Origin of the sequence: Rhodoferax saidenbachensis (genome assembly GCF_001955715.1) — a bacterium.
GTDB lineage: Bacteria > Pseudomonadota > Gammaproteobacteria > Burkholderiales > Burkholderiaceae_C > Allorhodoferax > Allorhodoferax saidenbachensis.
Window position 1 is genome coordinate 3,748,920 of record NZ_CP019239.1, and the last position, 460,356, is coordinate 4,209,275.

Below are 460,356 nucleotides of genomic sequence, written 5' to 3' on the forward strand. Positions count from 1 at the left end.
GCAAAGGTGATGCCGGTGGCCTGTGGGTCAAACAGCGCTACGCCGGGCTTGCTCTTCATGCGCTCATAACATTCCACACCGCGGTCGGTGGCGTAGCCGGTCTCACACTCCTCGAAGGTAATCTTCACCCCGTTGATGCCGCCATCGCGGGCGTTGATCATCTTCAGGTAATCCTGCTTGCCATTGGCCCAAGGCACACCGTTGGGCGCGTAAGGCCCGGTGCGGTAGGACAGCAGCGGAAAGAATTGCTCCTTGGCCTGGGCCAGGGCTTGGGTCGAAACCAGAGTGGCTCCGGCTACCACGGCGGCGATCGCCGCCATCAAATGACGCAGTTTCATTGTTGTCTCCTAAATTATTGAAAAGCACACCACCACGAAAACCCGAAAACCGTCTCCATCCTCAGTGCGGGAAAGGCCACAGCCGCAGCTTCTGCTTGCCCGTCGCCCACAGCTTGGCCATGCCGTGCGGTTCCACAATCAGGAACCACACAATCAGTGCGCCAAACACCATCAGCTCGGCATGCGATACCGAGGCCGTAGAGATTTCCAACCCCACCAGGCCGCTCAACGCTGGCAGGAACTGGCTCAGAAAGATAGGCAGCAGCACGATGAACGCCGCACCAAAAAAGCTCCCCATGATCGAGCCCATGCCACCGATGATGACCATGAACAGCAGCTTGAAAGACTGGTCCACCGAGAATGCCGCCGGCTCCCACGCGCCCAGGTAGATAAAGGCCCACAGACCACCCGCCACGCCCACGATGAAGGAGCTGACAGCAAACGCGGTGAGCTTGGCATACATGGGCCGAATACCGATGACGGCGGCGGCCACGTCCATATCGCGGATGGCCATCCACTCCCGCCCCACCGCACCACGCACCAGGTTTTTGGCCATCAGGGCAATGACCGCCAGCACCCCCAGGCAAAACAGGTATTTGGAGAGGGGGCTCTCAATCGGCATGCCGAAAAACTGCAGGTGGGACACCGACACCGATCCGGAAGACGAGTTGTTGGTAAACCAGTTGATGCGCAAAAACATCCAGTCGGCAAAGAACTGCGCGGCCAGCGTCGCCACGGCCAGGTACAGGCCCTTGACGCGCAGACTGGGCAGGCCGAAAAGAATGCCGAACAACATCGCACACACACCGCCCAGGATCAGCGAGAGCAGCATGGGCATGCCGTCAATGCGCACATAGAAGTTGTACGCCGCATAGGCCCCCACGGCCATGAATGCGCCGGAGCCCAGCGATATCTGGCCGCAGTAGCCCACCAGAATATTCACCCCGATGGCCGCGAGTGAAAAGACCAGGAAAGGAATCAGGATGTTGGTAAACCAGTAGTCGCCGGCCAGAGCGGGCACCGCGCCAAAGGCCACCAGCAGCAACAGGCCCACGGCAATGCGGTCCTGCAGAATGGGAAATACCTGCTGGTCCGCGCGGTAGCTGGTTTTGAATTGGCCGTTTTCTCTGTAGAACATGTATTTCTCTCAATGATCTTTTAGCTACGACACGCTGCGCTTAACTTTGCTTCGCAAAGTAAGTCTTCGCTGAAAAATCATTGACCGCGTATTTCATACGCGATCAATGATCTTCTCGCCGAACAGCCCCTGGGGCCTGATCAGCAGAAAGCCCAACGCCAACACATACGCAAACCAGATCTCGATGCCACCACCGACGTACGGCCCGAGGTACACCTCTGACAGCTTCTCGCCCACGCCAATAATCAAGCCGCCCACAATCGCACCGGGCACCGACGTCAGGCCGCCGAGGATCACCACCGGCAGCGCACGCAGCGCCACCGTGGTCAGCGAAAACTGCACGCCCAGCTTGCTGCCCCAGATCATTCCGGCCACCAAGGCCACCACACCGGCCACACACCAGACGATGACCCAGATGCGGTTCAGCGGAATGCCGATGGATTGCGCTGCCTGGTGGTCGTCAGCCACCGCACGCAAGGCACGGCCCGTGGCCGTCTTCTGGAAAAACACGCTGAGCAGTGCCACCAGGGCGGCGGCAATCAGCGCGGCATAGAGATCTTCCTTGTTGATCAGGATGCCGCCTTCAAACGTGCTCTCCAGAATCATCACCGGGTCTTTGGGCATGCCGATGTCGATCTTGTAGATGCTGCTGCCAAACAGCGTCTGGCCCAGGCCTTCCATGAAATAGGTGATGCCCAGCGTGGCCATCAAAAGCGTGGTGCCTTCCTGGTTCACCAGATGGCGCAGTACCAGGCGCTCAATCACCCAGGCGACCACAAACATCACGATGCCCGCACCGACAAACGCCATCACATTGGCCGCAATCGGATCAGTAATGCCCAGCCCCGCCGGAATCCATTCGGAAAACCGCGCCATGGCCAGCGCGGCGAACAGCACCATCGCGCCCTGCGCAAAGTTGAAGACGCCAGACGCCTTGTAGATCAGCACAAAGCCCAAAGCGACCAGCGAATACAGCATGCCGGCCATCAAGCCGCCCAGCAAAGTTTCAAGAAAAAATGCCATGCTGTTAACTCCGTTCGCCCTGAGCCTGTCGAAGGGCTTGCACACAATAGGTCCGTTGATCGCGAGGCTTCGACAAGCTCAGCCCGAACGGTGTTGGGTAGTTTTTCATCAGTGCGACGTTCCAAGGTAGGCGCTGATCACATCCGCGTTGTTGCGCACTTCGTCGGGGGTGCCGTCGCCAATCTTCTTGCCGTAGTCCAACACCACGACGCGGTCGCTGATGTCCATCACCACACCCATGTCATGCTCGATCAACACCACCGTGGTGCCAAACTCGTCATTCACGTCCAGCACAAAGCGGCACATGTCCTGCTTTTCCTCGACGTTCATGCCCGCCATGGGCTCGTCCAGCAGCAGCACCTGCGGCTCCATCGCCAGCGCGCGGCCCAAGTCCACCCGTTTTTGCAGGCCGTAGGGCAACTGACCCACGGGTGTCTTGCGGTAGGCCTGGATTTCCAGGAAATCGATGATGCGTTCCACTGCTTCACGGTGTGCAATCTCTTCGCGCAGCGCTGGGCCAATGCGCAACGCCTGCATCAGGATGTTGCTTTTGATCTTGAGGTTGCGGCCCGACATGATGTTGTCCAGCACACTCATGCCTTTGAACAGCGCCAGGTTCTGGAACGTGCGCGCCACCCCCATCACCGCTACCTGGTGGCTGTTCATGTGTTTGAAGGTCTGCCCCCGAAAACTGATGGAGCCTTGCTGCGGCGTGTAGACGCCGTTGATGCAGTTGAGCATGGAGCTTTTGCCCGCACCGTTGGGGCCAATGATGGCGCGGATCTCGTGTTCGCGTACGTCGAAGCTGATGTCGGTGAGCGCTTTCACACCGCCAAAGCTCAGTGAAATATTTTTGACGTCGAGGATGACGCCGCCTATTTTTCTCTTACTCATACAGATACCCGTTCGCAGGTCACAACACCCCGTTCGGGCTGAGCCAGTCGAAGCCCTCTTGCAAAGTTGGCATGCGGCACTTCGACAAGCTCAGTGCGAACGGAGAGCGTGTTGTTCATGCTGCCACCTTCACGGGTGCAAAGGTCTTTGCATCTTCGATACGCAAGGTAGCGCTCACGCTGCCGGTACGCCCGTCTTCAAACTTGACCACGGTTTCAATGAACTGGCTGGTTTTGCCGCCGTACAGCGCATCCACCAGCACGTTGTATTTGTCCGCAATGAACCCGCGGCGGACCTTGTTGGTGCGGGTGAGTTCGCCGTCATCGGCATCCAGCTCCTTGTGCAACACGAGGAAACGGCTCACCTGGCTGCCGGCCAGAAGTGCATCGGCACTCAGGTCGGCGTTGACCTTCTCCACACATTCCTTGATCAGTTGGTAGACCTCGGGTTTCTGTGCCAGGTCGGTGTAGCCCGCGTAGGGCAGGTTGCGGCGCTCGGCCCAGTTACCTACCGCGTCAAAGTCGATGTTGATCAGCACACACACCTTTTCGCGACCATCGCCATACGCCACCACTTCCTTGATGTGCGGAAAAAACTTGAGTTTGTTTTCCACGTATTTGGGGGCAAACATGGCCGCGTCAAACGCACCGCCCTGGATGCGGCCCACGTCTTTCACGCGGTCGATAATTTTCAGGTGGCCATGCGCATCAATGAAGCCCGCATCGCTGGAGTGGTACCAGCCATCCGCCGTCAACACCTCGGCCGTGGCGCTGGGGTTTTTGTAATACGCGGTGAACAGGCCCGGCGACTTGATCAATATCTCGCCGTTGTCGGCCACTTTGATCTCCACGCCTGAGCAGGGCACCCCCACCGTGTCGGCACGCGCCTGGTTGTCGGGCTGCAAGCAGACAAACACCGCAGTTTCCGTCGAGCCGTAGAGCTGCTTCAAATTAATGCCGATCGATCGGTAGAAGGTAAACAGGTCCGGGCCAATGGCCTCACCTGCGGTGTACGCCACCCGCACGCGGCTGAAGCCCAGCGTATTGCGCAAGGGGCCATACACCAGCACATTGCCCAGCGCATACAGCACCCGGTCCACTACCGAAACCGGCAGGCCGTCCATCAATGCGGGGCCGACTTTTTTGGCCACGGCCATGAAGGCATGGAACATCTTGCGTTTGACCAAGCCAGCGTCTTCCATGCGAATCATCACGCTGGTGAGCAGGCCTTCAAAAATACGCGGGGGCGCAAAGTAATACGTCGGGCCAATCTCTTTCAGGTCGATGGTGGCTGTACTCGCGGCTTCGGGGCAGTTCACCACGTAGCCGCACGACAGCCACTGTGCATAACTGAAGATGTTTTGCCCGATCCACGCCACGGGCATGTAAGCCAGCACTTCCTCGTCGCTGGTGAGTTTGTCGAACTCGGCCCCGGCACGCGCGCGGTTCAGCAACGAGTCGTGGGTATGCACCACGCCCTTGGGGTTGCCCGTGGTGCCGGAGGTGAAGAACATCGCCGCCACATCTTGCGGCGTAATACGTGCCACCTCTTGTGCAAAGAAGCCCGCATGTGCTGCGACAAAGGTTTTGCCGGACGCCAGCAGCGCATCCACCGACACCAGGCCTGGCTCTTCGTAGTTGCGCAAACCGCGTGGGTCGTCAAAGTAGATGTGCGCCAGTTGCGGGCACTGCGCGCGCACTTCCAGCAGCTTGTCCACCTGCTCCTGGTCTTCGGCAAATGCAAAACGTACTTCAGCGTTGTTGATAGGGAACACACATTCGGGTGCTGCCGCATCCTGGTACAGCGGAATGGGCACGGCGCCCAGGCTTTGCGCGGCCAGCATGGTGGCGTACAGGCGGGGCCGGTTGGCGCCCACCACCACCATGTGGTCATTGCGGCGCAAGCCAGCTAGGTGCAGGCCCGCGGCCAGTTGCTCCACCATGGTGGCCAGCTGGCCCCAAGTGATCGTTTGCCAGATGCCGTATTCCTTCTCACGCATGGCCGGCGCGTCAGGCCGCGTGTGCGCATGTTGAAGCAGAAGCTGCGGAAAAGTCGTTTGCATTCCAGTCCTTGTCGCGTTCACTTGTCTCTTGTTTTCGTTCGCGGGTCCAACCGTGGGGTGCGTCACCGTGCTGGGCTCTGGGTGCGAATAGTAGGACTGCATTTGACGTCAAGTTGTCGTTTGGACGACAATTCAGGCTTTTCTCGGTAGGTGTTTTCCCTTCGCTTATTGGCAACTTACATGGGCTGCATATGACCACCGACGCCACCCTGCACCAGCGCCGCCGCCCCCTGACAGAGGCGGAGTTGGCCGCCATTCCGTGGCTGCGCGTGCTGGAGCCGCCCGAGCGTGAACGCGCCGTGGGCGACCTGCAGGTGGCCGAGGCCAGCCCCGGTGAATTTGTCTGCCGCATGGGCCGCCCGGTGACCTACTGGTTTGGTGTGGTGGACGGCCTCTTGAAGATGAGCACCGACAACGCCGAAGGCCAGACCATGACCTTCACCGGCGTGCCACCGGGCGGCTGGTTTGGTGAGGGCACGGCACTGAAACGCGAGGTCTACCGCTACAACATCCAGGCGCTGCGCAAGAGCCTGGTGGCGGGTCTGCATGTGGACACTTTCCACTGGCTGCTGGACCACTCCATCGGTTTCAACCGCTTTGTGATGAACCAGCTGAACGAACGCCTGGGCCAGTTCATCGCCGCACGCGAAATCGACCGCCTCAACAACCCCGACATCCGCGTCGCCCGCAGCCTGGCCGCGCTGTTCAACCCGGTGCTCTACCCCGGCGTGGGCGAGGTGCTGCGCATCACGCAGCAGGAGCTGGCGTACCTGGTGGGCCTGTCACGCCAGCGCGTGAACGAAGCGCTGACCAATCTGGCCGCGCAGGGCTCGATTCGCGTGGAATACGGCGGCCTGCGCATCCTCGATCCGCAGGCGCTGCGGTCGCAGGTGTTTACGCAGAAATGAGTGTTTTAGGGCTGTGGCCCTTTTGGAGATTGCGCGGGCAGCTATTGTTTTTATAGTAGATTGACTGGACTGCGCTGCATTTCAGGCCTCTGTGTGGGCAGGGCAGGTAGTCCGGGTATCCGTTCTCCGGCCCACGCTCGCGGGCGGATGTTTTGGGTTTGCTTGGGTTGGCTTGTCAACACCTTGGTTGGTACGCATGCTCTGCGGCAACCGCGAATGGGGCATGCGCCCGGATACCCGAACCACCTGCCTACTCACGACTGATCTGAGCGACAGAAATTTGAAATCAATCGACTGAGAGTATCCAATCTTCCGTGATACGACGAGAATCCAGCAATAAAGGTCATCCGCTTGGCACTGACCACAAAGCAACTTAAGGAGGTGCCCCATGGCAGATGAGAAATTGGAACAAATAGCGAAATCCGCGAATCCCCTTGTGTTCATTAGCCACGACACGCGTGACGCGGAGTTGGCAGAAGCATTTAGCAATCTGCTGAAAAGTGTTAGCGCAGGTGTCTTGAAATCCTTCCGGACGTCTGATAGGCGAGGGAATCAAGGTATTGAATACGGAGTGGAGTGGTATCCAGAAATAATCAAAAACATACAAGGCGCTTCCGACGTCGTATGTCTGCTGACCAAGCGCAGCGTTGATCGCCCCTGGATACTGTTTGAAGCGGGGATGGCCAAAGGGAAGTTAGATACACCGATCTTAGGAGTAGCGCTGGGCATCGAATTAAAAGATGCATCTTCAGGACCATTCGCCCAGTTTCAGAACTGCGGCGGTGACGAAGACTCTTTAACCAAATTAGTTTTTCAGCTTGTCAACAGGATTCCGAATTCGGAGCCAGACATAGACACCATTAAATTTCAAGTTGGCAAGTTCCGCCAAGCAGTTGCTGAAATTCTTAAACGGCTGGATGGAACATCAACCGATGGCGCTGCAAAGTCATCGGTGGATGTGAAGGAAATTGAAAACTCCTCCGCCAAGCTGTTCGAAGAAATAAAGATCATGTTTCAGGATTTGCCGTCCAGGATTGAAAGAGCAAGCCCTCCTGAAGGTAAGCGAAGAAAGCGCAGATTCCATCCTGGCATGCTGGAGGAAATGATCCATTTCTCAAAAGATCCAAAAACTGGAATAAAAATGGCGCTCAGTCTTTACAGAGAAAAGATGCCGTGGATTTACGATGAGGGCATCTCGCTACTTGGAAAGTTAGAGGCATCAAAAACTCCCGCAACAACAAAGCGCGTACTCCATGATTTTGAAGAGTTGTTGATGCGAAGCACTCGTAACCCATTTGTCGAAGAGTTCCTAATTCAAGATCAAGACGAGTTTGTTCTTCTAATGGAGCTTCCGCGGGTCATTCTGCGTAACCTCGAACACTTCATACTGTGATGCGTAATCGTTCGCTATGAGTGATTTCTCCTGTGCAAAACATTCTGAAGGCATATGGTGGAAGGCTCCAGTCGTGGTTGCCACAGAGCAGCCCCGCCAACCACCGCGTTAACGGACAAACCTAGACAAGCCCAAAACAGCCGCCCGCGAGCGTGAGCCGGAGAACGCGGGCCGCGCCGCCTGCCTTGCGCGATGTCAGCGCCCAACGGGCAAGTTAACTTCGAGCAGGTTTTGCTCTGCGTCGGGACACAGTTTTCAACTGCGGAGTAACTCCGCCCAACGATGCAAGACGCTTGCTAGCTTGCATATAGACCGCGTCCTGGTCCCGCCGACCCACAGCGATGACTACAACCACCAGGCGCTGGTCGATCACTTCGTAAACCAGGCGATACCCCGCATCGCGAAGTTTGATTTTGTAGGTGTTTTGCAGATCGCCATGTAGCCGGGCGGAGGGAACGTGCGGAGCGTTCAGGCGCTTGGCCAGTTGCTTCTTGAAAAGACTCTGGATAGAGCCATCGAGCTTGCGCCACTCCTTGAGCGCGGACTCGTCAAACTCAAGCTCATAGGGCTTCAAGTGTCACCTTGACCCGTTTGCCACCTTGCCGCTGCTTCACAATTTTGGTCAGCTCCGCGTCGTCAAGCCTGTCCAGCAAAGCCTCATAGGCTTTGGCCGAGAGCAGGTAAGCGGCGGGTTTGTTGTGGTTCAACACCGCAATGGGCGAATCACCCGCGTCTTCCAGAATGCCGCTGGGATTGCGCCGCAGGTCCGTCATGCTGACCGTCGTTTGGGCATAGATTGCGTGGGTTGCTGCCATGGTAATTAGTGCTTTATTTAGTGCATTATTATGGGCAATTCAGGCATTGTCCAGCATCAGAGCTTGCACACAACCCCATGCGGCGGGGTGATCGGGGCAGATTGCCCAGCTATCAGCTCTCCAGGCCGCACCCCCACCATTGGTATTTGGGCATCAAATAGGCCTCTAGCCATTACAGAGCATGCGCAGTCAGCTATTTTTTTGATAGCAATTAGTGGAAACCAAGGCCGTATGGCAATGCGTCCCTACTTTGTGGCGCAATGCCAAACGACACGAAAAATGTACGTCCAAGTGTGTAAAGTCACACCCAACAGAACATACAAACGGGGATGGATATGGCCGATAACTTGCGCAAGTTGCTGCTCGGAATTTTCTGGAGCTCCGCCTTGGCCAGCCAACTCGCAGCACAGGAGTTGCCGGTCGTCACAATGCAGTATTACGAGCGCAAGCCGTTTCACTACACATCGGAAACCGGCAAAGTGGTCGGCCTAGTGGTGGCGCCTACGGAACAGGCGTTCGCCAAGATCGGCATCCCCGTCAAATGGCAGTTGGTCCCCGCCAACCGCATTCTGGATACGCTCAAACGGGACGAATCCCCTCTGTGCTCGCCCGGCTGGTACAAAAATCCGGAGCGCATGGAATACGCGCAGTTCTCGGAGCCGATTTACCGTGACAAGCCGCTGGTGGGTTTGGGCAATGCCGACTTTCCCGTCAAGCAGGGCATTACCGCCAAGGAGCTGTTTGCCCGCCCGGAAACCCGTTTGCTGATCAAACAAAATTTCTCGCAAGGCGCCTACATGGACAAGATCATTGCCGGCATGCCCACTGCGCAAGTGCAGGCGGTACCCGTCGATGTGACCAACCTCGTCCAGATGATCCACGCACGACGGGCAGACCTGATTGTCACCACCCAGGAAGAGGTTGAAATCTACGTGGAGCAGGCGGCGCTCAAGCTGAAGGACTTTCGCGTGCTGGTGTTCCCGGATGTACCTGCGGTAGAGAAGCGATACATCCTGTGCAGCAAATCTGTGCCAGCCAGTCTGATGGCAAAGCTCAACAAGGCGATAGGCACGAAGCCTCTTTGAGGCAGGGCTACGGCGTACCCGCCAGACACTGGCGCAGCCACGCCATGGCCTCTTCCTGATTGCTGAAGTTGCGCATGGGGATGCCGACTTCTGCATAGGCGGCGGCGTAGGTTTTTTCCATCCACTCAAAACCTTCCACCGGCCCATCCGGCACCCACGCCACAGCGGTGAGCCGGGGGCGGCCGTCGTAGGCTTCGTGCAGGCCGGCGCGGAAAGCGTCCAGGCAGTCGGGGGCCATCATCACGCTGGTGCGCAACACGGTCATCAGGCATTGGGGGGTGGTGATGGGATTTGCAGCCAGCAGCGCAAGCCGGGCCCGGTTGTGCGCCAGGATGCCTTCCAGATTGAAGGGGCCCGTGGTGTGGGCGATGACGATTTCTCCCAATGTCTCAAACTCGGTGTGTCCGTGCGGAGGGAAGCTGCCTGCGGCAAGTTCGGCCGATTTGATTTTGGGGTTCATCGTGTGCCAGTGTAGGGTCAAAAACGCGTGGCCGGACGCGCACGCACGGTTGCTGCACGCACCTGCAGCGGGCCACGCGGCGGCCCCTCCAATCCGCGTCACCAGCGTCTATTTCGGAAGTGGCCGGTTTTCTGGCGCATTTCTGGGTTTAAACACCCCCAAAACCGCGAAATTCACCCGAATGGGGGATAGGAAAAACCCGCAGGTGCCGATAAAGTGTTTGGCAATCCAGCCCGTGGCAGGCTGGGTACGCACCGTGTCATCCACAGCAACGGAAACGGAACAATGAGTACCTGCGGGTTTTTGATGGTCTTTGTCGGCTTGATATTCGCCCTGGGCTGCCTGATGACAGCCCCCTGGTTTCATCTGGCCGTGCCCGTTTCCTTCGTGGGTGTTGCGGTGACCGCAGCCGGCCTGGCGCTGCTGCGCAGCGGCGAGCGGCGCCGATAAATTTCACCGGACATAAAAAAACCACCCAAGCGCGCCATGCGCCCCTGGGTGGCTGGTGTTTCAGGCGACTTGACGCCGCTTAATTAAAACGTTTCCCAGTCTTCATCACCACCCTTGGCGGGTGCGGGCGCCTTGGGCGTGGGCTTGCTGCTGCCCAGCTGCGGCAGGGGTTTGGTCGTTGGTTTCGCAACGGGTTTGGCCGGTGCTTTGAGGGCGCTGGGCTGCGGCTTCTTGAAGGCGGGCTTGGGGGCAGAAAAGGTGCTGGTTGCAGCGGATGCTTTGTAGGGCTGCGCGGCCGGTGTGGCGCGGTGCTCTCCGGGGGCCAATTTGAAGGTGGCAACCACTTGCACCAGCTCGTTGGCCTGGCCCTTGAGGCTGGAGGCAGCGGCGGCCATCTCTTCCACCAGCGCTGCGTTCTGCTGCGTGGCTTGGTCCATTTGGGTCACAGCTTCGCCGACTTGTGCGACTCCTGTGGCCTGTTCGTTGCTGGCTGCGCTGATCTCGCCCATGATGTCGGTGACACGTTTGATGCTGCTGACCACCTCGGTCATGGTCACACCGGCTTTGTCAACCAGACTGGTGCCTTGCTCCACGCGGTCCACGCTGGCGCTGATCAGGGTCTTGATCTCCTTGGCGGCTTCAGCGCTGCGGCCGGCCAGGCTGCGCACTTCAGAGGCCACCACGGCAAAACCGCGGCCCTGTTCACCGGCCCGGGCGGCTTCGACGGCCGCATTCAGCGCCAGGATGTTGGTCTGGAAGGCAATGCCGTCGATCACACTGATGATGTCGCTGATCTTGCGGCTGGCTTCGTTGATGCCCTTCATGGTCTCAACCACCTGGCCCACCACTTCACCGCCCTGGATGGCGACGGTGGATGCGCTCATGGCCAACTGGTTGGCTTGGCGCGCGTTGTCCGCGTTTTGCTTGACGGTGGAGCTGAGCTCTTCCATGGACGCAGCGGTTTCTTCCAGCGCACTGGCTTGTTGCTCTGTGCGGGCGCTCAGGTCGTTGTTGCCTTGGGCGATTTCGGAACTGGCGGTGGCGACCGATTCGGAGCCCGTGCGCACGTTGGCGACGACGCGGGCCAGACTGGTGCGCATGCCTTCCATGGCTTGCAGCAGTTGCGCGGGTTCGTCTTTGCCATCGGATTGCAGTGCGGTAGTCAGGTTGCCTTCGGCGAAGTCATGCGCGGCCGTCACGGCAGAAGCCAGAGGGCGGGTGATGGAGCGTGTCAACATCACGGCCAACACGGCGCCCAACAGGATGGCAATGCCACCCAGCAGCGCCAAGCGCATCTTGCCGCTGGCCGCATCTGCGGCAATGCTGGCATTCATGTCGTCAATGCTGGCGCGCTGGAAGTCCAGCACAGCTTTCAGCGCAGCGACATAGGCGGGGCCGACGACGGCAAACTGGGTGTCGTAAATGCGGGTGGCTTCCTCGTGGTTGCCGGCACGCTTGGCCGCCATCATCGGGTCGCGGGCGCCCAGGTAGGCGGTGCGTGCAGCGTTGAATTTCTCCAGCAGCGGCTTTTCACCGTCGGTCACCGGCAACTCCGCCAGCGCCTTGACGATTTCATTGCCACGGGCAGTAGAGGCCTTGGCTTCATCGCTGAACAGCGCTTCCAGTGAGGCGTCGGCACTCTTGGCAATGGCCTTGCCGCGGGTGACACCCACCGCCACGTTGCGCAGTTGCTCGTCCAGCAGCCGCTCCTTGGCCAGCGGTGTGGCCATCATTTCCTTGACGGCCGCCGAGGTGCTCTCCAGCCGCCAGATGCTGACCAGCAGCATGGTCGCCAACAACAGCAGGATGACTGCAAAACTGGCCCCCAATCGAGTTCCAACGCGCACATTATTCAGTTTCATCAGATTTCCTTACTGATTTGTTTATGACAATTTCAAATACCTGGAGCTGTTCAGACGCTCGCGGGCAACAGCTCAAATGTAGCCACTACCTTCACCAGCTCCTGCGCCTGCGACTTCAAGCTGGAGGCTGCCGCCGCCATTTCTTCCACCAGTGCCGCATTTTGCTGTGTCACTTGGTCCATCTGCGAAACCGCTTCACCAATCTGTTCAACACCCTGGCTTTGTTCCGTGCTGGCAGCACTGATCTCCCCCATGATATCGGTCACCCGTTGGATGGCACCGACCACTTCGCTCATGGTCATTCCAGCCTGGTCTACCAGCGCACTGCCAGACTCTACTCTCTCTACGCTGGCGTTGATGAGTAATTTGATCTCTTTGGCAGCCTCGGCGCTGCGCCCGGCCAGGGAGCGTACCTCTGCGGCCACCACGGCAAAGCCACGGCCTTGTTCGCCCGCCCGCGCGGCTTCCACTGCGGCGTTCAACGCCAGGATGTTGGTCTGGAAGGCAATGCCGTCGATGACGCTGATGATGTCGCTGATCTTGCGGCTGGATTCGTTGATGCCCTTCATGGTCTCGACGACCTGGCCCACCACCTGGCCGCCTTGAATGGCCACCGTGGATGCGCTTTGTGCCAGTTGGTTGGCCTGACGGGCGTTGTCGGCGTTTTGTGTGACGGTGGAACTCAGTTCTTCCATGGAGGCGGCGGTTTCTTCGAGCGCACTGGCTTGTTCCTCCGTGCGCCCGGAGAGGTCGTTATTGCCCTGAGCAATCTGTGCGCTGGCAGCGGCTACGGCTTCGGAGCCTGCACGCACCGAGGACACCACCTTGGACAGACTCTCTTGCATGACTTTGAGTTGTGCCAGCATGCTGCTGCGGTCACCCGCCTTCAGGTGGATGGTGGTTGCCAGATTGCCATTGGCCACGCTTTGGGCCAGTTGTGCGGCGTCGCTCGGCTCTCCGCCCAACTGGTGGGTGATGGAACGTGTCACCCACCACGCCAGCACGATGGCCAGCGCCACGCTCAAGGCATTGGCCGACAGCAGCACAGTGCGCGCCTGTATGTAGTTGGCTTCTGCATCGTGGTATTGCGCCAAGCTGGTGGCTTCCTGCAAAGCAATGTTGTCGTCCAGCGCCTCCTGCCACGCGGTCACGGCTGGGCCGGCAGAAGCCATCAGCAATTCGCGCGCCTGTGTTTCATTTCCGCCCGTCAGCGCCAACTGGATCACTTTGTCATTCAGGGGCCGGGCGACTTTGCTGGCCTCCGAGATTTTGAGGCGGTTGGCCTTGCCCTTTTCACTGGCCGGAAAGGCTTCCAGCGCGGTCCATGCCGCGTCGTATTCCGCGCGCGCCTGGGTGATCTTGCGCATTTCCTGCTCACGGTCGGCCTTGTTGTCGAGCAGGATCACCGTTCGCATCACACGCGAAACAATATGCACGGCTTCGGCCATGTCCTGGTTGAGCTTGGTCTTGACGTTATTGACCTGCACCACTTCCTGCAGGTTGTTCTGGATATCCGACAGCTTGACGATGGCCAGCGCGGCAGAAATGATCGCCACCGCGACTACCAGACTGAAGGCCAGGCCCAGTCGGCTGGAGACCCGCATCGTATTGAAATTCATGTTGTTCCCTTGGGCATTTAGTGTTGTTATTGCAAAACTTCAGCTGGCACTGCAGTGGTACTGCTGATGAGCAGCTTCTCGATATCCAGAAGAATCAAAGTGCGGTCGTCCAGGGACCCAATCGCTAGAACGTGCTCGGTGCTGATGGCGGAAGCGAACTGGGGCGCCGGGTGCAGGTTGTCCGGCTCAAAGGTGATCACGTCGGACACGCCGTCCACCACAATCCCCATGACGTGTTCGCCCACATTGAGAACGATGACCACGGTGAAACCGTCATACACCACATGTTCCATGGAAAACATCAAGCGCATGTCGATGATGGGCACGATCACGCCACGCAGGTTGATCACCCCTTTGATAAAGGGCTGTGCGTTAGCCATGCGCGTGGGCGGGTCGTAGGAGCGAATTTCCTGCACGCGCAGGATGTCGATGCAGTACTCCTCCTCTCCGAGCTTGAAGGCCAGGAACTCGGATTTCGACAAGGGCGAGCCATCGGTGCCAGCGGCTGGCGTGGCGGTGACGCCACTGGTGGATAGAGGGTTCAGATTCACAGGATTTCCTTCAGGGTGGGAGGTGAAAAGTTGCAAGGTCTCTCAAACGCAGCAGAAGAAGCGCAGCGCCCTTGCTGCACCGTGTACACATCCAAAATCCCCTGCGATCAGCGCCAACGGCGGGTTGCCGTTCAGCAGGGTGTTGGGTTCGACAAACCATTTCGCCAAATCCCAACCATCCAGTGCGGCAGACAGTTCATCAATCAGGATTTGCACGTCGGGCCGCACGCTCTGGCTGCCCGCTTCGAACTGGAAGAAAGGCAACCAGATTTCCTCGCGCCACACAAAACTCACCACACGCCGCGTGGCGATATTTCGGGCTAGCTGCAGGTAGTCCGTGGCGGTGGGCTTCGCGGCCATATCTCCGCCCCGCACCAGCCCGGCTGTAGCGCGATAGGCAGACAACAGATGCAAGAAATCTTCATCGCGCAGCGCGTCGACGGGCTGTGTCACGCTGGGCCGGATGCGCTGCGCAGCCCCTTGCGGGCATGCATGCGGGAAAACGGAAGCCTGTCGCATAGGTCACCTTTGGGTGGGCTGGTGACTGCATATTGCGCACGCTCCGTTTCACCGATATTTCAGCCTTTCTGCGCTTTATTTCACTTGTAGGCGTGAATTCGGTGCCGCGCGGGCATGGCGGCATGGTCTCCTGCCACAGAGAAGCAGGCTCCTCGCCCCGCGCGTCCAGCGGCGGTTGATTACAGATGTAATCTGCAGCCCAGACCTGAAATCGATGCGGAATAAACGTCAGCGCTAATGAATGAGGACAGCGCGCCTGACGCTTGACACGAGTTGGACTATGACGAAAATTGTGGTGATTGAAGAGGATTTGGCCATGCAGGCCTTGCTGATTGAGTGGCTGGACTCTGCAGGTTATGTTGTCGAAAGCTGTGATCTGGCGCACATACCCACCCAAACTGCACTGATTGTTGCCAGCGTGATGAACCTGCGCGGCCTGGGTGCCATCGAACTCAAGGCCTTGCGCAGGAAATTTCCGGGCATTCCGGTGGTAGCGCTTTCCGGGCAACTGGGGCGCAGCCTTTCGCGCCGCTCCGAAACGGCAAAGTCGCTCGGTGTAGAGGCTTTGCTGGCAAAACCACTGTCCAGCACTGAACTCTTAGACGCTGTGTCAAAAGCACTCGCACATGCCCACTAGAACCCAAGGCGGCCAACACTTGCGCCTGCGCATCATCGCGATCGGCGCGCTGGTCATTTCTGCGCTGGTGGGCTCGGCGGTTTACGACAGTTGGCAGTTGCATGAGCAACTGAAGGCCTGGAACTACCGGGCGCTGGGCAATCTGGCGCGGGCCCTGTCCAGCGAAGCCAACCGCAATTTCCAAAGCGTGGACCTGCTGCTGATGGATACCGCCGTCTGGTACCAGGATGCAGCACTCAAAGCGACACCCACCGAGATCGAACAGGCGCTCTCCGCACGCGTCACTGGTTTGGGCCAGGTGAGTGTGCTGACCATTGTGGATGCCCAGGGGATGCAGAGGTATCGCTCACGGGATACGGGGAGACCTCTGACCAATGTGGCGGACCGCCCGTATTTCACAACACAGCGGGACGCTCAATTCAGTGGCCTATACATCAATGAGCCCATCGTCACCCGCTCGGAGGCGCTCCCTGCACTCGTCATGTCGCGGCGACTCAACGACGCCAAAGGCGGCTTTGCCGGAGTAGTCACCGCCATCGTGACCCTGGATGAGTTTCGGGACATGTACTCGACCTTCCAGATGAACGAAGGCAGCTCGCTGCTGCTAACACTGGACGATGGAACCCTGGTGGCGCGCAATCCCGTCATTCCGGGGTTGAAGAACGATGCAAAATTTCCGGAACTCGCACTCTTCAAAAGCGGTGATGCGGTCGACCGCGTCATCAGCCCCCTGGACGGCAGAGCCAAATTTGTCGCCGCATTGCCCGTCGGCAACCACCCACTGATCATTGCCATCACGCGCGACGAAGCGGATGCACTGGCGCCCTGGGTAACGGAGATGCGCAGCGCGGCGATCCGTACCACCTTGTTGTCACTCCTCATCATCTTCACGATCCATGGGCTGCTGCGCCAGCTTCGTAAAGTTTCGCTTGGCGAACAGGCGCTGCGAGAGAGTGAGGAGCGTTACGCCATGACCATGGACGCGGCCAATAGCGGACACGCAGAATGGAACATCAAGAGCGATAGCATTTTTCTGTCGGAAAAGTGGCGCACGCTGCACGGACTGGCAACCGGCGAACCCATATCCACCATTCGTGAACTCATTGCCGCCGTCCCGATGCACGAAGAGGATCGCCTCCCAACCAAGGAGGCGCTCGACGAGCACCTGGCCGGAAAATCCCGTTGCATCGAGGTGGAGTACCGGGTGCTCCATGCAGACAATAAATGGCGCTGGATCCATGCGCGAGCCAAAAGTCTTATGGACGCGCAGAACAGGCCACTGCGCATCTACTGCGCCGTGGCAGACGTCACAGAACGGCATGAGGCGCTGGCAGCCAAACTGGAACTGGAAAGACGCCTGCAACAAACCCAGCGCCTTGAGTCCCTGGGCACGCTGGCGGGCGGGATCGCCCATGACTTCAACAACATCCTGGGGGCAATTCTGGGTTTTGGCGAAATGGCGCATCAGAAGGCACCGCCCGGTACCGACATGCATCGGCACCTGAGCCGCGTCATGCAAGCGGGAGACCGTGCCCGCCTGTTGGTGCGGCGAATATTGGACTTCAGCCGCAGCGGCGTGGCGGACCACACACCGGTTCACATCCAGTCCGTGGTGGAGGAGGCTGTCTCCATGCTCTCGCCCGTTATTCCAGTGGGTGTCCGCTTGCGCAGCGAACTGGCGGCCGGAAATGCGGCCGTGATGGGTGACGCCACCCAGCTCTACCAGGTGGCCACTAACCTGTGCACCAATGCGCTGCAAGCCGTGGGAGACGCGGGTGCCATCACCGTGCGGCTGTATCACCAGGACGTGGCAGCAGACAAGGCGCTGGTGCTGGGCAGCCTCTCCGTCGGCGCCTATGTCTGTCTGGAGATTACGGACACCGGCCCTGGGATGGCGCCGCATGTGCTGCAGTCCATGTTTAACCCGTTTTTCACCACAAAAAAAGGGAACGAAGGTACGGGCCTGGGCCTGTCCGTGGTGCACGGTGTTGTGGCGGACCACGGCGGTGCGATTGACGTGGCATCGGCGCTCGGCAAAGGCACGACCATGTACATCTGGCTACCGATCGAGGGAAGCGGTGTACCCCACTTTCCGCCATCCCCCTTGCGCCTCACTCAGGGCCAGGGGCAGACCGTCATGGTGGTGGACGACGAAGCCGCCTTGGTGGAACTTACCGAAGAGCTGTTGGCCAGCCTGGGCTACGAGCCCGTCGGCTTCAGCAACGCCGAAGCCGCCCTGGCGGCTTTCCAGGCCAGCCCCAACGGATTTGATGCCGTGTTGAGCGACGAGATGTTGCCAGGCATGTCAGGGAGCGAACTGGCGGCACGGTTGCGCGCCCTCCGCGCAACCGTGCCTATCATTCTCATGAGTGGAAAAATCACACCCGATCTGGAAGCAGGTGTACGCGACGGCGGAATAGACCTGCTCCTGCACAAACCGCTGCAGTTGGGGGAAATCGCCGATGCGCTGCAGCGCGTGGTGGCGGTGAACGCGCGGGACGGCGATGTTACATTCGCCAAGGAAAATTAACAGCCCCCTGACACGTGCCTGTCGCCCTATTTCTTTCGATCCCATGAAGCCACACATTCTTGTCGTTGACGATGACCCCGCCTTGCGGGAACTGCTGGAGGAATACCTCGGCGACAACGAGCTGCGGGTCACTGCAGTGGCCAACGGGGATGCGATGAAGAAGGCGCTGGATGAATCTGTCGTCGACCTGGTGGTGATAGATCTGCGCCTGAATGGCGAAGATGGCATGCAACTGGCCCGCGGACTGCGTGAAAAAAGTGCGATCCCGGTCATCATCATCACAGGAAGGCAGGAAGAAGCGGACCGCGTCATGGGCCTGGAGATGGCCGCCGACGATTACGTCACCAAACCCTTCAGCAACCGTGAACTGCTGGCCAGAATACGCGCGGTGTTGCGCCGCTACCAGCTCAATCCGACGGAGCTCTCCCATGCCACTTCCGAGACCAAACGGCGGGCCTATCGCTTCGCAGGCTGGGAGTTGAACGTGCTGTTGCGGCGGCTCACCACCCCCAACGGGGAACGCGTGGAATTGAGCAACGGCGAGTTCAATCTACTGCTGGCATTCTGTGAAGCACCACGGCGGGTCTTGTCCAGAGACCGGCTTCTGGAACTGTCGCGTTTGCACGGTGCAGAAGTCTATGACCGCTCCATTGATGTTTCGATACTGAGGCTGCGCAGAAAAATTGAGGAGAACGCCGCTGAGCCCCGCTACATCAAGACGGAACGGGGTGCTGGCTACCTTTTCGATACCGATGTCGACATTCTGAGTTGATGGCGGAAGTGCAACAACCGGTGTGCCGCGGGGCAACCGGCCGCTGCTTCAGTGGACCTGATCCAGACCCTGCGTGTTTAGCAGCGCTGTAATCCTCTCGGCCGAACAAGGCGGGGCGTAGAGGTACCCCTGAAAACTGTCACAGTGGCTTTGCGCCAGGAACGTGTGCTGGGCTTCCGTTTCAACCCCTTCGGCCACCACGAGCATGCCCAGGCTGTGTGCCAGGCCCACAATGGCTTTGGCAATCGTGGCATCACTCGTGTGGGTGAGCGCCTCACGGATGAAGGACTGGTCGATCTTGAGCTGGTCCAACGGAAGCCGCTTCAAATAACTGAGCGACGAATACCCGGTCCCGAAATCGTCCAGTGAGAAGCCCACGCCCATCGCCTTGAGGTCGTTCATTTTTTCGATGACGTCTTCGGTGTCGCTGAACAACATGCTCTCGGTCAACTCAAACCGCAGCCGGAAGGGATTGGCGCCACTGCTGCTCAGCACGGAGATGACCTGCCCCACAAAGTCGGGCTGGCGCATCTGCCGGGCACTGATGTTGACCGAGACCGTCAAGCGCCTGGACTCTGGCCGCGCGCCCCACAGACGGATCTGCTCGCAGGCCTGCTCCATGACCCATTGGCCGATTTGCAGGATCAACCCGGACTTCTCGGCCAGCGGAATGAACTCTGCGGGCGACACCGGTCCGTGGCGTGGATGGTTCCAGCGCACCAGCGCTTCCACGCCGGTCATGGTTCTGTCGGCATCCACAATCGGCTGGTAGTGCAAGTGCAGTTCGTTGCGGGCAATGGCGCCCCGCAAGTCCCGCTCAAGCGCCACACTGGCGGCCGCCTGCGTCTGCATCTGCGGACTGAACAGGCGCAGTGCGTTGCGCCCGGCGGCCTTGGCCTCGTACATGGCCAGATCAGCCTGTTTCATCAGGTCATCAATGCTCTCGGTGTCCGCACCGAACATGGCAACGCCGACACTGGGCGTGCTGTACACCTCATGGCCGCTCAGCAGGTAAGGCGTGGACAGGCGCTGCACAATGTTCTGGCCGATCTGCTCCGCACGTTCGCTCACTGAGGAATCACTCGCACCCAGCTCTTCCAGAAGGACGACAAATTCATCGCCACCCAAGCGTGCCACTGTGTCGGTCTTACGGGTCACTTCCAGCAAACGCGCGGCCACCTGGGCCAGCAGCAGATCGCCCTTGTCATGTCCCAGTGTGTCGTTCAGGTCCTTGAAATTGTCGAGGTCTATAAACATGATTGCACCGGCTTGGCGGTTTCTGTGGGACAGATTGACCGCACGGCTGATCCTGTCCATCAGCAGGCGCCGATTGGGCAGCCCGGTCAAACCGTCGTAGAACGCAAGCTGCTGTATCTCACTCTCATGGCGCTTGGATGCGCTGATGTCCGCGCGGGTACCCAGTATGCGCACAGGCCGACCCTGCCTGTCCCGTTCAACAATTTTTCCCCGCGCCTGAACCCAGACCCAGCACCCGTTGACATGGCGCAGGCGGTACTCCGCTTCGTAACGCGGCGTTTCGCCGCTCAGGTGCCGATCGAACGCCAGCACGACATTGTCCAGGTCATCCGGGTGGATTTCATCCCGCCAGTTGAGGATCGTCCGGGGCTGGCCATCCACGTGGCCCAGAATGCTTGCAGCGCGTTCATCGACCTGCAGCAGCCCGCTGGGCAAGGCCTGGTCCCACAAGCCCAGACGCGCACCCGCCAGCGCAAGCTCCATGCGTTCAGCATTTTCGGCAGCATCCTTGGCCCGTTTTTCCGTCAGTACGGACAGGGAGCGGCGCTTCACCTGCAACAACCATATGCTGGGGCCTACGATCAGGACAAACACACACCAGAGCGATGCCAATTCGATGGCCAGACGAATCCACGGTTTGCTGATCTCCTGGTAGCTTCTGCTGACGGCAACAACCAGCTCTTTGTCCAGATTGGCCTGCGTCGCATCAATGGTGCGCTGGACAACCATCCTGCTGTCGTCCGGCACAACACTCAGGCCTGGGATGGCTGCACCAGGCCGCAGTGAAGGCGGTACAAAAAGCACCACAAACCCATCGCGTTGTGAAATGGAGCTCCACATATCCGGCGCGTAGATGACCGACTGCATCACCACATCGAAATAGGCCGGGTTGAGAATGGCGGTTGCCACGCCGGGGGTGTCGCCCGGGGGGGATTCCACCTTCATGGACAACTTGATATTGGAAGTGCCCGGTGTGTTCTCGTAGGGGCGCGAGACATAGACAGTCCCGGCATCCCGCATCTTGCTGATGCTGCGCAGAAAATCGGCGTCGTCGAGGTGGCTGTCCTGCATCTCGTCGCTGGATTGGAGGATGTGCCCATTTTTGTCGAGCAGTGCGAGTGCGCGCACCCCGGGCATCGCGTTACGCAGCGCCTGGATGGACAGGCCGGTTGCACCAGGACTATTTTCCAGATGGGCCTTGCGTATGCTGTCCAGCGCACTGCGCACGCCGGCCAGTTGGCGGCGCAGGTTCTCGTCAACGATCCGCGCTTGGGCTTCAAGACGGTTGTGTTCGTTCTTCAGAATGAAGTTGCGCTCCGAGAGGACCGCAAAAACACTGAGTGCACAACCAAGCAGGACGACTGCGGCAAACGCGAGCCACTCCGCAGATTCTCTGGAAACAGGCTTTTGGAACTTCATGGAACGCCCCCGATCAATGGCTGTCATACAAAGCGCCGAAAACCGCCTTTGCGTATGACAGGTGGAATGTGAGCGCTAGAGGTTTCGTGCCTATTACGGGGTAGCCGGGAAATATTTCAAGTGCAATATCTTGGAGTGCACGCCCCTACCGCCACATACGCACACCCAGGGCCGCCAGCGATGCAGCAGTGGCGAGCAGCATCACCGCAGCCCAGCCCCATTGCGCCAGCAGCAGGCTGCCCAGCGCAGCGCCTGTCGCCATGCCGATGAACATGCCCACCATCAGCACGGCATTGAGTCGGCTGCGCGCGGCGGGTTCAATGCCGTACACGATGGTCTGGTGCGCAATCAGCGCGGCCTGCACGCCCAGATCAAACCCGACCGCACACACCACCAGCAGGACCAATTGGGCTTGCGGTGGAACCAGTTGGGCCAACACCAGCGCTGCGAACGACACCATGGCCAGACCCGCACCCAGACGTGTCACCAATTCCGGGCCACGTTTGTCGGCCAATCGCCCCGCCAGCGGCGCGGCCAACGCGCCAGCAGCACCGGCCAAGCCAAATGCACCAGCGGCTGTGCTGCCCAGCTGAAATTCCGAATGCAGCATCACGGCCAGCGTGGACCAGAAGGCGCTGAACCCGACGGACAACAAGCCCTGGGCCAAAGCCGCGCGGCGCAAGCCGGCATGCTGTTGCCACAGCTTGCCCAGAGACCCCAGCAAGGCGCCATAGGCCAGTTGGGTAGTGGGCTTGAAGCTCGGCAGGCCACGCCAGGCCGCTGCCCCAATGACAGCCACGCTGGCGGCGGCGGCGATAAACATGGTGCGCCAGTTGAAGTGTTCTGCGACAAAACCACTGACCACGCGTGACAGCAAAATGCCCAGCAACAGCCCGGTCATCACCGTGCCCACCACCTTGCCGCGGTGTGCTTCTGGCGCAAGCGTTGCGGCGGCGGGGACGATGTCCTGGGCCATCGTGGCTGTCATGCCGATCGCCAGACTGGCCACCAGCAACACGTGAATAGACGGTGCCACCGCCGCCAGCAGCAACGCCATGACCAGCAGCGCGGCCTTGCCCAGAATGATGCGGCGGCGGTCAAACCGGTCCCCCAGCGGCGCCAGCAGCAAGATACCCAGCGCGTAACCCAACTGTGTGAGCGTGGGCACCCAACCGGCTTCGCGGGTTGACGCGCCGATGTCTGCACCCAGCACCGCCAGCATGGGCTGGCTGTAGTACAGCGAGGCCACACTCAAGCCGGCACCGGCTGCGAGCAAAAACACCAGCGGCCTGGAGAGTCCGGGCCCTGCCGGTGCGGCGGCCGATGGCGCACTGCGGCCATCATTCGTTGTATGCATGCTGGGAATGGAATTCATCTTGAACTTTCGTGAGTTAGTGGATGAATTCTGCAATTCCATAAGGGAACCGTGTAGTAGCAAGCCACACATATTTGTTATACATTTAACGCATGACAAAATCAGCGCCACGCCCTTTGACGAAGTCCCCGCTCACCCCGCTGACTGACCCTCTGGCAGCAGATTTCGGGGTGACTTTGCAACTGATGGCCACGTTTGTGCGTATCGTGGAAGCGGGCAGCCTCTCTGCCGCGGCGGTCCAGATGAACGCCACACAACCCACCGTCAGCCGGCGCTTGCAAGCACTAGAGCGACTGCTGAGCGTGCGCCTGCTGCAGCGCTCCACCCACGGCATGCGGCTCACGGTAGACGGCGAGCGCTGCCTGGAGCGCGCGCGCGACTTACTGGCCAGTTGGGCTGCGTTTGAAGCCGATCTGCGCGGCACCCAACAGGAGCCGCAAGGCAAGCTGCGCATCGCCGTGCCACACGCTTTTGGCCAGGAGAAATTTGTAGCGCCGCTGGCCCGCTATCTGGCAGCGCACCCGCGCGTGACGGTGGAATGGCTGCTACGCGACGAGGTGCATGACTACATCACCGCAGGCATTGATTGCGCCATCCAGGTGGGCGAACCCACCGACCCAGGCATTGTGGCCATCAAGCTGGCAGAAGTCCCGCGTTACGTGGTGGCAGCGCCGTCGGTGCTGGGCGGCAAGACACCCCGACATGCGGCAGACCTGGCGGCGTTGCCCTGGCTAGCCTTGAAAACCTACTACCGCAATGAAGTGGCACTCACACACCTGGCCACCGGGGAGACGACGCGGTTTGCCATTCGCCCGCGTGTCAGTACCGACAGCCTGTACGCCATGCGCAGCGCAGCCCTACTGGGTCTGGGTGCCTGTGTGGGCTCGGCATGGCTGCTCGCTGACGACATTGCCACAGGTAACCTCGTGCACCTCACGCCGCAATGGCAGGCGGCCGCACTGCCGGTGTACCTGACCTATCCGCATGCGCAGTTTTATCCGTCCAGGTTGCTGCGCTTCGTGGCCATGATGCGGGAGGCCATTCCCGCCGCCATTTAGCGTTGAGACCGGCAAGCGGCCCTTGGCAGTGCCGCGGCTAGGAAAACACCACGGGGTCTATCGTGGCCATGGCACGAAAAGCCGGCTTGGCGAACAAATAGCCTTGCATGAGGTGGATGCCAGCATCCCGCAGGAAATCGCGCTCCCCCACCGTTTCAATGCCTTCTGCGATGACTTTGATCTCCATCTCTTTGCACAGTTGCACGAGGCTGCGCACGATGGCCTGGCGTGGCCTGTCGGTATCGACATTGCGAATCAGGTCCATATCAATCTTGATGATGTCCGGCTGAAAGTCGGACAACAACTTCATGCCTGCGTAACCGGCACCAAAGTCGTCGATGGCGGTTTTGAAGCCACAACGCTTGTACTCACGCAGAATTTCCGCAAACCAGGGTCCGTCGTCGACCCGTTCGCCTTCCGTGACTTCGAAGATGATGCGCTCCACGGGAAACCCGTGCGTGCGTGCAGCCGCCAGCGTCGTGCGTATGCAGAGTTCCGGCTTGTAGATGGCGTTGGGCAGGAAGTTGATAGAGATGTATTCCTCGATACCCAACTGGCTGGCGCCCTTGATCGCTTTGACCCGGCAGGCCTGATCAAAGCGGTAGCGATTTTGCTCATTGACCTTGGACAGCACGGACAGTGCCCCCTCGCCGGCCGGCCCACGCACCAGGGCCTCATGGGCAAATACCTTCCTGGTCGTGATATCCACGATGGGCTGGTAGGCATATTCAAAATCGAAGCCCACGCGTTCGGCCTTGCCGCAATCCTCGCAATCGCGTTCTGTACCAACCAATGGTGAGAAGCCAATAGGAAAGGTGGGGTTGACGCTCACAGGGCTGGCGGCTTTTTTGATCAGCATGTTGACTCTCTATCTTTCAGATTGCGCGTGCACTTGCCATCATTGGAATACGCTGACAGTATGCACAAGCGCCTTGGACTTGTCTTGCAACGTCCCGGCGACGGAAGCCATTTCCTCTACCAGCGCCGCATTTTGTTGCGTGGCCAAATCAATGTCTGCAACAGCGTTGCCTACCTCTGCAACACGCGACACCTGTTGGGAACTGGCCGTACTGATCGCGTGCACGATGTCCGCTACGCGGCCAATACTGCCCACGACTTCCGTCATCGTGCTGCCCGCCTGTGCCACCAGATGCGCACCCATTTCGACACGTTGCACGCTGTCGCCAATCAGATTTTTGATTTCTTTGGCCGCTTGTGCGCTTCGCCCCGCGAGGCTGCGCACCTCGCTGGCGACCACCGCAAATCCACGCCCTTGTTCACCCGCACGTGCAGCTTCCACGGCGGCATTGAGCGCAAGAATATTGGTCTGAAAGGCGATGCCATCAATCACACCAATGATGTCGGAAATCTTGCGTGAGGAGGCATTGATGCCTTGCATCGTGTCGACCACCTGGGCGACCACCCGACCTCCGTCTTGCGCCACGGCTCTGGCCTGCGACGCGAGTTCACTGGCTTGCTTGGCATGCGCTGTCGACTGGCTCACTGTCTCGCTCAATTCAGCCATCTGCGCAGCCACCTGCTGCACATTGCTGGCCGTCTGCTCGGTCCGGTCGCTCAAGTCCTGATTGCCACTCGCGATCTCGGCGCAAGATACATCGACAGCCGAGGCGCTCGCACGAACGCTGGCAACCACGGCCCCCATTCGCTCCAACGTCGCCTTCAGGGCTTGGCCGCCCGGCGTGGCCGTTGGTATGGCGGCAACACCCAAAACGATCGTCTCTTGTTGGTTGACCGCAGCGACAAGTCGGCTGAGCTCTTCGCCTTCGCGGGCGAAACGGCTCATCTGAACGGCCAGCACAACTTCCACACCGGACTGAATGACCACATAGACCGCATGCAAAACGATGCGCAAGAAGTCGGGCTCGGTGGTGCAATAAAACCCCAGCCCCGCCGCCTGGAGCCGGTCAAACGCAAAGTGGTGCACAGCAAACATCGCCGCACCGAAGACGATCACGCGCCAATCGAGATACACCAACAGAAACGCCAGCACCACAAACACGCCGAAATGGAGTTCCAGCATGCCCCGCGCCAGTTGGATGTGCAAAGCCACGAACGCAACCAGCACGAAGGTCAACACATAGCGGCACACCAGCGTCCCAGGGGCAAAGAGGAAGGCGACGCCCGCTACAGCGAGCAGCACCAGCGAGACCCCTATCGCCAGCCCAGAGTCCACAAACTGCAAGCCCAGCAGTATTGCGGCGACACAGCTTCCACCGATAGCTACCAACAAGGTCTTGTCACCCAAGGCGGCCAGGGAGGAGAGGTTTTTGGCATGGTTCATTGGAATACTCTTGAATAAATAAGATTGTTAAGTACCAAAATACACCAATGCGTACAAAATGTGACTCACTGGTAATTTTATGCCTGCGAGGAAAAACCTGCTGGTTGCAGGTCTTTGCCCGTCTGAGTGTTGGGAGGCTTGGTCCGACTTCCCGCTCCATGCGAATGGCGGGTAGTTGCGAGTGACCGCGTGTCAGTCGGTTTGGGGCATGAAAATGGGGCTAACGCCCCATGAATACTGCGCAAGCAGCTATTAATTCAATAGCATCACGCCGGCTTGACACCGTGTTGCAAGGACTTGGCATCCATGAGCCGCAGGATGGTGGGCCAGCCGTGGGCGATGAAGTCGGCCACGGCCTGCGCGCTGAGGAAGCGCTGCAACGGGTCCTTGTGCATCATCTTGTCCAACAGGATCTGGAACTCTGAAAACTTGGGCTCAAAGCGCGGTGGCGGCGCGTGCACGTGCTGGTACAGCAGGGCTTCCATGTGGTCGGCCGCGTAGGGGCGCTTGCCCGACACCATCTCGAAAAAAATCACGCCCAGGCTGTAGATATCGCTGGCCGGGCTGACCGGTCGGCCGGCGGCCTGCTCGGGACTCAGGTAGTAGGGCGAACCGACGATGTCACCCTGCTGCGTCTGCTCCAGGTCCTGGCCCACATGTTTGGCCACGCCAAAATCGATCAGCGCCACGCTGCCGTCGGCGCGCAGCATCAGGTTGTCGGGCTTCACGTCGCGGTGCACGATGTCCAGCGCATGGATTTGCGACAGCGCAAACGCGACCTGCAGCGCGATGGAGAGCGCCTCAAACGGCGACAACCCGGCAGCAATGCGGCGCTTGATGTCGCCATGGGCGAAGTACTCCATGGTGATAAAGGCATGTTCATCGGTAAATCCGTGGTCAAAGATGCGCGCCACGTTGGGGTGGTTGATCTGTTCCAGCAGCGCGTACTCCTGGATGAAGCGCTGCAGCAGGCTGGGGTCTTGGTGCTGGCGCGTGTCCAGCAGCTTGAGCGCCACTTCCAGGCCATCGGCCTCGCGCACGGCCAGGAATACTTCTGACATGCCGCCCGCGCCCAGACGGCGCAGGACCTTGTAACCCTTGATGGGCGTAGCACCCGCCGCCGTGGCGCTGCCAGCGATCGGCTTGGGGTTGGTCTTTTCCAGCGTCTGCACCCGTTTGATACGGGCCTGCACGGCTTCCAGCACTTCGTCGCGCGTAAATGGTTTGCCCAGGTAGTCGTCGGCGCCCAGGTTCATACCCCGGCGCCGGTCGGCGCGCTCGGAGCGCGCGGTCAGGAAGATGAAGGGGATGGCCGCGGTTTGCGGATCGGCGCGCAGGGCTTCCAGAAAACCATAACCGTCCAACTCGGGCATCATCACGTCGGACAGGATCAGGTCGGGCATCTCCTGGCGCGCCAATGCCAGGCCCATGACGCCATTGGCGGCTTCGACCAGCTCAAACCCTTCCATGCGCAGCAACAGTGCCAAGTTGTCACGGATGCTGGCCTCGTCTTCCACCACAAGGATCTTCAAACCTGACCTCCACGCCCAAGAAATGCCGATGTTGGCCCCCGGCCAGGCAGGGGGAGAGTTGACTATAGCGTCTGGGCAAAAGCGGTACTTTGGCCGCCCGGCCCGGCACAGGCTTTATTTAGGCATCAAATGGACCTCAAGCCCCCGTAAAATATGCGCAAGCAGCTCACAAATCTATAGCAAATGACCGACCAGAAACCGCCCCCCACGTTCCGCCGCGCCGCGCCTCCGCCCAATAAAGCGCCGATTCCCGCCGGACAGGCCAACACGTCGGCGCACGGTGCGAACGGCACCATGCGTCTGAACAAACGCATGGCCGAGCTGGGCCTGGCCTCGCGCCGTGAGGCGGATGAATGGATTGGCAAGGGCTGGGTCAAGGTCAATGGCAAAGTGGCTGAGATGGGCATGCAGGTCACGCCCGATGTGCGCATCGAGATCGACAAACAGGCCCAGGGCCAGCAGGCGAATCAGGTGACGATTCTGCTCAACAAGCCGCTGGGCATCGTCAGCGGCCAGGCCGAAGACGGCCACGAGCCCGCGATCAAACTGATCCAGCCCCAAAACCGCTGGGCCGAAGACAACGCGCGTTTCTTCTTCCACGGCAGCCAACTCAAAAGCCTGGTTCCGGCCGGGCGTCTGGACATTGATTCCACGGGCCTGCTGGTGCTCACCCAGGACGGCCGCGTGGCACGCCAGCTCATTGGTGAAGACTCGGTGATGGAAAAGGAATACCTGGTGCGGGTGGCCTATACCGGTGTGGAAAACCCAGCGGCCGCAAACTCGCCTGCGGCCACCTACCCCGGACTGTCATCGGGCGGCAAGGTACAGCAACTGATCCGCCTGGACGATGACGACCCCATCACCAGCGATGTGCAGTCCGTCTTCCCCCCCGCCATGCTGGCCCGCCTGCGCCACGGCCTGCGCCTGGACGACCAGCCGCTCAAGCCGGCCAAGGTCGAGTGGCAAAACCCCGAGCAACTGCGCTTTGTGCTGACCGAAGGCAAGAAACGCCAGATCCGCCGCATGTGTGAACTGGTCGGCCTGAAGGTGGTGGGCCTCAAACGTGTGCGCGTGGGCAAGGTCATGCTTGGTAACCTGCCGGTGGGGCAGTGGCGCTACCTGCAGCCGCATGAGAAGTTTTGAGTAGCGATGTTGTCGAGCAAACCACATCCGTTCGCCCTGAGCTTGGCCTGTCCTGAGCCCGTCGAAGGGCTCAGCCCGAACGGTGTTTTTTCTTTCTAAGATAAAGCCATGCAACTCCCGTCACGTTTCTGGGCCGACCTGAGCACCCGCCACTTCGCGCAACTGGCGGCCAGCCCCATGCTGGACAAGACCGTGGCCGTACTGCCCGTGGCGGCCACCGAGCAGCATGGCCCGCACCTGCCCACCAGCGTGGACAGCACCTTGGTGGATGGTGTGATTGCCGCGGCGCTGCCGCACCTGGCCACCGACTTGCCCGTATTGATACTGCCCACACAAGCGGTGGGGTATAGCCCCGAGCACATCCGTTTTCCTGGCACGCTTACTTTGTCTGCACCGACGCTGATTGCGCTGTGGACCGAGCTGGGCGCCAGCGTGGCGCGCGCGGGCATCAAAAAGCTGGTGCTGTTCAACAGCCACGGCGGACAGGTCAGCCTGATGGACATCGTGGCGCGCGAACTGCGCGCTGCGCATGACCTAATTGTTTACAGCAGCAGCTGGTACAACCTGCCGCTGGGTGATGCGGTCAACGGCCTCTTCCCTGCCGAAGAACACCGCTTTGGCGTGCACGCTGGTGACATCGAAACATCGATGATGCTGGCCCTGGTGGCCCACCGCGTGGACATGGTGCAAGCACAAAATTTCCACAGCACGTCGCAAGACCGCGCAGCCAAATACCCTGTGCTCGGCAACGGCAAGTCCGCCAAACTGGGCTGGCAGATGCAGGACTACAACGCGCAGGGCGCGGCCGGGAATGCGGCTGCGGCCACTGCGGCCAAAGGCCAGGCACTGTTGGATGTGGCCGGCGTGCAGTTGGCCAAGCTGTTGGCCGAGGTGAGCGATTTGCCACTGAGCACGCTGACTGCATCCCCCAAACTGAACTGAGAAATCCGTTCGCGCTGAGCCGCCTGACCTGAACCTGTCGAAGGGGTCGAAGCGCACCCCGAGTCAACTCCAGGGAGCCTTCGACAAGCTCAGGCCGAACGGAGAATTTTGCGGCTTCGCACAAGCCGCCCACAATGCGCCATGGCCAAACCCAAAACCACTCCCCCCAAAGCCGTGCTCACCCACGTGCGCCCCACCGACCTGCGCGGCGTCGCACAGCTTGCCACACAGGCCACGCTGGGCGTGACGCGCATGGCCGAAGGCGTGCACCAATCCGTGTTGGGCAGCATGGGCGTGCCAGGTGGCAAGGCTGCGGGGCGCACACGCGGCATCACCGGGCTGGTCTACCAGTGCGTGCATGGCATCACCCAACTCGTGGGCAAAAGCCTGGATGTGCTACTGGCCGCACTGCAACCGGTGCTGGAATTGGCCGAACAAGCCCCGCCCGAATCCTACCCACGTGCCGCAGTGCTGGCCGCGCTGAACGGCGTGCTGGGGGACCGCCTGGTAGAGACGAAAAACCCGCTGGCCACACCGATGACGCTCCGTTGGGACGGCCGTGTACTCACACCAGACAGTTATCCGAAGGCAGGGCAAGTCAACGGCAAGCTCATGCTGTTCATTCATGGCCTGTGCATGAACGAGTTGTCGTGGGATTTGCAGTTGCAGGACCTGGGCTACACACCCGTTTATCTGCGCTACAACACCGGCCTGTACACCTCCACCAACGGCCACGCTCTAGCCGAGCAGTTGGAGCAACTGCGCGCACTGTGGCCGGTACCCATCGAAACCCTCACCATCGTGGCGCACAGCATGGGCGGACTGATCACCCGCAGCGCGGTGCAACAGGCCCAACAAACCGGCATGCTATGGCCGCAACTTTTGAAGAACATCGTCTTCCTCGGCACACCGCACCACGGCGCGCCGCTGGAGCGTGCTGGCAACTGGATCGACGTAATCCTGGGCACCACGCCCTACTCGCGCCCGTTTGCCAAGCTGGGGCAGTTGCGCAGCAGCGGCATCACCGATCTGCGCTTTGGCCATGTGCTGGAAGCGGACTGGGCAGGGCGTGACCGCTTTGAGAGAGGCCCGGACCGGCGCACCCCGTTACCGCTGCCTGCCGGGGTGACTTGTTACACGGTGGCGGCCACCGTTGCTGGATCGCGTAGTCCGTTGGCAGAGCGGTTGGTGGGCGATGGGTTGGTGCCGTTGCAGAGTGCGTTGGGGCAGCATGATGTGGCTGGTTATCGATTGGCGTTTGCCAAAGCCAGGCGACACATCCTTTATCGAACTAACCATATGGAGCTACTGCGTAGCCCTGAAGTTAGTCGGCAGATACTGGAGTGGCTTTCTTCTTGATTTGATCATATTTTCCTGTCTCGAACGTTTCGCTGCGCATAAACCTCGCCTTCCCCCCTATCCCCCCGCCCTTTCCACCCCGCCGGGCGGAAAGGGAGCCTTAACAGCCGATTTGGATTCTTCGCGCCGGATACGGAATTACGGGGTGAGGTTGCCACCGCTATTTCGCTCCACGGCCAACGCCGGCGGTTGGGGCTGCCTCGAAGATTGGTGTGCGGCACTGCTGGCCGCTACGCGCGCCAGTAACGAGTCCAACGAGCAAAGCGTGTCTGCTCCCAGCGCCGAGCGCGGCGACGGCGCGTGAATCGCCCCATCCCTTCTGTATGCGCCGAGGAGCGCAGGGGGCGGCGGATCAGGGCTGGCGATTGTTTGAGCCCGCAGGGCGAGTTCGAGCCAGACCCCGCCGACCCCGAGCACCGCAGGTTGCCCCGTAGCGAAGCGCAGGGGTCGCAGACAGCAGGGTCGCCTTTTCTTTGGTGACTTTCTTTTGGCGAAGCAAAAGAAAGTTACTGCGCTGTCGGGCGCACAACCCGACACGCCAAGCAATCCAACCCAATTCCCGAAGAATGAAATTTGTGATCAAATATTGAACTAGCGCATCCACATCCGGGTGCGCGGAAAGCCCCTCATGACCACCCCCATCGCCCAACTCCTGGCCGACCACCGCATCCACGAAGTGGAATGCATCATCCCCGACATCACTGGCATCGCCCGCGGCAAGATCATGCCCAAGGACCTGTTCCTCTCCGCCGGAGAAATGCGCCTACCCAAAAGCGTGTTGCTCAACACCGTGAACGGCCAGCAGCCCGACAACACGCCATACGTGGGCGATACCGACCCCGACATGGTCTGCAAGCCCGATATCAATACGTTCCGCGTCGTCCCTTGGGCCAAGGAAAACGTGGCCGTAGTGATCCATGACTGCCATGAATGGGACGGCCGCGCCGTCTCGCTCTCGCCGCGCGCCGTGCTGCGCAAGGTTCTGGAGCTGTACGCGCAAAAGGGCTGGAACCCGGTGGTCGCGCCCGAGATGGAATTCTTTTTGGTAGCGCGCCAGCAGAACCCGCATGAGCCGCTGCAACCGCCCATCGGCCGCAGCGGCAAACCGGAGGCCGGGCGGCAGAGCTATTCGGTCGATGCGGTCAATGACTTCGACCCGTTTTTCATGGAGCTGTCGCAGTTCTGCGAGGTGCACAACCTCGGTGTGGAAACACTGATCCATGAAGCGGGCGCTGGTCAGATGGAGATCAACTTCAACCACGGCGAGCCGCTGGAACTGGCCGACCGCGTGTTCCTGTTCAAGCGCGCGGTGCGCGAGACGGCGCTGCGCCACGGTATCTTCGCCACCTTCATGGCCAAGCCCATGGAGATGGAGCCCGGCAGCGCCATGCACATCCACCAGAGCATCCTCGACAAGGATGGCAACAACGTCTTCAGCCAGGCCGATGGCACGGCCAGCCCCGCTTTCTTCCACTACATCGCGGGCCTGCAAAAGTACGTGCCACAGGTCACTGCGCTGTTCGCTCCGTATGTGAACTCGTACCGCCGCCTGACACCCGACATGTCGGCCCCCACCAATGTGCAGTGGGGTTATGACAACCGCACTTGCGGCATTCGTATCCCCAACTCCAGCCCGGCCGCACGGCGCGTAGAAAACCGTGTGCCGGGTGTCGATGTGAACCCGTATCTGGCGATTGCCACCACGCTGGCCTGCGGCTATCTGGGGATGCTGGAACAGGAGCAGCCCAGTGCGCCGCTGACCGCCAGCGCCTGGCAAATGGAAGCCGCACTACCGCGCCACCTGGAAGACGCTATTCGATTGCTGCGCGAATGCGGCCCCATGCGCGGTGTGCTGGGTGAGCTGTTCATCGACGCGTTTTGCGCCGTCAAGGAACTGGAGTTCCGCACCTACAACCGCGTGATCAGTTCCTGGGAGCGCGAACATCTGCTCTTGCTGGTCTGACTTCCACCGTTCGGGCTGAGCCTGTCGAAGCCTTGCGAGCCCTTCGACAGGCTCAGGGCGAACGGGATGACGTACTTCTGTTCTGAGAACAACATGAACACTTCTGAACCCTCTTTTCGCCACGGCATCCGCTGGGACCGCGCGCAAGCGCTGCTGGCACGCGAAGTGGCCGCTTTCGTACAACGCAACCCGCGCTCGCAGTCACTGTCGCAGCGCGCCCAAAAGCACCTGATGTTTGGCGTGCCGCTGCACTGGATGAACGACTGGGGCACGCCGTTTGCGCTGCAGGTGGCCAAGGCCCAGGGCGTGGACATCACGGACGCCGACGGCCACACGCTGGTGGACTTTTGCCTGGGCGATACCGGCGCCATGTTCGGCCACGCACCCACCGTGGTGGTTCAGGCCATCGCCCAACAGGCCGCGCAGGGCATGACAGCGATGCTGGGCGGTGAAGACGCAGCCGTGGTGGGCGAGCTGTTCCACGCGCACTTTGGCCTGACGCACTGGCAGTTCGCCATGACCGCGACGGACGCCAACCGCTATGTATTGCGCTGGCTGCGTGCTGCCAGCGGGCGCAAGAAACTGCTGGTGTTCAACGGCTGTTACCACGGCACGATTGAAGACGTGTTTGTCGATCTGGTGGACGGCGTACCCACGCAGCGCGACAGCCTGCTGGGTCAGGTACATGACCTGACCGCCCACACGGTGGTCGTGGAGTTCAACGACCTGGCCGCGCTGGAAGCGGCACTGGCCAAGGGCGACATCGCCTGTGTGCTGGCCGAACCAGCGATGACCAATATCGGCATGGTGCTGCCCGAGCCCGGCTTCTGGGAAGCGGCGCAGACCCTCATCAAAAAGCATGGTGCCGCGCTGGTCCTCGACGAAACTCACACCATCAGCTGCGGCCCCGGCGGCTACACACGGGCGCAAGGCCTGCAGCCGGATGCGCTGGTGGTCGGTAAACCCGTGGGCGGTGGCCTGCCCTGCGCGGCCTATGGCTTTAGCGCTGAGTGGGCCGCACGTGTGGTGCACGCCAAGCGCACCGCGCCGCCCGGCCACTCGGGCATTGGCACCACGCTGTCCGGCAACCTGCTGGCCATGGCGGCGATGCGTGCCACGCTAAGCGAGTTGATGACACCGGCCGTCTATGCGCCCATGCTGGCGCTGTCGCACACGCTGGCCGAAGGCTTGCGCACACGCATCGCCCAGCGCCGCCTGCCCTGGTGCGTGACACAACTGGGCGCGCGCAGCGAGTTCCAGTTCCGCACCACGCCACCTCGCAACGGCAGTGAGGCCGGTGACGCACTGGACAGCGACCTGGAGCACCTGATCCATCTGGCGTTACTGAACCGCGGCGTGATGATCACCCCCTTCCACAACATGATGCTGATCTGCCCCAGTACCACAGCGGCCCATGTGCAGCAGTTGCTGGATACGTTTGACAACGTGCTGGACGCGCTTTGCCATGGCTAAAACGAAGGTGACCAAACCCGTTCGCGTTGCAGAGGCTTCAACAGCCTCCGCCCGAACGGATGCCCCGACGACCACGCAACAAGACACCTGTTACCAAACCCTGCGCCAGTGGGTCACCGTGGGGCGCTTTCTGCCAGGTGAACGGCTGAAGATTCGCCAGGTCGCCGAAGACCTGGGCGTGGGCGTCATGCCGGTGCGCGCCGCGCTGCAGCGCCTGGCGTCCGAAGGCGCGCTGGTCAATGTGCCCAACGCCGGTGTGGCCGTGCCCTTTCTGTCGCGCGCCGAGTTTGACGATGTGCTGGACATGCGCCTGCTGCTGGAGGGCGAGGCCGCCGAGCGCGGCACGCTGCGGCTGTCTACGCAAGACCAGGCCACGCTGAAAACCTTGTCCCGGCAAATGGATGCAGCGCTGAAGGCGGCCGACGCCAAGGCTTACCTGGCCGCCAACGAAGACTTCCATCTCATCCTGTACCGCGCCGCTGGCTCACCCACGCTGCTCGCGCTGATAGAAACCGTGTGGCTCAAGGTGGGGCCGCTGTCCAACCAGTTGTTTGAACATGCGGATGCGCTGGGGGTACTCAACGACGCCCACTCGGACGTGCTCAAGGCCGTGGCTAAACGCGACAGCGCCGCGGTGCGCCGGGGGATAGAGCGGGATTTGTTTGTGGCCGGGCAGTTTTTGCGCCAGGCCTGCAAGGGACGCTAGAGAACGGGCTTCAAGCGCCGCGGCTGGGCGGTTTCTTGGCCGCCGGGTCGGGCAGGTCCATGGGCTCGGTGTCGTCGTAGGCCCCGTCCAATGGCGCGATCTGGGTTTCCTCGGGTCCGTCGTGCGGGGTTTGCAGGCTGTCCTCCCACAGGCCCCAGGCCGTGTCGGAGTCACTTTCCACCACGTCGGGCAGGGGCAGCGGGTCCAGCAAGGGATCGTACGGCCGGGTGCCGCCGGGCTTGGGGGGTACGGTCTTCGGCTTCTCCGGTGTCATGGTCGGCTTATCCCTTGCGTCAGTATTTCCATTAACTGTAGCCGTTCTTGCCCCTCCATGGGAAGAGCCCGGACGCCCCTCTTGAAACCCGGCCCATCGCCCATAATTGCGGGTTGCCCGCGCCACAGGCACCGCCTGACAGGCGCGCGAACCGTTTTACAGAGACTCAGAGACCCATCTATGACCAAGCAAACCATGAATTTCCAGGCCGAAGTTGCACAACTGTTGCACCTGGTTACCCACTCGCTGTACTCCAACAAGGAAATTTTCCTGCGCGAGCTGATCTCCAACGCGTCCGACGCCTGCGACAAGCTGCGCTTTGAAGCGATCAACAACAGCGGCCTGTACGAGAACGATCCCGAGCTGAAAGTCAAAGTCACCTTCGACAAGGATGCCAAGACACTGACCATCACCGACAACGGCATTGGCCTCTCGCAACAGGAAGCCATCGACAACCTGGGCACCATCGCCAAGAGCGGCACCAAGGACTTTGTGAGCAAGCTGTCCGGCGACCAGAAGGCCGACTCGCAGCTCATCGGCCAGTTCGGCGTGGGCTTTTACTCCGGCTTTATCGTGGCCGACAAGATCACGGTCGAATCCCGCCGTGCCGGCCTGCCCGCGGACCAAGCCGTACGCTGGGTCAGCGACGGCGGCGCCAGCGGTGGCGGCGCGTTTGAGGTGGAAAGCATCACCCGCGAAGCACGCGGCACCAGCGTCATCCTGCACCTGCGCGACGACGCACAAGACTACGCCCAAGCCTGGAAAGTCAAAGGCATCATCAACAAGTACTCCGACCACATCAGCCTGCCCATCCAGATGGAAAAGGAAGAGTGGAAAGACGGCGAGCTGATCAACCCATCGGACGAAAACGGTGGCCGCCAGCCCGGCGCCATGGTCAAGACCGGCGAGTGGGAAACCGTCAACAAGGCCAACGCCATCTGGGCCCGCGCCAAGAAGGACATCAGCCCAGAGCAGTACGACGACTTCTACAAGCAGATCAGCCACGACTTTGAAGCGCCGCTGGCCCACACGCACAACCGCGTGGAAGGCAGCACCGAATACACCCAGCTGCTGTACATCCCCGGCAAGGCCCCGATGGACCTGTACAACCGCGAGAAGTCTGCGGGCGTGAAGCTGTACGTCAAACGCGTCTTCATCATGGACGACGCCGAGGCGCTGTTGCCTACCTACCTGCGCTTTGTCAAAGGCGTTGTGGACTCTGTCGACCTGCCGTTGAACGTATCGCGCGAACTGCTGCAGGAAAGCCGCGACGTGAAGGCCATCCGCGAGGGCAACACCAAACGTGTGCTGTCCATGCTGGAAACGCTGGCCAAACACGACAAGCTGCCGGAAGCCGGTGCTGACGGTGTAACCGACGTAGTCAGCGAAGAAGACAAAGCACAGGTTGGCAAGTACAGCAAGTTCTACGCAGAATTTGGCGCCGTGCTCAAAGAAGGCCTGGGCGAAGACTTCGCCAACAAGGAACGCCTGGCCAAACTGCTGCGCTTTGCCAGCAGCACCACCGACAGCGTGAGCGTGTCGCTGGCCGACTACAAGGCGCGCATGAAGGAAGGCCAGGAGGCGATTTACTACATCACCGCCGACAACGCGGCCGCCGCCAAGAACAGCCCGCAGCTCGAAGTGTTCAAGAAAAAGGGCATCGAAGTCCTGCTGATGACCGATCGCGTGGACGAGTGGGCGCTGAACTACCTGCACGACTTCGACGGCACGCCGATGCAGTCCGTCGCCAAGGGCGCGGTCGATCTGGGCAAGCTGCAGGACGAGGCCGAGAAGAAAGCCGCTGAAGAAGCTGCCGAAGCTTTCAAGCCCCTGCTGGCCAAGCTGAAAGAAGCGCTCAAGGACAAAGCGCAAGACGTGCGCGTCACCACCCGCCTGGTCGACAGCCCCGCCTGCCTGGTGGTGCAAGACGACGGCATGAGCACACAACTCGCCCGCATGCTCAAGCAGGCTGGCCAAGTTGCGCCCGAGGTGAAGCCCGTGCTGGAAGTCAACGCCGAACACGCGCTGGTGAAAAAGCTCGACGGCTCGGTGCATTTCAACGACCTGGCCCACATCCTGTTTGACCAGGCCCTGCTGGCTGAAGGCGGACTGCCTGCGGACCCTGCGGCGTATGTGAAGCGCGTAAATGCCTTGTTGGTGTAATACGAGGGATTTAGGGGAAAAATTGGCCTCTAGCCCTCGTGGAATATGCGCAACCAGCTATTGAATTAGTAGCAAATACGCATAGAAAAAAGCCCCGCAGTTGCAAGACTGGCGGGGCTTTTTCTTGATGTCTCGGCGCACGCATCTATTTCAAATACCCAGCTAGGATGGATGCATGCACATCCCCCTCACTGCACCCCATCTCTCCAAGCCCGTCTGGCTGTTGCTGGCCGTGTACTTCATCGCCAGCCTCACGCACTTCGCGCACAACGCAGAGTTCATTGCCATCTACCCCAATATGCCGGCCTTCATCACACGGGAGACGGTGTACTGGGCGTGGCTCGCGGTGAGCAGCTTGGGCGTGGCAGGCCTGATCGTGAGCCGCCTGGGGCTGCATGCCTTGGGGGCCTTGCTTCTCATGGCCTACGGCGTTTGCGGGCTTGATGGCCTGCTGCACTACACGCTGGCCCTGTGCACCGAGCACACATTGGCCACCAACCTCACCATCTGGTTTGAAGTGTTGGCAGGCTCTGCATTGGCGGTCGGCGCAGTGTGCATGGCGTGGCACAGGGTTAAGAACTAAAACTGGCTTTCGCAGGATGCTTGGCGGGCGGCGCATGCAGCCACGCCCATTCGGCCTTGCACAACGTCCCTCTATTCGGACGCTTCAATCTGCTTGCGTAGCGTCACTGTGCATCCTTGGCCCAGTTGGGCGTCCATCGAAAACTGCGCCCCCACCGCATCCGCACGCTGCTGCATGCCCAGTATTCCCAGACTGGCGCCAGCTTCGGCCAGTGCACGTTTGGCTCGGATGTCAAATCCACGACCGTTATCTGTCAGGGTCATGTCCAGCCAACCCGCCCTTTTGCGCAAGTCAATCACAACACGGCTGGCGTGTGCATGGCGTGCGATATTGGTCAGTGCTTCTTGCGCCACACGAAAACAGACCGTTTCCATTTCCGGAGGCAGGCGAGTACCACCCAAATCGTGGTCAAACAGAATTTCGGCTTTGCTGCGTGATGTGTGCTGGTCCACCAACCAGCGCAGGGCCGGAATCAGCCCCAGGTCATCGAGCATGGGCGGCCGCAGGGTATGGGCCAGGCGTCGCACCTCCCGCATGGCATGGTCGATCAACGTCAGGCTTTCCGACAGGTGTCCCGGCGTTGTCGACGGTGCCTGCTGCGCCAATTGCAGGTTGATCTTCAAGGCGGTGAGCGTCTGCCCCAACTCATCATGCAATTCCAGTGCCACACGACGACGCTCGTCCTCCTGGGCTTCAATGACCTGACGGGTCAGCATCTGGGAACGGTTGATATGCTCCTTCTGCGCGGCCAGGTAGCGCTTTCGGGCACTGTTGTCGCGCACGATTTTGGAGGCGCCAGTGATCCAGCCGTCGGCATCCCGTATGGGAGAGATGGTCACGGAAACGTCCAGCAGGGAGCCATTTTTGTGGCGGCGCACAGTTTCAAAGTGGTCTATCTTCTCGCCCTGCCTGAGCCGTTCCAGTATGAGGTCCTCGTCATTCCACAGATCGTCCGGAATGATGCGGCGAATCGATTTACCCAGAATTTCCTGTGAGGCATAACCAAACATCGCTTGTGCTGCGGGATTCCAGCTGGTCACCGTGCCGTCCAGCGACTTGCTGATGATGGCGTCATCCGTTGACGCCACGATGGCCGCGAAATGCTCCGCCATGACCTCCATTCGCAGACGCTGCGTAATGTCGCGTGCGATTTTGGAAGCGCCAACAATCCGCCCGGTGGCATCCCGGATGGGGGATATCGTGACAGACACATTGACCAGGCTTTGGTCCTTGCGCATGCGCACAGTTTCAAAATGGTCAACCTTTTCACCCGCAAGCAACTTCTCCAGAATGAAGCCTTCTTCCTGCAGACGGTCTGGCGGAAACAGAAGCACCATGGGCTTGCCCATCATCTCTTCTTCGGTGTAGCCAAAAATAGCCGCCGCACCACGGTTCCAGCTCGTGATACGGCCATCCAGCGATTTGCTGATGATGGCGTCGTCGGAATGCTGCACGATCGCGCGAAAGCGCTCTGCATCCAGTTCAAAAGCCTTGCGTTCGCGGATCAGCGTTTGCAACTGCGCTTGCGCTTGCGCCAGATCCGTGATGTCCTTTCCGTCTGAGACGACTGAGGTCACGATGCCATCCTCCCCCTGCAACGGAATCAGGCGCGAATAAATCTGGTGTTTTTGGCTGGGGCCATCAAAGGAAAAACTGATCTCGGAGGTTCGCCCGCTTTCAAAGACGGTGCGCAGCTCACGATCCCACAGATCACACAGCACCCGGGGCATACCCAGCTCACGATTGGTCTTCCCCAGAAACCACTCTGACGGCAAGCCCGTCGCCGTTTCGACGGCCTTGTTGACGTACAAATGGCGAAACTGCGCGTCGAATTGCGCGACTATGTTTTGCATATAGTCGGCAAACTGGATGCTGGAACCCGGAACTTCAGCCGCACCGCCTTCGTCCGTTTTGGCGATTTTTGATTTATTCAAGAGAACTCCCTTTGCGTGACCAAGGTAACAGAGTTTTATAACAAACATCACTGCAATACGCAAAGGCCTTTCCTTTGCAGGAATATCGGCTACCAGGACGATGCCCGCTCCAATAGATGCAAGGCATTAATTTCACACCACTTCTTTGTCCTTTTGGTTAGCATTGGTAGCAATAGAAGGGGAGCGCATCGTGCAACAAAAATGTCTGAATCGACCATTGGAGCGCTTGTGGAAACGCAAGAACGCACAGTAATGCCCATACGCACCCTCGTAGCAGACGACCACCAACTGATGCGCGCAGGCCTGCGCAAATTGCTGGAGAACCTGCCCGACATCGAGGTCATGGGCGAAGCCGACAACGGCTTGCAATTGCTGGAGATGGCGCAGTCCCTGTCACCTGACCTGGTACTGATGGACATCAGCATGCCGACACTCAATGGCTTGGACGCTACCGCCCAATTGACCAAGGTGCTGCCCACAGTGCGCATCTTGATCCTGTCGATGCACATGAATGAAGAATATGTGCGTCAGGCACTGGTCAACGGTGCCGCAGGCTACATCCTGAAAGATGCGGCCCCCCGCGACTTTGACCGTGCTATCCGCACTGTCATGCAGGGGGAGACCTACCTCAGCCCCGAAGTTTCCAAGGGCGTCATGAACGACTATGTGCAGCGGCTGCGCAGCGAATCCACCGAAACGGAAGTACTCACGCCACGCCAGCGTGAAGTACTGAAACTGATTGCCGAAGGCAGCAGTACCAAGGACATTGCACGCCGGCTGGATCTGTCCGTCAAGACGGCCGATACGCACCGCACGCAACTCATGCGCGTGCTCGACATCCACGATGTCGCCGGACTGGTCCGTTACGCCATCCGCACCGGGATCATCTCCGCAGAGTCCTGAAAGCAGACCATCGCGTCTCCGGTATGCCGGGCTCTCAGGTGTTTTAGGTCACCCTTTCAGGTACCTACCTGATTTTCTTTCGGTGCCCCCACTTCTACAGTGGACCCATGGCACACACACAATCACTTTTGCACGATGGAGCGGTCAACAGCCGCTCTTTCAGCATTGTGTTGGTTGATGACAGCGACACCTTCCGCTTAGCCTGCCAGGCAGCCCTGGAAAGCGTGCCGGGTGTCAAGGTGGTTGCGTCTGCACAGGACGGTCCCAGCGCCCTGGCACTGGTTCGCACGGCGCCCCCCGACCTGGTCATTCTGGACATTGCCATGCCCGGCATGGGCGGCCTGGAAGTGGCCCGCCAGTTGAAGCTGTTGCCAGAGACCCCGCCATTTGTTTTCCTGTCCATGAACTGTTCCCCGGAATACCAACAGATTGCGTCCCACATGGGCGCAATGGCGTTTGTCAGCAAAAAGGACCTGTTTGAAGAGCTGCTGCCCTTGGTGAGCCATTTGACCCAGGGTTTGCACACCGCATCGCCAGCGCATGGCACCACTTCCCAAGGAGATGAACCATGAGAGTCAACCAACCCATCACCGACAATGAATACCGTTTGTCCCCCGACCAAACCCTGGTCTCCGTGACGGACACCAAGGGGCGCATTACCTACTGCAACCCCGCCTTTGTCGCCGCAAGCGGCTTTTCTACTGAAGAATTGCTGGGGCAACCCCACAATCTGGTGCGGCACCCCGACATGCCCGCAGAAGCCTTCCGCGACATGTGGGAGACGATTCAGGCGCAGTTGCCATGGAGCGGCCTGGTCAAGAACCGGCGCAAGAATGGCGACTTTTACTGGGTACAAGCCAATGCCACGCCCATGATGGATGGCGCAGAGGTCACCGGATTCCTGTCAGTGCGCACGGTGCCTTCCGCAAAAGGCGTGGCTGCGGCTGCCAGCCTTTACCAAAAAATGTCTGCCGATGCCACCAAGGGCCACCAGACCTACGTGCTGAAGCAAGGGCAAGTGTTGCGCCGCGACCTGTGGGGCCGCGTGCAACGACTGTTCCAGTGGAGTCCACTGGGCAAGCTCGCATGGATGCAGACGCTTGCCGCTGTGGTGCTGGCAGCGTGCGGAGCCTTTGGCTTACCGTGGGTAGTAACCGCCTGTGTCGTAGCGCTGGCCGTGACAGCGCTGGTTGGGTTCACCTGGCATTGGATGGTCAAGCCCATGCACGCGCTGGTGGCGGATGCCAATCGCCTGGCCTCCGGTGATCTGGCCCATAACGTACAGACGGGCGCAGCCGGTATGACAGGCAAACTGCAGCAGGCGCTGATGCAAATGTCCGTGAACCTGCGTACCGTCGTCAATGATGTGCGCCAGGAAGTGGACCAGTTGCGTACCGCTGTGCAGGAGATTGCCGACGGCAACCAGGACCTGTCGTCGCGCACCGAGTCCCAGGCCAGCAGCCTGCAGCAGACCGCGGCCTCCATGGAGCAGATCAACGGCACCATGCAGCAAAGTGCATCCTCCGCGATACAAGGGGCCCGACTGGCACAAGAGACATCGCAGGTCACCGGGCGCAGCAACGACGCCGTACATGCCGTGGGTGGCACGATGCAAAACATCAGCGATTCGTCCAAGCGCATTGGTGAAATCATTCAGCTGATTGAGGGTGTTGCCTTTCAGACCAACATCCTGGCATTGAACGCCGCCGTAGAAGCCGCCCGGGCTGGAGATGCTGGCCGTGGGTTTGCGGTAGTGGCGTCCGAGGTACGTTCGCTGGCACAGCGCACCACCAGTGCGGCCCGGGAAATCAAGCAACTTATCACTGAATCGGCAGAGCGTGTTTCTACCGGCAACGCACAAACCCAGAATGCCCTGGAAAAAATGCAGGAAGCCCTCGACTCCGTAGGCAAAGTGCGCAGCATGTTGGACGAAATCAGCTCTGCCACCTCTGAACAGCAAGTCGGTGTTTCGCAGATCAATGAAGCAGTGGCACACATGGACTCCATCACCCAGCAAAACGCTGCCATGGTCGAAGAACTGGCCGCTGCCGCTAAATCTGTGCAGAGCCAGGTAGAAGGCGTCAGCAGTTCCATGCGGTTGTTCCGCCTGGTGCGGGGAGAAAAGACCCTATCCCAAATCGATGCCGTGGAGTTGCGCAGGGAACACAAGCAGCTCGCCTTCGCATAGCCCTTTCGCAAACTTTTATCAGAACAGCCGGGAGACAAGCGTTATGCCAAACACACACTTCCACACCCTCACAGACCACGGAGGGGCCATGTCCGGCAACCTGGCACTGCACCTGACACGGGTACATGGTGTGATTGCCGACCAGTTTCCCGATGTGGACCGGGTTGCACTTGCCGTGTATGACCCCTCCACGGACATGCTGAAGACATTTCTTAGCAGCAGTACCGATACCCAACCCCTGAAACACTATGAAACCCGACTGCGCGATATTCCCGCCCTGGAAGCTTTGGCGCATCAACGTAAAAGCCGGGTCATAGACGACATTCAGGCGGCGCCTGCGCAATATGCAGTGCATGCGCAATGGCTGCGAGAGATGAACTACCGCTCCAGCCTGACCGTCCCCATCCACGACGGCGACAGGCTCGCAGCCTTTTTGTTTTTTGACTCGTACAAGGCTCGCGCGTTCACACTGGAAGTAGCCCAATTCCTGGAGGTTTTTGCCGACCTCATCTCCCAACACTACCTGCTGCAACAGAAAGTGGCAGGTAGTCTGATAGGTATCGTGCGCCTGGTGAGCGAGCTGGCCGGAACACGCGACCAAGAGACAGGCCAACACCTCGATCGCATGGGCCAGTACGCGCATCTGATGGCAACCAAACTCGCTGACAGCCACCACTTCAGCGACCTGTTTGTGGAACAGGTACGGCTCTTCGCTCCGATGCACGACATCGGAAAAGTCGGCATTCCCGACAGCATCTTGCTCAAACCCGGCAAACTCAATGCCGAGGAATGGAACATCATGCGCACCCACGTCGAATTGGGTATTCGGATTGTCGACAAGATCCGCTTAGACACCGGCTTTGGTGATGATGGCGCCATCACCGTGATACGCAACATCGTGGCCTGCCACCATGAACGTGGCGATGGAAATGGCTATCCACGCGGATTGCAGATGCATGAGATCCCCATGGAAGGGCGGCTGATCGCCGTCGCTGACGTGTACGACGCGCTGACCAGCGCCAGGCCCTACAAGGCTCCGTGGACCGAGGAAGCGGCCATAGTCGAACTGCGCAAGGAGGTTGAACGAGGCCGGTTGGACGGCGATTGCGTCGAGGCATTGGTTTTAGCACGCGCTGAAAGACTCGCCATCCAGTTGCAGTTTTGCGATACGCCTCAGGAGGCACGCGAATGCAAATCTGTACTGCTGGTTTGAAGTCACACGACAAAGCTTGGTCTACATCAACCTGCTTGCATCCATCCATTTCTAGCATGGCCGCATGACAACGGCCATGGCCCCAGATCACGTTTCATTTTTAGGAGAAACACCATGCGCATCAAAGACCTGAAGGTTTCCACGCGACTGGCAGGCGCATTCGGCTTGGTACTGGCGATCAGTGTGATTGCAGCCGCCTTGTCCATTGCCAAGCTTGCCGCGATTCAGGACAACCTGCGCGACATTGTTCAGATCAACAACGTCAAAATCCAGCTCAACACCAACATGGCAGACGCCCTGCATGTGGTGGCACGGGTCATGCGCAGCGTGGTCTTGCTGCATGAGCCTGCAGAAAAGGAACGCGAAAAAGTCAAAATTGCCAAGGCGCGAGAAGACTACGACCAGAGTTGGACCGCATTGGAAAAGTTTGCGCCCAACCCACAGGCCAAAGCCCTGCGGGTCAAAATTGACGAAGCCAAAAACCTGTCGCGGCCCCTGAATAACAAAGTGATTGAGTTGGGAATGGGAGGCAAGGAGGCAGAAGCCATCGCACTGCTCTTCAAGGAGGCCAACCCCGCCTGGCAAAAATGGCTGGATGCGCTGGAAGAAAACATTGCCGTCCAACAAAAGCAAAACCAAGAGCAGTTCCAGCAGACAGAGGCCGAGTATGTGCAGGCGCGCACCATGCTCATCGTAGCCAACGCACTGAGTATTGCACTGGCCATCGTGCTGGGTTGGATGGTGACACGTTCGATTACCCGTCAGCTGGGTGGTGAGCCTGCAGAGGCCGCCAAACTGGCGCAAGCGGTCGCCAGCGGTGATCTCAGTGTGCATATCGCACTGCACCCCAATGACAACCACAGCATGATGTCGCACCTCAAGCACATGCAGGAAAGCCTGGTCCAGGTGGTGGGCTCTGTACGGCAGGGCTCGGAAGGGGTGTCCACGGCCAGTGCAGAAATTGCACAGGGCAACCACGATCTGAGTGCACGCACGGAAGCCCAGGCCAGCTCACTGGAAGAGACCGCCGCCTCCATGGAGCAACTGAGCGCCACCGTCAAACAAAACGCCGATAGCGCACGCCAGGCCAACCAACTGGCCATCAGTGCGTCATCCGTCGCAGTCAAAGGCGGGGAAGTCGTGGGCCAGGTCGTGGACACCATGAGGGACATCAACGCGTCATCCCACAAGATATCGGACATCATTGGCGTCATCGACGGCATTGCCTTCCAGACCAACATCCTGGCCCTCAACGCAGCGGTGGAAGCGGCCCGTGCCGGAGAGCAAGGCCGCGGCTTTGCCGTGGTGGCCACCGAAGTGCGTTCGCTGGCGGGGCGATCTGCCGAGGCGGCCAAGGAAATCAAGGCATTGATAGGCGCCAGCGTGGAACGGGTAGAGATGGGCACCCGTCTGGTGGGCCAGGCCGGCACCACCATGTCAGAAGTGGTGAACTCCATCCAGCGGGTGGCCGACCTGATGGGCGAAATCAGTGCTGCCAGCAACGAGCAGAGTGCTGGTGTGGCGCAGGTCGGTGAGGCTGTGATTCAAATGGACCAAGTGACCCAGCAAAACGCCGCTTTGGTGGAGGAAATGGCGGCCGCCGCCAGCAGTCTGAAGTCACAGGCCCAGGAGCTGGTGCAAACCGTCAGCGTATTCAAGCTGGACGCCAATGACGCCTCGTCTTACGTTACGCCAACTCCCAGCCCGGCATTGCATCGGGTTGCCCCTGTCGTCCGCAAGCTGGGCACCCTGGTCAAGTCTTCACCTCTGGTGAAAGGCATGTCCCGGGCATTGCCAGTGCCGGCATCACCCAAGCCGGCACTGGCCGCTGCCGACGGCGACTGGAGTTCCTTTTAACCCTTGCCTGCAACAACCCCAAGGAGAAATGCTATGACTTCCACAGACCTTGCTGTATCCCCAACCCTGGCGACTCCCATGGCGGACAGGCACTTGCCACCTGCTGCGCGCGAATGTCTGAGTTTTCGTATCGGCCAGGAGGAATACGCCATCGACATCCTCAAGGTGCAGGAAATCCGTGGCTATGAACGGTCCACCCGCATGGTGGGTACTTCTGATTTTGTCAAAGGTGTCCTGAATCTGCGGGGTGTCATGGTCCCCATCATTGACTTGCGCATGCAATTCGGCCTGGCAGACGTCCCGTACGATGCATTGACAGTCACGGTCATCCTTCAGCTCCAGGGTCGCGTGGTCGGAATCGTAGTGGATGCTGTCAGTGATGTGGTGGAACTGTCTGCCGACATGGTCAAGCCGGTACCGGCCTTTAGTGGCCACGTCGACTCCACCAGCATCCTGGGCATCGCCACGGTTCCAAAAGGCGAAGATGAAGATGAGCGTATGCTGATACTGTTAGACGTGGAGCAACTGATGCGCGGCCCAGCCATGGGCCTGGCAGAACAGACACTGCAGTAAAAAACCGGAGGGGCTGACCACAGCACCCATATGCTCAAAAAAATAAGCGTTCAGCAGTTGACCGTTGGCATGCACCTCAAGGAGTTTTGTGGCTCCTGGATGGACCATCCTTTTTGGCGATCCGGCTTTGTCATCACCGACCCCAAGGACCTGGCCACCATCCTCGCCAGCAGCATCCGGGAGGTCTGGATCGACACCGACAAAGGTCTGGACCTGGCCAAAGACCAGGTCGCCGTGTCGGAAGCCGAATCTGCCGAGCAAGCAGAAGCCGAGTTGAACAAGGCGGATCAGGAAATACGGTCCATCGATCCGGTTTCCACCGCACAAGAGCTGAGACAGGCTGCCAAGATTTTTCAGCATTCGCGTGAAGCCGTGCTCTCCATGTTTGAAGAGGCCCGCATGGGCAAGGCGGTGGACACCGGCCACGCCAAGGCACTGGTGGAAGAAATCTCCGACTCCGTGTCACGCAACCCGGGTGCGCTGATCAGCCTGGCCCGCCTGAAAAACGCCGACGACTACACCTACATGCATTCGGTCGCGGTGTGCGCCATGATGGTCGCGTTGGCGCGCCAATTGAAACTGGACGAAGAGCAGGTTCGACTGGCGGGCGTGGCGGGGCTGATGCACGACCTGGGCAAGGCCGCCATGCCCATGGAAGTACTCAACAAACCCGGCAAGTTGACCGACGCGGAATTCGCCGTCATCCGCACCCACCCGGAGAGAGGGCACAAAATGCTCCAAACCGACCCCAGTGTCGATCCCCTGGTGCTGGATGTCTGCCTGCACCACCATGAAAAGATGGACGGCTCGGGTTATCCCAAGGGCCTCCAAGGCCATGAGATCAGTCAGTTCGCCAAGATGGGCGCCGTGTGCGACGTGTACGACGCCATCACCTCCAACCGCCCGTACAAGTCCGGTTGGGATCCTGCGGAGTCACTGCGCAAGATGGCCGAATGGACTGGCCACTTCGACCCCAAAGTATTCCAGGCGTTTGTCAAGAGCCTGGGCATTTACCCCATCGGCTCCCTGGTGCGGCTGAGCTCAGGACGCCTGGGTGTGGTGGTGGACCAGACCGGAAAATCGCTCACCACACCGGTCGTTCGGGTATTTTTCTCGACCAAGGCGAACATGCGCATCCTGCCGGAATTGGTGGACCTGTCCAAATCACAAGGCAGCGAAAAAATCGCCGCTCGCGAAGACCCCGCCAAATGGAACTTCCCCGATCTCAGCGAATTGCTGCTCGCTCCAGTTGCCGCCACAACTGGGGGCAGCACCTGACTTCACGCCTCGCACGCAGTGTGCATTTTTTGTCTGGCGATCAGGTCGGGCTTTTCACATACCCCGTGCGCAAGGCATACGCCCACTCTGGACGCCCACGCAGCTCAGCCAAGCGCGCCATGGGCTCGTAGTCATACGGCACGTTATGCAGTGCGGTGTGCCACAAACTGCCTACCTGTTCGATGATGGCGTAACGGGCGTCGGGCGAGCCGTTTTGCACGATGTGCGCTACCGGGTGCATGTCCTCATAGGCCGCCAGCCCCACGCTGCCCGGGTTGCACAGCAGTTGTCCGGCGCGTGAACGCAAGGCGCGTGGAATGTGGGTGTGGCCGCAGGCCACCACCGCGGCTTTCACGTCACCCAGGCGGGCTTCGACCTCATCGGCGGTGGCGGGCAGCGTGCCACCTGGCACGGCATTCTCAAAGAAGTAATGCAGGTCGCTGGTGGGCGTGCCGTGGCACAGGAAAACATCTTGCGCCAGCAGATGGGTGGCAGGCAACGCACGCAGCCACGCCAATTCGGCCTCGCCCAACTGGGCGTGTGCATAGGCATCGGATGCACCACGCTGCTCGGCGGAGTGGGTCAGGATTTGCCGCTCGTGGTTGCCCGCCAGACTGAGCCACCCCGACGCCATGAGGTACTGCGCGGTCTCCAACGGTAGCAAGGGGCCAGACAGGCTGTCGCCCAGGTTGACGATCAAGTCCACACCCCGGCGCCGGATGTCCGCCGCCACGGCTTCGAGTGCGGGCAGGTTGCCATGGATGTCGGAGATAAGTGCGATGCGCATAGTGCAGTCACTGTACTGCAGCGAACAAGTGAGTGAGCTGACCGAGGGTTACGACCGTCTCCCTGGGGCCAGTAGTTGACTTCTATGTATGACCACACTTGAGAACTCCCAAAGTGGCTACTTCAAGGTCTGATCAGACCCCAAAGCGGTTAGAGGCTGCCAATCCAACTTCCAACTTGCTGATATGGTCCTTGATCGAAGCGAGATAGGTTTTCATATCAGATATGGCCTTGTCACCATAACGCCCACGCACACTCAGTCCAACGTCCTCACGATTCTTGACGATGGACTCGGCAATTCCCAATGAAGTCTTCGCAACGTCGAGTGGCAAATCAGAGATGTTTGGCAAGGTGATGGCATGATTCTCTTCGTAGCGGAAAGCTTTAGCTTCATTTGCACGTGCGGCTGCCGAAGTTGCGTTTGAAATAGCCATTTTTTTGTCGTATTCCGTACTGCCAACAATTTTGTCCGGCCTTATGAAGTCTTTGGTGACATCATTTGCGCGATTGACTTTGACCGGCTCAGAAGAGGCCAAGAACTCGACCGTACTCCTGGTTGCAGCTTCAAAAAAATCGCGAGTGACATACTCTTGCCTCTCCACCTTTGAAGGCTTGCCAGATTGCGCTGATCTTCTTTCCTCTACTTGTTGCACGATCTTCATTCCATTATCAAATCCTGAAAGTCTTTTCTGCACGAACGCCTCCTTGTCCTCCGCGTTCATGCTGCGAAATTTTGCGTGCAGTGTTTCTGTATCTTCATCGCCAATAATTTCTATGCGTGCCCTTGCTTGAGATTGCTCGGTGGCAGCATCTTCTTGGGTTGATACCAAGCTTTGTTCGAACAGAGCCTTACCCTCCTCCGAAAGTACTAGAGTCGTTCCTGGAGCTTTTTCTTGAGGAACCCCGTTTTCAGGAAGAATCGCTTTCGTGTCGGCAACAATGCGCTCAAGGCGAGCCCCAGTGCTGGATTCAGTAGCTGCACGCGAAATTGTGGTCATGTTTTCACTCTCTTCAGTTGGCTCAAAGAGTTGCCGGAGGACTGTCTATTGCTCAATCATTCCGCGGTCGTGAGCCTCGATCAGACGCTGACCTACGGCATAGACGGCGACGCTTGAGCGAGATCACTCTTATGGAAACGACGGTAAACGAGATGACAGGACTTTGCTATCCCCCAATCGGGTGAATCTGGGTGCGATAACCAAAAATAAGCCCCTGTTTTTGCAGCTATATCGTCCAGATTGTGGCGCACTCATATCGGGTCAGTGCCGCAAGGCAATTACTCAGCGCGGGCTTCTATGAGCCAGCTCTTGGAAACCGTGGCACTAGGACGGACTGCTTTGCGAACCTCCGCTTTGTGGCGTCGACTCCACGGCAGCCGACTTCCGCTTTGGGTCTAGTGCACGCATAGAAATGCAGCCCCCGCGCCGCAACAATGCCTCGAGCGCCATTTGAACGCCACCGGCACAATCCCCCCATGCATTCACCCAAGCCCCTCGCCATCGCTTTGGCCGGCATGTTGTCCCTGGCGGTGGCCATGGGCATTGGCCGCTTTGCCTTCACGCCACTCCTGCCCATGATGCTGCACGACGGTGTGATCAACCTGCCCACCGCCAGCTGGCTGGCCACGGCCAACTACCTGGGTTACTGGCTGGGCGCCATGGCCTGCGCGCTGCAGCCCTGGGTCTGGTCGCGCTGGCCTGGGTTGCGGCCCGTGGTGCACACCAGTGCCGTGCGCATGGGACTGGTGGCGACCGTGTTGCTGACCTGCGGCATGGCCTGGCACTGGCCGGTGGTGTGGCCGTTGTGGCGTTTTCTGGCGGGTGTGATCAGTGCGGTGGTGTTTGTCTACACCTCGGGCTGGTGCCTGGCGCGGCTGGCGGCGCTGGGTGCGCCGCGCTTGTCTGGCATCATTTTTGTGGGGCCCGGGCTGGGCATCACGGTGAGCGGCCTGGCCGCCACGGCCATGGTGGCCAGTGGGGTGACTGCGGCCACGGGCTGGCTGGCGTTTGGCGCGCTGGCCGTGGTCCTCACCGCGCTGGCGTGGCCGCAGCTCCACGGTAAGGTACCCGCCACGCCACCACCTGCCGGTCCTTCGGGCGCGGCCAGCCACGGCGAGGTGGCCGTGCTGGCGTTGGCCTATGGGCTGGCCGGGTTTGGTTACATCATCACCGCCACCTTTTTGCCAGTGATCGCGCGCCAAGCGCTGCCAGGCTCGGTCTGGCTGGATTTGTTCTGGCCGCTGCTGGGCCTGGGCGTTGCGGCGGGCGCGCTGCTCACCATCCGCCTGCCGGTGCACTGGGACCGGCGCCATCTGCTGATGGGTTGTTACGCCATGCAGGCCTGCGGTGTGTTGATGGGCGTGTACCTGCCCAGCCTGTTGGGTTTTGCGCTGGGCAGCCTGCTGATCGGTTTGCCCTTCACCGCCATCACGCTGTTTGCCATGCAAGAAGTCCGGCGCCTGCGGCCCCATGGCGCATCGGCCCTGATTGGTCTGCTGACCGCCGTGTACGGCGTGGGCCAGATTGCCGGGCCGCCGCTGGTGGCCTGGCTGCTGCACCACAGCGCCAGCCCGGCGCAGGGGTTTGCCGTGTCGCTGCAGATTGCTGCGGGCACATTGCTGATTGGCGTGGCGCTGTACGGCTGGCTGGTGCGGCGTTACCCATTGCACTAAGCGCCTGTTTACGATCTATGTGCTTTACCCGGGGCTGCGACAATCTCCGAAGATTCACCACCAGACACCAACACACATGCAAACATCCACCCGCATCGCCGCCCTCACCCTGGCCCTGGTCTCCCTGAGCACCGCTTGGGCCCAAAACGCCGTGACCGCTGCCGCCGCCAAGGAAGAAGGCGCACAGGTCACCGCCAGTGGCCTGGTGTACCGCTCACTCAAAGACGGCACCGGCGCCAGCCCCGCCACTAGCGACAAGGTCAAGGTGCACTACCGCGGCACCTTCCCCGATGGCCGTGAGTTCGACAGCTCCTACAAACGTGGCACCCCTATCGAGTTCCCGCTGAACGGCGTGATCGCCTGCTGGACCGAAGGCGTGCAGCGCATGAAGGTGGGCGGCAAGGCCAAGCTGACCTGCCCGCCACAAATCGCTTACGGCGAGCGCGGCGCCGGTGGTGTGATCCCGCCGAACGCGACGCTGCAGTTCGAGGTGGAACTGCTGGGCATCAACGGAAAATAAATGCCAAACAGGGCGCTAGCCCTTATGGATATTGCGCAAGCAGCTATTAAATAAATAGCAAACTGAGGGCGCTGGCACCTTCTTTGCTACTGGCAAAGGATGCCAGACACCCACCCAAACCCCGCCCCAACCACGCTGGACTGCGCCTGGCTGCTGTCTGACCCCGGCAGCACGCCACCCCAGGCCAACACGCGCATCACGCTGGCTTCCGGATTGGTCAGCACGGTAGCTGCACTGCCACAGCCGGTCGCAGGCCCGCGCCAACTGGTGCTGCCTGCACTGGCCAACGCGCATGACCATGGCCGCACGTTCCGCAGCGCCACGCTGGGCTCGCAAGACCTGCCGCTGGAAGGCTGGCTGCCCTACCAGGGCCTGGTTCCGGGGGCGGACCCTTACTTGTGTGCTGCCACTTCATTCGCCCGCTCGGTGCGCCGCGGCGTGGCGCACCTGATGGTGCACTACACGCGTGTGCAGGGCGGCATGCCGTTTGTGGAGGAAGGCTTGGCGGTGGTGCGCGCGGCGCGCGACGTCGGCGTACGAATTGGCTTTGCGGTGGCGCTGCGCGACCGCAACGGTCTGGGCCTGTGCGACGACGCCACCATGCTCGCCGCATTGCGCCCGGAGATACGCGACGAAGTGGCCCGGCGCATGGCGGTGCGCGGCCTGCCGCCCGCGCAGCAAGTGGCACTAGTGGAAGAACTGGCCGCCAGCGTGCAACAGGACGACAGCCTGGCGCAGCACATGACCGTGCAGTACGGCCCCACCGGCGTGCAGTGGTGCAGCCAGCCGCTGCTGGAGGCCATCGCCCAGGGCTCGGCCGACCACCAGCGCCCGGTGCACATGCACCTGCTGGAAACACCCTACCAGCGCCAGTGGGCTGACCATGCTTACCCAAAAGGCATCGTGCATTACCTGGACCAGATCGGGCTGCTGAGCCCGCGCCTGACGCTGGCGCACTGCGTCCATGCGCGCAGCGACGAGCTGGCTCTGCTGGCCGAGCGCGGCGTCACCATCGCCGTCAACACCAGTTCCAATCTGGCGCTCAAATCCGGCATCGCGCCGTTGGCCGAGATGCTGCGCCAGGGCTGCCGCGTGGCCATGGGCCTGGACGGAGCGGGCCCGGACGAAGACGATGACGCCCTGCGCGAAATGCGCCTGGCCTACACGCTGCAACGCGGCTGGGGGTTCGCGGAAGATATGACGCGCACGCAGCTGTGGACGTTTGCCGCACGCAACGGACGGCGCAGCGTGAGTGCCGACACGCACCCGCTGGGTGGCACCATCGCACCCGGTGCGCCGGCCGATTTGGTGGTGCTGAACTGGGATGCGCTGGACGACGACGCACTGTTTGACAACATCGACCCGCTGGACCTGCTGCTGGCGCGCGCCAATGGCAGCCATATCGACCAGGTCATCGTGGGCGGACGTACCGTGGTGCGCCGCGGCCAGTTGACCACGCTGGACGAACCCGCCCTGCGCGCCGAACTGCTGGCGCAGGTGCGCTCACGCATCGCCGCGCAAGCCGACCTGAGCCCGTGGCGTGCCACCGTGGACGCCTTCGTAGAAGACCTGGGGCCGTTTTACCGGCGCAGTGCCTGGGCCGGTTGCTGCTGACAGGCAGATCATCACGCGGGTACACCGGGGCAAGCCCGCTTGTCCTGGCCGCACAGTTGGCCTAAGCTGGTTGCATGAATGCACCTCTTAACGCTGCACTGCTTGCCCCTTTTGGCGAAGACCACGGCCCGCACCTGAGCGGTGTGTACGCGCCGGTAAATGCCGAACAAACCCTGCACAACCTGCCGCTGCTGCGCGGCCAGATTCCGACGGATCTGAATGGCGTGTACTTGCGCGCCGGGCCCAATGCACGCTTTGAGCCGCATGGCCGTTACCACCCGTTTGATGGCGACGGCATGGTGCACGCCGCACAGTTTTCCAAAGGCCAGCTCACCTACCGCAACCGCTGGATTCACACCGACGGCTGGCAGGAAGAAGACCTGGCGCAGCAGGCCACCTTCTACGGCATCCGCGAGACCCTCAAGGGCCGCACCGACAAACGGCTCAAGGACACGGCCAACACCGACGTCGTGGGCCACGCGGGGAAGGCGCTGGCGCTCTGGTACATGGCGGGTGATGCGTACGAGATCGACCCCGTCACGCTGCAAACACTGGGCAAGGCGCGCGGCATCACCGCCACGGGCAAAGGCATCTCGGCCCATGCCAAGGTGGACGAAACGACTGAAGAGCTGATGTTCTTTGACTACAGCACCGAGGCGCCCTACATGCACTACGGCGTGCTGAGCGCCGACGGTGCACTCCAACACCATGTGCCGATTGACCTGCCCGGCCCGCGCTTGCCGCACGACATGGCCATCACGCAGCACTATTCCATCCTGCACGACCTGCCACTGTTCCACGATGCCGATGCGCTGGCGCTGGGCCGCCACAAGATCCGCTTTCACCCCGAGATGCACACCCGCTTTGGTGTGATCCCGCGCCTGGGTGCGAGTGACAGCATCCGCTGGTTCAGCTTCACGCCCTGTTACCTGTACCACACGGTCAATGCCTGGGAAGACGGCGACTGGCTGGTGCTGGTGGGCTGCCGCTATATGCCGCGCACACGCGCCGACGGCAGTATCGACCCCGAAGGCACTGCGCGTGATGTGGCCGAGCTGGTGATGCGTGCGCGCCTGTGGTGCTGGCGCATGAACCTGGCCACCGGCGAGACCGAAGAACATGTGCTCAACCCCGATCTCAACGTCGAGTTCCCCAGTTGCAATGCGCGTCTGGCCGGGCGCAAGACGCGTTACGGCTACCTGGTGGACCACTCTTCGGTGACCACGCTGCAATGGGCCGGGCTGCGCAAGATGGATCTGGAAACCGGTGCCAGCCTCAGCGCCTGGACCGATGACCCGGTGCACAGTTGGTACACCGAACCCTGGTTTGCCGAGGCTGACAACGCCACCGCCGAAGACCACGGCTATCTGATCGCTTTCCAGTGGAACGAAGCACTGCAGCGCCAGACGCTGGACATCTTTGACGCGCGCGACCTCAGCACCGGGCCGGTCGCGCAGGTGGAACTACCGGCGCGCGTTCCGGTGGGCTTTCATGGTTGCTGGATCGCTGAGCGCCGGCTTTTGTACAGCGCTGAAAAAAACCTCCGTTCGGGCTGAGCCTGTCGAAGCCCTCAACACATCCGGGATTTGCAAGGGCGGCGTTTCGACCGACTCAGTCCGAACGGACTCTATCTGGCCTTAGAGCACCGCCAACAGCGGCTGCAATACGCTGGCGCCAAGCTTTTTGGAGCGTGCGCCGCTCCAGCCCGTGGCCGCGTCGGGCAACTGGGCGTTGTCCTTGAACGGCATCTCGATGGTGAACGCCAGGCAGGCAAACTGCTGCGCCACCCAATTGGTGGCCAGGGTAGGGTTGGCCTTGCCGGCTTCGGTGCGGCCGTAGTTGAACTCGTCCTGAAAATCCGGGCAACTGGCCATCCAGGTGGTCTTGAAGGTGTTTTCCAGATCGGCCACATGCGGCGTGTAACCTGGGTTGCCTTCGGAGCCAACAACAAAGTTGTAGGGCAGGCCTTCGTCGCCATGGGCATCGAGGCACAGGTCCACGCCCGTGGCCAGCATCTTCTGGCGCACCAGAAACACCTCGGGTGATTTCTCCATGCTGGGCTCCAGCCACTCACGGTTCAGGTTGGCACCGGCGGCGTTGGTGCGCAGGTTGCCGCGCACCGCGCCGTCAGGGTTCATGTTGGGCACCACGTGGAAGACACAGCGCTGCAGCAACACGCGGCTCACGGCGTCGTCCGGGTCCAGCAGGCGCTCCAGAAAACCTTCGACAAACCACTCGGCCATAGTCTCGCCCGGGTGCTGGCGTGCAATCAGCCAGACCTTCTTTTTCTCGGCCAGCGAAATGCTGCTCTGTGCATCGGTGATGCGCAGCAGGCCCATGTCGCGGCCGTCCAGCGTGTGGCCCAGGCACTCCTGGGTCACGTGCGGCGACGCTGCGGCCGACGCCAGCAGGTCCAGGTGCTGCTCCCAGGAGTAGGGCTCGAAGTAGGCAAAGTAGATGCACTGCGTCTCGGGCTTCACACGCGCTGTCATCACATGCCCGTCAAACGTGGTGTCGACGCGAAACCAGTGCTGGCGGTCGTGGCTGGCCACCACGCGGTAGCCTTCCCAGCCCTTGGGGTAGGCGCTGGCGCCGGCGTTGAGAAACTTCACGTTGACTGCCAGCCCCGCCGCACCCTGCAGGCTGAAGTGAAACCACTGGGCAAACCCGGCGGCCGAGTCCTTGCGGATGTTGACCTGGATGTTGCGGGGGTCCTCCAGGCTCACCACCTCGATGGCGCCGGAATCGAACTGGGTGGAGATATGGAGTTGTGTCATGGGCTGCAAAGTGGTGCCGAAAGGCTGATAGGGATTGTAGAAGCCCGGTGCGCCAGGGGCGCGTATTCAAGTTTTCAGAAAAAGGGCCGATATGACAGAAAGCCCTCAAAGCACCACCATGAACATCGCCAGCACCCCCGCCGTACAAGCCGCCACTGCCGCCGCGCAGGGCCCCACGTCGGACGCGTTGAACATTCTGGTGCTCAAGAAGGCGCTGAACCAGCAGGCCGTGGCCGCCGCCACGCTGATCCAGTCCCTGCCGCCCGTGCCCGCCCTGGCCACCAGCGGCAGCGTTGGCACCCGGCTCAACACCTTCGCGTAAACACGCCAGCGCCCCTTGCGGCGCAGATGCAGATTAGGCATCAAATCGGCCTCCAGCTCTTATAGGGTGTGCGCAAGCAGCTATGCATTCAATAGCGTTTTACACCCGCCGTTTACGCTTTTTTTACGCCCGCTCTCTGAATCTCATCCCCGTTTTTACGCCCGTCTGACCACACTTCACCCATCGATTTGATGCAGGAGAAATGATGGAAACGGTGAACACATTGCATGTGGTCTACGGCCTGGGCGGCACCTGTGCTGTCTTGTTGCTGGCGTATTTGGTGTATGCGCTGGTATGCGCGGAGGACTTTTAATGAGCAGCTCGGCTTGGGGGCTGCTGGCCCTGTTTTTGACAACCCTTTTGGTGACCTCCTGGCCCTTGGGCATCTGGGTGGCACGTCTGAGTTCAGGCCGCCTGCCGCAGTGGCTGCTGCGGCTGGAGACGCCGCTGTTCCGCCTGGCGGGCACCTCGCCCGACCAGTCCATGCCCTGGAAGCAGTACACGCTGGCCTTGCTGGCGTTCAATGCGTTGGGCGTGCTGGTGGTCTACCTGCTGCAGCGCTGGCAAGCGGTGTTGCCGCTCAACCCCGCGAGCATGGGCGCCGTGTCGGTGGACTCGGCTTTCAACACCGCGGTGAGTTTTGTCACCAACACCAACTGGCAGGGTTATGCGGGTGAGTCCACCATGGGCTACCTCACACAAATGCTGGGCCTGGCGGTGCAAAACTTCCTGTCCGCCGCCACCGGCATTGCCGTGGTGTTTGCGCTGTTCCGCGGCTTTGCCGCCAAGTCGACCGCCGTGATCGGCAACTTCTGGGTCGACATGACGCGCATCACCGCATGGTTGCTGCTACCGCTCTCCTTGGTGTTCGCCATCTTCCTGGTCGGCCAGGGCGTGATCCAGAACTTTGACGCCTACCAAGACGTCAGCACGGTGGAGACCACGCAGTTCCAGCAGCCCAAGCTGGGCGCGGACGGCCAGCCCGTGCTGGACGACAAGGGCGCACCCGTGATGGAAGACACCAGCACCTCCACGCAAACCCTGGCCATGGGCCCGGTGGCGTCGCAAGAGGCCATCAAGATGCTGGGCACCAACGGTGGCGGTTTCTTCAACGCCAACTCGGCCCACCCGTATGAGAACCCCACTTCCTTAAGCAACTTCCTGCAGATGCTGGCGATCTTCCTGATCCCTGCCGCGCTGTGTTTTGCCTTTGGCCGCGAGGTGGGCGACCAGCGCCAGGGCTGGGCCGTGCTGGCTGCCATGACGGTGATGTTTGTGGTCGCCGTGGTGGCCATCATGCCGGCCGAGCAGGCAGGCAATCCGCAGATTGCTGCACTGGGTGTGGACCAGACCGCCAGCAGCCTGCAGAGCGGCGGCAATATGGAAGGCAAGGAAACCCGCTTTGGCATCACCGCTAGCAGCCTGTTTGCAGTGATAACCACTGCGGCTTCCTGCGGCGCGGTCAACGCCATGCACGACTCCTTCACCCCGCTGGGCGGCATGGTGCCCATGGTGATGATGCAGCTGGGTGAGGTGGTGTTTGGTGGCACCGGCACCGGCCTCTACGGCATGCTGATCTTCGCCATCCTGGCGGTGTTCATTGCAGGCCTGATGATTGGCCGCACCCCCGAATACCTGGGCAAGAAGATCGAAGCGCATGAGATGAAGCTGACCTCGATCGCCATCCTGGTCACGCCAATTCTGGTGTTGGCAGGTACGGCCATTGCCGTGCTGGCCGGCGCCGGCAAGGCCGGTATTGCCAACCCAAGTGCGCATGGTTTCTCGGAAATCCTGTACGCACTGACCTCGGCCGCCAACAACAACGGCAGCGCCTTTGCGGGCTTGTCGGCGAACACACCGTTCTACAACGTCCTGTTGGCCATCGCCATGTGGTTCGGCCGCTTTGGCGTGATCGTGCCGGTGCTGGCCATTGCCGGTGCGCTGGCGGCCAAGAAGCGCCTGCCCGCCACAGCAGGCACCTTCCCAACGCACGGCCCGCTGTTTGTGGTGCTGTTGATCGGCACCGTGCTGCTGGTGGGCCTGTTGAACTACGTGCCCTCGCTGGCCCTGGGCCCGGTGGTCGAGCACCTGATGCTTTGGGCATCCGTCTAAACGCCCCTATTTGCGAGAGAAATTTATGACAAGCAAAACTTCCTTAACCCTGATGGACCCCGCACTGGTCAAGCCTGCCGTGTGGGCCGCCTTTGCCAAGCTGCACCCTGCTGTGCAGTGGCGCAACCCGGTGATGTTTGTGGTCTACATCGGCAGCATCGTCACCACGCTGTTGGGCCTGCAAGCTCTGCAAGGCACCGTGGGCGACTCGGCCAGCTTCATCCTGTCTGTGGCCGTCTGGCTGTGGTTCACCGTGCTGTTTGCCAACTTTGCCGAAGCCCTGGCAGAGGGCCGCAGCAAGGCCCAGGCGGATTCACTCAAGGGTCTGAAAAAAAGCACCTGGGCCAAGAAGCTGAAGGAACCCACCCATGGTTCCACATGGCTCCCCGAACAAGCGGAGAACCTGCGCAAGGGTGATGTGGTGCTGGTGGAAGCCGGTGACATGATCCCCGTGGATGGGGAAGTCATTCAGGGCGTGGCCACGGTGGACGAGAGCGCCATCACCGGCGAATCGGCCCCCGTGGTGCGCGAGTCGGGCGGCGACTTTGCTTCGGTCACCGGCGGCACCCGCGTGTTGTCGGACTGGCTGGTGGTGCGCATTGGTGTGAACCCCGGCGAGTCATTTCTGGACCGCATGATCGGCATGGTGGAAGGCGCCAAGCGCCAGAAGACACCCAATGAAGTGGCGCTGACCATTCTGCTGGTGGCGCTCACCATCGTGTTCCTGGTGGTCACCGTCACCTTGCTGCCCTTCTCCATCTTCAGTGTGGAGGCTGCGGGCAGTGGCACCGTGGTCAGCATCACCGCACTCATTGCGCTACTGGTGTGTCTGATCCCCACCACCATCGGTGGCCTGTTGTCGGCCGTGGGCGTGGCGGGCATGAGCCGCATGATGCAGGCCAATGTGATTGCGACCTCGGGCCGTGCGGTGGAAGCCGCAGGCGACGTAGATGTACTGCTGCTGGACAAGACCGGCACCATCACCCACGGCAACCGCCAGGCTGCGCTGTTTATTCCTGCCCCCGGCATCAGTCTGAACCAGTTGGCTCTGTGCGCCGCGCAGGCCTCCATGGCCGATGAAACACCTGAAGGCCGCAGTATCGTGACCCTGGCCCAAAGCAAGGTGCAGATCGAGCCGCTGGTGGGCAAGACACAAGAAGTCCCCTTCACCGCCCAGACCCGCATGAGCGGTATGGACGTGACACGCCCCGACGGCAGCACGCGCCAGTTGCGCAAGGGCGCGGTGGACGCCGTGCGCAAGGTCCTGCAAGCCCAAGGCAACACCATGCCCCCCGAAGTACTGCGCGCTGCCGACGAAGTGTCACGCCGCGGCAGCACGCCGCTGGCCGTGGTTGATGGCAACCAGGTGCTGGGCATTGTGGAGCTCAAGGACATCGTCAAGGCCGGCATCAAGGAACGTTTTGGCGAGCTGCGCCGCATGGGCATCAAGACCGTGATGATCACCGGCGACAACAAACTCACTGCTGCCGCCATCGCCGCCGAGGCGGGTGTGGACGACTTCCTGGCCGAGGCCACGCCCGAAGACAAGCTCACGCTGATCCGCAGCTACCAGGCCGAAGGCCGTTTGGTGGCCATGACCGGCGATGGCACCAACGATGCGCCAGCATTGGCCCAGGCCGATGTGGCCGTGGCCATGAACAGCGGCACCCAGGCCGCCAAGGAAGCCGGCAACATGGTGGACCTGGACTCCAACCCCACCAAGCTGCTGGAAATTGTGGAGACCGGCAAGGCGCTGCTGATGACACGCGGTTCGCTCACCACGTTCTCCATTGCCAACGACGTGGCCAAGTATTTCGCCATCATTCCGGCCATTTTTGTGAGCACCTACCCGCAGCTCGCCGCGCTCAACGTGATGCGCCTGGGCAGCCCCAACTCGGCCATCCTGTCGGCGGTGGTCTTCAACGCGCTGATCATCGTGGTGCTGATTCCATTGGCGCTCAAGGGCGTGAAATACCGCCCCGTGGGTGCCGCTGCCCTGCTGCGCCGCAATCTCGCCATCTACGGCCTGGGCGGGCTGATCGTGCCCTTCATCGGCATCAAGGCCATTGACCTGTTGCTCGTTGCATTGAATCTGGTTTAAGGAGCCATCTCATGAATAAAACAGTACGTCCCCTGCTGGTTGTGTTTGCAGCACTCACCCTGGTTACCGGTGTGGCCTACCCGCTGGTGGTCACGGCGGTGGGCCAGACGGTCTTCCCGCACCAGGCGCACGGCAGCCTGATCCTGCGTGATGGCAAGCCCGTCGGCTCCGCGCTGATCGGCCAGAACTTCAGTGACCCCGGCCACTTCTGGGGCCGCCCCTCGGCCACCGGTCCGTTTGGCAACAATGCCGCCGCCTCCAGCGGCTCCAACCAGGGCCCGCTGAACCCGGCCCTGGTGGACGCCGCCAAAGGCCGTTTGGACGCCCTGCGCGCAGCCGACCCGACCAACAAGGCCGCCGTGCCGGTGGAACTGGTAAGCGCCTCGGCCAGCGGGCTGGACCCGCATATCAGCCCCGCCGCCGCCCAGTACCAGCTGGCGCGCGTAGCCGCTGCCCGCAAGCTGCCGGTAGAAGCCGTGCAGGCGCTGGTGGCGCAACACACCACACGCCCGTTGCTGGGCGTGCTGGGTGAACCCGTGGTCAACGTGCTGCAACTGAACCTGGCGCTGGACGCAACGCGCTAAGGCCATGGCAGCAGATTGGTTGACCGTGGCTCTCGCGCTAGCGGTACTGGTGGTGCCCATGCTGATGGCATGGGGCATCCTCAGTTGGAGCGACCGACGTAAACCCAAGGACAATAGGCCGAGTTCTCCTATCAACAAGCATGGCAAGCACCACTGACTCCCGGCCCGACCCGGACGCCCTGTTGGCCCAACTGCAAGAGGCGCAGGCCACGCAGCAGCGCGGCAAGCTGCGCATCTACTTTGGCGCCAACGCGGGCGTGGGCAAGACCTACGCCATGCTCAGCGCCGCACAACGCGCGCAGCGCGCTGGCCAGCAGGTGCTGGTGGGCGTGGTGGAAACCCATGGCCGCAAGGACACCATGGAGCTGCAGGCCGGTCTGCAGGTGCTGCCGCTGCAGGAAGTTGCTTACCGCGGCCAGGTGTTGCTGGAGCTGGACATTGACGCCGCGCTGGCCGCCAAGCCCGATGTGTTGCTGGTGGATGAGCTGGCCCACAGCAATGCCCCGGGCTCGCGCCACCCCAAACGCTGGCAGGATGTGCAGGAGCTGCTGGATGCGGGCATCGATGTCTGGACCGCGCTGAACGTACAACACCTTGAGAGCCTCAACGGCACGGTGGGCGCCATCACCGGCGTACGTGTCAACGAGACCGTGCCCGACACCGTGTTGGACGGTGCCGACGAAATCGTGCTGGTGGACGTCACAGCGGATGAGTTGCTGGCGCGCCTGAAGGCCGGCAAGGTCTACATCCCACAGCAGGCCGAACGCGCCAGCCAGAACTTTTTCCGCAAGGGCAACCTGATCGCGCTGCGCGAAATTGCGCTGCGCCGCACCGCCGAGCACGTCGGCGACGATGTGCGCAGCTACCGCCAGCACCTGGTGCAAACCTCGCGCCAACAAAACGCCGCTGACCAACCCGCGTGGAACACCTCGGGCGCACTGCTGGTGTGTGTGGGCCCGCACGCCGGGGCCGAACACGCGGTGCGCACCGCGGCGCGCTTGGCCGGGCAACTCAATGTGCGCTGGCACGCCGCCTATGTGGAAACCCCCACACTGCAACGGCTGGCCGCGCAGGACCGTGACCGCACGCTGGCCGTACTCAAGCTGGCAGAGGAACTGGGTGGCAGCACTACCGTGCTCACCGGTGACGACATTGCCAGCGCCTTGCTACAACACGCGCAGACCCTCAACTGCGCCACCGTGGTGCTGGGTCGCCCTGCGCAGCGCAGTGGGAGCAGTGTGTGGCGCCTGCTGCGCCCCACACTGACGCGCCAGCTCGCCAATATGGCACCCACGCTGGACGTGGTGGAAGTAGGCTTTACCGATAGCGTGCGCAAGCTGGGCCAAGCCATACGCCGCGAGGTGGAAGACGCGCCAGAGGCAGCCACGCGCCAACGTGAAACCTGGCTGCGCTATGGCAAAGCGGTCGCGGCCTGCCTGTTCACCACGGTGCTCACCCAGCCCCTGCTGCCCTGGTTTGACCTGGCCAACATCGTCATGCTGTTTTTGCTGGGGGTGGTGCTGGTAGCCGTGAAGCTGGGCCGCGGGCCGGCCAGTCTGGCGGCGGTGCTGTCGGTGGCCTCCTTTGATTTTTTCCACGTGCAACCGCGCCTGTCGTTTGCGGTGAGTGATGCGCAGTACCTGGTGACCTTTGCGGTGATGCTGGTGGTGGGTCTGCTGATCGGCCAACTCACGGCCAATTTGCGTTTTTCAGCCAACGTGGCCGCCAGCCGTGAGCGGCGTGCGCAGGCGCTGTTTGAACTCACACGCGATCTGTCCGCCGCGCTGCAGACCGAACAGGTGGTGGAGCTCGGCGAAGCCGCCGTGCGGCGCACATTTGGCGGAGACGCCAAGATGCTGCTGCCCGACGCCCGCGACCAACTCGCGCTGCCCACCGACCTGCCGCCCGGTCTGGATGGCAGCATTGCCGACTGGGCGTTCCACAACGGTCAACATGCCGGGCTGGCCACCTCCACGCTGCCATCCAACCCCTGGCACTATGTCCCGCTGAAGGCGCCCATGCGCGTGCGCGGCGTGCTCGCACTGCAACCGGCGCAGGCGCGCTGGCTGCTGATTCCCGAGCAGGTGCAGCAGCTCGAAACGCTGGCGCGGCAAATCGCGATTGCGCTGGAGCGTGTGCACTACGTGGAAGTGGCGCAAAGCGCCGTGGTGCAAATGGAGTCCGAGCGCCTGCGCAATACGCTGTTGGCCGCCATGTCCCACGACGTGCGCACCCCGCTCACCGCGCTGGTCGGCCAGGCCGAAACACTGGCGGCCTCCAGTACGCTGAGCGCAGAACAAAAAACCTCGGCCCAGGCCATCAGCCACGAAGCGCGCGAACTGAGCGCGCTGGTGGGCAATCTGCTGGAGATGGCACGCCTGGAAAGCGGGCAAGTAGAGTTGCGCCAGGAGTGGCAATCCACCGAAGAGGTGGTGGGCGGCGCCATCCGCGCGGCGCGGCACGCGCTGGGCGCACTGCAGGTACGCACCGACCTTCCAGCCGATTTGCCGCTGGTGGAGTTTGATGCGGGGCTGATAGAACGGGTGCTGGTCAACCTGCTGGAAAACGCCGCCAAATACGGCGTGGCTACGCCGCCCGAGCGTCCGGCCATCGTGGTGTCGGCCCAGGTGCGGTCCGATGCGCTGGAGATACGCGTGCGCGACTTCGGCGCGGGCCTGCCCCCATCCAGCCGCGGCAAAGAGGCGGACCTGTTTGAGAAATTCACCCGCGGCAAAAACGAGTCGTCCACGCGGGGTGTCGGTTTGGGCCTGGCGATTTGCAAGGCGGTGGTGGACGCGCACAAGGGCCGCATCAGCGCCCGCAATGCCGATGGCGGTGGTGCAGAATTCACCATCACCCTGCCGCGCCGCGCGCCGCCGCCCGCGCCCACCGAAACTGACGACATCGACGAAACCTAAGCCCCATGTCTACCCCTGCGCCCGTTGCCGTGCTGATTGAAGACGAGCCCCAGATCCGCCGCTTTGTGCGCGCGGCGCTGGAGGCCGAAGGCTGGCAGGTGTTTGAGGCCGAGACCGCACAGCATGGCCTGCGCGATGCCGCCACCCGCAAACCCGACCTGCTGGTGCTGGACCTGGGGCTACCCGATGGCGACGGACTGGACGTGATCCGCGATGTGCGCAGCTGGTCGGCCGTGCCCATCGTCGTGCTGTCCGCGCGCAGTGATGAGGGCGACAAGATCGCCGCGCTGGACGCCGGTGCCGACGACTACCTGACCAAACCCTTTGGCGTGGGCGAGCTGTTGGCCCGCGTGCGCGCCAACCTGCGCCGCCCGCGCGCGGCGAGTAGCGATGGCAAGGCCGACGAATCGCTGTTCCGTTTTGGCGATGTGGAAGTGGACCGCCAGGCCCGGCTGGTGCGGCGTGGGGGCGCCGAGGTACACCTCACCCCCATCGAATACCGCCTGCTGTTGGTGCTGGTGGCCAACGCCGGGCGCGTGCTGACACACCGCCAGCTGTTGCGCGAGGTGTGGGGCCCGTCGCACGCCGACCAGAGCCACTACCTGCGCATCTACATGGGCCACCTGCGCCAAAAGCTGGAGGCCGACCCCAGCCAGCCCCAGCACCTGCTGACCGAAACTGCCGTGGGCTACCGGCTCGTGGTTTTATAAGTCAAATCGGCCCCAGCCCTTTCCGAATGTGCGCAAGCAGCTCCTGAATCCATAGCAGCTAGCGCGTACTACTGTGCAACAAACGTTGGAACGAGAGCTGAAAAAATGCGGAAACACACCCTGCTATGGCTCACCGCCGCCAAAGACTGGGCCCGCCGTATCAAGCGGGATGTGGTGGCCGTCTACTTTGCGGCGCGCCACCCTGACACCCCGTGGCCGGTGCGCCTGCTGGCCCTGACCGTGGCGGCGTACGCGTTGAGCCCTATCGACCTCATACCCGACTTCATTCCCGTGCTGGGTTACCTGGATGACCTGCTGATCGTTCCCCTGGGCCTGTGGCTGGTGGTGCGCCTGCTGCCGCCCCACGTACTGGAGGCCTCGCGCAGCCAGGCACAGCAGGTGTTGGAGCGCCCGCGCAGCCTGTTGGCGGCAGCCGTGATCATCAGCCTCTGGATCTTGGGCACCGGCCTGCTCGTAGGGTGGCTGCTCAACCACGGAGCGAAGTCATAAGCGCCAAGGCCAATGCCCCTCGGTGGCAAGGGGACAGTACACTTCCGGATAATGGACGGCAGATGAAACACCTTTCCCGTTTGTTAAGCGCCGCCGGTGGTGTCTACCTGGTACTCATGGCGCATGTCGCGCTGGCGCAGGGCAACGCCAGTGCGGCGCAAACACCGCGCAACTGGGCCACCGCCCCCCGTCACTCGGCCGGTTTGGCGCCCGACCCGGCGCAACTGGCCAGCACGGCCATCGTGCAGGTCTACGCCGCGCCTACCTATGGCTGGCGTGGCAACTTTGCGGTGCACCCCTGGATCATCTACAAGCGCCGTGGCGAGACGGCCTACACCCGCTTTGATGTGGTGGGCTGGCGCGCGCCGAACATCGTGCAGCGCGACTACGCCGTGCCGGACGGGCTCTGGTACGGCTCAGTGCCAGCGCTGCTGGTGGACCACCGTGGTGACGGTGTGGAGGCCATGATTGACGCCGTTGAAGCCGCGGTGGCCAGCTACCCCTACGCCCATAAATACCGCAGCTACCCCGGGCCCAACAGCAATACGTTTCTGGCGCACATCGGGCGCGAGGTGCCTGCGCTCAAGCTGGACTTGCCCGCCAACGCCATCGGCAAGGATTACCGGCCGCTGATCCACCCGGTGGGCCTGTCACCGTCCGGCTCGGGCGTGCAGGTTTCCCTCTTGGGCTTGCTGGGCGTGAGCATCGGCGTGCAGGAAGGGCTGGAGTTCAATGTGCTGGGCCTGAACTTCGGCATTGACCTCAACACCCCGGCACTGCGCCTGCCTTTTGTGGGACGGCTGGGGTTCAAGGACACCGCGGTGTCCGGCCCCGAGCCCGTGGCAGCGGGCAGCTAGGGCGCTTTACCGCCACCAGACGCTAAGCAGCCTTTGCCACCAAAATATGGTTGGGCAACCGCTCCAGAAGGGCGCCAAATGAATCGATCACGGTAATGTCCGGGTCGTTCATCAGCGAGGGCGACTTGGGCTCGATCGCAAAAGCAGCGTCTGCCAAACGCATGAGGGCCAGGTCATTGGTGTTGTCCCCAACCACCCAGGTGAGATGGACCGCCGGCTCACTGGGGTCGGACAAAAACCGCCGCAACACATTGCTCTTGCAGATCGGGTTCCCTGCGGACCCGGTTGGATGGATGAATGCGGGGTTGATGCGCACCTGCCCGGTGCACACTTCGTTTTCAAAAACGATGGAATGCGCCATGGCAAAGTCTGCAAAGATGCGGCGCCGTAGAACATCGGCCGCCACAAAATAGCTGTCACTGACCACACCCACCATGAACCCGCGCCTGCGCATCTGGTTCACAAATTCGATCACGCCGGGCCGAATCTCCATGGCACGGGCCACTTGCTCAAACTTCTTTTTGTGCAGGTACTGAAACAGCCTGGCAATGTTTTCGCTGCGTGTCGACGCGTCGCCGTCGTGCGTATCCAGCAGTTGCATCAACGCCGTACTCTGCCCATTGGCCTTTGCCAGTTCCACGGCAAAACGCGACGGGGTAACCGTGCCATCCATGTCCAGCAGCAGCAGGCGCTGCCTCCCCTTGCGGCGCGTGAGCACATAGTCAATGCCGGAAGCCGCTTGCCGCTGGGCTTCGTACATGGTGGCAACCTGCTCCACATGCAATCGCCCTGCAGAGCGGGCCCGATTGAAGATGACGCGACTCACTTCATTGGCCATCACGGTCAAGTCATGCAGAGGCTGGCTGTCATGCTCCAGTGAGCCGATGTCCACCTCGGCAATCCGGGCGCCAGAGAGATGGGCGTCAATGAGAATGCCCACGTCCACACCGTACCCGTCTTCAAAAGGCAGTGTCTGCAGCAGCTTCTTGCGTGCGGCAATGATGCCTCCCAAGGGCTGGCTGATGTGCGCCAATTCCGGAAAAAATATCTTCAGCATCGGTTTGGCAGTCAACTCCGTCACACGCCCGCCACCCCGCCCGAACCGGGCTTTGACAAAATCAGCCGCTCCGCGCAAAAGTGGAATGCAAAGGTCGGTGATGATGCCGGGGCGCAGGCCGGCCAAGTCGCCATCCAGGTAGACCAGCAAATCCTGCCGGGCGGGCTCTATGCCGTCTTGCATGGAGGCGCCTTTCCCGAGCATGCTGCTGAGAATGACCCTGGCGCCCGCTGCGCGTGCCAACTGCGCAGTGGCGTCAATGGAGCTGTCATCAATCACGATGACTTCGGCCGTGGCAGGGTCTGCCAACGCATAGGCCACGACGTCCGCAATCCGCTTGGCTTCGTTCAACGCAGGAATGATGACGGTGGCATAGGCTTTTGCGTCCAGCGCCAGCGGTGACGCCGGGGGCAATACTTTGTGCTCAGGCGCGGGGTGCTGCGGTGCTTGTTTGTCCAGCAGCTTGCCGAGCTGGGCCCAAAGCCATCGCCAAACCAAGGGGCCCCAAGACGCGTTTTTTTTCATGCCCATTTCTCCTTGTGCAGTTGAAATAGCGGAGGGAGAGCACCCCAAAAAAGAGACTGGTGGAGTGATCCACTCACACCAGTCCAAGGCTCACTAAAGATTCCTGTCGCGAGGACAACAATGTCCGGCGGGATGCCCTACTTCGCCGGGTAGGCCAGATCGGCGCGGCGATTCATTTGGTAGGCGGCCTCATCGTGGCCCGTTGCTTTGGGCTTCTCTTCGCCCCAACTGACGGCCTCCAGTTGGGCGTCCCTGGCTCCATAAATCTTGAGGGCAGCGACAACGGCCGCAGCTCTCTTTTGTCCCAAAGCCAGGTTGTACTCGGCGCCACCTTGTTCGTCCGTATTGCCTTCCACCCGCACAGCCAAGCCAGGATTGGCTGCCAGGTACTTGCCATGCATTTCCAGCAGCGGCGTGTATTCGGCCTTCACATTCGACTGCTCGAAGTCAAAATAGACACTGCGTTTCTGGAAAAGCAGGCTGGCAGGGTCTGCATGTGGCGCCAGAGGGCTCTTTGCTGCAGGTGAGGAGGTCACTGCCGCCATGGCCGGGCTCGCGGTGGTTGCCGTACCAGCGGCAGCAGAGGCATTCACGGAACTGGCGTCCATAGGCGTACTACTGCACGCACCCAAAAAAATGGTGGTGCAAATTCCCAGGGCATAACCCACCCGATGCAGTGACTTCATTGCGTTCCTCCTGTGTATGTCCATTGAATTTTTCCAAACGACCCTGCACCCACTTCTTTACGGGTCTTCCACCGGTTGGGATGTTGCGGGATCAATGAGTATCTGTACGCGCCTGCCGAAAGGGTCCAGACCATAAATTTCGTAGCATTCGTTTCTGACACGAATGGTTTTTATCAAATAGCCTTGCCTCAGCAACTCCCGCTTGAGGCTGGTCTCATCCATCCACCTGTCTTTTGGAATACTGCAGGTGGGCGATGTTGCGGCCACGCTTGACAAGGCCACCAGCCCGATTACAAACACGGCTATGGACCTGACACCTGGGGCACTTTTCATCGCAGGGACACTCGCTGATTTCAAGCGTGCCAATTGTCGGCCCGTAGTCTTAGGTGAAACTTAAACGCCATAGACTCCACCCCGCCTCGGACCGATGTCGGTTTAACGTCGAGGTCGAATGGGTACGGGACCGACCCGACCACAAATCATGAAAGACTCTGATGCGTTTACTCTTGATTGAGGATGACCTGATGATTGGCGAGTCCGTCATGGATTTGCTTCGCGCAGAAGGGTATGCCGTCGATTGGGTCAAGGACGGAGAAATGGCCGAGCACACGCTGGAGAGCCAAAGCTACGACCTGATCCTGCTGGACCTGGGCCTGCCCAAGGTGGACGGGCTGGTGGTGCTGCGCAACCTGCGCGCCAGGAAGATTCGCACGCCGGTGCTCATTGCCACGGCCCGGGATGCGTTGGACTTGCGGGTGCTGGGTTTGAACATGGGGGCAGATGATTACGTGGTCAAACCCTACGAGCTGGCAGAGTTGTTGGCGCGCATCCGCGCACTGATCCGGCGTGCCTCAGGAAGGGCAGAACCCGTGTACGAGCACATGGGCGTGAGCATTGATCCCGTGACCCGCGAGGTTCTGGTGGGCGACCAGCCGGTGGCACTCGCGGCCAGGGAATGGGCCATCCTGGAGCTATTGCTGGCGCGCCCAGGCATGGTGCTGTCCCGCAAACAACTGGAAGAAAAGTTGTACAGCTGGAAAGATGAAGTCAGCAGCAACGCCGTGGAGGTGTACATCCACGGTTTGCGCAAAAAACTCGGCACCCACATGATTCAGAACGTCCGCGGAGTCGGGTACATGGTGCCCAGGGGAACACATGCCGCGTAGAGCCTTGCATTCGCTGCGCGCCCGACTGCTCTTGCTGCTGTTTGGGGCTGTCGTCTCCACGGCCTGTCTGCAGGCGTATGTGGCGTACCGCACGTCATTGGATGAAACCAATGCTATTTTTGACTACCAGATGGAACGCATCGCGTTGTCCCTGAGGGCCGGACTGCCCAGCACAGGGCTGCCGAAAAACCGCTTTCGGGGCTCCAAGGACGAGAGTTTTGATTTCATCGTGCAGGTCTCCACCACCAATGGCCGCACCATTTTCAAGTCAGCACCGAACAGCACCCTGCCCCGCGATGTGCCACCCGGCTTGTCGACATTCGATGCACGGGGAACCACCTACAAGCTCTACTCGCTTTTCTACGAGGGGCAACTCATTCAGGTAGCGCAAGACCGGGCCGCACGGCGCGACTTGGCGCGCAATCTGGCTTTCAAAACCGTGACGCCCATTTTCGTCATGGTTCCCCTGTTGGTCCTGTTTGTCTGGCTGGTCGTCAACGCCTCACTCGCCCCGGTGGATCGGGTCCGCAGGCAAGTGGCATCCCGCCAGGCTGACGAGCTGGCGGCCTTGCGCGAAGATGGTTTGCCCGACGAAATATTCCCGCTGGTGCAGGAGCTCAATTGGTTGTTCCAGCGGGTGCGCAGGGCGTTTGACGCGCAGAAAAATTTCATCGCCGACGCGGCGCACGAACTGCGGTCCCCGCTATCGGCTTTGAAACTCCAGGTGGAAGGCCTGCGCAGGGCCTCGGACGAGGCCAGCCGCACACTGGCTTTTAACCGCCTGTCCGCCGGTGTGGACCGCGCCACCCGGTTGGTAGAACAACTGCTCATACTGGCCCGCCATCAGGCGACACCGGGCGAAATGGACTTGGCCCAGTCGCTTGATTTGGTGGAGTTGGTGCAAACCTGCGTGGCGGACACCTGGGAATACGCCACAGCCCACCAGTTGGACATCGGACTGACAGCGGCCGACACCTGCAGCATCGTGGCGCACAGCGATGCGCTGAAAATTCTGGTGAGAAATCTTTTGGACAACGCCATCAAATACACCCCCCAAGGCGGGACGGTGAATGTGGCGGTGCAGTCCGACCATGGGAAAACCATACTGACCATTGAAGACAGCGGCCCCGGTATTCTGCCGGCAGAGCGTGCGCGGGTATTTGACCGGTTTTACCGTGCAACGGACGCACAAGGCAACGGCAGTGGCCTGGGCCTGGCGATTGTCAAAACCATCGCAGACATGCACGCGGCCACCATCACGATGGACGCATCACCCACTCTGGGAGGCCTCCAGGTCACCGTCGTATTCCCCGAAGACCTTGCAAAAACTGCGCAAGACGCTGCCCCATAGATAGCGGTTACAGGCTATCCACCACCTTCACCAATTGCCCCTGCTTGGGCTCACCACCGCCGTAGAAGCCGTTGATCAGCCGCAACTGCTGCAGCGCATCCTCCAGCGGTGAGGTCTTGGCCAGCTCGGCAAAACCACCGCGCGGGTAGGCCACGGTCTTCAGTACCCAGGGTTTAGCCGCGTTGCGGTCCTGGGCCGTGAGGGCGCGGAAGCTGCCTTCTGCTTCGCGCAGGCCTGCGCTGGCGCGCTGCAGGGCGGCCGCGTCTTTGGCGTTGGACTGCAGCAGGTAGACCGAATCACCGGGCCCGCTGACCACGGTGGCCTGCACGGTCACCTGCTGGCCCTGGGCCGTTTGCCGCGTGCCGGTGAAACGGGTGGCCTGCAAGCCATTGAGCTGCGTCGTTTCCGTGCGACCCTGCGTGGGCTTGAAGACGTTGCGCAGGATGTCGGTGTGGTTCTTGCCTACCTTGGGCGGCACCAGACGCACGATGAGGGCCGCGTCACGCGCCGCGTTCGTCAGCGCGAGCTGGTCGGTGCCGTTGTTGATCTGCCAGCCGCTGGGTGCCGTCATCGCAAAGCCCAGGCCAGCGTGGTAGAAATTGCGCCCACGCGTCAGGCCCTGGTCAGGGCTTTCGCCAAACTCCAGCCCCGCAATCACCTTGAGGTAACGGGCACGGCCTTCGTCATCGTATTTGCCCTGGTACTGGGCCGCCAGTTCGGTGATGTTCTGCAGGCGTTGGTCGTTGCTGGGGTGGGAGGCCAGCCAGTCACCGCCGGTAGGCACGGGGCGGCCAGCGGCCTTGGCCTCATCCGCCGCAAAACGTTCCTGGTTCTTGAGCACGGTGATCACGTCGACCATGTTGTGCGGGTCGTAGTTGCTGCGCGCCAGGTACTCGGCCCCCAGCTTGTCGGCCTGTAACTCCTGGTCACGCCCGTAGGACGCGACATAGCCCGCGGCCACGGTTTGCGACACCTGGCCGGCCAACTGCCCGGCGCCGGACACGCCATAAGCTTCTGCCACCGCACCCAACACACTGGCGGCAAACACGCCTATGCCTGCGTTCTGCTGGCTGGTGGCGCGCTGCGCACCGTGACGGGCGGTGACGTGGCCAATCTCATGGCCGATCACACCGGCCAGATCGGCCTCACTCTCCATATAGGCCATGATGCCGCGCGTGACATACACATAACCACCGGGCAGCGCAAAGGCGTTGATCTCGGGACTGTCCAACACCGTGAAGTGCCACTGCAGGTTGCTGCGGTGCGAGTGCGTTGCCAGCTTCTGGCCCAGCGTGTTCACATAGTTCTGCACTGCCGTGTTTTTGTAGACACCGTACTCCTTGAGCACCTCCTGGTGCGCCTTGGCGCCCTCGGCAATCTCGGCCTCCTCGCTCATCACGCTGCGCTCGGACTCGCCCGTCACCGGATTGACCACCATGCTGCCGCAGCCTGTGAGCAGCAGGGCGGTGAATGCGAGGGAGAGAAGTTTGAATTTCATGGCGTTTCCAATGGCTGGCGATGCTGCATTCTAGGGAGCGCGCGGGTCAACGATGGGCCCAGATTACTGGCTGGCGCCAGAGGACGCCGGTTGCTGCGGCGGGCTGGGCACCACCTCTGTCGTGACCCGCTCGCGCAAGATGCCGCCTGCGGCAACGCTACCGCTGGTGGTGCCTGCGCCGCGAATTCTTGCCACACAGGCCGTGTGCTCGTCCCCTGTCAGGGCATCACAGCGCAGCAAGCTGTTGCGTTCGAGTTGCTCGGGGCTGACCGACGGGTTGGCACCGGGTCGCTCATTCCGCACAGCGTGGGCCTCCCGCATGCAGGATTCGTAACTCTGGCCGAATGCGCCGCCCAGGCAGGCCTGGCGATCGGCTTCGAAACGCCGCTGCTTGTCATTGCGGTCTTGTGCAGCGGCCGAAAATACCTGTCCACAGGCCAGTAGCACCAAACCCATGGCGACGCTTCGGCGAAACGGCGGCAGGGAACTTGCGGTTGATTTCATGGTTGCTCCTTATGCATCGCAGAACGCGATGGCAGAACCTCAGCGTGCCCTGGTGCGGGGCAGCGGTCTGTTCGATGGCTAACGCAGGAACCCCGCCCCGGACATTTCAAGCATGAAATAGGCCTCCAGCCCGCATAAAACATGCGCAATCAGCTATAAAAACAGTAGCAAATAGAGCAGCACGCCAACCCTTCGCCAACCCCAAGCCCGATAATCGGCGCATGACTTCTTTCTCTTCCCTCCCCCTCTCGCCCGCCATGCTGGCCAATCTGCAGCAACTGGGCTATGAGGCGATGACGCCCATTCAGGCGACCAGCCTGCCTATCGCCCTGCAGGGCAAAGACCTGATTGCCCAGGCCAAAACTGGCAGCGGCAAGACCGCCGCATTCGCGCTGGCCTTGCTCTCCAAGCTGAATCCACGCTGGTTTGCGGTGCAAACGCTGGTGTTGTGCCCCACACGCGAACTGGCCGACCAGGTGACGGTGGAAATTCGCCGCCTGGCGCGGGCCGAGGAAAACATCAAGGTGGTGACCGTATGTGGCGGCGTACCGGTGCGCGGCCAACGTGCCTCACTGGAAAACGGCGCACACATTGTGGTCGGAACGCCCGGTCGCGTGATGGACCTGCTGGAGCGCGGCTACCTGAATCTGGAAGGGCTCAACACGCTGGTGCTGGACGAGGCCGACCGCATGCTGGACATGGGTTTCTTTGACGACATTGCCACCGTAGTCAAACAGGCGCCCAAAGAACGCCAGACCCTGCTGTTCTCCGCCACTTATCCGGAAGGCATAGCGAAGCTGGCCCAACAGTTCATGCGCGATCCGCAGCAAATCACCATCAAGGCCCCGGTGGCCGAGAACACGATTGAGCAGCGCTTTTACGAAGTGGAGCGCGGCAACCGGCTGGAGACCGTGGCCATGTTGCTCAACCATTTCCGCCCGGTCAGCACGATTGCCTTTTGCAACACGCGCCAGCAATGCAATGACCTGGTGACGCTGCTGCAGGCCCAGGGTTTTGTGGCGCAGGCGCTGCACGGTGACCTGGAGCAGCGCGAGCGCGACCAGGTGCTGGCGCAGTTTGCGGGCCGCAGTTGCTCGGTGCTGGTGGCGACCGACGTGGCCTCACGCGGGCTGGACGTGAAAGAGTTAGAGGCCGTAATCAACGTGGACATCACGCCCGACCCCGAAGTGCATGTGCACCGCATTGGCCGCACCGGCCGCGCGGGCGAGTCCGGCCTGGCGCTGAGCCTGGCCTCCATGAACGAGATGGGGGCCGTGGGCAAGATTGAGCAGTACCAGAACGCACCGTCCGTCTGGTTCAAGCGTGATGAGCTCACCCCCACGGGCAAGGGCCGCTTGCTGCCGCCCATGGTGACGCTGCAGATTCTGGGCGGGCGCAAGGAGAAGATTCGCCCCGGCGACGTGCTGGGTGCGCTGACCAGCACCGAGGGCGGCGTGGCCTACACGCGCGAGCAGATCGGCAAGATCCAGGTCACCGAGTTCTGCACCTTTGTGGCTGTGGCGCGCGATGTGGCACAGGCCGCGAGTGAAAAACTCAACTTTGGCAAGATCAAAGGCAAAAGCGTCAAAGTACGCCTGATGTAGCCCGCTTTTTCGGGCCATGTAGGAAAAAATCCTACACAGCTTCCATCCTTTTACTGACTCCAGTTTCGAGGGCGGGTGACTACAGTGGATGCAAGCGCCAATGCCTCTGTTCGGCGCAGATTTGCTGGAGTAGCCCCATGAAAGATACCGCCGTTGCCCTGAACCCCTTCAGCCTGATGATGGAGCCCGAACTGGTCTTGCAGACCATGGAGCGCTCGCAACAGCTGCGCGGCCTGCGCCGTCACAAACTGCGTCCGCTGGACAAGCCGCTGATCCCCTACACCAAGGAAGCCGTGGCCGCCCGCGCTGCCTTTGACGCCGCCATTGACGCCGAAGACTTCGAGGACCAGGCCGACAGCTACATGCTGAACTGAGTGGTGCGCTTCGTTGGTAGACTGGGTGCATGAGCACTCCCATCTACCGCGATTTCACCACCCAGGCGCAGATCGATGCGCAATACAACCCCTCCATGGGGTTGGCCGACCCGAATGCACCCGGCGCACACTACGGCGCGCAGGCCGACAAGGCCCGCAGCACACTGCGCAGCCACCTGGATGTGCCCTTTGGCCCCACGGTGCACGAGACGCTGGACATCTTCCCGGCCGACAAACCCAACGCACCAGTGTTTGTCTTTATCCACGGCGGCTACTGGCGCGCCTTTCAGAGCAAACACTTTCATGGCGTGGCCCTGGGCCTGCAAGCCCGTGGCATCACCACCGTGGTGATCAACTACGCGCTGTGCCCCTTTGTCACGATTGACGAGATCACCCGCCAGGCCCGTGCGGCCGTGGCCTGGACCGTGCGCAACATCGCCCAGTACGGCGGTGACCCGACACGTATTGCCATCGGCGGCCATTCCGCTGGCGGCCACCTCACCGCCATGTGCCTGCAAACCGAGTGGCAACGCGACTACGGCCTGGCGCAAGACCCGCTCAAGGCGGCGGTGCTGGTGAGCGGCCTGTACGACCTGCAGCCACTGCGCTACAGCTACCTGCAGCCCATGATCCAGCTCGACGACGGCATCGTCCAACGCAACTCCCCCGCGTTTCTGGTGCGCAAGAGCGACACCCCGGTCTGGATCACCTGGGGCGGCGCAGAGTCTCCCGAGTTCGCACGCCAGGCGCAGATTTACCATGACGCATGGACGGCTGCGGGCAACCGCGCCGAGCTGAGCGCCATCCCCGACGCCGACCACTTCACCGCCATCCACGGTTTCGAGCAGGCCCACAGCCCGCTGTGCAACTGGCTGGCTGGCAAGCTGGGCATCGCTTAACTCCGTTTACGCCGCGCTTGTTATCCCGTTCGCCCTGAGCTTGTCGAAGGGTCGAAGGGCTTGCAAGGCTTCGACAGGCTCAGCCCGAACGGAAGTGCCTGTCTGCTTTGCTAGGGCAGCCCCCGGGGGAAACACCGGCTTGGTGGGGGCGGTGTTTTCCCGCACAATGGGCCGCACCATGCCCAGCCCCACCGGCATCCTGCCACCCTCCCCCGCAACCCCCTACCGTGACCGCAAGCGTTACGCTTGGATACTGTCGCTGCTGGTGCCCTGCTCCGTAGCACTGGGCCCCTTGCTGGTACTGACTTACGGCGACGCGCACCTGTTGTGGATACAGGTAGGCTTCTTCTACCTGTGTGTGCCGCTGATCGACCTGTGGATGGGCGAAGACCAAAGCAACCCGCCCGAGAGCGCCGTGCCCGCGCTGGAGGCGGACATGTACTACCGCTGGATCACCTACCTGCTGGTGCCCATCCTGTGGGCGTCGTTCATCTTCAGCGCCTGGTTTGTAGCCACCACGCCGCTGCCCTGGTACGGTTTGTTGGCCATGGTGCTGATCACCGGATCGGCTGGCGGCTTCTGCATCAACCTGGGCCACGAGATGGGCCACAAGGCCACACAGCTGGAGCGCTGGTTGACCAAGATCGTGCTCGCGCCCACCTTTTACGGCCACTTCACCGTGGAACACAACCGTGGCCACCACCGCGATGTGGCCACCCCGGCGGACCCCGCCTCGTCACGCATGGGGGAGTCGATTTATCGGTTTGTGCTGCGCGAAATGCCGGGCGCCTTTGTGCGCGCCTGGACGCTGGAGAGCGACCGACTGCGCAAGAACGGTTTGCCGGTCTGGTCACTGCACAACGAGATCGTGCAACCTGCGCTGATCACGCTTGCGCTGTGGGTGGCGCTGGTGGCGTGGCTGGGTGTGCACATCGTGCCCTTTCTGCTAGTGGCCTCGTTCTGGGCCAACTTCCAGCTCACCTCGGCCAACTATGTGGAGCACTACGGCCTGCTGCGCCAGCAGGTGGCGCCGGGCCGTTATGAGCCCTGTCAGCCCCACCACTCGTGGAACAGCAACCACATCTTTTCCAACTGGGCGCTGTTCCATTTGCAGCGCCACTCTGACCACCACGCCCACCCGCTGCGGCGCTACCAGTCGCTGCGCCACTTTGACAATCTGCCGCGCCTGCCCAATGGCTACTTTGGCATGTTCCTCGTGGCCTACATCCCGCCGCTGTGGCGCTATGTGATGGACGAACGGCTGCTGGCCGTCGTGGGCCGCCACACCTCCAGGATCAACCTCGACCCGCGCCAGCGCGCGGCCCTGGTGCAACGTTACGGATTGATTGACACCCCATGAGCAAAACTCCATGAGCCTGAAAACCTGGTTGATGCCGCCCATCATGGAACGCATGCTCAGCGAGCAACGCCTGCTGGCAAAACGTGCCAGCGCCGAGAAGCAGCGCGCCGCCCGCAACGCGCCCCACGTGCTGCACTACTTCCACCAGAGTGACGACCCGTACAGCGCCCTGCTCGCATCCGTGCTGCCACGCCTGCTGGAGCGTTACCGCGTGTCGCTGCACACCCACATCGTGAGTCCGCCCATCGCCGCCGCCGCGCCCGAGCGCGCCAAACTCGTGGCCTACAGCCAGCGTGATGCGTCACTGCTGGCGGCGCACTACGGTCTGCCTGCGTCGGCCACTGCGCCGAACGACAGCATCAAAGCCAGCCCCCCGGAAGAGACCCTCACCCACGCCGATGTGCTGCGCAAAAAATGGGGTCACTACCTGGGCGCCACCATTTATTACGCGGGCGAGTGGTACTGGGGCATAGACCGCCTGCACCACCTCGAAGCACGTCTGCAAAGCCTGGGCCTGCAGCACGCGGGCGTGAGCGGCTGCCTGTTCCCGCCCGGCGAAGACCTGCGCACACCGGTGGCGCTGGACAAGCCACCGCCGATTGATTTTTTCCTGTCGCTGCGCAGCCCGTATTCGGCCATCGTCGCGCCCCGTGTGTTTGAGCTGGCCCGCCTGACGGGCGCCGAAGTGAGCCTGCGGTTTGTGTTGCCCATGGTGATGCGCGGCCTGCCGGTGCCGCGCGAGAAACGCCTGTACATCGTGCACGACGCGGCCCGTGAAGCGCGCCTGCGCGGCACCCCGTTCGGCCGCATGAACGACCCCGTGGGCCGCCCCACCGAACGCGGACTGGCGCTGATCCCGCTGGCGGTGTCGGAGGGCAAAGGAAAAGAATACTTACTGTCTTTCATGCACGGCGTCTGGGCCGAAGGGCTGGACGCAGGCTCGGACAACGCTCTCAAAACCATAGCTGCTCGCGCAGATCTGGATTGGGCTGCAGCCCAAAAAGCCTTGCAAAACCCGGCCTGGCGTGCCGAGGCCGAGGCCAACCGCGAAGAGATGTTCGCGCTGGGCCTGTGGGGTGTGCCCTCGTTCAAAGTGGGCAACACAGCCGTCTGGGGCCAGGACCGCTTATGGGCCGTGCAGGACGCCTTGCTGGCGCACCGCCGAACACCATGAAACGCCGTGCGCTTTGGCAACTGGGTCTGGCGTACACATTGCCAGAACTGGGCCACAGCGCTCCTTCCGCTGCACCAACAGCACCCACCAGCCCCGCGCAGGCGGCGCTGGCGTTGGCCGAAAAAGCCATGGGCAGCGCCACGCTGGGCGCCGTGCAGTTCACGGCCACCGGTACCGGTGCGCTGGTAGGCCAATCGTTCGAACCCGGCAAACCCTGGCCGCGTATCAAGCTGCGCGGCTATGCGCTCTTGGCCGACTACACGCACCAGGCCCTGCGCGAAGAAATGGTGGCCAGCCGCCTGGAGGCCACGGGTGGCGGCAGCCTGCCACCACTGGGCGCGGGCGAGCAGCGCAGCACCACCTTCCTGCGCGAGAGCCGCGCCTGGAACATGCTGGGCCCTTTCCCCGTGCCAACACCCTGGGCCGTGGCCGAGCGCCAGCATGCGCTGTGGACCACACCGCACGGTGTGCTGCACGCGGCACGGCGCAATGCGGCCAGCCTGCGCCTGAGCGGCAGCCGCACGCTGGCCTTCAGCGAACCAGGCTTGTTTGACGCCACCGTGTTGTTCAACGCGGCCTGGCAGGTGGTGGAAATCCAGACCGTGCTGGACCATCCGTTTATGGGCGATGTCACCGTGCGCACCCGCTTTGCCGACTACCGGTTGTGGAATGGCGTTTCCTCTCTCATTCCTTTTCCCGCACGCATCCAGCAGGACTGGGGTGGCTTTGCTGCGCAGGACCTGGTGGTGCAGCGGGTCGACGTGAACCCCACGTTTGTCATCACCATTCCCCCAGCAGCGGCCAGCGGGCAGGAGCAGGTGGGCACAGAGCAACTGGCCGAAGGCGTGTGGCTGCTGCACGGCGCCGCGCACCACAGCGTGGCCATCGAGATGAAAGACCATGTGCTGCTGGTGGACAGTCCGCTCTCGCCCGCGCGCGCCGAAGGCGTGGCCGCCGCGGTGAAGAAGCTGGCGCACGACAAACCCATCGCCATGCTGGTCCACACGCACCACCACTTCGACACCTCTACCGGTGTGCGCACCGCCGCCGCCTGGGGCGCTTCCATCCTGACCGCCGAGCCCAACCGGACTTATGTGGAACGTTTGCTGGCCGCGCCCCACCGCATCCAGCCCGACGCACTATCGCGCGCCACGGCCCGGCCCAAGTGCATCGGCGTGAACGCCAAGAGTGTGCTGACCGACGGCACCCGCAGCGTGGAAATCCACGCACTGCAGGGCAGCCAGCACGCCAGGGGCCTGCTCATGGTCTACCTGCCACTGGAAAAAATACTGGTGCAGGTAGACGCCTACACCCCCGGTCCACCGTTCAGCGCCCCACCCGCCACGCCGCAGCCCGCGCACCTGAATCTACTGGCGAATATCGAACGGCTCAAGCTGGATGTGGCGCGCATTGTTCCGCTGCGCGGGCGTGTGGTGCCTGTCGCAGAGTTGCTACGGGCGGTGGGGCGAATGGCCTGAGATTTATCACTACTGTCCGGTAAATTTTGCCCCGTTTTCAGAAGAGTTCAACCTGCGATTTCAGCTCTTCGAAACTGTCGTCCTTGATAGCGTTGTCTACCATCTGAGCCAAAGAGATCTTCTCAAACATGTTGACCTCCACCAGATGCAAGAAGTTACGCAGTGACAGGTCAGTATGTAGTCCGTGGTGTGCGACCAAAGCTATCAAATAGGTACACACTGCAATCCATATCTGTGATCTCACCGCGTTCAATGAATTGCCAAAGAAGTGTTGGATGTTCAGGTTCTGCTTGAGCCATTTGAAGAACAGCTCAATCTGCCAGCGCTGCTTGTAGATGGCTGCGATGGTGAGGGCGGATAGGTCTAGACGGTTGGTTAGAAAGACGAGTTCCAAACAACTCACTGCATCGTAGAAACGTACCCGGCGCAAAGGCTCAGGGTAGCCTTTCTTGGAGCGCTCCCCCGTCAGCACAATGGTTTGATCCGAGTACACGCCGGTTTGCACATCAGCCGCGTGGGCTTCACTGCAGATGAAGCTCAAATTGTCTTTGGCGCGCACCACAAAGCTGCACTCCCGTTGCACCAAGCGGTGCAACCTTGCAAAGTCCACGTAGCCGCGATCCAGCACGACGATAGAGCCCTTGGGCAGACTCAATGCATCCAATTGCCCCGAGTCGCCGACTTTGCCGGTGGTGATCGATAGCATCACTGGAATGGCACCCCGCAGGTCGATCACCGTATGGGCCTTGATTCCCGCTTTGGTGGACCGAAAGTCAGCCCAGGGAAACAGTTTCAGACACAAGTCGATGGTGGTGGAGTCCATGGCATACAGTGGCTCCTTGAGGCCCAAGCCGATGTCATGGTCTTTGTACAAATCCAACGCGGTTTCGATCAGGCGTTGCCCCAGTGCTTCGAACAAATGCGAGTCACGCCGCTCGTTGGCATCGGCCAATGTGGAGCGTGATACACGCTGACGCAGGCCGCAGTGGTAAAGCTTGGAGCTTTGCGAGTTCAGGCACACGATCAGGTCGCGCAAGCCTTCCCTGCGAGTGAACTGCGCGTAGGCCATGCAAATGAATTGGCTCCAGGCAGTGAAATCCCGTGTCCAGCGGTTGGCTTGGTACCTATCAACGAGGTGTTCAAAGTGGCTAAACGGTACGACGGCCAGCAATTGCGCGAATACCGTGCGACCAGCGTTCATGACGTAAACCTCGAAAAATGAGGTCACGATATGCCCACGGGCAAAAATCGGATTTCAAATCGCCGGAATCCAAAAAGCTCTTGAAACCCGCATCCAGCTTAGGTTTGAACTGCCCTGATGCAAAATTTACCGGACACTAGTGGAGATTTATACAAAATCTGGCTGTAGCCCTGGCTCGCTCAAAAGTGAAGTGCAACACACCGATTGAAACTTCAATAAGGTGTGTCCATGAAACTGAACCAAGAGTACAAACAGCTCGATTACAAAGAGCGCCAGACCATTGCTGTATGCCTTGAGCTCGGATTGAGTATCCGGGCGGTAGCCCGAGTACTGGGTCGTGCCCCCTCCACGGTGAGTCGTGAGATCAACCGAAACAGCGGTGCTGGTGCCTATAGTTGCCGATTCGCACAACAGCGCTTTGTGCGCAGGCGTCGCCACAGCAGACCGCCCCCGAAGCTGGTGGCGGGCAATGCCCTCTTCGCCTCTGTGCACGCCTTATTGCAACTGCGTTGGTCACCCCAGCAAATTGCCTCTCGCCTAGCTACACTGCATCCGCATGAGGCGCACCAACGCGTCTCTCACGAAACCATCTACAACGTCATCTACGCCCAACCCCGGGGTGAGCTGCGCCGCGAGCTCATTGCCTGTTTGCGTCTGGCCCGCACCAAGCGCTGGCCCCGTTCACGTGGCGAAGACCGCCGCGGTCAGATCGCTGATCTCTTGAGCATCCATGTACGTCCCCCGCAGGTTGAGGATCGACTGTTCCCTGGTCACTGGGAAGGTGACTTGATCAAAGGAGCAGGCAACCTCAGTGCTGTGGGCACCCTGGTAGAGCGCAGCACCCGGCTCCTGATGTTGGTAAAGCTGCCGCATCCCAACCCAGCCACTGCAGCCCACGTGCTGCAAGCGTTTACGGACAAGCTCAACGGTATTGCCAAGCCTATGCGCCAAACACTGACTTATGACCGGGGGCGTGAGATGGCTCACCATGCGCAATTGACAGCCAACACCGGGGTTGCCGTGTATTTCTGTGATCCGCACAGTCCTTGGCAGCGTGGCACCAATGAGAACACCAACGGTTTGGTACGACAGTTCCTGCCAAAGGGGACAGACCTGTCGGGTTACAGCCAGGAGCAACTCGACGGGATTGCTGACTTGATGAATGGACGGCCTCGCAAGACGCTGGGCTGGTTGACTCCGCTGGAGGTGTACGGCCAGTGGCTGGCCAAGCTTGAGCACTCTCCTGACTCCATCCAATAAACTCAGCTTGTGTTGCACTTGGATTTGACTCCGCCCCTTATCTATATTGCGCAAACAGCTATTGATTTCATAGCAATTTTACAGTAAACGATTGCCTCTCGCTCTGAGCGCGCATCCAGTATCCATCGCGAAAGCTCACCCCTCGGGTCAACAAGCGGTACGCCACTTGGCCACGATTCCTTTGTATTCCGGTTCGATCTTCGGATTTCTTTTAATAAGTTGTTTACTGGAAATGGTGTGGTTTGGTTCGCCGCTGGAGCGGATTGAAGTCAGCATGTTCGCCTCGCGTCCGATCAACTTCTCGGACAGCGCCTGTTGCACCCACTGGCTATTGCGGTAACGGAACTCGGTATAGGGCAGCTTGGGGCGGCCTAGGTTGTACCAGCTGGTGCAGCTGTAGAACGTGGCAACCATGAACCACTCCTTGGTCTCCGGATCACGGTCAAAAACCAGCGGCACGAACTTGGCACTCCAGGGGCCAGGATTTTCTGGATGTGCTGGTGCCATGATTTCCACTGTCATGCCTTCGTTCTCCCAGCCCCCGGTTCCTCCGATTTGACCGAAAGGTTCCGCAAGGGCAGTGCGGCGTGTCTGGATAATTTCGCCGCTCTGTAGCTGGACGTCTTCTGTCCACGCAATGGTCTTGGGGCCACAACCTGCCAGGAGACTCAAAACCCAAAAAATGAACGCGACATATCGCACTGGATTAGCTGAATGCATGCTTGGTGTCTGTAGCTTTGAAGTGGCGGGGAGCGGCTCATGCAGCCAGACCACATTTGAACCTCGGGCGAACGGTAACCGAGATGCCCAGGTTCTGGTATCCCCCATTCAGGTGAATCTGTAGCGCAACGCAACACCCGTTGCTACGCCTCCACACCTAAAATTTAGGCCGAATAAGGCTGTAGCCCTTACAGAACCTGCGCAACCAGCTATCAATACAGTAGCAAATTACCGATGCCGCCGCTTTTCCGGCTTGTCGTCCTGAGCCAGAACCCACTCCTGAAACTGCTCTGCCGGTAGTGGGCGGCTGAAGCAGAAACCCTGAAGTTCGTCACAGCCCAGCGCGGCCAGCGTCTGCGCGGTGGGCAGGTTTTCCACGCCCTCGGCCACCACCTTCAGGCCCAGCGTGTGGCCCAGTGCGATGACGGCGTGGACGATGGCGGCGTCGGCTGTGTCGTCCAGCATGCCTTGCACAAACGACTGGTCGACCTTGAGTTTGTCGATCTCGAAGCGCTTGAGGTAGGCCAGGCTGGAGTAGCCGGTGCCAAAGTCGTCAATCGCGATCTGCAGGCCCAGCCCCTTGAGGGCCGTGACCTGCGCCTGCGCGCCGGCGGGGTTGTCCATCAGATGGGACTCCGTCAGCTCCAGCTCCAGCAGGTGCGGGGGCATGCCGGTGGCGCGCAGGATATCCTGCAACTGCTCCACCAGTTCAGGATCCGACAGTTGCGCCACTGACAGGTTGACCGACAGCTCCAGCCCCTCGGGCAAGCCCTGCTTTTGAAACAGCATCCACTGCGCGCAGGCCTGCTGCAGCACCCACAGGCCGATGGGTTTGATGAGGCCGGTTTCTTCGGCCAGGTGGATGAAATGCGCGGGCGGCACCTGGCCCAGCACCGGGTTGCTCCAACGCAAGAGCGCCTCTGCACCCTGCACGCGGCGCGTGCGCGCGTTCAGGCGCGGCTGGAAGCTCAGGCTGAATTCATTGTTGGCCAGCGCCTGGCGCAACTGCCCTTCCATGGTCTGGCGGGCCAGTACCCGTTCATCGGTCTCGGGCGAGAAGAAACGCGCCATGTCGCGGCCCGCGGCCTTGGCTTCGTACATGGCGGCGTCGGCGCGGCGCATCAGTTCGTCCTGATCCGTCGCATCGTCCGGGTACAGGGCCACACCCACGCTGCACGACACGGTGAGGTTGTTGCCCTCCACCAATGCGGTCTGGCGGATGGAGGGGATGAGGCGCTGGTTGACCATGGTGTCCAGCTCTTCGCGGTCTTCGATGTGGCGCAGGATGATGACGAACTCGTCACCGCCCAGACGGCTCACCGTGTCGTCCGCACGCACCGACTGCGTGAGCCGGCGCGCCACGGTGCGCAGCAGGCCGTCGCCAATGTGGTGGCCCAGCGTGTCGTTGATGAGTTTGAAGCGGTCCAGGTCGATAAACAGCACGGCGACCTTTTCGCCATCGGCTTGGGCCTGCACCAGCGCCTCGGCCAGGCGCTGCTGACACATGGCGCGGTTGGGCAGTTCGGTCAGCACATCGTGCTGGGCGAGGAACTGGATGCGTTCTTCCTTGGCCTTGCGGTCGGTGATGTCGATGGAGATACCGATGTAGTTGACTACCTCGCCGCTGGTGGCGTTCTTGTGCACGGCCGACACCATGAGCCAGGCCGGGTAGCTGTCGCCGGAGCGTTTGCGGATGTGCACCTCGCCCTGCCAAGCCTCCTGGTCATGCAGGTCAGACCACACGGGCTGCTCCTTGCTGTCCACCAGGAAAGACATGTCCTGGCCCACCACCTCGTAAAAGTCGTACGAAGTGCTGCGGCAGAACGCGCGGTTGACGCTGATGATCTGGTGCGCCTCGTTCATGATGATGATGCTCTCGCTGGATGCCTCAAACACCTTGGCCCACAGCTCCAGGCGCTGCTCCATGACCTTGAGCTGGTTGATGGGCGTAAACGCCGTGAGCACTGCATCACGCCCCTGAAACTGCAGGCGCCGCGCCGACAGCACAGCCCAGGTGGGCGCCGCGCCGCCGAGCCAGCGCACCTCAAACTCATCCACCGCATCCTTGTCGGCCAGGCGCTGAAAGAAGCGGCCGCGCACACCAGGCTCTAGCCCCATGCGCCACGGGTCCCGTGTGCTGCCGCCCAGCCAGGGGAGTGCCGGGGTGTTGGCGTGCAACACCTCGTGGTCCGGCACCGAGGTGACCACCATGGGGATGGGGAAGGCCTCCACCAACTCACGCTGCGCCTCCGCAGCCCGCGCATTGGCGGCCAGCTCCTGTTGGGCCAGGCGGTCGCGGTCCAGTTGCGCGAGCATGCTGTTGAAGGCGGTAAAAAGTTGGCCAATCTCGTCGCGGCTGTGCCAGTTGGCGCGGTGCGAGTAGTCGGCCGAGTTGCGCACATCGTCGGCCACGCGGGCCAGCGCCTGCAAGGGCCGCGCGATCTGGCTGGCCACCAGGTACACCAGGCTCAAGATGCAACCCAGCAGGGCCAGCGCGGTGCCCATGTGCAGCCACATGCGCGAGAACAGGCTGTCGATGCGGGTGTGCAGCAGGCCTTGCATCTCCACCACACCAATGCGCCAGGCGTCATTGAGTGCAGCCAGCGCGGCCTGGTAAGGCGCGTCCAACGCGGCGATCTGCGCAGGTGACAAGTCGCCCCCCGAGGCCTCCTGCACCACGGTGCCGAAATGCCGCCCGGCCTGCAGCAACGCGGTGCGTGACTCGCCCAGCGCGGCCTTGAGTTGGGGTGAGCCCGCCGCCCAGGCCTGGCCGTAGTCGGACTCCATGCCCAAGAGCACGGCGTCCAACCGCCCCACCAAGGTCAGCAGCTCGGCAGTCTGGTTGTGGCCGGGGATTTTGAGGCCCCAGCTCTGCATGAACTGGCGGGTTTCAAACAGCACCTGCAGCAGCTCCGGGAAACGCAGCACGGTGAGCGACATCACGTAGTAGCTGTCCAGGTCCGGGTCGAGGATCAGGTTGGACTGGTTGCCCACGGTGGTCAGCAGGTCGCGGCCCTGGGCCAGCAACTTGGCTTTCTGGACATCGTTCATGCCCTTGGGGTCGGTCAGCAGCTTGGAAAACCGTTCGGCGGAGTCTTCGGAGTGCAAGTCGGCATCGTACAGGGTGCGCACTTCCTGCAAGGCCTGCTGGGTGGACTGGGCCTCGGCTTTGGCGACCGGAGGCACGATAAAGGTGTCCATCAGGTTGCGCCGCACCACTTCGGTGTAGGTGGTGCCCACCACTTCCTTGCGCGCGAAGTCGATGGCCAGGAATTTCTCGTGAATGAGGATGCCCGAGACGTAGATGACGGCCGAGAGATCCAACAGATAAATAAGCGTGAGCTTGCGCCCGACGCTCAGGCGTCCCAACCAATGGGAGATTTTTGTCAGCATGGTATGCACCCTTTTGGGTACATACATGCAATTACCGCACCAACCCGGTTCGATTCACCGTGTCGGGATTGGGGCCGCGACTCTAGTAACGGCCCACTCTTGCCTTTGGCTTGCAGGTTTTAGAGTTTGCCCGCGCGCCCCAGGGAGACCGCCTCAGCCTTGGTGGCGACGGCCTCGGCCACCTCAGGCGTGGCGCCCTGTTGAATCAGGAACACCACAACGTCCGCGCGGCTCTTTCCTTCGTCGAAGGCGGTAGCCGCCTGCAAGATCAGCGTGGTTACCAGTTGCTGTGTATTCGCATCAATGTTCATAAGGCCCCCAAGTTACAGGAAGCATAGCAATACACAGGAAATTGAACGCATCTGGTGCGGGGTAAATCCCCGCGTTATGCAGGGACTACATGTTCCGGCGGTATTGCCCACCCACCTCAAACAGCGCATTGGTGATCTGGCCCAGGGAGCAGACGCGCACGGCATCCATCAGCACGTTGAAGACGTTCTGGTTGTCGATGACGGCCTGCTGCAGTTGCTTGAGCATGGTGGGTGCTTCTGCCGCATGGCGGGTGTGGAAATCGGCCAGGCGTTTGAGCTGGTTTTGCTTTTCCTCGTCCGTGCTGCGGGCCAGCTCCAGCTTTTCCATCACCTGATCACCATGCGGGTTGCGGAAGGTGTTGACGCCGATGATGGGCAGCTCGCCCGTGTGTTTGAGCATCTCGTAGTGCATGGATTCGTCCTGGATCTTGCCGCGCTGGTAGCCTGTTTCCATGGCACCCAGTACACCGCCACGCTCGGCAATGCTTTCAAACTCTTTGAGCACGGCTTCTTCCACCAGCTCGGTCAGCTCTTCGATGATGAAGGCGCCTTGTGACGGGTTCTCGTTCTTGGCCAGGCCCCACTCGCGGTTGATGATGAGCTGGATGGCCATGGCGCGGCGCACGCTGTCTTCGGTGGGCGTGGTGATGGCCTCGTCAAACGCATTGGTGTGCAGGCTGTTGCAGTTGTCGTAAATGGCGATCAGGGCCTGCAGTGTGGTGCGGATGTCGTTGAACTGAATTTCCTGCGCGTGCAGGCTGCGGCCACTGGTCTGAATGTGGTACTTGAGCTTCTGGCTGCGCTCATTCGCGCCGTATTTCTCTTTCATCGCAACCGCCCAGATGCGGCGCGCCACGCGACCCATCACGGTGTACTCGGGGTCCATGCCGTTGCTGAAGAAGAAGCTCAGGTTGGGTGCGAAGTCGTCAATGTGCATGCCGCGCGCGAGGTACGCTTCGACAAACGTAAAGCCGTTGCTAAGCGTGAACGCGAGCTGGCTGATCGGGTTGGCACCCGCCTCGGCAATGTGGTACCCGGAGATGGACACACTGTAGAAGTTGCGCACGTCATGGTGCACAAAGTACTCGGCAATGTCGCCCATGACCTTCAGCGAAAACTCGGTGCTGAAGATGCAGGTGTTCTGGCCCTGGTCTTCTTTCAGGATGTCGGCTTGCACGGTGCCGCGCACATTGGCCAGCACCCATTCCTTGATTTTGGCAATTTCGGTATCGGTGGGCTCGCGGCCGTTGTCGGCCTGGAACTTCTCGATGTTCTGGTCGATGGCCGTGTTCATGAACATGGCCAGGATCGAAGGCGCGGGGCCGTTGATGGTCATGGACACGCTGGTAGACGGGCTGCACAAATCGAACCCGCCGTACAGCACCTTCATGTCGTCCAGCGTGGCAATGCTCACGCCGCTGTTGCCCACCTTGCCGTAGATGTCGGGGCGCGGGTCGGGGTCGTTGCCGTACAGCGTGACCGAGTCAAATGCGGTGGACAGGCGCTTGGCCGCCATGCCGCTGCTGAGCAGCTTGAAACGCGTGTTGGTGCGGAAGGCATCACCCTCGCCCGCGAACATGCGGGTCGGGTCTTCACCCTCGCGCTTGAAGGCAAAGGTGCCGGCCGTGTAGGGATAGCTGCCGGGCACGTTGTCCAGCATCAGCCACTGCAACACCTCGCCCTGGTCTTCATACTGCGGCAAGGCGACTTTGCGAATCACGGTACCACTCAAACTCTTGGTGGTCAGTGCGGTGCGGATTTCCTTGTCGCGGATCTTCACGACGTACTCGTCGCCTGCGTAGGCCTTTTGCATCTCAGGCCACTGGGCGAGCAGCTTGCGTTCGGCCGCGCCCATGCGGTCTTCGCGCTGCTGGGCCAGATCGGTCACCGCGGCCACCGCGCCGCGTTTGTCGGGGTTGGCTTCCTGCAGCATGCGGCCGCTGGCGCGCAGTTGCTGGATCTCACGCGCCAGCCGGGCTTGTTCGCGTGCGCGCTTTTTGTAGCCGCGCACCGTGTCGCTGATCTCGGCCAGATAGCGCGTGCGCGCAGCGGGCACCACCGGGGTTTGGTTGCTGCTGTGGCGCACCGTCACCTTGGGCAAGATGCCATCCTTGAGCGGCACGCCTAAGGCCTGCAAGCGCGGCAACAGCGCCTGGTAAAGCGCCGTCACACCGTCGTCGTTGAAACGCGCGGCCATGGTGCCGAAGACGGGCATCTGGTCGGCAGGTGTGGTCCAGGCTTCCTTGTTGCGCTGCACCTGCTTGGACACATCGCGCAGCGCATCGCTGGCGCCCTTGCGATCAAACTTGTTGATGGCGACAAACTCGGCAAAGTCCAGCATGTCGATTTTTTCCAGCTGGCTGGCGGCGCCAAACTCGGGCGTCATCACATACATGGGCACATCCACCAGCGGTGCAATGGCCGCATCACCCTGGCCAATGCCGGAGGTCTCCACCACCACCAGATCGAACCCCGCCACCTTGCAGGCAGCAATCACATCGGGCAGAGCGGCGCTGATCTCGGAGCCAAAATCACGCGTGGCCAGGCTACGCATAAAGACACGTTGGCCTGAATCTTTCTGCGTTCGGGCTGGGCCTGTCGAAGCCTTGGCGAGCCCTTCGACAGGCTCAGCCCGAACGGTGGTATTCCAGGGCGAGATGGCATTCATGCGGATGCGGTCGCCCAGCAACGCACCACCGCTCTTGCGGCGGCTTGGGTCTATGGAGATGACAGCGACGCGCAAGGCATCGTTCTGGTCCAGGCGCAGGCGGCGAATCAGCTCATCGGTCAGGCTGGACTTGCCCGCACCGCCGGTGCCGGTGATACCCACGACCGCTATCTTTTTAGTAGCTGCTTGCGCACGTATCTCCTGGGCTAGCGCCTGATTTACCTTGGAAGCCTCGATAGCGGTGAGCAGCTGGGAGAGTGCGCGCCAACTGGCCTCGGTATGGCCCTGGATGGCGGTAAGGTCGGTAGGCGCCAGCGCGGTAATGTCTTTGTCGCAGCGCATCACCATCTCGCCAATCATGCCGGCCAGGCCCATCCGCTGGCCGTCTTCGGGGCTGTAGATGCGGGCCACGCCGTAGGCATGCAGCTCGCGGATCTCGGCCGGCACGATGACACCGCCGCCGCCGCCAAACACTTGGATATGCGCGCCGCCACGGGCCTTGAGCAGGTCCACCATGTACTTGAAGTACTCCACATGGCCGCCTTGGTAGGAGCTGATGGCGATGCCTTGCACGTCTTCCTGCAGCGCAGCGGTGACCACCTCGTCCACACTGCGGTTGTGGCCCAAGTGGATGACTTCAGCGCCCATGCCCTGCAGGATGCGGCGCATGATGTTGATGGCCGCATCATGCCCGTCGAACAGGCTGGCGGCGGTCACAAAACGCACCTTGTGCGTGGGCCGGTAGTTGGCAAGGGCCTTGAACTCTGCAGACAGGTCGGTCATGGCTTGGCACCTAATTGACGTTTACGTAAACGTCAACTGTAAACCATTTGCCTGACGCGTATTTCCCTTTCAATATCCTTTAGAGTTGACCCAGCTTCACAGAACCCGCCGCCGCACCCGACAGCCATGCAACCGATCCAGCTTTTTGACCCCGCCTCCAGCACCTACACCTATGTGCTGTTTGACGAGGCGACGCGCGACGCGCTGATCATTGACCCGGTGGACAACCAGCTGGAGCGCGACCTGAATGTGCTGCGCCAATACGGCCTGAAGCTGGCCTGGACGGTAGAAACCCATGCCCACGCCGACCACATCACCAGCGCTGGCCAACTGGCCGAACACGCGGGCGCCAAAACCGCGGCACCCGCAGGCTGCGGCATCACCACCGCGGCGGTGCAACTGGCAGATGGCGATGTGCTGCCGTTTGGCGGCGAACACATCAAAGTGCTGCACACACCGGGCCACACCGCCGGCAGCATGAGTTTTGTCTGGCGCACGCATGTGTTCACCGGCGATACGCTCTTGATCCACGGCTGTGGCCGCACCGATTTCCAGTCGGGTAGTGCCGAAGCGCTGTACCACAGCATCACCCAGGTGCTATTCAAACTGCCTGATACCACCACGGTCTGGCCTGGCCACGATTACCAGGGCCGCACCCACTCCAGCATCGCTGCCGAGAAATCGGGCAACCCCCGGGTCGCCGACAAAACCGAACAAGAATTCATCACCATCATGGAATCCCTGAACCTGCCCAAACCCCAACGCATGGACGAAGCCGTCCCCGCGAACCTGACCTCGGGTGTGCGCCATGATGCCGGCGGTGCAGGTGCGATAGAGCTACGCGCCGCAGCCGGGTATGCCGGGGATGTATCCCCCGCACTGGCTTGCGCCTGGTGGCAGGCCAGGGACGCCGTGCTGGTGGACGTACGCACCGACGCTGAACGCGAGTGGGTGGGTTTTGTGCCCGGCGCAGTCGCCATTGCCTGGAAACAATGGCCTGGCATGGCACTGAACGCCAGCTTTGACGCCAGCGTGCAGGCCGCCGTGCCCGCAGGCAAAAAACTGGTCCTGCTGTGCCGCAGTGGTGTGCGCTCCGTCGCAGCAGCCAAACGCGCGACCGAGCTGGGCCTGGAGGCCTACAACATCCTCGAAGGTTTTGAAGGCGACCCGGACACTGAGGCGCACCGCGGCAACAGGGGCGGCTGGCGCATGCGTGGCCTGCCCTGGCGCCAAGGGTGAGTAACACATGAGCTTTCTCGCACTCGATATCGGCAACACCCGGCTCAAATGGGCGCAGTACGCGTCCGCCCATCCCAAAGCTGCGCTGCTAAGCCAGGGCGCCGAGTTTCTGGAAAACATCGACAAACTGGCGGAAGGCCCTTGGCACGGTATGCCAGTGCCCAAGCAGGTGCTGGGCTGCGTTGTGGCTGGCGACACGGTGCGCCGCCGCGTGCAGGAGCAGATGGAACACTGGGAGGTGGTCCCGCAATGGGTGGTGGCCAGCGAGTCCGAGGCCGGCCTGCGCAATGGCTACGACCACCCCTCCCGCTTGGGCGCAGACCGCTGGGTGGCGATGGTCGGGGCCTACCACCGCATGTTGTCGCAAGGCGCGCCGCTGCCCATGGTGGTGGTCATGGTGGGTACTGCCGTGACGGTGGAAGCGGTGGATGCCGAGGGCAAGTTTTTGGGCGGTCTGATCTTGCCGGGCCACGGCATCATGCTGCGCGCGCTAGAGTCCGGCACCGCCGGGCTGCACGTGCCCACGGGCGAAGTGCGCGAGTTCCCCACCAACACCAGTGACGCGTTGACCAGCGGCGGCACCTACGCTATTGCCGGCGCCGTGGAACGCATGGTGCAGCATGTGCGCAGCCACTGCGGCGCAGAGCCCAAATGCATCATGACCGGTGGTGCAGGCTGGAAGATGGCACCCAGCATGACGCGGCCATTTGAGCTGGTGGACAACCTGATTTTTGATGGGTTGCTGCAAATGGCGCAGAGGCGGTTTTCCTCTGTTGCAGCTTCCTAGTGCCTCAGGGCTAATTCAGTATATTTCTGGCCTTCAGCCCTTATTGGGATTGCGCAAGCAGCTATTGAATTTGTAGCGGTTTTTGCTTCTGGTGAGATAGTTTGATTTTTTGGCATGTCGGGTTGTGCGCCCGACAGCGCAGTAACTTTTCTTTGCTTCGCTGTATGGACCGGAGACATAGGTAACAGGTGTGCCAGGACATGGGTAACGCTTGCGAGGGTTGTAAACCCTTGGAGGAGTCCCATGGTTTGGATGGAGAAGAGCACCGTGTCCCTGCGTCAAGAATTTGTCCTCCTGGCCAGCCAGGAGGGCGCAAACAAGCGAGAGCTGTGCCGGCGCTTCGGCATCAGCCCCAAGACGGGCTACAAGTGGCTGGCCCGAGCAAGCGATGGATTGCAGGCGGTGCTGACTGACCGTAGCCGGCGTCCGCATACCTCACCCGCACGCAGCCCCGAAACCACCGAACAAGCTGTGCTGGCCCTGCGTGGCGAGCACCCGGCCTGGGGCGGGCGCAAGATTGCCCGGCGCCTGGCCGACCTTGGTCAAGCCCAACTCGCGCCCAGCACGGTCACTCATATCCTGCATCGCCACGGTCTCATCACGCCCCAAGCCAGCCGTGCTGCACAGCCTTGGCAACGCTTCGAGCACGATGCACCTAACAGTCTGTGGCAAATCGACTTCAAGGGTCACTTCGCCACCATAGCCGGGCGCTGCCATGGGCTCACGCTGTTGGACGATCACTCACGCTTCAATTTGCTGCTCGGCGCACTATCGCGCACCGACGCCGCCAGCGTACAGGCCAGGCTCATTGAGGTGTTTCGTCTCTATGGGCTGCCGCTACGCATCAATGCCGACAACGGTGCGCCCTGGGGTAGCCCCAGCGCGGGCGGGCGTAGCCTGAGTGAGCTGGCGATCTGGTTGATCCGGCTGGGCGTGCGCGTGAGCTTCAGCGCGCCGTATCATCCACAGACCAATGGGAAGCTGGAGCGATTCCATCGCTCCTTGGGCGTGGAAGTGATCGCGGGACAGCACTTCAGGGATCACGCGTCAGTGCAGTGCGCGTTCGACGCTTGGCGCCAGACCTACAACTGCGAGCGCCCGCACGAGGCGTTGCAGATGACAGTGCCTGCCCAACATTACCGGGCCAGCATCTTGGGCTATCCAGAGCACCTCAAGGAGATTGAATATCCGAGCACCGATATCGTGGTGACGGTGGGCTGGAATGGTTTCATTCGCTTCCGAGGCCACACGCTGAGAACCTCAACAGCACTGCATCGGCTGCCTATCGGTATTCGCCCCCATCTGGGGCGAGATGGGGTGCATGATGTGTACTTCTGTCATCAGCTTTTCATGCAAATTGACCTGCATGCCCTGCGCGCAGGTGGTTGAGCAAGGTGTTACCCATGTCCTGGCACACCTGTTACCTATGTCTCCGGTCCATACACTTCGCCAAAGAAAAGTCACCAAAAGAAAGGCGACCCTACTGTCTGCGACCCCGGCTGCGCCGGGGCAACCTGCGGTGCTCGGGTTCAGTGGGGTCTGGCTCGAACTCGCCCTACGGGCTCAAACAATCGCCAGCCCTGATCCACTGAACCCTGCGCTCCTCGGCGCAACCAGAAGGGAGTAGGGGAAATACAGGCCGCCGCTGCGCTCGGCCCGTCCGCGCGCAGCGCGGACGAAGTTCGGCATTTGGTATCCGGCTGTTGGGTTTGCGTTAGCGCCGTAATGAGGAGGCGAGTAGCGCAGGTTTGGGCGGATCAGGGGCGTGCATGTTTGAGCGCAGCGAGTTTGCGCGCACCCCGTCCAAACCGAGCAGCGCAGCGTGCCCGCAGGGCCGACGAATCCGGCTCGCCTTTTCTTTGCTTACTTTCTTTTGGCGAAGCAAAAGAAAGTGAGTGCGCTGTCGGGTGCACAACCCGACATGCCAAAAAATCAAACTATCTCACCAGAAGCAAAAACCGCTACAAATTCAATAGCTGCTTGCGCAGACCCTATAAGAGCCAGAGGCCAAAATCCAAGGAAACCGCAACCTAGGAAGCCGCCAACCAAGCCTCCGCCAACCGCACCCAATACGTAGCCCCCAACGGAATCAAATCGTCGTTGAAGTCATAACTCGGGTTGTGCAGCATGCACGGCCCACCACCGTGCCCCATCTCGCGGTGGGCGCCATCGCCATTGGCAATGAAGGCATAACAGCCGGGCTTGGCCATTAGCATGTATGCAAAGTCCTCGGCGCCCATGGTGGGCTCCTGCTGCTCGACGTTGTCTGCACCCACAATGTCAGCCATCACACGGCGTGCGAATTCGGCCTCTTTGGCGGAGTTGATGGTAGGCGGGTAGTTGCGCTCAAACTCGAACTCGCAGGTCATGCCAAACGCTGCAGCCGTGTGCTCGGCCATCTCGCGCATGCGCTGCTCGATCATGTCCAGCACCTCGATGGTGAAGGTACGCACCGTGCCCTGCAATTCAACGCTATCGGGGATCACATTGGTGGCCTCGCCCGCGTGGATCATGGTCACGGAAATCACACCGGCGTCGATGGGCTTTTTGTTGCGGCTGATGATGGTCTGAAAGGCCTGCACCATCTGACAGGCCACAGGCACCGGGTCCAGTCCGTTGTGCGGCATGGCGGCGTGGCCACCCTTGCCGCGCACGGTGATCTTGAACTCATTGCTCGACGCCATGACGGGGCCCGCGCTGGCGGCGAACTTGCCCACCTGCGAGCCGGGCCAGTTGTGCATGCCAAACACGGCCTCCACCGGGAATTTCTCGAACAGGCCGTCCTTGATCATCTCGCGTGCGCCACCACCGCCCTCTTCGGCGGGCTGGAACACCAGGTACACCGTGCCGTCAAAGTTGCGCTGCTTGGCAACGTGCTGGGCTGCAGCCAGCAGCATGGCGGTGTGGCCGTCGTGGCCACAGGCGTGCATCTTGCCGGGGTGCTGGCTGGTGTGGGCGAAGGTGTTGAACTCCTGCATGGGCAGGGCGTCCATGTCGGCGCGCAGGGCAATGGCGCGGTCCGACGTGCCCGCCTTAACGATACCGACGACGCCGGTTGTGCCCATGCCGCGGTGGATGGGGATGCCCCATTCGGTCAGCTTGGCGGCCACTACATCGGCGGTGCGCACTTCGTGAAAGCACAGTTCGGGGTGGGCGTGCAGGTCGCGCCGCAGGGCGGCCATGCCGGCGGCTTGGGTCAGGATGCTGTCTATGATTTTCATGCTGCGTATGTCCTGTCGGTAAGCTGCCATTCTCCCCCATCCACAGGCACGGTGAAAGCCTTCGCGGTACAGTGGAGGGATGCGTGAATCTTCCCTTGCCCCGGCCTCTGCCACCCCAGACGAACACCAGGCCGAACAGCTGATCCTTGGCGCCTGCCCGCACGACTGCCCGGACACCTGTTCGCTGCAAACCACCGTGCGCAACGGCATTGCCATCAAGGTGCAAGGCAACCCCCACCACCCCCAGACCAACGGCGTGTTGTGCGCCAAGGTATCCCGCTACACCGAGCGTACCTACCACCCCGAACGCATCCTGCACCCACTCAAACGCGTGGGGCCCAAAGGCTCAGGCCAGTTTGAACAGGTGAGCTGGGGCAGCGCGCTGGCAGACATTGCGCAGTGCCTGAAGACCATCGCAGCCGTGGATCCGCAGGCCATCCTTCCCTACAGCTACGCCGGCACCATGGGCCAGGTGCAGAGCGAGAGCATGGCCGCGCGCTTTTTCAACAAGCTGGGCGCCTCGCGACTGGAACGCACCATTTGCGCCGCTGCCGGTGGTGAGGGGCTGCGCTATACGCTGGGCGGCAAAGTGGGTATGCGCGTGGAGTTTTTTGCCGAATCGCGCCTGATCCTGATCTGGGGCAGCAACTCGATTGGCAGCAACCTGCATTTCTGGCGCTATGCCCAGGAGGCCAAGCGCCGTGGCGCCACGCTGGTCTGCATCGACCCGCGCCGCTCCGAAACTGCCGACAAATGCCACCAGCACATCGCACTGCGCCCGGGCACCGATGCCGCATTGGCACTCGGACTGATGCACGAGCTGGTTGTGAACGATTGGCTGGACCATGCCTATCTGCGTGACCACTGTCTGGGCTGGGATGCCTTGCGAGAACGGGCACTGCAGTGGCCACCCGAGCGCGTTGCTGAAGTCTGTGGCATCAGCGTGGATGAGGTGCGCAATCTGGCGCGCGCCTGGGGAGAATGTGGCAAGCAAGGCGAACCAGCAGCCATTCGTATGAACTATGGGTTGCAGCGCGTGCGGGGCGGCGGCAACGCCGTACGCGCCATTGCCTGTCTGCCTGCGCTCACCGGCGCCTGGCGCCACCGCGCGGGCGGTGTGCTGCTGAGCAGCTCTGGCAGCGTGGCGCTGGACCGTGCAGCCATAGAACGTCCGGATTTGCTGCCCGCTCAGTTTGCCAAGCAGGCGCCGCGCACGATCAATATGAGTACGATTGGCGACGACCTCTTGCGCCCCGGTTCTGCTGAATTCGGCCCCCAGGTGCAGGCACTGATTGTTTACAACAGCAATCCGGTGGCGGTGGCCCCCGAATCGGGCAAGGTGGTGGCGGGCTTTGCGCGACCGGATCTGTTCACCGTGGTGCTGGAACACTTCCATACCGACACCGCCGACTACGCGGACTATGTGCTGCCGGCCACCACGCAACTGGAGCACTGGGATGTGCACACCAGTTACGGCCATACCGACATGCTGCTGAACCGGCCCGCGATTGCCCCTCTGGGCGAAGCCCGCTCCAACGCCGGGATCTTTCGCGATCTCGCGCAGGCCATGGGCTGGGACGATGCCTGCTTTCAGGAAGATGACGCCAGCTTGTGCAGAACCGCAGCGAAGGGTGCCGTGGACTTTGATGCATTGCTGCAGCACGGCTTTGCCTCTTTGTCGTTACCCGAGGCGCCTTTCGCCGAAGGTGGTTTCCTGACGCCTTCTGGCAAATGCGAGTTCTACAGCGAGCGCCTGGCTGCGCAAGGGTTGGACGGTTTGCCGGACCACATTCCCAACTACGAGCTGCCACAAGCTGGCGGAGCGTATCCGCTGGCGATGATTTCGCCACCTGCGCGGAATTTCCTCAACTCCACTTTTGTCAATGTGAAGAGCCTGCGCGATATCGAAGGCCAGCCTTTGCTGGAAATCAGTGCGGCCGACGCAGCGTCCCGCGGCATTACGTCAGGTGACGTGGTGCGCATCTTCAATGACCGGGGTGAGTACCGCTGCGTGGCGGAGGTGAGCCCGCGCGCACGTACCGGTGTCGTACACGGCCTGGGCATTTGGTGGCGCAAGCTGGGACTGGACGGCAGCAACGTCAACCAGCTCACCAGCCAGTCCCTGACCGATCTTGGCCGGGGACCGACGTTTTACGACTGCGTAGTGCAGGTGGAGAAGAGCCTCAGCGCCTAGCTGCGCTTCTTGGCGAAATCCAGCAGACGCGTGGCGATCAGGGTTTCGGCCAAAAAGCAGGCCAGCGCCATCAGAAAGCAAACCACGCCGCCGAGAAAGCTGGCAATCGAAATACGCAGCCCCGGAAAATCGATGGTTTCGCCCAGAAACAGCACGACGATGGTCACACCGATCATGAACGCACACAGGGTCAGCAAACCTATGCTGCCGTTCGCCAGCAAGCCACGGGTTCGAAGCTCCCCCAGTTCACGGTAGGCCTCCTCGGTTTCAGCCGACTCTGGGTTCTTCTTGATCCGGTCTTCGAGCAGACGGGCGCGGTCAATGATACGCGCCAGGCGGGCGGCAACGGCGCCAATCATTCCCGACACGGCGGTCAACAAGAACACAGGCGCTACGGCCAGTTGAATGCCATGCGATACGGCGTCGGGATCAATGGGAAGGTTCATGCCACAGATGGTAGTGCCAATCGCGTCGAAGGGGAATTTAACCGTGCGCTGCGATGGGAAAACATCCAGGAAGACAATCGCTTGCATGAACGCACTCAAAGACATTCGACTATCCATGCTCGACCTGGTGGCCGTGCGCGAAGGTGGCACCGTAGGCGAGGCGCTGGCGGTGGCCTTGCAGACCGCACAACACGTGGAGAAACTGGGTTTTACCCGCTACTGGGTGGCCGAGCACCACAACATGCAAAGCATTGCGAGTTCGGCCACTGCCGTACTCATTGGCCACATCGCAGGGGGAACACGCAGCATTCGTGTGGGTTCTGGTGGCATCATGCTGCCCAACCACGCCCCGCTGGTGGTGGCGGAAGCCTTTGGCACCCTGTCCGAGCTGTACCCGGGGCGCATTGATCTAGGCCTGGGGCGTGCGCCTGGCACCGATCCAACAACCATGCGGGCCCTGCGCCGCAACCGGGTAGAGACCGAAGAGGACTTCCCCCGCGAAGTCTCGGAGCTCCAACAGCTTTTGGCACCCGCTCAGGCCGGGCAACGTTTGGTCGCCACCCCGGGTGCCGGCACACAGGTGCCCATCTGGTTGTTGGGCTCCAGCCTGTTCTCCGCGCAACTGGCGGCGCAGCGGGGCCTGCCGTACGCCTTTGCGTCCCACTTTGCGCCCCGCATGATGATGCAGGCCATTGACCTGTACCGCAGCAACTTTCAGCCGTCCGCAACGCTGGCAAAGCCCTACGTCGTGATTGGCGTGCCGCTGATTGCAGCGCCTGATGACCTCGAAGCAGAATACTTGGCCAGCAGCATCTACCAGCGCGTGCTGGGTATCTTGCGGGGTGACAGAAAACTCCTCCAGGCACCGGTTGCGGGCTTGATGTCCCGATTGGAACCACAAGAGAAGGCGGCCATTGCCGACTTCCTTGCCATCGCAGTGATTGGTGGCCCGCAGAAGGTGCATGCGAGTCTGTCGGCGCTGGCAGAAGCCACGGCCGCCGATGAGTTCATGCTGGTCTGCGACGTGTATGACCCGCTGCTGCGATTGCGGTCTCTGGACATCGCGGTGCAAGCGGCCCGGGCAGACTAACAAGCGCGCCAGGGTTTCCAGTGATGTACATTTTCATCACAACCAAGGAGAACGCGCATGCACCCGGATGTGATGAAACACAAAGCCAGCCTTTGGGAAGGTGAATTTGGCCAGTCGCGCCACATTACCGACGTCTACTGGGAGGGCGACATCTCCCAACCCGAATTGCGGGAAGTAGCCGACCAGATCTCTCCGGACTGGCAAACCATTGACCTGGAACTGGACCCTGCCCACCCGCGCCATGGGCAAGTATTCAGACTTCAAAAATCATCGTTAGAAGCGTCTGACGACGCGTCCTTTGAGCTACTTCTAGAAACGGAAGAGGAGCTCGGCGGGCAATATGTTTGGGTGCATTGCTGCCAACACGTCTATGACCCGTTGGGCGAGCTGGAAGACGACTCTGGACGCACCTACCGCCAAGTCTTCAACACCATGATGTTCTGCATGGAGTTCACCTCATTCGAGGATATTGCCGCACAGTGCGACGCACATTTCGGCAAGAAGAAGTGGGACGAGTACGAGTTGTACCTGGACGATGACTTGCCTGTCCCAACGGCCACTTACACCTGATACGAAGTTGCTTGAGACCTGCTCAGAAGGAGGCCTCCATCGACAATAGAACACCACCTCATGGCGGAGACCGATGCGTCAGGTTTGGAGTGCTAACGATGCAATCGTCGACTGCAAACAAGAAAGGCTCACCGAAGTGAGCCTTTTCTGTCGGGACATACTGGTATATGCCACGTTTGTATTGGTTGCGGAGGCTAGATTTGAACTAACGACCTTTGGGTTATGAGCCCAACGAGCTACCAGGCTGCTCCACTCCGCGTCAAGAGTTGAATTATAGCTTACTTATGCTGCTGTGGTGTCTTCAACCGCTTCTGTTTCAACAGCGCGGTCAACAAATTCCACCAAAGCCATAGGCGCATTGTCACCCACACGGAAACCCATTTTCAGGATACGTGTGTAACCACCTGGACGCGCCTTGAAGCGAGGACCCAGCACGTCGAACAGCTTGGTCACGCTGTCACGGTCGCGCAAACGGTCGAACGCCAGACGGCGGTTGGCCACGGTGGCTTCCTTGGACAGAGTGATCATGGGTTCGATCACGCGGCGCAGTTCCTTGGCTTTCGGAACCGTAGTTTTGATGGCCTCATGCTCGATGATCGAGTTCATCATGTTGCGCAGCATCGCCAGACGATGCGAGCTTGTGCGATTGAGTTTACGTAGACCGTGTCCGTGGCGCATTTTGATTTCCTTCAGTTATTAAACAGGCAGCCGGATCAGGTACTGCCCGTGGCACGGAACCCCAATGGGGCTCTTTAAAAATTAACGCTTTTCGAGCGCTGCTGGTGGCCAAGACTCGAGCTTCATGCCCAAAGTCAGACCGCGGGAAGCCAGCACTTCCTTGATTTCATTAAGCGACTTACGACCCAGATTCGGGGTCTTCAGCAACTCGTTTTCGGTGCGCTGAATCAGGTCACCGATGTAGTAAATGTTCTCGGCCTTCAGGCAGTTGGCAGAACGCACGGTCAGCTCCAGCTCGTCCACAGGGCGCAGCAGGATAGGATCAAATTGCGTGTTGCCGCGTGGTGCGGGCGCGTCGAATGCAGCCAGCTCGCTGCCTTCCAATTGCGCAAACACAGCCAGCTGTTCCACCAAAATCTTGGCCGAAGCGCGTACTGCATCTTCTGCAGTCACGGCACCGTTGGTTTCGATTTCAACAACCAGCTTGTCCAAATCGGTGCGTTGCTCAACGCGAGCGCTTTCGACGGTGTAGCTGACGCGCTTCACAGGAGAGAACGATGCATCCAGAACAATACGGCCAATCGACTTGTTTGGCTCATCTGCATGGCGACGCATGGTTCCGGGAACATAACCACGGCCTTTTTCAACCTTGATTTGCATGTCCAGCTTGCCGCCGTGCGACAGGTTGGCAATCACATGACCCGGGTTGATGATTTCGACGTCATGGGGCGTCTGAATGTCAGCCGCGGTAACAACACCTTCAGCGTCTTTGCGCAGGCTCAGCGTGACTTCTTCACGGTTGTGCAGTTTGAAAACCACACCCTTGAGGTTCAACAAAATGTTGACCACGTCTTCTTGAACGCCATCAATGGAAGAGTACTCATGCAGAACACCTGCAATGGTCACTTCGGTAGCCGCAAAACCTGGCATCGACGACAGCAAAACGCGACGCAGCGCGTTGCCGAGTGTGTGGCCATAACCACGCTCAAAGGGCTCCAGCGCCACTTTGGCCCGGTTTGCACCGAGCTGCTCAACACTGATGGACTTGGGTTTCAGCAGACTATTTTGCATGCAGACTTCCTCTCAATACCCCCGACTCGTTACGTCAGTAAGGCTGGTGAAGCACCTTGGCCGCGGTGCCCCGCAGCCAAGGAACGATTTCAATATTTCAAACGGATTTAGCGCGAGTACAACTCGACGATCAACGATTCGTTGATGTCTGCAGCAAACTGGTCACGGTCAGGAACCGACTTGAAAGTGCCTTCGGCCTTTTCAATACTGACTTCAACCCAAGCAGGCATGCCTACTTGTTGCGCCAGTTGCAAAGCTTCAACCACACGGTTTTGCTTCTTGGACTTGTCACGCAATGCAACCACATCACCCGCTTTCACCATGTAAGACGGGATGTTCACGGAATTACCGTTCACGGTGATGGCTTTGTGGGATACCAATTGACGCGCTTCAGCACGCGTGGAACCAAAGCCCATGCGGTACACGACGTTATCCAAGCGGGATTCCAGCAGGGACAGCAGGTTAGCACCGGTGTTGCCTTTGCGGCGATCGGCTTCTTCGAAGTAACGACGGAACTGGCGTTCCAGAACGCCGTACATGCGCTTGACCTTCTGCTTTTCACGCAGTTGCAAACCGTAGTCAGAAGTGCGAGTACCGGAGGTACGACCGTGCTGACCTGGTTTGGAATCAAACTTCGCCTTGTCACCAATAGCGCGACGGGCGCTCTTGAGGAACAGGTCGGTGCCTTCACGGCGAGAGAGTTTGGCCTTGGGGCCGAGATAGCGTGCCACGTGAGCGTCCTTTTATGTCATCTACCGCACGCGAGGTGCGGGAGCCAGTAACTGTCGTCACTGGCGGTGGGCTTGTTAAAGATTAGATACGGCGGCGCTTTTGAGGGCGGCAACCGTTATGCGGCACAGGTGTCACATCAGCGATCATGTTGATGCGGATACCCAGTGCAGCCAAGGCACGAACCGAGGACTCACGACCAGGACCGGGGCCCTTGATCTCTACATCCAGGTTCTTGATACCTTGTTCCAGAGCTGCGCGGCCAGCCACTTCTGATGCTACCTGGGCAGCAAAAGGAGTGGACTTGCGAGAGCCCTTGAAACCCTGACCGCCAGACGAAGCCCAAGACAAAGCATTGCCTTGACGATCCGTAATGGTGATGATGGTGTTATTGAAAGACGCGTGAACGTGTGCAATACCATCCGCAACATTCTTGCGGACTTTCTTGCGCACACGTTGTGCTGCGTTATTGGCTGGAGCTTTTGCCATAGTGGTCTCTTATTTCTTCAGTGACTGGGCGGCCTTACGTGGGCCTTTGCGAGTACGCGCATTGGTACGTGTACGCTGACCACGCATGGGCAAACCACGGCGATGGCGGAATCCACGGTAGCAACCAATGTCCATCAATCGCTTGATGTTCATTGTCGTTTCACGACGCAAATCACCCTCGATTGTAAACTGAGCGATCTGGTCGCGGATTTTTTCCAGATCACCGTCGGTCAAGTCTTTGACCTTCTTGGAATATGCAATGCCGCAAGCTTCGCAAATCTTGCGAGCGCGTGTGCGACCGATACCAAAAATGGCGGTCAGGCCAATTTCAGAATGCTGTTGCGGCGGAATGTTGATGCCAGCGATACGTGCCATTTTCGTCCTCTAAAACTCTTGCAATTAACCCTGACGCTGCTTGTGACGTGGATCTGTACAGATCACACGCACAACGCCCTTGCGACGGATAATTTTGCAGTTGCGGCAAATTTTCTTGACCGAAGCCGAAACCTTCATTTTTCTCTCCTAAAACTCTTCGCCCGTTCCGACTTTGATTCGCGCGGAACCTGCGCTGTTACCTAGTTTTGAACACAACCCGAGTACGGGATCAACCGTACTACGTCATTTCCACTGTTACCTTGTCACCGCGTAACCACCAACTCAAGAAGCTTTGAAATTAGCCTTCTTCAGCAGCGATTCATATTGCTGAGACATCATGTAATTCTGTACCTGTGCCATGAAATCCATGGTCACCACCACAATAATCAGAAGTGAAGTGCCACCGAAATAGAACGGCACGTTGTACTTCAAAATCAAAAACTCTGGCAACAGACACACAAAGGTGATGTAAATCGCACCGGCCAGCGTCAAACGCAACAGGATTTTATCGATGTACTTTGCCGTTTGATCACCAGGGCGAATTCCAGGAATGAATGCGCCGCTCTTCTTCAGGTTGTCTGCAGTCTCACGGCTGTTGAACACCAAGGCCGTATAGAAAAAGCAGAAAAACACAATTGCACTTGCATACAGCATCACATAAACAGGCTGGCCAGGGCTCAGCGTGCTTGCAATATCTTTCAACCAGCGCATGGAGTCGCCAGAACTAAACCAATTCGCTACCGTTGCAGGCAACAGAATAATGGAGGAAGCAAAGATGGGAGGAATCACACCTGCCATGTTCAGCTTCAGTGGCAGGTGGGAAGATTGCCCACCGTACACCTTGTTGCCCACCTGACGGCGCGCATAGTTCACCAAAATCTTGCGTTGACCACGCTCAACGAACACCACGAAGTACGTGACCAGCGCTATCAGGACCACGATCAGCAGCGACACGATAATGCTCATGGCTCCAGTTCTGACCAATTCCAACAGTCCACCAATCGCATTAGGCAAGCCCGCAGCAATACCGCCGAAAATCAGAATCGAGATGCCATTACCGAGTCCACGCTCCGTAATCTGCTCACCCAGCCACATCAAAAACATGGTTCCAGCTGTCAATGTCACAACAGCAGTCATTCGGAAGCCGAAACCAGGAGAGATCACCAAACCTGCCGAGGACTCCAGCGCCAGCGCAATACCCATGGACTGGAACAGCGCAAGACCCAATGTTCCATAACGGGTGTATTGCGTAATCTTGCGGCGTCCGGCTTCACCTTCTTTTTTCAACTGCTCGAACGTCGGAAGGACGTAAGTGAGCAGCTGCATGATGATGGATGCCGAAATGTACGGCATGATCCCCAAGGCAAAGATGGTAAACCGGGACAACGCACCACCGGAGAACATATTGAACAGGCTCAGGATGCCGCCTTGCTGTCCTTTGAACAGCTGCTGCAACTGGGCCGGATCAATACCAGGCACCGGAATGTGCGCACCCACACGGTAAACCACCAGCGCGAGCAACAAGAACATCAAGCGGCGACGCAGGTCACCGAACTTGCCTGTTTTTGCGATTTGAGCTGCGTTAGTTGCCACGGATATCTCTTTCAGTCACCAATTCAGGCAACGCTGCCGCCAGCTGCTTCAATCGCAGCCTTTGCACCAGCAGTAGCACCAATACCGTTCAGCTTGACTGCTTTGGCAATCGCGCCGGTGTTGATAACCTTAACCACCTTGGCCAATTGGCCCACGAGACCAGCTTGCTTGAGCGACAACAGATCGACTTCAGGCAAACCCAGTGCGTCCAATGCGGTCAAGGTGACTTCTGCATTGAATTGCAGCAGGTGTGACTTGAAACCGCGCTTGGGCAAGCGGCGATGCATAGGCATCTGGCCACCTTCGAAGCCTACAGCGGGACCGCCACCGGAACGTGACTTTTGACCTTTGTGGCCACGGCCAGCGGTCTTGCCCAGGCCAGAGCCGATACCACGACCCACGCGACGCTTGGCGTGCTTTGCGCCTTCTGCAGGCTTGATGTTATTAAGTTCCATCATCAACCTCTTAGAGCACTTTGATCAGATAGCTGATCTTGTTGATCATGCCGCGAACAGCGGGCGTGTCTTGCAACTCGCTCACACTGTTGAGCTTGCGCAGACCCAAACCACGCACGGTAGCGCGGTGAGATTCTTTGGTTCCGATTGGGCTACGCACCAATTGAACCTTGACTGTTTGTTGTGTTGTCATAGTGAAGTCTCCGGATTAAGCGAAGATCTCTTCCACGGTCTTGCCGCGCTTGGCTGCAACTTCCGAAGGTGTTGTCGACACGGACAGCGCATGCAGCGTGGCACGCACCATGTTGTAGGGATTGCTCGAACCATGGCTCTTGGCCACGATGTCGGTAATACCTACCACTTCAAAAACTGCACGCATAGGACCACCTGCAATGATGCCGGTACCCTTGGGAGCCGGTGCCATCATGACGCTGGCTGCACCGTGGTGACCCATCACCTTGTGGTGAATGGTGCCGTTTTTCAGGGAAACCTTCAGCATGTTACGACGGGCTTCTTCCATGGCCTTCTGCACAGCAGCCGGCACTTCCTTGGATTTACCCTTGCCCATACCGATGCGACCATCACCATCACCAACCACGGTCAAGGCTGCGAAACCGAGAATACGGCCGCCCTTCACCACTTTGGTAACGCGATTGATCGCGATCATCTTCTCGCGCAGACCGTCCTCAGGACCCTCGGCCTTACCTTGCATTTTTGCTTGAACTTTAGCCATCTTAATTTCCGATCTGCTTAGAACTGCAAGCCAGCTTCACGCGCGGCATCAGCCAGCGCCTTGACACGGCCGTGGTACGCAAAACCTGAACGGTCAAACGCAACTTTTTCTACACCAGCAGCTTTGGCTTTTTCAGCCACGCGCTTGCCAATGATTTGCGCTGCAGCGACGTTGCCGCCTTTGCCGCTAGCACCCAGGGACTTGCGCACATCTGCTTCTGCAGTGGATGCGCTTGCCAGAACCTTGCCACCGTCGCCAGAGATAACGCTGGCATAGATGTGCAGGTTGGTACGGGTCACGGTCAAACGGGCTACACCTTGCGTTGCAATGCGGATACGAGTCTGACGGGCTCTGCGAAGACGCTGCTCTTTTTTGGTCAACATGTTGCAGCTCCTTATTTCTTCTTGGTTTCTTTGATCGTGATCTTCTCGTCCGCATAGCGGATGCCCTTGCCCTTGTAAGGCTCTGGCGGACGAACAGCACGGATCTCAGCAGCAATCTGTCCAACGCGCTGACGGTCAGCACCTTTGATCAGGATTTCTGTAGGAGTGGGCGTCGCCACCGAAATGCCAACAGGCATATCGATGTTGACGGGATGCGAGTAACCGACAGCCAGATTCAGTTTGGCACCGGAAGCCTGGGCTTTGTAACCCACGCCAATCAGGCTCAACTTTTTCTCAAAGCCCTTGGTGACACCAACCACCATGTTGTTCACCAGCTGACGCATGGTGCCAGACATGGCATTGGCTTCGCGGGAATCATTGGCTGGAGCAAAATTCAGGTTGCCAGCGTCGTTGGCGACCTTAACCAGGCTGTTTAGTGTCAGATTCAGCGTACCACCAGTGCCTTTGACACTGATCTGGTCTGCCTTGATCGACACATCAACGCCAGCGGGAATCGCGACGGGGAGTTTACCTACACGGGACATTTTTTATTTCTCCTATGCAGGTTAAGCGACGTAGCACAGCACTTCACCACCGACACCGGTAGCGCGCGCTTTGCGATCAGTCATCACACCTTGAGGCGTAGTCACGATAGCCACACCCATGCCGTTTTGGACTTGAGGAATAGCGTCGCTGCCACGGTACACACGCAGGCCAGGACGGCTTACGCGCTCAATGCGCTCGATCACAGGCTTGCCTGCGTAATATTTCAGGGCGATTTCCAATTCAGCCTTGCCACCTTCGGTGGAGACCTTGAAACCGTCGATATAGCCTTCGTCTTTCAACACTTGGGCAATGGCAACCTTCACTTTGGAAGAAGGCACCGAGACCGTAGTCTTGGCAACCATTTGCGCATTGCGAATGCGTGTCAACAGGTCGGCAATGGGATCACTCATGCTCATGTTTGGTTCTCCTACCGCTTACCAGCTGGCCTTGACGATGCCGGGGATCTCGCCGGCAAAAGCCATTTCACGAATCTTTGCGCGTGCCAGACCGAAGTGCTGGAACGTTCCACGGGGACGACCCGTAATGGAGCAGCGGTTACGCTGGCGTGTGGGGTTTGCGTTGCGGGGCAACTTTTGCAGACCCATGCGGGCTGCGGCGCGCTCTTCGTCAGAACGCTTTGCATCGCCTGCGATCGCCTTGAATTCCGCGTATTTCTTCGCGTACTTGGCAGCCAACTGATCACGCTTCAGTTCACGCTGGATTAAAGCCATTTTTGCCATGGGTGACCTCAGTTCTTGAACGGAAAACGGAAGCCAGCGAGCAGTGCCTTGCACTCTTCGTCGGTCTTGGCCGTCGTAGTGATACTGATATTGAGGCCACGCAAGGCATCAACCTTGTCGTATTCAATTTCAGGGAAAATGATCTGTTCTTTAACGCCGATGTTGTAGTTACCGCGACCATCGAACGCACGACCAGAAATGCCACGGAAGTCACGCACGCGGGGCAGAGCCACGGTCACGAAACGGTCCAGGAATTCATACATCTGCACGCCACGCAAAGTGACCATGCAACCAATAGCCTGGTTTTCGCGGATCTTGAAACCAGCGATAGCCTTCTTGGACTTGGTCACGACGGGCTTTTGGCCAGCAATCTTGGTCAGGTCGCTTACTGCGTGATCCATAACCTTCTTGTCAGCAACCGCTTCGCTCACACCCATGTTCAGGGTGATCTTGGTCAGACGGGGCACTTGCATCGCAGAGGTGTAACCAAATTTGGCTTTCAGCTCAGGCGCGACTTTTTCGCGATAGTGTTGTTGAAGACGTGCCATGCTTATGCCACCTTGATTTCTTCGCCGCTGGACTTGTAAACGCGCACGCGCTTACCATCCGTCAGCACCTTGATACCAACACGGTCCGCCTTGCCGGTAGCCGCATTGAAAATGGCTACATTGGACTGGTGGATAGGCATGGTCTTTTCAACGATGCCGCCGGTTGTGCCCTTCATCGGGTTTGGCTTGGTGTGTTTTTTCACCAAGTTAATACCGTCAACGACCACATGGGAGTCGTCTTTGCGCAAGGAGATGACTCCTCGCTTGCCCTTATCGCGACCTGCGATAACGATGACTTGGTCGCCTTTGCGAATCTTGTTCATGGCGGGTCCTTACAAAACTTCAGGAGCCAGGGACACGATCTTCATGAACTTTTCAGTACGCAATTCGCGCGTCACTGGTCCAAAGATACGGGTGCCGATAGGCTCCAATTTGGCGTTGAGCAACACTGCTGCGTTGCCGTCGAATTTCACCAAAGAGCCATCGCCACGGCGAATGCCCTTGGCAGTGCGAACCACTACAGCGCTGTAAACCTCGCCTTTTTTGACGCGGCCACGGGGTGCGGCTTCTTTGATGCTAACTTTGATGATGTCGCCAACGCTTGCATAGCGACGCTTCGACCCGCCCAGCACTTTAATGCAGAGGACAGATTTCGCGCCGGTATTGTCGGCAACTTCCAGTCGAGATTCAGTTTGGATCATTTCAATATTCCCAACTTGCACCAGGAGCAGCATTTACCTTGAGGCAAACACCAACACCGAGTCAGTCTTGGGCCCGCTGTCCGCCGCACAAACCACTTGCACGACTTCCATTTGGGCAGAAACTTCTGCTTTTTCAAGCGAAGCCCACGATTATGCATGTGTTTGTGGGCTTGGTCAACACTTTTTTAGGCCGGCAACTCCAAATACTGCTGCACCAACGCAAAAAAAGCGTCGATTTGCGGGTCTTGTCCGGTTTCTTCTTGCAATATTGCCGCCACCCGTGTCGCCAAAGTGCCCGCCAGGCGCGCATCCAGAAACAGCAGACGCGAACGCCGGGCCAGCACATCTTCCACGGTGCGCGCATATTCATTGCGCGCCGCATAACGCACCATGGCCTCCGTCAAACCGGGCGTCAGCGTCACATCCGCTCCCGGCATGACCAACAGTTGCACCGCTTCCGACCCGTAGGAATGGCCGCCTGCGGGCAAACTGATGGACACCGGGGCGGCACCCGCCAGGCCCGCACCCAGCAGATTTAAGTGAGCAGTCACTGGCTTTTTATCGCAATGGATAAGACGCTTGTCCACGCATTTCTGCAAGACGTCTTCAGCCATCGCGCGGTAAGTCGTCCATTTGCCGCCGGTCACCGTCACCAAGCCGCTGCGGCTGACCAGCACCGTGTGCTCGCGGCTCAGGCCCTTGGTGTTGTCGCCGTCGTCATCCTGGGGTTTGACCAAGGGCCGCAGCCCAACCCAGATACTGCGAATGTCTTCTTTCTTGGGGGCACGGCGCAGATAACGGGCCGCCTCACTCAATATGAAGTCCACTTCTTCCTTGAACGGCAGGGGCTCTCGGGCCAAGTCATGGCGGGGGGTGTCGGTCGTCCCCAAAATAACCTTGCCCAGCCACGGCACCGCAAATAAAACCCGGCCATCGGCGGTTTTGGGCACCATCAGCGCCACCTCGGAGTCCAGAAACTCCCGGTCCACCACGATATGCACACCCTGGCTGGGCGCCACCATGGCTTTGGTGGGGCGACGGCCGTCATGGGCGTTGGCAGCACCGTCTTTTTGGCGCAATTCGTCGACCCACACGCCCGCGGCATTGATGACACATCCAGCGTGCACCTCGATTTGCGCACCGGTTTCGGTGTCTTCGCAGACCAAGCCAGCAACCTTGCCATCCTTATAAATAAGGTCTGCCGCCTTGCAGTAATTGACCAACAAGGCACCGTGCAACGCCGCCGTTTTGGCCAGGGTAATGGCCAAACGGGCGTCGTTGAACTGGCCGTCCCAGTACTTCACGCCGCCCTTGAGATGCGCGGGGTTGGCCTGTGGCAGCGAAGCCAGGGTTGCATCCCGCCCCAGAAATTCGGTTTTTCCCAGCCCCGCCTTGCCGGCGAGTGCGTCGTACATCTTCAGACCCACACCATAGAAAGGCGTTTCCCACCACTGGTAGGACGGCATGACAAAGGCCAACGGCTGCGCCAGATGGGGCGCATTGTGCAAAAGCGTGGTGCGCTCGTGCAGGGCCTCGCGCACCAGGGCGATATTGCCCTGCGCCAAGTAACGCACGCCGCCATGCACGAGTTTGGTCGCACGGGACGACGTGCCTTTGGCAAAGTCGTGGGACTCCACCAGCACCACTTTCAGGCCACGGGTCACGGCATCCAGTGCCACGCCTAATCCGGTAGCGCCGCCGCCGACGATGGCGATGTCATAGCGGGTACAGTCGCGCAGGCGCTCCAGCAAATCGGCACGGCGGGTAGGCAAGGCTTGGGCATTTGTGGTCATGGTCAGCTTGGTATTCAATCGTAGGCCCAGTGTTTGGAGCGTTCCACCGCCTGGCGCCAGCGGGCCATCTTGGCCTGGCGTGCGTCCGGGCTCATGCGGGGCTCAAAGCGGCGGTCCATGGCCCATTGGCTGGACACTTCGTCCACGCCGGCCCAGAAGCCGGTGGCCAGCCCCGCAAGGTAAGCGGCGCCCAGGGCCGTGGTTTCGGTCACTACCGGACGCACTACCGGCACACCCAGAAAGTCGGCCTGCATCTGCATCAGCAGGTTGTTGCGGCAGGCACCGCCGTCCACGCGCAGTTCCTTGAGCGCAATGCCCGAGTCCTGCACCATGGCGCCAAACACATCAGCCGCCTGCAACGCGATGGACTCCAGCGCCGCGCGGGCGATATGGGGCCGGGCTGTGCCGCGCGTCATACCCAACAGCGTGCCGCGCGCGTGGCCGTCCCAGTGTGGCGTGCCCAAGCCGGCAAAGGCGGGCACCAGGTACACATCCTGCGTGTCGGGCACGCAAGAGGCGAGTGCCTCTACCTCTTCTGCCGACTTGATGATCTGCAAGCCATCGCGCAGCCACTGGATGGTGGCGCCGGCCATGAAGACCGAGCCTTCCAGCGCGTAACAGGCGTGGGTTTTAAGCGCTTGCGGCTTGGCTTTTTCCGAGCCCACCCAGGCCACGGTCGTGAGCAATTTGGACTGGCTGGGCACGGCCGCTGTGCCGGTGTTCATGAGCATGAAACAGCCCGTTCCGTAGGTGTTCTTGGCCATGCCGGGCTGGTAACAGGTCTGACCAAACGTCGCAGCCTGTTGGTCGCCCGCGATGCCGGCAATACGCACCGGCGCACCAAACAGTGACACATCGGTTTCACCGACAACACCACTGGACGGCACCACCTCCGGCAACACGCTGGCCGGAATATTGAACAGGGACAGCAGTTGCGCATCCCAGCACAGCTCGCGGATGTTGAAGAGCAGCGTGCGCGAGGCATTGCTGGCATCCGTCACGTGCAGGCGCCCGCCCGTGAGCTTCCAGATCAGCCAGCTATCCACCGTGCCAAAGGCCAGCTCGCCGCGTTCTGCGCGGGCCCGCACACCGGGCACGTTGTCGAGCAGCCATTCGAGCTTGGTACCGGAGAAATAGGCATCCAGCACCAGGCCGGTCTTGGCCTGGATCATCTTGGCTTTGCCGGCTTTGCGCAGTGCGTCGCAGCGCGCTGCGGTGCGGCGGTCCTGCCAGACGATGGCGTTGGCGACCGGCTCACCGGTCTTGCGGTCCCACAAGAGCGTGGTCTCGCGCTGGTTGGTGATGCCTATGCCGGAAATGTGGTGCGCCGACAGGTTGCGCTTCTTGAGCGCGGCCAGTGCGACGGCGTACTGGGTGTGCCAGATCTCGTTGGCATCATGCTCGACCCAACCCGGCTGGGGGAAAATCTGGCGGAACTCCTGCTGCGCCACCGCGGCGACCTGCCCCTGGCGGTCAAACACAATGGCCCGTGAGCTGGTGGTCCCCTGGTCTAGCGCGAGAATGTAGTCCATAAATCGGAGATATCAATGAGTGAGCACATTGCGTTTATCGGCGGCGGCAACATGGCCAGCGCCATTATCAGCGGACTGATCCGCCAGGGGTTTGCCAGCCAGCACATGGATGTCGTGGAGCCTTTCCCCGAAGCGCGGGAGAAGCTGAAATCCCATTTTGGCATCGAAGCCCACGCCCAGGCCGGTGATTTTCTGGGCCGCGCCACCATCGTGTTGTGGGCCGTGAAACCGCAGACATTCAAGGAAGCGGCATTGCAGGTGCGCTTTCACACCAAGGACGCGCTGCACCTGAGCGTGGCCGCCGGCATCCGCAGCGACAGCATTGCGCACTGGCTGGGCAATGAACGCGTGATTCGCACCATGCCCAACACGCCCGCACTGATTGGCAAGGGCATCACCGCGCTGTACCCGCGCCCCGCCGTGACCGAGAAAGACCGCCAACTGGCCGAGCGCATTGTTTCCACCACCGGCGAGTTCCTCTGGCTGGACGCCGAGAGCCAGCTCGACGCCGTGACCGCTATTTCCGGCTCCGGCCCGGCCTATATGTTCTATTTCATGGAAGCCATGACCGCCGCCGGTGCCGAGATGGGCCTGCCGCGCGAGCAGGCCTACAAGCTGGCCGTGGCCACCTTTATCGGCGCGGGAGAGTTGGCCCGTGCGTCCAGCGAGCCGCCCGAAATCCTGCGCCAGCGCGTCACCTCCAAAGGCGGCACCACTTATGCGGCCATCACGTCGATGGACGAGAGCCAGATCAAGCCGCTGTTTGCCAAGGCGCTGCATGCCGCCCGGAAACGGGCGACCGAGCTGGGTGATGAGTTCGGGGAGAGTTAAGCATGTTTTATGCTTCCAGCCCTTATGGAATTTGCGCAAGCAGCTACTATTTCAATAGCAAAACGGAGGCGCCATGAGCATTGAAATTTCCAAGGACGCCCGCAAACAGGCGATTGCGTCCATAGAACGCTACTTCCGCGAGAACATGGAAGAGCCGATTGGCAACGTGTCCGCCGGCGCGCTGCTGGGCTACTTTCTGGAAGAGATCGGCCCGCTGGTCTACAACAAGGCAGTGACCGATGTACAGGACCGGCTGCAGGCGCGCGTGATGGAAGTGGATGTGGAAATCCACGAAGACGAATTTGCTTACTGGCGCAAGTTCGATCGGGCCCGCAAACCCTGAAAAGCTTCTGCGGCTCGGTTCAGACTTTGCCGCTGGTGGCCTGCCAGGCCTGCACGTACTGACGGGCCTTGACCAATACATCCGCTGCCGACTTGCCCGGTGCATACAGCTGGCTGCCAATGCCAAAACCGGTCGCCCCGGCGGTCACCCAAGCTGCCATGCTCTCCGGTGTGATACCGCCCACCGGCCACAGATCGATGCCTGTAGGCAGCACGGATTTGAAGGCCTTGAGGCCACCGTGACCCACCATCTCGGCCGGGAACAGCTTGAGCGCGTGAGCACCGGCTTCGAGCGCGGTGAAGGCTTCCGAAGGCGTGGCCACACCGGGCGCGCAAACCATGCCCAACTCCACCGCGCGGCGGATGACCCGCACATCGCAGTTGGGCGACACCATCAACCGCCCACCCGCTGCGTGCACCGCGTTGACGTCATCAACGGTCAGCATGGTGCCGCCGCCGATCAGCGTGCCAGCAGGCAGGGCGCGCGTCAGACTCGCAATGCATTCCAGCGCGCCCGGGCGGTTCAGCGGTACTTCCAGAATCCGGAAACCGCTCTGCACCAAAGCCTCGCCCACAGCGACCGCACTCGCGGTGTCCAGCCCACGCAGAATCGCCACCAAGGGCATGGCGCGGTGTTGCTTCAAGAGGTCGTGGGCGGTGCTCATGCGGACTTTCCGTGGGATTGAAAATGCGCCATCGCGCCCAGAAAAGCGTCCTGCGCGTTGATGACTTCAAATGCCAGTCCCAGCGGCGCGGCGGCGGTCTGGTAATGCTGGGCCAGTTCGGGCGAGCCGATGATTTTGACCGGTGCTGCGGCCCGTGCACTGTGCGCCACATCGTGCAGCTCGCTGCCAATCAGCACGCCACTCAGGTAGGCACGGGTGCTGGCGGCAGGCATGTCGCCGCAGACCACGCGGGCGCGGCATTCAAACAACAAGTGGCTCAAGGCACCCCCATGCTGCGCTGCCTGCACGCCCTGCGCGAAGACGGTGGCGTCCCAGACCTGTTCACTCGATCCGGCTGCCGCGGCCAGGGTGCCGTTTTTGCTCAGCACGTCAAACAGCTCACCCGTCATATAGGTACGCAGTTGCACGATGCGGCCCGCCTTGAGTTCCACCCATTTGCTGTGCGTACCGGGCAACACAAACCAGCCCGTGTGGTGGCCCAACGTGACTGCACCCAGCAGTTGGGTTTCTTCACCACGCATCACATCGGGCTGGCCCCACTGGTTGCGGATGCAGTAGCCCGGCACCACGTGGCGGGGTACCGGGTCGGAGTCATCGGGAATCAACATCAGGTGCTGCGGCATATCAGCCAGCGCCACGGAAGCATCCAGATACGGAGCCTCTTTCCAGCCCATGGCGCTACCCACCATGCCGGACATCAGCACTTGCGTGGGCCGCGCGTCAATCGCATCCAACGCGGCACGCAGGGCCTCAGGAAAACGCCCTTTGCTCGCCAGCGCCCCTTCGCCGTCGGCATGGGACCGGATGCACTGCCCGCCGGCATCCAGCGCATAGGCACGGCGGTGCGTGGTGCCCCAGTCCACCCCGACAAAAGTCACTTCCGGGTTGTCCATGCCGCTCAGGCCAGCGTGTAGGCGGTCTTCACCGTAGTGAAAAATTCGGCCGCGTATTTGCCTTGTTCGCGCGATCCATAGCTGGAGCCTTTGCGGCCACCAAACGGTACGTGGTAGTCCACGCCCGCCGTGGGCAGGTTCACCATGACCATTCCCGCCTGCGAATGGCGCTTGAAATGCGTGGCGTATTTGAGCGAGGTGGTGGCAATACCGGCGGACAGACCAAACGGCGTGTCGTTGGCCACGGCCAGCGCTTCGTCGTAGTCCTTCACGCGGATCACACTGGCCACGGGGCCAAAGACCTCTTCGCGGTTGATGCGCATAGCGGCAGTGCTGTCCACCAGCAGGGCTGGCGCCATGTAGAAGCCCTCGGTGTCACGCTGCAGACGCTCGCCGCCGGTCAGCAGCGTGGCGCCTTCGGCCTTGCCGATTTCCACATACGACAAGTCCTGCTCCAACTGCGCTTGCGAGGACACGGGGCCAATGTCAATGCCCGCCTGCAGCGCGTCACCCACCTTGATGGCGGCCATGCGTTTTTGCATGGCTTCGATGAACGCGGGGTAAATCTTGTCCGTGACGATCAGGCGGCTCGACGCGGTGCAGCGCTGGCCGGTGGAATAAAACGCGCTTTGCACGCTGAGCTCCACCGCCACGCCCAGGTCGGCATCGTCCAGCACGACCTGCGGGTTCTTGCCGCCCATCTCCAACTGCACCTTTTTCATATGGCCCGCACAGGCCGCGGCGATACGCTGGCCCACGCCCACCGAACCGGTGAAGCTGATGGCAGTGATGCCGGGGTGGTTCACCAACGCGTCGCCAATCACACGGCCCGGTCCCATGACCAGGTTGAACACACCGGCCGGAATGCCACTGCGGCTGATGATGTCGGCCAACGCCCAAGCGCAGCCCGGCACCAGGTCGGCAGGTTTCAGCACCACGCAATTGCCATAGGCCAGCGCCGGCGCAATCTTCCATGCGGGAATGGCGATGGGGAAATTCCACGGCGTGATGAGGCCGATCACGCCCAGGGGTTCGCGTGTGACTTCCACGCCAATGCCGGGGCGCACCGAGGGCAAGGTCTCACCGGCCAGGCGCAGGCATTCGCCCGCGAAGAATTTGAAAATGTTGCCGGCACGTGCGGCCTCGCCAATGCCCTCAGCGCGGGTCTTGCCTTCTTCACGCGCGAGCAGCGTGCCCAACTCTTCGCGGCGGGCGAGGATTTCGGTACCAATCTTGTCGAGTGCATCGGCGCGCGCCTGGATACCACCGGTAGACCACGCAGGAAAAGCCTTTTGTGCTGCAGCCACGGCCGCGTTGAGTTGCGCGGCATCGGCCTGTGCATATTCACCCACTACGTCCGCGAGGTTGGATGGATTCAGGTTCGGGGCGTAGGAAGCCGAGGCCACCCATTCGCCGTTGATGAGGTTGTTGTGTTGGGAAGTGGTCATACAAATTTTCTAGGGTTAGAGCGCGGTCCACGCGCCCTGTTGTTGGCTGGAAGCCACCGCAGCAGCCACAAAGCGTATGCCTTGCAGGCCGTCAGTGGCGTTGGGGAAATACAGGGACAAAGGGTCTGCGGTCTGGCATGCACGACGCGCGGCAATCGCATCGGCCGCATCGGTGTAGAGGTTCGCAAACGCCTCATGAAAACCTTCGGGGTGGCCAGCCACAATGCGCGAGGCGCGCGCCGCCAGCGGCAACGTGCCGGGTCCATTGGGCGTACGCACCTGGGCGGGCGCATCCAGCGGTTTGAACTGCAGCACCTGCGGATGCTCCTGGTGCCATTCAATGCTGCCCAGCGATCCACTCACGCGGATGCGCAGACCGTTTTCCACACCGGCGGCCGCCTGCGTGACCCAAAAGCTGCCGCGTGCGCCGTTGCTCATACGCAGCATGGCTCCGGCGTAGTCGTGTGTCACGCGGTCGGGCACGATGCTGCCGACTTCCGCCGCCACCTGCGCTACTTCCAGCCCGGTGATGAAACGCAGCAGGTTGTGCGCATGGGTACCGATGTCACCCATCACCAGCGACGGGCCGCCGCGCGCGGGGTCTTCCTTCCAGGCACGCCGGCCCGGGCCGGCCTTGGCACGGCCACCCTGCACATATTCCACCTGCACCAAGCGAATCTCGCCGAGCTGGCCGTCCATCACCATGGCTTTGGCCTGGCGCACCATCGGGTACCCCGTGTAGTTATGGGTCAGGCAAAACACCAGCCCGGTAGCCTGCACGCGCGCATGCAAGGCCTCGGCTTCCTGCAGCGTGTTGGTCATGGGTTTGTCGCAGATGACATCCAAACCACGCTCCAGCGCCTGCATGGCAAAACTGTAGTGGCTGTCATTGGGCGTCATGATGGCCACGACCTCGGCGCCATCGGGGCGCTGTGCCTCCGCGTCAATCAAGGCCTGGCCGCTGGGGTAACAACGGTCTTGCGCTACGCCGATACCCTGACCTGCTGCACGGGAGCGCTCGGGGTCTGACGACAGTGCCGCAGCTACCAACTCATAACGGTCATCAAGCCGCGCAGCCTGGCGGTGCATGGCACCAATGAATGAGCCCGGTCCGCCCCCGATAACTGCCAGGCGCAGGCGGCGTCCCAGGAGCTTGAAGACCGTGTTGTCAGACATGCGTTTTCCTCTGTGTTTTCGGGTTTACTTGCCCCAACGCAGGACCATAGGGTCCAGCCGGCGGGCGGTTTCCAGCAAACCGGCCCGGGTGTCGGGGTGCATGGCGGGGAAGGGGTGGCGACCTGCTTCACTGGCAATCACGCCACCTTCCTTCATCAGCGCCTTGGCGGTCAGGATACCGCCTTGGCGGTTCTCATAATTGATCAGCGGCAGCCAGCGCGTGTATTCGGCCACCGCCTCGTCGCGGCGGCCAGCAACATAGGCGTCGACGATTTTGCGGATGCCATCCGGATAGGCGCCGCCGGTCATCGCGCCCGTGGCACCGGCGTCCAGGTCAGGCAACAAGGTAATGGCCTCTTCACCATCCCAGGGCCCTTCAATCGCAGCACCACCCACGCGGATCAGTTCGCGCAGCTTGGAGGCCGCGCCCGCCGTCTCGATCTTGAAATAAGACACCTGCTTGATTTCGTGGGCCATGCGTGCCAAAAATGGCACCGACAGCGGCGTACCGCTGACCGGCGCGTCCTGGATCATGATGGGAATGTTGATGGCATCCGACAGGCGCGCGAAGTAGTCGTAGATCTGCCCTTCGGATACACGGATTGTGGCGCCGTGGTAGGGCGGCATCACCATCACCATAGCTGCACCGAGCTGCTGTGCCTGCACACTGCGTGCGATGGTGATCTGGGTACTGAAGTGCGTGGTGGTCACGATGACCGGTACGCGGCCCTTGACGTGCTCCAGGATGGTTTTGGTGAGTAACTCGCGCTCGGCGTCCGCCAGCACAAACTGCTCCGAGAAATTGGCCAGGATGCACAGGCCGGTAGAGCCCGCATCGATCATGAAATCGACACAACGTTTCTGGCTTTCCAGATCGAGCGCGCCAGATTCGGTGAAGGTGGTGGGCACTACCGGGAAAACACCCTTGTAGCGCGCAGTGGTTGCAGCAGTCATTACCGGAGTTCCTTATTTCTTCTTGTTGTAAACATCGACGCACACAGCCGCCAGTAGCACCAGGCCCTTGATGACCTGTTGCCAGTCAATGCCAATGCCCATGATGGACATGCCGTTGTTCATCACACCCATGATGAAAGCACCAATCACCGCGCCCAGCACCTTGCCTACACCACCCGAGGCCGAGGCCCCGCCGATAAAGCAAGCGGCAATCACATCCAGCTCAAAACCCAGCCCCGCCTTGGGTGTGGCCGTGTTCAGGCGTGCCGCGAAAATCAGCCCGGCCAATGCCGACAACACCCCCATGTTGATGAAGGTGTAGAAGGTCAGGCGTTCGGTCTTGATACCTGAGAGGCGCGCGGCCTTTTCATTGCCGCCCAGTGCGTAGATGCGGCGCCCCACGGTGGTCTTGGACGTGACAAAGTCGTACACCAGCATCAGCAGTAGCATGACGATGAGCACATTGGGCAGACCCTTGTACGAAGCCAGCAGGTAGCTGAAGGCCGTGATCATGGCTACGAACACCAGGTTCTTCAGCAGGAAGAAGATAAAGGGCTCGCTGTCCATGCCGTGTTTGACTTGCCCGGCGCGCACGCGCACCTTGCTCACCAGCAGGATCAGAGCCATCGCCAACCCTGCGAGCAAAGACGTCACATGAAAAGCCTCATCGTCCGCAAAGGGTTCAGGAATGAAGCCCGTACTGAGCAACTGGAACTCTGCGGGAAACGGGCCTACGGATGCGCCATGCAAAACCGCCAGCGCCAAGCCTTTAAAGACCAGCATGCCGGCTAGCGTGACAATAAAGGACGGTATCTTGTGAAACGCCACCCAATAGCCTTGGGCTGCCCCAATCACGCCACCGAGCACCAGACAGATCAGCGTAGCCCAGACAAAATGCACTTCGTAGGTAACCATCAGTACGGCAGCCACGGCGCCAATGAAACCGCAGACAGATCCCACGGACAAATCGATGTGCCCTGCGACGATCACCAGCAGCATGCCCAGCGCCATCACGATGATGTAACTGTTTTGCAGAATCAGGTTGGTCAGGTTTAGCGGCTGGAACAGCGTTCCCTCGGTCATGACCTGAAAGAACACCATGATCACGACCAGCGAGATCAGCAAGCCGTATTCGCGCAAATTGTTTTTCAGGAAGGCGGTGCCAACATTGGTTTTAGCAGTCGCTACTGCGTTGGGGGTTTCCATATCAGTTCACTCCAGAGGTCACGATGGACCGCATAATTTTTTCCTGGGTCGCCTCAGCAGCGGTGAATTCCGCCACAAAAGTACCCTCGTTCAACACACAAATCCGGTCGCACATGCCCAGCAGTTCGGGCATTTCACTTGAGATCATCAGCACGCATTTACCCTCGGCGGCGAGTTGCGCAATGATGGTGTAAATCTCGTACTTGGCGCCTACATCAATCCCGCGCGTGGGCTCGTCGAGGATCAGCACTTCGGGGTTCGAAAACAGCCACTTGCTGAGCACCACCTTTTGCTGGTTACCGCCCGACAGGTTGACGGTACGCGCAAACACATCGGGGCTACGGATATTGAGTTTGCGCCGGTAGTCCTCGGCCACCTTGAACTCGCGCCCTTCGTCAATGACGTTGTTGCTGGAGACGGCGTTCAGGTTGGCCAGTGTGGTGTTCCACGCAATGGTTTCTTCCAGCACCAGACCGTAGCCTTTGCGGTCTTCGGTGACATACGCAATGCCGCAGTCAATCGCCTTTTGCACCGTGCTGGTATCCACGGTCTTGCCGTGCAACCGCACTTCACCGCGTATGCCCTTGCCATAGGTTTTGCCAAAAATACTCATGGCCAGTTCGGTGCGCCCCGCGCCCATGAGGCCGGCAATGCCCAGGATTTCTCCACGCCGGATATGCAAGTCAATCCCCTTGATGACCTGCCGCTCGGGGTGAACATCGTGCTGAACCTGCCAGTTCTTCACTTCAAACACAGTGTCGCCAATAGCCGGTGTCCGCTTGGGGTAGCGGTCGGCCATCTCGCGACCCACCATGTGGCGGATCACCGTGTCTTCGCTGATCTTGCCAACACGGCAATCCAGGGTCGCCACAGTGGCACCATCACGCAGCACGGTGATGGAGTCGGCCACCTTGGAGATTTCGTTGAGCTTGTGCGAAATCAGGATGCAGGCAATGCCTTGGGCCTTGAGTTCTAGCAGCAACTCCAGCAGCGCGTCGCTGTCGGTTTCGTTCAGGCTGGCGGTAGGCTCGTCCAGGATCAGCAGCTTCACCTCCTTGGACAGGGCCTTGGCAATTTCAATCAACTGCTGCTTGCCCACACCCAGGTTGGTGATCAGCGTGCTGGGCGACTCCTGCAGCCCCACCTTCTTGAGCAGTGCCTGGGTTTTGACATGGGCAAGCGTCCAGTCAATCACACCATAACGCGCAGGCTCATTACCCAGAAAAATGTTCTCTGCAATGGACAGCAGCGGCACGAGGGCCAACTCCTGGTGGATGATGATGATGCCCTTTTTCTCACTGTCGGCAATGCCCCTAAAACGGCACGCCTCGCCCTGGAACTGGATATCACCCTCAAACTCACCGTGCGGGTAGACCCCGCTCAGCACCTTCATCAGGGTGGATTTCCCGGCCCCGTTTTCACCCACGATGGCGTGGATTTCTCCGGTACGCACCGTCAGGTTCACATCACTCAGTGCCTTGACACCGTGGAAGGATTTTTTGATCCCTCGCATTTCCAGAATGGAGTCCGCCATATTGCCTCAGTTGCCTCTTTTTTCTTCCAGCGTCACATGAAAAAGGCCCTGCGCGTCCCTGCACAGGGCCTTTCACTGTAGCCCTAAAGTGACTTACTTGAGTTGGTCTTCCTTGATGTAGCCGCTGTCAACCAGGACCTGTTTGTAGTTGGAAATATCCACACTCACCGGCTTGAGCAAGTAGGAGGGAACCACCTTGACCTTGTTGTTGTAGGTCTTGGTGTCGTTGATTTCTGGCTTCTTGCCACTGATGATGGCGTCCACCAGATTGGCTGTGACCTTGGCCAGTTCACGTGTGTCCTTGAAGATGGTAGAGCCCTGTTCCTTGCGGATCATGGACTTGACTGAAGGCACTTCGGCATCCTGGCCCGTGACGTACGGGTAAGGTTGCTTGGGGGAGCCATAACCAACGCCTTTGAGCGAAGACAAGATGCCGATGGACAAGCCGTCATACGGGGACAATACGGCGTGCACCTTGTCCTTGCCGTAATATGCGCTCAGCAGGTTGTCCATCCGGGCCTGTGCCACTGCGCCATCCCAGCGCAAGGTGCCCACTTTTTCCATGCCCAACTGCTTGCTGCGAACTACCAGCTTGCCCTTGTCGATGTAGGGCTTGAGCACGCTCATGGCACCGTCATAGAAGAAGAAGGCGTTATTGTCATCGGGAGATCCACCGAACAACTCGATGTTGAACGGACCCTTGCCCGCTTTGAGACCCAGCGCTTTTTCAATCGACTGTGCCTGCAGTACACCGACGGAGAAGTTATCGAAAGTGGTGTAGTAGTCCACATTCTTACTGCCCACGATCAGGCGGTCATAGGCCACAACCTTGATGCCCTTGTCAGCCGCTTTTTGCAACACGTTGGACAGCGTGGTGCCGTCGATGGAGGCAATCACCAGGACTTTGACGCCTTTGGTGACCATGTTTTCAATTTGGGCCAACTGATTCGGAATGTCGTCGTCGGCATATTGCAAATCGGTTTTGTAGCCTTTGGCCGTCAAAGCCTTGACCATGTTGTTGCCATCGTCAATCCAACGCATGGATGTTTTGGTAGGCATTGCCACGCCCACGAGGCCTTTGTCCTGGGCGTGCGCGACCGGCGTCGCCAGTGCAAAGCCCATTGCCAATCCGGCTGCCAGTGCTTTAAGTGTTGTTCTGCGGGTCACGGTATGTCTCCTGAATAGGTATGAATGGATGTCAAGAATCTTTGCCTTTTTGGCGCAGAGGCCCGATGATACGAAGGCGATCGATATTTATCTAATATTGTTTAACCGCATTGCGATATCCAAAAAAGAATTGGTAAAAACCCTCAAATGACAAGCTACATCCCCTGGTTCCTGCGGGCGCGGCTGAAGACGCGCCAACTCCTGCTGCTGGTGGCGCTGGCCGAGGAAGGCAACATCCACCGCGCCGCCCAGGTTCTCAACATGACCCAGCCAGCCGCCTCCAAGCTGCTCAAGGATCTGGAGGATGCGCTGGAGGTTTCGCTGTTTGACCGCCTGCCACGCGGCATGCGCCCCACCTGGTACGGCGAGACCATGATCCGCCACGCACGCATGGCGCTGACCAGCCTGAACCAGGCGCACGAGGAGTTGGAAGCTGCCAAAAATGGCCAATTTGGCCAGGTCAGCGTGGGCGCCATCACGGCCCCTGGACTGGCCCTACTGCCGCCCACCGTGTCACTGGTCAAGCGCGAGCACCCCAATCTGCAGATCGCGTTGCAGATCGAGACCAGCGACGTGCTGATCGAACGCCTCAACCAGGGCAAGCTCGACATCCTCGTGGCCCGCTTGTTTGCCCAACATGACAAGACCGAACTGCGCTACGAAATGCTCACCGACGAACCAGTGTGCGCCGTGGCACGCCCCGGCCATCCACTGCTGCGCGTGAATGCACTGAGCCTCAAGGAACTGTCTGAATCCGGCTGGATCATCTCCCCCAGCGGCAGTGTCTTGCGCCACCGCTTTGAGCTGATGTTCCAGGAGGAAGGCATCAAGGCTCCGGCCAATGTGGTGGAGACCGCCTCATTGCTGTTCACCACCAAGATGCTGCAGCAAAGCGACATGCTCAGCGTGGTGGCCACGGACGTGGCGCGTTACTACGCAGACCACGGCCTGCTGGCCATCTTGCCCATTACCCTGCCCTGCCAGATGGATGCGTTTGGCATCATCACCCGGCGTGACCGCTTGTTGTCTCCCGCAGCCAAGGTGATGCTGCGCGCGCTCAAGACGGCCGCCGTCACGGTGTACGGCAAGCAGTTGGACATGTCCACAGACGGGCTTTGAACAGCGCCCGCTGCGCGATCAGGTACTCAGGACCAGCCGGCGTCCACTTTGAATTCCTGCGCGGAGCACATCGCGCCATCCGCTGAGGCAAGGAACAACACCATGCGCGCCACATCCGATGGCTGCAGTTTGTCAGGCAGGCATTGGTTGCGCTTGATCTCGGCCTCCCCTTCGGCATTCAGCCAGAGCTTGATCTGGCGCTCGGTCATCACCCAACCCGGAGACACGGTGTTCACCCGGATGCGGTCTGCACCCAAGCTGTCTGCCAGCCCACGTGTGAGCCCATTGGCCGACGATTTGGCCACCGCATAACAGGGATACGCGCTGCCCTTGGTCTGCCAGCCAGTGGAACCCAGGTTGATGATGGAACCACCGCCCAGGCGCCGCATGCCAGGCACGACGGATTGGATGGCAAAAAAGGCTGGGCGCTGATTCACCGCCATGCGCTCATCCCAGTACTCGGGCGTGACCGACTCCAGCGTGTGGCGATCGTCGCGCGCCACGTTGTTGACCAGCGTGGAAAAATCGCCCAGTTCCTGCTCGGCCTGCGCGATGGTGCGCTGCAGGGCCGCCACGTCACGCACATCACAGGTGCGCCACCAGACGGTATGGCCCTGCGCGGCTAGGTGCTTCGCGAGTGCGGCGCTTTCTTGCTCGGCCACATCGACAAAGGCCACCTTGGCACCCTGCTCGGCAAATGCCGACACGATGGCGGCACCAATACCGGTGCCGCCACCGGTGACAAACACGCGCTGGTCGCGCAAACTGGGGTAACTTGCCAAGGCATTTGAGGGGGACTGCATCAGAGACTCCTTTTTAATATTGCAATTTAGATATGTTAAATGTCTATTTATTCATTTTCTATTATCACTTTGCATTGATACGATGCTGCCTGTCAAGTGCCCCGTGCAATTCCCCATAAGAAAGACACCTGAGACATGGATTCCAAAAAACCCCCATTCCGCCGCAGCCAGGGCTGGTTCGGCAAGCAGGACCGCGATGGTTTCATGCACCGAAGCTGGATCAAGAACCAGGGCTACCCGCACGACGAGTTCGATGGCCGCCCGGTCATCGGCATCTGCAACACCTGGAGCGAGCTGACCCCCTGCAATGGCCACTTTCGCGAACTGGCGGAATTTGTCAAACGCGGCGTTTACGAGGCCGGCGGCTTCCCGCTCGAATTCCCCGTGATGTCATTGGGCGAAACCCAGTTGCGCCCCACTGCCATGCTGTTCCGCAACCTGGCGTCCATGGACGTGGAAGAAAGCATCCGCGGCAACCCCATTGACGGCGTGGTGCTGCTGATGGGCTGCGACAAGACCACCCCCTCACTGATGATGGGCGCGGCCAGCTGTGACCTGCCCACCATCGGTGTGTCCGGCGGCCCCATGCTCAACGGCAAGTTCCGCGGCACCGACGTGGGCTCGGGCACCGGCGTGTGGCAGATGAGCGAAATGGTGCGCGCAGGCCAGATGACCATGGAAGAGTTCACCTCCTGCGAAGCCGACATGCACCGCTCCAGCGGCACCTGCATGACCATGGGCACCGCCTCCACCATGGCCAGCATGGTCGAAGCGCTGGGCATCTCGCTGCCTGAAAACGCGGCCATTCCCGCACCCGACAACCGGCGCAAGCGCCTGGCGCAGCTGAGCGGGCGGCGCATTGTGGAGATGGTCAAACAAGACATCAAGATGTCCCATATCCTCACGCGCGAAGCATTCGAAAACGCCATCCGCACCAATGCCGCCATCGGCGGCTCCACCAACGCGGTGATCCACCTGATCGCGATTGCAGGGCGCCTGGGCGTGAAACTGTCGCTGGAAGATTGGGACAAGCTGGGCGCCCAAGTGCCTTGCGTGCTGAACCTGCAACCCTCGGGCAAGTACCTGATGGAAGACTTCTGCTACGCCGGCGGCCTGCCCGCCGTGATGCGCGAAATCTTGCCGCTGCTGCATGGTGACTGCATGACCGTGAACGGCAAGACCATCCACGAGAACGTGGCCAATGCCCCCTGCTACAACCGGGAAGTCATCAAAACACCGGACGTTCCGTTCATGAAGGACGCCGGCATTGCCGTGCTGCGCGGCAACCTGGCGCCTAACGGCGCGGTGATCAAACCGTCTGCCGCGTCGGCCCACCTGCTGCAGCACCGCGGCCGCGCCGTGGTGTTCGAGAATATCGAGGACTTCCATGCCCGCATCGACAACGAAGACCTCGACATCGACGAGCACTGCGTGATGGTGCTGAAAAACTGTGGCCCCAAAGGCTACCCCGGCATGGCCGAGGTCGGCAATATGCCGTTGCCGCCCAAGGTGCTGCGCAAAGGCATTACCGACATGGTGCGCATCAGCGACGGCCGCATGAGCGGCACCGCCTACGGCACCGTGGTGCTGCACACCAGCCCCGAAGCCGCCGCCGGAGGTCCGCTGGCAGTGGTGCAGGACGGCGACATGATCGAGCTGGACGTGGCTGGCCGCCGCCTGCATTTGGAAGTGTCCGAAGAAGAACTGGCCCGCCGCCTGACAAACTGGAAGCCACCGACACCACCCAAACGCGGCTACCAGAAGATCTACGTGGAACATGTGCAACAGGCCCACCTGGGTGCGGACATGGACTTCCTGGTCGGCGGCAGTGGCGCTGACGTGCCACGCGAGTCGCACTGATCTCAGGCCAAGCCGTGGTTGCCGTTCCCCGGATCTTGGGCACACCGCAATGTGTGTGGGCCGCGGGCGCGGTGCTGGGCGAAGGGACGCTGTGGTCGGCGCGGCACCAAGCGATGTACTGGGTCGACATCCTGGGGCGGCGCCTGCACCGCTACCACCCGGCCACACGGGCACGCGACAGTTGGGCGTTCGACGAAGAAATTTCCGCGGTGGCCGAGCGCGCTGCGGCCCCCGAGCTGCTCATCACGCTGCGCCGCGGCTTTGCCTTCTTCAACACCGACACCGGCACGCTGCAACCCCTGCACCAGCCCGAACCCGAACGCGAAGGCAACCGCTTCAACGACGGCAAATGCGACGCGCAAGGCCGCTTTTGGGGCGGCACCATGGACTTTGCCTGCGCCGCCCCCACCGGCGCGCTGTACCGACTGGACGGTGCATTACAGTGCAGCCGCCAGGACGATGGCTATGCGGTCACCAATGGACCGACCTGGTCGCTGGACGGCCGCACGCTGTATTTCAACGACACCGTGCAATCACGCATCCACGCCTTTGACATGGACCCGGCCACAGGCGCTCTGTCCAACAAACGCCTGTGGCTGGAGTTCGCCAAGGGCGACGGTTTTCCCGACGGCATGACCACCGACGCCGCAGGGCGCCTGTGGATCGCCCACTGGGGCGCAAGCTGTGTGAGCTGCCACGACCCGGTGAGCGGCGCCGAGCTGGCCCGCGTGTTGCTGCCCACCAGCCACATCACCAACTGCGCGTTTGGCGGGCCGGACCTGAAAACCCTGTACATCAGCAGCGCCAGCAGCGGCCTGAGCGCCGAACAACTCGCCAGCCAGCCACTGGCGGGTGGTCTGTTCTGCGTGGAGGTGGACAGCCCGGGGTTGTCGGCCGGGGTGTTTGCTGGCTGATTGCTCCGGGATTTAAAGCCTTTTAGGCCTCTAGCCCTTTCGGGTATTGCGCAAGCAGCTCCTGAATCAATAGCAAACTCATGCTCTTCCTGAACCAGTGCGCTGCTCGTGCGGTGGTGCGCTAAGCAGGCGCCACATCACGCACCCACACCACCGTTTGCTTCTGCGCCACTGCGGTGGCGAAGTACGCACCGTAGGCCTCTTCAATGCGGTTGCGCTTGATTTTCATGGTTGGGGTGACAAAACCGTTCTCGGGCGTCCAGGGGGTCGTCACCACCAGCAGCGCGGCCAGCTTTTCGTGGGGCTCCAGCAGCGCGTTGACCGCCAGCAAATGGGCTTCCAGCTCTGCACCCAGCGCGGCTTGGCCCTCGGCCTCTTCGCTGCGCTGTACTGCGTCAGGCGACAGCATGACCAGCGCCAACGGCTGCGGCAAGTTGCCACTGCCCGTGACCGCACAGGCCTCGATATCGGTGTGCCGCCCCAGCAAATCTTCCAGCCGCGCAGGGGCCACGTATTTGCCCTTGCTGGTTTTGAAAATATCTTTCACCCGCCCGGTAATGCACAGGCTGCCTTTGCCGTCCAGCATGCCCTTGTCGCCCGTGCGCAGCCAACCATCGGCGGTGAACGCCTGGGCCGTCATCTCGGGCTCCAGGTAGTAGCCCTGCATCACGGCCTTGCAGCGCATCTGAATCTCGCCGGTCTCGGGGTCAATACGGCACTCCACCCCGTCATAGGGCTGGCCCACCGTGCCCACCTCCTGGTTGCCGGGCAGGGTGGCGTGTGAAGCGCCACAGTTCTCGGTCATGCCGTAGACCTCGACCAGGTCCAGCCCCAGTTGGCGGTACCAGCGCAACACGTCGGCGGGCATGGGGGCTGCACCGCCCAGTGCCAGGCGACACGCATCCAGCCCCAGGCCCTGCAGAATCTTGCGGCGCACCACCCCCCCCAGCCACGGCAGGCGCATGAGGAATTGGAGCCGCGGTGCGGGCAACTTGCTGTGCACCCCGTGCTGAAACTTGACCCACAAACGGGGCACCGAGAAAAAGATGGTGGGCCGCGCGCGCTGCAGATCTTTCTGAAAGGTGTCGAGCGACTCCGCGAAGAAGACATGCCCGCCGTACCGCAACACCGCCTGCTCAATCACCATGCGCTCTGCCACGTGGGCCAACGGCAAATACGAGATGTAGCGGTCTGTAGGCCCCATGGCCAGGCGCCGGGTGCCACTGCTCACCGCCCACGCCATGGACTCGCCGGTGTGCACCACGCCTTTGGGTTTGCCGGTGGTGCCAGAGGTGTAGATGATGGTTTGCACCGCGTCCATGGACACAAGGTGTTCACCGGCCAAGGGCGGCGTGTGCGCCACGATGCGGTCCCAGTCCAGCCCCTCCAGCGCGGGTGCCAGGGGCAGGATGATGAGCGGCAGATGCGCAGGGACGCCTTCGCGAATGTTCTGTGGCGTATCGAGCTTGCCCACGAACAAGGCCTTGGTGTCGCTGTGCGCCAGGATGTAACCCAGGGCCTCGGCATTGAAGGTAGGGTAAATGGGTACGCTCACATGGCCGGCCATCAAAATGGCCAAGTCTGCCAGCAGCCAGTGCGCGCTGTTTTTCCCCATGACGCCCACCCGGCTGCCTGCGGGCCAGCCTTGCGCCTTCAGCCATGCGGCCACGCGGCGGATCTGGTCGATGGCTTGTGCCCATGTGATCTCCTGCACCATGCCACCGCCCATGGGTTGGGTGAGGTACACGGCGTTGGGGCTGCTGGCCTCCCAGCGGTACAGGCATTGCAGGGGCAAGTCGTGCGGCGATACGGTGATGGGTGTAGACATGGAATAGGCAGTCAAAAAGCGGCACACCAGCAGGCGTTGCAACGCTGCTGCAATATGCGCAGATCGCTTCGCTTTCTGTAGCGGAGTAACCCTCGGTACCTGGATGCACGTCATCAGGGTGACGCGGTTTTTCTTACCTTATCCAGGCATTCCACACACACGCAGATTGGGCAGGCTGCGGTCTGCCAAATCACGCGTCGAACGCTAAGGCATTGGCAAGACGTCCACCACCACACCATTGACCGCCGCATTGCCGCTCAGGCGGTCCACCAGCAGTTCGTCGGTCACGTCGTTCACGCTCGCACCGGCATAGTCGCGCGCCACGCGCAGGCGGGTACCCGGCTTGTCGTGCCCCCAGCCGTGCGGTAGGCTCACCACGCCCGGGCGCATGTCCTCCGATACCGCCAGCTCCACGGTGATGGCGCCGGTGCGCGAGCGCAGGGACACCATGTCGCCATGAAAGACCTGGCGCTGGTCGGCATCCACCGGGTGCATAAGCAGGGTGCAGCCAGACGGCCCTTTCACCAGCCGGGTGTAGTTGTGCATCCAGGAGTTGTTGGTGCGCACATGGCGGCGGCCAATCAACACCAGCCCCGCTGCAGCATCGGTTTGCGCGCCACGCGTTGCCAGCAGGCGCACCAGCTCCTCACGCATCAGAGCGGGTACCGCATCCACTTTTTTGTCGGCGGTGTAGAGAGCCTGCGGCAGGCTGGGCTGCAGCGGCCCCAGGTCGAGATTGCGCTGCGCGGACCGCAACTTGCCCAATGACAGGCGCGCACCCGCTCTGCGCCAGGCGCCGTGCGGGCCCAGCCGCAAGGCGATGTCCAGCAGTCGGTCTGGCGTCAACACCCGGCTCACGCCATGGCGCAGGCGCCCCACCAGCCAGCCCATGGCATCGCGGTGCTGCTCCACACGGGCCAGCAGGCCGGTGAGGATTTGCCAGTCTTGCCGGCTGTCCGCCGGGGCGTCCAGCGCGGCTTGGGAATAGCGGGCCACATTGCGCACCTGCACGGCGTTGACGGCGGCTTCAAAATTGCCCCGCTCCCAGGTGGTGACGGGCGGAAGAATCAGGTTCGCATGGCGCGTGGATTCGTTGATGTAGAAGTCCACTGCCACGCAGTAGTCGAGCTGCTGCATGGCGGTGTCCAGCCGCGCACCGTTGGGTGTGCTGAGCACCGGGTTGCCCGCCACGAGCAGCATGGCCTTGATCTGCCCCACACCGGGCGTCAGCATTTCATCGGCCAGCGTGGCGGCCGGCAGTTCGTCACTGAATTCGGGCAGGCCGCGCACACGGCTCTTCCAACGCGCGTAGTGGCCCCCGCCGGCGAACAGCTTGGCCAGACCGGTGATGTCAAACGCGGGCGTGGTGAACATGGCGCCACCCACGCGGTCCGTATTGCCGGTCAACAGGTTCAGCAGGTTGATGAGCCAATGGCTCAGCGTGGCGTTGGGTGTCTGGCACACGCCCAGCCGGCCATAGGCCACGGCGCTGGGCGCAGCGGCGAAGTCGCGTGCGAGCTGGCGGATGGACTCGGCGTCCAGCCCCGTGGCATCCACCACCGACTCGGGTGTACACGTGGCCACCAGTGCCGCGACCTGGTCCAGACCACGGCTCCACTCCAGCACGCGGGCGGGGTGCGCCAGCTGTTCACTGGTGATCACCTGCAACAGCGCCAGCAGCAGCCAGACATCGCCACCGGGGCGAATCGCCAGGTGCTGGCTGGCCAACTGCGCGGTCTCGGTGCGCCGCGGGTCCACCACCACGACCGCGCCGCCGCGCGCCTGAATGGCTTTGAGGCGGCTGCGCATGTCGGGCCCCGAGCCCACGCTGCCGTTGGAGGCCAGCGGGTTGCCGCCCAGGATGAGCCAGAACTGCGTGTGGTCCAGGTCCGGCACCGGAAACATCAGCTGGTTGCCAAACATCAGCCGGCTCACCAGATACTGCGGCAACTGGTCCACCGACGCAGCGGAGTACCGGTTGCGCGTGCGCAAAGCGTCAAACACCGGGTTCATGGTCAGCACCAGGCCGTGGTTGTGGGTGGGCGGGTTGCCCCAGTAAATGCCCAGCGCGTCCATGCCGTGGCGCTTCTGAATGGCCGCGATGGCGCGGCCCGCTTCGTCCAGTGCCTCGTCCCAGCCCACGGGCTCCCAGCCGTCCGGCGTGCGGCGCATGGGCTGGCGGATGCGGTCGGGGTCTTCCTGCAGGTCTTTCAGGGCCAGCGCCTTGGGGCAGATAAAGCCGCGGCTATGCGGGTCGTCCGGGTCACCCTTGATGGACACAATGCGCCCCGCGTCTACCTCTACCTGCAAGCCACAGATGGCCTCGCACAAGTTACACGCGCGGCGGTGAAGGTGGGGCATGGACTTTCCTGGTGGGTGGCGTCAGCGGCGGACTGTAGCGCCGCCCACCCCAGGGCACTATGCGTACTTACCATGAGGTCGATTTGTCACGTAACCCCCGCCAATCTTGCGCAATCAGCTATTTATTTGATAGCAAAATGCGACCCGAACGGCGTGGCAATCAGGCCGCAGGCGTTTGCCAGAACCCCGGTGTGCCGTAGTGGTGCTTGAGAAAGTCAATCCACAGCCGCACGCGCAGCGGCAAATGTTTACGCTGGGGGAACACGGCGTAGATGCCGTTGGGCGGCGCAGCGAAATCTTCCAGCACGGCCACCAGTTGACCGGCTGCAATCTCGGCCTCCACCTCCCACGTACTGCGCCAGGCGATGCCGTAACCGGCCAGGCACCAGTCGTGCAGCACCTGTCCGTCGCTGCAATCCAGCGGGCCGGCGGGTTTCATATAGGTCACCGCGTTATCGGGCAACTGAAACGCCCAGCCGCGCGTTTGTGACGCATCGCTGGACAGCGTGAGGCAATGGAAGCGCGCCAGGTCCGCTGGGGTTTGCGGCGTGCCGTGGCGTTTGAGGTAGGCCGGTGTGGCCACACACAGGCGACGGTTGTCGGCCATGCGCACACTCACCAGCGATGAGTCCGGCAGGTCGCCCACGCGCACCGCGCAGTCGTAGCCTTCGCCCGCGATGTCGACCACGCGGTCACTGAGGTTCAGCGAGATGGTGACCTCGGGGTGTAGCTCGCGGAACCTGGGCACCAGCGACGCCACATGGCGGCGGCCGAAACCTGCCGGTGCGGTGATGCGCAAGTGGCCGCTGGCCTTGACACCGCCCGCGCTGACGCTGGCTTCGGCGTTGGACACATCGGCCAAGATGCGCTGGCAGTCCTCTAGGAACGCGCTGCCCTCGTGTGTGAGTGTGATGCGCCGCGTGGTGCGCAGCAGCAGCTTCACGCCCAGGCGTTCTTCCAGGCCGTCCAGACGGCGGCCCATGATGGCGGGCGCGACACCTTCTGCATTGGCGGCAGCAGTCAGGCTGCCGCGTGTGGCGACGGAGACAAAGGATTCGAGTTGTTTGAGTTTGTCCATGACTAGCCTGCTATTTGATGAACAAATTGGCCTCTAGCCCAGGCAGGGCATGCGCAAGAAGCTACGCTTTTCATAGCACTACGCCATCCGCATGCAGCGCCGCCACGTCGTCCGCGGAGTAGCCCAGGCTTTGCAGCAGCACGTCGGTGTGTTCACCCAGCTTGGGCGGATCGAGCCGCAGGCCCAGGCGTTCACCGTCCAGCTTGAGCGGCAGCAGGGGCACCACGGTGGCGCGGCCGTCGGGCAATTCCATAGGCGCCAGGCCGCCGGTTTGTTGCAGGTGGGGGTCGTCAAACAAATGCTGCGGATCGGTGATAGGCGCAAACGGTAGGCCCACTTGCTCAAAACGCTGCGACAGTTCCGCACGGTTGAACTGGGCCAGCCGTGCACGCAACTCGGGGATCAACCAGCCGCGCGCCAGCACGCGGTCGTTGTTGGTGGTGACGCGGTTGTCGGCAAACAGGTCGGCGTAACCAAAGGCTTCGCAAAAGGTTTTCCACTGACCGTCGCCCACCACGGCCAGGAAAATCTGTTCGTTGTCCTTGACGCTGAATACGTCGTAAATACCCCAGGGCGAGATGCGCTCGGGCATGGGCGCGGCGGCCTTGCCGGTCACGGCGAACTGCATCATGTGCTGGGCGACCAGGAAGATGTTGTTCTCGAACAGCGCACTTTGCACCTCCTGGCCTTTGCCCGTCGTGGCGCGTTGCATCAGCGCAGCCATGGCGCCGATCGCGCCGAACATGCCGCCCATGATGTCGTTGACGCTGGAGCCCGCGCGCAGCGGGTCGCCGGGGCGCCCGGTCATGTAGGCCAGGCCGCCCATCATTTGCACCACTTCGTCCAGCGCGGTGCGATGGTCATAGGGGCCGGGCAGAAAGCCTTTGTGGCTCACATAAATCAGGCGCTCGTCGAATTGCTTCAGCGTGGCGTAGTCCAGCCCCAGCTTCTGCATGGTCTCGGTCTTGAAGTTTTCGCTCACGATGTCGGCGGTGGCGATCAGCTTGAGCACCACCTCGCGGCCCTTGGCGCTTTTCATGTCCACCGCAATGCTCTTCTTGTTGCGGTTGAACAGCGGGTAAAAGCCTGCCCCGCTGCCCAGCAGCTTGCGCGTGCTGTCGCCGGCCAGCGGCTCGACCTTGATGACTTCGGCGCCCAGGTCGGCCAGCACCATGCCGCAGGTCGGGCCCATCACCATATGGGTGAACTCGACCACGCGCACGCCGGCCAGGGGAAGGGGTTTATTGTTCTCGGTCATGAAGCCTTACACCGCGTAGTCCAGCACCAGCACATCGTCCAGCGCGGGTTTGAGGATGTCTACAAACGCCAGATGCGCCGGGTGCGGCAGGTAACGCGCACGCGCCGCTTCGTCGGCAAACGTCAGGTTGAAGCAGTGGGTGAAGCCCTTGGCCAGGCCTTCGGGGCTGTTGTTGGTGCCCCATTCCAAGCTTTGCACGGCACTGATCTTGCTCTGCAGGGCACTGAACTCCTGCTCCAGATGCTGGCGCTGTTCGGCAGTGGCGGCGTCCTTGAAACGCAGCAGGACGAGATGGCGTATGGGCATGAATACCTTCCAATTTGTCACAAATCGATTGATATTCTTCCATATAGTGGCCGCCAAAGGATGGAATAAAGTACGTATATCGGTTTTCAGACCCTCCGTTTTCTCTTTTTTCAAAGGCAACCATGTCTATAAACGCTTCCACCCCACGCACCGCCGCGCACCGCCTGCAAGTGGCCACGGTGCTGCACCAGTTCATTGAAACCAAGGTGTTGCCCGGCACCGGCATAACACCCGAAGCGTTCTGGAAAGGTTTTGACGCCATCGTGGCCGACCTGGCACCCAAGAACATTGCGCTGCTGGCTGAACGCGACCGCCTGCAGACCGAGCTGGACACCTGGCACAAGGCCAACCCCGGCCCCATCACCAACATGCCCGCCTACAAGGCCTTTCTGGAAAAGATCGGCTACCTGGTGCCCGTGCCCAAGAAGGTGAAGATCACCACGTCCAATGTGGACGCCGAGCTGGCCAAACAAGCCGGCCCGCAACTGGTGGTGCCCGTGCTCAACGCGCGCTATGCACTGAACGCGGCCAACGCACGCTGGGGCTCGCTGTACGACGCGCTGTATGGCACCGATGTGATCTCCACAGACAACGGCCAGGAGAAAGTCGGCCCCAAGGGCTACAACCCCAAGCGCGGCAAGAAGGTCATCGAATACGCACGCCACGTGCTGGACCGCACCGTGCCGCTGAAGAAGGGCTCGCACGTGGGCTCCACCGGCTACGCCATCAAGGGCGGCGACCTGATCGTCACGTTGAAGGACGGCAGCACCTCCAAGCTGGACAACAAGTCGCAATTCATTGGTTACCAGGGCGACGCCAAGGCGCCGTCTTCCGTGCTGCTGCAGCACAACGGCCTGCACCTGGACATCATCATCAACCGCGCCACCCCCATCGGCAAGAGCGATGCGGCTGGCGTCTCCGACCTGGTGCTGGAAGCGGCGCTGTCCACCATCCTCGATCTGGAAGACTCCGTGGCCGTGGTCGATGCGGACGACAAGGTCGTGGCCTACAGCAACTGGCTGGGCATCCTGAACGGCACGCTGACCGAATCGTTTGACAAGGGTGGCAAGACACTCACACGCGGCCTCAATACCGACCGCATCTACACCGCGCCCAATGGCAAGAAGACCGTCACGCTGCACGGCCGATCGCTGATGTTTGTGCGCAATGTGGGCCACCTGATGACCAACCCCGCCATCACCTACACCGCGGCAGATGGCAAGACGCGCGAAATCCCCGAAGGCATTCTGGACGCCGTGGTCACCACCACCATCGCGCTGCACGACCTGCAACGCGGCCAGAAGGGCGCGCCCAAAGACCAGATCCGCAACTCACGCAAGGGTTCGGTCTACATCGTCAAACCCAAGATGCACGGCCCTGCCGAAGTCGCCTTTGCCGACGAGCTGTTCACGCGTGTGGAGAAGATGCTGGGCCTCAAGGACAGCACCGTCAAGCTCGGCATCATGGACGAAGAACGCCGCACGTCGGTGAACCTGAAAGCCTGTATCGCCGCCGCCTCCAGCCGCGTGGCCTTCATCAACACCGGCTTCCTGGACCGCACCGGCGACGAGATGCACACCGCCATGTTGGCCGGCCCCATGATCCGCAAGGGCGACATGAAAACCAGCGCCTGGATTCAGGCCTACGAGAAAAGCAATGTGCTGGTCGGCCTGTCCTGCGGCCTGCGCGGCAAGGCGCAGATCGGCAAGGGCATGTGGGCCATGCCCGACCTCATGAAGGCCATGCTGGAGCAGAAGATTGCCCACCCCAAGGCCGGCGCCAACACCGCCTGGGTGCCCAGCCCCACCGGCGCCACACTGCACGCGCTGCACTACCACCAGGTGCTGGTGTCTGACGTGCAAAAGGGTCTGGAGAAAACCAAGTACGACAAGGTGCGCGAAGAGCTGCTCAACGGCCTGCTGCAAATCCCCGTGACCGCCACGCCCAACTGGACGGCGGCCGAGAAACAGCAGGAGCTGGACAACAACGCGCAAGGCATTCTGGGTTACGTGGTGCGCTGGGTCGACCAGGGCGTGGGCTGCTCCAAGGTGCCCGACATCCACAACGTCGGCCTGATGGAAGACCGCGCCACGCTGCGCATCAGCAGCCAGCACATGGCCAACTGGCTGCACCACGGTGTCGTCACCAAGGCGCAGATCACCGAAACCTTCGAACGCATGGCTGCTGTGGTGGACAAGCAGAACGCCGGTGACAAGCTTTACAAGAACATGGCCGGTAACTTCACCACCTCATCCGCTTACAAGGCGGCGACGGAGCTGGTGTTCAAGGGCCTCGCACAACCCAGTGGTTACACCGAACCCTTGCTGCATGCATGGCGGTTGAAGGTGAAGGCGGCGGCGTAAGCCGCTGAAAGTGCTGAATTGCCATCTGTTGGTAGCTAGTCGTTAAAGACCCATGGGCTCGCAACAGCGAGCCCATTACATTTCATTTCACCGAATCCATCGCCACACTCTGGTCACTTCGGATTTTTCTGGAAATCGCTTGCGATCCTTTGCAGCTCAGAGGCGTATTCCTTGTATGCCGGTGAACTAACCGCAACTGCAGACTCCATCCTCATCATCGTTTCCTGTGTGAGTCCAATCACCACATATTGCAGGCTACGGCCCTCCAATGAAGAGTAAAAAGTGATTGCTGCACGTAGTTCTTGCTTCGACAAACGATTGGCAAAGTTGCTGGCAAGGAAGTCCAACATACTGTCCGCCGACCATACACGGCAGAGACTCAAGCGATAAGCTTTGAATGCCGCTTCCACTCTCGGCCAATAGACTGATTTTGGAGTAATACCGCCCAATTGATTTGGGTTCATTTCCACTAATTTCTTAGGGTCCCAATTGGAGCCTTCTGGGCGAGTGCACATGCTCCCGGAACGTTCGTAGGATTCACGATAACCCATCAACTCCACCAATTGACGCCCCATTTCAAGCCGTTCGGCCGCTGGATCGGCATAGGCGGATACCGAAAGCAATAAAGTGAGAAAAATAAACGTAAAGCAACGCATCTGGAATTCTCGATAGGTTATGGGAATAAATCTACGACCGTATGAAGTTAGCAAACATGAGCAAAGTATGGCGCGATTCTGTGCCAAGGAAAATCGCGTCACCACCCGCATCAGCAGGCGGAGGAGGCCCACCAAGATGGACAAGCAAAACGCCGGCGACAAGCTCTACACCCCCATGGTGGGTGACTTCAAGGGCGCGGCCTACAAGTCAGCGACGAAGCTGGTGTTCAAGGGCCTGGCACAACCCAGCGGCTACACCGAACCACTGCTGCATGCCTGGCGGCTGAAGGTGAAGGCGGCGGCGTAAGACTGCAGCGTGCGCAAACGCTATTGAATTAGTAGCTGCTTGCGCATATTCCACGGGGGCTAGAGGCCCATTTGGAATCTAACTCCAAGAGAAACGGCACCTTCGGGTGCCGTTTCTCTTGGGGTAACCGTGTTGACGCCTTCCGGTCACTCCGGGATGGGATACTGGTGTGCAGGAGAGTTGGAATACCAGGCCGCAACCGGCGCCTGGAAATACCAACCGTATTCGTCTGCAACAGGGAGGATGCATGCATCAACACCGCACGGAAATTCTGGACTGGATAACGCAAGGCCGATTGCGCCCCGAAAACTGGGCCGCCGCTTTGTGCCTGGCGGGCGCCACACCGGACACCAAAGACTGGCGCAAATTTCTGGACCAGCTCACGTTGTGGCTGGGCACGACATTCTGCGCCGTCGCGGTCATTTTCTTCTTTGCCTACAACTGGGCAGAGATGGGGCGTTTTGCCAAGTTCGGTCTGGTTGAAATTCTCATCGTTGGCGGGTTGGTCATGTACTGCCGGCTGGATACCGAGCGCCCAGCGGGCAAGGCCACGCTGCTTCTGGCCACCTTGCTGGTGGGCGCCCTGTTGGCGCTGGTGGTGCAAACCTACCAGACCGGTGCCGATACCTATGAGCTGTTTGCCGTGTGGGCCGCCGCCGTGCTGGTCTGGGTGCTGATTGCCCGCCTGGCGGCGTTATGGTTGTTGTGGCTAGCCCTGGTCAACCTCGCCGTCCATTTGTATTCACAAACCTTCGGTGGCCTCTGGGGCATGCATGTTCCATGCCGAGGAACAGATATGGACGTTCTTCATCCTGAATACCGGTGCACTGATTCTTTGGGAGGCAGCCGCCCGCAGTGGCGCCACCTGGCTGAATGAACGCTGGTCCCTGCGTATCCTGGGGACGGCCAGCGGCGCGTTGGTGACGACGCTGATGCTGTGGGCGATTTTTGACGCCCCCCATGACCGCGGCGCCTATGCCACAGCGGCCTACATCGGTTGGATGGTGGTGGCGTATCTCTACTACCGGCACGTGGTGCCCGACCTGTTCATGCTGGCGGGCGGCGTGTTGAGTGCAGTCATCGTCATCACCAGCTTTCTGGCGAGCAACATCCTCGACCACGGCAGTGCCGGCGGGTTCTTGCTGATCTGCCTGGTGGTCATCGGCCTGTCGGCGCTGGGTGGCGTCTGGCTGAAGTCCGTAGCAAACGGGGAGCGCGCATGAGCAGCAAACAACACGTGATGGACCGCGCGCAGTTGTGGGAGCAGTTGCAGGTGCACGGCCTCGCCGAGGGGGATTTGCCGCCGGTCAATGCGGGGACTTCATCCTGGCACATCCGGTTGATGCAAAGCATTGCCGGATGGATAGGCGCCTTGTTCTTGCTGGGCTGCGTGGGCATGGGGTTGGCTTTTGTGATCGACAGCGCTGTTGCCGCCTTGGTGGTTGGCGCCATCGGTTGCCTGGCTGCTTACGCCATATTTCGCGTGGCGCGTGACAACGATTTTGCGACGCAGTTCGGGCTGGCCATCAGTCTGGCGGCCCAGGCGATTTTTGTTTTCGGACTGTTCAAGCAGTTTGAATTTGGAACGTCAGCGCTCTATGCGCTGGTGCTCGTGTTTGAAGTCACCCTGGTGGTCCTGGTACCGAACTTCATTCACCGCGTATTGACCACCGCCACAGCGGCGCTGGCACTGTGGTACCTGCTGAACAGTCTGGGGCTGTACGGCATTGCCTCGGGCATCCTGACGGGTGGACTTGCATGGGTATGGCTGGATCCGCGGCGCTGGGCGGGCAACGGCGCGCTGTGGCGACCCATTGGTTACGGGATTTTGCTGGCACTGCTGCAGATCGAAAGCATGCGGCTGTTTGGCTGGAGCATGCTGTTGTGGTCCTCCGCGGAGGGGAACGATTGGTGGATGCGCTATGGCTGGTGGATCGGCACAGCATTAACAACCGCCGTTCTGTTGTGGTCCGCCACACGCATGCTGGCGCAACAAGACATTGCAGCCACCAGCAAAGCGGGGCTGGCCGCGGTGGGCGCCATACTTTTGCTGAGTGTGTTGTCCCTGAAGGCGCCGGGCATCGCCACGGCGGTGCTGATTCTGCTGCTCGGGTTTACAACCGGCAACCGCATCCTGATGGGCGTGGGTCTTTTTGCACTGCTCGCGTTTGTCTCGCGGTATTACTACTACATGCAAACCACCTTGCTGCTGAAGTCTGCGGTACTGGCGGTTAGCGGCGGCCTGCTGCTCGGCGCACGCCTGGTGCTGCACCGTGTTTTCCCCGCAACCCCTGAAACGGAGGCATCCCATGCGTAAATGGATTGCCGTTATTGCAGGGGCGCTGGTGCTGCTGGCTGTTAACTTCAGCATTTACCAGCGTGAACAACTGCTGTCCGAAGGCCGTGTTGTGTTGCTGGAGCTTGCGCCGGTCGATCCGCGTTCGCTCATGCAGGGCGATTACATGGCACTGCGTTTCAAGGTTGCCGACGAGGCGTTGGGGCGCCAGACCAATACGCCCTTGCACGATGGTCACATCGTTGTGACGCTGGACCAGAATGGCGTGGGCAGCTTCACGCGCCTGGACCACGGGGCAGCCACCGCTGCCCAGGAGGTGCGTTTGCGCTACCGAATTCGCAATGAACAGGCGAAGTTCGCGACCAATGCGTTTTTCTTCCAGGAAGGCCACGCACAGCAGTATGAAGTCGCACGGTATGGCGAGTTCCGCGTGGCGAAAAATGGCGACATGATCCTGACAGCCATGCGCGGTGCAGACCTCAAAACCCTGGGGCCACCCACTCCATAAACTTGCCTCACGCAGCGCCGGGAGTCGTTATGGCTCCCGGCGTTTTTTTGTGGGCGCTTATTGGCGCTCCTGCACTTCGACATCTTTGGGATGGCGGATGGTGTGTTCTGCGCTGAACTGTGCAGTGCCTCCGGCGGGCAGCGCTTGCCGCCAGGCCACGGTGCCAGGGTTGCTGTCCCAGGCCAGATCAGTGGGCTGGGGTTGGTAGCGCGATTCGACCTCGATTTTCTCGTTGCGCGAGATGGGCGCTGCGTGCAACACCTGCAGCGCAATCGCCGCTTTGTGGCGGTTCTCCACGGTGTAGGCGTAGCGGGTGCGGCGCTCGGTACGTGCACCGGTAAAGCCGGCGCTACCCGTCAAATCCTGCACCGGCAGCGCGCGCACGGTCACCAGCTCATCGCGACCGAACGCCAGGCTGCTGGTGCCTGCCGCACTGGTGGCAGAGGCAAAGTCGATACGCCCGGCACCGACAAACGCGCCATCGCGGTACAGGGTGGCAGGCCCCACGGGCCACACGCCCGGTGGCGGCGCCAGTTCGGCCACCAAATACGCGGCCTCTTCCACGGCCGGCGCAGTGCGGGTGATGAGGGTGGCAGGCGCCGTGTAAGTGCCCAGCGCCAGAGTGACGCGTTGGCCGTTGGACGGCACGGTGATGCGTTGTGGCACCGAGAACTCCGTGGCAAAACCCTTGTCCACACTGCTCACATCAAAGCTGGGCAAGGCCTCTTCGGCATTGGCGCGGCCTCGCACCATCGGCGCAGCCGCCGGCGCGACCAATGCGCTGTACATGGCAGAGCCCGCGGACTTGGCAAGCGGTTGCACCACATCCAGCGTCCAGGGACGGGGCAGGCGCCCTTGGGTGGCGCGTCCGGGTTGGCCTGTGGACAGGGTGAGTTCGACGTTGCTCCAATCCTCACCGCTGTTTTGTGCCACTAGCGCCTGGCGCTCCAGCAGCACGGTGGCTTTGCTGGCGTCCAGCGTAGCGCGGTAGGTGGGTTGCCAGCCGGTACCACGCACTTGGTAAGACAGCCGCAGTTCGGCGTCACGCTCGGTGGCCAGGTTCACCGAGACGGACACGACTTGCGCACGCTGACCCGCGGTGCGTTCGCGTTCTGCGGTCAACGGTTTCAGGGCCCGCTCCAGCGCCTCCTGTTTGCGTTGCCATTGGTGGGTGCGCAGTTGCGCGTCCTGGGCCGATTTGCGCAAGGCATCGGCGGTTGCCACGATTTGGGCGGGTGTGCCGGGCTGTACGCGGCCATTGCCGCCTTCCGGGGTGCCAGCCGTGGCGACGTTCTTGAGGTAGCCGTCCACCAGTTGCAGCCCGCTCACTTCTGCCTTCACGGAAGCAATCTGGTCTTCCAGCTCACGGATGCGCCCATCCAGCGGGCTGGCGCACGCGGCAACGGCATCGCGCTCCTGGGTGCGCACATGGAACTCACCCACACGCACGGCAGCGTCCGCGTTGATCTGCAAACTTTGCGCATCGAGTGATGCGGGCAAACAATCCAGCGTGATGCTGCGCGCGCCGGCCGGTACCTTGGCAACACGCTCCACGGTGGCGCTACCGGAATACACGGTTACGCGGGCAATACGCGAGTTGCCCGCGTTGTCTTGCGCATGTGCTGGCGCCAACAAGGCGCCGCACGCTACGGCGCAGGCAAGGGGAACAACACGCTGACGAAGAAAAGTCATAGTCACAGATGCCTCCGGTGTGGCGCAGCCCGCCCGACGGCGCTGCAGGGAAAGGGTTATCCACAAATACTAGCAGTCCCTCCCAAGACACCCCATCGGACCACAGGCTGGCTGACGTGTGAGGTTTTGATGCGCAAAAACGCTATTGAATTCATAGCTTCTTGCACACAATCCACGAGGGGTGGAGGCCAATTCGCCACCTAGCTCAAAGAGAGACGGCACCTGAAGGCACCGTCTCTCTTTGGGTGCAACTCCAATATTCAGCAAAAGCAAGTAGCGGATTTATTTTTCTTTTAATGAAAAAAAGGATGATCGCTTATTGCGCACTGGACCCTCATTCAATACGGCCAAGGCGGACCCCAATATTGCTACCAGCATTAGGTTGTTGATATACGCGAAAGCTTGGTAGCAGCACTCTGCCTCTTCGATAGACACAGTTATGTCTTCCATGCTCTTGGGATGAATGACACGATTTCTAATCTTTAAGGCACCATCAAGGTTTTTCCAATCAACAGAGCCTAGATTCACCTGAATTGGAATTTTGTATTTTTGAAGTATCGACACGACAAGCCGTAGACCAGTTTTTAAGGGATACCCTTTCGACTTAATGTGCACCTCGCCCTTTTCACTCACAACATACGACTCCTCTTTCAAGGCGGCCACCTCATGAAAAGCCTCTTTTTTATTTGTCACGATGTGCTCAATTAAATACATCTTTAGTTGCCAATACTGAGCTTCGATTGCAGAGTAGGTAGTCCTTACGAACTCTCTCCGATGCGCTTCAGATGGGTCGCTATCCATCCGCTCCTTTGATCGAATGACATCCTGCTGGAGGATTTTTGAAAACTGATCAGCACCAAGGGAACGTTTCTTTCTCACACTAAATCCTCCCGTACGCACCAAAATTACAAAGCGTTTTAAATGAATAACGCGTCTCAAACACGCGAAGATTCCACACAATATTTACGCCGCCTTCTTCAGTTTCATCTCCACCCGCATCCCCGCCGACGCCAGCATCTGTACTAGGGTGTCGATGGAGAACAGTTCTATCTTTCCGCGCACTAGGTCGGACACACGGGGCTGCGTCACCCCAAACAGCTTGGCCGCTCCGGCCTGCGTCAGTTCGTTCTTGCGAATGTGCTCCGCGATGGCCATCATCAGTTCACTGCGCGCCTTCATGTGCGCGGCTTCTCCGGGTGTGTCTTCAATGGCGTCCCACACACTGGTGAAACGCTGGGCTTTGATCGTTTGTTTGGTCATTTGGTTTTCCTCGGTTTCCGGGCTAACAATTCGCTGAGTCTGGCCTTGGCCAAGTCGATATCGGTTTGCGCGGTCTTCTGGGTTTTCTTCTGAAAGCAGTGCAGCACATACACGGCCTCCGGCAATTTGGCCAGGTAGATCGTCCGCCATGCGCCCGCTTCGTCACGCACCCTGATTTCTCGCACACCAGAACCCACACTGGGCATGGGTTTCCAATCGTCAGGGTCCAGTCCCTGCTGAAGGCGGTCAATCTGATGGCCGATGGCGCGTCGGGATCCGATGGGAAACCGCCGTAATGCATCCAGCGAAGAACCCAGAAATTCGACATCTTTCATTGGCAAATAATACAAGTTTTTGTATTATTTGCCAATCAGCCGAGGAAGCAAGAATGTCCAGGCACGCAGAGAGACTCGCTCTTGTCGCTACAAAAATCCAAATACGCTACCGTTTTGATAGCTGCTTGCGCATACTCCATGGGGGCTAGAGGCCAATTTGACACTCAACCCAGAGCACGGGCGCCATTTCTCATGGCCAGCGTTCGGGTAAATGCGGTTGGTGCAGGCAGCCCACCGGTGGCAAGCTCGACCCGACAACCAATCTTTAATTACTTCCCATGTCTGATGCTTTTTCCCGGCTCCGGGCCTGGTTTCGTGCCGCGCTGTTGGACAGTGCGCACATACAGCCCGAAGCCACCGCGGAGAGTATTCGCCGGTTCCGTATTTTTATGACGCTCGGCATTTTGGCGAATATCGCCTACCTGAGTTATTTCTGGTGGCTGGCGCCGGCCGCCGCCACGCCACTGCAGCAGCGCTATGGCAACACGATAGGCTTGATCCACGCTGTCAACGCGGCAGGTCTGGTGGTGTGCTGGCTGTGCTGCCATCACTTGCTGCGCAAGGCGGCCATGCCGCCGGTGCAGGCCCGGCTGTTGCAGGTGCTGATCGCCGCGTGGGTCATGGCGTTTGGTATCAGCCTGTCGGTGGCTGACCAATGGGTGGGAAGCAACACCACCAACTATGTGATGCTGAGCCTCATTGTGGCCATGCTCGCATTGCTGCGCCCGGTCGCTGCGGCCCTGCTGTTCGCCGTCGCTTATCTAGCGCTGTACCACGCCATGACCCTCACCCAAAATGACAAGGCCATGCTGGACATGGCACGCAGCCACAGTTTTACCGGCACGGTGATGAGCCTGGTGGCGTCTGTCGTGATGTGGCGCCAGTATGTCAGCGCGGCCCTGCTGCGCCGACAGCTTACGGAATCGAATGCATCGCTCGAAAAAAAGCAGGAGGAGCTTTCCTACCTGGCCACGCACGATGCCCTGACCGGGCTGCGCAACCGCCGTGCTTTCCTGCTGGAAGCCGAACACGAACTCAACCGTGCGCTGCGATACCCCAGCGAAACCGGCATTCTGATCGCGGACCTGGACCACTTCAAACGTGTCAATGACCGTTACGGCCACCCGGCAGGTGACGCCGTGCTGCGCCACTTTGCCGACCTGCTCAAGGCCCAGTTACGCGACTCCGACATTGCGGCGCGGCTGGGCGGCGAGGAGTTCATCGTCCTGCTGCCTGGCACCGGTACTGCCGGCACCGCTGTGGTCGCGGAAAAAATCCGGCGCGCTATTGAGGCCGCACCCGTGGCCCATGCCGACCAGCACATTGCCATCACGGTCAGTATTGGTGTGAGTAGCCTGCCCGCCCACGACAACAGCGCCATCGACACCTTGTATGGGCGGGCGGATCAGGCCCTCTATGCCGCCAAGGCAGAGGGACGCAACCGGGTGGTGCATGCAGAGGCGGCCCCCAGTCATCCGGCATCGGCATAACCAGCAGGTGATCGCAGGACCGGTTTTTGCGCACCCCATCCGGTCTGTCTTTTTCCATAGACAATGCAACGGTAAAACAGCACCTTCTACCGCCCCTGTGAAGCACTCCAGCCCTTTGCGCTCCCGTAGTTCTGCCTCCGCCGCAGCGGTGCCCCACCTGCTGCTGGTGGATGACACCGAGGACGACATCCGCCTGCTGGCCGACATGCTGCATGCGGAGTTCCGGCTGAGCTTTGCCTTTGATGGCCACCAGGGCTACCAGCGCGCCGTGGCGGCCAAGCCCGACCTGATCCTGATGGACGTGCGCATGCCGCGCATGGATGGTTTTGCAGCCTGCCGCCTGCTCAAGGCCGACCCGGCGACGCAGGCCATTCCGGTGCTGTTCCTGAGCGCCGCGCTGCTGCCCTCCGAGAAGCTGGAAGGCCTGCGCATTGGTGCAGTCGACTACATCGCCAAGCCGTTCGAAGCCGAGGAAGTGCGCGCCCGCGTGCAAATCCATCTGAAGCTGGCGGCCCAGTCACGGCTTGCCCTGGCAGCACCACTGCCACCGGCTACGGTCATCGCCGATGGCACCGATGACGACGCGGTGCTGGTGCGTGCGGCCCAGGCGCTGATCGTCGCGCACCTGGATGCACTGCCCAGCTTGGCCGAGATTGCCAGCAAGGTGGGCACGCACGAGAAACGCCTCACAGCCGCCTTTCGCAGCCTGCTGGGCCAGACGGTTTTTGGGTACGCGCGCGAAGCGCGGATCCAGCAGGCCTGCCGCTTGCTCAGCACCTCCAGCGTCAGCATTGACACCATTGCGGCACAGGTGGGTTTTCAGACGTCCGCCAACTTCAGCACTGCCTTCAAGGAGCGCATGGGCGTGCCGCCCTCGGTCTACCGCAGCCGCACCACCATGGTGACCGAGTGAGAGTTTGGCTGGCGCTGCTGCTGTGCTGCTGGATGCTGGCCGCCCAAGCGACAGAGCAGGCACTGGACGGCACACATCCGCGCATGGACCTGGCACCCGTGCTGTCTGTCCTGGAAGACCCCACGGCCACACTCACAGCCGATGCCGTTGCAGCCCTCCCCGCAACACACCTGCGTGCAACCGTCGCCACTGACTTCATTCTGGGTTACTCCCGCTCTGCCTTCTGGTACCACGCCACGCTGCGCAATTCAGCCTCCGACACCCACGACTACTGGCTCGAAGTCGGCGACGCGCGGCTGCATGACGTCTCGGCCCACATCCAGCAGCAGGGCCAATGGCATCACGCCCAGGCCGGTGCGGCCTACCCGGTGGCCGAACGCCCGATCACGGCGCACAGTGCGGTGTTTCCGGTGCGCCTGGCGCCGGGGGAAGTGGTGCAGGTCTATGTCCGCGTGGTCAGTCCGACGGCACTGAACACCCGCTTTGTGCTGTGGGACCCGACCGCCTTCCGCGCGGCAGAGGCCCGCGAAAACCTCATCGACGGCATCCTGTTTGGCGGCCTGCTGCTGGTGGTGGGCTACAACGCCTTTATTGCCCTGTCGGTGCGCGAACGGAGTTTTCTCTACCTGGCACTGGGGGCGCTGTTCTTCCTGATCAACCAGATTGCCCTGCGTGGTTATGGGGCCCAGTACCTGTGGCCAGGCACCCCGCTTTGGGCCCGTGCCAGCATGGCGCCCACCCTCATGCTGGCGACCGCGCTGATCATCTTTTTTCAGCGCCGGATGCTGCAAACCGCCACACTGACCCCGCGCTGGGACCGTGCCCTGATGGCCATGGGCTGGGCGCTGCTGGTGCTGGTGCCCATCGGGGCCTGGGTGGACTACCGTTTCGCGGCGCGCGCATTCAACTGGATCGGGCTGGCGGGCATGGTTGCGTTTGTGGTGGTCTCCGTCATCGGCTACCGCAACCGCCTGCGAGCCATGGGCCTGTATGTGCTGGCCAGCCTGGTTTTGGTCTTCAGCACGACGCCCGTCACGCTGCTCGCTATGGGGTTGACCATTGACCCCGAGCGGCTGCGCTGGGTTCCGGTGGCAGGCATGCTGCTGACCATGCTGCTGTGGAGCTACGCGCTGCACGCCCATTTCAGCCAGTTGCAAAAGGCACGTGAACAGGCGCAGGACGCCCTGCTGGCACAACAAGGCAGCGAGCAGGTCCGCCTGGAGCGCACGGTACTGGAACGCACGGACCAGTTGCGCGACGCGCTGGCCCGGGCCAATGCCGCCAACCGCGGCAAGTCGCTGCTGCTGGCCCATATCAGCCACGACCTGCGCGCCCCTGTCGCCACCATCCTGGGTTATGCGCGCCAGTGGCGCCAGCAAGCTGTGGGGCACGCAGCACCCGCCGCCATTGAACGCAACGCGCACTACCAGATGAGCCTGATCGAGGACCTGCTGGACTACGCCTGTGTGGAGCTGGACGAAGCCGTGCTGTACCCGCAGACCGGCGATCTGCCGGACTTCCTGACCGACATCGGTGCCGACGCCCGCCAACTGGCCGAACAGGCCGACCTGCGCTGCGAACTGGCGCTAGATACCGGCCTACCCCGCCAGGTGGTGGCAGATTTCAAACGCCTGCGCCAGGCGCTCATGAACCTGCTCTCCAACGCCGTCAAGTTCACGCCCCACGGCGGTATCGCGTTGCGCGTGACGGTGGTGGCCCAGTCGCCTGCGAGTTGTCAGCTGCTGTTTGAAGTGGAAGACACCGGCATCGGCCTGTCGGCCGAGGCCCTGCAAAGAATCTTTGAGCCGTTTGAGCTGGGCCCCGCTCCGGGGCAGCCCAGCGGGGTCGGTCTGGGACTGGCGATCTCCTCGCATTACCTCAAACTCATGGGCAGCAGCCTGCAGGTGCAAAGCCAGCCCGGCCAGGGCAGTCGTTTCCATTTCACGCTGTCCCTGCCCGTCATGGACGCCCCCGCCGCTTAACGCACACCAGCCGCTGCAGCAAAGGTATTGGACGCCGCAGCAAAGGCGGGCCAGGCGGTTCTTTCATAGCATGGTTGGCTCGCTCCCAATTGCGTTGAAAGACCGCCATGCACCCACACGCCAGCCTGAACAAATCATTCCGCCTTGTCTGGAATGCGACCACTGCGGTTTGGCAGGCCGTCAGCGAAATCGGTAGCGGCCACGGCAAGGGCCACAGTGCCCGTACCCTGCGGCGCACCGGACAAACGGCGCTGACAAGCACCGCCCTGGTGCTGGCGGGCCAAGCGATGGCAGCCACTGTGCTACCCACTGAATTCACCGTCGAGGCGGGTCAAGCCAGCATGCAACAGAGTGGCAATGCGATGACCATCACCCAGCAGTCCGCACGCATGGCAGCGACGGTCCGCGATTTCAGCATCGGCCCGGATAACACCGTTCAGGTGATCCAGCCCTCAGCCTCCGCCGTAGCCTTGTTCCGCGTGCTGGGTCACCAGGTCTCGGTGATTGAGGGAAGGCTGATCGCCAACGGCCACGTCTTTCTGCAAAACCCCAACGGTGTGTTGTTTGCACCCGGTGCCCAGGTGGATGTGGGCAGCCTGGTGGCCTCCACGCTGAACCTCAGCGTGACCGACTTCATGGCCGGCAACTACCAGTTTGAAGGCAGCAGCAACGCCAGCATCACCAACCAGGGGCGCATCACCGCCCATGGCGATAACAACAACGGCGGCACCATCGCGCTGGTCGCCGCACGCATCGTCAACGAGGGCACACTCACCGCCGATCGCGGCCAGGTTTTGCTGGGTGCAGGCTCGCAAGTGCTGCTGGACCTGGGCGGCCCGGTCAAGCTGGAGGTGCAGCAAGGTACGCTGGACGCGCTGATCACCAACGGCGGCGCAATCCGCGCCGACGGCGGCACCGTGCTGCTCACGGCCAAGGCGCTGGGCGATCTGTCGCGCAGTGTGATCAACCACACCGGTCTTGTCCAGGCCCAGACGCTAGACACCAATGAACGGGGCGAGATCACCCTGCTGGCACCGGGCGAACAGATCACCGTCGCCGGCACGCTGGATGCCTCCGCCCTGCAGGGCGGCAGCGGCGGGCGCATCGTCGCCACCGGCACCCGGGTGCTGGTCGAAGACGGCGCCCACCTCACCGCCAGCGGCAAGAACGGCGGTGGCGAGGTACTGGTGGGTGGCAGCTGGCAAAACAGCAACCCCGCCATTTACCAGGCCACCCAGACCCTGGTAAAGGCCGGTGCCGTGCTGGAGGCCGATGCCACCGACGTGGGCGACGGCGGCACGGTAGTGGCCTGGTCGGACATCCACAAGGCTGACAGCACCACCCAGGCTTACGGCAAGTTCAGCGCCAAGGGTGGCGCACGCGGCGGCGACGGCGGGCGCATCGAAACCTCGGGCTACTGGCTGGACGTAGCTGGCATCACGGCCAATGCCTCCGCCGCCATGGGCCGCAGCGGCCAGTGGCTGCTGGACCCTTACAACATCACCATCAGCAGCAGCGCCACGACTGCGGGCCCGGGCTTCCCCGGATGGACCTCGGCGGCTGACAGTTCGGTGGTGCAGAACACCGACATCGAAGCCCAGCTCAATACCGGCACCAGCGTGACCATCGCCACCGGCAGCGGCGGTGCCCAGGCGGGCAACATCAGCGTGACCGCCAACATCACCAAAACCGCTGGCACCGATGCCACGCTGACACTGCAAGCGCACAACGGTATTGAAATCAATGCTGGCACCAGCATCACATCCTCTGTGGGCGCCCTGAATGTCGTTCTCAACAGTGACAGCGATGCCACCGGTGGCGGCTATGTCTGGCTAGGCAAGGGCAATAGCCCCGGTGCGCAAAGCGCCACCACCATCACGACCAATGGTGGCTCCCTGACTCTGGGGGGCGGCAGCAACGCTTCCGGTTATGCCCAGGGCTCCACTACCGGCACCAGCAACGGTATCGTGCTGGACAAGGTCGACATCAACACGGGCGGCGGCAACATCGTGATGCGCGGCAAGAGCGCGGTAAGTGTCATCAATATTTCCAGCTCTGACGCAGCGAGCAGTGCCAACACCGACGGCATACGCTTTCACGGCAGCAACCTCATCAACTCCGGTACCGGCACCATCGCATTCACCGGAGTGGCCCAGGGGACTTCGGGTGCCAGCAACGGTATTGAAACCAGCGAGTCGGGCTACACCCGCATTACATCTGCTGCGACCAACACTACGGCCATCAGTTTCTCGGGTGACGCTACGCAGGGCACCGCAACCGGCGGCGGCTGGGGCACCTTCTTATGGGGTACCAACAGCAGCGGCATTGTGCTGGCAGCTACGGGAACCGGCGGCGGCATTACCCTCACGGGCAGTGGCAGAAATTCGACCTTCGGCGGTGGCGTCCACCTGAATCCCAATGCCTTTGTGCTGGCCAGCAGCGGCCCGATTGCCATCACCGGAACCAAGGGCGCGGCATCCACTTACGAAGACATTGTGATCAACAGCACCGTGGGGTACGTCGCCACCTTACCAGGTGGCTTTGGCGTGGCGTCCCCGGTCACTGCGTCGAGCAGCAACATCACGCTCACCGCCGACAGCCTGAGCGCCAACCGCGTGTTTTCTGGCGCCACCTTCAGTAACAGTGCCGTGCAGAGCACCGGCATTCTGACCATTGCGCCACGCACCGCGGGCAAGGCCATGGCAGTTCAGACAGCCAATCCGGGCGGCACCGCGTTCTGGATCAACCCCACGTCCATGTTTGGCGCCAGTGGACTGTTCAAGACCGGGTTCAGCAAACTGGTCTTTGGCTCCAGCACCACCGGCAACGTAACGCTGGACAACTACAGCTTCAACAACGATACCGAAATCAACACCAGCGGCAATGCCGTGCTGGGCGCCGTAACCATTGCCAACGGCAAGGCGCTCACCGTCAACATGACGGGCAGCGGCAGCATCACCGATACGGGTACCGTGGCAGTCGCCAATCTGAAGCTCAATGGCAGCACCAGCGCCGTGACGCTGGACAGTGCGGCCAATGCCATCGGCACGGTGGCAGGCACCGTCGCCTCACTCACTCTGTCCAACAGCACGGCACTGACCGTGGGCAGCGTGGGCGGAACCAATGGCATTACCGCGACGGGCAACATCGACATTGCCACCTTGAGCGGCGATTTGACCGTGTCCCAGAACATCAGCACCAGTTCCACCAGCGCATCTGCCATTATTCTGAACGCGGGCAAGAGCGCAGCGCCCACCACCACAACGGGTGGCAATATCGTGCTCAGCGGCAGCCGCAGCTTCACCACCGGAAGCGGTGGCCGTGCCGTGCTGTATTCGGGCGACGATGCCGGCAGCACCGGCTTGTCTACGCTGGTCTTTGCCGCCAATGGCACGGTCACCGGCAACGCGGATGAAAGCACCAACCCCACCGCCACCAGTGGTGTGAACGCCGTGTTCCGTGGTACCCCACCCGTGGCACCTGTAGTCACACCACCCAGCACCCCGGCCACTACGCCGACCACCAACACGTCCACGGCCAGCGTGACACCGGCGGTGCAGAACGCGCAGCAGCTGCCCGTAGAGCCACCCAAACCTGTGAATGTGGCGCTGCCTGCGGTGCCCGCGGGCGCCGGTGGCTCCAGCGGTTCGAGCAACTTTGAGTTGTCCACCAATGGTGGCCTGCGTTTCCTGGACCTGCCCGCAAACACACTCCCTGGTACCGGCATTGACACGGCAGTGACGGGTGGCACAGCCGGAACAACAGGCAGCACAGCACAAGGCAGTGGCAGTGTTGCCTTGGCCAACGCCCAGAGTGGCCAGGGTGCCCAAGGCGGCATCGATCCCTTCGGCTTCATGCGTGTCTTTGTGACCGGTGGCGGCATCACATTGCCATCCCCCACCGCGTTTGACAGCACGCAGGAGAACGATGCCAACCAGAACCCTTGATCACCGCCTGCCGCTTCCGTACCGATTGCCACTGCATTCCATGAAAAAAAATACCGTTTGGACCACCAGCACCCTGCTGGCACTGAGCTTCTCACTGTCCCCCATCGGGGCCTACGCGCAGACCGCACCGGACGCAGGCCAGACCCTGCAGCAACTGCAACCAACGCCGGCGGCCCCGCGCGAAAGCCAGCCACTCAAGCTCCAGCCTGCAGCGCCCACCGGCATCACCCTACCCGGTGGTGGGCAGGTGGTGCTGCAGTCCGTCCGTTTCAGCGGCAACACGGCCATCCCGCAGGAGACACTGCAGGCTGCCGTGGCGGGCAGTGTGGGCCAGTCCATGGACCTGGCCGGGCTGCAGGCACTGGCATCACGGACCAGTGCGCTTTACCGCGCATCCGGCTACCCCTTTGCCACGGCTTTCTTGCCGCCGCAGACCCTGACGACAGGGGCGCTGCGCATCCAGATCGTGGAGGGGCGCTATGGCAAGGTGCAGGCCGTTGGCGACGACGCTCCGCTGGTGCTCAAGGCCGACCGGTTCCTGGGTTCGCTGCAGGCGGGTGTCGTCATCGAAACCGCCGCCCTAGAACGTGCCACCCTGATCCTGGACGACCAGCCCGGCATCAAGACCCTGGCGCTGATGCGCCCCGGCGAAGAAACCGGCACCGGTAATCTGGAAGTCCGCATCACACGCGAGCGCAGCATCACCGGTGACGCAGGCGTGGACAATTTTGGCAACCGCTACAGCGGTGAATACCGGGCACGCGCCAACCTCAACATCAACAGCCCCTTCACGCTGGGTGACCAGATCAGCCTGCGCCTGCTGGGCAGTGACGAAAACCTCTGGCTGGGCTCGGTGGGCTATGGCCTGCCGCTAGGCACATCGGGTTTGCGTGGCAATGTGGGGTATGCCTACACGCGTTACATGCTGGGCAAGGAGTTTGCGTACCTGCAGGCCAACGGCACGGCGATTGTTTCCAGCGCGGGCTTAAGTTACCCGCTGATCCGCTCGCAGAAAACCAACCTTACCCTGATTGGCACCTACCAATACAAGGAGCTGCAGGACAACAAGGACAGCACCGCGACGCACGAGAGCAAGGCCAGCGAATCCACCCCATTGGTGCTGCAGTTTGACCGCCGCGACACGCTGGGCGGGGGCGGCATCACCTACGGCAGCGCCACCTGGACCGGTGGCTCGCTGCGCATGGATACGGCACTGACGGCCGCCGACAGCAACCAAACCCGCGGCAGCTTTAACAAGCTCAATCTGGATGTGGTGCGCCTGCAGAATCTGGCCGCAGGCTGGAGCCTGATGGGCCGTTTCAGCATGCAGACCGCCAGCAAAAACCTGGACTCGTCCGAGAAGACCAGCCTAGGCGGCCCCGGCGGCGTGCGCGCCTACCCCACGGGGGAAGCCAGCGGCGACGAAGCGATGCTCGCCCAGCTCGAACTGCGATACGCCCTGGGTCTGTACACGCCTTACCTGTTCATGGACAGCGGAATCATCACGGTCAACACCCGCCCGGCACTCGGCGCCAACAACAACCAGCGCACCTTGTCCGGCAGCGGGCTGGGACTGCGTTACCAGAACAATGGCTGGAACGCCGATGCCGCGCTGGCCTGGCGTACCGAAGGCGGTGCACCGCAGTCCGACACCAGCAGCGATCCAGCCCCCAGGGCGTGGGTGAGCGCTGGTTACAAGTTCTGAGCCCCAGGAAATTGCTATTGAATTAGTAGCTGCTTGCGCACATTCCATAAGGGCCAGAGGCCTTTTTTGCATTGAATCTAGAATGGTGCCATGGCAACCACACCGCCCCTGGACCCGAACCGCTGCCCCCTGTGCGGCCAGGGTAACCAGTGCGCCATGGAAGTAGAAAAAGCCACCGGGCAAAAGCAGCCGCCCTGCTGGTGCACACACGCCACATTCAGCGCGGATTTGCTGGCCCGCATCCCCGACACTCTGCGCAACCAGGCCTGCGTGTGCGCGGCCTGTGCTGCGAAAACTTCAGCCTGACGCCTGGCCCAGCAAGGCACAAGGCCGCATCCAGGCGTGGTGGAAGACGCCGTATCACATAGTAATATTGATCGGATGCCTTCCATGCCGCTTGATCCCTCTCTACCCGCACCCTGGTCGTACGGTGGCAAAACAGAGCAGGCGCGCACTGTCATCGTGTACGGAAACTGCCAGGCGCCCTACCTGGCCCAGATGCTGGCGTCGCTGGATGACCTGAACGACGATTACCGTTTTGTCTTTGCAGCCAACCATGCATTTCCAGGCGAAAACATCGCCCGGCCCATACCCGAACCCTGGCTTCGCAATGTCGCACTGGTGTTGGTGCAGCATGAGGAATGGGATGGCAACCCTGCCCTCCTGGCGCTGAAGGCGCAGCTTCCTGCGACCTGCCCGGTCTTCCGGTATCCCAGCTTCTTCGTATCTTGTTTTTGGCCTTTCGAATGCCCGGAGCCACGTGGCGAGCCAGAGCCGGCTTACCCGTGGAAGCGGTACCCGCTGGGCGACATCATCGGTCTGCAGATCGCACAGGCAGGGCTCACGGGCGAACTCGCCGTGGCCGCCTATCTGGACCATTCCATGCAGAAAATGCCTAACATGCATGTCCGTTTGCAACGCGACATCGACCGCATGCATCAATACGACGCGCGATGCGACGTCAAGCTGGCTGACTACATAGAGTCCTCCTTTCACAACGAACACCTGTTCTGGACTTCGGGGCACATGTCCGAAACTGCGGTGGCCGAACTGGCGCGCCGCGTGGCCGCAACCGTTCGGCCCCTCCTGGGGGGCAGTGCCGAGCGCATGGAGCTGTGTCTGGCAGCCGCCATGGGATTTAGCGGCATGGGTGAAACGCAGATCCCGATCCATCCGATGGTCGCGGAAGCGCTGGAATTGAACTTCTGGCAAGCGGACATGACCTACCGGTGGTACTCGCAAAACTGGACGTTCTATGAGTACATACAGAACTACATTGAGTACAACACCCAGTGGTAGACCCAGCTACTGCGTACGCATCCAATACCAACAGCGGCTATCCACCCTGATCATTGGATCGGCAATGCGGCGTTCTGCACGAAAATCGTCCACTGCGGTTCGGCAATACGTCCAAGCATCTTCGCCGTAATCGTCAACTATCAGATAGCCCCCTACAGACAGCTTGTCGTAGAGATTGTCTAGACATACCTTGGTTGATTCATGGTAGTCAGCATCCAGGCGCAGTACGGCCAGTTGCTGCACAGGTGCTATCGGCAGAGTGTCCTTGAACCAGCCCGGCAAGAAGCGCACCTGGGAATCCAGCAGCCCATAGCGCGCGAAGTTTGCCTTGACCGCATCCAGGTCGGCGGCAAAGTGCCCGAAACCCTCACGCATCACAGGACCTTGGTGTGCGGCAGCTTCTTTCGGAAAGCACTCCGCATCCGGTTCGGGAAGTCCTTCAAACGAGTCAGCGGCCCAAACGCACCGGTCCGCGATACCGTGCGCCTTGAGCACTGCGCGCATCAGGACGGCAGTGCCTCCGCGCCACACACCCGCCTCCATAAGATCTCCAGGAACTTGCCGACAAATCACGTCTTCAATGCAATGTTGCAACTGATCCAAGCGTGCCAACGGAACCATGGATATAGCAGAGCCGTTGATGTAATGCTGCAGGAAGTCAACGATGAAACGTGCACCTCCCGCCTCCGCATCCGGCTCAGATGCATCCAGGGTGGCGGTGATGCTTCTTTTAAGCCAATAGAGATCAAACGCGGTAGGCAACATTGCGCAACTATACTTTTAGCGACCCATAACAAAAACGCCCCGACGGGCAGGAATACACCACCATGCATCCAGATGTACTACCCCTGATTGCATCGGTTCTCCAGGTTACCCCGGACTCTCTGAGGGAAGACGATGGCGCCGAAACCGTGCCCGCGTGGGACAGCCTCAAGACCATTTTGCTGGCCAGCATGATTGAGATCACCTACGACATCACACTGGACAACAGCGAAATCGAACAGCTCACCACGGTGCGCGCTGTCCGTGAAGTCATCACCCGCCATGTCGCAAACTAACCTGGCCGCCGTGGTTGACAGGCTGGCGGCGCGCAAACCCACGCCCATCGACCTGAGCACCTGCGCAGAAGCCCTTGCAGCTCTGGCGCATGATGCAACGCTGTCCGGCCAGCCCGTGCGGAGGGTTGCCGTCACCGGTGATCTCAACGTCGACCTGCTTGGGCAAGCCATCGCCTGTGCCATCGCCCAGGAGGGCGAACTCCCACTGGTTCACCTCGCACCCTATGGCGCGATGCAGCAGGAATGCCTGGACCCGGGCTCCGGCTTGTACCGCTTCCAACCCGACGCGGTGGTGCTGGTTCCCGACTGGCGACAGACCCTGCTGCCACTGCCCGTGGATGCAACGGCCGAAGCCGTAGCTGAGGCAACACGCCAGCAGGTGCGCAAGTTCGAAGCGCTGTGGACAGCGCTGGAAGCGCGCAACTGCACCATCATTCAACACCTGCTTGTCGCCCCACCCCATCTGCCGCGCGGCGCGGCCGAGCGCCGCTCACCCGCGTCGGCTGCGCGCCGCATAGAAGCACTCAACGACGCTTTGCTGGAAGCAGGTGCGCGCCGGGTCACGTGGATCGAAGCCGACCGTTTCGCAGCGCAGGTTGGCCTGCTGGCCTGGTCGTCGCCCCGCTTCTACTACGCCGGAAAATTCGGGTTCGACCCACGCTTTCTGCCGGACTACCTGCCCTGGTTCCGGGGTGCGTGGCGTGCTGCAACCGGTCGCGCCAAAAAGCTGCTGGTGCTGGATCTTGATGACACGCTGTGGGGCGGCACCATCGGTGACGATGGCCTGGAGGGCATCACCCTCGGTTCCGACCACGGCCCGAGTGGTGAAGCCTTTGCCGCCTGGCAGCAGCACATTGCTGCGCTGGCCCGACGGGGCCTAGTGCTCGCCGTCTGCAGCAAGAATGCACCCGAACTCGCCGCCATCGGATTCGACCACGCCAGCAGCGCCCTGCGCCGGGAAGATTTCGCCGCCTTCATCTGCAGTTGGGACGACAAGGCGAGCGGCCTGCAGCAGATTGCCGAAGCACTGTGCTTGGGTTTGGATGCCATGGTTTTCGTGGACGACAACCCGGCCGAACGCCTGCTGGTCCGGCAGCAATTGCCGCAAGTGGAAGTCATCGACATCGGCGGCGACCCCGCGCAATTCATCGACCGGCTGGAGGCGGGGCACTGGTTTGATCTGCAAAGTTATACAGACGCCGACTTTCACCGCAGCACAACCTATGCCGCGCGCAGCCAGGCACAGATCGCCCAGGCGGAAGCACCAGACCTCGCGTCTTATCTGCGCGCACTGGAAATGGTGGGGCGGCTGGCGCCTGCACTGCAGGCCGAACTGCCACGATTGGCCCAGCTCGAACTCAAGACCAACCAGTTCAATGTGACCACACGGCGTTACAGCCAAACGCAGTTGGCTGCCTTCATGCAACAGCCTGACCGGCTGGTCCTGTCGCTCCACCTGAAGGACCGGTTTGGTGACCACGGGCTAATAGGCACATTGATCGCGGTGCGGGAAGACAACGTGCTGAGAATTGACAGTTGGTTGCTGAGTTGCCGTGTGTTCTCGCGCACGGCCGAGCAATTCATGCTCGCAGGCCTGATGCGTTGGGCGCAACAACAGGGCGCAACAAGCCTGCTGGGCGAATACATTCCCACCGCCCGTAACGCGGTGGTCGCGGATCTGTATGCGCGGTTGGGGTTCACGGCCACTGGCGCAGACAAGCGCTTCTGGCAGCGCGACCTTGCGGCGCCACCCCACGACCTCCACTCCTTCATCTCCGCTGAGCCGGCCCCCTCCAGCCCGCCGAACACCCTCGTAAAAGATGCGCATGCCTGATCACTCCCGTCACGAAATACTGGTCAAGTATGGTTTGAGCCTCGGCGTGTGGCCGATCGCATTTTTCTCACTGTTTCTTGCCATGACCGGCGTGTCTCGCGCGTTAGGAACGATTGCGCCGCTCAGTACGGCCGCGCTGGCGTTCGTGGCTGCCGCCTGGGTCGTGCGTTGGACGCTGCAACCTCCCTGGCGGGTCTTGCTTACTTCCGCAGCCTCTGTGTTGTTGATGGCGCTGATCGCGGTTGTATGGGCCACCCTCTGGCGTGACATTTCGTTTGACGGGCAGGCCATCCACTTCCCAAGCGCACTGGAAATATTGGACGGGCTCAACCCCGTCACCACCCGCCCCAGCATGTACTTCTCTGCGGTGTACCCCAACGGGCTCTGGACGCTGCAAGCCCTTTTTATTTCATTGACTTCCGGGTTTGAAGAGGGCAAGGCACCGGCCTGGATCATTGCGTTTTCGAGCATCCCCTTGATCACGGTGGCACTGCGCACATGGCATGGCGCCTGGACGCGCAAGCTGGTGATTGCAGCTGTTCTTGTGCAGGTCAATCCGGTCATGCTGCTCCAACTGACTACTTTCGAGCTGGACGGCGTGGTGTATTCCCTGGCCGTGATCGCGGTCGCCGGCGCCATGTTGTTGCCGACCGCCTACCGCCGAACCGGTCTGGTCCTGGTTGCCGGTGCCAGCCTGCTGCTCATCAATACCAAGATCACAGGGCTGTATTGGGCCGGATGCATTGTGGCCACCACCTTGCTCCAGGAATGGCTGAGCCTCCGCAAACTGCCTACCCAGCTTGCCAGCACAGTGCTCTTGACGCTGGCCGTCTCTGTGGTGGTTGTGGGCTGGCGGCCCTATGCAACCGTACCCCTGGAAACCGGCAAGCTTTTTGGAGCCAGCACAGAAGTGGTTGCCGCACCGGCGAATCTGCGTGAGGCGGACCCTTTGACGAAGATGTCGTTCCTGCTGTTTGGCAAAAGCAGCAACCCCGTCGGCGCCGAGGTTGCGGAACTGAAATGGCCCTGGTCGTTGTCGGCCAGCGAGTTCGTCTCCCTGTTTGACATCCGCATAGGTGGGTTCGGGCCGGGTTTTGGTTTGCTGACCCTTGGTGCGTTACTGGTAGGTGTCGCATCTACCAGACAAGCGCGGCGAGCTTGGGGTCAGGATAACGCCTGGCTGGGGCCTTTCTGGACAGGCGTCCTTGTTGCCGCAACGCTGCTGTTCCCGGTCTCCTGGTGGGCGCGCCTGGCTGCGCCTTTTTGGCTGGCCGTGGTGTTGCCTTTGCTGTGGAAGAGCACTCCGCCCACCAGCAAAACTCCTTCTGCATTGGTCATCCGCGCTGGTTGGGCACTTGCATTGGGCGGCTTCATTGTCACCAGTGTTGCCACCGTCTCTACCTTGCAGACAGTGCACGCGACAAACAACGCCATCTCGCGTGTGCTTGATGAGGTCGCGCTGCAAAACGCAGCTGTACGCATTGTTCCCGGTAACTCGCTGGACCAGGACCAAACGCCCCTGATTTGGCAACAGCGCCTGATACGCGCCAGCATCTTCCCCCGAACAGGCGAGGCAACAGGCTGTCAACAGGACCTGTTTCCCATCGGCAGCGTGCGGCTTTGTATCGATCGAGATCGCCCCTGAAGCCCTGGGCGACGCGTGTGCTTCTAATATGATTGCCGCACCATGCGTGTTCTCTTCGTCTCCAACTATGCCCATCTGCCCGACATCACCGGAGGGCTTCAGACCACAACCCATGACCTGTGTCTGGCTATCAAGGCCATCGGCGGAGATGCTGCCGTCCTGTGTGGACGGCTCGCCCGCGACAAGGACAGCCCAGAACTACCTGCCAGCGGCGATGAAAGCCTAGGCTATTTGGTACTGCGCGCCGACACGCCAGAACTCGCGCTGCCAATGGCTGCGGCCGCATGGGGTGCCGATGCCATTGTTGTACAAAGCGGCACGGCGCTGGCACCGATGGTGCTGGCCAGCCTTTCTTCCGGGCGCCCTACCGCCGTGTATTTACACAATGTAGAGACCCACCAACTGGCGGGCCACCTTGCGCCGGACCCGTCCCTGCTTTACCTGGCCAATTCGGATTTCACCGCGCAACGCTGGCACGCCCTGTACGGCATCGACTGCGCGGTGATTCCACCCGTAATTGCTCAGGAGCCCTATCTGGTAGCACAAACAGGCGACAAGGTGCTGTTTGTCAATCCGATCCCTATCAAGGGCGTCGAGATGCTGTTCTCGCTGGCTGCGGCGTGTCCAGAACTTCCATTTCTGGTGATGGAAAGCTGGAACATCAATCCCCATTGGCGCGCTTACTGCCTTGACCGTGCCGCACAGTTGGGCAACATCGAGTGGCATAGACCCACCCAAGACATGCGCGAAGTATTTGCCCACTCGCGGCTGCTGCTCATGCCCTCGGTATGGGAAGAATCATTCGGTCGCACGGTGGTGGAGGCCCAGCTCAATGGCTTGCCGGTACTGGCCAGCAACCGTGGCGCCTTGCCCCAACTGGTGGGACAGGGCGGACACGTCCTGGCGCCAGAAGCCCCCATCCAAGAGTGGGCGCATGCGCTGCGGCAGCTTTACGACCCCGTGATCAGCGCCGTCCAGCGCGATGCGGCACAACGCCAGGCCATGCTCCATGTGACGTCTACACCCGTCATCGCAGGGCGGTTACTTAGCCTGTTGGCATTGCATGCCAGCCAGACCACGCGGGCAGCCGAAAGTCGACCCGCCCGCGCTTACGACGCTTCCGACATAGCGGTCCCACCCGTCGCCCATGCAGCCACGCCCGTTGTTTCGACCCCTTCGTTGCGGGAAATTTCACCACGCGCGCCACGCCGTGAAGATTGCGACTTCTACCATTCGTACACGTTGGCCGATGGCGAGGAAGTAACCGGCCAATGGGATTTGCGTCCAGACTCTTTCGCTTATTTGGGCGATACGGGAGTTACCGGGCAATCGGTCCTGGAAATTGGTCCTGCGAGTGGATTTTTGTCTTTCTACATGGAGGCTGCTGGCGCATCCGTCACCTGCTTGGAACCACCAATGTCGCATCTGTGGGATGTCGTTCCGTTCAAGGAATTCGACCACCAGGGCTGGCGTGACGAATTCACCAACACGATAGAGAAAGTGCGCAATTCGTTCTGGTACGTGCACCACCAAAACGCATCGAGGGTGAGGATGTTCGAAGGAGACCCGTATCTGCTTCCGGAAGACTTCGGCCCGTTCGACATCAGCCTGCTGGCCTCAATACTGCTGCATTGCCGCAGACCATTTGACATGTTGCAAAGCGTTGCAGAACGGACCCGTAGCACCATCATCGTCACAGAATTACACGATCCGACTCTGGGAGAAGAGCCTCTGTGCAGGCTGTTGCCACACACCGGGGTTAACCAAGTTCACACTTGGTGGCACTTCACGCCGCAGTTTTTCATATCGGCACTGGGTTTGCTCGGTTTCACGCAGTTCAGAGTGACATACCACACCCAAAAACAGCCCGCTGAAGATCGGGAAGTCCCGATGTTTACCGTGGTTTGTGAAAAGCCTTCCCCCTCCACAGGCGGTACGCTGGCGTGAGCAACAACGGGGCAGTGCGCGCAACGGATTTGCTCAGTGAAGCATGGGATCGCTTCAAAAAGGGAGATGCCTCTGCGGCGTTGCAGCTGGCCAGACAAGCGATTTCTATTGGTGAAACGCCGCAGGCTGCCGCAGCATTGGGGTTCTTCCTGCTCGGAACAGGTCAGCTAGACGAAGCCCATGATGTGCTGCTGCCGGCATTGACGCGTACACCACGCTACGCCCCTTTGCACTGGTATGTGGGTCTGCTTTATCAGCAACGTGGTGACACCGTCATGGCCGCAGACGCCCTGCGCCGCGCCTGCCTTCTGGACGAAAGCCTGGATGAAGCGGCCTTTGCGTTGGCCTGGCTGTTGCACGGCCTGGGGCAGCTGCCAGAGGCCTTGGCATGGTCCCAGAGAGCACTGCAGACTGCCCGCCTGCCGCAGCGGGTGTTGCAGTTGGGATGGTTGCAGCAACAGTTGGGGAATATGCGCGACGCTGCGCTTCTGTATGAAGAAGCCATCGCTGCCTTTCCCCATGACGCATCGGAACAACGCAGGCTCCATCTGCACCTCGCGCAGTGCCAGGTGGCCCTGCAGCAAACGGACCAAGCCGGAAAAACGCTGTATGAAGGTCTTGCCCGTGTTCCCGATGACGCTGAACTGACGACACAGCTTGCGTTGCACGAGTGGGACCAAGGCCGCACCGAACAGGCCATTGCGCTGGCGCGTGCCCAGACACAAGCCCATCCCGAGCAGCCTGACGCCTGGTACCTTCTGGGCGTGTTGCAACACCGTGCAGGTGACCTGCGGGCGGCGGACAAAAGTTATAACGAAGTCCAACAACGGGATATGGAAAACGCGGGCGCGCTGTTGCGCCGTGCGCAGATCCAGGTGGGTTGGGGCGAGACTGAAGCGGCGCTCTGGCTATTGCAACAGGTGCGGCAACAGCCATCGCAATCCGCACCTGTGCAGGCCTTGATAGTGCAGGTTTTGCTTGACTTGAAACAGACACAGGAAGCGCGCAGACACGTGCTTTTATTGCTGCGTGCGACCCCAACCGATAGCGATCTCTGGCGCCTGCTGGCTGTTGCTCATCTTCAGCGTGGCAAACATCGCCTTGCGCGGCGCGCACTGACACGTGCTTTGCAGCAGGATGCGAGTAATACGGAAGCCTTGCGCACGCTGGGCTGGGTGGCACGGGAGCAAGGTGACCTGGCAACAGCACAAGATGCCGTGCGACGCTTGCTGACGCAGACGCCTAACGATGCAGGCGCCAAGATTCAGGCGGCATTTGTATTCGCGGCCGCCAACCACCTGGCCGACGCCAGCCGTTTTGCGCAAGCCGCCGTGGCACACGCGCCTCAGAATGCCGAAGCCTGGCGCGCACTCTGTGATGTGCGCTACCGGCAGGGTCGACTGAGCGAAGCGGAAGCGGCCATTGAGACAGCCCTTCATCTGCAACCGGACAACATCCACAGCCTGCGACAGCTGGGCTGGGTCATGCTGGCGAACAAGCGTCTGGGCCAGGCGCAACTGGCTTTTTTGCGTGTCCAGGCATTGGCTCCAGATGACCCGATACCTTTGCTGGAGCTTGCAGAGGTACGGCTGCGCGGGGGCGAGTTCACCCGTGGACTTGAAGCGGTCGATGAACTTTTGCGCCAACACCCAGCCCATTCAGCAGCCTTGCTGATGAAAGCCCGCCTGCTGACGGAGGGGTCCTGTCAACTTCCGAACGGGCAGGAGCGTGCACTCAGCGTTTGCCATCGCCTATTGAGTGACCGCCAGCGTATTGAAGAGACCGCAAAGGTGCTGGTACGCCTCGTGGGACTGGGCACAGTGGGTGCGCGCGCAGTCTTGGACTTGCTGTCACCGCGCGCGCGACAAACGGCCCTGCGCGATGCGCTGGCGGACGCCACTGCCCGCCACGGCCACACCTACCTGGGCAGACTGGCCGGTGTTGCGGTGCAGGAATTCCCTCTCGATCCGTGGATTGCCACCGCAGCGCTCTACAACGCCTCCTTATCGGATACGTCTACCCCCCCATATCTGGCACTGGCTGCACGCGATTGGTACAGGACACTCAAACTGCGGGTTGGTTTGAGCAAGCTGAACCCGCCAACCCAGCCCTTCAGGCAGGGGGCACGCCTGCGCATCGCCTACATTGCGGGACAACTGCACCAGAGCCTGTTGCGCCGCGTATTGGCCAACCACGATCCAGAGCAAGCAGAGGTTTTTGTCTTCAGCAACCGCCCCCTGCCGTTGCTCCCGCCACACATCCATAGTGAGCCGCTGGTGCTTGAAACCCTGGCCACCTCCTGTGCGGCGCTCCAGATCGATGCGGTCATTGATGCAGGGGGTCTCCATCCTTTCGAAGGCCAGCTTGGTCTGCTGGAAGCGTATGCGCGTCGTCTGGCCCCCTTGCAGGCGGGCTGGCTCGGCTGCTGGGGCACGGCCGGAGGTCTGTTTGATGTTCTGTTGACCGACGCACAAGCCGTACCGGTCACGCACGATGCCCACTATGAGGAAGCGTTGTGGCGAATCGACGGTGGCCAATGGTGCTGGGACCCACCCGTGCATGCGCCAGACACGCTCAATCCCCCTGCATTGCACAACGGCTTCGTCACCTTCGGTGTCACCGCGCGCGGGTTGCGCCTGAACCAGACCAGCCTTGAAACCTGGGCCCAAGTGGTCATGGCCACGCCGCGGTCTGAGATCCGCTTCATTGGTGAGGTCGCTGGCGACTGGCCGCAACGCGCGCAGATTCTGGAGGTTCTGCGCTCCAACGGCGTTGCTGATGCACGCGTGGCATTTGATCCTCCACGCAACTATGAAGGACTGTTGCAGTGGTTCCAGCAGGTTGATCTGGTACTTGACAGCTTCCCGAGCAACGGAGGATTGAGCCTGCTCGACCCGCTGTGGATGGGTGTGCCCGTGGTGAGCCGATCAGGCGACTGGGCGGGCGCGCGCCAGGCACTCTCCATCCTTACGGCACTCGGGCTGAAGGAGTGGGCGGCGGACACCAATGCCGCTTACGTCCAAATCGCCACCCGTCTTGCCTCCAACATCGAGGCACTCAGACATCACCGCACCACCTTGCGCTCACGCATGGTGAACTCGCCGCTGGTCGATGGGCGCCGTGTGGCAGCTCAGATAGAACGTGCCTGTAGAAACTTTCTGGACCATCTGTCCAAAGTCACCCTCAGTACCGATCCAAAAGACCACTTCCGTGCCTGGGCGCGGCGCGCGCTCCATGTATGGCTGGACAAACCCGCCCACCTGGATTTCCCTGAGATACCGGGCAGTGCAACGCCAGACCTGTCAGTGGTCGTTGTGCTCTACAACCAGGCGGGGCTGACACACAAAACACTACAGGCACTGGCGGATCAACGGGGAATAACCTTCGAGACCATCATTGTGAACAACGCATCCAGCGATGAAACCTTTTCGCTGCTGGAGCGTGTGCGCGGCGCACGCATTGTGTCGAATGCGCAGAATCTGGGTTTCCTGCTTGCCGCCAACCAAGCGGCTACGCTGGCCAGGGGACGCCATCTGGTGCTACTCAACAGTGATGCGGTCCTGCAGCAAGGCGCCTTGGCGGCCGCATGTACGCGGCTGGACGCCGAACCGGCCATAGGCGCACTGGGAGGCCGTATCGTGCTGACCCGTGGAGGCCTCCAGGAAGCAGGCAACAGAATCTTCCGTGACGGTCGGACGGTGGGTATCGGCCGGGATGACAACCCGTTTTGTCCCGCAGCCATGGCCAGTCGCGCCACCGACTATGTATCGGGCGTGCTTCTGGCGGTACCCATGCCGATCTGGCGCATGCTGGGTGGTTTTGACGAAACATTCGCGCCAGCCTATTACGAAGATACAGACTTTTGCCTGCGCGTCTGGCAGGCGGGGTTTCGGGTGGTGTATGAGCCAGCGGTACTGGTGGAACACTTGGAGTGGGGAAGCGCCACTGGCGACGAAGCACCAGGCCAGATGCGCAGCAACCAGAAGCTGTTCCTGGCCCGTCACAGCGCATGGCTGAAAAATCAGCCGCTGGCCACACCACAACGCTTGGATGGTGACCGCTGGTGTTCACCGGAAGACTATCCACGCCGCCCCCGTGTTCTTATCATTGATAACGAGGTGCCGCACATGGTGAGGGGCGGCGGCCTGCCGCGCGCCCGATTGATGCTGCAGTCACTGCGCGACTGGCCAGTCACCTTCTTCCCGCTGTGGTTGGCCGAAGATGATTGGCGGGATGTGTACGCGTCAGTACCACCGAGCACCGAAGTGATGCTGGGTTATGGCATGGGCCGGCTGGAATCCTTTCTCGAACAGCGTCGGGGCCTGTACGACGTACTGGTGGTCAGCCGCCCGCCCAACCTGGAGGCTTTGCTGCCTTTGCGCCAGCGCAGGCCGGAACTCTTCGCCAAAATGCGTTTGGTCTATGACGCAGAGGCCTTGTTCGCGTTGCGCGAAATCGCAGAGGCCGCTGTCAAAGGCCTCCCTCTATCGCGGCACGCCGCGCAAGCGAAACTGGCTGCTGAAATTGCTTTGGCCAGAGGCGCAGACCAGGTACTCGTGGTGTCGGAACGCGATGCCAGCTGTTTCCGTGCCGCGGGCCATCAGGTGACGATTTTGAGCCACGCGATCTCTGCACGCCGCTCGGCACCGGGCGCACAGCACCGCAGCGGACTGCTGTTCGTGGGCACCTTGCACCCCGACACGCCGAATGAAGATGGTCTGATCTGGTTCATCGAACATGTCATGCCCCTTCTGCGCACCCTGCTGCCGCAGCCACCAGTCTTGTCTGTGGTGGGCATTAACCGCTCGCACCGAGTGAGCGCGCTGGCGAGTGAAGATGTGCATGTGCTGGGTCCCAAGGAGAACCTGGAGCCGCTGTACGACAGTGCCCGCGTCTTCGTCGCACCGGTACGGTTTGCGGGAGGCGTTCCCGCCAAGGTGATTGAGGCCGCCGCCCACGGACTTCCCGTCGTGGCGTCGGCCGTACTGGTGCGGCAGTTGGGCTGGGACGATGGAATCGACATCCAGTCGGCGCGCAACGCCGAGGCTTTCGCACGCGGTATTGCGCGCCTTCTTCACGACGATGGACTGTGGCAAAGCCAGCAGCACGCGGCCTGGCAACAATGCAACACCCGGTATGCCCCCGAACGCTTTGGCCATGCGCTGCAAACCGTGCTCAATGCACAGACACGGGAGTCGCGATGAGCGCCCCGCATCCCCTGGAAGTGGAGGCCTTGCGGAAGTTTCGCCGCCTCACCGCCCAAGGAGACGACGCTGCGGCCCAGGACAGCCTGCGGGACGCACTGGTCCAGGAGGCCAACCTGCCCGGTGTGCACGTTGCACTTGCGCGGCTACGCTGGCCAGGGCCCGACTACCGGTTCTGGCTGGCCTGGTTTCACATCCATCTGGTGCCCAGGCTCTATCTGGAAATCGGCGTGGAAAAGGGCGACTCCCTGGCGCTGGCTTTGCCTTCCACCCGGATCGTGGGTGTTGACCCTGCCCCCAAGGGAAACCCGCTAGACCGCTGCAAGGGTGCCGCGCGCCTGTACCGCCAGACCAGCGCTGCTTTTTTTGCAGCGGTACCGGCAGACAGCGGGCTGGAGCCCAACGGCCATGAGCTTGCATTCATCGACGGCGACCACCACTTCGAAGCCGTGCTTGACGACTTCATCGCCGCGGAGCGTTACGCGGCGCCTCGCTCCGTGATATTGCTGCACGACACCTTGCCACTGAACTCTGCGACCGCGACACACGAACACCGTACTGGTTTCTACACGGGTGATGGGTGGAAAATCGTGCCATGCCTGCGGAGCCTGCGCCCCGACCTGCACATCGTGACCCTGCCGACTGCACCCACTGGTTTGACCGTTGTGACGGGGCTCGATCCATCCAACCGTGTCCTGAGCGCCCGTCTGGGGCATATCCATCAAGCCTATGCTTCTCTACCAGCCGACCGCGCAGTGGCTGCACCAGAGAGCGTCTTTCCACTGGGCCTCAACGATCCACAATGGATGGCGCGCTGGCTGCAGTCCGCACGCGGGCAATGACGCACACAAGGTCCCGCTGCAACCGCCCTGCACGGAACAATTCCTCCTCTGCCTCCAGCAGACTGTGCAGATAAGGCTCCGCAGCAACGCTCTGGAAGTTCTGCGCAATATCCGCCAGAACCACACGCAAAAGCGCACCCCCGTAAGGGCGTTGCTCCAGTACCTCAAAATACGGATCGAGCAAAGACAACAGCGCTGAAGAGCGCACAGCCTCACTGGGATCCACCGCAATGACCTCATCCACCGAAGGTCGCCAGATATTGGCCTTGACCCGGCCATCCAGCGTTGTACGAAGCTTGTCGGGCAGCAGGTCCAACAATTGATTCATGAACCGTACCTGATGCGCCGGATATTGAAACCGGTCAGGTCCCACATACTCGTCCAGGTAAAACCAGCCCCCAGGGGCCAGTAGCGCCGCCACACTGGCATAAAGCTGTTCCAGTTCGGCGCAGTGGTGCACGCTGGAGACGCCCAGCACGGCATCGAAGCTACTGGGCTCAAACCCTGACTGTCCGATGGGCAAGCGGTTCATATCAGCCTGGATGTATTGAATGGGTGCCCCCGCCACCGCAGCGTTTGCGCGCGCTACCTCCAGCACTTTGGCAGACAGGTCAATCGCCACAATCTCCTGGGCCCAACCGTTTTGAGCAATCTGTCTTTCGACATAGCCCTGACCACACCCCAGGACCAGAACCCGCCGAAGCGGAACAGGCTGTCGCGCACGCACTGCCGTAAAAAACCACTCCAAAGGCGTGACGGATAAATTTCCAGTCACTTGCGCCTGCATACGGTCACTGACCGTCTGGAGATGCATCCATTGCAAGCCGTTCGCCACCCAGGTCGCAGGATCTCCCCAAACGGAATCCAGCCGACCCGCCAGATCGTGGTTGATATCCCCCGTGGTGTCGATATGTGACATGAGACAAGTGTGCATGGAATACGCCGATGGATATTGTGGCGCAACAACTTGCAGAATGCTGTCGGGATACCAGCAACAGACCACGGGCCGTGAGGCCCAGATGTTCGGCCCGGTGCCGAGCAGCGTGACAGCTATCGACATGCAGGAAGCTGCGCAAATGGCCTTGTTGGAGCAGTTCGCACTTTTGTACGCAGACATGCCATTTGGGGAGCGGCACAAGCCCCGGGCTTCGCTATTATTTCGAAACCCCTGCAGCTGGTCGATATTGCGGTGTTCAAGCAGCTGGAGGCGAACGACGTGCTGTTCATCGACTCCACCCACGTTGGCAAGGTTGGCAGCGATGTCAACCGTCTGGTATTCGAGATATTCCCATTGCTGGCACCGGGTGTCGTGATCCATTTGCACGATATCTTCTATCCGTTTGAGTATCCGAAGGAATGGATCTACGAAGGCCGCACCTGGAACGAGGCTTACCTCATCCGCGCGTTCATGCAATACAACAGCCACTTCCGGGTCGAGCTGATGAATACGTTCATGACGCATTTTCACCGGGAGTTCTTTGAAACCAAAATGCCTTTGTGCCTGCGCAATACGGGAGCCAGCCTTTGGCTGCGCAAGCTCCGCTAAAAACTCATGACTGCGGTTTGGAGTGCCCTGTGAGGAGGTGCAACTTGGCCCCATCCTCAGATGCGGTGTGGGGATTCTGGATACCTTCAACCCCGTATCGGCGGCCGTTCATGTAACGGTCGAGGCCATCCAGCATACGCGCAGCATGGCGATCTACGCAGGCCACATTCTTGACGAACACTGCGATGAAGTCATTCCAGACATCAAGACGCTGGTAGGTGGTGAACGACTCCAGCAGGGCTGGCTGGTAACCCGATCTGTTTGCCCAACGCACTAACGCGTCCCCTGCATCGGGATAAAACCGCCAGCAGTCCACGGGGTAGCGATGGAAATCGCCGTTCGAGGGCGCATTCAGATAAAACAGGCCATGGGGCTTGAGCACCCTAAGGATTTCATTGAACATCAGCCAGAACATCTCGATGTGTTCGAAGCACGAACTGCTGACCACCACATCCGCCGTGCCATCGGCAAACGGCAGTTGGTAGGGGTCTTCCAGTACCAGGTCAACGCCCCGGCCTGCAACGAAATCCAGGCCTAAATACCGCGCACCGGGCGGCACCAGTTGCCGCAAAGAGCCATTGACATCCTGGGCACCAATGTCAAGCACCAGCGTGTCTGAACCCGCTTCCAGATAGGTCGCAAAGAAAAGTTTCCCATTGTCTAGCGCGCTCGGATGCATTGCTTTTTTCCTGTTCAGTCGTCTGTGCGACGTCGAAGCAGCACGACATCCTGATTGCCAGCCGTACCTTCAATGATGTCGAGTACGTCAAACCACCTCGACCACCGCACCATGATGTAGTCCGGAGAATGCATTACGTTGCGATAGTAGGAAGCATCTGCAACCACTTCCTGCAATTGGCTATTTGCACCTGCATCGAAGAAGCCACTGCGATGCACTTCGAGATGAAGTTCGGGCGGCGTGCGATAGAGCGCCATTTGTGCCAGCCCCTGAACCGACAGCATGAGCAAGGCGTTCGGACGTGTAATGCGGCGCAACTCCGCAAGCCAGGCATCTTGCACAACCTCATCAAGATGCGTCAGGACTGACAACCCCAAAACCAGATCAAAAGCGGCCTCTGGAAAGGATGTCGGTGGCATCAGATCGACCTGCATAAAGCGGGCACCGGGTATCGTTCGCGCACAACTTGCAATGTTGTCTGCATCGATGTCGATGCCAGTCACCGACGGTGACAAAAGAGACAGGTATCTGCTCAGACGCCCCGCCCCACATCCCCAGTCGAGAATCGACTCAAAAGACGATAGCGGCCGCTCAAACCGCTCCAACAGCAGTTGCTCAAAGCGCTTAACGATAGTGGCTCCGCCAAGCAGAAATGCGCGCTGGTCGCCATTGCCGATAACCCGCTCGATCTGCGCGAGCGATGGCATATCCTGCTCACGTGCCGGATCTGCAACATACCAGGCCGTTCGGTATGACAACCGGTGCTCACCAAACCGTCCTGTTACGTTCAAGCGGGCAAAACCCTCCGGAAACATACTCTGCCCGTTGGTCTTTCGATGCCAGCAGTGAAAGCGCGAAACGGCTGCGCCAGGCACATCGCCAAATGGGACCAGCAGGTCGGGCGAAGCAAGCGACCACGCAACCTGTTCAAAATCAACACCGTTGATCAAAACACGCCGCTGATCATGGCTATCCCAAACTGACAGTGCCCATCCCGACACCGTGATTCGATCCTCCTCGACAACAATGCTGTCCGGCATCCACCGCAGATGTTTGGCGGCGGCCAACTGGATGTCTGCCTGGTAAATGTTCATGGGCGATGTGTCATAGGCCTCGTCGGCAGGGGCATGTGCGTTCAACTATACCGTAGGGGATACGCCCCCAACGGCCCCCAAGCCACATGCAAATACCGAGAGGCGGTGGCTACAATGCCTCCACGTGTGCCTGCACTTGCGCGCATCCCGCAAAGCGCATCAACGGCCTGTGCCGAAGTTCAACTGGAGTTGTGTTGCACCCGCCTGCTCTTGTCGCCTCGCCGCCTGGCGAATACGCAGAACCGCCCTTGGTGGTTGATCTCGACGGAACACTGATTCGCACCGATATGCTCCATGAATCGGCCGTGCGACTCTTTCGCACTAGCCCGCTTTCGGTGCTGCAAATCCCCCTCTGGCTGATACGCGGCAAGGCGGCCATGAAACAGTGGCTTGCTAAAAAAACACCGTTCGACGCAAGCCTTCTGCCTTACAACGAGCCGTTCCTCAACTGGTTGCGGCTGCAGCGTCAAAGCGGCCGATCGCTGATTCTGTGCACCGCGTCGGATCTGCGGCAGGCCCGCAATATCGCTGCTCATTGCGCCCTGTTCGACGAGGTGATCGCCAGCGACGGTGCGGTCAATAGGGCCGGGCAACAGAAGGCCGACACCTTGACTGCACGCTTCGGCGCGACAGGGTTTGATTACGCAGGCAACGCTTTAGCGGACCTGCCGGTCTGGCGCGCGGCACGCCGGGGCATTGTGGTGAACGCCACGCCAAAGATATTGGCGCAGGCGCGGGATGCCTGTGCGATTGAACAGGTTTTTCCACCCGAACGCCCGCGCCTCGCCACATGGTGCAGTGCCTTGCGTGTGCACCATTGGGCAAAAAATGCACTGCTCTTTGTTGCCCTGTTTGCGGCGCACCAGATAGGCGACATGCATGCCTGGGCATTGCTGGTGATGGCTTTCGCGGCTTTCAGTCTGTGTGCGTCTTCCGTCTACATCGCCAACGACCTGATGGATCTCGAGAATGACCGGCGACATCCGCGAAAGCGCGCCCGTCCTTTTGCTGCAGGCGCACTGCCCGTCGCCCAAGGCGTGCTACTGATTCCCCTGTTGGCGCTGGCCAGCCTTGCGTTGTCGGTACCGGTAGGGCCAGCTTTTGTGGGATGGCTCAGCACCTACTTCGCCCTGACCTGGCTGTACTCCTGCTGGCTCAAACGTGTCGTGCTGATCGACTGTCTGACCCTGGCGACACTGCACATGCTGCGCGTCATTGCAGGCGCTGCAGTCATTGGCGTACCGATGTCGTTCTGGTTACTTGCGTTCTCGTTTTTTCTGTTTCTCTCGCTGGCATTTGTAAAACGGTATGCCGAATTGCACCAGCCGATGTCTGCAGGGGCGTCTGAGGCCCCTGGGCGCGGCTACGTTTCTGCCGATGCACCCATGATTCAACTGTTCGGCGTTGTATCCGGCTACTGCGCAGTGCTGGTCTTGGCGCTGTACCTCAACAGCGAAGCCATCGTGCGCCTGTACAAAACACCAGAGCTGGTGTGGATCGCCGTACCGGTGACGCTGTTCTGGATCAGCTGGATCTGGCTGCGCGCGTTCCGCGGCGAGATGCACGATGACCCGCTGGTCTTTGCATTCCGGGACAAGGCGAGTCTGCTTTCCGCAGCACTCTTTGGCATGGCGCTGGTGCTGGGAAGCCAGACGCTCCCATGGTGAAAGTCGCATCCTGGGGGCGCCTCGCTGCGGAGCCCCACTATCTGCAGCCACTGCTGCGCCAGCACATGGATGCACTGCGATTGCCCCCTGGCAATCGCGGCCTGGCCCACGGCCTGGGCCGGAGCTACGGTGACGTTGGCCTGAATCCTGGCGGAACACTCTGGACCACCACGCACCTGGACCGGTTCGTGTCGTGGGACGATAAGACCGGTGTGTTGACCTGCGAGGCAGGGGTAAGTCTGGGCGATATCCAGGATCTGTTCATCCCACGCGGCTGGATGTTACCCGTGGTTCCCGGCACCCGGTTTGTCACGGTGGGCGGGGCCATTGCCAATGATGTGCACGGCAAAAATCACCATCGGCAGGGCAGCTTCGGCGACCACGTGCATGAGGTGCGCCTGCTGCGCACCGATGGCGAGGTATTGCAATGCGGCCCCGCGTTGCGAAACGACTGGTTTGCCGCAACGGTCGGTGGTCTGGGCCTGACAGGTGTCATCACCCATGCGACGCTCGCCTTGCAGCGCGTTCAAGGCCCCTGGCTGGAAGCCCAGAACATGGCCTATGCCGGGCTCGATGAATTCTTCTCGCTGGCGGATGCGTCCGTTGCCGGATGGGAACACACCGTGGCATGGATAGACTGCCTGTCCGGCCGTAAGGCGCGTGGCATTTTCATGCGGGCGAATCCGGCATCTGGCACGGAAGGGAAGGTGCCCACGGACCGCAGGTTTACGCTGGCTTATACCCCGCCGGTGTCACCCATCAACCGCTTCAGCCTGGGTGCGCTCAATGCGGCTTACTTTCACCTGAATCGGCGCAACACTGAGCGGCGTATGCACTACACCGCGTTTTTTCACCCACTGGATCGACTGCAAGGCTGGAACCTGATGTACGGCCCCAAAGGCTTCTACCAGTACCAGTGCGTCATACCGCGCCAATGGGGGAAAGACGCACTGCAAACCATACTGCGCGAAATTCGCAGCAGCGGTGAAGGCTCATTCCTGAGTGTGCTCAAGACCTTCGGTGACCGCACCGCCCCCGGCATGCTGAGTTTTGCGCAGCCCGGCGTCACACTGGCCCTCGATTTCCCGAACCATGGCGATGCCACGCAGCGCCTGTTCACACGTCTGGACAGCATCGTGCAACATGCGGGAGGCCGTCTGTACCCCGCCAAGGACGCACGCATGCCACGCAGCGTGTTCGAGGCCGGTTTTCCCAAGCTGCAGGAGTTCATGCAGTATCGGGACCCGGGAATCAGTTCAGCATTTTCACGCCGCACCATGGGGAGTTGACACCGTGCCGCAGTCTCACACGTTCATCGTCATTGTGGGTGCCACCTCGGCCATCGCCGAGCATTGCGCACGCCAGTGGCTCCAGCAGAGGCCTGTCCGGCTGCTTTTGATGGGGCGCAACCAGGAGCGGACCGATTCCATCGCCACTGACCTGCGCATTCGCAGCCCATTGTCTCGTATCGAAACCATGGTGGGTGACTTTGAATCGGCGGCGTCCATCACCAGTCTGGTAAAGGCAGCCACGGCGCAGGAAGTACCTGACATGGTTTTGATTGCCCACGGGGCGCTGCCGGATCAGCAGGCTTGCCAGCAGGACCTGACGCAGGCGCAGGCGGCGATTCGGGTGAATGCCATCTCTCCCGTACTGTTCGCAGAGGCCTTTGTGGACGGGATGGAGCGCGCCGGCAAAGGCACGCTGGGCATCATCGGCTCTGTGGCCGGTGATCGCGGGCGGAAATCCAACTACGTGTATGGCGCTGCCAAAGGGCTTGTAGAGCGTTATGCCGAGGGCCTGCAGCACCGCCTTGCGGCAACGGGTGTGAAAGTCGTTTTAATCAAACCGGGCCCCACGGATACGCCCATGACAGCCCAGCTGAAATCCATGGGCACGCCGTTGGCAGACCCTGCTGCGGTGGCCCGCGCCATCGTGCGTGGCATGGCGCGCGGTCGGCCTGTGGTCTACGCACCGGCAAAGTGGGCACTGGTCATGTTGCTCCTGCGCCATCTCCCACGCTTTGTCTTTCACCGGCTCAATATCTGACTGACCGGGGTTCAACCGCCGTACACAAGGCTATGCACTGATTTCTCAGTGTCGCCGCCCAGACCTGGGGCACACACAGGTCATGCACGGTGGTTGGCGTCTGAGAGACTCAGGATGAGGTTGGTACGTTGCCAGCAGCCAGGATATTTCTAAGCGTCTGGCTTGGGTTACTGCCCACATTGGTATCGACGGCATTCTTCAAGCGGTCAGGGGAGAGACTACCTCCCGGAGTATTTGCCCCTCCCGGAACATTCCCCGTCGACAGCAGTTGCCCAGGAGGAGCGCCTCCAGGTTGTTGGGTACCTGGGTTATTGTTAGGCGGACTCTCCAGTCGCCGCAGCTGATTACTGAGTTCGCCGACCGTAATTCTGCGTGGCTCCGAAAAGCCGCTACCGGAAATGTCGGCACCAAAGCCTGCCCGGGTAATGGTCTGCCTATTGCCTTGGCTGTCGGTCAAGCTCATCCCCTGACCGAAGAGAAAGGTTCCGCTGGCTTTCTGACCATCCGTCTCGACATTGCTGATACCCCCGCGAATTCCGATGGTTGCCGTGTTCGTGCGCACCAAGGTTTCCGACTTCTTGCTGATGAAACCACCCACCACGCGCAGCAGGCCCTTGGTCATGTCGATCAGCAGGTTGCCATCTTTGGTCTGCCTGTTGAACCGGTACTCGGCAATCACAATCTCGGAGTTAGGACCGAGGGTCAAGGCCGACTGGTCCGAGAACAACACGTGCAAGCTCTGCTTCGGCCCCGTGGTGAGCTTTTGCCCGCTTGCACTCTCGATATAAATCGGTGTACTGGTGGAGGTGGTTGGTGTGCCCTGTGTGACGGTGGTGAGCACCGCCGTCTGGCGGGTGGCAGGGTTGGCGGGCGCCTGCCCCATGGCCGTGGGCAGGGCAGCACCAGTCAGCGCGGCGGCAAGCCACCAGTCTTTGTTAATCGGCGGGCTCATCGTGTACTCCTCAGAAGCTGCGAATCACGGTGCCGGAAAGCATCGTATTCTGGTAACGGTAATTGGGCAGGTTGGCCTGGTTGCGGCTGTGTTCTGCAGCAAGCACCAGGGACCACAGGGGCGCCAGCGACACCGTGTTGTTGACGCCTATACGCCACTCATTGTCCTTGCGTGTCTCTGTTGGGCTCACGCCCGGGTTGGGCACGCTGTACGAGCGCTCCAGTGCGCCGATCCAGAAGGCCGTGGTCCAGTACTCGCCCTTGGACAGCGGACTGGCGTAGCTGGTGGAGTAGGTCACACGGATTTCATTCGAATCGGAATCGTGGATATTGCGCTCGGCCCGGTTGCGGCGCATGGCGTACTCCCCGATGATCAGCTGGCCTGCGCCCAGATCCTGGCTCACGCGTGCGACAAACCCGTACAGGTGGCCATTCTGCTGATCTGCATTGGCAATATCCGCGCGGTTGGCAAACTCGCGGCGCTGGTCGTCCAGCGTGAACTGGTAAAGCGTTTTCTCCTGGGGTTGCCAGTTCAAATCCAGTCCATACCCTTGATTCGTCAGGTATTGCCGCCCCTGGGTCACCAGATTGGCCAGGAGGATATACGGACGCAAGGTCAAGCCCGGCGCCTGGGTTGGCAGGGGCTTGAATTGCAGGCCCGTGTTCAGGTCCAGCATCTGCAAGTCATACGGTTTGCTCACACCCGCCACCGGGTCACCGGAAGAGGAGCTGTAGTCCACCACATAGGCACCGAAACTCGAAACAATGGCGGCCGAGTTCTGGCTCTCCAGGTCATAGAAGTGGTTCAGCCGCACACCCACAGCGAGATCTTGATCGGCAGAAGGTTTGTCGGCATTTGCCACTGCAACCAGGGCACCCGCGGACAGCACCTGGGCATCGTCGGTCTGGTAGGTGGGGTTGGTCTGGTGGCGCACGCCCAGCGTCAGCGCACCGCTGAACTGATTGCGCTTGTTGCGTTTGAGGGTATCGGCCAGCAGTGACTCTGCCAGGCTGCGGTTGCTGCCTTGCAACCGCGCATCGGCTACCGCGTCGCGCAACATGCTCTCGGCCATGGCGTAGGAACCCATGCGGTAATAAAGAACACCAACGTCAACGCGCACTTCGGGGGGGGCCTGCGGGTCCAGCAGCAGCCGTTCCAGCGCGGCCACGCCACCTTCGTAATTCCCTGCTTGCACAAGCAACTGGGCGTATTTGGACCAGCCCGTCAAATCCTGCGGTTGCTGGAAGACCTGGCGAAAGGCTTCGTCCGTCTGGCGCTCCAACGCCTCTGCAGTGTTGCTTTGGGCCGTGGCACTGACGCAGGCCAGAAGCCCCAGGGCTCCAACCAGGACCCGCAAGGGCATATTACGTTCAGGTGAATGCGGCATATTTACGACCCCCTATCAGTGCTCATGTGTTTGCAACTCTTGACAGTTTACCGGGAAAACAAATCAAAACCACCACCTGCAACCCTCCTCCGGCAGAGGGGTTAGACCGGCATCGCCGAAGGCAGGTTCTGCAAGAGCAAACGCTGTACGTTGCCACCCATGATGGCGCGAACATCGGCTTCGCTGAAACCGGCTTGCAGCAGGGCATTGGTGAGCTGGGGCAGGCCGGTCACGTCAAACGGTGTTTGTGTTGCGCCATTGAAGTCCGAACCAAGCGCCACGTGCGCCACACCGACCTTGTCCACCGCATAACGAATGGCTTTGACGATGCTGGGCATGTCGGGCGTGCAGACCGCGCCGTCCCAGTAGCCAATGCCCACCACGCCGCCGGTAGCTGCGATGCGGCGCAGGTGGTCATCAGTCAGGTTACGCGGACCGGGACAGGTTCCGGCCACACCAGTGTGCGATACCAGCACCGGGCGCGTGGCCATGGCCAACACATCTTCAATGACAGGCTTGGAGGCGTGGGCCAAGTCAATCAGCATGCCCTTGGATTCGAGCCGGGTCACCACTTCGCGACCGAAGGGCGTCAGACCGCCTTTTTTCACACCATGGGCCGAGCCACCCACCTCGTTGTCAAAAAAGTGCGTGAGGCCGGTGATACGAAAGCCTGCGTCGTACAAACGATCTACATTTTCCAGCTTGCCCTCCAGTGGGTGCAGGCCTTCGGTGGCCAGCACGGCGGCCATGCGGGTCGGGTCTTGGGTCCAGGCCTGCACAAAGGCCTCCATGTCCTGGCGGCTTTGCACAAACACCATACGCCCCTGGCTGTCAGCGGCGGTCCGTTGCAGCTTCTGCGCCTGGTAGAGCGCGCGCTCCAGCAGGCTGTTCCAGGTGGCCACGGGCCAGCGCTGGGCCATGACCAGCATGGTGATGCTGTCGGTATCGCCGCTGTTGCTGTCGTAGTTCATGCCCTTGGGCGTTTTGGTCACCGTGGCAAAGACCTGCAGGCCCATATGCCCTTCGAGCTGGCGTGGCAGGTCGGAGTGGCCGCGGGTGTAGCGCTGCAGCAAGTCGCGGTTCCACAGCAGCGCGTCGTCGTGCAGATCGGCCACGAACAGGGTTTTGTGCAGTACGTCGCCGCGCTCACCCGCCGTGTAGGGGCCGGGCTGCAGTACGCGGTTCATCTGTCCATCCACATAGGCAGGTACGTTGAAAAACACTGCCAGCCCCACCACGACCAGCACAGCCGCGCCGGTCAGCCATTTCTTACCACGTGTCATGTCACTCCAGTCTGTGTAATGCGGCCAGATTGATCAGCGCGGACAACACCTCGGACTTGAAGCCCACGCGTTTTTCGCCCTCTTTGTAACCGCTCAGAATCAGGGACTGCAGGTATTCCGTGCAGTCCTTGTGGCCCCAGAATTTTTCGATGGACAGGGCAATGCGGATATGGTGCTCCGCGATGATGGCCATTTCGTTGTCGATGCGGGCCTGCAGCGGCCGCTCATGCAGGGGCATGGGGCGCGTGGGCAGGTCCTCTTCTTCCCAGCTCAAGGAGGGGAAGCCGGTTTCTTGGAATTTGGAATCTTTTGGATCGGGCACTATGAATTCGGGCAGGACGCAGGTTTCGCGCCAATATGCCTATTTTGGCAGGGCCGACAGCACGTCCGCCAACAATTTACATTCATCGTAGGGGCCATGGATCCAGCCCATGCGCACCACCACTGCGTCTTTGGAAGGTACCACCGCCACCACCTGGCCCCAATGCCCGCCCATGGCGACCATGTCTTCGGGCACCCCGGGGTAGGCCTTGCAGTCGCCCGCCTGGCGGTTGCCGTAGAGCCAGCTCATGGCGCCGTAGCCCCGGCCATCGCCCCCTGCCGTGGCGGGGGTACTGGCGCGTTTCAGCCAGCCCGGCGGCAGCACCTGCTTGCCATCCCACTGGCCGTCCTGCAATACCAGTTGGCCCAGCCGCGCCCAGTCACTCACACTGGCCCACATATAGGAGGAGCCAACCCAGGTGCCGCTGGCATCGGTTTCCAGGGTGGCGGAGCGGGCGCCAATGGGGTCAAACAGCGCCGTGCGCGGGTATTTCCAGTAGGTTTCGTCTTTGTCGAAGCGGCCCCGGTCCACAGCGGCCAGCAAATTGGCCGTGGCGCTCAGGTAGCGCCAGCGCGTGCCGGGCGCGGCTTCCGCCGGATGGGCCGCCGCCCAGGCCGCGGTGTCATTCGCACCCCACAACATCTGTGGCACGGAGCCCCAGGGGTTGTAGTCTTCGGTACTCTTGAGCCCGTCACGCATGTAAAGCAGGTCTGACACCTTAATGTCTTTGCGGCCATCCTTGCGCCAGTCTTCCACCCAGGCTGGCGCACGGCCTGCGGGGAAGGCGTCGACCACAGGCCCGTCCAGCGGCAGCCCGGCCTCAGCCGCCAGCTTGTGGGTCAGCATGCCGGTGATGGTCTTGGTCATGGACCAGCCGTGCAGCGGTGTGCCCGGGGCCAGACCGGGTGCATCGCGCAGCAACAGCAGGCGGCCGTGTTGCACCACGGCCAGGCCGCGTGCATTCGCACCATTCGGGTCACCGGCGCCGACAAAGGCGGCTTCTGCCACCTGCTGCAGTTTTCCCACATCTACACCCGGGCCCCACTGGTCTGCTGGCACCGCCACATCACCGGCCGGCCAGGGCCGGTTAGGGTCTATGCCGGGTTGGTACGCACGGGCCTGCGGATCGGATTCGGCGCCCACCACACAACCGCGGTCGCGCAAAAGCGCGGCACGGCGCGTCACCAGACCGGCAAAACGGGCCGTGACGGTGTGGTTGGGTTCGTCGATGGAAATGCGGATGGCCTGGAGCACCGGGCTGGCGGGCAAGACCTCTTCGGCCATCAGGTTGGCCAGCGGGCGCCCGGCCACAAAGGCAGCAGAGCAAATGCCCTTGGCCGCCATGCCCGCTGCATTTTGCGGAATGCCAAAGTAAAACAAGCCGCCTACGACCAATGCGGGCAAGCCAAGGACCACGCCCCCGGCTACCACCGCCACACGTTTGAAGCCCCGTATCTGCGCCATGCTTGCCTCCGGTTTTTATTGGAAACCATGGTAACCGGTACACCAGCAGGGTCACGGTGTGCGGGCACAATGGGCCCATGTCTTATCTGCCACCTTTCACCGCCCCCATGCGTTTCACCGATCCGGCCGCTGCGCTGGCCCAGGTGGCGCATATTTACGACACCGGCATTGCCCACCTGCGCGAAGCCATGCAGCGCTTTGTCGCAGGCGACGACAGCTTCGCCCATGTGCGTGCCTGTTACCCGCTGGTGCGCATCCACACCGACACGGTGTCGCGCAAGCCAGGCTCCGAGAGCGCGCGACTGAGTTTCGGCTTTGTCGCCGGACCCGGACGCTTTGAGACCACCCTCACACGCCCCGACCTGTACCGCGGTTACTACCTGGAACAGTTCAAGCTGCTGCTGCAAAACCACGGCGTTGAGCTGGAGGTGGGCACCAGCAGCCAGCCGATTCCCGTGCACTTCTCGTTTGCCGAACACGACCACGTGGAAGGCACGATGAACGCCGAGCGCCGCATGCGCATGCGCGATGTGTTTGACCTGCCGGACCTAGCCGCCATGGACGACGGCATTGCCAACGGCACCTACGAGCCCAAGCCGGGCGAGCCGCAACCCCTGTCGCTGTTCACCGCGCCACGCGTGGACTATTCGCTGCACCGCCTGCGCCACTACACCGGCACCGGGCCGGAGCACTTCCAGAACTTTGTGCTGTTCACCAACTACCAGTTCTACATCGACGAGTTCATCGCCCTGGGCCGCGCCGCCATGGCCGACCCCAACAGCGGATACGTCGCCTTTGTGGAACCCGGCAACATGGTGACGCGGCGCGTGGGCTTACCTGCGCAAGCGGTCGACGCACTGGGCGTGGCGCCACCGCGCCTGCCGCAAATGCCGGGCTACCACCTGGTGCGCGACGACAACGCGGGCATCACCATGGTCAACATCGGCGTGGGCCCGGCCAACGCCAAAAACATCACCGACCACATTGCCGTGCTGCGCCCACACGCCTGGATCATGCTGGGCCACTGCGCTGGCCTGCGCAACAGCCAGCAACTGGGCGACTACGTGCTGGCCCACGGTTATGTGCGCGAAGACCATGTGCTGGACGAAGAACTGCCGCTGTGGGTGCCCATCCCTGCACTGGCTGAAATCCAGGTGGCACTGGAGCAGGCCGTGGCCGACGTGACCCAGGTCAAGGGCGCGGCGCTCAAAAGCATCATGCGCACCGGCACCGTGGCCAGCACCGACAACCGCAACTGGGAGCTGCTGCCCGACAACCAGCCCCAGCGCCGCTTCAGCCAGAGCCGCGCGGTGGCGCTGGACATGGAAAGCGCCACCATTGCGGCCAATGGTTTCCGCTTTCGTGTGCCCTACGGCACCCTGCTGTGTGTGAGCGACAAGCCGCTGCACGGCGAAATCAAGCTGCCCGGCATGGCCAACCATTTTTACCGTGAGCGGGTGGACCAGCATTTGCGCATCGGCATGCGGGCTATAGAGCTGCTGCGGGCGCAGGGCGTGGACCAGTTGCACAGCCGCAAGCTGCGCAGCTTTGCCGAGGTGGCCTTCCAATAAAGCCAGAGAAGGCAGGCAAAACCCAGCTATCTTCTTTAAGTCCTCAAGCCTGTGCCCCAAAAGGCCGATCACCGCTTGTATGCCCAAGCACCTCACCGCCCTGGATGCCAAACAGCACCCGCTGATTGAGGCACAGATCCGCCTGGTGGAGCGCATTGCTTACGGCATGGCGCGCCGCCTGCCGGTCAGCGTGGACCGGGCCGATCTGGTCCAGGACGGTTTGCTGGGACTGTCCGAAGCCATCCTGCGCTGGACCCACCAGACCAATGGGGCGCACTTCGAGAACTACATGGCGCTGCGCGCACACGGCGCCATGCTGGACGGATTGCGCACGCTGGACCACGGCAGCCGCAAGGTGCGCCGGGACATGCGCCGTATCGAGCTGGCCATCCAGCACCTGGAACACCAGCACGGCCGGGCGCCGCGTGAGCAGGAGGTCGCCCAACTGCTCGACATGCCGCTGCGGGAATACCAAAGCACCCTGCAGGAGGCCCATGGCTACCTGCTGATTTCGCTGGACGATATTGGTGGTGACAACGCTGAGGCCTATCTGGACCAGTGCATTGCAGAAAATGCAGACCCGCTGGTCGTGCTGGAGCGCTCGGCCCTGCGCCAGGCACTGGCCATGGCCATCACCCGGCTGCCCGCGCAAAAGCAGGAGCTGCTGACGCTGTATTACGAGAAGGGCCTCAAGATGCACGAAATCGGCAAGGCCCTGCGCCTGACCGAAGCCCGCATCTCGCAGCTGCACACCCAGACCATCGCGCAATTGCGCGCAGTCATCGTCGAAGGCACCATGGCCACCCTGCTCAAGCCGCGCAGCAAGCGGCGCGAAGCAACTTTGGCGACCTGATCAGGCCTTGCGCGGCTTGACGCGGGAAGCCGCCAGCTTGGCGTTGGTGCGCGCCACTTCCACATCGGCATCAAACGCCAGCGCCACACCCATGCGGCGCTTGGTGAAGCTCTCCGGCTTGCCAAACAGGCGGATGTCGGTGTTGGGCACCTGCAGGGCGTCGGCCACGCCGTCAAACACGATGCCGTGGGCCTCCACACCGCCATAGATCACGGCGCTGGCGCCCGGGCTCTTAAGTGCGGTGTTGACCGGCAGGCCCAGGATGGCACGCGCGTGCAGCTCAAACTCGTTTTGCCACTGGGTGATCATGGTCACCATGCCGGTGTCGTGCGGGCGGGGGCTCACTTCGCTGAACCAGACGTCCTCACCCTTCACAAACAGCTCCACGCCAAACAGGCCCATGCCCGCAGGCTTGCCGTCCAGCCCCTGGCCCAGGTTGTCGGTCACGGTCTTGGCGATGTGCTGTGCCCGCTCCAGCGCCTTGGGGTGCATGGGGTGCGGCTGCCAGCTCTCCACATAGTCACCGCTGACCTGCACATGGCCAACCGGATCGCAGAACTGGGTCTGGATACTGCCGTCCGCACCGCGGGCGCGCACGGTCAGCAAGGTGATCTCGTAGTCGAAATCGATAAATCCTTCGACGATGATGCGGCCATGGCTCACCCGGCCACCGGCCATGGCGTAGTCCCAGGCTTTTTGCACGTCGGCCGGGCCGTCGATCTTGCTTTGGCCCTTGCCCGAGCTGCTCATCACCGGTTTGACGATACAGGGGTAACCAATGCCCGCGTCGATAGCGGCTTGCAGCTCGGCCAGCGAGTCGCAAAACTTGTACGGGCTGGTAGCCAGGCCCAGCGTTTCAGCGGCCAGGCGGCGGATACCCTCACGGTCCATCGTCAGGCGCGCGGCGCGGGCCGTGGGCACGACCTTCACAACGCCCGCCGCTTCCAGTTCCTGCAACATGGGCGTGGCAATGGCTTCGATCTCGGGCACCACCCAGTCGGGCTTTTCCTTTTCGATCAGCGCCTTGAGCTGTGCCGGATCACTCATGGTGATGGTGCGCGCGTGATGGGCAACTTGCTGGCCGGGCGCGTTCTCGTAGCGGTCCACCGCAATCGTTTCCACACCCAGGCGCTGCAGCGCAATCAAGACTTCCTTGCCCAGTTCGCCGCTGCCCAGCAGCATGACTTTGGTGGCTTGGGGGGTGTTGGGGGTGCCGAAGGTGGTCATGGGAAGGGTGTCCTGCAATGGAGGGGTAAAAGGAAGCGGCAAGTTTAATTCGTGCCGCTGCGCGACAATGGCGCCATGTCTAGCACCCCCCACCCCGCCCCGCTTCTGCAGGTCCAGAACCTCTCCAAACGCTACGGCAATACGGAGGTCGTCAAAGACCTGTCCTTTGACATTGCGCCCGGTGAATGCCTGGGCGTGATTGGCCCCAACGGGGCCGGTAAAACCACCACCATCCGTATGTGCCTGGGGCTCACTGCCCCGGATGGCGGCGCCATCCATGCCAACACCCTGCAGATGCCGCGCGATGCGCTGGCCATCAAGGCTCGCTGGGGTGTGGTGAGCCAGATGGACACACTGGACCCGGACTTCAGTTGCGCCGAAAACCTGCTGGTTTACGGCCGTTACTTCGGCATGAAAGATGCGCAGATCAAGGCGCGCATTCCCTCACTGCTGGAGTTTGCCTCCCTGTCGCACAAGGCCGATGCCCGGCCCGGTGAACTCTCGGGTGGCATGAAACGCCGCCTCTCACTGGCCCGCGCTTTGGTCAACGACCCGCAGCTGTTGCTGCTGGACGAGCCCACCACTGGGCTGGACCCGCAGGCGCGCCACCTGATGTGGGAGCGCCTGCAACTGCTGTTGCAACAGGGCAAGTCCATCCTGCTGACCACCCACTTCATGGACGAGGCCGAACGCCTGTGCTCCCGCCTGCTGGTGCTGGACCACGGAAAGAAAATTGCCGAGGGCAAGCCGCGTGACCTGATCGCCGAACACCTGGAACCCGATGTGGTCGAGGTGTACGGCGTAGGCGCCCTGGCGCTGGTGGACAGCCCGCTGCGCGCCCGTGCCTCACGCGTGGAAGTCAGCGGTGAGACGGTATTTTTCTACACCGCCAACGCGGGCGTGCTGCTGCAGGCGCTGGGCGCCCACCCGCAGTTGCGCACCCTGCACCGCCCCGCCAACCTTGAAGACCTGTTCCTCAAACTCACCGGACGCCAGATCCGCGAAGAAGGATAGACCGCTATGAATTCAATAGCTGATCACGCGCAATCCACGGGGGCTACAGGCCAAAAACCCTCTTCCATCTGGCGCGCACCCCGACTTTCCATGCGCTTCTGGCCGGTGTTTCTGCGCAACCTGCTGGTCTGGCGCAAGCTGGCCATTCCCAGCCTGGTGGGCAATATCGCCGAGCCGCTGATGTGGCTGGTGGCCTTTGGTTACGGCATGGGCGCGCTGGTGGGCCAGGTGCAGGTGGATGGCACGGCCGTGCCCTACATCCTGTTTCTGGCCAGCGGCTCGATCTGCATGAGCGCCATGCAGGCGGCGTCGTTCGAGGCGCTGTACTCAGCCTTCTCGCGCATGCACGTGCAAAAGACCTGGGACGGCATCATGAACGCACCCGTGGGCCTGGACGACATCGTGCTGGCGGAGATGTTGTGGGCGGCTTTCAAGTCGCTGTTCACGGTGACCGCCATCCTGGGCGTGATGTTGGCACTGCAGATCAGCCATTCGCCAAAGCTGCTGGTGGCCTGGCCCATCCTGCTGGGTGTGGGTATCACCTTCAGTTGCATGGCGCTGGTGTTCAACGCGCTGGCCAAGGGCTACGACTTTTTCACCTACTACTTCACGCTGTTCCTCACGCCCATGATGTTTTTGAGCGGCGTGTTTTTCCCGCTGGAGCAACTGCCCCCGGTGGTGCGCGTGGTGGCCGACTGGCTGCCGCTGTCCAATGCCGTGGCACTGGTGCGCCCGCTGTTCATGGACCAGTGGCCCACGGATGTGCTGCGCCATGCGCTGGTGCTGGTGGTTTATACGGTGGTGTCGTTCTGGGTGGCGCTGGCCCTCACGCGCAAGCGCTTCCGGCTGTGACGTTCCATTTTTTATAATTCCGCGGGATGAGCACGCCATCGATCCTGCTGCCGCCGGAACTGATCGCCCTGATTGCGGGTGGCATTTCGACCATCGTCAGTTCTGCAGATGCAGCCCTGCGCCCCAGCATCATGCGTGCCGTGGGCAGCACCATCACCCCTGATGGCCGCACGGTGACCGTGTATCTGGCCCGTCGGCAGTCGCGCCAATTGCTGCAGGACCTCGCCGCGACCGGACGCATTGCCGTCGTGTTCAGCCAGCCCTACAGCCACCGCACCCTGCAGCTCAAGGCAGACAGCGTGCGGACCCGCCCGATGGAAGACGCCGACCAGGCGACGCTTGCCCAATATTTGCAGGGCATGGAACAGGAAGTTACCCGCGTCGGGTTCAACCCCAGCTTCACACACGCCATGCTGGCTTATGCCCAGGCGGACGTCGTCTCCGTGAGTTTTGAACCCACCGAGGCGTTTGACCAGACCCCGGGACCACGCGCTGGTGAGCGTTTGGGGGCGATACCCGAGGCTGACATCCCATGAGTGGTTTGACACTTGGCGCAGTGCGCGCCTCGCTCCAGGGAGCCATTCCTACCGTGATGGCAACCTGTTCCAGCGACGGGGTGCCCAATGTGGCCTATATCTCGCAGGCCTTTTATGTGGACGAGCGGCATCTGGCGCTCTCGTTCCAGTTTCTGAACAAGACGCGCCAGAACATTCTGGCCAACCCGCACGCCAGCTTGCTGGTGCTGCACCCTGTCACGGCGCAGTTCCACCGCATCAACATCCGTTATCTGCGCACGGAAACCCAAGGCCCGCTGTATGAAAGCATGAAGGCCCAGCTGGCGGGCATTGCCTCACACACCGGCATGGCCAGTGTCTTTCACCTGCGCGGGTCTGACATTTACGAAGTGCAAAACATTGATGCCATGGACTGCGACACCCTGCCAGAACCGGCACCGCAGTTCAATATGCTGAGCGCCGTGCGGCGTTCCAGCGAACGGCTGGCGCGCTGCAGTTCACTGGACGAACTGCTCAATGCCACGCTGATCTCGCTGACGGACTTCGTGGGCGTGCGCCACGCCATGGTGCTGATGCTGGACCCGGTGACACAACGCCTGTACACCGTCGCCAGCTGTGGCTACGCCTGCTCGGGCATTGGCTCCGAGATTGACATGGGGGACGGCGTCATCGGTGTGGCCGCGCGCGAGCGCACGCCGGTCAGCATCATGCACATGACCAATGCCTACCAGTACAGCTCGGCCATACGCAGCAGCCTGCAAGCCAGCAGCCCCGGCCTGGCGCTGGAGGCCGACATTCCCTGGCCAGGTCTCAGCGCCCCGCACAGCCAGTTGGCCGTGCCCATCCAGTCGGCGGGCAGGTTGCTGGGAGTCTTGTTCGTCGAGAGCCAGAACGATATGGAATTCGGTTTTGAAACCGAAGACGTGCTGGTGGCCGTGGCGGGGCATCTGGGCGCGGGCATTGATCTGATGCAGGACGATCCGGATGCGATCGATGTCTCGCCCTTGAGTGGAGCTCCATCGGTCTCTGGAGGGCAGCCGCTGCAGATACGCCACTTCAACGCCAACGGCAGCGTTTTCATCGACGGCGACTACCTGATCAAAGGTGTCGCCGGGGCCATTTTCTGGAAACTGGTGCGCGATTTCACCGCACACGGGCGCACAGAGTTCACCAACCGCGAATTGCGCCTGGACCCGGACCTGGGCCTGCCCGATGTCACCGACAACCTGGAAGCCCGGCTGGTGCTGCTGCAGCGCCGGTTAAACGAACATGCCACGCCCATCCGCATCGAGAAGACCGGGCGCGGGCGCTTCAGGCTGAATGTTCAGCGCCCGCTGGAGCTGCTCGAAGCCACCTGATCCGATTCACGCCCAGGCATCGCGGCTGGCCACTGCCATGAAAAACATCAGCACGGCGCCCAGCAACACGGCGATCGATGCAATGCCCAGGACAGGCTCCAGCCGATCCACGGGAACCAACCCGCCGTACAGAAGAAACAGGCCTACACACATACCCAGCACACCCACCTGGTGTGCGATCAGCTGCAGTTTTGCCAACAGCGGCATGGATGCATCCAGCCAGAGCTTGTGCATCACGCCATAGAGAAACGACGTCACAAATCCCAGCAGCAGCACATGCGCATGGGTCACATGCTGTGCGTGGTTTTGCGAAGCCGCCATGTAAATGCCCAAAACCATGCCGGCGATGGCGTAGGCCAGTGCCCAGAGCAGGTACTTTCTGTCAGTTTTCATCGATATTCCTTGGTAAAAAAACGAATTTCTCGGTTCAAACCTGAACCAGACCGGGTGCCGGCGCGATACCCAGGCCTCGGGTCAGCTTGGCCCACTCGGGCACAGTCAAATGGGGTTGAACAACCTCCAGCGCCGCGGCGAACGCGGTAGCGGGGGCATGCGCCTGCATGTCGGACAACATGGCCACCCGCTCGGCAGGGTTCATGTAGGGCACCATCCAGCGCAGGATGAACATCATGTCGGCCGGCAGAATGGAGGCCACCAGTTTGTTGTGGATTTCAACCAGCTCCGCATCGGTATACCGTGCCCACAATACGGCGTTGAGGACTGTTTCTTCCACATGCATGTGCTGAAAGTTCTCAGCCACGAATAGCGCCAGATCGCGGTACAGCGCCAGCACCGCGGGGGCCGCGCCCCGGGTGTCCGGCGAGGACCAGAGCGCGGCCACGGCACTTTTGATGTCGTCAATGTGCCGCTGGTGGTCCTGGTGCTCATGGTCGATTACTTCGCTGCCGCCAGGCGCACGGGCTTCCACCGCTGCGTGGACAAAGCGGTTTTCATGGGCAATGTGCAAGGCACAAAAGTCCAGCAGCTCCAGCACCCGGCCTGTGACAGTGGCCAAGTCTGCGGTGTCCGTTGGGTCCATGCGGCCGACCGCCACCAGCGTGTCGGCCATCAGCGCGCGCAGCGCCTTATGGATGCCGGTGTACATATCCACGCGCGCGGTGCGCTGGGCCACTGCGACTGCATGGTGTTCCTGAGTATTGTTTTTCATGGTGAGACTTCTTTTTCGGGCAAATTGCGCCCTGTACAAGCGACGGCCAGAAGCGCCCCATGCGCCATTGACCGTGGAAAGAAGTCTAAAAATCCGGCCCGTTTTTCGTTGTTAAATATTGCTTAAGAGTTTCTTAAAAAATCCTTAAATAGACAGTTTGATATTCTTCCGAGCATTCCCGGCCTCCTTGTTTGAAATTGCCATGTCCCTCGCCCGCATCGCATCCGTCCTGTTGCTGTTCTGCACACAAGCGGTGCTCGCAGCGGAACCAGCACCATTGCGCTGGTGCTATGAGGACATTGCCGCAAAACCCTGGACTCTGCCCAACGAAAACGGCCTAAACGCCCTGCTGCTCAAACGCGTGGAAAAAATGCTGGGTGAGCGTTTTGTCTATGTCGCACGCCCCTGGAAACGCTGCCTGGAGGAAATGCGCCGCGGCGATTTTGACGGCATTTTTGCCGCAGCAGACTCGGAGGAACGGCGCACCTTCGGAGTGTTCCCCACCCTGCCCAACGGCGAAGCCGACCCGACCCGGGCGCTGCATGAAGATGTATTCCAAGTCTTCCTGCGCAAGGACGGTGCAGCCTCTTGGGACGGCAAACTGCTCCAGGTCCCCAGCAACGGCGTGCTGGTGCAGCGTGGTTATGTGATTGGCGGAGTGTTGCGCGAGCGCGGATTCGACGTGCGCGAAGTGACCAATTCCGCAGCGGATGGGCTGCGCCAGCTCGCCGCCGGCATGTTTGACGTGGCTGTCCTCCAGGGGCTGGAGTCCGACGTCTTGCTGAGATCACACACCACGTGGTCGGCAAAAGTCACCAAGGCCCCGATGCCTTACGCCACCCGGCCCATGTACCTGTTTGTAGGCACCGCCGTCTATGAACGCGACCCCAAACGCATAGAAACGATCTGGGCTTCCATCGCCGCCATCCGCAAAACACCCGCTTACCGCACCCAGGAGACCAAAGCCCTGCGCCAGTTGACGCAACTGAAGGCGCACGACTAAACGCGTTGGCTCAGGCCGTTGGCGCGGCCCGGATCATGTCGGCAGCCTTCTCGGCAATCATGATGGTCGGGGCATTGGTGTTGCCACTGACCACCCGCGGCATGATGGAGGCATCCACCACCCGCAGGCCCTGGATGCCATGCACGCGCAGTTCGTGGTCCACCACATCCAGATCCCCTTTGCCCATGCGGCAGGTACCCACCGGGTGGTACACCGTGTCGGCATGGTCGCGGATGAACTGCTCGATCTGAAAGTCACCGACCGCCTGGGCGGAAGCCGCGATCTCCTTGCCACCCTGGCTGGCCAGCGCCGGTTGTTGCAGCAGATGGCGCATGATCTTGAAGCCACGCACCAGCCGCTCCACATCGTCGCGGGCGCCCAGGAAGTTGGGATCAATCAGCGGCGCGGCGAACGGGTCTTTGCTGGCCAGTTGCACGCTGCCCCGGCTCACCGGTCGCAGCAGGCACACATGGCAGGAGTAGCCATGGCCCAGCACTGTGGTGCGGCCGTGGTCCACCAGCTTGGCAATGGCAAAGTGCAACTGCAGATCCGGCGTGCGCTCCTGCGGCTGGCTTTTGATGAAGCCACCCGCCTCGGCAAAGTTGGTGGTCAGCAAACCCGTGCGTTTGCCACGCCATTCAAAAATGCCCTTGATCACATTGGCGATGCCCGTCAGCGAAATCCCAAACGTCTGTTTCAGATGCGGCGCGTTCACCACCTGCACGATGTCAATATGGTCATGCAGATTCTGGCCGACACCGGGCAAGTCGTGCAGCGGTGCAATGCCTTTTTCCAGCAGGTGTTTGTGGGGGCCGATGCCCGAGAGCATGAGAATTTGCGGCGACTGCAATGCTCCCGCACATAGCAACACTTCCTTGTTGGCGCGCAACTGCATCGTCTGGCCGTCCTGCACAAACTCCACACCCACGGCACGTTTGCGCTCCAGTAGGATGCGTGTGGTGTGCGCGCCGGTGAACACGCGCAGGTTGGGTCGGTCCAGGTTCGACGTGAGGTAGCCCTTGGCCGCGCTGAAGCGTTCGCCGTTCTTGTGCGTGACCTGGTAAACGCCCACACCTTCCTGGTCAGCGCCATTGAAGTCGGGGTTGTGCTTGAAACCTGCTTGCCGGCCGGCCTCTATAAACACCGGCCCCAAGTCGTTCGGGCTGGTGAGGTCCTGCACATGCAGCGGGCCGCCGCGGCCATGGAACACATCCGCGCCGCGCGCATTGTCTTCGGCCTTTTTGAAATACGGCAGCACCTCGTCATACGACCAGCCGGGGTTGCCCTCGGCCGCCCAATGGTCGTAGTCCTCGCGCTGGCCGCGGATGTAGATCATCGCGTTGATGGAGCTGGAACCGCCCAGCACCTTGCCGCGTGGCTGGTAGCCGCGCCGCCCGTTCAGGCCGGGCTGCACCGCGGTCTCAAATTTCCAGTTGGCATCGCCGTTTTTGGCAATCACCGCCAGGCCAGCGGGGCAGTGGATAAAAACACTTTTGTCCGCAGGGCCGGCTTCGAGCAGCGCCACCGTGGTGTCCGGGTCTTCGCTCAGGCGCGCCGCCAGAACGCAACCTGCCGAGCCGCCGCCAACAATGATGTAGTCAAACATGGAAAGGTCTCCTCCTGAAGGGTGGCGAACCTTAGCCCAGGGACATGGGCATTGCCAAGCCCGGTTTACCCGGATGACGGGGTTTTCAAATTAAATTGCACACAATTTAATTGTTCGATATAATTCAGCCATGCTTCGCAAAGTCACTACCCCTACTGCCGATCCCGCGCTGTTGCTGGACAACCAGTTGTGCTTTGCCCTGTATTCCGCTTCCCTGGCCATGACCAAGCTGTACAAGCCGTTGCTGGAAACGCTGGCGCTGACCTACCCGCAGTACCTCGTCATGCTGGTGCTGTGGGAGCGCGATGGCCTCACCGTCTCCAGCCTGGGCGAACGCCTGACCCTGGACTCCGGCACCCTGACCCCCTTGCTCAAACGCCTGGAACAGGCCGGCCTGCTGTCGCGCCAGCGCTCCGCCGAAGACGAGCGCCAGGTGCTGGTGTCTCTGACGCCTGAAGGCCGCAAGCTCAAAACCAAAGCCGCCGCCATTCCCGGCTGCGTGGTCGAGGCAGCCGCCTGCCCCATTCCCGAATTGATGGCGTTGACGCGCCAGGTGCAGACCCTGCGCCAGCGTCTGACTGCGCCGCCCACTCCTCTCATCGCTTCTTAACCCGCTTCAACCTGAAGCTTTTAACTCCCAAGGAAAACACCATGGCCCAGCTCGAAAAAGTTCTCTACACCGCCCGCGCCCACACCACCGGCGGCCGTGACGGCGCCTCCAAGACTGATGACGGCCGTCTGGACGTCACCCTGTCTTCCCCCGGCACCTCCGGCACCGGCACCAACCCCGAACAACTGTTCGCCGCGGGTTACTCTGCCTGCTTCATCGGTGCGATGAAGGCCGTTGCCGGCAAGATGAAAGTCACGCTGCCCGCAGACCTGTCCATCGACGCCGAAGTCGACCTGGGCCCGATCCCGAACGCCTACGGCATCGCCGCACGCCTCAATATCAGCCTGCCCGGCATGGACCGCGCAGCCGCCCAGAGCCTGGTCGACGCAGCACACCAAGTGTGCCCCTACTCCAACGCCACCCGCGGCAACATTGACGTGACCATCACCCTGGTCTAAGCGTCCCGACTCTGTCGCCCAGGCGGCCAGGTTCCCTTGTGGGGCCTGGCCGTTTCCTTTATGGTGGTGTCTATGCACACCTCCGACTTTCAGGTCCGCAAAGACCAGCTCGCCACCACCCGATTCCAGACCCACACAGCCGCACCTTTGGGCGAAGGCCAGATCCGCGTAGCCATTGACCGCTTCGCGCTGACGTCCAACAACATCACCTACGCCGCGTTTGGTGATGCGATGAACTACTGGCGCTTCTTCCCCGTCACGGGCGAAGACGGCGCAGAAGACCCGGCCTGGGGCCGCATACCGGTCTGGGGCTTCGGCACCGTGCGTGAATCCACCCATGCCGGCGTGGCAGTGGGTGAGCGCCTTTACGGTTACTTCCCCATGTCCACCGCAGTGGTGCTGACACCCGGCAAGGTGACGCCGCTGTCGTTCATGGACAACGCGCCGCATCGCGCTGAACTGCACGCGGTCTACAACCAGTACACCCGTACCGGCACCGACCCCTTCTACAGCGCCGACACCGAAGACCTGCAGGCGCTGTTGCGCCCGCTGTACATCACCTCGTGGCTGATTGACGATTTCCTGGCCGACAACGCCTGGTTTGGTGCGGCATCGCGGCCCGGCCAGCGCGCCGTGTTGCTGCTCTCCAGCGCATCCAGCAAAACCGCCTACGGCACGGCCTTCCGGATGGCCCAACGCGAGGGCGTGGAAGTGGTTGGCCTCACCTCGCCAGGCAATGTGGCCTTTTGCGAAGGCCTGGGGTGTTACGACCGCGTGCTGACCTACGCGCAACTGGAACAGGTGGCGGCAGACGCACCCTGCATTTATGTGGACTTTGCCGGCAACGCCGCGTTTCGCAAGGCCGTGCACACCCATTGCCAAAATCTGGCTTTCAGCAGCTCGATTGGCGGCACCCACGTGGCGGCACTGGGTGGCGGGCGCGACCTGCCCGGCCCCAAACCCACGCTGTTTTTCGCGCCGGCGCAGATCAAGAAACGCAGCGCCGAGTGGACCCCACAGGGGCTGAACGAACGTCTGGTGCAGTCCTGGCACGGCTTTGTGCGCACCGTGGCAGACCCCCACCGCCCCTGGCTCACCGTACAGCACCACCAGGGTGCCGACGCCGTGCAGGCCGCCTACGCCCGCGTGCTGGAAGGCACGGGCGACGCGCAGCTGGGCCACATCCTGTCGCTATAGGGCCATGCTGAACAAACACCTCCGTTCACCCTGAGCCTGTCGAAGCCCCTCGACGGGCTCAGGGTGAACGGATCGCTGCTGCAAATTTGACGTCAGCCGGCTGCGGCATGATGCAGGGCTAACACCCCGAGAGAGACACGATGCGACTGGCCCTGCTGTCCGATATCCACGGCAATCTTCAGGCGCTCGAAGCCTGCCTGGCCCATGCGCGCGCGCAGCATGCGCAGCGTTTTGCCGTGCTTGGCGATCTGGTGGGTTATGGCGCCGCCCCTTCCGCCGTGGTGGACCGCATCCGGCTGCTCACCGAAGAAGGCGCCCTGGTGCTGCAGGGCAACCACGATGCCATGGCCGTGGACCCGCCCGCCGAGGTCAAGACCGTGGGCGACAGCACCGCCCTGTGGACCCATGAGCAGCTCAGCGACGACCAACTGGCCTGGCTACAGGCCCTGCCGCTCACGCTGCAGTTGGATACGGTGCTGCTGGTGCACGCCAGTGCCAACGACCCCGAACTCTGGCGCTACGTCTACGACCAGCGCGCCGCCACCGCCAGCCTGGATGCAGCCACCGACGGCTGGCCCGGTGTGCGCTATGTGTTTGGCGGGCACGTGCATGAGCAAAACCTGTACTACCGCGGCGCCGACACCGGGCTCATGAAATTCACACCCCTGCCCGGTGTGCCCATACCGGTGCCCAGACACCGGCAGTGGCTGGGCACCATAGGCTCGGTCGGTCAGCCGCGCGACGGCAAACCGCTGTCCATGTACGCGCTGCTGGACACCGAGCGCAGCCAGCTCACCTTCCACCGCGTGCCCTACGACCACCAGGCCGCCGCCACCGCCATCCGCGCGGCCGGCCTGCCCGAGTTTTTTGCCGAACGGCTGGAGCGCGGACGATGAAACTGCTGGAGCCTGGCGCCGTCCTTGATGGCTTCACCATCGAAGAGTGCATCCACTCAGGGGGCATGGCGCACATCTACCGCGTGCGTTACGCCCAGGATCGCCCCGGCCCGGGTTTTGCCATGGCCATGAAGATTCCACGTATGACAGCGGGCGATGGTGCCGAGAACATCGTGAGCTTCGAGATCGAGTGCCAGATCATGCAGGTGCTCACCGGTAGCCATGTGCCGCGTTTTGTCGCCGCCGGGGACCTAGTGCATGTGCCCTACCTGGTCATGGAGTACGTCACCGGCCACACGCTGCAGCACTGGCTGGACGCGGAAGAACGCCCCAACGTGGACGAGGTGGCCCGCCTGGGCACAGCCATGGCCCATGCCGCCCACGCGCTGCACCAGCAAAACACCGTCCACTTGGACCTCAAACCCGCCAACGTGTTGTTCCGCCCCGATGGCAGCGCGGTGCTGCTGGACTTTGGCCTGTCCTGCCACGCGCATTACCCCGACCTGCTGGCCGAGCAATTGCGCAAGGCCGTGGGCTCGCCCGCCTGGATCGCACCCGAGCAGGTGGTGGGTGTGCGCGGCGACCCGCGCAGCGACATCTTTGCCATCGGTGTGATGCTCTACGAGTTGTGCACGGGCGAGCTTCCGTTTGGCACACCGCAAACCACCGGCGGCCTGCGCCAGCGCCTGTGGATGGACCCGCCGCCGCCACGCAAGCTGCGCCCTGAGGTGCCGGAGTGGCTGCAGGAAGTGGTGTTGCGCTGCCTGGAACCGGAAGCGCGCAAACGTTATCCGTCTGCCGCACATCTGGCGTTTGACCTGAGCAACCCGGAGCAGGTGCAGATCACCGCGCGCGGGCGCAACATCCAGGGTACCGGCTTTGGCACGCACTTCAAGCGCTGGATCAAGGCCGCGGGCATGCATTACCAGCCCAGCCCGCTGCCGGCCCAGCAAATCGACGAAGTGCCCATCGTCATGGTGGCCGTGCCGCACAAGGACGTGACCGATTCCACGCTGTACTCGCTGCGCCAGGCCGTGGCGCGTGCGCTCGGCAACCGCCCCGGTGCGCGGCTGGCCTGCGTGACGGTGATTTCCTCCAGCCTGGGCAGCAGCACCGATGCAGAGAGCAGCGAAACTACTGTCCACCGGCGCTACCTCACGGCCCTGCGCCAGTGGGTGCAGCCGCTGGAACAGCCGGGCCACCAGATCTCCTGCCACGTGCTGGAGTCGGGCGACGTGGCCCAGGCCCTGCTGGACTACGCCACCGGCAACCAGGTCAGCGTGATCGTGATGGGCGCCGCCACGCATGGCCTCAAAACCCAGCGTTTTATCGCCACGGTGCCGATCAAGGTGGCGATGGACGCCCCCTGCACGGTGATCCTGGTCAAGCAGGTGCTGCCGTTTGAGCTGCTCGGCGAGAAGCCCCAACGGAGCAATGACGGATATTCAGACTCGGATTCGGACACGCCAGCAAGCAATGGGCTCTACGGCGACGACTTGGGTCCGCTAGGCTAGTCGTACGACCCGGCAGCGCATTTGGCGCACCGACGACAATCGGTGCATGCCCCACGCTTTTGAAACACTGACCCCCGACCTGGTACTGGACGCGCTGGAGGGCGTGGGCCTGCGCGGTGATGGACGGCTGACCGCACTGTCCTCCTACGAGAACCGGGTCTACCAGGTGCAGCTCGAAGACGGCACGGCGGTGGTCGCCAAGTTCTACCGGCCCGAGCGCTGGAGCGACGCGCAGATCCAGGAAGAACACGACTTTGCGGCCGAGCTGATGGCCGAGGACATTCCGGTCATCGGGCCGCTGGTGCTACAAGGGCAACTCGCCGCCGGGCCGCCCCAAGGCGAGTTGGCCCCCTCGGGGGGCAGCGACCCGCGCAGCGGCGGAGCGTGGGGGCCACGCACTCTGCACCACTTTGGCGGCTTTGCTTTCAGCGTGAGCCCACGCCGTGGCGGGCGCCCGCCCGAGCTGGACGACGGCGAGGTGCTGGAGTGGATTGGCCGCTTTCTCGCTCGCATCCACGCCGTGGGTGCCAAGCGCCCGTTTGTGCACCGCCCCGCGCTGGACGTGCAGACCTTTGCCATCGAACCCATGCAGTGGCTGCTGACCCACAACATGGTGCCGCTGGATGTGCAAAGTGCCTGGACCAAAGCCTGCCAGGACGCTATTGATTTAATAGCTGGTCGCGCAGACATGGCGGGGGCTACAGGCCAAAACAAGTCCAATGCCAGCGGTATACGCCAGTTGCGCCTGCATGGCGACTGCCACCCCGGCAACATCCTCTGGACGCCCACCGACGCCGCGGCCGCCGCAGGCCCGGGACCGCACTTTGTCGACCTGGACGACGCACGCACCGGCCCCGCCGTGCAGGACCTGTGGATGCTGCTCAGCGGTGACCGCCAGCAGCGCACCCGCCAATTGGGCATGCTGGTGGACGGCTACGAACAGTTCCGCGAATTTGACCGCACCGAACTGGCGTTGATTGAACCGCTGCGCACGCTGCGCCTGATCCACTACAGCGCCTGGCTCGCACGGCGCTGGAGCGACCCGACCTTTCCGGCCAACTTCCCGTGGTTTGGCTCCAGCGACTACTGGCAGGGCCAGGTGCTGATGCTGGAAGAGCAGATGGAAGCGATGCAAGAAGACCCGCTGGTGGTCTGAGCGGCAAGACCAGCGTCTGCGCCAAAGCGCCGTGCGTGGACGCCACGTGCCGGGTGTCGCCCCGTACCGTATTCCATGGCGCAGACCATCCAAATTGCTACTGAATATATAGCTGATTGCGCAACCCCAGAAAGGGCTACAGGCCTTTTTTACTCATAAAACTGCGTTGCACAAAGCCCAGCAACGCAACCAGCACCACAACCGCCAGCAGATACTGCACAGGCTGGTTTTCGGCAAAATCGAGCGCGTCTGTCACGAGGGTGTAGCCCGCCGCAACCACCAGCAGCGCAACCGTACGCAGCGCCCAGCTCTGCGCCTGGTACCAGGCCGCGGGCACCCGTTGCAACAACAGCTGCCCCAACAGCCCGCTGAGCAGACCCAGCGCGGCACCCACCATCACGTCACCGGGCCAGTGCGCCCCCACGGCAATGCGTGACAGACCCGCACCGGCGGCCAACAGCAACAACCAAGCATGGCGCCACCGGCGTGCCACAGGCAGTGCAAAGTAGATGCCACTGGCCACGGCAAAAGCGGTGAGCGTGTGCCCCGAAGGCATGGACACGTTGTGCAGCAGCTCGCCAACGATGCGCATCTGCGCGTTGTCCACCTCGGCCGCAGGGCGCGGGCTCTCAATGAAGAACTTGCCGGTGCGCGCAAACACGATAGCAAACGGCGCAGCACACAACCAGGCCCACAACAGGCGCGGCGCCAGCACCAGCAGCGGTGCCGTCACGCCCAGAATGCCCCAGGCATTGCCCAGCAATGACAAACCGGTCCACACCGGCGCAGCAACCGGGGCACACCAGCGGTTGATCGCCAGGAACAGCCCGGGCTCGGTCCAGTGCAGCCACAGCGGCGCCGACACCCCAAAAATCACCAGCGGCAGCCACCAGACCCAACGGGGCACGGTGGGCGTTGCAGGGACAGCGGACACGGGTTGCGATGTAGACATGGGAGACAGAAGTTCAGGGGGCGGTTTTCAGGCGCGGTTGCGGATCACCCGACCAGCCCTGACACGCATAAAACCAGAAACGGGACAGCGGCCGTCCCAGACGCACGACGTCCTGAGTGTCCAACAAGGTGCAGCTGGCAAAACCGTGGGGCGCCAGCGGTACGTCGTAGCTCATCTGCGACCAGTCCACCAACAGGGTGTTACCGCCCTGCGGCAGGTCGCCGGCCCACCAGTCGAACTGGTCGTAACGGTCTTCCAGCACATGCACCGGCAGTGGCCGCGCATACCAGCCCAGGCGGCTGGCCAGCGTCCAGTTTTGTACCGCCACACTGGTCAACTGGTGTTCTTGCGCCAGCACACGGGCACGCTGCCCGGCCTGCTGCCAGCCATGCAGGTCGGCAAACGGATTGGGGGCGTCACCAGCCTGCATCTGCGCAGCAGGCAGCAGTGGTACACCGCCACTGGCCATCAGGCCCATGAAGCCTGCGCACAGCAGCGCCTGCACGGCCACCAGCAGACCCACCCAGATGCGCCCGCGCCGTTGCACGACCTGGGCCAGCGCCACGCCGGCAAACGGGGCCAGGGCCACCCAAGCCGGCGCCGTCCAGTGCGGCAGACTGGAGCCACCGCCCGCCAGGGTCGCCAGCACAACAAACGGAATGGCAAACCACAATCCCAGTGTGCGCAACGCCCGAGCCGTACGCCGCACACCGGATGCGCCCCATAGCAGCAATGGCCCGAACACCAACACTTGCAACAGCAAAAAGCGCAGCACATGAACGAACTGCCAGGTGCTGCCAGCGCCATGCTGCGCCTGGTAGGTGAAAGAGATCCACTGGTTCTGCGCGTTCCACACCAGTACCGGCAGCACCAGCAGCAGCGCCACACCCACGGCAACCCAGGGCCACGGGTTGCGCAGCAGGCGCACGCCGTGGGCGCCGAGCAGGCAGGCGGCCACCGCGAGTGCCGCAAAAATGGCGGTGTACTTGGACAAGCCCGCCAGCCCCAGCAGCAGGCCCAGCAGGAGCCAGGGCCCGGGGCGCTGCACGGTGTTGGCATCCATCAACGCCAGGGTTTGCAACATCAGCGCCGCGGTGAAGAACATCAGCAAACTGTCGGGCAACAGCCCAACGCCCAGCACATGCAGCAAGGGGGCCAGCGCCAGCGCCAGCACGGCCCAGAACCCGGCAGACTCCCCATGCAAGCGCACGGCAATGCGGTGCACCAGCAAGGCGGTGCCCAGCCACAACAGCTCGGGAATCAGGCGCAACACCGCAGTAGGTGCGTCCAGTGCCACCAGCGGCCACTGCAGCCAGCCCACCAGCGGCGGATGGTCGAAATAACTCAGCGCGAGGTGCGTGGCATACAGCGCGTAGTGCGCCTCGTCCACCGACAGCCCGCTACTGGCACCCAGCGCGACATGCAGCAGACACACCAGCGCCAGCAACCAACGCAGGTTCCAGGGGGCAGAAAAAAGGGCGGGAGGCAGGCGCACAGGTCGGCAACTAGGCAAAAGGACAGGCCCGCAGTCTAAACTGCAGAGCTATCTCCCCTACCCAAACAAGGAACCCCATGCCCACTTACCACGTTGAAATGTTTGAAGGCCGCACGCCGGAGCAGAAAAAGAAGCTGGTGGAGGAAGTCACCCGGGTCACGGTGGAAGTGCTGGGCTGCTCACCCGAGGCCGTGGACATTGTGATTGCCGAGGTGAAAAAGGAAAACTGGGCCACCGGCGGCAAGTTGTGGAACGAGCCGCGGCCATAAAGTAAAAGTAGCAAGCACGAACCGATTTCGCATAAGCTGCGCGGCCCGCCCCGGAGTAAACTGTTTCCATGTGCCAACTCCTGGGTATGAACAGCCATTTGCCGGCCAGCCTGACGCTGAGCTTTACCGGCTTTTCGCAGCGCGGCGGTTGCACCGACCACCACGCAGACGGCTGGGGCATCGCATTCTTCGAGAGTGAGGGAGACCTGCCCGGCAAGGCCGCCCGGCATTTTGTCGACAAGGAAAGCGCATCCACCTCGCCCATTGCGAAGATGCTCAAGTCCTACCCCATCAAGAGCCACAACGTGGTGGCCCACGTGCGCAAGGCCACGGTGGGCGCGGTCACGCTGGAAAACTGCCATCCATTCACACGCGAACTGTGGGGCCGCTACTGGGTGTTTGCCCACAACGGTGATCTCAAGGAATTCAACCCACCGCTGCACGGCAGCTTCAAACCGGTTGGCACCACCGACAGCGAACTGGCATTTTGCTGGCTGCTGCAGGAGCTCAACAAATCACACGCCTCCGTGCCCAGTGTCGAAGAACTAACCAGCACCCTGGCCGAACTGGTGCCCAAAATCGCACGGCACGGCACCTTCAATTTTTTGCTGAGCAATGGCCAGGCCCTGTGGGCACACGCCAGCACCAAGCTGTGTTACGTGGTGCGCCAGCACCCCTTCAGCCATGTACAACTCAAGGACGAAGATGTGACGGTGGACCTGTCCGAACTCAACGGCCCGGAAGACCGGCTGGTGATCGTGGTGACCGAGCCGCTCACCACCAACGAAAACTGGGTGGCCATGGAAGCCGGTGAACTGCAGGCGTTTGTCGACGGCCGCCCCTTGAGCCGCGCGGTCTGCAAAACCACGCTGATTGCGGCCGCGGCAGCGGCCGCCGCCCTGCGCGAAGCAGAAGAGGCTGCGAAAGCCGCAGCCCGGGCGGTACCGGCTGCGGCTTGAGGCTTCAAGGGGCCACTGGCCCGTCAGCCCTCAGGGTTTGCAGCCGTACTGGCCTTTTTTCACATTCTCAAAGTAGCTCAGGTCGCCGCGGCAAACCGGTTTGTCCGCAGGAAATGCCGTGCCGGCTTTGGCTGCACAAGTGAAAGTGCCGGTCTTGGTATTGAGCTTGCCAGAGAGTTTCCAGCCTGTGCCGCAAACGTCTGCGGGCTTCAAGGCCGTAGGCTTGGCGGACAACGCCGGGCCCGTCACGGTGATGTCCACCGCACGCTCCTGGCCACCGCAGTTGGGGTGGTTTTGCACATTGCGCCCGCCGAGCGTCACATGGTACGTGCCCGGTTTGTCATAGGTGTGGGTAAGCACCAGGGGGACCGGGTTATTCACGTCGCTGACGCCATCTTTGCCACTGCCATCACCAAACCCGACCACAAAGCCACAGTAGTTGGCGTTGAGCACATCGATGTTGGCGCTGATGGTGACTGGGTCACCCACCTTGGCAGTCATGGGATTGGCCGTGATCGCCCCCAGGACCTGCGCTTGTGCCGACGCGACCAGGATGCCTGCACCGAGCAGCGCACCCACTTTGAATTTGATTTGCATGACTTGTCTCCTTGCGTAAAGCGCCACTGCCTGACATGGCAGCACCGCTGCCCGCCTATTGTGCGCGTTCAGCGTGCCAAAGCAAGCACTGCCGCTTCCAGCGCATCCACAAACATCGCAGGCACATCAAAGCCGGTCTGGTCATGGATTTCCTGGAAACAGGTCGGGCTGGTGACATTGATCTCGGTGAGACTGTCGCCAATCACGTCCAGCCCCACGAGCAACAATCCGCGCGCGGCCAGGATAGGCCCCAGCGCCTCGGCAATACGCCGGTCATCCGCGCTCAGCGGCAGGGCCACGCCCTTGCCACCGGCGGCCAGGTTGCCACGCACCTCACCACCCTGCGGGATACGCGCCAGGCAGAACGGCACAGGTTTGCCCCCGATGACCAGCACACGTTTGTCACCTTCGCTGATGGCGGGCAGAAACTTCTGCACCATCAGGGTCTGGGCGCCGTCCTTGTTGAGCGTCTCGATGATGCCGCCCAGATTCAGGCCATCGTCCTTGACACGGAAGATGCCCATGCCGCCCATGCCATCCAGCGGTTTCAGGATGATGTCGCGGTGCTCTGCGTGGAAGGCACGCACAGCGTCCGGCACACGCGTAACCAGCGTAGGGCCGATGAACTGCGGGAACTCCAGAATCGCCAGTTTCTCGGGGTGGTCGCGCAGCGCACGGGGCTTGTTGAAGACCTTGGCGCCTTCGCGCTCGGCCTGCTCCAGCAGATGGGTGGCGTAGAAAAATTCACTGTCGAACGGCGGGTCCTTGCGCATGACCACGGCGCCAAAGTCCTTGACCTCCCACACCGCAGGCGCGGCCTCGGTAAACCAGACATCGGGCTGGCCCGTAAGCGTGAGGGCACGCACGCGCGCCTGCACGCTCCCACCGCGCTGCCACACCAGCTGGCGCGGCTCACACGCGAAGATGCGGTGGCCGCGGCGCTGGGCCTCGCGCATCATCGAGAACGTGGTGTCCTTGTAGATCTTGAACGACTCCAGCGGGTCGGCCACAAACAAAATGTCCAGGGGTGTTTTCATGCTTTGGATTTTCCGAAATGTTGTACCAGGAGCGCCAGTGCGCCAGCGACCACGCCCCAGAAGGCCGAACCTACGCCCGCAATGACCACGCCACTGAGTGTGACCAGAAAAGTGATGAGCGCAGCTTCGCGGTTGGTGTCGTCCTTCAGTGCCGCCGTTAAAGCACCGCCAATGGTGCCCAGCAAAGCCAGCCCCGCAATCGCGGCCACCAGCTCTTTGGGGAATGCCGTCAGCACACCGGTGATGGCAGCGCCAAACAGGCCGATCACCAGGTAGATGGCGCCACACGATACGGCCGCGGTGTAGCGGCGGTCCGGGTTGGCGTGTGCTTCGGGCCCCATGCAGATCGCTGCAGTAATAGCGCTGAGGTTGATGGCGAATGCGCCAAACGGCGCCAGCACCAGCGTGGCCAGCCCGGTGAGCGTGATGACCTTGGAGATGGGAATGCCCGCATCACCCCCTTGCGCACGGCGGTCGGCATAGCCCGCAGCCTGGATGGCCGCCACGCCCGGCAGGTTCTGCGAGGCCATGGTCACGACAAACAGCGGCAGCGACAGGCTGATGAAGGCTGCCACCGAAAACTGCGGGGCCACAAATACCGGCCATGTGATACCAAAAGCAATGTCCACCGGCTTGAAACCTGCGCCAACAGCTACGAAAACAATAGCAACCAGCAGGGTCAGCGGCACCGCGTAACGCGGCATGAAACGCTTGCCCAGCAAATACGCCAGCACCATGGTGGCGACCAGCGGCAAGGCGGTTTGCGCAGCACCAAAACCGGACAGACCAAACCGCGCCAGCACGCCGGCCAGCAGCGCCGAGGCCAGCGCCAGCGGAATGCGGTTCATCACGCGCTCAAACCAGCCGGTGGCGCCCACCAGCGTAATCAACAGCGCGCACAGGATAAAAGCGCCCACGGCGTCGGCCATGTTGAAGCCACCGGCCAGACCGGCCGAGGCCAGCACCGCTGCGCCCGGTGTGCTCCAGGCCACCATCACGGGCTTCTTGAGCCACAGCGAGGGCACCAGGGTGCACAGCCCCATGCCAATGCTCAGCGCCCACATCCACGAGGCGATGATTTCAGGGCTGGCACCAAAGGCCTGTGCGGCCTGGAAAACGATGGCAACGGAACTGGTGAAACCGACAAGCACGGCCACAAAACCGGCGGTCGCCGCCGAGAGGCTGAGGTCTTTGAAAAATTGCATGCGGGCCATTGTGACACCGCATGCATGCCCTTGATGGGCGGTGCGGTACCCGCTAAATTTCGATCTTCGAGCCCAGCTCCACCACCGAGTTGTTGGGCAAGTTCAGGAAGTCGGCCGCGCCACTGGCGTTGTGGTGCATCTGCGCAAACAGTTTTTCGCGCCAGGGCGCCATGCCGTCGCCCAGCGTGGGCACCACGGTGTCGCGCGAAAGGAAGTAGCTGGTTGTCATGGCTTCCAGCTCACAGCCCCGGCCCTTGATCTGCTGCAGTGCCTTGGGGATGTCAGGGTCGTTCTTGAAACCGTAGTGCAACACCACCTGCCAGCAGTCATGGCCCAGGGATTCGATCTGCAAGCGTTTATCCATGCCGATCCACGGGATCTCGTGGTTGCGTACGGTGACAAACAGGTTGTTGGCGTGCAGCACCTTGTTGTGTTTGAGGTTGTGCAGCAGCGCGTTCGGCACGGTGCCGACCTCAGAGGTCAGGAACACCGCGGTACCTTCCACACGAACGGGCGGCACCACAAACACGGCTTCCAGAAAACTCTTGAGGTCGATCGCGTCAGCGCGCAGCTTGGCATTGAGCAGGTGGCGGCCATCTTTCCAGGTCATCATGAGTGTGAAGATGGCACCGCCAATCATCAGCGGGAACCAGCCGCCGTCAAACAGCTTGAGCAGGTTGGATGCCCAGAAGGCAAAGTCCACCACAAAGAAGAAACCGGTCGCCGCCACGCACAGCCACAGCGGGTACTTCCAGCTGTAGCGCACGACGTAGAAGGTCAGCACCGTGGTGATCAGCATGTCGGTGCACACGGCAATACCGTAGGCACCGGCCAGGTTGCTGGACGACTTGAACATCACCACCGCCAGTGCGATGGCCACAAACAAGCCCCAGTTCACAAACGGCAGGTAGACCTGCCCGGTGTCGCGCACGCTGGTGTGTTCGATCTGCAAACGCGGCAGGTAGCCGAGCTGGATGACCTGCTTGGTCACCGAGAAAGCGCCCGAGATCAGCGCCTGCGACGCGATCACCGTGGCCATGGTGGCCAGGATGACCAGGGGGATCAGCGCCCAGTCGGGCGCCATCAGGAAGAACGGGTTTTTGACGGCTGCCGGGTTTTGCAACAGCAGCGCACCTTGGCCAAAATAATTGATCACGAGCGCCGGCATGACCACCGAAAACCAGGCCAGGCGGATCGGCTTTTTGCCGAAGTGGCCCATATCGGCATACAACGCTTCGGCCCCCGTGACGCACAAGACCACAGCGCCCAGGATGATGAAGGTGATGCCCGGGTTGTTCCACATGAAGCCCAGCGCGTAGTGCGGGCTGATGGCCCACAGGATTTCCGGGTGGTCCACGATGTGCATCGCGCCCAGCAGCGCCAGCACGGTAAACCACACCAGCGTGATGGGGCCAAAAAACTTGCCAATGCCGCTGGTGCCACGTTTCTGGACAAAAAACAGGCCAAACAGGATCAGCAGCGTGATGGGGATAACAAATTTCTTGGAGGCCGGCGTGATGACCTCCAGGCCTTCCACCGCCGACAGCACCGAGATGGCCGGGGTGATGACACCGTCACCGTAAAAAAGGCAGGTGCCAAAGATGCCCACGATCAGCAGCACGCGCCGCAACTGGGGCCGGTGTTTGACCGACATGGAGGCCAGCGCCAGCATGGCGACCAGCCCGCCCTCGCCGTTGTTGTCGGCCCGCAGCACCAGCACCACGTACTTGATGGAGACGATGACCGTCAGCGTCCAGAAGAAGATGGACAGGATGCCGTAGACATTGTCGGTGGTGAAGGGCACATGGCCGGAGCCAAAGACCTCTTTCATCGCGTACAGGACACTGGTACCGATGTCTCCGTAGACGACACCGATGGCGCCGAGGGTGAGCGCCGCGAGAGACGATTTGGATGCTGACACAAAATCACCCGGCTGCAGCCTGCCGCCGGGGTCCGTTCCATTTGGGATCGCTATTTTGCGCCCGGCCAGCCCCCTCGCCGGGCTGAAAAGGGCTATTTTTCATGCCCTTCAAAGGATGTTGCAGTGCAGCAACCCGGCCCTTGACAGGCCGCGTCGGAACCTAGCTGTACTGCTCGGCTTCGGGGTCGGTGGCTTCCAGCTCGTAGCTGGCGGCCAGCATGGCCAGGCGGCCGATCACGCCGTACATGTAGAAGCGGTTGGGCGCGCTGGCACCGGGTTTGATGCCTGGCTGAGGTAAGTGCGTACTCTCGGCAAAAGCCAGCGGAACGTAGCTGGAGCCTGGTGCGTTGAGGCTTTCGTCCACACCCCGCTCGGCATGCACGCGGTAAAAACCGCCCACCACGTAACGGTCCATCATGTAGACCACGGGCTCGGCCACGGCGTCGTTCATGCGTTCGTTGGTCAGCACACCTTCCTGGATGATCAGTTCGCAGGGGCCTTGCAGGCTGGTCTTGCCGGCCATGGTGCCGCGCAGGGTGGCCAACTCTTTGGCATCGCGCACGGTCATGATGCCCATGCCGCTGCTGCTGTTGTCGGCCTTGACGATGACAAACGGCTTTTCCTTGATGCCGTATTCCTTGTATTTCTTCTTGACCTTGGTCAGCATCGCGTCCACCCGGCTGGTCAGCGCGTCCAGACCGGCGGGGCTGCCGCAATCCACGCTCTCGCACTTGTCGAACATCGGGTTGATCAGCCAAGGGTCCACACCAATCAACTTGCCAAAACGCTTGGACACTTCTTCGTAACACTTGAAGTGGGTGCTCTTGCGCCGCGTGGCCCAGGCCGCGTGCAGGGGCGGCAGCAGGTATTGCTCGTGCAGGTCTTCCAAGATGCCTGGCACACCGGCGCTCAGGTCGGTGTTGAGCAGGATGGTGCAGGGATCAAAGTCCTTGACGCCCAAGCGCCCTTTGGTGCGCACCACAGGCTCCAGCGTGATGGACTCGCCGCCGGGCAGTTCGATCACCGTGCTTTTCTTGACGTCCGGACTGATGGAGCCAATGCGCACATTGAGTCCCGCCATGTGGAAGATGCGGCGCAACTGGGCCAGATTGCTCAGGTAGAAGGTGTTGCGCGTGTTGTTCTCAGGAACGATCAGCAGGTTGCGCGCCTCGGGGCAGATTTTCTCAATCGCCGCCATGGCCGCCTGCACCGCCAGCGGCAGCATGGATGGGGTCAGGTTGTTCCAGCCACCGGGGAACAGGTCGGTATCGACCGGCGCCAGCTTGAAGCCGGCATTGCGCACGTCGACCGCGGAATAGAAGGGCGGTGTGTGCTCCATCCACTCCAGGCGAAACCAGCGCTCGATGGCGGGCATGGAGTCCAGCACGCGCTGCTCCAACTCATTGATGGGGCCGGTAAGGGCAGTGACGAGGTGCGGGACCATACAGCGCTTTCAAATAGGGAGACCCATTTTAGGGGTCGCACCTAGATGATGATTCGCGGCCGGATTTCAAGTCCGCAGGATTCGCCCTGCAAGCAGCACTTCGCCGACGCGCGTCGTCAGACGCGCACCTCCCCGTCCCCCAGCACCACGTACTTCAGCGACGTCAGCCCCTCAATGCCCACGGGACCGCGGGCGTGGAACTTGTCGGTGCTGATGCCGATCTCCGCGCCCAAGCCAAACTCGAAACCATCGGCAAAACGCGTGCTGGTGTTGACCATCACGCTGGCTGAGTCCACCTCACGCAGGAATCGCTGCGCGTGCATGTGGTCGCGCGTGAGGATGGCGTCGGTGTGGTGGCTGCTGTACTGGTTGATGTGGGCAATGGCTTCGTCAATGCCCTCCACCACCTTGATGCTGATGATGGGCGCCAGGTACTCCTCGAACCAGTCGCTCTCTTGCGCCGGCACTAGCTTGGGCTCCAAAATTGCTCCTGGTTTGATAGCTGCTTGCGCACTACCCATGGGGGCTAGAGGCACTTTTTGCTTCAAAATGGCCAGCGCTTCGGGGTCGCAGCGCATCTCAACGCCTTTGGCGGCGTAGACCGCGCCGATCAACGGCAGGAACTCCGCCGCCGCACCGCGCGCGACCAGCAGGCCTTCGGCGGCGTTGCAGGGGCTGTATTTGTTGGTCTTGGCGTTGTCCGCCACCTTGACCGCCATGGCGATGTCGCAGGGGTCGTCCACATACACATGGCAGTTGCCGTCCAGGTGTTTGATGACCGGCACCTTGGCGTCGCGGCTGATGCGCTCGATCAGGCCCTTGCCACCGCGCGGGATGATCACATCCACATACTGCGGCATGGCAATGAGCTGCCCCACCACTTCGCGGTCGGTGGTCTGCACCAGCTGCACCGCGTCGGCGGGCAAGCCGCTTTCCACCAGCGCCTGCTGCACCAGCTTGGCCAGTGCCTTGTTGGAGTCAATCGCCTCGGAGCCGCCGCGCAGGATGCAGGCATTGCCGCTTTTGATCGACAGGCTGGCCGCCTCAATCGTCACATTCGGGCGGCTCTCGAAAATCATGCCGAACACGCCAATCGGCACCCGCATCTGCCCCACGCGGATGCCGCTGGGCTGCTGCTTCATGCCAATGATTTCGCCAATCACATCCGCCATCGCCGCCAGTTGCTCGCAGCCTTGCGCACAGGTCTCCAGCACCTTGGGCGTCAATTTCAGCCGGTCCACCATGGGCGCGGACAGGCCATTGGCCATAGCCCGCTCGATGTCCTTGGCGTTGTCCACCTGCAGGGCGGCTGTGTTCTCGCGCAACAGCCGCGCCAGGGTGCGAAGCGCTACGTTTTTAGTAGCTGACTGCGCGCGCGCCATAAGGGCAGAAGCCACTTTTGCCTGTGAACCCAGGGCGTGGGTGTATTCGGTGATGTTGGTCGCATTCATGGGGGGATTTTCGCAGATTGCAACTGTTGACTTACATGTGCTTTCAGTCCGAAGGTCAAAAACTGCTCTGGTTGCGCATTCAGCTACGCTGCGACACTAATTTCTGAAGCTCTACCTTAGATGTCTCATCAAGAAGATCAAAAACTGTCTTTCCATCCATTCTTTTGTGTCTCGCATCTGCGCCAGCCGATAGCAACAACGCAGCGATTTCACGAAATGCAGTCATATTGAAGCTGCCTGCTGCCCACATCAAAGGCGTTGCGCCATCACCATCAAACTGATTGGGATTGGCCCCGCTATCCATTAGTAGCCTGACGGCATTCGTGTTTCCTTTGCCAGAGGCAATCATCAGAGCGCTCACCCCGCCATGGGTCTGGGCATTCACATTTGCGCCTTTCTCCAATAGCTTCTTAATAACAAAGCCACGTACTTCTTTTCGCCCTTGTCCTATGTCGCCCTCACCCACGGCGTACATCAATGTCGTTTGTCCAGATGCATTAATAGCTTTCGCGTCTGCTCCCACATCCAAAAGCATTGTTGTTAGACCGAAGTCACCAACTGTAGACGTCCCCTCCGATTTCAACGCAAGCAGCAGAGGGGACTCACCCCGCTTATTTTGGACGTTGACATTGGCACCGCGCTGAATGAGCGCATTCATTACATCCATGCGTCCATATTGGGTGGCAAACAGCAGTGCACTAGTGCCTTCTGAATCCAAATCGTTAACCGCGATACCGTTTTCCAGAAGAAAATCGACCATTTGAGGGTGTGTCACCCAAAACAATGCCGTCTCCCCATTTCGAGTCTTCGCTTGGACATTTGCTCCGGCAGCAATCAATTTCTTTACAAGCGGCAATGGAGCGTCCTCTTTGTTCACAGCATCCATCAATGCCGTCCAACCGTCCTTTGCCGAAATATTGACATTCACTTTTTTTGCCAAGAATGCATCCACCAACTGTGAATCTCCAAAGCGGCGGATAACCAACATCAGTGGCGTTTGACCATTGACCGGGCTTACTCCTGCAGGATCTCCGCCATTTGCCAATAAGAGTTCAATAGCTGACTTTGGCGCAGCAAAGCATGCAGAAAAGAACAGACTGACTCCGAAGGCATTTTTTTGATTGGGGTCTTCCCCTTTTTGCAGCAGCTCTCGAATTTTTTCACCATCTCCACGCAACACGGCTTCACCAAGCGTTTGTGCATTCAACGTGAACGTTATGAGCGCCGCCATGCAAAAAAATACGAATTTATTCATGTCAACTTGCCTTTGAGAGGTCTCAATATATTGCTTACGGACCTAGACGTCCGGTGTGGGCTGCAGAAGTTGCTACGCACCAATCTCAGTATTTGCCAATTAACGGCAGCACTGTAAAAGTGCTACTTTACTTACGTAGCGTTGGTAAAAGAGAGCGAAGCCAATACTCCTTACCCATCAATTAGCGCGAACGGTTTTGGAAATTCCCGGCACCCGCAGGCGCCACCGCACACAGGCCACACAGCTGCAACGCCAACCGATGCAGTGCCTGCCAGCCCGTGGTCGGCCAGTCGGGCTGTTTGAGGCCTTTGACAATGCCGTCCACCACGTGCGCGGACTGCAGCAGTTCGGCCAACTTGCTTTCCGACAAACGTGGCAGCACGCGCTCAAACAGGCGTTCGCGCGGGCCCCAGATACGGTTCTCGCGCAGGGCCATAGGCAGGGGTCGGCCTTCGGCGATGGCGTCTTTCACGCGTTTCAAGGCGCGGATGTCTTCGGCCAGTGTGTAGTGCACCAGCACCTCGGCTTCGCCTTCGGCCTGCAGGCCGTCGAGCATGCGCTGCACGCGCTGGGCTTGGCCAGCCAGTACGGCTTCGCTGAGTTTGAACACGTCGTAACGCGCGACATTGAGCACGGCGCTTTCCACCTGTTCGAACGTCAACACACCACCATTGGCTTCGGCAGGAAACAGCAGCCCGAGTTTCTGGATTTCCTGGTGCGCGGCGAGCAGGTTGCCTTCCACACGGTCGGCGAAAAACTGCAGCGTGCGCTGGCCTTGTTCACCAGGCTCCACACGCTGACCCTGCGCACCCAGGCGTTGGGCGATCCAGGTGGGCAGCGCATTACGCTCCACCGGACTCACTTCCAGCGTGACACCGTTGCCATCCAGTGCGCCGAACCAGGCGCTGGATTTGGTCATCTTGTCCAGGCGCGGCAGCAACACGATGGTGAGCAACGTGTCGTTGCCCTGCGCCGCAACGGCTAACTGCTGCAAGGCAACGCTGCCATCCTTGCCGGGCTTGCCACTGGGGATGCGGATTTCAACGATTTGTTTGTCGGCAAACAGGCTCAGACTGCCGCCTGCGGCCAGCACTTCGCTCCAGTCGAAGTGGGCACCGGCCACAGTGTGTGAGGTGCGTTCGGTGTAGCCCTGTTCGCGCGCCACGGCGCGGATGGCATCGAGCGCTTCCTGCTGCAGCAGCGGTTCGTCGCCGTGCAGCGTGTACAGGCTTTTGAGCCCGCGTTGCAGGTGGTTGGTGAGCTGGTTGGCGCCGATTTGCATGGTGCGAGTTTACAAGGCGCTCATCATTGAAGATAGGACTACGACCCCCTTCGTTCGGGCTGAGCTTGTCGAAACCCTCAACAAGGCTTGGCTCGTCAACGCTGTGTTTCGACAAGCGCAACGCGAACGGATTGCATCAGAAGAGCACCGAGGCTTCGACAGGCTCAGCCCAAACGGAGGTATGTGTCCGCGCCGCCTCAAGCCGCCAGTTCGAGTGTGCTGGCAGCCGGGGCCAATGCGGCGCACACCAGTTGCGTCGCCGCCTGGGCCGTGCGGCCGCCAAAGTCGCGCAGCGGGTTGTATTCGGTCAGCTCCATGGCGACAAAGCTCGGGTCTTGGCTGCAACCGGCCAGAACTTGCAACGCATCGGCCAGGCGGATGCCAGTTTCCACGGGTGTGCCGGTACCGGGCGCGTCCAGCGGGTCCAGGCCATCGAGGTCGAAGCTGATGCCCCAGCCCGCGGTACTGGCCTGCACACGTTGGCGCGCTTCTTCAAAACATGCGGCAAAGCCGCGCTCCAGCACCTCGGGCATGAACATCACACGCACGTTGAGTTGCGCCAACAGGTCGACTTCTGCCGGTTCGTAGCTGCGCGCGCCAATCACCACCACGTTCTGCGGTAAGAGCTTGCCCCTCCAGCCATACAGGCCGGTCATGCCTTCGGAGCCATGGCCCAGCAGTGCCGCTAGCGGCATACCGTGCGGCGCCTGGCTGTCGGAGGTGTCGGGCGTGTGCGCGTCCAGATGCGCGTCGATCCAGATCAGGCCCAGCGTGCCTTGTGGCCGCAATGTTTCGGCCACTGCGCTCCAAGTGCCTACAGCGCAGGAATGGTCGCCACCGACGACCAGTGGTTGTTGACCCAGGTGCAGCACCTTTTCCACTGCGGTGGCCAGTTCTCCGGAAAACGCTTCAATCGCGCCCAGGCGGCTGGTGGCCAGGCGTGGCTGCGCGGTGACGCTCTCGCCCCAAGTGACGGTACGGCCGGTGGCGGCCAGGCCCTGCGCGATGCCGTGTTCACGCAGCGCAGCAGCACCCCACTTGCAACCGCCATCGCTGGCGCCCTCGCCGACTTCGGCGCCAATCAGGTGCAGTACGCGGGCGTTCATGCGGCTTTGCGCAGCACAGGGCGTGCGGCGGTGGCACAACCAAACAGGTCCTTGGGGTCTTTCAGATCCGGCACCAGGTCAACCGTGCTACCGATGCCGAGCTTCTGCGCCAACTGGTGCACATAACGCAAGGCAGAGAGGTCTTCCAGCGCAAAACCAACCGAGTCAAACAGCGTGACTTGCTCTGCGTTGTCACGGCCCACTTGGGTACCCGCCAACACTTTCCACAAAGGATAGGTCTGGAAGTCCGCAGGCATTTGCTGCAGCTCGCCTTCCACGCGGGTCTGTGGCTCAAACTCCACGAACACCTTGGCACGGTCGAGGATGCTGGCCTGCAGTTCGGTCTTGCCGGGGCAGTCGCCGCCCACGGCGTTGAGGTGCATGCCGGGTTCGATCATGTCGGCGGTGAGGATGGTGGCGTTGGTCTTGTCGGCGGTGACCGTGGTCACGATGTCGGCGCTCTGTACGGCTTCGCGCGTGGAGGCGCAGCGCACGATTTTGAGCGCGCCGCTGTCGGTAAAGGGACGCAGGTTGGCGACCATCTTGTCGGTGGCTTGGCTGTCCACATCAAACACACGCAGCGTGGTGATGCCCAACTGGGTCATGAACGCAATGGCCTGGAACTCGCTTTGCGAGCCGTTGCCAATCAAGGCCATGGTCTTGCTGTTTGGGCGCGCCAGCGCCTTGGCCGCAATGGCCGATGTGGCGGCGGTGCGCAGTGCAGTGGTGATGGTCAACTCGCTGAGCAGTTCGGGGTAACCGGTGGCCACGTCGGCCAGCACACCAAAAGCCATCACGGTGGACAGGCCCTGCAGCGGGTTCTTGGGGTGGCCATTGACGTACTTGAACGCGTACAACGCGTCATCCGACACGGGCATCAGCTCGATCACGCCGTTGGTGCTGTGGTTGGCCGTGCGCGGAGATTTGTCAAAGTCTTCCCAGCGCAGAAAGTCTTCGCGAAGGGTATCGGCCATCTCGGCCATCATGCGGGCCGCGCCGTGTTGCAAAACCAGTTGCTGCATGTCCGCAACGTCGATGTAGCGTGTCATGACGCATCTCCTGAAGTATTCAGAAAATTGTAGGTTTGGGGGTACGACAGCAGCCGACGAAGCGGGTGCCGTAAAGGGCGCAAAACGCTGGCTTTGCGCGAGACAACTTCCGTTTCGGAAGTTTTGTGCAAAAGGCCGCGGTTCAGGCCCGGTCGCGGACCATCAGCGGAAAGCCCGCGAATTCCTTGACCGTTTGCAGCTCGGTGCTGGTGACCACCTTGTCGATGCCCAGGCCTACATCGTCAATCCAGGTGTTGGTGAGGTCGCGGTAGTGTGCCAGATCACGGCATGCCAAGCGCACCAGGTAGTCGTAGCGGCCGCTCACCAGGTAACAGGCAATCACCTCGGGACAGGCCACCATGGCCTGCTCAAAGCGTTGCACGGAGGCCTGGCGCTGGTCCTTGAGCGCGATCTCGGCGAACACCGAGACATGTTCGCCCAAAGCTGCGCGGTGCAGCATGGCGCGGTAGCCTTCGATCAGGCCATCTTCTTCGAGCCGGCGCACGCGGTTGAGCGTGGCGCGGGCCGACAAGTTGACCACCTCGGACAGCGCCTGCGCGCTCATGCGGCCATCGCGTTGCAGCAGCTCCAGCAGGGTTTGGTCCACACGGTCAAACTGCACGGGGCTACTGCTCCAGGCTTTTCACGGCAGCCAGGCGGCGCAACAACTGCTGCACGATGTCGGTCTGCATGTCGCGGTACAGCAAGCTTTCTTCGGCCTCTTTGGCCAGCACTGCAGATTCGTTGAAGCTGATGTCACGCTGTTGCACGATTTCAGTGGGGGCGATCAACTCGCGCCCCAGGGGGGTACGCAGGCGAAAGCGCACCCGTGTGCGCAACTGGAACTCGCGCACCTGGCCCGAGGCGTTCACACCCACCACGGTCTTCTCGCGCAGCTCCTGCAGGATGTCCAGAATCACATCGGGCGCGGGTTGCCCTGCTGCTGCAGGCGCCACAGGGCGCACCATGCCACCCAGGTAACGTGCCATATCGGTGGCCACACCACCACCGTTCTCCGGCGTGACAGCAATGGTCTGGAATACAAACGTTTGTTTGCTGCGCAACTGGAAGCCGCAGCCCGGCAGCAGGCTGGCAACCAGGACTAGTGTGAGCAGACTGCGGCGCTGCATGTCAGATCACCACGTTGACCAGACGGCCGGGGACCACGACGACCTTCTTGGCCGGTGCACCTGCCGCAAATTGCACAAAGGTGTCGCAGGCCAGGGCCAGCTTCTCAATAGCCGCCTTGTCCGCGCCCGACGGCACCAGCACCGAGCCACGCAGCTTGCCGTTGATCTGCAGCACCAGTTCGATCTCGTCCTGCTGCAAAGCGGAATCATCCACCTGTGGCCAGGGCGCGTCGAGAATATCGCCCAACGCGCCCGCATAGCCCAGCTCGGCCCAGAGGGCGTGCGCAAGGTGCGGCGTAGCCGGGTACAGGCAGCGCAACAGGATGCCGAAGCCTTCGATCACCGCAACCTGACCGTCTGCCGAGTCCAGCGCCTTGAAGTCTTCCAGCGCGTTGATCATCTTCATGGCGCCAGAGACCACGGTGTTGTACTGCATGCGCTGGTAGTCGTAATCCACCTGCTTGAGCACGGTGTGCATTTCCAGACGCAGGGCCTTGGCTTCCTTGCTGAATTCAACATCTTTCAGTCCTGTAGCCCCCGCAGTGCTTGCGCGAGCAGCTCCTGAATCCATAGCAGATAACTTGTAGCCGAAGTTCCACACGCGGCGCAGGAAACGGTAGCTACCTTCCACTGCGGCGTCGTTCCACTCCAGCGTGGCCTCGGGCGGTGCGGTGAACATGGTGTAAAGGCGCGCAGTGTCGGCGCCGTACTTGGCGATCAGCGCCTGCGGGTCGACACCGTTGTTCTTGGACTTGGACATGGTGCCCACGCCCTCGTAGTCAATGGGTGTGCCCACGAGCAAATCGCCCACCGCATTGATGAGCTTGGCGCCAACGATCTTGCCGGCCGCGTCAAACACATGTTCCACGTCGTGCGGCCAAAAGTACTCCTTGCCACCCTTGTCGGTGCGGCGCGAGTAGATGTGGTTCAGCACCATGCCCTGCGTGAGCAATTTGGTGAAAGGTTCGTCCACCTTCACAAGCCCCAGGTCGCGCATGACCTTGGTCCAGAAACGTGCGTACAGCAAGTGCAGGATGGCGTGTTCGATACCGCCGATGTACTGGTCCATGCCACTGCCACCGGTGGCCAGGTTCTGATCGCGCATCCAGTAGTCGGTGCCACCCGCCACCATCGCATCGGTGTTGTGCGGGTCGCAGTAGCGCATGAAGTACCAGGACGAATCCACAAAGGTGTCCATGGTGTCGGTTTCGCGCCGTGCCGCCTTGCCGCAAATAGGGCAGACCACACCGGCGTGGAAACCTTCGTGTTTGTGCAGCGGGTTGCCGGAGCCATCGGGAATGCAATCCATCGGCAGCACTACCGGCAGGTCTTTTTCCGGCACCGGCACCGCGCCGTGTTCATCACAATGGATGATGGGAATCGGCGTGCCCCAGTAACGCTGGCGGCTCACGCCCCAGTCGCGCAGGCGCCAGGTGGTTTTCTTCTCGCCCAGCCCCAGGGCGGCCAATGCCTTGGCCACCGCGTTGACCGCTTCCTTGTACGACAGGCCGCTGAACACATCAGAGTTGACGGTCACACCGCGTTGCTTGTCGCCATACCAGTCCTGCCACTGCGCGTGGTCGTAGGTCAAGCCGTCTACATGCACCACATCGTGGATAGGCAGGTTGTATTTCTTGGCAAACGCGAAGTCGCGCTCGTCGTGTGCAGGCACGCCCATCACGGCGCCATCGCCGTAACCCATGAGCACATAGTTGCCAACCCAGACGTCGATGGCGCGGCCGGTCAGCGGATGTGTGACCTGCAGGCCCGTGGGCATGCCCAGTTTTTCCTTGACGGCCAGTTCGGCCTCGGTGGTACCACCGGCCTTGCACTCCTCAATGAAGGCGGCCAGCTTGGCATTGGACTGGGCAGCGTGCACCGCCAACGGATGCTCCGGCGCCACAGCACAGAAGGTCACGCCCATGATGGTGTCGGCACGTGTGGTGAACACGTACATGCGGCCCGACGCGCCTGCGGGTGCGTCTACCGATGACCCGATCAACGCACCGGTATCGTCCTTGATGTCGTGGGTAAACGCAAAACGCACGCCTTCGCTCTTGCCAATCCAGTTTTCCTGCATCAGCTTCACGCGCTCGGGCCAACCTGGCAGGCCGTCTTGCACCTGGCCCAACAGCTCTTGCGCGTAGTCGGTGATCTTCAGGTAGTAGCCGGGGATCTCGCGCTTCTCTACCGTGGCACCGGTGCGCCAGCCCTTGCCGTCGATGACCTGCTCGTTGGCCAGCACGGTCTGGTCCACCGGGTCCCAGTTGACGATCTGGGTCTTGCGGTAGGCAATGCCCTTTTCCAGCATTTTGAGGAACAGCCACTGGTTCCACTTGTAATACTGCGGGTCACACGTTGCCACTTCACGTGACCAGTCAATCGCCAGGCCCATGGCCTGCATCTGGCTCTTCATGTAGGCGATGTTTTCGTAGGTCCACTTGGCAGGTGGCACGCCGTTTTTCAGTGCCGCATTTTCAGCCGGCAGGCCAAACGCATCCCAGCCCATGGGCATCAACACGTTGTAGCCGTTCATGCGCAGGTAACGCGTGAGCATGTCGTTGATCGTGTAGTTGCGCACATGGCCCATGTGGAGTTTGCCGCTGGGGTAAGGCAGCATGGAGCAGGCGTAGAACTTCTTCTTGGACGCGTCTTCGATCACACGGTAGGCATCGCGGCCATTCCACAAAGGCTGCGCCCAATGCGCATGGGCGGCTTTTTCAACGTCGAGGTGCTGGTATTTGTCTTGCATGGGGAACGGGGCAGCGCAGGGGCCGCCAGAAGAAAGGCTTGTTGTTGCCGATTTTAGGCGCTGTACGGCTCAGTTCGGCGCAGGCGCAAGCGGTGTTGGTGTTTCGGTCACAAAGCCGATGCGGTTGAGACCGGCCTTCTGGACTACGCCCATCACCTCGGCCACCCGTCCATAGGGCACCGTGGTGTCGGCGCGCAGTTGGACTTCGGTATCGGGGTTTTGCTGCGCGGATTGCTTCAGGCGGGCTTCCAGTGCATCGCCCACCAGCGGCTTGTCATCCACAAACACCTGGCCCGACTTGTCCACCGTCAGGCTGACGAACTTGGGCGCATCCATGTTGCTGGCGCCTTCTGCCTTGGGCAGATCGACCTTGAGCGCGCTGACCATCAGGGGTGCCGTGATGATGAAGATGACGACCAGCACCAACATCACGTCCACCAGCGGCGTCATGTTGATCTCGCTCATGGGCTGTGGGCCCTGGGTGCGTTCAAGACGGCCGAAAGTCATGTGGCCCCCACGCTCCACCCACGCACGGCCTGCAGGCCGTGCTGGGCGTATTGCCACAACGTGAGCGCATCTGCGACAGCAGATGCGTGAGCGGGTCGCTGCCCCCCGAGGGGGCTAACTCGCCTTGGGGCGGCCCGGCGGCGAGTTGCTGCGTTCATGGCTTGGTCTGGCTCAACAGGAGTTCACGCAAATCCAGCGCAAACCCCTCCAGATCGGCTTCAATCCGGCCAATGAAACGGCCCAGGATGTTGTAGCCCAGCACCGCGGGTATGGCCACTGCCAGTCCGGCGGCCGTCATGATCAAGGCCTCACCCACAGGGCCGGACACCTGATCAATGCTGATCTGGCCAGTACCGGCAATGCCGATCAGCGCATGGTAGATGCCCCATACCGTGCCCAGTAAACCGACAAAAGGCGCGGTGGAGCCCACCGTGGCCAGCAAGACCTGGCCGGACTGCAGCTTGCGCAATACGCCGTGCAGGGCATCCCGCAATACGCGGGTCAGCTGTTGGGATCGGTCGCCCGCAGCGCCCAGTGTTCCGGTCTGCTGCACCTGGGTGGCTTGCACCAGGGGCAGCACCAGCGCTTCGCGGTCAAACGCCGGCAAGGTGCGCAAGGCGTCGTCCATCGCAGGCGCCTGCCAGAAGGCGGCTGTGCTGCGGGCGACATCCGTATGGGCACGCTGTAGCAACCACGACTTCCACAGGATCACGACCCAGCTGCACACCGACATGCACAGCAACACCACCGCCACCGCGCTGCTCACGGCATCACCCTTGAACAGCAGGCCCATCACAGTCATTTCAGGCCGAGCACGTCAAACATGTCGAACAAGCCGGACTTTTGCGTCGCCAGAAAACGCACGGCGCGCAGGCTGCCCTGGGCGTAGGTGGCCCGGCTGGAGGACTTGTGGGAAATCTCGATGCGTTCACCGGTGCCGGCAAACAGCACCGTGTGGTCACCCACGATGTCCCCCCCGCGGATAGTGGCAAAACCAATGGAAGACGGATCGCGCTCACCGGTCACACCTTCACGGGCGTACACCGCGCAGTCCTTCAAATCGCGGCCCAGCGCCCCGGCAATCACCTCGCCCATCTTGAGTGCCGTGCCCGAAGGCGCATCGACCTTATGGCGGTGGTGTGCCTCGACGATTTCAATGTCGTAACCCGTGGCCAGCGCCTTGGCAGCCATTTCGAGCAGCTTGAGCGTGACGTTCACGCCCACACTCATGTTGGGCGCCATCATGATCGGAATGTCGCGCGCGATGGCAGCGATTTCTGCCTTTTGCGCCTCGGCAAAACCGGTGGTGCCAATGACCGCGGCTACACCCAGTTCGCGGCACACGTACAAGTGTGCCAAGGTGCCCTCGGGCCGTGTAAAGTCAATCACCACCTGGCTGGACTGCAGGCCTTCGCGGATATCGGAAGTGATCAGCACCCCCGTGGGGTGGCCCGCAAATGCACCGGCGTCTGTGCCCACGGCCGGGCTGGCGGCAACGTCCAGCGCCCCCGTAAGCACACAATCGCCGGCCGCCTGAACGGCCTCAATCAACATATGGCCCATGCGGCCGGAAGCGCCAGCAATGGCAATTTTGTGGGTCATGTTCCCTGTCCTGTACGCAGTCGTGGGGAGCCCTAACGGGTAGCGGGCTCGAGGGGCGGGTAATTGGCGGGGGTCGCTGGCACCACGGGTGCCGGAGTCGGCTGTGTGGCTGCCGGGAATTTTTCCAGGCTACCGGCTGGCGCTTGCAGCGCAGGCAAAGGGCCGGGATTGGCCTGGGACTTCAGGGTTGCCGCGAATTCGGATTCGCTGGGCAGCTCATCTGCCTCGATGCGTTCCAGCACATCGTCCTTGAAGAACACAGTCACTTTGCGCGACTGGGGCTCCGCCCCCTGGCGGCGCAGAGTAAACACATAGTCCCAACGCTCAGCGTGGAACACGCTGGTGAGCAGCGGGGTGCCCAATACGTCGCGCACCGTCATCCGCGGCATGCCGGGCTTGAGAACGGCCAGTTGTTCACGCGTCACCACGTTGCCCTGCACGACATCAATTTTGTAGGGCGAGACAGTGGTCATCAACTGGCTGGTCGGTGGCAGGCTTTTGCACGCCGCCAGACCCAGACAGGCAAGCCCCAACAAGAGGAAGATGCGGCGCTGGCGAGGGAGTTCAGACATGGAGGTGTAGGGGCGATATGATCGCGTCATTGTAGCGGTTGACGCTCTGCCAACCGCCCTAGCCCCTGCGCCGGAACACCGCCCATGACCAACATTGACGAACTGAAAAGTACCGGACTCAAAGCCACTGGCCCCCGGCTCAAAATTCTGGAAGTATTCCAGCGCGGCACCCAGCGCCATATGACGGCGGAAGACGTGTTTCGCGTGCTGTTGCAGGAACATGCCGATGTGGGCCTGGCCACGGTTTACCGGGTGCTGACCCAGTTTGAGCAGGCCAGCATCCTGAGTCGCAGCCATTTTGAATCGGGCAAGGCGGTCTACGAACTCAACGAAGGACAACACCACGACCACTTGGTGTGCCTGGACTGCGGCAAGGTGGAAGAGTTTTACGACGCGGAAATCGAGAAACGCCAGCACGCAGTGGCCAAGGCCAAAGGTTTCTCCATCGCTGACCACGCGCTGAGTCTTTACGCGACCTGCACCAAAGACAAGTGCCCTAACAAAACGAAATAAGAGCCCCCACGCTCCGCCGCTGCGCGGGTCTCTGCCCTAATTTCCCTGTCGGGGCTGACCGCCAAGCGGCTCAGACGCCTTGGGGCGGCCCAGCGGCAAATTGCCTTCTCTCCGATGGAAGAGTAGGCGCCTTTTTCGTGAAAAGGCGCTACCCGCCTTTTTCCATCGCCTTGCGATGCCGCTCGACAAATTCCTGGTACGTGTCGATGCCACGCAGTTGCAGGATGGTGTTACGCACGGCAGCCTCCACCAGCACCGCAATATTGCGCCCCGCCACCACCTGGATCACCACCTTGCGCACGGGCACGCCCAGTACGTCCTGGGTCAGCGGCTCGTAGGGGATGCGCTCGTACTCACGCTCCAGAGTCTCGCGGCGCACCAGGTGCACGATCAGCTTGAGGCGCATCTTGCGGCGCACTGCGGTCTCACCAAAGATGCCGCGGATATCGAGCAGGCCGATGCCGCGCACTTCCAGCAGGTTTTGCAGCAACTCCGGGCAGCGTCCTTCAATCGTGGTCTGGTTGATGCGAAACAGGTCGACCGCATCATCGGCCACCAGGCCATTTCCACGTGAGATCAGCTCCAGCCCCAGCTCACTCTTGCCCAACCCCGACTCGCCGGTGATGAGCACGCCCAGCCCCAGAATGTCCATGAACACGCCATGCATGGAGGTGCGCTCGGCGAAGTGCTTGGACAGGTAGGCCCGCAGCACATCGATAACGAAGGCCGAAGACTCCTTGGTAGCGAACATTGGAATCTGCGCCCGTTCACACATGGACAGCAGCGCCTCGGGTGCACTCTGTCCATCGGCCAGGATCAGGACCGGTGGCTCCAGCGTCACGATGCGGGCAATGCGACGCGCGCAATCCTCGGGCGAGGCACTGGTGATATAGGCGACTTCCCGTGCACCCAGAATCTGCACGCGGTAAGGATGGATGTAGTTGAGGTAACCGACCAGGTCGGCGCCGGAGCGGGCTGCGCTGACGGCAACTTCGTCAAAACGCCGCTCGGAAGCGCCCAGACCGGCGACCCACTCCCAGCGCAAGTGGGCGCGGAACTCCTCAAAGAGGACGTCAGCACTGACAGCGGTGGGTTTCACAGGAAGCCGCTGACCTGCAAAAGGATCAGCTGACCTGCGCCGACTGCCAGCCGGCAATCAGGCTATGCAGTTTGAGGCTGTCCGTACATGCGGTGAGTTGCTCGCGCAAGGCAGAGTCGCTCAGCAATTCTGCGATTTCGGACAGGATTTCCAGGTGTTTCTGGGTAGCCGCTTCGGGCACCAGCAGGAAGATCAACAGACTGACCGCCTGATCGTCCGGGGCATCGAAGCCAATCGGCTGGGCCAACTGGAACACCGCCGCCAGCGGCGCCTTCAGGCCCTTGATACGGCCATGGGGGATGGCCACGCCATGCCCCAAACCGGTGGAGCCCAGACGTTCACGGGAAAACAGGCTGTCGGTGACCAGTGCACGGCTGAGGCCATGCAGGTTTTCGAACAACAGCCCGGCTTCTTCAAAAGCCCGTTTTTTACTGGTGACGTCGACTTGCGCTTGCACTTGCGCAGGGGTCAGGATGCTGGCGAGTCGATTCATGGTGTGGAAGCGGATTATGCACATAAAAAAACCGCCCGGTAGAAGGGGCGGTTTTCCGGTGGGACACCCGTGGCCTACATCAGGCGTTTGGGTGCTTCGTGGTGGTGGTTCTGCACACGGTCTTTGTGGCGCACCACTTGCCGGTCGAGTTTGTCAACCAGATCATCCACGGCGGCATAAAGGTCCTCATGGGCACTCTCGGCAAACATGTCGCTGCCCTTGACGTGGATATTGCATTCCGCACGCTGGCGTCGTTCTTTCTCCTTTAGTTTCTCCACGGTGAGCAGCACCTTGACATCCACGACCTGATCAAAGTGCCGCATGATGCGATCGAGCTTGTTGGTCACATAGGTACGTAAGGCGGGGGTAACTTCCAGGTGGTGACCGCTGATCGTCAAATTCATAAATAGCCTCCAGTTGCTCTCGGGGTTGAAAAAGCCGCAGGCCTTGGGACCTGCGGCAGACAAACCAAAAAATTGTCAGAAACTTACTGCCTTGCGACCCACTATGCGCCCGAACCAAAGCATTTGCAATTGCTTTTTTTAATGCGCTGCAGCAATACGGTTATTGCTTTATTCGGCCCACATCCCGGAGGATGCAAATGGTCTTGCGCAATGCGATAATTTGGGCTTCTTTGATTCTGGAGAGCGCTCCTTGGAAAACTACCCCAGTCGGTAGCTTTCAACTCCCGCCACACGGCCCTGGGGTTGAAAGCAGCCACCACCCCACCTGCCGATGCAACCCAACCCCGGGAGTGAGCCATGCTCAACATCTTTACGCTCGCCAACGGACGCCTCTTCCAGGAAGAGATCGAATCGCTGGAAGAGCTTTCGCAATACCAGCCCATCTGGGTTGACCTGGAATCCCCCACGCCTGAAGAAAAGCGCTGGGTCAAGCAGTACTACGGCCTGTCCATCCCCGAAGACGCGATGGACGAGGACATCGAGGAATCTGCGCGCTTTTACGCTGAAGACAACGGCGAGCTCCACATCCGCAGCGACTTCTTGATTGCCGATGACGACGAACCGCGCACGGTGCGCGTGGCCTTCATCCTGAACCTGGTGAACGACGGCCTCAAGAGCAAGGGCGTGCTGTTTTCCATCCACGATGAAGACGTGCCGGTGTTTCGCTTGCTGCGCATGCGTGCACGCCGCGCACCCGGCCTGATCGAAGACGCCAAGGAAGTGCTGCTCAAGCTGTTTGATGCCGACGCCGAATACTCGGCCGACACGCTCGAAGGCATTTACGATGAGCTGGAAAAGGTCAGCAACAAGGTGCTGTCCGGCGATGTGACCGATGCCATGGCCAGTGAAGTGCTGGGTGCCATCGCGCGCCACGAAGACATGAACGGGCGCATACGCCGCAACGTGATGGACACCCGCCGCGCCGTGAGTTTCATGATGCGCAGCAAGATGCTCAATGGCGAGCAGTTTGAAGAGGCGCGGCAGATTCTGCGCGACATCGATTCACTGGACTCGCACACCGCTTTCCTGTTCGACAAGATCAACTTCTTGATGGATGCCACGGTCGGTTTCATCAACATCAACCAGAACAAGATCATCAAGATCTTCTCGGTGGCCAGCGTGGCCTTGCTGCCGCCCACACTGATTGCCAGCATTTACGGCATGAATTTCAAGTTCATGCCCGAACTGGACTGGGCGCTGGGCTACCCCTATGCGCTGGGGCTGATGGCGGCCAGTGCGCTGGGACCGATGTGGTACTTCCGCAAACGTGGTTGGCTCAAGCAATAACAAGCAAAATTAGCCTCCAGCCCTTATGGATATTGCGCAAGAAGCTATACAAACTATAGCAAAAGCAGCAATTCCATGACGATGGACCGCGCGTAAACGCTGGCAATCGCACTGACAAACTGCGGGAAATCCACATGCGCACTGTCGTCAGCCCGGTCCGAGATGGTGCGTACGGCCGCAAAAGGAATGCCATAGTCCGCACAGACCTGGGCCACCGCCGCACCTTCCATTTCCACAGCCAACGGCTGGTGCCCCGCATTTTGTAAAGCCAGCACCAGCGCGGCTGATTCAGCCGCACCATTCACAAACCGGTCACCACTGGCGATCAATCCTTGGTGCACTTGCGCACGATAGCCCGCCACAGGGGCGGAGCGCAACGCTGCTTGGCTGGCCTGCAGCAACCGGGCCGTCAGCGCGGCGTCACCCGCATACACCGCTTGGCCCGTCAGCGGAATCTCATAACGCGGGAACAGTGGTGAGGCGTCCATATCGTGCTGAACAAAGCCACTGCCCACAACCACGTCGCCCACCTGCACATCAGCACCCACACCACCCGCAACGCCGGTAAACACCACACGGGCCACACCAAATTTTTCAATCAGGGCTGCCGTGGTCGTGGCCGCAGCCACCTTGCCGATTCTGGAGAGGCCCAACACTACGGGCTGACCGTGCAACTCGCCACACCAGAAGTCGCGTCCGGCGTGATGCACACGGCGAGAGCTCTGCAGTTGGGCTATCAGGCCTTGCTGTTCTTCTGCGAGGGCGCTGAGGATGGCGGTGGGTGTGCGATCAGTCATAGGTCGTCATCGTAGCGGCTTCCTTTTCTCTGACTCCGCTGATGGCACGAGGTATCCGCTCGACACTAGGATTGCCACGGTAGGCACACTAAAACCGCACAGGCTCGGGTGGGGTGGGTGTTCTGTTCCGGGAGGTAAAGGAGGAGCCCGCAAAGCGGGCGGGGGACACGTACGGAACAGAGCACCCAACCCGCCCGAACCAGAAGTAGCGCCAAGCCATAAAAAAGCGGCCCGAAGGCCGCTTTAGAGATAACGCTGGAAAGACGTTACTTATGGAGTGTTATTTGTCACGCAACTCGCGGCGCAGAATCTTGCCCACCGGAGTCTTTGGCAACTCGGTACGGAACTCAATCACCTTGGGCTGTTTGTAACCCGTGAGGTTTTCCTTGCAGTAGGCACGCACGTCGGCTTCGGTCACGTCGGCATCTTTCTTGACGATGACCAGCTTGACGGCTTCGCCGGTTTTCGCGTCGACCACACCTACACACGCGCACTCCATGATGCCGGGCATCTGTGCGACCACGTCTTCGAGTTCGGTGGGGAACACGTTGAAGCCGCTCACCAAAATCATGTCCTTCTTGCGGTCCACAATCTTGAAGAAGCCGCGCTCATCGACGACGCCAATGTCACCCGACTTGAAGAAACCATCTGGGGTCATGACCTTGGCGGTTTCATCGGGACGCTGCCAATAACCAGCCATTACCTGCGGACCCTTGATGGCGATTTCGCCGGACTGGCCCACCGGCACTTCATTGCCGTCGTCGTCCAGCAACTTCAGGTAGGTATTTGGCAAGGGAATACCGATGGTGCCGGTGTATTCCTTGGAGGTGACGGGGTTGCAACTGGCGGACGGCGAGGTCTCGCTCAGGCCATAACCTTCGCAGATCGGGCAACCGGTCTTGTCGAACCACAGCTTGGCCACACCGCTTTGCACGGCTGTACCGCCGCCCACGGAAATCTTCAGATGGCTCCAGTCCACCGTGTTGAAATCGGGGTGATTCGCCAGGCCATTGAACAGCGTGTTCACGGCCGGGAAGCTGTGGATGGTGTGTTTGGACAATTCCTTGAGCACCGCGGGAATGTCACGCGGATTGGGGATCAGGATCAGCTTGCCACCCGTGCGCATGGACAGCATCATGCCGACCGTAAACGCGAAGATGTGGTACAGCGGCAAAGCGCACACGCCGGTGGGCTGCTCGTTGGCGGGGACCTTCTTCATGACCGGGTCATTCCAGGCCTCGGACTGCAGCACGTTGGCAATCACATTGCGGTGCAGAAGCACTGCGCCCTTGGAGACACCGGTGGTACCGCCGGTGTACTGCAGCACAGCCACGTCATCGGCTTTGATGTCGGGCTTGGTGAACTTGGCATTCGTGCCCTTGGCCACTGCGGCGTTAAAGCGCACGGCACCGGGCAAGTTGTAGGCAGGCACCATCTTCTTGACGTTGCGCACGACATAGTTGACCAGCGTGCCCTTGAGCAGGCCCAACTGGTCGCCCATGGCGCACAACACCACATGCTTGACCGGAGTGGCGGCAATGCACTTTTCCAGCGTTGTGGCGAAGTTTTCGATGATGACGATGGCTTTGGCGCCCGAGTCCTTGAGCTGGTGCTCCAGTTCACGCGGGGTGTAAAGCGGATTGACGTTAACGACGACAAAACCGGCACGCAGGATGCCGGCCACTGCCACGGGGTACTGGGGCACGTTGGGCATCATGATCGCCACACGGTCACCCTTGACCAGTCCCAAGCCCTGCAGATAACCCGCGAACGCCTGGCTCAGGCTGTCGGTCTGGGCGTAGCTCACTTCCTTGCCCATGAAGTTGTAGGCTGTGCGGCCAGCGTACTTCTTGAAGCTCTCCTCCATCAGGGCCACCAGCGAGGTGTACTGGGTGGTGTTGATGTCGGCAGGCACCCCTTGCGGGTAGCTCTTGAGCCAAATGCGGTCTGTCATGTCTTGTCTCCGTTTATCAAAATTCGCGACCGTGTATTTTCATGGTCTAGCGGGGCGGGCGGGCTTGTGTTTTCCCTAGTATTCGCCCGTATTCCTCAAGTTTTCAGGACGGTCAGAACCTCGTCGAGCATTTTCTTGGCGTCGCCAAACAACATGCGGTTGTTTTCCTTGTAGAACAAAGGGTTATCCACGCCGGCGTAGCCCGAGGCCATGCTGCGCTTCATCACGATGGAGGTCTTGGCCTTCCAGACTTCGAGCACCGGCATGCCGGCGATCGGGCTGGTCGGATCGTCCTGCGCCGACGGATTCACGATGTCGTTGGCGCCAATCACCATCACCACATCGGTCGCAGGGAAGTCGTCGTTGATTTCCTCCATCTCGAACACGATGTCGTAGGGCACCTTGGCTTCGGCCAGCAGCACGTTCATGTGACCCGGCATGCGCCCGGCCACCGGGTGGATACCGAAGCGCACATTGACACCTTTTTCACGCAATGTGCGCGTGATTTCAAACACGGTGTGCTGGGCCTGTGCCACGGCCATGCCGTAGCCGGGAACGATGATCACGCTCTTGGCTTCGCGCAGCAGCTCGGCAGTTTCCGCCGCATTGACGGCTACCACTTCGCCAGCCGGTTGCGCAGCGCCCGCCGCGGGCTTGGGTGCCGCACTGGTGGTTCCGAAGCCGCCTGCAATCACGCTGATGAAGCTGCGGTTCATGGCATTGCACATGATGTAAGACAGGATGGCGCCACTGGATCCGACCAGCGCACCGGTCACGATCAACAGGTCGTTGGACAGCATGAAACCGGTGGCCGCTGCGGCCCAGCCGGAGTAGCTGTTAAGCATGGACACCACCACGGGCATGTCGGCGCCACCAATGGCCATCACCATGTGCACGCCAAACAACAGCGCCACCACAGTCATCACGATCAGCGGCGTCATTCCCTCGGCCACCGAGGTCGACTGGATGAATTCGCGTCCGAACCAGATCACCACCAGCAGGCCGGCCAGATTCAGCAAATGGCGGCCTGGCAACAGCAGGGGCTTGCCGCCGATCTTGCCGTTGAGCTTGCCAAAGGCGATCAGTGAACCGGAGAAAGTGACCGCACCAATCAGGATACCGATGTAGATCTCCACATCGTGGATCGCCTTTTCGGCACCGGTGTGCTGGATGGAGGTATCGACATAACTGGCAAAACCGACCAGGCAGGCGGCCAGACCCACCATGCTGTGCATCAGTGCCACCAGCTCGGGCATCTGGGTCATTTGCACGGTGCGGGCCGCGTACAGGCCCACGCCGCCGCCCAACACCATGGCCCCAGCAATCCAGGGAAGCCCGGCGACGGTCACTGTCGGGCCAAACACCGTGGCCAGCACAGCGAGCGCCATGCCCACCATGCCATACAGATTACCGCGCAGCGCGGTGGACTGATTGGACAATCCGCCCAGGCTCAGGATAAAAAGAATGGTCGCGCCAATGTAGGAGACCGTAGCCAAACTTGCAGACATCTTCGGGTCTCCTTACTTGCGGAACATGGCCAGCATGCGCTGGGTGACGGCAAAGCCGCCAAACATATTGATGGCCGTCAGCAAAATGGCCGCAGCCGCCAGCCAGGTGATGAGGCTGTCAGGCCGTCCCCCGGCACCGCCCAGCGGAGACACCTGCACCAGCGCGCCGATGGCGATGATGCTGCTGATGGCATTGGTCACACTCATGAGCGGCGTATGCAACGCGGGCTTGACGTTCCACACCACCATGTAGCCCACAAAACAGGCCAACACAAACACGGTGAAGTGACCCAGGAACGCGGCTGGCGCATAACTGCCGATCAGCCAGAAAAAAAGCGCCGCCACGGCCATCAAAATGACAAGACTCTTGGCCGACATGGGCTCGCTCGCAGCGCCGTGTCCATGGGCTGGCTTCTTCGCCACCACCGGGGCCGCTTTGGCCGCAGCCGCAGGAACCGCGGGCAGCTTGGGTGCTGGTGCAGGCCAGGTAACCTGCCCTTCCTTGATGACGGTCAGGCCACGGATGGCGTCGTCTTCCATGTTGACGTTGGCAATACCGTCTTTGGTCTTGCACAGTTCCTCGCTCAGACGGAACAGGTTGGTCGCGTACAGCGTGGACGACTGTTTGGCTAGGCGCGATGCCAGGTCCGTGTAACCCACGATGGTCACACCGTGTTTCACCACGGCTTGGCCGGGTTCGGTCAGCTCGCAGTTGCCGCCCTGCTCGGCCGCCATGTCGACAATCACGCTGCCGGGCTTCATGGTGCGCACCATCTCGGCGGTGATGAGCTTGGGTGCAGGCTTGCCGGGGATCAGCGCGGTGGTGATGATGATGTCGACTTCTTTGGCCTGCTGCGCGTACATGGCACGCTGCGCGGCCTGGAAGCCTTCGGACATGACCTTGGCGTACCCGCCGCCACCGCCGCCCTCTTCTTCGTAATCCACCTTGACGAACTCGCCACCCAGCGAGGTGACCTGGTCGGCCACTTCAGCGCGCGTGTCATTGGCACGCACGATGGCACCCAAGCTGGCCGCGGTGCCAATGGCCGCCAAACCGGCCACGCCGGCACCAGCGATGAACACCTTGGCGGGAGGCACCTTGCCTGCGGCCGTGATCTGTCCATTGAAAAAACGGCCAAAGGCATTGGCAGCTTCAATGACGGCACGGTAGCCGCTGACACCGGCCATGGAGGTCAATGCATCCATCTTCTGGGCACGGCTCAATGTGCGTGGCAACGCGTCAATCGCCAGCACCGTCGCCTTTTTGGCAGCCAGTTGCTGCAACAGTTCGGGATTTTGTGCGGGCCAGATAAAACTGATCAGCGAGCCGCCTTCGCGCAGCAGCCCTACTTCGTCGCTTGATGGGCCGCGCACCTTGAACACGATGTCCGATTGCGCCCACAACTCGGCGGCGGTTGCGACCACCGTGGCGCCCGCAGCACGGTAGCTGTCGTCGTCAAAGTTGGCGGCATCGCCTGCACCCGATTCCACGCTGACCTGGAAGCCCAGCTTGATCAGCTTTTCCACCACATCGGGGACCGTTGCCACCCGCTTCTCCCCCGGGAAGATTTCTCGGGGGACACCGATACGCTGTCCTTTTTCAGTGGAAACACTGGTCTGCATGAAGCGACTCCTCAATTTGGATGGGGGTTAGCCTGGGGCATGTTCGCGACGGTAAGCTTCGCGAAAGGTATCTGGGCGGCAACTTTAACTGAATTTGCCTGCGCAAACGCCCCTCTGGCGCCGCTTGGGCGACAGCCAGCGCAAAACAGCCCAACCTTCCATGCCCATAATCCACCGCATGGATGCACGATGGAAACCCAATGTGACGGTCGCTGCCGTCATCGAGAAAGACGGCCGCTTCCTGCTGGTCGAAGAACACACTGCCGAAGGCCTGCGCCTGAACAACCCGGCGGGCCATCTGGACCCGGCCGAGTCTCCCGAAGAGGCCTGCACCCGTGAAGTGCTGGAAGAAACCGCCCATGGCTTCACTCCCACGGCACTCATAGGCGTTTACCTGTCGCGCTTTCAGCGTGGGGCAGAAGACGTGACCTATATGCGTTTTGCCTACTGCGGCGACGTGGGTGCATTCGACGCGCAACGCCCGCTGGACACCGGTATCGAGCGCACCCTGTGGATGAGCGAGGCCGAAATTCGTGCCTGCCCCGAGCGCCACCGCAGCCCTTTGCTACTGCGCTGCCTCGATGACTACCTGGCCGGTCGGCGCTACCCGCTCTCCCTGGTCACCACCGACGCCACCGTCTACCACCCCGAGATCCGTTGATGGACAACACCAGCACTTTCGCCCTGTTGGGTGCGGCGGCCTTTGGTGCTGGCGTACTGAATTCCGTCGCCGGTGGCGGCAGCTTTCTAACCTTCCCTGCGCTGGTCTACGCAGGCATTCCACCGATTGCGGCCAATGCCACCAGTGCACTGGCAGTGAGCCCCGGCTATCTGGGGGGCGTCTGGGGCTTCAAGACCGAGCTGCGAGCGCTGGACCGCAGTCTCTTGCGCCGTGAAATTCTGGTATCGGCCGTGGGTGGTGTGTGTGGGGCCATCCTGCTCTTGGTTACCCCCGCACGCTTGTTTTCGGGTCTGGTGCCCTGGTTGCTGCTGTTTGCAACCTTGCTGTTCATGCTGGGGCCGGTTCTGGCGCGCCGCAGCCAAAGTGCACAAACCGGTACCAACAGCCTCGCCGCCTGGCACACGCCGGCGCTGTTTGTCGTGGCGGTATACGGCGGTTATTTCAATGGCGGGCTGGGCATTCTGCTGATGGCGCTGTACACACTGAGTGGAGAAACACGCCTGCACACGGTCAATGCGCTGAAAAACCTCAACTCCTTTGTGCTGTCCATACTTTCCGTCGCGGCTTTTGCCTGGGCCGGGGCCATTGTCTGGCGCGAGGCAGCACTGATGATGGTGGCGGCCACACTGGGCGGGTTTGCCGGCGCGCGGCTGGCACGGCGTCTGCCCGTGCAGTGGGTACGCGGCATCGTGATCGCCACTGGCCTTGCCATGAGTACGGTGTTTTTCCTACGCACCGGTTGAAAACCAGTCATCTGCCTACAATTTAGGCCTATGAAAAAGCAACGGGTCGTGGTGGGTTTGAGTGGCGGGGTCGATTCCGCGGTGACTGCACACCTGCTCAAACAACAGGGCCATGAGGTCATCGGCATCTTCATGAAGAACTGGGAAGATGACGACGACAGCGAATACTGCTCATCCAACATCGACTTTGTGGACGCCGCCGCCGTGGCCGACGTGATTGGCATCGAGATCGAACACGTCAACTTTGCAGCCGACTACAAAGACCGCGTGTTCTCCGAATTCCTGCGCGAATACCAGGCCGGACGCACGCCCAACCCGGACATCCTGTGCAACGCAGAAATCAAGTTCAAGGCCTTTCTGGACCACGCGATGCGCCTGGGTGCCGAAAAGATCGCGACAGGTCACTATGCAAGGGTGCGCTCGAATGAAGGCACGGGCAAACACGAACTGCTCAAGGGCCTGGACGCATCCAAGGACCAAAGCTATTTCTTGCACCGGTTGAACCAGGCCCAGCTGTCCAAAACGCTGTTCCCGGTGGGTGAATTGCACAAGACCGAAGTGCGCCGCATTGCCGAAGAAATGCAGTTGCCCAACGCCAAGAAGAAAGACTCCACCGGCATCTGCTTCATCGGCGAGCGCCCGTTCCGCGAATTCCTGAACCGTTATATCTCCAAGGAGCCCGGCCCGATCAAGGACGCCAAGGGCCGCACGATAGGCCAGCACGTGGGTTTGTCCTTCTACACGCTGGGCCAGCGCCAGGGCCTGGGCATCGGCGGCCTCAAGGCCAAAGGCGCACAACGCGGTGGTGGTGAACACGCACCGTGGTTTGTGGCGCGCAAGGACATGGAAACCAACACCCTGTGGGTGGTACAGGGACACGACCACCCGTGGCTGCAGTCGCTGTCGCTGCAAGCCCAGGATGCGAGCTGGGTCAGCGGTGAGGCGCCTGCGGCACGCGCCATCGCCGCCAAAACCCGTTACCGCCAGAGCGACGCGGCCTGCCAGGTGGAAAGCGCCCAGGGGCCGGACTTTGCGCTGCAGTTCAGTGAAAACCAATGGGCCGTGACACCCGGCCAGTCGGCCGTGTTGTACGACGGCGAGGTGTGCCTGGGCGGTGGCGTGATTGCGGCCGCCCAGCCTGCTGCCGCACTGGCCTGAGTCAGCCGCCGGACCGCAACTGGCGGATCAGGCCCTCTTGCGCCACACAGGCCACCAGCTTGCCATCGCGGCTGAAGATGTTGCCGTGGTTCAAGCCCCGCGAATGCCCGGAAATCGGGCTGCTGCAGGCGTACAGCAACCAGTCATCCACCGCAAAGTCCCGGTAGAACCACATCGCATGGTCCAGGCTCGCCGTGACCATGTCGGGCTGGTAGTAGGTGACACCGTGCGGGCGCAGACAGGTGCTCAACAGGCTGAAGTCCGAGGCGTAGGCCAGCAGGCATTTCTGCAGCGCCTTGTCGTTTGGCACCGGACCAGCCGCACGGAACCAGATGTACTGCACCGGGTCTTTGACTTCGGGCTGCAGCGGGTTGACCGGGTCCACCGACCGGATCTCGATGGCCAGATCGCGCGAAGTAAGAGACGCGGAGGCCTCAGGAATCAGTTCCGGCACCGGGCGGGCGGTGTTGATAAACGCGGGCAGCGACTCTGGCGGTGGCACCTGCGGCATGGCCACGTGGTGCTCCAGCCCCGCCTCGTCGACCTGAAAGGACGATGAGAGGATCAGGATGGCCTTGCCGCCTTGCGAGGCCGTCACACGGCGCACGCTGAAGCTGCTGCCGTCGCGAATGCGGTCTACGGTGTAGTCAATCGGCGCCCGTGGGTCACCACCACGGATGAAATAGGCATGCAGGGAATGCGCGTGGCGTTGTTCGCAGGTATTGCCAGCCGCCACCAGCGCCTGCCCCAGGATGTGCCCTCCAAACAGGTTGCGAAACCCCAGGTCCAGGCTTTGCCCGACGTAGTGGTCGGGTTTGACGTTGTCCAGCGCAAACAGGCCCAGCAACTGCGTCAGCGCAGTGCTGCTGGCCAGCGGGATGGGCACGGTCTTCAGGGTGGGGACTTCCTGTTTTTGCATTGCGGGATTGGTAAAGAAACGGGTGGGTTGGATGCGCCGTGGCGCTGGAAAGCACAAACCCCGGCAAGCGTGTGCTCACCGGGGTTTGTGTGTCTGTTCAACAGAGGCAGACTTTAGAACGGGATGTCATCGTCCATGTCGTCAAAACCACTGGCCGGGCGCGGTGCAGGCGCCTGGCGGGGCGCCGGGGCTGCAGCACGCGGGGCGGCTGCCGGAGGCGCACGGCGCGGTGCGGGGGCACCACCCTCGTCGCCACCGCGCGGGCCGCCCATGCCTTCGCGGCCACCCAGCAGTTGCATCTCGGTGGCGATGATGTCCACGGTGTTCTTTTCCACGCCGGCCTGGTCGGTGTATTTACCGTACTTCAGACGGCCTTCCACGTAGATGGGAGCGCCCTTTTTGACATATTCACCCACGATTTCGGCCAGGCGCTCGTAGAAGGTGACGCGGTGCCATTGGGTTTCTTCCATGTTCTCGCCGGTATCGCGGTTCTTGCGGCGGCTGGTGGTCGCGATGCTGATGTTGGCCACGGCCTGGCCCGAGGGCAGGTAACGGATTTCAGGGTCGCGCCCGCAGTTGCCGACCAGAATGACTTTATTGACGGATGCCATGGTTTTCTCCAGATTAGTCGATGATTATCCTGCCATTAGAGCCGTTTTACGGCCCATCCGGCGCCTTGGGCGACGGAGCCCGCATGGGCCAGGCCACGACCAGCCAGGCCAGCATGGCGACCACACAAACCGCAAACAGGCCTTGTGGGCCCGCATGTTTGAGCAGCCAGCCCCCGGCCACCCCGCCCACAAAAAAGCCCAAAGACTGCAGGGTGTTGTAAACGCCCAGCGCCGTGCCGCGAACATGGGCCGGGGCCACACGTGAAGCCAGGCTGGGCTGGCTGGCCTCCAGCACATTGAAACCGCAGAAAAAGACGAATAACAACAACGCCAGTACAGGCACCGAGGGCTGGGCCTGGGCGAGCAACAAACCCATCTGCACCATGGCAATCAGGCCTACCGCCACCAAAAATACGGCACGCAGGTAACCGCGCTTCTCCAGCGGAAACAGCGAAACGCCCATGACCAGGAAAGAGGCCAGCACAGCAGGCAGATAGACCTGCCAGTGTTGGTCTTGGGCCAGCCCCGCCTGTACCAGCAGGGCAGGCAGTGCCACCCACATCGCCAATTGCACGGCATGCAACACAAATACGCCAAAGTCCAGGCGCAGCAGCGCCGGGTGGCGCAACACCTCGGCCAGGCCTCCGCGTGCCTGCACGACCGGCTGGGCCGGCTCCGCAGGCACCCACCAGAGCACCACCACGATGCCCCCCAGCGCCAGCACAGCCGTCAGCACAAACAGGCCATGCAGGCCGATACGGGCCGCCAGCAAGGGCGACAGCACCAGGGACAAGGCAAACATCAGACCGATGCAGGCCCCAATCAGCGCCATGGCTTTGGTGCGCACCAGGTCACGTGTCTGGTCGGCCAAGAGAGCGGTCACAGCGGCTGAAATGGCCCCAGCTCCCTGCAGCGCCCGCCCAGCCACCAGCCAGGACAGACTGGGCGCCCAGGCGGCCAGGGCACTGCCCGCCGCAAATATGACCAAGCCCACCACGATGACCGGTTTGCGCCCAAAACGGTCCGATGCCATGCCAAAGGGAATCTGCAGCAGCCCCTGCGTCAGGCCATAAATGCCCATGGCCAGCCCCACCAGCGCCGGGTCACTCCCCCCCGGATAGCGCCGCGCCTCCAGGGCAAACACGGGGAGTACCAGGAACAGGCCCAGCATGCGCAGGGCAAAAATAAGGGCCAAAGAGGCACTGGAGCGACGCTCTTGGGGCGTCATGGTGGTATCAGGCAGGGCGGGCGTAGGCACAACAGGCGCTCGTAGACAAAAGGCGGCGCAGGCCCAGGGTAGGCAGCGCAAGCCGACATTGTCTATCATGGCGGGTTACTCTTTTGGCGGCCACGAACTTGAACTCTCCTACTGACGACGACAGCAAACACCTGGCATCCAGCGAGAGTGGCAAGTACCTTGCCACGGCCCTGCAGCAGCAAAACATCAGCGTGCGGGGTGCGCGCACCCACAATCTGAAGAACATCGACCTCGATATCCCGCGCAACCAGCTCGTGGTGATCACCGGGTTGTCGGGTTCGGGCAAGTCCAGCCTGGCGTTTGACACGCTGTACGCTGAGGGCCAGCGCCGTTATGTGGAGAGCCTCTCCACCTACGCGCGCCAGTTTTTGCAACTGATGGACAAACCCGATGTGGACATGATCGAGGGCCTGTCGCCGGCGATCTCCATCGAGCAAAAGGCCACCAGCCACAACCCGCGTTCCACCGTGGGCACCGTGACCGAGATCCACGATTACCTGCGCCTGCTGTTCGCCCGCGCGGGCACCCCGTTTTGCCCCGACCACGACCTGCCGCTGCAAGCGCAAACCGTCAGCCAGATGGTGGATGCGGTACTCGCTCTGCCCGAAGACACGCGCCTGATGATCCTGGCGCCACTGGCGCGCGAGAAGAAGGGCGAATTTCTGGATGTGTTTGCCGACATGCAAGCCCAGGGTTATGTGCGCTTTCGTATCAATGGCCAGGCCTATGCGTTTGACGAACTGCCCGCACTCAAGAAGACGGAGAAGCACGACATCGACGTGGTGGTGGACCGCATCAAGGTGCGCCCCGACATGAAGCAGCGTCTGGCCGAAAGCTTCGAAGCCGCGCTGCGCCTGGCCAATGGCCGCGCCATTGCGCTGGAGATGGACAGTGAAAATCGCTCTGAAAACGATAGCGGTTCGCACACAGCGGATGCGGGCTACAGCCCTAAAGAGCACTTATTCAACGCCAAATTCGCCTGCCCGGTGTGCAGCTACTCGATTGCCGAGCTGGAGCCGCGCCTGTTCTCGTTCAACTCGCCCGTAGGCGCATGCCCGAGCTGTGACGGACTGGGCGCGCAAGAGGTGTTTGACCCGGCGCGCGTGGTGGCCTTCCCCACGCTGAGCCTGGCCAGCGGCGCGATCAAGGGCTGGGACCGGCGCAATGGCTATTACTTTGCGATGCTGGAGAGCCTGGCCAAACACTACAAGTTCGATATTGAGCAATCCTTTGAGTCGCTGCCTGCGCATGTGCAGCAAGTCATCCTGTACGGTTCGGGCGAGGAAGAAATCAAGTTCAGCTATGTGATGGACTCTGGGGCATCGCAAGGCAAGAAGATGTCCAAGAAACACGCCTTCGAGGGCATCCTGCCCAACATGGCGCGGCGCTACCGCGAGACCGACTCTGCCCTGGTGCGCGAAGACCTGGCGCGCATGCGCAGCACCCAGCACTGTCCGGACTGCAATGGCTCGCGCCTGCGCCGCGAAGCGCGCCACGTGAAGATTGGCGAGGGCGACCAGGCCCGCGCCATCTTCGAGATCAGCCACAGCACGCTGCGCGAGAGTTACGCCTATTTCAGCCAACTCACCATGCACGGCGCCAAGGGCGAGATCGCCGCCAAGGTGGTGCGCGAGATTGGCCTGCGCCTGAAATTCCTCAACGACGTAGGCCTGAACTATCTGAGCCTGGACCGCAGCGCCGAGACATTGTCGGGCGGTGAATCGCAACGCATCCGCCTGGCGTCCCAAATTGGTTCCGGCCTGACCGGCGTGATGTACGTGCTGGACGAGCCCAGCATCGGCCTGCACCAGCGCGACAACGACCGGCTGATCGACACGCTCAAACACCTGCGCGACATTGGCAACAGCGTGCTGGTGGTGGAGCACGACGAAGACATGATGCGCGCCGCCGACCACGTGATCGACATGGGCCTGGGTGCGGGTATCCACGGCGGGCGCGTGATTGCGCAGGGCACGTTCGATGAAGTGAAGGCGAACACCGAATCGCTGACCGGCCAGTACCTGGCGGGCACTTTGAAGATTGACGTGCCCAAACGCCGTACGCCCTGGATCCCCACCGTAGCACCTGCGCCGGCAGAGAAAAAAGTCGCAGCGAAAGGCGCGCCGAGCAAGGCCGCGCTGGCTTGGGCAGAGCGCAATGCGCATCACCTGGCCACCCAAGGCGACCTGCAAGCGCTGCGCGTGGTCAAGGCATCGGGCCACAACCTGAAGGATGTGAGCGTCGAATTCCCCGTAGGCCTGTTTACCTGTGTGACCGGCGTGTCCGGCTCGGGCAAGTCCACGCTGGTCAACGACACGCTGTATGCCGCCGTGGCCCGCTCAATCTATCGCGCACACGACGAACCTGCCGCGCACGAGGCCATCGAAGGCATCGAACATTTCGACAAGGTCATCAACGTCGACCAGTCGCCAATCGGCCGCACGCCACGCTCCAACCCCGCCACCTACACCGGCCTGTTCACGCCCATCCGCGAGCTGATGGCCGAAGTGCCCGTGGCGCGCGAACGCGGCTACGGCCCGGGGCGCTTCAGCTTCAACGTGGCCGGTGGCCGCTGTGAGGCCTGCCAGGGCGACGGCATGGTCAAGGTCGAAATGCACTTTTTGCCCGACGTGTATGTGCCCTGCGATGTGTGCGCGGGCCAGCGCTACAACCGCGAAACGCTGGAGGTCCTCTACAAGGGCAAGAACATCGCGCAGATTCTGGACATGACGGTCGAGGCCGCCTACGCCTTCCTGCAGGCCGTGCCCACCATTGCACGCAAGCTGCAGACGCTGCTCGATGTGGGCCTCTCCTACATCCGCCTCGGTCAGGCGGCCACCACACTGTCTGGCGGTGAGGCACAGCGCGTCAAGCTGGCGCTGGAGCTGTCCAAGAAAGACACCGGCCGCACGCTCTACATCCTGGACGAGCCCACCACCGGTCTGCACTTTGCCGACATTGCGCTGCTCTTGAAGGTACTGCACCAGTTGCGCGACGCGGGCAACACCATCGTCGTCATCGAGCACAACCTGGACGTCATCAAAACCGCCGACTGGCTGATCGACATGGGCCCCGAAGGTGGCTCAGGCGGCGGCACCGTGGTCGGCACAGGCACGCCCGAGGACATTGCGGCCAATCCGGCCAGCCACACAGGGCGTTATTTGCAGGCGTTGCTTAACCAAAAGAATCGTTAAGACATGCTGCCGCAGAGCGCTGACCGGTATTGCCGGATTCGGCAGTTTTGCGGTCTGTAACACCTTGGCTTTCTCTGTTATCGCAATCTCGCTAGACTGCCCTTTCCGCTTCAACGCCAGCGCACATGTCTCAACAACGTTTCCCGTCCCTCGCTCACTGGGGTGCCTTTCATGCTGTCGTAGAGCAGGGGCGCGTCGTGCGTTGCGACCCCTTTCCGGGTGATGCCCACCCGTCGCCTATCTTGCAGTCCATGCCGGGCATGGTTCATTCGCCCTTGCGCATACAAAAACCGGCCGTCCGTGAGGGCTGGTTGCGCAGCCGGGAGCGCAGCGATCGCTCGGCACGTGGCCAGGATAGCTTCGTGGAGGTGGACTGGGACACGGCATTGGGACTGGTCGCCGAAGAGTTGGCACGCGTTCGCGGTGAACATGGGGCTGGCGCCATCTTTGGCGGGTCTTACGGATGGTCGTCCGCAGGCGGCTTGCACCATGCGCGCACGCTGGTGCAGCGTTTTCTGCACAGCGGGGGCGGATGCGTGGGGCAAGTAGGCAACTACAGCTGGGGGGCGGCGCAGTTTTTGTTGCCGCATGTGATTGGCACTTTTGCACCCGTCACTGGGCGGGTCACCGATTGGCGCAGCGTGGTGGCGCACACCCGGCTCTTCCTCGCTTTTGGCGGGCTGCCGATGCGCAACATGCAGGTGACATCGGGCGGCGCGGGTGAACACAGCAGCGCAGCGTGGATCGCGCAGGCGGCGCAGGCAGATATCGAGTTTGTCATCATCAGCCCGACGCGCGCCGATGTGCCGCCGGGCGTACGTGCACGCTGGCTGCCGATTCGGCCGAACACCGACACCGCCATGTTGCTGGCCATGGCCCACACGCTGGTGGCGGAAGGCCTGCACGATGCAGAATTTCTGCGCACCCACTGCACGGGCTTCGACGCATGGAAGCGCTACCTGGAAGGCGCAGTGGATGGTCAGGTAAAAGACGCCACATGGGCTGCGTCCATTTGCGGTATCGATGCGACCACCATCACCGAGCTGGCACGCGCATGTGCGCGTCAACGCACGATGCTCAACTGCACCTGGTCTTTGCAACGCGCGCACCACGGCGAACAACCCTATTGGGCTAGCATCGCGCTGGCCGCCGTGCTGGGCCAGATCGGCCTTCCCGGCGGGGGCTTTTCCTTCGGCCATGGCTCTATCAACGGCGCGGGTACACCACGCCCTGACGTCTCTGCGCCGCGGCTCTCTGCGGGAACGAATCCGCTGCGCCGAAACATCCCGGCCGCCCGACTGGCAGACATGCTGCTCCAGCCAGGCGAAGCTTTCGAGTTCAACGGAAAGCGGGACACTTATCCAGACATCCGGCTGGTGTACTGGGCCGGTGGCAACCCGTTTCACCACCACCAGGACTTGAACCGCCTGCTGCGTGCCTGGCAAAAGCCGGAGACCATCGTCGTGCATGACAGCTGGTGGACACCAACGGCGCGCCGTGCCGACATCGTGCTGCCCGCCACAACCACGCTGGAACGTGACGATGTGGGCGGCTCTACGCGAGACCGCTACATGCTCGCGATGAAGCAGGCGATAGCGCCGGTGGCGCAGAGCCGCAATGATTTCGACATTTTTCGCGAGCTCGCCGCGCGGGGTGGCCATGAGCCGCTGTTCACAGAAGGCCGCACCGAGGCCGAATGGGTGCGCCATCTTTACGAGAACACCGCGGCGGACTGGCAGCGCGCGGGATATGCGATGCCGGCCTTTGATGCATTTTGGGCACAAGAGCAGGTTGCATTGCCCGAGCCGGATCGGCATATGGTGCTGTTCGAGGCGTTTCGCCAGCAGCCCGACGCGAAGCCGCTGGACACACCGTCGGGAAAAATCGAACTGTTCTCAAACCAGATTGCGGGTTTCGGCTACGACGATTGCCCGCCACACCCAACCTGGCTCCCTCCGCATGAATGGCTGGGCGCGGCGGCGTCTCAGCGTTGGCCTTTGCATCTCATCAGTTCACAACCCGCCGACAAGCTGCATTCGCAACTCGATGCAGGAGCGCTCTCGCAAGCAGCGAAAGTGCATGGTCGGCAGGCGGTGCGCCTGCATTCGTCGGAAGCCAAGTCCCGCAAGATTTTCGACGGGCAACTGGTCCGCGTGCGCAATGACCGGGGTAGCTGCCTGGGCGGCGCTGTGATTGATGACACGGTGATGCCGGGCGTGCTCGTGATGTCCACTGGCGCGTGGTTCGACGGAGATGCAGGTGCCGTTGAGCGGCTTGGCAATCCGAATGTACTGACTGCGGACATCGGCACTTCACGCCTGACGCAGGGGTGTGCTGCGATGTCGGCACTGGTGGACGTGGAACCCTGGACGCAGGAAGCACCGGCAGTGCGCGCTTTCACATCGCCCTTGACCGTGCCCTAAATACTGAAGCGTTCGCCTGTCAGGCCTTCCAGATCGATATCGGGTGTGCGCCCGCTGACCAGATCCGCGACGATGCGGCTGGTACCACAGGCTTGCGTCCAGCCGTTCGACCCGTGGCCCGCATTGAGGAACAAGCCGCGCCAACGGGTAGCGCCGAGAATCGGAGGACCATCGGGTGTCATGGGCCGCAGACCCGCCCAGAGCTCCACCTGGCTTTCGTCCATGCCCGTGGGAATGAAATCGCGCACCACGCGCAACAGCATGTCGCGCTGCGCGGTATCGGCATGCAGCCCGTAGCCGCCCAGCTCGGCCATGCCAGCAGCGCGAATCCGGGAGCCCAATCGGGAGATCATGACCTTGTTGTGTTCGTCCATTAACGCGGCCCGGATATCGGGCGCGTCTTGTCGCAGTGGCACGCTGATCGAGTACCCCTTGAGCGGATAGACCGGCAGATTGAGCCCCAGTGGACGCAGCAGAAACGGCGCCTGGTTGCCCAGCGCAACCACATAAGCATCGGCCTGCAAGCGCCCCGCCGAGGTGCGCACAGCAAGGATGCGGTCGCCCTCGGTGTCAAACCCTTCAACCGTGGTGTTGAATTGCAATGCCACGCCACGCGTGCGCAGCAAGCGCGCAAGGGATTGCGTAAACAGATGGCTGTCACCAGAGGCGTCGGCCGGCAGATAGAGGGCACCGGCGACCTGGGCGCTGCGCGTGATCAGGCCCGGCTGCTGGGCGTCAATCTCATGTGGCTCCAGCCAGCGCCAGGGCACACCAAAATCATCCAGCGCCTGCGCGGCAAGCCGGCCATAAGACACTTCCTGCGCGGTGCGAAACAGCCACAACGTGCCGTCGGCGTGGAAATCGAAGTCCTGCAACCCTTCCTCGTCGGCAAGCGACCGAAGACACGCCAGGCTGTAGTGGGCCACGCGCTGCATGCGCAACTTGTTACGGCGAAAGCTGGTTGCATTGCACTCACCCAGCCAGCGCACAATCCAGCGCCACTGGTGCTGGCTCCACTGCGGGCGAAAACGGATCGGGGCGTCGGCCTGCCACATCATGCGCAGCACTTTGGAGACCATGCCGGGCGCGGCCCAGGGACCGGCGAAGCTCGGGCACAAACCCCCGGCATTGCCGTAGCTGGTCTCGTCGGCTGCGCCAGCATGGCGCTCCACCACGGTCACTTCATGGCCTGCACGCTCCAGGTAATACGCAGTGGCCATGCCCACCACGCCGGCACCCAACACCAGAACTTTCATGTGCGAACCCGAGCAGGGACCTGCAACAGCACCACTGCCCGGAACTCCATATCACTCAATCGTAATATTCGACTTCTCAATGATGGTCTGGTACTTGGCCGTCTCGCTGATGATGTACTTGTTGAAGTCCACCGAGTTGCGGAAGACGGCGTCAAAACCCAAGCCATTGAGCTTGGACTTGAAGGGCTCCGACTTGACGGCTTGCTCCGTCGCGCTTTCAAGTGCCTTGAGCACGGGACGGGGCAGCTTCGCGGGTGCCCAGATGCCATACCACGAGTAAAACTCGAAGTCCTTGAAGCCGGCTTCCTTGACGGTAGGAACATCGGGCAACAAGGGGCTGCGTGTGCTGCCCGTTTGCGCGATGGCACGTAGTTTGCCGCCCTTGACCTGAGGGAGCGAGGAGAGGAAGGGATCCATCATCGCGTGCACCTGGCCGCCAATGAGGTCTTGCAAAGCCGGTGCAGCGCCCTTGTAGAGCACGATGGGAATGCCCTTGTCAGCCAAGCCTGCTTCGGCGGCAAACTGCGCGATGCCGAGGTGTCCGGCAGAACCAAAGCCGCTGGTTGCAAAACTGTATTTGGACGGATTGGCCTTGACGAGGTTGGTCAGCTCCTGCACCGTGTTGGCAGGCACCTGCGGGTTCACGCTGAAGATCAAGGCGCCCTGCGCCACCATGCCGATGGGGGTGAAGTCCTTGATCGGGTCGAATTTCACCTGGCTCTTGTAAAGCAGAGGAGCCGCCGCATGGATCGAGGCATTGAAATACAGCGTGTAGCCATCGGGATCGGCGCGCGCGACGGTTGCGGTGCCGATCAGGCCCGAAGCGCCGGGACGGTTGTCCACCACCACGCTTTGCTTGAGTTCCGCACTCAGACGCTCGGCCAATGTGCGCGCCACGCCATCGACGGCTCCGCCAGCTGCGTGGGGGACAACGATGGTGATGGGTTTGGCGGTGGGCCAGGCCGTTTCAGCAGCGTGAGCGACCGGGGCAAGCAGCAGGCCTGCGGCCAGGGAAACGCCAGAAAGGGCGAACAGGCGACGGTGAATGGAAGTCATGGAATGCCTATGTTGAATGGTGAAAGACAAGGGTTGATGTCTCCAGGAGAGACCAATCTGCGTTGGCTCAGGAAATCAGCGCTAGAAGGTGCCGGGGTAGGCGCCTCCATCGATCAGGAAGTTTTGCCCGGTGATGTAGCTGGCACGTGCCGAGCAGATGAAACCGCATAACGCACCGAGTTCATGGGCTTCGCCATAACGGCCTGCGGGGTTTTGTGTTCCGCGTTCATGCCACAGCTGCTCAAAGGATTTGCCGGAGCTCTCCACCATGCCCAAGATGTGCTGGCGCTGGGCGTCAGTGGCGAAGACGCCAGGAAGCAGGTTGTTGATCGTGACGTTGTGGCGCACCGTCTGGCGGGCCAGCCCGGCAACAAACCCGACCAACCCCGAGCGGGCACCGTTGGACAGGCCCAGTTCAAGCTGCGGGGTTTTCACGCTGCGCGAGACGATGTTCACGATGCGGCCGAAGCGGCGATCGATCATGCCGTCCACCGAGCGACGCATCATCTCGATGGGACCAATCATCATCGCGTCCACCGCTTGATGCCATATGGCGGGCGTCCACTCCCGGAAGTCTCCTGGAGGGAATCCATCGGCGTTATTGATCAGGATGTCAGGGGCGGGACAGGCCAACAGGGCGGCATCGCGCCCGGCTTCTGTCGTGATGTCTGCCGACACCCAGCGGACTGTGTGCCCCGCTTCGACAGACAGCTCGGCGGCGGCCTGTTCCAGCGTTACAGGATTCCGCGCCGCGATCACCACGTCGACACCTTCGCGCGCGAGTTCGAGGGCACAGGCCCTGCCCAAGCCCCGGCTCGCACCAAAAACAAGCGCCTTGCGCCCCGCGATACCCAAGTCCATCTCAGATCGCTTTCAGTTCAGGCGAGCTCCAGCCATACTTCTTGTCGAGTTCGAGCTCCTTGACGATGCGCAGGCCCTTGAGCAAGGCCTCGCCCTCAAGATTCTTCAGCGGCTTGCGCAGGTCACCCGCGGGCAGGCCAACGGCCTTCATCAGCGACTTGATGGCGACCGGATTGATGGCCGAGTACGAGTAATGCAACATCGGCAACAGGCCGAGGTAGGCATCGCGGAAACTCACCGAAACATCGGGCGTGGTCCAAGGCTTGGAGATGGTGGTCAGCTCCGCGGGTGCAATGTTGCCGGTCATGTTGGCGGTACCGTGGCCACCCAGGCTCATGGTGGGTACAACAAGGCCGAGGTTGGGCGAATCGCAGCACATCACCGACACGTCCGCGCGTGCCTTGAGCACCTGGGCGACCTGGCCCACGCGCGTGGTCGACTCCTTGTGGATCACGTAATTGGGGTGCTTGAAGATGCGCAGCAGGTTGTCCCAGTGCAGATCGGTCTTGACGCGCGGTGGGTTGTTGTAGAGGCCCAGCGGCAGGTCCGTGGCATCGGCCACATCCAGGAAATACTCCTCGATATCGGCTTCTGGCCCGCAAATGTAGGCAGGCGCGGCAATGATGGCGCCGTCTGCACCGTTGTCGCGGGCGAAACGCACGTAGTCGATGGTGGTCTGTGTGTTGTTGCCGGTGCAGCCGTAGAAGAACTTCATCTTGCCGGTCTTGTAGCGGCTGGTCTCGGCGATGATGGCCTCGCGCTCTTTTTGCGAGAGCATGGAAACTTCACCCGTCGAGCCCATGATCAGGACAGCGCTCGTACCGTTGTCCTCCTGGAACTTCAACAAGCTGCGAAAAGCGCCGAAATCTGTGCTGCCGTCTTTGTTGAAAGGGGTGATCAGGGCAACGAAGGAGCCCTCGATTTTTTCTCTGGTCATAGGAGTGCTGTGGGGGTAAAAAGGAACACAGGAGCAGTTTAGCAACACTCGCAATAGTCGTGCCGGGAAGGGTTTCTTCCAGCGGGCCCCAATGCTAACGACGCAAACGTCTCATCCAATTTTGTTTTCCGCATATCCAAACGCATTATTTACATTTGCATGCGCAGACGTTGGTGGTGGCAGCCTTGCGCACGTGACACCCACCGCAAGATCGCCCTCTTGCTTGCCAACTGGCACGTTTACGGGAAACTGCGCCCGGGCACGGTAGCATTGCGGCATGAGCACACTGCCCCTCGCACGCCCCATTCAGCTGATCGCCCGCCAAGCGATTGTGGACACGCAACACACCGTGGTGGCCTACGCCCTGTACGACCGCTCCACAGCGCACCATCTGCATGACACGGGCAGCGACATTGCCATGTTGTTCAACGCCATGGCCGACACCAGCAACGCACTGGGCGTACAAAGCAAGACCCTGTTCATCAACCGCACCCACCAAAGCCTGCTGGGCGACCACCTGGACCTGACCAACCCGGGCAAACTGGTGATCGAGGTGGACCCTGTACCCGGCCACGCGCCCGAGGCCATTGCCACGCTGCACACCACGCTGGCAGACCTGCACCGCCGTGGCTTCAAGCTGGCCTTTAACCACACTGTCGTCGCCCCCGCGTACAAAGAGTGGCAGCCGCTGGCCCATTACGTCAAGCTGGACATGCAGGCCGTGCCCGCCGACATGCACAAGCCACTGGCGACCGCCATCAAGGCGCGCACCTCGGCGGTTCTGGTGGCCGAGAAAATTGAAACCGCAGACCAACTCGCCAGCGCCCTGGCGCTGGGCGCGCAGCGCCTGCAGGGCTACTGGATCGACCGCCCCGAAGTCGTCAAGACCAAGATCGCCACCCCGGCCCACACCAATGTGCTGCAGCTTTTCAACCTGGTGCGCGAGCAGGCCGAGATCGAGGACATCGAAGCCCTGCTCAAGCGCGACGCCCTGCTGGGCTTCAACCTGCTGCGCCTGATCAACTCCGCCGGGTTTGGCCTGTCGCAGGAAGTCACCTCGTTCCGCCACGCCGTCATGCTGATTGGCATGCAACGCCTGCAGCGCTGGACCGCCCTCATCCTGACGGCCACCCGCAGCGGCGACGCAACGGCCATCATTGGCACCACCGCTGTCGTGCGGGGCCGCATGATGGAACTGCTGGGCAAGGACCGGCTGACGCCCGAAGAATGTGAAAGCGCTTTTGTCGCGGGCCTGTTTTCGCTCTTGGACGACCTGCTGGCCCTGCCCATGGACGAAGCACTGCAACTGCTGACCCTGCCCGCACCGGTGGTGGATGCCATCCAGCACGGCACGGGCACGCTGGGCCGCATGCTGGCGCTGACCAAGGCCGCCGAGAATTACGACGACGTCAGCTTTGCCAGCCTGGCCACCGAACTGGGCTACGACAGCCACCACATCAACATGGCGCACATGGACGCGCTGGTGTGGGCGGACTCCATCGGTTTATAAGAGAAATCGGGCTCTAGCCCTTACGGATACTGCGCAACCAGCTATTGATTTTATAGCATTTTGCGCAGTACAGCCCCCTTCAATGGGGGGCCTGCGTATGGAGCTTGCGGTACAGCGTCTGTCGGCTGATGCCCAACTGGCGCGCTGCCAGTGAGATGTTTCCACGCGCCGCCTCCAGCGCCTGCTGGATGGCGACCCGCGACAGGGCCTGCAAATTCTGCGGTGCCTGCACACGGACCAGCGCGGTAGCCGCCTGGGTGGCCTGGGCACCACAGGTCAGCGCCTCCACCAGATCGTCGGGCAGGTGCTCCCAACCCACCGTGTCCTCCCCACCTTGCAGCATGGCGCATGCGGTGCGCAGCACACTGGCGTACTGGCGCAGGTTGCCGGGCCAGGCGTAGCTGCCCAGCGGGGTGAGTAATTCAGGCGCCAGTTGTACCTCGCACTCCGGACTCAGCTCAGCCAGCAGGCGTTCGGTCAGCGCGGCGAAATCGCTGCGCTCGCGCAAGGCAGGCAGTTGCACGGTGAGGCCATTGATGCGGTAGTACAGGTCCTGGCGGAACGTACCGCGTTCCGCCGCCTCGGCCAGCTTGCTATGGGTGGCGCACACCAGCGCAAAGTCCACCGGCACGGCCTTGCCTGCGCCCACGGGTGTGACGGTGCGCTCCTGCAGCACGCGCAACAGCCGCGTCTGCAGGGCCAGCGGCATGTCGCCAATCTCGTCCAGAAACAACGTGCCGCCATCGGCCTCACGCAGGCGGCCCAGGTTGCCGTCCTTGCGGGCGCCGGTGAAGGCGCCCGCCACGTAACCAAACAGCTCGGACTCGATCAGGCTCTCGGGAATCGCGCCGCAGTTGATCGCCACAAAAGGCGCAGCACAGCGCGGGCCACTGGCGTGCAGGGCGCGCGCGAACAGCTCTTTGCCCACGCCCGACTCCCCTTGAATCAGCACAGGGATGGGCTTGGCCACCACGCGGCGGGCCTTGTCGGCCGCGCTGCGCCAGCGGGCATCACCCGTGTCCAGCGCGGCCAATGCGTCGGTGGCTGCCATTGCCGGAGCCACGGCCAACGATGCGGTCGGTGCGGGCCAGGCCGCTGCGTCCACGTGTAGTTGGACAAACAGACTGCGCCCGTTGTGCAGGCGCAGTTGCTGCGGCTGCAAGGGGCGACGCTTGTGGCGCGAAAGCAGATCGTCCAGGCGCACGTCCAGCACACGCTCCAGCAGCGTGGCGCCCACGTCGCCCGCGCCCAATTGCAAGAGTGCCAGCCCCACGCGGTTGGCGCCCACAATCCAGCCGTCATCCGACAGCGCGATGATGCCCTCGGCCACACTGCCCAGGCCCTCGGGCTGGGCATGCAGGTGCAGGCGGATGTTGCGTTTGCAGGCGGCCACGATGAGCCGGTTCTCTATCATGCGGGCCGCCGTGCTCACCAGACCCAGCGTGTGGGCATGGCCATTGCGGTGGTCACCCGAGATGTCCAGAATGCCCATCAGCTCTCCGGTGGCAGACAGGATGGGCGAGGCCGCACAGGTGAGAAAACCGTTGCGCTCCAGGAAGTGTTCGGAGCCATGGATTTCCACCGCACTGCACTCGGCCAGCGCCGTGCCGATGGCATTGGTGCCACGGTGCGCTTCGTGCCAGGAGGCACCACGGGTCAGGGCCACACGCTCAGCCTTGTCCACAAAATAGGGGTCACCCAGGGTATGCATCAGCATGCCCTGCGGGTCGGCCAGCACCACCACACTCTGGCTGTGGCGCACCTGCTCAAACACATACTCCATCACCGGGCGTGAATGGGCCAGCAAAGCATGGCTGCTGGCCAGCGCCTGGCGCAGGCTGTGGCTGGTGGCATGGTCGGTGGCGGCGCGGCCGGTGGGCGCCAGGCCTGCGGCCATACTGCGGTGCCAGGAGCGGGCCAGACGCTCGTCCACCACGCCGTCGGGGCAGTGGCCGGTGTCCAGCAACTGTTGGCGGGCCTGTCGCAAGGCCAGCAGGGGGGAGGTTTGTCGCACGTTGTCTCCTGCGCGGAGTCGTGTTCGCCCCGCTTTGGCACAGTATGGGGGTGGGTGGTGTGTGAAGCAATGGCGTACACCCGCCGCAACGCACAACTGTTCCATTTTGTGACACCTGTCACTGTGGCGAATCGTGACACCCCTGCCTTGCGGACAGCTTGCACGAAGTGCTGCAACGCAACAAATCCAATGAAATCAAGGCTCCAGGGCGGGCACACGCATGGCACGCGTCTTGAGAGAAGGCTGTACCTGCCGGACAGCCCGATGCAGGCCAACAAAGCAACCACAAGAGGACGACACCACCATGGCTATTTACGCAGCACCCGGCGCGGCCGGCGCCAAGATCACCTACAAGACCCAGTACAACAACTTCATCGGCGGCAAATTCGTACCACCGGTCAAGGGCCAGTACTTTGACGTCATCACGCCCGTCAGCGGCAAGGTCTACACCCAGGCCGCGCGCTCCACCGCCGAAGACATCGAGCTGGCACTGGACGCTGCCCATGCCGCATCGGACGCCTGGGGCAAGACCGATGCCGCCACACGCAGCAATATCCTGCTGAAGATTGCCGACCGCATCGAGCAAAACCTGGAGCTGCTGGCCTACGCCGAGACCGTGGACAACGGCAAGGCGATCCGCGAAACACTGAACGCCGACATCCCGCTCACCGTGGACCACTTCCGCTACTTTGCAGGCTGCGTGCGTGCGCAAGAAGGCGCGCTCTCCAACATCGACGAGAACACGGTGGCGTACCACATCCAGGAACCGCTGGGCGTGGTGGGTCAGATCATCCCGTGGAACTTCCCCATCCTGATGGCCGCCTGGAAACTGGCGCCCGCCATTGGCGCCGGTAACTGCGTGGTGCTCAAGCCCGCAGAAAGCACGCCGATCTCTATTTTGATTTTGGCCGAGCTGATTGCCGACCTGCTGCCACCGGGCGTTCTCAACATCGTCAACGGCTACGGCCGCGAAGCCGGTATGCCGCTGGCAACCTCCAAGCGCATCGCCAAGATCGCCTTCACCGGCTCCACCACCACGGGCCGCGTGATTGCGCAGGCCGCCGCCAACAACCTGATTCCCGCCACGCTGGAGTTGGGCGGCAAGAGCCCCAACGTGTTCTTTGCCGACATCATGGACAAGGACGATGCGTTCTTGGATAAAGCCGTTGAAGGCCTGGTGTTGTTCGCGTTCAACCAGGGCGAGGTTTGCACCTGCCCATCGCGTGCGTTGATCCAGGAGTCGATCTACGACAAATTCATGGAACGTGTGTTGAAGCGCATCGCCGCTATCAAGCACATGAACCCGCTGGACACCGACAGCATGATGGGCGCGCAGGCCAGCAAAGAGCAACTCACCAAGATCCTCTCCTACTTGGACCTAGGCAAGCAGGAGGGCGCGGAAGTGCTCATTGGCGGCGGTCAAGCCCATTTGGGTGGCGATCTGGAAGGCGGCTACTACGTGCAACCGACGCTGTTCAAGGGCCACAACAAGATGCGCATCTTCCAGGAAGAAATCTTTGGCCCCGTGCTGGCCGTGACCACGTTCAAGGACGAGGCCGAGGCGCTGGCCATTGCCAATGACACGCTGTACGGCCTGGGCGCCGGCGTATGGAGTCGCAACGGCAACGTGGCTTACCGCATGGGCCGTGCCATCAAAGCCGGCCGCGTGTGGACAAATTGCTACCACGCCTACCCTGCGCACGCAGCCTTCGGTGGTTACAAAGAATCCGGCATCGGCCGCGAAACCCACAAGATGATGCTGGACCATTACCAGCAGACCAAGAACTTGCTGGTGTCGTACTCGGAAAACAAGCTGGGCTTCTTCTAAAGCGCGTCGCGCTACGTCGCGCCGAGCCGCACAGCAACGGGCTGGGACCTCCCCCCTCATACTGGGGTACCAGAAATCGGGGGGATGCCCCAGCCCGCTGCTGCGCTAGCACCGTGGAGACACAGACAAGGCAGCCCTTCGGAACCCACGTGGCGCGCCACCATCCAACGCAGTGACCCGACAGGGCGGCCGCCGATTTCTGGTACCCCAGTATGAGGTGGACGCCCTGTCGGGTTGCTGCGTTGCGAGCGCCAACACAGCGAAATGCAAGCAGGAGAACAAACCATGGTCGACAAAGTCATCGCCACCCCCGCCGCCCTAGAGCTCGTGGCCTTCCTCAAAATCAAACACGGCCCCGATTTGATGTTCCACCAGAGTGGGGGCTGCTGCGACAACAGCGCTGCCAACTGCTACCTGCCCGGCGAAATCACCATGGGTGCGGGCGACGTGTACCTGGGCGACATCGGCGGCAGCCCGTTCTATATCGGCATTGGCCAGTACGAATACTGGAAACACACGCAGCTCATCATCGACGTCATCGAAGGCCACGGTGGCACCTTTTCGCTGGAGGGCCCCGAAGGCAAGGCCTTCCACACCCGCTCACGCGTGTTCACTGATGCAGAACTGGCCGAGCTGGGGATTGAAAAGCCCGCGGCTTGATACGCGGGTATCAGGCGCGGGCACTGGGCCGCGTGTTCACGCGTTCGCGCCAGGCGGCCAGCGCATGCAGGCCCACCTCTTCGGGCTTGAACTTCATGAGTCCGCGCGCAAACTCCAGCGCACAGAACGCGGTGATGTCGGCAATGGTGAAACGGTCGCCCGCCATCCAGTCCTGCTGCTGCAACAACTGGTCAAACCACTTGGCGAGCTCGCGCACCTTCTCGCCCTGCGAGCGGCCAAAGTCGGGGAACTGCGGCTGCTCCAACACGGCGAGGCCTGGGTGGGTGTGGCGTATGGAATTGGCGATACCGCCCAACAGATACAGCTCGACACGGCGGTCTGCCATCTCGATGAAGGCACGCTCATCGGCGTCCACACCCATCAGGTTGGGCTCGGGGTACAGGCCTTCGAGGTAGGTGCAGATGGCGCGGGTTTCGGTCAACACACGGCCGTCATCCAGCTCCAGTGCAGGCACTTTGGCCAGAGGGCTTTTGGTGAGGAAATACGCGCTGCGGTGCTCGCCCTGGTTCAGGTCCATGAACACCAGCTCCAGACCGGTGATGTTTTTCTCGACCAGAAACATGGACACGCGCCGCGGACTGGGCGCACGCTGCGCGGTGTAGAGCTTCATGGGGTGCCCGCAGTTTTGGACTGGCCCATTTCCACCATGGTGCGGGCCGCTTCGGCAAACTTCTTCGCCTCTTCGCTGCCATCACGGCGCAGCTCCAGCGACGAGGGTGGCGCGTGCAGGCCGCGTTGCACGGCGGGGCGCTCCTTGATGGCATCGAGCCAGCGCTGCAGGTGCGGCAGGTCATCTACCTCCACGCCCGACCAGCGGTGTGTGCGCACCCAAGCGAAGTTGGCGATGTCGGCAATCGAATAATCACTGGCCAGAAATTCGTTATCTTTGAGGTGTCCGTCCAGCACGCGGAACAGGCGTTTGCTCTCGCCCTGGTAACGGTCGATGGCGGGCTGGATCTTCTCGGGGAAGTAGCGGTAAAACACATTGGCCTGGCCCATCATGGGCCCGATGCCGCCCATCTGGAACATCAGCCACTGCAGCACACGCGAGCGGCCTTTCACATCCGTGGGCAAAAGCTTGCCGGTCTTCTCGGCCAGATAAATCAGGATGGCACCCGACTCGAACACCGCAAAGTCACCTTCCGCGCGGTCCACGATGGCCGGGATGCGGCCGTTTGGGTTGATGGCCAGAAACTCCGGCGTCTTCTGCTCGCCCTTGGACAGGTCCAGCACCTTGAGTTCGTAAGGCAACGCCAGCTCTTCGAGCGCGATGGAGGCCTTGTGGCCGTTGGGTGTGGCGGCGGTGTAGAGGTCGATCATGGTTTGGCGGCCTGCAGTTGGTCACGCGTTTTACGGGCTTCGCGCTGCGCGGCCTGCGCAAAGTCCGCACCCGAAGACGCATACAGGATGGAGCGCGAAGAGTTCACCACGATAGGTGCCGTCGTCTCGCCACCCGCGCCACGCCAACCGGCCTTGACGGTGGCCACCGCATCGCCGCCCTGTGCACCCACACCGGGGATCAGCAGCGGCAGCGTGGGCGCTAGGGCGCGCACGCGTTCGATCTCTGCGGGGTAGGTCGCGCCGACTACCAGGCCGAGCTGGCCGTTGAGGTTCCAAGGACCCTGGGCCAGAGCGGCAATGTGTTCGTACATGCGCGGCTGGCCGGGCACGTCCAGCAGGCGCTGGGGCTGCAGATCATCGCCACCGGGATTGGAAGTGCGACACAGCAGGAAGGCGCCCTTGCCGTGGTACTGCAGGTACGGCGCCACAGAGTCAAACCCCATGAAGGGCGACAGGGTGACCGCGTCGGCACCGTAACGCTCAAAGGCCTCAATGGCGTACTGCGTGGCGGTGCTGCCAATGTCGCCGCGCTTGGCGTCCAGGATTATGGGCACCTTGGGCGCTGCGCTGCGCATGTGGGCCATGAGTTTTTCGAGCTGGTCTTCGGCGCGGTGCGCGGCAAAGTAGGCGATCTGGGGTTTGAAGGCGATGACCAGGTCCGCAGTGGCGTCGACGATGGCGGCGCAGAAGTCGTAAATCTTGCTGGCGTCACCCCGGTATTGCTCCGGAAACTTGCTGGGTTCAGGATCCAGGCCCACACACAGAAGGGAGCCGTTTTGGCGCTCGGCGGTGCGCAGCTGGTCGAGGAAGGTCATGCCCTATTGTAGGTAGGCGCCAACTCGCCGCAGGGCCGCCCCAAGGCGAGTTAGCCCCCTCGGGGGGCAGCGACCCGCGTAGCGGCGGAGCGTGGGGGCAACACGTCCATGGCCAGGCACAGATCGGCCCAGGCCTTGGCCTTGTCGGCCGGGGCGCGCAAGAGCACGCGCGGGTGGTAGGTGGGCACCACGGCCACGTCCTGGTAGCGGTACAACGTGCCGCGCAGCTTGCCCAGCGGCTGCGTGGCCAGTTCGGACTGCTCGCCCAGCAGCACCTGGGTCGCAAAGCGGCCCATGGCCAGAATCACCTTGGGCTGCACCAGCGCAATCTCGCGCTGCAAAAAGGCGGCGCACTGCGCCAACTCGGCCGCCTGCGGAATGCGCGCTTGTGGCGGGCGGCACTTCACCACATTGGTCAGATAAACGCCGGTGGCGCCACTGCCACTGCGGCTGGCACCCATGGCCTTAAGCATGTTGTCGAGTAACTGGCCTGCGGCCTCGGCAAAGGGCTGGCCAGCGCGGTCTTCGTCTTCGTCGGGCGGATCGCCCACCACCATCCAGTCGCACTGTGCCGGCGTGGGCGGTGCCAGCAGTGTGGTGTTTTTGCGCCCGGCGCACAGGGCGCAGGCCTGGCAGGTGGCGGCGGCCTCGGTCAGGGTGGGCCAGTCCAGAGTTTGCAGATCGAGCGTGGAGGTGCTGGGGGCAGCCTGAGGGCGAGAGCGTGACAGGGCTTCGACCGGCTCAGCCCGAACGGGGATTGGTTGCGCGCGCGCCGCTGGCGCAGCGGCGGGACGGGCCGGGGCCTGCTCTGCCACCGCAATGGCGTGCACCAGCGCCGGCGCGGGCTGCTCAGCAGGCGCAGCCCCCGGTAACCAGACGCGCACACCCATCTCGGCCAGCATGGCGCGGTGGCGGTCGTCCAGGTCCAGTGTCATTCGCAATCCATCCTCGTTTTACAACAATCGCAGGCTCATGACCACCGCGTCTTCGCGCTGGCCGTTGGCTGCAGGATAGTACTGCTTGCGCTGGCCCACGCGGCGGTAGCCGTGGCTTTCGTAGACCTGCATGGCGCGCGTGTTGCTCACGCGCACCTCCAGCCACAGCCACTGCGCGTTCTGACCGCGCGCCCACAGCGTGAGTGCGTCCAGCATGATGCGGGCCCAGCCCTGGCCCTGGAACTCCGGGGCTACGGTGATGTTGAGCAAATGCACTTCGTCCACCCCCTTCATGGCGACAAAGTAACCCAGCAGATGGCTATCGGCCACCAGCACCTGGGCCTGATAGCCCGAGTGCAACGCGTCCATGAAATTGGTGCGGTTCCAGGGGTGGTCGTAGGCACGCTGCTCCACCTGCAGCACGGCGTCCAGCCAGTCCGCCAGCAGTGGGGCAAACTGGACTTCGGGAGCCTGCATCTGCGCACTCATGCCAGTTGGGCGGCCGCTTTTTCAGCAGCGCGCTCGGCCGTGGTCTTGGCCACCTTGTCGCGGATATAGCTGGGCAGGGCCTGCGCGGCGCTGACTGCCTTGCCAGCCGCCAGTAATTGGGGCGCCAGACGCAACATGGCCGTCGCCGTGGGCAGGGCCACGATGCAGGGTACGCCGGCGGGCAGCGCCAGCCGGTCTGCATACACCGTGAACACATTGCCAGCCAGCGCTACCGGTGTAACAGGCAATTGCAGGTCCTGCGGGCGCAGCAGCGCGCTGCCTTGCAGCTCGGTCCACGCTGTACCGGCAAACGCGTAGTGCGCAGCGTACATCTCGTCCATGCGCGCATCCAGCAGCGCCAGGACCTGTCCATCCCGCGCGAGATCAGGCGTGGCAAAGCGGGCTTCTTCGGCCACGGCCAGCAGCGTGTCTACCGGCAGCACCGGCACACCCGCACCGCCGCCTGCACCAAAGGCCAGGCCTTGCGCCACCGAACAGGCGGTGCGCAGCCCGGTGAACGAACCCGGCCCGGCGCCAAAACAAATGGCGTCCAGCGCACCCAATGTCAGACCGGCCTGGGCCAGCAAGTCCAGCACCCCGGCAATCAGCCCGGTACTGGCCTGCGCGCCACCGGCACCGCTGTGCTGCCAGACGCGCATTGCGCCGTCCACCGTCCGCCCCACGGCGACGGACAGGATTTCCGTGCTGGTGTCAAAAGCCAGTAATTTCATACCAAATCAGCCTCTAGCCCCCGTGGATACTGCGTGAGCAGCTCCTGAAACAGGAGCAATTGCAGCCTTGCGCACGCCAAACAAAATGCCCAGTGTGACCAGTGCCAACCCAGCGATCAGGTTCCACTGCAGGGGTTCCCCCAGAAAGATGCCTGCGGATACAGCTGACAGGCCGGGTACCAGGGCCGTGATCATGGTGGAGCGCACCGGGCCGAAGTGGCGAATCATCACGTTGAAGGTAATGCCCGACACCACCACCGAGCCCAGGCCCTGGAACAGCATCTGGGGCAGCACCGACCCCCATGGCGCGGTAAACACGTGGCCCGGCACCCACTGCACCAGCACCAACACGGTGTAAATGGGCACATAAACCAGAAAGCCCAGCACCGTGATGGCGATGGTGGCGCGCACCGCCTCCAGCGCCAGGCGCCGCACCGTCACGCTGTAGACCGACCAGGTGAACGACGCCAGCATGAACAACACATCGCCGCGCCACACGCCACTGCCGTCGAATGCGTGCAGCAGGCTGGCACCACCCACCAGCAAGTCGCCCGCCACGATACACACCAGCCCGATGGCGCGCGAGCCGCTGATGCGCTCACCGAGCACGCCAATGGCCAAGAGCGACGTCCACAGCGGCAGGCTGCCCGGCATCAGCACCGAGGCATGGGCCGCAGGCGCAAACACAAAACCGCTATAGGCAAACATGCCGTACAGCAAGCCACCGGACACGCCCGCGATCAGTGTGTGGCGCAAAGACAGCGGGGAGAGACCGAACAACGACCCCGCCTGCGGATTGCTACGCCGCGCCTGGCGCACCAGCCACCAGCCCCAGGGCAGCAGCACCAACCCGGCCCCCCAGAGGCGTGCGTAAAAGATGTCAAACGGCGTAAGCAGCCCGCCGCGTGCAGGATCGGCCGTGGCGCGTGCGTAGACGATGAAAAAAGTCCAGATCAGCACCGTCACCACGGCGGCGGCCAGACCCACGGTGCGGGGCGACCAGCGTGGCAAAGCAGAAGAAGAGGAGGCAGACATGGGTCAATTATCAGGGTTGGGGCATACCGCCATTGCCGGGCTGGATAATGGCGGTATGCCCCTGCGTTTTGCCCTACTGGCCCTGATCACCAGCCTGTCTTTGGCAGCGCACGCCCAAAATCTGCCGCCCGACGTGGAAACCGCACTGGCACGCGCCAGAGTGCCGCGCGATGCCGTGTCGGCGCTGGTGGTGGAAGCCGGGCGCGACGCCCAGACGCCCCGCCTGTCCTGGCGCGCGAATACGCCCATGAACCCGGCGTCGGTCATGAAGCTGGTCACCACCTATGCCGCGCTGGACCTGCTGGGCCCGGCCTACACCTGGACCACCCCGGTGTATGTGGAAGGCGCGGTGCGCGACGGCACGCTCTACGGCAACCTTTACATCAAGGGCCAGGGCGACCCCAAGCTGGTGCTGGAGCGCCTCTGGCTGCTGCTGCGCCGCGTGCAGGGTCTGGGTATCAAGACCATTGCCGGTGACATCGTGCTGGACCGCAGCGCGTTTGACGTGCCCGACACCGACCCCTCCAGCTTCGACGGCGAGCCACTGCGCCCCTACAACGCGGCGCCCGATGCGCTCTTGCTCAACTACAAGTCGGTGGTGATGACCTTCACACCGGACCGTGGCGCCGGCGTGGCCCAGGTGCAGTTTGACCCGCCACTGGCAGGCGTGCAAATGCAATCCACGGTGGCACTCAGTGTGGGCGACTGCGGCGACTACCGCGGCGCCCTGAAGGCCGACTTCTCGGATGCCAATCGCATCCGTTTTCTGGGCAGCTACCCCGCGGCGTGTGGTGAAAAGGCATGGCCCGTCGCGTATGCCGAGCCCCGGAGTTATTCCATGCGCGCAGTGCAGGGCCTGTGGCAGGACATCGGCGGCAAGCTGGGCGGCAGTGTGCGCCTGGGTGCGGTGCCATCGGCGGTACTGGCGGCCAAACCGGCGTTTGAGGCCACCTCGGCACCCTTGGCCGAAATCATCCGCGACATCAACAAATACAGCAACAACGTGATGGCCCAGCAGGTTTTCCTGACGCTGGGTAACGGCAGCTTTGACGGCGCACGCAGCGCTGTGACCCGCTGGTGGAAAGAACGCTTGGGCGAAGACGCCCCGGTGCTGGACAACGGCTCGGGCCTGTCGCGCCAGGAGCGCATCAGCGCGCAGGCGCTGGGCCGCCTGCTCAACCACGCCTACCAGTCACCCGTGATGCCGGAGCTCATGGGCTCCTTGCCGATCAGCGGTCTCGATGGAACCCTGCGGCGCATGAAGTCGCGCACCGGCGCCAGCGCCCACCTCAAGACCGGCAGCCTCAGCAATGTGGTGGCCGTGGCGGGGTATGTGGACGGCAGCAACGGGCGCCGCTTCATCCTGGTGGCGCTGATCAACCACGCCAATGCCGGCGCCGCACGCCCCGCTATCGAGGCGTTGGTGGACTGGGCCAGCAAGGAACAATAGACACACATGCGCTTGTCTTTTTTTGCAAAACCACACCGCGACTGGGTGGTTGAGGGCAACCACACAAGCCGTGTGATGGGCTTTGGTCTGATTGCGTTCGTGCTTGCAGTTCACATGCTGGGCCGGGGCTACAGTGAACTGACCTGGGCGCTGCTGGGCTTGCAATTTCTGGCCTACCCCCAGTTGCTCTATTGGCGCACGCGGAAATCCAACGAGCCACGCGCCGCCGAGATGAACCACATGAGTCTGGATTCTTTTGTCTTTGGCATGTGGTCTGCCTACCTGGGTTTTCCGATGTGGAGCACCTTTGGCATGTGCGTCACCACTGCGGTCACGCATGCCTCCTACATGGGCGTGAAGGGTGCTGTGCGCTCCGCTGCGGCCTTGTCCGCGGGAGCACTCATGGCAATCGTCCTGTTCGGCTTTCGATTCTCGCCAGCCATGGATTGGCCAATCTCCCTAGCCTGCCTGTTGGGGCTTACTGCCTATCTGGTGTCTCTGGCAAACATGGCCCACAACCACAACGTCAAGCTTTTCGAGACCCGTGACAAGATGCGAAAAGGTGAACAGGCGCTGCAGGAAGCCAACGAAGCCCTGCGCCAGCAACTCGGCGAGATCAGCGTGCTACAGACACGCCTGCGGGAGCAGGCCAACCGCGACTCGCTCACCGGCCTGTACAACCGGCGCTATCTGGACGACACACTGGCGCGCGAACTGGCGCGCTGCAAGCGCGAGGGCCAACCGCTCAGCCTGATGCTGATCGATATCGACCACTTCAAACGCGTCAACGACACCTATGGCCACCCCGCCGGGGACGAAGTGCTCCGCGCCCTGGCGCGCATGCTCAACACCCACGCGCGCAGCGGCGACGTGGCCTGCCGCTACGGCGGCGAAGAATTCCTGATGCTGCTGCCCCACATGCCGCTGCAAACAGCCATGCAGCGGGCCGAGCAGTGGCGCGCCGACTTTGGCACCGCTACGCTGGTGTTTGGTGATTTCCATATCCAGGCCACGCTGTCAGTGGGCATAGCCACCTACCCTGGCGACGGCACCTCACCCGAAACGTTGATCGCCAACGCCGACCTGGCGTTGTACCGCGCCAAGAACAATGGCCGTAACCGTGTGGTGGCTTTCAGCACATCACACCCTTCTCCTTCCGTCTTACCGAACTCCTCTCATGCAAGCCAGTGACATCATCGGCACCATCGGTGCCACACTTACCACCGCCAGTTTTGTGCCGCAAGCCTGGCACACCTTCAAGACCAAGGACGTGCGGGGCATTTCATTGGGCATGTACAGCGCCTTCACCGTGGGCGTGGCCTGCTGGCTGGTCTACGGCTTTCTGCTCAGCGAATGGCCCATCGTCATCGCCAACTTCATCACGCTCACGCTCGCCATGGCCATTCTGACCATGAAGCTGCGTTACCACGCACCATGAGGCTGGCGCAGCCCTGGCGCAATGACCTGCGTGGCGGCACGGAGGCCGCGCTGCAAGGCATGTCCACGGCGGTCGCGCCCATACTTTTGTTTGTGGGCCTTTTCGGAAGCGCCGGCTTATCGGCGGGTTACTGGGCCGCGTTGGTGGTAGTGGCGCTGGTGCCCTGCGCAAGGCTGTTGATGGGAGGTCAGCCGGCCATCCTGTCGGCGCCACGCACGGCTTCTCTCGCAACCTATGCTGGCCTGGTTTTGCATATCAGCCTCGCCAGTGCCGGGCCCACGGCGCAGCAGGCGGCCAGCGGTCTGACGACCACCCAATTGCTCGTCGGACTGACGGCGGGCAGCCTGATGTTTTTAGCGGCCAGCGCACTGGTGGTGCTGGCAGGTGCACTCCGGTGGGGTCATATTTTCAAGATGATCCCCATCCCCGTGAGCGTGGGCATCAGCAATGGCACGGCCTTGTTGCTGGTCTGGTTGGCACTGGTCCAGATGAACCGGGGCGGTGCCCCGGCGGTGCTCAGTGCGGTGTCCATGCTGCTGGCCTATGCCCTGTGGCGATGGTCGCAAAAGCGGGTGGCCTGGTTTGCCAATATGCCGGCCGTCCTGATTGCAGTGGCATGTGGTGTGCTCCTGACCAGCGTGGGAAACACGGCAGCACCGCTGGGTACGGCGCCCCAGGTCATGGCCGACACACAATGGATTTCTGCGCGCATGTGGGCGACCCTGCAGGCGCACGATCTCTTGCCCTTGCTCATGGCAGGGCTGCCTGGCACCATGACGCTGGCCCTGGTCATGATTCTGGAGACCTTCACGACCGCCGCCACTATGGAGTCACGCTTTAACCTGCGTAGCGATGCCAACCGCGAATTAATTGCCATGGGCACCGCCAACATGCTGGGCGCCGTGCTCGGCGGCGTGCCCTGCACGGGCGGCCCGCTGTACAGCCTTGCGAGCTGGAATGCAGGCGGACGGGGATGGCTGGCAGCGCTGGTATGCATGCTGTTCTTGACCGGCCTGCTGCTGGGCATTGCACCGTGGCTGCTGGCACTGCCGGCCGGCCTGATTGCCGGTCTGCTGTTGTTGCAGGCCATACCGATGGCAGACCCGGCATTCATGGAACGCCTGGGCCGCATGTTGCGCACGCGCCAATGGCGTGGTGAAGGCACTGCCGACCTGGGCTTCTGGATCACAGCGGCCATCAGCCTGGTCGGTGTATTCGGTAATCTGATCTGGGCCACTTTCCTGGGTATAGGCTTGTCCAGCCTGGCGGTACTCAAACGCGTCTCTGGCAATTTGACAGCACAATGGACCTATCTGGACACCCAGCGTTCGCGCCGCGTGCGCGGGCTCGCGGAAACCACCGAGCTTGCGCGTGCTGCCCAGTCGGTGGGCGTGTTGCGACTGACGGGCCATTTGTTCTTTGGCAACAGCTTGCGCCTGCGTCAACAGGCCGATGAGCTGGACGACCGGGCGCGTACCGTAGTCATTGACATCGCCCAAGTGCATGAGGTTGACCCCAGTGGCATCGAGGCCTTGGGCGGTCTGATCCGCTCATTGCAGGACAGCGGGCGGGCCGTGGTGATCAGTGGTTTGCAGGCCAGTGCACCCGCCTTGCAGCGCGCACGGAACAACTGGGCTGCGGTGGACCTCCAGGTGGACCTGGACCGCGGCCTGGAAGCCTGTGAGGAACGTGTGCTGGCGCACGGCGCGATCAGTACCGGTACCTCCACGGTGGCAACACACCACAACAGCCTGCTGCAGGATCTGCACCCCGATGACGTAGACATGGTGCTGGGGCTGGGCCAGCGCCGGGATGTTGCGCAGGGTGCAGTACTGTTTCAGCAAGGCGCGCCTGCAGACGGCGTGTGGCTGCTGGAATCGGGGAAGGTCAGCATTCTGTCGGGCAGTGGCCCTCTCTGTTCCCGCCTCGCCACATTTGGGCCAGGCCAGTTCGTCGGTGAAATGGGGCTGATTGATGGAAAGCTGCGCTCTGCGACCGTAACCGCCGACACGGTTGTCACGGCACTATTTCTGGACAGTCAGGCGATTGCTACACTGGTCGACCAGTATCCGGCTGCGGCTTTGGCGATCACCCGCAACATCGCACGCGAGTTGTCTTCGCGATTGCGTGGCACCGCCCCCTGATACCGCCAACGGATTCCCCGGCAAACCGCCTGTTTTTTTGCGTGAAATGGACATGACCGCTCTTTCGACAACGCAGGATAGCAAGTACTTCCCACACGAAGATGCCATGCGGGTGGCCGTGCACAACGAAATACTGGGGCGACCCCAGGCACGCATGGGTTTGCCCGTGCAAATAGCCTGCCTTGTGGTGCTCAACGCCGATGTCGACCTGGAGGCGGAAATACGCCATCTGGCACTTCTTCCGGGTCAAAAAGATCTGACAGCCACGGCACTGCAGACTCCGTTCTTGCGCATCCAGGTGGGCCCCTGCACCCTCAAGTGGGAACGGCATGCCGAGTTCACTGCGTACTCCGTCATGCGCGCCTTGCCGCCGTCGACGCTGCTCAATGATCCACCGCAGCAATTGCTCTCTCAATTGCTGCTGGACGATGACTGGTTGCGCAACATTCCGGGGCGCACGCTGGGCGCCCTGCACCTGGTCATGTTGCTGGGGGATCCGCCCAGTGCAGTCACCCGCGCAGCCGCCTACGACCACTGGTTTACCACGGGGGCTGCGGTGGCCTCACAAATGGGCACCCCGGTCCATTCCAGCGTGGTGACCGACTTTGCATTGCAGGAAGATGGCTTTGAACGCATGTTGGTGCTCGCTGCCACCGGCATGAGCGAAGGCAGAGTGGGACGGGTGGCGCAGCGCCTGCTGGAAATCGAAACCTACCGCCTTATGGCACTGCGCAGCCTGCCCGCTGCACAACAACTGGGGCCCTGGCTGGAAGAGGCGGAACAACGGCTTGTTGGCATTCACACGCAGATCAACGGCATACTGAATAGCAACCAGGACTTGCTCAATGCATTGGCACGGTTGGCTGCCGACGTGGAGCGCGCGGTGGCAGACCATAGACGCTCTTTTGACGCCAGCAAGGCCTACCACGCACTGGTCACCCAACGCCTGACCGAGCTGCGCGAAAAACCGATCCCCGGCACCCAGACACTGGGCGAATTCATGCACCGCCGCCTTTCCCCTGCCATGGCGACTGTGGTGGCTGCCGGGCAACGGCTGGACGCACTGTCCACGCGTGTAGACCACACCAGCGCCTTGCTGCGCACCCGGGTGGAGGTAACGCTGGAAGCACAAGGCCGTGTGGCAATGAACACCATGGCAAGCGTACGGCTGTTGCTGCAACGGGTTCAACGCACACTCCAGGTACTGTCGATTGCGGCCGTTACTTTCTTTGTAGTGCAACTGCTGTTGCACATCGGCCATGCGGTGCAGCGTGGTGGCTTTGCGCTGGAACTGGAGCTGTGGGTGGGCGCCCTGGTGCCCGTGGCACTGGGCGGCATCTGGTGGCTGGTGCACCGGATCAACCAGCGCCTTTAATCCGATCAGGGCCTGTTCACACTAATTTCCCGAGTGCGAACACGCCCTAAGCCGCGGGCGGTGGGGCCGCCGCTTGCAGGGCTTCCAGCCATTGCTGGGCCGCGGCAGGGTCTGCGAATTGCGGCACCACCGTCCCTTCGGGCAGCGTGAATCCCTCTGGCAAGGCCATGCCTTCCGGCAACTTGAGGTTTTGCAGCAGGTTCTCCGGCACATCGAATTTGGGAATATTCAGCTCAGGCATGGCAGGTGGCTGGATGGCCGCCAACTCCGACTCCAGCGCCTGCAGGGGATCGGCGGGCAACCCGAGGTCTGCCGCGGTGGGCATTTGCAACTCCGGTACCGGCGGCAACGACAGACCATCAGCCGATAGTGCGTCTGGCAATCCGCTGGGCAAGCCTTCCGGCATGGCCGGTACAGCGCCCGCCTCTGCAGCTGTTCCGGCCGCCTGCGCCGGTGCTGTGGTCGACGTACCCGCGGGCGGTGCTGCACCGGGTGCTGCGGCCGCAGGTGCAGCCTTGTCCGCAGCGGCGGGCTGTGCGGTCGGGCTCGGCGATGCGGTGCCTGCTTGCGTGGCTGGCTCTGCAGGTGCGGGCGGTGTTTCTCCCGCTGGTGGCGCAGCACCGGGAGCCGCGCTGGCAGATGGGGAAGCTTCCGGAGATGGCGCCTTGGCCGCATCCGCCGGGGCGGCACCGCCTGCGGCGGCTGGCGCTGTTTCAGCAGCGGCACCGGATGCTCCAGGCGCAGCGCCTGCAGGTGCGGCTTGTGCAGAAGCTTCTTTGGCTGCACCCGCTTCTGATCCGGCCGCTTGACTTCCACCTGCGCCAGGCGCCGCACCCTCGGCGGCCGCAGGTGCGGCAGCCGCTTGCGCTGCTGCGGCTGCGGCCGCCTTGGATTGGCCGCCCTGGGCGACCACTGCGGCGTCCATCGTTGCCTCGGCCTTCACCGCTTCGGCCCGCGCCACCTGCGCTTCCTGCTTGGCGCTTTCCACCTTCTTCTTGGCATCGTCTATCAGCGCCTGCCCCTGATCGCGCAGCTTTTGCGCCTCGGCATACGCCTCTTGCGTCTTCTGGGCCATTTGCTCGGAGGCTTCCTGCGCTTTGGCCTTCAGCGCATCTACCGGTGCTGCCACCGACGCCAGACTCTCCTCCATCTTGGCCTGCACCGACTGGGCCGCATCGGCCGCGGGCTGGAAGGCCGCCGTCGCGTCGTCCTTCATGGTCTTGACGGCATCCAGTGACTGCGTCATCTGCGAGCTGGGGCCTTCCTTGGCAGAGTTGACCTTGTCGGCCGCGGCCGCGGCTTCGTCGTGGGCTTTTTGCAATGCGTCCTGTACGGGCTGGCCGGACGACTGCAAGGAGTCTGCTTCAGACGTGGCGGAGTCGGCTGCCTCTTTGGCGCTGGCGCCTGCCTGCTTCATGCTGTCCTGCACACCGGACACGGCCTGGCTGGCCTGCTGCAGCATGCTGCGGGCCGATTCCAGCGCGGCGGTGGCTTGGGTCTTGACGCCATCGATACGCGCCTGCAAGCCGTCGACCTGGCCTTTGGCTGCGTCCAGCGCCGCCTGGCCCTGTTCAGTGAGCCGATCCACCGTGCTCTGGGCCTGCGCCACTCCAGCTTCGAACTGCGCCGACATACGCACCGCGTCGCCGCTGAGTCCTGCAGCCCGGTCCACCGCGGCCTTGGCCTGGCGCACAACATTACGGGCCTGTGCAAACAGCCCATCCATAACCCCCAGCGCCTTTTGCAACTGCACATGGAACTGCTGGCGCAGGTCTTCCGCCATGGCCATCAACTTAGCGGGCGGCTCATGCACTTTGACCTTGAGCACATCAATCTGCTGGTGGACTACACGCATCTGCTGCTTGACCAGGTCCATCGGTGGTTGCATCTGCGCCTGCACTTTGGACACCGCATCCAGCAACTGCGTGCGCATGGCTTCGATCTTGTCGTGCACCGGCACCACGGCGGTTGCCTTGATCTCAACGACCTTGTCGTGCACCAGCTGGATTTTTTCCAGCGGCTGGGCTGCGGCCAAAAAGTCGTCGCGGGCCTGGCGCACCTGGGCCAGCAGCGGATCGGGTTGCTGCTTGACCTGCTCCACCACGGTGTGCATCTGCTCGGACACCGTGTCCATCTGGGCGCTGGCTTGCTGCACGGCGGCCTTCACTTGCTCGAGTACGACGATGACCTGCGCGATGCTCTGGCGCACCAGCTCCACCACCTGCGCCAGCACGGGTCGCAGACCCTCCACCTGCACAATGGCTTGGTCGAGCAAGCCAATGGAGGTATCACCAGCCGTCTTGACCGTGGTGCGCGCGGTGGCGATGGTGGTCTTGATGCCGGGGATCATGCCCTTGACGCCCATGAACAACGCGCGCGCCGCCACCATGGCCATGGAACGACTGACATACTTGGTGCAGACTTGGATGGCGTTGTCACACAGCGCGTCAGCCTGCTCCATCTCGCGGGCCGCCTGCGCCAGGCTGCGGTCGGCTACCACCATGAACTGGCGTATCGTGTCCTGCACCTGACCAATGGTCACCTTGGACAGGTCGATCTGCTTCTCCACGATGTCAAACTCTTCCGGCAGGCGGTTCAGCAGTACCTCCAGGTTGTCAATCTCGCGGACCACGTCCTGCAGTGCGTCCTGCAAACCATGGATGGCATGGTCCACCGCGGCCACGACCTCGTCCAGGCTGCGCTTGAGATTGGCGACGATGCGCTCCAAGCGTTGCAACGCCGACTCGATGGCGTCCAGGATGGCGTCCACGGTCTGCGCCACCGTGTCAATTTGCTCGACGACGGTGTCGAGAGCGGACTCCACTTCGATCACCGGGTGCAGCACCGCATCGATGAGTTCGTTGATTTTGTCCTTCAGCGTGTCACCCAGGCCGCGCAGCACCTGCAGCTCGGCATCAATGCCACTGACAGCCGTGTCCACGCGTTCGACAATGGGGTCCAGCGCACCGCTGACCTCGTCGATCAGCGCGTCGACCTTGCCACGCACATCCTCCACCATGTCACCGACCAGTTGCTCGGTGGCATCCACTTCACTGCGGATGTCGGTGGCCGTGGTGGCGAGATCGGCGTCTGTGTTGTCAATCTCGGTCTGCACACTGCCGACCAATTGCTGCACCTGCAGTGCAATCTGGGCCTGGGCCGCAGCAAAATCGGCGGGACGGGTGGTGCGCAGTTGTTGTGCACGTTGCTGCAGTGGTGCGAGTTGGTCGGCAAAGGCCTTCATGCGCGGCCCCAAGCCACGGGCCTTGTCCATCAGCCCCTGGCCCAAAGCGATCACCGATTCCACGCGTGGCGGAACCGCCGTCACGTCTGGACGGATGTCGGCCACGCGTTGTGGCAACCCCTGGGCCATGGTCGCGATGTCCTGCACGTCGGTCGTAACGCCGGCCAGGTTTTCGCCGACCGCGAGCAGGCGTTCACCCATGTCCTTGAGCTGGTCCGCGACCCCCCGCGCCTCGGCGGGTAGTGATTGCAACGCGGTGAGTAACGGCCCTGCCAGAGCCTGTGGATTCAGAGTGTCCTGCAAACCCTGGATGGCCTGCGCGATACCGGTGACCTTTTCCACCACCAGGTTGACGGTGTTGGTGGCCTCGTCAATGCCCCCAACCACCTCTTCTTCCAGCGTGGCCTTGGCTTTCAGAACCGCATCTACGACCTGGTTGGCGCCTTCTGTGATGGCGTCGGTCGCCTTGGTAACGAGCTGCATGGCGGGTTACTGTCAGAGTGCGTCCAGTGTCTTCTTGACGTTGCCGCCTGCCTCCGTCATGGCTTCTTCGATCTTCGGAATCTGCAGAGGGGCAGGTTCCAGCGATACCCCGGCCTGATCAACGCCGCCAATGGAGACATCGATCTGCGCTAGCGTCTGGTCAATCTCTGGAAGCACCTGGGCATTTTGGAGCTGCACCTCTTCCAGTATGGGCAGCAACGGGGCGATGGGAGGCTTGTCTGGCAAGGTGTTCAGATTCACTGGGGGTGTCTGTGCCTCAGGTCCCGCTTCGGCAGCCGGGGGCTCTGGCCAGCCGGGCAGCATGTGGGATGGCACACCCTGAAGACCCGAAGCAGCCGTCGGCATTTGACCCGCCAGAAACTGGCGCATCAGCTGAATCACTTCGGCATCAGACAGCATGGCGAGATGTCCTGGTCAACGCGCCTTCACGCGCGCGGTTCCTTGATGCCGAGCAATGAGAAAAACCGTTTGATGTCACCTTCTTCGCGCACAATTTCCTGCATCAGGTCCACCAGAGACATCCGTCCCCAGCTCACTGCACGTTTGATCAGGTAAGGCGTGGGGCTGTGTGGTTCCGTCTTGAGCAGGTACTGCGCAGCGGCTTCCAGCATGTGATAGGCATCTTCGCGACTGTTGATGGGTCCCATGGCGTAATCACTTTCTCTGGATGAAGTGGCTGTCGGCTCGGTTATGTCGTTGTTTGTGACTTTCACCGGAGCACTCGATCCCACTGCCTGTGGCTCGACGGGAACTGGGCTGGGCTTGGGCTGCGCAGCCACAGGCGCGCGACCGTCAATCAGGGTATCGCAGACGCGCTGAATGCGCAGCAATGTCTCATGCACTTTGGCCACACTGGGGGCCCGCATTCCCATTTTTTCATTGAGGGCCTCGGAGAATGCTTCCCAAGCCGTCGCACTGGCGCCCAGCAGATTTTTATTGGCAATCAGAATCTGCAGGTTGTCATTGTGGGTACCCGCCACGATTTCGGAACGTGTCGGGATGGGACTGATATTGGCCGCCGCTGACTTTTTGGTTTCGGGCTTGCGGTTTTCCAGCGCTAAGGCCTGGTCCCAATCAAACGCACAGACAGTGCTTGGCATGCGTTCGGGCAGCCTCATCAGCGACACATGCAACATCAAGACCAGCGGAAGGTTTTCATTGATCCAGAAGAATGGCGCAGCGCGAGCCTCATCGTCGTCCGCCTCGATCTGCGGGTGCGCGGTATCCCAGTGCCGCTCCACCAGCCCTGTGAGCAGTGCCACCGCTGCATTGAACCCCGCCAACTGGTACTGGTGTATCCACGCCTCGCACAGCCATGCAGCCACCTGGAAGTCTTTGGATCGCGAACGCAACATGGAAGCCGCATTTTCCGCAACCGCACGCCAGTCAGCTTTTTTGATCGGCCGCTCCCACTCGCGCATGGGCAGTCGGGCGTCTTCTTCTTCGCGTGCATCGCGAATGGCCATGTACTGCGGGTCATACCGCATCGATGGGCCCGCTGGAAGATCGCCGGCTATGGGCTGCAGCAGGGCTTCAATATCGGGTTGGAAATCGGTAAACAGGTCCATGCGCATATTGCTATGGTTTGCTGAATTCAGGGGCGCGCGACGGGAACGTTCCAGGCCAGGCGAGTGGTGTGCGTTTGCCAACCGCTGAGAGCGTGAAGCGCAGGAACACCCGGGCGCGCACATCCGGTTGCCCACTTTTGCCAAGCTCAGTACCCGTCCCCATGGGGAACTCCATGCGCAACAACTGCGTGCGTCCATCGGAACGTGCGCCGGTGTCAGCCTCACGCTGGCTCTTGATCATGCGCAACAGAGACCAGGTATCGGTAAATCGATAAATCACCGACTTGCCGTCCACACTCATATAGGGCTGCTGTGGATCTGCAAACACGTTGCCCGGCGCATCCTTGGCCACCCGCAGAGTGAGCGTGACGGGCATCCCGGGTTCCCAACGCAGCGCGCGGGGTGGATCCCGGAATCGGAGCGTCTGGGGACCTATTTCCAGCGCCCAATCGATCACCTTGTTGCCATCCAGCTCAGCGCCCTGATTGACGCGGAATTCGGCAGCGATGTCATACCCCGCCACGACACCGTCTTCCACAGGATAAAGCGGCGCCATGAAAACGCGGGCACGTTCGTACTGGTCAGAAAACCTGCGCATTTCCTGCGTGTGTGCCAAAGATTGTTTGTCCAGAGGTGACGTTTTGAGGACACGCGCCATCTTGTCAGAACTACGGAACAGTTGCCCGACATCGTCAAAATCAGCGTCGATCAAATCCTTGCCATTGGACACGGCAAACGGTGGGCGTCCAGCAAGAAGTCGATTGAAGTTGTAGGCAAAGTCAGACCACAACTCCTGCTGCTCGGTGTAGCGCAGGTCCGTGCATCGTTTGAGTAACGCGGTGTAGACCTGAAGGTGCCGTATTGCAAAATAATCTGTCGGTCGTTTGGACGGCGCTTTGGTGGCCAGTTTTTCGGCACAGGTATAACGATCTACGTCCACGCCAACCGTCATGAGGAATTGCTCATACGCGTTCAAGCTGCTGTTTGCATTCTTGGTGCGGTAACGCTCGACTTCGCGGTTGATCGCTTGCCAGCGCGTTGCCAGTTGCCCCTCGGCAGCGGCTTTGTCCAATGAATTTAGGTACACCTCGGCTTGCCGTCCCAGTGTCTCCACGCGGCTGAATTGTTGGGCCAGATACTGCGTCATGGCCTGCCCGTCCGTCACGCCAAGGGCCTGCAGCAGGGGACCTTGGTCGCCCGTCCAATAGGAGAAGTCTCGCCCTCTGATCGCGTACAAATCAAATTGATTGAGACTGGAATCCAGTTGCCGTAATCGTGCCTGGGCATCTTGGGAAAGCAGTTGCTGAATACCATCGGCAACCCGATAGAAGCCCAACTCTGTAAAGAAGCCCTGAAGCTTGGCCAGCCTGCCACGCGCAGCTTCAAACGTCATCGCATCCGTCGCACTGGCCGGATCCACACGTCCGCTGATACCCAGTGCGGCCACGACTTTGTCATTGCCCAAGCGGCCAAACTGGTCATTCACAAAGGTGACAACACTGGGGCGCGCTTCCGGAGGGAATTTGACCAGCGATTCATTCATGAAGCGTTTCTGCTCATCGACCAAGGCCAGTGCCTGGTCCAGCTTGGCCGTGTCCCACGTCAGGATGCCCAGTGTGGGCATTTCCGGAATTTCACGATCGCTGGTCGCGACCATGAACGGTTGTGCCAACAAGCCGGTCACTGCGTCGCGCAACGCAAGGCGTTCGGGCGAGAGCAGGAAGCGCGATTCCTTATCTTGCCAAATGATGCCGCTATGGCCTTCTGCATTAAAGCGGCTCGAAAATTCGGCACTGAACTTCACAAATTCGCTATTGGCATATTGATTGACCTGGTCTGCGGCTTCCGGGCCCAACAAACGGTCTGACTCCGTAATGCGCGCCATCACCTTGTCATAGGAAGTCCCCAGCTCCAAGGAAGGCTTGTGCATCCATTCACCACGCCCCGCTGCGAGCAAGCTCTCCTGGCTTCGCATGAGGGAGAGAATTTCCTTGTACCCGGCCACAGCCTGCGCATAACCGATGGGACGTGAGTCGGTAGACAGCAGTCTGTTAGTCAGGGCAGCTAACTGCCTTTCCAGCACCAGCAGATCATTGTTCACAAAAACACGTTGATCTAATGTTCCCATGCCTTTGGCCAATGAGCAGCGTACCGCGTGCCGAATGTGGTTCACACTCAGTGCCGCCATGCCGGCCGACGCGTTGGCTTCGTTGCCACGGAAGAAGCGGATGCTCTGGGAAATATTGCCTGGCAATTCCGTGCCTAGGGTGTACTTCACCAACAGGCGCAGGTCATCCGCGCTATTGGCGTCGGCTTGCTGAAGCCGCTGCATGGCCCCAATGGCTTGTTCAAGCTGCTCAACCTGTGACAAGTACTGCTGCACAGCGGCGAACTCAGGTGTGCTCTCTATGGCCAGCGTGGGCACATGCGTTGCCCCCTGCTCAACCCGAGGCCCCATGCAAAAGCCGCCAATAATCAACTCGGATGTGCTCTCATCCTGCTCCACCCCGGTCAATTCAGACGCACGTGCATACAGTTCGCGCCGCAAAGTGCCAATGGCAATCTCGCCGAACTCCCGCTCCACACGCTCTACAACGCGGGTGTCGAGGTTATTCCAGTATGACCAGGACCCGGGCATCAGCACGGCCCAGGTTTTCTCGGCGCCCAGGTTTTCTATCGCACTGAGCAAGGCCAGTGTTTTGGCCTTGTACCACTCCGGAGGGATGGCCGTACCACGGCTCATCATCTGATTGCGGTACTGGTTGTCCACCTCAATCTGCTTGAGCATCTTGGCGATGTCAGGGTTACGGTTGCTGAGCTGCACAGTAGCAACTACCAGACCGATACTCCAGCCACCCAAAAGCACAACGGCCGCCACCCGGGCAACACGTGACAGCATCGGGCGTGTCAGTTGTTGACGCGACGGCCTTGCAAGACCGTACTCAAGGAAAATTTTCTTTTCGAAAAGATCACGCAAGAATGCGGGCTCTTGCATGAGCTGGGACACCAGATCACTTGCATCCGGTATTCCGTCAGACGCTTCCTGAGCGACATCCTGTTCGCCAGCAAGCGCGGTTCTCGCAGCCAAGCTGCTGTCCCCGGTAAAGTAGATTCCACGGAAGAAAAATGGCTCGTGATAGGCGCTGGGCCGCATCAACTCATCTGCGTAGGCCTGCAACTGGCTGCGCAGGGCGTCAACACGATTGGGCAACAGGAAGAAGCTGCTCGAGTCCACCGCCCCCTTATTCGACGCGAAGAGTTCTGCTGTGGTGTCAGAAATGGTATGAACCACACTGTTCATGGCCTCGCCAATCCAGGAGCCCTGGTAGGTGGTGGACAAGTCATACGGCGATGACCACCCCAACATGCCAGCACGCATCGTTTCAGGGAGGGCACGCGAGAATGCTGAAAAGCCTTCGATTTTTTCGCATCCGGACACCGTCACGTAAACGGCGAAACGCATGGCGAAGCGGTTTTGCGCAAGCCAGAGGCGACGGTGGGCCAGACGCGCCAGCTTGACAAACTCGAGAGTGGAATCAGGGCTATTGTCCAACAGCATCTCTGCGGGGACAGTAATCACCACCGAGTCAAAAGGACGCTGCGGCCGGTAATTGCGACACAGGCCCAAAAACTCATCCCAAGGTTTCTCCGCCGCATTTTCGTCATCCGGAGAGCCCAAATACGCCCCCTGCATTTCGACCACAACGCCTTTGTCGAAAAAATGCCAGGATATGCCCTGGGTCGTTGCCGCCGATGCGGCCTCGGAGCTGAGTGCGCTGGGTACACCGGATTGCTCAATCGGCAGGTTCCGTTGTCCCATTCCTTCATTGAGCACCAAAACCCAGGGAATTCCGTACCGCTCGGAGCGCGCGGCAATATTTCCCTCAATGAGCTCTACCGCCTGGCGAAAGGAGTTACGAAGCGAGTCAAACCGGAGTTTGATCAATTTGGGGTCGGTGCCGGGCTTCGCAGCGGATGCCCGCGTCGCGAAGTAGAACACGACCCCCAGACCCAGCAAGGCCAGAACAATCAGGATGGCAACGGCAATTAGAAACCTGTCGTCGGTCAGCATAGGTTCTCTCGCTCGATGCAATCAAATGTGCAGTTCATTTTGGGGTCTCCTGTCCTGCCACTGCATTGCCTTGCAGCGCTTGTTGCACTGGCCAGGTTTGCCAGAGCCAGAGAATCTCGGAGATAGCGATTAGCGCCGCCAGTCCTATCAGAAACATGACAGACCATTTGCTCAAGGTCTGCATTTTGCGTGGCGCCAGATGGGACAGCGTGCTGGCATACGCACGCTCCGACAACACCCGATCCCGCCCGGACAAATCGGCAGGTCGCTGGTACACGAACTGGAACAACTCCGCCCGATAGCCTGCAAACCGACCTTCTCCTGCCGCCCCTCGGTATTTGCCCTGGAACCCCAGCGCCAAGGCAGAAAGGTAAAGTGCGGCAATCGGTCGCACAGAGGGTTCCCGATTCGAGAGCATTTCTTCAATCTTTTCAAAGATTTTGTCTCCGGCAACGCTGGTGCGAAACAGTGCCCCCTCCAGCAGATGCTCAGTCCAGCAATCTCGACCGATCCACGGCGTATGCAACAGGATCTCATCCGCCAAAGCCGCCTTCAAATAACGGGCATCAGCAATGCTCTGCAACTCGAATCGACTGCCTTCGCGTTTGGACTCCAGGGTCTGCAATTCAATCAATTGCACCAAGTTCTTGCTGACCAGCTTGGCCGCGGCGTCCGGATTGGACTCTCTGGTTTCAATGGCACGCATCTGCGCTTTGGACACTTCTTCAAAGAATGCCCTGAATTGCATGATCAAGTGGTCATCTTCCTGGGTTTCTTGGGGTGGACGTGCCATGCGAAAGATGCTCCTGTAAATGCGTCAGCCTTTGACGAACAACACCATTTCCTGCGGACGCTGTGCAGATGCACTCTCGGCAGAATTGCTGATCACCAAAGCTTCGTTGGCCAAGGTCAGGGCGGCATCCGCCTTGATGGAGAACAAGGTATAGCCGGAGCTCGCCCGGACACCCAACTCCTGGGCCGAGTCGATAGACTCACGCTCCGCCCCAAGCACGCGCCGTTCACGCAATGACGCATAGGCCGACTGTGATCCCACGATGGCGCCCCCCATCCAGGCATTCAACTCCCGCTCAGGCTGCCCACGCAAACCCACAATGAGTTGGGCGGACAACCAATCGCTTTGCAACACAATTTCAAATGCACCGTGCCGGTACTCAAACTTGATTTCCCGGTAGTCTTGGCTGATTTCGTCTAACGACGCCTCCAGGGCGTCCAACACAGGGCTCAGGGTGGCAAGGGGGTTACCGTGTTCATACTCCGGAGGAACCACAGGCAAGGCGCCGGGGCGCAACATACTGAGCGGCCCCAGTAAAGTACACAGGGAAACAAACAAACTGTAAGGATGCAAATTGGGGGTGCGCATGACAGCCTCAATTTGAGGCAATCCGGTCATGAGGTTGCGCAACCGCTCGCGTTGCTCCAGATAGGCCAATCTATCCTCGGTGCGAGACGATGGCACCGCTGTTTGTTTAGCCACAAACGCCGCTTTGCCCCGCAATTGCACAACAAAAGCCGACAAGCGCTCCCACAGGGCATCATCCTTGGGCATCACCAACAAGGGGGGAAGCGTTTCTGCCAGTTTGACAACTTCGTTATCTTTGTAGACCGCCCCCAAGCGCAAGGAGGTGTACAAACCAGACGGCGGCCCACCCGCCATCAACGAAAGGTTGGGATACAGCCTGGGAACATCCGCGGGCATGGCCTCCGAAACCTCATCTTCCACCGGACTGGTGGCAACCGAGCGAAAGCGTGATGGAACACCACTTGCGCGCATGCTGCTGGAAACTGGCATGACCAGGTAGATATCGAGCGAGGCGTTTTCCATCGCTTGTGTATGGGGCGCTAGATCCAGCTCCAGTGGCCCGTGGGCCGCCTGCTCAGCGGAATAGACAAGAGGCGTCCCATCTGGCAGTGTCGCTTCAAGCAAACTTACCCGGAACTTGTTGGCGGCCAGCAAGGCTGCATCCATTTTGAATCGCCGCACGCCCCAGGAAAAAGGAGCACTTTGTTGGGTCTGCCAGGCAACCAGAGCGTCCACCCGCGCTGACTCCTGCTGAAAATGCTGTGGCGACAGCAGCATGCCTTCGTGCCACTGGATTCTCGCGGTTGGTGGTGTCAGGTTCTGCATGAAATCACCTTGTTTAATTGGCTGCCTGCGGAACGACAGTAAACGCTTGCGCCCCCAATTGAACCAGCACATCTCCCTGCATCTGGTCCACACGGACCCGGTGCTCACCGGGTGTTAAATAGTCTGCAAAAATCATCGCAGCGGTCACCCTGACAGAGCCAAACTCGCTGGCTGGCAGGCGCAAGGTTTGACCCGGTGTCACTTCAATACTGCGATAGGTCAGGCTCTGGGGAAAGGTTTTTGCCAACTCGGCACGGGTTGCAAACCACTTGGCCGCTGAAAGCCCGGAAACCATGTTGAGCGACGCCTCGTCTTTCAACATCACAATGTCCAGCGCTACAGGGCTATTCAAATTGGCATCGCTAGCGGCACGAATGGATATGCCGCTCCACGCCAGTTTGTTCCCTTTGGGAGACACGAAGTCCATCATCGCCTTTGGAACGATGAAGTCCAAAACACCACATGCGGTCAAATTGACCAACACAAAGAAAAGAAAACAGTACTTGAAAAATGTATTGGTCATGTATATGCCGAATTATCTATCACAGCCCCCCTTGATAACACAAGCGTGTTCCCTAGGGGCGGGCCGAGGCCCATGCGCTGCCCCACGCCGATACCGGCTATGGTCACCAGCGCCGCCAAGATCACAAAAATAAGGAGTGCGGCCAGTGCACTGAGCTTGGTAAATACCAGCTGCACAGGGCGCGGTCCAGCCTCATCCTCTGGGGCGGGGGCGACGCGCTCAGAGGGGAGTCCCCGGCAGACCAGCACGATCAGAACACAACCGCACAGCATGGATAACAGATTGCGGGGGCCCTCACAGATCAAATCCACTGCCAGGAAAAGCGCCAACGCCGCTTCGACTGGCAGGTTCAACATGGATAGCACAATGCTCCCCGAGCCAACGGCCACAATGCTGTTGCTCCCGGACGAAACGAAGGCCGCTATGGTTGCGCCCAGACATATCACGGCCAGATCGGATGTCGCCAAATCATGGCCGTAAATATTGGCCACAAAAACTGCAAGCAATGCGAAATACACCGCCGAGCCCGTGCGCACAAAAATGGAAGCGGCAGGAACGACCAACTCCACAATACCTCGGCTATATCCCATGGTTGCGCTCATGGCACGAATGGTGTCAGGAATGCTTGCCGTTGAACTGGCGGATGTCAGGCTGATCAATGCCGGGGTTTTAAGGCTTCGCACAACATGGGACAAGGTGCCCCCCGAGCTCTTCCACACCACGCATATTGCCAACAAGGACAGCAACAGCGCCAAGCCGATGAAGGACGTGAGGAAAGAACTCATGGCGTGCAAGGTTTGCGGCTCTGCACGGGCGGCAAAATCTGCAGCTATACCAAAAGCCAGCAGCGGGATAAACAGGTTGACCCTTGAAATGATCACCTCAAAGGTTCTGTAAATGGCATCGAAAATGCCCATCAGTGCTCCATTCGCCGCCTTTGGCATGGATGCAAACGCGAGTCCAAAAAGAATCGCGCAAGTCAAAATCCCCAATGACTGGCCCATCGCCAGGGCCCGGAAGAAATTGTCAGGCAGGGACGTCGACCACAGATTTTGCAAGCCAGAGGAGGGCGCATCCATGGGGCCATACAAACTGAGCTCGACATTGCCCGCCTGTCCATCCGCGCCTTGAACAACCGAACCCAAATAGGCCCGCTCATCGGGGGAGATGTGTTGCCCTGGCCCCGTGACCACACCATATGCGGTGCCGGCAAGCGCACCGGCAACAACCAAGCCGATAGCCAGGGCAACAATGAAGAAGCTCCGCCACGCAGGCGATGGCAATGCAAGTACCTGGCGCAAACCGAAAAACGTGGCAACAACCATGAGGGGAATTGACACCAAATTGACCAGTGACAAATAGACCTGTCCCAGCACCAACAGGGGGGCACTGGCAGAAGGCACGGACCAACCGACGAAGCCACCGGCCAGCAGGCAAAGCAGTATCGCTATGGGGCTTGCAGCAAATGCCTTCAAGAATCCCATCCCGGCCTATTCCACCCGCGTTCCATCGCGAATTCAACACTGGCACGGGCCAATTCCAACGAGCTGTCAATCAATTGCAGTCCCGATAAGTCTGCGTACCGACTGGCAATGGGTATCTCTGTGCAACCCATGATCAGCGCTGTGGCGCCTTGGGCGACCATGTCCTTACAGGCTCGACCCAAGTGGGCACCGCCGGCCTCTAGCTGTCCGGCCTTAATGGCCCGAATACACTGGTCCACTTCAAGCTGCGCGCCATCCGGAGCCGGAATCAGGAAATCAATTCCCTTGTCGTGCAACTCACGTTGATAAAACCCGGACAACAGAGCGCCGCGCGTCGCAAAAATACCCACCTTGGACGCAGAGGAAGGCTGGATGGCCGCCACACACGTCTTGCCAATATGCAGGATGGGGACTGCACTGTGGCGAGTCATCGCGTCATACCAGTGATGCGATGAATTGCAAGGTATGGCGATGACACCCACACCCGCATGATTCAGCACTTCGATGCCAGCCAGTAGTTGCGGCAGTGGATCGCGCCCTGTTCCCAAAATTGCGCTGGACCGGTCATGGATATGCGGCAAGCTGGCCACCAGCATAGGGATATGCTCTTGATCGCGTGACGCGTTCGTCAGCTTGATCACCTTGTCCATGAAGTCCACCGTGGCAGATGGCCCCATTCCTCCGAACACCCCAATGCGTGACATGGTTCAGGGCTCCTATATACGCAAAGGTCGTGCACAGACAATAGACACTGCTGCACTATTGCCAATCACAAGAACCAGGGTACGCAGCATGTCACACAGTGGATCGACAGCGAGGAACAGAATAAACGCGGCCTCAAAAGGCAAGCCCAGGTAACTGCTGGTCAATCCCACCAGCGACACGGTAAGCAAACCGGTCATGCCCGCTGATGCAAATCCCGCAAGAATGGAAGAAGACATCACCACAGCGATTTCTGTCGGCCCCAAATCGCGCCCGTAAAGCTGGGCAATAAACATGGTAGCTGCCACGTAGTAGATGACCGGGCCTATGCGCAGCAGGGACACGCTCAAGGGGACCAGAAGCTCCACCCTGGAACGGGCAAACCCCAGACGATCCACCAGTCCTTCAATCATGATGGGCATACACGTTGCACTGCTACGTGTAGCCAGGGCCAGGGCGAATGGCCCGCGTAGGGCACTCAAGGTTTGCCCCAAGCTGGCGTTGGATCGCTTCCAGATGATCAGGGTTGCCAAGACCAATGCGATCAACGATGCAACACAGAAAGCTATGACAAACTGTGCCATGGCCTGTAACGGGCCTATACCCGTTTTTGCCATCTGCGACGCGCTCATGCACAACAGGATAATGGGCAAGGGATAGTTCAACCATCGCATCAGTGTTTGACAGGCGTGGTAAATGGTTTCGAGCGATTGTGTCAGCCCGTCGGAGATACGGGCCGGCACCTGTCCGACCGCAAGACCAAATAAAAGTGCAAACACCAGTGCCTTCAGTGTCTCCCCGCTCGCAAGGGAAGCAAATATGTTGGATGGCACGATACTGACCAGCACCTCTGCAAAGGTGACCGACTTTGTCGGCGGATCCACCCCCTGCAAGCTCATGACCGTGTCACTGGAGTTCAAATCATTCCCGACGATTTTCCCGAAGGTTTGCTTGGTCTCGTTCGAAAGGTTTTCACCGGGTCGCATAACCATCAGGGTTGCGGCACCCAGAGCCGCTACTGCGATCGAGAACACGACAAAAACGATGCCGACACGCGCCAATAACCCTCCAGCGCCTCCCTCGCGAAATAAGCGCTGCAAACTAAAAATGACCGCCGACACCATGAATGGCAAGGCGATCATCTTGAGCATGTCTACGTAGACATCGCCCACAAACCCTAGCCGAAGCGATGCCTCAGGCTGGTACAAACCCAGTGCAAACCCGCCACCCAACATGGCAACTACAACCCAGGGGTTCAGTGCAAACGCGTAAACCTTCTTGTGATCCAACATTATGTATTTCCGTTCGTCGCTTAGTGGTCTACGGCCTTGAGGACCTTGTCAATGGTGAGTTTTACGGAGCCCTCTGCCAGGAATTGATTGACGAAAGCCAGCAATGTCGTGTCCTGGATTCCAACTGCTATCCCCAGGGTATCTTCCAGATCCCGGAAAGTCACCGTCCGCAGGTTCAATGACATGGTTGGATCACTTTTGAGAATGCTCTTGACTTCGAATTCATCCCGGTATGCCGCCACAACCTGACCTTTCTCCACGGCGGACAGTACGTCCTGCCAACTAGGAAACTCCCGGATTTCCGCAGTGGGGAAGTTTTTGACGGCGTAATCGGCAAAAGAAGACTTGGCAATGACGCCTATGGAGCCGGTGAAACCTCGAATCACTGTAGGCAAGGACCGATCACGGGCCAAGCTCGCGAATTTCACGCGATTCAAAATAAACGCATGGTTCAACCGTAAATAGGGGTCCGAAAAACTGATGGCCTGCGCTCTCGCCAAGGTGCGTGAGAGTTTGCTAATGCCCAAATCCGCTTCCTGACGCACGATGACGTCAACCACTTCATTGAAACTTGGGGCACTGCGGTCAAAACGCACCGTAACTTTCAACTCCTTGGCAATTGCCTTCGCCAGATCGACCTCCAGCCCGACGAGCTCACCATTCTTCGTATAGAAAAATGGAGGACTATCAACACTACGCATTGCCACTACCAATTCACCGCGATTCACGATGCGCGCAATATCCGGCGCCAGAAATCGTCCATCTGCAACCTTTACCAACACCGACGACGTAACAGCCGCCTTTGGAGCTTCTGCCACCGGGGGTGGCGGGGCAACGACTGGCGCCGGCGACGCTGCCATGACCTCTACGCCCATAAGGAGCCCCAGGGACATTGAGACCACCCATCGCGCGGCAATGGATGGCATGCTGATTTTCTTGAATGGTTGAACGTTACACATAGCGCAGTCTGTCAGGGAGTGTTGGGAACAAGTGGAGCCACGAGCGTCGCCGGATCAGGCAGCTTTGGCGCTTTTACGGCAGGTAGTTTTTTGGGAATATTTTTCACGTTGAGATCGATGGATTCACCCGCCATCTTCTGGCCGATAGAGACTCCGGCGACGAACAGCAACACGCACAGCGCCGCCAGACAAACGCCCGCGAGCATGACCATGCGCGGCGTAAAGGTAAATGTGTACTGCATAAATAGTTACTCTTGCTCTACGGGACCATCACGGTCATTTGCCCCGGCATCAGGATCTGGATAACTCCGCCCCAATTGCACATCAGCTTGGAAGAGTTCTGCAAACTGGGCATGCCACCCACCATCACTGTCGGAGCTCCTGGCGCCCAAGGCGCCACTGTAACGGGAATACAAGGCATGGGCGTCAGTACACCAAGGGCCGCTGCCGTCGCTGCCGCCACCATGGGATTCGCGGGGCAATTGCACATTCCAAAGGGAGGAATATTGACCATGGGCTTGTTGTCCATGATATTGGCGGCCGGTGCCCCGGTCATTACCTTGTTGGCCGGCAAAACCGACAGAGCGCTGGGTGCCACACCAAAACTACACTGTAGATTTGCGCCCGCCGCCACCTGAATTCCCATGCTCAGCCTTTCACGATTTGTTCAAGCCTTTGCATAAGGCCTGGTTTTGCACTTGCCGTCGATATCTCATCGCCGTTTTGATCAAAGCGCCTTAGCGCCGAGACAGGCCGTCCCGCCTTGTAATTTTGGGACTCCAGCATGGTGCCATCAGGCCAGTACCGCGTCAAAGGTCCATCCAGTAAATCGTCCTTGTACAGCGCCTTCTGTAGCGGTTTCCCCTCACGGCCATAGTCAATCGCCTCTCCCTCCTGCCGACCGGCCCGAAAATGCGCCCTGCGGACAACACGCCCTTCGTACATGGACACCACCTCCCCTTCGAGCAGTCCATTCACGTAAAACTGCGTCATGGAGACATCTCCGGCAACCGAATAGGCTGTGCATGGGCCATGCATCTTGCCGGCTTGGTAACTTTGCTCCATCAGCAAGCGCCCATCCGTATAAATCTGCGTGAGCCCCTCCTGAACGCCCCCCTGGTAGTTCGCCACTTGCTGCAAACGACCGTCCTCGTCACGCAACGTCAAGACACCCTCCAGATCACCTTGCACGTAATCGGCTTGCACGGTGGTTACGCCCTCCGCGCCAAATGCAGAAAACGCCCCATGCAACTTTCCGTCCTGCAAAGTCGCCTGCTGCTTCAGCGCACCATCCGCCCCCCGTTGCTCAGAAATACCCGTGACAGCGCCTCCGGCATTGATGCCTTGCGCATCGCCGGGGCTGGTCATGGGCGTTGGGAGGGATTGCGCCATATCAGTTGATCTTCACCAGCCCGCCCTTGAGCGTGAGCATGCCGCCACCATCCACCGTTTGCGTGGCGGACGCCTTGCTGTTCACCATGGCCCCTTCGTTGTCCAGGGTGGTGCCTGCCTTGTTTTTTAATCCCGTGCCCGCCTGGTTGGTCAGTTCGGTGCCCGCTTTGTTGGTGAGCGACGTGCCTGCCTCTGTTGCTACGGTGGTTCCTGCTTTGAACGAAATCGATCCCGTCACATCAATCACAAGGTTCCCCTTCACCTTGAGTTCAAAATTACCGGTCACCGCCTGGCTGAAATCCGCCTTGTTGGTGTGCGTCTCGTTGCCCGTCACTGTCAAGGCGCGTGTCCCCTTGACGTTGTGGATTTCCTTTCCAGTCTGGACATCAATCGTGCGATCGCCCTTCTCCAGGGTGTGTGTTTCAGCGCCTTTGTGCAAGACAGTGTCGAGGTTGTTTTCGATCTCCACTTTCATGTCTTTCTGCGCATGAAAGTAGAACTCCTCCGCATCCTTCTTGTCTTCCATGCGCATCTCGTTGCCCGCAGTGCCTTCTTTCGAAGAGCGGGACTTCATCGTGCTTTGGGTCTGCATGGAAGGCAGATCTACCGGGGGCTTGTTCTCCGCGTTGTAAACACTGCCGGTGACAATCGGCCGGTCCGGGTCACCATCTACAAAACTGACCACCACTTCGTGACCGATGCGTGGAAGAAAAAGATTGCCCCACGCCTTGCCTGCCCAGGACTGCGAAACACGCACCCAGCACGAACTGTTTTCGTCTGTCACCCCGACCCGGTCCCAATGAAATTGAATCTTGATTCGACCGTGTGCATCTGTCCAGATTTCTTCCCCCGAAGGTCCAACGACCATGGCGGTCTGGCTTCCGGCCGCCCTTGGCAACGGCGTCTGGCGAGGGGGGCGAAACGGCAGCGTCGCGGCAAAGGCCACAAAGGCGTTGCTGTATTGGCTTTGACTGGCCCAGTGCGTCACTGTCTGCAACACGAGCGCGGTGTTGAGCGCGGCTCTCGGGTGGTCTACCAGGTTGAACTTGGTTCCCACCATCAGTGGGTAGCAATAACTTGTGCCCCGACAAACCGCTTCCTGGTGCTGACTCGCTTCGGAACGCACCGTGGCGCGCTGCGTGCCATCCGCCGTCACCGCGTGCTTACCCGGAAATTCAAAAAACTTGCCTTTTCCCTTGGCGCCAGCTACTTCGGTTAGCAAGGGTGTTGTGGGCTTAAGGTAGTTGAAATCACTGTATTCGAATTTTTGCGTGACCAACCGGTTTTCGTAATCAAGCCGGTTTACCACGTCCATTCTGCGACGTCCGCTCTGGTCGGGAAAATACTTTAACTCTTTGGCATTCGGGCAAACGATATAGGCACTCGCCGCATCCGCGAGAACCATGGTGTGGCTGCCATTCTTGAAACTGAAGAAGTAGAAGATACCTTCCTCTTCCATCAGCCTGGAAATGAAATCAAAGGCTGTTTCGTCGTACTGGACACAGTACTCGCGGGAGCCATAAGTGCCGGACAGCTTCGCCTCGAACACCACACCAAAATCACCCAGGACAGCCTTGATGATGTCGGCAGCCGTCTTGTTCTGATAGATCACCCGGTCCCGGCTCAAGGTCAACAACCACAATGTAGGCACCAACTCAGCCGTATAGAGCGCAAACGCACTGTCACCCCCGGCATACATGAATCGCGACACGATGCCGTTGAAATAGCGCTCAGGACCTTTGGCAACGGCCATTTTTACCGTAACCGTTGCACCAATGATGGTGGCCGGATTCAGTCCAGCATCGGAAGAACGCATGGACAACGCAAATTTGAATGGCGCGGAAATCGCCTCAACCCCCTGAAAGGTATCCAGCAACAGCACATCGGCACCGAATGGTGTCGTTACGCTCAAAGGAGAGTTGGTTTGCTTGAATCCTTCACGCATTTTTGGCTAGCCCTGCGCCTCAGAACCAAATGTGAATTCGAATGCTTTACGCGCATCCATCTGGATACGCACCGTGCTAAAGGCATCCGCAATCGCAATGCGCTCCAACACCAGCCGTGACAGCTCAGGCAAAAGCGCATCGGCCAGAATGTGATCAACATTCCGCGCGCCACTGTCGACCTCCGTACATCGTGCGGTAACCGTGTCTTCCACAGCGCCATCCCAACTCAGCGTTGCATTGTGATTGCGGGCGAACCGCTGGGCCAGTTTCTCAAGCTTGAGTTTGACAATGGCGCGTATCTGCGCATCTTTGAGCGGGTAGTAAGGCACGACGGTCAAACGCCCCAGAAACGCGGGAGAAAATTGCTTCAGAAGTTCAGGCCGCAACGCATCGATCAATGTCTGCATGGGTGGCCTGACGGCACCCGCACATGCATCTGTAATCACACTCTGTGCTGCGTTGGAAGTCAGCAATATCAATGTGTTTTTGAAATCAATCGTTACGCCTTCCCCGTCTTCCATGGTGCCTTTGTCAAACACCTGAAAGAACAACTCCAGTACATCGGGATGGGCCTTCTCCATCTCATCCAACAGCACAACGCTGTAAGGTCTGCGACGAACGGCTTCGGTGAGTACACCGCCCTTGCCAAACCCAACATAACCGGGAGGCGCCCCCTTCAGACTGGATACGGTGTGCGCCTCCTGGAATTCCGACATATTCACCGTGACCATATTGCGCTCGCCTCCATAGAGCGCATCTGCAAGTGCGAAAGCGGTCTCTGTCTTGCCCACGCCGCTAGGACCGACCAGCATGAATACACCGACGGGTTTCTCGGGGCTATCCAGATCCGCACGTGAGGTACGTACCCGCCGCGATATGGCCTCCAGCGCCTGGTCCTGACCAACTACCCGCTTCGCCAGACTGTCTTTCAGGTTAAGCACCGCGTGCAATTCGTCCGCCAGCATTTTTCCAATCGGTATTCCGGTCCAGCCCGAAATGACGGAAGCAACTGCGGCAGAGTCAACACATACCGAGACCAAGGGCTCGTCATTGCGGATCGCTTCCAATCCTTTTTCAAGACGTGCGAGGCCCGTCGACATCCACTCGGCACCGTCCTCCTTGTCAGAGTCCAGGGCAGGAGTCATTCCACGAATGCGGCGGCGCAATGCCAGAATCTCTGCAACGGCGAGCTTCTCTTCTGCCAGTTGTTCGCCCAGGCGCTCTTTCTTTTGCGTCCAGAGAACCTTGTCCTCTGACAGCGCCGCGTGTGCAGCGCTGTGGTCGGTGCCCGTGGCCATTTCTCTGGCGTAGGCACGCAGCTGATGGTCTGCGTTGGAGATCTTGCGCTCCAAAGCCTCCAGTTCCGGTGGAACACCGTTTTGGCTAATAGCCACCCTGGCGCAGGCAGTATCCAGGACACTGATGGCCTTGTCGGGCAATTGGCGTCCGGTGATGTAGCGGTGTGAGAGTTTGACGGCATCGCGCACCGCCGCGTCGTTGATCTCCACGCCATGGTGCGTTTCCAGCGTCGCAACAATTCCGCGCAACATGTCAACCGCCGTATCTTCGTCGGGCTCATCCACCTTCACGACCTGGAATCGCCGTGCGAGTGCGGGGTCGCGCTCAATGTACTTTTTGTATTCGGACCAGGTTGTTGCTGCGATAGTTCGCAGTTCACCACGGGCCAATGCGGGTTTCAAGATGTTGGCCGCGTCACCCTGCCCCTCTGCGCCTCCAGCCCCAATCAATTGGTGGGCCTCATCGATAAACAAAATGACGGGCTGCGCAGATGCCTTGACTTCCGCGATGACTGACTTCAACCGGTTTTCGAACTCTCCCTTGATGCCTGCGCCTGCCTGCAGCAAGGCCAGGTCCAGCGATCGCACAGCCACGTTTTGCAACGAAGGCGGTACCGATCCCTGCGCAATACGCAGCGCAAATCCTTCCACCACCGCAGTCTTGCCCACGCCAGCCTCGCCCGTCAGAATGGGATTGTTCTGGCGTCGTCGCAAGAGCACATCCATAATTTGGCGGATTTCATCATCTCGGCCTTGCACAGGATCCATTCGCCCAGCACGCGCCAGCGCGGTCAAGTCCACCGTATAGAGGTCCAACGATGGCGAGGTACCACCTGAACGTCTCATGCTTGGCATTTGGTGTTTTGGCGCTTCGGTTGTGTTTGCTCCCGCGCTCACCGGCTCAGGCTTCACAACACCTCCGCTCCCACCCGCGTTCTCTGTAGAGTCCCGCAGCAATGCGCCAAAATTAGTACGCAGGTTTTCCCTTGGGATTTGCAACAGCCCAGGGGCCGACTCAAGGAGTACACCACGCAGACTATCAACGTCCAGCGCAGCCAACAACAATGTGCCAGACCTGACTTGTTGTTGACCCAAAAGCATCGAACTCAACAACCAGGCTTCTTGCAATAGAGGTGCCAATTGGGGTGAAAGTGCAGGTGTGCGCCCGTTGCCCCGCTTGAATCCATCCATTGCACTTTGCAGCTGCCGCAATATGGCATCAGCCTTGATGTCGTACTGCGCAAACACCAAATGAATGTCGGGCGCATCCGTTTCGATGAGTTTGAACAAAAAGTGCTCAATATCAACGTTGTAATGTGTCTGCTGCACGCACAGCTCGGCGGCACGCTCAAGCAAGCGCTTGCATTCCGGATTCAACTTGCCCAGCAGTGTGCGAATATCAATGTCCATGGAATCTGATCCCGCTCAAGGCACAGCAGTTGCGTCAGCATCCAGGCGGAATCGCGTCGTGGCGATCGCATCCGTGGTGGAATTGGCCGTGACGAGCCACGAAGTCCAACCCAGTCGCAACTCCCGCTTTCGGCTTAACACGGTGGGTTCAAGTTCTCCTTGTTTGAGCTTCAGCACCATTTCAACGTCCATATCCTGGGGCAAATAGCGCCGGACCATCCAATGCAGCAAGGCCCGTTCGTCCCCATCCTTGAGAAAACGGCGCAATCGGGAGAGTCGCAAATTCTTCAGTTCGATGCAGATACCCGCGCTTTGGTCCCAGACCCGACGCCCCAGCACGGCGTCTATACCCAAGCTGGGGGCACGCCGCATCCCCTTCTCCCCAAGCGCGATGAGATCACGCGACTCCAAATTCCGCCAGCCGCCACAAAATTGGCGCCCCTCAGCCTGCACGCCAAATCGGTCCGAAAGCATGGCCAATAAACCGGTCATAGACCGCGGTGCGCCCCCCATCAGCCCCGCATGGGCAAGCCAACCAGCTTCATCCGTTGGAGCGCGGACGCCCGCTTTCAAACCCAAGGCACTGAGAGAGTCCAGACAGGAAGCCAATGGAGACTCACCCGGGGACACGCCACTTAGACCGATGTTGTGTTTTTTCCTGCCACGGTACAAAAACGCAAGAAAGCGTTGATTGAAAATATCCAGAAAATCTGCCGTCGCATGGTCACGGGCAGCCGTGCGCTCCAGTACCATTTCCGTAAACGGCAAAGGCAAAGGTCCATTGGCCCCCGCCAGTGACATCACGGCGGTATGCACCGTGAAAGATTCATTCTCCGCGGACTCCGTAGTGATCTTGCTGACATCACTGGGCTGGAACGCCAATGACACCACGGAACGCAAACGCACAGAGGTTTGCTTGTCGGCCACGACGCCAGCATTTGTGCGCGGCTCTCCCGCCCTTTCCAGCAAGCTGATTGCCTGAAAGAGGTTGTAACCTTGGGGTTCTGCGATTAACGCGTCAACTACAGAACCAACTGCCTGCCGCTCATTGGTTTCCATTGTTTCCATAATTCATCGCCACGATTTACACGGAGCTGAACAAACGAATTGACAGAGGTGTACATGGCAAAAAAACGCGCCAATGCGGCAGACATCAATAGCCGTGACCCCCCCACAAATGCCTCTTCATCGAATTCGAGTGTGACTTCCGTGCCTCTGCAGTAGCCACGCCAAGCCTCGGTACCAATACGCCCCGTGGCACTGCGTGCACTCAGATTTTTAATGCCCCGAATCTGCTCATGATCGCGCGTGCTATCAGATGCAAAAAGCGTGAGCATTTCTCTTAATTGGTCTTTGCCGGTAGAACCATCTACCAGTGACTGGTGGTTCAGTGTCAGCAGTGACACCAACCGCCAAAGCGTCTCGCTACCCAAAGGCGGATCTCGCGGCGCGGTGGGCTCATAGAGACAATGGACAATCGCAGTCGCCGATATGCCCTCGGTAACCATCCTCGCATTGCGCGGGATTTGCTCCGCCAATCGCCGGTTGGTACACAAGAGATTGGCATAAACCACCGGTTGCGTCGGTGCCGAGTGGGCATTCAGCTGGTTGACAAAAGACAGGAAGACATCCGTTCCCGATATGTCGCGGCGCAAACTTTGCTCGCGTCTGGCGGACCAAAAATTCTGCGCACCGTCCGACTGTACGTGCCCCAAAGCCGCAAAACTGGGCACTAGTTCCGGCCGCTCTGCATTTGGGTCAGATGCGTTGACGGACAGTATGGAATGCACTTCGGTACTGGATTCACGTTGCAAATCGCCTACCAACCGGTATTCGTAGTGCTTCTGGTCGATCAACAGTGGTTCGCTGGTACGCGGGAAAAGATTCACGATCGGTGAGCACCCCAACTGGAACTGCTCTTCCGATATTGCAGCGATCCCCCGAGCAGGCTGCCCCATTACCAATTTCAAATCAAATCGCCGGCCTTTGCCGAGCAGGCCGCGCAAATTACACACGTCGAAGAAATGGAACTTCCGAGGAAAGGCAAAGTACTCCTGCATCAACCCATACGCCGGCTGCGCATTGGATGGCAGTGGGAGCACATTCTCACCCTCCGCATAACCGACCTCTCTCCATGAATTAGCGGGCAATGTTCGTGCACTCTCTCCTTCCGGTATGAGACTGGCCTTGAGCACATCCGACACCAGAAACTCATAAAGAGGCATCGTGGACATCCAGTCCCCGTGCAGATGGATACGGAGGCTATCAATTTCCAGCTCGGAAAAATCGGTATCGGAACTGCATTCAAAACTGAGATGCAGTACGTTGCCGCCCTCTCCCAGCGCTGCTTGGGTGATTCTTACAGGCCACAGCACGGTTTCCCAAGCGCTACGGAATCGGCATTGCTGACCATTCGACGCATTGGCGTACATGGAGGTGTGGCGCGGTACGCGAAAGCCTGCGGTCACCTTACCCTGACTAGGGTCCAACTCAAACTGCGCAATGGACATGGACGGGACCGGCTGTACCAGCGATGGGCACAGATTGTCCAAAAGTGCTCCGGCCACCTGAGGGAATTCTCTATCCAAATCCTTGTGGACACGCGCCGCCAGGAAGGCGACCGATTCAATCAGCCGTTCAGTATGCGGATCAAGCGACTCACCGCCCCGCAACGACAATGCCGAAGCTACCTTGGGATACCGCCGGGCGAAATCCTCGCCCTGCTCCCGCAAGTAGACCAACTCACGTTTGTAAAACTGAAGTAGATCGCTATGGACAACCTCAGCCAAGGTTATGCCGCCTTCGCCAAGCCACCATGGCGCGTATCAAGTTGCAACTCAAAACTCAATGGAATTGGCTTCATATGAATGGTTACTGTGCCTGAGATTGCAAGCTTCGCAGCCCTGCCGGAGATGCTCGGCATCGCTTTCACAATGACATCCTTCATCCGGGGCTCAAACCAACGCACCGCACGTGCTACGCCCGCCTGCAATCGGTCCATGTCGGTATGAGATTTAACGGAAAGCGCCATAAAGTCCGGGATACCGTAATTCAGCACGGTCAGGTCCTCTTCCGCAAATGCTTTCAAAGTCAGATTGGATCGCGCATTCATCAGACGCGACAATTCACGCGCAATCGACATTTCCAATTCCTGCGGCGTAGAGAGCCTTGTCCCCTCCATGGTTTCCGCTTGTGACAAACGGTCAAAGAGAGGGACACCGACGCCCCGGATAAGTTCAGACACCGTCCTACCCTTAGTCCAAAGCGACGATGCAACCGACTGCAATAAAGCTGCTTTTTACGCAGCAGCTCCAGCTTCTTTGGTCCGCAGATCGTATTCAAACGCAGACACGCCACCAGCCGTCGAATCGGTTTTCTGGCCGGTGAAGTCACCTGTGATCTTGGTGAAGTTGATACTGAACGAGTCAAAGGGCAGTTGTCCGCCAGAAGATCCTTGCGATGACACGGTAGAGATCAGCGCATCAAACAACACGTACTTCACCAGCAACTCTTCCGTCGCCCCAACCGTGCGCGTGACATGCACTTCCACATCACCCAGCGCGGTCCCCTTGGCACAGGCATCCACCAGCATATTGGTCGCCTGGTCCATCGTCTTGGAGAAAGTCATTTCCGAGAAATTCACTTCTCCAGCCTGGCGCTCTTGGTTGCTGGCGTTTGTCAGCAAGGCCTTGGACACACCAAAGCTGTACGAATCCACTTCAATGGCTTCGGTGTAGTCTGCTTGGGCAACGGTGGATTGCCCTTTGATGCTCTCAATTTTCAGGAAAATCATTTTTAAATCCTTTGCGTAAAACTAGTAGCCTGCTTAGGCAGCGCCGGGCAAGTCTGCCACCAGACGGATGGAGGCCGTCAGCTCTTCCATCTGGAAGTGCGGCCGAAGGAAACAAGTCGCACGGTAAGCGCCTGGCTTTCCAGCTACTTCCGTCACATCCACACGTGCCGCGCTCAACGGAAAGCGTGCCTTCAGGCTCTGGCTTGCCGATTCGTTGACGAGTACGTAAGCACCAATCCAGTTATTGAGGTAATTGGAAATTTCTGCCGCTGTCTGGAAGCTGCCGACCTTGTCACGCATGATGACCTTGATGTAATGCGCGAAGCGCGATGCCGCAAGAATGTAGGGCAGGCGCGCCGACAGTTCCGCATTGGCATTCGCAGCATCCTTGTCGTACACCAAGGGCTTGTTGACGGTTTGCCCGCCAAAGAAGGATGCGAAATTGGAGCCTTTGGAGTTGACGATGGCAATAAAGCCCAAATCGTTCAGTTCCTTCTCGCGGCGGTCCGTGATCAACACCTCGGTTGGGCACTTCAAGACAACATCACCTTCGTCGGTCTTGAAGGCGTGAGCCGTCATGCCTTCCACCTTGCCGCCGCCCTCTACGCCACGAATGGCAGTAGACCAGCCATACTTGGCGAAAGCGTCTGTAATACGCAATCCCAGCTGATAGGCAGAATTGGCCCACAAGTACTTGGAGTGGTCCTTGCCGTTGACATCTTCTTCGAAGTTGAAGTTCTCGACAGGGATGGTCTTTTCGCCATAGGGCAGTCGCGCCGAATAACTTGGCAACACCAGAGACACATAGCGCGAATCTTCGGAGGCCCGGAAACCGCGCCATGTGGCAAGTTCCGCACTTTCAAAAATCTTGGAAAGATCGCGCGGCACGCCCAACTCAGTGAACGACTTCATGTCAAACAGGGCCGGAGCGGCTGCAGAGATGAAGGGGGCATGGGCGGCGGCAGCCACCTTCGACATGCGCTCCAACAGAGCCATGTCCTGAGGATGACGTCCAAACTGGTAGTCACCAATCAGCAGGGAATAAGGATGACCACCGAAGGTTCCGTACTCTTCTTCGTAGATCTTCTTGAACAACACGCTCATGTCATGGTCTACCGCAGACTCCAGATCCTTGAGCAGTTCTTTCTTGGTGACATTGAGCAGGCGCAGCTTCAGGCGCGTGCTGGTTTCGGTACCAAAAACCATGTCATGAAGACCGCGCCACGATGCTTCCAATGCCTGGAACGCGCTGTCATGCATGATTGCATTGAGCTGGTCCGACAAAAGCTTGTCAATCTCGGCGACACGTTCATTGATCATGGCCACCACACCCTTGTCAGGGCTGGCTTTCATTCCTTCGTCCAGAATTTGCGAAGCGAATTGACCGATCAATTTTTTTGCATAGGGGCCTTGCGATGGCTCAACCGCCATATTGCCCTCTACGATGATGCGGTCCAGAAGACCCATCTCGCCTGTACTGGTGGCGGCGCCTGCGCCGCCAGATTCTTGTGTAGTTGCCATATCAATCACCGTTTCAAAAATTGAAGAGCGCGCTTGCGCGCGAACCAAAAGATCATTTATGCCGCAGGCGCATCAGATGCGGGGGCATCTGCATTGGCTTGCGATTGAAGCGTTTTGAGCTCTTCCGTGCTTTGAACGATGTTTTCCAGAAGGCTGTCCAGCTCATCATTGCCGTCCAGCTTGGCCAGCAGATCGCGCAACTGTTGGCGCGCTTCCAGCAATTTGGCCAACCGCGGTACCTGGTGCACAAGCGCTTCCGGGTGGAAGTCGTCAAATTCCTGGAAATTGAGTTCGACCTTGATGTTGCCTTCACCCTTCATGGTGTCGGGCACCGACAGGTCAAGACGCGGGGAAATCTTGGTCATGATTTCATTGAAATTGTCGCGATCAATCTCGATGAACCGACGTTCTTTCATCTTGGGCAAGGCCATCGCAGGCTGTCCGGACAAGTCCGCCATGATCCCGACGACCATTGGCAATTCTTTCTTCTCGACCGCGTCGCCAATTTCGACGTCATAAGTTATCTGGACCCGGGGCGGACGATTGCGCCCCACCCATTTTTGCAAACTGTCAGACATAGATTCCCCTCAAAAATTGGAAACAACGTTGCAAGAAGCCGCTTGAACAGCATCGGCAATTAAAACGAAAACTGTAAAACCCGTGTAAAACCTGTAAGCACGGGGTTGGCCTTTGTACAACACAACGCGTTGCTATGCAATAGATAGTGACCTATATTTGTTCAAACCGGTCTTTTGTCCCATGGATGCCTCTTGCGTTCGACATAAAACTGCAACAAACCGGGAGAGCCCCATCGCCACGCTTGCACAACTACAGTCCGAATTGACGGACCTCCGCATGACCGTTGCCATCGACTCCGCCATGCTGCTATCCATCGTTCGGCGTATGAGTGCCGACCAGCTTGCCCAGACTTCCACGGACTTTCTGGAGGTATGCGAAGGGCTCAGCATCAAAACCCTGTTTTCGGAGATGGATGACCACGCGTTGCAAGCGGCCCAGAAGCGGCGCGACTGGTGGGTGGGCTTGGTGGCAGAACTTGTGGCCGATGCTGCCATGCACCCCAAGGGGGCATCCAGCCAGGTAATTAGGTAATGGACGCTCGCCGGGTGACGTCCAGCATGCGCGTAGAAATGGTCGCACCCAAGGCCATCGCCAAGGAAAGCGCCAAGCCAGGGTGCTCTTTGCGAATCTTGGCAAATTTCGAGACTGTGAGACTCCAGACCCTGCTGGGCATACTGGCCTGTACAGTGGCGTTGCGCTCCAGCTCCGAGAAGAAAGCTCCCTCACCGACCACACTGCCAGGGCCGACGGAAGCAATGACATACTGATTGCTCTTGTCACCGTAGTGAATGCGCAAGCTGCCTGTTTCCACAAAATAAAGTGTGCGGTCCAGCGCGCCCTTGGCCGTCAAGATATGGCCGCGCGGCAAGTCTTCCTTGTCCAGATACGGTGCCAGCGCCAGCATGTCCGACTGGGGAAAAAATCGCGCCAGGGTGTCGTCCACCGCATTGGCACTAATGGCCTGAATCAGGCCACTCAAATCATTCGGCGGGGACAGAAACATGGATCGCAAGATTTCCAGCATCGGGCTACGAGTTAGGTATTAAAACGATAGCACGATTCCAAAAGCTTGGGTAAGATGTTTCGGTGATCCTGCCCGCGTCGCAATTTTGCGGGCCCCTCCCGACAGCCATTTCAAGGATAACCATGGCGACTGCCGTTTCACCCATTTTTCTACAACAGGCGCAATGGGATTCCATCCTTGGTGAAATGCGCAAGAACGCCACCGGTGGCGCCTACGATGCTATTTTTTCCAACAAACGGCTCACCATGAAAGTGGCCGCCGTCAAGGAAAAACTGACAGATTTGGCGGAAGATGCCAAAGGTGTCTATGAGGCACTCCCCTCCGTAAGCATAGAGCTCCCATCCCTATCGCTGCCTAATATTACTATTCCGAACATTCTGAAAGCGCTACGCCAGGCACTGGGTGCTCTGCGCGACCTAGCGGCCGGCGCCTTAGAGTTCATCCGCGACAAGTTCATGGAATTGCTCAGTGTCTTTGCCAAGCTCAAGGAGATGTTGCTGGAGGCGTTTTCCGGATTGATGCAGGTTTTTGACTTCATCGATATGGGTGCCATCCTGGATTTCATGATTAGCCTCATGCCGGAGGTCTTTGTGAATTTCATCGGTTCCGTGGTGGCCGCCATCGTTCCCATACTCCAGCAACTTGCTGCCGCCTGGTCTCTCCTCAAAGCCATTGGGCAGGTTGTCAAGACCATCGTCATGCGTGCAATGGTGGGCTACTCCGCCTCGTTTGTCGCCAGCAATGTATTCAACGATGCGGCCTGCGCGGAAATTCTGCGCATGCTGGACAAAGACATCATGAAAAGCTCGGCGGCACTGGCCAAAGACATTGCAAATACAGCCATTTCCGTAGCGGCCGCGCCCGTCCATGGCGCGGGGGTGATTTCGGGTGTCGTGACAGCACTGGCCAAGCTGCTGATCCGTATCGCCAGCTACGTTGCGGAATACAAAAGCATACAAAAGGCCAACCTGTATCTGGACTACATCGACTACAAGCCCATGGACCGCAATCCGGTGGCCCTGTTTAAAGCATCGCCGGTGCTGGGTGCCATTTACCTAAACCGCGTATCAACTTCCGACCTTCTCCCCTTCAGCGATGTCGGTGGCGTTCGCAAACCCAGCTTTTTCAACCGTAACCCCAAGCAGATGTCGCTGCAAACCATGCAACAAATCGAGATCGAGCGACTCTCCAAGAAGCTGGACCCTTTGCGCACCAAGTCCCGCAAGGTAGAAGCAGATTCCCCACTGCATCTGGTGACCAAAGGTGAAGCCATGGCCACGGCCGTGGATGAAATGAAAGACGAACTCAAGGACGCGGTCAAAGACCAGTTCAAGGATTTTGCGAAGGGGGCAGTCGGATTGTCCTCCGACTAACCCCTAGCGCTAGGCTGGGGTCGATGAAGCGGGCCCACTGCCTTGCGCGCACCGGGCCAGCATGGCCGCCGCCACCGGGTCCTGCGGAAACGCATCCAGTACCGCCTGGTAGAGGCGCAGGGCGTCCTGCATATTGCTATTGCGGAAGGCTTCGTAGGCCACGCGGGTCATCTCGCACAGCCGCACGGTGGCCTCGGAGGCCTCCAGACTGGGATCGGCACCCTTGATTCCCACCAGTTCGTATATCTCCATGCCAGCGCGTCGCCCCTTGACGTTCACTTCACAGATGGGGCGCAGCCAGAGCCGCTCGCCCGCCTCCTTGAAAACCGAGTGACTGACGCAAATGCGGGTACCAAAATCCTTGTTGACCCCTTCCAGGCGCGACGCCAGATTCACACCGTCACCCATCACGGTGTAACTCATGCGCTCGGACGAGCCGATGTTGCCCACCAGTACCGAGTCGCTGTGGATACCTATGCGAATCCCCAGCGGGGCCAGCCCCTGCTGCACCCACTGGGCATTGAGCACTTCCATGCGCTGCAATACCTTGAGTGATGCGACACAGGACCGGTACGCGTGGTCGTCCAGCAACTCGGGCGCGCCCCAAAAAGCCATCACTCCGTCGCCAATGAACTTGTCAATGGTCCCCTGCTCTTCATTCACCGCCAGGGTCACGGCCTCCAGATAAGCAGACACCCGCTGCAACAACTCCTGCGCAGGGCTGGACTCCGCCAGACTCGAGAACGACTCCAGATCCGAAAAGAAGATGGTGAGGAACCGGCTGTGACCGCCCAGCTCCAGTTGCTGGGGAGAATTCATCAGCTTGCGCACCAACCCCTTGGGAACAAAGGACGCAAACGCCCCAATGGTGGTTTCCAGTGCATGCACCGCGCGGATCAGTGACTGGATTTCAGGGATGCTGGAGCGGATGGCCAGCGTGGGTTTGGTGGTGAAATTCTGCACATCCATGATGCGCGATTCCAACTGCTCAATGGGGCGCGAAATCAGCTTGGACAGCAGGCTGATCAGCAGCACCTCGATGACGATGGCCAGCGCGCCAAAGGCCAGCAACTTCTTGTTGTTCTCGGTCCAGACGGCGGAGAAGTCTGCCAGCGGCGTCACGATCATGACGCGCCAGGACTTGCCCAGGGAATCCGGCAATGCCGACAACATGGCCACGTACTCCAGCCCGTTTTTGCTGTGTATGAAAGTGAAGCGCTCGGACCCCTGGGCGGGACGCGACGCCATGGCAAACCCCGGCAAGTCACTGCTCAGCCGTGACAGGTTGTTTTGGATCAGCTTGCCGTCTTCACGGCGCACCGATTCGGCCGGGTCCGGGTGCGCCACGATGCGGTCGTTTTCGTCAATGATCAGGCTGATGGACCCAGGGCTGACCGGCCGGGACTTCAGGAACACGGACAAATGGTCCAGCGTGATGTCCACCGCCACCACCCCCGCAGGCTGTCCCTGCGCATAAAAGGGCATGGAGACGGTAATGCCCGCCATCCCGGTGGTGGCAAAGATGTACGGGTCGGAGATGGACAAGCGGTTGCCCGCGGCCAGTGACTCCTTGAACCAGGGGCGCACCCGGGGGTCGTACACCGCCGCTGCACTGCGCGTGCCGGCGGGCTTGCCTTCACCGTCGAAGAAGAAATAGTGGTCCTGCGGATCGGCCGTGCCCTTGCGGTCCAGCCAGCGCTGTGCGGAGCGGGCGGGGGTTGGCACCTCTTCATTCAGGATGCGTGCACCCGGGCGCACCTTGAGGTTCATGCGGAAAGACCCGTCCGCCATCGCCACATACGCGCTGTCAATATGCGCATTGTTGGAGAGCATTTCCATGAGGTAGGCGGCCGATGCGTCTTCGCGGAAAAACTCCGGCTGCAGATCGCCCAGGCGGGCTGCAATCTTGACCATGGTCTTGATGGGTTCCAGCAGCTCGATGGTGCTGTTGAAGGTCTCAAACCGGGCCTTTTCTACCAGTGCGTCTGCGGTATCCCGGGCAATCCGGTCGTTGGTCACATACCCAATCCAGACCGTGGTCGCGAACAGCGGGATCGCCAGAACCAGAAACAGGGCGACGATGCTGGGGCGCAATCGGATACCGAGGCGCGAACCGTTGAAGGCCATGGACAGAACTTTCATGAAAGCGCCCACGCCAACGCGGCGGGCAACGCAGCGAATGGTAAGACTTTTTAGCTGGCCGCCGCGCGTTGCAGGCGATCCCGCACGCCATCCCACTCCAGCGCAGCGGGCGGTGTCTCCACCCAGATCAGGCTCACGCCCTGCTCGTCCATCTCGCGCAGCTTGGCAAACAGCTCATGTGCGGCGGGTGCCGCCTGTTGTGGCATGCGGTGTTGCAGGACCAGCGGCGAGACCACTTTCAGCGCAGCGCGGCTGTACAGCGCAATCGTCGGGCGCGGGCCGGCGGTGTGGCCCAGTACATCCAACGCTGCCTGCAATGCCTTGGTGTCCATCAGGCGTACCTTGGCTGTAGGAGCGTAGTGGGATTCCAGTGTCCCAGAGGCCCGTGGCCCAGGCTGGTTGTGCGCAAGCAGCTCCTCTTTCGATAGCAATTTTTGGCCGCAGGCCTGCTCCACCTGCAGGCTGGTGATGGAACCCGGGCGCAGCAGCACGGGCGCGCCACGGGTGCAGTCGATGATGGTGGACTCGATGCCCAGATCACACGGGCCGCCGTCCAGAATCGGCAGCGCGTCGCCCAGCTCGCTCTGCACGTGCTCGGCGGTGGTGGGGCTCACGCGGCCAAAGCGGTTGGCGCTGGGTGCGGCCACACCCCAGACCTCGGCCTGGCCGTCTGCGGGCTTGCGCAGCGTCGCCAGCAGCGCCTGCGCCACCGGGTGGCTGGGGCAACGCAGGCCAATGGAGTCCTGCCCACCGGCCGCAGCCGCCCCTACGCCGGCGCGCCGAGGCAGGATCAGCGTAAGCGGCCCGGGCCAGAAGGCCGACATGAGCTGCTGTGCAAACGCGGGCACCTGCGTGGCGAAATGCGCCACACCGGACATGCCACCATCAAATGCCGCCACATGCACGATCAGCGGATGGTCGGCCGGGCGACCCTTCGCCGCAAACACTTTGGCCACGGCCACGTCACTGGACGCATCGGCGCCCAAGCCATACACCGTCTCGGTTGGCATGCCAATCAGGCCTCCGGCCCTTATGGCATCTGCGCAAGCAGCTATGGATTCAGGAGCAGACGCGGGGAGAATCATGGCAAGCAGGAACGGCTGACAGGCCTAGAACGCCTCGATACCCAGGAGACGCGCCGCTTCCAGCGCGGTCGTGCGTACGCGGTGTGTGGAAGCGCCGGTGATATTGAGGTGGCCCATCTTGCGGCCCTTGCTGGCCTTGAGCTTGCCGTACAAGTGCAGATGTGTACCGGGCAAAGCCAGTACTTTCTCCCAAGGAGGTACACCACCTTCGGGCCAAATGTCACCCAACAGGTTGAGCATGATGGACGGGCTGTGCTGGCGCGGCTGCGTCAGCGGCAGGCCCGCCAGCGTGCGCACCTGCAGGTCAAACTGCGAGACATCGCAGGCGTCCATGCTGTAGTGGCCGCTGTTGTGCGGGCGCGGCGCCATCTCGTTGACGACCAGGCTGCCGTCTTCCAACACAAAGAATTCCACGCAAAGAACGCCCACATACTGCACGCCATCTGCTATCGATTTCGCAGCTGCTACCGCACGCTCCACAAGGGCTGGAGGCAGATTTCCTTCATAAACCTCGGTCACGGCCAGAATGCCGTCGCGGTGCAGGTTGCGCTGCACCGGCAGGTTCACACAGGTACCGTCGGCGCCACGCGCCACGATGACCGAGCATTCCAGCGCCAGCGGCAGCATCTTTTCCAGTACGCAGGGCACCTGCTTCAGGTCGGCCCAGGCAGCGGCCAGTTCGGCGGACGTCTTGACGCGCACCTGGCCCTTGCCGTCGTAACCCATGCGCGCGGTTTTCAGGATGCCGGGCAGCAGGCTGGCATCGACTGCCTTCAACTGCTCGGGCGTCTCGATCACCGCATACGGCGCACATGGCACACCGCACGTCACAAAGTGCGCCTTCTCGGCCGCACGGTCCTGGGCAATCGCCACGGCACTGCCTGCCGGCGCCACCGGGCGGCTGGCGGCCAACTGGTTCAGTGCTTGGGCGGGCACGTTTTCAAATTCGGTGGTGATGGCAAACGACACCGCCGCCAAGCGCGCCAACCCCTCGGGGTCCGTATAGGCAGTCTGGATATGGTGGTGGCTGACACGGCCCGCGGGGCTCACCGGGTCCGGGTCCAGCACCGCGGTGAAAAAGCCCATGCGCTGCGCGGCGTGCACAAACATGCGGCCGAGCTGGCCGCCGCCCATCACCCCGAGCGTGATCTCTTTGCCGCCGCCCAAGCCCAATGCGTCATGCCCCGCCATCACGCGTGGCTGCCTGTGACGGGCAGCACCATGGCACGCGCCGCTTCGGTCTGCTCGGCACGGAAGGCTTCGAGCTTGGCGCGCAGCGCCGCATTGTTATTGGCCAGCAGCGCCACCGCGAACAAGGCCGCATTGGCCGCACCGGCAGCGCCGATGGCGAATGTCGCCACCGGAATACCCTTGGGCATCTGCACAATGCTGTGCAGTGAATCCACCCCGGACAGCGCCTTGCTCTGCACCGGAACACCCAGCACCGGCACCGTCGTTTTGGCCGCCAGCATGCCCGGCAGGTGGGCCGCACCGCCCGCGCCGGCGATGATGGCCTGCAAGCCGCGCGTGGCGGCAGACTCAGCATAAGCAAACATATCGTCCGGCATGCGGTGGGCCGAAACCACCTTGGCCTCGAAGGTGATGCCAAACTGTTGGAGAATCTGCACTGCGTGTTGCATGGTGTCCCAGTCCGAGCTGGAACCCATGACGACGCCGACTTGTAAGGATTTCATCCTTTAATTTTACGTTTTTGCCTCAAGCTAGCCCAAATGATCAACGTCACCATTGAAAACTTCGACGCCGAAGTCGTCGCCGCCTCCCACCAGGTCCCTGTGCTGGTGGACTTTTGGGCGCCCTGGTGCGGCCCTTGCAAGGTCATCGGCCCGCTGCTGGAAAAGGTGGAAACCGAGTACAACGGCCGCTTCAAGCTGGTGAAAATCGACTCCGACCAGGAGCAGCAACTGAGCCAGGCCTTCGGCATCCGCAGCATTCCGACCTGCGTGCTGATGGTCAATGGCAAACCGGCAGACGGCTTCATGGGCGCGATTCCTGAGAGCCAGATCAAGACCTTTCTGGACAAACACGTGCCCAGCGAAGACGCGCTGGTCGCCGAGGCAGATGCCGAAGACGCCCAGGCGCTGATCGCCGCCGGTGACCCGCAGGCCGCGCTGCGCAAGCTGCATGAAGCCCTGTCGATCAACCCCGGCAACGACGATGCACGCTACGACTACGTCAAGCTGCTGATCGAGAACGACATGCTGGAAGACGCCGAGGCCGCGCTGGCCCCGGCATTGGCCGAGATTCCGCGCCAGTTGCGCTTCGAGGCGCTGGGGCAGTTCCTCGCCGCCATTCAATTCGTAGTGACCGACGACCGGGGCACCTGGGCTCCCGAACAATTTGATGCCCTGATTGCCACCAACAAGCGTGACTTTGACACCCGCCTGGCCAAGGCCCGTGTGCTCATGGTCAGCGGTGACTGGACCGGCGCGATGGACGAACTGCTGGAAATCATCATGCGCGACAAGGCCTGGAACGACGCTCTGCCGCGCAAGACCTTTGTCGCGATTCTGGAACTGCTCACCCCCCCAAAACCCAAGGTCAACCCAGCCGATGTGGGCAAGACCGCAGGTGGCATCGAAGTGGTGGGCAAAGTCGTGGCCGAGGCTGATCCCCAAGCCCAGCTCGTGGCGGCCTACCGGCGCAAGCTCAGCATGATGCTGAACTAAAACACGACGCGCCCTAAGCCAGCGCGGAGGGGCCAAGCCCCGGGCCTCATGGTGCCAAATGCGCACAAATCGGCCCGGGACTTGGCCCCTCCGCGCTGGCGCTGCTTACTTTTTAGCGGCCAACCAAGTCTGCATCATCGCAATCTCTTTTTTCTGCGCCGCGATGATGCCGCGCGCCAGTTTCTTCACTTTGGGATCCTTGCCGTACTTCAGCACCACTTCCGCCATGTCGATCGCGCCCTGGTGGTGCGGGATCATGCCGGCGAGAAAGTCGCGATCGGCATCGCCGGTAAGCGCTACCGACATGTCCTTGTGCATTTTGGTGTTGGCCGCTTCATAGGCTTGGCTGGAAGCTGATGCATCACCCGCCGCCGCCATGTTGTGGCCTGCGTGGGGGTTGGCGTCCTGCGCCCAGGCGCCGGGCGCCAGCAGCACCATGGAGAGGGCCAAAGACAAGGCGGTGCGTGTGCTGCCTAAAAAGAGATGGGGTTTCATGAAGGTTCCTCAATCACTGCCAAGCGCAGTCAGACAGTAGACCGCATCGAGCGACCCAAGTTCCGACGAATCGCTTGCGCTGGATCAAGAACCGGTTATGCCGCCTGGCGATGCTGCGCCGTGCTTGCGGCGGGATAACGCTCCGTAGCCAACACGCGCCGGGCGTTGAGACTGCGGATGGGAATGCTGGCGTCCTGCGGAATTCCGCCCGAGAGCTGCAGCGCCATGTAACGCCCGCAGCACACACGCAGAAACGACGCGAAGTTGTCCACCGCGCCGCGCTCCTCCACCAGCTCGTCGTAGAGCTTGGTGCACAGCTGCGGCACACCCATGCCGTCACGTGCGGCAATTTCGTCGAGCACCTGCCAGAACAGGTTTTCCAGCTTGATGCTGGTGGCCACACCATGCAGCCGCACCGAGCGGGCACGGCTCTCGTAAAGCGTGGGGTCGGCGCTGATAAACACTTGGCACATGGCAACTCCCGGTAGCACTGCCCACCAATATGGCGGGCAGCGCAGGCTGCGTCAATGGGAGATACGCGTGCCCAGCACGGTCAGGAACTGCGCAATCCACGCCGGATGCGCAGGCCAGGCGGGGGCGCTGACCAAGTTGCCATCGGTGTAGGCGGCGTCGATCGCGATGTCGGCGTAGGTGCCACCGGCGACTTCGACCTCGACCCGGCAGGCCGGGTAGGCCGAGCAGGTTCGGCCCTTGAGCACACCGGCACCGGCCAGCAGCTGCGCGCCATGGCACACCGCGGCCACAGGCTTGTTTTCTGCAAAGAAGTGCTTCACCGCAGCCACCACAGCGGGGTAGGTGCGCAGGTACTCGGGGCCGCGGCCACCGGGAATCACCAGCGCGTCGTAGGTCTCGGGCTTCACGTCGGCAAAGGTCGCGTTCAGCGTGAAGTTGTGGCCGGGCTTTTCGCTGTAGGTCTGTGCGCCCTCGAAGTCGTGGATGGCCGTTTTGATGTGGTCGCCCGCCTTCTTGTCGGGGCACACGGCATGCACCGTGTGGCCCACCGCCAGCAGCGCCTGGAAGGGCACCATGGTTTCGTAGTCTTCGCAGTAGTCACCGCAAATCATCAGGATTTTCTTACCCGCCATGTCAGTCTCCTCGTTGTAGATAGGGAAACCGATTGTTGGGCACCACGCGCAGCGTGTGGTGGTATCGGGTTGTTACACCCGGCACGGCTGGATCGCTACCAAAATGATAGCCGCTTGCGCAATACCGACGGGGGCTAGAGCCCCAAAACGTTCCGAATCAGGTGGTCAGGCGCGTGAGCGCTTCCTGGTACTTGGCTGCCGTCTTGGCGATCACTTCGTTGGGCACGCGCGGTGCCGGCGGGGTCTTGTTCCAGGGCTTGCCATCCACCAATGCCTGTTCCAGCCAATCGCGCACAAACTGTTTGTCGTAGCTGGGCGGGTTGGTACCCACCTGGTAACTTTCCTGGGGCCAGTAGCGTGAGGAGTCAGGCGTCAGCACTTCGTCCATCAGCACCAGTGTGCCGTCCTTGTCCAGGCCAAACTCGAACTTGGTGTCGGCAATGATGATGCCCTTAGTCAGCGCGAACTCGGCCGCCGTCTTGTAGATCTGGATGCTGATGTCACGGATGCGCGTGGCGAGGTCCAAGCCAATCATTTCCACGGTTTTCTCAAATGTGATGTTCTCGTCGTGGTCGCCCACGGCCGCCTTGGCAGCGGGCGTGTAGATAGGCTCAGGCAGCTTGGAGGCATTTTGCAAACCGGCAGGCAGCTTCACGCCACACACGGCGCCGTTCTCCTGGTATTCCTTCCAGCCACTGCCGGCCAGGTAGCCACGCACCACCGCTTCCACGGGAATCGGCTTGAGGCGCTTGACCAGCATGGAGCGGCCCTCGATCTGCGGTACTTCCTCGGGCGCCACCACGCTCTCGGGTGCATCGCCGGTCAGGTGGTTGGGACAAATGTCGGCGCCATTCTTACCGAGCTTGTCGAACCAGAACAAGGCCATCTGCGTGAGCAACACGCCTTTGCCGGGAATGGGCTCGCCCATGATCACATCAAACGCACTCAGGCGGTCGCTGGCGACCATAAGGATGCGGTCGTCGCCCACCGCGTAGTTGTCACGCACCTTGCCGCGGGCCAGCAGGGTCAGGGAGCCAAGGGTGGAAGTGTGCAGGGAAGTGGTCATGGCAGTCGAAAAGTAAAAAGGCCCGCCGGCGCACTCAAGGGCGTGGCGAGCCTGCGATTATCGCAAGGTCGGTGGTAACTGGATTACTGCACGACCTGTGCCAGTTCGCCCTTGGCGTACTTGGCGGCAACCACCGTGAGGCTGTCGCCCTTGATCTTGCCGGCCTGGCCTTCGCAGCCAAACTCGATGTAGCGCTGCTTGCACAGCGCCTGGGCCGCCGCACGCGCAGGTTTGAGCCATTCGCGGGCATCGAACTTGTCGGGGTTCTCGGCCAGAAACTTGCGCGCCGCAGCGGTCATGGCCAGGCGAATGTCGGTGTCGATGTTGATCTTGCGCACGCCGAACTGGATGGCTTTCTGGATTTCTTCCACGGGCACGCCGTAGGTTTCCTTCATCTGGCCACCGTACTGGTTGATGATGGCCAGCAGATCTTGGGGAACGCTGGAGGAACCATGCATCACCAGGTGGGTGTTGGGCAAGCGGCGGTTGATTTCCTTGATGCGCTCAATGGCCAGAATGTCACCTGTGGGCTTGCGCGTGAACTTGTACGCGCCGTGGCTGGTGCCGATGGCAATAGCCAGTGCATCGAGCTGCGTGCGCTTTACAAAATCGGCGGCCTGCTCAGGATCGGTCAGCAACTGGTCCATGGTCATCACGGAGTCCGTGCCGTGGCCGTCTTCCTTGTCACCCTGCATGGTTTCCAGGGAACCCAGGCAGCCCAGTTCGCCTTCGACGGTGACGCCCAGTTTGTGGGCCATGTCAACCACCTTGCGGGTCACGTCGACGTTGTAGTCGTAGCTGGCGATGGTCTTGCCATCGGCTTCCAGGCTGCCGTCCATCATGACCGAGCTGAAGCCCAGATTCATGGCGCCCTGACAAACATCGGGGCTCTGGCCGTGGTCCTGGTGCATGACCAGCGGGATCTGCGGGTAAGTCTCAATGGCCGCCGCAATCAGGTGTTTGATGAAGGCCTCACCCGCGTACTTGCGGGCGCCGGCGCTGGCCTGCAGGATCACGGGGGCGCCGACTTCTTTGGCCGCCTCCATGACCGCCTGGACCTGCTCCAGATTGTTGACGTTGAAAGCTGGAATGCCGTAGCCATTGACCGCTGCATGGTCCAACAGCTCGCGCATTGAAACGAGTGCCATAGTGAATCCCCAGGAAGTTGAAAACCGGTGGCGTACCGCGTGTAACCACTTGGTAACTTTTGCCCTGACGTGATTTTAACCGCCTAGGGAAAACCCGAAATTGCCACCTAGTGTGCGCCTCGGACCCTCACCAGCAACGTGCGCCACCCGGGAATTCAGCCGACTTGGCAAATTTTGAGCATGTTCGTGCCACCGGGTGCACCCATAGGCTCGCCGCAGGTGATGGCGTAAACATCCCCGCTTTGCACGATTTGGCGTTTCTTCAAATGGTTTTCTGCATCCATCAGCGCGGTGTCCCGGTCCGCGCTGGTGTCCATCAGCAGGGGGCGCACATTGCGGTACAGCGTCATCTTGCGCTGGGTCGCGACCTTGGGGGTCAGCGCATAAATAGGCACATGGATCAGGTGGCGACTCATCCACAGCGCGGTGGAGCCGCTGTCGGTCATCGCCACGATGGCCTTGGCGCCGAGGTGGTAGGCCGTGAACAGGGCGCCCATGGCAATCGACTGGTCGATGCGGTGGAAAGTCTTGCCGGTGAAGTCGGCATCCAACTTAACGTGTTCACCGCCTTCGGCGGCCAGGCAGATCTGGGCCATTTCGATCACGGTTTCCAGGGGGTATTTGCCTGCTGCCGTCTCGGCCGACAGCATCACCGCATCGGTACCATCCAGCACGGCATTGGCCACGTCGCTGACCTCGGCACGCGTGGGCACCGGGTTGGTAATCATGGACTCCATCATCTGGGTCGCCGTGATCACTACTTTGTCGTGTTCACGTGCCAGCTTGATCATGCGTTTTTGTAGCGCTGGTACAGCGGCGTTGCCAACTTCGACAGCCAAGTCACCGCGCGCGACCATGATGCCGTCACTGGCCAGCAGGATTTCTTCCAGGCGGGGAATGGCTTCGGCCCGTTCAATCTTGGCGATCAGGCCGGGGCGGTGGCTGCCGTATTCGGCGGCCGCCACATTGCACAGCTGGCGCGCCATTTCCATATCAGTCGCGTTCTTGGGAAAACTCACGGCCACGTAGTCGGCCTGGAAACTCATGGCCGTACGGATGTCGTCCATGTCCTTGGCGGTGAGCGCAGGCGCGGTCAAACCGCCGCCCTGTTTGTTGATGCCCTTGTTATTGGACAACTCGCCACCCAGCTTCACCGTGGTGTGAACCTGCTCGCCCTTGACGGCATCCACCGTGATGACGATGAGACCATCGTTGAGCAGCAGCACGTCACCGGCCTTCACTTCGCGTGGCAGCGCCTTGTAATCCAGCCCGACGGCATCAATGTCGCCCAGCTCCACGCGTGCGGCATCCAGTACAAATTTCTGTCCAGGCTCCAGAAAAATCTTGCCTTCGGCAAACTTGCCAACCCGGATCTTGGGGCCCTGCAGGTCGGCCATGATGGCGACTTCGCGCCCGGCACGTTGGGCCGCAGCCCGCACCAAGGTGGCGCGGTCAATATGGTCTTGCGCCTTGCCGTGGCTGAAGTTCAGACGCACGACGTTGACGCCCGCACGAATCATTTGTTCCAGCAGGGCCGGGGCGCTGGATGCAGGTCCCAGTGTGGCAACAATTTTGGTGGCGCGACGTGGCATGAAGGTGTCTCCTCTTGGTTTGAGCGCCATTCTCACACGGAACCCCCTGCAACACGGTTACAGAGCAGCGTCAAGTTCACACGTTCCCGCAGCTCCCTGTGCGAAAAGTCTGCTTGACACAGGCTTTGCGCACAGTGTGCAATGCAACGCCATGCAGGCACTCTGTGCAGGAGCACCCGATACCACCCAACCAGCCACAACCATGCCAAAGAAAGTGAATGCGGCGCACTCCCGATCCGGCCCGGCGCCCACCGCGCTGGCAGCATTGCTGCTGGTCGTGGGCCTGGTCCTCACCGGACTCGCGGTGCAGAAACGCAGCGCCAGCCTGCGGGAGGAGTCATTGCGCAACTTCAGCCTGCAACTGGAACGTCTGGACGCCTCGGTACGCGCCCAGTTTGGCCAACCGCTGCTGGGTCTGCAGGGGCTCAAGGCCCTGCTGGCGGCCAACGGCCAGTTGGAGGGCAAGGCCTTTCGCGCCTGGGTCACGGCCCACAACCTGTCGGAGGACTACCCCGGTGCACGTGGCTTTGGCTTCATGGAACGGGTCCCGCGCAACCAGCGGGACCGTTATGTCACCACGCAGCGCAAGAACCAGTCTTCGACCTTCAGCATCTGGAGCCAGGGCGATACCTCTGATCTGTATGTCGTGAAATACATTGAGCCTTTGGAGCGCAATATGCCGCTGTGGGGCTGGGATGCCAGCAGCGACACCACACTGCGGGAGGCTATTGAGCGGGTTACGCTGACGGGAGAACCCGCACTGACGCGCCCCCAAACGGTGGACGGGGAAAAACCGTGGGAAGGTGACTACCTGTATCTGGCGCCCCTGTTCAAACACGGCGCACCCGCACACACCGTCGCGGAACGGCAGGCCGCCTTTCTCGGCGTGGTCTTTGCCCCTATCGTGCTGGAAGAGCTGCTGCTACCCACCTTGTTCATCACCGACGGCGTGGCAGACTTCGAATTACTGGATGCGCCGCAACAGGGCCAATCTACGCTGACGTTCTCTTCGCACAACGCCGTGTATGGGGATACCAGCAACCGGACACCCACCGATTTTTCAGACCGCGAATTTCACAACAGCAAGACCCTGGTCATCGGGGGACGGCGGCTGATTCTGGAGGGCGCCAGCAATAGTACGTTCGAATCCGGCATGGACCGGCGCACGCCCGCCATCATCGGCATTGTGGGCACCTTGCTCAGTGCCCTGCTATCCCTCATCTTCTGGATGGCACTGGTCGGGCGGGCCCGGGCGCAAGCACTCGCCGAATCCATGACGCGGGACCTGGCCCGGCTGGCCCACGTGGTACGCAGCACGTCCCATGTGGTGATGGTGTTTGACCTGCAACGCAATATCGTCTGGGTCAACGAGGCGTTTACTCGGGTCAGCGGCATCGCTGCTGCCGATGCCCTGGGCAGGAGCTTTGACAGCCTGTTTGGCATGGAGCACAACCCGCCGGAATTTCTCACACAATCGCGCGCGGCCCAGGAGCGCGGAGAAAACCTGCGCATGCAAGTGCCCTGGAAATTGGCTAATGGGGAAACACTGTGGTTCGACGTGGACTTCCAGGCCGAGTTCGACGTGGACCAACGGGTCTGCGGCTATGTGGCGGTCGCTGCCAATATCACCTCGCAGCAGCGCGCCAGCGAACAGCTCGCCAATGCGCTTCGCGAAAACCAGGCACTGATGGAAGCCCTGGACCAGCATTCCATTGTCTCGATAGCCGACCACCGCGGCACCATCACTTACGTCAATGACATGTTCTGCCGGATCAGTGGCTACAGCCGCGAAGAGCTCATGGGTGGCAACCACCGCTTGGTCAAATCACGCCAGCAACCAGATGCATTCTGGGAGCAGATGTGGAAGACGATTGCATCGGGCTACACCTGGCGCGCAACCGTGTGCAACCAGGCCAAGGATGGCCGCCTGTATTGGGTGGACACCGTGATTGCACCGTTTTTTGACGATGCGGGCAATATCGAAAAATACGTATCCATACGCTCCGACGTGACGCCCGCTCACAAGGCACAGGCTGATCTGGCCAATGAACGCACCCACCTGATCGCCATTCTGGAAGGCACAAGCGCTGGCACCTGGGAGTGGGAGGTTCCCTCCAACCGCATCCTGGTCAACGCGCGTCTGGTCGAGATGCTGGGTTACACGCTGGAGGAGCTAGGCCCGCTCAGCATGGACACCTGGATGCAATTCTGCCATCCGGACGATGTGGCCCACACACGCGCCACCCTGGCCCAGCACATCCACGGACAACTGGAGAGTTTTGAAAGCGAGGTGCGCATGCGCCACCGCGACGGGCGCTGGATCTGGATCCAGATCCGCGGCAAGGTCAGTACCCGCACGGCCTCAGGCAAACCGCATTGGGTGTCTGGTATCCATCTGGATGTGTCGCGCCAGAAGCAGCTGCAGGCGGACTTGCATAAAAGCAACCGCATGATGCAGAGCATTCTGGACAATATTCCGATGGCCCTGAGTGTGTTTGACGGCGATCTGAACCTCGCCGCCAGCAATGCCGAGTTTGCGCGCTTGCTGGATTTCCCCGACTGGCTTTTCGCGGGGCCGGTCACCACCTTTGAAAGCATCATTCGTTACAACGCATCGCGTGGTGAATACGGCACAGGTGATCTGGAGCATGCCATCCAGGCGGTTGTGGAACGCGCACGCCACACCGAAAAACACCAATTCGAACGCATACGTCCCAACGGTCTGGCCCTCGAAGTGCGGGGCGCTCCCATGCCGGATGGCGGTTTTGTCACCACCTATGCCGACATTTCCGAACGCAAGCGAAGTGAGGCTGAAGTCGCGCGCACCACCGCCATGCTGCAGTCGGTACTCGATTCCGCTTCCGAGGTATCGGTGATTGCTGTGAACATGGAGGGCGTAATCACCCTGTTTAACAAGGGGGCTGAGCGCCTGCTGGGCTACAGCGCTGAGGAAGTTATCAACAAACAGCGTCCCGAAATATTCTTCGACCCCGCAGAATTGCAGGCCCGCAACGCCGCCTTGGCCCTGCAATTGGGCAGCCCCCTACAGGGCATGCAGGCGCTGATCGACGACAGTACGCTGGGCAAGCGCATGGAGTGGACCTATATCCGCAAGGACGGCCACCGCTTCAGTGTGGGGCTGGTCGTTACAGCGATGCTGGATGCTTGGGGCCAGCGCATCGGTTATCTGGGCGTGAGTTTCAATATCACCAAGGAGAAGAACGCCCAGTTGGTATTGCGCGCTGCCATGGAAACAGCCGAGCAGGCCGCCATGGCCAAAGGCCAGTTCCTGGCCAACATGAGCCATGAGATCCGCACGCCCATGAATGCGATTTTGGGCATGCTCAAGCTTCTCTACAGCACACCACTGGATATCCGACAGAAGGACTACGTCTCCAAAACCGAACGGGCCGCACGCTCGTTGATGGAGCTGCTCAACGACATCCTGGACTTCTCCAAGGTCGAGGCCGGCAAGATGCAGCTTGATCCGCAGCCCTTTGTGCTGGACGACCTGATGCGGGACCTGTCCGTGATTCTCTCTGCCAATGCCGGTGGCAAAGACATCGAGGTGCTGTACGACCTGGACCCGGCACTGCCCGCGACCCTGGTGGGCGACTCCATGCGGCTACAGCAGGTGCTGACCAACCTGGGCGGCAATGCCATCAAGTTCACAGAACACGGAGAGGTGGTGGTGTCGGTGACGCTGGAGTCCTTGCAGGACGGCCAGGCCCGTCTGTGCTTCACCGTGCGCGACAGCGGTATCGGCATTGCGCCCGACAAGCAAAAACTGATTTTCACCGGCTTTTCACAGGCCGAGGCGTCGACCACGCGCCGTTTTGGTGGCACGGGCCTGGGTCTGTCCATCTGCAAACGCTTGGTAGAAATGATGGGGGGGGAACTGCGCGTGCGCAGCGCGCTCGGCGAAGGCAGCAGTTTCCATTTCAGTATTAACCTGCCCATCGACAGCGCGCCATCGGATGCCATGTTGGCACCTGATCCCCCCCCTTCACCCGCCATGGCCGTGCTGCTGGTGGACAACAACGCCACAGCGCGCGAAACCATTGCCCGCACGGCACAAGCCCTGCACTGGGTGGTGGACACCGCCGGCAGCGGAGCCGAAGCCCTGCAACGCATCCAGACGCGCACAACACAGGGGCAGACAGGGTATTCGGCCATTTTGGTGGATTGGGACATGGCGGAGATGGGTGGCGAGGAAACCGCACAAAGAATCCGCGACCAATGCCCCACACCACCACCCATCGTGTTTCTGGTGACTGCACATGCCCAGGAAATACTGGCTGAAAACAGGGGCAACAACCAGGTGGGCCTGGACAACGTTTTGGTCAAACCATTTACAACATCCATGCTGCGCGAAGCATTCCACGATGCCTGCGAACGGCTGACCCACCCCAGCGGCACGTGGGGGAAAAAATCAGCAACCCGGCCCCAGAGCCTGCTGGGCATGCGCCTGCTGGTGGTGGAGGACAACCAGATCAACCAGCAGGTTGCCAAAGAGCTGCTGCGCGCCGAGGGAGCCATCATTACGCTGGCGGGCAATGGCCAACTGGGCGTGGATGCGGTGGCACAGGCCAAGCCGCCATTTGACGCGGTGCTGATGGATATCCAGATGCCCGTGATGGATGGCTACACCGCCACCGTTGCTATCCGCAAAACGCTGGGACTGCAGGACCTGCCCATCATCGCCATGACCGCCAACGCCACCCGCGCGGACCGCGAAGCCTGCTTGGCCGCAGGCATGAACGACCATATCGGCAAGCCCTTTGACCTGCCCAAACTCATTGCCGTGCTGCAACGCCATACCGGGCACATCACACCGGCAAGCAGCCCGGCCGATACCACGCAAGCCGTGGAGCCAGCACCCGCAGACCCAGGAGACACCACCTATGACGTAGCGGGCGCTATCGCTCGGCTGGACGGCAACACCGCGCTCTACCGTCACATCCTGCACACTTTTTTACAGGATGTTGCCCGCGTGCCCGACCAATTGGACGACTTGCTGCAACGCGACGCCTACGTGGATGCCACCCGCGCAGTGCATACCACCAAGGGCCTGGCCCTCACGGTCGGTGCATTGCCCCTGGCGGCCGCATGCCGCGGCGCGGAGCAGGCTATCAAAACCTCCGCAAAGACACTGCCTCGGTGGCAGGCTGAAGTGCGCAATGCGGTGGCCGACGCTCTGGAGACCCTGCAGCGCGTCCACGCCGACATGGCCTCCACAACCGAACCTCCATGGCCCGCATCGAATGCCGTGCTGGACCGCGCTGCGTTGGTGCACAGCCTGCGGGCATTGCAAGATTTGCTGCGCCAATCGGACCTGCAGGCCCTGGACGCCATGGCGGCACTGATGCTGGCGCAGGATGGCGCAACACAAAGAACACTGGCCCCCCTGCAGTCCAGCGTAGCTGCTTTGGACTTTGCGCAAGCCGTGGTTCAATGCGATGCCCTGCTGGCACAGTTCAGCCCGGAAACACACCATGACGGACTCTGAAACCTCAGTCAGCGCATTGCTCGACAGCACCCACGGCAAGCCCAAGCTGCTGGTGGTCGACGACCAACCCATCAACGTCCAGGTGATGTACCAGGCGTTTGCCGGTGATTACCAGGTCTTCATGGCGACCAGCGGCGAGCAGGCCCTGGCCATCTGCGAAAGTAATCCGCCTGATCTGGTGCTGCTGGACGTGGTGATGCCGGGCATGGACGGGTTTGCCGTGTGCGAAAAACTCAAATCCACAGATGCCACCCGCCACATCCCGGTGATCTTTGTGACCGCCCACAACGACCCAGCACAGGAAACCCATGGCTTGAGCCTGGGTGCGGTCGACTTCATTGCAAAACCTGTCAACCCCGCCGTCGTGCGTGCACGTGTCAAGACGCATCTGACACTGAAATTCCAGTCCGACCTGCTGCGCCGATTGGTGTTTCTGGATGGTTTGACGGGCGTTTTCAACCGCCGCTATTTCGACCAGCAATTCCCCATTGAGTGGGCACGCTCCATGCGCAATGGATCACCGCTCTCGCTGCTCCTCGTGGACGTGGATTTCTTCAAACGCTACAACGACCGCTATGGCCACCAGGCGGGCGATGATGCCCTGCGCCTGGTCGGTGCCACCCTCAAATCCGGCCTGCGCCGACCGGCGGACATGGTGGCACGTTATGGCGGAGAAGAGTTCGCGTGCATCCTGCCCGACACGGCGTTTGAAGACGCGCTACTGATCGCGCAAGACCTGGAGCACCAGGTCCGTCAGAAGAAGATTCCACACGACCAGTCCAGCGTCGGCCCGGTGATGACCATCAGCCTGGGTCTGGCTACCCGTATTGCGGACGCTCCCGGCGATGGCCCCGCGCTGATCGGACTGGCAGACGCACTGTTGTACCGCGCCAAGAACACCGGGCGTGGCCGCGCTGTCGGGGCCGTGCTGGGGTCCCCTGACGCGCAGCTGGCTTCTTAAGCTAAGCGCGGCGCTGAAGTATTTCGAAGGCGGGCAGGGTCTTGCCTTCCAGCACTTCAAGGAAAGCGCCGCCGCCGGTGCTGATGTAGCCCACCTTGTCTTCAATGCCGTACTTGGCAATCGCGGCCAAGGTGTCGCCACCACCGGCAATGCTGAAGGCGCTGGACTCGGCAATCGCCTGCGCAATCACCTTGGTGCCATTCTCGAACGCGGCGAATTCAAACACGCCGACGGGGCCGTTCCAGACGATGGTGCCGGCCTTCTTCAGTTGGTCGGCCAGGGCCTGCGCGGTTTGTGGGCCAATGTCCAGAATCAGGTCATCGTCGGCCACATCGGTAGCAGCCTTGATGGTGGCGGGTGCGTCCGCGGCAAAGGTTTTGGCGGTCACCACATCGGTAGGAATGGGCACGGCAGCGCCACGTGCCTTCATGGCTTCGATCACGGCCTTGGCCTGGTCCAGCAAATCGGGTTCGGCCAGGCTCTTGCCGATCTTCAGGCCGGCGGCCAGCATGAAGGTGTTGGCAATGCCCCCGCCCACGATGAGCTGGTCCACGTTCTCAGCCAGACTCTTCAGAATAGTGAGCTTGGTCGACACCTTGGAGCCGGCGACGATGGCCACCAGCGGGCGTTTGGGCGCCAGCAGTGCCTTGCTGATCGCGTCCATTTCGGCGGCCAAGAGCGGGCCGGCGCAGGCGATGGGTGCGAACTGGGCGATGCCGTAAGTGGAAGCTTCAGCGCGGTGGGCCGTACCAAACGCGTCGTGCACAAAGATGTCGCACAGCGCAGCCATTTTTTGAGCCAGCGCTTCGTCGTTCTTTTTCTCGCCCTTGTTGACGCGGCAGTTTTCCAGCATCACCAGTTGGCCCGGTTTCACATCCACGCCGTCGGTCCAGTTGGCCAGCACGGGGATCTCGCGCCCCATCAGTTCGCCCATGCGCTTGGCGACGGGAGTCAGCGAGTCTGCTGGTTTGAATTCCCCTTCCGTAGGGCGGCCCAGGTGGCTGGTCACCATGACCGCCGCACCGGCGTCCAGCGCCATCTGGATGCAGGGCACGCTGGCGCGCACGCGGGTGTCTTCGGTGATGTTGCCCGCGTCGTCTTGCGGCACATTCAGGTCGGCACGGATAAAGACGCGCTTGCCCGCCACTTTGCCTTGGGCGCACAGATCAGAGAAACGGATCACATTCATGGAAAAACCTCGGGGAGTTTAGAAAGCAGGGGCATGCGCCAATGCGCGGCTACTGTTGCATTGTAAAAGTGCAGTGGATACGCCCAACTCAGCGGAAGAGCTATGCCTTCACCAACCCAGACCGATGTGCAAAGGCAGGTAGACCGCCATGCCTGAAGCAATGGTGCCCAGCACCGCTTGACCCGCACCACGCCGCCAGGCAAAAAATGCCAGACCGGCCACTACGGCGTAGAGACGCGCATCCTTGAACGTCTGAATAAGCGCGCCTTGCGACATCACGATCTCGGGCACGATGACGGCTGACAGCGCGGCGATCGGCGCGTACTGCAGGCCGCGCTGGGCCCAGGCGGGCAGCGACCAGTCTTTGTCGGTGATGAAGAAGAACGAGCGCGCAACGACCGTCACGCAGGCCAGCCCGAAGGTGGTGAGCAGGGTCCAAGCATCGGTGGTGCCAACAAAAAAACTGTCCGGGCTCATGCGGGGTCCTTGGGAGCGTGGTGGGGCGGGTGCGAGGTATCGGGGCGTTTGTCCAGCAGCAGACACACCGCCACAGCTACGGAAATTGCGACCAGGATGTTCAACTTGAGCGGCAACGCAAATGCCGCCACAGCCGCTGCACCTGCGACTCCGGCCGACACCCAACGCAGGCGGCTGCTGGCCAGCGAGGCCATCATGCCCACCAGCGCCAGAATGCCGGCAAAGCCCAGACCCCATGACGTGGGCACAAAGTTGGCCAGCACCACGCCCAACACGCTGCTAACGGTCCAGCTGAGCCAGTTGATGCCGCCGTTGCCAGCCAGGTAGGCCATTTGCGCGGCGCGGCCCGCGTCGTCTGTTGCCGGATGCTGAAAACTCTTGACGAAGAGTACATAGGTCAGGTCAGCCGATAGATACCCCGTGACCAGCCGCTGCCAGCGCGGCAGGTGCATCAGGTAGGGCCGCATGTGCGCGCTGAAGACCACAAAACGCAGGTTCACGCAAAAACCGGTCACCAGAATCACCCACATGGGCGCCCCGGCAATCAGCAATGGCACCGCCGCCAGCTGCGAGCTACCGGCAAACACGGTGAGCGCCATGAACAGCGCCTCAAAGGTGCTCATGCCCGACTTGACCATGGCCACGCCCGTCATCAGGCCCCAGGCCGCAATGCCGGGCGACACGCTCAGCATGTCCTGGAAACCCCGGCGGAACTCGGGGTGGGTGTAGTTGCTGCGTAGGAAGAACATCAGGAGACCTCAGGCGCAGCAGGCAGCTCAAAACGCTGACCCACTTGCAAAGGACAGCCGCGCAGAAACTCGGCAGCAGGCAGGCGCTTGCCACCGGGACGCTGCAGCTCGGTCAAAATTACTACGGAATTCATAGATGCTACCGCAATGCCTTCGGGGGCTAGCGCCGTTATTTCCCCACAATACTTAGGAGGAGTAACTATGCGCATATCGTCGCCAGCACGTTCACCCCAAATGCGTATGGCCTTGCCGCTGATGACTGATATGCCCCATCCCGGCGTGAGCACATGAGCACCCCAGACCTTGATGACCTCGCCATTCAGCACGGTGCTTGCGCCCGGAAAGGGGTTGAAGGCGCGCACGCGGCGCACGATGGCGGCGGCGTCCAGGCGCCAGTCGATAGGCGCCTCATGCTTCTCGATCTTGTGGGCGTAGGTCACGCCCTCTTCAGGCTGCTTCACGGGCCGCAAAGTACCCTGTGCCGCCAGGTCCAGCGCCTGGACCACCAGCGTAGCCCCCAGATCAGCCACCTTGTCGTGCAGCGTGGCCGTGGTGTCCGTGTCTGCAATCGGGAGGCTTTGTTTGAGCAGCATGTCACCCGTGTCCAGCCCCACATCCATCTGCATGATGGTGACGCCTGTCTCGGCATCGCCCACTTCAATCGCGCGGTGTATGGGTGCGGCGCCGCGCCAGCGCGGTAACAAAGAACCGTGGATATTCAGGCAACCAAATTTGCCACCAATGGCCATATCGTCGAGCACCCATTGCGGCAGGATCAATCCGTACGCAGCCACCACCATCACATCGGCCTGCGCGTCGGCAATCGCCTGGCGCGCCGCAGCGGCGTCTTCGGGATATTTGCCGTCCAGGCGCAAGCTGCGCGGCTGGGCCACGGGAATCGCGTGTTCCAGCGCAAACTGCTTGACAGCAGAGGCCTGCAACTTCATACCGCGCCCGGCCGGGCGGTCCGGCTGGCTCAGCACCAGAGCGATGGTGTGGCCCGCTGCATGCAGGCGCTCCAGCGCCACGCGGGCAAACTCTGGCGTACCTGCAAAGATGACACGTAGGGGCCGTACTGCCCGAATGCCTTGAGCCACTTAGCGCGCGTCCTCGCGCTGGGCCTTGATCATCTTGGTCTTGATGCGGTTGCGTTTGAGCGGCGAGAGGTATTCCACAAACACCTTGCCCAGCAAATGGTCCATCTCGTGCTGGACGCACACGGCCAGCAACTGGTCTGTAGCCTCAATCACGCGGCTGTTGCCTTTTTCGTCCAGCGCCTTCACATGCACTGCGTCAAAGCGGGTCACGCCGTCGTAGATGCCGGGCACCGACAGACAGCCTTCTTCGTTCAGGTGGGTGGTGGGGCTGGTCCAGACCAGTTCCGGGTTGATCAGCACCAGGGGCTGGTCGCGCTCTTCCGACACGTCAATGACGATCAGGCGCTCGTGCACGTCGATCTGCGTGGCGGCCAGGCCGATGCCTTTGGCGTCATACATGGTTTCCAGCATGTCGGCGGCGAGTTGCTGGATGCGTGCATCGACCGCCGCCACCGGTTTGGCAACCTTGTGCAGCCGGGGGTCGGGATAACAAAGAATAGGAAGTAAGGCCATGAAAAATCGTCGGTTGGAGACCGGGCGGGTACGCCAGCGGCCATTGCCGTGTGTGCGTCCAAGTTTCGGGATGTCGCTATTTTCGCCACTTTTCGGCAGGCACGCAGCGGTTCTGGGCCAAATACGTTGCCGAATCAAGGGCTTGAGCGCAAAATCGCGCGTAAATTATCAAGTTATTCCTTCGGACCACAGCACGATATGACGACACACCTGATGGCGAAATCCAAAGTGGCGCTGGCTGCGCTGGCGGCACTGACCAGTGCTTTGGCGACAAGTCCCTCCTGGGCACAGAGCTTCCCCGTTACAGCAGCCCAAAAGGCCACGGCCAACGAAGTCGCCCAAAAAGGCATTCCACTGAGCGAGCTTGCCGCCAACGCGCCGGACAGCTACACCATCAAAAGCGGTGACACCCTGTGGGCCATCTCCTCCATGTACCTCAAGAGCCCGTGGCGCTGGCCCGAGCTGTGGGGCATGAACCTCAATGACATCAAGAACCCGCACCGCATTTACCCCGGCCAGCGCTTGGTGCTGGAGCGCAAGAATGGACTGGCCTCGCTGCGTGTTGTAGGTGGCAGCAGTGCGGATGGTGATGGCATCGAAACCGTGCGGGTGTCTCCCCGTACCCGCTACGAGTCCCTGGCCGACGCCGCCCTGCCCACACTGCGCGCCAGCGTGATTGAGCCCTTCCTGGCCGAACCCATCATCGTGGACGAGGCCGAGTTCAAGGCCGCGCCCCGCATCGTGTCCGCCCAGGAAGGCCGCGTGCTGCTGACGCGTGGCGACCGCGCCTACGCCCGTGGCACCGAGGGCACACCCCTGCTCGACGACCAGCAACGCGAAAAGCAGTTCCGCGTGTTCCGCACCGCAACGCCACTTAAAGACCCGGCAACCGGCGAAGTGCTGGGCTTTGAAGCCATTTACGCTGGTAAAGCAAGCCTGGTGCGCGGCGAAAGCACCACCGAAATAGCAGATGCCGATGGCAAACAGGTCACCACCATCGTGCCGGCCACCATCGACATCATTGCGGCCAAAGAAGAAATGCGGGTGGGCGACCGCCTGCTGCCTGAGCCACCGCGCCAGTTGCAGACCTATACCCCGCACGCAACGGACAGTGCCGCCACGGGCCGCATCGTATCGGTCTACGGCAGTGCCGTGGTCAACGCTGCGCAAAACCAGGTCGTGGTCATCAACCGCGGTACCCGGGACGGCATGGAGGCTGGCCACGTCATGGTGATCCTGAAAGATGGCGCGCGCGTGGTCGACAAAGAAGACGCCAAGAAGCCGCTGATGAAACTGCCGGACGAGCGCAACGGCCTGCTGATGGTGTTCCGTACGTTTGAAAAACTGTCCTACGCCCTGATTCTGGAAATCAACGACGGCGTGCGGGTTGGCGACCGCCTGGTCGCACCACGCTAAACCCTGAACAGCGCGGCCCAGCCTGCCGACCGCGATGGAGCGCGAAGAACTCTCCGCTTGGTTGCGGCTACAACTGAGTCCGGGTGTCGGCGACGCGACCGCCCGCAAACTGCTCGTCGCCTTTGGGCTGCCTGCAACCATATTCCAGCAATCCGAAGCGGCGCTTTCACAAGTCGTCAGCCAGCCCTTGGCCCAGGGGCTTCTGCGAGAACCCGCGGAACTGGCCACCCTGCTGGACACCACCTGGGCCTGGCTGCAAGCCAAGCCACAGGAGCATCGTGTCCTGACGCTGGGCGACCCTGCTTATCCCCAATGCCTGCTCCACATGGAAGACCCGCCCCTGCTGCTGTACGCCATGGGTGCCGCAGAGGTTTGGCAACACAATGGTCTCAACGCCGTGGCGCAACGCAGTATTGCCATCGTCGGCAGCCGCAACCCCACGCCGCAAGGAGCCGCCAATGCCCAGCAGTTTGCCCAGGCCCTGGCAGAGGCCGGACTGACCATCGTCTCCGGCATGGCGTTGGGCGTGGATGGGGCGGCCCACCAGGGCGCGCTGGACGGGGCTGCAGTTGGCACCCTGGCCACCATTGCCATCGTCGGCACCGGACTGGACCGGGTCTACCCCCGGCAGCACCGGGATCTGGCGCACCGCATCTGCCAGCAGGGCGTGATCCTCAGCGAATATCCGCTGGGTACGCCACCGCTGTCTGCCAACTTCCCCCGGCGCAACCGCATCATCTCGGGCCTGTCGCTGGGTACGCTGGTGGTGGAAGCGGCGCTGCAATCGGGTTCACTGATTACGGCGCGCCTGGCCAGCGAACAGGGCAAGGACGTATTCGCCATTCCCGGCTCCATCCACTCTACCCAGGCGCGCGGCTGCCACGCGCTGATCAAACAGGGAGCGAAGCTGGTGGAGAGCGCACAGGATGTGCTGGAAGAGTTGCAACTGGCGCCCGGAATCACTCCTGATTTGATAGCTGCTTGCGCATATCAGACGGGGGCTGAAGACGCTTTTAATACCCAAAGCAATGCGCTACTGGAGGCACTTGGTTTTGATCCGGTGGGCCTGGATGCATTGCAGGCACGCACCGGGCTCGACACCCCAACACTCCAAGCCCAACTGATGGCGCTGGAACTGCAGGGGGAGCTTTGCCGGCTGACTGGCGGCCTGTTTCAGCGCATGGCGAAGGCCTGATTCCCAATCGGCCCCTGCTCGGGTGGTAGTAACCCGAGCAGCGGCAGGCCGTGAAGGCCACATGAACGCTGGAAAAGGAGGGGAAGTCCGGCTAGGGTCGGTAACGCAGTTTTTCTGGGCTATATTGGCCTCCATGTTTGAAGTGCTTGTCTTCGTTTACGAAAACTACTACACCGGCGAGGCCTGTCCTGAACCCGCCCATCTGGAGCGGAAACTCAGCGCCGTTGGCTTTGAGCCCGAGGAGATCGGGGACGCGCTGACTTGGCTCGCGGGGCTGGAGACGGCAGCCAAAGGCTCCATGGGCTTTGCCATCGCGCCTGCCAAGGCGCCACAAACGCCGCCCGAGCCCTGGCTGCGCCAGCCCAGCCCCTACAGCGTCCGTATCTACCCCACCTACGAGCAAAACCACCTTGGCGCACAGTGCCTGGGTTTCATCAGTTTTCTGGAGTCTGCCGGCGTACTGCCCGCCCACATGCGCGAAGTAGTGATCGACCGCGCGATGGCTGCACCTGGCGCACCGGTCACGCTGGAAGACCTGAAGGTCATCATCCTGATGGTGTACTGGAGTTTTGGGCAGGAGCCCGAAGCGCTGGTGCTTGATGAACTGTGTGAAGACCGAGTCGAGCGCGTCGCGCATTAGACCCCCACGCTCCACCGCTGCGCGGGTCGCTGCCCCCCAAGGGGGCTAACTCGCCTTGGGGCGGCCCGGCGGCGAGTTGTCACTCGCCGCGAACTAGCCCCTCTCTCCACCCGATACAGACTCAGGCTAGCAAGCGTTCTGGATTGGCTTCCAGCTTGGCCAGTGCGTCGCGGGTGGCGCGCACGGTCAGGGCTTCTTCTTCTTGCGGCAGCAACAAACCGGCCTGCAGGTAGGCGGCCAGACGACCGGCCTGGATCAGGAAACTCTTGCCGGTGCTGGCGGCGAACAGGTTCAAATGTTTGCGCTCACTGCGCCAAGCCAACTGGACCTGGGTAATCTGGCCGTTGTGGTCCAGCGTGTACCAGGAGCCCAGATGCAGCTCCTTGGCCCACGCCACCATGGCAGCGGTCGGTTTGGAGCCCCCATTGCCCACCACTTCGATGGCCGAGGCATCAATGCCCAACATCATTTCTATGGTCTCGGCATCCAGCGGCAGGTCGCCCACGCCGTCTTCACTGACGAAGTCTTCCAGATTGCCCAAACGCTGGGCCATGGCATCGATCTTGGCCTGCGGAATGGCCTGGGTTTTGGACAGGAAGGCGTCGGCGAGTGTGTCGCTGACGACCTTGATGTTCTTTTCCTGCTCGCTGGGCGCCATGGCCAGCAGCGTCATGCCAGAGCGCAAGCGCAGCAGCAGATTGGGCAAGTCCTGGATCACCTTGGCACGGTCCGCACGGTTGGGCTTGGCGCTGGCCGCCCAGACCAGGTCGGTAGCCGATTTCTTGAGCGTCAGCGTATCCGCATGCTGTGGGCCCTTGCGTACCGCGGCCACGGCCAATACCTCGGCCCAAACCTTGAACAGGAATTCTCGGATCTCATCGCGCACCGGCATGTCTTTCAACATGTTGCGCATCTCGATGGTGTACTGGATGGCCAGGGTTTCTTTCTGCTCGACCTGCTGTGCGACACTGACGACCTTCTTGGTCGCGCCCTTGTCGGTCAGGAACTTGGCCAGGAATTTCTGGAACTCGTCGTAGACGATCTGGTAAACCTTCTTGCCAGTTTCGGGGTACTGCTCGATGACCTGCACGATGCGCTTGATCTCGGCCTCCATGGCACTACCCTGCACGCCAGAGGAATCAAAACCCATGACGCAGGAGCCCATACGATCGATCAACAGACGGGCCGGATGGGTAGTGGTGCCAAAGAAGTCGGGATCTTCCAGCGCCACTCGCAGCACCGGCATCTGCAACCGTGCAAACCAGACCCGGATACCCGGCGGAATGCGGTCTTCGGCCAGGATCGCCTGGAACATCAGCGCGACGATTTCAATCGTGGCTTTCTCGCCCTTGGTCTCGGCTTTCTTCTTGAGCTCTGCCGATTTTTCGCGGATGTTCTCTGCCACCCGGGCCACACCGGCCGGGCTGTAATCCTCGTACATGGTGCCGCCTGCGGCATAGGCCGCAGCGATCGCCTGGGGTCCAATTGCCTGCGCCAGCCCCGGCGAAGGCGCCTGGTGCGCCGTCCCCATGAAGTCGCCGCCACCGTGGCTGACAAACAGCCGCCGGATCTGGCCTATGACCCCCTGCGCCCGGCTGCGCGCACGCGCCAGCGGGGTATTGGACGTCATCATGCGCGTCTCTTCGGACGCCGCGTAACTCTGGCTCGGGCCACTGGGTGCGCCTGCGGCCTGTTTCCAGAATGGGGTTCCTCCACCCGATGCGGGCTGCCCCTGCGGACCCGGACCCGATGCAGGTCCAGAAGCCGGGCCACTGGCACCGCCGTCTGCGTTCCAGCCGAGCCGGCCGCCAAAAAAGCCTCCGCCCGAACGCTGGGCGGCGCCCGGCCCGGATTCGGCGTACCCGCCGCCTTGTCCTGCTTGTGCATGGCCGCCACCCGGGGCACCTGCGGCACCCTGACCTTGCGCACCTCCGGCAGCCCGACCCGCAGGCCCTTGCTGCATGGGTGCCCCGCCGCCGCTCTGAGGTCCGTAGCCCTGCGGACCTTGCGGATAGGCGCCCTGCTGCTGCGGATATGCACCGCCTTGCCCCATATCACCACCGTCAGCGGGCGGCTGTTGCAAGTCACCGGGTTGCAGATTGGGCAAGGGCGACGGACGGCCGCCAGCTGCCCGAACGGGCGCCTTGACACGGTCCTTGAGTTCGATCGTGGGCATCACGCCCTTGCTGATCAGGGCGTCATTGGCATTTTTGTAGGCTTCTTTAAAGCGCTCGATCAGTTTGCGCTGCACGACCTCGCTGACCAGTGGCCAGGAGTCCCCCGGCATGCCGGATTGGGCCCACTGCTCCACCATCAGCAGAACTGATACCTCGGGGCGGTAAATGTCATGCCCGTCGAGATCCTCTATGCCTTCGAGGAAACGGGTGCGTACGCGCAAATCGTCAAGCTGCGGCAATACTTTGTCATTGACCGCCAACACCAGGCGCGAGGCCAGAATCTTGTTTTCCACGACCTCGGTGCCCACCAGCTCCAGCCCGGCCACATCCAGGCTGTCGCCGGATTTTTTGTTTTTGGGCGGATCCAGGCATTCACGCCAGGCCTTGGTGGTGCCGTCCACCCAGACTGGCCGGCACTTTTTGTAGGCAGTCCAAGTATCGCGCCGGGTCTGGCTTTCACGTGCGCTACAGGGTTCGTCTACCAGCTCGGTCAGGCGCTCCTGCACCGTGCCGCTGATCTCCACCATGGCCTTGCTGGCCTCGGCCAGAAATCGCTCCCGCACTGCACGGGCAAGCTGCAGTCTGGGAGAGGGGCTGGATGGAGACGTCGCCATGACTCAGAAAAGGCTCAGACCGTGGCGCCAGCGTTGGGGTCCGATGGATCGGTGTCTTTCTTGACAGGGCCCTTGATCAGGTCTTCGCGCTGGATACCCAGCCACATGGCAATGGACGCCGCAACAAACACCGAAGAGTAGATGCCAAACAAAATGCCAATGGTCAGCGCCAGCGCAAAGTAATGCAGTGTGGCGCCACCAAACAGCAGCATGGACAGCACCATCATTTGTGTGGAGGCATGGGTGATGATGGTCCGGCTGATGGTGGAGGTGATCGCGTTGTTGATGATCTCCTCGGTATTCATCTTGCGGTAGCGGCGGAAGTTCTCGCGAATCCGGTCAAAGATAACCACCGACTCGTTCACCGAATAACCCAGCACGGCGAGCACGGCGGCCAGCACAGGCAAGGAAAACTCCCACTGGAAAAACGCAAAGAAACCCAGGATGATGATCACATCATGCAGGTTGGCAATGATGGCGGCCACCGCGAATTTCCATTCGAAGCGGATGGCCAGATAGAGCATGATGCCCACCACCACAAAAGCCAGTGCCTTGAGGCCATCGGCTGCCAGCTCGTCCCCCACCTGGGGGCCCACAAACTCGGTACGGCGCATGGTCGCGGAAGCATCCGCGGCCTTGAGCGCGCCCATGACCGCTTCACTTTGCTGGCCCGATGTTGTGCCTTTTTGCACCGGCATGCGGATCAGGACGTCTTGTGCTGTGCCAAAGTTTTGCACCTGCACGTCCTTGATGCCCAACTTGTCAATGGCGCTACGCACCACATTCAAGTCCGCGGGCTGGGAGTAGCTGACCTCCATCAAGGTGCCACCGGTGAATTCCACCGACAGATGCAGGCCACGGGAGAAAAGGAAGAAGACCGCCGCCACAAAAGTGACGAACGACACCAGATTGAACAACCGTGCATGCCGCATAAACGGAATGTCACGGTGGATTTTGAAGAATTCCATGCCGTTTCCCTTTAGTTCGGTGTGACCTGATTGCCGGAATCAGGGCGCCAAACCGTCCCAATGGACACTGTTTTTAATTTCTTTTGTCGACCGTACCACAAATTTACCACGCCTCTGGAGAAGAAAACCCCGGAGAACATGCTTGTCAGAATGCCCAGACAGTGCACCACGGCAAAGCCGCGCACCGGACCGGAACCAAAGGCCAGCAAAGCCAAGCCGGCGATCAGGGTGGTCACGTTGGAATCGATGATGGTGGCCCAGGCGCGGTCGTAACCGGCATGGATGGCGGCCTGTGGTGAGGCGCCATTACGCAGCTCTTCGCGCACACGCTCGTTGATCAGCACGTTGGCGTCAATCGCCATACCCAGCACCAGCGCCATGGCCGCCATACCCGGCAGCGTGAGCGTGGCCTGCAGCATGGACAACACCGCCACCAGAAGCAGCAGGTTAAACGCCAGCGCAACGCTGGAGATCACGCCAAACAGCATGTAGTAGATACACATGAAGATGGCCACGGCCACAAACCCCCAGGTCACGCTGTGAAAGCCCTTGGTGATGTTTTCGGCGCCCAGGCTGGGACCGATGGTGCGCTCTTCAATGATTTCCATGGGCGCAGCCAGCGAACCGGCGCGCAGCAGTAGCGCTGTGTCATTGGCTTCCACGATGGTCATGGCGCCAGAAATTTGCACCCGACCGCCACCGATTTCGGAGCGAATTACCGGCGCAGTGACCACTTCGCCCTTGCCTTTTTCAAACAACAGTATGGCCATGCGTTTGCCAATGCTTTCGCGCGTCACATCGCGGAAGATACGTGCGCCCTTGGCGTCCAGCGACAGATTGACGGTGGGCTCCTGGGTCTGGCTGTCAAAGCCAGGCTGTGCATCGGTCAGGTTGTCACCTGTGAGGATCACCTGCTTCTTCACGATCACGGCCTGGCCATTGCGCTCCAGATAACGCTCGGAACCGAAAGGCACTACGCCCGAGCCGACTTCGGCGGCGCGCGCATCGCTACCGTCATCCACCATGCGGATTTCCAGTGTGGCAGTGCGTCCCAGAATGTCCTTGGCCTTGGCCGTGTCTTGCACACCAGGCAGTTGCACCACGATGCGGTCCAGTCCCTGCTGCTGGATCACCGGCTCGGCTACGCCCAGCTCATTGATGCGGTTGTGCAGGGTGGTGATGTTTTGCTTGAGGGCCTGCTCCTGCACCGTGCGTGCTGCAGCCGGTTTGATGGAGGCCACGATCTTGAACTCACTGCCATCTGCGCTTTGCACCATGTCCAGATCGGCGAACTGGTCCTGCACGATACGCCGTGCGGCTTCTGCGGTTTGCGCGTCGCGGAAACGAATTTCAATGGTTTGGCCGTTGCGGTTGATACCGCTGTGGCGCACATTTTTCTCGCGCAGCGCCGTGCGGATGTCACCGGCCAGCGATTCGGCCTTTTTGCTCAGCGCCGCCTGCATGTCCACCTGCAGCATGAAGTGCACACCACCGCGCAAGTCCAGCCCCAGGTACATGGGCGAAGCATGCAGAGAGGTCAACCACGCAGGTGAACGGGACAACAGATTGAGGGCCACCACGTAATCCGGATTGGCGGGGTCCGGATTAAAGGCCTTCTGGATCACGTCCTTGGCCGTGATCTGGGCATCGGTATTCGGGAAGCGCGCCTTGATGGACGTGCCATCCAGACTCACGGCTTCGGCCGTGATACCCGCCGCCTTCAGGGCCTCTTCCACCCGGCCAAGGGCTGCAGCATCCATTTTGATGGAGGCTTTGGCAGTCGACACCTGCACCGCAGGGGATTCACCAAAAAAATTCGGCAGGGCATACAGCCCTGCCACCAAGAGCGCGACCAGAATGATCGCGTATTTCCACACCGGATAACGGTTCATGATCGCGCTTGACTCAGTTAATGGTGACCGAAATTACTTGATGGAACCCTTGGGCAGAACCTGCACCACAGCGCTGCGCTGGATTTGCACTTCCACGCCATTGGACACTTCCAGGCCCACAAAGCTTTCGCCCAGCTTGCTGACCTTGCCCAGGATGCCACCGGCGGTCACGACTTCATCACCCTTGGCGATGGCTTCAATCATGGCCTTGTGTTCCTTTTGCTTCTTCATCTGGGGGCGAATCATCACGAAGTACAGCACCACAAACATCAGCACCAGCGGCAGCATGCTCATGAGCGAGGATTGCATGTCTCCGCCAGCAGCGGCAGGAGCGGTTTGGGCGAAAGCGGAAGAAATAAACACAGGCGAACTCCACAAATTGGGTCAAAGGAAAAAACGGACCACCCCGGCCAAACGCCGCGCACAAGCGCGCCGCCCCGGGGCAGACAACCGGTCATTGTAAGGGGCCGGAGTGCAAGGCCCGGCCCCTTGGGCCATGGCCCTAAGCCACGCGGGCTCTTGGTTGGTGGAATTGCGCCTGCAAAAGTTCCCATTGGGTACGCGCAGCTGCCAGATGCCGGGCTTTGACATGGCCAAAACCGCGAATTTGCTCGGGTACCCGGGCAAAGGCCAAGGCTGCATCGCGGTTGCCCGCATTGAGCACCGGGAGCATGGCGGCCACGGCGTCCTGGTATTCCAGCACCAAGGCCCGCTCCTCACGGCGCTCCTGGGTGTAGCCAAACACATCGAGTGCGGTGCCACGCAGGCCCTTGAGGCGTGCCAACAGCTTGAACGCCAAGCCCATCGCGGGCCCGAACTTCTGCTTTTGCAACTCGCCCTTGTCATTTTTGCGGGCCCACAGGGGCGGGGCCAGGTGGTAGTGCAGGCTGAAGTCCCCTTCAAACTGTGCCTCGATCTTGGCGCGGAATGTGCCATCGCTATGCAGACGTGCCACTTCGTACTCGTCCTTGTAGGCCATCAGTTTGAACAGGTAACGCGCCACCGCCTGGGCCAGTGGCGTGGCGTCACCGGCCACGGCGCGGGTCTCGGCCTGCCGCACCTGGTCCACAAACGCCGCGTAACGCTCGGCGTAAGCAGCGTTTTGGTAAGCGGTTAGAAACTCCACACGTTTGGCCACCATGGTCTCCAGCGACTGCGTCTGGCGCGGCGTGAAGGCGATAACCTGGCCGGGGTTCAAAACACGTTGCACCGCAACGCCATCGTGCGCGGCGCGGCGGCCCCACTCGAACGCCGTCTTGTTCTGCTCCACGGCCACGCCATTGAGTTCGATGGCGCGCATCAGCGATTCCAGCCCCAGCGGAATCCAGCCCTTTTGCCAGGCAAAGCCCAGCATGATGGGGTTGGTATAGATGCTGTCGCCCATGAACTGCGTGGCCATGGCGTCGGCGTCCAGCGTGCCCACCGCGTCCGGCCCAACGGCCTTGGCGATATCCGCCACACACTGTTCTCCGGGGTTGGCCCAGTCGGCGTTCTTGACGAAGGCGGCGGTGGGCGCGCTGTTGGAGTTGAGCGCCACATGCGAACGGCCCTGGCGCAGGCGCAATAACGTTTCCTTGCCCGCCACCACGATCGGGTCGCAGCCAATCACCAGGTCCGCTGAGGCCATGCCCACCCGCGTGGTGCGGATACCGTCTTGCGTCGCACCAATGAGCACATGGCTCCAGGTGGCGCCGCCTTTTTGCGCCAGGCCCCCGGCGTCCTGCGTGACGATGCCCTTGCCTTCCAGATGCGCGGCTACACCGAGCAACTGGCCAATGGTGATGACACCCGTGCCACCCACACCCGCCACGATAGTGCCCCAGACGCCACCGGGTACGCCGTGTACATCGGGAATGGTCGGCTGCGGCAGGCTGGGCCAGGCCGTGCTGTCCTTCGCGGCCTTTTTCTTGCGCAGCTTGCCGCCTTCCACGGTCACAAAGCTGGGGCAAAAGCCCTTGAGGCAGCTCATGTCCTTGTTGCAGCTGCTCTGGTTGATCTGGCGCTTGCGGCCGAATTCGGTTTCCAGCGGCTCCACGCTCATGCAGTTGCTTTGCACGCCGCAGTCGCCACAGCCTTCGCAGACCAGCTCGTTGATGACCACCCGCGTGGCGGGATCGACCAGCGTGCCGCGCTTGCGGCGGCGGCGCTTCTCCGTCGCACAGGTCTGGTCGTAAATGATGACGCTGGTGCCTTTGATCTCGCGGAATTCACGCTGGATGCGGTCGAGTTCATCACGGTGCTCGATGGCGATACCGTCGGGCAGGCCCTTCACATCGTCGTACTTTTCCGGCTCGTCGGTCACGATGATGATCTTCACGGCGCCTTCGGCGCGCATGCTCTGCGCAATCTGTACCACCGAGTGCCCTTCGGGCCGCTCACCCACCTGCTGGCCGCCGGTCATGGCCACCGCGTCGTTGTAGAGAATCTTGTAGGTGATGTTGACACCCGCCGCGATGCTTTGGCGCACTGCGAGCAAACCGCTGTGGAAGTAGGTGCCGTCGCCCAGGTTGGCAAAGATGTGTTTGTCGTGGGTGAAAGGTTGTTGCCCCACCCACGGCACGCCTTCGCCACCCATTTGCGTGAAACCGTCTGTGCTGCGGTCCATCCAGATGGTCATGAAATGGCAACCAATGCCGGCCATGGCGCGCGAACCTTCGGGCACCTTGGTCGAGGTGTTGTGCGGGCAGCCCGAGCAGAACCAGGGCTGGCGGTCCGCGCTCTTGGCACCTGACAACTCAATCACGTGCATGGCACGCTCTTTGGCCTCCAGGATCGCCAATTGCGCATCGATGCGTGCGGCCGTGTCGGCGTCCACACCCAGCTTCTTGATGCGCTGGGCAATCGCCCGCGCAATGATGGCGGGCGACAGATCGGCATTGGCACGCAAGAGTGTGTTCGCCGTCGGATTAGGCATGGACCATTCACCGCCCGCGCCAAACTGGTCACCGGTGTCCACCTCGTTGAACTTGCCCAGCACGGTGGGCCGCACATCGGGGCGCCAGTTGTATAGCTCTTCTTTCAGCTGGTATTCGATGACTTGGCGCTTCTCTTCGACCACCAAAATTTCCTGCAAGCCGGTGGCGAATTCGCGCGTCAGTTGTGCTTCCAGTGGCCAGACCACGCCGACCTTGTGCAGGCGAATGCCGAGGCGCTGGCAGGTGACATCGTCCAGCCCCAGATCGAGGAGCGCCTGGCGTGTGTCGTTGTAGGCCTTGCCGCTGGCGATGAGGCCGAAGCGGTCGTTTTTGCCTTCGATGACGTTGTAGTTGAGGCGGTTGGCGCGGATGTAGGCCAGCGCGGCGTACCACTTGTAGTCAAACAAACGCGCCTCCTGCTCCAGCGCGTGGTCCGGCCAGCGGATATGCAGGCCGCCCGGGGGAATGATGAAATCGGTCGGCGTTTTGATCTGGACGCGGTCCGGATCAATCATCACCGTGGCGCTGGACTCGACAATTTCCTGAATCGTCTTCATGCCCGCCCACACACCCGAGAAGCGGCTCATGGCAAAAGCGTGGATACCGAGGTCCAGAATCTCCTGCACATTGGCCGGGAAAAACACCGGCGTGCCGCAGGCCTTGAAGATGTGGTCGCTCTGGTGCGCGGCGGTACTGCTCTTGGAGATGTGGTCATCCCCCGCCACCGCAATCACCCCCCCCCACTCGGTGGTGCCGGCCATGTTGGCGTGTTTAAACACATCGGAGCAGCGGTCTACACCCGGACCCTTGCCGTACCAGATGCCAAACACGCCGTCGTATTTGTTGGAGCCGGGCGGTGCAAAGCCCAGTTGTTGTGTACCCCACAGTGCGGTGGCAGCCAGCTCTTCGTTGACGCCGGGCTGAAAGACCACGTGGTGCGCCTTGAGGTACTTTTCGGCCTTGACCAGCGATTGGTCATAGGTACCCAGCGGCGAGCCGCGGTAGCCGCTGATAAACCCGGCCGTGTTCTTGCCCAGGCGCATGTCGCGCACACGCTGCAGCATCGGCAGCTTGACCAGGGCCTGCACCCCGCTCATGAAGGCGTGGCCGTAGTCCAGCGCGTATTTGTCGTCGAGGGTGACCGTCGCCAGCGCCGTGCGGATGTGCGCGGGCAGGTCCCGGTTGAGGGGTGCATTCATGGTGCTTGTCTCCGTGTTTTTGTTCGGCAAAGTGTATGCCTGCAAAGCGGATATGTCTTTGCGTTCTTTGCCCGAATACCGACTTGCAAAGAAAGATTCTTTCTCCATAATGGCATTTATGGAAACACTTGACCGATTCGACATCGCCATCCTGAACGAGTTGCAAAACGACGGCCGCCTCAGCAACGCCGAACTGGCCACCCGTGTGGGCCTGAGTGCCGCGCCCTGCTGGCGGCGCGTGAAGTCACTGGAAGACAGCGGCTTCATCACCGGCTACCGCGCCGAGATCAACCGCCAGAAAATGGGCTTGGGCGTGTTGGCCTTTGTGCGGCTGGACGCCAACCGCAACAGCGGTGATGTGCTGCAGGCACTGGAAGAAGCGATACGCACCATCCCCGAGGTCATCAGCTGCCACTACATCAGCGGCACCGGCACCTTTGAGCTGCAGGTGGTGAGCCGCGACCTGGCCACCTTCAGCCAGTTTGCGCGCGAAGTGCTGATTAACCTGCCCAATGTGAAAGACCTGCACACCAGCTTCTCGCTGGGTGAGGTGAAGGCCAGCAGCGCCTTGCCGCTGGGCCACCTGCAGCCGCAGCCTGCGGCCACGTCTACGGCGACCCGAGGCCGGGCATGAAACGGCGCGACATCCTTATTCATGCATCATTTGGGCCTCTAGCCCTTATGCAGTATGCGCAAGCAGCTCCTGATTCGATAGCAAATCCAGCCACATTGCCACTGCGCAACCTGCAGATCGAGGTGCGCCAGGTGCAGTCGGGCGAGAGCCAGCGCAATGAGGCTGGCAGCGCAGGCGGGGTGCAGATCGACAGCCAGGGCCAGGTAGCAGTGCAGGGCACGTTGCGACTGCAGCAGCGCCAGTCGCAACAGTCGTCCAGTGCCAGCCAACTGGTGCTGGTGCTTAACGGGCGCAGCGCGCGTATTGCGCTGGGCACGGTCTGGCCGCTGCGCGTGTTCCAGACCTGGCTGCGCGATGGCCGGCTGGTCACCACCCAGGGCACCTTGCTGATACAGGCCGGCACCGGCTTCAGCGCCACACCGCGCTGGGATGGCTCGGACGTGGTGGAGCTGGAAATTGCGGCGCAACAGGCGCCAGGGAACGCAGCGAATGCCGTGGGTGCGTTGCAGAACAACAGCAGCACCACGAGTGTGGTGGTGGTTCCGCTAGGGGAGTGGAGTACGGTGGCGCAGTCCGAGCAGAGCAGCCAGGACCAGCAGTCCGGGCTGGCCGGTGGCGCCCGGGTTTCGACCCAGTCGCGCACCGACGTGCAGGTGCGCGTGACCGCGCGTTAAACCTGTCAGCGACTAACGCGCGACGAGCGCGGTGCGTTGGAGCACGTCATTGATGGTGCTGGACAGTTCTTCGGCAACGAATTTGGCCACGTAACCGTCGGCGCCCACACTCTTCACATGGCCTTCGTTGGTGGTTCCCGTCAACGACGAATGGATGATCACCGGGATGTTCTTGAAACGGGTGTCCTGCTTGATGTTGCGCGTCAGCGTGAAGCCGTCCATCACCGGCATTTCCAGATCGGTCAGCACCAGCGCCACCTTGTCACGCGCAGTCTTGCCTTCGGCGGCTGCCTTGGTGTGGATGTCTCCCAGCATGTGCCAGGCCTCTTCGCCGTTCTTGCCCATCACGTAGGGGATGCCCATGGCCTTGAGGCCCTGCTCCAGCATCATGCGGGCCACGGGTGAGTCGTCGGCCGCCACCACGATGGTGCCTGGAGGCAAATGCACCTTGGCGACGTTTGCGCCTTCGGGCAGCGCCTGGTGTTCGTTGGGGAACACATTGCGCAGGATCTGCTCCACGTCCAGCACCTGGGCCAGACGGGTGTCTTCGGCTGCACCATCGAGCCGCGCGATGCTGGTGACCAGACCGCCGCCGCTGTTTTCAGCGGACAACACGTGTTTCCACTCCAGACGCACGATTTCGTTGACTTCTTCGACCGCAAAGGCCTGCGTGGTTCGCGCGAACTCGGTGACCAGCAGGATGCCCAGGCCCTTGGTGGGCCGGCAACCCACCACCATGGGCAGGTTGATTACGGTGATCATCTGGCCGCGAATATTGGCCACACCCATGACTTCGGGTGGTGAGTTGACCATGGCGGTGATCTCGGGCATCACCAGAATTTCGCGCACCTTGAACACGTTGATACCAAACGACTCACGCCGCTCGGAGTGTTCGGCCTCGCCCAAACGGAACAGCAGCAGCTCAAACATGCTGTTTCCAGCCAGATTGGTCCGCTCGTCAATGTCTTTCATGCTGCTCATTTTTATCTTCCGTTTGTTATGCACAGAAAGTCTACTGCGCCCATGGTAGCGCGGTCTAGGGCCTGTTTACCCTTATTTTGCACATTGCATTGTGGATCGTATAGGCAAGCAGCCGGGGGCTGAACCGTGCCATCTATTTCGGCCACAGCACCCACAACTGAAGCGGCTGGCGCATGCGCCCGGCCAGCTCACCAGCCTGTGCACCCCAGCCAGCAAAGTAGTCGGCGCGCACCGCGCCGGTGATGGCACTGCCGGTGTCCTGCGCGAGCACCAGTTTTTGCAGGTTGGTCTGCGGTCCGTTGGAGACCAGCCAGACCGGCGCACCGTAGGGAATACTGGCCGGATCTACCGCGATGGAGCGCCCCGGTGTCAGTGGCACACCCTGTGCGCCCTTGGGCCCGGCAACGGCTTCCAGATCAGGGATCGCTTCTTCGCGGAAAAACACCATGCGCGGATTGCTCCACAGCAGCTCCTGCTGGCGCTGCGGGTTTTGCGCCAGCCATTCCTTGATGCCGGGCCAGGAGGCGTCCTTGATCAGTCCCTGGTCCAGCAGCCAGCGGCCCACGCTGCGGTAGGGTTGGTCGTTGGTGCCCGCATAGGCCAGACGCGTCCAGTGCTGGCGGCCATCGGCCTCCGTCACACGCACGCGGCCGGAGCCCTGGATCTGCAGCACCAGCGCATCGATCGGGTCGGCCAGATAAACAATCGCACGGCCCTGCAGCGCCGCCTGGGCTTCGGGCAGGGTGTCCATTTCCTGGCGCGTGAACCAGGGCTTGCGCTGGGCCAGATTGGCGGGCGGCTGGTACAGCGGCACCGCAAAACCGGCGCGCGGCACGCGGCTGGCTTCCAGTATCGGCTCGTAATAACTGGTGAGCAGCCCATTGGGGTCGCCCTGCGCCGACTCCACGCGGTACGGCTGCAGGCGCGACTGCATCCAGGCGCGCTGCTCTTCAGGGCTGCCAATGCTCAGGCGCCGCACATCCCCACACAGCGCGGTGAACGGCGGCACCGCACGTTCGCAGCTTTTGATCCAGGCGTTCCAGGCTTCGTACAAACTGTCTTCGCCAAAGCCCGGCAGCTCCGACCACGCCACCGGCACCCAGCGGCCCGGGCCGCGGTTGAGCGTACCGGCCACGTTGACAGGCGCACTACTCGGTACGCTGACCACCGGCGCCCGCGATGGGGGGTACAGCGGCGGCGCGCTGCCGCAGGCGGCCAGCATTCCTACAATCGCCAGCACAGCCCACCGCACACCTGTGTGGGCCAGGAGCCAATTCATGACACTGTTATTGCTGGAAGCGCTGGGCGCTGGATTTCTGTTCGTAGGCATCATCTGGTGGACCATGTTTGCGGGCCGCAAGAACGGCGAGCTGCCAGACGATACATCGTCCGTGGACAAAAATTCAGACAAAAAAGGCCTTTAGCCCTTATGCAGCCTGCGCAAGCAGCTACTGAATTTATAGCAATTAAAACCATCTAGAGAATACGGTGCTGCAGCGCCGGCAACTGGCTGCGGCGCTGGGCCAGCGCACTGGCGTCCAGATCGGCCAGCACCACACCGGCCTCCTGCGCCTGCTGCCCCAGTACCTGGCCCCAGGGGTCGATCAGAATGGACTGGCCCCAAGTGTGGCGCCCATTGGGGTGCACACCGCCCTGGGCCGCGGCGGCCACAAAACTCAGGTTCTCAATGGCACGGGCGCGCAGCAGCACCTCCCAGTGCGCCTGGCCCGTGGTATGGGTGAAGGCGCTGGGCACCAGAATCAGGTCCACACCCGCCTGCGCATACCCGCGGTAAAGCTCAGGGAAGCGCAGGTCGTAACACACACTCATGCCCACATTCCAGGTGTGTCCGTCCTTGGACGGCAGCGCAAAGTGGGTGGGCGTGCCACCGCGCTCCAGTACGCGGGATTCGTCATAACGCTCGGTGCCGTTGTCAAAGCGGAACAGGTGGATCTTGTCGTAACGCGCCACACATTGCCCTTGCGGATTGAACGTCAGGCTGCTGTTGAAAACGCGGTCTTTCTGCGTGGCGCGCAGTGGCAGCGTGCCTGCGACGATCCACAGCCCGTGGGTACGTGCTGCGTTGGCCAGAAAGTCCTGCATGGGGCCGCTGCCAAAGTCTTCCTGGATGGCGAGTTTGTCGCTGTCGTGCTGGCCAATCAGGCAGAAATACTCGGGCAACACGGCCAGCTCGGCACCGGCCTGCGCGGCCTGGGCCAGCAGCACGCCGGCCTGGGCCAGGTTCTCGGCCAACACGCCGGTAGACACCATCTGGATTGCGGCAACTTTCATCGGGGCTCCTGGGCTCTGTTCACACTATTCTTTGGCAGGCGCGGCGGGCGCCGTCTTGCGCTCCACCTTGGTCACGCGGGGTTCCACCCAGGTGCCGTCGATAAACAGCTCCTGCGTGGCGGCCTGCATCAGTGGGCCGCGCAGGATCACCTGCGCGAGGAAGGTGCTCAAACCAATCAGCGGGTTGATGGCCGACGCAATCAGCGACGCGCTGCCGGCATTAATCTCGGGGATCACCACCACCTTGATGGCCTGGGTTTCTTTGGCAATGTCCGCCTGTCCGTCCATCAACACGACGGCGTTGACACCCTTCATCTGCAGGTTGGTCGTGCGCGCAATGCCTTGCTCGATGGCCACGTCACCGCGCAAAAAGTCAAAGGCAAAACCTTCGCTGAACACATCGCGGAAATCCAGCGTCAGGCGTCGCGGCAGCGACTGCAGGCTCAGCACGCCCAGCAATTTGGCAATGCCAGGATCGGCCTTGAGGAACTGGCCGGTTTCCACATTCACATTGAAGTTGCCGCCCAGGCTGGGGTAGTCCAGCGTGATGGGCGAGCCCATCCAGGCCACCTGGCCTTCGATCTTGCCCTGGCCTCTGCGCACTACGCCGGGCATGGCAAAACGCTCCAGCAGCACACCCGCATCGTTGATGTCGAGTTTGAAGTTCATCACCGTGCGGCGGCGCTCGCGGATGTTGCGACGCGACCCGCTCGGCGCAGACGCAGCCTGTGCGTTGATGTTGGTCCAGTTGCCTGAGGCGGTGAGCACCGCTTCGGGCGTGATGATGTTGAAGCGGTTCAGGCGCCACTCGCGCGGACCGTCGCGCGGCCCTGCCGCCCCCAGGTTCACCGCATCCACTTCCACGCGGCCCAGCTTCTTGCCACGCAGTTCAAAGTCTTCCACCACCACATCCAGCGCGGGGATGCTGGAGGGCTGGTCATCCAGCAGGCTCTCCACTTCCTGCGCGGTACTCTGGCCAATAGACAGGCGCGCCAGGCGGCCATAAAAACGCCCGGCGGCCGCGCCCACCGGCTGGCGGTACTCCACGTAACCGCTGAGTTCGGTGGCATCTAGATTGGCACGCCACAACAGGCCGTCGCGCCCACCGCCCACCACCACTTTGTTGATCTGGCGCCCGCCCATCACCAGCTCGGTGGCACGCACGGCCAGGCTGGTGGGCAGATAGCTCATGTCTGCCAGATTGCTGGCCGACGGCGCGCTGCCCGAGGCGCTGGACAACACGGAGCTCCAAGCGTCCAGGTCGGCACGCTGCACATTGATATTCGCCACCACGCCCTCGCTGGGCATGGGTGCCGACTCGTCCGCTGCCAGCCCTACGGCAATCGCACCACGCAGCACGCGGGCCTCTGCGCCCGATACATCACGCACATAGGTCACGCTGGCCAGGCGTCCCACGTCCAGTTGCAACTGGTCCTGCGCATGCACCGTGCCACTCGTGTCGGGCACCAGCGAGCTGCGCACCGCTGTGGTCTCCAGGCGCAGGGGCATGGGTGTTTCAGCGATCTTGCTAAACGGCGCGGGCAGGTTCAGCGCCATGCCGGTCAGCGAACTGGTGAGCAACACCTCGGGCACACCGCCGCGCAGACCCAGCGTGGCGGAGTAGCTGCCGGTGCCCGTGGCGTACTGCGCCATACGCGCCACCACGCCCAGCTCTTTGGCCTGGCGCAGGCCCTCGGCCGTGGCCGTGCCCTGGATGCGCAGGACTTGGGGGCCTGCCTTTTGCGCCGCAGCGGTGCCGGTCAGGACACTCAAGCCGCCGTCAATGCGCACGTCACCGCCCACGGCGCGGGCTTGGCCGCCGGTGACCGTGATGCCGGTCTCGGTGAATCCGAGCTGGCCGCGGGCCCGGGTCAGGCGCGGCGTCTCAGGAGACAACTGCACGTCATTGCCCGCCAGTGTCACCGTGCCCTGCGCCGTTGCGCGCTCCACGTCCCGGATCGGAAAAGCCACTTTGACACGGTAGTCCGCATTCCCGCTGGCCGTGGTTTTGGCCAGCACCTTGTTGATCAGCGCGCCCAGCGGTGAGCCGTTGACAAAACCCAGCACCTCGGTGAGCGGCCCTTTGGCCTCCAGGCTGACGGCCACCTGGGCGTCGCCGTACAGTTGGCTGACCGTGGCTTCTGCCTTGCTGATCTGCAGGTTGCGGCCATTCACCAGCGTGGCGCTGGCGTTTTTGACCTGCAGCGTGGCATGGTCAATCACCAGCTCGCCCGAGACCTGCTGCAGAGCCGGCCAGGGCAGACTGCCCTTGTGCAGCAAACTGCTAGGCACATAGGCATAACTGGCGTTGCGCACATCGGCTGAAATGCGGAAGTCGCCCTGCTTCGCGTCGCTGTAGGGAAAACGCGCCAAGTCGCCTTTGAGCTTGAACTTCACCGCGCTGGCACTGCCACCCAGCACCGCATCGCGCACATAGTCACGCACCTCTTTGTCCAGCTCCAGTGGCAGGTAGCGGTGCACACGGGTGCCCTCAGCGCGGCTCAGGCTGCCTTCCAGGTCCAGCACGCCAGGTCCCGCTGTTGCGCCAGACGTGGCGGGCGCGGACTGCCACTTGAACTGCAACTCGCCCTGCGCATCGGCGTTGGCAAAACGCACGTTCGAGGCCGACACGGTGAGGGACTGGCCGTCACGTTGCCACTGCACATCGGCACGCAGTTGGTCAAAGGGGACGGCTGCCTCTTCCAGAATGCCGTAGGCGTCAAAAATGCCCTTGTCCAGCACCAGTTGGGCCTTGCCGCCCATCTGGTTGAGGTCAAAGTCGGCATTGAGCCCCTGAATACCCAGGCGCTTCACACCGTTGAAGTCTCCGCCCGGCACCGTGAGTTGGCTGATGCGCCCCTTGGCCGCATACCCCTCCAGTTGCTCCAGCGGGCCGCGCCAGTTGCCTTGCAAACTCTCCACCAGCCCACGCGGCGCGATATTGCCCATCAGCTTGTGCGCCGTGTCGCCCACCGGCAGCCGCTGCGCGATCTGCGCCATGGCTGCCAAGTCCAGCTTGTCGGCGGTGATCTCCCCGCGTGCGGGGTTGCGGCCTTCGGCGGCATAGGTGCGCAGCGCCACATTGCCTCCAGGCCAGTGCAGGCCATCTTCGGTTTCAAACTGCAATGCGTGGGTGAAATACTCGGTACCACCCTGCAACTGCTGTATGCCCACGCGGCCCGACACATTGCGCAGAGCCAGAGGCTGCAGGCGCGCGCCGGCCGTCACCTGCACACCATTCATCTGTACATCGGCCGTGGCCCCGGTGACCACGCCCTTGTCGACATCGGCCCAGGCGCGCAGGGCACCCGCACCGTGCGCCAGGTCCACGCCCACGTCCACATACTGGCGCAAATGCGCCAGGTCCACCTGCGGGAAACTGGCGTAGAGCTGCCCTTGCCACTGCTTCCACTGGCCGGCACTGCGCTCCAGCAGCGGTTGTTTAAAGACCCCGGAGGCACTCCAGCGCGAGCCCCACTCGGGCGGTGGGGTCGCATCCACCCGCAGAGAATGGGTGCGCGGCCCGTTGCGCAGCACCATGTCCACATCATTGAGCACCAGCGGGACGGCGGAGCGCATCTCGTCGGTCCAGTGCACCGAGCCATGGCGTATGGCCAGCTCGGTTTGCGAGAAAACCCAGTCTGCAGCCTTGCCGTCTTCGGTTTGGGTATCGGGCACCGGCATACCGGCCACCCAGATGCGGCCATCTGCCGTGCGCCGCACTTCCAGCACCAACCCTTCCACATAGAGCTGCTCAAACCCGAGACCGATGACCGAACGCGGAGAGAGCGCCGCCAGCACCGAGGGCAGGCGCAAGGCTTCGCGCCCCTGCGCATCGATCAGGCTGATATTGTTGAGTTCAAACGAAGGGATCAGGCCGTTGGAGCGCGCGGTGATGGCACCAATGCGTACGGTCACCCCCAGAGTGCGTGTGGCCTGCTGTTCCAGCCACGGACGCAATTCCCCGATTCGCGGCACAATCAGAAAATGCAAGCCTCCCCAGACCAGCGCCACCGTGATCCACGCTAAGGACAGCAAGCCCATCGCCCAATGGGCGACCACGGCACCCGCCTTGAGCCAGGGCGTAGGGGTTGGCGACTGTTCAATCATCGTGCTTTGAAAACCATGTCAGGAATTATCACCCGCAATGGGCCTCCTCCTCTGTCTGGAGGGTCGCGTTTTGGCCAGCGCATCCAGCGCCGCTACGCCACACAACTCGGGCTTCTGGCACCCGGCACGCCTGGGCGGCAATCCATACAGGCGCTGTATGACGTGCTGCGGGCCGATGGAGCCGATGCCTCCACCGCGCTGCGCACCACGCGCCAACTGGTGCTGGAGCGCCTGGTGGGCCTGGACTGCGACAAGGGCGTGGACCTGCAAGTGATCACCGGCGCCATGACCGAACTGGCCGAAATCGCCTTGCAGGTGGCCTACACCGAGAGTTGCCAGTCCCTCAATGCCGTACACGGTGCGCCACTGGGACCACAGGGCGAACCGGCACAGCTGTGCATCATCGGCATGGGCAAGCTGGGCGCACGCGAGCTCAATGTGTCCAGCGACATTGACCTGATCTACATCTACGACCACGACGGCGAAACCGCCGGCAACAGCGAAGGCCGCGGCCGCATCTCCAACCAGGAGTACTTTGGCAAGCTGGTACGCGCCATCTACACGCTGGTGGGCGACACCACCGAACACGGCTTTGTGTTCCGCGTAGACCTGGCGCTGCGCCCCAACGGCAACTCCGGCCCACCCGCCGTATCGCTGGGTGCGCTGGAAGAATATTTCCATGTGCAGGGCCGCGAGTGGGAGCGTTTTGCCTGGCTCAAGAGCCGCGTGGTGGCACCCGCCGAGGCCATTGGTTCGTCGTGTGCGCAAAGTCTGCGCGGCGTGGTGGTGCCCTTTGTGTTCCGCCGTTACCTGGACTACAGCGTGTTTGACGCGTTGCGGGTACTGCACCGCCAGATCCGCGAACACGCGAGCAAACGCAGCGCCGGCCGGCCGGAGCGCAGCAACGACGTGAAGCTGTCGCGTGGCGGTATCCGCGAGATTGAATTCACTGTGCAGCTGCTGCAGGTGGTGCGCGGCGGACAGTTCCCCGAGTTGCGCACCCGCCCCACCCTGAGTGCGCTGCAGCGCCTGGTGACCGCCGGGCTCATGCCGCAGGACGCCGCCGACGCCCTGGCGCGCGCCTACATCTTCCTGCGCCGCGTGGAGCACCGCATCCAGTACCTGGAGGACCAGCAGACCCATGTGCTGCCCACCTCCGATACCGATCTGGGCTGGATCGCGGCCACGCTGGGCTTTGAGAACAGCGCAGACTTTCTCTGTGAGCTGGACGGCCACCGTGAACTGGTGGCGCAGGAATTTGATGCGCTCTTGGGCGGCTCGCAACAGGGTGGCTGCAAAAAAGGCACGTGCAACGGCAAAAGCGGCGGCCCCGGGCTGGACGACTTTGACGCATTGCTGGAGCTGCTGAGCGGCGCGTTCCGCGAACGTATTTCCCACTGGCGCGAGCACCCGCGCATCCTGGGCCTGCGCGAAGAATCACGCGCCCGGCTGGGCCGCCTGCTGCTGCGCACCGCGCAGTGGGTCACCGAGGGCAAGGTGGGCGACGCCGCCGCCGTGCGCCTGGTCGACTGGATAGAACCGCTCTTGCGCCGTGACAGCTACCTGGCCCTGCTGCTGGAACGCCCCAACGTGCACGAGCGACTGCTGCGCATGCTGGGCGCCGCGCGTTGGCCCGCACGTTACCTGCTCAAACACCCCGGCGTGATCGACGAGCTTGCCGGCGGCTCCATGCTGGACGAGCGTTTTGACGCGGCCGACTTTGAGCGCGAACTGGAGCGCCGCCGCAACGCACTGCAAGGCAGCGCCGAAGACGACGACGAAAACCTGCTCAACCTGCTGCGTCGCGCCCACCACGCCGAGGTGTTCCGCACGCTGGCGCGCGACCTCGAAGGCAAGCTCACTGTGGAGCAGGTGGCCGACGACCTGAGCGCGCTGGCCGAGAGTGTGCTGCGCACCACCACCCGCTGGTGCTGGTCACGCCTGAAAAACAAACACCGCCCGGACCACCGCTTTTCCATCATTGCCTACGGCAAGCTGGGCGGCAAGGAACTGGGCTACGGCTCGGACCTGGACATCGTGTTCCTCTACGACGATGACGACGAACGCGCCCCCGAGGTCTATGCCGCGCTGGTGCGCAAACTCATTAACTGGCTCACCGTGAAGACCGGTGAGGGCGACCTGTATGAGATCGACACCGCGCTGCGGCCCAACGGCAACTCGGGCCTGCTGGTGACCAGCTTCAACGCCTACGCCAACTACCAGCAGCAGCGCGGCAGCAACACCGCGTGGACTTGGGAACACCAGGCCATCACGCGCGCACGCTGTGTGTTGGGCACCACGGATTTGCAAGCCCGCTTCGACGCCGTGCGCGCCGCCGTGATTGGCGCAGTGCGTGAAGAGCGTGGCCTGCGCGAAGAGATTGGCAGCATGCGCGAGAAGGTGCGCAGCGCCCACCCGGTGAAGGGCACGCTGTTTGACGTGAAGCACAGCCCCGGCGGCATGGTGGACATCGAGTTTGCCGTGCAGTTTCTGGTGTTGTCGCAAGGCTGCAAACACCCGGAACTGCTGGACAACGTGGGCAATATTGCCCTGCTGCTGCGCGCGCAGGAGTGCGGCCTGTTGCCAGCACCCGTGGGCGAGAACGCTGCCGCGGCCTACCGCGTGCTGCGCCAGATCCAGCACAAGGCGCGGCTGGACGAAGTGCCTACGCAGGTCGAAGACGGTGTGGCACAGACCGAGCGTGCTGCAGGCCTGGCGTTGTGGGCCGCAGTGTTTGGCAGCTTATAAGCTGTTTAGGCCACTAGCCCGCACAGGGACTGCGTGAGCAGCTTCTGTTTTGATAGCAAATTCGCACTGCCAACTGGCCGCTCAGAGCATTTCATCGGGCGCAAAGGGCGCTATCAGCGTGGTGATGAATTGCAGGCCCAGACTGGCGTCTGGCTCACTCACCGCATCCGGGAACGCCGCGCCCGGCGGTGCACGCCACCGCAACTGCTGGTCCCGCAACTCGACACGGTAGGCGTCTTTGGCCAGCGTGGGCTCAATCAGGCGCGTCGCTTCGGCGGAGATGGTGCGGTTGCGGATCACGATGGCCACTTCGCTGTTGTGCAATTGCGAGCGCAGATCCAGGTTCATGGAGCCCACCACCAACAGCGCGTCGTCCATCACCACGACCTTGGAATGCAGGCTGGCGCGTGAACTGCCTGCCCCTCCACTACCACTTCCACTGCCCAAAGCCGACGCGCCAAAGCTGCGGAAGGTGCCCTCCTGCTCGGCCCGCATTTCGTACAACTCTATACCCAGGCCCAGCAACGCACGGCGGTAACGCGCATACCCCACGTGGGCGGCCGGTGCGTCGTTGGACGCCAGCGAATTGGTCAACACGCGTATCTGCACATCGCGTCGGCGCAGGTTGGCAAAGGTCTCCAGCATGCGTTCGCCAGGCACAAAGTAGGGCGAAACGATCAGCACCGAACGCTGCGCCTGCGCCATGAGCTGCAGCAGGCCGTCGACCGCGGTGTCCTGTGCGGCTTCGGTGGCGTCCGCATCCGCCGCGATTTTGGAGGGCTTGTCCACCAGCAACACCGACGGCGCCCAGGTCCACGGCAGCAGGCTCAAGTCCGTGGTGTCCGGCAGGGTGGACGGCGCCGGTGCAGCATCGGTGGGTGCAGTGGCCAGGGTCACTACGGCAGGCGGCGCAGCGGGCACGGGGCCTGCAGTTTCCTGGTCAACGGCCGCTACAGCAGGCTGGGGTTTGAGCGCGTCAATCTCCTGAAGCGTCATCAGCGATTCCACCGGGTAGGCCAGTGGGTTGTTCCAGTACTGGTCAAAGCTGCGCGACAGCTCGCGCACGATGCGCCCCGCAGCCAGCACGTCGATGTCGACAAAGTTGGTGCCTTCGCTCTGGCCAAAGTAGGTCTCACCCAGATTGCGCCCGCCGGTGATGGCCACCGCGTTGTCGGCCACCAGCATCTTGTTGTGCATGCGCCGCTGCATGCGCCCCGCGTCTTTGAGGTTGCCCAGCACCCGCGTCACCATGGAGCCACGGCCACCAGGCAGCGGGTTGAACAGGCGCAGCTCGATGTTGCGTTCAAACGCCAGCTTGAGCACCTGCGCGTTTTTGCCCGAGGTGTTGAAGTCATCCAGCAGGATACGGATGCGCACACCCCGGCCCGCCGCGTCGCGCAACGCGTCAAACAGGCGCTCGGTGGTCTCGTCGGCAAAGATGGCGTAGTACTGGATGTCCAGCGTCTTCTGCGCCGCCTTGATCAGCACCATGCGGCTGGAAAACGCCAGCTCGGCATCGCCCACCAGCGCAAACCCCGAGTCATTGCGCGTGCCCGCCTTCTGCGCCCGCACCGCCACCAGACTGCCCAGCCGCGTCTCGGCCGGATTGGTCAGTGCCGTGGACACCGGCCGGTCTACTGCGCTGGGAAGCGACGCGCAGCCAGTGAGCCACAGGCTGAACAACACTAGGGCCAGCGTGCGCCACCCCGTTCTTCGCGCAAGGGTTGTGGCCGGGTGGTTGTGGAAATGAGCAGGCTGCATGGTGCAGGCCACTGTAGCGGAAGCGGCGATTTATGTGTGAGCGGTAGGGCACACAAGGACTTATATGTCTTTTAGGCCTCCAGCCCTTGTGCAGACTGCGCAAGCAACTATTGTTTTGATAGTAAAGAGATGGGCTTACGCTGCATTTCGCTCTGCAGGGTAAGCAGTCCGGGTATCCATTCTCCGGCCCACGCTCGCGGGCGAAGGTTTTGGGTTGCCCGAGGTTCGCTCGTAAACGGCATTGTTGGCGTACCTACTATTTGGCAATTGCGAATGGGGCCTGCGCCCGGATACCCGGGCTACCTAACCAAATATGAATTTGCGGCGAAAGTGAGCGGTTGCCAATCACCGAAAATGGGGAACCCAAGTCCGCAAAAAATGGCGTCCAATGCGATTGGACTTCAGAAAGGCATTCGGTATGTGCATACCCGCTACAGATTGGTTTGTTAACGGAAGCGTCAGTTTTGAACTGATTAAAGGCCTTCCAGCAGCGCTGATCGCTCTAGGCTTAGGGTTCGTAGCTACTCGGATTCAACAGCAACAAGCAAAAGTCGCAACCGCAAAACTAAATCTAGATTTGTTCGAAAGAAGATACAAGCTTTTTGAAGCAACGTGGCACGAGCTGTCACAGGCGGTTCAGCGAGAGCACATTGCTATAAGTAATCCTGAATTCACAAACCTATTCCCATCAGCACAGTTTCTTTTTGGCATGGAAATACGTGACTACATGGATGAAATATCAAAAAACTGCACGAAGCTTTGGTTAATTCAAGAAAGAACTCGTGCGAATCAAAACATTGTTCCGCAAGAGCTAATCACTGCGCAAACGGATCTCTTGAAATGGTTCGCCAAGCAAGCTATGGAAGATTGCCGAGCCCGGTTCGGGCCGTACTTGGACTTTAGCAAATGGAAATGATTTGCTAGGTAATTTTGAATGCTTGTAGTGATCAAGTAATGCAATTAGCGATTGCTCTCATTCGCCTTCGCTCGCCATAGAAAACTTCGAATCAATATCTAGGCGCTACCAAAAATGCCCCTTCCCAGCACTCCCACATAAGAATAGACTGAACCCGTCGCGCCAAGCAACTTTGCCAGCGCAGTACGCCATGAACCTCAACGACTTTGTCAAAGCCCATTCGGCCACCCAGTACTTGGGGGCCAGCGCCAGCACGCAGGCCACGGGCGGCTTGAGTTTGGCGGCGCAGGCAGGGCTCAAGAAGGCAGACCAGCGCATTCAAGCACAGGTGGACAAGACCACCGCGCAACTCTCCAGTTTCGGCAAACTGCAGTCCGCCGTGTCAGGCACACAGCTTGCCGCGCGTGGGCTGGGTATTTTGGGCAATACCAGTACGGCGACGGCGCAGAAGTCGGCTGCCAGTGATTTCACCAGCGCTTTTAATGCGGCCCTGGCCAGCGCAAAAACAACTGCCACACAACCCGGAGATACCGCTGCAGTGCAGAGTGCCAGCCGCACCGGCAAAAACCTGCTGAGCGCTTTGGGTGCTGACACCGCCACGGTGGATGCGCTCAAGAAAGTGGGTTTCAGTCTCAACGCAAGCGGCAGCCTGGTGCTGGACAGCACCAAGCTAGACGCTGCACAAAAGGCCGACCCGGCCGCTGTGCGCGCCACCTTGAACAAGCTGGGCAAACAGGTCTTCAACGCTGCGACGCAAGAACTGGCCAGCAATGGCAATGTGGGCTTGTCGCTGTCCACGCTGAACCAGCGCTCCGGCATTCTCAAAAGCCAGCAAGCCACCTTGAGTGCCTTGGGACAAGACAACAGCCCCACCCCAAGCAACACGGGCTTTGGCAGTTGGACGAACTGGGGCGTGTCGGCATACCAGCAAATCAGCTAGGCGCGGCCTGGGTAAAAACGCGCCGCTTGCGCCAGGCTCTCTCAGCTGGCCCGAATCCGCTGCACCAGCTTGGTCGTCGAGTACCCCTGCACAAACGGCAACGCCAACGCCCGCCCGCCCCAGGATTCGATCAGCGCAGTCTCCGGCAGTTTCGCCATGTCGTAGTCGCCACCCTTGACCAGAATGTCGGGCCTGATTTCACCTAGGATCTGCACCGGGGTGTCGTCGTCAAACCAGGTGACCAGGCTCACAGCGCCCTGGCCGGCCATGACGACAGCGCGGTCGGCTTCGGCGTTGAGCGGGCGGTCGTCGCCCTTGCCCAGGCGCTTGACGGAGGCATCGGTGTTGAGCGCCACGATCAGGCTGGCGCCCAGTTCGCGGGCCTGGGCCAGGTACATCACGTGGCCGCGGTGCAGCACGTCAAACACGCCGTTGGTAAACACCCAGGGGCGGGGCAGGTGGGCGAGCTGGCGGGCCAGATCGGCACGGTCGCAAATTTTGGACAGGAAAGCTGGCGCTTTTTGGGGGTTCATGGGGGCATGCTAGCAGGGAAAACGGCGTGGTTTACCCCTCAAGACAGGCTTTCACGCGGCCCCATGGGATGCATAATTCCGGCACTTTATGCACCTCGTACCGATCAGCGCAGAGTCCATACGCATTGGCCACCCCTTGCCCTTCCCTCTGATGGACAAGGACGGGGTGCTGTTGGCCAAAAAAGACTTTGTGGTCGGCTCCAAAGCCGATCTGGACGATTTCTCCAAGCGCGGCGGCGGCCTGTACATCGATGTGGCCGATTCCGAAGCCCACCACCGCGCCTACATTGGCCGGTTGCACGGCTTGGTCAACGACGAAAAAGCGCTCGGTGAAATTGCCGGTACCAAGCTCGCCGGCACCACGCTGGGCGAACGCGCCAGCGCTGGCGTGGTGGACGACGGCAAACCGGACTGGCTGGACCTGCAAGAGCAGTGCAATTACCTGCTGCGCGATAGCAACCCGGCGCAGTTCATGGACCGGCTGGAGCGCCTGCACGGCCTGCTGGAGCGCCACATGTTGCGCAACCCGGATGGCGTGTTGTTTGCGCTGATTCACCTGTCTGCCTCCGAGAAGCGGCGCTACAGCGCCACCCACGCCATGCTGGTTAGCGCCATGTGTGGCCTAGCGGCGCGCGAGGTGTTGAACTGGCCGCCGGAAGTAGTGGCGCTACTGGCCAAGGCTGCGCTGACCATGAACCTGGGCATGACGGATCTGCAAGACCGCCTGGCGTTACAAACCGAGGCACCCAGCCCCGCCCAACGCGCACAGATTGATAACCACGCCGAGAAATCCGTGGAAATGCTCAAGGCGCTGGGCGTGACCAATGTGCACTGGCTGCAGGCCGTGCGCGAACACCACACCCAGACACCCGGCCCGCTCAAAGCCAAGACCGGCGCCGAGCGCATGGCGCGCCTGATACAGCGCGCCGACATGTTTGCCGCACGCCTGGCACCGCGTGCTTCGCGCCAGCCGATTTCCCCGGCGGCCGCCATGCAGGCCTGCTACTTTGATGAAGAGCGCAAGGTGGACGAAGCCGGTGCGGCGCTGATCAAGGCCGTCGGTATTTATCAGCCGGGCTCGTTTGTGCGCCTGGCCACGGACGAAATTGCAGTGGTGATCAAGCGCGGTGCGAATACAACGACGCCGCGTGTGGCGGTGCTGGTCAACCGCTCCGGCATCCCCACCGTAGAGCCGACCATCCGCGAAACCAGCCTGCCCGACTACCGCATCGTGGCCAGCGTGGCGCACCGCGAAGTCAAGGTGCAGGTGAACCTGGAAAAAATGCTGCCGCTGACGGCAGTGCCCGCCTCAGACCGGCCGTGGTGACACAGCTGGAGTGATGGAGTCGGCCAGTTCGCGGGCCAGTTCCTTGCGGTATTTGTTGAGCTCCTGCACGGTGCTGAAACTGCGGTCCATCAGCAGACTCATGTTGTGCAGGATGCGCTCGACCACCTTGGTCTCCCACACCGCATCAAAGTTGATTTGTTTGTCCAGCCAGTGCTCCAGCCACTCAGGGTTGGGCATGCGGCTCTGGATGGTGTCGCGCGGGAACAGCGCCTTGTTGACGTGCAGGTTGGTCGGGTGCAGCGCTTGCGCTGTGCGCCGCGCACTGGCCATGAGCACGCCCACTTTGGCAAAGGCGGCTTTGGCTTCATCGCCAAAATTCTGGATGGCGCGTTTCATGTACCGCAGGTAGGCGCCGCCATGGCGGGCTTCGTCCTGGCTGAGCTTGGTGTAGATGGTCTTGATGACGGGTTCGGTGTGCCATTCGCTGGCGCGGCGGTACCAATGGTTGAGGCGGATCTCGCCGCAGAAATGCAGCATCAGCGTCTCCAGCACGGGCGCCGGGTCGAACTCGAAGCGCACGTTGTGCAGCTCTTCCTCAGTCGGCACCATGTCGGGCCGGTAGCGGCGCAGGTACTCCATCAGCACCAGTGAGTGTTTCTGTTCTTCAAAAAACCAGATCGACATGAAGGCGGAGAAATCGCTGTCGCCGCGGTTGTCGCGCAAGAACATCTCGGTGGCAGGCAGCGCAGCCCACTCGGTGATGGCATTCATCTTGATCGTGGCCGCCTGCTCGTCGGAGAGCTTGACGGGGTCGAAGCTGGCCCAGGGAATGTCTTTGTCCATATCCCAGCGGACCGATTCCAGTTGCTTGAAGAGTTCCGGGTAGAGCATGACAACCTTTCGATGCGATTTGATTTTAGTCGGCGTGTATGTCAGAAACTTGACAAACACCTGCTCCCGACAAGGACACATGACCATTCCATTATAGGGGTTATAAAACTGATTGATTTGAATAAATACCGTTTAGTCACAAAATAACTTGATGGTTTTAAATTCAAATTCAATGGTACTGAACAAGGTGGCGGCATGAAGGTCGCCATCGTCGGCTCCGGTATCTCGGGCCTGGCCGTGGCGCACCGCCTGCGCGGGCTGGCCGACATCACCCTGTTCGAGGCGGGCAGCTACTTTGGCGGGCATACCAATACGGTGGACCTGACCTTGCCGGGTTTGAACGGTACCAAAGTCACGCATGGCGTGGACACCGGTTTTTTGGTGTTTAACGAGCGCACCTACCCTACCCTGATTGCGCTGCTGGCGGAGCTGGGCGTGGAGACGTCCAAGTCCGACATGTCGTTCTCCGTGCAGGTGCCGGGCAGCGCAGGCCAGGCGCCACTGGAATGGAGCGGTTCGTCATTGGACACCGTGTTTTCCCAACGCCAAAACCTCTGGAACCCACGCTTCTGGCGCATGCTGCGCGACGTGCTGCGTTTCAACCGGCTGGCCACCAACATTGCCCGGCGCAATGCCGAGGCCGAGCTGGTGCAGCCGCTGGGCGACTTTCTGGCCCAGCACGCGCTGTCCGATGAATTTCGCGACTGGTATTTCCTGCCCATGCTGGGCTGCATCTGGAGCTGCCCGACCGACCAGATGCTGCAGTTCCCCGTGGCCACCATGATCCGTTTTTGCCACAACCACGGCCTGATCCAGGTAACCAACCGCCCGCAGTGGTGGACGGTAACCGGCGGCGCACGCCACTATGTGGACAAGATCGTTGCGGGCATTACCGACAAACGGCTCAACACCCCGGTGGAAAACATCACGCGCGATTCCCAGGGCGTGTGGGTGCGTTCCCACGGCCAGACAGAACACTTTGACAAAGTGGTGCTGGCCAGCCACTCAGACCAAAGCCTTACGATGCTGAGCGACGCCCGCGCGGCCGAGCAGGCGGTGCTGGGCGCCATTCGTTACCAGCCCAACCGCGCCGTGTTGCACACCGATACCCGCGTATTGCCCACCGAGCGCCGCGCCTGGGCCGCGTGGAATTACGAGCGCGCTGCGAGTGCCGACAAAAACTCGGCCCAGGTCTGCCTGCACTACCTGCTCAACCAGCTGCAGCCCCTCCCGTTTGCGCAGGACGTGGTGGTCTCGCTGAACCCGGTGCGCGAGATAGACTCGGCCCAGATCCACGCGACGTTTGACTACGCGCACCCGGTGTTTGACCTGGCCGCCATCCGTGCGCAAAAGTCTTTGCCTGCATTGCAAGGCATGCAACACACCTACTACTGCGGCGCCTGGACCGGTTATGGCTTCCACGAAGATGGCCTGAAGTCCGGGCTGGACGTGGCGCAGCGCCTGGGGCAAGCCATCGCACAACACGCGGTGGGCGGTGCCCTATGAACACAACAGCGCAGGCCCTGATCGGGTTTGGCGAAGTACGCCACACCCGCCTGCGCCCGGTGCGCAATGCGTTTGCCTATGGCACCTATTTCCTCATGCTGCCGATGCGCAGTCTGCAGTTGCAAGGCGATAGTGCGCTGGCACGCAACCGCTTTGCGCCTCTGAGTTTTTATGACACCGACCATGGCGACGGCCGCAGCCCCGAACAAGGTGGCGCACTGGCCTGGCTGGATGCGCTGCTGCTGCGCGAAGGGGTGGAAGACGCCGACGGTGAGGTCTGGCTGCACTGCTACCCACGCGTGCTGGGCTTCACCTTCAAACCCGTGAGCTTCTGGTACTGCCACCGGTTGGACGGCAGCCTGCGCGCCATCGTGGTGGAAGTGAACAACACCTTTGGCGAGCGCCATTGTTACCTGCTGGACGAGCCGCATTATGGCGTGGAATTGCGCGCCGACAAGGTGTTCCACGTGTCGCCGTTTTGCCCGGTGGAAGGCGGCTACCGTTTTCGCTTCATGCGCACGGCGGACGACCAACGCACCGTGGCACGCATTGACTATGACGACGCGCAAGGCCCGCTCATCGAGACCAGTGTGAGCGGCCACCTGCAACCCCTCACGCGCCAAAGCACACGCCAGGCGCTGTGGCGCTACCCGGCCATGACGCTGGCCGTGGTGGCGCGCATCCATTGGCAGGCGCTGCGCCTGTTTTTCAAGAAGGTGCGCTTCTTCCGCAAACCCGCACCACCGCCCACTTTCACCACCCGTTGAACCGAGCCAACGATGAACACCACCACCGCACCCGCCTTCACCCTGCCACAGGGCACGCCCGCCGCCGCGCGCACCGTGCTCAAGCTGCTGCAGCGCCTGCGCCATGGCAGCCTGACCGTGCAACTGCCCAATGGGTCCATGCAACGTTTTGGCGGTGAGGTCATGCCCCACGCCACGTTGCAACTGCACAACTGGAATGTCTGCGCGGCAGCGCTCAAGTCCGGTGACATTGGTTTTGCCGAGAGTTACATCGCCGGTGACTGGAGCACGCCCAACCTGACCGAGCTGCTGCGTGTGCTGGTGAAAAACCGCGCTGAGGTGGAGAACGTGGTCTACGGCTCTTGGGCCGGGCGCCTGCTGTACCGCATCAAACACCTGCTCAACCGCAACACCAAAACCAACAGCCAGAAAAACATCCACGCCCACTACGACCTGGGCAATGCGTTTTACACGCTGTGGCTGGACGAGACCATGAACTACTCGTCGGCCCTGTTCCACGGCGACTTCACGCAGCCCATGGTGCAGGCACAACACGCCAAGGTGCGCCGTGCGCTGCAGCAGGCCGGCGTGCAACCGGGCGACCGCGTGCTGGAAATCGGCTGCGGCTGGGGCGCGCTGGCCGAGATGGCAACCACCGGCTTTGGCGCGTCCGTCACCGGCGTAACCCTGAGCACCGAACAGCTCGCGTTTGCCAAAGCACGCATGGAACGTCTGGGTGTGGCGCATCAAGCGGATTTGCGCTTGCAGGACTACCGCGACATTGATGACGCGCCGTTTGATGCGATCTGCTCCATCGAGATGGTGGAAGCCGTGGGCCGCGAGTATTGGCCCACCTATTTCCAGACCGTTGCCAAGTTGCTCAAGCCCGGTGGGCACGCCTGTGTGCAGAGCATCGTGATCGACGACGCGTTGTTTGACCGGTATGTCGCGTCCACCGACTTTATCCAACAGTACATCTTTCCCGGTGGCTGCCTGCCCTGCCCGCGCGAATTCCGCACGCAGGCCGAAGCGGCCGGGCTGGAGGTGGTGGAGGCGCTGCATTTCGGCCCCGACTACGCCGAGACGCTGCGGCGCTGGCGCAATGCCTTTGTGACCGAGCACAACGCTGTATTGCAGCAGGGCTTTGATGCGCGTTTTGTGCGCATCTGGGAGTTCTACCTGGGCTACTGCGAAGCGGCCTTTGACGAACGCAACATCGACGTGGTGCAGTACACGCTGCGCAAACGTGCGGTCTGAACACACGGCATAAACCACCATGCCAACGCGTCGCACCATCTTGCAACTGCCCCTGCTGGCCTGGGCTGCGCTGGGCGCGCTTGGCGTGAGGGCGCAAAGCGCAACACCACCCGAGATCAGCACCGAGCTGCCCACGGCGCTGGCTGCGGGCAGCAGCCGCATGCGCTTTTTCGGTCTGTCGATTTACGACGCCAAGCTGTGGGTCACACCGGGCTTCAAGGCAGCAACCTACGCGCAGCACCCACTGGCGCTGGAGCTGACTTACCTGCGCGCACTGAGCGGTAAAGCCATAGCCGAGCGCTCGCTCACCGAGATGCGCCGCGCTGGCCCGCTGCCCGCCGCCACCGAAGCACGCTGGCTGGCTGCGATGCAGGCGGCTTTTCCCGATGTGAAAGAAGGTGACCGTATCACCGGCGTGCACCTGCCCGCCGTGGGGGCACGCTTTTATGTCAACAGACAATTGCGCAGCACGATTACTGATGCCGAGTTCAGCCGGCTGTTCTTTGGTATCTGGCTGTCGGACGCGACCAGCGAGCCGCGCCTGCGCCAGGAACTGCTGGCCGGCGTGCCAGGCTGACACCCATGCGCTGCGTCACGACGCCCACGGCGATGTCATTCACTTGGCGCGATGGCTGGCGTTATGGCCTGCTGGGTTTGCCGCTCGCCTTTGTGGCGCTGCCGCTGTACGTGATCCTGCCCAACCACTATGCGCGCGCGTTTGGCGTGCCGCTGGCCACGCTGGGGGCGGTGCTGCTGTTGGCGCGTTTGTTTGATGCCTTCATCGACCCGCTGCTGGGGCGCTGGAGCGACCGGCTGTTTGCGCGCTCGCCGCGCACGGTACTGGGCTGGGCGGCCGTGGGCGCGGTGTTGCTGTTTGGTGGATTTGCCCTGCTGTTTTTCCCGCCGGTGCAAGGCACCGAGGCACTGGTGCTGTGGGCCACGGCCTGCCTGATGCTGACCTACGCCGCCTACAGCCTGCTCAGCATCACGCACCAGTCCTGGGGCGCGATGCTGGGCGGTGATGAGGCGCAGCGCAGCCGCGTGGTGGCCTGGCGCGAAGGGCTGGGCCTGGTCGGCGTGATTTTGGCATCGATTGCGCCCGTAGCCCTCGGTCTGCCTGCGGCAACAGCTCTCTTTTTCATAGCGCTTTTTGCTGGCTGGTGGGCCTGGACACGCGCACGCCAGCCCCGCACCACGGCACAGAGTTTCAGCGACAGCGGGTATTCGGCAGGGCAGCCCGCATCCATCTGGCTGCCGTTTACACGCCCGGCCTACCGCGCGCTCTTGTCCGTGTTTGTGGTCAACGGCATTGCCAGTGCGGTGCCCGCCACGTTGATCCTCTTTTTTGTGCAGGACCGGCTGCAAGCCCCGGCCAGCGCCGAGCCGCTGTTTCTGGGCAGTTACTTTCTGAGCGCTGCGCTGGCGATACCGCTTTGGTTGCAAGTGGTTAAACGCATCGGGCTGGCGCGCACCTGGGGGGTGGGCATGTTGCTGTCCATTGCGGTGTTTGTATTTGCGGCTGGGCTGGGCGCCGGTGACACCACAGCGTTCATCGTGGTGTGTGCCTTGTCCGGCGTCGCGCTGGGCACCGACCTGGCCATTCCCGGCGCGCTGCTGGCCGGCACGATTGACACCAACGGCGACCGCGGCCGCATGGAAGGCGCGTACTTCGGCTGGTGGAACTTTGCCATCAAGCTCAACCTGGCGCTGGCCGCCGGTGTGGCCCTGCCCGCGCTGGGCCTGCTGGGCTACACGCCCGGCACACGCGACCCGCAAGCCCTGCAAGTTCTCACGCTGGCCTATTGCCTGCTGCCCTGCGCCCTGAAGGCGCTGGCAGCGGTGCTGCTCTACACCCTCATCCTCCGAAAGACCCCATGAAACGACGCCTGCTCCTGAGCTCCGCCGCGGCCAGCACCCTGGTACTGGGCGGCTGCGCATCCCAAGACATCAACAACTACGCCAGCGAAAAGCCGGTGCTGGACCTGCAGCAGTATTTCAACGGCACGCTGGACGCGTATGGCGTCTTCACCGACCGTTCGGGCGCCGTGGTCAAGCGCTTTACCGTGGTGATGCGCTGCACCTGGAGTGGCGACGTGGGGCTGCTGGACGAAGACTTTACGTACGCCGATGGCAGCACCCAAAAACGCGTGTGGCGCCTCACCAAACTGGCCGATGGCCGTTACACCGGTACGGCCGGAGATGTGGTGGGCACGGCGCAGGGCCAAGCACGCGGCAACGCGTTTTACTGGAACTACACGCTCAGCTTGCCTGTGGATGGCAAGGTCTACGAGGTGCAGTTCGACGACTGGATGTACCTGATGACCGACCGCGTGATGCTGAACAAGGCGACGATGACCAAGTTTGGCGTGAAGCTGGGTGAAGTCACTTTGTCCTTCACCAAGCGCTGAGGCCCGGAATTTATATGAAATTGGCCTGTAGCCCCCGAATGGATTGCGCAAGCAGCTACCAAAACCATAGCAAAAAGTTGCCGCCATGCCACTCCTGACACCCCTGAATCCGCCCATCACGGACTGGCGCGGCAAGACCGTGTGGCTGGTGGGCGCCTCCACCGGCATTGGGGAAGCGACGGCGTCGCGCCTGCACGCCTTGGGCGCACGCGTGGTGGTGTCGGCGCGCAAGCAGGTGGCGCTGGATACGTTTGTGCTGGCCCACCCGGGCAGCCAGGCGCTAGCGCTGGATGTGACCGATGCACAGGCCGTACAAGCCGCCGCACACACCTTGCAAACACAGGCCCCGCTGGACTGCGTGGTGTACTGCGCGGGCCACTACAACGCCATGCGGGGCTCCGCCATGGACCTGCCCGATCTACAGCGCCACCTGGCGGTGAACTACAGCGGCGCACTGGCTGTGCTGCACGCGGTGATACCCGGCATGCAGGCGCGCGGCGCCGGGCACATCAGCCTGATCGGCAGTGTGGCGGGTTACCGCGGTTTGCCCAACGGCCTGGCCTACGGGCCCACCAAGGCGGCGCTGATCAACCTGGCCGAGACCTTGTACCTGGACCTGCGCGGTGCGGGCATTGGGGTGTCACTGATCAACCCCGGTTTTGTACAAACGCCGCTCACGGCCAATAACGATTTCGACATGCCCGCGTTGCTGACGCCCGCGCAGGCCGCACAGGCCATCGTGCAGGGCTGGGCGCAGGGACGGTTCGAGATCCATTTCCCCAAACGGTTTACGCTGTGGCTCAAAATGCTGCGCATCCTGCCCAACCGGGCCTATTTCTACCTGACGCGCCGCGCCACGTTATGAACGCCTCCAGCTCCAACGAAGAATCCGTGCAACGCCTGGTGGTGTTTTTCGAAACGCTGACCGTGGATTCCGTGAAAGCCATTCCGGACTTCTATGCACCCGAAGCGCGGTTCAAGGACCCGTTCAACGACGTGACGGGGCAGGCCGCCATCGCACACATCTTTGCCGACATGTTCAAAACGCTGGAGGTGCCACGTTTTGTGGTGCAAGAGCGCATCGTGCAGGGGCAGCAGTGTTTTCTGACCTGGGAGTTCCGCTTTCGCTTCCGGCGTTTCAAGCAGGGCCAGGAGCAGGTGATTCTGGGTGGATCCCACCTGGTGCTGGACGACGCAGGCCGCGTGACGCTGCACCGCGACTACTGGGATGCGGCCGAAGAGTTGTACGAGAAATTGCCCCTCGTGGGCGCGCTGATGCGCTGGCTCAAGAAGCGGGCCAACAGTTAGGCGATTTGCCGTGAAGCAGGTCAGCCAAAGCGGCTGTTGGCCTGCAGTTCCGGGCTGCTGCGCGGCGTCCACCACGCCTTGAGGGTGGCAAACACATTGCGACATCCGGTGCACTTGTACTGGCCCGTGGCCTGGAGCGCTCCGTTGTCCGCACGGTCAATGACCTGCTGGTAACTGGTCGCGCCGCATTGGCAGCATTTGTAAGTCGTTTTGTACTTCAGCATGGTCTGCACAATGTACGTGCCCATGCCCGATTTGGGGCCATGCCGGATGTAAAACGATGTAAGCCGCGTATCGAAATGGCCGCAGCTTGGTCACCAGCCGGGGCCTGTTGCTTGAGGCCCTACTGATTCCGTCCGTTCGCGTTGAGCTTGGCCTGTCCTGAGCTTGACGAAGGACGAAGGACGAAGCGCCGCCCTTGCAAATGAAGCGCCTGCAAAGGGCTTCGACAGGCTCAGCCCGAACGGAAGTATTTTTCAGTGGCGCTTTAAACGGGCACGGTATCCGCGAAGCTGGGACGCTGCATGAGCTTGTCGTGCAGTTTGTCCAGGTTCGGGTACTCGGTGCGCCAGTCGATCTGCGGGAAGCGGAAGTCCAGGTAACCCACGGCGCAGCCCACGGCGAGGTCGGCCAGGCTCAGGTGGATGCCTGCGCAGTAGGGCTTGTCGCCCAGGCCGCGGCTCATGGCCTTCAGCGAATCGTTGACCTTGCGCATCTGGCGGTCGATCCAGTTCTGGCTGCGCTGGGCCTTGGTGCGGCCGCCCCAGGTGGCTTCCAGGCGTGCCAGGATGGCGGCGTCCATCAGGCCATCGGCCAGGGCTTCCCAGGTCTTGATCTCCGCGCGCTCGCGGCCCACGGCGGGGATCAGCTTGCCCACGGGGGACAGGGTGTCCAGGTACTCCACGATGACGCGCGAGTCAAACAGCGCTTCGGCGCCTTCCATGATCAGGCAAGGCACCTTGCCCAGCGGGTTGGATTCGGCAATGGTGGTGTCGGCCGCCCAGACGTCCTCGGTGATGAGGGTGTAGTCCAGTTTCTTCTCTGCCATCACCACGCGCACCTTGCGCACATAGGGGCTGGAAGTCGATCCGAGTAATTTCATGGGGTATCTGTAGTTGCTTTGCTTGGATTCTATCCATTGGGGTTTCCCTTAAACCCCCATGGGGAAGGGCGTGGCGCACAACCTACAATTGGGGCATGACTTTCTCCGCCATTTCCGCACTTTCCCCCCTGGACGGCCGCTACGCCGGCAAGCTGGCCGCATTGCGCCCCCTGATGAGCGAGCAGGGCTATATGCACCGCCGCGTGCAGGTGGAGGTGGCCTGGTTCATCACCCTGAGCGACGCAGGCTTTGCCGAATTCAAGCCACTCACCCCCGGAGCACGCACTTACTTGCTGGGCCTGGTGAAGAACTTCAGCGAGACCGATGGCGAAGCCATCAAGGCGATCGAGAAGACCACCAACCACGACGTGAAGGCCGTGGAGTACTGGATCAAGTCCAAGTTTGAAGCCCGCCCCGAACTGATGGGCGCCGGCGAGTTTGTGCACTTTGCCTGCACCAGCGAAGACATCAACAACACCAGCCACGCGCTGCAGCTCAAGGCCGCACGCGACCAGGTGGTGCTGCCGGCGCTGGACGGCGTAATCACCAAGCTGCGCGGCATGGCCCACGCGTTTGCCGACGTGCCCATGCTCAGCCGCACCCACGGCCAGACCGCCAGCCCCACGACCGTGGGCAAGGAAATCGCCAACGTGGTGGTCCGCCTGGCCACGGCGCGCGAGCGCATTGCCGCCATCAAGATCATGGCCAAGATGAACGGCGCCGTGGGCAACTACAACGCCCACATGAGCGCCTGGCCCGACTTCGACTGGGAAGCCTTCAGCAAGAAAGTGATTGAAACCCCCGAGCCACTGGGCCTGGGCCTGACCTTCCAGCCCTACAGCATCCAGATCGAGCCGCACGACTACATGGCCGAGCTGTTTGACGCGGTGGCGCGTTCCAACACCATCCTGATCGACCTGGCGCGCGACATCTGGGGTTATGTGAGCCTGGGCTACTTCAAGCAAAAGCTCAAGGACGGCGAGGTGGGCTCGTCCACCATGCCGCACAAGGTCAACCCCATCGACTTTGAAAACGCAGAAGGCAACCTGGGCCTGGCCAACGCCTTGCTCAAGCACCTGAGCGAGAAGCTGCCGATCAGCCGCTGGCAACGCGACCTGACCGATTCCACCGTGCTGCGCAACATGGGCGTCGCGCTGGGCTATGCCGTGCTGTCGTACAGCTCGCTGATGACCGGGCTGAACAAGCTGGAAATCAATGAGGCTGCGATTGCTGCCGATCTGGACGCGTCGTGGGAAGTGCTGGCCGAGCCGATACAGACCGTGATGCGCCGCTTTGGCCTGCCGCAGCCCTACGAACAACTCAAGAAGTTCACCCGCGGCGAAGCCATGACACGTGAGCTGATGCAGGGCTTTATTGCCGGGCTGGAGATTCCCCAGGCCGAAAAAGACCGCCTACTGGCCATGACGCCGGGCAGCTACATCGGCAAAGCGGCAGAACTCGCGAAACGTGTATAAAAAGCGCGTCCAAGCCTCTTTTTAACAACCCAATGCGCCTCCAGCCCATACCGAATGGGTGCGAGGCGCTTTGTTTTTGATAGCGCCATGGCACTCAAGTCCACCATCTACAAGGCCAATCTGCAGATTGCAGACATTGATCACGCCTACTACGCCGACCATGCGCTGACCCTGGCCCGCCACCCCAGCGAGACCGACGAACGCATGATGGTGCGCCTGGCCGCACTGGCGTTCAACGCCTACAAGCTGCAAAGTGAATGCAACGGCGACGGCACGCTGGCGTTTGGCGCGGGCTTGTCCGACGTGGAAGACCCCGATGTCTCGCTGACCGACTTCACGGGGCACAAACGCCTGTGGATCGAAGTGGGCCAGCCCGAAGACAAACCCATCTCCAAGGCCTGCAACAAGGCCGATGCGGTGCTTCTGTACTGCTTTGCCCACTCCGCCGACATCTGGTGGAAAGGCATTGAAACCAAGCTGACGCGGCTGGACAAGCTGCAGGTCTGGCGCATTCCCTCCGTCACCTCGCAGGCGCTGGCCAAACTGGCGCAGCGCAGCATGCAATTGCAGGCGACGATTCAGGAAGGTGTGCTGATGCTGGGGGACGGCGCGAACACGGTGGACATTGAGCCGGTTCGCTGGAAGTAACGTCCTCCCGTCCCACCGTTCGGCCTGAGCCGCCTGTCCTGAGCTTGTCGAAGGGGTCGAAGGCTTGGGATAGAAAGCGCTGCACTTCGACAGGCTCAGTGCGAACGGAGTTGAGCACAAAATGTGCCTGCAGCCCGCGTGCAGCTTGCGCAAGCAGCTACTCTTTTGGTAGCGACTCTGCCTTGCCTTCGGCGGCCCGCTCGGCGTATTTGTTGAAACGCCAGGAGGTCGCGTCCAGCGTGATGCGCCGCCAGGTGGCGCGTTTGTCAGCGGGCTGCATCTCGGGCCACAGCTGCACTTCTTCAAACGTGCGCCCACACCCCTTGCAGACCTCGTCGCCCTGGCTGGTGGAGCAGATGGCGATGCAGGGCGTGTCGGGCGTGGAGTGGTACCACTCAAGCCAGGCCTCCAGCGCCTTCTTCGGCATGGTGCGGGCGTCGGCCTCCACCTCATGGTAAAAAACCAGCAGGGCATAGACCTCGGCCAGCGCACGCGTCGGCGCGGGCAGGGCTACGCCATCAGGCGAGGGCTCACGCCCGCGCCAGTAGTTGATGGCCGACTCGATGTCGGTAATGTGTATGCCTGCCATGGTGTCTCAAGGGGAGGCGCATCATATACCGCAGCGCCTGCCCCTGGTCCGGGCATGGGACTAGCGCTTGGAATCGGCCGTGGCCGAGCGCACACTCAGCAGCATGGTGGCAATCAGAATGCCCACCACCACGCCCAGGGACACGCCCACGGGGATCTTGTAGATATCGATCAGGCACATCTTGGTACCAATGAACACCAGAATGACGGCCAGCCCGTAGTTGAGCAGGTGGAACTTGTTGGCCACCGCAGCCAGCAGGAAATACATGGCGCGCAGGCCCAGGATGGCAAACACATTGCTGGTCAGCACGATGAACGGGTCACTGGTGATGGCGAAGATGGCAGGGATGGAGTCCACCGCAAAAATCACGTCGGTCAGCGCCACCAGGCAGATCACCATGAGCAGGGGCGTGGCAATTTTCTTGCCGTTTTCCACGGTCCAGAACTTCTCGCCGTCGTAGTTCTTGCTCACGGGCAACACCTTGCGCAGCAGCTTGAGTGCGGGGTTGTCGTCCAGGCTGGGCTCTTGGCCTGCAGCCCACCACATCTTCACACCGGTGAGGATCAGGAAAGCGCCAAACACATAGAGGATCCAGTGGAACTGGGCCAGCAGCCAGCCGCCCACCAGAATCATGATGGTGCGCAGCACGATGGCACCGATGATGCCTATCATCAGCACCCGCTTCTGGTAGTGCGTAGGCACCGCAAAGTAGGTGAAGACCATCAGGAACACAAAGATGTTGTCCACCGCCAGCGACTTCTCGATGAGGTAGCCGGTGAGGAATTCGAGCGACTTGGTGTTGGCCATCTCGATGGAGCCGGTGCTGTCCTTGACGGCCCACCAGAAGAGGCCGTTAAAGAGGAAGCTGAGCGCGACCCAGACCAGCGACCAGTTCAGCGCCTCTTTGACGCCGATGTCGTGTGCGCCCTGCTTTTTGAGCACGACGAAGTCAATGAACAGGGACACCAGAACGATGCCGACAAAAGTGGCCCACAGCCACAGGGGTGCAATGGTTTGCATGACAAGACCTTATCAACGGGTTGAACGTCTCAAAAGGTCTTGCGGGATAGGGCTGCTTGGCCCCTCTACGTGCTCCGGCTGCCATGGTGACATGGCAACGTACTGACGAAACACGTGCGCTTGATGGCACTGGGCCACAAGGTCGCTACTCCCCTTTTGAAGTGGTGCAAGTGTCGCAGCGGGGGGTTGTGCCTGCAACAGGCGCCGATATTGGGCCCGGAGAAAAGGGGGACTTTGGCTGGTCGCGGTGCTATGCTTTGCGCCATGAAACTGATCGCAAAATGGCTGCTCAGCGCAGCCGCCCTGCTGGCCGTAGCCCATCTGTACAGTGGTGTGGAAGTGAGAAGCTTCGGTGCCGCGATGATTGCGGCTTTTCTGGTGGGCCTGCTCAACACCATCGTGCGCCCGCTGCTGGTGGTGCTGACCCTGCCGGTGACCGTGCTCACCCTGGGCCTGTTCCTGTTTGTCATCAACGCGCTGATGTTCTGGTCGGCCGCCAGCGTTCTGGACGGCTTCCACGTGCAGGGCTTTTGGGCCGCACTGATCGGTTCGCTGCTCTACACCCTGCTGGGCATGGTGATTGACTCAGCGCTCGAGCGCCTGTTCTCGAAGAAGTAACTCCATCTGCCGCGCGCGGGTGTCCACAATGGACGCCTCGAAGTGGTCGGCGCCCGCACCACCCAAACGCGCCTGCTCTTGCGCGGCCTTGAAACGGGCCAGTGCGCTGGCGTAGTCGAGCTGGGCCACGTTGACCTCCGCTTCGGCACGGATAGACGCCACGTTGCGGCCCTGCGCCGCGTAGGCACTGGCCAACAACTGCCAGGCCTGTGCATCGCGCGGATGGTCGACCAGCCAAATCTGCAGACTTTCCGACGCGGCCTTGGCCTGGCCAGTACGCACGCGCACCGGTGTCAGTAAAAACAGTTCTGCCCGGCTGGTTTTGGCCTCACCGTCATTGAGCAGGGCCTGCGCGCGTGCGGTGTCGCCCTGGGCCAAATACAACTCGGCACCCAACAGCCGCGCAAGACGGGCAGCCGCCGCATCGTTGCGTACCAGCTCGTTCAGGCGCGTCCACGCCTGGAGCGCTGCCGCGTTTTCCCGCAGCTTGATGGCCGCCAAGGTAGCGCCATACAACGCACCGGCTTGCTGGTACGGCGCAAGGCGGGCCAGGCGCGTCGGCTCCACCTCCAGCGCCCAATTGCGCAAGCCATCCACCGCAGTGTTGGACAACACCCGCGCGCGCGCTGCGACCATGGCCTGGTCCAGCTCACCGCCCAGGGTGACCGCAGCGGCGCCCTGGGGCACACGCGACTGCATGTCGGAAATACGTTCGGTAGTCAGCGGGTGGCTGCGCAGGTAAGGGAAGTTGCCGCCGTCGTTGAGGCGCGAGGCCTGCTGCAGCTTCTCAAACATGCTGGCGAAACCCTGCGGCGCAAAACCGGCCTGGCTCATGACGCCAAAACCCACACGGTCGGCCTCACGCTCCATGTCGCGTGAGAAGTTGAGCTGGGTTTGCGCTGCGACCGCTTGCCCGCCCACAATCGCGGCATTGGCGGCACCCGGATTTTTGCTGGCCGCCAGCGCGCCCAAAATCATCGCGCCGATCAGCCAGGGGGTCTGCTCGCCCTGGCGGGTGATCAGGCGGGAGATGTGCCGCTGGGTCACGTGGCTGAGCTCGTGCGCCAGCACCGAGGCCAACTCGTCACGGCTGGTGACCACCCCCACCAGCCCCAGATGCAATCCGAAATAGGCGCCGGGCAAGGCAAAGGCATTCACCGAGCGGTCTTTGCCCAGCAAAAGCTCCCAGGCATAGGCCTGGTCCAGTTCCGGCGGCAGCTCGCCGCGCAGCCGTGCAGCGGCCAGCAGCGGTTGCCAGATCGACTGCACATACTCCATGATGACCGGGTCATCCAGATAGTCCGGGTCGCGGTACAGCTCCCGCGCAATGCGATCGCCCAGCTTGCGTTCGGCAGAAGGCGTCATGCCGCTGCCATCGCCGAGATTGGGCAATCCGGTGCTAGAGCGCGCGGGTGTTGACTGCGTCCAGCCATTGCCCGCCATACCAAGCGCTATACAAACAATAGCTGCTTGCGCAATACGGGAAAGGACTGGAGAGCTATTTATTCTAAAAAATCGGGTCAAAATGAGTCTAGCGGCATGGTGGCCACGATGTGGGCATCAATCGGGTCCAGGAATACGGTCCAGAAGGATTTGCGACCGACCAGAGGCAAGTACAGCAATCCGTCCGGCTGGCGGCCAGCGTCGGCAAGTACGCGTGCAATGTCTGCTGCCTGGTTCGGAAATCGGGCTGTCAGTTCGGTGATGGGTTTAGCAACCTTAAGGATCTCCGGGATGGCTTGCGCATAGGGTTGCCACAGGTCGGGTCGAGAGGCCAAAGACACGCCCTGCAGGGCTGCCATCGTCGCATCCATTTTTTCCTTGTTGTCTTTGAATGGACGCAACGCCAGAAGAGAAGGCCCCATAAGCGGTAACGCCTCCACATTCTGCGGGGTTCGGGCTAGCAACTCAGGAGCCACATCGATGGCGTGCACTACACGGAATCGATCATATTCAAACACCATGTGCACCGGCCGGGCGAGGGACACCGTCCACAGGCCATAGCCCAATGCAGCGAGTTGCAGCACCGCCACAATGGCTAGGTCACGCCGCAATTCAGCCCACGGTTTGGTGCGATTGAAGACCGCCAGGGTAATCAGGGGCCCGAGAATAACGTCCACCGTCACAACCAAGAGGAACAATTCACGCCCACCTGAAATCTCGCGGTAGGGGTAGGGGTACCAAAGGCCAAACACCAGTAAGGCCGACAGCGTAGTAACAACGAAGCTCAGTGTGAAATGAATGACGCTGGCTTGCAGTCGGTCGCGCCAGAAAGACGGTGGGTAGGAGAACATATCCATAGAAAAGTGGTACTTTATATGTTGAGCGTGAACCTCGGGTAAAGTTGCCGATATGAGTACCCTCACCCATTTCGACACCCATGGTCAAGTCCATATGGTAGATGTTGCCGCAAAGGCTATTACTCACCGCACCGCCGTGGCAACCGGCCGCATCGAAATGCGGCCCGAGACACTCGCGCTCATTGAGACCGGCAATGCCAAGAAGGGCGATGTACTTGGCATTGTGCGCATTGCCGGAATTCAAGGCGCAAAGAAGACCAGTGATCTAATTCCTTTGTGCCATCCCATTGCCTTAGCCCCGGGGGTTGCAGTGGATTTTTCAGTAAATCGCACCAACAGTTTGCAGGCTTCCTGTATTGAGTGTACTGTGACCTCCGAAACGGTTGGGCCGACTGGCGTGGAAATGGAGGCCCTGACCGCAGTGCAAACTGCTTTGCTCACAATCTATGACGCGCGCAAAGCGGTTGACCGGAGCATGACAATAACCGATGTCAGGTTATTGGAAAAACACGGTGGACAGTCAGGCAGCTTCACGAGAGAAATTCCTCGGTGTTAATCCAACCAAATGAATACTTAAACGGCCAAAGGCTGTATATGTCGTGATTTATGAGTGAATTGGACGAACGCTACTTGGAAATTGATCAGCATGGGATACTAAAAATTCCCCCATCGCTTTGGTTTTCTTTATTTTTTCTGGCTCGTTTTTGGGGGTTTTTACTCACAAGCATCATGTCGCCAGAAATCTTAGGGAGGGGCGGCTTCCTGCTAACAAATGCCGGCTTCTGGATTGTGCTGATATGTGAACTACCCGTTGTGATATTGATTTATGCTGGATTTTCTAGACACCCGAATGGTGGACGACTTGCGCGATTCATTTGGCCACTCGGCCGGATAATCATTGCCCTAACTGCCGCAGCTAATTTGTATTTTTTAGTATGGTGGCTTCTGCATAGTGACTATTGGGAGCGCTGGCCAGAACTATTTTTAGTTTCATGTGGCGTGCTAGACCTGACTGCGGTATTTGCCACCTGGGGCTCTGACTATCTAAAACAAGTGTTTAACGAATTTCCACCCAAAGAATAAAATGTCTTATTACGACAATGTAAACCAGACTATTCTGGATTTGATCCCTGTTACGGCTACATCTATTTGTGAATTTGGCTGTGGCGCCGGTGCACTTGCACGCGCGGTTCGAGTTAATACACCGAATATATATTATGTCGGCGTTGAAATAGCTGAGGACCAGTTGGCATTAGCCTCTGAGATTCTTGATATGGGATTACTCAGGAATATTGATCACGTTAAAGACTGGGATTCGGATGAGGAATTATCACTGGCATTGCCTTTGAACAGTTTTGATCATGTTATTTTGGGTGATGTTCTGGAGCATTTGTATGATCCCCAATTGGTAATGAATGAGGCAGCCCGCCGACTCAAACCGGGTGGATGTGCAATAGTTTGTATACCCAATGTTCAACATTGGTCTGTTTTTGCCAATTTGGTCGCCGGAAGTTGGCCTCGTCAAGATTCGGGACTATTCGATCGCACGCACATCCGATGGTTCACTCTAGAAGATATGGTGCATTTAGTGGAGTCTGCAGGGTTGTCCGTTGAAACCGTGGTCCCTCGGATATTTGACGAACCCAAAGGGCTGTCTGTCATGGAGGATTTGGAGGCACTTGCCTTGAATTTGAGCGTTTCTCCGGATGCATTAATTCATAGGGGTATGGTGCTGCAGTTTGTATTGGTTGGACGCAAGGCTCTTTAAACATGATCCACCCACTAATTTGGTTGCGCAATTCAACACGTACATTCTTAGGTGGCACTCTGATTGGCAATATTTTGAGAGAGTTGGGAGCTAAGCCAGTTAGCGGGACGATTCATTTCATCAGCGCAACCCGACTTAACGAGCACGATTTCTGGAAAACTTCTTCACTGGGGAAGAGCATTCTTAGATGGCGAGACACACCAAGCGTTCAATTTCATATTCACTATGAAAATAAAGACGGCCTGCCAAAGCTTTACAACCAGCATATACGGTCTACGCCAGCAGCCGATCTATTGATTTTTCTACATGACGACGTGTATCTGAATGACCCGGATTTCTTGACTCAAATTCGCAAGGCACTTGCTCGCTATGACGTCGTGGGAGTGGCTGGTAACGTACGCTTGTTGCCCCGCCAGCCTGCATGGTGTTTCAAGGAAGTAAAAAACAACGGGGTTGTTTGGGATTCGGGGTATTTATCCGGCGCAATAGCTCATGGCATCATTTCATCATACACAGTTTCAAAATACGGCCCAGTTCCAATGGCTTGCCAAGCCTTAGACGGTGTATTTTTGGCAGCTAGGTGCATTAATTTGAAGCGATCGAGGGTTACCTTTGACGAAAATTTTAAATTCCATTTTTATGATATAGATTTTTGCCGGACTGCAATCAAAACCGGGCTCACGCTGGGCACTTGGTCGCTTTCATTAATCCATGAGAGTAGCGGCTCTTTTGGAAGCTCAAGCTGGAACGATGCGTATAAGCTATATCTTCAAAAATGGGACTCCGTCTAATAATTCCATTTATTCAGTTTAAATATTGAGAAGCTATTACAACACCGTCTTCTGGCAATTTAATTGGCACAGAAATACTGGAATAATCCCTTATTGAGAGACTCAGTGGATCCAAGTTTAAGCGTTCCCATAGTCTTTGTTGACCCTGGGTACTGTGTGCTGGAAAACTCACCAACGATTCAGTAATGAGCAATCCCAGATTTCTGTGGATACTGAGTCTTTTCCCGCTCAAATGCAAGCGATTACTCCAGTCTTCTTCCGCCAAAGATTGCGAATCCGACATGTCCTCATCAAACAGAAGTTCACCCATCAATGCGGGCTTAAATGCTAGAAATTTACCGTCAAGCACTACCGCACCGTCGACAATTTTGCGGCGGTCTGCTCCGGCAATCTGCAACTCAAACATATCCTGCGCCTGTTGAGATGGTCGCAGCAAACCCCATGCCTTGAAGCTAGGAGCATCCACACTCCAGTCTTTTTGACGCCAAGCCAATGCACCTGCGCAACCCAGCAATTCGCAATGTTCGAGTGAGGCAACCACCTCAAAGAAAAAATTCCGGTTCCACGGTCGTAGGTTGCGCTGCATCACCAACACGAGACCTGGTTCGGATGAAGTGATGAGGTCGTTATAAACGTTTAATCGTTCGCTCGGCTCACAGCGTTGATATGTAATGTCCCATCGTTCAGGATGAATACAGTTTGCATACATATGGCGCTCGATCTCTTCGACGATCTTTGCAGAAGCGCACGGCACCAAAACCAAAATAGATTGCTGCGCCGGATACGTTGGCAACTCGCGCTCACCACTCACATCAAACGACAAGGCAGTACTTAAGAGCTCGCCCTGCATCTTTTGTGTATCGCTAGGCTCTGGCATAAGCGCCTGTTTTTGAAGTACCTGCAAAGCGGCACCCGGCTCATTCAGAATCAAATTCAAACGTGCCTCTAGTAATAATGCTTCGTGGGCATCCTCTATGCTCAATTTTGGATGTTCTTGTTTCAGTAAGTTCAGAGCTTCTAAATGAAATTTTTCGGTGACGAGCTGTCGACATTTTAGTAACATGGCACCACCAGAATCTGGATAATGCTTCAGACACAAATCGAGAATTCGCGTCGCCGCCGCGACGTTACCGTTATACAAAACCATTTGTGCCCGTTGCAATAGTACCTCCTGCTCCAAGGCTGGGACACTGGAGTGACTGCCCAATTCATTTTTGGCATGCTGCTCAAGCAGTTTTTCAATGGCATTTTCAAACCCCAATGCAAATTTTTTGGCATTGCCCAAGCTGGACTCTTTGAATCGTTGAGGCGCCTCTCGCCTAAATTTTGCGATTAAATTTGTATCGCTAGCAACCTCGATGGCACGCTCCACATAATTTTTTGCCGTGTCAACTGCAAACTCTGGGAAACCCAAGTTGCACATAATGGATCGCCCCACGCGACTAATTAGTGACTTTCCCGACAAAGTAATAAGCGGGACACCCACATATGCTGCGAAGCATGAAGTAGTTCCGCCATTAAACGGGTAAGTGTCTAGGACAATATCAATCTCTTGATATGACTCCCAATATGCAGCGCCAAAAGAAGGTTTTTTCAAGTCAATTTGCTCTTCTTTGATTCCCGCTTCAACCAATCTCTTCCGAAACGCGGCGGTAGTTGTTTTATCAATTAGTACTGTGGATTGGATGATCAATCGACTCATCGGTAGTTTTTGTAAAATCAAATACCAACATGCCAGTATTGGTGGTGTTATTTTAGCGACATTGCCATAGCACCCGAACGTCACGAATCCATTTTTGAGCACGGGTGGCTCAGCCAAGTATGGCACTTCTTCCATGGGATCAAAACACCACAATGACTCGGGAAGTATCAGTGGATTCTCGGTGTAATATTGACTTGCCTCCGCAGTCCATATATGCGGGTCTACCATTTTGACGTCAATCGAGCTGTGGCCGGTCGTGGGTGGATAGGCAAGGCCCGTAATTTGGATTTTTGCAAACTTATTCTTCAACAAATGCACTCGATTGGCAGATGTGTGGCCCATCAAATCGACCAAAATATCCAATTCGTGTGAGCGAAGGAGTGTTTCCAGCGCCTCATCACTCAGGCTATGAACGTCGTAAAAATCTTTCGTTATCTCTCGATACGCCTTGGCTTGAACGTCAGCGGAAGGCTTGACGGTATCTTCGCTGTAGATAAATACTTCAAAACGATCTGTGCTGTGGCTTGCGAGAAGTGGCCTCGCAAAGTAACGTACAGAGTGCTCATGAAAGTCTGCGCCCCAATAGCCAATGCGTATCTTTTGGGATTTGGGCTTGGCGACTGGCTGTCCAGTCAAATATATAGATGAGCCTTGGGTTCCTACTCCGGAAACTGAGTTTGTTAGCCTATTAGTTTTTGGCTTAAGTGTTTCGGCCCAGAATTGGTGTTCTTGTGCGAGTAATAAATCATTGCTATCGTTGTAGGCGAGCCTGAACAGGTAGGCATTTGCGTGGCGTAAGCTATCAAAATCACTTAGCCACGCTGTCATTTGAAACTCTTTGGCCCTATATGCATCACCGAGAGCCATACATATTCCCGACAATTCGGAATTAACTGCCTCGGCAAATGAGGTACTGTCTTTGATTATTGCAAGCAATGGCAGCGCCAATTCGCACTGATTACTGATGACCAGAGCTCTAGCCCAATGGTAAATACAGGCATTGTTTGTATCGTCAAGCCTATACGCTATTTCTATATGATGCTTAAACTGAGCTTTATCACCAAGTTGGTCATAACAATTTCCAAGTGCAACATACAAATTGCAATTGTGTGGATCGCGCCTAAGATAATTTTTAATCTCCTTAATGGCAAGATTGAACTCGCCACTTGCCATCAATTTATCAGCACGTTCCAGATTTGCTCCCACAGAGAGCATATATTGGATTAGCCGAAATATCCAATTTTTTATGGCTTGCAAAATATGTTTTAACATTTACTCGGCCTGACTTTATGGCCTATGCGTGGCATTAAACACTATTGAGTCGGCTTCTTCATCAATGATATGACAAGTCCTTCCGTTGCCATTGTTGAAAAATCCTCTGGATAGTTACGACTCTTCAATTCCCACTGAAATGCATTGACAAAAATGCTACGCCTGAAAAATCCCATCGAATTCTCTTGCTGAAATGTCTGTGCTTTTGTATAGGTTTTTTCTAACAATCTAGTTATTTTATTCACCGACAATGCTTTGCGTCTCTTTTGCATTAATTCAGGTGAAACATCTCTAGCAAGTTGCTCGGCCAACTCTGCTGCGAAAACCTTTTCTTTTTTAAATTTTAAAGTTTCTATGATTTTCATTTTAAATAAAAAAACCCCTCTCAGAGGGGTTTTTATTAGATGTTAGATATTAACCGCGGCAGGACGCAGGGAAATATTTATTAACACTTCCGCTGCACTTCCACTCCAAGGTGCCCAAGGAGGAGCTAACTGCAGACATATTATTACTGAACAAAGCCACCACTCCCGTAACACCAAGAGCCGAAGACACGGCTGAAACTGTGAAACTTGCGGCAGCAATATCAGTCACATCTTGATATTTTGCGGTGCCAGCATAGCTACATGCAGAACTAACATTGCTTATATTGCCAATGTCTGCTGCATAAGCGTCAGAAATGCAAATTTTTGCAGACTCTGCTCCGACGAGCAATTCCGATACTTTTGCACGCACGGTATAGTCCTGATAAGCAGGCAATGCGACCGCGGCCAAAATACCGATGATCGCAACCACGATCATCAATTCGATAAGGGTAAAACCCCTTTGCAGAGAACGCTTCATAAGAAACTCCTTGGTTAAAAAGACTGGAGCCTTCTAATCAGCAGGTTCCATGCCATGCATTCTAGCGATGGAATGGGCCTTGTTAAAGACGATTTAGCCCCTAAATGACGAATTTTCAGGTGAGCGATCACAACAACATTAGATGATTGACATTTTTGTCAGCACAAACTGTCACTTGATACACACCGACCGAACCATCTTTAAGTCCGTCAACCCCATCATGATCTTCTCCATGCCGTCCATTTTCAGGGTACGCATACCCCCCTCAACCGCCTGAGCAAACAACTCGGCCACGCGGGCACGCTCCTGGATGAGCTTCTTGACACCATCGTCGGCAACCAGCAGTTCATGCAGACCTACACGGCCCTTGTAACCACTCTTGTTGCATTTGTCGCACCCCACTGCTCTGTAGAGCTTGATTTGGCCATTCTCACCATAGGTCTGAATCCACTTATCTACCATCTTCTTGCTCTCGGCTGCGTAGTCCTCTTTCCAGGCCTTGGAATGACGCAACTCTTCTGCATATTCCGCCGCAAACAGTCGTAGCTCCTCGGCATCCGGCACATAAGACTCTTTGCAATCGCATAGCTTTTTGGCAAGCCGTTGCGCCAGAATACCTAGCAAGGCATCCGCAAAGTTAAATGGGTCCATGCCCATGTCCATCAGCCGGGTGATGGACTCTGGTGCCGAGTTGGTGTGCAAGGTGGAGAACACCAGGTGCCCCGTCAAGGACGCTTCCACACCCATGGACACGGTCTCCTTGTCGCGCGACTCGCCCACCATGATGATGTCCGGGTCTGCACGCAAAAAGGCACGCATGACCAAGGCGAAATCGATGCCCGCTTTCTTGTTGATCTGTACCTGGCGCAGCCCCTTTTGGGTAATTTCCACCGGATCTTCTGCCGTCCAGATTTTGGTATCTGGCGTATTCAGGAATTTCAGGATGGAGTGCAGCGTGGTCGTTTTACCAGAGCCTGTGGGGCCGCACACATAAAACAATCCGTAGGGCTTGCTGACGGTCGCCTCCAGGCGTTCCTTGTTATGGGGCGTCAAACCCAGTTTTTCCAGCGGTATGGGTTCACCCGCCGCCAGAATCCGCATAACCACATCTTCCACCCCGCCCGCGGAGGGAATCGTGGCAACCCGCAGCTCGATATCAAGCGGGCCATATTTCTTGAATTTGATCTTGCCGTCTTGCGGCTTGCGTCGCTCTGAAATATCCAGATCACACATGATCTTCAACCGCGTGACCATGGCCTGCCTGAAATGTGCGGGCACCTCCACATAAGGCACGAGGCTGCCGTCAATGCGGAAGCGGATACCCGTCTTGAACTTGCCGGGCATGGGCTCAATGTGAATATCAGACACCTTCTGGTTGTAGGCGTCAATGATCACCTTGTTGACGAACTTGACCAATTCGTTGTCTGCTGCAGCGGATTCCAATGAGTCTTCATTGGCCCCATCATCCAGAGGCGCACCGTCCATGCCAGCCAGCAACTCGTCTACCGTGGTGCCATCCGCCCCGGCGCCAAACAGCTGCGCCATGGTTTCTACGAACTCTGCCTGGGTCGTAACACGGTAAGAAAATTTCGCAATGCGCGGGAAAACCTGAGGTACGACGCGGGAGCCACGCACTGCTTCCGGGTCCATGCACATGATGACAAGGCCTTCGGGTGACTCCTCCAGTGGGATCCAGCCTTGCTCTACGACAAATTCTCGCTTCAGCACACCCTGCAACATCTCGGAGCGAATGCGCCCCGGATTAAATGCTTCGTAAGGGACCCCAAAAAACTTGGCAAGCGACGGGCCCATTTGTGCGGGCTTGATCTTGTAGTCGCTCATGAGCCTGTGCTCTACCGATTGCCCTTCGTTGCGGGCATCCTGTATGCATTTGTTGAGCTCTTCTTCAGTCAACACCCCATCGGCCACCAAGCCGTCGTACTTGGTAGCGCGCTTGCGTGGGCCATCTTCCGCCTTTTGCATACGCTGGCGGATGGCAGTAGCTAAGGTCTTGCACAACTCCGCAACGCCATCAAGTTCTAACTCTCCAAAAGGCTCATCATTCTTGTTATTGATGACTTGCAGCACGCCATGCAGCGTCTTGCCTTCGAGAATTGGCGCAACCAGCATCTGCTTGGTCCGGTAGCCGGAGCGTTTGTCCACTTCTTTCAGAAAAGTCAAAGAAGGATGGATCTTTTTTAGCGCTTCTTCGTCGTAGACATCCGGCAAATTCAGGGGTTGTTTGCTAAAGGCCGCATACCCGGCAATGCTCTGCGGAGAAATTGGCAGCTTAAGATCGCGACTGCTGTTCAAGCCCGTCTTGATCTTTGAAATGATCGCGGTCTGGTCTTCGTTGGTGGCGTACAGGGTCAAGCGGTCTGCATTCAACAACTTGCAGATGTCCTGGCTCGCCTCCAACATGATTTGCTCGAGGTTCTCGGTGTCATGGATGCGCGCCGTGACGTGATGCAACTGCCGATAGAAAAGTGCCTGAAACGTCATGCCCCGTTTTTGCGAGGGCAGCTTCTGCGATTCATAAAACGCCTGCTCGGACGGAGTCTCCTGACCCACTGGAGGCAGAACTGCGCTCATATATCAAACTCCTGTCCAGCACGCAGCCAGCGAATGTCATGTGTCACATTTGGTCCAAACGGCTGGGTTTGGTCAAACCGCTGTATCTCTGCCATGATCAGCTCGGTCTCTGCAGGCTTGGTGTGCGTGATGTAAATAGGATAGTTCTTTCCCTTGGCAATACAGTCGAGCTCATCTGCCAAAACCATCGGGGAGAGATGCAAGCTACGCTTGGCAAGGTCCTGTTCCCGATTACTAAAGGCTGTCTCGATCACCAGCATAGCAACGTTGAGCTGGTTCACGCGGGCCCACAACGCGGGATTACGCTCTGTATCCCCCGTAAACACCCAGCATCCCTGCCCCGCCGTCACGGCAAATCCGGCCGCTGGCACGGTATGTACCGCCGGCAAAACCTCCACCAATTTGTTTCGCAATTGCAAGGTCTGCCCGATACGGATTTCGTGAAAGCTGATAAAAGGTGCTTGCACCGAAGGGATACAGCTAAAGTCAGGCCAGATAACGTTGTTGAATATATGGGCCTTGAGCGCAGCAATCGTTCCCGCCAGTGCGTGAATGCGCAAAGGCTCCTTGCGTTGTGCCGCCACTGCGTCCACCATCAACGGCAATGCCGCCACATGGTCCAGATGCGAATGCGTTAGCAGCACGTCATCGATGCGGCGCATCTCCTCCAGCGTCAAATCACCGACACCCGTACCCGCATCCACAAGAATCTCTCCATCGATGAGGAAAGAAGTGGTGCGGCAATCCTTGGCGATAGCCCCTGAGCAGCCCAGTACACGTACTTTCACAACAGCCGCCTCACTTGGTTTCAAAATTGGTCGCGCCGTCCCATTCGGGATCGAATGGCAACAGACGCATGGAGGCTACCCGTTCTGAGTAGAGCTGGTAAAGGTATTTTTTGACATTCATGCGCATTAAATTGAGCAGGAGTACATCTGCCTGATCCCAATTCTGCGACCTGTAGGTCTTGATGAAATTGGCCCAAGTCTTCAGTTCATTCGCGGCTTCCGCATTCAAACGCTCCGCCGGCGCCAATGGCCAGAAAATGGCAACCGCCTGCTCCTTGCCCTTGACACGCACACGGTCCAATTCCTGCCAAGCGAAGTCAGGTGCCAATTTGCGTGTGGATTCGCTGACCACGATATCCACGCCATACGCTTTGGACAACCCTTCGAGCCGGGAACCCAGATTAACGGCGTCACCAATCACGGTGTAGCTCCGCCGGATATTGGAACCCATGTCCCCTACGCACATGGTGCCCGTGTTCAGGCCGATACCAATGCCAATTTCCGGGAGTCCTTGCGCGCGGTGTTCGTGATTGATGTCCCGTACCGCATTGGCCATTTCCATGGCGGATTTCACGGCCAGGTGGGCATGCTCAGCACTTTCCACGGGCGCCCCCCAAAAGGCCATGACGCAATCGCCCATGTACTTGTCAATCGTTCCTCGATTGGCGCGTATCAAACTGGTCAAACGGCTAAAAACACCGGTCAAGAGCGCCTGCAATTGCAAAGGCTCCATCTGCTCCGACATTTTGGTGAACCCCCGCATGTCGCAAAACATCACCGTCAGCTCCCGATTGGCCGCCTGCATGGTGTAACTGTCGGGGTCTTTCACCATTTCATCCACCAACTCTGGCGGCACGTAGGTTCCAAACAGCTGCGCAAGCTCTCGCTTGGAACGGCTTTCGACAAAATATCCATAACTCATGTTGAGCGCAAAAGCCGTCAACGCCATAGTGAGTGAGGAGGCCAACGGTAAAACCAGGCCATACGAAAGATACAGCCAGAAATTGATGCCCGCCAATGCCAGCAGGACACCCACGCTAAGTGCCACTGCACGTGGCGCAGACAGCAATGGAAGTCCAATAGCGAGTACCAGACCGGCCAGCACCAGCATCACGACGTCGTAACCCAGCGCATAGTCCGGCTTCAGCAGAACATTACCATCCAGCAAGCCGGAAATAAGATTGGCATGCGTCTCCACTCCGGGGTAAGTCTCTCCCACGGGTGTCACGCGCAAGTCCAGCAAGCCAGGTGCGGTTGTACCGACCAGCACAATCTTGTCTTTCAGACTACCGGGCGTGATCCGTTTGGCGAGAATGTCCGAAGCAGACACATAACGGAATGAGCCGCCATCGACACCGCCCGCTCCGCGAAAAGGCACCAAAGTCGCCACCCGTTCATCCACCGGTATGGCCAATGACTTGTCGCCTTGCTTGAGCAAAACACGGTCCATCCCCTGGTAACTGCGCGACAGGAATCGTTCATTGGAGAAGCCCGGCAATACAGCAGGGTGTCCAGCCAACGCACGGAACATGGACAGCCCGAGGGATTCGTAGTAGTCACCCTTGTATTCCGCAATCAAGGGCAGGGAGCGAACCACGCCATCGCCATCAGTAATGGAGTTGAAGAAGCCCGCCATCGGTGCGGCTTTGGCCAACGGCGCAATGTTGGATCCATATCCACTCCAGGAGGTACTGCGTATCGCCCGGCCCTGCAAATCTGCTTGGGACATGATGGGGGTCGGCAACACGCCCGTTGAATGCCCATGCCGATCACTGGTCAGGTAGTAGCCCATGACCACAGGTCGTTTTGCCAACGCGGATGCAAAAACGGCGTCGTAATCCAGCGTAGCCTGGAGTTGGCGCAAACGCTCTGAAAATCCTGCCTGGTCCTTGAATTCGTTCTGAGCCATCGCATTGAGCCGGACAAGCCCCGAACTTTCGTCCGCTTCTGCGAAGACCACGTCAAAACCCAACAAGGCAATCTGCTGCTGGTCAAACAGCTCGCTCACCAACTGTCCCAGCTTGTTGCGCCCCCAAGGCCAGCGGCCTACCTCGGCAAGACTCTTCTCGTCAATGTCGACAATGACGATGCGATCATCCAGTGTTTTGGGGCTGGTAGCCCGAAGGCGGGCGTCATAAATGATGTCGTCAAGCCGCTGCAAAACGTCAAGGCGAACAACACCAACGGCATGCAGCAAAGCGAATACCAAGGGCAGCAATGTCACTGCGATGCGGGGCCAGTGCTTTGCAATTGATTTCATCTCAGATCACCCCGCAAAACCGGTGCAAACGACAACACCGGCGGACAACAGTTATCAGGTTTGCACAAATTGCATTTGCGTACCGGCCAGTTCGATCAGATCTCCATTCTTCAAGGAGATAGGATCTGTGCCTATGGGTGCGCCATTCAAGGTGGGGTTACCCGCACCCTCCACATGGTGCACCACGAAGCCATGCTGGCGCTTGGTGATCGCTGCCACGGCAACACCCGGCTTGCCGATGGTTGTAACGACTTTGGTCAACGGCACTTCGCGTCCCGAAGCCGCGCCCGAGAGCACCTTGATCGCGGCATGGAAAGCGCCCATGCCGACGGAGTCGCCTGCACCGCTGGGGAATCCGGACGGTGAAGCTGCCACGGCCTGCGGCGCAGCTGCGGGCCGCGCCTTCACCACCATAGTTTTGTCAAAGTCAGCTACTGCGTTGTCGCCGACGAACTTGATCTTGTACTTGCCAATTTCAATGGAATCGCCATTCTGCAGTGGCTGCTTTTTGATGGCTTTGCCATTTACATAGGTGCCATTGGTGCTGTTGAGATCTTCCAGAACCACCTCTCCACCGGCCATTTGAAGCACTGCGTGTTCGCCGCTGACGGCAAGATTGTCAATGACGATATCGTTGTACGGCCTGCGCCCCAAGGTGGTTCGATCCTTGGTGAGCTGTACTTCCTTGATCACGACCTCATCGATCGAAACGATCATTTTCGGCATGATCGACTCCTTTGCATGTAATTGGTTTCTAGAAAACGCATGTGCTTCTTACTTCCCCAGCAATCTCGCGATTAAACCCCGCTTTTCAGTCGCCTCGCTGACTTCGACCAGCAGCACCGAAATATTGTCGCGCCCGCCATTGGCATTGGCTTCATCCACCAATTGCACGGCCTTTTGGTCGAGTTCTGCATCTGAACAAACAATTTTAGCGATTGCAGGGTCTTCCACCATATCTGAGAGGCCGTCAGAGCACATCAGGTAAATATCGCCGACTTCTACTGGATATTCGTTGACTTCCAGCAACACTGTTTCTTCCACACCCAGGGCACGCGTCACAAGATTCTTGATGGTGGAGGTTGCGGCCTGTTCCTGCGTAATCAAACCTGCATCCATCTGCTCCTGCAGCAAGGAATGGTCTTTGGTGATCTGCTCCAGCACTCCGGCACGCATGCGGTAGCAGCGTGAGTCTCCGATATGGCCGATTAGCAGCAAGTCGTCCCGAAAGGCGGCCACGACCAGCGTAGTACCCATGCCAGCGTAATGTGCATTGGAGTTGGCCGAGTTGAAGATGGACAGGTTGGCATTGTCCACACAGATTTCCATCGCCCGTCGCACTTCACGGGGTTTGGCTCCGTGGCCAGCCTCCGCGAGCCAGCGGCTCAATTCGGACTTAATGAACGCCGTTGCCATTCCGCTGGCAATCTCGCCGGCGTTATAGCCGCCCATACCGTCCGCCAAAATGGCGATGTCGGTATCCTCATCAAACACCACCGAATCTTCGTTGTTGTCACGGGCCCGGCCGGGATCGGTTTTTGCGCAAAAGTGGTAATTCATTGTTAGTTTTTAGATTTCCAGATCCGTTGCGCCGCCAGCTTCCTCGGAGTCCGGCTTCCTGGCCACTTGCACCGTCGTCTTGTCGTAAACAGCCTGCATGGCAGGGAGCGTCGCAGAAAAGTCGGCCTTGCCTCCGGCGTCCGTGATCTGCACACCACCGCCTGAACCGCCAGCTCGCGCGGCAGTCGCGCCTTCCATGGCACCTCGCAAGTCAGCGGCAAACTGATCTCCATCCTGGTAACGCGTCTCCGGACGCTTGCTCAAAGCAAGCGCAACAATATTGGCCAGCGTTTCCGACAACTCCGGCCGAATCACGCGCACATCCGGCGCTTCCTCATTGGCGATCTTGAACATCAACTCCGCCATGGAGTCTCCGCGGAAGGGTAAAACACCGGCCAGCATTTGAAACAGCATGACGCCCAATGAATAAAGGTCTGAGCGGCCGTCCACCTTTTTGCCCGCCAGTTGCTCCGGCGACATGAAGCTTGGCGTGCCCAGCACGAGCCCCGTCTTGGTCTTGCTGGAGTCCGTAATGCGGGCAATACCGAAGTCTGTCACCTTGACGGTATCGCTCTCCACCTCGTACATGATGTTGGCAGGCTTGATATCCCGGTGCACGACGTTTTGTTTGTGGGCATAGGACAGCGCCTCGGCCACCCGGGCCACGATACTCAAAACCACGGGGACGGGCAGCAAATGGTCACCCTTGCAGAAATCGACAAGGTCCTTGCCCTTGAGGAATTCCATGGCGATGTAGGCCAGGTCATGCTCTTCACCCGCATCAAAGATAGTCACGATGTTCTGGTGCTGCAGTCGCCCGGCGGTCTCTGCCTCGCGGAAAAAGCGCTCGCGTGCGTCCGTGAGCTCCTCGCCGGCAAACTCCTGGCTCAAAGCCATGGTCTTGATGGCGACAACACGGCCAATCTTGGGGTCTTTGCCCAGATACACCACCCCCATGGCTCCCTTGCCCAGCTCTTTTTCAACCTGGTAGCGGCCCAGCATGGGTTTCTCCACCGCACCGCCATCCAGCAGCATGGTGCCGCCGGGGTGACCACCGCCACCACCCAACATGACGGTTTCCGACAAATTCTTGGCGCGGCTGAGTTTGGACTTGATGTCTTTGTAGTTATTGTCAAACGCAGCCATGTGTTCATAAACCGACTCGGCTTTGTTGAACTGGCGCTTGCGCTCAAAGTCCAACGCCAGGCTGTACAGATTGCCCATGACGGCATCGTTCATGGGGACCCGGCGAAAACGGTCAAACGCCATGTCCAACTGCCCTTGGCCCTGCAGTGCCAGACCCATCATGCGGTTTGTTTCGGCCGACTCTTCGTCTGCCTTCACCTTGCCAGCCTCTGTCATCAGGAAGCGCTTGGTGGTCAACGCCAAATGCCCTAGCACCAGGACGGTGGCAGGAAACACGAGCTTCAGCCAGGTCGCAGCAGCCGAGAGCATGCCAAACTCCACGACGAGCAAGGCAACAAACAGGGTCAGAGTGACACCTGCCGCCATACCGGCCGACAGCCGCGGGAGCGCAACCACGACATAGGCCGCCACCAACAGAAATACCGCCAAGGTGGCCCAGATACCCCAAACCGGCTGGACAATAAAGTGCTCATTCAGGATGCTGGAGGTGATGTGCGCAATGGTCTCCGCGGGTGACAGGGCCGGATTGCCAGGCACCGGAAATTGCACGCCCACGCCTGCTGCCGTAGCGCCAACGATGACGATTTTGTCGGCGTACTTGCTTGCCGGAATTTTGCCGGTGAGCACATCGTAAAAAGAGTCCACCGCAAAAGCCGGCTTGCCATCTTTTCCTTTGTAGAACTGGGGCAACATAAGGGCTGCCTCATCGGTTTTGACTCGGAGTTTGCCGATCTGCACAGACTCACCCGCATTGAGTCGGATGTCGCTGGAAGCCAGATTCAGGCTTTTCACCGCAGCCAGCAAGGCCATGGAGGGAACCGCTTTACCGTAGTAATTCACCAGCAAAGGTTCGAGCCGAACGGCACCATCCACATCAGGAAACTGGTTCAAATGCCCAATGCCAGCTGCTGCGTTTCCAATACTCTCGATGGGCTGCTGCCCCCGCGTGGCGGAAATGGAAAATCCATTGTTTTCATCCAGCGCACTTTTCAGCGCGTAAGGCGGCAGGGGGTTGTCAGGCTTGCCCTGCTGCTCCCCCAGCGTAAAAACCGATGGCACTAATACATTGCCTGCGTTTTGCATACTGGCTGCAAGCACAGCATCCGTATCCAGTGCCACTTCCGCCTCGGCAATCAACTTGCCAACCTGCTCATTGTTCGAGCCGGCATCTCCAGAAGCGCCCAATGCAGCCTTCATTTTTCGGATAAATATAAGACCGGGATCAACCTGAGGCTCAAAGAAAAAAGCCGTATGAACGATGGTTTTGGCCTTGGCAGCTGCCAGCAGGTCAATCAGCTTGGCATGCACATCGCGTGGCCAAGGCCAGCGACCAATATTGGCAACACTCTGGTCATCAATGGCAATGACGGCGATCCGATCCGAGGGCTGGCGGGAGGTGCTGGTGCTGGCAAAGTCGTAAAAACGACGCTCCATCGTGCCGATGAAGTCAGTCCCTATATGCAGGGCCATGGCAGCAAAGACAATTGCCACGCCGGCAAACCAGTCTGTACGCCAAAAAGACTGCGCCTTAGATGAAGAAGATTTTGCCACTTGCCACCCTACCCCTTTTGTACAGCGTGGCACTGCGCAAAGCGCGTACCCATCAGGTACCCGATCATCAGATCAGGCAAGCGGCTACGTTAGCAGATGCGCCCGCCAGCGACAAGGGACTACTGCACACAATTGCATCCTTTTGCGCCAAACGGTAGCCGCTGTCCGCTGGAATGCCATGCACGCGTGGTCCGTGCATGGCAATTTGGGAGCCCTCAGGCCGGCGGCTGGGCGCGTCGCTTGACCACGATACCCAACCCCAGCACTACCAGCGCACCCAGTACACCCAGACCGTAGTTCCACGAGGTGGTTTGCGGCAGGATTTCCTTGAGTGCAGGATCGGTATGGGCCATGGTTCCGGCAATCCATCCCAGCAGCATGCCGCCAAAGGTAATGATCACGGGGAAACGATCCATCAGCTTTAAGACCAACTGGCTGCCCCAGATGATGATGGGAATGCTGACCAACAGACCAAAAATCACCAGCGGCATCTGGTGCTGGCTACCGGCATTGGTGGCCGCGCCAGCAATGGCGATAACGTTGTCGACGCTCATCACCAGATCGGCCACGATCACGGTCTTCACGGCCGCCCAAAGCTTGTCACTGCCATTGATATTGGAATGCTCATCCTCGCCATCAGGCGCCAGTAGTTTCACTCCAATCCACAGCAGCAGTGCGGCACCCACCAGTTTGAGATAGGGCACCTGCAGCAAAGTCAGGGCAAAGGCAATCAGGACCACCCGCAAAATGATGGCTCCTGCGGTCCCCCACAGAATGCCCTTGACGCGCAAGTGTGCAGGTAGTTGCCGGCAAGCCAGGGCGATGACCACAGCGTTGTCGCCACCCAGAAGGATGTCGATCATGATGATCTGGCCAACTGCCAGCCAGAATGGGGCGGAGAGGAATTCTTCCACTGTCAACTTTCAAAAGAGCCACAAAACCCCCGATTCAACCCCAAAAACAATAAAACCGGATTGCCCCTAAGGAAATCCGGTTAATTAAGCGACCAGCTCTAGCCCTACGAAGCCTGTGCTGGCCACTTACCTATTTGCAACGGCCCCTGGCCTTGTTGTATCAGGTGTTTTTTGCGGCGTTGCGTCTGGACAGCAGTTGCCCCAGACCCAGCACCAGCGTGGCGCCCAATGCAGCCGCTGTGTAATGCAGCCAGTGGTGCGAGGCAGAGAACTCCACCAAGGCAGTGTCGCTTGCAATGGTCTCACCGCCGACCCAACCGATCAGTGCCGCACCCAGCATCACGATCACCGGGAAACGCTCCATCAAGCGGATCATCAGCGTACTGCCAAAAATCACCAGCGGAATGCTAATGGCCAAGCCCAGCACCAGCAAGACCATGCTGCCATGGGCCGCAGCGGCAACGGCAATCACGTTATCCAGGCTCATCACCAAGTCGGCAATCAGGATGGTACGCACGGCCGCCATCAGGCTACCCGTATGTTTGCCATGGCCTTCTTCACCGCCATCATCCATCAGCAACTGCACGCCAATCCACAGCAGCAGCAAGCCGCCCACGATTTGCAAAAAAGACAGTTCCAGCAGTTTGGCGGCCACCACGGTCAGCGCTATGCGCAACACCACGGCAGCACCGGAACCCCACAGCACCGCCTTTTTTTGCTGCGCGGGGGGTAGGGCGCGCGCTGCTAGCGCAATCACCACGGCGTTGTCGCCCGAAAGGATGATGTTGATCCAGACGATCTTGAGCAGACCAATCCAGAAGTCCACACTTTGCAGCAATTCCATGTTTTCCCCTTTTCAATCCCAATAAAAAAGTGCCCAAGCACAAGGCCGGGGCACTTTGGGCAAGGCTAGAACTGCGTCCTTGGCCAAGCAATTAGACGGTAGCGTTTACAACATGGCCTTCAGCAATTTGGCCATTTCGGATGGATTGCGTGTGACCTTGAAGCCGCACTCTTCCATCACTGCCAATTTGGCGTCCGCCGTATCGGCACCACCGGAGATCAGTGCACCGGCGTGGCCCATGCGTTTTCCGGGAGGCGCTGTCACACCGGCGATAAAGCCAACGATAGGCTTCTTCATGTTGAGTTTGCACCAACGGGCGGCTTCGGCTTCGTCGGGTCCACCGATTTCGCCAATCATGATGACGGCGTCGGTATCTGGATCGTCGTTGAAAGCACGCATCACGTCGATATGCTTCAAACCATTGATCGGGTCGCCACCAATACCAACCGCACTGGATTGGCCCAGACCGATTTCGGTCAGCTGAGCGACCGCTTCGTAAGTCAGCGTACCGGAGCGGCTGACCACACCAATGCGGCCCTTGCGGTGGATGTGACCGGGCATGATGCCGATCTTGATTTCGTCAGGGGTGATCAGGCCAGGGCAGTTCGGGCCGAGCAGCAAGGTTTTCTTGCCGCCAGCCGCTTCCTTGGCCTTCATGCGATTGCGCACTTCCAGCATGTCCTTGACCGGAATGCCTTCAGTAATACAAATCGCCAGATCCAGGTCGGCTTCGACGGCTTCCCAGATGGCAGCCGCAGCGCCAGATGGGGGCACGTAAATCACGGACACCGTAGCGCCGGTTTCCGAAGCCGCTTCCTTGACGGATGCGTAGATTGGAATGTTGAAGATGGACTCGCCAGCCTTCTTGGGATTCACACCGGCCACGAAACAGTTCTTGCCGTTTGCGTATTCCTGGCACTTTTCAGTGTGGAACTGACCGGTCTTGCCGGTGATACCTTGGGTGATGACCTTGGTGTCTTTGTTGATGTAGATAGACATTGCTTATTCCTTAGGCAGCTTTAACCGCAGCAACCACTTTTTCAGCCGCTTCGGCCATGGTGTCTGCACTGATGATGGGTAGGCCGGACTCGGCCAGCATCTTCTTGCCCAGGTCTTCGTTGGTGCCCTTCATGCGCACCACCAGTGGCACGGACAGATTCACGGCCTTGCAAGCAGTGATCACGCCGGTGGCGATGGTGTCGCATTTCATGATGCCGCCGAAGATGTTGACCATGATGGCCTCAACCTTGGGGTTCTTCAGCATGATCTTGAAGGCTTCGGTGACCTTCTCGGGAGTCGCACCGCCGCCCACGTCCAGGAAGTTGGCAGGCTCAGCGCCGTACAACTTGATGGTGTCCATGGTCGCCATGGCCAAGCCGGCGCCGTTCACCAGACAACCAATGTTGCCGTCCAGACTGATGTAAGCCAGGTCGAACTTGGAAGCTTCGACTTCCGCGGCGTCTTCTTCGTCCAGATCGCGGTAGGCGACGATTTCAGGGTGACGGAACAGCGCGTTGGGGTCAAAGTTGAACTTGGCGTCCAGCGCCATAACTTTGCCTTTGCTGTCGCGGTTCAGCGGGTTGATTTCAACCAGGGACGCGTCGGTGTCCATGTAGCACTTGTAGAGCTTCTGGAAGATGTCCACGGCCTGGGCGGTGGAGTCTGCTGGCATGCCGATGGCATCAGAGATCTTCTTGGCTTGGGCGTCGCCCAGACCGGTCAACGGATCGATGAACTCGGTGATGATCTTCTCGGGGGTGGAGTGGGCCACTTCCTCGATGTCCATGCCGCCTTCGCTGGACGCGATGAACGCCAGCTTTTGCGTAGCGCGGTCGGTCACGATGGACACGTAATATTCTTTGTTTATGTCCGCGCCATCTTCAATATAGAGGCGACGGACCTTTTGGCCTTCGGGGCCGGTCTGGTGTGTCTTGAGCTGCATGCCCAGGATTTCAGTGGCCAGACGTTTCACGTCGTCGATGGACTTGGCCACCTTGACGCCGCCGCCCTTGCCACGGCCACCGGCGTGAATTTGGGCTTTGACCACCCAAACCGGGCCGCCCAGTTTTTGAGCAGCTTCCACTGCCTCCTGGACTGTGAAAGCGGGGATGCCGCGAGGCACCGGCACGCCGAATTGACGCAAGATTTCCTTGCCTTGGTACTCGTGAATCTTCATGACGTCTCTCTCTGGACTGGACAATTTTCACCATGCCGCAACGACGGACTACTAGGCACATGGCCCCGGACACAGCAAGCAGGAATGTATCATGTTGCGACGCACCAAACTTTTGCGGGGCTTACAGCAGGTTTTTGGACCTCTATGCTATGAAAAAAATCTTCATTGATGGCGAAGCCGGAACCACCGGTCTGCAGATTCGCGAAAAGCTACAAACCATGGCGGGTATCGAGGTGCTGCGCATTGCGCCGGAATTGCGCAAGGACCCGCAGGCGAAACGCGCGCTCGTGGCGCAGGCGGATCTGGTCATTCTGTGTCTGCACGACGATGCGGCGCTGGAATCGGTTGCCATGGTCGACGGTATTGAGAAAGAAACCGGCCGCCCGGGCGCACGCATCATCGACGCCTCCACCGCCCACCGCACAGCCCCCGGCTGGGTCTATGGCTTCCCAGAATTGGCGGCCGACCAGGCTGAAGCCGTCAAAACCGCGCGCCGGGTGTCCAACCCTGGTTGTTATGCCACCGGCGCGATTGCGTTGATCCGCCCGCTGGTGGATGCAGGTCTTGTCCCTCAGGATTTCCCGGTTTGCCTGCCATCCATCAGCGGCTACTCTGGCGGCGGCAGGACCATGATCGAGGCTTACGAGGCGGGTACCGCCCCCGCTTTTGAGCTGTATGCGCTGAGCCTGAAGCACAAACACATCCCGGAAATCATGAAATTCACCGGCCTGACCCGCAGGCCTCTGTTTGTGCCATCCGTTGGCAATTTCAAGCAAGGGATGCTGGTGCAGTTGCCGCTGCATCTGGACACCTTGCCCGGCAAACCAACCGCCCAGGATTTGCGCAATGCGCTAGCCAAACATTACGCCGGTAGCGCCTGGGTGACGGTGGAACCCACCACGCCCGACTTCAAGCTGGACGCGCTGGCGCTGGCCGACACCAACAAAATGGAATTGCGTGTGTTTGCCAACGAAGAAGCTGGTCACGCTGTATTGATTGCCCGTTTGGACAACCTGGGCAAAGGCGCTTCGGGTGCTGCCGTGCAGAACTTGCAGTTGATGTTGGGGCTTTAAAGCCCTAGGCGCTCGCTCCGGGCCGACAGGGCGGCACGTTTTGCTCCGTGTCCCCCGCGCCCTTTGGGCGCTCCTCCTTGACCTGCGCAAAACGCACCGCCCTGCCGACCCTCCGGACTTGAGCGCATCACTGCATCCGAAATTCACTTCTAACCTCTACCGCCCACTCCTCCAGCCGGTGGTGTAGGGTATGCGTTTTGCGCAGGTTAAGGAGGAGGGCGAAGCCCGGGGGACACGGAGCAAAACGCATACCCCACACCGGCGGCGGGTAACCACAAACAATCTAGTCGTCGTCCCCACCAGAAACCACCCGGTGAATGGTGTCGCCGCCAAACCCGCGGCTGGCTAAAAACCGCATCTGCTTCCCACGCTCAGAGGCATCCGCAGGCGGCTGACCAAACTTCTTGTGCCAGACTTCGCGCGCGCGCTCCACCTCGCTGGCGCGTAACCGATCAACGGCTTGGGCAACTGCTTCGGGCTCCAACCCCTTTTGCTGCAACTCCTGCTTGATCCGTGACGCGCCGAGCTTGGCGGAGCGGCGGTGAATGACGGACTCGACCACCCGGCCTTCGTTGATGAAGTCCTTGGCCGCCAGCGTGTCCAACACCTTGGCGAGCTGGCCTGGCTCTTCCTCGAACTTAGCGAGCTTGCGCTCCAGCTCAGCACGTGAATGTTCACGGCCGCTGAGCAGGCGCAAGGCCCGCCCGGTGAGGGACAAAGTCGTGGTTGCCATCTGTCAGGATGCTCCGCCCCTCGCAAATCGCTATTGTTTTTATAGCTGCTTGCGCAATATCCACGGGGGCTGGAAGCTCTTTTTACTCAGGTTTTTCTGCCTTGTCGGCTTTGTCAGCCTTTTTGCTCTTGGCGGCCTTGATTTCCGGTTCGGCCACGGGCAACAGCGGAATGCCCAGCGAATCGCGCACCTTGTTTTCGATTTCCACCGACAGGTCGGGGTTTTCGCGCAGGAATTCACGGGCGTTGTCGCGGCCTTGGCCGATCTTCTCGCCCTGGTAGGCGTACCAGGCGCCGGACTTTTCCAGGATGCCGGCGGTCACGCCCATGTCGATGATTTCGCCGTGGCGGCTGATGCCTTCGCCAAACAGGATGTCGAACTCCGCCGTCTTGAACGGGGGCGCGACCTTGTTCTTAACCACCTTGACCTTGGTTTCGTTGCCGATGGCCTCTTCACCCTTCTTGATCGTGCCGGTGCGGCGAATGTCCAAGCGCACAGAGGCGTAGAACTTCAGCGCGTTACCGCCAGTGGTGGTTTCGGGGCTGCCGAACATCACGCCGATCTTCATGCGGATCTGGTTGATGAAGATGACCATGCAGTTGGTCTTCTTGATGTGGGCGGTCAGCTTGCGCAGGGCCTGGCTCATCAGGCGGGCTTGCAGGCCGGGCAGGGAGTCGCCCATTTCGCCTTCGAGTTCGGCCTTGGGTGTGAGCGCGGCCACCGAGTCCACAATGATCAGATCGACCGCGCCGGAGCGCACCAGGCTGTCGACGATTTCCAGCGCTTGTTCGCCGGTGTCAGGCTGGGAAATCAGCAGGTCTTGCAGGTTCACGCCCAGCTTTTGCGCGTACTGGATATCCAGCGCATGCTCGGCGTCCACAAAGGCGCACTGGCCGCCTTGTTTTTGCATCTCGGCGACTACTTGCAGCGTCAGCGTGGTCTTGCCGGAGGATTCCGGGCCGTAAATTTCGACGACGCGCCCGCGCGGCAGGCCGCCGACGCCCAGCGCAATGTCCAGCCCCAAGGAGCCAGTAGAGACGACCTGGATGTCTTCAATGACTTCGCCTTCGCCCAGGCGCATGATGGTGCCCTTGCCGAACTGCTTTTCGATCTGGGCCAGGGCCACTTGCAGGGCCTTGGCTTTTTCGCTGTTGGCGCCGTTGGTGTTGTTCGGGTTCTTGACAGGTGCGTCCATGGGAATCTCCTTAAAAATCAATCAGTTGGTGCAATTTGGCATCTGGCTTGACCACTGAGGTTTGCTACAGGCTGGATGCTTGAACAGTAGTTTAAGCGCATTGGTTGAAATGCGTAAATACATTTTTTAGTCAGTTTGCATTACTATTTAAGGAATGCCTGAAACCGCTTCCCAAGACTCGGCGCTGTGGCGCAACAACCACCTCGGCCACTGGCTGCGCCTGGCGCTGGAGCGCTTTGACAGCCGCGTGATGGCGCTGATGGCCCACCACCCCGGCGTGCCACTGGGTCTGGCCAATCTGGCCGGGCGCGGTCAGGTCGGTGCGGCGCATATCCACATCACCCGCCACCTGGCACAGAGCGGCTCGCGCCTGACCGATCTGGCGCAGGCCGCCGGCATGAGCAAACAGGCCATGGGCACCTTGGTGGACCAATGCGAAGCTTGGGGCATGGTGACCCGCGAAGCCGATCCGCTGGACGCCCGTGCGCGCAAGGTGCAGTTCACCGCCACGGGCCTGGCCTGGCTGGCTGCGTACCAGGATGCGGTGGCGCAGGCCGAAGACGAAATGCGCGCCGCCACCAGCCCCGAAGTGGCCACCGTGATCGCCATTGGACTGGAAGCCTACAGCGGACAGTAGTGATGCCCCACGGAGGCTCACCCGCCTTGGGGCGGCCGGGCGGCAGGTTGCTCCGTAAGGCCTCCGAAAAAGTGCAGGCCTAGAATGACAGACACAGCGCTGGCAACAGCGCGCACGAGGAGACAGACATGCGAATTTTGATTGCCGAAGACGACCAGGTACTGGCTGACGGACTGCTGCGTGCCCTGCGCGGCGCGGGCGCGGCGGTGGACCATGTGGCCAGCGGCACCGAGGCCGACGCGGCGCTGATGACCAACACCGAATTCGATCTGCTGATCCTCGACCTGGGTCTGCCCAAGATGCACGGCCTGGAAGTGCTTAAAAAGCTGCGCGGCCGTGGCTCCTCACTCCCCGTGCTGATCCTCACCGCTGCCGACAGCGTGGATGAGCGCGTCAAAGGGCTGGACTACGGCGCCGACGACTACATGGCCAAACCCTTCAGCCTGCAGGAACTCGAAGCCCGCGTGCGCGCCCTGGTGCGCCGCGGCATGGGCGCCACTTCCAGCAGCATCAAACACGGCCCGCTGACCTACGACCAGGCCGGACGTGTGGCCACCATCGACGGCAAGATGGTCGAACTGTCGGCGCGTGAACTGGGCCTGCTCGAAGTGCTGCTGCAACGCGCCGGGCGCCTGGTCAGCAAGGACCAGTTGGTCGAGCGTTTGTGCGAGTGGGGCGAGGAGGTCAGCAACAACGCGATCGAGGTCTACATCCACCGCCTGCGCAAGAAGATCGAGAAAGGCCCCATCCGCATCGCCACCGTGCGCGGCCTGGGCTACTGCCTTGAGAAGATCCCTGGGTAGGGCATGCTAGACAAGTCCGTTCGCGTTGAGCGCGTCGAAACGCCGCTCTCGCAGACCAATGACCTGCTGAGGGCTTCGACAGGCTCAGCCCGAACGGGAGTACTTTTCTGTCCAACACCGAATCTGTCACTATGAATTCAGGAGCTGCTTGCGTAAGTCCAGTAAGGGCCGGAAGCACTTTTGATGCTGAACTCAGCAGTATCGGGCGCACCGCGTGAAAATTTTCCAGCACGAGCAACGCTCGCTGTTTGGGGAGATCCTGGACTGGATGCTCACGCCGCTGCTGCTGCTGTGGCCCATCAGCCTGGTGCTGACCTGGCTGGTGGCGCAGAGCATTGCCGGCAAGCCGTTTGACCGCGCACTCGAATACAACGTGGGCGCGCTGGCGCAACTGGTCACGGCCCAGCACAACAAAGCCCAGTTTGTGCTGCCGTTGCCCGCGCGCGAGCTGCTGCGCGCCGATGACCTGGACACCGTGTACTACCAGGTGCTGGGCACCCGTGGCGAATACCTGAGCGGTGAGAGGGACTTGCCCCCGCCCCCCGAAGACGAGAAGATCACGCCGGGCGAAGTCCGCCTGCGCAACGCCGAATACCGCGGTGTGGACCTCAAGGTCGCCTACATGTGGGTGCCGCTGAACCTGCCGCAGTCCCAGCCCGCGCTGGTGCAGGTGGCAGAGACCATGGACAAACGCTCGGTGCTTGCCACCGAAATCGTCAAGGGCGTGATGCTGCCGCAGTTCGTCGTATTGCCGCTGGCCGTGCTGCTGGTCTGGCTGGCGCTGGCCCAGGCGATCAAGCCGCTGAACCGGCTGGAAGAACGCATCCGCGCGCGCAGCCCGGACGACATGAGTCCGCTGGACGTGGAAGCGGTGCCGTTGGAAGTGGCACCGCTGGTGTCTTCCGTAAACGACCTGCTGATGCGCCTGAAGGACTCCATCGCGACGCAAAAACGCTTCCTGGCCGATGCCGCACACCAGCTCAAGACCCCGCTGGCAGGCTTGCGCATGCAGGCCGACCTGGCCCAGCGCGAAGATGCCAATGCCGAAGACCTCAAACAGTCGCTGCGCCAGATCGGGCGTTCCAGTATCCGCGCCACCCACACCGTGAACCAGTTGCTGGCGCTGGCGCGCGCCGAAAGCAGCGGCGCCGTGCTGGGCCACCAGCCCCAGGATCTGGTGCGCCTGGTGATGGACGTGGTGCGCGACAGCGTGCCGCGGGCCATGGACAAACACATTGACCTGGGCTACGAGGGCGCACAGCCCGGCAGTGACGGCGTTTTTGTGCCGGGCAATGCCACGCTGCTCAAGGAAATGGTGCGCAACCTGCTGGACAACGCCATCAACTACACCCCCTCACAGCCCGACAAACCCGGCGTGATCACGGTACGGGTGCTGGTAGACCCGTTCAGTCGGGTGCTGGTGCTACAGGTAGAAGATTCCGGCCCCGGCATTCCCGTGGCCGAACGCGAGCTGGTGTTCCAGCCGTTTTACCGCGCGCTGGGCACCGAGGCCGACGGCTCCGGCCTGGGGCTGCCCATCGTGCTGGAAATTGCGCGCCAACACCATGCCACCGTCACGGTGGACGATGGCCGCCCCGGCCAGACACCACCCGGCGCCTGTTTTACCGTGCGCTTTGCGCGCAGCAACTAGCCCCTACGCTCCACCCACGCGGGGTCTATTCAACAGCACAGAACCTTGAAGCAACCCGGCAGAAACCCCCAAACTAGCTGCAAGCCTTGAGGGTTTTGCCCGCCAGCGCGGGCTTGAGCTCAGTGAGGTGGGCTTTGGTGGCTTCGGTGAGTGCTGGCAGTTTGAGCTGATTGGCCCGGACCTCCATGCGTTCCTGCACCACCCGTGCGGTGCGGATGCCGCGCTGGCTCAGGCGTTGCAGTTCTTCGGTGGCCGCCGCCTGGGTGGCAAAACCGCCCAGCGACAGACCGATCTCCAGCTCCGGGTTCTCCAGCGCCTCCATCTTGAGGTTCATGGTGGCGAGCTCGGCGCGTTTTTTGAGCAGCGCCTCGGCGTTGGGGTACTTGCCCATGTAGACAATCCAGCGCGCCGGCAATTGCACCGCATCAAACTGCCAGGCACCGCCGGGCAGCGCGGACTCCAGCGCACGGCGTAGCGTCACCGCCTGGGCGTCATCAAACGGCCCCGCCTCCAGGCATTCCTTGGGCGCCAGATCGGCCTGCGCCTGGGTTTCCACTTTTTTGAATTCGGCGGTGCTCAACACCCGCAGCGCATCGGGGCGCAACTGCTGCGCCAAACGCTGCGGCTCGGTCTGCTGCACCGGCGCAAAGCCGTAGGCGCGCAGCATGCCGCTGGTCCATGCAAAGTAGGCACCGTTTGCCAGTATCAGGGCCAGTACAAGCAGTCGCAACATGGGTTTACTAGGAGGTTGGCGCAGCGGGTCGGGCCGTGGGTCGCACGCTGACCTCCGCACTGCTGATTTTTTTCAGACCCTGGTCAGTATGCACCAGCAGGGCACCGCTGGCGTCCACGCCACGCGCCATGCCCACCAGGCCGTCGCTGCACACCACTTCATGCCCGTACAGCAGGTCCCGCGTGTGGAAGGCGGCTCGCAACGGCGCAAAACCTTCGCGTTCAAACGCCCGCAGCGCGTGCACCAGCGGCAGCACCACGCGCGTCAACACCAGCGGGGCCGTGGCCTCGGGCCACAGCTCAGACAAGGCGGCCGGCGGTGTGCGCAGGCCTTCAGCGTCGCATGGGGCGATATTGATACCAATACCAATGACCGCGTAACGCACATCGCCCACGCTAGCGGTTTCAATGAGAATGCCGGCCAGCTTGCGGCCATCCAGCCACACATCGTTGGGCCACTTCAGGCGCAGGTCGGCGTGCAGGCTTTGCACCACGGCCAAACCCACGGCCAGTGACAGGCCAGACCAGTCCGTCAAGGCCAATGGCAGGCCCAGAGAGAACGTCAAATTCGGTTGTTGATCCTGCGCGGCGCTTTGCCAGTCACGCCCCAGGCGCCCGCGGCCTGCGCTTTGGCGTTCGGCCACCAGCAGCACCGGGTCGAGCTGGCCGGCGCGCGCGCGGCGCATCAACTCGGTATTGGTCGAGTCAATCTCGGGAAGGACCTCAACGGTGAACGCGGGCAGCAGTGGGTAGACGGCTTCCCAGATGGCCTCTGCATTCCACTGGATAGGTTGCCCCCACGCTCCGCCGCTACGCGGGTCGCTGCCCCCCGAGGGGGCTAATTCCCCTTGGGGCGGCCCGGCGGGGAATTCCGGCCTTCCCATGGTTTTAGCGTTTTCCGCGCTTGGGTGCCAGCAAGGTGCCGCGGCACTTCTTGGCGCCGCACCAGCAAGGGTATTCGGCCTTGAGTTTGGGCGTGTAACGCTCGTCGATGATCAGGCCGTAGTCGTAGTTCAGCTCTTCACCGGCCTTGATATTGCGCAGCGCCTTGATAAAGACGCGTCCGCCGTCTTCATCCGCCTCGCAATTCGCATCACACGAGTGATTGATCCAGCGCGAGGAATTGCCGCCAAACAGGGCGTCGATCACATGGTCTTCGTCGATGTGGAAGTAGAACGTGTGATTCGGGTCCTTGGGGTCGTGCGGGTGGCGGCGCTGCGCCTCGGGCCAGGAAATCACCTCACCGATGTACTCGATGATGGTCTCGCCTTCGGCGATGTCCTGCAGCGCAAACACGCCTTTGCCATGCACACCGGAGCGGCGGGTTTGAATGCGCTTGCTGGAAGAAGTCGCCGGGGAAACCGCAGAAATTTTGGCCACGTCGAAAAATTTGGTATGGTGAATCGTATGGGCGCGCATGTGCGTGCCCGCGTATGTGAGCGCGCGCACCTGCGCGCCCGCGAGAGACTGGATTGTAGTCAGATGAAAACCTTAGTCATTGCCGAGAAGCCTTCCGTAGCCCAAGACATCGTGCGCGCCCTCACGCCCACGGCGGGCAAATTCGAGAAGCACGACGAATACTTTGAGAGCGACACCTACGTTGTCTCCAGCGCGGTCGGCCACCTGGTCGAGATCCAGGCGCCCGAAGAATTCGACGTCAAGCGCGGCAAATGGAGCTTTGCCAACCTGCCGGTGATCCCGCCGCACTTTGACCTCAAACCCGTCGACAAGACCAAGACGCGCCTGAACGCCGTGGTCAAGCTGGCCAAGCGCAAGGACGTGGACAAGATCGTCAACGCCTGTGACGCGGGCCGCGAAGGGGAGCTGATCTTCCGCCTGATCGAGCAATACGCCGGTGGCGCCAAGCCGCTGGGCAAGCCTGTGTCCCGCCTGTGGCTGCAGTCCATGACACCGCAAGCGATCCGCGACGGTTTCGGCGCACTGCGCACCAATGCGCAGATGCAACCGCTGGCCGACGCCGCCCGTTGCCGCTCCGAGGCCGACTGGCTGGTGGGCATCAACGGTACCCGTGCGATGACCGCGTTCAACTCCCGGGATGGCGGCTTCTTCCTGACCACCGTCGGCCGAGTGCAGACGCCTACGCTGTCCGTGGTGGTCGAGCGCGAAGAGCAGATTCGCAAGTTCATCAGCCGCGACTACTGGGAAATCCACGCCTCGTTTGGCGCGCAGGCCGGTGAGTACCCCGCCAAGTGGTTCAACCCTGCGCACAAGAAAGACGCAGACGACGCAGAGAAGAAGGCCGACCGCGTGTGGACCGAGCGCGAAGCGCAAGCGATTGCCGATGCGGTGCGCGGCCAGCAAGCGACTGTTACTGAAGAGAGCAAGCCCACCACCCAGGCATCGCCGCAACTGTTTGACCTGACCAGCCTGCAACGCGAAGCCAACGGCAAGTTTGGCTACTCCGCCAAGACCACGCTGTCGATTGCACAGTCTTTATATGAACGCCACAAGGCGCTGACCTACCCGCGTACCGATTCGCGCTACCTGCCCGAAGACTATGTGGCGGTCGCCAAGCAGACGCTGGAGATGCTGGCCGACAGCGGCATGAAGCACCTCGCGCCATTTGCCGCACAGGCCGTCAAGGGAAGTTATGTGAAGCCGACCAAGCGTGTGTTTGACAACGCCAAGGTGTCGGATCACTTTGCCATCATCCCCACACTGCAGGCACCCTCCGGCCTGTCGGAAGCCGAACAAAAGGTCTACGACCTGGTCGTGCGCCGTTTCATGGCCATCTTCTTCCCCAGCGCGGAATACCAGGTGACAACCCGCATCACGACCGCGGCGAACCACAACTTCAAGACCGAAGGCAAGGTACTGGTCAAGCCGGGCTGGCTGGCGATCTACGGCAAGGAAGCTGCGGACGAAGTGGCTGACGCCAAGGATGGCGACAAGGGCCAAAGCCTGGTGCCTGTCGCGCCTGGCGAAAAGGTCAAGACCGACACCGTGGACCCCAAGGGCCTCAAGACCCGTCCCCCCGCACGTTACTCCGAAGCGACCCTGCTGGGCGCCATGGAAGGCGCGGGCAAGACCGTCGAAGACGACGAACTGCGCGAAGCCATGCAGGAAAAAGGCCTGGGCACACCCGCCACGCGCTCGTCCATCATCGAAGGTTTGATCGCCGAGAAATACATGCTGCGCGAAGGCCGCGAGTTGATCCCCACGGCCAAGGCGTTCCAGCTGATGACGCTACTGCGTGGCCTGGACGTGCAAGAGCTGACCAAGGCCGAACTCACCGGTGAATGGGAATACAAACTCAGCCAGATGGAGCACGGCAAGATGAGCCGCGAGGCCTTCATGGCCGAGATTGCGTCCATGACCGAGCGTATGGTCAAGAAGGCCAAAGAGTACGACCGCGACACCATTCCGGGCGACTACGCCACGCTGAACAGCCCGTGCCCCAACTGCGGCGGCATCGTCAAGGAAAACTACCGCCGCTACACCTGCACCGGCAAAGCGGGCGCCGAAGAAGGCTGCGGCTTCTCGTTTGGCAAGTCACCCGCCGGTCGCACCTTCGAGCCCGCCGAAGTGGAGCAGTTCCTGCGTGACAAACACATCGGCCCACTGGACGGTTTCCGCTCCAAGGCGGGTTGGCCGTTCGTGGCCGAGATGGTCATCAAATTCGACGAAGAGGCCAAGAACTACAAACTGGAGTTCGACTTTGGCGACGACAAGGCCGGTGAAGAGTCGGGCGAGCTGATTGATTTCAGTGGCAAGGAAACGCTGGGCGTGTGCCCCAAGTGCGGCGGCTCGGTGTTCGAACATGGCAAGAACTACGTTTGCAACAAGTCCGTGCCGACGATGGAGCAACCTACACCCACCTGCGACTTCAAGAGCGGTCAGATCATCCTGCAGCAACCGATTGAGCGCGCGCAAATGACCAAGCTGCTGGAAACCGGCAAAACCGATTTGCTGGACAAGTTTGTCTCCATGCGCACGCGCCGCGCCTTCAAGGCGATGCTGGCGTGGGATGCCGAAGCCGGCAAGGTGAACTTCGAGTTCGCACCCAGCAAGTTCCCGCCGCGCAAGACGGCTGCCAAAACAGCGGCTGCTAAGACGCCAGCCAAGAAAGTAGCCGCCAAAAAAGCACCGGCCAAGAAGGCTGCTGCCAAAACCACAGCCACCAAAGAAGCCAAACCAAAAGTGCCGCGCAAGACCACCGCCGCCAGCGGCAAGACACCGAGCGCCGAACTCGCCGCAGTGATCGGGCCAGAGCTGGTCGCACGCCCGCAGGTCATGAAAAAGCTGTGGGACTACATCAAGGCCAACAACCTGCAGGACGCGACCAACAAACGCGCCATCAACGCCGACGCCAAGCTGCTGAAGGTATTTGGCAAGGAGCAGGTCACGATGTTTGAGCTCGCGGGCATTGCGGGCAAACATTTGAGCTGACCATGCAATTCGTCACCCCCGACGACGACTCCGAACACGCCACGCACACGGCAGAAGAACGTGCTGCCGTTGCAGCGCGCAGCACCTGGGTCAGCGTGGCGGTCAATGTGGTGCTGTCCACCACGCAGATCGTGGTGGGTGTGTTGGCCAAGTCGCAGGGGCTGATTGCCGACGGTATCCATTCGCTGTCGGACCTGGTGTCCGACTTTGTGGTGCTGTTTGCCAACCACCACAGCCAAAAAGACGCAGACCTGGACCATCCCTATGGCCACCAGCGGTTTGAGACCGGTGCATCACTGGCCTTGGGCCTGGTGCTGCTGGCCGTGGGCGTGGGCATGGTCTGGTCGGCATTGCAAAAGCTGGAAACCCCCGAGTCCATTGCGACGGCCCATGCCTCTGCGCTCTGGGTAGCGCTGGGCGCCATCGCTGCGAAGGAACTGCTGTTTCGCTACATGCTGCGCGTGGCCAAAACGGTCAAGTCCAGCATGCTGGTGGCCAACGCCTGGCATGCGCGCTCCGACGCTGCTTCGTCACTGGTCGTCAGCATCGGCCTCATCGGCAACCTCATGGGCTACCCGTTGCTGGACCCGATTGCCGCGTTGATTGTGGGCTTCATGGTGGGCCGCATGGGGTGGAGCTTTGGCTGGGACGCACTGCACGACCTGATGGACCGCGCCGTGGACGAACAAGAAGTTCAGGCCATTCGCACCACTGTGCTGACCACACCCGGCGTGGCCGGTGTGCATGACATCCGCACCCGCAAGATGGGTGACATGGTGGTGGTGGATGTGCACATCGAAGTGGACGCCACGCTCACCGTCGAGGCCGGCCACAACATCGCCGTCGCCGCACGTGCTGCCGTGATGCAGCGCCACCGCGTGCTCAATGTAATGACCCACGTGGACCCGGCGCAGCGCCCCGACGCTGACCATGCGCCCCCCACATCGCCTTAGGGCGATGCTGAACACGTACCTCCGTTCGGCCTGTTTTGCAGGCTCAAGGCCGTGTGACGATGCCGCGGATGGCCTCTGCCGGGTAGTACTTCAGGTGGCCTTTGACAAACAGCTCATCACGCGCCGCTGCGGTAAACAGCACGCGCAACGCTTCCTGGTCGGCCTCGCTGAGCGAGCGGCGTGAGATGTAAACCCCGCTGTCGATGCGCGGCAAGCCCTCCAGCGGCTGGCTTTTGACCTGCCCCAGCCAGACCGCACCCTTGGCATCGTTGGCCAGCGCGGCACGCAGTAGGTGCGGCGGCACCACGGTAAAGTCCACGCGCGCGGCCACCAGCATGCGCGCCACGGTGCTGATGTCGTTGGCCATGTCCAGCCGGCCTTCTTTATCCAGCGTATCCACCAGCGCCTGGTATTCCTTGCCAAAGGTAAAACCGCGCACCACGGCGCCACGCAGCGCCTTGTTCTCCAGCAATTGTTTGACCGACACCACGTCGGCGGCCAGCGGCTTGAGGCTCACCAGCGTCGGCAATATCTTGACCAGCGGCACAAACGTGGCGATCTGGGCCCGCTCGGCGACAAAGCTGGCCGGCAACGTGACATCCATCGTGCCCGCATCAAAAAACATCTGGTCCGAGCGCGCCCGCGGATAGACCTGGAACTGGAACACACAGCCCGACTTTTCGCTCAGGTCACGCAGCACCTCGGGGTAGACCCCGCTGACGCGCTCGCCGTCCACCACCATGACCACCCCAATGCTGGACACCGGCACCACGATGGGCCGGGAACACGCCGCCCCTGCGCCACAGCCAGCCCCCAGCAACGCGGCGCAAAGCGCCAGACGCGGCAAGAGGTGGGGAGGAATGACAAACATGGAGGAGGGGGTAAAAAGCCATGGTAAGCGCAAGCCGCCATCGCCTCAAGGGCACTAGTTGGCAGATTGCCTGCTTTTCTGGCGGGCGTGTTGACCCTGTGGTTTTCAGAGGCGAACGGCATGCCAAATCCCAAAACCTTGCCGGGGCGGGCAATTGCCATTACCGCCAGAATGGCGGTTATGCGCCAAACCACCCCAACCCCCATCACCCACCCCATCGCCCAAAAATGGCCTGCCCAGCACCCCGAGCGGCTGCAGCTTTATTCGCTGCCCACGCCCAACGGCGTGAAGGTGTCCATCCTGCTGGAAGAAATGGGCCTGCCCTACGAGGCGCACCTGGTGAGCTTTGAGACCAACGACCAGATGTCGCCGGCCTTCCTCGCGCTCAACCCCAACAACAAGATCCCCGCCATCCTGGACCCCAATGGCCCGGGCGGCCAACCGCTGGCACTCTTCGAATCCGGCGCGATCCTGATGTACCTGGCCGAGAAAACTGGCCAGTTCATCCCCCAGGACGCCGCGGGTCGCTACGAAACCCTGCAGTGGGTGATGTTCCAGATGGGCGGCATTGGCCCCATGTTTGGCCAGCTTGGCTTCTTCCACAAGTTTGCCGGCAAGGACTTTGAAGACAAACGCCCGCGCGACCGTTACGTGGCCGAAAGCAAACGCCTGCTGGGCGTGCTGGAGCAGCGCCTGACCGGGCGCGCGTGGATGATGGGTGACGCATACACCATCGCCGACATCGCCATCTTTCCCTGGGTGCGCGGCCTGGTCGGCTTTTACGGTGCAGGCGACCTGGTGGGCTTTGCCGACTTCCCGAACGTGGCGCGCGTATTGGCGGCGTTTGTGGAGCGGCCCGCCGTCGTGCGCGGCCTCGCCATTCCAGCGCGGGGCTGATGGGGTCTGGCCACAGGCCAGAATTGCTCCTCATTTGATAGCTTCCCGCGCACACTGCATGCGGGCCAGAAGCTGATTTGACTTGTGTACGCCAGCGCACGGTGAATTCCGTGCGTGCGGCGCATCATCCGGGCGTGACCTTTTCACCCATCCACGTCCCGGAGCTTCCATGAACGTCAATCTCGCCCTGACCCCGCTGATTTCCCTGATCGCAGGCATTCTCATCCTGATGGTGCCGCGCCTGCTGAACTACATCGTGGCCATCTACCTGATCGTGATTGGTGTGGTGGGCCTGTTCGGTTTGCATTAATACCCGCAACACCCCGCAAACCGACAAAACAGGCGGCTGCCGTGGCTGACTCCACCACTTCTCCGCTGCCAGTACTGGAACGTATTGGCCGCTCGGTTGCGGGTGTGGGGGCGCAGGGCTTTGCCTTGCTCAGTTTTGTCGGCGAAACCGCGCTGGCCCTCTTGGGCTGGTTCACGCATCCCGCGCGCATCCGCTGGCGCCCGATCCTTTTCAACCTGCGCACCGCCGGGCTGGACGCCATGCCCATCGTGGGCCTGTTGTCGTTTCTGCTGGGCATTGTGGTGGCTTATCAGGGGGCGGGCCAGTTGCGCCAGTACGGCGCCAACATTTACGTGACCGATCTGGTGGGCCTGTCGATGCTGCGCGAGTTTGCGCCGCTCATGAGCGCCATCATCATCGCCGGGCGCTCCGGCTCTGCCTATGCGGCGCAGATCGGCACCATGCAGGTCACGCAGGAGGTCGATGCCATGCGCACGCTGGGCATTGCGCCGCTGGACATGCTGGTGCTGCCCAAACTCATTGCGCTGGTGATTGCGCTGCCGCTGCTCACGGTGTTTGCCGATGTGCTGGGCGTGCTCGGGGGCATGCTGATGGCGCGTGCGCAACTGGGCGTGAGCTTCCACGAATTTCTGGCCCGCTTTCCGCATGCGGTCAGCACCACGTCCTACCTGGTGGGCATTGGCAAGGCGCCGGTGTTCGCCGTCATCATTTCCGTCATCGGTTGTTTCCAGGGCTTTCGCACCCGGGGTGGTGCCGACAGCGTGGGGCGGCAGACCACCCGTGCGGTGGTGCAGTCCATCTTTCTGGTGATCCTGGCGGACGCCTTGTTCTCCATCGCTTTCAGCGTGCTGGACCTCTGATATGCAGACACCCACCGCAACCCCTGACATGGCGATTGAGATGCACGACGTGGTCACGCGTTTTGGCAGCCACGTGGTGCACAACGGCGTCAACCTCGCGGTGCGCAAAGCCGAAGTGCTGGCCATCATTGGCGGCAGCGGCTCGGGCAAGTCCACGCTCTTGCGCGAAATGATCCTGTTGCAACAACCCAGCGAAGGCAGCGTACGCGTGCTGGGCACCGATCTGGCGGACATCAACGACGACGCGGCACTCGCGCTGCGCCAGCGTTTTGGTGTGTTGTTCCAACACGGCGGGCTGTTTGGTTCACTCACGGTGCTGGAAAACATTGGCCTGCCGCTGCGCGAACACCGCAAGATGACGGATGCCGAGGTTGACACCATCGCCCGCGCCAAGCTCGATGCCGTGGGACTCGATGTGAAAGTCGGCGCACAACTGCCCTCCGAACTCAGCGGCGGCATGTTGAAACGCGCGGCACTGGCACGCGCATTGGTGCTGGACCCTGAGCTGCTATTTCTGGACGAACCCACCGCCGGGCTGGACCCCCACAGCGCCGCCGGCATTGACGCGCTGGTGCGCACGCTGCGCGACACGCTGGACCTCACCGTAGTGGTCATCACCCACGACCTGGATCTGCTGTGGCAAGTGACCGACCGCGTGGCCGTGCTGGCCGACGGTAAGGTGCAGGCCGTCGCCGCGATGGCCGAGCTGGCGCAAAGCGACAACCCCGCAGTGCGCACATTTTTTGAGGGGCCGCGCGCAAGAACGGCCCAAACGCAGGCAAAAACACAAGTCCAACCGCAGGCCGAAGCGCTTGCCGGGGAGCCATCATAGAAACCAAAGTCAATTACGCGCTGATCGGCGCTTTCGTCCTCGGGCTGGGTGCCGTGCTCATCGCCATCCTGCTGTGGCTGGCCTCGGGCGGCGCATGGCAGAAAAAATACGACACCTACCTGGCCGTGGAAGACGAATCCGTGGCCGGGCTCAACGTAGACGCACCGGTCAAATACAACGGCGTGACGGTGGGCAAGGTGCAGGACATCCAGCTCGACACCACCAACCCGCAGCGCGTGAACCTGCTGTTTTCCATTGAACACGGCACCCCCGTCAAGCAAGACACGATCGTCGTGCTCAAGACCCAGGGGCTGACCGGCATTGCCTATGTGGAGCTCAGCGGTGGCAGCGCAGCCTCCCCCATGCTCGTGGCCCAGGGTGACACGCCGTACCCGCAGATACAGACCAAGCCGTCACTGGCCGCACGGCTGGAGAACGTGCTCACCAGTGTGCTGGCCAAACTGGACAGCACCTCCAACAACATCAACGCCATCCTGAGCCCCGAGAACCAGGCCGCGTTTCGCAACGCGCTGGCCGATATTGCCGTGGTCACCCGCACCCTGGCTGCGCGCAAGGACAGCATCGACAGTGGGTTGGCGGACGGCGCCACCACCCTGAAAAACACCGCCCAGGCCAGCGCCAAGCTGAGCGATCTGACCGACCGCGTGGCGCGCGCTGCAGACTCGGTCAACACCATGGGCACCGAAGTGGCCAAGACCAGCGTGAGCGCGGGCAAGACGGTGGACGTGATTGGCTCCGACGTGCGGCATTTCAGCGCTGAAACACTGCCAGAGCTGGAACGCCTGTTGGGCGAACTGAGCACCTTGTCCGGCTCGCTGCGCCAATTGACCGACCAGACCCGGCGCGACCCGCGTGGCCTGATTTTTGGACGCACACCGGTGCCCGTAGGCCCCGGTGAAACGGGGGAACCACGATGACACCTTGGAACAACCGCCGGGCCGCACACACGCTGGTCGTGTTGTGCGCCGTGGCCCTGAGCGCCTGCAGCGTACTCAAGCCCAGCAACACCGAACCACCCGCCTTTTACGCGCTCAATGCGACGCCCACCACAGCACCCGCACGCGCACCCGACAGCGCCACCCGCACCCTGCCCACGCTGGTCATCACCCCCACCCGCGCCGCGGCCGGGTTTGACAGCCAGCGCATCATCTTTGTGCGCAATGCCCACCAGGTGGAGTACTTCGCGCACAGCGAGTGGGTCGACACGCCGGCCCGTATGCTGGGGCCGCTGCTGGCCGCACACATGCAGGCCACCGGTGCCTTTGGCGCCGTGGTGCTCACACCGGCGGGCGCCACCGGTGATCTGCGGCTGGAGACCGAAATCATCCAGCTGCAACACAACTTCCAGACCAGCCCCAGCCGGGTGCAGCTCACGCTGCGCGCCTTTTTGCTGGACGACAAAACACGCCGCGTACTGGCCTGGCGCGAGTTCCGCGCCGAGGCCCCCGCTGCCAGCGACACCCCACAAGGCGGCGTGGCCGCGGCCAACCAGGCGGTGCAAACGGTGTCGACCGAACTAGCGCAGTTTGTGGCGGCACAACCCAAGTGAATCCATGAAACCATCTCCCTTGCTAAAAATCGCCGCGTGGATCGTGGGCTCGATATTGAGCCTGCTGTTGCTGGCCGTGCTGCTCATCGCACTTCTGGGCTGGAACTGGATGCGCGAGCCGCTGGAGCGTTACACCCTGGAGAAAACCGGGCGTGTGTTGCAGATCGAAGGTGACCTGACGGTGGACTTCGGCTGGCCGGTGGCACGCCTGCACGCCGCAGGTGTGCAGTTTGCCAACCCCGCCTGGACGCAGGAGAAACAAATGCTGGCCGCGCAAGGCGTGGAGGTGTCGGTGGACCTGTCGCAACTGCTGCTGCGCAAAGTCGCGTTTCCCGAAGTGCGGCTGGACCATGCGGCCGTGTTTCTGGAGCAGGCGGTGGACGGACGCAAGAGCTGGCTGCTGGACCTGAAACAGCAAGACGAAGACGCGCGCATTGCTATCGGGCGCATCGCGCTGGACCACGGCACACTGGGCTACGACGACGCGGCGCAGAAAACCCGCATCCGCAGCGAGCTGTCCACCTCCAATGCCGCCACCATCGGCGGCGCCACCGACCTGGCATTCACCGCCACTGGCACCTACAAGGGCCAACCACTCAAGGCCCAGGGCAACGGCGGCCCGGTGCTCGCGCTGCGCGACGCCACGCAGCCCTATCCACTCCGAGGTGAGGCCATGCTGGGCCGTACGCAGGTCAAACTCAACGGCACGGTCACCGGCCTTTTGGCGCTCACTGCGGTGGACATGCAGATGTCTTTGAAGGGCGACAGCCTGGAGCAGCTGTACCCTTTGCTGGGCATCGCCTTACCCGCGACACCCGCCTACAGCACGCAGGGCCGTTTGCTGCGCACCGGCACTACCTGGCGCTATGAGCAGTTCACCGGGCGCGTGGGGGGCAGCGATATCGCCGGTTTTGTGCAAGTGGTCACGGGCGGAAAACGCCCCATGCTCACGGGCGATCTGCGCTCGCAACTGCTGGCGCTCGAAGATCTGGGCCCGTTGATTGGCGCGCGCCCCGGCAGCGTGGCCCAAGCCGCCGCCCAGCCCGCTGCAACCGCAGCCAACCCCCAAACACCGCGCGAGGCCCGTGTCTTGCCCGACCTGCCTTTCCATGCCGAGCGCTGGGGTTCGGTCGACGCCGACGTGCAAATCCGCGCCAAGACCATCGCCCGGGCCAAGGCCTTGCCACTCGAAGACATGCAGGTCCACCTGAAGATGCAGGACGCGGTGCTCACACTGGAGCCACTGGAGTTCGGCTTTGCGGGCGGTCAACTGCGCGCCAACATCACGCTGGACGGGCGCAACAACCCCATCCAGGCGCGGGCACAGATACGCGCACGCAAGCTGCTGCTGTCGCAACTGTTCCCCACCGTGGCGCTGGCCCAAACCAGCCTGGGTGAACTCAATGGCGACTTCGATTTGGTGGGCAGCGGCAGCTCGGTGGGCAGCATGTTGGCCAGCTCCAACGGCAAGATGGGCCTGGTCGTGTCGGGCGGGCAGATCAGCCGCCTGATGATGGAAAAAGCCGGGCTGCATATCTGGGAAATCCTGACACTCAGTTTGACCGGCGACAAACAGGTGCAGCTGCGCTGTGTGGTGGCGGACTTTGATGTGAAGCAGGGCAACATGCAGGCCAACGCCCTGGTGTTTGATACCGAAGTCACCACCCTGTTTGGCAGCGGCAACATCAATCTGGCAGAGGAACAGCTCGACCTGACGCTGCAGCCACGCACCAAGACCACCAGCCCGGTGGCGTTGCGCAGCCCCATCTATGTCCGCGGCAGCTTTGCCAAGCCCACAGTCAGCGTGGACAAGGGACGGGTGGCGCTGCGTGCGGCCGGCGCGGTGGCGCTGGGGGCAATCAATCCGTTTCTGGCCCTGATCCCGCTGATCGACGCCGGCCCCGGCAAGGACAGCGATTGCGGGCAACTGGTGCGCGACGCCAAAGCCACGGCCCGTTAGTGCGGAGCTCGGCCCAAGCCGCGCGTACATTAGCGGCATGAAAGCTCCCCCCCGACTGCAAACCCTGGTTGAAGAAGGCCTGATCGACACCGTGGTGCGCCAGCTCATGAGCGGCAAGGAGGCCATGGTGTTTGTGGTGCGCTGTGGCGACGAGACCCGCTGCGCCAAGATCTACAAGGAAGCCAACAACCGCAGCTTCCGCCAGGCGGTGGACTACACCGAAAACCGCAAAGTCAAAAACTCCCGCTCGGCCCGCGCCATGGCCAAGGGCAGCCGCTTTGGCCGCCAGGAACAAGAGGCCGCCTGGCAAAGCGCCGAGGTCGACGCGCTGTACCGATTGGCCGCGGCCGGCGTGCGCGTGCCCCAGCCCTACAACTTCCACGACGGTGTGTTGCTCATGGAGCTGGTGACCGACGCGAATGGCGACGCCGCACCGCGCCTGAACGACGTGGCCTTCACAGAGGAGCAGGCGCTGCAACACCACGCCACGCTGATCGGCGAAGTGGTGCGCATGTTGTGCGCGGGTGTGGTGCACGGGGACTTGTCAGAGTTCAACATCCTGCTGGCGAACTCCGGCGGTGACGACGGCGTGGACGTGCCCGTGATCATCGACCTGCCGCAGGCGGTGGATGCTGCGGGCAACAACCACGCACAACGCATGTTGCTGCGCGACGTGGCCAACCTGCGCGACTTCTTTGGCCAGTTTGCACCCACACTGCTCAAGACCGACTTTGGCCCCGAGATCTGGAGCCTGTACCAGGGCGGCCTGCTCAGCAACGAGACCCCGCTCACCGGCCACTACGAGCGCGCCACCGCCGACGTGGACATGCAGGCCGTGCTGCGCGAGATTGACGACGCCCGCGCCGAAGACGCCGCGCGTCGGCTGCGCATGGCCACGGCTTAGTCGATTTGATTTAAGTCAATTTGCTAGCATATTCATAGCTGCTTGCGCAGCCCCTATGCGGGCTAGGGGCTAATTTTGCTTGAATATATCGGCGACAATGCCGGCCCATGCACCTCACCATTTTTGACACCCCGGTGGTCAACACCGTTCTGCGCGCGCTGTCCGTTACCTTTCTCAAACTCACCGGCTGGAAGGTTGAAGGCAGCCTGCCTGCCAACTGCACCAAAAGCGTTTTTATCGCCGCGCCGCACACCAGCAACTGGGACCTGCCCTACACGCTGATGGTGGCGTTTGCACTGCGGCTCAACATCTACTGGATGGGCAAGGAGTCTCTCTTCAAGCCGCCGTTTCGCGGCATCATGATGTGGCTGGGCGGCATACCCGTGCAGCGGGAGTCAGCCAACAACCTGGTGGCCGCATCGGTCGCCGCCATCCAGGCGGCCGACGGGCCGCTGCAGCTCATCGTGCCGCCCGAGGGCACGCGCGCCAAGGCGCGTTACTGGAAGACCGGCTTTTATTACATCGCCACCGGTGCGCAGGTGCCCATCATCATGGCCTACATGGACTACGAAAAGAAGGTCAGCGGCCTGGGCCCGGTGTTCATACCCACCGGCGACATTGACGCCGACATGGCCACCATCAAGGCCTTTTACGCGCCCTTCAAAGGCCGTAACGCCGACCAGTTCCACGCCAACTAATGCTCCTCGTCGGGTAGGCCCCTCAGAAGTAGCGCTGCATGTCCGCCGCGTTGTCGCGCACCGACATGCCCCAGGTCCAGTTGCGCGGCACGTAATAGCCCGCTTCGTTGAGCAACAGCGCGTAGGCGCGGAACTCGCCCATGGTGTCCAGCGTGGCGACATCGCGGTACTTGGCCGTGGGTGACTGGTAGCCCTGTAGCCGCGCGGGCTGGAAAACGGTCATGGGAAACCCATCGCCCTTCTTCATGTCCGCTTCCACCAGCGCACCAAAGATATGGTTGCGGTGGGACTCGGCGTTGTGGTGTACCCGGCGCCCGGCGGACTTGCCGCCCGTAGCACCCATGGCGGCGTTGAGCATGTTGATGCAGCGCAGGATGCGCGGCGTGATGTTGCCCATGTCGCCGTGCTCGGCCAGCTTGCCGCCATCGCGCTTGGTCATGCCCTGGAACGTGACCTTGGTATTGCCCAGCTTGGGCCGTGCACCGGTGTTGCTGCGCATGTCCAGCACCTTGTCCATGCGTGCACCCACGTCGAATTGCTGGCCCAGCTGCAAGCCCTTTTTGCCGCTGAAGCGGATGCCGGGTTTGGAGATGACGGCGTTGGAGGTGCCGCCGTAGCTGTCCCAGGTGGGGCACACCGACATCAGGTCGTAGTCACCCGTCATGGGTTTGTTGTCCGCGCCGACCTCGGAGGACGTCATGACCTCCAGCGGCGTGGGGCGCTCAAACATCAGGCGCGTGAGGTTGGTGCCCAGTTTTTCGGGGTACACCCAGATCGTGAAGGTGGTCGACCCCGCCACCACGGCGCGGAACACAAACTCCTTGTTGTCTCCGCTGCGCCGGCCCACCAGGAACAGGTCCTTGCTGTCGGGCACCTGCGCCATGCGCACCAGCGCATGGCGTGGTGGGTTTTCCTCCGGCTTGTTGAGCTGCAGGTTGATTTCTTCGCGCGACAGCATGAGTTGTACCTTGGCCGCGTAACCGTGGTCTATGCCGTCCTGGTTGGCGGTCTTGCCGTCGGCGGCCTTCTGGGGGTCGGCACCGACCTTGCTGTAAATGCCCTCGTAGGGCACAAAGCCGGCCTGCGGCCCCCAGTCAGAGCTTTTGCCCTTGACGTGAAAATTCTTGGTCGGGTAGCCGCGCTCAATCCAGCGTTGCGACCACGGGCCGGTAGAGCGGAAGATGATCACCTCGTCCAGATCGTTGGCCACACGCACCGTGGCGTGCATGTCGCTCAACGTCATGCCATTTTCTGCATGCCCGAACGATCCCATCAGTCCATACACAGCCATACGGTTTCCTAAAACTGGAAAACCGCGATCTTAAGCGCCGGATCTTGGGCTCAGTGCTGCTGTGCGTTGTGTGTGACGGTGAGCAGCTTGTCGGTGTAGGCGATGGCCAGCGCGCTGAGCAGGAACACCACGTGGATGATGGTCTGCCACATCAGCACTTTCACGTCGTAGTTGGCCGCGTTGATGAAGGTCTTGAGCAGGTGGATGGAGCTGATGCCGATGATGGCCATGGCCAGCTTCACCTTGAGCACCGAGGCGTTCACATGGCTCAGCCATTCGGGCTGGTCGGGGTGGCCTTCCAGGTCCATGCGGCTCACAAAGGTCTCATACCCGCCCACGATCACCATGATCAGCAGGTTGGAGATCATCACCACGTCAATCAGCGCCAGCACCACCAGCATGATGATGGTCTCGTTCAGCGCGGGCACCGTGATGTCGGACTTGTAGCCAATGCTGGTCACCAGCGCCTGCAGCGCGGTCTGGCTGCCAAACGCGGCCTCCAGCAAATGCACCAGCTCCACCCAGAAGTGGAAAACGTAAACGCCCTGCGCCGCAATCAGGCCCAGGTACAGCGGTAACTGCAGCCAGCGGCTGGCGAAGATGAAGTTTGGGATAGGGCGCAGCTTGGCGGATGGTGTGGGGGAAGGCTTGTTGGCGGCCATGGAGTGCTCGGTAGGGTTAGCGGTTCAAAAAGATTGGACGCGATTGTAGGAAATCACGGTGACTCCGGAGAGTCGTCCGGCCCGCCCGGCTCGGCAGGGGCCAGCACGGCCTGGTTGCGGCCTGCGGCCTTGGCCTGGTAGAGGGCTTCATCGGCGCTGCGCAGCAGGGCCTCGGGGGTGTGCTGCTGCTGCGGCACCACAGTCGCCACGCCGCAGCTCAGGGTCACCACGCCCATTTCGGCATAGGTATGCGGCAGGGCCAGCGCCTGCACCGCGTCGCAGGCGCGCTGTGCCATGCGCAGCGCATCGGCACGGTCGGTGGCGGGGGCAATCATCACAAACTCTTCGCCGCCATACCGCGCCACCAGATCACTGGCACGGCTGATGCCCAGAATGGCCTGCGCAATGGCGCGCAGGCACTCATCCCCGGCCTGGTGGCCGTACTGGTCGTTGTACTGCTTGAACCAGTCCACATCCACCATCACCAGCGCCAGCGGCTGGCCCAGACGCTGCATGCGCGTCCATTCCTTTTGCAGCACCTGGTCGAACTGGCGGCGATTGGCAATGCCGGTAAGCCCGTCCACCATGCTCAGAGCTTCCAGCTTGTCATTGAGGGCCTGCAGTTGCTGGGTGCGCTCTTCCACGCGCAGCGCCAGCGTGCGCTCCGAAGCCTGCACACTGTCCAGCAGCTGCTGTTGTGTTGTCATCAGCTCGCCCTGGGCCTTGAGCTTGTCGCGGCGCATCTGGTTAAAGCGGTCGGCCAGTGCAAACGCCAGCAGCAGCATTTCCAGCGACGAGCCGAGTTGCAGACCGTCCACCGTCAATGTGTTGCTGGGCAGCCAGCCCATGGTGCGCGCCACGGTGGTCACCCCACCCAACAGCAGCATGGCAAATGCACCCATGTAGAAATAGGCGCTGCGCATCTTCTTGTACACGCCCCAAAAGCCCACGCTCATCGACACCACGGCCGTCACCAGAAATAGCACCAGCGCATAACGCGACACCGTTTCTATCTTCACCCCGTAGCCCACCACGGCCACCAGATGCAGCAGCGCCAGCACCACCAGCACGCGGTCCACCCGCGGCAGCAGCGTGGCGGTGTAAAGCATGCGCCGGGTGAACATCAAAAACGCTATCAGCGCCAAAGACGCCCCGCCGTAATACGAGGTGTTGCTCCACACCAGCGTGTCGGGCCACAAAAATTCCCCTGCCAGCCCACCTTTGCGCGCCAGCACAAACGCCGAGCACAGCACAAAACTCACATACAGCAGGTAAATGCGGTCACGCAGCGCAATGAACAGCATCAGGTTAAACAGCACCATGGCCGCCGCCATGCCGAAGTACACCGCCTGCACCGCGTAATCGTCCCGCGTGTGCTCGACAAAGTCATTGCTGTTCCACAACTCCACCGGCACCAGCAGCCCGATGGTGGACTGCACCCGCAGGTACAGCACCTGCTCGCTCTGTGCGGGCACCTCCAGCGGAAACACCAGTTGCCGGTTCGGGTAAGGCCGGGTGGCAAACGGCAAGTCACCACCGGTGTAGGTGGCGTGGTACGCACCACGGGCGTCTGGCGCAAACAGCGCGACCTGCGAGATCAACGCGTTGGGCACTTCCAGCATCTGGGCGCTGGGCTCTGCGCCGGGGTTGTGCAACAACACGCGCAGCCAGATGGCTGAGCGGGTGAATCCAAACGACAGCGCGCCCTTGGCCGGTGGTGGTGACGCAAAACGCCCCGCGCGGTCGGCGGCTTGCACCTGCTCCAGCGTCAGGTTGGCACCGGTGTCGTCCAGGTAGGTGAGGTGGCCAATCAGGTCACGGCCACCCGCACCAGGCTGTTGAACCGGCACGGCCTGCGCCATGGCCAGCACGGGCAGCAGCCACAACAGCCCGCCGCACAACCAGCGCCGCATGCGCCCTGTGGTGTTTTTTCGTGCTGTGTGCCCCATACCGCCCTGTGCCCCTGTTTGCCTCTGTACCAGAGGCCCAATTATGCGGCATGGAGATGTCTGGCCTATGTCATTTCCACTATGCTTTTGATAGCTGGTTGCGCAGACCCCATGCGGGCTAGGGTCATATTTTGCTTGTAACTACGCGCTGGCGGATGCACTGGCCTTGGCGTCGGGCAGGCTGGCGGCCACGGTTTTCAGGATTTCGTCGGACAGGGCTGCGTCATCCACCGCGCGCGCCAGGATCAGCGCGCCCACCATGCTGGCGTAGGCCACCACGGCGCGTTCGCGTTTGCGCGCCTTGATGCGACCGGGCGCCAAGCCGGTGAACAAATCCAGCAGCTTGCGCGTGCCTTCGGTCACCGCGTGGCGCAGCGTGGGGCCCTGGCGTGCGGCGTCTGCACCCAGTGAGGCCAGTACACAGCCCTCACCCGGGTTGTCGCGGTGTTGTTTGCTCAGGTAACCCTTCATCACCGCGCCCAGCGGGTTGTCGGGGTAACGCTCGGCCACACCCGCCCAGAGGTCGGCCGCGTTGTTGAACGAGCGCTCGCAGGCCTCGGCCATCAGCTCTTCCTTGGAGGCGAACTGGCCGTAAAAGCCGCCGTGTGTCAGGCCCGCGCTCTTCATCAGGTCGGCCACGCCAATGCCGTCAAAGCCGCGTTCGCGGAACAGGCGCCCGGCTACGTCGAGCACGCGGTCGCGGTTCTGGCTGGCTTGTTCGCGGGTGACTTTCATGGCGGGTCCTTGTGGTGAATATCTCCGTTCGCCCTCCCGTTCGGGCTGAGCCTGTCGAAGCCTGCAGACCCTTCGACAAGCTCAGGGCGAACGGAGAAACGAACGGATGGGCGAACGGAAAGGTAAACAGAGGGAATTGTCTGGCGCTTGTATTTTAAATGATAGTCGTCATATAATTCAATCATGACGACCATCATTTAACAGGAGCCCTCCATGAAAGCAGTCATCTCAGGTTTCGCCCGTTCCCCGTTCCACTTTGCCAAAAAAGGCGCGCTGGCGAATGTGCGCCCGGACGACCTGGCCGCCCAGGTGGTCAAAGGCCTGCTGGAGCGCACGAAGCTCGACCCAGCGCTGATTGAAGACGTGATCTTGGGCACCGCCTACCCCGAGGCCGCGCAGGGTAATAACCTGGCGCGCATCGTCGGCCTGCTGGCCGGTTTGCCCGTGGAGGTGGGCGGCATGACGGTGAACCGCTTCTGCGGCTCGTCCATGCAAGCCATCCACATTGCCGCCGCGCAGATTGAGGCGGGCATGGGCGACGCCTTCCTGTGTGTGGGCGTAGAGAGCATGACCATGGTGCCGCAGGGCGGCTTCAACTTCTCGCCCAACCCGCACCTCTATGAAAACACCGACGCCTACATCAGCATGGGCGACACCGCCGAAAACGTGGCCCAGCGCTGGAACGTGAGCCGCACCGACCAGGAACAACTGGCCGTGGAGTCGCACCGCAAGGCCGCCGCCGCACGCGAACAGGGCCACCTGACCGCCGAGATCGTGCGCATCAGCACCGCGCCCAACGAATGGGTTACGCAAGACGGCTGCATCCGGCCCGCCACCAATGCCGAAGCACTGGCCGCGCTGCGCCCCGTGTTCAAGGCCGACGGTGTGGTCACCGCGGGCACCTCGTCCCCATTGACCGATGGCGCCGTGGCCGTGCTGGTGACCAGCGAAGCCTTTGCCAAGAAACACCGCCTGCAAGCCACCGCACGCATCGTGTCGTTTGCCAGCGTGGGGGTGGACCCGGCCATCATGGGCATTGGCCCCATCCCCGCCACCCGCAAGGCGCTGGCCCGCGCGGGCCTGACCGTGGGCGACCTGGATGTGGTGGAAATCAACGAAGCGTTTTCCTCCCAAGCCCTGGCCTGCATCCGCGACCTGGGCTTGAACCCCGCCACCGTGAACATCGACGGCGGCGGCCTGGCCATCGGCCACCCACTGGGCGCCACCGGCGCACGCATTACCGGCAAGGCTGCCGCCCTTCTCGTGCGCGAAAAGGGCCGCTATGCGCTGGCTACGCAATGCATTGGCGGCGGGCAAGGCATTGCCACCATCCTCGAACGCATCTAGTAGTACCAACAACCTCCGTTCGGGCTGAATTCATTCCGTTCACCCTGAGCTTGTCGAAGGGCCTGCAGGCTTCGACAGGCTCAGCCCGAACGGAGGGGGCTTAGCCCAAACGGAATGGGCCGCGAACGGAGTAACGGCTCAAACGGAATATCAAAAGTTCATCAACCCCAACCAACCACCCCAAGGAAACCACCATGCAAATCAAAAACTCCGTCGTCCTCGTCACCGGTGCCAACCGCGGCCTGGGCCAGGCCTTTGTCAACGCGCTGCTCGAAGCGGGCGCCGCCAAGATCTACGCCGCTGCGCGTGACCCCGGCAGCATCACGCTCAAAGGCGTGACGCCCATCAAGCTGGATGTGACCAACGCCGCCGACATCGCCGCCGCTGCAAAACAGTGCACCGACCTGACGCTGCTGATCAACAACGCGGGCATTAGCCGCGGCTCTTCCTTTTTGGCCGCAGGCAGCGCAGACGCCGCACGCGCCGAGCTGGAAACCCACTTCTTCGCCCCGCTGGCGCTCAGCCAGGCGTTTGCGCCCATCCTCAAAGCGAATGGCGGCGGCGCCATCGTCAACGTGTTGTCAGTGCTGAGCTGGCTCAACATCGCCCCCGTGGCGACCTACAGCGCATCCAAGGCTGCAGCATGGTCACTGACCAACGGCCTGCGCGGCGAGCTGCGCGCGCAGGGCACCCAGGTGGTGGGCGTGCATGTGGGCTATATGGACACCGACATGGCACGCGACGTGCCCGGCCCCAAAACCAGCCCGCTGGACGTGGCGCGCCAGACACTGGCCGCACTGGAAGCAGGCAAAGACGAAGTGCTGGCCGACGAGCTGTCCCGCAATGTGAAGCAGGGCCTGTCCGCCGAGAAGGCTGTGTACTTGGGTGCGGCCACGGAATAACGGCTTAGGCACATGCGCTGGCTGCTGGTAACGCGCCTGCAGTCAGCGCGTCGCTATTGTTTTGATAGCTGGCCGCGCAATATGTGTGCGGGTTACAGGCACTTTTTACTGAAACCATCCCCGTTCGGGCTGAGCCGCCTGTCCTGCGCTTGTCGAAGGGGGCGAAGCCCTTAGAGATCAAAGACCTGCAGAAGACTTCGACAGGCTCAGTCCGAACGGAGGCCCTTGTTCAGCGTTGCCCTAGACCGCCGCGCCTTCTTCCGCGTGGAAGATAACGCGGTTGCGGCCGCCTTCCTTGGCTTTGTACATGGCGGCGTCTGCGCGTTGCAGCAGGGTGCCCAGGTGGCCGCTGTGGGTGGCTACGCCGATGCTTACCGTCACCTGCAGGGTCTGCGACTGCCACGCCATGGATGCGCTGGCCACGGCGCGGCGCAGCTTTTCTGCAAGGGCGGTGGCCGTGTCGGGGTCTGTATCGGCCAGCAGCACGGCGAACTCTTCGCCGCCAATGCGCCCACACACATCGGCCGCACGGAACTGCTGCGCCAGCAAAGCGCCCACCTGTTGCAGCACCAGATCCCCCGCGCTGTGGCCGTGGGTGTCGTTGATGTTCTTGAAGTGGTCCACGTCAATCAGCAGCGCACTGAGCGGCTTGGCCTGGCGCTGGCATAGCCGGGTGGTCTGCTCACCCAGCTCCATGAAAGAGCGCCGGTTGTTGATGGCGGTGAGCTCGTCGGTGCGGGCCATGTGGTCGGCCACCAGGTTGGCCTGCTTGAGCTCGTAACCCAGCAGCAGGCTGTGCTGCATGGCGTTGGACAGCACCCAGGTGCCCCGTAGCGCGCCCACCATAAACGTGCTGGCAGCCACGCCCAAACCGAACGTGATGTGGCCCGGCTGCAAAAAGAGCCAGACCGTGCTGGGCACCAACACGGCCAACATGGCGCAGATGGTCATGGCCCGGTGCGCGGTATAGGTAAATATGCTGCCGCCCACCAGGCCCGCCACAAAGAACAAGATGACAAATTGCTCCACGCTCTCTTGCTGCGGCATGAGCCACACCGCCCCCACACCCCAGATCAGCGCTGACAGCAACAACGTGACCGCGTAGGGCCGCTCCCAGGCCAGCACAGCGCGGCCCACCGGCTTGGCGCGGAAGTACGTCAGGTACACGGCCAGCCGGATCAGCGTGCTGACGCCCAGCAGGCCCAGCCAGGTGAGCAGCTTGACCGAATCCACCCGCCCCCACAGCGCCCAGCACAGGATGCCGGCGACAAGAAAGCTATGAAACAGCGCCGGAAACGCCTGCTCAAACAACAGGACCAGCGTGTCGGCGTGCACCAGTTCGTCACTGGCGGCGGGGGTTGCAGCGTTGTCGGAAGCCGTGGTTTCGCGCATGGTTGGGGTTCTCTCCGTCTTGCGAGTCGAGGCGGTTTTGCTGCAAGAGCTACCTGAATACTATGGTTTTGATAGCTGCTTGCGCAAGCTACATGCGGGCTAGAGGCCAGTTTTGTTTGTAAAAACCCCACAGCCCGTGAAACTCCGCTAGCCAGCCTTTGGCTTTGCCCGCATGATGTGTTACATAAAAACACATATCGCTCAGGGGGTGATCCAGGATGAATACACTCATTCCTTCATTGGGTTCGTGCGTTTCACGCATGACCAGCAGCGAGCGCAGGCTGGCCGAGCGGCTGGAACGCAAGCCCGATGACGACAGGCTTTGGTACGACGTACCTAGGATGGGGCGCAACACCCACCCAGACTTCTGCGTCATGCACCCGCGCCGCGGTATTCTGGTGCTGGAGGTGGAGGACTGGAAAACCACCACCATCCTGCGAACCGATCAAAAAAAATGGGAAACCATCCCGAACATCTTTCGCCAAGACGCTAGCGAGCGCCTTACGGAATACTCCATCTTTGATGAACGACACTTTTCAGACGAGGTCACATATGCCTGATACACCAGACAAGCTAGACATCGACGCAGAACCCACGAAAGGATTTTTCGTTGAGATGCTTACGCGAGATATTGCGTTGGAACAGGCGGTTCTCGATCTTGTCGACAATTCAATTGACGGTGCCAAAGGCCTCAAAGGCGACGGGGATAAGCCGTTCGAGGGAATGAAGATTGCGCTGGAGTTCTCGAAAGAGAAATTTCGGATAGTTGATAACTGCGGTGGCTTCAGCAGTGAGGTTGCTCGGAAGTACGCGTTCAAATTTGGAAAGCCTCCTGGTAGCCCACGCACTCCGCACTCCATTGGACAATTCGGAGTCGGCATGAAGAGAGCGTTGTTCAAATTCGGACATCAGTTCTCCGTAAGGTCTGCGACTAAAGACGATGCTTGGGCCGTGAGCGTGCAAGTACCAGCTTGGGAAAATCAGCCCGGCTGGAGCTTCCCTTGGGCAACCTTTACAGCGGATGAGGAAATTTCACAGGCCTCTCCAGGAACCGAGATCATTGTTAGTGATTTGCGCACTGAGGTTTCTGCAAAATTTTCGACCCAGCATTTTAAAAATGCAATTCATGGATTGATCAAATCAAAGCATCGTCAATTTATTGCGGGTGGTCTAGAGATAACTGTTAACGGTCAACATATCGACGCTACCAGTCTTTATCTCTTGGTCGCCACCGACACGAAGTTCCGCCCAGGTATTGACGAATACGTCATTGAGGACGACAGCGGGCAGGAAATCAAAGTTCGGATTGTTGTCGGCGTGGGCCCTAGCTCTCCGCGAGAAGCGGGCTGGTATGTCGTTTGCAATGGTCGTGTAGTTTTGGAAGCTGACCGACGGCCCACCACCGGCTGGGGAGTGGTTGAGGAGCAATCAAATACCGTAGCAATTCCGAATTATCACAACCAGTTCTCACGTTTTCGCGGAATAGTGACTTTCGACTCCAACGACTCCGTGCGAGTCCCATGGAATACCACGAAGACTGACGTTGATCAGGACAACCCAATATGGCAGAAGGCGTTCGGCCGGATGACAGAGATGATGCGGCCAGTAATCACTTTTCTGAATGAACTCGATGCGGACATTGACGAGCATACGCGTGAGCATAGCCCTCTCTTGGCGTATGTCATCAAAGCTGCCGCCGTGAAGTCAGAGGAGCTCACTGTTCGCTCTGCCTTTACTGCACCCGCGCGGGGGTCGCTCTCAAAAGAGCTAAGAACCGTAAAACTCCAGTATGCCAAGCCTGTCGATCAGGTCGAGTTCTTAATGAATGAGTTGGCCGTTAACACCGCGAAAGCTGTCGGCGAAAAAACATTCGAATTGATTTATCAGCGCATGGGGGGCAAATGACTGCCAGCTTCAAGAAAATTGACTACTCACTGAGACCCGCTAAGCATGCAGAGCGCCGAATGCTTTGCGACGTTTTTCGCAGACTCAGGCCTTTTGGTCGCGTAGAAGAATATGTCTATGTAGGTTTTGGCTCAGTCTGGTTTTCGGATTTCACTTTGGTTCATCGATCCCTTGGAATAAAGGACATGATTTCAATTGAGCAGGTAGAAACTGCCCAAGCTCGGATCGAAGATAACAAGCCCTTCCGGATTCCTGTGGACTACAGAAAGTCAAAGGAGGCGTTGCCCGATTTAGATTGGTCTAGAAAGCAGTTTCTTTGGCTGGATTATGACGATCAGCTTTCCACCGATATGTTGCAAGATTTACGTACCGTCGTGCGTCGGGCATCCTCCGGCACTGTCCTGTCAGTCTCTGTTCAATGCGCAAAGGCGTCTCAGACTACGGAAGCAGAAGAGGACAAAACCCCAGAGGCGCCAACTGCGCTAGAGCGCTTTGTCGCTGCATTTGGGCGCGCCCGTGTGCCTCCTGCTACCAAGCCAGATCAACTATTTGGTTGGCCATTCGGCGCGCTGTGTCGAGAAATGCTGCTGCAAGAAATAGACGCTGAAATAGCGATTCGGAATTCCGGCCACGCCTTGGCTGAAATGCGTTCTAAGCTCATATGCGAGTTCGAATATGAAGACGGAGCAAAGATGACAACAATAACCGTCATTTTTTATTCGCCTGAAGAAAAGAATCTTTTAGAACAGTGCCATTTCGAAGGACTCGACTTCCTCCCAGAGCCCATATCCGCAGTACGAATAAACGTGCCGAAGCTTACTGCCCGCGAATTTAAAAAACTCGAAAGCCAGCTACCGCTAGCGCAGGGAAGCGAACTTGTCCTCGGAACCATTCCAGTGAGCGAGGCTCGCCAATTCGCAAAAATGTATCGTTACCTCCCTAATTTCGCAGTGCTCGAAGGTTGATTTTTCGCAAAACATGCGCTTACCGATCGACAGGACGTTCAAAAGTAGATACGCTCTGATGTTCTCACCTCATTACGTGTTAGATGAAAAAGAAGCTAAAAATTGTCGACTTGTTTGCCGGTGCCGGCGGCTTCTCATTAGGCGCTGCACGCGCAGGAATGGAAGTTGTCAGCTCAGTGGAGATAGATCCATACGCGAATGAAACACATGGCCGGAATTTCCCTAATACGCGCCATCTGGGTATCGATATATCAACACTTAAAGGTAGCGACTTACTTGCGCAGAGTGGCCTAAACTCCGGAGAGTTAGATGGCCTCATTGGTGGACCGCCCTGTCAAGGATTTAGTGACATGGGTAGACGTGATCCCAAAGACCGGCGTAACTCGCTATTTGGGCACTACATTCGTCTAGTTGCCGAGACCCGTCCACGCTTCTTTGTTGCCGAAAATGTGCCTGGTATTCTGCAAGAGCGAAACGGCGATATTTTGAAGAGCGCGCTCAATCTGCTGCCCAAACACTACGTACTATTACCTGCAACAAAAGTCTGCGCAACAGATTTCGGCGCAGCAACCACGCGAACGCGCGTTTTCTTCGTAGGCTTTGACCCAAGGCGTTGTGGTGAATTAAATTTGGACATATTTAATAGTCTGCCTAATTTGCAAAAGACCACTGTTAAAGATGCTTTAGTGGGCCTACCAGAGGAGATTGACCAGTCGTGGCAATCAGAGTTCAGTAGTTGGCAACCAGTGGGGCAGCTCTCTGATTCGTATTTCAACAAAAGAGCTCAGTCGAACATCCCCAAAGGGGTTGGCGATCAATTTGCACTTGACGCATTTTTCCAATCTGGGCATACATCTGGCTGCTTTGGAACGGTTCATACCGCGGAAGTGGCAGCACGATACAAAAACCTCAAGCCACGGCAGCAAGATCCCATATCAAAGGCCACGCGACTAGACTTCTCATGGTTCTGTCCAACATTGAGAGCAGGAACTGGGAGTGACAAAGGTAGCTATCAAGCTGTTAGACCTATCCATCCGACAAAGGCACGCGTGATTACTCCACGCGAGGCCGCAAGACTTCAAGGTTTTCCAGATTGGTTCTTGTTGCATCCTACGAAATGGCATAGTTTTCGCCAGTTGGGGAACAGCGTATCTCCAATTGTTGCTGAGAAGATCTTGTCCTCAATTTCTGCGCGACTCGTTTAACTATTTACTGACGGCCCGGTAAAAATTTCTGACCGCGTTGCTGTGTAAGTTACCGTCATCGCCGCACCATATTTGGTACTTAAATCTCAGGCGCACAATCTATCGTTCAAAGGACCATGGATGCGCCGTCGCCACTTCCGAAACTGAGGACGCAGCCGCACCACAAGGTGTCTACCGCGCAGCTACGGGCTGCGATGGCGGGGCTGATGATGAGTTTTGAGGCCAAGCCGATCTGGAGTTGGCAGTGGCGGCAAACCAAATTGCTACTAAATTAGTAGCTGCTTGCGTATATTTCACCAGGGCTACGGGCCAATTTGACTCATAAAACTGGCGTTTGCATACCCCTCACGCTGGCGGCAAATTTCAAGGACTTTCGCCCCGCCCCAACTTCGCCAACATCTCCGCCATCCGCTTCTCCCGGGTTTCCGGCCGCTTGGCGCTGTGCAGCCGGTGGTAGATGGTGAACAGGCTCTGGCGTTTGAGCGTGGCGTAGAAAGCGTGGGCAGCGGGGTCTTGTTGCAGCGCTGCCAAGAAGTCTTCAGGTATCACCATGGTGGCGCTACCGGCGTAGGCGGTGGCCCAGCGCCCGTCGCTGCGCGCGGCCTCTACCTGCGCCAGGCCGGCGGCTTGCATGTGCCCTTGCGCTATCAGCCGCTCGGCATGCTGCACGTTTTTCTGCGACCAGTTGGAGCGCGCGCGGCGTGGCGTCAGGCGCTGCAAAAACGAGGTGTCGTCCAAGGCGTTGCGCACGCCGTCGATCCAGCCCCAGCAAATAGCAGCCACCACGCAGTCGTCCCACGTCACGCTGGGCTGGCCGGTGGCCTTTTTGTAGATGCGCACCCACAGCTCGGTCTCACTGGCGTGGTGCACCCGCAGCCACGCGTGGAGCTGCTCGGGTGTTTCAAACGTATGGCGCGCCTTATCGCTCATGTATTGATAGCCGCTTGCGCATATTCGACGCGGGCTACAGCCCGATTTCTCTTATAAAACTTACTTCACCGGAATCGGCAGCTCCGCGGGCACGGGCACCGCCGTCACGCTGTTTTTGGGGCTGCCGTCGATGATCTTGTCGGAGTACGACAGATAGACCAGGGTGTTGCGTTTCACGTCCACCATGCGCACCACGCGGACGTGTTTGAAGAGGAAGGAGGCGCTGGCCTTGAACACCTCGTCTTGCTTGTCGATCTTCTCTTTGAAGCGGATGGGGCCGACCTGGCGGCAGGCCACGGCGGCGTCTGAGGTGTCTTCTGCCAAGCCCAGCGCACCGGAGTAGCCGCCGGTTTTGGCGTGTGACAGATAACAGGCCACGCCGTCCACCGCCGGGTCGTCAAACACATCGACCACCACCTTGTCGTTGGGGCTGAGCAGTTTGAAGGTGGTGCTGACGCTGCCAACGGTCTCGGCGCTGGCGGCCAGCGCAAGGCTGCTGAGCAGCAGCAAGGCAAATCGTTTTTTCATGGCGAACTCTCTTGGTAAAAATAGGGCGGGTGCTTCATTGTGTGCCATGCACACCACCCCCGAGCCTGAAGACGCGGCGCAACGCTGAACGCCCCGCGCACTACTGCGTCAGCGGTGCGTATTTGCGCAGCAGCTCCGGCGCCTTGTCCTGGCGCAGCTTGCCCAGTTTGGCCCACAGGCGTTCGGCGCGCTCGGGGTCTTGCGCCACAAACTGGTGGCTCAGCATCAGGTAATAGGCCTTGGTCTCCAGCGGGATGGCGATCTTCTCCACCTCTGGCATGGGGTGCGTGCTCAGGTAGTTGTCGCCCACCAGCTCTTGCATGGCATAGCCCTGGATGCGGCCCTTGGATAACTTCTGGAAGTTCTGCTCGGTGGTCTTGGCGTCTTCGGCTTTCAGGCCTTTGCGGTTGAGTTCGGCGCCAATGGAAAAAGTGGAGTTGAAGCCAATGGCGCCATCGCCCAGGCCGGAGACTGCGCGCCCGTCCCAGTTGAAGGGCGAGCCCTTGAGCCGGTACAACACATACGACTGGCTGAACACGCGCGCGGACTCGTCTGGCTTGCCGTCTTTCAGGGGGTAACGGCCGTAGTGCAAGCGCTCGGGCGCGTAGGAGTAGGCAAAAGTGGCATCAATATCGCCGCTCTGCAGACGCCGAAAGCTGCGCAGCTGGGGCGCACGTTCAAACACCACGGTGAGCCCCATTTCCTGGGCCACCATTTGCACCAGCTCCACGACAAGGCCGGGCGCGTAGGGCATGTCGGTGCCGCTGCCCATTTGGTAGGGCGCCACTTCGATGTCTGAGTACGCCACGCGCAGTTTTTGTGCCCACACCGGGCTGGCAGGCAACAGAGCCAGCGCAGCGGTAACCAGCAGCGTCCAGCGTGTCATGTTTTGTCTCCGCTTGTTTTGACCCAGTATTACCTGTGGGCGCGGGCTGTCAAGCGCAACCGCTAACGCAGCAGCACCAGGATGACGTGGATGGCGATGCTGGACAGGAGGAAGTAAGGCACATTCACCAGCGCATAGAGCAGCGGGCGCGGGATGTTGGGGTTGATGGCGACATTCAACGCCGTGGAGCCCAGATAGCCCAGCCCCACGAGCGCGCCCAGGGCTGCGGCGCCCACTGCAGAGTCGATGTGCAGCAGCGGCAGCAAGATGGCGCCGGTGATGGCAACGACGAGGCTGCAGACAAAGGGCCCGATCAGGAAGATGGGGGCCAGTTTTCCCGGGGGGCTGTTTTCTCGGCCCAAGGCCCGCGCATACGGTTTGGCAAACAGCACCGCAAACCACACGCCGCCCATGGCGAACGACGCCACGCATGTGGCCACCAACACACCAAGCCAGGGGATGGCGCCAAACTCATGCAGCATGGGGCACCTCCTGCAGCTTGGCCATGGGGCGGGAAAACACGTTCACCACATTGCCGTCCGGGTCGCGCAGCAGCATGGAGCGGTTGCCCCAGGGCATGGTGGTCGGTGGCATGGCGGTGTCCAGGGTCGCTTCGCCCAATTGCTGGTGCAGGGCGTCCACATCGTCCACCTCAAATTCGAGGATGGCGGACCGGTTGGCCGCAGCGCGGGCTGCCCCCGCGTTGAACTGTTGGACCATGCGCTCGGTGGAAATGGCGAGCACCAGGCCTGCGATGCGCAGCTCCGCAAAGTCTGGCACCGGCCGGGTGGCGGCTACGCCGGTCAGGCGCGTATAGAAGTACACCAGCTTGTCGACGCTGGCAGGGTCGCCGGTCACAAGGCGAACAGAGGCAAATTTCATCAAGGGCTCCTGGGTAGTAACAAGGAGCCAAGACTAGGCTTAGAGGCTGTCAGTTTCTGGCAGTACGGTGAATCGCTTGTCGGGTGTGAGGGTTAGCCGCCAGGCCTTGAGCAGCGCCTGTTTGCGCTGGGGGGTGCGGGTGTCCAGCAGCTCGGCGCTGGCGATGCGGTCGGTGCGGAAGTAGCGAAAATCTTGCCGCAGTTCGCACCAGCACATGAGCACGCGCGCGTGCTCGAAGTAGGCCAGGGCAAACGGCCAGACGGTGCGCTGGGACTGGGCGCCCTGGGCATCCTGGTAGGTGATGTGCAGCTTGTGCTCCGTGCGCACTGCCTTGCGCAGGAGTTCGGGGGCCACGGTCACGGCCAGCGGTTCGTGGTCTGCGCTCTGGCCACTCGGGTTTCTCTGCCGGGTGGCCACCAACAAGGCCGATGCCTCCAGGTCATGGCGCTGCTCCGGGGGCAGCACCGCCGCAATGCGTGCCAATGCGCTGCGCGCCGCAGCGGCCAAACCCGCATCGGTCTGCTGCGCCACCCAGCGCGCACCCAACACCAAAGACTCGACTTCTTCGGGCGTGAACATCAGCGGCGGCAGCACGAACCCGGGTTTGAGCATGTAGCCCACGCCTGGCTCCCCGTCGATCTTTGCGCCCTGTGCCTGCAGGCTGGCAATGTCACGGTAGAGCGTGCGAATGCTGATGCCCAACTGCTGCGCCAGTGCCTGGCCACTCACCGCGCGGCGGTGGCTGCGCAGGATGTGGAGCAGATCAAAAAGGCGGGCCAAACGGGACATGCGGCGGATGATACGGTGGCAGTGGCATACCATCCCCAAGTACCGACAACCCAACCGCTGGACCCCTGAAGTGCACCGCCGCTTTTTTCTCCCCATGCTTCTGTGCTTGCCACTGCCCGGCTTGGTGTGGGCAGCGCCTGAGCGAGAGACAGAGGCAGATGCAGAGGACCAGCCCCCCAAGCAGCCCAGCTACAAAGTGTCTGCAGCGCAACTGCAGGCGGGCGTGGCGCAACGCTTCCCGTTGCGTTACCCGGTGGCGGGGCTGATGAATCTGGATGTGCAGGTGCCCACGCTGCGCCTGCTGCCCGCGCTGAACCGGCTGAATGCAACCATGGTGGTGGAGGCCGCAGGCCCGGCGCTCAACCGCAGCCACCAGGGCACGCTGGATGTGGAGTTTGCGTTGCGTTACGAGGCCACAGACCGCACGGTGCGCGCGCACCAGTTGCGCCTGGCGCGGTTGCAGTTCCCCAGCCTGCAGCCCAGTGTGGTGGCGCTGCTCAACACGTATGGCCCCGCGCTGGCCGAGCGCACGCTGCTGGAAGTGGTGGTGCACACGCTGCGACCGCAAGACCTGGCGCTGCCCGACACGCTGGGCATGCAGCCGGGCAGCATCACGGTGACGAACGAGGGGCTGACGATAGGTTTTGTGCCAAAGTCGCTGTCGTAGCGCCTGCGGATTGCTGCGATTTCAGTAGCTTCTTACGCAAATTCCATGAGGGCTGCAGCCTACTATGTTTGCAAAAACCAACATTAAGAAATGAATTCTGGTTACCGCATCTGATCAACGGCATGATTCCCATACTGCAGCATGAGGCATATCCTGAAATTGCGCCCATAGCGGCGGCTGTATTAAAAAAGCAATTTCATAACAGATTCAGGGAGTGTATTGATATGGACATTCGGAAGATTTTCTTGGCTGCTATGACTCTAAGTGCCATCTCTGTCTCGGCACAGTCTCCAACGGATTTACCACCCAAGCCAAACAACCCCCAACTTGCCGCTGCTTTTGAGCAGGCCCAAGCTTTGCTGGTGAAGGCGAGAGATCCCGCTTTCATGAGCATGTCAGTAACGAACGGTAGTTGGCCGTGCAATGTGCCCAATCTAGAGCTCCGAAAACTCGCAGGCGCCCTCAGCGACAACGAAGATGATGCCGGGATGAAACGCCTCAAGCGTTTGAGTTCGGTCAATTTGAATATGCGTCAAAGGGTCCAGGTCAAGGATGTTCAGATTGTTCCGATCAAGGCAACCTGCAAAAACGGCAAGCTGGATGGCCCCCTTGAATTCATGATGGAGCTGACACGTGTCTTGGATACGGCTGCAGGGATGGACGTATCGGAAATGCGCACGAGGTCACGCCACTCAATGACTCTGAGTGCTGGCCAATACTTGCCGGGAGCGCCACTGACTGTCGTCAGCAGTCAAGTGTCAATGAAAAGAACATCCAAAAATCCAGCGGTTCAGGCCCAGATGAATGCTCAGCCAACTGCAGACGTCAAGCCCCCGCTAACAGCGTTCGTCCAATATCAGTCAGAAGAAAAATTTGCAGCAACCACGGTTTCCATCAGCGAGGTCATGATGGCAGGAGCAAAGTCCTCATATTTCACGTCAATGCATGAAATGACGGATGGGCGCAATGGCGAGTCCAGGTCTTACATGGGTGGCACCCTGACTACTATTACCCCCACCAAAAATGGTCTGATGCACGGTGAATCACGTGGTCTTCCTTACAAGATGGGGAGTTTTGACGTACCACCTAGCCCACCCGTTTGTTATGAAGAGGGCGAAGTTATTCTGGCAAGCAAGTGCGAAGCGAATTGATCGATACGCATGTCACGTTGCACAACAGGTATCGCAGCATTCATCCTGTGCATTTCCTGGTTTCCGGCATGGGGCTTTGGGCCATCAGAGAGTTGCATGACGGGTGATTGCACCAACGGAGCGGGAACGCTTCGCACCGCAGACGGCACGGAATACACGGGAACTTGGAAGGGAGGGCGCTACCGCAAGGGCGTACCGTACCAAGCGCGCTACCGGCTGGACCCATCCAGAACCTTCGAACTGATTTTCGATGACGAGGGTTTTTTGCTGGAAGGGACCGTCCTGCGAGGCGACTATGACGATCTGCTCGGCGAATACTCGGGCACCTTTCAAAAGGTGGTGCACGACTCCACGGGCGACAAGTTACTGGTATACAAGAACGGGCGTTACATCAATCACGCCACAGGGCATGTTTACATCGGTGAGTTCAGCTACATCTCCGCTGTACGCGGTGGACACTATGTATTCCAGGGTGTACGAATCGATGAGGAGAGCAATGAGGCCATACAGGGATTGTTTGTCAGTGATGCCACGACACGAAATTCCAACTTGGCTTTTCGGCGGGCGAGGCCGGACTATCTATTGAAGTTGCAGCAGGACATCGCGGCGGAGAAATCCCAGATGGCGGCCAACGAGTCACAGAACGCAAAGAACAACATGGCGTTTGTGCTCAACATCATGGGAGGGTTATGGAACGTTGGCGGTTCGGCCAGTACGATCCGTTCTCTGCAAAGAGAGTCGCTGGAAACCCTGACGCAGGGGGTCCTGGGAAACACCAACAGCACAAATATCAAGGATCTTTTGATATCGCAGGTGGTGAAGCACGCCGGATTGGATCCTGCTCTGGCAAAGGTGATCGGGGATGTATCCGACGCGGGCAATGTGTTGGCCAAACTCACCTCAGCCAATGCAAAGAATCAACCTCAGGAAATTATTGAATATGCAATGAAGGCTTCAGGCTTGAATGCCATGGTGATCGAAAAAGTGGGGGTTAAGTTTCCCACCACCAAGAACGAGATCATTGACGCCATCACTGGTGCGGCCTTCAACCAAGTGAAGAATTCAGTCAACACTGCAGAAGCCTCTGGAGGGAAAAATCCGGTAATTGGAAAAGTGGTGAAGAATGTGATCAATCTGTCTGGACAGATTCAGTTCGCAGTGCCGCCTGACAAGCAAGAGACGCGTAGTAAGAGTCCCAGCAACGCACTGCCGCAACCCAAAGGTGGATCTGGCTGCGAACTTGGAAGCCCAACAGCAGGGAGTGGCTGGTCGATATCCTCGGTGCCAGGGTCCTCGGTGCCACTTGCTTGTTACAAAGATCGTTTGGCCACTTTCGGGGATGCCAACTCTTCACGGGATGATGCGTGCCGGGGTGCCCGCAGAGACGACGACATCAGAATGTTCAAGGGCAAAAATCTATCGTCGTGCTACTGCACGAGCCCAGCCAAGCTCAACGGATTAGCTGTCAATCATTTGTGCTATATCTTTTTCGACGGCGGTTGAATCGCGCATTGCGTCTCCTTGGACTCACTATTCGCTTGCATCTTTACCCTCCTTGGCCGAGCGCACGCTCTTGGAGGTTGTGGTGCACACGCTGCGCCCGCAAGACCTGGCGCTGCCCGACACGCTGGGCATGCAGCCGGGCAGCATCACGGTAACGAATGAAGGCCTGACGATAGGCTTTGTGCCCAAGCCGCGCTAGCGGCTGGCGCACCACCCCACGGGTTCAACACAGAGACAAGCATGCAGCAAATTACCTTGCACCGACTTTGCGCCGTAGCGGCCTTGGCGCTCGCTGCCGTAGCCGGCAATACCGCCCATGGCATGGAGCTGGCTACGCACGGCAACACGATTGTCTTGTCGGGGCCGGTCACCGGCACAGAGCTGGTGATGGTGAAAGACGCCTTTGCGGCCAACCCCAAGATTGACCTGGTGGTGCTGCGCAACTCGCACGGCGGCGATGCGTGGACGGGCTACCGCGTGGGCGAGCTGCTGCGCGATGCGGGGGTGACCACCGCCGTGTCTGGCTACTGCATTTCGTCATGCTCACGCATGTTTCTGGGTGGCAAAAACCGGCTGTTCACCGACGACTATCCGGCAGACCGCACCTATGTGGGCTTCCACGGGCACTATGACGCGAGCGGCAATCTGGACCGCAAGTCGGTGGGCAAGGGTGGTCTTTACACCTGGATCCTCAAATACTCGGACGGCAAAGCCGACCCGGATTTGGTGATGCGGTGGATTGCCATTGAGAAAAACAAAGGCGCGGCCAACTTCTTCCATCCGGACGTGGGCGCCACGTTAGGTAACAGCGTTTTTTTCTGCGACGGGCTGACAGCACAAAAGGTGACCAGCTGCGAGCCCATCGCCACCAATGCGCTGGACCGCGGCGTGGTGACGGACCTGCGCCGCATTGCCAGCCCCGACCAAAACACCTTGCCCGAGCGGCAGCGTGCCCAGCAGTTTGCGCCCAGTGGTTATGCCGCGTTGGACGACCTGGGCAAACTGCCGCTGGCTGCACCCGCTGGGTCCGAGCAATACCAGCGCTATTTGCAAGCGAATTTGCCCCGGGCCTTCGCCGTGGCGCCCACGCGGCAACATTGGGCCTGGGTGTCGGGTGGCGCAGAGGACGTCAACGCTGCGGCGCTGAAGCGCTGTGAAGAACGCGCCAAACAGGCCTGCGTTTTGTACAGCGTGGACAACAACGTCGTCTACCGCTAGGTCGGCCGGCCTTGAAATAACCGATAGGCGTTGCACAGTCGCAGTAAATGTCGGAAACTGGATGCGGGCCTTGCCCGTGCTTCACCGCTCGGGCATTTCTCACCAAGGGCTCGCAGTCCAAACTGCGGCACGACTAACCGTGACAGTCAACTTGCAAAGTTGGAAGACATTAGCAACATGAAAAATTTCAAAATCGGCGCCCGCCTGGGCCTATGTTTCGGCGTCGTACTGCTGCTACTGGCCAGCGTCGCCGGGTTGGGACTGAGCCGTATGGCACAGATCAACGATGCCACCGAAGTGATCACCGGCGTCAACAACCCCGAGACCAAACTGGCCGTGGAAATGCGCTCCAATGTGAACCGGGTGGGTGCGGCGGTGCGAGACATTGTTTTGCTGTCTGACCCGGCTGAGATGAAAGCCGTCAGCAACGAGTTGCAAAAGATCCGCACGGAATACGACGCAGCAGAGGAAAAGTTGGACAAGATGTTTGTCGCGGACGCTGGCACCACGCCCAAAGAGAAAGAGCTTTTCTCCAAGATCAAGACGCTGAAGACGCAGACCCAACCGGCCTTGGCCAAGGTGGTCGAGCTGGGCCTGGCGAATATGAATGAAGAAGCCACCAAGGTCCTCATGAAAGAGGCGTTGCCGTCACAACGTGCCTGGCTCATTACCTTGAGCGAGCTGGCGGACTTTGAATTCAAAGCGAGTGAAGACGCGGCCAAGGTGGCGGAGGAGCAGTACCAAAGCGCGCGCACGATGATGCTGGCGCTGAGTGCGCTGGCCATTGCAGCGGGCATTGCAGCCGCGTTTTTTATCACCCGCTCGATAGTGTCCCCTATCACCACGGCCGTGCTGTTGGCGCAGACAGTGGCAGCGGGTGATCTGACATCGCGCATCGATGTCAGTTCGCGGGATGAAACAGGGCAACTGCTCTCCGCGATGCGGGACATGCAGGACAGCTTGGTGAAGGTGGTGTCGACCGTGCGTGCGGGCTCCGAGTCTGTGGCCACGGCCAGCTCGCAGATCGCGCAGGGCAACCATGACCTGAGCCAGCGCACCGAAGAGCAGGCCAGCGCCCTGGAAGAGACAGCAGCATCGATGGAAGAGCTGGGCTCCACCGTCAAACAAAACGCCGACAACGCGCGCCAGGCCAACCAGTTGGCCCAGAGTGCGAGCACGGTGGCGATCAAGGGCGGTGAAGTGGTGGCGCAGGTGGTGGACACCATGAAGGGCATCAACGACAGCTCCAAGAAGATCGTGGACATCATCAGCGTGATCGATGGCATCGCCTTTCAGACCAACATCCTGGCGCTGAACGCGGCGGTCGAAGCGGCGCGGGCCGGGGAGCAGGGTCGTGGTTTTGCCGTGGTGGCGTCCGAAGTGCGCAGCCTGGCGGGGCGCAGTGCCGAAGCCGCCAAAGAGATCAAGTCGCTGATCTCGGCGAGTGTGGAGCGGGTGGAAGAAGGCTCCGCGCTGGTGGATCAGGCGGGCACCACCATGAATGAAGTGGTGAGCTCGATCCGCCGGGTCACCGACATCATGGGCGAGATCAGCGCGGCCAGCAATGAGCAGAGCCAGGGCGTGAGCCAGATCGGCGAAGCGGTGCAGCAGATGGACCAGGTCACGCAACAAAATGCGGCGCTGGTGGAAGAGATGGCCGCCGCCGCGTCCAGCCTCAAAGGCCAGGCACAGGACCTGGTGGGTACTGTGGCGTCCTTCAAGCTGGCATAAGGCTCACGCCGCTGCGGCGGCGCGGGCTTTCATCCGGTCGATCTTGGGTTTCATGTAGAAGCCCATGAACAGGCCAATCACCAAGCCAATCGGCAACGAGCGGCTGAACGCGAGCCACCAGAAGCGGGCCAGCGTGGCGTCCCACGGGCTGTTGATGAGCGCAATGACCAGGGCCAGCACGCTTTCAATGACACACGCAGTCAGCAGCGACACCAAGAGCTTGCGCCAGAACGGCGCCAGGCGCGGCAGCAGCACCGCGGCCACATGCTCCAGATGGCCAATACCCATGAGGATGAGCGGCAGCACGACCAGGCTGGCGACAAAGTTGCGCGCCCAGGTGGCAGGAAACGCATCGCCCAGCCCCACGTTGGCCCAGGTCATGAAAGCACTGAGCAGCAGCGCCACGGTAGGCAGGATGAGGATATGGGGAAAGAGTTTGCGCACGGGAGAGGTTGGCAGCGGCGGCCATATAGTTGACAATCTCAACATTGTAGCCCTTATTGGTTGATATTGTCAACCAAATACGCCCATGCCTGTCACGCCCTCCAAGTCTTCTGCCGTGCCGCTGGCCGACCCTGCGGCCTCTGTACCAACCTTCGTCGCGTTCATGACGGCGTTTGGGGAGGCCCAGCAGTTGCTCAAAACACGCATGCAAAACGACGCCGAGCAGGGCCTGGGGCCGCTGCACCTGCGCGCGCTGTGCCTGTGCCAGCGCAACCCGGGCGCGCCGCAACAGCAACTGGTGCAGTCGCTCACCCGTGACAAGGGGCAGATCGCGCGGCTGATCCGCGATCTGGAAGAGCGCGGCCTGCTGGTGCGCACACCCGACGCGCGCGACGGGCGGGTCTGGCTGCTGACGGTGACGCCCGAGGGCGATAAAAAATGCGCCTGGTTTTCCGCACTGGAAGCCAGCGTGGCGCATGACCTGCTGGGTTCGCTGAGCGCGGCCGACAGCAAGCGGCTCAACCAAGTGCTGCAAACAGTGCAGGCGCAGCTGGACCGGCTGGGTAGCGATGTGTGAAAAGCGCTATTTATTTATAGAAATACAAAATTCTTTAATTTCTGTAGATTTATAGATATTTACAGACTATGAGAAGTGATTGCGTAGCGTCAGGCAGCAAGCAATTTATTTATAGATTTGATTAAATTATTTAATTTGCTAACATCTATGAATGCCAGCACAAAACACTAGACCCTCTGACTACCCGCAAGCCGTTGTCCAGCAGATTGCGTTGCTGGCGCAAAACATCGTCATTGCACGCAAGCGGCGCAAGGAGACGCAGGCGCAGTGGGCCAAGAAGCTGGGGGTTTCGCAGCCCACCATGGCGCGCATCGAAAGTGGGGACCCTTCGGTGGCCATGGCCTCGTATGTGATGTGCATATGGCTGATCAGCCCGTCCGCCACGCTGGCCGACCTGATCGCCCCGCAGCAGGACCAAGCGGCGTTGGAGCGCGAGATTGTGCGCATCCAATCGCGCGGTACACGCGTGGCTCTTGGTTCCGCGATTAAAGATATCGGCATAGGCGCAGCGCTCACAACCCGCATCGGTGCCACGCAAACCGCATCCGGACTGGCCGCATTGATCGCGGCACAGGGACTGGGCAAGCCCAAATGAATACTCCAGACATCCAGCCCGGCAGCTATGTGCCGCAAGACCGGCTCTACGTGTGGGCGCTGGTCAACCCTGCCAGCCCCGCGCTGGTGGGCGAGCTGCGGCTCTCGCCGCTGGTGCCCGACTGTGCCGTGTTTACCTATGCGCCCGCGTGGTGGAACTTCTCCCTGAGCGAAGACCTTCCGCTGATTGCCGGGCAAGACTTCAGCGTGGGGGAGCGCAGCAGCGTACCCGGCGCACTGGACGATGCGCGGCCTGACCGCTGGGGCGAACGCATCATCCGGCACATCGAACGCCCAGCCCGGCTGTCGGTGCTGGAGATGCTGCTGTTTGCGGGGGACGACCGGTTTGGGGCGCTGGGCATTTCGGTCTCTGCAGAGCAGTACATCCCGCGCCGCATCGGCCCTTACCCGCAACTGAGCGACCTGGCGCAACTGGCCCAGGCAGTGGAGGACGTTCAACAACAGGCACCTATCACGCCGCAGATCCAGCGTTTGGTGCAGCCAGGCGTTACCTTGGGCGGCGCGCGGCCCAAGGCTTTGCTGCAAACGCCCGACGGCCCGTGTGTGGTGAAGTTCAGCGAGCTGGACGACCCGGTAGACACGCCCTGCATAGAACACGCCACCATCACATTGGCCGCCACGGCGGGCATCACGGTCGCGTCCACAGGCTTACTGACACTGCCACCGCGCCATGGCAAGGCGCGCCATGCATTGACGATTCAGCGCTTTGACCGGCAGGGCACGCTGCGGTTGCATTGCCTGTCTGCCCACACCGTGCTGCGCGCAGCGCGCTTGCCTGAGAGCTACAGCGCGCTGGCCACCGTGTTGCTGCGCCTGGGCCACCCGGACCGTCAGGCTGCGATGCGCGAAGAGCTGTTCAAACGCATGGTGTTCAACATCCTCATGGACAACACGGACGACCATGAGCGCAACCATTGCCTGCGCCTGGGTTTTGACGGCTACTATGAACTGGCCCCGGCATTTGATGTAGTGCCCAGCATGCAGAACCTGGGTTACCAGGCGATGGTGGTGGGCGCACGGGGCACCGAGTCCACACTGGAAAATGCGCGGTCGGAGCACAAGGAATTTGGCATCTCCGCGCCACGTGCCCTCACATTGGTAGCAGACGTTGCACGTGCCGTAGACCGGTGGCAGGCGCATTTTCTGCAACTGGGCGTGTGTGCTGCAGACATGGCGCTGCTGCAAGCCAGCATCGACCGCGACGCCTTGCGGCTGCAGCGCAAAGAATTTTGCTCCTAATTTGATAGCTTCTTGCGCACATTCCACGGGGGCTGGAGCCCGATTTTTTGCCTAAACGCACCTTGGCTAGGTCTGCAGCGTCAGCAGCGCTTTAGCCCGCCCTAGGTCTACCGCGTGGCCTTCTGACAGGTCCAGAAAGTACGCCGACTGCCAGGCCTGTGTGGTCTGCGCCTGGCGGCTGGTGGTGGTGTCCCACGGCGGGTAGACACGCAGGGCGCGTTTGCCACCCACACCGTTTTTCGCCACCACGTCGTGTGCTGCGAGCGCCGCTTTGGGAAACACAAACTGGCCGAAATGCGGCCCGCTGCGGGCGCTGACCACAAACACGTCGATCGGGTCGCCCTGCTCAAACGGCTGTATGGGGCCGCGTCCCACACGTTTCCACAGCGTGACGAACTGGCCCACTTTGGTGGGCGTGGTTTTGGCGACGCGAAAACACACCCGAAGATCACCCAGGCGCAGGGTGTGGGCGGCGTAGTCGGCGCTCTCGGCCTCGGGCAATACGTCGGTACAAGCAAGGCCAATGGGCGCGTAGGCCAGGGCCTGCGCGGCCAGCAGATCGGGGTGGCTCATGCGGGCACGGGTGCCAACAGCGCCAGTTGCTGCGCAGTAAAGGGGTCCGCGGGCAAAAAGGTTTCCAGCGCCAGCTCTTGCAGCGTGATGTCCATGGGGGAGCCAAAAATGGTGACGGTGCTGATGAAGCTCAGCACGCCCTGGCTGCTTTGCAATTGGAACGGCATGACCACACCGCGCGTCTCGCCCTGCAGGTGCAGGCCGTCGGGCGCGTGGTGGGCGCTGTAGGTGTGCAGCTCGGCCATCAGCGCTTTGAGCTGCGTGTCTTGGGTGTTCTGGATTTGTTGTTGCAGGCGGGCAAAGAGGTGGTGCTTCCACTGCGCGAGGTTGAGGATGCGCGGGGCCAGACCCTGCGGGTGCAGACTCAGGCGCAGCACGTTGACAGGGTGTTGCAGCAGTTCAGGCGCCACATCGGTCAGGAACACGGGGACCATGCGGTTGGCGACCACCAGGTTCCAGTGGCGGTCCATCGCGAGTGCGGGGTTGGGTTCGTGGCAGCGCAGTATCAAATCGACCGCGGCGCGGGCCTCGGCCATGTCGGGGTGGTCCAGCGGGCGTTCGCGGTACATGGCGGCGTAACCGGCGCTGGTGAGCAGTGCGTTGCGCTCGCGCAGGGGCACGTCCAACCGTTCGGCCAGGCGCAACACCATGTCGCGGCTGGGCACGGAGCGGTCGGTCTCCAGAAAACTGACGTGGCGGGTGGAGATTTCGGCCTGGTGCGACAGATCGAGCTGACTCATGCGCCGGTGTTGCCGCCAGTGGCGCAGGTGCTGGCCAAAGCTGCTGTGCGCAGTGGTGGATGGCGTGGCAGACGTGGGAGGCAGGGCAGACATGGGCGCATATTAGCGGCGCAAACCCGCTTTGTGGCACACCCGCCATGACCTGTCAGGTAATGGACGCGCCGCGCCGCAAGCCGGAGCATGCAGGCTTCTTCAACCGCAAAGGAGTTCTCCATGACTGGCTACGCATCTTCTCAATCTACTTCCTCCACCCTGCCCGCAGGCACAGCGCGCTACCCGGCGTGGCTGCGCACGGTGCTGTGGGTGGATGGCATCACCGGCTTGGCATCCGGGCTCATGGGTCTGGCCGCGTCTGACTTGCAGGCCACGCTGCTGGGCCTGCCTGGAGCACTGGTACAGGCTAGCGCCATGGTGGTGCTGGTGTTTGTGGCGCTGATCGCTGTGCTGCTGGCCAAGTCGCAGGTGCCTGCGCTGGGCTTGCGCACGCTGGTGGTGGGCAATGCACTGTGGGTGGCGGCCAGCGTGATGGTGGTGGAGCTGCACTGGCCCACGCTGAACGCGCTGGGTGTGGCCTATGTGCTGCTGCAGGCCGGTTTTGTGGGGGCGCTGGCGTACCTGCAGGCCCGGGCGATGCGACGCTGAGAGACCGCAGAAAGCGCGCCTATGCGCAATGCTGTTACTCCTTTTTTAGGAGCTACTCACGCACTATCTATGAGGGCTACAGGCCAATTTGGCCTAAATTGTCTGCGGCGATTTGTCTGAAGCCTGCTGATATGCGCACGTCTACTGCGACTGCCGCCCAGAAGCTGCGGGCCAGGGCCAGGGCCTCTGCCCACACGGGGAGCGTGGCGGCGGTGGGTTGCAGGGGGCGCTCTGCAAAGTTGCGTGGCACGAGTTCGCCGCCGACGGGGGCGTAGTGCATGGGCAGCATGTCGTAGGCGGGGGCCAGCACCCAGTCGTCGTCTTGCAGCAGCAAGGAGATGTTGCCGTAGTGGCGGTCGGTGTTGGCGATGAGCACGCCATAGGCCTCCAGCAGGCGCAGGGTGCGGGCGTCTTCCGGGCGCAGCAGTTGGCGCTCTTGCATGCGGTTGGCGGTGGCGGCCCAGTTGTCCATCGCGCCCACGTATTCGGCGTCGTACACCATCAACGAGACCATGCCCACGCGGCCCGAGGCAGTGCGGTCAAAGCGCTCGGCCTCCAGAAACACGCGGCCGGCGCCGGTGAAGATTTGCGTTTTGGCGGCGCTGACGCCTGCATCGGCCAGCGTCTTTAACGCGAGGTGCTCACACACCAGCAGGTCGCGCGTGCGCTGGTCGGTGGGTGCATCGCCTGCGGGCGAAAACTTGACCAGAACAGCGCGCCCGGCGGTGGTCGTACAAAACTTGGGCTGCTCGCCCCCGGCGGATGAGCCGCCCAGGGTGCCTTGCATCGCAGCGTCGGCCAGGGCGGGGTAATCGTCTGCCGAGGCGGCGCGGCTGGCGCGCTCTCGCAGCGTGTGAAAGCGTGCAAAGGCGGGCTCGCCCACCACCAGATTGCCGGGCAGGTCGTCGCCATACAGGGCCAGGGCGCGCAGTACGTCGTCGTCGCTCCAATAGCGGGGGTCGTTGCCCAACTGCAAATCCGGGTGGCTGTGCGCAAAGGTGCGGCCCATGAAGCCCTGCGGGCGCATGTCGTCGAGAAACCAGGGCAGGCCGTCAAAGCGTTTGCTCAGGCCGTCCTCTTCATCCACCCACACCGCGCCGCTGGCCAGTGGCACCAGGCGCGCAAAGGGACTGGGCTGACCCTGTGCGTCAATGCGCATGACCGGAATGCTGCGCCCCACATCGCGCACAGTACGTGGCAGCACGTAGCGCCGTTTGCGCGCGGCCCCGACCTTTTGCACTTCGCCAGACTGGATGAGTGGCGCCATGGCGCGCGACACGGTAGGCTGGCTGACGCCGAGCTGGGCCTGCAGCTCGGCGCTACTGAGCGCGCCGCCCTGGCGCAGTAAGGCCTGGAGTATGGTTTGGGCAAGGTCGGCGGGACGGGGCATGAATGATTATATGAATAGATAATTTCAACTAAAAGTTATTTAACAACAATGGTTTAGATAGAATTGTGAATAGATTTTTATGAACACGCAGTCCATACCTGCAGCACACGCTGTGTCGCGCCTGCGCACCACGCGGCTGGCGCGCAGCACCAAGCCCTTTCTCGCGCGTGGCGGCTCGGATGTGCCGCGCTGCGCGGGCTGCCGCCTGGTCGTGAGCCACTGCCTGTGTGCGGAGCGCCCGGTGGTGGCCACCAACGCGGGCATGTGCCTGATCATGGCGGACATCGAGCCGCTCAAGCCCAGCAACACGGGCTGGCTGATTGCCGATGTGGTGGCCGACACCTTTGCCTTTGGCTGGGCGCGCACCGAGGTGGACCCCGCGCTCTTGGCCCTGCTGGCCGATCCGCAGTGGCAGCCGTATGTGGTGTTTCCCGGTGAGTTTGTGGCGGCTGAACGGGTGGTGACGCAGCTGATCGAACACCACACCGTTCGGGCTGAGCCTGTCGAAGGGCTGGGCTTCGACAGGCTCAGCCCGAACGGTGGTTTGCTTAAACGGCCTCTGTTTGTGCTGCTGGACGCGACCTGGCCCGAAGCACGCAAGATGTTTCGCAAGAGCCCGTACCTAGACACGCTGCCGGTGCTGAGCCTGGCCTCGGAGCAGATCTCCCGCTACAAACTGCGCCGCAGCCGCCGCGATGACCACTTTTGCACCAGCGAAGTCGGCGCACTATGCCTGGAGCTGGCGGGTGAAGCCCACGCCGCGCAAACGCTGGAAGCCTACCTGGACGTTTTCACCCACCACTACCTGCAGGCCAAACACCAGCAGCCGCCCGACCGCGCGGGGGCGGCGCACGTGCAACTGCGCGCGCTTGCCTTCCCCTGACTTAGGGCAGAGAATTCGTCCCAAAGGGGAGCAATCCTGAATTCGCTGGCGGGGCCGCGCCGCCCAATGTCCTCATAGAGGGACGTAAGCAGGCCCATAGCCCACGTTGGAAAGCGCATCATGGATAGAAGTAATGCGGCACAGCCGCTGGTAACACCACCGAGCCCGGCAACAGGCGTATCGGGTCGACAAAACCGGTTCGCATTTGTGACCGCCGCCGCGCTGGTCGTCTGGGGCGTGGTGATGACGCCGCTGGCCAATTACCCCTGGCCCCCTGTTCCTGGGTATATGACGGCCTTTGGTGCGGCGATGTTCGTGACCAACATACTGCTGGCGGCGCTGCTGTTCAACCGCGGCGTGGCCGAGCGCAGTGCGGCCACCGTGAAGCTGGGCTCGGCCTACCTGTACGTGGCGGCGATTTTTCTGCCACTGATGGCGGCATTTCCCGGTGCGTTTGTTCCCGGCAACATCATTGGTGAGCCTGTCAGTTCGGTGTGGATCTGGATCTTCTGGCACACCGGGTTTGCATCGCTGATCCTGCGCTACGCCATTGCCATCCACCGCGACGCGGCGGGCCAGCGGCCCAAGCGGCCCTGGCCTGCGCGCGAGTTCGTCGGGGTGCTGGCAGGCGTGGTGGCGCTGGCGTGTCTGGGCACCATCGGCCTGCCCTGGCTGCCCGCGCTGTTCACCAACGGCAAGACCTTTTTTGAAGGGCCGATGCAGCTGATTGCCTGGACGGTGCTGGGCGTCAATGTGGCGGCGCTGTACAGCGTGATGCGTATCCGCAACAAGTCGTCGGAGCAGTTGTGGCTGATGGTGGGCATGATCGCGGCGTGTATGGATGTGTGGCTGACCTTTCATGGCACGAACCGGTTTTCGGTGGGCTGGTACCTGGCCAAGGTGGGCAGCCTGTTCACGTCCATGGTGGTGCTGATGTCGCTGTTTGTGGACCTGACGTCGCTGTACCGCCGCGTGACGCAGGCCAACACCCTGCTGGCGCAGCTGGCCAGCCGCGACGGACTGACCGGGCTGGCCAACCGCCGCACCTTCGACGAAAGGCTGGAGACCGAGTGGCGCCGTGCGCAGCGGCTACAGCAGCCGGTGGCCCTGTTGATGGTGGATGTGGACCACTTCAAGCTGTACAACGATACCTACGGCCATCTGGGCGGCGACGACTGTCTGCGCAAAGTGGCACATGCCATCGCCAGCCAGGTGGCGCGGCCCGGCGATCTGGCCACGCGGTACGGGGGCGAAGAATTTGCCGTGATCCTGCCCAACACCGACACCACGGGCGCCAATAACTTGGCAGCGGGCATACGCGACCGCGTGGCCGCGCTGGGACTGGTGCATACGCGCGCAGGGCTGCAACGGGTGTCGGTCAGCGTGGGGGTGGCGGTGATGTGGCCCACCCAGGCGCTGCTGCCTTCGGCCCTGGTGTCTCTGGCAGATACGGCGCTGTACCAGGCCAAACAACTGGGGCGCGACCGCGTGCACCTGGCAGCCGACCCCGCCACCCGAGCGCCCACGGCGCTGGACGCGGTGCCTGCCATGCTGGCTGCGGGCCAGCCGGGTTGATGCGCGCAAATCACTATCTATTTGATAGCTGCTTGCGCACACCTCATAAGGGCTAGAGCCCTATTTGGCATATAAAACTACATGCGCCCCTGCTGGCGCAGCAGCTGCGCACGCTCGCGGATGCCGGCCTGGCCGCGGTGCAGTGCAGCTTCACTGGTGTGCACCGAGTAGGGCCCCATGAACAGTTCATGCGGGTGCTGCACGCCCGAGCCGAGTACGAAGGCGGTGTCGGTCTGCGCTTCAAACGTGATGGCGCCACCGGCGTCGTCAAACACGGCCAGGTCACCCGTGCGCAGGGTGGCGGGCACGGTCAGCGTGCCTTCGCCCACCGCCGCCCAAGCCACGGTGTGGCCCGCAGGCGGCACAAAGCGCCAGGTCTCACCGGCCTTCAGGTGCACACCCAGGTAGGTCATGTTGGACGGTGCGGGGATAGGGCTGACTTTGCCTTCGTACGCACCCAGCAGCACACGCACGGGACCCACATGCGGCACGCCTTCGGGGCCCAGGTAGATGCTGTGCGCTTCGGCCAATTCGAGTTCGGGCGGCATGGCCACCCAGAGCTGGAAACCCAGCACGCGTTCAGTGTTCTCAGGCGCGCCGGTGTGCCAGACGCCGCCGCCGGCCATCATCCATTCCACGCCGCCATTGGGCAACACGCCGCGCGCGCCGTGTTCGCCGGTGGTGTCTTCGTAGGCGGTCTGGCCGCTCATCAAATAGGTGAGCGTGGCAATGCCCGAGTGCGGGTGCATGCCAAAGCGCGGTGGCTCGCCACCAGCGGCGACTTCAAAGCGGTCGAGGAAGATAAAGGGCTTGAGCACTTCGCCCAGGTCGCCAGGGCTGACCAGGCGCGTGATGGCGCCATGCGTGCTGCCGCGCGTGCGGTGAACGATGGGGCGTTGTTGGACGGTAACTTCGGCGGTGGCGGCTGCAGACATGGTGATCTCCTCAAACGGTGAATCAAGCGATGTCTGTAGGTTAGGGCTTGCCCCATTACTTGTGTAGATGCCACAATTGGCATTCACTATGCCATTTTTGTTAGGTTTCACCGCCGGGCCGCCCCTAGGGGAAACAGCCCCCTTTGGGGGGCAGGGATCACTATGCTGGACCTGAACCAAATGGCGCTGTTTGTGCAGGTGGTGCAAGCGGGGAGTTTTGCCGAAGCATCGCGCCGCCTGGGCATGCCGCCCACCACGCTAAGCCGCCAGGTGGCGCAGCTGGAGGACAGCCTGCAGGCCCGGCTGCTGCAGCGCACTACGCGCAAGCTGACGCTGACCGACGCGGGCCGCACGCTGTTTGACCAGAGCGCGGCGCAGATCGCCACGCTGCAGGACGCGGCCAGCGCGCTGGCCGGCAAAGACCAAACGCCCAAGGGCCATGTGCGGGTGGCGGCACCGTCAGGCTTTTTTGACTACTTTCTGATGGACTGGGTGGCGGAGTTTTTGGCCGCGCACCCGGCAGTGCAACTGGAGTTTGTGCTGAGCGACGGCATGGCGGATGTGATTGGCGAGGGCATTGACGTGGCGTTTCGCGGCAGCGGCGAGCTGCCGGACTCCAGCCTGGTGGCGCGCAAAGTGACCAGCAGTTACCTGGCGCTGGCGGCCAGCCCGGCTTATCTGGCCGCGCGCGGCACGCCGCAGACCATAGCCGACCTGACGACACACGACTGCATTTGCCCCGCCCACACGGGCGGCCACGGCACCTGGAACCTGAATAGCCCTGATGGCCCGGTACAAGTGCCCGTGAAAGGCCGCCTGGGTGCCAGCACCGGCCAGGCACAGCGCCAGGCCGCCGAGTCGGGGCTGGGCATTTGCCTGCTGCCCATCAACGCGCTGCGCGACAGCCTGCGTGATGGCACGCTGGTGGAGGTGTTGCCGGGCGTGGCCAGTGCACCGGCCGGCCTGTTTGTGGTCTACCCCAGCCGCCGCCATGTGCCGCGCGCGGTGACGGCGTTTGTGGAGATGGCGGTACAGCGGTTGATGGCAGTGATTTGACGCTTCTGGGGCAAGGTGCTCTGGACCCTCGCTTGCGTTCGCTAGCCCACTGAGTTTGACATCCGGTACTTGCTACAGTGGACAGGCACCATCAGGAGGCTCCTGTGCTCGACATCTCACGAAGGCAGTTCACCCTCTCGGCTCCGGCCTTGTTGGCCGGTACGCCGCTCATGTCCGCGTGCAGCCCGGACGCCAACGCCACAAGCTACGAAGACCTGGTGGCCGCAACCTGGCGCCCCGCTGCGGTAACGGGTGTCAACGGCGACGCACTCCACCGCGAACTGGTCCGCTACGCGACACTGGCTCCCTCCAGCCATAACACCCAGTGCTGGAAATTCAGGCTTGCCCAGCAGACCATCACGGTGGTGCCTGATGTATCGCGGCGATGCCCGGCGGTTGATCCGGATGACCACCATCTGTGGGTGTCTCTGGGATGCGCCACGGAGAATCTGGCCCAAGCAGCCTTGGCCCACGGACAGCTGGCCGATGCCCGCTATGACACGGCCCAACAGGCCGTGCAGATCACACTGGCACCCACGCGCGCCCAGGCCTCTGCGTTGTTCCAGGCCATTCCATCGCGCCAGTGCACGCGCGGCGACTATGACGGCAAACCCCTGTCGACCACAGACCTGGATTTATTACAGCGTGCCGGCACCGCAAACGGCGTGCGCATGCTGCTGCTGACCGAGCGCCCAGCCATGGAAAACGTGCTCGACTTTGTCGTTCAGGCCAACACAGCACAAATGGCCTCCACGGACTTCATGAAGGAACTCAAGACATGGATTCGTTTCAACGGCACGGAGGCCGTTCGCACGCGGGACGGCTTGTTCAGCCTTACATCCGACAACCCGACCATCCCCACCTGGCTGGGTGAGCTGGCCTTCGGCATGTTTTTCAAACCTCAGGGGGAGAACGACAAGTACACGCGCCAGATTCGCAGCTCCGCCGGCATCGCCGTGTTTGTCAGCGACGTCGCCGACAAGGCACATTGGGTGGAGGTGGGCCGCTGCTACGAACGGTTTGCGCTGCAGGCCACGGCATTGGGCATCCGCAATGCGTTTCTGAACCAGCCTGTGGAAGTGTCATCCGTGCGGCCATCCTTTTCCGCGGCCCTCGGACTCGGTGACCTGCGTCCGGATCTGGTGGTGCGGTTTGGGCGCGGCCCCACCATGCCGTCTTCACTGCGCAGACCGGTTCAAGCCGTGCTGCTGTGAACAGGCCTTAGTTGCGTCGCGGCCCGCATTGGAGTTCGGGACTTTTCACTTCGTTGCACTGGTCAAAGGCTTCGGGTTTGATGCCGCCTTGCGTGGTCTTGAAGGGGCCAAAGCATTCACTGCTTTCATCGTAAATACGCCACCACGTCTGGCAGTCCGTACTGTCTGTGACCAGCTGGGCCGGACGCTTGGTGCGGACTGGCGTCTCTGCACCTGCCGGTGCGGCGGGGCTGGAAGGTGTCTTTGGGGGCATGCCCTGTTCATGGCTGCGTAACAAGGAGCGCTCATCAGCAGCACGCTTTTCAGCGTCCCGTTGCTGTTCCGGCGAAAGTTCGTATTTCTGGGAGTTGGTGCAGCTTGCAGAATTTTGATAACCATCCGGGACTACATCTGACATCTGCGTGCGCCCGTTCGCATCCACCCAGCGACAGATGGACGTGGCACCAAGGGCAGAGGTCAGCAGCATCAGCGTCAGGCCTACCAGCGGGAACGTCTGACGGCCACGCCGCAGGGTCGCGGCATGGCGCTTGAATATTCGTAGGGGCATGTGAATTGCTCGCGGTTCGCACACACGGAAGTTGCCAACTGACAGCGGTCGACCTGTGTGTTGATTTCCATGAGAGCCTACTACGGACACAAGTTTCGTGCGCCAGACCACCCACCTAGTCGAACGACTGTGGCCGTGGATGTCGTGGAGGACTATGGATCAGATTTGCGGACATGCACCTTGTCAAATTGCGACGGCACACCAAACGCCAGGTAGGAACTGCATAGCATGGGTTCCCCCGTGCACGCCCCGCCGTGTGGCAAGGGCCACACATCCGTTTGGTAGTTTGTGCAAATCAAATTACAGTGCCACACATTCAATAAGGCGGGAGTGGGTTTGAACAACAAAGCCAGACTGGTGATTGCCGTGTGCGCAAGCATGGTGGTGGGTGCTGTGCCCATTGCCCTGTCTGTAGTGCTGGCGCAGCATCAGGGACGCGTGCTGGAAGAGGAGCGCCTGCTGGGCTATGCCGCCAACGTGTTGTACCGGTCCGAGCGCGCGTCGCAGCAGGTGTTTGCGGGCATTGACCGGCTGAACCAGGCCCGCAAGGGCGACCCCTGTTCACCCGCGCAAATGGCACTGATGGCTGAGATTGACCTGTCGTCTACCGACATTCAGACCATGGGCTACATCGTGGCGGACCGCTTGGTGTGTGCGTCCGTGGGAAGCTTTGGCGCGGGCCTGCCCATCACCACAGAGTCAGAGCACCCTGTCGGCAAGGATGGCGTGGAACAGTACACGCGGGCGCAGCTGTCGATTGCACCTGGCATGCACTTCACCATCGTGGCGCGCGGTGGTTATGCCGCGGTGATACACGAGGCCATTCCGCTGGATGTAACGACCGATTCCGACACGCTGTCGCTGGCCACCTATTCGCTGCGCAACAACGGCTTCCGGTCGACACGCGGCGTGGTCAAAAAGGAATGGCTGAGCCACCTGAGCACCGAGCGTCCCACCACGTTTGACGACGGCGAGCGGTTGGTGGCACTGGTAGCGTCCCAAAACTTCCCCACGGTTACGGTGGCCGCCGCGCCGATGTCGGACATGCTGGTGCAAACGCGCAAAATGCTCGGGTTTTTGCTGCCCTTTGGCGTGGCCGCAGGCCTGGCACTGGGTGTGGCGGCATTTTTGATGGCACGCCGCCATATGGGCATGCCGGCCTTGTTGCGCAGGGCGCTGAACAAACGTGAGTTGTTTCTGCTGTACCAGCCGATTGTGGATCTGCACAACGGCCGCTGCATTGGCGCAGAGGCGCTGATCCGCTGGCGGCGCGCCGATGGCAGCATGGTGCCACCCGATGTGTTCATCCCCGTGGCGGAAGCGTCGGGGCTGATACAGCGTGTGACCGAACAGGTGCTGGAGAGGGTGGCGGCAGACGCTGGCAGCTTGTTCGCCGATTACCCGGCGTTTCACATCGGCATCAACCTGGCGGCGGCAGACCTGCAGTCCACCCGCACGGTGGAGCTTTTGGACCTGCTGATGCGCAAGACGGGCGCCGGGGCGCACAACCTCCTGGTGGAAGCCACCGAGCGCGGGTTGATGGATGCGGCCGAGGTGCGCGAGGTGATAAACGCCATCCACGCGCTGGGTATTGAGGTGGCGGTGGACGACTTTGGCACCGGCTATTCCAGCCTGTCTTACCTGGAGACGTTTGCCCTGGACTACCTGAAGATCGACAAATCGTTTGTGGACACGCTGGCCATCGACGCAGCAACCAGCCAAGTGGCTCTGCACATTATCGAGATGGCCAAGTCCCTGAAACTGAAAATGATTGCCGAGGGGGTGGAGACCGAAGCCCAGGCCCGGTTGCTGCAGGAACGCGGCGTGCAGTTTGCCCAAGGCTGGCTGTTTGCCCGCCCCATGACCATGGCGGCACTGCGCGAGCACATGGCCCGGCAGGATGCGCAGGGCTAATTTGCTATCTATTCAATAGCTGCTTGCGCATATTCCATGAGGGCTGGAGGCTCATTTCCTATTGAAATAGCCGACACCAAATGCTACAGAAAATGCCGAGCATGCGCGGTAGAGGACAATCCTCCCTCCCCGCCCACCTGAATGAAGAGCCGACCATGACGCAAGACACCACGCCCCAGCCCGACGCCAACAATGAAGGTCTGTGCGAACCCTGCGCGGGCATCCAGCGCAACTGGCGCGGCACCAAAGGGCACCCGGAACTGGTGCAGGGAAGCAACCGCAGCGTGGCGCACAAACACGGCACGGTGACCCACACGCGCTACCGCTGCGAGCGCTGCGGCACGATCTGGGAATACGAGAACAACAAGGTCAACCGCCAGGCCGGCTGGTCGGTGGTAAAGCGCTAAGGCTTCGACAGGGCCTGCCCGCTCACACGTGCCAGCGCGGCGCGTGCGCCGGCCAGCGACTGCAGTCGTTCGCGCAGGTAATCCGCCAAGCGCGGCTGCTGGCTGAAAGCGACGTTAAAGCGGATATGCGCGTCGGCCTGCTGGTCGGCGCTGAAGGTGGCGCCGCGCATCAGCACGATCTTGTTGCGGTAAGCGTCTTGCACCAGCAAATTCAAATCCACATCACCGGGTACCGTGGCCCACAAGAACAGGCCGCCTTCGCCCGGGTGGTCCAGTAACAAACCCGCATCGGTCAACTGGCGCGCGCTGGCGTGGCGGGCAACCAGCAGCTTGGCGTTCAAACGGTCCAGGTGTTTGCGCCAACGCCCGGCGGCCAACACTTCGAGCAGCACGTATTCGTTGAGCGCGGGCGTGGTCAATATCGAACAGATCTTCTCGCGCATCAGCGCCTTGAGCAGTGTGGGGTCGGCCGCCATGTAGCCCATGCGCAGCGCCGGGCTCAGCGCCTTGCAGAAGCTGGAGTAATAAATGACGCGGTCCAGCCCCGACAGGCTGGCCAGGCGCGTGGCGTGGCCGGGGTGGAAGTGGCCGTGCACGTCGTCTTCGGCAATCAGGAAGCCGTGTTGCTGCGCGAGCATCAAGACCTTGTGCAGGTTGGCCGCAGTGCTGCTCCAGCCCGTGGGGTTGTGCAACACGGTCTGGATGAAGAGGATGCGCGGCTTGTGTTCGCGGCAGGCGGCGTCCAACTGCTCCAGGTCCACACCGTCGGGGCGACGCTTGATGGGGACGGCGCGTATACCGTCTTTGCGCAGGCGCTCGAACATCAAAAAGTAGCCTGGGTCTTCGACCAGCACGGTGTCGCCGGGTTGCAGGAAGGCGCGGCAGATCAAGTCGATGGCGTGGGTGCCGCCAAAGGTGGTGAGGATGCGGCCCGCGTCCACCGCAATGCCAATGCCGCGCAGCACCATGGCAATGCGCTCCCGCAGATCGGGCAGGCCCTGCGGCGGGCAGCGCGAGGCCATGCCAGCACTGGCACGCGCCAAGCCACGCTGCACGGCGGCGGCAGGTACCGCGTCTTCGAGCCACGCGGGCGGCAACGTACCGCTGCTGGCCAGCAGCACCCCGGCGCGCTGGTCATTGGCCTGCTGTGCCAACCACACGCCGTCTTGTTCTTCGCCGGCTTCCAGCGCGGCGGCGTCGGGCATGGGTGTGGCGGCGCGTGACTCGCGCACAAAATAACCGGCCGTGCCGCGCGATTCGATCAGCCCCAGCGCCATCAGCCGGTCATAGGCCACGACCACGGTATTGGGACTCACCGCAAACTGCGCGGCCAACTGGCGGATGGACGGCAGGCGCGCGGCGGCGGGCAACTGGCCCGACCCAATGCGCTCGCGCAGGCCCAGCTCGATCTGGTCGGTCAGCGACGTGGATGCATTGCGGTCTAGCGAGAACATGAGCGAAGGTTAGCGCAATTAGCGCAGAAAGCTGATGGCCAGCACCACCAGCATGGCGCCCATGGTCAGGTTGAAGATACGCTGCTTGCGCGGGTCAGTCAGCAGGCGGCGGATGGCGACGCCGAACAGCGCCCACATCGACGCACTGGGCAGGCCAATCAACAGGCCCAACACCGACACCAGCAGCGCTCCCATGGGCGCGCTCATGCCCACCGGCATGAACACCGAGGCCAGCGTGATGGCCTTGACCCAGCTCTTGGGGTTGACCGCCTGGAACAGCACCGACTGCAGGAAGGTGAGCGGCTTGCCCTCCGCAGCCGCACCGAGAGCGCTGCCACTGAGCTTCCAGGCCAGATAGATCAGATACACCGCACCGGTGATGCGCAGGATCTGGTGCAACACCGGAAAGGCCACGAACAGGCTCCCCAGCCCCAGGCAGGTGAAGTAGGTTTGCACCGCCACACCGCTGGTCTGGCCCAGGATCTGCGGCAATGCGCCGCGGTAGCCAAATTGGGCGCCCGAGGTGGCGAGCATCACGTTGTTGGGCCCAGGCGTGCTCGACATCACGAAGCAGTAGGTCATCAAAGGCAATAAATCGGTCCACATGGGGCAGCTCCAGCGTTATGCGTTCGACTGTAGGCTGCGCACTCCGCATCACCAAGGCACAGACAGGCCCTTGCGCCCATGCGCTGTATCAGTCAAAGCAGCCCTACAGTGGCGCGGGGGCTAGGGCCGCACGCGGCGGAACGTCACGTTGATGCGCCGCCGCCCCACAAGTGCATGCTCCCCATCGGCCAGCGGCAACACCCCGTGAAAACGCAGACGCGACGGCCCGCCCCACACCACCACGTCGCCATGCACCAGCCGGTAGCGCTCCGGGCTGCCGGTGCGCTGGTGGCCCCCCCACAGGAACACGGCGGGCAGGCCCAACGACAGCGAGACGATGGGCGCGCGCAGGTCGCGTTCGTCCTTGTCCTGGTGCATGCCGAGCTTGGCCCCGGGCACGTAGAGATTGATCAAGCAGGAGTCGGGCACAAAGCCGGGGTAGCCCGCTTCGGCCGCCGCGCTGACCGCAAAGTCCATCAGGCAACCCGGCATGGCAGGCCAGGGCGCTTGGGTGATCGGATGCTGCGCCGCATAGTGGTAGCCGTCCGCCCCGGGCACCCAGCCCAGTGGCCCGCAGCGCGTGGTGGCCACCGACATGCTGTGCCCACCCGGCGTCTGCCAGTGTCGCGGCGGCGCCTGCGCCATAACGGATTCCACCGCCTGCAAAAGCTCCCCATCCCCCTCCCGCGCAAAGCCGCGCATCAGCACCGCGCCGGGCGCCAGCGTTTCGTGTGCGGTTTGCGCTTCGGGTGGAGGATCTTCGAACAGGTCCAGCGGGATCATGATTGCTCTTTTTTTGATAGCTGCTTGCACATATTTCACCTGGGCTGGAGGCTTATTTGATGCACAATTTTTGGCTATCGACCTGCTTTCTTGGGTAGAGCTTTCAATGCTTTTTTGGCGGCTTTGGGTGCCAGGTAGTTTTGCCCTGACACCACAGGTCTGCCAGTCCGGCTCTCCAGCTGTTTGCGCGCCTGCCCGGCGATGCCGCCACCGGCCTTGGCTGCGGTGGCGTTGTCTGGCAAGCCAGTGGCCTGGGTGGTCTCGGCGATCTGGCGCGTGGACAGCTCGGCCAGTGCGGTGAAGATCAATTCCGCCTCGGTCATGTGATCGCGCAGGTTGTGGCTGGCAAGGCCTTTGACGGCCTTGTGGTCTTTGACGCTGACGCCGCTCCATTCCTGGTGAATGATGTTGGTGAGGATGGCGAACTCTTGACCGGCTTTGATGTCGTGATCGCGCCAGTAATCAGTGAGTTTGTTGCGCGTCTCTTGTCCGGTCATGCGCTGCTGGATCCACTTGTCACTGCGGCCATGCTGTTGCCAGGTTTTGCGAGCACGGTTGAGCGAGAGGGCGGGGTCGGCCATTTCCTGCATGCGCTCGTAGCCCACTTTGGCAAGCCAGAGCTTGATGGGTTCGGCTTTGGGGCTGGGGACGGATTGCACGATGCGCAGTAGCGTGGCCGCTTGGGCGCAATCGGTCTCCCGCTGTTTGCCGTCTGTGGCGGTCAACTTCAACTGTACGATTTCCTCGTACGGTTGCTCCGAGCCGGCTTCTTGTGCCAGCTTGCGCTTGAGGTCTGACCAATAGCGCTTGGCACTCTTGCTCTCGGTCAACACCTGCACCACGTCGACCACCGAGAACCACCAAGTCTCGGTGTCTTCATCAAACACGCGGCGAATGGACTGACCGTCGAAGTCGGTGGGCAAGATTTTCATGGGCATGCTCCTGGGCAGCGGGACTATTGGGGCGCGATTGAATACTGTATTTTTACACAGTGGCATTTGGTCATGCAATCCCCATGCGGGTTTACAAACATAAACGCTTTGCGTGCGCCACCGGCTTGCCGCCACAGCGCCGGGCTGGCACAGTGCGAGCACCCAAGCCGCAAAGGAGTCCGTATGAAAGTCGAGCCGTACCTGTTTTTCAATGGCCGCTGTGAAGAGGCCATCACCTTCTACCAACAAGCCGTGGGCGCCGAGCTGCTGTTTCAGATGCGCATGAACGAGGCGCCCGAGCCACCGCCACCGGGGTCGGAGAACAAAATCATGCATGCCACCCTGCGCATCGGCACGACCGCGCTGATGGTGTCGGACGGCAACAGCAATATGCAGGCGAATTTCAAGGGGTTTTCCTTGTCGCTGGGCGTGGCCGACGCAGCGGAAGGCGAGCGGGTGTTTGCCGCGCTGGCCCAAGGCGGCACGGTCACGATGCCTTTGGGCAAGACGTTCTGGTCGCCCTGCTTTGGCATGCTGGAAGACCGCTTCGGGGTGGGCTGGATGGTCATCGCCCCAGCTGCGGCCTGAGCCCGACACGAAGGGCTACACGCACCACGGCACGCGGCCGGGAAGACATAGACTTGGCATTGCGCCCGTTCAGCAGTTGGACGGGTAGGCCGCAAAGTAAATACAACCGCGAGGAAGCACCCATGCCCCATCTGGTCATTCTGTACACGCCCAACCTGGACCGGGAGACCGACATGTCGGGCCTGTGCCGCACCCTTGCAGACACCATGCTGGCGCAGCGTGACGAGACCGGCAAACAGGTATTTCCTACCGGCGGTGTGCGGGTGCTGGCCTATGCAGCGGCGCACAGCGCCATTGCAGACGGCAAGGGCGACTACGGCTTTGTCTACCTGAACCTGCGCATCGCACGCGGGCGCAGTGCCGCCCTACAAAAGCAGATGGGCGACGCGCTGACCGCCGCGGTGGGTACGCACTTTGCCGCGCTGCTGGCGCAAAAGCCATTGGGCATCACGCTGCAAATTGACGAAGGTACGGAGGTGTTTGACGGCAAACATAGCTCGCTGCATCCGCTGTTCAACAAAGCCTAAGCGGGACCGCACCATGGGTCGCATGCGCGGATGGGGCTTGCTGCTGGCGGTGTGTGTGCCGCTGTTGATCTTTTTCAGCTGGTCGCAGCTGGGCAGTGAAAAGGCGCGTATCAACCTGCAGCGGTATGAAGACTGGTCGGCGAACAACGGCGGCGCGTTGATGCGACCGCTGTATGTGTACTTCCTGAAGAACCAGAAACCGGCGCTGCCCGGCGATGTGGCGCTGCCCGTCGTGCCCGCCAACAGTGGCGTGAAAACCTGGGCCCTGCAAAGCGACAGCACAGTGCTGGTGGAACTGGATGCCAAGGTGGACGGGCGCGTGGTGCAGTTGAAATACGTGCCGGTGGTGCGCTCTGCCACGGGTATTTTTTACGACTGCGTGAGCGCTACATCACCGGTGCAGATAGGGCGCCTGTGCAGCGCCGAAGTGCTGACGTCCGAGGCCGACATTCCCGCACAACTGGAGGCCAATGCCCAGGTGTTGCGCGATCTGCCTGCCACGGTGAGCACTGCGGGTGTGGCGCTGCAAGCCGGTGAAACTGGCAGCGTGGTGGTGGTGCCCGCCAACCCGGCCGATTTGAACCAGTGCGGCTTTCAGTGCGTCAAGCCACAAAGCTGCGTGACACCCCGGCCACTGGCCTGTGGCAAGACGGTGGATGAAGGCAACAGCCGCCACCTCGAAGTGGCCGCCACCAGCGATGACTTCCGCGGCAACAGCTTTGCCACACGCAGCGCGGCCGACCAGGCCTGCGAACGGTCGTCACTGGACGCAGGCTTTCGCGTAGCCGATGCGGCCAGCCTGGGCGGTGTGTTCCGGCTCGGGGGTGGCAACGAATACTGGGTGCACAACGGTGTGAGCGCCCAGAGCAACTGCTGGGCCAGCGATGGCGGCTGAGCGCGCCGCACCGGGCGGTGCAGGCCTGGCGGTCTGGTCCGCAGCCGTGGTGCTGGCGATTGCCGCACCCTGGCTAAGCCCGGTGAGCTGGGGCCCCACGCCCGAGATGGTGCAGCGCCTGCTGTCGGCGGGCTGTGCCGCCGTGTTGCTCGTGGCGCTGGTCGGATGGTCGCCACGCATCGATAGGCACACTCTCGCCAGCGGCATTGCGAACGCCTGGCTGCTGGCGGCGCTGCTGAGCGCGGTACTGGGCTTGTTGCAGTACTTTGGTGCAGAGGGCCTGTTGCCTGCCCACTGGGTGAACGCGTCCACACCGGGCCAGGCCTATGCGAACCTGCGCCAGCGCAACCAGTTTGCCTCGCTCACCTCGCTGGGCCTCGTGGCACTGCTGTACCTGGTGACGGCCCACACACCGGATCACAACCACACACGCACGCGAACCCACACGCTGGCGCTCATCCTCGCGCTTGCTTTGCTTGCGCTGGGCAACGCGACTAGCAGCTCCCGTACCGGAGTGTTGCAATGGGTGGGCCTGGTGGTGCTGGCATGGCTCTGGGGCCGCCAGAAGCCGGGGCCGCTATTGCGCTGGAGCCTGCAGGCGCTGGGGCTGTATGTGGTGGCCATGCTGGTGTTGCCGGTCTTGCTGCAGACGCAGTCGGGCATCGGTGGCGGCAATGCGCTGACGCGTTTTCAGGAGCACATTGGCTGCGAGAGCCGCCCGGTGTTATGGCGCAATGTGTTGGAACTCACCGCCCAACAGCCCTGGCTGGGCTGGGGTTGGGGCGAGCTGAAGTTTGCGCACTTCATCTACCCGTATGACGGGGAACGCTTCTGCGCGATTGTGGACAACGCCCACAACCTGCCACTGCACCTGGCCGTGACGCTGGGTGTGCCGCTGGCACTGCTGCTGTGCGGCGCACTGCTGGCCGCACTGTGGTGGGCCAAGCCCTGGCGTGAGAAAGAGGCCACACGGCGACTGGCCTGGGCCGGGCTGGTGGTCATCGGCATACACAGCCTGCTGGAGTACCCACTGTGGTATTCCCCGTTCCAGATGGCGGTGGCGTTGTGTCTTTGGTTGTTATGGCGCACACGTGCACCTAGCACTTACCAAGTTAACGAACCCATCGCGATGCGCCTGACAGTCACCGGAACATTGGCCGCCTGCACACTGGCGCTGGTGGCCTATGCAGGCTGGGACTACTGGCGTGTGGGCCAGCTCTACCTGCCACCCGCCTCACGGGATGAAGCCTACCGCGACGACACGCTGGACAAGGTGCGTGGCTCCTGGTTATTCCATGACGAGGTGCAGTTTGCCTATGTGACCACGACCACGCCAACGCCCGAGAATGCGGCGGCGCTGTATGCCGCGGCGCTGCAGACACTGCACTTCTCGCCCGAGCCCAAGGTCATTGCCCCGCTTTTGGCCAGCGCAGGCCTGCTGGGCCCGCCCAGCGCCACAGTGCAGCACATCCGTGCACGTTGGCGTGTGGTGTATGGCTCAACGGTGAATACGCCGGATTAGGCAGCCCTGCGGCTGGTCCACCAGCCCTCCAGTGTGTAGAGCACCAGCGCCACCCAGATCAGCACAAAACCAAACAGGCGCACGCCGGGCAACGGTTCGTGGAACAGCCACACCCCCATGAGCAACTGCAGCGTGGGCGAGATGTATTGCAAAAGGCCCAGCGTGGTGAGCGGAATGCGGCGTGCACCGGCGGCAAACAACAAGAGGGGTATGGCGGTGAGTGGTCCGGCCAGCAGCAGCCAGCCCAGCGAAGCCGCATCGCCCTGCACCAGCACGCCCTGCCCCTGTGCGGCCCAATAACCCAACACCGCCAATGCCAGCGGTGCGAGCATCAAGGTCTCCAGCGCCAAGCCTTCCAGTGCGCCCAGTGTGGCCACCTTGCGCAGCAGGCCATAGAAACCAAAGGTCAGGGCCAAGGTGAGCGCGATCCACGGCAGACGCCCGGTTTGCAGCGTGAGCCACAACACACCGGCAGCGGCCACGGCCAACGCAAGCCACTGGCCCGGGCGCGGACGCTCGCGCAGGAACACATAACCCATGGCCACATTGACCAGCGGCAGGATGAAATAACCCAGGCTGGCGTCCAGCACATGCTGGTTGTGCACCGCCCACACGTAGACCAGCCAGTTGGCAGACAGCAGCAGGGCCGACAGCGCAAAGGCGCCCAGCACACGCGGCTGGCGCAGCACCCCACCGACCCAGGCCCATTGCCGACGCACCAGCAACACGCCCAAAAGGAACACCAACGCCCACAAGGTGCGGTGCACCACCACCTCCAGCGCTGGCACATTGCCGACCTGGTGGAAATAGATGGGAAACAGGCCCCAGGCCGTATAGGCGAGGGCGGCGTAAATGATTCCTGAATTCATGTGTTTGGACGGTGTTGACTCCACAGGAGTGTGCCTCACCGTGACACATGGCTTGGCACTTCGCCCGCCCCGCGATGCCTTCAGTCCCAGCGCGGCGCCAGGCCCTCGGGGTTCACCAACCGGTCGCCACAATCCAACATGGCGATGGCGGCCATCTCTGCGTCCGTCAGCCGCAGTTGTTGTGCCTTCATATTGCTTTCCAGATTGGCACGCTGCGTGGATGAAGGAATCACCGCATACCCCAGCTGCATGGCCCAGGCCAGCGCCACCTGGGCGGTGGTGGCGCCGTGGCGCTGCGCAATCTGCGTGAGTACCGGGTCTTGCAGCACCTTGCCGTAGGCCAGCGTCATGTACGACGTGGTATGAATACCGTGGCTTTGCGCGAACGCCACCACCGCGCGGTTTTGCAGGTAGGGGCTCAATTCAATCTGGTGGGTGGCGATGTTGACCGCACCGACCGCGTCGACGGCCTGCTGCAACAGGGCCATGTTGAAGTTGGACACACCGATATGTTTCGTCAGGCCTTGCGCTTTGGCGTCCATCAGCGCACGCAGTGTGTCGGCCAGCGGTACTGCACCGCCGGGAGACGGCCAGTGGATCAGCGTGAGGTCCACATGGTCCATGCGCAGCTTGTCCAGACTGTCTTGCAGGCTGGGGATGACACGGTCTTGGGCCAGGTGTTCGGTCCAGATTTTGGTGGTGATGAACAGCTCGCTGCGCGGCACGCCGCTAGCGGCTATTGCCTGGCCCACCGCGGCTTCGTTGCCGTAGATTTGTGCGGTGTCGATCAGGCGGTAGCCCAGCGCAAGCGCGTTGCTGACGGAATCCACGACCACCTGGTCTTTCAGGCGGAAGGTGCCCAGGCCAAAAGCGGGAATGGGGGTGGATGTCAAAGTGTTGGAGGTCATGTGAATATTTCCGTATCAATGCGCGGGTGCGCGGCGTGGAGAAAGTGTTGGGGCATGGGCTCGGTCGCGGCTATCAAGGCGGCCACTCCAGAAGGTGAGCGCCAGCGCGCCCAGCACCACGACCGCACCGATCCACGGCGTGTGCATCAGACCGATGTGGGTGACTACCAGGCCACCGGCCCAGGCGGCAAACGCGATGCCCACGTTGAAGGCGGCGATGTTGAGGCCTGAGGCCACGTCTACCGCATGTGGCGTATGGCGCTCGGCCTGGCGCACCACGTAGACCTGCAGGCCCGGCACATTGCCAAACGCTACGGCACCCCACAGCAACACAGTGGCCACGGCCAGCCAGGGATGTGGTGCGGTGAAGTTGAAGACGAACAGCACAGCAGCCAGCAGCGCAAAAATGAGCTTGAGCGCAGCGATGGGGCCCTTGCGGTCGGCCAGCTTGCCACCCCAGATATTGCCCACGGCTACCGACACGCCGTACACCAGCATCACCCAACCCACTGCACCAGCGCTGAAGCCTGACTGCTGCAGGATGGGGGCGAGAAATGTGAACGGAATAAACGAGCCGCCGTAGCCGACCGCCGTGGTGGCATACACCAGCAACAGGCGCGGTTGCGCCAGCACCTTGAGCTGCTGCGCGATGGAAGCGGGAGCGGTGTGGCGAATGGTGTTGGGGATAAAAATGAGGCTCACAACAAACGCAATGGCACCCAGCGCCGATACGGCGAGAAAGGTCTCACGCCAGCCAAAGTGCTGGCCGATGAAAGTGCCCAGCGGCACGCCGGTGACCAGCGCCACTGTGAGGCCCGTGAACATGATGGCAATCGCGCTGGCGGCTTTTTCCTTGGGCACCAGGCCCGTGGCAATGGTGGACCCGATCGAGAAAAACACGCCATGCGCCAGCCCCGTGAGGATGCGCGCGGCCACCAGCGTGTTGTAGCCCGGCGCTTGCCAGGCCAGCAGGTTGCCCAGCGTGAACAAGGCCATCAGGCCCAGCAGCAAGGCCTTGCGCGGCAGCTTGCCGGTGAGTGCGGTGAGCACGGGCGCGCCAATGGCCACGCCCAGCGCGTACAGGCTGACCAGCAGCCCCGCAGAGGGCAAACCGATCTGCAGATCAGCCGCCACGGTGGGCAACAGGCCCACGATGACGAACTCGGTGGTTCCGATGGCAAAGGCGCTGATCGTCAGCGCAAGAAGGGCGATAGGCATGGAGGGCTCCGGCAATCCAGATGAAGAAGGAAGGCCGGAGTGTGCGCGGTTTACCTTTGCAGAATAAGCCCCTATATTGCAGAATACTGTTGATCTGAAATCAACAATGAAGCGCCATGAAAACCACGCTTGAAGAACTGCTGGCCTTTCGCGCCGTGGTCGACACCGGCTCCATCACCGCAGCGGCAGACCAGCTGGCGCAAACCGTCTCCGGCATCAGCCGTGCCCTGAGCCGGTTGGAGAAAAAGCTCGGTACCACGCTGCTGCGGCGCACGACGCGGCGGCTGGAACTGACGGAAGAAGGCCGTGCTTTCCTGGCGCGCACCCGACTGATTCTCGATGCGATGGACCAGGCCGAAGAAGAAATGACCATGCGGCGGGAAACACCGTCCGGGCTGCTGCGCGTCAATGCCGCATCGTCCTTCATGCTGCACGCGGTGGTGCCGCTGATGCCGGCTTTTCATGCGCTGTACCCCAAGATCAGCCTGGCGCTGGACACCGACGACCTCAATGTGGATCTGCTGGAGCAGCGCACCGACATTGCGATACGCATTGGCACGCTGCGCGACTCCACACTGCATGCGCGGCCCCTGTGCGCCAGCCCTTTGCGTCTGTTGGCCAGCCCGGCCTATCTCGAACAACACGGCAAACCCAGACGCGCAACCGATCTCGACCACCATACGCTGATTGGCAACAGCAAGCTGCCTGCGCTGAACCAGTGGCCGCTGCGCACAGCGCAGGGCGACCGCTACAGCGCCACGCTGACCTTCAGTGCCTCCAGCGGTGAAACCATGCGCCATCTCGCGCTGGCAGGCATGGGCATCGCCTGTATTGCGGACTTCATGACCGGCGCTGATCGCAAAAGCGGTGCACTGGTGCAGGTGCTGACCAAAGAAACGCTGGATGTGCGTCAAAGCGTGAACGCGGTGTATTACCGCAACACGGCGCTGTCGTCGCGGATCACTGCTTTCCTCGATTTCTTGGCGGCACGGTTGCAATAAAAAATGCGCCCTAAGGCGCGTTTTTTAAAGACACACTGTGAAGGCGCTGCAATTCCCCGCCGGGCCGCCCCAAGGGGAATTAGCCCCCATGGGGGCAGCGACCCGCGCAGCGGCGGAGCGTGGGGGCCTTACTTCGCGACGACGCGAACCATCTCCAGGCATTTGTTCGAGTAGCCCCATTCGTTGTCGTACCAGCTCACCAGCTTGACGAACGTGCCATCCAGAGCGATGGAGGCATCGGCGTCGAACACGCTGGTGCAGGTTTCACCGCGGAAGTCGGTGGCGACCACCTTGTCTTCGGTGTAACCCAGCACGCCCTTCAGTGCGCCTTGGCTCTGCGCCTTCATCTCGGCGCAGATTTCAGCCAGCGTGGCGGGGCTGTTGAGTTCGCACGTCAGATCGACCACGGACACATCGCTGGTGGGTACGCGGAAGGACATACCGGTGAGCTTTTTGTTCAGCTCAGGAATCACCACGCCGACCGCCTTGGCAGCGCCGGTGCTCGAAGGAATGATGTTTTCCAGAATGCCGCGGCCGCCGCGCCAGTCTTTGTTGGACGGGCCGTCCACAGTCTTTTGCGTTGCTGTCGCAGCGTGCACGGTGGTCATCAGGCCGCGCTTGATACCCCACTTGTCGTGCACCACCTTGGCCAAAGGAGCCAGGCAGTTGGTGGTGCAGGATGCGTTGGAGATGATGGCTTCACCCTTGTAGGTCGTGTGGTTCACACCGTAGACGAACATGGGGGTGTCGTCCTTGGAAGGTGCCGACAGGATGACTTTCTTGGCACCTGCGTCAATATGCTTTTGCGCGGTGACTTTGTCCAGGAACAGGCCGGTGGATTCGATAACGATATCCGCACCGACTTCATTCCACTTCAGCGCAGCCGGGTCACGCTCTTGCGTCAGGCGGATCTTCTTGCCGTTGATGATCAGCGTATTGCCTTCCACCGACACGGTGCCCTTGAAGCGGCCGTGCACGCTGTCGTACTGCAGCATGTACGCCAGGTACTCGGGCTCCAGCAGGTCGTTGATGCCAACCACTTCAATGTCGCTGAAGTTTTGAATAGCAGAGCGCAGTACGTTGCGTCCGATGCGGCCAAAGCCGTTGATACCGATCTTGATAGTCATGGTTTGCTCCTAAATATAAAACCCAAATCTTCAACGCCGTTCACCCTGAGCCTGTCGAAGGGCTCGCGAGGGCTTCGACAGGCTCAGCCCGAACGGTTTTATTTGCTCAAAACTTTTTGCACGGTTTCTGCCACGTTCTCGGGCGTGAAACCAAAGTGCTTGAACAGTACCGGCGCGGGGGCGGACTCACCGAAGGTGTCCAGACCGACCACGGCCGACACGCCGTATTTCCACCAACCGTCGGTCGAACCCATTTCCACCGCGATGCGGGGCACACCGGCCGGCAACACTTCCGCCTTGTAGGCAGCAGTTTGTTGGTCAAATGTGGTGGTAGACGGCATGGAAACTACGCGAACAGCTATCTTTTTGGTAGCGAGCAGCTCTTGCGCCTTGAGTGCCAGTTGCACTTCGGAGCCGGTGGCGATGATGACCGCCTGCGCCTTTTTCTTCAGGCCTACTTCCGATGGCTCGGACAACACGTAGGCACCCTTGCTGATCGCGTCGATGCCGCTGGCGTCAGGTGCTGCAGCGGAGTCGCCCTTGGGTGCGTAGCTGATGTTCTGGCGGCTGAGCAGCAGTGCAGTGGGCTTGGCCTTGTTTTGCAACGCCACGGTCCAGGCCACGGCGGTTTCGGCCGTATCGCCCGGACGCCACACGTCCAGGTTGGGGATCAAACGCAGGCTGGCGGCGTGTTCGACAGACTGGTGGGTCGGGCCGTCTTCGCCCAGGCCGATGGAGTCGTGCGTGAACACATGCACCACGCGAATCTTCATCAGCGCGGCCATACGGATGGCGTTGCGGCTGTAGTCGCTGAAGGTCAGGAAGGTACCACCGTAGGGGATGAAACCACCGTGCAGGGCCACGCCGTTCATGATGGCGGCCATGCCGAATTCGCGCACGCCGTAGTTGATGTGGCGGCCGCCCTGGCCGGCTTCGTTCTTGACCACCCCGCCGGTCAGCGCGTCAAAGCGCAACTGGGGCGTGCTCTTGGTGTTGGTGAGGTTGGAACCGGTCAAATCGGCAGAGCCACCCAGCAGCTCGGGCAGTGCAGCGGTGAAGGACTCCAGCGCCAGCTGGCTGGCCTTGCGGCTGGCCACTGTCTCGGCCTTCTGGTGCGCGCCGATCACGGTGTCCACCGCGGTCTGCACAAAGTTCTTGGGCAGGTCGCCCTTCATGCGGCGCAGCAGTTCCTTGGCCAGCTCGGGGTAGGCGGCTTTGTAGGCGGCAAATTGCACGTTCCAGGCGGCTTCAGCGGCCTTGCCTTTTTCCTTGGCGTCCCAGTCGGCGTAGATTTCCTTGGGGATCACGAACGGGGCAGAGTCCCAGCCCAGCGCGGCGCGCGTGAGCTTGATTTCTTCGGCACCAAGAGGCTCGCCGTGGGCCTTGGAGGTGTTGGCGCGGTTCGGGCTGCCTTTGCCGATGTGGGTCTTGCAGATGATCAGCGTGGGGTGTTCGGTCTGCAGCTTGGCTTCGGCAATCGCTTTGGACACGGCGGCTGCGTCGTGGCCGTCGATCGGGCCAATCACGTTCCAACCGTAGGCCACAAAACGCAGCGCGGTGTTGTCAGCAAACCAGGGTGCGACCTGGCCGTCGATGGAGATGCCGTTGTCGTCGTACAGCGCGATCAGCTTGTTGAGCTTCCAGGCGCCAGCCAGCGACGCGGCTTCGTGGCTGATGCCTTCCATCAGGCAGCCATCGCCCAGCATCACGTAGGTGTGGTGGTCAACAACGTTGTGGCCTTCGCGGTTGAATTCACTGGCCAGCAGCTTCTCGGCCAGCGCCATGCCCACGGCATTGGTGATGCCCTGGCCCAGCGGGCCGGTGGTGGTTTCCACGCCGGGGGTGATGCCGAACTCGGGGTGGCCGGCGGTCTTGCTGTGCAGCTGGCGGAAGTTCTTCAGCTCAGACATCGGCAGCTTGTAGCCGGTCAGGTGCAAGAGCGCGTAAATCAGCATGGAGCCGTGGCCGTTGGACAGCACAAAACGGTCGCGGTTCAGCCACAGGGGGTTGGTCGGGTTGTGGCTCAGGTGCTCACCCCACAGGGCCACTGCCATGTCGGCCATGCCCATGGGGGCGCCAGGGTGGCCGGAGTTGGCTTGTTGCACTGCGTCCATTGCCAGGGCGCGGATGGCGTTGGCCATTTGGGGGGTGTTTTGCGTGGGGGCCATGGGGCGAGCGACTCCGGGGTAAAGAAAGAGGGGGCTGGGGGAAACCCGGCATTTTACCGGCCCCCGGGGAAAGGGCTTGCGAGCCCGGCGTCTACAGGTATGCCCGCAGTGTTACCCAGCGCACAGACCGCTGGGCGTAGGGTGCGCACACTGCAGGCAACTTCTGGAGTCCCACATGAACACTATCAAACTGGCCGCCCTGGCCCTGATCGCTGCTGGCGTACTGGCCCTGGCCTACGGCAGCTTCACTTACACCAAGGAAACCCATGACGTGAAGCTTGGCCCCGTCCAACTGTCCGTGAAAGAAAAAGAGACCGTGAACGTGCCCGTCTGGGCTGGCGTCGGTGCCATCGTGGTGGGTGCAGCGCTCCTGGTGATGGGCACCAAAAAGGGCTGATCGGCCAAGGGCTGCACCGGCTTTTTGCTCATTTATTGATAGCTGCTTGCGCAATGGATACGGGCGCAAGTGGCCGATTTAGGCATTTATCGTCTACCATGCGCACGACGCCCTCAACGCGGGTCATCGCCCATGCAACTCTATTCATCCGCCCTCAGTCTGTTCTCCCGCAAAGTGGAAATCGCGCTGGCCGAAAAAGGCCTGGCGTTTGACCGTGTGATGGTGCCCTTTACCCAGACCGTGGGCTACAGCCCCAAGCACCCCGAGGTGCTGGCCATCAACCCCAAGGGCCAGGTACCGGTGCTGATCGACGGCGACCTCAAGCTGTACGACTCCACCGTCATCCTCGAATACCTGGAAGACGCCTACCCCACACCGGCGCTGTACCACGCCAGCCCAGGCGGCCGCGCGCAGTGCCGTCTGTGGGACGTCTATGCCGATGAAATCTTGCTGGCACCCGTGCGCGCCCTGATGCACCGCACCGGCCCGCGCCCGGCCGACCCACAATGCTGGCTGGATCTGGAAGCGGCGGCAGAGGTGGCAAAGGGGCAGATCGCCCAGCACTTCACCCACATCGACCAGCAGTTGGCCGGCAAGGCTTATTTATGCGGCACGTTCAGCGTGGCCGACATTGCGATGTTTGTGACGGTGCTGTACAGCCAGCGCCTGGGCGGGCCGTCGATCAAAGGGCATGCGGCGCTGCATGCCTGGTACAGCGGGCTGGAATTACGCGCGGCGTTTGCGCGTGTGGTGGACGAGATTGCAGCGGCGGACCGGGCGCTGTCCGTGCCGGTCGACGGGGCGTATGCCTAGCGCCCAGGCGACGTACGCACAACCGGCAAGAACCGTCGCGGCAACTATTGCGGTTTCTCTGCCCTTCTCATATGTAGTCGTGCAATTTAACGTTTAAGTTGCGTCATGGACGTTCTGACCAAGCACGCATCAGGTCGTCAAAGGATTCCGGGTTACCTGGGTATTGAAGCGTGCCGTCTTCGATGTCAAACCACGTCTGTTTGCTGCCAACCCAGATGTGTCCAACCGGTTTCAAACCACGCGTATCGCGCAGGGTGCCTGGTTTGATGCTCAGGAGCTGGGTCTGACCGACCGTCGTGTGGAATAAGCGCGTGCCACAGTCGGGGCAAAACTGACACGACATTTTTCGCCCTGATGGCATGGTGCGAATCCATTCTTTCACCGCCCCCGATGCCAGCTCTACCACAGGCTCTTTTACCCACAGTGCCATGCCAAATGCGCTGCTGGATTGACGCTGACATTCGGTGCAATGGCACGCAAATAAAGTCGCAGCCACACCCGTCACGCGGTATACGACGGCCCCGCACTGGCAATGCCCCTCAAACACTTGTCGCATCAAAAATCTCTGGGTTGAATCGTCGCCGGATTATGGCCTTTCCAAAGCCAACAGGCGCCTAGCGCAGCACGTCGCGGATGGAGGCGTCCTTGTCGAACTGCGCCTTGGCAAACGGGCACAGCGGGACCACCTTGGTGCCTGTGCTGCGGGCCCATTCAATCAACGCCGCGAGCAACTTCTTGCCGACGCCCTGGCCACTCAAAGACGCATCGACCTCTGTGTGGTCAATGATGATCAGCGTCGCGTTGGTACGGCTGTAGCTCATCTCGGCCACGCGCTGACCGTCCTTCTGGACAAAAAAGGCCCCCTTGGCAGCGGCTTCTTCGTGTTCGATTGCATATTCCATGGGTTCAGAGTGGATAGGGTTGCGGATGGTGCAGCATAACGCGCAAGCGCGGCGTCAAGGCGTATCGGCGAGGCTTGGGCCTTTGAGCTCGATGGTATTTCCGTCCGGGTCATCGAAGTACAAAGAGAAACCTTCTCCTTCGGCGCCGAAGTTGCTTGTTGCCGGTCCGTGCGGCGTGATGCCGTTTTGCCCCAGATGGCGCACGATGGACTCCTCCACAAACGGGGCTATGCGCAGACACAGGTGGTCGACGTTTTTGCCTTCCGCACCAGCGGCCACGCCACCCGCGCGGCCGAGTTTTCCATCCACGGAAATCAGATCGACCATGGACGTCCCTACACGGATGTGTATCAGCCCCAGGTCGTCTCTGCGGCGCACCACCGCACAACCCAAAACGGTTTCATAAAAAGCAATGCTGCGCTGAAGATCGCGCACGCGGAAAACCAGATGGTCAATGCGCTGGATGGAGAAGGGAACCATGTGCTGACGCGTGGAGAAATGGGTGGGTGACGCCTACCGCAATGTATACCGCGCACCCGCTCTTGCAAAATGCTCTGATTTTGATAGCTGTCTGCGCAATCTGCATGCTGGCTACAGGCCAATTTGATGCCAATACACCCCAACAAGCAGCTTTCAAGGCTCTGGGCTAAGCTACACGGCCAAGCCTTTTCCCTACCCACTCCACTGCATCCATGTCCCTGCTCTTCACCCCCCTGACCCTGTCTTCCCCACGCGGCGGCATCACGCTGCCCAACCGCATCGTCGTGGCGCCCATGTGCCAGTACTCGGCGGTCAACGGCGAGGCGACCGACTGGCATTTGATGCACTGGGCCAACCTGCTCAACAGTGGTGCGGCGCTGTTCACCATCGAAGCCACCGCCGTGTTGCCCGAAGGGCGCATTACACCGGCTTGCCTGGGCCTGTGGGACGCGGGCACTGAGGCAAAGCTGGCCGACACGCTGGCGCGCGCACGCAAGCTGGCGCCACAAACCGCGGTGTGTATCCAGCTCGCACACGCCGGGCGCAAGGCGTCAAGCGCGCTGCCCTGGCAGGGCGCGCAACTGCTGTCCAAGGCCGAAGGCGGCTGGGAAACCTTTGGCCCCAGCGCCACGCCGCATCTGCCGACCGAAGCGCCCCCCACAGCGATGGATGCGGCCGAGCTGGCGCGGGTGCGTGACGCCTTTGTGCTGGCGGCGCAGCGTGCCGACGCCATGGGCATAGACGCGGTAGAAATCCACGCGGCACACGGCTACCTGCTGCACGAGTTTTTGTCGCCGATTGCCAACCAACGCACCGATGACTACGGCGGCAGTTTTGAGAACCGCATCCGTTACCCGCTGGAGGTGTTTGCCGCCGTGCGCGCCGCCTTCAAGGGCGTGCTGGGCCTGCGTATTTCAGCCAGTGACTGGGTCGAAGGCGCGTGGGACGTGGACCAGAGCGCCGAGTTCGCCAAACGCCTCAAGGCATTGGGCGCGGACTTCATTCACACCTCGTCCGGCGGCGTGTCGCCGCAGCAAAAGATTGCATTGGGTGCGGGTTACCAGGTGCCTTTTGCGCGACAGGTGCGCCAGACCAGCGACCTGACCACCATCGCCGTGGGCCTGATCACCGACGCGCACCAGGCCGAGGCGATTTTGCAAAACGGCGATGCCGACCTGATCGCCATGGCGCGGGCCTTTCTGTACCAGCCGCGCTGGGGTTGGCAGGCCGCTGCCGCACTGGGCGGCGAAGTGGCGGCCAATCCGGTGTACTGGCGCAGCCTGCCGCGCGAGGCTTCGGCCGTGTTTGGCAAGGCGGCCACGGTGGGCGTGCGCTGACCCGACGGGCTGACCATCGGCAGCATCGGCTTTACCCCGGATTTACACGCCATAAGGGGCCTGCGCACGCCCCCCGCTTTTACAATCGCCACCATCATCAACAACGGACGACCGCCATGGACTCTGCAAGTTCCTGGCCTCCGGTTGATCCGGCCAACCACTGACACCGCGTCAGTGGCACGTCCGGTTCGGCGCGGAGGCTTTTCACACCCTTCGTGCCTGGCATGCCAGCGACCCAGCCCTAGCAAACATGGGCTTGGCACGCGCCCCAGGTATTTCTAAAGTATCTGCACTCCTCTGGAGTGCTTGTGGTGGGCCGCCCTGCGACCCACCGGGGAGATTTCCATGGTCAAACAAAAAGCCCAACAATTCATCAACCGGCTGGGCCCCGGCCTGATCACCGGCGCGGCGGACGACGACCCCAGCGGCATCGCCACCTACTCGCAGGCGGGCTCGCAGTTCCGCTTTGCCATGGTCTGGACGCTGCTGATCACCACGCCGCTGATGATTGGCATCCAGATGCTGTCGGCCCGCATCGGCTGGGTCACAGGCGAAGGCCTGGCGGCCAATATCAACAAGATGTTTCCACGCTGGCTCACTACCGGCCTGGTCACCTTGCTGGTGGTGGCCAACACCATCAACATCGCGGCCGACATTGGCGCCATGGGCGAAGCCCTGCGCCTGCTGGTGGGCGGGCCACTGGCGCTGTATGTGCTGGGTTTTGGCGTGCTGTGCATCTGCACCCAGGTGCTGTTTTCCTACGAGCGCACGGTGCGCGTGCTGAAGTGGCTGACGCTGACGCTGTTTGCCTATGTCGCGGTGATCCTGACGGTGCGCGTGCCGTGGAAACAGGCGCTGAGCGAGTCGTTCCAGCCCTGGAACTTTGCGCTGGAACACGCCAGCCTGAAGGACTATGCCGCCATGGTGGTGGCCATGCTGGGCACCACTATCAGCCCCTACCTGTTCTTCTGGCAGGCCGCGCAAGAGGTGGAGGACAGCAACCGCCGCCCCAACGCCGCCGCGCTCAAGACCCACCCCGACTACGCGGCCGAACACCTGTCGCGCATCAAGCAGGACACGTTTATCGGCATGGGGTTTTCCAATCTGGTGGCGCTGTGCATCGTGGTGGCCACCGCGGTAACGCTCAACGCGCAGGGCATCACCAGCATCCAGACCTCATCGCAGGCGGCGGAGGCGCTGCGCCCGGTGGCGGGTGAGTTTGCCTTCCTGATTTTTGCGCTGGGCATTATCGGCACGGGCCTGCTGGCCGTACCGGTGCTGGCCGGGTCGGCCGCCTATGCCGTGAGTGAGCTGTATGGCTGGAAAGCCAGCCTGGCGCACGGTTTCCGTGAGGCCCGGGGCTTCTACCTGATCATCATCGCCGCCACCGGCATTGGCACAGTGATCGGCTACCTGGAGGTAGACCCCATCCAGGCACTGGTGTGGAGCGCGATTGTGAATGGCGTGATCTCGGTGCCCATCATGGCAGCCATGATGCTGGTGGGACAGTCCGAGCGTGTGATGGGCCCACACACCATCTCCCGGCGCCACCGCTTTTTCGGTTGGGCCGCCACCGGGGTCATGGCGATTGCCGTGGTGGTGATGCTGGGCACCAGCTTTTGAGAGCAGCACCGGCGGGGGCTCGTCAACGCGTCATCCAGGTGGTGTGATAACGATAGGCCTGTTGGTGCTGGGCGGGGCGGGCTCACCGGGGTGCACGGCCAGCGCCGGGCTGATGGCCGGGCTGTCCACGCCCAGGCTGGTGATGAAGCCGCCCCAGTTCCATTCGGAATACCGCCAGTCGCTGCCCGAACGCACCACGCCTTCGGGTGGCTGCACTTCCTGCACCGGCACGCCTTTGAGGGCCGTGGCCATGAAGTCGATCCACGCGGGCAGGGCCAGGGCCGAACCCGAGGCGCGTGAGCCCAGGCTGCGCGGTATGTCATACCCCACCCACACCACGGCCACCAGGCCCGGCTGGTAGCCGGCAAACCAGGCGTCCACCACGTCGTCCGTGGTGCCGGTTTTGCCATACAGGTCGGGGCGCTTGAGTGTGGCCTGCGCACGCGCGGCGGTGCCGCTGC

The 460,356-nt window shown here is 61.0% G+C and carries 416 protein-coding genes, 1 tRNA gene and 1 pseudogene (2 of these 418 running past the window's edge); 186 read left to right on the plus strand and 232 right to left on the minus strand.

All coding sequences use genetic code 11. From position 1 onward, the window contains the following. From RS694_RS17865 to RS694_RS17885, 5 genes are all read right to left on the minus strand, one after another. Positions 1-338, minus strand: partial view of an ABC transporter substrate-binding protein gene (locus tag RS694_RS17865; protein WP_029705294.1) — the 5' end (the start) only. 991 nt of this gene lie to the left of the window's left edge; only the first 338 of its 1,329 coding nucleotides appear in the window; its start codon is at positions 336-338; its stop codon lies off the left edge, out of view. A gap of 61 nt (positions 339-399) precedes the next feature. Continuing rightward, positions 400-1,476, minus strand: coding sequence for a branched-chain amino acid ABC transporter permease (locus RS694_RS17870; RefSeq protein ID WP_029705293.1), 1,077 nt, complete (start codon positions 1,474-1,476; stop codon positions 400-402). A 93-nt stretch (positions 1,477-1,569) separates the two neighbouring features. Continuing rightward, positions 1,570-2,499, minus strand: coding sequence for a branched-chain amino acid ABC transporter permease (locus tag RS694_RS17875; protein ID WP_029705291.1), 930 nt, complete (start codon positions 2,497-2,499; stop codon positions 1,570-1,572). A 108-nt stretch (positions 2,500-2,607) separates the two neighbouring features. Further along, positions 2,608-3,393 carry an ABC transporter ATP-binding protein gene (locus tag RS694_RS17880; protein WP_029705289.1) on the minus strand — a complete coding sequence of 262 codons (786 nt, stop codon included), beginning with the start codon at positions 3,391-3,393 and terminating at the stop codon, positions 2,608-2,610. 115 nt (positions 3,394-3,508) lie between these two features. Beyond that, the gene (locus RS694_RS17885; protein WP_029705287.1) at positions 3,509-5,455 is read right to left on the minus strand and encodes an AMP-dependent synthetase/ligase; all 1,947 of its coding nucleotides are present in this window, start codon (positions 5,453-5,455) and stop codon (positions 3,509-3,511) included. Between the two features lie 191 nt (positions 5,456-5,646). Here RS694_RS17885 and RS694_RS17890 point away from each other — a divergent pair, with 191 nt between their 5' ends. Both RS694_RS17890 and RS694_RS17895 read left to right on the plus strand, forming a co-directional pair. Continuing rightward, positions 5,647-6,363, plus strand: coding sequence for a Crp/Fnr family transcriptional regulator (locus tag RS694_RS17890; protein ID WP_029705286.1), 717 nt, complete (start codon positions 5,647-5,649; stop codon positions 6,361-6,363). A 388-nt stretch (positions 6,364-6,751) separates the two neighbouring features. Further along, a complete protein-coding gene (locus tag RS694_RS17895) occupies positions 6,752-7,756 on the plus strand; it encodes a toll/interleukin-1 receptor domain-containing protein (protein ID WP_051391617.1) in 1,005 nt (334 codons plus the stop codon). Positions 7,757-7,970: 214 nt separating this feature from the next. On the opposite strand, the gene RS694_RS17900 is transcribed toward RS694_RS17895, so the two are convergent. Then, on the minus strand, positions 7,971-8,330 hold the full coding sequence (locus RS694_RS17900; protein ID WP_076069882.1) for a type II toxin-antitoxin system RelE family toxin: 360 nt from the start codon (positions 8,328-8,330) through the stop codon (positions 7,971-7,973). Next, on the minus strand, positions 8,317-8,571 hold the full coding sequence (locus RS694_RS17905; RefSeq protein WP_029705280.1) for a type II toxin-antitoxin system prevent-host-death family antitoxin: 255 nt from the start codon (positions 8,569-8,571) through the stop codon (positions 8,317-8,319). The genes RS694_RS17900 and RS694_RS17905 overlap by 14 nt, the downstream gene beginning before the upstream one ends. 335 nt (positions 8,572-8,906) lie before the next feature. Here RS694_RS17905 and RS694_RS17910 point away from each other — a divergent pair, with 335 nt between their 5' ends. Next, complete coding sequence (locus tag RS694_RS17910; RefSeq protein ID WP_161631539.1) at positions 8,907-9,656, plus strand: substrate-binding periplasmic protein; 750 nt, start codon at positions 8,907-8,909, stop codon at positions 9,654-9,656. Between the two features lie 7 nt (positions 9,657-9,663). Here the strand turns inward: RS694_RS17910 and RS694_RS17915 are convergent, their stop codons facing one another. Beyond that, positions 9,664-10,116 (minus strand): STAS/SEC14 domain-containing protein, encoded by a 453-nt coding sequence (locus RS694_RS17915; protein WP_029705276.1) that lies wholly within the window; start codon positions 10,114-10,116, stop codon positions 9,664-9,666. Between the two features lie 285 nt (positions 10,117-10,401). Here RS694_RS17915 and RS694_RS20560 point away from each other — a divergent pair, with 285 nt between their 5' ends. Then, positions 10,402-10,566 carry a hypothetical protein gene (locus RS694_RS20560; RefSeq protein ID WP_156876177.1) on the plus strand — a complete coding sequence of 55 codons (165 nt, stop codon included), beginning with the start codon at positions 10,402-10,404 and terminating at the stop codon, positions 10,564-10,566. Between the two features lie 83 nt (positions 10,567-10,649). Here the strand turns inward: RS694_RS20560 and RS694_RS17920 are convergent, their stop codons facing one another. The 4 genes from RS694_RS17920 to RS694_RS17935 are packed head-to-tail and all read right to left on the minus strand — an operon-like array spanning position 10,650 to position 15,117. After that, positions 10,650-12,428: a methyl-accepting chemotaxis protein gene (locus RS694_RS17920; protein WP_029705275.1), complete on the minus strand. Its 1,779-nt coding sequence runs from the start codon at positions 12,426-12,428 to the stop codon at positions 10,650-10,652. 50 nt (positions 12,429-12,478) lie between these two features. After that, positions 12,479-14,047, minus strand: coding sequence for a methyl-accepting chemotaxis protein (locus tag RS694_RS17925; RefSeq protein WP_076069884.1), 1,569 nt, complete (start codon positions 14,045-14,047; stop codon positions 12,479-12,481). Between the two features lie 26 nt (positions 14,048-14,073). Beyond that, complete coding sequence (locus tag RS694_RS17930; protein WP_029705271.1) at positions 14,074-14,592, minus strand: chemotaxis protein CheW; 519 nt, start codon at positions 14,590-14,592, stop codon at positions 14,074-14,076. Positions 14,593-14,640: 48 nt separating this feature from the next. After that, the gene (locus RS694_RS17935) at positions 14,641-15,117 is read right to left on the minus strand and encodes a hypothetical protein (RefSeq protein ID WP_029705269.1); all 477 of its coding nucleotides are present in this window, start codon (positions 15,115-15,117) and stop codon (positions 14,641-14,643) included. A 280-nt stretch (positions 15,118-15,397) separates the two neighbouring features. Here RS694_RS17935 and RS694_RS17940 point away from each other — a divergent pair, with 280 nt between their 5' ends. From RS694_RS17940 to RS694_RS17950, 3 genes are read left to right on the plus strand one after another with little or no spacing between them, the layout of a single operon-like run. Next, entirely contained in the window at positions 15,398-15,754 is a 357-nt protein-coding gene (locus RS694_RS17940; protein ID WP_029705267.1) for a DNA-binding transcriptional response regulator, read from the plus strand. Continuing rightward, complete coding sequence (locus RS694_RS17945) at positions 15,744-18,284, plus strand: ATP-binding protein (protein WP_051391615.1); 2,541 nt, start codon at positions 15,744-15,746, stop codon at positions 18,282-18,284. Before RS694_RS17940 ends, RS694_RS17945 begins: the two co-directional genes overlap by 11 nt. Before the next feature lie 43 nt (positions 18,285-18,327). Then, positions 18,328-19,056: a response regulator gene (locus RS694_RS17950; protein ID WP_029705265.1), complete on the plus strand. Its 729-nt coding sequence runs from the start codon at positions 18,328-18,330 to the stop codon at positions 19,054-19,056. Between the two features lie 48 nt (positions 19,057-19,104). On the opposite strand, the gene RS694_RS17955 is transcribed toward RS694_RS17950, so the two are convergent. After that, the gene (locus tag RS694_RS17955) at positions 19,105-21,732 is read right to left on the minus strand and encodes a bifunctional diguanylate cyclase/phosphodiesterase (protein ID WP_076069890.1); all 2,628 of its coding nucleotides are present in this window, start codon (positions 21,730-21,732) and stop codon (positions 19,105-19,107) included. A gap of 145 nt (positions 21,733-21,877) precedes the next feature. Next, on the minus strand, positions 21,878-23,107 hold the full coding sequence (locus RS694_RS17960; RefSeq protein WP_029705262.1) for an MFS transporter: 1,230 nt from the start codon (positions 23,105-23,107) through the stop codon (positions 21,878-21,880). 185 nt (positions 23,108-23,292) lie between these two features. Here RS694_RS17960 and RS694_RS17965 point away from each other — a divergent pair, with 185 nt between their 5' ends. Then, the gene (locus RS694_RS17965; RefSeq protein WP_029705260.1) at positions 23,293-24,165 is read left to right on the plus strand and encodes a LysR family transcriptional regulator; all 873 of its coding nucleotides are present in this window, start codon (positions 23,293-23,295) and stop codon (positions 24,163-24,165) included. 37 nt (positions 24,166-24,202) lie between these two features. On the opposite strand, the gene RS694_RS17970 is transcribed toward RS694_RS17965, so the two are convergent. From RS694_RS17970 to RS694_RS17980, 3 genes are all read right to left on the minus strand, one after another. Beyond that, on the minus strand, positions 24,203-25,024 hold the full coding sequence (locus RS694_RS17970) for an EAL domain-containing protein (protein WP_081708499.1): 822 nt from the start codon (positions 25,022-25,024) through the stop codon (positions 24,203-24,205). 39 nt (positions 25,025-25,063) lie between these two features. Then, positions 25,064-26,467, minus strand: a complete 1,404-nt coding sequence (locus RS694_RS21040) for a methyl-accepting chemotaxis protein (protein WP_029705257.1) — start codon at positions 26,465-26,467, stop codon at positions 25,064-25,066. Positions 26,468-26,733: 266 nt separating this feature from the next. Further along, positions 26,734-27,999: a protein kinase domain-containing protein gene (locus tag RS694_RS17980; protein ID WP_051391613.1), complete on the minus strand. Its 1,266-nt coding sequence runs from the start codon at positions 27,997-27,999 to the stop codon at positions 26,734-26,736. A gap of 183 nt (positions 28,000-28,182) precedes the next feature. On the opposite strand from RS694_RS17980, the gene RS694_RS17985 reads away from it, so the two are divergent. The 7 genes from RS694_RS17985 (at position 28,183) to RS694_RS18010 (ending at position 35,585) form a co-directional block, all read left to right on the plus strand. Then, positions 28,183-29,142 carry a pseudouridine synthase gene (locus tag RS694_RS17985; RefSeq protein ID WP_029705255.1) on the plus strand — a complete coding sequence of 320 codons (960 nt, stop codon included), beginning with the start codon at positions 28,183-28,185 and terminating at the stop codon, positions 29,140-29,142. 108 nt (positions 29,143-29,250) lie between these two features. Next, positions 29,251-30,084, plus strand: a complete 834-nt coding sequence (locus RS694_RS17990; RefSeq protein WP_029705254.1) for a creatininase family protein — start codon at positions 29,251-29,253, stop codon at positions 30,082-30,084. A gap of 141 nt (positions 30,085-30,225) precedes the next feature. Continuing rightward, the gene (locus RS694_RS17995; RefSeq protein WP_076069893.1) at positions 30,226-31,443 is read left to right on the plus strand and encodes an esterase/lipase family protein; all 1,218 of its coding nucleotides are present in this window, start codon (positions 30,226-30,228) and stop codon (positions 31,441-31,443) included. Between the two features lie 145 nt (positions 31,444-31,588). Continuing rightward, the gene (locus RS694_RS20565) at positions 31,589-31,747 is read left to right on the plus strand and encodes a hypothetical protein (protein ID WP_156876178.1); all 159 of its coding nucleotides are present in this window, start codon (positions 31,589-31,591) and stop codon (positions 31,745-31,747) included. A gap of 324 nt (positions 31,748-32,071) precedes the next feature. Next, positions 32,072-33,406: a glutamine synthetase family protein gene (locus RS694_RS18000; RefSeq protein WP_029709498.1), complete on the plus strand. Its 1,335-nt coding sequence runs from the start codon at positions 32,072-32,074 to the stop codon at positions 33,404-33,406. 93 nt (positions 33,407-33,499) lie between these two features. After that, positions 33,500-34,879, plus strand: coding sequence for an aspartate aminotransferase family protein (locus tag RS694_RS18005; protein WP_029709499.1), 1,380 nt, complete (start codon positions 33,500-33,502; stop codon positions 34,877-34,879). Further along, the gene (locus RS694_RS18010; RefSeq protein WP_081708721.1) at positions 34,872-35,585 is read left to right on the plus strand and encodes a GntR family transcriptional regulator; all 714 of its coding nucleotides are present in this window, start codon (positions 34,872-34,874) and stop codon (positions 35,583-35,585) included. Before RS694_RS18005 ends, RS694_RS18010 begins: the two co-directional genes overlap by 8 nt. A 10-nt stretch (positions 35,586-35,595) precedes the next feature. On the opposite strand, the gene RS694_RS18015 is transcribed toward RS694_RS18010, so the two are convergent. Then, entirely contained in the window at positions 35,596-35,859 is a 264-nt protein-coding gene (locus RS694_RS18015) for a hypothetical protein (RefSeq protein WP_029709501.1), read from the minus strand. 180 nt (positions 35,860-36,039) lie between these two features. On the opposite strand from RS694_RS18015, the gene htpG reads away from it, so the two are divergent. Continuing rightward, the gene (gene htpG / locus RS694_RS18020) at positions 36,040-38,022 is read left to right on the plus strand and encodes a molecular chaperone HtpG (protein WP_029709502.1); all 1,983 of its coding nucleotides are present in this window, start codon (positions 36,040-36,042) and stop codon (positions 38,020-38,022) included. A gap of 175 nt (positions 38,023-38,197) precedes the next feature. Beyond that, positions 38,198-38,605, plus strand: coding sequence for a hypothetical protein (locus RS694_RS18025; RefSeq protein ID WP_029709503.1), 408 nt, complete (start codon positions 38,198-38,200; stop codon positions 38,603-38,605). A 71-nt stretch (positions 38,606-38,676) separates the two neighbouring features. Here the strand turns inward: RS694_RS18025 and RS694_RS18030 are convergent, their stop codons facing one another. Beyond that, entirely contained in the window at positions 38,677-40,539 is a 1,863-nt protein-coding gene (locus RS694_RS18030) for a PAS domain S-box protein (protein ID WP_051392109.1), read from the minus strand. 252 nt (positions 40,540-40,791) lie between these two features. Between RS694_RS18030 and RS694_RS18035 the strand changes: the two genes are divergently transcribed. From RS694_RS18035 to RS694_RS18065, 7 genes are all read left to right on the plus strand, one after another. Continuing rightward, positions 40,792-41,442 carry a response regulator gene (locus RS694_RS18035; protein WP_029709505.1) on the plus strand — a complete coding sequence of 217 codons (651 nt, stop codon included), beginning with the start codon at positions 40,792-40,794 and terminating at the stop codon, positions 41,440-41,442. 107 nt (positions 41,443-41,549) lie between these two features. Then, the gene (locus RS694_RS18040) at positions 41,550-42,014 is read left to right on the plus strand and encodes a response regulator (protein ID WP_076069896.1); all 465 of its coding nucleotides are present in this window, start codon (positions 41,550-41,552) and stop codon (positions 42,012-42,014) included. Further along, entirely contained in the window at positions 42,011-43,630 is a 1,620-nt protein-coding gene (locus RS694_RS18045) for a methyl-accepting chemotaxis protein (protein ID WP_029709507.1), read from the plus strand. The genes RS694_RS18040 and RS694_RS18045 overlap by 4 nt, the downstream gene beginning before the upstream one ends. 88 nt (positions 43,631-43,718) lie before the next feature. Then, positions 43,719-44,843 (plus strand): HD-GYP domain-containing protein, encoded by a 1,125-nt coding sequence (locus RS694_RS18050; RefSeq protein ID WP_051392111.1) that lies wholly within the window; start codon positions 43,719-43,721, stop codon positions 44,841-44,843. A 114-nt stretch (positions 44,844-44,957) separates the two neighbouring features. Further along, positions 44,958-46,700 carry a methyl-accepting chemotaxis protein gene (locus tag RS694_RS18055; RefSeq protein WP_037248435.1) on the plus strand — a complete coding sequence of 581 codons (1,743 nt, stop codon included), beginning with the start codon at positions 44,958-44,960 and terminating at the stop codon, positions 46,698-46,700. A gap of 78 nt (positions 46,701-46,778) precedes the next feature. After that, the gene (locus RS694_RS18060) at positions 46,779-47,273 is read left to right on the plus strand and encodes a chemotaxis protein CheW (protein ID WP_029709510.1); all 495 of its coding nucleotides are present in this window, start codon (positions 46,779-46,781) and stop codon (positions 47,271-47,273) included. Positions 47,274-47,303: 30 nt separating this feature from the next. After that, positions 47,304-48,551 (plus strand): HD-GYP domain-containing protein, encoded by a 1,248-nt coding sequence (locus RS694_RS18065; protein ID WP_029709511.1) that lies wholly within the window; start codon positions 47,304-47,306, stop codon positions 48,549-48,551. 40 nt (positions 48,552-48,591) lie between these two features. Here the strand turns inward: RS694_RS18065 and RS694_RS18070 are convergent, their stop codons facing one another. Together RS694_RS18070 and RS694_RS18075 are read right to left on the minus strand one after the other, a co-directional pair. Next, on the minus strand, positions 48,592-49,338 hold the full coding sequence (locus tag RS694_RS18070; RefSeq protein WP_029709512.1) for a metallophosphoesterase family protein: 747 nt from the start codon (positions 49,336-49,338) through the stop codon (positions 48,592-48,594). Positions 49,339-49,471: 133 nt separating this feature from the next. Then, positions 49,472-50,335 (minus strand): hypothetical protein, encoded by an 864-nt coding sequence (locus tag RS694_RS18075; RefSeq protein WP_029709513.1) that lies wholly within the window; start codon positions 50,333-50,335, stop codon positions 49,472-49,474. Positions 50,336-50,811: 476 nt separating this feature from the next. Between RS694_RS18075 and RS694_RS18080 the strand changes: the two genes are divergently transcribed. The 4 genes from RS694_RS18080 to RS694_RS18095 all read left to right on the plus strand — a co-directional run bounded on the left by RS694_RS18080 (position 50,812) and on the right by RS694_RS18095 (position 55,698). Continuing rightward, positions 50,812-52,008: a YbfB/YjiJ family MFS transporter gene (locus RS694_RS18080; protein ID WP_241464201.1), complete on the plus strand. Its 1,197-nt coding sequence runs from the start codon at positions 50,812-50,814 to the stop codon at positions 52,006-52,008. Positions 52,009-52,084: 76 nt separating this feature from the next. Then, positions 52,085-52,528, plus strand: a complete 444-nt coding sequence (locus RS694_RS18085; RefSeq protein ID WP_081708723.1) for an FKBP-type peptidyl-prolyl cis-trans isomerase — start codon at positions 52,085-52,087, stop codon at positions 52,526-52,528. A gap of 99 nt (positions 52,529-52,627) precedes the next feature. Beyond that, positions 52,628-54,142, plus strand: a complete 1,515-nt coding sequence (locus RS694_RS18090; RefSeq protein WP_029709516.1) for an amidohydrolase family protein — start codon at positions 52,628-52,630, stop codon at positions 54,140-54,142. Positions 54,143-54,216: 74 nt separating this feature from the next. Continuing rightward, positions 54,217-55,698, plus strand: a complete 1,482-nt coding sequence (locus RS694_RS18095) for a carotenoid oxygenase family protein (RefSeq protein ID WP_037248437.1) — start codon at positions 54,217-54,219, stop codon at positions 55,696-55,698. An 81-nt stretch (positions 55,699-55,779) separates the two neighbouring features. Here the strand turns inward: RS694_RS18095 and RS694_RS18100 are convergent, their stop codons facing one another. Further along, entirely contained in the window at positions 55,780-56,919 is a 1,140-nt protein-coding gene (locus tag RS694_RS18100; protein WP_029709518.1) for a M14 family metallopeptidase, read from the minus strand. Positions 56,920-57,010: 91 nt separating this feature from the next. On the opposite strand from RS694_RS18100, the gene RS694_RS18105 reads away from it, so the two are divergent. From RS694_RS18105 to RS694_RS18145, 9 genes are all read left to right on the plus strand, one after another. Further along, complete coding sequence (locus tag RS694_RS18105) at positions 57,011-57,241, plus strand: putative motility protein (protein ID WP_420805961.1); 231 nt, start codon at positions 57,011-57,013, stop codon at positions 57,239-57,241. 205 nt (positions 57,242-57,446) lie between these two features. After that, the gene (locus tag RS694_RS18110) at positions 57,447-57,554 is read left to right on the plus strand and encodes a potassium-transporting ATPase subunit F (protein WP_338050595.1); all 108 of its coding nucleotides are present in this window, start codon (positions 57,447-57,449) and stop codon (positions 57,552-57,554) included. Further along, positions 57,554-59,353: a potassium-transporting ATPase subunit KdpA gene (gene kdpA / locus RS694_RS18115; RefSeq protein WP_029709521.1), complete on the plus strand. Its 1,800-nt coding sequence runs from the start codon at positions 57,554-57,556 to the stop codon at positions 59,351-59,353. The genes RS694_RS18110 and kdpA overlap by 1 nt, the downstream gene beginning before the upstream one ends. Before the next feature lie 25 nt (positions 59,354-59,378). Beyond that, the gene (kdpB, locus tag RS694_RS18120; RefSeq protein ID WP_029709522.1) at positions 59,379-61,454 is read left to right on the plus strand and encodes a potassium-transporting ATPase subunit KdpB; all 2,076 of its coding nucleotides are present in this window, start codon (positions 59,379-59,381) and stop codon (positions 61,452-61,454) included. Between the two features lie 11 nt (positions 61,455-61,465). Then, positions 61,466-62,038 carry a potassium-transporting ATPase subunit KdpC gene (kdpC, locus tag RS694_RS18125; RefSeq protein ID WP_029709523.1) on the plus strand — a complete coding sequence of 191 codons (573 nt, stop codon included), beginning with the start codon at positions 61,466-61,468 and terminating at the stop codon, positions 62,036-62,038. A gap of 140 nt (positions 62,039-62,178) precedes the next feature. Then, positions 62,179-64,956, plus strand: coding sequence for a DUF4118 domain-containing protein (locus RS694_RS18130; protein ID WP_029709524.1), 2,778 nt, complete (start codon positions 62,179-62,181; stop codon positions 64,954-64,956). Positions 64,957-64,961: 5 nt separating this feature from the next. Then, positions 64,962-65,666, plus strand: a complete 705-nt coding sequence (gene kdpE / locus RS694_RS18135; protein WP_029709525.1) for a two-component system response regulator KdpE — start codon at positions 64,962-64,964, stop codon at positions 65,664-65,666. Between the two features lie 105 nt (positions 65,667-65,771). Continuing rightward, positions 65,772-66,176, plus strand: coding sequence for a YkvA family protein (locus RS694_RS18140; RefSeq protein ID WP_081708724.1), 405 nt, complete (start codon positions 65,772-65,774; stop codon positions 66,174-66,176). Positions 66,177-66,238: 62 nt separating this feature from the next. Next, entirely contained in the window at positions 66,239-67,033 is a 795-nt protein-coding gene (locus RS694_RS18145) for a DUF3750 domain-containing protein (RefSeq protein ID WP_029709527.1), read from the plus strand. Positions 67,034-67,055: 22 nt separating this feature from the next. On the opposite strand, the gene RS694_RS18150 is transcribed toward RS694_RS18145, so the two are convergent. From RS694_RS18150 to RS694_RS21100, 3 genes are all read right to left on the minus strand, one after another. Further along, the gene (locus RS694_RS18150; RefSeq protein WP_161631577.1) at positions 67,056-68,615 is read right to left on the minus strand and encodes an HAD-IB family phosphatase; all 1,560 of its coding nucleotides are present in this window, start codon (positions 68,613-68,615) and stop codon (positions 67,056-67,058) included. 137 nt (positions 68,616-68,752) lie between these two features. Beyond that, positions 68,753-69,301, minus strand: coding sequence for an OmpA family protein (locus tag RS694_RS18155; RefSeq protein WP_029709529.1), 549 nt, complete (start codon positions 69,299-69,301; stop codon positions 68,753-68,755). Between the two features lie 57 nt (positions 69,302-69,358). After that, a complete protein-coding gene (locus RS694_RS21100; protein WP_029709530.1) occupies positions 69,359-69,634 on the minus strand; it encodes a PepSY domain-containing protein in 276 nt (91 codons plus the stop codon). 161 nt (positions 69,635-69,795) lie between these two features. Between RS694_RS21100 and RS694_RS18165 the strand changes: the two genes are divergently transcribed. Next, positions 69,796-70,467 carry a response regulator gene (locus tag RS694_RS18165; RefSeq protein WP_029709531.1) on the plus strand — a complete coding sequence of 224 codons (672 nt, stop codon included), beginning with the start codon at positions 69,796-69,798 and terminating at the stop codon, positions 70,465-70,467. Then, complete coding sequence (locus tag RS694_RS18170; RefSeq protein ID WP_051392113.1) at positions 70,457-71,818, plus strand: ATP-binding protein; 1,362 nt, start codon at positions 70,457-70,459, stop codon at positions 71,816-71,818. Before RS694_RS18165 ends, RS694_RS18170 begins: the two co-directional genes overlap by 11 nt. A 7-nt stretch (positions 71,819-71,825) precedes the next feature. Here RS694_RS18170 and RS694_RS18175 read toward each other — a convergent pair whose 3' ends face one another. Continuing rightward, positions 71,826-73,316: a M48 family metalloprotease gene (locus tag RS694_RS18175; protein WP_029709533.1), complete on the minus strand. Its 1,491-nt coding sequence runs from the start codon at positions 73,314-73,316 to the stop codon at positions 71,826-71,828. A gap of 63 nt (positions 73,317-73,379) precedes the next feature. Next, a complete protein-coding gene (locus tag RS694_RS18180; protein ID WP_152528899.1) occupies positions 73,380-73,820 on the minus strand; it encodes a hypothetical protein in 441 nt (146 codons plus the stop codon). A 221-nt stretch (positions 73,821-74,041) separates the two neighbouring features. Here RS694_RS18180 and dbpA point away from each other — a divergent pair, with 221 nt between their 5' ends. From dbpA to RS694_RS18210, 6 genes are all read left to right on the plus strand, one after another. Beyond that, positions 74,042-75,424 carry an ATP-dependent RNA helicase DbpA gene (dbpA, locus tag RS694_RS18185; RefSeq protein ID WP_029709535.1) on the plus strand — a complete coding sequence of 461 codons (1,383 nt, stop codon included), beginning with the start codon at positions 74,042-74,044 and terminating at the stop codon, positions 75,422-75,424. A 137-nt stretch (positions 75,425-75,561) separates the two neighbouring features. After that, the gene (locus RS694_RS18190; RefSeq protein WP_029709536.1) at positions 75,562-75,798 is read left to right on the plus strand and encodes a hypothetical protein; all 237 of its coding nucleotides are present in this window, start codon (positions 75,562-75,564) and stop codon (positions 75,796-75,798) included. A gap of 29 nt (positions 75,799-75,827) precedes the next feature. Beyond that, positions 75,828-76,697: an alpha/beta hydrolase gene (locus RS694_RS18195; protein ID WP_029709537.1), complete on the plus strand. Its 870-nt coding sequence runs from the start codon at positions 75,828-75,830 to the stop codon at positions 76,695-76,697. 178 nt (positions 76,698-76,875) lie between these two features. Further along, positions 76,876-78,057, plus strand: a complete 1,182-nt coding sequence (locus RS694_RS18200; RefSeq protein WP_029709538.1) for an alkane 1-monooxygenase — start codon at positions 76,876-76,878, stop codon at positions 78,055-78,057. Positions 78,058-78,067: 10 nt separating this feature from the next. Continuing rightward, positions 78,068-79,231 (plus strand): 2-hydroxychromene-2-carboxylate isomerase, encoded by a 1,164-nt coding sequence (locus RS694_RS18205; protein ID WP_029709539.1) that lies wholly within the window; start codon positions 78,068-78,070, stop codon positions 79,229-79,231. Next, on the plus strand, positions 79,228-80,709 hold the full coding sequence (locus RS694_RS18210; protein WP_051392116.1) for an MBL fold metallo-hydrolase: 1,482 nt from the start codon (positions 79,228-79,230) through the stop codon (positions 80,707-80,709). Before RS694_RS18205 ends, RS694_RS18210 begins: the two co-directional genes overlap by 4 nt. A 37-nt stretch (positions 80,710-80,746) precedes the next feature. Here the strand turns inward: RS694_RS18210 and RS694_RS18215 are convergent, their stop codons facing one another. Continuing rightward, positions 80,747-81,910 (minus strand): IS4 family transposase, encoded by a 1,164-nt coding sequence (locus RS694_RS18215; RefSeq protein WP_029707262.1) that lies wholly within the window; start codon positions 81,908-81,910, stop codon positions 80,747-80,749. Between the two features lie 228 nt (positions 81,911-82,138). On the opposite strand from RS694_RS18215, the gene RS694_RS18220 reads away from it, so the two are divergent. Then, entirely contained in the window at positions 82,139-83,170 is a 1,032-nt protein-coding gene (locus RS694_RS18220; RefSeq protein WP_029705989.1) for an IS30 family transposase, read from the plus strand. Positions 83,171-83,317: 147 nt separating this feature from the next. Here RS694_RS18220 and RS694_RS18225 read toward each other — a convergent pair whose 3' ends face one another. The 4 genes from RS694_RS18225 to icmF all read right to left on the minus strand — a co-directional run bounded on the left by RS694_RS18225 (position 83,318) and on the right by icmF (position 91,045). Then, the gene (locus RS694_RS18225; protein WP_037247585.1) at positions 83,318-83,692 is read right to left on the minus strand and encodes a hypothetical protein; all 375 of its coding nucleotides are present in this window, start codon (positions 83,690-83,692) and stop codon (positions 83,318-83,320) included. 426 nt (positions 83,693-84,118) lie between these two features. Continuing rightward, positions 84,119-87,283 carry a bifunctional diguanylate cyclase/phosphodiesterase gene (locus tag RS694_RS18230; protein WP_076069903.1) on the minus strand — a complete coding sequence of 1,055 codons (3,165 nt, stop codon included), beginning with the start codon at positions 87,281-87,283 and terminating at the stop codon, positions 84,119-84,121. A 119-nt stretch (positions 87,284-87,402) separates the two neighbouring features. Further along, positions 87,403-87,594, minus strand: a complete 192-nt coding sequence (locus RS694_RS18235; RefSeq protein WP_029708298.1) for a hypothetical protein — start codon at positions 87,592-87,594, stop codon at positions 87,403-87,405. An 85-nt stretch (positions 87,595-87,679) separates the two neighbouring features. After that, the gene (gene icmF / locus RS694_RS18240; RefSeq protein WP_029708297.1) at positions 87,680-91,045 is read right to left on the minus strand and encodes a fused isobutyryl-CoA mutase/GTPase IcmF; all 3,366 of its coding nucleotides are present in this window, start codon (positions 91,043-91,045) and stop codon (positions 87,680-87,682) included. Between the two features lie 126 nt (positions 91,046-91,171). On the opposite strand from icmF, the gene RS694_RS21065 reads away from it, so the two are divergent. From RS694_RS21065 to RS694_RS18255, 3 genes are all read left to right on the plus strand, one after another. Then, positions 91,172-92,284: an MBL fold metallo-hydrolase gene (locus RS694_RS21065; RefSeq protein ID WP_029708296.1), complete on the plus strand. Its 1,113-nt coding sequence runs from the start codon at positions 91,172-91,174 to the stop codon at positions 92,282-92,284. Positions 92,285-92,291: 7 nt separating this feature from the next. Beyond that, positions 92,292-93,071, plus strand: coding sequence for a type III pantothenate kinase (locus tag RS694_RS18250; RefSeq protein ID WP_029708295.1), 780 nt, complete (start codon positions 92,292-92,294; stop codon positions 93,069-93,071). 243 nt (positions 93,072-93,314) lie between these two features. Continuing rightward, a complete protein-coding gene (locus RS694_RS18255) occupies positions 93,315-94,460 on the plus strand; it encodes an IS481 family transposase (RefSeq protein WP_076069817.1) in 1,146 nt (381 codons plus the stop codon). A 641-nt stretch (positions 94,461-95,101) separates the two neighbouring features. On the opposite strand, the gene RS694_RS18260 is transcribed toward RS694_RS18255, so the two are convergent. Beyond that, entirely contained in the window at positions 95,102-96,292 is a 1,191-nt protein-coding gene (locus RS694_RS18260; RefSeq protein WP_029706481.1) for a M20 aminoacylase family protein, read from the minus strand. Positions 96,293-96,371: 79 nt separating this feature from the next. Between RS694_RS18260 and RS694_RS18265 the strand changes: the two genes are divergently transcribed. Next, complete coding sequence (locus RS694_RS18265; protein ID WP_029706482.1) at positions 96,372-98,486, plus strand: molybdopterin-containing oxidoreductase family protein; 2,115 nt, start codon at positions 96,372-96,374, stop codon at positions 98,484-98,486. On the opposite strand, the gene RS694_RS18270 is transcribed toward RS694_RS18265, so the two are convergent. Continuing rightward, positions 98,483-98,932 carry a DUF2721 domain-containing protein gene (locus RS694_RS18270; RefSeq protein WP_029706483.1) on the minus strand — a complete coding sequence of 150 codons (450 nt, stop codon included), beginning with the start codon at positions 98,930-98,932 and terminating at the stop codon, positions 98,483-98,485. The two genes, RS694_RS18265 and RS694_RS18270, sit on opposite strands and share 4 nt — an antisense overlap. An 85-nt stretch (positions 98,933-99,017) precedes the next feature. Here RS694_RS18270 and RS694_RS18275 point away from each other — a divergent pair, with 85 nt between their 5' ends. Continuing rightward, positions 99,018-100,022, plus strand: coding sequence for an LLM class flavin-dependent oxidoreductase (locus RS694_RS18275; RefSeq protein ID WP_029706484.1), 1,005 nt, complete (start codon positions 99,018-99,020; stop codon positions 100,020-100,022). A 57-nt stretch (positions 100,023-100,079) separates the two neighbouring features. Further along, a complete protein-coding gene (locus RS694_RS18280) occupies positions 100,080-100,592 on the plus strand; it encodes a hypothetical protein (protein WP_029706485.1) in 513 nt (170 codons plus the stop codon). A gap of 182 nt (positions 100,593-100,774) precedes the next feature. Here the strand turns inward: RS694_RS18280 and RS694_RS18285 are convergent. From RS694_RS18285 to glpK, 20 genes are all read right to left on the minus strand, one after another. Then, positions 100,775-100,851, minus strand: a tRNA-Met gene (locus tag RS694_RS18285). 23 nt (positions 100,852-100,874) lie between these two features. Continuing rightward, positions 100,875-101,270 (minus strand): 50S ribosomal protein L17, encoded by a 396-nt coding sequence (rplQ, locus tag RS694_RS18290; RefSeq protein WP_029706486.1) that lies wholly within the window; start codon positions 101,268-101,270, stop codon positions 100,875-100,877. Between the two features lie 81 nt (positions 101,271-101,351). Continuing rightward, the gene (locus RS694_RS18295; protein ID WP_029706487.1) at positions 101,352-102,341 is read right to left on the minus strand and encodes a DNA-directed RNA polymerase subunit alpha; all 990 of its coding nucleotides are present in this window, start codon (positions 102,339-102,341) and stop codon (positions 101,352-101,354) included. Between the two features lie 107 nt (positions 102,342-102,448). Beyond that, positions 102,449-103,072, minus strand: a complete 624-nt coding sequence (rpsD, locus tag RS694_RS18300) for a 30S ribosomal protein S4 (protein ID WP_029706488.1) — start codon at positions 103,070-103,072, stop codon at positions 102,449-102,451. A gap of 82 nt (positions 103,073-103,154) precedes the next feature. Beyond that, positions 103,155-103,559 carry a 30S ribosomal protein S11 gene (gene rpsK / locus RS694_RS18305; RefSeq protein ID WP_029706489.1) on the minus strand — a complete coding sequence of 135 codons (405 nt, stop codon included), beginning with the start codon at positions 103,557-103,559 and terminating at the stop codon, positions 103,155-103,157. 9 nt (positions 103,560-103,568) lie between these two features. Beyond that, positions 103,569-103,934, minus strand: a complete 366-nt coding sequence (gene rpsM / locus RS694_RS18310) for a 30S ribosomal protein S13 (protein ID WP_029706490.1) — start codon at positions 103,932-103,934, stop codon at positions 103,569-103,571. 24 nt (positions 103,935-103,958) lie between these two features. After that, positions 103,959-104,072 (minus strand): 50S ribosomal protein L36, encoded by a 114-nt coding sequence (gene rpmJ, locus RS694_RS18315; RefSeq protein WP_012348927.1) that lies wholly within the window; start codon positions 104,070-104,072, stop codon positions 103,959-103,961. Positions 104,073-104,216: 144 nt separating this feature from the next. Further along, complete coding sequence (secY, locus tag RS694_RS18320) at positions 104,217-105,527, minus strand: preprotein translocase subunit SecY (RefSeq protein WP_029706491.1); 1,311 nt, start codon at positions 105,525-105,527, stop codon at positions 104,217-104,219. A 23-nt stretch (positions 105,528-105,550) separates the two neighbouring features. Continuing rightward, the gene (gene rplO / locus RS694_RS18325) at positions 105,551-105,982 is read right to left on the minus strand and encodes a 50S ribosomal protein L15 (RefSeq protein ID WP_029706492.1); all 432 of its coding nucleotides are present in this window, start codon (positions 105,980-105,982) and stop codon (positions 105,551-105,553) included. Between the two features lie 10 nt (positions 105,983-105,992). Then, positions 105,993-106,175 carry a 50S ribosomal protein L30 gene (rpmD, locus tag RS694_RS18330; protein WP_029706493.1) on the minus strand — a complete coding sequence of 61 codons (183 nt, stop codon included), beginning with the start codon at positions 106,173-106,175 and terminating at the stop codon, positions 105,993-105,995. A gap of 15 nt (positions 106,176-106,190) precedes the next feature. Further along, positions 106,191-106,715 (minus strand): 30S ribosomal protein S5, encoded by a 525-nt coding sequence (rpsE, locus tag RS694_RS18335; protein WP_037246775.1) that lies wholly within the window; start codon positions 106,713-106,715, stop codon positions 106,191-106,193. 17 nt (positions 106,716-106,732) lie between these two features. Beyond that, positions 106,733-107,098, minus strand: coding sequence for a 50S ribosomal protein L18 (gene rplR / locus RS694_RS18340; protein ID WP_029706495.1), 366 nt, complete (start codon positions 107,096-107,098; stop codon positions 106,733-106,735). A gap of 11 nt (positions 107,099-107,109) precedes the next feature. Next, on the minus strand, positions 107,110-107,643 hold the full coding sequence (gene rplF / locus RS694_RS18345; RefSeq protein WP_029706496.1) for a 50S ribosomal protein L6: 534 nt from the start codon (positions 107,641-107,643) through the stop codon (positions 107,110-107,112). Positions 107,644-107,664: 21 nt separating this feature from the next. Further along, on the minus strand, positions 107,665-108,060 hold the full coding sequence (gene rpsH, locus RS694_RS18350; RefSeq protein ID WP_029706497.1) for a 30S ribosomal protein S8: 396 nt from the start codon (positions 108,058-108,060) through the stop codon (positions 107,665-107,667). A gap of 18 nt (positions 108,061-108,078) precedes the next feature. Next, positions 108,079-108,384 (minus strand): 30S ribosomal protein S14, encoded by a 306-nt coding sequence (gene rpsN / locus RS694_RS18355; protein WP_029706498.1) that lies wholly within the window; start codon positions 108,382-108,384, stop codon positions 108,079-108,081. 8 nt (positions 108,385-108,392) lie between these two features. After that, positions 108,393-108,932, minus strand: coding sequence for a 50S ribosomal protein L5 (gene rplE / locus RS694_RS18360; protein ID WP_029706499.1), 540 nt, complete (start codon positions 108,930-108,932; stop codon positions 108,393-108,395). Between the two features lie 2 nt (positions 108,933-108,934). After that, the gene (rplX, locus tag RS694_RS18365) at positions 108,935-109,255 is read right to left on the minus strand and encodes a 50S ribosomal protein L24 (protein ID WP_029706500.1); all 321 of its coding nucleotides are present in this window, start codon (positions 109,253-109,255) and stop codon (positions 108,935-108,937) included. Between the two features lie 9 nt (positions 109,256-109,264). After that, positions 109,265-109,633 (minus strand): 50S ribosomal protein L14, encoded by a 369-nt coding sequence (gene rplN / locus RS694_RS18370; RefSeq protein WP_007861702.1) that lies wholly within the window; start codon positions 109,631-109,633, stop codon positions 109,265-109,267. Between the two features lie 185 nt (positions 109,634-109,818). Then, positions 109,819-111,426: a glycerol-3-phosphate dehydrogenase/oxidase gene (locus RS694_RS18375; RefSeq protein ID WP_029706501.1), complete on the minus strand. Its 1,608-nt coding sequence runs from the start codon at positions 111,424-111,426 to the stop codon at positions 109,819-109,821. A gap of 14 nt (positions 111,427-111,440) precedes the next feature. Continuing rightward, positions 111,441-112,958 (minus strand): glycerol kinase GlpK, encoded by a 1,518-nt coding sequence (glpK, locus tag RS694_RS18380; RefSeq protein ID WP_029706503.1) that lies wholly within the window; start codon positions 112,956-112,958, stop codon positions 111,441-111,443. Between the two features lie 15 nt (positions 112,959-112,973). Here glpK and proC point away from each other — a divergent pair, with 15 nt between their 5' ends. Together proC and RS694_RS18390 are read left to right on the plus strand one after the other, a co-directional pair. Continuing rightward, positions 112,974-113,789: a pyrroline-5-carboxylate reductase gene (proC, locus tag RS694_RS18385; protein ID WP_076069905.1), complete on the plus strand. Its 816-nt coding sequence runs from the start codon at positions 112,974-112,976 to the stop codon at positions 113,787-113,789. A 73-nt stretch (positions 113,790-113,862) separates the two neighbouring features. Continuing rightward, entirely contained in the window at positions 113,863-114,132 is a 270-nt protein-coding gene (locus RS694_RS18390; protein ID WP_029706505.1) for a DUF2164 domain-containing protein, read from the plus strand. Between the two features lie 19 nt (positions 114,133-114,151). Here the strand turns inward: RS694_RS18390 and RS694_RS18395 are convergent, their stop codons facing one another. The 8 genes from RS694_RS18395 to chvE all read right to left on the minus strand — a co-directional run bounded on the left by RS694_RS18395 (position 114,152) and on the right by chvE (position 123,150). Next, a complete protein-coding gene (locus tag RS694_RS18395; protein ID WP_029706506.1) occupies positions 114,152-114,796 on the minus strand; it encodes a 2-dehydro-3-deoxy-6-phosphogalactonate aldolase in 645 nt (214 codons plus the stop codon). Continuing rightward, the gene (locus RS694_RS18400; RefSeq protein ID WP_029706507.1) at positions 114,793-115,710 is read right to left on the minus strand and encodes a 2-dehydro-3-deoxygalactonokinase; all 918 of its coding nucleotides are present in this window, start codon (positions 115,708-115,710) and stop codon (positions 114,793-114,795) included. Before RS694_RS18400 ends, RS694_RS18395 begins: the two co-directional genes overlap by 4 nt. Before the next feature lie 5 nt (positions 115,711-115,715). Next, complete coding sequence (locus RS694_RS18405) at positions 115,716-117,158, minus strand: aldehyde dehydrogenase family protein (RefSeq protein WP_029706508.1); 1,443 nt, start codon at positions 117,156-117,158, stop codon at positions 115,716-115,718. A gap of 15 nt (positions 117,159-117,173) precedes the next feature. Next, positions 117,174-118,334 carry a Gfo/Idh/MocA family protein gene (locus tag RS694_RS18410; protein WP_029706509.1) on the minus strand — a complete coding sequence of 387 codons (1,161 nt, stop codon included), beginning with the start codon at positions 118,332-118,334 and terminating at the stop codon, positions 117,174-117,176. A gap of 24 nt (positions 118,335-118,358) precedes the next feature. Continuing rightward, entirely contained in the window at positions 118,359-119,288 is a 930-nt protein-coding gene (locus tag RS694_RS18415) for a dihydrodipicolinate synthase family protein (protein WP_029706510.1), read from the minus strand. A 12-nt stretch (positions 119,289-119,300) separates the two neighbouring features. Beyond that, entirely contained in the window at positions 119,301-120,494 is a 1,194-nt protein-coding gene (mmsB, locus tag RS694_RS18420; protein ID WP_029706512.1) for a multiple monosaccharide ABC transporter permease, read from the minus strand. A 1-nt stretch (position 120,495) separates the two neighbouring features. Continuing rightward, entirely contained in the window at positions 120,496-122,028 is a 1,533-nt protein-coding gene (gene mmsA / locus RS694_RS18425; RefSeq protein ID WP_029706513.1) for a multiple monosaccharide ABC transporter ATP-binding protein, read from the minus strand. A gap of 93 nt (positions 122,029-122,121) precedes the next feature. Next, positions 122,122-123,150 carry a multiple monosaccharide ABC transporter substrate-binding protein gene (chvE, locus tag RS694_RS18430; RefSeq protein ID WP_051391742.1) on the minus strand — a complete coding sequence of 343 codons (1,029 nt, stop codon included), beginning with the start codon at positions 123,148-123,150 and terminating at the stop codon, positions 122,122-122,124. A gap of 192 nt (positions 123,151-123,342) precedes the next feature. Between chvE and RS694_RS18435 the strand changes: the two genes are divergently transcribed. Further along, positions 123,343-124,314, plus strand: coding sequence for a LysR substrate-binding domain-containing protein (locus RS694_RS18435; RefSeq protein ID WP_029706515.1), 972 nt, complete (start codon positions 123,343-123,345; stop codon positions 124,312-124,314). A 26-nt stretch (positions 124,315-124,340) separates the two neighbouring features. On the opposite strand, the gene RS694_RS18440 is transcribed toward RS694_RS18435, so the two are convergent. Next, positions 124,341-125,117: an SDR family NAD(P)-dependent oxidoreductase gene (locus RS694_RS18440; protein WP_029706516.1), complete on the minus strand. Its 777-nt coding sequence runs from the start codon at positions 125,115-125,117 to the stop codon at positions 124,341-124,343. 135 nt (positions 125,118-125,252) lie between these two features. Between RS694_RS18440 and RS694_RS18445 the strand changes: the two genes are divergently transcribed. Together RS694_RS18445 and RS694_RS18450 are read left to right on the plus strand one after the other, a co-directional pair. Further along, on the plus strand, positions 125,253-126,977 hold the full coding sequence (locus tag RS694_RS18445; RefSeq protein WP_029706517.1) for an IlvD/Edd family dehydratase: 1,725 nt from the start codon (positions 125,253-125,255) through the stop codon (positions 126,975-126,977). Positions 126,978-126,991: 14 nt separating this feature from the next. Further along, entirely contained in the window at positions 126,992-127,891 is a 900-nt protein-coding gene (locus tag RS694_RS18450) for an SMP-30/gluconolactonase/LRE family protein (protein WP_244898404.1), read from the plus strand. A gap of 121 nt (positions 127,892-128,012) precedes the next feature. Here the strand turns inward: RS694_RS18450 and RS694_RS18455 are convergent, their stop codons facing one another. From RS694_RS18455 to RS694_RS18475, 5 genes are all read right to left on the minus strand, one after another. Then, complete coding sequence (locus RS694_RS18455) at positions 128,013-129,719, minus strand: AMP-binding protein (RefSeq protein WP_029706519.1); 1,707 nt, start codon at positions 129,717-129,719, stop codon at positions 128,013-128,015. Positions 129,720-129,923: 204 nt separating this feature from the next. Then, positions 129,924-132,080, minus strand: coding sequence for a molybdopterin-dependent oxidoreductase (locus RS694_RS18460; protein WP_029706520.1), 2,157 nt, complete (start codon positions 132,078-132,080; stop codon positions 129,924-129,926). A 160-nt stretch (positions 132,081-132,240) separates the two neighbouring features. Next, entirely contained in the window at positions 132,241-133,158 is a 918-nt protein-coding gene (locus RS694_RS18465; protein ID WP_029706521.1) for a LysR family transcriptional regulator, read from the minus strand. Between the two features lie 70 nt (positions 133,159-133,228). Beyond that, a complete protein-coding gene (locus RS694_RS18470) occupies positions 133,229-134,416 on the minus strand; it encodes a CaiB/BaiF CoA transferase family protein (RefSeq protein ID WP_029706523.1) in 1,188 nt (395 codons plus the stop codon). Positions 134,417-134,422: 6 nt separating this feature from the next. Further along, positions 134,423-134,722, minus strand: coding sequence for a Dabb family protein (locus tag RS694_RS18475; RefSeq protein ID WP_051391743.1), 300 nt, complete (start codon positions 134,720-134,722; stop codon positions 134,423-134,425). 122 nt (positions 134,723-134,844) lie between these two features. Here RS694_RS18475 and RS694_RS18480 point away from each other — a divergent pair, with 122 nt between their 5' ends. Beyond that, the gene (locus RS694_RS18480; protein ID WP_029706526.1) at positions 134,845-137,085 is read left to right on the plus strand and encodes a malate synthase G; all 2,241 of its coding nucleotides are present in this window, start codon (positions 134,845-134,847) and stop codon (positions 137,083-137,085) included. Positions 137,086-137,198: 113 nt separating this feature from the next. Here the strand turns inward: RS694_RS18480 and RS694_RS20570 are convergent, their stop codons facing one another. Continuing rightward, positions 137,199-137,885 carry a DUF2059 domain-containing protein gene (locus tag RS694_RS20570; RefSeq protein ID WP_152528775.1) on the minus strand — a complete coding sequence of 229 codons (687 nt, stop codon included), beginning with the start codon at positions 137,883-137,885 and terminating at the stop codon, positions 137,199-137,201. Between RS694_RS20570 and RS694_RS20620 the strand changes: the two genes are divergently transcribed. The 5 genes from RS694_RS20620 to RS694_RS18500 all read left to right on the plus strand — a co-directional run bounded on the left by RS694_RS20620 (position 137,878) and on the right by RS694_RS18500 (position 140,852). Then, positions 137,878-138,048: a hypothetical protein gene (locus RS694_RS20620; protein WP_420805926.1), complete on the plus strand. Its 171-nt coding sequence runs from the start codon at positions 137,878-137,880 to the stop codon at positions 138,046-138,048. The two genes, RS694_RS20570 and RS694_RS20620, sit on opposite strands and share 8 nt — an antisense overlap. 247 nt (positions 138,049-138,295) lie before the next feature. Continuing rightward, positions 138,296-138,925 (plus strand): DUF2157 domain-containing protein, encoded by a 630-nt coding sequence (locus RS694_RS20305; protein ID WP_051391744.1) that lies wholly within the window; start codon positions 138,296-138,298, stop codon positions 138,923-138,925. 55 nt (positions 138,926-138,980) lie between these two features. Next, positions 138,981-139,271 carry a hypothetical protein gene (locus RS694_RS20310; RefSeq protein ID WP_051391745.1) on the plus strand — a complete coding sequence of 97 codons (291 nt, stop codon included), beginning with the start codon at positions 138,981-138,983 and terminating at the stop codon, positions 139,269-139,271. Next, positions 139,268-140,365: a DUF4401 domain-containing protein gene (locus RS694_RS18495; protein WP_051391746.1), complete on the plus strand. Its 1,098-nt coding sequence runs from the start codon at positions 139,268-139,270 to the stop codon at positions 140,363-140,365. The genes RS694_RS20310 and RS694_RS18495 overlap by 4 nt, the downstream gene beginning before the upstream one ends. Beyond that, complete coding sequence (locus RS694_RS18500; protein ID WP_029706529.1) at positions 140,358-140,852, plus strand: GDYXXLXY domain-containing protein; 495 nt, start codon at positions 140,358-140,360, stop codon at positions 140,850-140,852. The genes RS694_RS18495 and RS694_RS18500 overlap by 8 nt, the downstream gene beginning before the upstream one ends. A 57-nt stretch (positions 140,853-140,909) precedes the next feature. Here the strand turns inward: RS694_RS18500 and RS694_RS18505 are convergent, their stop codons facing one another. From RS694_RS18505 to RS694_RS18520, 4 genes are all read right to left on the minus strand, one after another. Further along, positions 140,910-142,544: a DUF4139 domain-containing protein gene (locus tag RS694_RS18505; protein WP_029706530.1), complete on the minus strand. Its 1,635-nt coding sequence runs from the start codon at positions 142,542-142,544 to the stop codon at positions 140,910-140,912. A 282-nt stretch (positions 142,545-142,826) separates the two neighbouring features. Then, a complete protein-coding gene (locus tag RS694_RS18510; protein ID WP_029706531.1) occupies positions 142,827-143,423 on the minus strand; it encodes a hypothetical protein in 597 nt (198 codons plus the stop codon). An 84-nt stretch (positions 143,424-143,507) separates the two neighbouring features. Next, positions 143,508-143,804 (minus strand): helix-turn-helix domain-containing protein, encoded by a 297-nt coding sequence (locus RS694_RS18515; RefSeq protein WP_029706532.1) that lies wholly within the window; start codon positions 143,802-143,804, stop codon positions 143,508-143,510. Then, the gene (locus RS694_RS18520) at positions 143,801-144,139 is read right to left on the minus strand and encodes a type II toxin-antitoxin system RelE/ParE family toxin (RefSeq protein WP_029706533.1); all 339 of its coding nucleotides are present in this window, start codon (positions 144,137-144,139) and stop codon (positions 143,801-143,803) included. Before RS694_RS18520 ends, RS694_RS18515 begins: the two co-directional genes overlap by 4 nt. Before the next feature lie 278 nt (positions 144,140-144,417). On the opposite strand from RS694_RS18520, the gene RS694_RS18525 reads away from it, so the two are divergent. The 7 genes from RS694_RS18525 to RS694_RS18555 all read left to right on the plus strand — a co-directional run bounded on the left by RS694_RS18525 (position 144,418) and on the right by RS694_RS18555 (position 155,475). Further along, a complete protein-coding gene (locus tag RS694_RS18525) occupies positions 144,418-145,629 on the plus strand; it encodes a GGDEF domain-containing protein (RefSeq protein WP_051391747.1) in 1,212 nt (403 codons plus the stop codon). Between the two features lie 97 nt (positions 145,630-145,726). Further along, complete coding sequence (locus RS694_RS18530; protein WP_241463916.1) at positions 145,727-146,542, plus strand: response regulator transcription factor; 816 nt, start codon at positions 145,727-145,729, stop codon at positions 146,540-146,542. Further along, complete coding sequence (locus RS694_RS18535) at positions 146,539-148,524, plus strand: sensor histidine kinase (protein ID WP_152528778.1); 1,986 nt, start codon at positions 146,539-146,541, stop codon at positions 148,522-148,524. Before RS694_RS18530 ends, RS694_RS18535 begins: the two co-directional genes overlap by 4 nt. Positions 148,525-148,631: 107 nt before the next feature. Next, the gene (locus tag RS694_RS18540) at positions 148,632-152,471 is read left to right on the plus strand and encodes a two-partner secretion domain-containing protein (RefSeq protein WP_051391748.1); all 3,840 of its coding nucleotides are present in this window, start codon (positions 148,632-148,634) and stop codon (positions 152,469-152,471) included. Between the two features lie 40 nt (positions 152,472-152,511). Further along, positions 152,512-154,176 carry a ShlB/FhaC/HecB family hemolysin secretion/activation protein gene (locus tag RS694_RS18545; protein WP_029706539.1) on the plus strand — a complete coding sequence of 555 codons (1,665 nt, stop codon included), beginning with the start codon at positions 152,512-152,514 and terminating at the stop codon, positions 154,174-154,176. 90 nt (positions 154,177-154,266) lie between these two features. After that, the gene (locus tag RS694_RS18550; protein WP_029706540.1) at positions 154,267-154,482 is read left to right on the plus strand and encodes a cysteine-rich CWC family protein; all 216 of its coding nucleotides are present in this window, start codon (positions 154,267-154,269) and stop codon (positions 154,480-154,482) included. 84 nt (positions 154,483-154,566) lie between these two features. Next, positions 154,567-155,475 carry a WcbI family polysaccharide biosynthesis putative acetyltransferase gene (locus tag RS694_RS18555; protein WP_152528779.1) on the plus strand — a complete coding sequence of 303 codons (909 nt, stop codon included), beginning with the start codon at positions 154,567-154,569 and terminating at the stop codon, positions 155,473-155,475. 6 nt (positions 155,476-155,481) lie between these two features. Here the strand turns inward: RS694_RS18555 and RS694_RS18560 are convergent, their stop codons facing one another. Next, a complete protein-coding gene (locus tag RS694_RS18560; RefSeq protein WP_051391749.1) occupies positions 155,482-156,240 on the minus strand; it encodes a TylF/MycF/NovP-related O-methyltransferase in 759 nt (252 codons plus the stop codon). A gap of 62 nt (positions 156,241-156,302) precedes the next feature. On the opposite strand from RS694_RS18560, the gene RS694_RS20575 reads away from it, so the two are divergent. From RS694_RS20575 to RS694_RS18585, 6 genes are read left to right on the plus strand one after another with little or no spacing between them, the layout of a single operon-like run. Further along, positions 156,303-156,533 carry an acyl carrier protein gene (locus tag RS694_RS20575; RefSeq protein WP_037246784.1) on the plus strand — a complete coding sequence of 77 codons (231 nt, stop codon included), beginning with the start codon at positions 156,303-156,305 and terminating at the stop codon, positions 156,531-156,533. Beyond that, positions 156,520-158,367 carry an HAD-IIIC family phosphatase gene (locus RS694_RS18565; RefSeq protein ID WP_051391750.1) on the plus strand — a complete coding sequence of 616 codons (1,848 nt, stop codon included), beginning with the start codon at positions 156,520-156,522 and terminating at the stop codon, positions 158,365-158,367. Before RS694_RS20575 ends, RS694_RS18565 begins: the two co-directional genes overlap by 14 nt. Next, positions 158,360-160,012, plus strand: coding sequence for a hypothetical protein (locus RS694_RS18570; protein ID WP_029706545.1), 1,653 nt, complete (start codon positions 158,360-158,362; stop codon positions 160,010-160,012). Before RS694_RS18565 ends, RS694_RS18570 begins: the two co-directional genes overlap by 8 nt. A gap of 42 nt (positions 160,013-160,054) precedes the next feature. Further along, a complete protein-coding gene (locus tag RS694_RS18575; protein WP_029706546.1) occupies positions 160,055-161,959 on the plus strand; it encodes a glycosyltransferase in 1,905 nt (634 codons plus the stop codon). Then, on the plus strand, positions 161,956-167,163 hold the full coding sequence (locus tag RS694_RS18580) for a tetratricopeptide repeat protein (protein WP_206538094.1): 5,208 nt from the start codon (positions 161,956-161,958) through the stop codon (positions 167,161-167,163). The genes RS694_RS18575 and RS694_RS18580 overlap by 4 nt, the downstream gene beginning before the upstream one ends. Continuing rightward, the gene (locus RS694_RS18585; protein WP_029706549.1) at positions 167,160-168,005 is read left to right on the plus strand and encodes a class I SAM-dependent methyltransferase; all 846 of its coding nucleotides are present in this window, start codon (positions 167,160-167,162) and stop codon (positions 168,003-168,005) included. Before RS694_RS18580 ends, RS694_RS18585 begins: the two co-directional genes overlap by 4 nt. On the opposite strand, the gene RS694_RS18590 is transcribed toward RS694_RS18585, so the two are convergent. Then, complete coding sequence (locus RS694_RS18590) at positions 167,953-168,924, minus strand: class I SAM-dependent methyltransferase (protein ID WP_029706550.1); 972 nt, start codon at positions 168,922-168,924, stop codon at positions 167,953-167,955. The genes RS694_RS18585 and RS694_RS18590 overlap by 53 nt on opposite strands. A 297-nt stretch (positions 168,925-169,221) precedes the next feature. Between RS694_RS18590 and RS694_RS20675 the strand changes: the two genes are divergently transcribed. Next, on the plus strand, positions 169,222-169,551 hold the full coding sequence (locus RS694_RS20675; protein WP_206538095.1) for a class I SAM-dependent methyltransferase: 330 nt from the start codon (positions 169,222-169,224) through the stop codon (positions 169,549-169,551). Between the two features lie 4 nt (positions 169,552-169,555). Here the strand turns inward: RS694_RS20675 and RS694_RS18600 are convergent, their stop codons facing one another. Both RS694_RS18600 and RS694_RS18605 read right to left on the minus strand, forming a co-directional pair. Beyond that, the gene (locus tag RS694_RS18600) at positions 169,556-170,230 is read right to left on the minus strand and encodes a methyltransferase domain-containing protein (protein ID WP_029706552.1); all 675 of its coding nucleotides are present in this window, start codon (positions 170,228-170,230) and stop codon (positions 169,556-169,558) included. A gap of 14 nt (positions 170,231-170,244) precedes the next feature. Then, positions 170,245-171,324 (minus strand): class I SAM-dependent methyltransferase, encoded by a 1,080-nt coding sequence (locus tag RS694_RS18605; RefSeq protein WP_029706553.1) that lies wholly within the window; start codon positions 171,322-171,324, stop codon positions 170,245-170,247. Between the two features lie 194 nt (positions 171,325-171,518). Here RS694_RS18605 and RS694_RS18610 point away from each other — a divergent pair, with 194 nt between their 5' ends. From RS694_RS18610 to RS694_RS18620, 3 genes are read left to right on the plus strand one after another with little or no spacing between them, the layout of a single operon-like run. Next, a complete protein-coding gene (locus tag RS694_RS18610) occupies positions 171,519-172,991 on the plus strand; it encodes a UbiA family prenyltransferase (protein WP_244898405.1) in 1,473 nt (490 codons plus the stop codon). Then, complete coding sequence (locus tag RS694_RS18615; RefSeq protein ID WP_029706555.1) at positions 172,985-174,280, plus strand: FAD-binding oxidoreductase; 1,296 nt, start codon at positions 172,985-172,987, stop codon at positions 174,278-174,280. The genes RS694_RS18610 and RS694_RS18615 overlap by 7 nt, the downstream gene beginning before the upstream one ends. Positions 174,281-174,284: 4 nt before the next feature. Then, positions 174,285-175,040, plus strand: coding sequence for an SDR family NAD(P)-dependent oxidoreductase (locus RS694_RS18620; protein WP_029706556.1), 756 nt, complete (start codon positions 174,285-174,287; stop codon positions 175,038-175,040). 109 nt (positions 175,041-175,149) lie between these two features. On the opposite strand, the gene RS694_RS18625 is transcribed toward RS694_RS18620, so the two are convergent. The 5 genes from RS694_RS18625 to RS694_RS18645 all read right to left on the minus strand — a co-directional run bounded on the left by RS694_RS18625 (position 175,150) and on the right by RS694_RS18645 (position 180,448). After that, the gene (locus RS694_RS18625; protein ID WP_029706557.1) at positions 175,150-175,992 is read right to left on the minus strand and encodes a FecR family protein; all 843 of its coding nucleotides are present in this window, start codon (positions 175,990-175,992) and stop codon (positions 175,150-175,152) included. Positions 175,993-176,002: 10 nt separating this feature from the next. Beyond that, complete coding sequence (locus tag RS694_RS18630) at positions 176,003-177,349, minus strand: tetratricopeptide repeat protein (protein WP_152528780.1); 1,347 nt, start codon at positions 177,347-177,349, stop codon at positions 176,003-176,005. Positions 177,350-177,480: 131 nt separating this feature from the next. Further along, positions 177,481-178,662 carry a dipeptidase gene (locus RS694_RS18635; RefSeq protein WP_081708562.1) on the minus strand — a complete coding sequence of 394 codons (1,182 nt, stop codon included), beginning with the start codon at positions 178,660-178,662 and terminating at the stop codon, positions 177,481-177,483. Position 178,663: 1 nt separating this feature from the next. Further along, a complete protein-coding gene (locus tag RS694_RS18640) occupies positions 178,664-178,936 on the minus strand; it encodes a hypothetical protein (protein WP_152528781.1) in 273 nt (90 codons plus the stop codon). A gap of 87 nt (positions 178,937-179,023) precedes the next feature. Further along, positions 179,024-180,448 carry a serine hydrolase domain-containing protein gene (locus RS694_RS18645; RefSeq protein WP_029706561.1) on the minus strand — a complete coding sequence of 475 codons (1,425 nt, stop codon included), beginning with the start codon at positions 180,446-180,448 and terminating at the stop codon, positions 179,024-179,026. 77 nt (positions 180,449-180,525) lie between these two features. On the opposite strand from RS694_RS18645, the gene RS694_RS18650 reads away from it, so the two are divergent. Together RS694_RS18650 and RS694_RS18655 are read left to right on the plus strand one after the other, a co-directional pair. Further along, entirely contained in the window at positions 180,526-182,019 is a 1,494-nt protein-coding gene (locus RS694_RS18650) for an AMP nucleosidase (RefSeq protein ID WP_029706562.1), read from the plus strand. A 79-nt stretch (positions 182,020-182,098) separates the two neighbouring features. Further along, the gene (locus RS694_RS18655) at positions 182,099-182,872 is read left to right on the plus strand and encodes a FliA/WhiG family RNA polymerase sigma factor (RefSeq protein WP_051391752.1); all 774 of its coding nucleotides are present in this window, start codon (positions 182,099-182,101) and stop codon (positions 182,870-182,872) included. Here the strand turns inward: RS694_RS18655 and purT are convergent, their stop codons facing one another. After that, positions 182,873-184,099: a formate-dependent phosphoribosylglycinamide formyltransferase gene (gene purT, locus RS694_RS18660; protein WP_029706565.1), complete on the minus strand. Its 1,227-nt coding sequence runs from the start codon at positions 184,097-184,099 to the stop codon at positions 182,873-182,875. 75 nt (positions 184,100-184,174) lie between these two features. On the opposite strand from purT, the gene RS694_RS18665 reads away from it, so the two are divergent. Genes RS694_RS18665 through RS694_RS18680 form a run of 4 tightly spaced genes read left to right on the plus strand, consistent with a single transcriptional unit; the run spans position 184,175 to position 187,838 of the window. Beyond that, positions 184,175-185,113: an ATP-binding cassette domain-containing protein gene (locus tag RS694_RS18665; protein ID WP_029706566.1), complete on the plus strand. Its 939-nt coding sequence runs from the start codon at positions 184,175-184,177 to the stop codon at positions 185,111-185,113. 6 nt (positions 185,114-185,119) lie between these two features. Beyond that, positions 185,120-185,965, plus strand: coding sequence for an ABC transporter permease (locus tag RS694_RS18670; RefSeq protein WP_029706567.1), 846 nt, complete (start codon positions 185,120-185,122; stop codon positions 185,963-185,965). A 26-nt stretch (positions 185,966-185,991) separates the two neighbouring features. Next, positions 185,992-186,501: a hypothetical protein gene (locus RS694_RS18675; RefSeq protein ID WP_029706568.1), complete on the plus strand. Its 510-nt coding sequence runs from the start codon at positions 185,992-185,994 to the stop codon at positions 186,499-186,501. Continuing rightward, complete coding sequence (locus tag RS694_RS18680) at positions 186,498-187,838, plus strand: GAF domain-containing protein (RefSeq protein WP_029706569.1); 1,341 nt, start codon at positions 186,498-186,500, stop codon at positions 187,836-187,838. Before RS694_RS18675 ends, RS694_RS18680 begins: the two co-directional genes overlap by 4 nt. A 6-nt stretch (positions 187,839-187,844) precedes the next feature. Here RS694_RS18680 and RS694_RS18685 read toward each other — a convergent pair whose 3' ends face one another. Together RS694_RS18685 and RS694_RS18690 are read right to left on the minus strand one after the other, a co-directional pair. Then, positions 187,845-188,231, minus strand: a complete 387-nt coding sequence (locus RS694_RS18685) for a hypothetical protein (protein ID WP_029706570.1) — start codon at positions 188,229-188,231, stop codon at positions 187,845-187,847. A gap of 34 nt (positions 188,232-188,265) precedes the next feature. Continuing rightward, on the minus strand, positions 188,266-189,006 hold the full coding sequence (locus tag RS694_RS18690; protein ID WP_029706571.1) for a hemerythrin domain-containing protein: 741 nt from the start codon (positions 189,004-189,006) through the stop codon (positions 188,266-188,268). 202 nt (positions 189,007-189,208) lie between these two features. On the opposite strand from RS694_RS18690, the gene RS694_RS18695 reads away from it, so the two are divergent. Further along, complete coding sequence (locus RS694_RS18695) at positions 189,209-190,009, plus strand: substrate-binding periplasmic protein (RefSeq protein WP_037246793.1); 801 nt, start codon at positions 189,209-189,211, stop codon at positions 190,007-190,009. A gap of 10 nt (positions 190,010-190,019) precedes the next feature. Here the strand turns inward: RS694_RS18695 and RS694_RS18700 are convergent, their stop codons facing one another. Beyond that, on the minus strand, positions 190,020-191,615 hold the full coding sequence (locus RS694_RS18700; RefSeq protein WP_029706573.1) for a GMC family oxidoreductase: 1,596 nt from the start codon (positions 191,613-191,615) through the stop codon (positions 190,020-190,022). A 130-nt stretch (positions 191,616-191,745) separates the two neighbouring features. On the opposite strand from RS694_RS18700, the gene RS694_RS18705 reads away from it, so the two are divergent. From RS694_RS18705 to RS694_RS18730, 6 genes are all read left to right on the plus strand, one after another. Beyond that, entirely contained in the window at positions 191,746-192,225 is a 480-nt protein-coding gene (locus tag RS694_RS18705) for a MarR family winged helix-turn-helix transcriptional regulator (RefSeq protein WP_029706574.1), read from the plus strand. A gap of 41 nt (positions 192,226-192,266) precedes the next feature. Next, positions 192,267-192,683, plus strand: coding sequence for an organic hydroperoxide resistance protein (locus RS694_RS18710; RefSeq protein ID WP_029706576.1), 417 nt, complete (start codon positions 192,267-192,269; stop codon positions 192,681-192,683). Positions 192,684-192,755: 72 nt separating this feature from the next. Further along, positions 192,756-193,880: a DUF2855 family protein gene (locus RS694_RS18715; protein WP_029706577.1), complete on the plus strand. Its 1,125-nt coding sequence runs from the start codon at positions 192,756-192,758 to the stop codon at positions 193,878-193,880. A 140-nt stretch (positions 193,881-194,020) separates the two neighbouring features. Further along, on the plus strand, positions 194,021-194,776 hold the full coding sequence (locus RS694_RS18720; RefSeq protein ID WP_029706578.1) for a metallophosphoesterase family protein: 756 nt from the start codon (positions 194,021-194,023) through the stop codon (positions 194,774-194,776). Beyond that, the gene (locus tag RS694_RS18725; protein ID WP_076069909.1) at positions 194,773-196,290 is read left to right on the plus strand and encodes a serine/threonine protein kinase; all 1,518 of its coding nucleotides are present in this window, start codon (positions 194,773-194,775) and stop codon (positions 196,288-196,290) included. Before RS694_RS18720 ends, RS694_RS18725 begins: the two co-directional genes overlap by 4 nt. Positions 196,291-196,336: 46 nt before the next feature. Beyond that, positions 196,337-197,446, plus strand: coding sequence for a serine/threonine protein kinase (locus tag RS694_RS18730; protein ID WP_029706581.1), 1,110 nt, complete (start codon positions 196,337-196,339; stop codon positions 197,444-197,446). Positions 197,447-197,582: 136 nt separating this feature from the next. On the opposite strand, the gene RS694_RS18735 is transcribed toward RS694_RS18730, so the two are convergent. Together RS694_RS18735 and RS694_RS18740 are read right to left on the minus strand one after the other, a co-directional pair. Continuing rightward, entirely contained in the window at positions 197,583-198,398 is an 816-nt protein-coding gene (locus RS694_RS18735; RefSeq protein ID WP_051391753.1) for a phosphatase PAP2 family protein, read from the minus strand. Between the two features lie 13 nt (positions 198,399-198,411). Next, a complete protein-coding gene (locus tag RS694_RS18740; RefSeq protein ID WP_161631555.1) occupies positions 198,412-199,893 on the minus strand; it encodes an ArnT family glycosyltransferase in 1,482 nt (493 codons plus the stop codon). Positions 199,894-199,970: 77 nt separating this feature from the next. On the opposite strand from RS694_RS18740, the gene RS694_RS18745 reads away from it, so the two are divergent. Both RS694_RS18745 and RS694_RS18750 read left to right on the plus strand, forming a co-directional pair. Continuing rightward, on the plus strand, positions 199,971-200,162 hold the full coding sequence (locus tag RS694_RS18745; protein WP_029706585.1) for a 4-oxalocrotonate tautomerase: 192 nt from the start codon (positions 199,971-199,973) through the stop codon (positions 200,160-200,162). A 68-nt stretch (positions 200,163-200,230) separates the two neighbouring features. Continuing rightward, the gene (locus RS694_RS18750; protein ID WP_081708564.1) at positions 200,231-201,121 is read left to right on the plus strand and encodes a class II glutamine amidotransferase; all 891 of its coding nucleotides are present in this window, start codon (positions 200,231-200,233) and stop codon (positions 201,119-201,121) included. Positions 201,122-201,151: 30 nt separating this feature from the next. On the opposite strand, the gene RS694_RS18755 is transcribed toward RS694_RS18750, so the two are convergent. The 17 genes from RS694_RS18755 to RS694_RS18835 all read right to left on the minus strand — a co-directional run bounded on the left by RS694_RS18755 (position 201,152) and on the right by RS694_RS18835 (position 220,031). Continuing rightward, a complete protein-coding gene (locus tag RS694_RS18755) occupies positions 201,152-201,718 on the minus strand; it encodes a PKD domain-containing protein (protein WP_029706587.1) in 567 nt (188 codons plus the stop codon). Between the two features lie 68 nt (positions 201,719-201,786). Then, on the minus strand, positions 201,787-202,743 hold the full coding sequence (gene gshB, locus RS694_RS18760) for a glutathione synthase (RefSeq protein ID WP_029706590.1): 957 nt from the start codon (positions 202,741-202,743) through the stop codon (positions 201,787-201,789). 8 nt (positions 202,744-202,751) lie between these two features. Beyond that, complete coding sequence (locus tag RS694_RS18765) at positions 202,752-203,960, minus strand: benzoate/H(+) symporter BenE family transporter (protein ID WP_029706591.1); 1,209 nt, start codon at positions 203,958-203,960, stop codon at positions 202,752-202,754. A gap of 52 nt (positions 203,961-204,012) precedes the next feature. Further along, complete coding sequence (locus RS694_RS18770; RefSeq protein ID WP_029706592.1) at positions 204,013-205,881, minus strand: potassium transporter Kup; 1,869 nt, start codon at positions 205,879-205,881, stop codon at positions 204,013-204,015. 160 nt (positions 205,882-206,041) lie between these two features. After that, complete coding sequence (gene gshA / locus RS694_RS18775) at positions 206,042-207,325, minus strand: glutamate--cysteine ligase (protein WP_076069912.1); 1,284 nt, start codon at positions 207,323-207,325, stop codon at positions 206,042-206,044. Positions 207,326-207,441: 116 nt separating this feature from the next. Continuing rightward, complete coding sequence (locus tag RS694_RS18780) at positions 207,442-208,776, minus strand: glutamate-5-semialdehyde dehydrogenase (RefSeq protein WP_029706594.1); 1,335 nt, start codon at positions 208,774-208,776, stop codon at positions 207,442-207,444. Between the two features lie 79 nt (positions 208,777-208,855). Next, positions 208,856-210,031 (minus strand): ankyrin repeat domain-containing protein, encoded by a 1,176-nt coding sequence (locus RS694_RS18785; RefSeq protein WP_037246798.1) that lies wholly within the window; start codon positions 210,029-210,031, stop codon positions 208,856-208,858. A gap of 181 nt (positions 210,032-210,212) precedes the next feature. Then, entirely contained in the window at positions 210,213-211,313 is a 1,101-nt protein-coding gene (gene holA / locus RS694_RS18790) for a DNA polymerase III subunit delta (RefSeq protein WP_029706599.1), read from the minus strand. Between the two features lie 197 nt (positions 211,314-211,510). Then, positions 211,511-212,419 (minus strand): arginase, encoded by a 909-nt coding sequence (locus RS694_RS18795; protein ID WP_029706601.1) that lies wholly within the window; start codon positions 212,417-212,419, stop codon positions 211,511-211,513. Further along, positions 212,416-213,468, minus strand: coding sequence for an ornithine cyclodeaminase (locus RS694_RS18800; protein ID WP_029706602.1), 1,053 nt, complete (start codon positions 213,466-213,468; stop codon positions 212,416-212,418). The genes RS694_RS18795 and RS694_RS18800 overlap by 4 nt, the downstream gene beginning before the upstream one ends. A gap of 142 nt (positions 213,469-213,610) precedes the next feature. Beyond that, positions 213,611-214,090 carry an Lrp/AsnC family transcriptional regulator gene (locus tag RS694_RS18805; protein ID WP_029706604.1) on the minus strand — a complete coding sequence of 160 codons (480 nt, stop codon included), beginning with the start codon at positions 214,088-214,090 and terminating at the stop codon, positions 213,611-213,613. Positions 214,091-214,094: 4 nt separating this feature from the next. Continuing rightward, complete coding sequence (locus tag RS694_RS18810) at positions 214,095-214,598, minus strand: LPS-assembly lipoprotein LptE (protein ID WP_029706605.1); 504 nt, start codon at positions 214,596-214,598, stop codon at positions 214,095-214,097. Between the two features lies 1 nt (position 214,599). After that, a complete protein-coding gene (gene leuS, locus RS694_RS18815) occupies positions 214,600-217,350 on the minus strand; it encodes a leucine--tRNA ligase (RefSeq protein WP_029706606.1) in 2,751 nt (916 codons plus the stop codon). A gap of 69 nt (positions 217,351-217,419) precedes the next feature. Next, complete coding sequence (locus RS694_RS18820; RefSeq protein WP_029706607.1) at positions 217,420-217,857, minus strand: ExbD/TolR family protein; 438 nt, start codon at positions 217,855-217,857, stop codon at positions 217,420-217,422. A 154-nt stretch (positions 217,858-218,011) separates the two neighbouring features. After that, positions 218,012-218,659, minus strand: coding sequence for a MotA/TolQ/ExbB proton channel family protein (locus tag RS694_RS18825; protein ID WP_029706608.1), 648 nt, complete (start codon positions 218,657-218,659; stop codon positions 218,012-218,014). Continuing rightward, positions 218,656-219,459 carry a 4-hydroxy-tetrahydrodipicolinate reductase gene (dapB, locus tag RS694_RS18830; protein WP_029706610.1) on the minus strand — a complete coding sequence of 268 codons (804 nt, stop codon included), beginning with the start codon at positions 219,457-219,459 and terminating at the stop codon, positions 218,656-218,658. The genes RS694_RS18825 and dapB overlap by 4 nt, the downstream gene beginning before the upstream one ends. 32 nt (positions 219,460-219,491) lie before the next feature. Then, positions 219,492-220,031 (minus strand): outer membrane protein assembly factor BamE, encoded by a 540-nt coding sequence (locus tag RS694_RS18835; RefSeq protein WP_029706611.1) that lies wholly within the window; start codon positions 220,029-220,031, stop codon positions 219,492-219,494. 84 nt (positions 220,032-220,115) lie between these two features. Here RS694_RS18835 and fur point away from each other — a divergent pair, with 84 nt between their 5' ends. Further along, a complete protein-coding gene (gene fur, locus RS694_RS18840) occupies positions 220,116-220,544 on the plus strand; it encodes a ferric iron uptake transcriptional regulator (RefSeq protein WP_029706612.1) in 429 nt (142 codons plus the stop codon). A gap of 148 nt (positions 220,545-220,692) precedes the next feature. Here fur and hprK read toward each other — a convergent pair whose 3' ends face one another. From hprK to hpf, 3 genes are all read right to left on the minus strand, one after another. Next, positions 220,693-221,643 carry an HPr(Ser) kinase/phosphatase gene (gene hprK / locus RS694_RS18845; protein WP_029706613.1) on the minus strand — a complete coding sequence of 317 codons (951 nt, stop codon included), beginning with the start codon at positions 221,641-221,643 and terminating at the stop codon, positions 220,693-220,695. A 25-nt stretch (positions 221,644-221,668) separates the two neighbouring features. Beyond that, the gene (locus tag RS694_RS18850) at positions 221,669-222,136 is read right to left on the minus strand and encodes a PTS sugar transporter subunit IIA (RefSeq protein ID WP_029706614.1); all 468 of its coding nucleotides are present in this window, start codon (positions 222,134-222,136) and stop codon (positions 221,669-221,671) included. Positions 222,137-222,210: 74 nt separating this feature from the next. Next, positions 222,211-222,540, minus strand: a complete 330-nt coding sequence (hpf, locus tag RS694_RS18855; protein ID WP_029706615.1) for a ribosome hibernation-promoting factor, HPF/YfiA family — start codon at positions 222,538-222,540, stop codon at positions 222,211-222,213. A gap of 357 nt (positions 222,541-222,897) precedes the next feature. Here hpf and corA point away from each other — a divergent pair, with 357 nt between their 5' ends. Continuing rightward, entirely contained in the window at positions 222,898-223,887 is a 990-nt protein-coding gene (corA, locus tag RS694_RS18860) for a magnesium/cobalt transporter CorA (protein WP_029706616.1), read from the plus strand. A 53-nt stretch (positions 223,888-223,940) separates the two neighbouring features. Here corA and RS694_RS18865 read toward each other — a convergent pair whose 3' ends face one another. The 4 genes from RS694_RS18865 to RS694_RS18880 all read right to left on the minus strand — a co-directional run bounded on the left by RS694_RS18865 (position 223,941) and on the right by RS694_RS18880 (position 229,769). After that, positions 223,941-224,684, minus strand: a complete 744-nt coding sequence (locus RS694_RS18865; RefSeq protein WP_029706617.1) for a 5'-methylthioadenosine/adenosylhomocysteine nucleosidase — start codon at positions 224,682-224,684, stop codon at positions 223,941-223,943. A 280-nt stretch (positions 224,685-224,964) separates the two neighbouring features. Beyond that, positions 224,965-226,638, minus strand: coding sequence for a long-chain-fatty-acid--CoA ligase (locus tag RS694_RS18870; protein ID WP_029706618.1), 1,674 nt, complete (start codon positions 226,636-226,638; stop codon positions 224,965-224,967). Between the two features lie 95 nt (positions 226,639-226,733). Next, positions 226,734-228,146 carry a Re/Si-specific NAD(P)(+) transhydrogenase subunit beta gene (pntB, locus tag RS694_RS18875; protein WP_029706619.1) on the minus strand — a complete coding sequence of 471 codons (1,413 nt, stop codon included), beginning with the start codon at positions 228,144-228,146 and terminating at the stop codon, positions 226,734-226,736. A gap of 12 nt (positions 228,147-228,158) precedes the next feature. Then, positions 228,159-229,769 (minus strand): Re/Si-specific NAD(P)(+) transhydrogenase subunit alpha, encoded by a 1,611-nt coding sequence (locus tag RS694_RS18880; protein ID WP_029706620.1) that lies wholly within the window; start codon positions 229,767-229,769, stop codon positions 228,159-228,161. A gap of 178 nt (positions 229,770-229,947) precedes the next feature. On the opposite strand from RS694_RS18880, the gene RS694_RS18885 reads away from it, so the two are divergent. Genes RS694_RS18885 through mnmA form a run of 3 tightly spaced genes read left to right on the plus strand, consistent with a single transcriptional unit; the run spans position 229,948 to position 232,352 of the window. Continuing rightward, on the plus strand, positions 229,948-230,430 hold the full coding sequence (locus RS694_RS18885) for an NUDIX hydrolase (protein WP_037246863.1): 483 nt from the start codon (positions 229,948-229,950) through the stop codon (positions 230,428-230,430). Further along, positions 230,430-231,194, plus strand: a complete 765-nt coding sequence (locus tag RS694_RS18890; RefSeq protein ID WP_029706622.1) for a sulfite exporter TauE/SafE family protein — start codon at positions 230,430-230,432, stop codon at positions 231,192-231,194. Before RS694_RS18885 ends, RS694_RS18890 begins: the two co-directional genes overlap by 1 nt. Positions 231,195-231,224: 30 nt before the next feature. Further along, positions 231,225-232,352, plus strand: coding sequence for a tRNA 2-thiouridine(34) synthase MnmA (gene mnmA / locus RS694_RS18895; RefSeq protein ID WP_029706623.1), 1,128 nt, complete (start codon positions 231,225-231,227; stop codon positions 232,350-232,352). A gap of 1 nt (position 232,353) precedes the next feature. Here the strand turns inward: mnmA and RS694_RS18900 are convergent, their stop codons facing one another. The 3 genes from RS694_RS18900 to RS694_RS18910 all read right to left on the minus strand — a co-directional run bounded on the left by RS694_RS18900 (position 232,354) and on the right by RS694_RS18910 (position 235,110). Next, on the minus strand, positions 232,354-233,271 hold the full coding sequence (locus RS694_RS18900) for an acyl-CoA thioesterase (protein WP_081708565.1): 918 nt from the start codon (positions 233,269-233,271) through the stop codon (positions 232,354-232,356). A gap of 113 nt (positions 233,272-233,384) precedes the next feature. Continuing rightward, entirely contained in the window at positions 233,385-233,882 is a 498-nt protein-coding gene (ssb, locus tag RS694_RS18905) for a single-stranded DNA-binding protein (RefSeq protein WP_029706625.1), read from the minus strand. 46 nt (positions 233,883-233,928) lie between these two features. Further along, positions 233,929-235,110 (minus strand): MFS transporter, encoded by a 1,182-nt coding sequence (locus RS694_RS18910; RefSeq protein WP_029706626.1) that lies wholly within the window; start codon positions 235,108-235,110, stop codon positions 233,929-233,931. A 128-nt stretch (positions 235,111-235,238) separates the two neighbouring features. On the opposite strand from RS694_RS18910, the gene uvrA reads away from it, so the two are divergent. Together uvrA and RS694_RS18920 are read left to right on the plus strand one after the other, a co-directional pair. Next, positions 235,239-238,334: an excinuclease ABC subunit UvrA gene (uvrA, locus tag RS694_RS18915; protein WP_029706627.1), complete on the plus strand. Its 3,096-nt coding sequence runs from the start codon at positions 235,239-235,241 to the stop codon at positions 238,332-238,334. Between the two features lie 125 nt (positions 238,335-238,459). Beyond that, on the plus strand, positions 238,460-240,757 hold the full coding sequence (locus RS694_RS18920) for a molybdopterin-dependent oxidoreductase (RefSeq protein WP_029706628.1): 2,298 nt from the start codon (positions 238,460-238,462) through the stop codon (positions 240,755-240,757). On the opposite strand, the gene RS694_RS18925 is transcribed toward RS694_RS18920, so the two are convergent. From RS694_RS18925 to RS694_RS18940, 4 genes are all read right to left on the minus strand, one after another. Further along, complete coding sequence (locus RS694_RS18925) at positions 240,754-242,013, minus strand: D-amino acid dehydrogenase (protein WP_029706630.1); 1,260 nt, start codon at positions 242,011-242,013, stop codon at positions 240,754-240,756. The two genes, RS694_RS18920 and RS694_RS18925, sit on opposite strands and share 4 nt — an antisense overlap. Positions 242,014-242,064: 51 nt before the next feature. Further along, positions 242,065-243,069 carry a Bug family tripartite tricarboxylate transporter substrate binding protein gene (locus tag RS694_RS18930; protein WP_029706631.1) on the minus strand — a complete coding sequence of 335 codons (1,005 nt, stop codon included), beginning with the start codon at positions 243,067-243,069 and terminating at the stop codon, positions 242,065-242,067. An 81-nt stretch (positions 243,070-243,150) separates the two neighbouring features. Next, complete coding sequence (locus RS694_RS18935) at positions 243,151-243,930, minus strand: SDR family oxidoreductase (protein ID WP_029706632.1); 780 nt, start codon at positions 243,928-243,930, stop codon at positions 243,151-243,153. 1 nt (position 243,931) lies between these two features. Further along, positions 243,932-244,867 (minus strand): 4-hydroxy-tetrahydrodipicolinate synthase family protein, encoded by a 936-nt coding sequence (locus tag RS694_RS18940; RefSeq protein ID WP_029706633.1) that lies wholly within the window; start codon positions 244,865-244,867, stop codon positions 243,932-243,934. Positions 244,868-245,144: 277 nt separating this feature from the next. Here RS694_RS18940 and RS694_RS18945 point away from each other — a divergent pair, with 277 nt between their 5' ends. After that, positions 245,145-246,377, plus strand: a complete 1,233-nt coding sequence (locus RS694_RS18945; protein WP_029706634.1) for an EAL and HDOD domain-containing protein — start codon at positions 245,145-245,147, stop codon at positions 246,375-246,377. Positions 246,378-246,456: 79 nt separating this feature from the next. On the opposite strand, the gene RS694_RS18950 is transcribed toward RS694_RS18945, so the two are convergent. After that, positions 246,457-248,391, minus strand: coding sequence for a sigma-54-dependent Fis family transcriptional regulator (locus RS694_RS18950; protein WP_029706635.1), 1,935 nt, complete (start codon positions 248,389-248,391; stop codon positions 246,457-246,459). A 304-nt stretch (positions 248,392-248,695) separates the two neighbouring features. Between RS694_RS18950 and exaC the strand changes: the two genes are divergently transcribed. After that, the gene (exaC, locus tag RS694_RS18955; RefSeq protein ID WP_029706636.1) at positions 248,696-250,219 is read left to right on the plus strand and encodes an acetaldehyde dehydrogenase ExaC; all 1,524 of its coding nucleotides are present in this window, start codon (positions 248,696-248,698) and stop codon (positions 250,217-250,219) included. A gap of 285 nt (positions 250,220-250,504) precedes the next feature. After that, entirely contained in the window at positions 250,505-250,879 is a 375-nt protein-coding gene (locus RS694_RS18960; protein WP_029706638.1) for a DUF779 domain-containing protein, read from the plus strand. Positions 250,880-250,889: 10 nt separating this feature from the next. Here RS694_RS18960 and RS694_RS18965 read toward each other — a convergent pair whose 3' ends face one another. From RS694_RS18965 to RS694_RS18995, 7 genes are read right to left on the minus strand one after another with little or no spacing between them, the layout of a single operon-like run. Then, positions 250,890-251,510, minus strand: coding sequence for a glutathione S-transferase family protein (locus tag RS694_RS18965; protein WP_029706639.1), 621 nt, complete (start codon positions 251,508-251,510; stop codon positions 250,890-250,892). After that, positions 251,507-252,220 (minus strand): glutathione S-transferase family protein, encoded by a 714-nt coding sequence (locus RS694_RS18970; protein ID WP_029706641.1) that lies wholly within the window; start codon positions 252,218-252,220, stop codon positions 251,507-251,509. The genes RS694_RS18965 and RS694_RS18970 overlap by 4 nt, the downstream gene beginning before the upstream one ends. Beyond that, positions 252,217-253,056, minus strand: a complete 840-nt coding sequence (gene pyrF / locus RS694_RS18975) for an orotidine-5'-phosphate decarboxylase (RefSeq protein ID WP_029706643.1) — start codon at positions 253,054-253,056, stop codon at positions 252,217-252,219. The genes RS694_RS18970 and pyrF overlap by 4 nt, the downstream gene beginning before the upstream one ends. A gap of 50 nt (positions 253,057-253,106) precedes the next feature. Continuing rightward, the gene (locus RS694_RS18980; RefSeq protein WP_029706645.1) at positions 253,107-253,991 is read right to left on the minus strand and encodes a uracil-DNA glycosylase; all 885 of its coding nucleotides are present in this window, start codon (positions 253,989-253,991) and stop codon (positions 253,107-253,109) included. An 18-nt stretch (positions 253,992-254,009) separates the two neighbouring features. Continuing rightward, positions 254,010-254,480, minus strand: coding sequence for a ribosomal protein S18-alanine N-acetyltransferase (gene rimI / locus RS694_RS18985; RefSeq protein ID WP_029706647.1), 471 nt, complete (start codon positions 254,478-254,480; stop codon positions 254,010-254,012). Further along, complete coding sequence (tsaB, locus tag RS694_RS18990; RefSeq protein WP_029706649.1) at positions 254,477-255,211, minus strand: tRNA (adenosine(37)-N6)-threonylcarbamoyltransferase complex dimerization subunit type 1 TsaB; 735 nt, start codon at positions 255,209-255,211, stop codon at positions 254,477-254,479. Before tsaB ends, rimI begins: the two co-directional genes overlap by 4 nt. A 6-nt stretch (positions 255,212-255,217) precedes the next feature. Beyond that, positions 255,218-256,246, minus strand: a complete 1,029-nt coding sequence (locus RS694_RS18995) for a DMT family transporter (RefSeq protein WP_037246808.1) — start codon at positions 256,244-256,246, stop codon at positions 255,218-255,220. A gap of 55 nt (positions 256,247-256,301) precedes the next feature. Here RS694_RS18995 and dacB point away from each other — a divergent pair, with 55 nt between their 5' ends. The 5 genes from dacB to RS694_RS19020 are packed head-to-tail and all read left to right on the plus strand — an operon-like array spanning position 256,302 to position 262,653. Continuing rightward, positions 256,302-257,696 carry a D-alanyl-D-alanine carboxypeptidase/D-alanyl-D-alanine endopeptidase gene (dacB, locus tag RS694_RS19000; protein ID WP_029706651.1) on the plus strand — a complete coding sequence of 465 codons (1,395 nt, stop codon included), beginning with the start codon at positions 256,302-256,304 and terminating at the stop codon, positions 257,694-257,696. Positions 257,697-257,702: 6 nt separating this feature from the next. Next, positions 257,703-258,887: a sensor domain-containing diguanylate cyclase gene (locus RS694_RS19005; RefSeq protein WP_051391755.1), complete on the plus strand. Its 1,185-nt coding sequence runs from the start codon at positions 257,703-257,705 to the stop codon at positions 258,885-258,887. Next, the gene (locus RS694_RS19010) at positions 258,874-259,134 is read left to right on the plus strand and encodes a SemiSWEET transporter (protein WP_029706655.1); all 261 of its coding nucleotides are present in this window, start codon (positions 258,874-258,876) and stop codon (positions 259,132-259,134) included. The genes RS694_RS19005 and RS694_RS19010 overlap by 14 nt, the downstream gene beginning before the upstream one ends. Continuing rightward, positions 259,131-261,278, plus strand: coding sequence for a SulP family inorganic anion transporter (locus RS694_RS19015; RefSeq protein WP_029706656.1), 2,148 nt, complete (start codon positions 259,131-259,133; stop codon positions 261,276-261,278). Before RS694_RS19010 ends, RS694_RS19015 begins: the two co-directional genes overlap by 4 nt. A gap of 52 nt (positions 261,279-261,330) precedes the next feature. Next, positions 261,331-262,653: a DUF3422 domain-containing protein gene (locus tag RS694_RS19020; protein ID WP_051391771.1), complete on the plus strand. Its 1,323-nt coding sequence runs from the start codon at positions 261,331-261,333 to the stop codon at positions 262,651-262,653. 46 nt (positions 262,654-262,699) lie between these two features. Here the strand turns inward: RS694_RS19020 and RS694_RS19025 are convergent, their stop codons facing one another. The 22 genes from RS694_RS19025 to tssB are packed head-to-tail and all read right to left on the minus strand — an operon-like array spanning position 262,700 to position 291,085. After that, positions 262,700-266,380: a coiled-coil domain-containing protein gene (locus RS694_RS19025; protein ID WP_037246810.1), complete on the minus strand. Its 3,681-nt coding sequence runs from the start codon at positions 266,378-266,380 to the stop codon at positions 262,700-262,702. 12 nt (positions 266,381-266,392) lie between these two features. After that, entirely contained in the window at positions 266,393-266,800 is a 408-nt protein-coding gene (locus RS694_RS19030) for a hypothetical protein (protein WP_029706659.1), read from the minus strand. A gap of 26 nt (positions 266,801-266,826) precedes the next feature. Further along, complete coding sequence (tssA, locus tag RS694_RS19035; RefSeq protein ID WP_029706661.1) at positions 266,827-267,969, minus strand: type VI secretion system protein TssA; 1,143 nt, start codon at positions 267,967-267,969, stop codon at positions 266,827-266,829. A gap of 10 nt (positions 267,970-267,979) precedes the next feature. Beyond that, the gene (locus RS694_RS19040; protein ID WP_029706662.1) at positions 267,980-272,041 is read right to left on the minus strand and encodes a type VI secretion system protein; all 4,062 of its coding nucleotides are present in this window, start codon (positions 272,039-272,041) and stop codon (positions 267,980-267,982) included. A gap of 34 nt (positions 272,042-272,075) precedes the next feature. Further along, on the minus strand, positions 272,076-272,834 hold the full coding sequence (locus RS694_RS19045) for a DotU family type IV/VI secretion system protein (protein ID WP_029706663.1): 759 nt from the start codon (positions 272,832-272,834) through the stop codon (positions 272,076-272,078). A gap of 24 nt (positions 272,835-272,858) precedes the next feature. Then, on the minus strand, positions 272,859-274,187 hold the full coding sequence (gene tssK, locus RS694_RS19050) for a type VI secretion system baseplate subunit TssK (protein WP_029706664.1): 1,329 nt from the start codon (positions 274,185-274,187) through the stop codon (positions 272,859-272,861). 13 nt (positions 274,188-274,200) lie between these two features. Then, positions 274,201-274,710: a hypothetical protein gene (locus tag RS694_RS19055; RefSeq protein ID WP_051391756.1), complete on the minus strand. Its 510-nt coding sequence runs from the start codon at positions 274,708-274,710 to the stop codon at positions 274,201-274,203. Further along, positions 274,707-276,194, minus strand: a complete 1,488-nt coding sequence (locus RS694_RS19060; RefSeq protein WP_051391757.1) for a dicarboxylate/amino acid:cation symporter — start codon at positions 276,192-276,194, stop codon at positions 274,707-274,709. Before RS694_RS19060 ends, RS694_RS19055 begins: the two co-directional genes overlap by 4 nt. Beyond that, positions 276,182-276,898 carry a cysteate racemase gene (gene cuyB / locus RS694_RS19065; RefSeq protein WP_029706667.1) on the minus strand — a complete coding sequence of 239 codons (717 nt, stop codon included), beginning with the start codon at positions 276,896-276,898 and terminating at the stop codon, positions 276,182-276,184. Before cuyB ends, RS694_RS19060 begins: the two co-directional genes overlap by 13 nt. A 12-nt stretch (positions 276,899-276,910) precedes the next feature. Further along, positions 276,911-278,188 carry a dicarboxylate/amino acid:cation symporter gene (locus tag RS694_RS19070; RefSeq protein ID WP_420805924.1) on the minus strand — a complete coding sequence of 426 codons (1,278 nt, stop codon included), beginning with the start codon at positions 278,186-278,188 and terminating at the stop codon, positions 276,911-276,913. Between the two features lie 20 nt (positions 278,189-278,208). After that, the gene (locus tag RS694_RS19075) at positions 278,209-279,114 is read right to left on the minus strand and encodes an ABC transporter substrate-binding protein (protein WP_081708569.1); all 906 of its coding nucleotides are present in this window, start codon (positions 279,112-279,114) and stop codon (positions 278,209-278,211) included. A 44-nt stretch (positions 279,115-279,158) separates the two neighbouring features. Next, a complete protein-coding gene (locus tag RS694_RS19080; RefSeq protein ID WP_029706670.1) occupies positions 279,159-279,389 on the minus strand; it encodes a hypothetical protein in 231 nt (76 codons plus the stop codon). Between the two features lie 17 nt (positions 279,390-279,406). Beyond that, on the minus strand, positions 279,407-279,793 hold the full coding sequence (locus RS694_RS19085) for a DUF4280 domain-containing protein (RefSeq protein WP_029706671.1): 387 nt from the start codon (positions 279,791-279,793) through the stop codon (positions 279,407-279,409). A gap of 2 nt (positions 279,794-279,795) precedes the next feature. Further along, positions 279,796-280,539 carry a toxin-antitoxin system YwqK family antitoxin gene (locus tag RS694_RS19090; protein WP_051391758.1) on the minus strand — a complete coding sequence of 248 codons (744 nt, stop codon included), beginning with the start codon at positions 280,537-280,539 and terminating at the stop codon, positions 279,796-279,798. Between the two features lies 1 nt (position 280,540). Next, positions 280,541-282,484, minus strand: a complete 1,944-nt coding sequence (locus RS694_RS19095; RefSeq protein ID WP_029706674.1) for a type VI secretion system Vgr family protein — start codon at positions 282,482-282,484, stop codon at positions 280,541-280,543. A gap of 6 nt (positions 282,485-282,490) precedes the next feature. Beyond that, complete coding sequence (gene tssH / locus RS694_RS19100; RefSeq protein ID WP_029706675.1) at positions 282,491-285,193, minus strand: type VI secretion system ATPase TssH; 2,703 nt, start codon at positions 285,191-285,193, stop codon at positions 282,491-282,493. A 15-nt stretch (positions 285,194-285,208) separates the two neighbouring features. Continuing rightward, positions 285,209-286,261 carry a type VI secretion system baseplate subunit TssG gene (gene tssG / locus RS694_RS19105; RefSeq protein WP_083664574.1) on the minus strand — a complete coding sequence of 351 codons (1,053 nt, stop codon included), beginning with the start codon at positions 286,259-286,261 and terminating at the stop codon, positions 285,209-285,211. Next, positions 286,216-287,982, minus strand: coding sequence for a type VI secretion system baseplate subunit TssF (tssF, locus tag RS694_RS19110; RefSeq protein ID WP_029706677.1), 1,767 nt, complete (start codon positions 287,980-287,982; stop codon positions 286,216-286,218). The genes tssG and tssF overlap by 46 nt, the downstream gene beginning before the upstream one ends. Positions 287,983-287,984: 2 nt before the next feature. Beyond that, positions 287,985-288,437, minus strand: coding sequence for a type VI secretion system baseplate subunit TssE (tssE, locus tag RS694_RS19115; RefSeq protein WP_076069931.1), 453 nt, complete (start codon positions 288,435-288,437; stop codon positions 287,985-287,987). Positions 288,438-288,491: 54 nt separating this feature from the next. Further along, entirely contained in the window at positions 288,492-288,986 is a 495-nt protein-coding gene (locus tag RS694_RS19120) for an Hcp family type VI secretion system effector (protein ID WP_029706679.1), read from the minus strand. Between the two features lie 33 nt (positions 288,987-289,019). After that, a complete protein-coding gene (tssC, locus tag RS694_RS19125) occupies positions 289,020-290,507 on the minus strand; it encodes a type VI secretion system contractile sheath large subunit (RefSeq protein ID WP_029706680.1) in 1,488 nt (495 codons plus the stop codon). A 56-nt stretch (positions 290,508-290,563) separates the two neighbouring features. Continuing rightward, the gene (gene tssB, locus RS694_RS19130; RefSeq protein ID WP_029706681.1) at positions 290,564-291,085 is read right to left on the minus strand and encodes a type VI secretion system contractile sheath small subunit; all 522 of its coding nucleotides are present in this window, start codon (positions 291,083-291,085) and stop codon (positions 290,564-290,566) included. A 277-nt stretch (positions 291,086-291,362) separates the two neighbouring features. Here tssB and RS694_RS19135 point away from each other — a divergent pair, with 277 nt between their 5' ends. Beyond that, complete coding sequence (locus RS694_RS19135; protein WP_152528782.1) at positions 291,363-291,617, plus strand: hypothetical protein; 255 nt, start codon at positions 291,363-291,365, stop codon at positions 291,615-291,617. Here RS694_RS19135 and RS694_RS19140 read toward each other — a convergent pair. Next, entirely contained in the window at positions 291,610-292,089 is a 480-nt protein-coding gene (locus tag RS694_RS19140; protein ID WP_029706683.1) for a Crp/Fnr family transcriptional regulator, read from the minus strand. The genes RS694_RS19135 and RS694_RS19140 overlap by 8 nt on opposite strands. Positions 292,090-292,172: 83 nt before the next feature. Between RS694_RS19140 and RS694_RS19145 the strand changes: the two genes are divergently transcribed. Continuing rightward, entirely contained in the window at positions 292,173-293,483 is a 1,311-nt protein-coding gene (locus tag RS694_RS19145; RefSeq protein WP_152528783.1) for a hypothetical protein, read from the plus strand. A gap of 9 nt (positions 293,484-293,492) precedes the next feature. On the opposite strand, the gene RS694_RS19150 is transcribed toward RS694_RS19145, so the two are convergent. From RS694_RS19150 to purE, 4 genes are read right to left on the minus strand one after another with little or no spacing between them, the layout of a single operon-like run. After that, complete coding sequence (locus RS694_RS19150) at positions 293,493-295,625, minus strand: adenylate/guanylate cyclase domain-containing protein (RefSeq protein ID WP_029706686.1); 2,133 nt, start codon at positions 295,623-295,625, stop codon at positions 293,493-293,495. Between the two features lie 50 nt (positions 295,626-295,675). Then, the gene (locus tag RS694_RS19155) at positions 295,676-296,710 is read right to left on the minus strand and encodes an L-threonylcarbamoyladenylate synthase (protein WP_029706687.1); all 1,035 of its coding nucleotides are present in this window, start codon (positions 296,708-296,710) and stop codon (positions 295,676-295,678) included. A 24-nt stretch (positions 296,711-296,734) separates the two neighbouring features. Then, entirely contained in the window at positions 296,735-297,901 is a 1,167-nt protein-coding gene (locus RS694_RS19160; protein ID WP_029706689.1) for a 5-(carboxyamino)imidazole ribonucleotide synthase, read from the minus strand. Beyond that, positions 297,901-298,404 carry a 5-(carboxyamino)imidazole ribonucleotide mutase gene (purE, locus tag RS694_RS19165; RefSeq protein WP_029706690.1) on the minus strand — a complete coding sequence of 168 codons (504 nt, stop codon included), beginning with the start codon at positions 298,402-298,404 and terminating at the stop codon, positions 297,901-297,903. Before purE ends, RS694_RS19160 begins: the two co-directional genes overlap by 1 nt. A gap of 36 nt (positions 298,405-298,440) precedes the next feature. Between purE and trxA the strand changes: the two genes are divergently transcribed. Then, the gene (trxA, locus tag RS694_RS19170; RefSeq protein ID WP_029706691.1) at positions 298,441-299,397 is read left to right on the plus strand and encodes a thioredoxin; all 957 of its coding nucleotides are present in this window, start codon (positions 298,441-298,443) and stop codon (positions 299,395-299,397) included. A gap of 105 nt (positions 299,398-299,502) precedes the next feature. On the opposite strand, the gene copM is transcribed toward trxA, so the two are convergent. The 6 genes from copM to pyk all read right to left on the minus strand — a co-directional run bounded on the left by copM (position 299,503) and on the right by pyk (position 304,804). After that, the gene (gene copM / locus RS694_RS19175) at positions 299,503-299,892 is read right to left on the minus strand and encodes a CopM family metallochaperone (RefSeq protein ID WP_081708571.1); all 390 of its coding nucleotides are present in this window, start codon (positions 299,890-299,892) and stop codon (positions 299,503-299,505) included. A gap of 95 nt (positions 299,893-299,987) precedes the next feature. Beyond that, positions 299,988-300,365: a ribbon-helix-helix domain-containing protein gene (locus RS694_RS19180; RefSeq protein ID WP_029706694.1), complete on the minus strand. Its 378-nt coding sequence runs from the start codon at positions 300,363-300,365 to the stop codon at positions 299,988-299,990. A 51-nt stretch (positions 300,366-300,416) separates the two neighbouring features. Then, positions 300,417-300,998: a DJ-1/PfpI family protein gene (locus tag RS694_RS19185; protein ID WP_029706695.1), complete on the minus strand. Its 582-nt coding sequence runs from the start codon at positions 300,996-300,998 to the stop codon at positions 300,417-300,419. A gap of 157 nt (positions 300,999-301,155) precedes the next feature. After that, positions 301,156-302,064: a phosphoribosylaminoimidazolesuccinocarboxamide synthase gene (locus RS694_RS19190; protein WP_029706696.1), complete on the minus strand. Its 909-nt coding sequence runs from the start codon at positions 302,062-302,064 to the stop codon at positions 301,156-301,158. Positions 302,065-302,147: 83 nt separating this feature from the next. Beyond that, a complete protein-coding gene (gene fba / locus RS694_RS19195; RefSeq protein ID WP_029706697.1) occupies positions 302,148-303,212 on the minus strand; it encodes a class II fructose-bisphosphate aldolase in 1,065 nt (354 codons plus the stop codon). Between the two features lie 155 nt (positions 303,213-303,367). Beyond that, positions 303,368-304,804 carry a pyruvate kinase gene (gene pyk / locus RS694_RS19200; RefSeq protein ID WP_029706698.1) on the minus strand — a complete coding sequence of 479 codons (1,437 nt, stop codon included), beginning with the start codon at positions 304,802-304,804 and terminating at the stop codon, positions 303,368-303,370. 202 nt (positions 304,805-305,006) lie between these two features. Between pyk and RS694_RS19205 the strand changes: the two genes are divergently transcribed. Together RS694_RS19205 and RS694_RS19210 are read left to right on the plus strand one after the other, a co-directional pair. Beyond that, positions 305,007-310,313: a PAS domain S-box protein gene (locus RS694_RS19205; protein WP_161631556.1), complete on the plus strand. Its 5,307-nt coding sequence runs from the start codon at positions 305,007-305,009 to the stop codon at positions 310,311-310,313. Beyond that, a complete protein-coding gene (locus RS694_RS19210; RefSeq protein WP_029706700.1) occupies positions 310,300-311,274 on the plus strand; it encodes a diguanylate cyclase in 975 nt (324 codons plus the stop codon). The genes RS694_RS19205 and RS694_RS19210 overlap by 14 nt, the downstream gene beginning before the upstream one ends. A gap of 1 nt (position 311,275) precedes the next feature. Here RS694_RS19210 and RS694_RS19215 read toward each other — a convergent pair whose 3' ends face one another. The 5 genes from RS694_RS19215 to def all read right to left on the minus strand — a co-directional run bounded on the left by RS694_RS19215 (position 311,276) and on the right by def (position 315,299). Beyond that, on the minus strand, positions 311,276-312,463 hold the full coding sequence (locus tag RS694_RS19215; protein WP_029706701.1) for a phosphoglycerate kinase: 1,188 nt from the start codon (positions 312,461-312,463) through the stop codon (positions 311,276-311,278). A gap of 108 nt (positions 312,464-312,571) precedes the next feature. Beyond that, positions 312,572-312,940 (minus strand): AzlD domain-containing protein, encoded by a 369-nt coding sequence (locus tag RS694_RS19220; RefSeq protein WP_029706702.1) that lies wholly within the window; start codon positions 312,938-312,940, stop codon positions 312,572-312,574. Further along, a complete protein-coding gene (locus RS694_RS19225) occupies positions 312,937-313,689 on the minus strand; it encodes an AzlC family ABC transporter permease (RefSeq protein WP_029706703.1) in 753 nt (250 codons plus the stop codon). The genes RS694_RS19220 and RS694_RS19225 overlap by 4 nt, the downstream gene beginning before the upstream one ends. After that, positions 313,689-314,786, minus strand: a complete 1,098-nt coding sequence (gene fmt / locus RS694_RS19230) for a methionyl-tRNA formyltransferase (protein ID WP_241463918.1) — start codon at positions 314,784-314,786, stop codon at positions 313,689-313,691. The genes RS694_RS19225 and fmt overlap by 1 nt, the downstream gene beginning before the upstream one ends. Next, positions 314,787-315,299, minus strand: a complete 513-nt coding sequence (gene def / locus RS694_RS19235; protein WP_029706707.1) for a peptide deformylase — start codon at positions 315,297-315,299, stop codon at positions 314,787-314,789. Positions 315,300-315,497: 198 nt separating this feature from the next. Here def and RS694_RS19240 point away from each other — a divergent pair, with 198 nt between their 5' ends. The 3 genes from RS694_RS19240 (at position 315,498) to RS694_RS19250 (ending at position 318,550) form a co-directional block, all read left to right on the plus strand. Further along, entirely contained in the window at positions 315,498-316,715 is a 1,218-nt protein-coding gene (locus tag RS694_RS19240) for a LysM peptidoglycan-binding domain-containing protein (RefSeq protein WP_051391763.1), read from the plus strand. A gap of 34 nt (positions 316,716-316,749) precedes the next feature. Next, a complete protein-coding gene (gene dprA, locus RS694_RS19245) occupies positions 316,750-317,910 on the plus strand; it encodes a DNA-processing protein DprA (protein ID WP_029706709.1) in 1,161 nt (386 codons plus the stop codon). 133 nt (positions 317,911-318,043) lie between these two features. Beyond that, on the plus strand, positions 318,044-318,550 hold the full coding sequence (locus RS694_RS19250; protein ID WP_029706710.1) for a Smg family protein: 507 nt from the start codon (positions 318,044-318,046) through the stop codon (positions 318,548-318,550). 121 nt (positions 318,551-318,671) lie between these two features. Here the strand turns inward: RS694_RS19250 and RS694_RS19255 are convergent, their stop codons facing one another. The 5 genes from RS694_RS19255 to RS694_RS19275 all read right to left on the minus strand — a co-directional run bounded on the left by RS694_RS19255 (position 318,672) and on the right by RS694_RS19275 (position 328,315). Further along, positions 318,672-321,341, minus strand: coding sequence for a DUF1631 family protein (locus tag RS694_RS19255; protein WP_029706711.1), 2,670 nt, complete (start codon positions 321,339-321,341; stop codon positions 318,672-318,674). 14 nt (positions 321,342-321,355) lie between these two features. Continuing rightward, the gene (gene secF / locus RS694_RS19260; protein ID WP_029706713.1) at positions 321,356-322,309 is read right to left on the minus strand and encodes a protein translocase subunit SecF; all 954 of its coding nucleotides are present in this window, start codon (positions 322,307-322,309) and stop codon (positions 321,356-321,358) included. Between the two features lie 11 nt (positions 322,310-322,320). After that, positions 322,321-324,201: a protein translocase subunit SecD gene (gene secD / locus RS694_RS19265; protein ID WP_029706714.1), complete on the minus strand. Its 1,881-nt coding sequence runs from the start codon at positions 324,199-324,201 to the stop codon at positions 322,321-322,323. A 33-nt stretch (positions 324,202-324,234) separates the two neighbouring features. After that, the gene (yajC, locus tag RS694_RS19270) at positions 324,235-324,564 is read right to left on the minus strand and encodes a preprotein translocase subunit YajC (protein ID WP_029706716.1); all 330 of its coding nucleotides are present in this window, start codon (positions 324,562-324,564) and stop codon (positions 324,235-324,237) included. Positions 324,565-324,703: 139 nt separating this feature from the next. Beyond that, positions 324,704-328,315, minus strand: coding sequence for an indolepyruvate ferredoxin oxidoreductase family protein (locus RS694_RS19275; RefSeq protein WP_029706717.1), 3,612 nt, complete (start codon positions 328,313-328,315; stop codon positions 324,704-324,706). Between the two features lie 118 nt (positions 328,316-328,433). Between RS694_RS19275 and RS694_RS19280 the strand changes: the two genes are divergently transcribed. After that, positions 328,434-328,949 (plus strand): Lrp/AsnC family transcriptional regulator, encoded by a 516-nt coding sequence (locus tag RS694_RS19280; protein ID WP_037246885.1) that lies wholly within the window; start codon positions 328,434-328,436, stop codon positions 328,947-328,949. Positions 328,950-328,996: 47 nt separating this feature from the next. Continuing rightward, positions 328,997-329,623: a hypothetical protein gene (locus RS694_RS19285; RefSeq protein WP_152528784.1), complete on the plus strand. Its 627-nt coding sequence runs from the start codon at positions 328,997-328,999 to the stop codon at positions 329,621-329,623. Between the two features lie 12 nt (positions 329,624-329,635). Here the strand turns inward: RS694_RS19285 and RS694_RS19290 are convergent, their stop codons facing one another. Together RS694_RS19290 and mltA are read right to left on the minus strand one after the other, a co-directional pair. Next, a complete protein-coding gene (locus tag RS694_RS19290) occupies positions 329,636-330,604 on the minus strand; it encodes a chemotaxis protein (protein WP_037246819.1) in 969 nt (322 codons plus the stop codon). Positions 330,605-330,737: 133 nt separating this feature from the next. Continuing rightward, a complete protein-coding gene (gene mltA, locus RS694_RS19295; RefSeq protein ID WP_029706723.1) occupies positions 330,738-331,949 on the minus strand; it encodes a murein transglycosylase A in 1,212 nt (403 codons plus the stop codon). Here mltA and RS694_RS20625 point away from each other — a divergent pair. Continuing rightward, positions 331,882-332,028: a hypothetical protein gene (locus RS694_RS20625; protein ID WP_162531383.1), complete on the plus strand. Its 147-nt coding sequence runs from the start codon at positions 331,882-331,884 to the stop codon at positions 332,026-332,028. The genes mltA and RS694_RS20625 overlap by 68 nt on opposite strands. A 52-nt stretch (positions 332,029-332,080) precedes the next feature. Here RS694_RS20625 and RS694_RS19300 read toward each other — a convergent pair whose 3' ends face one another. Next, positions 332,081-332,896, minus strand: a complete 816-nt coding sequence (locus tag RS694_RS19300) for a carbon-nitrogen hydrolase family protein (RefSeq protein WP_029706725.1) — start codon at positions 332,894-332,896, stop codon at positions 332,081-332,083. Positions 332,897-332,920: 24 nt separating this feature from the next. Then, positions 332,921-337,006, minus strand: a complete 4,086-nt coding sequence (locus tag RS694_RS19305; protein ID WP_029706726.1) for a YhdP family protein — start codon at positions 337,004-337,006, stop codon at positions 332,921-332,923. A gap of 15 nt (positions 337,007-337,021) precedes the next feature. Between RS694_RS19305 and glnE the strand changes: the two genes are divergently transcribed. Next, positions 337,022-339,754, plus strand: coding sequence for a bifunctional [glutamate--ammonia ligase]-adenylyl-L-tyrosine phosphorylase/[glutamate--ammonia-ligase] adenylyltransferase (gene glnE / locus RS694_RS19310; protein ID WP_029706727.1), 2,733 nt, complete (start codon positions 337,022-337,024; stop codon positions 339,752-339,754). An 81-nt stretch (positions 339,755-339,835) separates the two neighbouring features. On the opposite strand, the gene RS694_RS19315 is transcribed toward glnE, so the two are convergent. Next, complete coding sequence (locus tag RS694_RS19315) at positions 339,836-341,515, minus strand: phospholipase D-like domain-containing protein (protein WP_029706728.1); 1,680 nt, start codon at positions 341,513-341,515, stop codon at positions 339,836-339,838. 418 nt (positions 341,516-341,933) lie between these two features. Between RS694_RS19315 and RS694_RS19320 the strand changes: the two genes are divergently transcribed. Together RS694_RS19320 and fliD are read left to right on the plus strand one after the other, a co-directional pair. Next, a complete protein-coding gene (locus tag RS694_RS19320; protein ID WP_152528785.1) occupies positions 341,934-342,431 on the plus strand; it encodes a hypothetical protein in 498 nt (165 codons plus the stop codon). A 190-nt stretch (positions 342,432-342,621) separates the two neighbouring features. Next, positions 342,622-343,371 (plus strand): flagellar filament capping protein FliD, encoded by a 750-nt coding sequence (gene fliD / locus RS694_RS19325; protein WP_029706730.1) that lies wholly within the window; start codon positions 342,622-342,624, stop codon positions 343,369-343,371. 41 nt (positions 343,372-343,412) lie between these two features. On the opposite strand, the gene RS694_RS19330 is transcribed toward fliD, so the two are convergent. Beyond that, a complete protein-coding gene (locus RS694_RS19330) occupies positions 343,413-343,904 on the minus strand; it encodes an adenylyltransferase/cytidyltransferase family protein (protein ID WP_029706731.1) in 492 nt (163 codons plus the stop codon). An 88-nt stretch (positions 343,905-343,992) separates the two neighbouring features. Between RS694_RS19330 and RS694_RS19335 the strand changes: the two genes are divergently transcribed. After that, positions 343,993-345,231 (plus strand): HD-GYP domain-containing protein, encoded by a 1,239-nt coding sequence (locus tag RS694_RS19335; RefSeq protein WP_029706732.1) that lies wholly within the window; start codon positions 343,993-343,995, stop codon positions 345,229-345,231. On the opposite strand, the gene RS694_RS19340 is transcribed toward RS694_RS19335, so the two are convergent. Continuing rightward, positions 345,214-346,083, minus strand: a complete 870-nt coding sequence (locus RS694_RS19340; RefSeq protein WP_029706733.1) for a ferritin family protein — start codon at positions 346,081-346,083, stop codon at positions 345,214-345,216. The genes RS694_RS19335 and RS694_RS19340 overlap by 18 nt on opposite strands. 195 nt (positions 346,084-346,278) lie before the next feature. On the opposite strand from RS694_RS19340, the gene RS694_RS19345 reads away from it, so the two are divergent. The 8 genes from RS694_RS19345 (at position 346,279) to RS694_RS19380 (ending at position 353,308) form a co-directional block, all read left to right on the plus strand. After that, positions 346,279-347,589 carry an NAD(P)/FAD-dependent oxidoreductase gene (locus tag RS694_RS19345; protein WP_029706734.1) on the plus strand — a complete coding sequence of 437 codons (1,311 nt, stop codon included), beginning with the start codon at positions 346,279-346,281 and terminating at the stop codon, positions 347,587-347,589. Beyond that, entirely contained in the window at positions 347,586-348,356 is a 771-nt protein-coding gene (locus tag RS694_RS19350; protein ID WP_029706735.1) for a DUF1365 domain-containing protein, read from the plus strand. Before RS694_RS19345 ends, RS694_RS19350 begins: the two co-directional genes overlap by 4 nt. A gap of 12 nt (positions 348,357-348,368) precedes the next feature. Then, positions 348,369-349,592: an SAM-dependent methyltransferase gene (locus tag RS694_RS19355; protein WP_029706736.1), complete on the plus strand. Its 1,224-nt coding sequence runs from the start codon at positions 348,369-348,371 to the stop codon at positions 349,590-349,592. 19 nt (positions 349,593-349,611) lie between these two features. Beyond that, positions 349,612-350,169 (plus strand): chalcone isomerase family protein, encoded by a 558-nt coding sequence (locus tag RS694_RS19360; RefSeq protein WP_029706737.1) that lies wholly within the window; start codon positions 349,612-349,614, stop codon positions 350,167-350,169. Positions 350,170-350,174: 5 nt separating this feature from the next. Next, the gene (locus RS694_RS19365) at positions 350,175-351,470 is read left to right on the plus strand and encodes an MFS transporter (RefSeq protein WP_051391766.1); all 1,296 of its coding nucleotides are present in this window, start codon (positions 350,175-350,177) and stop codon (positions 351,468-351,470) included. Then, the gene (locus tag RS694_RS19370) at positions 351,467-352,000 is read left to right on the plus strand and encodes a DUF3833 domain-containing protein (protein ID WP_029706739.1); all 534 of its coding nucleotides are present in this window, start codon (positions 351,467-351,469) and stop codon (positions 351,998-352,000) included. Before RS694_RS19365 ends, RS694_RS19370 begins: the two co-directional genes overlap by 4 nt. Positions 352,001-352,085: 85 nt before the next feature. Next, on the plus strand, positions 352,086-352,865 hold the full coding sequence (locus RS694_RS19375; RefSeq protein ID WP_029706740.1) for an SDR family NAD(P)-dependent oxidoreductase: 780 nt from the start codon (positions 352,086-352,088) through the stop codon (positions 352,863-352,865). Further along, positions 352,862-353,308 carry a nuclear transport factor 2 family protein gene (locus tag RS694_RS19380; protein WP_029706741.1) on the plus strand — a complete coding sequence of 149 codons (447 nt, stop codon included), beginning with the start codon at positions 352,862-352,864 and terminating at the stop codon, positions 353,306-353,308. The genes RS694_RS19375 and RS694_RS19380 overlap by 4 nt, the downstream gene beginning before the upstream one ends. A 20-nt stretch (positions 353,309-353,328) precedes the next feature. On the opposite strand, the gene RS694_RS19385 is transcribed toward RS694_RS19380, so the two are convergent. After that, complete coding sequence (locus tag RS694_RS19385) at positions 353,329-353,556, minus strand: hypothetical protein (protein WP_029706742.1); 228 nt, start codon at positions 353,554-353,556, stop codon at positions 353,329-353,331. A 239-nt stretch (positions 353,557-353,795) separates the two neighbouring features. After that, complete coding sequence (locus RS694_RS19390; RefSeq protein ID WP_029706743.1) at positions 353,796-354,410, minus strand: glutathione S-transferase N-terminal domain-containing protein; 615 nt, start codon at positions 354,408-354,410, stop codon at positions 353,796-353,798. Between the two features lie 95 nt (positions 354,411-354,505). Here RS694_RS19390 and purB point away from each other — a divergent pair, with 95 nt between their 5' ends. Together purB and RS694_RS19400 are read left to right on the plus strand one after the other, a co-directional pair. Continuing rightward, entirely contained in the window at positions 354,506-355,885 is a 1,380-nt protein-coding gene (gene purB, locus RS694_RS19395; protein WP_029706744.1) for an adenylosuccinate lyase, read from the plus strand. An 87-nt stretch (positions 355,886-355,972) separates the two neighbouring features. Next, positions 355,973-356,533 carry a YaeQ family protein gene (locus RS694_RS19400; protein WP_029706745.1) on the plus strand — a complete coding sequence of 187 codons (561 nt, stop codon included), beginning with the start codon at positions 355,973-355,975 and terminating at the stop codon, positions 356,531-356,533. 157 nt (positions 356,534-356,690) lie between these two features. Here the strand turns inward: RS694_RS19400 and RS694_RS19405 are convergent, their stop codons facing one another. Together RS694_RS19405 and RS694_RS19410 are read right to left on the minus strand one after the other, a co-directional pair. After that, positions 356,691-357,122, minus strand: a complete 432-nt coding sequence (locus tag RS694_RS19405) for a DUF3717 domain-containing protein (RefSeq protein WP_029706746.1) — start codon at positions 357,120-357,122, stop codon at positions 356,691-356,693. Positions 357,123-357,182: 60 nt separating this feature from the next. Further along, a complete protein-coding gene (locus RS694_RS19410; RefSeq protein WP_029706747.1) occupies positions 357,183-358,142 on the minus strand; it encodes a TerC family protein in 960 nt (319 codons plus the stop codon). Between the two features lie 264 nt (positions 358,143-358,406). On the opposite strand from RS694_RS19410, the gene RS694_RS19415 reads away from it, so the two are divergent. Next, positions 358,407-358,760 carry a phage holin family protein gene (locus tag RS694_RS19415; RefSeq protein ID WP_029706749.1) on the plus strand — a complete coding sequence of 118 codons (354 nt, stop codon included), beginning with the start codon at positions 358,407-358,409 and terminating at the stop codon, positions 358,758-358,760. Here the strand turns inward: RS694_RS19415 and RS694_RS19420 are convergent. Both RS694_RS19420 and tfpZ read right to left on the minus strand, forming a co-directional pair. Beyond that, positions 358,728-360,203 carry a M48 family metalloprotease gene (locus RS694_RS19420; RefSeq protein WP_029706750.1) on the minus strand — a complete coding sequence of 492 codons (1,476 nt, stop codon included), beginning with the start codon at positions 360,201-360,203 and terminating at the stop codon, positions 358,728-358,730. The genes RS694_RS19415 and RS694_RS19420 overlap by 33 nt on opposite strands. A gap of 77 nt (positions 360,204-360,280) precedes the next feature. Beyond that, a complete protein-coding gene (gene tfpZ / locus RS694_RS19425) occupies positions 360,281-361,060 on the minus strand; it encodes a TfpX/TfpZ family type IV pilin accessory protein (RefSeq protein ID WP_241463921.1) in 780 nt (259 codons plus the stop codon). A 52-nt stretch (positions 361,061-361,112) separates the two neighbouring features. Here tfpZ and moaC point away from each other — a divergent pair, with 52 nt between their 5' ends. From moaC to RS694_RS19445, 4 genes are read left to right on the plus strand one after another with little or no spacing between them, the layout of a single operon-like run. Further along, the gene (gene moaC / locus RS694_RS19430) at positions 361,113-361,616 is read left to right on the plus strand and encodes a cyclic pyranopterin monophosphate synthase MoaC (protein ID WP_029706752.1); all 504 of its coding nucleotides are present in this window, start codon (positions 361,113-361,115) and stop codon (positions 361,614-361,616) included. Positions 361,617-361,666: 50 nt separating this feature from the next. Continuing rightward, positions 361,667-362,143 carry a DUF2919 family protein gene (locus RS694_RS19435; protein ID WP_076069934.1) on the plus strand — a complete coding sequence of 159 codons (477 nt, stop codon included), beginning with the start codon at positions 361,667-361,669 and terminating at the stop codon, positions 362,141-362,143. 1 nt (position 362,144) lies between these two features. Then, positions 362,145-362,828 carry a class I SAM-dependent methyltransferase gene (locus tag RS694_RS19440; protein ID WP_076069936.1) on the plus strand — a complete coding sequence of 228 codons (684 nt, stop codon included), beginning with the start codon at positions 362,145-362,147 and terminating at the stop codon, positions 362,826-362,828. 2 nt (positions 362,829-362,830) lie between these two features. Beyond that, positions 362,831-363,619, plus strand: a complete 789-nt coding sequence (locus RS694_RS19445; RefSeq protein WP_081708573.1) for a glycosyltransferase — start codon at positions 362,831-362,833, stop codon at positions 363,617-363,619. A gap of 13 nt (positions 363,620-363,632) precedes the next feature. On the opposite strand, the gene RS694_RS19450 is transcribed toward RS694_RS19445, so the two are convergent. The 13 genes from RS694_RS19450 to sucC all read right to left on the minus strand — a co-directional run bounded on the left by RS694_RS19450 (position 363,633) and on the right by sucC (position 381,267). Beyond that, on the minus strand, positions 363,633-366,593 hold the full coding sequence (locus tag RS694_RS19450; RefSeq protein WP_081708574.1) for an O-linked N-acetylglucosamine transferase, SPINDLY family protein: 2,961 nt from the start codon (positions 366,591-366,593) through the stop codon (positions 363,633-363,635). A 41-nt stretch (positions 366,594-366,634) separates the two neighbouring features. Further along, on the minus strand, positions 366,635-366,958 hold the full coding sequence (locus RS694_RS19460; RefSeq protein ID WP_029706758.1) for a hypothetical protein: 324 nt from the start codon (positions 366,956-366,958) through the stop codon (positions 366,635-366,637). Positions 366,959-367,007: 49 nt separating this feature from the next. Next, positions 367,008-367,436: a pilin gene (locus tag RS694_RS19465; protein WP_029706759.1), complete on the minus strand. Its 429-nt coding sequence runs from the start codon at positions 367,434-367,436 to the stop codon at positions 367,008-367,010. 171 nt (positions 367,437-367,607) lie between these two features. After that, complete coding sequence (locus RS694_RS19470; RefSeq protein ID WP_029706760.1) at positions 367,608-370,028, minus strand: GspE/PulE family protein; 2,421 nt, start codon at positions 370,026-370,028, stop codon at positions 367,608-367,610. After that, on the minus strand, positions 370,025-370,816 hold the full coding sequence (locus RS694_RS19475; protein ID WP_029706762.1) for a 3',5'-cyclic-nucleotide phosphodiesterase: 792 nt from the start codon (positions 370,814-370,816) through the stop codon (positions 370,025-370,027). Before RS694_RS19475 ends, RS694_RS19470 begins: the two co-directional genes overlap by 4 nt. Before the next feature lie 10 nt (positions 370,817-370,826). Then, the gene (locus tag RS694_RS19480; RefSeq protein ID WP_029706763.1) at positions 370,827-373,076 is read right to left on the minus strand and encodes a CHASE2 domain-containing protein; all 2,250 of its coding nucleotides are present in this window, start codon (positions 373,074-373,076) and stop codon (positions 370,827-370,829) included. A gap of 54 nt (positions 373,077-373,130) precedes the next feature. Next, positions 373,131-373,802 carry an FHA domain-containing protein gene (locus RS694_RS19485; RefSeq protein WP_029706764.1) on the minus strand — a complete coding sequence of 224 codons (672 nt, stop codon included), beginning with the start codon at positions 373,800-373,802 and terminating at the stop codon, positions 373,131-373,133. A gap of 48 nt (positions 373,803-373,850) precedes the next feature. Further along, complete coding sequence (locus tag RS694_RS19490; protein ID WP_076069939.1) at positions 373,851-374,636, minus strand: Stp1/IreP family PP2C-type Ser/Thr phosphatase; 786 nt, start codon at positions 374,634-374,636, stop codon at positions 373,851-373,853. A 9-nt stretch (positions 374,637-374,645) separates the two neighbouring features. Beyond that, positions 374,646-377,273, minus strand: a complete 2,628-nt coding sequence (locus RS694_RS19495; RefSeq protein WP_241463923.1) for a CHASE2 domain-containing serine/threonine-protein kinase — start codon at positions 377,271-377,273, stop codon at positions 374,646-374,648. 275 nt (positions 377,274-377,548) lie between these two features. Then, entirely contained in the window at positions 377,549-378,247 is a 699-nt protein-coding gene (locus tag RS694_RS19500) for a TerC family protein (protein ID WP_029706768.1), read from the minus strand. 160 nt (positions 378,248-378,407) lie between these two features. Then, a complete protein-coding gene (locus RS694_RS19505; RefSeq protein ID WP_029706769.1) occupies positions 378,408-379,091 on the minus strand; it encodes a TerC family protein in 684 nt (227 codons plus the stop codon). Between the two features lie 105 nt (positions 379,092-379,196). Beyond that, positions 379,197-380,090, minus strand: coding sequence for a succinate--CoA ligase subunit alpha (sucD, locus tag RS694_RS19510; protein WP_029706770.1), 894 nt, complete (start codon positions 380,088-380,090; stop codon positions 379,197-379,199). Between the two features lie 10 nt (positions 380,091-380,100). Beyond that, entirely contained in the window at positions 380,101-381,267 is a 1,167-nt protein-coding gene (sucC, locus tag RS694_RS19515) for an ADP-forming succinate--CoA ligase subunit beta (protein WP_029706771.1), read from the minus strand. Between the two features lie 149 nt (positions 381,268-381,416). Between sucC and argC the strand changes: the two genes are divergently transcribed. Beyond that, a complete protein-coding gene (argC, locus tag RS694_RS19520) occupies positions 381,417-382,340 on the plus strand; it encodes an N-acetyl-gamma-glutamyl-phosphate reductase (RefSeq protein WP_029706772.1) in 924 nt (307 codons plus the stop codon). A 283-nt stretch (positions 382,341-382,623) separates the two neighbouring features. Here the strand turns inward: argC and recX are convergent, their stop codons facing one another. Both recX and recA read right to left on the minus strand, forming a co-directional pair. Next, positions 382,624-383,073 (minus strand): recombination regulator RecX, encoded by a 450-nt coding sequence (gene recX / locus RS694_RS19525; protein WP_029706773.1) that lies wholly within the window; start codon positions 383,071-383,073, stop codon positions 382,624-382,626. An 82-nt stretch (positions 383,074-383,155) separates the two neighbouring features. Further along, positions 383,156-384,268, minus strand: coding sequence for a recombinase RecA (gene recA / locus RS694_RS19530; RefSeq protein WP_029706774.1), 1,113 nt, complete (start codon positions 384,266-384,268; stop codon positions 383,156-383,158). A 154-nt stretch (positions 384,269-384,422) separates the two neighbouring features. Here recA and RS694_RS19535 point away from each other — a divergent pair, with 154 nt between their 5' ends. The 3 genes from RS694_RS19535 (at position 384,423) to RS694_RS19545 (ending at position 387,359) form a co-directional block, all read left to right on the plus strand. Beyond that, on the plus strand, positions 384,423-384,905 hold the full coding sequence (locus RS694_RS19535) for a MarR family winged helix-turn-helix transcriptional regulator (RefSeq protein ID WP_029706775.1): 483 nt from the start codon (positions 384,423-384,425) through the stop codon (positions 384,903-384,905). Between the two features lie 128 nt (positions 384,906-385,033). Continuing rightward, positions 385,034-385,708 carry a response regulator gene (locus RS694_RS19540; RefSeq protein ID WP_029706776.1) on the plus strand — a complete coding sequence of 225 codons (675 nt, stop codon included), beginning with the start codon at positions 385,034-385,036 and terminating at the stop codon, positions 385,706-385,708. A 214-nt stretch (positions 385,709-385,922) separates the two neighbouring features. Then, positions 385,923-387,359: a sensor histidine kinase gene (locus RS694_RS19545; RefSeq protein ID WP_029706777.1), complete on the plus strand. Its 1,437-nt coding sequence runs from the start codon at positions 385,923-385,925 to the stop codon at positions 387,357-387,359. A 73-nt stretch (positions 387,360-387,432) separates the two neighbouring features. Here RS694_RS19545 and RS694_RS19550 read toward each other — a convergent pair whose 3' ends face one another. The 3 genes from RS694_RS19550 to RS694_RS19560 are packed head-to-tail and all read right to left on the minus strand — an operon-like array spanning position 387,433 to position 389,471. Then, positions 387,433-388,092, minus strand: a complete 660-nt coding sequence (locus tag RS694_RS19550; protein WP_029706778.1) for a hypothetical protein — start codon at positions 388,090-388,092, stop codon at positions 387,433-387,435. Positions 388,093-388,099: 7 nt separating this feature from the next. Then, a complete protein-coding gene (locus RS694_RS19555) occupies positions 388,100-388,975 on the minus strand; it encodes a biotin--[acetyl-CoA-carboxylase] ligase (protein WP_081708575.1) in 876 nt (291 codons plus the stop codon). Between the two features lie 4 nt (positions 388,976-388,979). Beyond that, the gene (locus tag RS694_RS19560) at positions 388,980-389,471 is read right to left on the minus strand and encodes an SET domain-containing protein (RefSeq protein ID WP_420852656.1); all 492 of its coding nucleotides are present in this window, start codon (positions 389,469-389,471) and stop codon (positions 388,980-388,982) included. A 102-nt stretch (positions 389,472-389,573) separates the two neighbouring features. Here RS694_RS19560 and RS694_RS19565 point away from each other — a divergent pair, with 102 nt between their 5' ends. Together RS694_RS19565 and RS694_RS19570 are read left to right on the plus strand one after the other, a co-directional pair. Then, positions 389,574-392,501 (plus strand): DNA topoisomerase III, encoded by a 2,928-nt coding sequence (locus RS694_RS19565; protein ID WP_029706781.1) that lies wholly within the window; start codon positions 389,574-389,576, stop codon positions 392,499-392,501. Between the two features lie 2 nt (positions 392,502-392,503). Beyond that, the gene (locus tag RS694_RS19570) at positions 392,504-393,454 is read left to right on the plus strand and encodes a cation diffusion facilitator family transporter (protein WP_029706782.1); all 951 of its coding nucleotides are present in this window, start codon (positions 392,504-392,506) and stop codon (positions 393,452-393,454) included. A gap of 43 nt (positions 393,455-393,497) precedes the next feature. Here the strand turns inward: RS694_RS19570 and RS694_RS19575 are convergent, their stop codons facing one another. After that, the gene (locus RS694_RS19575; RefSeq protein ID WP_029706784.1) at positions 393,498-394,325 is read right to left on the minus strand and encodes a hypothetical protein; all 828 of its coding nucleotides are present in this window, start codon (positions 394,323-394,325) and stop codon (positions 393,498-393,500) included. A 180-nt stretch (positions 394,326-394,505) separates the two neighbouring features. Here RS694_RS19575 and RS694_RS19580 point away from each other — a divergent pair, with 180 nt between their 5' ends. The 9 genes from RS694_RS19580 (at position 394,506) to RS694_RS19620 (ending at position 402,356) form a co-directional block, all read left to right on the plus strand. Next, positions 394,506-395,222 carry a glutathione S-transferase N-terminal domain-containing protein gene (locus RS694_RS19580; RefSeq protein ID WP_076069942.1) on the plus strand — a complete coding sequence of 239 codons (717 nt, stop codon included), beginning with the start codon at positions 394,506-394,508 and terminating at the stop codon, positions 395,220-395,222. 169 nt (positions 395,223-395,391) lie between these two features. Further along, the gene (locus tag RS694_RS19585) at positions 395,392-395,532 is read left to right on the plus strand and encodes a DUF3096 domain-containing protein (RefSeq protein ID WP_076069945.1); all 141 of its coding nucleotides are present in this window, start codon (positions 395,392-395,394) and stop codon (positions 395,530-395,532) included. A 41-nt stretch (positions 395,533-395,573) separates the two neighbouring features. Further along, a complete protein-coding gene (locus tag RS694_RS19590; RefSeq protein ID WP_241464053.1) occupies positions 395,574-396,392 on the plus strand; it encodes an MlaE family ABC transporter permease in 819 nt (272 codons plus the stop codon). Between the two features lies 1 nt (position 396,393). Beyond that, positions 396,394-397,224, plus strand: coding sequence for an ABC transporter ATP-binding protein (locus RS694_RS19595; RefSeq protein WP_037247509.1), 831 nt, complete (start codon positions 396,394-396,396; stop codon positions 397,222-397,224). Between the two features lie 53 nt (positions 397,225-397,277). Then, positions 397,278-398,162 (plus strand): MlaD family protein, encoded by an 885-nt coding sequence (locus RS694_RS19600; protein WP_211274979.1) that lies wholly within the window; start codon positions 397,278-397,280, stop codon positions 398,160-398,162. Then, positions 398,159-398,794, plus strand: a complete 636-nt coding sequence (locus RS694_RS19605) for an ABC-type transport auxiliary lipoprotein family protein (RefSeq protein WP_051391930.1) — start codon at positions 398,159-398,161, stop codon at positions 398,792-398,794. The genes RS694_RS19600 and RS694_RS19605 overlap by 4 nt, the downstream gene beginning before the upstream one ends. Positions 398,795-398,798: 4 nt before the next feature. Then, on the plus strand, positions 398,799-400,754 hold the full coding sequence (locus RS694_RS19610; RefSeq protein WP_029708190.1) for an AsmA family protein: 1,956 nt from the start codon (positions 398,799-398,801) through the stop codon (positions 400,752-400,754). Between the two features lie 37 nt (positions 400,755-400,791). After that, positions 400,792-401,658 carry a PA4780 family RIO1-like protein kinase gene (locus tag RS694_RS19615; RefSeq protein WP_029708191.1) on the plus strand — a complete coding sequence of 289 codons (867 nt, stop codon included), beginning with the start codon at positions 400,792-400,794 and terminating at the stop codon, positions 401,656-401,658. Between the two features lie 107 nt (positions 401,659-401,765). Beyond that, a complete protein-coding gene (locus tag RS694_RS19620) occupies positions 401,766-402,356 on the plus strand; it encodes a lysophospholipid acyltransferase family protein (RefSeq protein WP_029708192.1) in 591 nt (196 codons plus the stop codon). A gap of 22 nt (positions 402,357-402,378) precedes the next feature. On the opposite strand, the gene RS694_RS19625 is transcribed toward RS694_RS19620, so the two are convergent. The 4 genes from RS694_RS19625 to RS694_RS19640 form a co-directional block, all read right to left on the minus strand. Then, positions 402,379-403,647, minus strand: coding sequence for an anthrax toxin-like adenylyl cyclase domain-containing protein (locus RS694_RS19625; protein ID WP_029708193.1), 1,269 nt, complete (start codon positions 403,645-403,647; stop codon positions 402,379-402,381). Between the two features lie 50 nt (positions 403,648-403,697). Next, positions 403,698-404,309, minus strand: a complete 612-nt coding sequence (locus RS694_RS19630) for a TIGR00645 family protein (protein WP_029708194.1) — start codon at positions 404,307-404,309, stop codon at positions 403,698-403,700. Between the two features lie 53 nt (positions 404,310-404,362). Then, positions 404,363-406,222 (minus strand): sensor domain-containing diguanylate cyclase, encoded by a 1,860-nt coding sequence (locus tag RS694_RS19635; protein WP_051391946.1) that lies wholly within the window; start codon positions 406,220-406,222, stop codon positions 404,363-404,365. Between the two features lie 177 nt (positions 406,223-406,399). After that, positions 406,400-406,993 (minus strand): TetR/AcrR family transcriptional regulator, encoded by a 594-nt coding sequence (locus RS694_RS19640; RefSeq protein ID WP_029708196.1) that lies wholly within the window; start codon positions 406,991-406,993, stop codon positions 406,400-406,402. Positions 406,994-407,206: 213 nt separating this feature from the next. Here RS694_RS19640 and RS694_RS19645 point away from each other — a divergent pair, with 213 nt between their 5' ends. Both RS694_RS19645 and RS694_RS19650 read left to right on the plus strand, forming a co-directional pair. Then, positions 407,207-408,340 carry a thiolase family protein gene (locus tag RS694_RS19645; RefSeq protein WP_029708198.1) on the plus strand — a complete coding sequence of 378 codons (1,134 nt, stop codon included), beginning with the start codon at positions 407,207-407,209 and terminating at the stop codon, positions 408,338-408,340. A 194-nt stretch (positions 408,341-408,534) separates the two neighbouring features. After that, the gene (locus tag RS694_RS19650; protein ID WP_029708199.1) at positions 408,535-409,242 is read left to right on the plus strand and encodes an SDR family oxidoreductase; all 708 of its coding nucleotides are present in this window, start codon (positions 408,535-408,537) and stop codon (positions 409,240-409,242) included. A 240-nt stretch (positions 409,243-409,482) separates the two neighbouring features. On the opposite strand, the gene RS694_RS19655 is transcribed toward RS694_RS19650, so the two are convergent. Next, on the minus strand, positions 409,483-410,634 hold the full coding sequence (locus RS694_RS19655; RefSeq protein WP_051391931.1) for a GGDEF domain-containing protein: 1,152 nt from the start codon (positions 410,632-410,634) through the stop codon (positions 409,483-409,485). Positions 410,635-410,852: 218 nt separating this feature from the next. Here RS694_RS19655 and RS694_RS19660 point away from each other — a divergent pair, with 218 nt between their 5' ends. From RS694_RS19660 to RS694_RS19675, 4 genes are all read left to right on the plus strand, one after another. Next, positions 410,853-411,194 carry an NERD domain-containing protein gene (locus RS694_RS19660; RefSeq protein WP_081708650.1) on the plus strand — a complete coding sequence of 114 codons (342 nt, stop codon included), beginning with the start codon at positions 410,853-410,855 and terminating at the stop codon, positions 411,192-411,194. Further along, a complete protein-coding gene (locus RS694_RS19665; protein ID WP_029708203.1) occupies positions 411,187-412,539 on the plus strand; it encodes an ATP-binding protein in 1,353 nt (450 codons plus the stop codon). The genes RS694_RS19660 and RS694_RS19665 overlap by 8 nt, the downstream gene beginning before the upstream one ends. Beyond that, a complete protein-coding gene (locus RS694_RS19670; RefSeq protein WP_029708204.1) occupies positions 412,536-413,504 on the plus strand; it encodes an O-methyltransferase in 969 nt (322 codons plus the stop codon). Before RS694_RS19665 ends, RS694_RS19670 begins: the two co-directional genes overlap by 4 nt. Positions 413,505-413,587: 83 nt before the next feature. Beyond that, on the plus strand, positions 413,588-414,709 hold the full coding sequence (locus tag RS694_RS19675) for a DNA cytosine methyltransferase (protein WP_029708205.1): 1,122 nt from the start codon (positions 413,588-413,590) through the stop codon (positions 414,707-414,709). A 363-nt stretch (positions 414,710-415,072) separates the two neighbouring features. Here the strand turns inward: RS694_RS19675 and RS694_RS19680 are convergent, their stop codons facing one another. The 6 genes from RS694_RS19680 to RS694_RS19705 form a co-directional block, all read right to left on the minus strand. Beyond that, the gene (locus RS694_RS19680; protein WP_029708206.1) at positions 415,073-415,639 is read right to left on the minus strand and encodes a YdeI/OmpD-associated family protein; all 567 of its coding nucleotides are present in this window, start codon (positions 415,637-415,639) and stop codon (positions 415,073-415,075) included. A gap of 60 nt (positions 415,640-415,699) precedes the next feature. Continuing rightward, positions 415,700-416,167, minus strand: a complete 468-nt coding sequence (locus RS694_RS19685) for a CreA family protein (protein WP_029708207.1) — start codon at positions 416,165-416,167, stop codon at positions 415,700-415,702. A 100-nt stretch (positions 416,168-416,267) separates the two neighbouring features. Then, positions 416,268-417,053, minus strand: coding sequence for a substrate-binding periplasmic protein (locus RS694_RS19690; protein WP_051391932.1), 786 nt, complete (start codon positions 417,051-417,053; stop codon positions 416,268-416,270). Positions 417,054-417,115: 62 nt separating this feature from the next. Continuing rightward, positions 417,116-417,535 (minus strand): DUF1761 domain-containing protein, encoded by a 420-nt coding sequence (locus RS694_RS19695; RefSeq protein ID WP_029708209.1) that lies wholly within the window; start codon positions 417,533-417,535, stop codon positions 417,116-417,118. Next, entirely contained in the window at positions 417,525-417,935 is a 411-nt protein-coding gene (locus RS694_RS19700) for a VOC family protein (RefSeq protein ID WP_029708210.1), read from the minus strand. The genes RS694_RS19695 and RS694_RS19700 overlap by 11 nt, the downstream gene beginning before the upstream one ends. A 39-nt stretch (positions 417,936-417,974) precedes the next feature. Continuing rightward, entirely contained in the window at positions 417,975-418,724 is a 750-nt protein-coding gene (locus RS694_RS19705) for a helix-turn-helix transcriptional regulator (protein WP_029708211.1), read from the minus strand. A gap of 70 nt (positions 418,725-418,794) precedes the next feature. Between RS694_RS19705 and RS694_RS19710 the strand changes: the two genes are divergently transcribed. From RS694_RS19710 to RS694_RS19735, 6 genes and pseudogenes are all read left to right on the plus strand, one after another. After that, the gene (locus RS694_RS19710) at positions 418,795-419,391 is read left to right on the plus strand and encodes a hypothetical protein (RefSeq protein WP_029708212.1); all 597 of its coding nucleotides are present in this window, start codon (positions 418,795-418,797) and stop codon (positions 419,389-419,391) included. A 68-nt stretch (positions 419,392-419,459) separates the two neighbouring features. Beyond that, complete coding sequence (locus RS694_RS19715) at positions 419,460-420,542, plus strand: hypothetical protein (protein WP_152528839.1); 1,083 nt, start codon at positions 419,460-419,462, stop codon at positions 420,540-420,542. Positions 420,543-420,638: 96 nt separating this feature from the next. After that, positions 420,639-422,045, plus strand: a complete 1,407-nt coding sequence (locus RS694_RS19720) for a hypothetical protein (RefSeq protein ID WP_029708214.1) — start codon at positions 420,639-420,641, stop codon at positions 422,043-422,045. 52 nt (positions 422,046-422,097) lie between these two features. After that, positions 422,098-422,244 (plus strand): annotated as a pseudogene (locus RS694_RS19725) (DUF1439 domain-containing protein); the annotation flags it as partial. Between the two features lie 41 nt (positions 422,245-422,285). Further along, entirely contained in the window at positions 422,286-423,263 is a 978-nt protein-coding gene (locus tag RS694_RS20935; RefSeq protein ID WP_241464057.1) for a hypothetical protein, read from the plus strand. A 177-nt stretch (positions 423,264-423,440) separates the two neighbouring features. Then, entirely contained in the window at positions 423,441-424,994 is a 1,554-nt protein-coding gene (locus tag RS694_RS19735; protein WP_051391934.1) for a methyl-accepting chemotaxis protein, read from the plus strand. A 3-nt stretch (positions 424,995-424,997) separates the two neighbouring features. Here RS694_RS19735 and RS694_RS19740 read toward each other — a convergent pair whose 3' ends face one another. Continuing rightward, on the minus strand, positions 424,998-425,438 hold the full coding sequence (locus RS694_RS19740; protein ID WP_029708217.1) for a DUF2798 domain-containing protein: 441 nt from the start codon (positions 425,436-425,438) through the stop codon (positions 424,998-425,000). 85 nt (positions 425,439-425,523) lie between these two features. Here RS694_RS19740 and RS694_RS19745 point away from each other — a divergent pair, with 85 nt between their 5' ends. The 3 genes from RS694_RS19745 (at position 425,524) to RS694_RS19755 (ending at position 427,869) form a co-directional block, all read left to right on the plus strand. Next, the gene (locus RS694_RS19745) at positions 425,524-426,015 is read left to right on the plus strand and encodes a MarR family winged helix-turn-helix transcriptional regulator (protein WP_051391935.1); all 492 of its coding nucleotides are present in this window, start codon (positions 425,524-425,526) and stop codon (positions 426,013-426,015) included. A gap of 151 nt (positions 426,016-426,166) precedes the next feature. Next, on the plus strand, positions 426,167-426,610 hold the full coding sequence (locus RS694_RS19750; RefSeq protein ID WP_029708219.1) for a helix-turn-helix transcriptional regulator: 444 nt from the start codon (positions 426,167-426,169) through the stop codon (positions 426,608-426,610). After that, on the plus strand, positions 426,607-427,869 hold the full coding sequence (locus RS694_RS19755; protein WP_029708220.1) for a type II toxin-antitoxin system HipA family toxin: 1,263 nt from the start codon (positions 426,607-426,609) through the stop codon (positions 427,867-427,869). The genes RS694_RS19750 and RS694_RS19755 overlap by 4 nt, the downstream gene beginning before the upstream one ends. A gap of 66 nt (positions 427,870-427,935) precedes the next feature. Here RS694_RS19755 and RS694_RS19760 read toward each other — a convergent pair whose 3' ends face one another. After that, the gene (locus RS694_RS19760; protein ID WP_029708221.1) at positions 427,936-428,442 is read right to left on the minus strand and encodes a MepB family protein; all 507 of its coding nucleotides are present in this window, start codon (positions 428,440-428,442) and stop codon (positions 427,936-427,938) included. Then, positions 428,439-429,275 (minus strand): helix-turn-helix domain-containing protein, encoded by an 837-nt coding sequence (locus tag RS694_RS19765; protein ID WP_029708222.1) that lies wholly within the window; start codon positions 429,273-429,275, stop codon positions 428,439-428,441. The genes RS694_RS19760 and RS694_RS19765 overlap by 4 nt, the downstream gene beginning before the upstream one ends. Before the next feature lie 120 nt (positions 429,276-429,395). On the opposite strand from RS694_RS19765, the gene RS694_RS19770 reads away from it, so the two are divergent. After that, the gene (locus RS694_RS19770) at positions 429,396-429,824 is read left to right on the plus strand and encodes a hypothetical protein (RefSeq protein ID WP_051391936.1); all 429 of its coding nucleotides are present in this window, start codon (positions 429,396-429,398) and stop codon (positions 429,822-429,824) included. Between the two features lie 76 nt (positions 429,825-429,900). Here RS694_RS19770 and yjjJ read toward each other — a convergent pair whose 3' ends face one another. After that, positions 429,901-431,214, minus strand: a complete 1,314-nt coding sequence (yjjJ, locus tag RS694_RS19775) for a type II toxin-antitoxin system HipA family toxin YjjJ (RefSeq protein ID WP_029708224.1) — start codon at positions 431,212-431,214, stop codon at positions 429,901-429,903. A gap of 79 nt (positions 431,215-431,293) precedes the next feature. Here yjjJ and RS694_RS19780 point away from each other — a divergent pair, with 79 nt between their 5' ends. Further along, a complete protein-coding gene (locus RS694_RS19780) occupies positions 431,294-432,097 on the plus strand; it encodes a tRNA-uridine aminocarboxypropyltransferase (RefSeq protein WP_029708225.1) in 804 nt (267 codons plus the stop codon). A 120-nt stretch (positions 432,098-432,217) separates the two neighbouring features. After that, the gene (locus RS694_RS19785; RefSeq protein ID WP_081708652.1) at positions 432,218-433,672 is read left to right on the plus strand and encodes a GGDEF domain-containing protein; all 1,455 of its coding nucleotides are present in this window, start codon (positions 432,218-432,220) and stop codon (positions 433,670-433,672) included. Positions 433,673-433,749: 77 nt separating this feature from the next. On the opposite strand, the gene RS694_RS19790 is transcribed toward RS694_RS19785, so the two are convergent. Further along, entirely contained in the window at positions 433,750-434,607 is an 858-nt protein-coding gene (locus RS694_RS19790; RefSeq protein ID WP_029708227.1) for a pirin family protein, read from the minus strand. Between the two features lie 162 nt (positions 434,608-434,769). Between RS694_RS19790 and RS694_RS19795 the strand changes: the two genes are divergently transcribed. Further along, positions 434,770-435,663, plus strand: a complete 894-nt coding sequence (locus RS694_RS19795) for a LysR family transcriptional regulator (RefSeq protein ID WP_029708228.1) — start codon at positions 434,770-434,772, stop codon at positions 435,661-435,663. 104 nt (positions 435,664-435,767) lie between these two features. After that, positions 435,768-436,877: an Acg family FMN-binding oxidoreductase gene (locus tag RS694_RS19800; RefSeq protein WP_029708229.1), complete on the plus strand. Its 1,110-nt coding sequence runs from the start codon at positions 435,768-435,770 to the stop codon at positions 436,875-436,877. Positions 436,878-436,884: 7 nt separating this feature from the next. Here RS694_RS19800 and RS694_RS19805 read toward each other — a convergent pair whose 3' ends face one another. Then, positions 436,885-437,424: a DUF4124 domain-containing protein gene (locus tag RS694_RS19805; protein WP_029708230.1), complete on the minus strand. Its 540-nt coding sequence runs from the start codon at positions 437,422-437,424 to the stop codon at positions 436,885-436,887. Positions 437,425-437,760: 336 nt separating this feature from the next. Between RS694_RS19805 and RS694_RS19810 the strand changes: the two genes are divergently transcribed. Both RS694_RS19810 and RS694_RS19815 read left to right on the plus strand, forming a co-directional pair. After that, entirely contained in the window at positions 437,761-439,338 is a 1,578-nt protein-coding gene (locus tag RS694_RS19810) for an EAL domain-containing protein (RefSeq protein WP_152528841.1), read from the plus strand. 155 nt (positions 439,339-439,493) lie between these two features. Beyond that, positions 439,494-439,745 (plus strand): hypothetical protein, encoded by a 252-nt coding sequence (locus RS694_RS19815; RefSeq protein ID WP_029708232.1) that lies wholly within the window; start codon positions 439,494-439,496, stop codon positions 439,743-439,745. On the opposite strand, the gene RS694_RS19820 is transcribed toward RS694_RS19815, so the two are convergent. The 4 genes from RS694_RS19820 to RS694_RS19835 form a co-directional block, all read right to left on the minus strand. Continuing rightward, on the minus strand, positions 439,742-441,199 hold the full coding sequence (locus tag RS694_RS19820) for an aminotransferase-like domain-containing protein (protein WP_029708233.1): 1,458 nt from the start codon (positions 441,197-441,199) through the stop codon (positions 439,742-439,744). The genes RS694_RS19815 and RS694_RS19820 overlap by 4 nt on opposite strands. 18 nt (positions 441,200-441,217) lie before the next feature. Continuing rightward, complete coding sequence (locus tag RS694_RS19825) at positions 441,218-441,805, minus strand: LysE family translocator (protein WP_029708234.1); 588 nt, start codon at positions 441,803-441,805, stop codon at positions 441,218-441,220. Between the two features lie 120 nt (positions 441,806-441,925). Then, a complete protein-coding gene (gene alkB, locus RS694_RS19830; protein ID WP_029708235.1) occupies positions 441,926-442,588 on the minus strand; it encodes a DNA oxidative demethylase AlkB in 663 nt (220 codons plus the stop codon). A gap of 74 nt (positions 442,589-442,662) precedes the next feature. Then, positions 442,663-443,520, minus strand: coding sequence for a BRO-N domain-containing protein (locus RS694_RS19835; protein WP_029708236.1), 858 nt, complete (start codon positions 443,518-443,520; stop codon positions 442,663-442,665). Between the two features lie 183 nt (positions 443,521-443,703). On the opposite strand from RS694_RS19835, the gene RS694_RS19840 reads away from it, so the two are divergent. The 4 genes from RS694_RS19840 to RS694_RS19855 all read left to right on the plus strand — a co-directional run bounded on the left by RS694_RS19840 (position 443,704) and on the right by RS694_RS19855 (position 447,052). Next, the gene (locus tag RS694_RS19840) at positions 443,704-444,108 is read left to right on the plus strand and encodes a VOC family protein (RefSeq protein WP_029708237.1); all 405 of its coding nucleotides are present in this window, start codon (positions 443,704-443,706) and stop codon (positions 444,106-444,108) included. Between the two features lie 122 nt (positions 444,109-444,230). Beyond that, positions 444,231-444,635, plus strand: a complete 405-nt coding sequence (locus RS694_RS19845; protein ID WP_029708238.1) for a 5-carboxymethyl-2-hydroxymuconate Delta-isomerase — start codon at positions 444,231-444,233, stop codon at positions 444,633-444,635. Positions 444,636-444,648: 13 nt separating this feature from the next. Then, entirely contained in the window at positions 444,649-445,530 is an 882-nt protein-coding gene (locus RS694_RS19850) for a hypothetical protein (RefSeq protein WP_029708239.1), read from the plus strand. Further along, complete coding sequence (locus RS694_RS19855) at positions 445,520-447,052, plus strand: PglL family O-oligosaccharyltransferase (RefSeq protein ID WP_051391939.1); 1,533 nt, start codon at positions 445,520-445,522, stop codon at positions 447,050-447,052. Before RS694_RS19850 ends, RS694_RS19855 begins: the two co-directional genes overlap by 11 nt. On the opposite strand, the gene rarD is transcribed toward RS694_RS19855, so the two are convergent. The 3 genes from rarD to RS694_RS19870 all read right to left on the minus strand — a co-directional run bounded on the left by rarD (position 447,049) and on the right by RS694_RS19870 (position 450,047). Beyond that, a complete protein-coding gene (gene rarD, locus RS694_RS19860) occupies positions 447,049-447,921 on the minus strand; it encodes an EamA family transporter RarD (RefSeq protein ID WP_029708241.1) in 873 nt (290 codons plus the stop codon). The genes RS694_RS19855 and rarD overlap by 4 nt on opposite strands. Before the next feature lie 80 nt (positions 447,922-448,001). After that, on the minus strand, positions 448,002-448,829 hold the full coding sequence (gene dkgB, locus RS694_RS19865; protein WP_029708242.1) for a 2,5-didehydrogluconate reductase DkgB: 828 nt from the start codon (positions 448,827-448,829) through the stop codon (positions 448,002-448,004). 15 nt (positions 448,830-448,844) lie between these two features. After that, on the minus strand, positions 448,845-450,047 hold the full coding sequence (locus RS694_RS19870; protein WP_029708243.1) for an MFS transporter: 1,203 nt from the start codon (positions 450,045-450,047) through the stop codon (positions 448,845-448,847). Between the two features lie 116 nt (positions 450,048-450,163). On the opposite strand from RS694_RS19870, the gene RS694_RS19875 reads away from it, so the two are divergent. After that, entirely contained in the window at positions 450,164-451,048 is an 885-nt protein-coding gene (locus tag RS694_RS19875) for a LysR family transcriptional regulator (RefSeq protein ID WP_029708244.1), read from the plus strand. A 128-nt stretch (positions 451,049-451,176) separates the two neighbouring features. On the opposite strand, the gene gap is transcribed toward RS694_RS19875, so the two are convergent. Further along, a complete protein-coding gene (gene gap, locus RS694_RS19880; protein WP_029708245.1) occupies positions 451,177-452,175 on the minus strand; it encodes a type I glyceraldehyde-3-phosphate dehydrogenase in 999 nt (332 codons plus the stop codon). A gap of 98 nt (positions 452,176-452,273) precedes the next feature. After that, on the minus strand, positions 452,274-454,343 hold the full coding sequence (tkt, locus tag RS694_RS19885; protein WP_029708246.1) for a transketolase: 2,070 nt from the start codon (positions 454,341-454,343) through the stop codon (positions 452,274-452,276). Between the two features lie 175 nt (positions 454,344-454,518). Between tkt and RS694_RS19890 the strand changes: the two genes are divergently transcribed. After that, complete coding sequence (locus RS694_RS19890; protein WP_029708247.1) at positions 454,519-454,740, plus strand: hypothetical protein; 222 nt, start codon at positions 454,519-454,521, stop codon at positions 454,738-454,740. Between the two features lie 132 nt (positions 454,741-454,872). Next, the gene (locus RS694_RS19895; protein ID WP_029708248.1) at positions 454,873-455,553 is read left to right on the plus strand and encodes a glutathione S-transferase family protein; all 681 of its coding nucleotides are present in this window, start codon (positions 454,873-454,875) and stop codon (positions 455,551-455,553) included. A gap of 103 nt (positions 455,554-455,656) precedes the next feature. Here RS694_RS19895 and RS694_RS19900 read toward each other — a convergent pair whose 3' ends face one another. Genes RS694_RS19900 through RS694_RS19910 form a run of 3 tightly spaced genes read right to left on the minus strand, consistent with a single transcriptional unit; the run spans position 455,657 to position 456,935 of the window. Then, positions 455,657-456,109 carry a GFA family protein gene (locus RS694_RS19900; protein WP_076069950.1) on the minus strand — a complete coding sequence of 151 codons (453 nt, stop codon included), beginning with the start codon at positions 456,107-456,109 and terminating at the stop codon, positions 455,657-455,659. 58 nt (positions 456,110-456,167) lie between these two features. Beyond that, on the minus strand, positions 456,168-456,455 hold the full coding sequence (locus RS694_RS19905; protein WP_029708249.1) for a GNAT family N-acetyltransferase: 288 nt from the start codon (positions 456,453-456,455) through the stop codon (positions 456,168-456,170). A 54-nt stretch (positions 456,456-456,509) separates the two neighbouring features. Beyond that, entirely contained in the window at positions 456,510-456,935 is a 426-nt protein-coding gene (locus RS694_RS19910; RefSeq protein WP_029708250.1) for a VOC family protein, read from the minus strand. A 212-nt stretch (positions 456,936-457,147) separates the two neighbouring features. On the opposite strand from RS694_RS19910, the gene RS694_RS19915 reads away from it, so the two are divergent. Both RS694_RS19915 and RS694_RS19920 read left to right on the plus strand, forming a co-directional pair. Beyond that, entirely contained in the window at positions 457,148-458,272 is a 1,125-nt protein-coding gene (locus RS694_RS19915) for an NADH:flavin oxidoreductase/NADH oxidase (protein WP_029708251.1), read from the plus strand. 345 nt (positions 458,273-458,617) lie between these two features. Beyond that, positions 458,618-459,895: an NRAMP family divalent metal transporter gene (locus tag RS694_RS19920; RefSeq protein ID WP_029708252.1), complete on the plus strand. Its 1,278-nt coding sequence runs from the start codon at positions 458,618-458,620 to the stop codon at positions 459,893-459,895. A gap of 30 nt (positions 459,896-459,925) precedes the next feature. Here the strand turns inward: RS694_RS19920 and RS694_RS19925 are convergent, their stop codons facing one another. After that, on the minus strand, positions 459,926-460,356 hold the 3' end of the coding sequence (locus RS694_RS19925) for a penicillin-binding protein 1A (protein ID WP_152528842.1). The gene runs 1,891 nt beyond the window's last position; only the last 431 of its 2,322 coding nucleotides appear in the window; the start codon falls outside the window, past its right edge; the stop codon is at positions 459,926-459,928.

What these genes read in the sequence shown, in the direction of transcription:
- RS694_RS17870 (WP_029705293.1), bottom strand. Translation starts at nt 1,476, where the DNA reads ATGTTCTACAGAGAAAACGGCCAATTCAAAACCAGCTACCGCGCGGAC.
- RS694_RS17875 (WP_029705291.1), bottom strand. Translation starts at nt 2,499, where the DNA reads ATGGCATTTTTTCTTGAAACTTTGCTGGGCGGCTTGATGGCCGGCATG.
- RS694_RS17880 (WP_029705289.1), bottom strand. Translation starts at nt 3,393, where the DNA reads ATGAGTAAGAGAAAAATAGGCGGCGTCATCCTCGACGTCAAAAATATT.
- RS694_RS17885 (WP_029705287.1), bottom strand. Translation starts at nt 5,455, where the DNA reads ATGCAAACGACTTTTCCGCAGCTTCTGCTTCAACATGCGCACACGCGG.
- RS694_RS17890 (WP_029705286.1), top strand. Translation starts at nt 5,647, where the DNA reads ATGACCACCGACGCCACCCTGCACCAGCGCCGCCGCCCCCTGACAGAG.
- RS694_RS17895 (WP_051391617.1), top strand. Translation starts at nt 6,752, where the DNA reads ATGGCAGATGAGAAATTGGAACAAATAGCGAAATCCGCGAATCCCCTT.
- RS694_RS17905 (WP_029705280.1), bottom strand. Translation starts at nt 8,571, where the DNA reads ATGGCAGCAACCCACGCAATCTATGCCCAAACGACGGTCAGCATGACG.
- RS694_RS17910 (WP_161631539.1), top strand. Translation starts at nt 8,907, where the DNA reads ATGGCCGATAACTTGCGCAAGTTGCTGCTCGGAATTTTCTGGAGCTCC.
- RS694_RS17915 (WP_029705276.1), bottom strand. Translation starts at nt 10,116, where the DNA reads ATGAACCCCAAAATCAAATCGGCCGAACTTGCCGCAGGCAGCTTCCCT.
- RS694_RS20560 (WP_156876177.1), top strand. Translation starts at nt 10,402, where the DNA reads ATGAGTACCTGCGGGTTTTTGATGGTCTTTGTCGGCTTGATATTCGCC.
- RS694_RS17920 (WP_029705275.1), bottom strand. Translation starts at nt 12,428, where the DNA reads ATGAAACTGAATAATGTGCGCGTTGGAACTCGATTGGGGGCCAGTTTT.
- RS694_RS17925 (WP_076069884.1), bottom strand. Translation starts at nt 14,047, where the DNA reads ATGAATTTCAATACGATGCGGGTCTCCAGCCGACTGGGCCTGGCCTTC.
- RS694_RS17935 (WP_029705269.1), bottom strand. Translation starts at nt 15,117, where the DNA reads ATGCGACAGGCTTCCGTTTTCCCGCATGCATGCCCGCAAGGGGCTGCG.
- RS694_RS17940 (WP_029705267.1), top strand. Translation starts at nt 15,398, where the DNA reads ATGACGAAAATTGTGGTGATTGAAGAGGATTTGGCCATGCAGGCCTTG.
- RS694_RS17945 (WP_051391615.1), top strand. Translation starts at nt 15,744, where the DNA reads ATGCCCACTAGAACCCAAGGCGGCCAACACTTGCGCCTGCGCATCATC.
- RS694_RS17950 (WP_029705265.1), top strand. Translation starts at nt 18,328, where the DNA reads ATGAAGCCACACATTCTTGTCGTTGACGATGACCCCGCCTTGCGGGAA.
- RS694_RS17955 (WP_076069890.1), bottom strand. Translation starts at nt 21,732, where the DNA reads ATGAAGTTCCAAAAGCCTGTTTCCAGAGAATCTGCGGAGTGGCTCGCG.
- RS694_RS17960 (WP_029705262.1), bottom strand. Translation starts at nt 23,107, where the DNA reads ATGAATTCCATTCCCAGCATGCATACAACGAATGATGGCCGCAGTGCG.
- RS694_RS17965 (WP_029705260.1), top strand. Translation starts at nt 23,293, where the DNA reads ATGGCCACGTTTGTGCGTATCGTGGAAGCGGGCAGCCTCTCTGCCGCG.
- RS694_RS17970 (WP_081708499.1), bottom strand. Translation starts at nt 25,024, where the DNA reads ATGCTGATCAAAAAAGCCGCCAGCCCTGTGAGCGTCAACCCCACCTTT.
- RS694_RS21040 (WP_029705257.1), bottom strand. Translation starts at nt 26,467, where the DNA reads ATGAACCATGCCAAAAACCTCTCCTCCCTGGCCGCCTTGGGTGACAAG.
- RS694_RS17985 (WP_029705255.1), top strand. Translation starts at nt 28,183, where the DNA reads ATGACCGACCAGAAACCGCCCCCCACGTTCCGCCGCGCCGCGCCTCCG.
- RS694_RS17990 (WP_029705254.1), top strand. Translation starts at nt 29,251, where the DNA reads ATGCAACTCCCGTCACGTTTCTGGGCCGACCTGAGCACCCGCCACTTC.
- RS694_RS17995 (WP_076069893.1), top strand. Translation starts at nt 30,226, where the DNA reads ATGGCCAAACCCAAAACCACTCCCCCCAAAGCCGTGCTCACCCACGTG.
- RS694_RS18000 (WP_029709498.1), top strand. Translation starts at nt 32,072, where the DNA reads ATGACCACCCCCATCGCCCAACTCCTGGCCGACCACCGCATCCACGAA.
- RS694_RS18005 (WP_029709499.1), top strand. Translation starts at nt 33,500, where the DNA reads ATGAACACTTCTGAACCCTCTTTTCGCCACGGCATCCGCTGGGACCGC.
- RS694_RS18010 (WP_081708721.1), top strand. Translation starts at nt 34,872, where the DNA reads ATGGCTAAAACGAAGGTGACCAAACCCGTTCGCGTTGCAGAGGCTTCA.
- RS694_RS18015 (WP_029709501.1), bottom strand. Translation starts at nt 35,859, where the DNA reads ATGACACCGGAGAAGCCGAAGACCGTACCCCCCAAGCCCGGCGGCACC.
- htpG (WP_029709502.1), top strand. Translation starts at nt 36,040, where the DNA reads ATGACCAAGCAAACCATGAATTTCCAGGCCGAAGTTGCACAACTGTTG.
- RS694_RS18025 (WP_029709503.1), top strand. Translation starts at nt 38,198, where the DNA reads ATGCACATCCCCCTCACTGCACCCCATCTCTCCAAGCCCGTCTGGCTG.
- RS694_RS18035 (WP_029709505.1), top strand. Translation starts at nt 40,792, where the DNA reads ATGCCCATACGCACCCTCGTAGCAGACGACCACCAACTGATGCGCGCA.
- RS694_RS18040 (WP_076069896.1), top strand. Translation starts at nt 41,550, where the DNA reads ATGGCACACACACAATCACTTTTGCACGATGGAGCGGTCAACAGCCGC.
- RS694_RS18045 (WP_029709507.1), top strand. Translation starts at nt 42,011, where the DNA reads ATGAGAGTCAACCAACCCATCACCGACAATGAATACCGTTTGTCCCCC.
- RS694_RS18050 (WP_051392111.1), top strand. Translation starts at nt 43,719, where the DNA reads ATGTCCGGCAACCTGGCACTGCACCTGACACGGGTACATGGTGTGATT.
- RS694_RS18055 (WP_037248435.1), top strand. Translation starts at nt 44,958, where the DNA reads ATGCGCATCAAAGACCTGAAGGTTTCCACGCGACTGGCAGGCGCATTC.
- RS694_RS18060 (WP_029709510.1), top strand. Translation starts at nt 46,779, where the DNA reads ATGGCGGACAGGCACTTGCCACCTGCTGCGCGCGAATGTCTGAGTTTT.
- RS694_RS18065 (WP_029709511.1), top strand. Translation starts at nt 47,304, where the DNA reads ATGCTCAAAAAAATAAGCGTTCAGCAGTTGACCGTTGGCATGCACCTC.
- RS694_RS18070 (WP_029709512.1), bottom strand. Translation starts at nt 49,338, where the DNA reads ATGCGCATCGCACTTATCTCCGACATCCATGGCAACCTGCCCGCACTC.
- RS694_RS18075 (WP_029709513.1), bottom strand. Translation starts at nt 50,335, where the DNA reads ATGACCACAATTTCGCGTGCAGCTACTGAATCCAGCACTGGGGCTCGC.
- RS694_RS18080 (WP_241464201.1), top strand. Translation starts at nt 50,812, where the DNA reads ATGCATTCACCCAAGCCCCTCGCCATCGCTTTGGCCGGCATGTTGTCC.
- RS694_RS18085 (WP_081708723.1), top strand. Translation starts at nt 52,085, where the DNA reads ATGCAAACATCCACCCGCATCGCCGCCCTCACCCTGGCCCTGGTCTCC.
- RS694_RS18090 (WP_029709516.1), top strand. Translation starts at nt 52,628, where the DNA reads ATGCCAGACACCCACCCAAACCCCGCCCCAACCACGCTGGACTGCGCC.
- RS694_RS18095 (WP_037248437.1), top strand. Translation starts at nt 54,217, where the DNA reads ATGAATGCACCTCTTAACGCTGCACTGCTTGCCCCTTTTGGCGAAGAC.
- RS694_RS18100 (WP_029709518.1), bottom strand. Translation starts at nt 56,919, where the DNA reads ATGACACAACTCCATATCTCCACCCAGTTCGATTCCGGCGCCATCGAG.
- RS694_RS18105 (WP_420805961.1), top strand. Translation starts at nt 57,011, where the DNA reads ATGACAGAAAGCCCTCAAAGCACCACCATGAACATCGCCAGCACCCCC.
- RS694_RS18110 (WP_338050595.1), top strand. Translation starts at nt 57,447, where the DNA reads ATGGAAACGGTGAACACATTGCATGTGGTCTACGGCCTGGGCGGCACC.
- kdpA (WP_029709521.1), top strand. Translation starts at nt 57,554, where the DNA reads ATGAGCAGCTCGGCTTGGGGGCTGCTGGCCCTGTTTTTGACAACCCTT.
- kdpB (WP_029709522.1), top strand. Translation starts at nt 59,379, where the DNA reads ATGACAAGCAAAACTTCCTTAACCCTGATGGACCCCGCACTGGTCAAG.
- kdpC (WP_029709523.1), top strand. Translation starts at nt 61,466, where the DNA reads ATGAATAAAACAGTACGTCCCCTGCTGGTTGTGTTTGCAGCACTCACC.
- RS694_RS18130 (WP_029709524.1), top strand. Translation starts at nt 62,179, where the DNA reads ATGGCAAGCACCACTGACTCCCGGCCCGACCCGGACGCCCTGTTGGCC.
- kdpE (WP_029709525.1), top strand. Translation starts at nt 64,962, where the DNA reads ATGTCTACCCCTGCGCCCGTTGCCGTGCTGATTGAAGACGAGCCCCAG.
- RS694_RS18140 (WP_081708724.1), top strand. Translation starts at nt 65,772, where the DNA reads ATGCGGAAACACACCCTGCTATGGCTCACCGCCGCCAAAGACTGGGCC.
- RS694_RS18145 (WP_029709527.1), top strand. Translation starts at nt 66,239, where the DNA reads ATGAAACACCTTTCCCGTTTGTTAAGCGCCGCCGGTGGTGTCTACCTG.
- RS694_RS18150 (WP_161631577.1), bottom strand. Translation starts at nt 68,615, where the DNA reads ATGAAAAAAAACGCGTCTTGGGGCCCCTTGGTTTGGCGATGGCTTTGG.
- RS694_RS18155 (WP_029709529.1), bottom strand. Translation starts at nt 69,301, where the DNA reads ATGAAGTCACTGCATCGGGTGGGTTATGCCCTGGGAATTTGCACCACC.
- RS694_RS21100 (WP_029709530.1), bottom strand. Translation starts at nt 69,634, where the DNA reads ATGAAAAGTGCCCCAGGTGTCAGGTCCATAGCCGTGTTTGTAATCGGG.
- RS694_RS18165 (WP_029709531.1), top strand. Translation starts at nt 69,796, where the DNA reads ATGCGTTTACTCTTGATTGAGGATGACCTGATGATTGGCGAGTCCGTC.
- RS694_RS18170 (WP_051392113.1), top strand. Translation starts at nt 70,457, where the DNA reads ATGCCGCGTAGAGCCTTGCATTCGCTGCGCGCCCGACTGCTCTTGCTG.
- RS694_RS18175 (WP_029709533.1), bottom strand. Translation starts at nt 73,316, where the DNA reads ATGAAATTCAAACTTCTCTCCCTCGCATTCACCGCCCTGCTGCTCACA.
- RS694_RS18180 (WP_152528899.1), bottom strand. Translation starts at nt 73,820, where the DNA reads ATGAAATCAACCGCAAGTTCCCTGCCGCCGTTTCGCCGAAGCGTCGCC.
- dbpA (WP_029709535.1), top strand. Translation starts at nt 74,042, where the DNA reads ATGACTTCTTTCTCTTCCCTCCCCCTCTCGCCCGCCATGCTGGCCAAT.
- RS694_RS18190 (WP_029709536.1), top strand. Translation starts at nt 75,562, where the DNA reads ATGAAAGATACCGCCGTTGCCCTGAACCCCTTCAGCCTGATGATGGAG.
- RS694_RS18195 (WP_029709537.1), top strand. Translation starts at nt 75,828, where the DNA reads ATGAGCACTCCCATCTACCGCGATTTCACCACCCAGGCGCAGATCGAT.
- RS694_RS18200 (WP_029709538.1), top strand. Translation starts at nt 76,876, where the DNA reads ATGCCCAGCCCCACCGGCATCCTGCCACCCTCCCCCGCAACCCCCTAC.
- RS694_RS18205 (WP_029709539.1), top strand. Translation starts at nt 78,068, where the DNA reads ATGAGCCTGAAAACCTGGTTGATGCCGCCCATCATGGAACGCATGCTC.
- RS694_RS18210 (WP_051392116.1), top strand. Translation starts at nt 79,228, where the DNA reads ATGAAACGCCGTGCGCTTTGGCAACTGGGTCTGGCGTACACATTGCCA.
- RS694_RS18215 (WP_029707262.1), bottom strand. Translation starts at nt 81,910, where the DNA reads ATGAACGCTGGTCGCACGGTATTCGCGCAATTGCTGGCCGTCGTACCG.
- RS694_RS18220 (WP_029705989.1), top strand. Translation starts at nt 82,139, where the DNA reads ATGAAACTGAACCAAGAGTACAAACAGCTCGATTACAAAGAGCGCCAG.
- RS694_RS18225 (WP_037247585.1), bottom strand. Translation starts at nt 83,692, where the DNA reads ATGACAGTGGAAATCATGGCACCAGCACATCCAGAAAATCCTGGCCCC.
- RS694_RS18230 (WP_076069903.1), bottom strand. Translation starts at nt 87,283, where the DNA reads ATGCTGACAAAAATCTCCCATTGGTTGGGACGCCTGAGCGTCGGGCGC.
- RS694_RS18235 (WP_029708298.1), bottom strand. Translation starts at nt 87,594, where the DNA reads ATGAACATTGATGCGAATACACAGCAACTGGTAACCACGCTGATCTTG.
- icmF (WP_029708297.1), bottom strand. Translation starts at nt 91,045, where the DNA reads ATGACCGACCTGTCTGCAGAGTTCAAGGCCCTTGCCAACTACCGGCCC.
- RS694_RS21065 (WP_029708296.1), top strand. Translation starts at nt 91,172, where the DNA reads ATGCAACCGATCCAGCTTTTTGACCCCGCCTCCAGCACCTACACCTAT.
- RS694_RS18250 (WP_029708295.1), top strand. Translation starts at nt 92,292, where the DNA reads ATGAGCTTTCTCGCACTCGATATCGGCAACACCCGGCTCAAATGGGCG.
- RS694_RS18255 (WP_076069817.1), top strand. Translation starts at nt 93,315, where the DNA reads ATGGTTTGGATGGAGAAGAGCACCGTGTCCCTGCGTCAAGAATTTGTC.
- RS694_RS18260 (WP_029706481.1), bottom strand. Translation starts at nt 96,292, where the DNA reads ATGAAAATCATAGACAGCATCCTGACCCAAGCCGCCGGCATGGCCGCC.
- RS694_RS18265 (WP_029706482.1), top strand. Translation starts at nt 96,372, where the DNA reads ATGCGTGAATCTTCCCTTGCCCCGGCCTCTGCCACCCCAGACGAACAC.
- RS694_RS18270 (WP_029706483.1), bottom strand. Translation starts at nt 98,932, where the DNA reads ATGAACCTTCCCATTGATCCCGACGCCGTATCGCATGGCATTCAACTG.
- RS694_RS18275 (WP_029706484.1), top strand. Translation starts at nt 99,018, where the DNA reads ATGAACGCACTCAAAGACATTCGACTATCCATGCTCGACCTGGTGGCC.
- RS694_RS18280 (WP_029706485.1), top strand. Translation starts at nt 100,080, where the DNA reads ATGCACCCGGATGTGATGAAACACAAAGCCAGCCTTTGGGAAGGTGAA.
- rplQ (WP_029706486.1), bottom strand. Translation starts at nt 101,270, where the DNA reads ATGCGCCACGGACACGGTCTACGTAAACTCAATCGCACAAGCTCGCAT.
- RS694_RS18295 (WP_029706487.1), bottom strand. Translation starts at nt 102,341, where the DNA reads ATGCAAAATAGTCTGCTGAAACCCAAGTCCATCAGTGTTGAGCAGCTC.
- rpsK (WP_029706489.1), bottom strand. Translation starts at nt 103,559, where the DNA reads ATGGCAAAAGCTCCAGCCAATAACGCAGCACAACGTGTGCGCAAGAAA.
- rpsM (WP_029706490.1), bottom strand. Translation starts at nt 103,934, where the DNA reads ATGGCACGTATCGCTGGCATCAACATTCCGCCGCAACAGCATTCTGAA.
- rpmJ (WP_012348927.1), bottom strand. Translation starts at nt 104,072, where the DNA reads ATGAAGGTTTCGGCTTCGGTCAAGAAAATTTGCCGCAACTGCAAAATT.
- rplO (WP_029706492.1), bottom strand. Translation starts at nt 105,982, where the DNA reads ATGGAACTTAATAACATCAAGCCTGCAGAAGGCGCAAAGCACGCCAAG.
- rpmD (WP_029706493.1), bottom strand. Translation starts at nt 106,175, where the DNA reads ATGACAACACAACAAACAGTCAAGGTTCAATTGGTGCGTAGCCCAATC.
- rpsE (WP_037246775.1), bottom strand. Translation starts at nt 106,715, where the DNA reads ATGGCTAAAGTTCAAGCAAAAATGCAAGGTAAGGCCGAGGGTCCTGAG.
- rplR (WP_029706495.1), bottom strand. Translation starts at nt 107,098, where the DNA reads ATGTTGACCAAAAAAGAGCAGCGTCTTCGCAGAGCCCGTCAGACTCGT.
- rplF (WP_029706496.1), bottom strand. Translation starts at nt 107,643, where the DNA reads ATGTCCCGTGTAGGTAAACTCCCCGTCGCGATTCCCGCTGGCGTTGAT.
- rpsH (WP_029706497.1), bottom strand. Translation starts at nt 108,060, where the DNA reads ATGAGCATGAGTGATCCCATTGCCGACCTGTTGACACGCATTCGCAAT.
- rpsN (WP_029706498.1), bottom strand. Translation starts at nt 108,384, where the DNA reads ATGGCAAAAATGGCTTTAATCCAGCGTGAACTGAAGCGTGATCAGTTG.
- rplE (WP_029706499.1), bottom strand. Translation starts at nt 108,932, where the DNA reads ATGGCACGTCTTCAACAACACTATCGCGAAAAAGTCGCGCCTGAGCTG.
- rplX (WP_029706500.1), bottom strand. Translation starts at nt 109,255, where the DNA reads ATGAACAAGATTCGCAAAGGCGACCAAGTCATCGTTATCGCAGGTCGC.
- rplN (WP_007861702.1), bottom strand. Translation starts at nt 109,633, where the DNA reads ATGATCCAAACTGAATCTCGACTGGAAGTTGCCGACAATACCGGCGCG.
- RS694_RS18375 (WP_029706501.1), bottom strand. Translation starts at nt 111,426, where the DNA reads ATGACCACAAATGCCCAAGCCTTGCCTACCCGCCGTGCCGATTTGCTG.
- glpK (WP_029706503.1), bottom strand. Translation starts at nt 112,958, where the DNA reads ATGGACTACATTCTCGCGCTAGACCAGGGGACCACCAGCTCACGGGCC.
- proC (WP_076069905.1), top strand. Translation starts at nt 112,974, where the DNA reads ATGAGTGAGCACATTGCGTTTATCGGCGGCGGCAACATGGCCAGCGCC.
- RS694_RS18390 (WP_029706505.1), top strand. Translation starts at nt 113,863, where the DNA reads ATGAGCATTGAAATTTCCAAGGACGCCCGCAAACAGGCGATTGCGTCC.
- RS694_RS18395 (WP_029706506.1), bottom strand. Translation starts at nt 114,796, where the DNA reads ATGAGCACCGCCCACGACCTCTTGAAGCAACACCGCGCCATGCCCTTG.
- RS694_RS18400 (WP_029706507.1), bottom strand. Translation starts at nt 115,710, where the DNA reads ATGGACAACCCGGAAGTGACTTTTGTCGGGGTGGACTGGGGCACCACG.
- RS694_RS18405 (WP_029706508.1), bottom strand. Translation starts at nt 117,158, where the DNA reads ATGACCACTTCCCAACACAACAACCTCATCAACGGCGAATGGGTGGCC.
- RS694_RS18410 (WP_029706509.1), bottom strand. Translation starts at nt 118,334, where the DNA reads ATGTCTGACAACACGGTCTTCAAGCTCCTGGGACGCCGCCTGCGCCTG.
- RS694_RS18415 (WP_029706510.1), bottom strand. Translation starts at nt 119,288, where the DNA reads ATGACTGCTGCAACCACTGCGCGCTACAAGGGTGTTTTCCCGGTAGTG.
- mmsB (WP_029706512.1), bottom strand. Translation starts at nt 120,494, where the DNA reads ATGGAAACCCCCAACGCAGTAGCGACTGCTAAAACCAATGTTGGCACC.
- mmsA (WP_029706513.1), bottom strand. Translation starts at nt 122,028, where the DNA reads ATGGCGGACTCCATTCTGGAAATGCGAGGGATCAAAAAATCCTTCCAC.
- chvE (WP_051391742.1), bottom strand. Translation starts at nt 123,150, where the DNA reads ATGGGCTTTGCACTGGCGACGCCGGTCGCGCACGCCCAGGACAAAGGC.
- RS694_RS18435 (WP_029706515.1), top strand. Translation starts at nt 123,343, where the DNA reads ATGACAAGCTACATCCCCTGGTTCCTGCGGGCGCGGCTGAAGACGCGC.
- RS694_RS18440 (WP_029706516.1), bottom strand. Translation starts at nt 125,117, where the DNA reads ATGCAGTCCCCCTCAAATGCCTTGGCAAGTTACCCCAGTTTGCGCGAC.
- RS694_RS18445 (WP_029706517.1), top strand. Translation starts at nt 125,253, where the DNA reads ATGGATTCCAAAAAACCCCCATTCCGCCGCAGCCAGGGCTGGTTCGGC.
- RS694_RS18455 (WP_029706519.1), bottom strand. Translation starts at nt 129,719, where the DNA reads ATGTCTACACCCATCACCGTATCGCCGCACGACTTGCCCCTGCAATGC.
- RS694_RS18460 (WP_029706520.1), bottom strand. Translation starts at nt 132,080, where the DNA reads ATGCCCCACCTTCACCGCCGCGCGTGTAACTTGTGCGAGGCCATCTGT.
- RS694_RS18465 (WP_029706521.1), bottom strand. Translation starts at nt 133,158, where the DNA reads ATGGACAAACTCAAACAACTCGAATCCTTTGTCTCCGTCGCCACACGC.
- RS694_RS18470 (WP_029706523.1), bottom strand. Translation starts at nt 134,416, where the DNA reads ATGACCGAGAACAATAAACCCCTTCCCCTGGCCGGCGTGCGCGTGGTC.
- RS694_RS18475 (WP_051391743.1), bottom strand. Translation starts at nt 134,722, where the DNA reads ATGCCCATACGCCATCTCGTCCTGCTGCGTTTCAAGGACGCCGCCACT.
- RS694_RS18480 (WP_029706526.1), top strand. Translation starts at nt 134,845, where the DNA reads ATGTCTATAAACGCTTCCACCCCACGCACCGCCGCGCACCGCCTGCAA.
- RS694_RS20620 (WP_420805926.1), top strand. Translation starts at nt 137,878, where the DNA reads ATGGACAAGCAAAACGCCGGCGACAAGCTCTACACCCCCATGGTGGGT.
- RS694_RS20305 (WP_051391744.1), top strand. Translation starts at nt 138,296, where the DNA reads ATGCATCAACACCGCACGGAAATTCTGGACTGGATAACGCAAGGCCGA.
- RS694_RS20310 (WP_051391745.1), top strand. Translation starts at nt 138,981, where the DNA reads ATGCTGTGGGCGATTTTTGACGCCCCCCATGACCGCGGCGCCTATGCC.
- RS694_RS18495 (WP_051391746.1), top strand. Translation starts at nt 139,268, where the DNA reads ATGAGCAGCAAACAACACGTGATGGACCGCGCGCAGTTGTGGGAGCAG.
- RS694_RS18500 (WP_029706529.1), top strand. Translation starts at nt 140,358, where the DNA reads ATGCGTAAATGGATTGCCGTTATTGCAGGGGCGCTGGTGCTGCTGGCT.
- RS694_RS18505 (WP_029706530.1), bottom strand. Translation starts at nt 142,544, where the DNA reads ATGACTTTTCTTCGTCAGCGTGTTGTTCCCCTTGCCTGCGCCGTAGCG.
- RS694_RS18515 (WP_029706532.1), bottom strand. Translation starts at nt 143,804, where the DNA reads ATGACCAAACAAACGATCAAAGCCCAGCGTTTCACCAGTGTGTGGGAC.
- RS694_RS18520 (WP_029706533.1), bottom strand. Translation starts at nt 144,139, where the DNA reads ATGAAAGATGTCGAATTTCTGGGTTCTTCGCTGGATGCATTACGGCGG.
- RS694_RS18525 (WP_051391747.1), top strand. Translation starts at nt 144,418, where the DNA reads ATGTCTGATGCTTTTTCCCGGCTCCGGGCCTGGTTTCGTGCCGCGCTG.
- RS694_RS18540 (WP_051391748.1), top strand. Translation starts at nt 148,632, where the DNA reads ATGCACCCACACGCCAGCCTGAACAAATCATTCCGCCTTGTCTGGAAT.
- RS694_RS18545 (WP_029706539.1), top strand. Translation starts at nt 152,512, where the DNA reads ATGAAAAAAAATACCGTTTGGACCACCAGCACCCTGCTGGCACTGAGC.
- RS694_RS18550 (WP_029706540.1), top strand. Translation starts at nt 154,267, where the DNA reads ATGGCAACCACACCGCCCCTGGACCCGAACCGCTGCCCCCTGTGCGGC.
- RS694_RS18555 (WP_152528779.1), top strand. Translation starts at nt 154,567, where the DNA reads ATGCCGCTTGATCCCTCTCTACCCGCACCCTGGTCGTACGGTGGCAAA.
- RS694_RS18560 (WP_051391749.1), bottom strand. Translation starts at nt 156,240, where the DNA reads ATGTTGCCTACCGCGTTTGATCTCTATTGGCTTAAAAGAAGCATCACC.
- RS694_RS20575 (WP_037246784.1), top strand. Translation starts at nt 156,303, where the DNA reads ATGCATCCAGATGTACTACCCCTGATTGCATCGGTTCTCCAGGTTACC.
- RS694_RS18565 (WP_051391750.1), top strand. Translation starts at nt 156,520, where the DNA reads ATGTCGCAAACTAACCTGGCCGCCGTGGTTGACAGGCTGGCGGCGCGC.
- RS694_RS18570 (WP_029706545.1), top strand. Translation starts at nt 158,360, where the DNA reads ATGCCTGATCACTCCCGTCACGAAATACTGGTCAAGTATGGTTTGAGC.
- RS694_RS18575 (WP_029706546.1), top strand. Translation starts at nt 160,055, where the DNA reads ATGCGTGTTCTCTTCGTCTCCAACTATGCCCATCTGCCCGACATCACC.
- RS694_RS18585 (WP_029706549.1), top strand. Translation starts at nt 167,160, where the DNA reads ATGAGCGCCCCGCATCCCCTGGAAGTGGAGGCCTTGCGGAAGTTTCGC.
- RS694_RS18590 (WP_029706550.1), bottom strand. Translation starts at nt 168,924, where the DNA reads ATGTCACATATCGACACCACGGGGGATATCAACCACGATCTGGCGGGT.
- RS694_RS18600 (WP_029706552.1), bottom strand. Translation starts at nt 170,230, where the DNA reads ATGCATCCGAGCGCGCTAGACAATGGGAAACTTTTCTTTGCGACCTAT.
- RS694_RS18605 (WP_029706553.1), bottom strand. Translation starts at nt 171,324, where the DNA reads ATGAACATTTACCAGGCAGACATCCAGTTGGCCGCCGCCAAACATCTG.
- RS694_RS18615 (WP_029706555.1), top strand. Translation starts at nt 172,985, where the DNA reads ATGGTGAAAGTCGCATCCTGGGGGCGCCTCGCTGCGGAGCCCCACTAT.
- RS694_RS18625 (WP_029706557.1), bottom strand. Translation starts at nt 175,992, where the DNA reads ATGAGCCCGCCGATTAACAAAGACTGGTGGCTTGCCGCCGCGCTGACT.
- RS694_RS18635 (WP_081708562.1), bottom strand. Translation starts at nt 178,662, where the DNA reads ATGACACGTGGTAAGAAATGGCTGACCGGCGCGGCTGTGCTGGTCGTG.
- RS694_RS18645 (WP_029706561.1), bottom strand. Translation starts at nt 180,448, where the DNA reads ATGGCGCAGATACGGGGCTTCAAACGTGTGGCGGTGGTAGCCGGGGGC.
- RS694_RS18650 (WP_029706562.1), top strand. Translation starts at nt 180,526, where the DNA reads ATGTCTTATCTGCCACCTTTCACCGCCCCCATGCGTTTCACCGATCCG.
- RS694_RS18655 (WP_051391752.1), top strand. Translation starts at nt 182,099, where the DNA reads ATGCCCAAGCACCTCACCGCCCTGGATGCCAAACAGCACCCGCTGATT.
- purT (WP_029706565.1), bottom strand. Translation starts at nt 184,099, where the DNA reads ATGACCACCTTCGGCACCCCCAACACCCCCCAAGCCACCAAAGTCATG.
- RS694_RS18665 (WP_029706566.1), top strand. Translation starts at nt 184,175, where the DNA reads ATGTCTAGCACCCCCCACCCCGCCCCGCTTCTGCAGGTCCAGAACCTC.
- RS694_RS18670 (WP_029706567.1), top strand. Translation starts at nt 185,120, where the DNA reads ATGAATTCAATAGCTGATCACGCGCAATCCACGGGGGCTACAGGCCAA.
- RS694_RS18675 (WP_029706568.1), top strand. Translation starts at nt 185,992, where the DNA reads ATGAGCACGCCATCGATCCTGCTGCCGCCGGAACTGATCGCCCTGATT.
- RS694_RS18680 (WP_029706569.1), top strand. Translation starts at nt 186,498, where the DNA reads ATGAGTGGTTTGACACTTGGCGCAGTGCGCGCCTCGCTCCAGGGAGCC.
- RS694_RS18685 (WP_029706570.1), bottom strand. Translation starts at nt 188,231, where the DNA reads ATGAAAACTGACAGAAAGTACCTGCTCTGGGCACTGGCCTACGCCATC.
- RS694_RS18690 (WP_029706571.1), bottom strand. Translation starts at nt 189,006, where the DNA reads ATGAAAAACAATACTCAGGAACACCATGCAGTCGCAGTGGCCCAGCGC.
- RS694_RS18695 (WP_037246793.1), top strand. Translation starts at nt 189,209, where the DNA reads ATGTCCCTCGCCCGCATCGCATCCGTCCTGTTGCTGTTCTGCACACAA.
- RS694_RS18700 (WP_029706573.1), bottom strand. Translation starts at nt 191,615, where the DNA reads ATGTTTGACTACATCATTGTTGGCGGCGGCTCGGCAGGTTGCGTTCTG.
- RS694_RS18705 (WP_029706574.1), top strand. Translation starts at nt 191,746, where the DNA reads ATGCTTCGCAAAGTCACTACCCCTACTGCCGATCCCGCGCTGTTGCTG.
- RS694_RS18710 (WP_029706576.1), top strand. Translation starts at nt 192,267, where the DNA reads ATGGCCCAGCTCGAAAAAGTTCTCTACACCGCCCGCGCCCACACCACC.
- RS694_RS18715 (WP_029706577.1), top strand. Translation starts at nt 192,756, where the DNA reads ATGCACACCTCCGACTTTCAGGTCCGCAAAGACCAGCTCGCCACCACC.
- RS694_RS18720 (WP_029706578.1), top strand. Translation starts at nt 194,021, where the DNA reads ATGCGACTGGCCCTGCTGTCCGATATCCACGGCAATCTTCAGGCGCTC.
- RS694_RS18725 (WP_076069909.1), top strand. Translation starts at nt 194,773, where the DNA reads ATGAAACTGCTGGAGCCTGGCGCCGTCCTTGATGGCTTCACCATCGAA.
- RS694_RS18730 (WP_029706581.1), top strand. Translation starts at nt 196,337, where the DNA reads ATGCCCCACGCTTTTGAAACACTGACCCCCGACCTGGTACTGGACGCG.
- RS694_RS18735 (WP_051391753.1), bottom strand. Translation starts at nt 198,398, where the DNA reads ATGTCTACATCGCAACCCGTGTCCGCTGTCCCTGCAACGCCCACCGTG.
- RS694_RS18745 (WP_029706585.1), top strand. Translation starts at nt 199,971, where the DNA reads ATGCCCACTTACCACGTTGAAATGTTTGAAGGCCGCACGCCGGAGCAG.
- RS694_RS18750 (WP_081708564.1), top strand. Translation starts at nt 200,231, where the DNA reads ATGTGCCAACTCCTGGGTATGAACAGCCATTTGCCGGCCAGCCTGACG.
- RS694_RS18755 (WP_029706587.1), bottom strand. Translation starts at nt 201,718, where the DNA reads ATGCAAATCAAATTCAAAGTGGGTGCGCTGCTCGGTGCAGGCATCCTG.
- RS694_RS18765 (WP_029706591.1), bottom strand. Translation starts at nt 203,960, where the DNA reads ATGCAATTTTTCAAAGACCTCAGCCTCTCGGCGGCGACCGCCGGTTTT.
- gshA (WP_076069912.1), bottom strand. Translation starts at nt 207,325, where the DNA reads ATGGTCCCGCACCTCGTCACTGCCCTTACCGGCCCCATCAATGAGTTG.
- RS694_RS18780 (WP_029706594.1), bottom strand. Translation starts at nt 208,776, where the DNA reads ATGAATGCGACCAACATCACCGAATACACCCACGCCCTGGGTTCACAG.
- RS694_RS18785 (WP_037246798.1), bottom strand. Translation starts at nt 210,031, where the DNA reads ATGAATAAATTCGTATTTTTTTGCATGGCGGCGCTCATAACGTTCACG.
- holA (WP_029706599.1), bottom strand. Translation starts at nt 211,313, where the DNA reads ATGCAAATCGGCGCCAACCAGCTCACCAACCACCTGCAACGCGGGCTC.
- RS694_RS18795 (WP_029706601.1), bottom strand. Translation starts at nt 212,419, where the DNA reads ATGAACGCCCGCGTACTGCACCTGATTGGCGCCGAAGTCGGCGAGGGC.
- RS694_RS18800 (WP_029706602.1), bottom strand. Translation starts at nt 213,468, where the DNA reads ATGACACGCTACATCGACGTTGCGGACATGCAGCAACTGGTTTTGCAA.
- RS694_RS18810 (WP_029706605.1), bottom strand. Translation starts at nt 214,598, where the DNA reads ATGCAGCGCCGCAGTCTGCTCACACTAGTCCTGGTTGCCAGCCTGCTG.
- leuS (WP_029706606.1), bottom strand. Translation starts at nt 217,350, where the DNA reads ATGCAAGACAAATACCAGCACCTCGACGTTGAAAAAGCCGCCCATGCG.
- RS694_RS18820 (WP_029706607.1), bottom strand. Translation starts at nt 217,857, where the DNA reads ATGACTTTCGGCCGTCTTGAACGCACCCAGGGCCCACAGCCCATGAGC.
- RS694_RS18825 (WP_029706608.1), bottom strand. Translation starts at nt 218,659, where the DNA reads ATGACTGTGATGGGCCTGCTGTTCAAGGGTGATGCCGTGAGCAGCGCG.
- dapB (WP_029706610.1), bottom strand. Translation starts at nt 219,459, where the DNA reads ATGACCCACAAAATTGCCATTGCTGGCGCTTCCGGCCGCATGGGCCAT.
- RS694_RS18835 (WP_029706611.1), bottom strand. Translation starts at nt 220,031, where the DNA reads ATGTCTGAACTCCCTCGCCAGCGCCGCATCTTCCTCTTGTTGGGGCTT.
- fur (WP_029706612.1), top strand. Translation starts at nt 220,116, where the DNA reads ATGACCAACATTGACGAACTGAAAAGTACCGGACTCAAAGCCACTGGC.
- RS694_RS18850 (WP_029706614.1), bottom strand. Translation starts at nt 222,136, where the DNA reads ATGAATCGACTCGCCAGCATCCTGACCCCTGCGCAAGTGCAAGCGCAA.
- hpf (WP_029706615.1), bottom strand. Translation starts at nt 222,540, where the DNA reads ATGAATTTGACGATCAGCGGTCACCACCTGGAAGTTACCCCCGCCTTA.
- corA (WP_029706616.1), top strand. Translation starts at nt 222,898, where the DNA reads ATGCTCAACATCTTTACGCTCGCCAACGGACGCCTCTTCCAGGAAGAG.
- RS694_RS18865 (WP_029706617.1), bottom strand. Translation starts at nt 224,684, where the DNA reads ATGACTGATCGCACACCCACCGCCATCCTCAGCGCCCTCGCAGAAGAA.
- RS694_RS18870 (WP_029706618.1), bottom strand. Translation starts at nt 226,638, where the DNA reads ATGACAGACCGCATTTGGCTCAAGAGCTACCCGCAAGGGGTGCCTGCC.
- pntB (WP_029706619.1), bottom strand. Translation starts at nt 228,146, where the DNA reads ATGTCTGCAAGTTTGGCTACGGTCTCCTACATTGGCGCGACCATTCTT.
- RS694_RS18880 (WP_029706620.1), bottom strand. Translation starts at nt 229,769, where the DNA reads ATGCAGACCAGTGTTTCCACTGAAAAAGGACAGCGTATCGGTGTCCCC.
- RS694_RS18885 (WP_037246863.1), top strand. Translation starts at nt 229,948, where the DNA reads ATGGATGCACGATGGAAACCCAATGTGACGGTCGCTGCCGTCATCGAG.
- RS694_RS18890 (WP_029706622.1), top strand. Translation starts at nt 230,430, where the DNA reads ATGGACAACACCAGCACTTTCGCCCTGTTGGGTGCGGCGGCCTTTGGT.
- mnmA (WP_029706623.1), top strand. Translation starts at nt 231,225, where the DNA reads ATGAAAAAGCAACGGGTCGTGGTGGGTTTGAGTGGCGGGGTCGATTCC.
- RS694_RS18900 (WP_081708565.1), bottom strand. Translation starts at nt 233,271, where the DNA reads ATGCAAAAACAGGAAGTCCCCACCCTGAAGACCGTGCCCATCCCGCTG.
- ssb (WP_029706625.1), bottom strand. Translation starts at nt 233,882, where the DNA reads ATGGCATCCGTCAATAAAGTCATTCTGGTCGGCAACTGCGGGCGCGAC.
- RS694_RS18910 (WP_029706626.1), bottom strand. Translation starts at nt 235,110, where the DNA reads ATGACGCCCCAAGAGCGTCGCTCCAGTGCCTCTTTGGCCCTTATTTTT.
- RS694_RS18920 (WP_029706628.1), top strand. Translation starts at nt 238,460, where the DNA reads ATGTCTCAACAACGTTTCCCGTCCCTCGCTCACTGGGGTGCCTTTCAT.
- RS694_RS18925 (WP_029706630.1), bottom strand. Translation starts at nt 242,013, where the DNA reads ATGAAAGTTCTGGTGTTGGGTGCCGGCGTGGTGGGCATGGCCACTGCG.
- RS694_RS18930 (WP_029706631.1), bottom strand. Translation starts at nt 243,069, where the DNA reads ATGACTTCCATTCACCGTCGCCTGTTCGCCCTTTCTGGCGTTTCCCTG.
- RS694_RS18935 (WP_029706632.1), bottom strand. Translation starts at nt 243,930, where the DNA reads ATGGACTTGGGTATCGCGGGGCGCAAGGCGCTTGTTTTTGGTGCGAGC.
- RS694_RS18940 (WP_029706633.1), bottom strand. Translation starts at nt 244,867, where the DNA reads ATGACCAGAGAAAAAATCGAGGGCTCCTTCGTTGCCCTGATCACCCCT.
- RS694_RS18945 (WP_029706634.1), top strand. Translation starts at nt 245,145, where the DNA reads ATGAGCACACTGCCCCTCGCACGCCCCATTCAGCTGATCGCCCGCCAA.
- exaC (WP_029706636.1), top strand. Translation starts at nt 248,696, where the DNA reads ATGGCTATTTACGCAGCACCCGGCGCGGCCGGCGCCAAGATCACCTAC.
- RS694_RS18960 (WP_029706638.1), top strand. Translation starts at nt 250,505, where the DNA reads ATGGTCGACAAAGTCATCGCCACCCCCGCCGCCCTAGAGCTCGTGGCC.
- RS694_RS18965 (WP_029706639.1), bottom strand. Translation starts at nt 251,510, where the DNA reads ATGAAGCTCTACACCGCGCAGCGTGCGCCCAGTCCGCGGCGCGTGTCC.
- RS694_RS18970 (WP_029706641.1), bottom strand. Translation starts at nt 252,220, where the DNA reads ATGATCGACCTCTACACCGCCGCCACACCCAACGGCCACAAGGCCTCC.
- pyrF (WP_029706643.1), bottom strand. Translation starts at nt 253,056, where the DNA reads ATGACCTTCCTCGACCAGCTGCGCACCGCCGAGCGCCAAAACGGCTCC.
- RS694_RS18980 (WP_029706645.1), bottom strand. Translation starts at nt 253,991, where the DNA reads ATGACACTGGACCTGGACGACCGCCACCGCGCCATGCTGGCCGAGATG.
- rimI (WP_029706647.1), bottom strand. Translation starts at nt 254,480, where the DNA reads ATGAGTGCGCAGATGCAGGCTCCCGAAGTCCAGTTTGCCCCACTGCTG.
- tsaB (WP_029706649.1), bottom strand. Translation starts at nt 255,211, where the DNA reads ATGAAATTACTGGCTTTTGACACCAGCACGGAAATCCTGTCCGTCGCC.
- RS694_RS18995 (WP_037246808.1), bottom strand. Translation starts at nt 256,246, where the DNA reads ATGTCTGCCTCCTCTTCTTCTGCTTTGCCACGCTGGTCGCCCCGCACC.
- dacB (WP_029706651.1), top strand. Translation starts at nt 256,302, where the DNA reads ATGCCCCTGCGTTTTGCCCTACTGGCCCTGATCACCAGCCTGTCTTTG.
- RS694_RS19005 (WP_051391755.1), top strand. Translation starts at nt 257,703, where the DNA reads ATGCGCTTGTCTTTTTTTGCAAAACCACACCGCGACTGGGTGGTTGAG.
- RS694_RS19010 (WP_029706655.1), top strand. Translation starts at nt 258,874, where the DNA reads ATGCAAGCCAGTGACATCATCGGCACCATCGGTGCCACACTTACCACC.
- RS694_RS19015 (WP_029706656.1), top strand. Translation starts at nt 259,131, where the DNA reads ATGAGGCTGGCGCAGCCCTGGCGCAATGACCTGCGTGGCGGCACGGAG.
- RS694_RS19020 (WP_051391771.1), top strand. Translation starts at nt 261,331, where the DNA reads ATGACCGCTCTTTCGACAACGCAGGATAGCAAGTACTTCCCACACGAA.
- RS694_RS19025 (WP_037246810.1), bottom strand. Translation starts at nt 266,380, where the DNA reads ATGCAGCTCGTTACCAAGGCGACCGACGCCATCACAGAAGGCGCCAAC.
- RS694_RS19030 (WP_029706659.1), bottom strand. Translation starts at nt 266,800, where the DNA reads ATGCTGTCTGATGCCGAAGTGATTCAGCTGATGCGCCAGTTTCTGGCG.
- tssA (WP_029706661.1), bottom strand. Translation starts at nt 267,969, where the DNA reads ATGGACCTGTTTACCGATTTCCAACCCGATATTGAAGCCCTGCTGCAG.
- RS694_RS19040 (WP_029706662.1), bottom strand. Translation starts at nt 272,041, where the DNA reads ATGCTGACCGACGACAGGTTTCTAATTGCCGTTGCCATCCTGATTGTT.
- RS694_RS19045 (WP_029706663.1), bottom strand. Translation starts at nt 272,834, where the DNA reads ATGGCACGTCCACCCCAAGAAACCCAGGAAGATGACCACTTGATCATG.
- tssK (WP_029706664.1), bottom strand. Translation starts at nt 274,187, where the DNA reads ATGCAGAACCTGACACCACCAACCGCGAGAATCCAGTGGCACGAAGGC.
- RS694_RS19055 (WP_051391756.1), bottom strand. Translation starts at nt 274,710, where the DNA reads ATGACCAATACATTTTTCAAGTACTGTTTTCTTTTCTTTGTGTTGGTC.
- RS694_RS19060 (WP_051391757.1), bottom strand. Translation starts at nt 276,194, where the DNA reads ATGGGATTCTTGAAGGCATTTGCTGCAAGCCCCATAGCGATACTGCTT.
- cuyB (WP_029706667.1), bottom strand. Translation starts at nt 276,898, where the DNA reads ATGTCACGCATTGGGGTGTTCGGAGGAATGGGGCCATCTGCCACGGTG.
- RS694_RS19070 (WP_420805924.1), bottom strand. Translation starts at nt 278,188, where the DNA reads ATGTTGGATCACAAGAAGGTTTACGCGTTTGCACTGAACCCCTGGGTT.
- RS694_RS19075 (WP_081708569.1), bottom strand. Translation starts at nt 279,114, where the DNA reads ATGCCATCCATTGCCGCGCGATGGGTGGTCTCAATGTCCCTGGGGCTC.
- RS694_RS19080 (WP_029706670.1), bottom strand. Translation starts at nt 279,389, where the DNA reads ATGCAGTACACATTTACCTTTACGCCGCGCATGGTCATGCTCGCGGGC.
- RS694_RS19085 (WP_029706671.1), bottom strand. Translation starts at nt 279,793, where the DNA reads ATGGGAATTCAGGTGGCGGCGGGCGCAAATCTACAGTGTAGTTTTGGT.
- RS694_RS19090 (WP_051391758.1), bottom strand. Translation starts at nt 280,539, where the DNA reads ATGGCGCAATCCCTCCCAACGCCCATGACCAGCCCCGGCGATGCGCAA.
- RS694_RS19095 (WP_029706674.1), bottom strand. Translation starts at nt 282,484, where the DNA reads ATGCGTGAAGGATTCAAGCAAACCAACTCTCCTTTGAGCGTAACGACA.
- tssH (WP_029706675.1), bottom strand. Translation starts at nt 285,193, where the DNA reads ATGGACATTGATATTCGCACACTGCTGGGCAAGTTGAATCCGGAATGC.
- tssG (WP_083664574.1), bottom strand. Translation starts at nt 286,261, where the DNA reads ATGGAAACAATGGAAACCAATGAGCGGCAGGCAGTTGGTTCTGTAGTT.
- RS694_RS19120 (WP_029706679.1), bottom strand. Translation starts at nt 288,986, where the DNA reads ATGATTTTCCTGAAAATTGAGAGCATCAAAGGGCAATCCACCGTTGCC.
- tssC (WP_029706680.1), bottom strand. Translation starts at nt 290,507, where the DNA reads ATGGCAACTACACAAGAATCTGGCGGCGCAGGCGCCGCCACCAGTACA.
- tssB (WP_029706681.1), bottom strand. Translation starts at nt 291,085, where the DNA reads ATGTCTGACAGTTTGCAAAAATGGGTGGGGCGCAATCGTCCGCCCCGG.
- RS694_RS19135 (WP_152528782.1), top strand. Translation starts at nt 291,363, where the DNA reads ATGACCGTTGCCATCGACTCCGCCATGCTGCTATCCATCGTTCGGCGT.
- RS694_RS19140 (WP_029706683.1), bottom strand. Translation starts at nt 292,089, where the DNA reads ATGTTTCTGTCCCCGCCGAATGATTTGAGTGGCCTGATTCAGGCCATT.
- RS694_RS19150 (WP_029706686.1), bottom strand. Translation starts at nt 295,625, where the DNA reads ATGAAAGTTCTGTCCATGGCCTTCAACGGTTCGCGCCTCGGTATCCGA.
- RS694_RS19155 (WP_029706687.1), bottom strand. Translation starts at nt 296,710, where the DNA reads ATGATTCTCCCCGCGTCTGCTCCTGAATCCATAGCTGCTTGCGCAGAT.
- RS694_RS19160 (WP_029706689.1), bottom strand. Translation starts at nt 297,901, where the DNA reads ATGGCGGGGCATGACGCATTGGGCTTGGGCGGCGGCAAAGAGATCACG.
- purE (WP_029706690.1), bottom strand. Translation starts at nt 298,404, where the DNA reads ATGAAATCCTTACAAGTCGGCGTCGTCATGGGTTCCAGCTCGGACTGG.
- trxA (WP_029706691.1), top strand. Translation starts at nt 298,441, where the DNA reads ATGATCAACGTCACCATTGAAAACTTCGACGCCGAAGTCGTCGCCGCC.
- copM (WP_081708571.1), bottom strand. Translation starts at nt 299,892, where the DNA reads ATGAAACCCCATCTCTTTTTAGGCAGCACACGCACCGCCTTGTCTTTG.
- RS694_RS19180 (WP_029706694.1), bottom strand. Translation starts at nt 300,365, where the DNA reads ATGTGCCAAGTGTTTATCAGCGCCGACCCCACGCTTTACGAGAGCCGT.
- RS694_RS19185 (WP_029706695.1), bottom strand. Translation starts at nt 300,998, where the DNA reads ATGGCGGGTAAGAAAATCCTGATGATTTGCGGTGACTACTGCGAAGAC.
- RS694_RS19190 (WP_029706696.1), bottom strand. Translation starts at nt 302,064, where the DNA reads ATGACCACTTCCCTGCACACTTCCACCCTTGGCTCCCTGACCCTGCTG.
- fba (WP_029706697.1), bottom strand. Translation starts at nt 303,212, where the DNA reads ATGGCACTCGTTTCAATGCGCGAGCTGTTGGACCATGCAGCGGTCAAT.
- pyk (WP_029706698.1), bottom strand. Translation starts at nt 304,804, where the DNA reads ATGCCACGTCGCGCCACCAAAATTGTTGCCACACTGGGACCTGCATCC.
- RS694_RS19205 (WP_161631556.1), top strand. Translation starts at nt 305,007, where the DNA reads ATGCCAAAGAAAGTGAATGCGGCGCACTCCCGATCCGGCCCGGCGCCC.
- RS694_RS19210 (WP_029706700.1), top strand. Translation starts at nt 310,300, where the DNA reads ATGACGGACTCTGAAACCTCAGTCAGCGCATTGCTCGACAGCACCCAC.
- RS694_RS19215 (WP_029706701.1), bottom strand. Translation starts at nt 312,463, where the DNA reads ATGAATGTGATCCGTTTCTCTGATCTGTGCGCCCAAGGCAAAGTGGCG.
- RS694_RS19220 (WP_029706702.1), bottom strand. Translation starts at nt 312,940, where the DNA reads ATGAGCCCGGACAGTTTTTTTGTTGGCACCACCGATGCTTGGACCCTG.
- RS694_RS19225 (WP_029706703.1), bottom strand. Translation starts at nt 313,689, where the DNA reads ATGTTCTTCCTACGCAGCAACTACACCCACCCCGAGTTCCGCCGGGGT.
- def (WP_029706707.1), bottom strand. Translation starts at nt 315,299, where the DNA reads ATGGCCTTACTTCCTATTCTTTGTTATCCCGACCCCCGGCTGCACAAG.
- RS694_RS19240 (WP_051391763.1), top strand. Translation starts at nt 315,498, where the DNA reads ATGACGACACACCTGATGGCGAAATCCAAAGTGGCGCTGGCTGCGCTG.
- dprA (WP_029706709.1), top strand. Translation starts at nt 316,750, where the DNA reads ATGGAGCGCGAAGAACTCTCCGCTTGGTTGCGGCTACAACTGAGTCCG.
- RS694_RS19250 (WP_029706710.1), top strand. Translation starts at nt 318,044, where the DNA reads ATGTTTGAAGTGCTTGTCTTCGTTTACGAAAACTACTACACCGGCGAG.
- RS694_RS19255 (WP_029706711.1), bottom strand. Translation starts at nt 321,341, where the DNA reads ATGGCGACGTCTCCATCCAGCCCCTCTCCCAGACTGCAGCTTGCCCGT.
- secF (WP_029706713.1), bottom strand. Translation starts at nt 322,309, where the DNA reads ATGGAATTCTTCAAAATCCACCGTGACATTCCGTTTATGCGGCATGCA.
- secD (WP_029706714.1), bottom strand. Translation starts at nt 324,201, where the DNA reads ATGAACCGTTATCCGGTGTGGAAATACGCGATCATTCTGGTCGCGCTC.
- RS694_RS19275 (WP_029706717.1), bottom strand. Translation starts at nt 328,315, where the DNA reads ATGAATGCACCCCTCAACCGGGACCTGCCCGCGCACATCCGCACGGCG.
- RS694_RS19280 (WP_037246885.1), top strand. Translation starts at nt 328,434, where the DNA reads ATGGAAACACTTGACCGATTCGACATCGCCATCCTGAACGAGTTGCAA.
- RS694_RS19285 (WP_152528784.1), top strand. Translation starts at nt 328,997, where the DNA reads ATGCAGTATGCGCAAGCAGCTCCTGATTCGATAGCAAATCCAGCCACA.
- RS694_RS19290 (WP_037246819.1), bottom strand. Translation starts at nt 330,604, where the DNA reads ATGAGCAGCATGAAAGACATTGACGAGCGGACCAATCTGGCTGGAAAC.
- RS694_RS20625 (WP_162531383.1), top strand. Translation starts at nt 331,882, where the DNA reads ATGACACTGTTATTGCTGGAAGCGCTGGGCGCTGGATTTCTGTTCGTA.
- mltA (WP_029706723.1), bottom strand. Translation starts at nt 331,949, where the DNA reads ATGGTCCACCAGATGATGCCTACGAACAGAAATCCAGCGCCCAGCGCT.
- RS694_RS19300 (WP_029706725.1), bottom strand. Translation starts at nt 332,896, where the DNA reads ATGAAAGTTGCCGCAATCCAGATGGTGTCTACCGGCGTGTTGGCCGAG.
- RS694_RS19305 (WP_029706726.1), bottom strand. Translation starts at nt 337,006, where the DNA reads ATGATTGAACAGTCGCCAACCCCTACGCCCTGGCTCAAGGCGGGTGCC.
- glnE (WP_029706727.1), top strand. Translation starts at nt 337,022, where the DNA reads ATGTCAGGAATTATCACCCGCAATGGGCCTCCTCCTCTGTCTGGAGGG.
- RS694_RS19315 (WP_029706728.1), bottom strand. Translation starts at nt 341,515, where the DNA reads ATGCAGCCTGCTCATTTCCACAACCACCCGGCCACAACCCTTGCGCGA.
- RS694_RS19320 (WP_152528785.1), top strand. Translation starts at nt 341,934, where the DNA reads ATGTGCATACCCGCTACAGATTGGTTTGTTAACGGAAGCGTCAGTTTT.
- fliD (WP_029706730.1), top strand. Translation starts at nt 342,622, where the DNA reads ATGAACCTCAACGACTTTGTCAAAGCCCATTCGGCCACCCAGTACTTG.
- RS694_RS19330 (WP_029706731.1), bottom strand. Translation starts at nt 343,904, where the DNA reads ATGAACCCCCAAAAAGCGCCAGCTTTCCTGTCCAAAATTTGCGACCGT.
- RS694_RS19335 (WP_029706732.1), top strand. Translation starts at nt 343,993, where the DNA reads ATGCACCTCGTACCGATCAGCGCAGAGTCCATACGCATTGGCCACCCC.
- RS694_RS19340 (WP_029706733.1), bottom strand. Translation starts at nt 346,083, where the DNA reads ATGCTCTACCCGGAACTCTTCAAGCAACTGGAATCGGTCCGCTGGGAT.
- RS694_RS19345 (WP_029706734.1), top strand. Translation starts at nt 346,279, where the DNA reads ATGAAGGTCGCCATCGTCGGCTCCGGTATCTCGGGCCTGGCCGTGGCG.
- RS694_RS19350 (WP_029706735.1), top strand. Translation starts at nt 347,586, where the DNA reads ATGAACACAACAGCGCAGGCCCTGATCGGGTTTGGCGAAGTACGCCAC.
- RS694_RS19355 (WP_029706736.1), top strand. Translation starts at nt 348,369, where the DNA reads ATGAACACCACCACCGCACCCGCCTTCACCCTGCCACAGGGCACGCCC.
- RS694_RS19360 (WP_029706737.1), top strand. Translation starts at nt 349,612, where the DNA reads ATGCCAACGCGTCGCACCATCTTGCAACTGCCCCTGCTGGCCTGGGCT.
- RS694_RS19365 (WP_051391766.1), top strand. Translation starts at nt 350,175, where the DNA reads ATGCGCTGCGTCACGACGCCCACGGCGATGTCATTCACTTGGCGCGAT.
- RS694_RS19370 (WP_029706739.1), top strand. Translation starts at nt 351,467, where the DNA reads ATGAAACGACGCCTGCTCCTGAGCTCCGCCGCGGCCAGCACCCTGGTA.
- RS694_RS19375 (WP_029706740.1), top strand. Translation starts at nt 352,086, where the DNA reads ATGCCACTCCTGACACCCCTGAATCCGCCCATCACGGACTGGCGCGGC.
- RS694_RS19380 (WP_029706741.1), top strand. Translation starts at nt 352,862, where the DNA reads ATGAACGCCTCCAGCTCCAACGAAGAATCCGTGCAACGCCTGGTGGTG.
- RS694_RS19385 (WP_029706742.1), bottom strand. Translation starts at nt 353,556, where the DNA reads ATGGGCACGTACATTGTGCAGACCATGCTGAAGTACAAAACGACTTAC.
- RS694_RS19390 (WP_029706743.1), bottom strand. Translation starts at nt 354,410, where the DNA reads ATGAAATTACTCGGATCGACTTCCAGCCCCTATGTGCGCAAGGTGCGC.
- purB (WP_029706744.1), top strand. Translation starts at nt 354,506, where the DNA reads ATGACTTTCTCCGCCATTTCCGCACTTTCCCCCCTGGACGGCCGCTAC.
- RS694_RS19400 (WP_029706745.1), top strand. Translation starts at nt 355,973, where the DNA reads ATGGCACTCAAGTCCACCATCTACAAGGCCAATCTGCAGATTGCAGAC.
- RS694_RS19405 (WP_029706746.1), bottom strand. Translation starts at nt 357,122, where the DNA reads ATGGCAGGCATACACATTACCGACATCGAGTCGGCCATCAACTACTGG.
- RS694_RS19410 (WP_029706747.1), bottom strand. Translation starts at nt 358,142, where the DNA reads ATGCAAACCATTGCACCCCTGTGGCTGTGGGCCACTTTTGTCGGCATC.
- RS694_RS19415 (WP_029706749.1), top strand. Translation starts at nt 358,407, where the DNA reads ATGAAACTGATCGCAAAATGGCTGCTCAGCGCAGCCGCCCTGCTGGCC.
- RS694_RS19420 (WP_029706750.1), bottom strand. Translation starts at nt 360,203, where the DNA reads ATGGCGGGCAATGGCTGGACGCAGTCAACACCCGCGCGCTCTAGCACC.
- tfpZ (WP_241463921.1), bottom strand. Translation starts at nt 361,060, where the DNA reads ATGGATATGTTCTCCTACCCACCGTCTTTCTGGCGCGACCGACTGCAA.
- moaC (WP_029706752.1), top strand. Translation starts at nt 361,113, where the DNA reads ATGAGTACCCTCACCCATTTCGACACCCATGGTCAAGTCCATATGGTA.
- RS694_RS19435 (WP_076069934.1), top strand. Translation starts at nt 361,667, where the DNA reads ATGAGTGAATTGGACGAACGCTACTTGGAAATTGATCAGCATGGGATA.
- RS694_RS19440 (WP_076069936.1), top strand. Translation starts at nt 362,145, where the DNA reads ATGTCTTATTACGACAATGTAAACCAGACTATTCTGGATTTGATCCCT.
- RS694_RS19445 (WP_081708573.1), top strand. Translation starts at nt 362,831, where the DNA reads ATGATCCACCCACTAATTTGGTTGCGCAATTCAACACGTACATTCTTA.
- RS694_RS19450 (WP_081708574.1), bottom strand. Translation starts at nt 366,593, where the DNA reads ATGTTAAAACATATTTTGCAAGCCATAAAAAATTGGATATTTCGGCTA.
- RS694_RS19460 (WP_029706758.1), bottom strand. Translation starts at nt 366,958, where the DNA reads ATGAAAATCATAGAAACTTTAAAATTTAAAAAAGAAAAGGTTTTCGCA.
- RS694_RS19465 (WP_029706759.1), bottom strand. Translation starts at nt 367,436, where the DNA reads ATGAAGCGTTCTCTGCAAAGGGGTTTTACCCTTATCGAATTGATGATC.
- RS694_RS19470 (WP_029706760.1), bottom strand. Translation starts at nt 370,028, where the DNA reads ATGAGCGCAGTTCTGCCTCCAGTGGGTCAGGAGACTCCGTCCGAGCAG.
- RS694_RS19480 (WP_029706763.1), bottom strand. Translation starts at nt 373,076, where the DNA reads ATGAAATCAATTGCAAAGCACTGGCCCCGCATCGCAGTGACATTGCTG.
- RS694_RS19485 (WP_029706764.1), bottom strand. Translation starts at nt 373,802, where the DNA reads ATGCCGAAAATGATCGTTTCGATCGATGAGGTCGTGATCAAGGAAGTA.
- RS694_RS19490 (WP_076069939.1), bottom strand. Translation starts at nt 374,636, where the DNA reads ATGAATTACCACTTTTGCGCAAAAACCGATCCCGGCCGGGCCCGTGAC.
- RS694_RS19505 (WP_029706769.1), bottom strand. Translation starts at nt 379,091, where the DNA reads ATGGAATTGCTGCAAAGTGTGGACTTCTGGATTGGTCTGCTCAAGATC.
- sucD (WP_029706770.1), bottom strand. Translation starts at nt 380,090, where the DNA reads ATGTCTATCTACATCAACAAAGACACCAAGGTCATCACCCAAGGTATC.
- sucC (WP_029706771.1), bottom strand. Translation starts at nt 381,267, where the DNA reads ATGAAGATTCACGAGTACCAAGGCAAGGAAATCTTGCGTCAATTCGGC.
- argC (WP_029706772.1), top strand. Translation starts at nt 381,417, where the DNA reads ATGAAAAAAATCTTCATTGATGGCGAAGCCGGAACCACCGGTCTGCAG.
- recX (WP_029706773.1), bottom strand. Translation starts at nt 383,073, where the DNA reads ATGGCAACCACGACTTTGTCCCTCACCGGGCGGGCCTTGCGCCTGCTC.
- recA (WP_029706774.1), bottom strand. Translation starts at nt 384,268, where the DNA reads ATGGACGCACCTGTCAAGAACCCGAACAACACCAACGGCGCCAACAGC.
- RS694_RS19535 (WP_029706775.1), top strand. Translation starts at nt 384,423, where the DNA reads ATGCCTGAAACCGCTTCCCAAGACTCGGCGCTGTGGCGCAACAACCAC.
- RS694_RS19540 (WP_029706776.1), top strand. Translation starts at nt 385,034, where the DNA reads ATGCGAATTTTGATTGCCGAAGACGACCAGGTACTGGCTGACGGACTG.
- RS694_RS19550 (WP_029706778.1), bottom strand. Translation starts at nt 388,092, where the DNA reads ATGTTGCGACTGCTTGTACTGGCCCTGATACTGGCAAACGGTGCCTAC.
- RS694_RS19555 (WP_081708575.1), bottom strand. Translation starts at nt 388,975, where the DNA reads ATGGGAAGGCCGGAATTCCCCGCCGGGCCGCCCCAAGGGGAATTAGCC.
- RS694_RS19565 (WP_029706781.1), top strand. Translation starts at nt 389,574, where the DNA reads ATGAAAACCTTAGTCATTGCCGAGAAGCCTTCCGTAGCCCAAGACATC.
- RS694_RS19570 (WP_029706782.1), top strand. Translation starts at nt 392,504, where the DNA reads ATGCAATTCGTCACCCCCGACGACGACTCCGAACACGCCACGCACACG.
- RS694_RS19575 (WP_029706784.1), bottom strand. Translation starts at nt 394,325, where the DNA reads ATGTTTGTCATTCCTCCCCACCTCTTGCCGCGTCTGGCGCTTTGCGCC.
- RS694_RS19580 (WP_076069942.1), top strand. Translation starts at nt 394,506, where the DNA reads ATGCGCCAAACCACCCCAACCCCCATCACCCACCCCATCGCCCAAAAA.
- RS694_RS19585 (WP_076069945.1), top strand. Translation starts at nt 395,392, where the DNA reads ATGAACGTCAATCTCGCCCTGACCCCGCTGATTTCCCTGATCGCAGGC.
- RS694_RS19595 (WP_037247509.1), top strand. Translation starts at nt 396,394, where the DNA reads ATGCAGACACCCACCGCAACCCCTGACATGGCGATTGAGATGCACGAC.
- RS694_RS19605 (WP_051391930.1), top strand. Translation starts at nt 398,159, where the DNA reads ATGACACCTTGGAACAACCGCCGGGCCGCACACACGCTGGTCGTGTTG.
- RS694_RS19610 (WP_029708190.1), top strand. Translation starts at nt 398,799, where the DNA reads ATGAAACCATCTCCCTTGCTAAAAATCGCCGCGTGGATCGTGGGCTCG.
- RS694_RS19615 (WP_029708191.1), top strand. Translation starts at nt 400,792, where the DNA reads ATGAAAGCTCCCCCCCGACTGCAAACCCTGGTTGAAGAAGGCCTGATC.
- RS694_RS19620 (WP_029708192.1), top strand. Translation starts at nt 401,766, where the DNA reads ATGCACCTCACCATTTTTGACACCCCGGTGGTCAACACCGTTCTGCGC.
- RS694_RS19625 (WP_029708193.1), bottom strand. Translation starts at nt 403,647, where the DNA reads ATGGCTGTGTATGGACTGATGGGATCGTTCGGGCATGCAGAAAATGGC.
- RS694_RS19630 (WP_029708194.1), bottom strand. Translation starts at nt 404,309, where the DNA reads ATGGCCGCCAACAAGCCTTCCCCCACACCATCCGCCAAGCTGCGCCCT.
- RS694_RS19635 (WP_051391946.1), bottom strand. Translation starts at nt 406,222, where the DNA reads ATGCGGCGCTGGTTGTGCGGCGGGCTGTTGTGGCTGCTGCCCGTGCTG.
- RS694_RS19640 (WP_029708196.1), bottom strand. Translation starts at nt 406,993, where the DNA reads ATGAAAGTCACCCGCGAACAAGCCAGCCAGAACCGCGACCGCGTGCTC.
- RS694_RS19645 (WP_029708198.1), top strand. Translation starts at nt 407,207, where the DNA reads ATGAAAGCAGTCATCTCAGGTTTCGCCCGTTCCCCGTTCCACTTTGCC.
- RS694_RS19650 (WP_029708199.1), top strand. Translation starts at nt 408,535, where the DNA reads ATGCAAATCAAAAACTCCGTCGTCCTCGTCACCGGTGCCAACCGCGGC.
- RS694_RS19655 (WP_051391931.1), bottom strand. Translation starts at nt 410,634, where the DNA reads ATGCGCGAAACCACGGCTTCCGACAACGCTGCAACCCCCGCCGCCAGT.
- RS694_RS19660 (WP_081708650.1), top strand. Translation starts at nt 410,853, where the DNA reads ATGAATACACTCATTCCTTCATTGGGTTCGTGCGTTTCACGCATGACC.
- RS694_RS19665 (WP_029708203.1), top strand. Translation starts at nt 411,187, where the DNA reads ATGCCTGATACACCAGACAAGCTAGACATCGACGCAGAACCCACGAAA.
- RS694_RS19670 (WP_029708204.1), top strand. Translation starts at nt 412,536, where the DNA reads ATGACTGCCAGCTTCAAGAAAATTGACTACTCACTGAGACCCGCTAAG.
- RS694_RS19675 (WP_029708205.1), top strand. Translation starts at nt 413,588, where the DNA reads ATGAAAAAGAAGCTAAAAATTGTCGACTTGTTTGCCGGTGCCGGCGGC.
- RS694_RS19680 (WP_029708206.1), bottom strand. Translation starts at nt 415,639, where the DNA reads ATGAGCGATAAGGCGCGCCATACGTTTGAAACACCCGAGCAGCTCCAC.
- RS694_RS19685 (WP_029708207.1), bottom strand. Translation starts at nt 416,167, where the DNA reads ATGAAAAAACGATTTGCCTTGCTGCTGCTCAGCAGCCTTGCGCTGGCC.
- RS694_RS19690 (WP_051391932.1), bottom strand. Translation starts at nt 417,053, where the DNA reads ATGACACGCTGGACGCTGCTGGTTACCGCTGCGCTGGCTCTGTTGCCT.
- RS694_RS19695 (WP_029708209.1), bottom strand. Translation starts at nt 417,535, where the DNA reads ATGCTGCATGAGTTTGGCGCCATCCCCTGGCTTGGTGTGTTGGTGGCC.
- RS694_RS19700 (WP_029708210.1), bottom strand. Translation starts at nt 417,935, where the DNA reads ATGAAATTTGCCTCTGTTCGCCTTGTGACCGGCGACCCTGCCAGCGTC.
- RS694_RS19705 (WP_029708211.1), bottom strand. Translation starts at nt 418,724, where the DNA reads ATGTCCCGTTTGGCCCGCCTTTTTGATCTGCTCCACATCCTGCGCAGC.
- RS694_RS19720 (WP_029708214.1), top strand. Translation starts at nt 420,639, where the DNA reads ATGACGGGTGATTGCACCAACGGAGCGGGAACGCTTCGCACCGCAGAC.
- RS694_RS20935 (WP_241464057.1), top strand. Translation starts at nt 422,286, where the DNA reads ATGCAGCAAATTACCTTGCACCGACTTTGCGCCGTAGCGGCCTTGGCG.
- RS694_RS19735 (WP_051391934.1), top strand. Translation starts at nt 423,441, where the DNA reads ATGAAAAATTTCAAAATCGGCGCCCGCCTGGGCCTATGTTTCGGCGTC.
- RS694_RS19745 (WP_051391935.1), top strand. Translation starts at nt 425,524, where the DNA reads ATGCCTGTCACGCCCTCCAAGTCTTCTGCCGTGCCGCTGGCCGACCCT.
- RS694_RS19750 (WP_029708219.1), top strand. Translation starts at nt 426,167, where the DNA reads ATGCCAGCACAAAACACTAGACCCTCTGACTACCCGCAAGCCGTTGTC.
- RS694_RS19755 (WP_029708220.1), top strand. Translation starts at nt 426,607, where the DNA reads ATGAATACTCCAGACATCCAGCCCGGCAGCTATGTGCCGCAAGACCGG.
- RS694_RS19760 (WP_029708221.1), bottom strand. Translation starts at nt 428,442, where the DNA reads ATGAGCCACCCCGATCTGCTGGCCGCGCAGGCCCTGGCCTACGCGCCC.
- RS694_RS19765 (WP_029708222.1), bottom strand. Translation starts at nt 429,275, where the DNA reads ATGTCTGCCCTGCCTCCCACGTCTGCCACGCCATCCACCACTGCGCAC.
- RS694_RS19770 (WP_051391936.1), top strand. Translation starts at nt 429,396, where the DNA reads ATGACTGGCTACGCATCTTCTCAATCTACTTCCTCCACCCTGCCCGCA.
- yjjJ (WP_029708224.1), bottom strand. Translation starts at nt 431,214, where the DNA reads ATGCCCCGTCCCGCCGACCTTGCCCAAACCATACTCCAGGCCTTACTG.
- RS694_RS19780 (WP_029708225.1), top strand. Translation starts at nt 431,294, where the DNA reads ATGAACACGCAGTCCATACCTGCAGCACACGCTGTGTCGCGCCTGCGC.
- RS694_RS19785 (WP_081708652.1), top strand. Translation starts at nt 432,218, where the DNA reads ATGGATAGAAGTAATGCGGCACAGCCGCTGGTAACACCACCGAGCCCG.
- RS694_RS19790 (WP_029708227.1), bottom strand. Translation starts at nt 434,607, where the DNA reads ATGTCTGCAGCCGCCACCGCCGAAGTTACCGTCCAACAACGCCCCATC.
- RS694_RS19795 (WP_029708228.1), top strand. Translation starts at nt 434,770, where the DNA reads ATGCTGGACCTGAACCAAATGGCGCTGTTTGTGCAGGTGGTGCAAGCG.
- RS694_RS19805 (WP_029708230.1), bottom strand. Translation starts at nt 437,424, where the DNA reads ATGCCCCTACGAATATTCAAGCGCCATGCCGCGACCCTGCGGCGTGGC.
- RS694_RS19815 (WP_029708232.1), top strand. Translation starts at nt 439,494, where the DNA reads ATGACGCAAGACACCACGCCCCAGCCCGACGCCAACAATGAAGGTCTG.
- RS694_RS19820 (WP_029708233.1), bottom strand. Translation starts at nt 441,199, where the DNA reads ATGTTCTCGCTAGACCGCAATGCATCCACGTCGCTGACCGACCAGATC.
- RS694_RS19825 (WP_029708234.1), bottom strand. Translation starts at nt 441,805, where the DNA reads ATGTGGACCGATTTATTGCCTTTGATGACCTACTGCTTCGTGATGTCG.
- alkB (WP_029708235.1), bottom strand. Translation starts at nt 442,588, where the DNA reads ATGATCCCGCTGGACCTGTTCGAAGATCCTCCACCCGAAGCGCAAACC.
- RS694_RS19835 (WP_029708236.1), bottom strand. Translation starts at nt 443,520, where the DNA reads ATGAAAATCTTGCCCACCGACTTCGACGGTCAGTCCATTCGCCGCGTG.
- RS694_RS19840 (WP_029708237.1), top strand. Translation starts at nt 443,704, where the DNA reads ATGAAAGTCGAGCCGTACCTGTTTTTCAATGGCCGCTGTGAAGAGGCC.
- RS694_RS19845 (WP_029708238.1), top strand. Translation starts at nt 444,231, where the DNA reads ATGCCCCATCTGGTCATTCTGTACACGCCCAACCTGGACCGGGAGACC.
- RS694_RS19850 (WP_029708239.1), top strand. Translation starts at nt 444,649, where the DNA reads ATGGGTCGCATGCGCGGATGGGGCTTGCTGCTGGCGGTGTGTGTGCCG.
- RS694_RS19855 (WP_051391939.1), top strand. Translation starts at nt 445,520, where the DNA reads ATGGCGGCTGAGCGCGCCGCACCGGGCGGTGCAGGCCTGGCGGTCTGG.
- rarD (WP_029708241.1), bottom strand. Translation starts at nt 447,921, where the DNA reads ATGAATTCAGGAATCATTTACGCCGCCCTCGCCTATACGGCCTGGGGC.
- dkgB (WP_029708242.1), bottom strand. Translation starts at nt 448,829, where the DNA reads ATGACCTCCAACACTTTGACATCCACCCCCATTCCCGCTTTTGGCCTG.
- RS694_RS19870 (WP_029708243.1), bottom strand. Translation starts at nt 450,047, where the DNA reads ATGCCTATCGCCCTTCTTGCGCTGACGATCAGCGCCTTTGCCATCGGA.
- RS694_RS19875 (WP_029708244.1), top strand. Translation starts at nt 450,164, where the DNA reads ATGAAAACCACGCTTGAAGAACTGCTGGCCTTTCGCGCCGTGGTCGAC.
- gap (WP_029708245.1), bottom strand. Translation starts at nt 452,175, where the DNA reads ATGACTATCAAGATCGGTATCAACGGCTTTGGCCGCATCGGACGCAAC.
- tkt (WP_029708246.1), bottom strand. Translation starts at nt 454,343, where the DNA reads ATGGCCCCCACGCAAAACACCCCCCAAATGGCCAACGCCATCCGCGCC.
- RS694_RS19890 (WP_029708247.1), top strand. Translation starts at nt 454,519, where the DNA reads ATGAACACTATCAAACTGGCCGCCCTGGCCCTGATCGCTGCTGGCGTA.
- RS694_RS19895 (WP_029708248.1), top strand. Translation starts at nt 454,873, where the DNA reads ATGCAACTCTATTCATCCGCCCTCAGTCTGTTCTCCCGCAAAGTGGAA.
- RS694_RS19900 (WP_076069950.1), bottom strand. Translation starts at nt 456,109, where the DNA reads ATGCGACAAGTGTTTGAGGGGCATTGCCAGTGCGGGGCCGTCGTATAC.
- RS694_RS19905 (WP_029708249.1), bottom strand. Translation starts at nt 456,455, where the DNA reads ATGGAATATGCAATCGAACACGAAGAAGCCGCTGCCAAGGGGGCCTTT.
- RS694_RS19910 (WP_029708250.1), bottom strand. Translation starts at nt 456,935, where the DNA reads ATGGTTCCCTTCTCCATCCAGCGCATTGACCATCTGGTTTTCCGCGTG.
- RS694_RS19915 (WP_029708251.1), top strand. Translation starts at nt 457,148, where the DNA reads ATGTCCCTGCTCTTCACCCCCCTGACCCTGTCTTCCCCACGCGGCGGC.
- RS694_RS19920 (WP_029708252.1), top strand. Translation starts at nt 458,618, where the DNA reads ATGGTCAAACAAAAAGCCCAACAATTCATCAACCGGCTGGGCCCCGGC.